This is a genomic window from Actinoplanes sp. NPDC051475, from assembly GCF_040689425.1.
Lineage (GTDB): Bacteria > Actinomycetota > Actinomycetes > Mycobacteriales > Micromonosporaceae > Actinoplanes.
The window spans coordinates 1-459,731 of sequence record NZ_JBFAZZ010000001.1 but is presented as its reverse complement, the minus strand read 5'-3'; the positions used below and the strand labels follow the sequence as shown (position 1 = coordinate 459,731).

Genomic DNA, 459,731 nt, shown 5'->3' with positions numbered 1-459,731 from the left:
GTGCCGGTGTCCTGTCCGGTGCCCGCCGCGACGACGGCCGTCCGGGCGCTCACCGACGGTCCGGTGGGCATGCCCTCGAAAGCGCCCGGGGTGTCCGTGCCGTGGCCGGAGCCGGCCACCGGCTGCTCGATGAACGCGACGTGGCGCCAGGAGTTGGCGGTCAGGCCGCCGGTGTTGTCGTACGACGTGCCGAGCAGGTTGAAGCCGTCGTCCGGGACGAGGTTCCACTCCTTGCACGCCACCTCGCACGCCTTGCACCCGATGCAGACGCTGGTGTCGGTGAAGAACCCCATCCGCGGCGGCGGGTCCAGATAGCCCGCGTCGGGGGCCGGGTCCAGCGGGCCGTAGAGGCTGTTCGGTCCGGCCACGTCAGCTCTCCTCCGGCTGGTCGACCTCGGTGGTGAGGATGGGCGTGCGGCGATCCGGTAAGAGCCCGGCCCGCTCACGGTAGCCGCGCACGTACTCGAGCAGCTCCGGACCGGTGGGACGGCGTCCCGGCCGGATGTCGCACGTGCCCACCTTGCTCTCCTGGATGAGCACGTTCGGATCCAGGGTGATGCCGATCAGGTCGTTGGCCGAGTCGCCGGTCACCAGCCCCTCGCCGCCCCAGTGGTACGGCATCCAGATCTGGTGCACGATCCGGTCCTCGATGCGCAGCGGGGTGAGCCGGTCGGTCACCAGCACCCGCGCCTCGATCGCCGCGCGGGCGGTGACCACGTGCGCCCAGCCCAGGTGCTCCAGGCCGCGCTCGCCGGCGAGCTCCGGCGACACCTCGACGAACATCTCCGGCTGCAGCTCCGACAGGTACGCGAGCTGCCGGCTCATGCCACCGGCCGTGTGGTGCTCGGTGAGCCGGCTGGTGCTGAAGACGTACGGGAAGACCTCGAGGTGTTTCTCCGGCGCGCTCGGGTGGGTGAGGTTGTCCGAGCGGTCGTACACCTTGCGGGTGGGGTTGGCCTGCTGCTCGTAGAGCGGGTTACGGACCATCGACTCGGCCGGCTCGTAGTGCGTCGGCATCGGGCCGTCGATGAGCCCGCTGGGCGCGTAGAGCCAGCCCTTCCCGTCGCCCTGCATGATGAACGCGTCGTCGCCCGAGATCGCCTCGACGCCGGTCGCGCCCTCCGGCGGCCGGTACGACGGCGGCTTGGTCTTCTCGAAGTCGGGCACGTCGTGGCCGGTCCACTGGCCGGTCTCCGGGTCCCACCAGACGTACTTCTTGCGCTCGGACCAGGGGCGGCCGTCGGGGTCGGCGGACGCGCGGTTGTAGAGCGTGCGCCGGTCGGCCGGCCAGGCCCAGCCCCACTCGCGGGCCACCCAGTCCTGGTCGCGGCCCGGCTTGCGGCGGGCGGCCTGGTTGACGCCGTCCTTGAACACGCCGGTGTAGATCCAGCAGCCGCCCGCGGTCGAGCCGTCCGGCTTCATCTCGGTGAAGGCGGACAGCGGGCGACCGGTGGAGATCTCCCAGCCGTTGATCTCTTTGAGCACGTCCTCGCCGCTGGGCTCGTCGCCGCGTTCGCCGTGCAGCGGGTAGTCCCACGTCAGGTTGAGCAGTCCCTGGTCGCGCGGCGCGGTGGAGCCGGCCAGCCGTTCCCGCAGCATGCGCCCGAGGTGGTAGAAGAACCACAGCTCGGAGCGGCAGTCGCCCGGCGGCTCGACGGCCTTCTCGCGCCACTGCAGGAGCCGCTGGGTCTGGGTGAACGTGCCCTCCTTCTCCGCGTGCGAGGCCGCCGGCATGAAGAACACCTCGGTCTTGCACTGCTCGGGCACGATCTCGCCGGTGGCGACCTCCGGGCCGTCCTTCCAGAACGTCGCGCTCTCGATCAGGAACAGGTCGCGGACCACCAGCCAGTCCAGGTTGGCCATGCCCAGGCGCTGGGCGCGGCCGTGCGCGGAGCCCACCGCCGGGTTCTGGCCGAGCAGGAAGTACCCCTTGATCTTGCCGTCGATCATGTCGAGGACCTGCTGGTACGTGCCGTGGTCGCCGGTGAGCCGGGGCAGCCAGCCGTACCCGAAGTCGTTCTCGCTCGTGGCAGCGTCACCGAAGTACGCCTTGAGCAGGCTGACCGCGAATGCCTCGGCGTCGGCCCAGAAGCCCTGCTGCTCGGGGTGCCGGATCGAATCGACCCACTGGCGGAACGTCTCGTGCTGGCTGTGGTGCGGCATCGGCAGGTAGCCGGGGAGCAGGTTGAACAGGGTCGGGATGTCGGTCGAGCCCTGGATGCTGGCGTGCCCGCGCAGCGCCATCACGCCGCCGCCCGGGCGGCCCATGTTGCCGAGCAGCAGCTGGATGATCGCGCCCGCGCGGATGTACTGCACGCCGACGCTGTGCTGCGTCCAGCCCACGGAGTAGACCAGGGCGGTGGTCCGCTCGCGGCCGGAGTTCGCCGTCCACGCCTCGCAGACCTCGAGGAACTTGTCCTGCGGCACGCCGCAGAGCCGTTCCACCATCTCCGGCGTGTAGCGGGCATAGTGCCGCTTGAGGACCTGGTAAACGCAGCGCGGGTTCTGCAGGGAAGGGTCACGCGGCACGTCCGCGGGCACCGGCGGGCCGTGGGACTCCTGCTCGAGCCCGGAGGCGGTCTCGCGGTCGACGTGCGACTCGCCCTCGTCCTGCCCGTGCTCCTGCTGGCCCTCGTACTGCCAGCTGCTCTGGTCGTACGCGTGGGTCTCGGGGTCGTAGCCGGAGAACAGCCCGCCGAGCTCCTCGGTGTCCTGGAAGTCCTCACTGACCAGCATGGACGCATTGGTGTACGCGAGCACGTACTCCCGGAAGTCCTTCTCGTTCGTGAGGATGTAGTTGATCACCCCACCCAGGAAGGCGATGTCCGCACCGGCACGCACGGGCACATAACTGTGCGCCAGCGCACTGGTACGGGTGAAGCGCGGATCGATGTGGATGACCTTGGCGCCGCGCCTCTTCGCGTCCACCACGTACTGGAAGCCCACGGGGTGGGCCTCCGCCATGTTGGAACCCTGGATGATGATGCAGTCGGCGTTGACCAGATCCTGGAGGAAGTTGGTGGCCCCGCCACGGCCGAAGCTGGTCCCCAGACCGGGGACGGTGGCGGAGTGTCAAATACGCGCCTGGTTCTCGATCTGGATGGCACCCATGGCGGTGAAGAGCTTCTTGATCAGGTAGTTCTCTTCGTTGTCCAGCGTGGCGCCGCCGAGGCTCGAGATGCCGAGCGTGCGGTTGAGGGGCCGCCCGTCCTCGTCGGCGTCCTCCCAGGTCTCCTCCCGCGCGGCGAGCACCCGGTCGGCGATCATGCTCATCGCCGTGTCGAGGTCGAGTTCCTCCCACCGGGTGCCGTACGGCCGGCGGTAGAGCACCTTCTGCTGGCGGCGGTCGCTGGTCACCAGGCTCTTGCTGGCCGAACCTTTGGGGCAGAGCCGGCCCTTCGAGATCGGGCTGTCCGGGTCGCCCTCGATCTGGACGACCTTGCCGTCCTTGACGAAGATCCGCTGGCCGCATCCGACCGCGCAGTACGGGCACACGGACCGGGCCATGGAATCGGCGGTCTCGGTGCGCGCCGTGAGGGTCTTCGAGCGCTCGGACTGCGCGGCGGCACCCCGGCCCAGCGGGTCGGTGCCGGTGAGCTGCCGGTAGACCGGCCAGCCCTCGATCCAGGTGCGGACGCCCATGAGATCGACACTAGACCACGGGTCCGGGCGCCGCACGGCGAGCGGCGCCCGGCGGGTTCCCCACTACTTGATCTTGGCGAGGTAGGCGTCGAGGGCGGCGTAGCTCTGCTCGACGCCCGCCTCCATGCCGGACTGGATCATGCCGTCCCGGTCCGCCTGCGAGGTGAACGTGGTCGTGCTGGTCACGGTGGTCCGCCCGGCCTGCTCGGTGAACACGTAGCGCTCGACGGCGACGTGGCCGGCCATCGGCTCGTACTCGAAGGTCCACGTGAAGGTGTCCGGGGTCTGGATCTCGCGGAACTCGCCGCGGAACGCGTGCTCCTGGCCGTCCGCGGTCTCGACGAAGCGCCAGGTGCCGCCGACCCGGAAGTCGATCGTCACGTCGAGCGGGTTGCCGCGGCCCCACCAGTGCCGGATGTGGTCGGCCTCGGTGTGCGCGGCGAAGACCAGCTCCTTCGGGGCGTCGAACGTACGGCTCAGGACGAGTTCGGTGTCGGACGGGGTGCTGATGGCGACGGTGCTCACGACTTCTTCTCCTTCTGCAGGGTGTCCAGGTAGTTGCCCAGCGCGTCGTTGCGCTCCTCCCAGAGCCGCCGGTACTGCGCGACCCAGCCGGCGATGTCGCGCAGCGGGGTCGGCTCGATCCGCACCCGCCGCCACTGCGCCTCCCGGGTCCGCACGATCAGGCCGGCGCGCTCGAGCACGTTGAGGTGCTTCGAGATCGCCTGGGCGCTGATCGGGAACGGGGCGCCGAGCTCGGCGACGGTCGCGTCGCCCTGCGCAAGCCGGGCCAGGATCGCCCGGCGGGTCGGGTCGGCGAGGGCGGCGAAGACGCCACCGATCGGGTCCGCTGTCGTCATGCTCTCAACCACCTGGCTTGTAAACCGATCGGCTTATCAACCGACAGGTTTAGACTACTGCTCAGGGTTTTTATGTCAAGAGGTGACGGCGAGGACGTCGGCGTCGGTCAGCTGGGCGAAGTCCTCGTAGAACCGGCCCACCGCGCCGAAGCGCGCCGGCCGTTCCAGGCAGATCACCAGGTCCGCGTCCGCAGCCAAGGCGTGATCGGCGTCGCGCGAGCACACCGGCGCCGCGAGCACCAGCCCGTGTGCTCGCCGCTCGCGCAGCCAGCGCAGCGCCGCCCGGGCGGTGACCCCGGTGGCCACGCCGTCGTCGACGACGATCACCAGCCGGTCGGCGACGTCGGCCGCGGGCCGGTCACCGCGGTACGCGTGGATCCGGCGGGCGAGCTCCTCCCGCTCGGCCGCGACGGTCGCCGCCAGGTCCGGCGGAGTGAGCCCCAGCTCGCCGAGCAGCTCCTCGTCGAAGACCGGCTGCCCGTCCTCGGCGATGGCGCCGACGCCGAGCTCCGGACGGCCCGGCGCGCCGATCTTGCGGGCGATGACGAGGTCCAGGTCCGCGCCGATGCTCGCCGCCACCCCCGCGGCCACCGGGACACCGCCGCGGGGCAGCGCCAGCACCAGCGGGCGCCGGTCCAGGCCGTGGGTGCCCAAGTGGCGCGCCACCATGACGCCCAGCTGACGGCCCGCCGCGGTGCGGTCGGTGAAACGGAGGTCAGACACCGGACGGGAACGTCTCGGGCTCGCGGATGTCGACGCGGAAGGTGTGCATCGGGCGGACAGCGGTGGTCTCGTCGAACCACAGGAACGCGTCATAGCGCTCGCCGAGAATCGTCGGCACGTAGTTGCCCCACCGCTCCCGCTCGGCGCGATAGACCACGCCGATCGCGCGGTGCGCGACCAGCTCGGTCAGCAGCGGCGGCTGGTCCCCCCACTCGGGGAAGACGAACAATGCCTGTCCGGGAGCCGTCGCGTGCAGCACGTCCTCCAGGGCGTCCGGCCGGGCCGGCGGCACACCCATCACCTCCATCGACGCACCCCACTCCCGCCCGGCGATCACCGTGCCCCGATGCCCGCCGAAGCCCACCAGCAGCACGTGGCCGGAGCCGTAGCGCTCCCGGGCGAGCTGGCCGATGGTCACCTCGCCGTGCACGGACTGCTCGGTCGCCCGCGCGTCACCGACATGGGTGTTGTGCGCCCACACGACTGCCTTCGCGTCCGGGCCGTAACGCCCGAGCAGCCGGTCCAGAGTCTCGTCCATGTGCCGGTCCCGCACGTTCCACGACTCGGGGCCGCCGTGCACCATCGCCCGGTAGTAGCGCTCGGCGCCGGCCACCACCTCGGCGTTCTGCCAGGCGGCGAAGTCGCCCGCCGATCCCGCGGCCCGCTCGCGCAGGTCCACGAGCAGGTCGACGACCTCCCGCTCACAGCTCGCGGCGACCAGATGGGTCGCCCACGCATACGACTGCGCATCCTCCGCGTAGGGCTCGAAGCACCGGTACGCGGCCAGCGCGCGGGGCACCTGGTCGGGGTCGTGCTCGCGCAGGTACACCAGGATCTCGCGCAACGACTCCCACAGCGAGTACACGTCGAGCCCGTGGAAGCCCACCTTCGGTTCCCGCACGGCGTTCCAGGAGCGCAGCCACCGGCAGAAGTCGACGACCTCCTCGTTGGCCCACATCCAGGTCGGCCACCGGTCGTACGCCATGAGCGCCTCGCGCGGATCCCCGGGTGAGCCGGGCAGCCCCCGAACGCTGCGGTCGACACGCTCGCAGTCCGGCCAGTCGCCCTCGACGGCGACGAAGGAGAAGCCCAGCTCCTCGATGAGGCGCCGGGTGACGGCCGCGCGCCAGGAGTAGTACTCGTGCGTACCGTGGCTGGCCTCGCCCAGCATCACGATCCGCGCGGAGGACGCGCGGTCGATCAGGGCGTCGAGATCCCCCGGGTCCGTGAGCTCGGTCGCCAGCGACGCGACCTCATCGCCGTAGCGGGACATGGTCGCCGCTTACCCGCCCCGAAAGCCCCCTATACGTCCGTCATTTCCCGTCGGCGAGCAGACCGAGGGCAGTACTGCTCACCGCCCCCGCAGGTAGTGCCGCAGGTCCTGGGTCTCTCCGGTCACCGGCCGGACGGCCAGGATGCAGGTGTCGTCGTCCGGGTTGGCCTGCTCCAGGCGGCTCAGCAGCTCCCCGAGCGGCTGGCGGGGCGACGCCGCGACCGCCTCGTCGACGGCGCGGATGACCGCGTTCAACCCGTCGTCGAGGCTGCGGCGGCGATGCTCGACGAGCCCGTCGGTGTAGCAGAGCAGCACGTCGCCGATCTCCAGGTCGAGCACCGCGCACTCGTACGTCGCGTCCTCGACCACCCCGAGCATCGGCCCCGACGGGCGGGGCAGCGGCGCCGTACGGCCGCCGCGGGACAGCAGCGGCGGCGGGTGACCCGCCTGGGCCCAGGTCAGGCGGCGGCGCACCGGGTCGAAGCTGGCCACGATCGCGGTCGCGGCCGTCTCCGGGTTCTCCTCGTCGAGGTCGCAGGTCAGCCGGTTGAGGTGGCCGAGCAGGACACCCGGGTCGGCGGTGGTGACCGCGAGCGCCCGCAGCGAGTGGCGCAGCTGCGCCATCGTCGTCGCCGCGTGGGTGCCGTGGCCGGCGACGTCGCCGACCGCGAGCAGCACTGAGCCGTCGCGCAGTGCCGCCGCGTGGTACCAGTCGCCGCCGACCATGCCCTCCTGCTCCGCGGGCAGGTAACGGACCGCGACCTTGAGCCCGGGCAGCGCCATCGGGCCGTCCGGGATGGGCAGGATGATTTGCTGCAGCTTGGCCGCGAGCTGATGCTCGGCGGCGAGCGACCGGCGCTGCTCGGCGAGCTGGCGCTCGACCTCGGCGAGGCGCTGGAGGCCCGCCTCGCGGGCGGTCACGTCCTGGACGATGCCGAAGATGCGCAGCGGAGCTCCGGACGCGTCCCGGACCGCGTCCGCGACCGACCGCAGGTGCTTGATCCGGCCGTTGACGCGGACCCGGGTGGTCAGGTCGACCTGCTCGCCGCGCTCGAACGCCTCGACCGCCGCGAGCTTCAGCGGGAGGTCCTCGGCGAGCGAGAGCGCCTCGGACTCCTCCCTCGGCAGCGGCCCGAGCAGCGGGTCCCGCTCGTAGATCCGGTAGAGCTGCTCGGACCAGCGGACCTCGCCGCTGACCAGGTCCCACTCCCCCCAGCCGAGGTTGCCGAGGCGCTCGGTGGCCGCGATCCGCTCGCTCTCCACCTGGTCGTCCTCGTGCCGCTCCCACGTCACCAGCAGCGCCGGGCCGAGGCGGTGGACGCGCACGCTGTAGCAGCCCCACGCGTTGTGGAAGGGGCCGATCTCGGCCGGCTCGCCGGTCTCGAGCACCCGCTCGTAGATCGGCCAGCGCTCACTGACCAGCGCCTGCGGGAAATGCTCACCCAGCCGGGCGCCGACGAGGGCGGGCCCGCGCAGCCCGTCGGCGGCGACCGCCTCCGGGCTCGCCGCGGCGACCTCGAGGTCGTGGAGGCGGCCGGTGGAGTCCCGGACCGGGATCAGCAGCGAGTGCTGACCCGGCATCGCGTCGAGGACCCCCCGCACCACGGGCACCCAGTCCGCGGTGTGCCGCACCGGCGCGACGCCGACGGCCGGCGGGAAGATCGATGCCGGCACGGCGGGCGTGCCGCGCCGCTCCTGCTGGTCGGGGACGTCCAGCAGGCCGATGACGCCGGCGGCGACCTCGAGGAGGTCGCGGCCCTGCTCGGCGCTCATCTGCAGCAGGTGCCGGTGGGCGTCGGCGAGCCGGCAGCGGGTCCGCCCGGCCATCAGGCCCACCGCCCGGTCGACGACTGAGCGCGCGGCGTCACCCGAGGGACGGTTCGCGGCCGTCCGCAGGCTCTCCACCGCCTCGATGTACGCCTGCCGCCCGCCCATCCAGGTCACTGCCCCCTCCCACGCCGGTCCCGTCGCCCTCTTGGATACGCCAGCCCGCGCGACGCCGTCATCCCCCGAACACCCCCACCCTCATCCGACCAGCGGTGCTACGTCGACCGGATCACCCGGACGGGCTACCGTGCGGTCACGGTGGTGGCTAGAGCTCGAAGAGGGTGCGCATGGCCTCGGTCAGGCGGGCCATGCTCGCGCCGGTGACCATCCCGATGCGCTCCGCACCCACCGAGGCGGGCAGGCGGCGTATCCGGTTGATCACCACGACACCGGTGATCGGGTCCTGCTCGGTGAGGGCCACCGCGTACGGCGGCAGCTCGGTGACGCCGCGCTGGCGCACGATCGGCGCGCAGAACGGTGAGGCGTTCGACCTCTCGTTGTAGCTGTCGGACGAGAGCACGAGGACCCGGTAGCGCAGGTCGGTGCGGCTGCCTATGGTCCAGATCTCGCCGCGCTTCACGCGCCGAGCGTACCGTCGGACCGATCTTCCGCGGCGCGCGCGTCCGGCCCGGCGCGGGCGGCGTACGCAGGGACGTCCCGCAGGGTGAGCCTTCCTCATGACCGATCGAACTCCCGGCGTTGTGAATCCGTAACAATGGCGGTGACGGCTTGCGACTGACGGGATGCAGCCCGCCTCTCGCGTGGAGGAAGGACGTTCATGACGGAGAAGGCTCAGATCGGCGTAACCGGCCTGGCGGTGATGGGGCGCAACCTGGCCCGCAACTTCGCGCGCCACGGCCACACGGTCGCCGTGCACAACCGGAGCTACGGCCGGACCAAGGAACTCGTCGAGGAGTTCGGCCACGAGGGCACGTTCCTCCCCGCGGAGAGCGCCGAGGACTTCGTGGCGAGCCTCGAGCGCCCGCGGCGCGTGGTGATCATGGTGAAGGCCGGCAAGCCGACGGACGCGGTGATCGAGGAGTTCGCCCCGCTGCTGGAGCCGGGCGACATGATCATCGATGCCGGCAACGCGCACTTCGCCGACACCCGCCGGCGCGAGGCCGCGCTCAAGGAGCGGGGCCTGCACTTCGTCGGCACCGGCGTCTCCGGTGGCGAGGAAGGCGCGCTGAACGGCCCGAGCATCATGCCCGGCGGCTCCAAGGAGTCGTACGAATCGCTCGGCCCGCTGCTCGAGGACATCTCGGCCAAGGTGGACGGCGAGCCGTGCTGCGTGCACGTCGGCCCGGACGGCGCCGGCCACTTCGTCAAGATGGTCCACAACGGCATCGAGTACGCCGACATGCAGCTCATCGCCGAGGCGTACGACCTGCTCCGGCAGGCCGGCGGCCACTCCCCCGCGGAGATCGCCGACGTGTTCCGGGGCTGGAACGAGGGGCGGCTGGGCTCGTACCTGATCGAGATCACCGCCGAGGTGCTCAAGCAGGTCGACGCGGAGTCCGGCAAGCCGTTCGTCGACGTCGTGGTGGACCAGGCGGAGCAGAAGGGCACCGGCCGCTGGACCGTGCAGTCGGCGCTCGACCTGGGCGTACCGGTCAGCGGCATCGCCGAGGCCGTCTTCGCCCGGGCCCTGTCGGGCGGTGCCGACGTCCGCAAGGCGGCGGCCGGCCGGCTCCCCGGCCCGTCGGCGCAGACCGGCGCGGGCGGCGCGGACCTGCAGGCCGACGTCGAGCAGGCGCTCTTCGCCTCCAAGATCGTCGCGTACGCCCAGGGCTTCCAGCAGATCCAGGCGGCGAGCGCCGAGTACGGCTGGGAGATCGACCCGGGCGCGATGGCGAAGATCTGGCGGGCGGGCTGCATCATCCGGGCCAAGTTCCTGGACTTCATCAAGCAGGCGTACGACAAGGACACGAACCTGCAGACGCTGCTCGTCGACGACTACTTCCTCGACGCGGTCAGCGGCGCCCAGGAGGCGTGGCGCCGGGTCGTCGCGCTCGCCGCCCAGCAGGGCATCCCGGCGCCGGGCTTCGCGTCGGCGCTGGCCTACTACGACGGCCTGCGCGCCGAGCGCCTGCCGGCCGCGCTGATCCAGGGCCAGCGCGACTTCTTCGGCGCGCACACGTACCACCGCGTCGACAAGGAGGGCGCTTTCCACACCATGTGGGGCGCGGACCGCAACGAGGTGCAGGCCTGAGTCAGACCGGTACGGCGGTGGCGGTCCGGACCATCAGGGCCGCCATCTCCGCCGGTGGCAGCGGCTGGGCCATGTGGTAGCCCTGGCCCAGCCGGTAGCCCATCCGGCGCAGCCGCTCCATCTGCTCGGCGCTCTCGATGCCCTCGGCCACCGCGTACAGGTCGAGGTACTCCGCGAGCTGGGCGACGGCCGCGGCCACCGCCAGGCGACCGCGGTCCTCGCCCTCGCAGATGCCGTCGACGAAGGACTTGTCCAACTTCAGGACGTCCACCGGGAAGGCGCGCAGCAGGCTCAGGCTCGACTGGCCGGTGCCGAAGTCGTCCAGGGCCAGGCGTACGCCCATCTCGTGCAGGGCCTGCAGGGTGTCGCGCACCTGCCGGCCGTCGAGCACCGAGGACTCGGTCACCTCCAGCACCAGGTTCCCCGGCCCCAGGCGGGTGTCGCTGAGCACGGCCGCGACCTCGTCCACGAAGCCCGAGTCGCGCAGCTGCCGGGCCGCCACGTTGACGTTGATCGACTGGATGGCGGCTGGGCCGTACTCCGCGTGCCAGCGGGAGAGCTGCTCGCAGGCCTCGCGCAGCACCCAGGCGCCGAGCGGGATGATCAGCCCGGACCGCTCCGCCACCGGGATGAAGTCGGCCGGTGAGACGGTGCCGCGCACCGGGTGGTGCCAGCGGACCAGGGCCTCCGCGCCGGCCATGCGGCCCGAGGTGATGTCGAAGACCGGCTGGTAGTCCAGGTACAGCTCGTGCCGGATGATCGCGTTGTGCAGTTCGCTGCCGAGGCGGGCGTGGTTGACCACCTCGTTGCGCATGCGCGGCTCGAAGCGGGCCCAGGAAGCCTTGCCCGCGGCCTTCGCGGCGTACATCGCGATGTCGGCGTTGCGCAGCACCTCGTCGGCACTGTCACCGGGGCCGGCCAGGGCCACGCCGATGCTGGCGTTCGCCAGCAGCTGGTGCTCGCCGACTTTGACCGGCACGGCGAGCGCGGCCAGGATCCGGGCCGCCGCTGCCTCGGCCTGGACCGGATCCTCGGTGTCCAGCAGGACGGCGAACTCGTCCCCGCCGAGCCGCGCCGGCAGATGGGTTACCGCACTGTGGTGGCGCAGCCGCTGCGCCACCTCGTAGAGCAGCTGGTCGCCGACGGCGTGGCCCATGGTGTCGTTGACCATCTTGAAGTCGTCGATGTCGATGAGCAGCGCGGTGGCGGGAAGGTGGCCGGCCAGGCGCTCGCCGAGCACCACGCCGAAGCGGGCCCGGTTGGCCAGCCCGGTGAGCGGGTCGTGCATCGCCAGATGCTCGAGCTCCGCCTGCTGCCGCCGGATGCCGGCCAGCATCTTCTCGTTGGCGCGCAGCCCGAGGAGCTGGCGCGCGACGACGAACGCGGCGATGAGCACGGCGCCGATGATGACCACGCGCTGGTCGGCGTCGAGCTGCCGGGCCGAGACGGTGATGACCAGGGCCGCGGTCGCGATGACCGCGGCCAGCGGGAGCGCGTTGTAGATGCTGCGCCCGGCCGCCGGCTTCGCCGCGCCCGGCCGGCTTAGGACGAGCTGCTGACGGTACGCGGCCAGGGTCATGGCCCCGCCCACGATCGGTACGGCCAGCATCGCCAGCCAGAGCCGCCCGGTCTCCCCGCCGGTGATCAGCAGCACCGCGACGACGACCCCGGTGAGCGGGGCGACCGTGACGATGCGCAGCGCCACCGAGTCCACGACGCTGGCCGGGCTCATCGCGGCCCGGCCGATCACCACCAGGGCGATGAGGCCACCCACCCCGACGACGGCCGCACCGTGCTGGGTGACCCGGTCGATGGCGGGCGGGGCGAGCTCGAAGATGACGTACCAGAAGATGAGGGCGCCCGCGACCGCGACCGTGGCACCGTCGAGGAACAGCTGCGCCCAGCGCTGCATCGACCGCTTCTCGCGCGGGAGCTGAAGGAACGCCAGCATCAGCAGGACGACACCGATCAGCACCGGCCCGGCCACGAAGGGGGAGATGCCGGGCCGGTTGTTGGACAGGGCGATCATCGTGGCCGACCCGATGCCGATGCTGAGCGCGGCGCGCGAGAACAGCCGCCAGAACCCGCGGATCGGCCGGGCGACGACGATCATGGCGCCGATCCGGCGGCAGCCGAGGTACGCGGCGGCCATGGCGACCAGCCCGGCGGCGTACCCGCCGCGCATGGAGTCGTCCGCGTCCCGCATCACCAGCCACACCAGCACCCACACCACGGCGCCGAGGGCGGCGGCGAGCGGCAGCAGACCCGGACGGGCCTGTCTCGGCGCGCGCCGGCGGCCCACCCGCGTGGTCGGCGTGGTCATGCTGGTACGACTCCCTGTCGGTGCTGGTCCTGGCGGAGTTCCAGTCGGCGTTCGGGCAGGGAAGCTGAGAATTACCGCATTCCGTGCGCCTCCCCCGCGAGCGTGACGGAAGGCACGTCCGGGGCCGGGTTGCCGGCCCTAACCTGCGATAGAGATCGGGTGGACCCGCAGACCGATGTGCGCGCGTGCGCGCGGCGCCTAGGGTCGCAGGCGTCATGAAACGGATTCCGGTCTGGGTGCTGCCCGTCGTGCTCGCTGTCCTGCAGCTCACGAGCTGGCCCGGCCTGCCCTACCTCGAGCGGCAACGGGTCTCCGCGGTGGCCGCGGCGACGGCCGTGGTGGTCACCGTGGTCGCCGCGGTGGCGCTGTTGTGGCGGCGTACGGCACCGCTGGCGGTGACCGGGGTGATCGTGATCGCGCTGACCGTCGGCGAGTGGGGCCTGCCGACCGACACCCTGTCGGCGATCGGCGCCGCCGACCTCGTCGCGCTGTACGGCGTGGCGGTGCTCCGCAGCCAGCGCACCACGGTCCTGACCCTCCTCGCGCTGATCGGGTGGCAGTGCGCGCTCGTGGCGGCGACCGGCGAGCTCGGCGCCGACTACCCGGCCGCGGTGGCGCTGCTGGTCGCGTTCTACGTCACGGTCGTGGCGCTGGGGCGCGCGCGGCACCGCTGGCACGCCGACCGGGCCCGGGCGGTCGCCGAACTGGCCGAGGCGGAGGACCGCCGGTCGCGGGCGGCGGACACCGAGCGCCACCGGCTCGCCCGCGAGCTGCACGACGTGACCGCCCACCACCTGACGTCGATCGTGGTGATCGCCTCCGCCGCCCAGCGGATCGGGGCGGCCCGGCCGGAGCTGGTGGCCGAGGCCCGCGACTTCGCCGCCCGGACCGGCCGGGAGACGCTCGCGGCGCTGCACCGGCTGGTCGCGCTGCTGCAGCGCCCGGACGTGGGGCCGGACGGCGCTGCGGCCCGGCTCGAGGAGCTGGCCGAGGGGTTCCGCAGGCTGGGTCAGCGGGTGACGGTCACGGCCGGGGCGGCACCGGCACCAGCCGTCGCCGACGCCGCGTACGGGATCGCACGCGAGGCCCTCACCAACACCCTGCGGTACGCGCCGGGTGCGGCCGTCACCATCGGGCTCGAGGACGTCTCCGGCGGCGTGGAGCTGACCGTGGCCGACGACGGCGCCGCGGCATCGGACGGCACGTCCGCGGACCGGCTGGGCTCCGGTCGCGGCCTCACCGGCATGCGGGAGCGGGCCGAGGCGCTCGGCGGCTCCCTGGAGGCCGGCCCGCGCGCCGGCGGCGGATGGCAGGTGCGGGCGGTGCTCCCGACCGATCCCTCCTCCGGGTCGGCGGGCGGCCGGCGACCGGGAGCCGACCGGCTCATCGACGCGGCGGTGCTGCTGCTGGCCCTGGTCGGGCCGGTGATCGCTCTGCTGGTGCTGCTCGGCGAGCGCTCCCTGACCCCGGGCCAGGCCCCGCTGGCCGCGCTCCTGATCATCGCGCACGCCGCGCCCCTGATGTGGCGGCGCGACCGGCCGTGGATCGTCCTGGCGGCCGCCGTCGGCACGACCTGGGTGTGGCCCGCGCTGGTCGCGGTGGGCGTCCTCTCCCTCACCCACGGCTGGATCGCCGCCTCCGCGCTGGGGACGGAGGTGCTCGCCGTGCACGCCGTGGCCCGCTACGGCCGCGAGCCGGCGCTCAACTGGCTGTCCATGGTCGCGGTGCTGTTCACGGCGATCCCGGCCCTCACCCTGATCCTGGTCCTCGACCCACCGCCCGACGACGCCGGGGACTCCCCCGCGTTCCTGCTGGTCCTGATGACCGTGATCGCCGGCGTCCCGCTCGCCTTCCCGCTGTTCAGCGCCTGGCTGACCGGCTTCCTGGTGCGCCGCCGCCGCGACCGGGACCGCCTGCGGCAGGACCACGCGGTCGCCGCCATCACCGCCTGGGCCGTCGCCGAGGCGGGCGCCGAGCGGGCCCGGGTGGCCGCCGGGCTGCGCGCCGCGGTGCTGCGCGACACCGCCTGCGTGGCCGAGGCCGCCGACCGCGGGGACCTCGACCAGGTGCTGCGGTCGGCGCGGACCGCCCTGGACGCCATGCGCGGGCTGCTCAACGACCTGCGCGAGGCGCCGGCCGCCGACCCGGCCGATCGGGGCCGCACCCCGCAGCCGACGCTGGCCGCCCTGCCGGACCTGGCCGAGCGGTGGCGCGCCAACGGCCGCACGGTGACGCTCGAGGTGACCGGCGCGGGGCGGGCGCTGAGCCCGGACCTGGACCTGTCCGCGTACCGGGTGGTGGAGCTGCTGCTGGCCGGGGACACCGGGCCGGTCACCGTACGGGTGGACCTCACCGGTGACCCGCTGCGGATCCGCGTGACGCCGATGCCCGCCGACCCCGGAGGCGAGGTGGCGGCGGGGCTGCGCGCCCGCCTGGCGGCCGTCGGCGGCGCGCTGACCACCGGAGCGAGTCCGGAGATCACACTGCCGAACGGGGAGGTGGCGACATCGCAACCCGCGTGATGGTCGTCGACGACCAGCTGATGGTGCGGGCCGGGATAGCGGCCATCGTGGACGCCGAGGAGGACCTGGCGATCGTGGGCGAGGCCGGCGACGGTGCCGCGGCCCTGGAGACGGCCGCCCGGGTCCGGCCCGACGTCGTCCTCATGGACATCCGGATGCCGGGCATGGACGGGCTGACCGCCACGGCCCGGCTGACCGCCACGCCGCAGCCGCCGAAGGTACTGGTGCTGACCACGTTCCACCAGGACGCGTACGTCTACGAGGCGCTCAAGGCGGGCGCGTCGGGCTTCGTGCTCAAGGACACCGAGCCCGCCGACCTGCTCGCCGCCATCCGGGTGGTGGCCGACGGCGAGGCCATGCTCAGCCCCGCCGTCACCCGCCGCCTGATCGACGCGTTCGCCACCGGCGGGGTGGTCGCCACCACCGGCGACGATCCGCGCCTGGCCGGGCTGACCCCGCGCGAGCGCGAGGTGCTGGTCAGCATCGCCGGCGGCCTGTCGAACGCCGAGATCGGCGCGGCGCTGGGCATCACGACCGGCACCGTGAAGGCGCACGTCAACGCCCTGCTCGCCAAGCTCGGCGTCCGCGACCGGGTGCAGGCGACGATCGTCGCCTACAACCTCGGCCTGGTGCGGCCTAGCCCTTGAGCGCGGCGGACACCACCGCCCGGGCCTCCTCCTGGATGCGGGCCAGCGCCTCGGGCCCCTTGAACGACTCGGCGTAGATCTTGTAGACGTCCTCGGTGCCCGACGGGCGCGCGGCGAACCACCCGGACTCGGTGGCCACCTTCAGGCCGCCGATCGGGGCGTCGTTGCCGGGGGCGCTGGTGAGCACCGCCGTGATCGGGTCGCCGTCGAGCTCCTTCGCCGAAACCTGCGACGGCGAGAGCTTGCCCAGGATCGCCTTCTCGTCGCGGGTCGCCGGGGCGTCGATGCGGGCGTACGCGGGCGATCCGAACTTCGCGGTCAGGTCGGCGTAGTGCTGGCTGGGCGTCCGCCCGGTGGTCGCGAGGATCTCCGAGGCGAGCAGGTCGAGCAGGATGCCGTCCTTGTCGGTGCTCCACGGGCTGCCGTCGCGGCGCAGGAACGACGCGCCGGCGCTCTCCTCGCCGCCGAAGCCGACCGAGCCGTCCAGCAGGCCGGGCACGAACCACTTGAAGCCGACCGGCACCTCGACGAGCGTGCGGCCCAGGTCGGCCGCGACCCGGTCGATCATCGAGGAGGAGACCAGCGTCTTGCCGATCGCCGCCGTGGCGGGCCAGTCGGTGCGGACCTGGAACAGGTACGAGATCGCCACGGCCAGGTAGTGGTTGGGGTTCATCAGCCCGCCGTCGGGGGTGACGATGCCGTGCCGGTCGGCGTCGGCGTCGTTACCCGTCGCCAGCTGGAACTTGTCCTTCTGCGCGATCAGCGACGCCATCGCGTACGGCGACGAGCAGTCCATCCGGATCTTGCCGTCCCAGTCCAGCGTCATGAACCGGAAGGTGGGGTCGACGTCAGGGTTCACCACGGTCAGGTCGAGCCCGTACCGCTCGCCGATCTCGCCCCAGTACGCCACCGAGGCCCCGCCCAGCGGGTCGGCGCCGATGCGCACGCCGGCGGCGCGGATCGCCTCCATGTCGATGACCGAGCCGAGGTCGTCCACGTACCCGGACAGGTAGTCGTAGCCGGAGACCAGCTCGGACGCGCGGGCCCGGGCGGCACCGACCCGCCGGACGTCCTTGAGCCCGGCCGCGATGAGCGCGTTGGCCCGGTCCTGGATCCATCGGGTGGCGTCGGTGTCGGCAGGGCCGCCGTTCGGCGGGTTGTACTTGAAGCCGCCGTCGTCCGGAGGATTGTGCGACGGCGTCACCACCACGCCGTCGGCGAGCCCCCCGGTGCGGCCGCGGTTGTACGTGAGGATGGCGTGCGACAGCGCCGGCGTCGGGGTGTAGCCGTCCCGGCTGTCGATCAGCACCTTGACCTCGTTGGCGGCGAACACCTCCAGGGCGGTCACCATGGCCGGCTCGGACAGGGCGTGGGTGTCGCGGCCGAGGAACAGCGGGCCGTCGGTCCCCTGGTCGCGGCGGTACTCGACGATGGCCTGGCTGGTGGCGGCGATGTGGTCCTCGTTGAACGCCGTCCGCAGGCTCGAGCCGCGGTGGCCGGACGTGCCGAAGGCGACCTTCTGCTCGACCGCCTGCGGGTCCGGGTGTTCGGTGTAGTAGCTGAGGACCACCCGGGGCACGTCGATGGTGTCGCGGGAGTCGGCGGGGGTGCCGGCGCGGGGGTGCACGGACATCGAGGGGCCTCCTTGAGGGCGTGGAACTGCCCGGATCGTATCGTCGCTGCTCGGATTGAACCTTTCCCCGTGCGGATCCGAACTACCTCGCGTGACAGGGGTGAGGGCGGTCGGGGGGCCGCGGGCTCTACGCGTACTCATCATGCTCCTGATGGGTCTCGCCGTCGTGGTTCCGGCCGCGCCCGCGAGCGCGCACGCGTCGCTGGTCGCCGCGAGCCCGGAGCCGGGGAGTGTGGTCGGCACGCCGCCGGCCGAGATCGTCGTGCGCTTCTCCGAGGCGGTCACGCCGGTCGCCGGGCGCACCCAGGTGCTCGCACCGGACGGCAAGCGGATCACCGGCACGGTCACCGCGGCCGGCCCGGTGCTGCGCATCCAGGTCCGCCGCGCCGCCCGGCCGCTGGGCACCTACCTGGTCAGCTATCGGATCATCTCGGCCGACAGCCACCCGGTCGGCGGCGCCATGACCTTCTCGGTCGGCGCGCCCTCGGCGCGGCCCGCCGAGAGTGATCCCACCGGCGTGCATCCGTCGGTCGCGGTCGCGGCTCCCGCCTTCCGGATCGCCGGGTACGCCGGCCTGACGCTGATCGTCGGTCCGGCGCTGCTGCTGGCGCTGCTCTGGCCCCGTCGGCTGTCCCGGCGCGGCCCCACGGTGCTGGTCCGGGCCGGCCTGATCGGCACCGCCGCGGCGACGCTCGGCGCGCTGTGGACCCAGGCCCCCGCCAGCAGCGGGGCGCCCTGGTGGGACGTGTCGGTGACCGAGCTCGCCGACGTCCTGGCCAGCCCGTACGGCCTGGCGCTGCTGGCCCGGCTGGCGGTGCTGGCGGCCGTCGCGGCGCTGCTGCCGCCGGTGCTGCACGGCACGGGCGGGCGCCGGCGCGGCGCGGCCCTGATCGCGCTCGGCCTCGGCGGGCTGACGACCTGGCCGCTGACCGGGCACGCCGCCGAGTCGCCGCTGCCGGGGGCGATCGTCGCCGCCGACGTGGTGCACATCGCCGCGATGGCCGTATGGCTCGGCGGCCTCGTGACGCTGTCGGTCTTCCTGCTGCGGCGGGTGCACCCGCGCGTCCTCGGCCGGATCCTGCCGGTCTGGTCACGGTGGGCCGCCCTGGCCGTGGTCTGGCTGACCGGTGCCGGCGCGGTGCAGGCCGTGGTCCAGGTGGGCTCGGTCGGCGCGCTCTGGAGCAGCCCGTACGGCCGGATCCTGCTCGGCAAGATCACGATTCTGGCGGGCGTCCTCGCAGTGGCGGCGGTCGCCCGGCGCTTCGTGCAGCGCTCGCGCGTGACCACGGCCGGACCCGGGCCGCTGCGCCGCACGGTCGGCATCGAGGTCGCCGCGACCGTGGTGGTGCTGGGGCTCAGCGCCGTGCTGGTGCAGACCACGCCGGGCCGCAACGCGACGGCCGAACGCGAGGCCGACACCGAGAAGGGGGTGTCGAGCACCCTCACCTCGGACCTGTTCACGCTGCAGTACTACGTGTATCCGGTCGAGCTCGGCGAGAACAACACGGTGCACGGGTTCACGTACACGCCGGAGGGCAAGCCGCTGCCGGCCCAGGAGTGGACCGTGACCACGCGGCTGCGCGGGCAGGATCTGGAGCCGGTCACCCAGCCGATGCTCCCGCTGAATCCGCGCAACGACGCGGTCGGCGCGCTGACGTTCCCGCTGCCCGGGACCTACGATCTCACCTTCACCGTGCGGACCACGGAGATCGACCAGGCGACGGTCCGTACGACGATCACGGTCCCGCAGGTTCCGCAGCGACCCTGAGTGGGCAGAGGGAAGTCTCCGTCGATGCGAGGAGACCGATCGTGCACGTGTCCGTCATCGGCAATCCGGACGACACCGTCGTCGTCACCGTCCGCGGCAACATCGACCTGGACACCGCGCCGGTCCTGCGCACCACTATGGACCAGGTCCTCGAGCGCCCGCACCCGCGGGTCGTCGTCGACCTGTCCGGCGTCGACTTCTGCGACTCGACCGGGCTCAGCGCGTTCGCGCTCGGGCACCAGCGGGCCGCGGCGTCCGGCGGCTGGGTGCGCCTGGCCGGCCCCGGCGACTGGCTGCACGGCCTGCTGCGGACGGTCGGCCTGGTGCCCGCCCTCGCCGTCTATCCGAGCGTGGCGGACGCGCTCGGCGGGACGCCGCAGGAGTGAGTGGCGTCCCGCGCGGGTGCGGCCACGCCGGTGCCGCGGGCCCGGGCTTGTAACCTCGCGGCGTGCTCATCCTGCTGCCGCCGTCCGAGGGAAAGACCGCGCCGTCCGCCGGAGAGCCGGTCGACCCGGCCGCGCTCTGGCTGCCGAAGCTCGCCACCGCTCGCAGGCGGGTGCTCGGCAAGCTCGCTGCGATGAGCCGGCGCCGCAGTCCCCGCGCGGTCGCCGAGTCGCTGGAGGTGCTCGGCCTCAGCGCCGGGCAGCGCGGCGAGCTCGAGCGCAACGCCGGGCTGGCCACCGCGCCCGCGGCCCCGGCGGCCGAGGTCTACTCCGGAGTGCTCTACGAGGCGCTGGACGTGGCGACCCTCGCGCCGGACGCGCGGGCGTGGGTGACGGACCGGGCCGTCGTGTTCTCCGGGCTGTGGGGCGTCGTACGGCTCACCGACCGGATTCCCGCGTACCGGTGCTCGGCCGGGGTCACGCTGCCGGGAATCGGGGGGCTCACGCCGTACTGGAAAAGCGCCCTGACCCGGCACCTGCCCGCCGCCGGGCCGGTCCTGGACCTGCGCTCGGGGGCCTATGCGGCGATGTGGGCGCCGGGTCCGCAGGCCGTGGCGCTGCGGGTGCTGCACGAGCGGATCGTCGGCGGCGAGCCGCGCCGCTCGGTGGTCAGCCACTTCAACAAGGCCACCAAGGGCCGGCTGGTGCGCGCGCTGGCCGAGGAGGGCGCGGCGCCGGGCTCGGTGGACGAGCTGCTCACGGCGCTGCGGGACCTCAAGTACACCGTCGAGGAGCAGCCCGTCGCGGCGGGCCGCCCCCGTCAGGCGGATGTCGTCGTACGCGAACTCTGAGGGTTACTGCGCGGCCAGCACGTCGACGACGAAGCGCAGGTCACCGGCGGGGCTGCCGTCGGTGGGGTGCTCGCCGTACGCGAGGTCGGCGGGGATGTCGAGCAGCACCCGGCTGCCCACCGGGACCCCGACGAGGCCCTGGTCCCAGCCCTTGATCAGCCGGCCCGCGCCGACCGGGAACTCGGCCGGCTGGCCGCGGTCCCACGACGAGTCGAACTGCTTGCCGTCCTTGTACGTCACGCCGACGTAGTTGGCCTGAATGGTCTGCCCGGCGGTCAGCTTGGGGCCCTTGCCGGCCACGAGCTGCTTGACGACCAGCTTGGTGACGTCGCCCTTGCCCGCCTTGACGACCGGCTTCTCCTTCAGCGCCGGGTCGAGCGCGGTCTGCGCGGGCGGCGCGCTCGGCTCGGCAGCCGCCGGTTCGCTGGGGGCCTGGGCCGGCTCGGTGGCGGCGGCCGGGGCCGCACTCTGCTTCCCCTTGTCGTCGTCCGACACCTGGATGCCGACGAAGACCGCGACGAGCACGGCGATCACCGCGACTCCGGCGAGCGCGCCCGTGAGCGCCTGGCCGCGACGCTTGCCGGCGGTCTGGTCCTGACCACTCATCTGTACCGCTTCTCCTGTCGGATAGGAAACTTCGGACACCGTACTTCCTCGCCGGACATCGGTCCGCCCGGACCTCCGCCGAACCGCCGACCCGGGTGATCAACTCAACGGCTGGTTACTCAATTCGCTCTTCTCCGTCACTCACAGAAGGTGAGACGGTGTACTCCCCCAACCGCATGACGGCGGCCGCTCACCGCCCGTACCGATTGAGCACAGCACCAGGACCAGGGACAACCCGCCCGGCCGCCAGCAGCGACCGGCGTGCGCCCCGTGAACGACCGGGGAGGGTCGGTTGCCGGACGACGACCGTACGACAGGTCGCCAGCCACAGCCCGGGGAGCGCCCGTCCGACGCCGCGCACCGCAGGGCCTATCCGGCTGCCGCACCCCGGAGTGGCTACGGCTACCGCACCGCGGGCCGCCGCGGCGCGGCCGTGCCGCCCGAGCTGCTCGAGGACCGGACCCGGCGGATGAGCGAGTTCCTCATGCCGGCCGCCGTGATCCTCGCCGGCGTGCTCATCGTCATCGCGTTCGGCCTGATCATCACGCGCGCGGTCCGCGACGACGACACGAACGCCATCCCCCCGGTGCAGCCGCCGGCGCTGGGCGACGTTCCGCTCAACCCGCCCGACCAGTTCCCGATCCCGCTGCCCAGCGCCTCCGACAGCCCGTCGCCGTCGCCGAGCGGGACCACGACGAAGCCGCCGGAGCGCAAGGAGAACCCCTCGCCGGCGTTCGCGGGGTCGGTCTCCGTCGCTCGCACCGGCATAACGGCGGTCGTGGACCTCTCCAACGAGGGCACCCGCGACTGGGTGCATTGGGGCGAGCAGAGCACGTTCTCCCTGGAGCGCAAGGCCGAGGGCGACTTCGCCATCCTCGAGGGCGCCCCGACCGCCCCGCGGTTCCGGCACGGCTTCAGCTCGCAGCGCTTCTCCTGGCGGGGCGGCTCGCCCGTGAGCAACTCCGACGGCACCCCGACCGGCATCCGCACCTGCGGCAAGGGCAACGGCTTCACGATCTCCGCACCGGCGAGCACGTCGACGCGCACACTCAAGATCTACGTCGGCGCCCTCGCCGGGCGCGGCAGGCTCACCGCCAAGCTGTCCACCGGCGGCCCGGCCGGCGGCGGCAGCTTCGAGCAGCGCGGCAACAACCTGGACACGGTCGCGTTCGTGGTGACGTACAGGGCGCCGAAGGACGGCAAGATCAACGTCAGCTGGGTCACGGAGGACTCGTTCAGCTCTGATTGTGGCGGTGTCGCATTGGAAGCGGCGACGCTGCGCTGACCCCGTAGGGAGTGTCGTTGTTCGCCGGGTGGGGCTCATTCGTGGCCCGGTTCCGCTGGGCGGTGCTCGCAGGCGCGATCATCGCGGTCGCGGCCGCCGGAGTGTGGGGCATGGGCGTGTTCGACCGGCTCTCCGAGGGCGGCTACACCGACCCCGGCAGCGAGTCGAGCCGGGCCGCCGCCGTGGTCCGCGAGGAACTGGGCCCCCAGGACGGCGACGTCGTGGTGATCTACCGGCCCACCCAGGGCTCGATCGACGACCCGGCGCTGGGCCGGCGCATCGAGGCCCGGCTCGCCGCGCTGCCGAAGTCGTCGGTGACCGCGGTCGCCGGCTACTGGCCCGGCAAGGTCGAGCAGTACGCCGCGGCGGACAAGAAGAGCGCGGTGGCCGTCCTGACGCTGACCGGCGAGGACGACGGCGACAAGCTCGAAGCGTTCCGGGAGGTGGGCGACAAGCTCTCGGTCACCGGCGCCACCGTGCAACTCGCCGGCGCCGCACCCCTGGGCGACGCGTCCGCCGCCCGCTCGACCGAGGACCTCGCGTTCGCCGAGGCCGTCTCGCTGCCCGTCGTGCTGATCCTGCTGCTGCTCATCTTCGGCTCGCTGGTCGCCGCGTCGCTGCCGGTGCTGGTCGGCGGCTGCGCCGTGCTGGGCTCGCTGGGGGTGCTGAACGCGATCGCGAACACCCACGACGTCAACTCGTTCGCCGTCAACGTGGCCAGCCTGCTGGGGCTCGGCATGGCCATCGACTACGGGCTGTTCATGGTCGGGCGGTTCCGGGAGGAGCAGGGCTTCGGGCGGACGCCGGCGCAGGCGGTCACCCGTACCGTCGCCACCGCCGGACGCACCGTGGTCTTCTCCGCGACGCTGCTGATGATCGCCCTGGCCGGGCTGCTCCTCTTCCCCCAGGGCTTCCTCAAATCGCTGGCCTACGGCGGCCTCGCCGCCGTGGCGCTCGCCGCCGTGCTGTCGCTCACCCTGTTGCCCGCGCTGCTGGCCGTCCTGGGTCACCGGGTCGACAAGCTTCCGGTACGCCTCCCGCGCCGCCGCCGGAGCCGTCCGGCGGGTACGGGCTGGGCCGCCCTCGCCGACACGGTGCTGCGCCGACCGGTGCTGGTGGCCCTGCCGATCCTCGCCGGCCTGCTGGTGCTGGCGGCACCGATCCGCGGCGTGCAGTTCGGCGAGAACGACGAGCGGGTGCTGCCGGCCACCGAACCGGCCCGGCAGGCGGTCGAGGCCCTCAAGCGCGACTTCCCGGCCCTGAGCAGCGCGGGCATCCAGGTCGTGCTCCGCGGCAGCCTGGCGGACACCGAGGCCTTCGCGGACGCGGTGCAGAAGGTCCCCGGCATCGCGGCGGTCACCCCGGCGGGCAAGGGTGGCGACGTCGTCACGTACACGGCGACCCTGGCCGACAAGGACCCGTTCAGCAAGGCGGCGCGGACGGCCGTCGATCGGATCCGCGACCTGCGCCCGCCGACCGGCTCGCAGCTGCTCGTGGGCGGCACCACGGCCCGCAACGTCGACAGCCTGGCCGCCACCGCGGACCGCCTCCCGCTGATGGTGGCCCTGCTGGTCGGCGCGACCCTGCTGCTCATGTTCCTGGCGTTCGGCTCTGTCCTGCTGCCGATCAAGGCGGTGCTGATGAGCGCGCTGAGCCTGAGCGCGACGTTCGGCATCCTCGTCTGGATCTTCGAGGACGGCCACGGCGCGGACCTGTTGCGGATCACTCCGGCTCCGCTCGAGGCCGGCATCGTGGTCCTCATGGCGGCGGTGGTCTTCGGTCTCTCCACGGACTACGAGGTCTTCCTGCTGTCGCGCATGGTGGAGGCCCGCACCCGCGGCGCGTCGACGGCGGAGGCGGTGACGACGGGCCTGGCCCGCACCGGCCGCGTGATCAGCGCGGCGGCCGTCCTGCTCATCGTGGTGACGGGCGCCTTCGCCCTCTCCTCGGTGTCGACGATGCGCTTCGTCGGCGTAGGCATGATCATCGCGCTCTTCCTGGACGCGACCGTGGTCCGCATGCTGCTGGTCCCGGCCGTCCTGCGCCTGATGGGCGACGCGGCCTGGTGGGCGCCGGGCCCGTTGCGCCGCCTCCAGCAGCGGGCGGGCCTGGCGGAGTACGAGGACGAGGAGCTGTTCCCGACGGTGTCGGTGGGCCGGCACGCGGCGCCCGACACCTCTCCCGCTCCCGAGCCGCCGGACACCGCTCCCGCTCCCCAGCCCCCGGACACCGCTCCCGCTCCGCCGTTGGAGCTCGTCCCCGCCGACGCCGGCACGCCGGCACGCAAGGCGCACCAGCCGCTTCGCGAGGCGCACCAGCCTTGGGCGGCGGTGGTGGGGCTGCCGGTCGCGGGCCTACCCGTGGCCGGGTCCGCGCCGGTGCCCGGGCCGGGCCGGATCACCGTCGAGGAGCAGATCCTCGGCGACTTCCGGCCGACGGCAGACCTCGCGGCGCGACCGGCCCCGCCGCCCGGCGACCCCACGCCCTGACCGGCCCCGCGTGGTGATCCCGCGGTAGATACGGGCGGAAAGGCCCCGTTCCTCCCCCGCAGAGGAGCCGTCGGGGCGGCGAGGTCAGTACAGTGCCCTGCGAGTATTGGGGTTCTACCGGAACGGGATGAGCATGACCGCGACAGTTGACGAGACCGCCACCCCCGGCGGCCGCGCCGAGGCCGCGCCGCCGCACACCGCGGGAGCCGAGCCGGCCGGTATCGACCCCCGGCGGCTCGCGGAGTGCCTCGCCGTGATCGCCGAGGCGGAGGCGCTGGATCCCGAGCACCCGGATGCCGTCGCCGTACGCCGGGCCACCGCCGGCTTGTTCAAGACGGTGAAGCTGCGCCGCCGCCGCGACCGCCGGGACGCCGTACTGGAGAACGACCGGGCTGTCACGGCCGCCACCGCGACCGGCGCACCCAGCCGGATCGACGACGAGACCGCGGGCCTGGCCCTCACCACCGCGGCCACCGGCCGGGTCGCCGGCACCCTCAAGCAGCCACGCGGCTGTTACATCTGCAAGCAGCGATACACCCAGGTCGACGCGTTCTACCACCAGCTCTGCCCGGCGTGCGCGACCGTGAACCACGCGCGCCGCGACGCGCGGACCGACCTGAGCGGGCGGCGGGCGCTGCTCACCGGCGGGCGGGCGAAGATCGGCATGTACATCGCCCTGCGGCTGCTGCGCGACGGGGCGCACACGACGATCACCACGCGGTTCCCGAACGACGCGGTCCGCCGGTTCGCTGCCATGCCCGACAGCGCCGACTGGCTGCACCGGCTGCGGGTGGTGGGCATCGACCTGCGGGACCCCGCCCAGGTGGTCGCCCTGGCCGACTCGGTCGCGGCCCGCGGCCCGCTGGACGTCCTGATCAACAACGCGGCCCAGACGGTACGCCGTTCGCCCGGCTCGTACGGCGCCCTGGTGGCGGCCGAGTCGGCGCCGCTGCCCGACGGCCCGCTGCCGGAGCTGGAGTACCTCGGCGGCCACGACCCGGCGCTGCACCCCAAGGCCCTCACCGGAGCCGTCGAGCAGGCCACTTTCAGCCCGCACGCGTTGACGGCGCTCGCCCTGACGGGAGGCTCGGCCAGCCCCGAGCGCATCGCCGCGTCCACCGCCGTGGACGCCGGGGGGCTCGTACCGGACCTCGCTCCCACGAACAGCTGGAGTGACCGGGTGCACGAGGTCGACCCGCTGGAGCTGCTGGAGGTGCAGCTCTGCAACGTCACCGCCCCGTTCATCCTGGTGAGCCGCCTGCGCCGGGCGATGACCCGATCCCCGTTCCCCCGCCGGTACGTGGTGAACGTGTCGGCGATGGAGGGCGTCTTCAACCGCGGATACAAGGGCGCCGGGCATCCGCACACCAACATGGCGAAGGCGTCGCTGAACATGCTGACGCGTACGAGCGCCGACGACATGTTCGCCGACGGCATCCTGATGACCAGCGTGGACACGGGCTGGATCACCGACGAGCGCCCGCACCCGACCAAGATGCGGCTCGCCGACGAGGGCTTCCACGCCCCGCTGGACCTGGTCGACGGCGCCGCCCGGGTGTACGACCCGATCGTCCGCGGCGAGCTCGGCGAGGACCTCTACGGCTGTTTCCTCAAGGACTACGCGCCGATCGCATGGTGACCGTCCCCCCGGATCTGCCGATGGTGCGGGAGCTGTCCCGCAACCCCGACGCCCGGCGCTGGCTGGAGCGGCTGCCGGGCCTCATCGACGAGGTACGCGACGCCTTCGGTCTGACCCTCGGCACCGCACTGCCCGGCGGCAGCTGCAGCTGGGTGGCGCCGGCGACGCTGCCCGGCGGCACCCCGGTGATCGCCAAGATCGGCTGGCCGCACCGCGAGATGTACGGCGAGCCGGCCGCCCTGCGCCTGTGGGCGGGCCGGGGCGCGGTCCGCCTGCTCGCCCACGACCCCGACCGGCACGCCCTGATCCTGCAACGCTGCGACCCGGGCGGCCCGCTCGCCGCCGACGACCTGCCGGCACCCGACCGCCTGCGCATCGGCGCCGCGGTGCTGCGCCGCCTGTGGTCGGCAGGCCTGCCCGAGGCGTCCCCCGCCGACCCGATCGAGTCCGTGGTGGACGTGACGGCGGACTGGGCGGACCTGGCCGAGGAGCGCATGGCGCGGCTGCGGCCCGCCTACGATCCCGGCCTCGTCGCGGAGGGCGTCCGCCTGCTGCACGACCTGCCGGCGTCCGCGCCGCACGAGGTGGTCGTGCACGGAGACCTCAACCCCGGCAACATCCTGTCCACGGGGGACGGCTGGCTGGCGATCGACCCGAAGCCGATGATCGGCGATCCGGCGTACGACCTGTGGCCGCTGCTGGACCAGGTCGACGACCCGTACGCGTACCCGGATCCGGTCCGGACGCTGCACGAGCGGATCGCCCTGCTGGCCGGCGAGCTCGACCTCGACCCGGCCCGGATCGCGGCATGGTGTGTGGCTCGCAAGGTCGAGTCCGCCCTGTGGACGGCCCACCACGGGCGCGCCCAGGACGGCGCCACCGAGATGCACGGCGCCGCGGTTCTCGCCCGGCTCACCTGACGCCTCTCTCCTCGTCGCCGGGAACTCCATCGTCGCCGAGAACTCCGTCGTCAGGGGACGAGGACGACCTTGCCGATGTTGCGGCGCTCGCCGATCCGGCGGTGGGCCGCCGCGGCCTCCTCGAACGGGTACACCCCGTCGACACGCGGCCGGACAGCGCCCTCGCGCCACAGGTCGAGCAGGGCCGCCAGTTCCTCGCGCAGCAGGTCGGAGCGGTCCCACAGGTGCCCGAGATTGACGCCGCTGATCGTGTGGTTGCGGTCCATCATCCCGAAGGGTGTCAGCAGCGGCACGCCGCTGAGCTGCTTCACCAGCCGGGGAACGCTGCGCCGCTCACCGGAACTGAGGTTCGCGAAACCGTACGCGATGAGCTGCCCGACCGGCCGCAGCAGCCGGATCCCGCGCTTCCAGTCACGCCCGCCCAGCGCGTCGAGGACGAGATCGACACCTTCGCCGCCGGTGAGCTCCCGCACCCGCCGTACGTAGTCCTCGGTGCGGTAGTCGATCGGATAGGTGCACCCCTCCTCCCGCAGGACGTCGTGCTTGGCCGCGGACGCCGTGCCGAAGGTGACGACGTCCGGCACGGTCCGGCACAGTTGCAGCAGCGCGATGCCGACGCCGCCGGCGGCCATGTGCACCACCACCCGGGCCCCCGGCCGGAGATTCGCCACGCGGAACAGCATGTGGTACGCGGTGAGGTAGTTGACCGGCAGCGCGGCCCCGTCGACGAAACTGAGATCGTCGGGCATCGGCAGCACCCGCTCGGCCGGCGCGCACACGGTGTCCGAGTGACCGCCGAACCGCACCAGGGCGAGCACCCGTTGACCGACCTCGAGGCCGGTGACCCCGGCCCCCAGGGTTTCGACGACGCCGGACACCTCGTAGCCGACGACGCACGGCGGCTTCGGCGCGTCCGGGTAGAGGCCCTGCCGGGCCATGACCTCCGCGAAGTTCAGTCCGGCGGCGCGGACCGCGATGCGCACCTCCCCGCGGTCCGGCTGCGGGTCGGGACTCTCGCGTACCGCGAGGACCTCGGTCCCGCCCGCTTTGGTGATCCAGATGGCGCGCATCGATGCTCCGTTCCTCCGACGATCCCCGTCTATCTTGCCGTCCGGCCCGGGGCACGCCATCGGCGGTGGTCAGGTCTGGAACGCCGGCGGCCCCGGCTCCCCCGCCGCGGGTGGTTCGGGCTGCGGTTGCCCCGTGAGGACGGCGGCGAGCGCTTGTTCGGCCCGGTCGACCCGGGAACGCAGGAGCATCCGGTCACGCCCGGCCGCCAGCGCGTCGTTCTCGGCGTCCACGGCGGCGATCAGGTCCTCCAGCAGGGCGCTGACGCGCAGCGACCAGGTCCGCCGGTCCTCGCCGGAGGCCCGCGCGGTCAGGGCGTTCCAGCTGACCACGAGATCGGCCAGGCCGGCCCGCACCGGAGGCCACGACAGGCCCCTCCGATCGACGGTCGTGGTGCTCAGCAGCGGCGGCAACCGCGTGCTCACGAAGGCGCGGGTCTCCGACTCCAGCGCGCGAGCCTCGGTGTCCCATGCCGACCTCTGCTGCGACCGGTAGACCAGCATCCCGCCGACGACCACGGCGACGATCAGGGCGATCAGCAGCAGCCATCCGAACGGCTCGAGGCCCTGCGAACCGGCGGCCACAGCCAGGGCGGAGGCGGACCCGGCGGGCGTCGGCGTCGTCGCGGCCGGCGTGGTGGTCCGGGCCGGCGCCGGTCCCGGTCCCGCGACGGCAGCCGATGTCGGCGGCCGGGTCGAGGTCGCCGCCCGGGTCGATGTCGGCGGCCGGGTCGATGTCGGCAGCCGGGTCGTGGTCTCGGCCGGTGTGACGGTCTCGGCCGGTTTGGTGGTGCGGGTGGCGGGGGCCGGCGTCGTCGTCCGCCCGGGCTCCGCCGACGTCGCCCGGGCAGCTTCTCGTGACGTCGCGCGGCCGGATTCCGGCGATCGCGTGGTTGCTGGCTCTCCCGAGGCGGGCCGTTCCGAGGACCGGGCCGTCGGCAGGCTGGAGGGGTTCTCGCCGTCGCAGGCGGCCAGCCCGACGACGGCGCCGACCAGGAGCCCTGCCAGGACGGCGGCGACACCTGTCCGGCGATGGTCGCGCCAGTGGCTCATCTGCGGCTCCTCCCGCCCGAGTGGTGGCCACGACGCTATGTCGAACCACGCGGGCGGAAATCATTCGAGACAGATGGTTCCTGCGGCCGGCTGCCGGAACGGTCGGTGAAGCGGAACATCCGCACCCCCGGCCGGGCCCGGGCCGGCTGCACCACCCGCCGGTGCACGCCCGCCCCGAACCCGATGCCGGCCACCGCCACCCGCTCGAAGCCCCGGGTCTCGAACCACGAGCAGATCACCGGGACCAGGTCGGGCGGCCGCCGGTGGCGGGTCCAGATCACCGCGCCACCCTGCCGGCACAGCGCCGCGCAGGCGTCGATCGTCGCGGCCACCTCGGCGTCGGGGATGTTGCCGAAGACGCCGCAGGCCAGCACCAGGTCGGCCGGCGCCAGGTCGAGGTAGTGGTCGGTCAGTCCGGCGTCGCCCCGGACGACCTCGATGCCGCCGAGGCCCGATGCCTGCGCCGCCTCGCGCGCCCGGTTCACGTTGGCGGGGTCGAGCTCGACCAGCCGGGCCCGGACGTCGCCGGCGCGGGGGTGGCCGGCGAGCGCGCCGATCAGGTCCCGGCCCTGGCCGGCGCACATGCTGACGACGGTGACCGGGCCGGGCGGCGCCGCGGCGAGCACGGTCCGGATCTCCTGCTGCACCCATCCGAGCCGCCGCGCGAGCGCCGACCCGGGATCGTCGTAGGCATCGTGCCAGGCCACCCAGTCCATGCCGGGATGGTGCCGGCGAGGTACGACACTCTTGCCGTGGCGCCATAGTGATGCCATAGTGGTGCCATGGACCTCACGACGTACGTCTCGCGACTGCGGGACGAGCTCGCCTCCGCCGCCGAGCTCGGCGGCCCCGACACCCGGGCCCTCGCGGAACGGCTGACCGCGCCGCTCGAATCGGCGTTCCGCCTGGCCATGCTCGACGCGCTCAGCGCCGCGGCGGATGAGATCACCCGGGACCTGGCGCCCGGCTCCGTCGAGGTTCGCCTGCGCGCCGGCGATCCCACCTTCGTCGTCACCCCTCCCCCGGTGGACCAGCCGGACGCCGCCATGGCGCCATCTGACGCCACTCCGGTGCCATCAGCGCCCGAGGGCGACGACGGTGCCGTGTCACGCATCAACTTCCGCCTCTCCGACCAGCTGAAGTCCCGCATCGAGGACGCCGCCGGGCGCGACGGCATGTCCGTCAACGCGTGGCTCGTCCGCACCACCACTGCCGCCGTGCGTGACAACGCGGGGCAGGTCACGCACCGGGCCCCGATCGGCGGCCAGCGCTACACCGGCTGGGCCCGCTGACCCACCCCTGAAGACCACCCGTCACCCACCCCGGAAGGGACAGTCATGCCCTCGTTCGACACTCCCGGACCGATCACCGCCGTCGTCGAGCTGCTCGTCGGGGACGCGCGCATCGCCGCGGGCGACCGTACGGACACCGTCGTCGACGTCCGCCCCACCGATCCGTCCTCCGACGCCGACGTGCGCGCCGCCGGGCAGACCCGCGTCGAGTACGCCGACGGCCGCCTGCTCGTGAAGACGCCGAAGGCGCGCAACCTGGGGCTCTTCGGCCGTACCGGATCGGTCGACCTGCAGATCTGTCTGCCGGCCGGCTCCCGGCTGGAGGCGGAGGCCTCCGTCGCGGCGTTCCACTGCACGGGCGTCCTCGGCGAGACCCGCATCAAGACGGCGACCGGTGACCTGCGCCTGGAACACACCGCGGCCGTGCACCTGCACACCTCCAGCGGCGCCATCGTCCTCGACATCGCGGCCGGGGAGACGCACGCGACCACCGCCTCCGGCAGCATCCAGCTGGGCGACATCGGGGGCGCGGCGGTCGTCCGCAACTCCAACGGGGACAGCCGCGTCGGCCGGGTCCGCGGCGATCTGCGGGTGAAGGCGGCGAACGGTGACGTGCTCGTCGGCCACGTGGGCGGCGACGTGACCGCCTCCACCGCCAACGGCAGCATCCGCGTGGAGGAGGTCGTCCGCGGCACGGTCTCGGTGCAGACGGCCGCCGGCTCGCTGGAGGTGGGCGTCGCCCCGGGCACCGCCGCGTACCTCGACCTGCACACCTCCTTCGGCAAGGTGCGCAACGAGCTCCAGGACGGCACCGCCCCCGAGTCGGGCGAGCAGAGCGTCACGGTCCGGGCCCGCACGTCGTTCGGCGACATCGCGGTCGTCCGCTCCCTCCGGAAGGAAGCCGCATGATCTCCGTGACCGGCCTGCGCAAGGCGTACGGCGACCACACGGTCCTGGCCGGCATCGATCTCGAGGTGCCGCCGGGGTCCGTCTTCGCCCTGCTGGGGCCGAACGGGGCCGGCAAGACCACGACCGTCGCGATCCTGACCACTCTGGTACGCCCCGACGCGGGCGAGATCCGGGTGGCCGGCCATGACGTCCGCACCGAGCCCGACGCGGTCCGCGCCGCCATCGGTGTCACCGGGCAGTTCGCGGCCGTCGACGGATTGTTGACCGGCGAGGAGAACCTGATGCTCATGGCGGACCTGCACCACCTTCCGCGGCGCGAGGGCCGCCGGCGCGCGGCCGAGCTGCTGGAGGTGTTCGACCTCGCGGACGCGGCGCGCAAGCCGGCCGCCACCCTGTCCGGCGGGATGCGGCGCCGGCTCGACATCGCGATGGGACTGGTCGGTACGCCGCGCATCGTCTTCCTGGACGAGCCGACCACCGGCCTGGACCCGCGCAGCCGCCGTGCCATGTGGGACACGATCCGCGGCCTGGCCGCCGGCGGCGCGACCGTCTTCCTCACCACGCAGTATCTCGAGGAGGCGGATCAGCTCGCCGACCGGATCGCCGTCCTGCACGGCGGCCGGATAGTCGCCGACGGCACGGCGCAGCAGCTCAAACGGCTGGTTCCCGGCGGGCACGTGACGCTGACCTTCACCGGCTCGCCGCAGCTGCACGCGGCGGCCCGGGCGCTCGGGATGCCCGTACCCGATGACGGGCTCACCCTGGACGTGCCCGGCGACGGCAGCGTGCAGAACCTGCGGATGTTGCTGACCACTCTGGACGAGGCGACGGTCGACATCGACGCGCTCACCGTGCACACGCCCGACCTCGACGACGTCTTCCTGGCCCTGACCGCCACGACGAAGGAGCCCGTGCGATGACGACCCTGTCCTACGCCGTCCGCGACTCGCACACCATGCTGCGCCGCAACCTGCGGCACATGATCCGGTATCCCTCGATGACGGTGATGGTCGCCGGGATGCCGGTGATCTTCCTGCTGCTCTTCGTCTTCGTCTTCGGCGGCACGCTGGGCGCGGGGCTCGGCGGCGGGCGCGCCGAGTACCTCACCTACGTGGTGCCGGGCATCCTGATGATGACGATCGGCGGCATGGCGACCGGCACCTCGGTGTCCGTGGCCATGGACATGACCGAGGGCATCGTCGCGCGTTTCCGCACCATGGCGATCGCCCGCGTCTCCGTGCTGACCGGGCACGTGCTCGGCAGCGTCGTCCAGACCTTCATCGCCCTGGCGATCGTCTTCGGCGTGGCCTTCGCGGTCGGCTTCCGCCCCGGCGCCGGTCCGGGTGACTGGCTGGCCGTGGCCGGCGTCCTCGCCATGGTCACGTTCGCCTTCACGTGGCTCGCCGTCGCCCTGGGCATGGTGGCCAAGACGGTGGAGGAGGCGAGCAACACGCCGTTGCCGCTGAGCCTCCTGCCGTTCCTGGGCAGCGGGTTCGTGCCGACCGACACGATGCCGGCGGGGCTGCGGCAGTTCGCCGAGTACCAGCCGTACACGCCGATCATGGAGACGATCCGGGCCTGTCTGGCCGGCGCGCCGGCCGGGCAACACCTGGTCGCGTCGGTGGCCTGGTGCGCCGCCATCGCGCTGGGCGGTTACCTCTGGGCCAGGCGCCGGTACAACACCCTCTGACCGACCCGGCATAATCCGGCCCATGGCCATCGGTCGCCTGCACCACGTGATCCTCGACTGCCCCGATCCCGGCGCACTGGCGGCGTTCTACAGCCGCCTGCTCGGCCTGCCGATCACTTACCACGACGACGACTTCGCGGTCGTCGCGGTGAATGATCGCACCTCGGGCATCGCGTTCCAGCGGGCGCCCGGCCACCGGGCCCCCACGTGGCCGGATCCGGCGACGCCGCAGCAGATCCACGTCGATGTCATGGTCGACGACCAGGCGGCCGCCGCCGAGGCCGTGCTCGCCCTCGGCGCGAGCCGGCTCGGCGGCGACGTCTTCGCCGATCCGGCCGGGCATCCCTTCTGCCTGATCCCCCGTCCGGGGTGGGCACCACCCGTCGGATAATGGGACGGTGCTGATCACCCCGTGGCGGGAGCCCGAGCCCGGATCGTCGTCCTACCGCCTGTCCTGGATCGCCACTGGCGACGACGGCGACCCGCTCGGCATCGCATACCTGCGGGTCTTCACCGCGCCGGGGGCGACCCACCGGGCCGAGGCCGACGTGCGCGTGCACCCCGCGGAACGCGGACGCGGGGTCGGGACCGCGCTGTTCGAGGCCGCGGCCGGTACGGCGCGGGAGCTGGGCCGCCGGTCCGTCATGGCCGGGCCGGTCGCCGGCGGATCGCCCTTCCTGGTCGCCCTCGGGCTCCGGCCGGTGCTCCACCTGACCTTCGCCCGGCTGGCGGTGGCCGAGGTGGACACGGCGCGGGTGACCGCCCTCGTCGAGGCGGCGCATCCGGGTTACCGGCTGATCAGCTGGGAGGGCACGGTCGCCGGCGATCTAGCGCCCAGCTTCGCCGCCTCCCGGCGGGCGATGGACGACATGCCGATGGACGAGACCGACGTCGCGGCCGAGACCTGGGACGTGGACCGGGTCCGCGCCATCGCGGCCGCCGTCGACAAGCGGGGCGACCTGCTCTGCACGGTCGCCGCGGTCGACGAGAAGGACGGCGCCGTCGCGGGATTCACCGAGTTGGTGGTGCCGGGCGGGAAGGGCGGCGACGCCGAGCACTACGGCACCGGCGTCCTGCCCGAGCACCGCGGCCGGGGCCTCGCCCGCTGGATGAAGGCCGCCGCGATCCTGCACGTCCACGAGGCCCACCCGCAGATCGCCGGCCTGCTCACGGACACCGCCGACAACAACGTGGCGATGCGGCGCATCAACGACAGCCTGGGGTACGCCCCCACCCACCGCTCGGTGCTCTACCAGCTCGACCTTCAGCCCCGTACGGCGGCGACGGCGGCGTCGTAGAGGTCCTCGATCGAGCCCTCGCCCCCGCCACGGTTCCAGGCCTCCACGGCCACGTCCAGGCAGGCGAGGGCGCTGGACACGATCGCCGCCGCCCGCGGGTCGCCGGCGCTGCCCGGTGCCACGCCCAGCCGCCGCTCGATGTCCGGCACGAGCATCTCCAGCCATTGCAGTCGCTTCTCCAGCTGGCGAGCGCGCAGTGACGGGGTCTCGGCCAGCATCCTGAACACCTTGCTCGCCCACTCCGTCGAGTACGCCGGCTCGCGGGCCATGGTCTCCAGCGCCGCGCGCAGCGCCTCCCACGGACCCTCGCCGGGCGGCCGGGACTCGAGCGCCACCTGCACCCGGCGGCCCCGCTCGACCAGGTCGCCGACGACGATGTCCTCCTTCGTGGCGAAGTAGCGGAACAGCGAGCGGCGGGAAATGCCGACCGCGGTGGCGATCTGTTCCATCGTCGTCGCGTCGAATCCGCGTTCGAGGAACAGCCGCATGGCGGTCGCGGCGATGTCCGCCTGCACGGCCTGACGCGTACGCTCCCGCAAGGTCATGGCCGCCAGTGTATGGCACCGAGTGACACAACTGTCATGGCCGCAGGTTGGCCACCAGCAGATCTCCGGTCGCCGCCACGTGAGCACGCATGGCGGCCTCCGCCGCGGCGCCGTCGCGGACGAGGACGGCGGCCACCACCGGCTCGTGCTCGGCGTGGATCTCGGTCAGCGTCCGGCCGCTGGCCGTGGTGGGCGGGCCGAGCAGGGCGGTCGTGGAGCGCAGCTGGGCGACGACGGCGGCGGCACGGGCGTTGCCGGAGGCGCGCAGCAGCAGGTCGTGCAGGGTGCGGTCGGCCGGCCAGAAGGACGTGTCGTCACCACGTGCCGCCGCGATCGCCATGGTGTCCAGGGCTGCGCGGATGGCGGCGTGCTGCTCGTCCGTACCGTGAAGAGCCGCCTTGCGGGCAGCCGGCGGTTCGAGGGCCAGGCGGATCTCGATGATCTCCTCGACGTCGTGGGCCCGCGGCGGCAGGACCCGGAAGCCGCGGTTGCGCCGGATCTCGATGAGGCCCGCCTCGGCCAGGCGGAGCATCCCCTCGCGGACCGGACTGCGGGAGATCCCGAGCAGGTCGGCCAGCTGGTACACGGAGTAGGTCTGCTCGGGCACGAGCTCCCCCGCGGCGATGCCGTCCCGCACCGCCTGGGCGACGGCATCGGCGAGGGAGGGAGCCGCCGGTGGGAGGCGAAGCGAAGGCATGAGTAACATGTTACTCATGACTGACGTGGTGGCGGCACTCGAGAACGCCAGGCTCGAGGTGCGGTCCGACGCGGGCACCCGGGGCATGTACGCATCCGACGCCTCGCTCTACCGGATCCCCCCGCTGGCGGTGGTCCGGCCGCGGCACGTCGACGAGGTGGCCGCGGCGCTCGCCGTCGCGCGGGAGACCGGCGTGCCGCTCACCTCCCGGGGCGCCGGCACCTCGGTGGCCGGGAACGCCGTCGGCCGCGGCATCGTCCTGGACTTCTCCCGCCACCTGAACCGGGTCCTCGAGATCGACCCGGAGGCCCGGACCGCGGTGGTGGAGCCCGGGACCGTGCACGCCGTCCTGCAGAAGGCCGTCATCCCCCACGGCGTCCGATTCGGACCGGACCCGTCGACCCACCCGCGGTGCACGATCGGCGGAATGATCGGCAACAACGCCTGCGGCTCCCGCTCGCTGGCGTACGGCCGGACGTCCGACAACGTGGCGGGGCTGGAGCTCCTGACCGCCGCGGGCGACAGGCTCGTCACCGGGCCGGAGGGTGTCCGGGGCGCCGAGCCGGTCGTCGACGCCGTACGCGCGGTGATCGGCAGGCACCTCGCCACGGCCCGCACCGAGTTCGACCGGTTCGGGCGCCAGGTCTCCGGCTACGCCGTGCAGCACCTGCTGCCCGAGCGGTTCGACCTCACGCAGGCGCTGGTCGGCTCCGAGGGCACGCTGGCGGTCATCACGCAGGCGACCGTGAAGCTGGTCGTCGACGCCCCGGTCCGGGTGGTGGTGGTCCTCGGCTTCCGCGACATCGTGGCCGCCGGCGAGGGCGCCCCGGCCGTGGTCGCGCACGGCCCGACCTCCTGCGAGGGGCTCGACTCCCGGCTGCTCGACGTGCTGCGCGCCCGGCGCGGCCCGGACGCCGTCCCGGCACTGCCGCGCGGCGGCGCCTGGCTCTTCGTCGAGCTGGCCGGGGACGACGCCGCCGAGGTCGAGTCGCGGGCCCGGCGGCTCGCCGCCGACGGCATCGGCGAGGACGCGCTGGTCGTCACCGAGCCCGCCACCCAGGCGCGGCTGTGGCGGATCCGCGAGGACGGCGCGGGGCTGGCCGGGCGCGCACCGTCGGACCGGCCGGCCTGGCCCGGCTGGGAGGACGCCGCCGTGCCGCCGGAGAAGCTCGGCGCCTACCTGGCCCGGTTCGACGAGCTCGTCAGCTCGTACGGGATGACCTCCGCGCCGTTCGGCCACTTCGGCGACGGCTGCATGCACGTACGCCTCGACTACCCGCTGGACCAGGCGGGCGGCACGAAGGTCATGCGCGACTTCGTCACCGATGCCGCCCGGCTCGTCGGCGAGTTCGGCGGTTCGCTGTCCGGTGAGCACGGCGACGGCCGCGCCCGCTCGGAGCTGCTGCCGCACATGTACTCCACCGACGCGATCGCGCTGTTCGGCGGGATCAAGCACGCCTTCGACCCGGGCAACCTGCTCAACCCCGGCGTGCTGGTCGACCCCGATCCCGTCGACGCGGACGTCGGTCCCGCCGGCCGCTTCCCGTTGAAGGCGCTGGCGCTGGCGTACCCGCACGACGACGGCGACCTGGCCCAGGCCGTGCACCGGTGCACCGGCGTGGGCAAGTGCCGCGCCGACAACTCCGCCGCCGGTGGCGTCATGTGCCCGTCGTACCTGGCGACGCGCGAGGAGAAGGACTCCACCCGGGGGCGCGCCCGGGTGCTGCAGGAGGTCGTCCGCGGCGAGCTGGCCTGGTCCGACCCGTCGGTGCACGACGCCCTGGACCTGTGCCTGTCCTGCAAGGGCTGTGCCTCGGACTGCCCGACCGGCATCGACATGGCCACCTACAAGTCCGAGGTGCTGCACCAGACCTATCGGCGGCGGCTGCGGCCCCGCTCGCACTACACGCTGGGTAGGTTGCCGTTCTGGGCCCGGCTGGCCGGCTGGACGCCGCGGCTGGCGAACCTCGGTGTCCGGCTGCCCGTGCTCGGCGGCTTCCTGCTGTGGCTCGCCGGGGTCGACAAGCGCCGATCCGTACCGGCCTTCGCGCGGCGGCCGTTCCGGCGTACCTTCCGGCCCGCGGCGGGCGGAAAACCGGTCGTCCTCTTCGCCGACTCCTTCTCCGACGCCTTCTCGCCGGAGGTCGCCGAGGCAACGGTACGGGTGCTGCGCGCCGCCGGATACGAGCCGAGGCTGCCGTCCGGGCCGGTGTGCTGCGGCCTGACCTGGATCACCACGGGCCAGCTCGACTCGGCGAAGCGGATCCTCTCCCGTACCGTCGCTGCTCTTGCCCCCGACGCCCGCGACGGCGTCCCGATCGTCGGCATAGAGCCCTCCTGCACGGCGGTTCTGCGCTCCGACGTCCACGAGCTGCTGCCCGGCGACGAGGACGCGGCGGCGGTCGCCGGTTCGGTACGCACGCTGGCCGAGCTGCTCTCGCAGACCCGCGGCTGGACCCCGCCCGATCTGTCCGGCGTGGACGTGGTCGCCCAGCCGCACTGCCACCAGCACGCCGTCCTCGGATGGAAGGCCGACGCCGACCTGCTCCGGGCCGGCGGTGCCCGGGTACGCCGTCTGGCCGGATGCTGCGGCCTGGCCGGGAACTTCGGGGTCGAGATCGGCCACTACGAGGTCTCCGTGGCCGTGGCGGAGCAGAACCTGCTGCCCGCCCTCGACGCCGCCCCGGACGCGGTCGTGCTCGCCGACGGGTTCTCCTGCCGCACCCAGGTCGCCGACCTGCGCGACCGCCCGGCCGTCCACCTGGCCCAGCTGCTGGACCGTCCCAGAGGATGACGAGAGGTAGACACTGTCTACGCCGCCTGGTAGACACTGTCTATGTCCGACGATCTGCGCGCCCGCCTGGTCGCCGCGGGGGCTGAGCTCGTCGCCGAACGAGGCACCGGTGCCCTGTCCCTGCGCGAGATCGCCCGCCGCGCCGGGGTCTCGCACGGTGCGCCGCGGCGATGGTTCCCCACCCACCGTGACCTGCTCGCCGCCGTGGCGCGGGTCGGCTACGACCGGTTCTCCACCCGTGTCGCGGCTCTGGATCTGCGCGGCGAGCCGCGGGACGGCCTGCTCGCGCTCGGCCGGCTGTACCTGGACTTCGCCCGTACCGAACGCGGCATGTTCGAACTGATGTTCCGGCACGAGCTGCTCAGCGGGAACCGGGAGGGGCTCCGCGAGGCGAGCAAGCCGCTGTTCGCGGTCCTCGCCGGCCTGCTCGGCCCCGACCGTCCGGGTGCGCTGGCCGCCGCGGGCGCCTTCTGGGCCAACCTGCACGGCATCGCGCAGCTCTCGTTGTGGGGCAGCCTGGAGGTGGTCGGGACCGACGACGCCGACGTGCTGCTGCGGACGGCCGTCGACGCGTACCTGGAGGCCTGATGTTGCTGCCCCGCATCGCCCGCGCCGTCCTCGTCCCGCTGTCGCGCGTCATGTTCCGCCCGGTCGTCGAGGGACTCGACCACATCCCCGGCGACGGCCCGGTCATCCTGGCCGCGAACCATGTGTCCTTCCTGGACAGCTTCATCATTCCCCTGATGGCGCCGCGCCCGGTCGCGTTCCTGGCCAAGGCCGAATACTTCACGGGTACGGGCCTGCGCGGACTCTTCAGCCGCACCACGCTGACCGCCGTCAACGCCATTCCCGTGCCGCGCGGCGCCCACCGGGCGGCACAGGCGTCGCTGGAGGCGGCCCTGATCGTGCTCAAGGACGGGCACGCGTTCGGCATCCACCCGGAGGGCAGCCGCTCGCGTGACGGCCGGCTCTACCGCGGGCGTACCGGGGTGGCCTGGCTGGCCCTGGCGTCCGGCGCCCCGGTCGTGCCCGTGGCGGTGATCGGCACCGACCGGGTGCAGCCGGTCGGCGCACGGCTGCCGCGGCCCGGCCGGGTGACAGTCCGGTTCGGCGAGCCGATCCGCTTCGGCCCGCCGTCGGGCAGCCCGGGCCGGGCCCGCCGCGAGGCCACCGACCAGATCATGGACGCGATCGCCGCGCTGTCGGGCCAGGAGCGGGCCGCCGAATACAACCGGCTTTCCGGTACGGCCTAACGCAACGCCGGCAGCACCTTGGCGCCGAACGTCTCCACGAACGGCATCAGATCCTGCCCGACGTGGTGCAGGTAGATCCGGTCGAACCCGAGCGCCGCATAGCCTCGGAGCCACTCGACGTGGCGGTCGAGGTCGGCGGAGACGTTCACCTTCGCCCGTACGTGCTCGAGCGTGACGTGCTCGGACACCGCGTCGAAGTGCTCGGCCAGCTCGAGGTCCCAGCAGACCGGCGGCGCGAAGACGTTGCTGCGCCACTGGTCGTACGCGATCGCCTCGGCGTCGGCCTCGGTCGGCGCCCAGCTGAGGTGGACCTGCAGGCAGACCGGCCCGCGCCCGCCGGCCTCCCGGTACGCGGCGATCATCGCGCGCAGATGCTCCCCGGGCGCGTTGACGGTGACCAGCCCGTCCGCCCAGCCGGCGCACCACGCCGCGGTCTCGGTGCTGACCGCGGCACCGATCAGCGGCGGCGGCTCGGCGGGCCGGGTCCACAGCCGGGCCCGGTCGACGGTGACCAGCCCGTCGCGGGTGACCTCCTCGCCGGCCAGCAGGTCGCGGATGACGCCGACGCACTCGAGCAGCCGGGCGTTGCGCACCTCCTTGCGCGGCCAGGGACCGCCGGTGACGTGCTCGTTGCTGTACTCGCCGGTGCCCAGCGCGGCCCAGAACCGGCCGGGGAACATGGCGCCCAGCGTCCCGATCGCCTGGGCGATGATCGCCGGGTGGTACCGCTGGCCGGGCGCGTTGACCACGCCGAAGGACAGCGACGTCGCCTGCAGGGCGGCGCCCAGCCAGGACCAGGCGAAGCCGGACTGTCCCTGCCGTTCGCTCCACGGCGAGAAGTGGTCGGAGCACATCGCGGCGTCGAAGCCGGCCCGTTCGGCGGCGACGACGGCGGCGAGCAGGTCGGCGGGCGGGATCTGCTCGTGCGAGCAGTGGATTCCGTAGTCCGTCATGGGCCGCGTACGTACCCCGGTACACCCTCTGCCCTAACGTGGCTCCCATGACCGATCCCGTCTACCTCGACTGCGACACCGGCGTGGACGACGCCCTCGCGCTGGCCCTGCTGCTCGGCGCCACGGAGCTGCTCGGCGTGGGCACCGTCAGCGGGAACACCGGAGCCGACCAGGCGGCGCGCAACACACTGGACCTGCTCGCCCTGGCCGGGCGCGGGGACGTACCGGTGGCGGTGGGCGCCCGGCACCCGCTCGACGGCCGCTTCGGCGGCGGTGCCGGCGTCGTGCACGGCGGCAACGGCATCGGCGGGGTCGTGCTCCCCCGCGCCGCCGCCGACCCGATCCCGGTCGCCGCGGCGGACCTGCTGATCACGCTGGCCCGCGCGCGCCCGGGCACGCTCCGGGTGCTCGCCACCGGGCCGCTGACCAACCTGGCTATGGCGCTACGCCGCGAGCCGAGGCTGCCGGAGCTGGTCCGGGACGTGACGGTCATGGGCGGGGCCGTCCGGGTGCCGGGCAACGTCACGGGTCACGGCGAGGCCAACATCGCCAACGACCCGGAGGCCGCCGCCGAGGTGCTCGCCGCGAGCTGGCCGGTGACCCTGGTGCCGCTGGACGTCACGATGCGGCACTGCTTCGCCGTCGAGGACCAGGAGGCGCTGCGGGCCCACGGCACGCCGCTCGGCACGGCGCTGGCGGAGATGCTGACGGCGTACTTCGACTACTACGAGCCTGTGCTGGGTGAGCGGCGGGTGCCGCTGCACGACCCGCTGGCCGCGGCGGTGCTGACCGGCGCGGTGACCCCCGCCGACGCGCCGATGCTGGGGCTGCGGGTGGACGCGGAGACGACGCGTGGCCGGGTCGCCGAGGACCCGGCCGTGGCGGCGCGCACCCGGGTCGTCCTGTCGCTCACCGAGCCGGCCGGGCCGGTGCTGCGCAGGCTCGTCCTGGCCGGGAGCTGACCTCAGCGCGGGTGCTCGCCCAGCAGCCGGGTGGCGAGGACGGCGGCCTGGGTGCGACGCTCAAGGCCCAGCTTGGCCAGCAGGCTGGAGACGTAGTTCTTCACGGTCTTCTCGGCGAGGAACATCCGCCCCGCGATCTCGCGATTGGTGAGCCCCTCCGCCACGTACTCGAGGATGCGCCGCTCCTGGTCGGTCAGTGACGCCAGCTCACGAGGCTGCTCCACGCCGTTGCGGATGCGCTCCAGCACCCGCTGGGTCACCGCCGGGTCCAGCAACGACTGGCCGCCGGCCACCCGGCGTACGGCGTCGACCAGGTCGGTGCCGCGGATCTGCTTGAGCACGTACCCGGACGCCCCCGCCATGATCGCAGCGAACAGCGCCTCGTCGTCCTCGTACGAGGTGAGGATCAATCCCTTGATCGACGAGTCGACCGCGCGCACGTCCCGGCACACGTCGATGCCGTTGCCGTCGGGCAACCGGGCGTCGAGGACCGCCACGTCGGGCCGCAGCGCGGGGATCCGCAGGGCCCGGCGACGGTCGCGCCGCTGGCCGGCGTCGACCTGCCTCAGGGCGTGCTCATCGTCGCCGGGGCCGCGGTCGGCGGGGTCGACGACACGACGCTGCTGTCGAGCTTCGCGGGGCAGGCGTCCCTTGCCCTCGAACGCGCCCGCGCCCAGGAGGAACGCGAGCAGCTGGTGGTGCTGGAGGACCGCGAACGCATCGCCCGGGACCTGCACGACGTCGTCATCCAGCGGCTGTTCGCCACCGGCATGCAGCTGCAGGGCGTGGCCCCGCACGCGCTGCGCCCCGAGGCGGCCAAACGCATCAACGCCGCCGTCGACGACCTGGACGCCACCATCCGCGACATCCGCCGGTCCATCTTCGAACTGCGGGCCCGGTCGGGACCTCGCTGCGGACGGAGCTGCGGGACGCGGTCGAGGCCGCCTCCGACGCGCTGGGCTTCCGCGCGGCGCTCGACGTGTCCGGCCCGGTCGACAGCGCGGTGCCCGACGACGTGGTGCCCGAGCTGCTCGCCGTCCTGCGGGAGGCGCTGTCGAACGCCGCGCGGCACGCCCAGGCCTCCGCCGTACGCGTATCGGTCCGCGCCGCCGACGGCGAGGTGGTGATCCGCATCGAGGACGACGGCGTCGGCACCGACCCGGCGGCGGCCCGGGGCAGCCTGATCAACATGGGTGAGCGGGCCCGTGACCTGGGCGGCGTCTTCGAGATCGGCCCGGGACCGACCGGCGGCACGGTGCTGAGCTGGCGCGTGCCGTTGGGGGCCTGAGGTCGGGACCTTCGGCCCTGAACGCTCCGGGGCCGCAGGCGTGATCGTGGTGAGGTGACCGACCTGGAGGTTCCTACCGTGAGCACCCCCGCCGCGCCGCTGGAGGCACGGCTGCTGCGCGGCCTGCTCGCCGGCATCGGCGAACCCTGCATCGGCGTCCGCCTCGGCTACCCGGAGAGCGCCACGCCAGTACCGCCGGCGCCGCGGCGTGAGCCGTCCGACGTGATCGAGAAGAGCCGACCATGACCGGCTACACGGGCGACGACCTGCGCACAGCCGTCGCGGCTGCGGTCCGCGCCCCTTCGCTGCACAACTCCCAGCCGTGGCGGTTCCGGCTGCACGACGGGATGATCGAGGTGCTCGCGGACCGCTCGCGACAGCTCACGGTCGCCGACTCGGCCGGCTGGGCGGTGCGGATCGCCTGCGGCGCGGCGACCTTCAACGCCCGGATGGCGCTGGCCGTGGCCGGCCGCCCGGCGCAGGTGCTCCTGCACCCGCACGGCGATCTCATCGCCCGGCTCACGCCGGCCACGCCGCGGCCCGCGACGTACGCGGAGGCCGATCTCGCGGCGGCGATCCCCCGGCGCTACAGCAACCGGCGCCCCTTCTGGCCGGACGCGGTGCCGTCGGAGATCCGGGTACGGCTGATCGAGGCGGCCCGCGAGGAGACGGCGTGGCTGGACCTCCTGGTGGGCGGCACCGCGTTGACGGCGTTCGGTGAGATCGCGCGCAGCGCCGACCGGGTGCTGCGCCGGGACCCGCGCTACCAGGCCGAGTTCTTCGCCTGGGCGCACGCCGACGCGGCCCGTGACGGCGTACCGGTGACCGCGGGTGCACCCGCCGCCGAGTCGTACGACCTGTTGCCGCAGCGCCCCTACTCCGAGCGCCGCCGGGCGGCCGGCCGGGACTTCGAGCCGGAACCGCTGCTGGCGGTGCTCGGCACGGACGCGGACCGGCCGGTGGATCAAGTCGCCGCGGGCCAGGCGTTGCAGCGCGTGCTGCTGACCGCCACCGATGCCGGCCTGGCGACCTCGATGATCTCGCAGCCGATCGAGGTGCCCGCCGCCCGCGGGCAGTTGCGCCGGTCGCTGGGCCGCACGGGTGTGCCGCAGATAGCGCTGCGGGTCGGCTTCGGCCAGGCCGGGCGCGTCACGCCGCGACGGCCGCTGGACGACGTCCTGGACTGAGTCCTAGCCGGCCTCGCGGACCTCACGGTGGTGTGCCGCCAAGGCCTCGCTCATGCCGGCGAGGAAGCGGTGCACCGTTTCGAGTTCCGCATCCCCGAACCCGGCCATCACCTCGTCCGTACGCCGGCCCAGCGGGCCGAAGAACGCCGTCGCGAGCGCCATCCCGGGCTCGCCGTAGCGCAGGTGCACCACCCGGCGGTCCGTGCTCTCCCGGCTGCGCCGCAGGTGCCCGGCTCGCTCGAGGCGGTCGATCGCGGCCGTGGTCGCGCCCGACGACAGCCCGATCTCCTCGCCCAGCCGTCCCGGCGTCAGCGGGTCGCCACGCCCCTCCGCATGCATCACCGCGATGAGCGCCTGCAGGTCGGTGGGGTGCAGCCCCTGCCGCTGCGCGAACGCATGCCCCACCTCCTGGGCCTCCACGCTGTACGACCGCAGCAGGCTGACGATCTCCTCACGGAGCCGATCCCGCTCCGAATTCCGCGCCCGGTACACGCCGCCAGTGTTGCAGATCGCGGGCCTGTCGCGGAGAATCTCGATGGTCGAGATACTTCACGGCGAAGGGATCCACGGTGCTGCGTACTCTCACCGGCCGGCTGACGGCCTGGCTCGTGCTGCTCGTCGCCGTCCTGGCCGCCGGGGCCGTGATCGGCGGCGCCGGGGAGGTCCGGACGTCCGACGATCCGACCGCCACACTGCCCGCGGGGGCCGAATCCACCCGGGTCGCCGCCCTGCAACGCGAGCTGCCGTCCGGGCAGAGCAACCCGGCGCTGATCGTCTACAGCCGTGGCGGCGGGGCGCTGACCGAGGCGGACACGCGGAAGATCACCGCGGACGCGGGCGCTCTGCGGGCGTCCTCCCCGCCGGTGTTCTCTCCGGGACGGGATGCGGCGCTGATCGCCGTACCGTTGCCGGCCGACCTGCCCGCCGCCGACCTCATCGCCAAGGTCGGCGCCCTGCGGCAGTCGGCCCGGGCGGGTCTGCCCACCGGACTGACCGCGCAGGTCACCGGCGGCGCCGGATTCGCCGCGGACATCGCCGACAGCTTCACCGGCGCCAACACCAACCTGCTGATCGTCACCGTGGTCGTGGTGGCCGTGCTGCTGCTCATCACGTACCGCAGCCCGGTGCTGTGGCTCGCACCGCTCGCCGTCGTCGGCCTGGCCGACCAGGTCAGCAGCGGGCTGATCGCGGTGCTGTCGCGGCACACCGGCCTGACGATCGGCGACTCCACGGTGGGCATCGTGACCGTGCTCGTCTTCGGCGCCGGCACCGACTACGCGCTGCTGCTCATCTCCCGATACCGCGAGGAACTGCACCAGCACGAGGACCGCCGGGAGGCGATGCGACAAGCTCTGCGCGGCGCCGGACCCGCCGTCGCGGCGAGCGCGGCGACGGTCGTGCTCAGCCTGATCACCCTGCTGCTGGCAAGCCTCGGCGACACGGTCGCGCTCGGCGTCACCGCCGCCCTCGGCATCGGCGTGGCCGCACTCTTCGCCCTGGTGGTCCTGCCCCCGGCGCTGGTGGTGTGCGGCCGGGGACTGTTCTGGCCCTTCGTCCCCCGCGTCGGCACGACCCTCTCGCACGGCCTCTGGTCGCGCGCCGGCGCCGCGGTCGCCCGCCGCCCCGGCCTGGTCACCGCCGTGTCCATCGTGGTCCTGGGCGCGCTGTCGGCAGGCATCCCCGGTACGAGCCTCGGCCTGTCCCAGACCGAGCAGTTCCGCGTCGAGGCGGAGTCGGTGGACGGCCTCGACACCCTCAGCCGCTCGTTCCCGGCCGGGACCGCCGGCCCGGTCGTCGTCCTGACACCCCCGGACCGCGCCCGGGAGGTGCTGGCGGCGGTCGCCTCGGCGCCCGGCGTGGCCCGGTCCCGCATCGCCGAGCAGACCCCGGCGGTGGTCCGGATCGACGCCGTGCTCAAGGCGGCGCCGGGCACGCCCGAGAGCTACACCGCCATCGGTACGCTGCGCAGCACCGTCCACGCCGTACCCGGAACCCTGGTGGGCGGAAGCGTGGCGACGGACCTGGACAACCGTGACGCGTCCCGGCACGACCTCACCGTCATCGTGCCCGCCATCCTGCTCGTGGTCCTGCTCGTCCTCGGACTCCTGCTCCGCGCGGTGGTCGCGGCGCTGCTGCTGATCACCACCGTCATCGCGAGCTTCGCGGCAGCGCTCGGGGCAGGCTCCCTGCTGTTCCGCACGGGTCTCGACAACCAGGTCCCGCTGTACGCATTCCTGTTCCTGGTCGCGCTCGGCGTCGACTACAACATCTTCCTGGTCACCCGCGCCCGGGAGGAGGCCGCCCACCGCGGCACCCGGGACGGCATGATGCACGCCCTCTCGGCGACCGGCGCGGTCATCACCAGTGCGGGAATCCTGCTCGCGGCGGTCTTCGCGGTGCTCGGCGTGCTGCCGATCATCACGCTGACCCAGATCGGCGTCATCGTCGGCCTCGGGGTGCTGCTCGACACGCTGCTCGTGCGTACCCTCCTGGTCCCGGCCCTGGCCACCCTCCTCGGTGACCGCTTCTGGTGGCCGACGAAATTCCGAAAAAATCCGGCCCGGCTTTGAACCCTCCGGCATCATCCGTTCGGATGATGCCCGCGGTTCTGGGACGACCCCATATTTCTTCTTTAATTCATCCCTAAGAATGCCTGAAAAATATGGCCGAGAATGGCTTTCCGATGCCTCGGAACTTACCGTCTGGGGGCCAGCTCAGAAGGGGGCCGGAAACGGCTGTCGGCAGACCTGCGAATGGTTGCTGACGATGAGCGCGAGACTACAGAAGAGGTATCACCCATGCGAAGGTCGTCTTACCGCCGGGCCGCTACCCGCCGGGGCCCCGACCGTCGTCTCATCGCCGCGGTGGCGGTCCTCGTCGCCTTCGGCGGTGTCATCGGCATCACCCAGATCTCGGACGCCGGCGAGAACAAGGTCGCGGCCTGCGCGCCCGCCGCCGGAACCGCGGCGCCCACGGGCTCGAAGGCGGCGACCGACCCCAAGGTCGGCACCTACACCGACAAGGACGGCGACGTCCAGCACAAGGGCGACGGCCAGCTCGCCAAGGGTGAGCGGGCCAACGCGCCCGAGCCGGCCGCCGAGTGCAAGGACGGCAACACCGTCAAGAAGACCGTCAACGGCCTCGAGATCACCACCGACACGTGCGAGGACAGCCGCCTCACCCCGCACGACGGCTTCCAGAACGGCAACCGCTGCGTCTCCACCGAGTTCGGCGAGGTGGGCGAGGCGGCGAAGAACCCGACCCTGCTGATCACCGAGTTCCCGCGGCAGGTCGAGGTCGGCGAGCCCTTCACGCTGAAGGTGAGCACCCGCAACCTCGTACGGGACCGCTTCCTCGCGGCCGGGCAGGGCGGCTACTACGTGGAGAGCTCGGTCCTCACCGACCAGGGCCTGGTCCGCGGCCACTTCCACACCGCGTGCCGGATGCTGCAGAGCACCGACGAGGCGGTCGACCCGGCCCCGGTGCCGGCGTTCTTCGTGGCCACCGAGGACAAGAAGGGCGGCGCCGAGCCGGACACCGTGACGATCCAGGTGCCGGGAATGCCGCAGGCGGGCGTCGCCCAGTGCGCGTCGTGGGCCGGTGACGGCTCGCACCGCGTGCCGATGATGCAGCGCGCCAACCAGACCCCGGCGATCGACGCGGTCCGCGTCCTCGTCGACGGCGGCGACAACGGTGGCGACCAGGGCGATGGCGACAACGGCGGCGGCCAGGACCAGCCCACGACTCCCCCGGCCGATAACGGGGGCGACAACGGTGGCGACAACGGCGATCAGGGCGACAACGGTGGTGACCAGGGCGACGGTGGCAACGGCGGCGCCACGACCCCGCCCAAGACCGAGACGGGCACCACCCCGCCGAAGGCTCCGACCGTGACCATCCCGCCGAAGAAGGACGACGAGCCCACCAAGGCCCCGAAGCCGGTGAAGACGACGACCGCTCCGGCGGATTCCGACTCGGACACGACCCCGGCGCGGAACGAGTCCGGCAAGACCACCGCTCCGAAGCCGAGCGAGTCCACGCAGGCGGCGACCGCGGCCGGCGACGATGACGAGGACACCGGCGCCCCGGACGAGCCGGAGGCGACGGACACCACCGAGGTCAGGGACGTCGAGGCGGCCGGCGACAACCGGCTGGCGCTGACCGGCGCCAACGTGACGACGGTCGGCCTGGGCGGAGCGGTGCTGATCCTCGCCGGCCTGCTCGCCCTCAGCGCGACGCGCAAGCGCCGGGCGGAGATGCGCGAGGACTGATCGGCAAGCACCGCACGGACGACACGGTCCGGGCCGCCACCGGCGACCCGGACCGTCTCCCTGTCCGAGCCACCGGCTGCACGTCCGGCCGTTTCCATGCAGGGACCACTGGCGGCATGTCGGGCCGTTTCGCTCCACGGGTGCGCCGGATGGTCGTCCGAAGAGGACATTGGGACCATGGATCCTGTCCGGGTGACCCGGTAGGTTGCGCCGCATGGAGGCATTCGACCAGCTCGCGGAGCTCTACCAGGGCGAGCACAGCCACAACCCGCATCAGGCCGCGCTCATCGAGCGGATCGACTCGCTCGTGCCCGCGACGGCCCCGATCCTCGACCTGGGCTGCGGCACCGGTGTCCCCACCGCCAAGATCTTCACCGAGTCCGGCCACCGGGTCGTCGGCGTGGACATCTCCGAGGGCATGCTGAAGCTGGCCCGCGACCAGGTCCCGGCCGCCGAGTTCGTCAAGACCGACGTCCGCGAGCTGCCCGCCGACTACGGCAACTTCGGCGCGGTGACCGCGTTCTTCTCCCTGCTCATGCTCAGCCGCGCGGACATCGAGCAGACCCTCGCGAAGATCGCCGGCTGGCTGCAGCCGGGCGGCTACTTCGGGCTCGGCATGGTCAACATGGACGCGGACAGCCTGCCCATCGAGTTCCTCGGCGTGCCGGTCACCGTCTCCGGTTATCCGCAGGACGAGCTGGCGGCGCGCGTCGCCGAGGCGGGTCTCGTCGTGGAGAGCGCTGAGACGGTCGACTTCACCCCCGCGGGCGGCCCGCAGGAGAGCCAGATCTTCATCCTCGCCCGCCGCCCCGACTGAGGCTCATGATGCCCCGGACGGCCGCCGCTCAGCCGGCACCCGCCGCTCAGCTGACCGCTGCGACGTCCGCCTGCCGCGCGAGCAGTGCGCTCACCGACGCCGGGTCGTCGGGGCGGCCGAACAGGTAGCCCTGACCCTGGTCGCACCCGATCCGGCGGAGCATCTCCCACTGCCCGTCCGTCTCGATGCCCTCGGCCACCGTCTGCAGCCGCAGCGCCTGCCCGAGTCCCACGACCGCGTCCACCAGCGCCACGTCGTCCGCGTCGGTGTCGACCTGCTCCACGAACGTACGGTCGATCTTGATGATGTCGACCGGCAGCTGCTTGAGGTAGTTGAGGGAGCTGTAGCCCGTACCGAAATCGTCGATGGCGAGACGCACGCCGAGCCGCCGCAGAGCGCCGAGTGTCTCGATGGCCGCGGCCACGTCCTCCATCAGCATCGACTCGGTGATCTCGAGGGTGAGCGAGCTCGCCGGGATGCCGGCATCGGCCAGGGCCGCGGCCACGTCGTCCACCAGGCCCTCGTACTGGAACTGCCGGGCCGACAGGTTGACGTTCACCCGGAGATCGGCCGCCGCGGGCGTCTCGCGGCGCCATTGCGCCAGCTGCGCGCAGGCCTCCCGCAGGACCCAGCGGCCGAGCGGCACGATCAGGCCGTTCGCCTCGGCGTTCGCGATGAACTCGTACGGTCCCAGCAGCCCCCGCTCCGGATGCTCCCACCGCACCAGGGCCTCCACCCCGGTGAGCCGCTGCGTGCGCATGTCGACGACGGGCTGGTAGAGCACGAGGAACTGGTTCTCGGCGAGCCCGCGTTCCATGTCGACGCGCTGCTGCGCCTCCTCCAGCACCGAGCGCGACATCGACGGGTCGAACACTGCGTACCCGTTGCGGCCGGCGCGCTTGGCCGCGTACATGGCGAGGTCGGCGTCGCGCAGGAGCTGCTCGGCGGGGCGGGTGCCGCCGGCGATGCCGATGCTCAGCGAGCAGCTCACCTCCCGGCTGCCCAGCCGGACCTGCCCCCGGCCGGCCCGCAGCAGCCGCTCGGCGAGCCCGACCGCGGACGGCTCGTCGATGTCCTCGAGGAGCACGGCGAACTCGTCGCCGCCGAGCCGGGCGAGGGTGTCGCCGGGCCGCATCTCGCAGCGCAGCCGGGTGGCGAGGGCGACCAGGAACTCGTCGCCGAGGCTGTGCCCGAGGTTGTCGTTGACCAGCTTGAAGTCGTCGAGGTCGATGAGCAGGACGGCCACGTCGGTGCCGCGGACCCGCGCCACCGCCTGCTCGAGCCGGTCCCGGAAGAGCGCCCGGTTGGGCAGCCCGGTGAGGGAGTCGGTGAACGCCTGCCGGGTCAGCTGCTCCTCGAGCGCGCGGCGCGTACCGATGTCACGCAGGCTGATGACCGCCGACCGCAGGTCCGGGTCGTCGATCCGATTGGTGCCGATGACGTCGAGATAGACCCACGACCCGTCGGCGGCCCGCATGCGCACCTCGGTGCGCGACGTGTGCCCGGCCGGCGCGGCGAAGAGCGCATGCAGCCAGGCCCGGGCGCCGGGCACCTCGTCCGGGTGGAGGAGGTCGCCGAGTTTCGGCCCGGTGAGCTCACCCGGCGCCAGGCCGAGGATCGACCGCACCGAGCTGCTGGCGAACCGAACCGTGTTGTGCACGTCGATGGCGAAGACCGCGTCCGACGACGCCTCCAGGAGCAGTTCGGTGCGGCGCTCGCTGGACCGCCGCCGGGCGTCGAGCCGCCGCCGGCTCTGCGCGTTGACCGCGCAGACGGCCGCGACGCTGGCCATGATCGCGGTGAAGACCACCATCGCGATGACATCGACTTCGGTACGCAGCGGCAACAGCACGAGGTACCCGCCGACCGACGCCACACCCAGCGCCACGACCACCACCGGCTTGTAGAGCGCCGCGGCGGTGACCAGCACCAGAGCGACGCACGGCAGGTAGGCCATCGGCCCCTCGTCGTCAGTCGCCCCGAACAACCAGATCGCCGGCAACTCGGCAACCCACCAGAGCACCAACCACTTACGGGTACGGGAGCTGCGCACGTACCGCGCCCACGGCAGACCCAGGGCTCCCGCCTGCACCACGGCGGCCAGGATCAGCGGCAGCACCCACCAGCGCGTATCCGGCGGCCAGGAAACCGCCACGCGGATGCTGCCCAGCAGCGTCACACCAGCGGCGATGAACGCGCCCATCCGGATCTGGCGCGCCCAGTACTCCGCGGTGTGGTCGTCGATCTCGACCGGTTGCACGCCCTGCACCATCGGCGGTTGCGGCTGGGTTGTGAGAGTTTCGGCACGCCATGGATGGCCGACGGCCCGGGGTTGCCCGGCTCAGTGGGCCGCGGCCAGCCCGACCCGCGAGCCAGCCCGGGAGGCGGCCCGGAATCGGGCTCGTCAGTCGTCGAAGTCGACGATCACCTTGGCCGACACCGGCACGGACTGGCACGTGAGCACGAACCCCGCCGCCACCTCGCCCGGCTCCAGGGCGAAGTTGCGCCGCATCCGCACGTCCCCCTCGATGACCCGAGCCCGGCAGGTGCCGCACACCCCGCCTTTGCAGGCGAACGGCAGGTCAGGCCGGGACCGCTGGACGCCTTCGAGGATGGTCTGGCCCTCCGGCACCGCCGCGGTCGTCGACCGTCCGTCGAGCATGACCGTCACGTCGCTGCTCGGGCCGGAGGGCTCCCGCTCGTCGCGCAGCGGCTCGGGCGGGGCCTCGTCGACCCAGAACAGCTCCCGGTGGATCCGCTCCGGCGCCACCCCGGCCTCGCTGAGCACCTCGGTGGCGTCGGTGACCATGCCGAACGGTCCGCACAGCCACCAGTGGTCCACGGCCATCACGTCGATCAGCAGCGGAAGCAGCGTGCGGAGCTTGTCGGCGTCGAGCCGCCCGGTCAGCAGCTCGACCTCGCGGGGCTCCCGCGAGAGCAGGTGCACGAGTTCGAGCCGCGACGGGTACGCGTCCTTCAGGTCGGCGAGTTCCTCGGCGAACATGACCGTGTCGGCGCGCCGGTTGCCGTACAGGATGGTGACCTGGGCTTCGGGCCGGAGCAGCAGGGAAGCGGCGATCGACAGCACCGGGGTGATCCCGGAGCCGGCGGCGATGAGCACATGCCGTCCGCCGGCCTCGAGGTCCGGGGTGAACGCTCCCGTGGGCGGCGCCACCTCCACCTCGTCGCCGGCGCGCACCTCGCGCACGAGCCAGGAGGAGACCGCCCCGCCCGGCACTTCCCGCACCCCGATCCGCGGCCGGCCCCCCGCGGGCGCGCAGATCGAATAGGTACGGCGCTCGTCCGCCCCTCCCCGTGCCCGCCGGACCGTCAGCGACTGCCCCGGCCGGAACGCGTACCGGTCGGCGAGGTCCCCTGGCACGTCGAAGGTGACGGCGACGGCGTCCTCGCAGAGCCGCTCCACGGCCGCGACCCGCAGCGGATGAAACTCCCGCACCACCACGGTCAGATCTCCTTCACGTGCTCGAACGGCTCCCGGCAGGCGGGGCACCGCCGCAGGGCACGGCAGGCGGTGGCGCTGAACGCGGCGATCTCCTCGGTGCCCGGGTGCCCGCATCGGGGACACGGCACGGACCGGCGGGACGCCCCAAGCGTCAGCGGCACCGGCCCACCAGCCCGGCGCGGCGCGGGCCCGGGCGCAGAGATGCCGGCGGCGGCAAGCTTCTCCCGCCCGGCAACGGTGATCCAGTCGGTGGTCCAGGCCGGGGTCAGCACGGTACGCACGTCGACCCGCGCGTATCCGGCCCCCCGCAGGGCGGCGGTGAGGTCGTCCCGGATCGCGTCCATGGCGGGACAGCCGGAGTAGGTCGGGGTGATGGTGACGACGACGCCGTCCTGGGTCTCCTCGACGTGGCGCAGGATCCCGAGGTCGGCGAGGGTGAGCATCGGCAGCTCGGGATCGGCGACCCGCCCGGCGACCTCGCGGGCGCTGGGCACCGCAACCGCCGCGGTGCAGCCGACCCCACCGGCGGCGACACCGGACACCGCGGTGGCGGACGCGCGGGTCACCACGCACCTCCGGGCAGCGATCGTGCGATTCCCTGGAGCTCGGCGAGGATCTCCGCCATGGCAGGCGTGTGCACCCCGTGCCGCCCCCCCGCCGCCGGACCCGCCGCCCCACCGGCCGCGGAACCCGCCGCCTGAGACACCGCCGGACTTACAGCCCCAGCCGCCGGATCCGCCGGGGCGCCGACGACCGGCGCGGGGGCATGTCCGGATGCGGGGCGCAGGGTCGCGGCCTCGATCACCTGCGCCCACACGGCGTCGAACTCCTCCCGCAGGCCCGACGGGTCCACTGCGACCCCGGCCTCGGCCAGCCGCAGTTCCGTCTCGTGCGCCACGAACAGCTCGTCGAGCAGCGGCACGATCGCGTCCATGGCCACCTGCATGCGCTCGTGGGACAGGTCGGTGCCGTCGCCGAGGCGGACGACCCACTGGGCCGCGTAGTCACGGTGGTAGGTCACCTCCTTGACACCCTTGGCCGCGATCGCCGCGAGCACCGGGTCCGCCGACGCGGTCAGCCGGTCGAGCAGCGCGAGGCGCCAGGTGGCGAAGGCGAGCAGGCGGGCGATCAGGTGCGCGAAGTCCGGGTCGGCACGCTCGGTCAGCCGTACGTTGCGGAAGTCGCCCTCGTCCCGCAGGTAGGCGAGCGCGTCCTCGTCGCGACCGGCGCTCTCCACCTCGGCGGCGCGGCTGAGCAGGAGCCGGGCCTGGCCGAGCAGGTCGAGGCCGATGTTGGCGATCGCCAGTTCGTCCTCGAGCTCGGGCGAACGCGTGACCCATTGCTGGAGCCGGTGGGACATGATCAGCGCGTCGTCGCCCAGCATGACGCAGTACGCGCCCAGCTCAGCCCGGTCCACGCCGGCGGGCACGGCCGTGTCCACCCCGGCGAGCGGATCGGCGAACCCGGTGCCGTACGCCCACCGCGCATCGTCGTCGTGATCGGTCAGCGCCTCGTAGGCGGCGTCGAAGGACATGGCGATCCCCTCAGATGTGCGGTACGGAGTCGGGGATCGCGTAGTACGTCGGGTGGCGGTACATCTTGTCGCCGCTCGGCGCGAAGAACGCCTCCTTGTCGTCGGGACTGGACGCCGCGACGTCGTCGGAGCGTACGACCCAGATGCTCACGCCCTCGTTGCGCCGCGTGTAGAGGTCGCGCGCGTGGTGCAGCGCCATCTCGTGGTCGGCGGCGCGCAGTGAACCGACGTGGACGTGATTGAGCCCTCGCTTGGCCCGTACGAACACCTCGAACAAAGGCCACTCGTGCTTGATCTCGCCGCTCATGCCGGCACTCCCGCTCTCTTCGCCGCGTGCGCCGCGGCCGCCTCGCGCACCCAGGCGCCGTCCTCGTCCGCCCTGCGCCGGTGGGCGATCCGCTGGGCGTTGCAGGGCCCGTCCCCGGAGATCACCCGCTTCAGCTCGTCCCAGTCCGGCGTGCCGTAGTCGTAGTGGCCCCGCTCGGTGTTCCAGGCCAGCTCCGGGTCGGGCAGCGTGACGCCGAGCGCCTCGGCCTGGGGGACGGACATGTCGACGAAGCGTTGCCGCAGCTCGTCGTTGCTGTGCCGCTTGATCTTCCAGGCCATCGACTGCGCCGAGTTGGGCGACTGGTCGTCGGGCGGCCCGAACATCATCAGCGAGGGCCACCACCAGCGGTTCACTGCGTCCTGCACCATCTCGCGCTGCGCCGGCGTACCACCCATCATGGTCATCAGCAGCTCGTAGCCCTGCCGCTGGTGGAAGGACTCCTCCTTGCAGATGCGGATCATGGCCCGGCCGTACGGCCCGAAGGAGCTGCGGCACAGCGGCACCTGGTTGCAGATGGCGGCGCCGTCGACGAGCCACCCGATGACGCCGACGTCGGCGAACGACAGCGTCGGGTAGTTGAAGATCGACGAGTACTTCTGCCGGCCCTCGATGAGCCGGCGGGTGAGGTCGCCCCGGTCGGCGCCGAGCGTCTCGGCGGCCGAATAGAGGTAGAGCCCGTGTCCGGCCTCGTCCTGCACCTTGGCCAGCAGGATCGCCTTGCGGCGCAGGGAGGGCGCCCGGGTGATCCACTCGCCCTCGGGCTGCATGCCGATGATCTCGGAGTGCGCGTGCTGGGCGATCTGGCGGATCATCGTCTTGCGGTAGCCGTCCGGCATCCAGTCGCGCGGCTCGACCCGCTGGTCCTTCGCGATGGTGTCCGCGAAGACCTGTTCGCCGTCGGTCATGACGCCTCCCAGCTGTAGAAGCCCTGCCCGGCCTTGCGGCCCAGCTCACCGCGCGCGACCTTCTCCCGCAGCAGCCGCGGCGGCGCGAACCGCTCGCCGAGCTCGCGGTGCAGGTGCTCGGCGATGGCGAGCCGCACGTCGAGGCCGACCAGGTCGGTGGAGCGCAGCGGTCCCATCGGGTGGCGGTAGCCGAGCTCCATCGCGCGGTCGATCGACGCCGCGTCGGCCACGCCCTCCTCGAGCATCCGGATCGCCTCGAGGCCGAGCAGCACACCCAGGCGGCTGGTGGCGAACCCCGGCGAGTCCCGCACGACCACGGCGGTCTTGCCCAGCTCGGCCGCCCACGAGGCCGCGGCGTCGCGTACGGCGTCCGCGGTCTGCGGGCCGACGACGATCTCGACCAGGCTGCTGGCAGGCACCGGGTTGAAGAAGTGCATGCCGACGAACCGCTCCGGGTGGCGCAACCCCTCGGCGATCCCGGCGATGGACAGCGAGCTGGTGTTGGTGGCCAGCACGGTCCCCTCGCCGACGGCACTCTCCGCGGCGGCCAGCACCTGAACCTTGAGCGCCGCATCCTCGGGAACGGCCTCGACGACGAGCCCGGCGTCGCCCGGCAGTTCGCCGGACAGCTCGACGCGCTCGAGGACCACCACGGCGTCCTCGGCGAGCTTGCCGCGCTCGGCGGCGCGCTGCAGCCCCGTCGCGACCCGCTCCCGCGCGGCTGCCGCGGCACCCGGGTCGCGTTCCACGACCGTCACGACGGCGCCGGCCGCGGCGAAGACCTGGGCGATGCCGGCACCCATCCGCCCGCCGCCGATGACGCCGACCCGCTTCGGTACGCCGCTCATCGCCGCTCTCCCGCCAGGAACGCGTCCATGCGCGAACGCTTGTCGTCGGACTCGAACAGGATCGCCTGCGCCAGGTCGTCGGTGACCGGGTGGCCGCCCGGCGCGTCGGCGACGAGCTTGGTCAGGCGCAGGGCCAGCGGGCCGGAACGGGCCATCCGGTCGAGCAGCGCGTGGGCCCGCTTGAGCAGCTCGCCGGCGGGCACGACCTCGGCGACCAGGCCGAGCCGGCAGGCGTCGTCGGCATCGAGCCGGCGGCCGGCGAGCAGCACCTGCTTGGCCACGGAGGCGCCGACGAGGTCCCGCAGACGCCAGCAGGCTCCCGCCGCTGCGAGGATGCCGAGCCCGGGCTCCGGGTTGCCGAACACCGCGGTGGGCGAGGCGATCCGCAGGTCGCACGCGTACGCGAGCTCGGCGCCGCCGCCCAGCGCGTACCCGTCGACGGCCGCGAGCGTGGGCAGCGGCAGCCGCGCGATGCGGTCGAAAAGCCGGCTGTTGATGCCTTGCAGCGCCTGTTCGCGGCCGCGCTCCCGCAGCTCCGCGATGTCCGCCCCGGCAGCGAAGGTGCCGTCGTCGCCGGTGAGCAGCAGCAGCCGCGGCCGGTCCTCGAGCATCCCGCACACGTCGTGCAGCTCCCGCACCATGGCCGCGTTGATTGCGTTGCGCGACCCGGGGCGCCGCAGTGTCACGACGACCCGGTCGTCGAGCTCCTCGACCTGAAGGGTCTCTGCCATCAGACGCGCTCCACCAGCATGGACACGCCCTGCCCGACGCCGACGCAGAGGGTGGCGAGGCCCCGCCGGGCGTCCTCACGCTCCATGCGGCCGAGCAGCGTGACCGCCAGGCGCGCCCCGGAGCAACCGAGCGGGTGACCCAGCGCGATCGCGCCGCCGTCGGCGTTGACGCGGTCCTCGTCGAGCTTGAGCCGGCGGATGACCGCGAGCGACTGCGCGGCGAAGGCCTCGTTGAGCTCGACGGCGTCCAGGTCGCCGACGCCCCACCCGGCCCGGGCCAGCGCCTTCTCTGTGGCGGGCACCGGCCCGATGCCCATGATGTGCGGGGACACCCCCGCGCTCGCCGACACGACGATGCGGGCACGCGGCGTCAGGCCGTACCGTTCGACGGCCTCGCCGCTGGCCACGACGATCGCCGCCGCGCCGTCCGACAGCGGTGACGACGATCCGGCGGTGACCAGGCCGTCCTTGCGGAAGACCGGCCTGAGAGCGCCGAGGCGCTCGAGGGTGCTGCCGCGGCGCGGGCCCTCGTCCCGGGTGACCTCGCCGTCCTTGACGGGGACCGGGACGATCTCGGCCTCGAAGCGGCCCGCGTCGATCGCCGCGACCGCCCGCTCGTGGCTGCGCAGGGCGAACGCGTCGCTGTCCTCGCGGGTGATGCCGTCGAGGGCGGCGACCTCCTCCGCGGTCTCCCCCATGGTCAGCGTCTGCTGCGCGTCGAACCTCGGGTTGGTGAAGCGCCAGCCGAGCGAGCTGTCGAAGATCTCGCCGGGCCGCGCCCACGGCGTGCCGGGCTTGGCCATGACCCACGGCGCCCGGGTCATCGATTCAACCCCGCCGGCGACGACGACGTCGGCCTCGCCGCTGCGGATGGCGCGGGAGGCGGAGACGATCGCGGTCAGGCCGCTGGCGCAGAGCCGGTTGACCGTGTAGCCGGGCACCGTCTCGGGCAGGCCTGCCAGCAGCGCGGCCATCCGGGCGACGTTGCGGTTGTCCTCGCCGGCCTGGTTGGCGGCGCCGAGGATCACCTCGTCGATCGCCTCGGCGGCGACGCCCGCGCGGCGGACGGCCTCACCGACCACGAGCGCGGCGAGGTCGTCCGGGCGCACGCCGGACAGCGCGCCCCCGTACTTGCCCTGAGGGGTGCGGACGCCGCCGACCAGGAACGCGTCAGGCATTGCTCTCCTCGGCGACGTGACGGCGCGACTGCAGGGTGAAGAAGCGGCCGGTCACGAACGCGGCGTCGCTGAGCGCCGCGGTGGCGGCGGGGTTGGCCGGGGTGCCGTGCAGATCGCTGAAGGCCGCGGTCTGGTTGACGAAGACACCGCCGGTGAGGTTCTGCGACAGGTGCACCCCCGCGTCCAGCGCAGCCTCGCGCGCGGCGGCGAGAACGTCGTCGGAGGTCGAGTAGACCGAGGCGGTGAGGGCACCGTGGTGGCTGACCGTCTCGGTGAACAGGCGCAGGCTGTGCTCGGTGGACTCGGTCGTGATGACGAAGGAGATCGGCCCGAACCACTCCCTCGTGTACGCCTTCTCGTCGGCCGCGTCCAGGCGGGCGATCAGCGGCGTGCGGATCGTCGCACCGGGGAACTGCTCGTCGGCGACCTCGGTCGAGCCGTGGACGACGCTCGGCAGTGATCCGGCCTCGGTGAGACGGGCGAGGACACCGTCGTTGACGATCGCGCCGAGCGTGCCGGCGGCGCGCTTCGAATCGCCGAGCAGCTTGTCGAGCGCGGCGCCGAGATCGGCGGCGAACTCCTCGGGGCTGCGGTGCCCCGCGTCGGTCTCGATGCCGCCTGCGGGAACGAGCAGGTTCTGCGGGGTGGTGCACATCTGGCCGCTGTAGAGCGACAGCGAGAAGGCCAGGTTGCGCAGCATCGCCTTGTAGTCGTCGGTGGAGTCGACGACGACCGTGTTGAGCCCCGCCTTCTCGGTGTAGACGACGGCCTGCCGGGCGTTGGCCTCGAGCCAGTTGCCGAACTCGCTGGAGCCGGTGAAGTCGACGATGCGCACGTCGGGGTGGGTGGCCAGGGTCGCGGCGATGCCGTCGCCGGGCTCCTCCACGGCGAGCGTGACCACGTTCGGGTCCAGCCCCGCCTCGGCGAGCACCTCGCGGGCGATCTGCACGGTGATCGCGAGCGGCAGGACGGCGCCCGGGTGCGGCTTGACGATGACCGGATTGCCGGTGACGAGGCTGGCGAACAGCCCTGGGTAGCCGTTCCAGGTGGGGAAGGTGTTGCAACCGATGACGAGGGCGACACCACGGCCGACGACCGTGCTGGTCTTCTCGAGTCGCAGGGCGTCGCCGCGCTGGGGCTTGGTCCAGGTGGCGGTGGCGGGAATCCGCGTCGACTCGGCGAGGGAGACCGCGACGGCCTCGAGCCCGCGGTCCTGCGCGTGGGCGCCGCCGGCCTGGAAAGCCATGACGAACGCCTGGCCCGAGGTGTGCTGCACCGCGTGCGCCATCTCGAAGATCCGCGCGTTGATGCGCTTGAGGATCTCGGCGGCGACGCCCGCACGCCCCTGCGGTCCCACGGCCCGCCAGCCTGGGAGGGCCGCGCGGGCGGCGGCGACCAGGTCGGCCGGCTCACCCTTGGGATAACGGATGCCCAGGTCGATACCGTACGGCGAGCGCTCCGTAGCGACGGAGGTGGTGGCGCCGGGCACCTCCACCGGGAAGTCCTTGCCCAGCAGCGCCTGGAACGCCTGCTCCCCGGCACCGGCGGCGTCCTCGCCGTAGACGGACTTGCTCGGCGACTCGGGATAGGCCGACCAGTGGTCACGCGCACCGGCGGCCTCGATCGCCTTGTCGAGCAGCTCACGGTGCGTCTCGTAGAACTCGGCGGGGGTTGTCACCGGCGCTCCTTTGCGATTGGGTGTGCATAATATTTACCGTCCATTCGGTCGGTAATCAAGGGGCGGGCCAAGATCGGAGTTTGATGGCACAGACGGCGGCGCACGAGATGTTCGCGCGGGACAAGGCCTCCCAGCAGCTCGGGATGCAGCTTGTATCCGCAGGTGACGGTGCTGCGGTCGTACGGATGAAGGTCACGGAGTCAATGGTGAACGGTCATGGCATGACCCACGGGGGTTTTGTCTTCGCACTCGCCGACACGGCCTTCGCGTGTGCCTGCAACAGCCACGGACCGGTCACCGTCGCGGCCGGCGCTGACGTGACCTTCCTGCGGCCGACCGCAGCCGGCGACCAGCTGGAGGCGCACGCGCGGGAACGGTCCATCAGCGGCCGCAGCGGGATCTACGACGTCACGGTGACGCGCGCCGGTGACGTGGTCGCCGAATTCCGCGGCCGCAGCCGCATGATCAGCCCGGGACGGCCGGCATGAGCAGCATGGAGGAGACCTTCGGCCTGCTGATCGAGCAGGCCGCCCGGACCCGCCGCGGCCGCCCCGGCCATGACCTGGAGGCGGTCCTGACCGCCGCCGTCCAGCTGTTCAACGAGCGCGGGTACGACGCCACCAGCATGGACGACCTGGCCAGACGCCTCAAGATCACGAAGTCGAGCGTCTACCACCACGTCCGCAGCAAGCAGGAGCTGTTGCGACTGGCGGTCAACCATGCCCTCGACGGGCTCGACGACGCCATGGCGCAGGTGCAGGGCATGACCGAGGCCACCGCCCTCGAGCGCCTCGAGAAGCTGATCGAGCTGAGCGTGGTGGTGCTGGCCCAGCGCCTGCCGTACGTGACGCTGCTGCTGCGCGTACGCGGCAACACCGACGTCGAGACCGAGGCCCTGTTCCGCCGCCGGGTCTTCGACCAGCAGGTCACCGCGCTGGTCAGGCAGGCCCAGGCAGAGGGGGCGATCCGCGCCGACGTGGATCCGCCCACCGCCGCCCGCCTGGTCTTCGGCATGGTCAACTCCCTCATCGAGTGGTACAGCCCGGAGCGCGGCGGCGCCGACGAGCTGGCCGTCACCGTCAGCGCGCTCGCCTTCCACGGCCTGCGCACGAGGCAGTGAGGTTCCGTTAGGAGAAGTAGGCGATGCAGGACCGCTCCCCCAGACCCGAGGACCTCGAACCCGTCGAGCGCGCCTCCATCGACGAGCTCCGCGCGTTGCAGCTCCAGCGGCTGCAATGGTCGGTGCGGCACGCCTACGAGAACGTGCCGCAGTACCGGAGGATGTTCGACGAGCGCCAGGTCCACCCCGACGACCTGCGCGAGCTCGCCGACCTGGCGAAGTTCCCGTTCACCGACAAGGCGGTCCTGCGGGCCAACTATCCGTTCGACATGTTCGCGGTGCCCCGGGACCGGATCTCCCGCCTGCACGCGTCGTCCGGGACGACGGGCCGGCCGACGGTCGTCGGCTACACCCGGGACGACCTCAGGACCTGGGCACGGTTGATGGCACGCTCCATCCGCGCCTCCGGCGGGCGACCTGGCGATCGCGTGCACGTCGCCTACGGGTACGGCCTGTTCACCGGTGGCCTCGGCGCGCACTACGGCGCCGAGGAGCTCGGCTGCACCGTGATCCCCGTGTCGGGCGGCATGACCGAACGCCAGGTGATGCTGATCAACGACTTCAAACCGGACGTCATCATGGTGACGCCCAGCTACATGCTGGCCATCGTGGACGAGATGCGCCGGCAGGGCGTCGATCCGCGCGGCACGTCGCTCGCGGTGGGCATCTTCGGCGCGGAACCGTGGACCCAGGATCTGCGTACTGAGATCGAACAGCAGCTCGACATCCATGCCCTGGACATCTACGGACTGTCCGAGGTGATGGGTCCGGGCGTGGCGACCGAGTGCGTGGAGACGAAGGACGGTCTGCACGTGTGGGAGGACCACTTCTATCCGGAGATCATCGACCCGGCGACCGGTGAGGTGCTGCCGGACGGCGAGGCCGGGGAGCTGGTCTTCACCTCGCTGACCAAGGAGGCGATGCCCGTCGTCCGGTATCGCACCCGCGACCTGACCCGCCTGCTGCCCGGCACGGCCCGCCCGATGCGCCGGATCGAGAAGATCACCGGCCGCACCGACGACATGATCATCCTGCGCGGCGTCAACCTCTTCCCGACCCAGATCGAAGAGCTCATCGTGCGTACGCCCCAGCTCGCACCCCACTTTCAATGTGTGCTGAGCCGCGCCGGCCGCCTCGACACGCTGACGGTCAAGGTGGAGCGCCGCCACGGGGTCGAGCCGGCGGCGGCGGAGACGGCGGGACGCGAACTCGCCACGCTGGTGAAGAACACCATCGGGGTCAGCGTGGCCATCGACGTGATCGATCCCGACGGCGTGGAACGGTCCGTGGGCAAGATGCGCCGGGTCGTGGACGAGCGCCCGAAGGATTGACCGGTCAGGGCGGCGGCCCCGTGCTGCCCCTGATCACCAGATGGGGCGTGAGGACCATTTCCATCCGTTCCCTCCTGTCCTCGTCGAGGCGCTGGACCGCGGCACTCACCGCGAACTTCGCCTGCGCGGGTGCGTCCTGGTTGATCGTCGTCAGGTCGATGTGGGCGAGGCGGGCCATGGTGCTGTCGTCGTACCCGACGATCGAAAGGTTGTGGGGTGTCTCCAGGCCGGCGCGGACGAACGCATCCATGAGACCGACGGCCAGGCGGTCGTTGCTCGCCACGACCGCCGTCGGGCGGCCGGGGGCGGCCGCGAGCAGCCGCCCGGCACGGATGCCGCCCTCCTCCGTGTGGTCGCCCGGGATGATCCTGATCTCGTCCTGCAGCCCGGCCCGGCGCATGGCGTCGCGGTAGCCGCGGCGGCGGGCGGCCGCCACCGCTCCGCGGCCGCCGTCGAGGAACGCGATGCGCTGATGCCCGAGGCCGATCAGATGGGTCAGCGCCTCCGCGACGCCGAGGTGGTCCGCCGAGCGCACCACGTCGACGCCGGGGTCCGCCACCCGCCGGCCGATGGTGACGACCGGAATCTGGCCGGCCAGCACACCCAGCCGCTCGTCGGTGCAGTCCGGGCCCAGCAGCAGGACCGCCTCGCACCGGAAGTCGAGCAGCGTCTCCACCGCCCGCTCCTCGCCGCGATGGCGCGTCAGTGTCGACAACACGACCTCGTAGCCCACCCGATCGGCCTCGGCCTGGATCTCCTCGACCAGCTCGGCGTGGAACGGGTTGCGGATGTCGAGCATCACACCGAGCAGATGCCGTCGGCGCCGGGCCAGCATGCTCGCCGTGCGATCGGCGCGATATCCCAGCTCAGCGGCCGCTTCGAGAACCCTGCGCCGGGTCTCCGCGCTCGGCCCGGAAGCCCCGCGCAGCACCAGCGACACCGACGCCGTGGAGACGCCGACCCGCGCGGCGACGTCCTCCAGCCTTGGCCGTTGATCCACGGAAGCACCCCTTGACAGACATCGAGATCGACTCGGATAGTACTAGCAATTAAAGCGCTTTAAAAGCGCACCGGGCTCCCCTCCCCGGAGGTCCTCGCATGACCGATCCGTCCATCGGTGTGGCGGTGATCGGGGCCGGCATGGTCGGCCGCGCACACGCCAATGCCTACCGCAACGCCTCCACCGTCTTCGACAGCGGCCTGCCGCCCGTGCGCCTGGCCGCCATCGCGGACGTCCACCAGCCGTTCGCCGTCGACGCCGCCCGGCGCTACGGCTTCGAGCGCGCCGAGACCGACTGGCGAGCCGTGATCGACGCCCCGGACATCCAGGCGGTCAGCGTCGCCGTCGCCAACGAGCTCCACCGCGAGATCACCGAGGCGGCCCTCGCCGCCGGCAAGCACGTGCTCTGCGAGAAACCGCTCGCGCCCAGCATCGCCGACGCCCAGGCCATGGTGGACGCCGCCGCGGCCACCGACCGGGTCGGCGCCGTCGGCTTCACGTTCCGCCGCTCCCCCGCCATCAACGCGATCCGCGAGGAGGTCGTCAGCGGTCGCCTCGGCCGGGTGCGGCACATCGTCGGCAACTACTGGACCGACTACGGCTTCGACCCCCAACGCCCGATGAGCTGGCGCTACCAGGGCGGTCCCGGCTCCGGCGTGCTCGCCGACATCGGCAGCCACATGGTCGACCTCGCCGAGTTCTTCTGCGGCCCGACCACGGGCGTGCAGGGCACATCGATGACCACGCTCATCACCTCCCGGCCCAAACCCCTCGGCGTTGCGGTGGGGCACGCCGGCGGGGTCCAGCTCAGCGACGAGCGGGTCCCGGTCGGCAACGAGGACATATGTACGTTCACCGCCGCCTACGACGGCGGGACGCTCGGCACGTTCTCGCTTTCGCGGGTGGCGTACGGGCACGCGAACACGCTGCGGCTCGACCTGTTCTGCGAGAACGGGACAGCCTCGTTCGACCTGACACGTCCCGCCGAGTTCAGCATCATCGACGGCACGCCCGGCGAGGCCGTCAACGGCGCACGGCAGGTGTTCATCGGCCCCTGGCACCCGTACGTCGCCCGCGGCCTGCCCATGGACTTCCCCACGGTCGGCCACGGGCAGAACGACTTCTTCGTCTACCAGGCCCGCGCGTTCCTCGGCCAGATCATCGGCGAGGACAAGCTGCCGCCATGCCCCGACCTGGCACACGGCCTGCACAACCTGCGCGTCCTCGACGCCGTGGTCGCCGCCACCGACAAGGCCGTCCACTTGTGACCGGCCACGTGCCGGTCCCGTCCCGCTCCGCCCTCTCCCGCTTCGGCCCCTCCCGGAAGGTCCGCTCATGAAGCTCGGCGCGTACACCGCCTGCCTGCACGACCGCCCCCTCGACGAGACCCTAAAGATCCTCGGCGAACTGGGCCTCACCAGCGCGGAGATCAACGCCGGCGGATTCATCCCCGCACCCCACCTACCGATCGACGACCTGCTCGCCAGCGCCGGCGCGCGCGAGGACTACCTCGGCCGGTTCACCCAGTCGGGCATCACCCTGACCGGCCTCAACGTCAACGGCAACCCGCTCAACCCGGACCCGCAGGTAGGCCCCAAGCACGCCGCCGACCTGCATCGCGCCATCGACGTGGCCGCCGCCCTCGGCGTCAAACGGGTCGTCACCATGTCCGGCCTGCCGCACGGCCACCCCGGGGACACCACGGCCAACTGGGTGGTCAACCCGTGGGACAGCCAATACCTCGACATCCTCGACTACCAATGGAACGACGTCGCAATCCCGTTCTGGAAAGACATCAACGCCCGCGCGGCCGCCGCCGACGTCAAGGTCTGCATCGAGATGCACCCGCACAACCTGGTCTTCAACCCCCCGACACTGCAACGCCTCGTCGAGCAGACCAACGCCACCCACGTCGGCGCCGAGATGGACCCCAGCCACCTCTTCTGGCAGGGCATGGACCCGGTCGCCTGCGTCGAACACCTCGGCGACCTCGTCTTCCACGCGGCCGCCAAAGACACCCGCATCAATCCCGTCCACGCCAAGGTCTACGGGGTGCTCGACGATCGCTTCACCCGTACGCCGCCGGACCAGAACCCGCTCGATCTCGGCGGCCGGAACAGCCTCAACCAGTGGCCGACCAACCCGTCCTGGGAATTCGTGGCAGTGGGCCGCGGCCATGGCGTCGAGGACTTCTGGGTGCCTTTCCTGCGGGCCCTGCACGCCGTCGACCCGGACATCGCGGTGAACATCGAGCACGAGGACCAGGCGTTCGACCAGATCGAAGGTCTCCGGCTGGCAGCCGAAAACCTCCTCACCGCGGCGCGCACGGCGGGGCTGGGAGGCGACGACTGAGCTCAGCGCCGCCTGTCCGGGCATCTCCCCGGCGGGGCGCCCTGTACGGGGTGCCGGTAACAACGGCTCCGTCAGCACCGCTTGGACGTTCAGTTTGCTGAACGGAGCGGGGCATCGGTTCGCAGGCAGGCGTACACGGTCTCGCGGCTGCACCGAGCGGCACAAGCCTGACGCCCGTGTTGACACGCCACGATCTCTTATCGATACTCGATGCATCGACCTTCGATAAGGAGTTTTCTCGTGGCGCCATCCCCTCGCCGCTCTGGCGCCCTGCGCCCGCTGCGGGCCCTGTTGACCTTCACCGTCATCAGCAACATCCTGTTCCTGCTCGTCACGGCCATCAACTGGATCACTGGTGGGCGGACACCGGTACAGTTCTGGGCACCGTTCGACGCGCTCACCAACCCAGTGCCCGACCCACTGCAGCCAGCCATCACGGCGAAAGTCGATGTCGACGTGGCGGTCACGGTCGCCGACCCCACCACCGCGCAGACAGCGCTGGAAGTCATCGCCGGGGGCACGGTAGGCGCGGTCGCCTTGCTCGTGATAGCCATCCTGGCCCGCCGGATCGTCACCTCGGCCCTACGCACAGATCCGTTCACCGTCTCCACCGCCGACCAGATCCGCCGCCTGGGCATCGTCATCCTCGCCGCCGGTGGTCTCGCAGAAATCATCCGCGGGGCGGCGGCGTACGCGCTGTACCACAGCGTGTTCCCGTCCTCTTCCTACATGGGCCCCGTCACAGACGACCTCAGCTACTGGTGGCTGCCGTTGGGCCTCGCCGTGCTGGCGTTCGCCGCTGTAGTGCGACACGGCTGCGCACTACGCGCCGAGCTCGACGAGGTCATCTGATGCCTCCCGAGGAGCAGCACCGGGTCGACATCCACATCGACCGGCTACTGACCGCCCGCGGCATGACCCTCACCGAGCTCGCCGGGCAGGTCGGCCTCACCCTCGCCAACCTGTCCATCCTCAAGAACGGACGTGCGCGCGCCATCCGGTTCAGCACCCTGACCGCACTCTGCGACGCGCTCAACTGCCAACCCAGCGACCTGATCACCGTCCGACACCCGCCACCGGAGTCCACTACGAAAGACCAATGACGTCAGGGTGACAGGCAGGGTCGATGCGTTCTGGGGTTGTTGCTGGTGACGGCGGGATGAGGTCGTCGGGGCGCCCCACCGCTGTCAGGCTCGGCCACCAGCACGCCGCCGAGGACGGATCGACCGACCGGCGATCGTGCTCAACGGACAGTCGCAGAGGTCACTTCAAGGGCACACCCCGGAAAGGGAGGAATGGTAGAAAGGCTCGGTGACCGTCGATACCGGCTCGGACGAGCAAACCCCCGGCCCCTTCTTCGACCTCGACAGCTACGTCCGTCTCCCCCGGCTCGGCGGGCTGTGGCTGTCTCCGGACGGCCGCAGGCTCGTCGTCGGCGTGGCGACGCCCGATCGCGAGAACACCCGCTACAGCACGGCTTTGTGGGAGGTCGACCCGGACGGGAAGAGACCGGCGCGGCGCCTCACCCGCAGCAGCAAGGGCGAGTCCGCGGCCGCCTTCACGCCGACCGGCGATCTGCTGTTCACGTCGACTCGACCGGGGCCGGACGGCAAGGACGACACCGGCGACCGGGCGGCTCTGTGGCTCCAGCCGGCCGGCGGCGGTGACGCCCGCGTGCTGGCGAAGCTGCCCGGCGGCGTCCACGGCGTGCTCGCCAGCGCGTCCGGCACCGTGGTGACCGGCTCGGCGCTGATGCCGTCGTCCACCGGCGCCGACGCCGACGAGGAGGCCCGCAAGCAGCGGAAAGAGGCCGGGGTCTCGGCGATCCTGCACGAGGAGTATCCCGTCCGCTTCTGGGATCACGACCTGGGACCGGACCGGCCCCGCCTGCTGACCGCCGACCTGCCCGGCGCGGACCAAACGGATGCGGACCAAACCGACGCGGACCAGATCAGCGCGGACCGGAGCGGCGCGGACGTGACGGATGCCGCCGACGGGGACGCCGAGCTCGAGCTCCGGGACCTCACCGGCCACGCCGGTCGCGCGCTGGATCACGACAGCGGCTGGGACATCGCCCCGGACGGCCGTACCGTCGTCGCCGCCTGGACGGTTGCCGAGCGCGGCGGTTCGCAGCGGGTCACGCTGGTCGCGATCGATGTGGCGACCGGGGAGCGGCGCACGCTCGCCGATGACGCCGAGCACGAGTACGGGTCGCCGCAGATCTCGCCGGACGGCACCCGGGTGGCCGTCGTAGTCCGCCGCCGGTCGTCGCCGGAGGAGCCGGGGGACATCTGGCTCGCCGTCGTGCCGCTCGGCGGCGGGCCGGTCGTCGAGGATTTGACCGGCGGCTGGGATCGGTGGCCGCACAGCGCCCGGTGGACGCCCGACGGGGGTGCGCTGATCGTGGCGGCTGACGACAATGGACGGTCGCCGCTGTGGCGAGTTGATGCGGGCACCGGGGAGGTCACCCGGCTGACTCGGGACGACGGCGCGTACACCGACATCCGGGTCTCGCCGGACGGGCGGTGGATCTATGCGTTGCGCAGCGCCATCGACAGTCCCCCGATGCCGGTACGGGTGCCGGTGGACGGGTCGGCGGGCGCGGAGACGTTGCGGGGTCCGGCTGCGGCTCCCGGCGTACCCGGTCGGCTGGAGGAGGTGACCACGACGGCCGCCGACGGTACCCCGCTGCGGGCATGGCTCGCGGTGCCGCACGGGGCCGGCGCGGACGCGCCGGTGCCGCTGGTGTTGTGGATTCACGGAGGCCCGCTCTGGTCCTTCAACGCGTGGTCCTGGCGCTGGAATCCGTGGATTCCGGTGGCGCACGGGTACGCGGTGCTGATGCCCGACCCCGCGCTGTCCACCGGGTACGGCTACGACTTCATCAAGCGTGGCTGGGGTGCGTGGGGCGACGCCCCCTACACCGATCTGATGGCCCTCACCGACGCCGCCGAGGAACGCGCGGACATCGACGCCGAGCGCACCGCGGCGATGGGTGGTTCGTTCGGCGGCTACATGGCGAACTGGATCGCCGGGCACACCGACCGCTTCGCCGCGATCGTCACGCACGCGTCGTTGTGGGCGCTCGATCAGATGATGACCACCACCGACGCGCCCTACTACTGGGTTCGTGAGCTGACCGGGGAGCGGCTCGAGGCGCACTCGCCGCACCGGTTCGCCGATGCCGTCACGACGCCGATGCTGGTGATCCACGGCGACAAGGACTACCGGGTGCCGATCGGTGAGGCCCTGCGCCTGTGGTGGGACCTGCTGTCGCGGTCGAAGGACGAGGACGGGTCGAGCCGCCACAAGTTCCTCTACTACCCCGACGAGAACCATTGGATCCTCAAACCGGGCAATGCGGAGATTTGGTACGCCACGGTGCTCGCGTTCCTGGCACACCACGTGCGCGGCGAGGAGTGGCAGCGGCCACAGCTGCTGGGCTGACCATCGCGGCGGGCGTCCGGGCCGGGCGCCCGCCGTCCGTGGCGCGAAGAACCGCACGACGGCCTGGGCGACGGTGAGCCTTACGGTCGTCTCCTCTCCGTGGTGGAGGTCAGCGGGAGCCGGGCGTCCATCGGCTGATGCTCCCAGGAGCCGCGGACCCAGGCGTGCGCCGGGTCGTCGGAGAAGAGCCACTTGCGCTCCCCCGCCCCGGCCATGACGTTGAGGTAGTAGAGGTCGTAGCCGGGCGCGGCCATCGACGGGCCGTGCCAGCCGTACGGGATCAGCACGACGTCCCCGCTGTGCACCTCAGCGCAGACATCGATGTCGTACCCCGGGTGGCCGTACACCCGCTGGAAGCCGGCCCCCGGCGCACCCGACGGCGAACCGGCGACCTCGAAGTAGTAGATCTCCTCCAGGGCCGTCTCCCCCGCCCCCGCCTCGTCGTGCTTGTGCGGCGGGTACGACGACCAGTTGCCGCCCGGAGTGAGCACCTCGACGGCGATGAGCCGGTCCGCCTCGAACGACTCCGGGGTGCAGAAGTTGTTGACCTGCCGGCTCGCCTGGCCGGCGCCGCGCAGCTCGACCGGCACCGACTCGGCCGGGCCGTAGCGGAACGGCAGGCGCTGCGTCGCCCGCGCCGAGGGCAGCGCGAACCGGCCGCCGTTGACCGCCCGGATGGTGACGGCGGATCCGATCGGCAGGTACGCGAAGTCGGTGACGCGGGAGAACACCGAGCGGCGCCCGGTCAGCGTGACCCGCTCGTCGTCGCAGGTGACGTCGCAGCCGCCGGAGAGCGGCAGGACGATCATCTCGTCGTCGCCGGTGGTGAAGCTGGCGCGCTGACCGATCGTCAGGTCGAGGACGCGCAGGCCGCTGTAGCCCCAGCCCGCGTTCTGCGGCGTGACGACGAGCTCGAACGGGGTGACCGCGGTCTGGCCGCGGCGCAGCAGACGGTTCACAGCAGGCTCACCGCCCGGTCGACCGCGCCCGCAACGTCCCCGCCGGGCGGATAGAGCAGGCTGCGCCCGATGACCAGGCCCTGCACCGTCGGCAGGGCGAGCGCCTTGCCCCACTGCGCGTACGCGGCGTCGGCGTCGGACGCCACCTCGCCGCCGAGGATCAGGGCGGGCAGCGTGGTCGCTGCCATCACCCGCTCCATCTCGTCGACGACGGGGACCTTGAGCCACGTGTACGCCGACGTGGTGCCGAGCCCGGCGGCCACGGTCATGGCCCGGATCATCGCCTCGGGATTCAGCTCGTTGCGGACCCGCCCGTCGACGCGGTGCGAGATGAACGGCTCCACCATCGCCATCAGCTTGCGCCCGGCGAGCTCGCTCACCGCCCGCGCGCAGCTCTCCAATGTGCTCACCGTGCCCGCGTCGGCCGGGTCGATGCGCACCAGCATCTTGCCGCCGTCGAACCCGGACGCGGCGATGCTGCCGGCGTCGTACGCGGTGAAACGGTCGTCGATCTCGAAGCTGGTCCCGGCGAGCCCGCCGCGGTTCATCGACCCGATGACCACCTTGTCGTCGAGCGCGCCGAGCAGCAGCAGGTCCTCGAGGAGGTCCGGGGTCCCGAGCACGCCGTTGACGCCGGGGCGTTCCAGCGCGGTGCAGATGCGGCGCAGCAGGTCGGCGCGGTTGCCCATGGCCAGCGGATCGGCGCCGGCACGCAGCGCACCCCGCGCCGGGTGGTCCGCGGCGATGACCATCATGCGGCCGTGCTCCCCGCGCCAGGAGGGCGGCTTGCGGCGGCGCCTGGCGGCCGAGGCGATCGCGTACGGGCGGTCGACCCGCGTCGCGACGATGTCGTGCAGCTCAGCCACGGCCGGCCCCCGATCCGAGCAGTTCCCGGACCTCGGCCTCGGTCGGCATCGCGTCGGCGCAGGCCAGCCGCGACGCGACGATGGCACCCGCGGCGTTGCAGAAGCGCATGATCTCCGCCAGCTCCCAGCCCGCGAGCAGGCCGTGGCAGAGCGCACCCCCGAACGCGTCGCCGGCGCCGAGCCCGTTGACCACCTCGATCGGTATCGACGGCGCCTCCACCTCCTCACCGGCACGGGACGCCAGGACCCCGTCGGGACCCTGCTTGACCACGGCCAGTTCGACGCCCATGTCGTGCAGCGCCGCCGCGGCCTTGCGCGGTTCCCGGACCCCGACGGCCGTGAAGCACTCGTCGAGGTTGCCGACCGCGACCGTCGCGTACGCAAGCGCCTCCTGGACCCAGCGCCGCGCCTCCTCGCGCGACTCCCAGAACATCGGCCGGTAGTCGAGGTCGAGCACCGTGGTGCCGGCCTTCGCGCGTTCCCGCAGGGCGGTCAGCGTCGCCGTCCGGGACGGCTCCTGGCACAGGCCGGTCCCGGTCACCCAGAAGATCTCGGCGGTACGCACGGAGTCCAGGTCCAGCTCCGCGGCGGCGATCTCGAGGTCGGGCGCCTTCGGATAGCGGTAGAAGTAGAGCGGGAAGTCGTCGGGCGGGAAGATCTCGCAGAAGGTCACCGGCGTGGGCGGCCCGGCCACCGGGCTGACGAACCGGTCGTCGACCCCGAATCCGCGCAGCGCGTCGTGGATCCAGGCCCCGAACGGATCGTCACCGGTCCGCGTGATCACCGCGCTGCGGCGCCCGTAGCGGGCGGCGGCCACGGCTACGTTGGTCGGGCTGCCACCGAGGAACTTCTCGAACGTCCGGACCTCCCGGAGCGATACGCCGATCTGTTGTGGATACAGATCAACGCCGGTACGTCCCATCGTCAGTACCTCGTCGGCGGGCATGCGTCCCCCTTGCCAAGAGCGATCGGAGAGAGCGATGGAGAGGCTGAGCGGTGGGGAGAGACCGGCGGCGGGGTCTCACCCCGGCGGGGCTGTCTCGGTTGGTTTCGATGTAATAACGTGAGTGCTTCCACGTCAATACTTTGTCCTGACAAACTGAAAACCAGGGGGTCCCGTGGCATCCGATCTCTCTGCCCCACGCAGTCCGGTCCGCCCGGTCGAGGTGGACCGGAGCAGCCCCGTGCCCCTGTACTTCCAGGTCGCCAGCCGTCTGCAGGAACTCATCGAAGCCGGTGAGATCGGCGTGGGCGCCCGCATCGAGAACGAGGTCGACCTCGCCGAGCGGCTGGGCGTCTCCCGCCCCACCACCCGCCGCGCGATCCAGTACCTGGTCGAACGCGGCATGCTGGTCCGCAAGCGCGGCGTCGGCACCCAGGTGGTGCACCCCAAGGTCCGCCGCCCGGTCGAACTGTCCAGCCTGTACGACGACCTCCTCAGCTCCGACCGCAAGCCGCGCACGGAGGTCCTGGACCTGAAGGTGATCCCGGCCCCCGCGCACGTCGCCGAGGCGCTGGAGCTGCCGCCGGGCACCGAGGTCACCTGGATCGAACGCCTGCGCTACGCGGACGGCGAACCGCTGGCCCTGATGCACAACGCGATCCCGCTCGGCCTGATCCACCTCGAGGCCGGCGACCTCGCCACGCACGGCCTCTACGAGCTGCTGCGCCGGGCGGGTTTCCAGCCCCGCATCGCGACCCAGATCATCGGCGCCCGCTCGGCCGCGGCCGGCGAGGCGCGCATCCTGCAGGAGAAGCGGGGGGCCTCACTGCTGACGATGACGCGTACGGCCTGGGACGTGAGCGGGCGAGCGCTCGAGTACGGATCCCACGTCTACCGGGCGAGCCGCTACAGCTTCGAACTCAACCTGTCGGCAGGCTGATATGTACGTGTTGGGCCTTCACGACGTTGGCGAGAATCAGGTCGCGGTTGTCGGCGGCAAGGGCGCGCACCTGGGGGCGCTGTCGCGGATCGACGGCATCCGCGTGCCGGCCGGCTTCTGCGTGACGACGGACGCCTTCCGGCAGGTCATGGCGGAGACACCCGCCATCGGCGACGAACTCGACCAGCTGTCGCGTCTGAACCTGGACGACCGGGAGGCGATCCGCACACTCAGCGCGGCGATCCGCCGGGCCATCGAGGCAACCGCCGTCCCGGACGATCTCGCGGCGGAGATCACCCGCGCTCTCGCCCGGCTCGGCGAGCAGGGTGCCTACGCCGTCCGGTCCAGCGCGACGGCGGAGGACCTGCCGACGGCCTCCTTCGCCGGCCAGCAGGACTCGTACCTGAACGTCGTGGGGCCCGAGGCGATCCTCCGGCACGTCAGCCGGTGCTGGGCCTCGCTGTTCACCGAGCGCGCCGTGACGTACCGCGGGCGCAACGGGATCGACCACCGTACTGTCCACATGGCCGTGGTCGTGCAGCAGATGGTCCTCCCCCAGGTGTCCGGCGTCCTGTTCACCGCGGACCCCGTCACCTGCCACCGGAAGGTCGTCTCCGTGGAGGCCGTCCCCGGCCTCGGCGAGGCCCTGGTCTCCGGCCTGGTGAACCCGGACGTCTACAAGGTGCGCGACGGCGAGGTCGTCGCCAGGACGATCGCCGCCGAGCCGCCGCTGACGGATGCGCAGGTCGTGCGGCTCGCCCGGCTGGGCCGGCGGATCGAGGCGCACTTCGGCCGCCCCCAGGACATCGAATGGTGCCTGGACGACGACGGCTTCCAGTTCGTCCAGAGCCGGCCGATCACCACGCTGTTCCCCATCCCCGAGTCCGGCGACGGGGAGAACCACGTCTATCTCTCCGTCGGCCATCAGCAGATGATGACCGACCCCATGAAGCCTCTGGGGCTGTCCTTCTGGCAGATGACGACTCCCGCGCCCATGGCCGAGGCCGGCGGCCGCCTGTTCGTCGACGTCACCCAGCGGCTGGCGTCGCCGGCGAGCCGGGCCGGCCTCCTGGAGCTCATCGGGAAGTCCGATCCGCTGACCGGGGACGCCCTGCGGACCGTCCTCGAACGGGACGGCTTCATCCGGCCGATTCCCGACGAGGGTCCCCCGGGGCCGCTGTTCGGCGGCGCGGCCGCACCGATCGAGGCGGACCCGGCCATCGTCACCGAGCTGATCGGGCTCGGCGAGGCATCCGTCGCCGCCTCGGAACGCGAGATCCGGACGAAGTCCGGAGAGGCGCTGCTCGACTTCATCCGGGCGGACATCCAGGAGCTGAGGCGGATCCTGTTCGATCCGCGCAGCCATCGGGTGTTCATGTCGGCGATGGAGGCCACGTGGTGGCTCAACGAGCGGCTGGAGGAGTGGCTGGGCGAGAACAACGCGGCGGACACGCTCACGCAGTCCGTTCCCCACAACGTCACGTCGGAGATGGGGCTGGCACTGCTCGACGTCGCCGACGCGATCCGCCCCCATCCGGACGTGGTGGCGTTTCTGCAGCACGTCGAGGACGACGGTTTCCTGGACAAGCTTCCCGAGGTCGCGGGCGGGCGCGAAGCGCGAGACGCCATCGAGTCCTGGCTCCACGAGTACGGCATGCGCTGCGTCGGCGAGATCGACATCACGCGTCCGCGGTGGAGCGAGCGCCCCGCCACGCTCGTACCGATGATCCTCGGCAACGTCAGGAACTTCGAGCCGGGCGAGAGCCGGCGACGTTTCGAGCAGGGTCGGCAGGAGGCCTGGAAGAAGGAGCAGGAGCTGCTGGAGCGCCTGCGGACCCTGCCGGACGGTGACGACAAGGCCGACGAGACGAAGCGGAAGATCGACCTGGTCCGCACCTTCATCGGGTACCGGGAGTATCCGAAATACGGCATGATCAGCCGCTACTTCGTCTACAAGCGAGCCCTGATGGAGGAGGCCGAGCGTCTCGTCCGGGCCCGCGTCCTGCGCGAGCAGGAGGACATCTTCTACCTCACCTTCCAGGAGCTCCACGACGTCGTACGCACGCAGCGGGTGGAGGACCACCTCATCGTCCGGCGCAGGGACGAGTTCCGGTCGTATCAGGCGCTCACGACGCCCCGGGTGCTCACCTCGGACGGCGAGGTCATCTCCGGGGCGTACCGGCGCGACGATGTGCCGGCCGGCGCGCTGATCGGCCTGCCGGTCTCCGCCGGGACCGTCGAGGGGCGGGCCCGCGTCATCCTCGACATGGCACGCGCCGATCTCGAACCGGGCGACATCCTCGTCACGGCCCACACGGACCCCAGCTGGACGCCCCTCTTCGTCGCCGCCGCGGCCCTGGTGACGGAGGTCGGAGGGATGATGACCCACGGCGCGGTGATCGCCCGGGAGTACGGCCTGCCGGCCGTCGTCGGCGTGGCGGACGCCACCCGGCTGATCCTCGATGGACAGCGGATTCGCGTGCACGGCACCGGCGGCTACGTCGAGGTCCTGCCGTGACCGATCAAGCGCGTCAGAGGCAGGGCGGGACGTAGCCGTTGATTCGCAGCCCGCGGACGTCCGCTCGTTCGCCGTCTTGCCGACGAACACCAGGCCCCGGGCCTCGCCGACGGCGACGTCGAACGGGAACGTGGGCGTGCCCAGCTCCGGCAGCGACGTCCACGCATCCGGCCGGAGGCTGAAGAACCTGGTGACCATCCGCCCCTGCGTCGAGGGCACCGGCGTGAGCCACTGGGCGCCGCCGCTCCAGTGCGACGCCGGCCGCAGCTGGACGTACAGGTCGTCGGTCGCGCTGTACGTGAGCCAGAAGCCACGGGACTGCGACAGGTCGACCTGCGCCTCGAACTCGTTGGCGAGCCAGACGACCACCACGTGCCACTCGGCGTTGAGGAACGTCACCTCGGCCGCGTACTGATGGCGGCGGACGGGGACGAGCAGGCTGCCGGTCGCCGGGACGGTGGTACCTTCCCCGCTCGCCAGCCACTGCTGGAAGCGGTCGATGGACGGGGTCGCGCACTCCTTGAGTGCCGCGCCGGCGCCGGCGGCGCCCGGCGTCACGATGAGGCAGGCGGCCAGTGCGGCGGTGGCGAGCCCCGCCGCCCTCTTTCCGGGTACGGAAAACATTGTTGAGAGTTTGGTGGCCCGCGGGCGGACAGTCAAGAACGTCGATATAAGGACGCGCATCCTCGAAGAACACGACGGCGCCGGGACGGTCTACCGTCGACAAGCATGGGGGATGCTGTCGTGCTCGGGGCCGGCCTGGCCGGTCTGATCACCGCGCGGGTACTCAGCGAGGCGTATGAGACGGTCACGGTCGTCGACCGTGACGACCTGCCCGAGGCCGCGCAGCCCCGGCGCGGGGTGCCGCAGTCACGCCAGCTGCACGTCCTGCTGGCACGGGGACGGCAGGCGCTCGACGAGCTGTTCGACGGTCTCAGCGACGAACTCCACGCGTGCGGCGCCCCCCTTGTCGACCTCAACGCCGGGGTGCACTGGGTCAACGACGGCTACCGGATGCGGCGCTCCCCCTCCTCGCTCATCGGGGTCGGGGTCAGCCGGCCGCTGCTGGAGCGTACGGTGCGGGCCCGGGTGCAGAAGCTGGCGAACGTCCGCTTCCTGCCCGCCACAGAAGCCACCGGACTGCTGAGCACCGACGACCGCCGGCGCGTGACGGGCGTACTGGTGACGCCGCGCGACGGCGCCCCGGAAAGGCTCGACGCCGACCTGGTGGTCGACGCCTGCGGGCGGGCGTCCCGCAGCCCGGTGTGGCTGGCGGCGCTGGGCTATCCGGCTCCGGCCGAGGACCGGGTCGCCATCGACGTCACGTACGTGACCCGGTGCTACGAGCGCGAGTCCCGTCATCTCGGCGGGCTGCTCGGGGCGCTGACGAACGCCGTGCCGCAGCGTCCGCGTACCGGCATCGTGGCCGCGCTGGAGGACGACCGGTTCGCGGTGGCGCTCAGCGGGGTGCTCGGCGAGCAGCCGCCGACCGACGACGAGGGGTTCGTACGGTTCGCCGACTCGCTGGGCGTACCGATGATCAGCAGCCTGGTGCGCGAGGCCGTCCCGGTCGGCGAGCCGGCCCGGATGCGGTACCCGGCGAGCCTCCGGCGGCGCTACGAGCGGCTGCGCCGGTTCCCGCTCGGTTACCTGGTGACCGGGGACGCCCTGTGCAGCTTCAACCCGATCTACGGGCAGGGTATGACAGTCGCCGCCACCGAGGGCCTGCTGTTGCGGGAGCTGCTCCAGGGTGACAAGAACAACCTGTGGCGGCGGTTCTTCCGCGGCGCCGCGCGGCTGATCGACGGGCCGTGGTCCATCGCGGTCGGCACCGATCTGCGGTTCCCCCAGGTCGAGGGGCGGCGGACGCTGCGGGTGCGGCTCGTCAACGCGTACGTGCACCGGTTGCACGCCGCCGCCCGTACCGACGCGGTGCTCGGCACCGCGTTCCTGCGGGTGCTCAACCTGGTCGACCCGCCGCACCGGCTGCTGCGGCCCGCGATCGTGCGCCGGGTGCTGGTGGGTGGCTGATCCCGGCGGCGGGGTACGGCCCGGCGGACCGCACCCCGCAGGCCCTCACGGACGCCACATGCGGAAGAACGGCGTGTCGTCCGGGAGCCGGATGTCGAACGGCGACATCCGGGTGTAGCCGTGCCGCTCGTACAGGCGGATGTTGTCCTCGTTGGTCGCTTCGAGATAGGCGGGCACGTCCAGCCGGTCGTGCGTGTGCTGCATCAGCGCACTGCCCAGCCCGGCGGCCTGATGATCCGGGTGGACCGCCAGGAACGCCAGATGCCAGTGCGGCTCCTCCGGATGGTGCTTCTCGAACAGTTCGTCGAGCGCCTGGAAGTTGGGCAGCCAGCGGCCGGCGAGGGCGGTCATCCGCTCCTCGTAGGCGGGGATCTCCGGCAGTTGCCGCGTACGGTCGAACCACACCGCCGTGGCCACCAGGCCGCCGTTCGCATCCTCGATGACGTCGATCTTGCCGCCCTGGGGCGCGGACTCGGACAGGAACGCGAAGAAGTCGCCCATCACCGTCAGGCGTTCGCCCTCGTCCGGTACGAGGGAGCGGTTCTGCGGGAGGTGGTCGAACGAGGCCGCGATGAGCCGGCCGACGGCCGGGACCTCGGCGACGCGGGCGGGGCGGATCGGCGTCATCGGATCGCCTCCGTGAACGAGTAGGTGGCGGCGCTGCGGGCGCCCAGCCCGATGCCCTCGTAGACCGTCGGCCGGGTGCGGCGCAGGATGAGCGCCCAGGCCACGCCCGCCAGGGTGAGGACGGCGTACGCGAGCGGCACCACCCAGGTCGGCTTCGAGCCCGGTTCGACGCCGAACAGGGTCGCGATGTTGGTCAGCGCGAGGTACGTCATCACGAGCAGCAGCACCGTGCCGATCGCCGGGGCGCCGAGGCGGTGCCAGACGTCCTCACCGTGCGGGTTGCGGGCGAAGTAGCCGATGACCGCGACCGACGTGACGGTGATGAGCACCAGGACGCCGATGCCGCCAGTGGTGCCGCCCCAGAAGAAGAGCTGCACCAGCGGGTCCCAGCCCATCACCGCGTACACGAGGATCGCGACCAGGCCGAGCGCCGACTGGGCCAGCGAGCCGTTCTTGGGTGCCCCCGTGCCGGGCACCGTACGCCCGAACGCCCGCGGCAGCACGCCCTCGCGCCCGAGCGAGAACGTGTAGCGGGCGATGATGTTGTGGAAGGAGATCATCGCCGCGATGAGCGACGTCAGGAACAACGCGTGGCCGAGGTGGATGGCGGTGCCGCCGAGCCGGGCGGAGGCCAGGTTGAAGAACAGTTCCGGGCCCTCGGTGCCGGCGCGTTCGACGGCCTGGCCGCCGGAGGCCGAGATCATCGCCCAGGCGGAGAAGCCGTACAGGACGGCGATCAGCGCGACCGCGATGTAGGTGGCGCGGGGTACGGTCCGGCGCGGGTCCCGGGACTCCTCGCTGAAGACCACCGACTGCTCGAAGCCGACGAAGCCGGTGACCGCCATGACCAGCAGGGCTCCGGCCCCGGTGCCGACCAGGCTGCCCGGGTTGAGCGGCGCCGACGACGCCTCGAAGGTGGGCGCGGCCAGGTCGGCGAAGCTGAAGACGACCACGAGCACGATCTCGGCGACCAGCAGGGTGGCGAGGACCTTGCCGTTGACCGCTACGTCGCGGACGCCGAGGACCGCCACCAGCGCCCAGGCGACCAGGGCGATGACCCACCACTGCACGTCGACGCCGAACCAGTCGGCGAACAGCGGGGAGGCGATCGCGCCGAAGCCGCCGTACGAGGCGAGCTGGAAGCTGTTGTAGGCCAGCAGCGCGACCCACGCGGCGCCGACGCCGAGCGGCCGGCCGAGGCCCTGCGAGATGTACGCGTAGAAGGCCCCGGCGTTGGCGATGTGCCGGGCCATGGCGACGTAGCCGACCGCGAACACGGCGAGCACGACGGCGACGGCCAGGAACGCGATGGAGATCGCGGTGAGGCCGGTGACGGCGAGGCCGGTCGGGACGACCCCGGCGACGACGGTGAGGGGCGCGGCGGCGGACATGACGAAGAAGACGACCGCGGCCACGCCGAGGCGGTCGCGGGCGAGCGCGGTGGAGAGCTGGCTGGGTCTCGCGGGGGTGGTGGTTGCGGACACGGGGGTCTCCAAGCGGGGAGGAGGGGTGGTCAGGCCCGTCGGGCCATCACGGCGTCACCCACGGCGGCCTCTGCGTGGCCGACGAGGTGCTGCAGCATCGCCGGCAGGCGCCGGCGCAGCTGGTCGAACAGGTGGTCGCGCTCGTGGGGCTCGAGCGTGACGAGCACGTGCTGGTCGAGGCCGGTGGCGAGCACCAGCCCGGTCAGCACGAGATCGGAGGTGTCCAGCAGCTCACCCCGGGTCGCGGAGATGCGGATCCGGGTGCCCGGCCAGCCGGCGGTGGTCGAGTCGACGGGCTCGAAGCGCACCTTGGTGCCCAGCAGGCCGCGCTTCTCCCTGCGGTGCACCAGGCCGGCCCGGGCGAGGCGGCGCTCGACCAGGTCGGTGGCGACCCCGGTGGCGAGGAAGGAGATCCAGTCGCGGATCCGCCGGTGGTGCGGTTCGCGCAGGAGCTGGCCGAGGACGGCGGCGGTGGCCGGGTCCGGGGTGGGCTCGTCGTCGATCACGACGACGTGGTTCTCGCGCAGGTCGAGACGGCGCCACAGGACGAGCTCGGCGAGCAGCGCGGCGGCGAGCCCGAGCCCGAGGGTGGCCGGGGTCAGCACGCAGCGGCCGCGGGGCGAGTCGTGGGCGGCGAGGTACAGGTCATCGGCGAGCGGGAGCTGCGATGACGACACGGAATCAATCCCTCGGGCATCACGGAATGACCGCCGGTCGCGGTCACCGGCAGTCACGGGTACGGATGGAAGCAGGGCGCCGTCACCGCGGACCATTACGGTGAGCGGCGTACGCACGACACCGCGTAGCTTGCCAGCGCCCGACTACCCGGCGCAATGTCCAGAGTGGCCAAAGCTTCAATGCATCGTGCACGATGGCTCTGACCTGCCTGTATGTCTCCAACACTGTGGACAGAATTAACCAGGACGTCATGGCCGGAAGTCTTGACGGGCATCGAATATCGCCCTTACCGATCGCTTACACGACGGGCCTAGCGTCAGCGGCATGACGGACCGCAGCACGGTTTCCCACCTGCTCCGCCGGTTGACGCTCGGCCCGACCGCGGCCGAGGTCGACGCGGCGGTCCGGGCCGGCGTCACGGCCACCGTGGAGAAGGCACTCGCCCCGATCGGCGCGACCGTGCCGATCCCGGACCCCGGCTCGTTCCGACCCGGCAAGGACGGCCGGCAGGACGCCCGCCGGCAGGCCACCGAGGCGACCTGGTGGTGGGTCTCGCGGATGGCGGCGGCGCCGGGAGCGGCCGAGAAGCTGGCCTTCTTCTGGCACGGCCACTGGGCGACCTCGGTACGCAAGGTGCGCTCGGCGGCGCTGATGCTCGCCCAGCACCGCACCCTGCGGCAGTACGGCGGAGGCGGCACCGGCCCGCTCGTCCGCGCGATGCTGCGCGACCCCGCCCTGATCCTGTGGCTCGACGGGCAGCGCAACACGCGCAAGGCGCCGAACGAGAACCTGGCCCGCGAGCTGATGGAGTTGTTCACCCTCGGCGTCGGCGCCTACACCGAGGACGACGTCAAGGCCGGGGCGCGCGTGCTCACCGGCTGGCGCGCCGCCCGGACGGCCACCACGGCGACCCTTGTGCCCGCGCGCCACGACCCGGGACCTGTCACCCTGCTGGGGCACACCGGAACGCTCGACACCGACTCGTACGCCGACCTGCTCGTACGCCACCCGGCGCACCTGCCCTACCTGGCGCGACGGCTGTGGATCCGGTACGGCTCGGGCACCAGCCCGGACGCGGCCACCACCGCGCAGCTGACGTCCGTCCCGGATCGCACCACGACCGGGATGCTGCGCGCCCTGGTCGGCGCGGAGGCGTTCGCCGCCACCAACGGCACCCTGGTGAAGCAGCCGGTGGAGTGGATGGTCGGCGCGGTCCGCCAGCTGGGCCTGGACCTCGGCGCCCTGCCGGAGAACAAGCGTGGCCCGATCGTGGGCGGACTGCGCGCGCTGGGCCAGATCCCGTTCCGGCCACCGAGCGTGGGCGGCTGGCCGGTCGGCGCCGCCTGGCTCACGACGTCCTCGGCCCAGGCGCGACTCCGCTCCGGCCAGGCGCTGGCGGCGCTCGCGCCGGAGGCCGTCGAGAAGCTGGACGGCGCGGCCCGGGGCGAACGGGTCGACGCGCTGGCCCGGATGCTCGTCGTCGACGCCTGGAGCGACCGGACCCGGGCCGTGCTGACCGCGGGCGCCGCCGAGCCGCGCCGCCTGCTGGCGCTCGGCCTGGCCACTCCCGAATACACCGTCCACTGAGGAGAGCGGCATGGACAGCATCACGCGGCGAAGGTTCCTGACCGCCAGCGGCGTCGTCGCGGCGGGCGCACTCGCGGCCGGTGGGACCGCGTACGGCCTCCGGGACATCCTCGGCTTCCGGGACGACGAGGCCGCCGGGCGGATCCTCGTGCTCGTCACGCTCTACGGCGGCAACGACGGAATCAACACCGTCATCCCGTACGCCGATCCGGCCTACGCCACCAACCGGCCGTCGATGGCGTACGGCGAGGGCCAGGTGCTGCCGCTCGCGGACGGCTTCGGGTTGAACCCGAGCCTCGCCGGGCTGCACCGGATGTGGGGCGAGGACCGGCTGGCGATCGTACGCGGCGTCGGCTATCCCCGGCCGGACCGCAGCCATTTCCGCTCGATGGACATCTGGCAGACGGCGAACCCGGAGCGCCCGGAGAACACCGGGTGGCTCGGCCGCTGGCTGGACCGCGCGGGCGCCGATCCCCGCCTGGCCGTCTCCTTCGAGCCGGTGCTCCCGCCGATGCTGGCCGGCGCGACGAGCGCGGGGGCCACCGTGCCGGGCGGGGCGCTGAAGCTGCCGCACGGCGTGGACCAGGCGGTGCTGGCCGGGTTCGGCGCCCCGGCGGCGGGCGAGTCGGCCGGCCGGGCCCGGGCCGCGGCCTGCTTCGCCGACCTGATCCGGGTGCAGGACCTCATGGACGAGACGGTGCCCGACGACGGTGACGACGACGGCGAGCAGCCGGCGACGGCGACCGGCGGGCAGGCCCCGCCCCTGGACCGGCAGCTCGCCCTGGTCAGCCGCTGCATCGAGGCGGGCGCCGCCACCCGGGTCTACTCGGTGTCGCTGGGCGGCTTCGACTTCCACGCCGACGAGAAGAGCGCTCAGGAGGCGATCCTGGCGAGCCTCGACAAGCCGCTCGCCGCGTTCGCGGAGCGGATGGCCGGCCGCGGCGTCGTGGTCGCCGTCTACTCGGAGTTCGGCCGCCGGGTACGCGCGAACGCCTCCGACGGCACCGACCACGGCACCGCTTCCTCGGTCCTGCTGATGGGCGACGGCATCCCGGGCGGCATGTACGGCGAGCCGCCCAGCCTCACCGACCTCGACGACGGCGACCTGCGCCACACCACCGACTTCCGCGACGTGTACGCGATGCTGCTCGCCGACGTGCTCCGGGCCGATCCTGAGACGATCCTCGGCGGCTGGCGGGGGCGCCTGGCATTTAGTTGACGGCTCAAGTAAATGGGCGTACCGTGGACGTCAGTTAGTTGAAGCGTCAACGGAGGTTCCCATGAGCACCATGCCCGCGCTGTTCCTCAGCCACGGCGCCCCGCCGCTGGTCGACGACCCGGCCTGGGTGGCCCAGCTCCAGGACCTTGCGGCCGGCCTGCCCCGGCCGAAGGCCGTCCTGGTCGCGTCGGCGCACTGGGAGTCGGCGCCGCTGATGCTCGGCGCCACCGAGACCGTCCCGCTGGTGTACGACTTCGGCGGCTTCGCCCGGCGCTACTACGAGGTGCAGTACCGGGCACCGGGCGCGCCGGAGCTCGCCGACCGCATCGAGAAGCTCATGCCGGACAGCGAGCACGTCGCCCGCACCGCGCGTGGCCTCGACCACGGCGCGTACGTCCCGCTGACCGTCATGTACCCGGACGCCGACATCCCGGTGCTGCAGATGTCCCTGCCGACCCTCGAGCCCGACCGGCTGCTCGACCTGGGTCGCCGGCTCGCCCCGCTGCGGGACGAGGGCGTCCTGATCATCGGGTCCGGTTTCACCACCCACGGCCTACCGTTCCTGCGCGACTTCCGCACCGGCGCGGAGGCTCCCGGCTGGTCCCGCGAGTTCGACGCCTGGGCCGCCGAGACCCTGACCCGCGGCGCCGTCGACGAGCTGGCGGACTTCCGCAACCGGGCGCCCGGCATGCCGTACGCGCACCCCACGATCGAGCACTTCGCCCCGATGTTTCTGACGCTGGGCGCCTCCGGAAACCCCGAGCAGAGCCCCGAGCAGCCGATCGACGGCTTCTGGATGGGCCTGGCGAAGCGCTCGTTCCAGGCGAACTGAACCGGGGGTTTTCAGGATTCTCCCAGCGTGACCAGGGATTCTGGGACATCCCCCCACGACACCCGGAGGTTTCTCCCTGATGCTGGAGGTCACCGCGCTCGGCTGGACGCTGACCATCGCGGTCATCGTCGCCCTGCTCGCCCTCGACCTGACCCTCGGCGTGCTGCGCCCGCACGCCGTCGGATTCCGCGAGGCCACCGCCTGGTCGGTCTTCTACATCGCCGTGGCCCTCGCCTTCGGTGTCGTGTTCGCCCAGGTCGCCGGGTGGGACCACGGCACCGAGTACTTCGCCGGATACATCGTCGAGAAGAGCCTGTCGGTCGACAACCTCTTCGTCTTCGTCATCATCATGAGCACCTTCGCGGTGCCGGAGAAGTACCAGCAGAAGGTGCTGACGTTCGGCATCATCATCGCGCTGGTGCTGCGGGTCATCTTCATCGCGCTCGGCGCGACGCTGCTGTCGCTCTTCTCCTTCATGTTCCTGATCTTCGGCCTGCTGCTGATCTACACGGCGGTGCAGCTCTTCCGGCACCGCGACGAGGATCCCAGCGTCGACGACAACGCCCTGGTCAAGGCCAGCAAGCGGCTGTTCCCGGTGACCGACGAGTACGACGGCGGCAAGCTGTTCACCCGGACCGGCGGCCGGCGGATGGCCACCCCGCTGTTCATCACGCTGATCGCCATCGGCAGCACCGACCTGCTGTTCGCGCTCGACTCGATCCCGGCGGTGTTCGGCGTGACCGAGGAGGCGTACATCGTCTTCGTCGCCAACGCCTTCGCCCTGCTGGGCCTGCGAGCACTGTTCTTCCTGGTGAAGGGCCTGCTGGACCGGCTCGTCTACCTGTCCACCGGGCTGTCGCTGATCCTCGCGTTCATCGGCGTGAAGCTGGTGCTGCACTGGTTGCACGAGGACGTCTGGCACGGCGCCCCGCAGATCGGCACCCCGCTCTCGCTCGGCGTGATCCTGGTGGTCCTGGTGATCACGACGGTGGCCAGCCTGGCGAAGACCCGCCGAGACCCGTCCGCCAAGGCCCATGCCGGCAGCCTGCGGGCCCACGCACCGCAGGAGGACAGCGCCCAGCACTGACACGGAAAGACCCCGGCGGCGCCGCCGGGGTCTTGTCGTCTGGGGGTGGACCCGTCAGGCCCGATAACCGCCCATCGCGGTACGCGTGCGCTGTCGTTCGTAGTCCTGCTGGTTGAGGATCTCGCGGATCCGGGTCGTGTCGGCCTCGTCGTGCCGGCCGAGGATGAGGTCGAGCTCCGCGCGCTCGGCCGGGGTCTGGAACGCCGCGAGCTCCGCGCTCAGCCGGCGGTGAGCCCGCCGCTCGATCCGGCGGTTCGACAGGTTGACGCGCGCGTCCTTGATCCTGTTCTTGAGGGCCATCGTCCGTCTCCTTACGGAAAGTGATGAAGAGAAGCGTCGTCGCTCTCCCCTACCAGGTTCCTGGTTCCGGACCACGGCAACAAATCAAGCAGGTAAAACATTCGATCCAACAGTGACCCGGGCCACCGGAATGCTGTAGCCCGGGTCACTCTCCGTCGCTGAATGCCTGGTCAGACGCCGTCGGTGTTTTGCGCCACAGCGGAGCAAAAACCTAGAGGGTCAGGGTCCAGGTGTTGATGTAGCCGGTGTCCTGGCTGTACACGTCGCGGACCTGCAGCTTCCAGGCCCCGTCGCCCGCCTCGCTCGACAGGTTGGTGGTGTAGGTCTGGTCGACGTTGTCCGCGCTGTCGAAGAGGCTGCTGTTCTTCAGCCGGTACGACGTCCCGTCCGGCGCCAGCAGATCCACGACCAGGTCACCGCGGTACGTGTGGACGATGTTTACCGCCACAGTGGAGGTGGCCGTGCCGTTACGCCCGCAGCCGCTGATCGTGATCGTGCTGGTCACCGCCGCGCCGGCGTCCGGCACGGACACGTCCGTGCCGTTGGCGCCGCTGCAGGAGCCGCCGGGGCCACCGGTGACGGTCAGCGTGTAGGTGGCCGTGTGCGTGGCCGAGCCGGTGCCGGTCACGGTCACCGTGTACGTACCCGACGGCGTCGACGCGCTGGTCGCGATCGTCAGCGTGGACGAGGACCCGGAGGTCACCGACGCCGGGCTGAACGTCGCGGTGGCGCCGCTGGGCAGGCCCGAGGCGCTCAGCGCGACGGTCTGCGCCGAACCGGCCGTGGTGGCGGTGGCGACGGTGGTCGTGGCCGACGAACCCGCGGCGACGCTGCCCGACGCCGGCGAGACCGAGATGGAGAAGTCGTTGGACGGGGTGCCCGTACAGGTCGCCTCGCCGCTCTGCGCCGGCACGCTGATCGCGTTCCAGGCCGCCTTCACCGTGTTGAACTCGGTGCAGCTGTTCGGGTAGAGGTTCTTCGCCGCGTTGAGCGTGGCCGTACGGATGTTCGCGTACTTCCAGGTCGAGGTCTTCGCCTGCATGGCGTTGTAGTAGATCTCACCGGCCTTGCGGACCGAGATGCCGGTGACCGACGAGGAGTTGCAGGTCGGGCTGGCGGGCTGGCCGTTCGACGGCGCGGTGCCCTCGGCGACCAGGTAGAACCAGTGGTTCAGCGGGCCCGCCGCGGCGTGCACCTCGGTCGACGGGATCGACGTGGACCAGCAGTTGGGGTCGCCGGCCAGCGAGGGGTTGTACATGTAGCGGATCGGGCCGTCGCCGACCAGATCCACCTCTTCGCCGACGCTGTAGTCCGGCGGGTCGAGCGGGCTGTTCGCGTACGCCTCGGTCAGCGCGCCGAAGATGTCGCCGGTGGACTCGTTGATGCCGCCGTTCTCGTTGCCGCTGCCGGCGCCGCCCGGGGTGTATTGGAAGACGGCGTGGCCGAGCTCGTGGCCCACCACGTCGATCGGCGTGGCCTGGCGGGTGTTCGCCTGGTTGTGGCCGAAGTTGACGTACGACCCGTTCCAGTAGGCGTTCACGTCGTTCAGCCCGACCCGGATCGGCGCGTTGTTGCCGTTGCCCTGGATGCCGTTGCGGTTGAACCAGGCGCCCAGCATGTCGATCTCACGCTGCGCGCCCCACATCGCGTCGACGCAGGCGGTCTCGAGGTTCGTCCCCGAGCCGTTGCCCCACGCGTCGTCGGTGCCGGTGTACGCCGCGCCGTTCTGCCCGCCGCACTTGAGGCCGGGACGGGTGGGGTCGGTCATCGAGTACGACGACCCGGAGCCCGACGTGTTGATGGTGACGTTGCCGTAGTAGTAGCCGTTGCCGGTGCCCTCGCGGACGTAGTCGACCTGGTCGGCCACCTTGCCGGTGCGGGCGTCGACGAAGACGTGCAGGTTGCTCGCCCGGCCCTGGGCCGTACGGCCCTTGACGACGGCCTCGTAGACGAGCTTCGGGGTGCCCCACGCCAGCACCTTGAGCTCCGGTGCGGCGGCGGTGTCCACAGTGGCCAGCCGGGCCCGGGCCGTGGCGGCGGCCCGGGCGGCGGTGACCGCCGGCGTCGTGCCGACGGCGATCGGGGCGGTCTGCGCGACCGCGGTGTCCTTGACCGTGCCGGCGGCGTCCGTGGTCACCACGACGTCACCGCCGACCACGGCCAGGCCCTTGAAGGACCGAGCGTAGGTCACGTACTGGAGCCCGCGTGTGCCCTGCACGACGCCGGTGCGCTTGAGCGCGTCGCCGTCGGCACGGCGCAGCAGCGACGAGGTTCCGGCGCTGCCGACGAGGCGGTCGGCGGCCGACGCGGCCAGGGCCGCGGGGGCGGGTGCGGGGCTGGGGGCCTGCGGCTGCGCCGAGGCCGGCGTCGCCGCCAGCGTCAGCGCGGCCCCGGCGGCGAGTGCCGCCGCGGCCGGGATGAGTTTTCTGCGTCCCACGCTCGTACTCCTTTTCTCGACCCGATCAGGGCGAGGCCTGAGCGCGGTGTCCCCGGGGGTTGGGGACACCTAGGCTGCTCCAGCAGTGACGCTATGCATCGATGGCGGTCACCGAATCAGGGAAAACCCTTGTCGGCAGTTTCTGCGACAGCTGGGTCCTCGAACGCACGCCGAGCTTGCGGTAGACCCGGGTCAGGGTGGCCTCGACGGTCTTGACGCTCAGGAACAGCCGGCCGGCTATCTCGCGGTTGCTGGCCCCGTCGCGCACGAGCGCCGCGATGCGTGCCTCGGTGGACGTGAGACCCAGGTCGGACGGGGGCGCGGCGGATCCTTCCGGACGCGCCAGCGCCCGCTCCGCCTGCTCGGTCCACGGCTTCGCGTCCGCGGCGAGGAACAGGGCCAGTGCCGAACCGAGGGCGCCGCGGGCGGCCGCGTACCGGCGGCGCCGCCGCTCCGCCCCGCCCTGCACCAGCAGCGCGTGGGCCTGCTCGAGGGGCTGGCGCAGCTCGGCGAAGTGCCGGGCGGCCGCGGCGGACAGCACCACCGCCGCGTCGGCCCGGCCCTGCTCGGACAGGACCATCGCGGTGGCCCGGTCGAGGTAGCCGTCGAGACCCGGGGTGGCGCCGAGTCGTTCGGCACCTGCCCGGGCCACGGCCAGCACCGTCACCGCCTCGTCGTGCTCGCCGAGCGCCGCCAGGCCGGCCGCGAGATCGCCCTGCCAGCGCACGATCATCGGGTCCGTGGCGCCGCCCTCGAGGTCGCGCAGCCGGCGCAGGGTGGCGACCCCGGCCCGGGTCTCGCCGGCGCGAAGCTGGGCCTGGCCGAGGGCGTGCAGGTTGCGGCGCAGGTAGAGGCTGTCACCCTCCTGTTCGGAGGCTCGCACCCCGCGGTCGGCGTACCCGGACGCGGCAGCGAGGCTGCCCCCGGCCAGCTCGGCGACGGCGGCCGTGTACCAGGTCGGGCCGGGGCTCAGGCCGGCGTCCTGGGCGGCGGCCACGGCGCGGTGGGCGTACCGCAGGGCGTCCCGGCAGCGGCCGGCCCGGGTGGCCACCTCGGACAGGCTGCGCAGGATCTCGACCAGGGCCTCGCCCGTACGGTCGTGCTCGGCGACGGCGAGCAGAACGAGCAGCTCGGCCCGGGCCTCGTCCAGGCGATCGTCCATCATGGCGAAGCGCGCCGCCAGGTAGCGGGGGCTGAGGTGCAGCCAGCCGGGCACCTGCGGGGCGGGCAGCAGCAGGGCCCGCCGTAGCGTGCCGGCCCACTGGGACTCGCCTCGCAGCCGCTGCACCTGGGCCAGGGCGCTCAGCGCCATCGCCTCGGTCGTCCGGTCCCCCGCCGTACGCGCGGCCGCGGCCGACTCGGCGGCGCAGATCGCGGCGGCGTCCGCGTCCCCGCCGATCATCGCCGCCCAGGTCAGCCGCAGCCGGACCGGCGCGAGCAGGGCCGGGTCGGCACCGGCGTCGTTGAGCGCACCGGCGAACATCTCCCCCATGCCGGCCAGTGCCTGACCGGCCAGGTCGAGCAGCACGAGCCGGGCCCGGACGCGGTGCGCGGGCGGGGCGTCGGCGGCTGCCAGGACGGCCTCGGCGGCGCGCCCGGCGATCGTGGGTGCCCCGGCCGTGGCAGCGGTGCCCGCCGCGGTGACCAGCCAGTCGAAGCGCTGCGCCGCGAGGCTGCGCGGGCAGCGGTCGGCGGCGAGCAGGAACAGCTCGGCGGCCGTACGCCCGGCTCCCCGCCGCTGCGCCCGCGCGGCGGCGTCGACGAGGTCGCGGGCCACGTCGGCGTCCGGCCGTCCGCTGCGCAGCGCCCGGTGCCGGACGGCCACCGTCTCGTCCAGCGCCGCGTTGGCGAGCGCGTCGTGGACCCCGGCGCGGCGGGCGGCCCCCGCGTCCTCGGCGAGCACTGCGGCGAGCGCGGGCGGCGTGAACCGGATCAGCTCGCCGTCGATCTCCACGATCCCGGCCTCGGCGGCGATCCGCAGGTCGCGGTCGGCGTCCTCGTGACCGGCCCGCACGAGCACGGTCAGCGTCGGCTCGGTGGCCAGGGCGGCCACCAGCAGCGTGCCGGTGACCGCGGGCGGCAGGGCGGCGACGCGGCGGCGCAGCAGGGCGCGTACCGCCTCGGGCAGCGGCGCCGGCCGCCAGACGGGTCCCGGCTCGACGGCACCGAGCGCCAACGCGAGGAAGGGGTTGCCGCCGCTGGCCTCGTGCAGGCGGGCGGCGGTGCGGCAGGGCAGGCCCCGGGCCTCGAGCAGGGCCGTCAGGTCGCCGGCACCGAGCGGCGGGACGGGCAGATCCGCCACCGGAGCGGGGCAGAGCCGGGTCGCCCGGTGCCGGCCGCCCTCGCCGGGGAAGCGCTGCGCGGCGACGACCCGGACCCGCGGCCCGGGACGGCGGCGCATCGCGAAGCCGATCAGCTCGGCGGACTCGGCGTCGAGCCACTGCACGTCGTCGAGGACCAGCAGCACGGGACGGGTCCGGGCGCAGTGCGCGAGCAGGCCGGGCAGTACCATCCGGCGGGCCAGGGCGGGAGCACCCGCCCGCGGCGCCGCGCCCTGACGCAGCATCGCCAGGGCCGCGCGGTGCGCCGGGGTCAGGGCGGCGACGGCGTCCGGCGGCATCTGCGCCACGAGGTCGGCGATCCCCGCGTACGGCAGGAGCGCCTCGGCCGCGGCGGGCCGCAGCCGCACGACCAGCTCGCCCCGCGCCGTGGCAGCGGAGGCCACCGCGTCGAGCACCGCCGTCTTCCCGGTCCCCTCGGGCCCGCGCAGTGCCACCCCACCGCCCGCGGCGAGGCGGTCCTCCACAGCGGCGAGCAGCGGCCCCCTGCCGAACAGGGTGGTCGCCGCGGGCCGCGCTTCGGTGTCCAGGGCCGTCTCCCCCGGTGAGAGCCATCAAGGGCCTCAGCCTAAGGAAGTTCTCAGGAAAGCATCAATGCCTTCGCATGTGTCAATCATGAAGCCGCTGGTCAGCGGCCCGGCAGCGAGGCCTCCAGATTCAGCCAGCGATCGGTCAGCTGCCGCCGCCGGCACGCGACGAGGTGGCTGGCGAGGATCGCCGGCTGGCCGCCGCGCACGCACGCGTCCGCGCCCGCGGTCAGCACGGCAGCCACGAGGTCGGCCCGGGCGTCCTCGTTGACGAGGGCCACCACCCGGGTCCGCGCGGAGATCACCGCCCGCGCGGCCCGGACGTCCGCCTCCCGGGCGCCACTGATCAGCACGATCTCGTCGGCACGGATGTCGCCCGGGTCCGCGGCGAACCGTACGGTCCAGCCCGCGGGCAGGTGCGAGCCGAGCGCGGCGACGCGTCGCGGCTGCCCGAGCACGGCGACGACCGGATCCGCGCGCTGCCGGTCGAGGCCGGGCACCGGCACGGCGGTCGAGTTCGGCGCGAACGCCCGGTTCTGGTCGCTGCGGTTCAGCTGCACAAGCATCTCGGACTCCCCCAAGCCGTTCCTCACCGTCGGCGCCCACTCTTCGCTCCCAGGCTGGGGTGGTCTTGTGCGGCACCTGTGCGTCTGTTGGCAATGCCTGACCAGTGCCGTCGCCTCGTAGGGTCGCGGTCATGACGCGGATCATGGTGTGCGGGATGGGCGGGACGATCGCGATGACGACCACGGCGGGCGGAGGCGTCGCTCCGGCGCTCACCACCCGGGAGCTCACCGCGGCGATACCCGGGCTGGCGGCACTCGGGGTGGACCTCGGCCTTGTCGACGTCTGCAACGAACCGAGCTCGTCGCTGCGGCTGGCGGATGTGATCGCCCTGTCCCGTACGGTCGCCCGGCTGCTCGCGGAAGGCGCGGACGGGATCGTGGTCACCCAGGGCACGGACTCGCTGGAGGAGTGCGCGTACCTGCTGGATCTGCTGCACGACGGCCCGCAGCCGGTGGTCGTCACGGGCGCGATGCGCAACCCCGCGCTGGCCGGCCCGGACGGGCCGGCGAACCTGCTCGCGGCGGTCACCGTCGCCGCTTCCCCGGCCGCGCGCGGGCGTGGGGTGCTCGTGGCCTTCGCCGACGAGGTGCACGCGGCGGCGCGGGTCCGCAAGGCCCACTCGGTGCGGGTGACGGCGTTCGCGTCGGCGGCGGGCGGGCCGGTCGGGCAGCTGGTGGAGGGGGTCGTGCATTTCGCCGCCCCGCCGCCGGGGCGGTTCGTGGTGCCCCGCGGTGAGCGGGTGCCGCGGGTCCCGGTGGTCGTCGCGGCGCTCGGTGAGGAGGCGCCCGAGGTCCCCGCGGACGCCGAGGGGCTGGTGGTAGCGGCGTTCGGTGCCGGGCACCTGCCCCGGTGGTGGGTCGAGCCGCTCGCCGCGGCCGCGTCGCGGATCCCGGTCGTCCTGGCGTCGCGCACGCTCGCCGGGCCGGTGCTGTCCGCCACGTACGCCTATCCCGGCTCGGAGAAGGACCTGCTCGCCCGCGAGCTCGTCCCGGCCGGCCTGCTGAATCCGTGGAAGGCCAGGATCCTGCTGGTGGCGACGCTGGTGGCGGGCGCGGACCGGGACCAGGTGGCGGCGGCGTTCGCGGCGGCGGGCGGCCTCGGCGAGCCCGGCCGCTGGCCCTGGCCGCCGGCCCGGCCCTTGTAGCCGGCATGCGGCTTTCAGGCGGAGGCGCGCGCTACGACCCGGATCGCGCAGGCCAGGTCCAGCACGGGCTCCGGCTCGCCGTGGACGGCGGCGAGGACAGCAGTCGCCAGGTGTACGGCCACCGCCGCCTGGTCGGTGGTGACCGTGGTCAGGGCGGGGGTGGCGAGCCGGGCCGCCGGGATGTCGTCGACCCCGATCACGGCGGGGCCGTCCGGGGTCTCGCGGCCGGCGAGCACCGCCAGAGCCACCTCGTCGTTGTACGCACACACCGCGGTGACCCCGGACGCGCGCCACTCCCGGACCACCCCCGCGGCCGGCTCGGGCTCCAGCGGGACCGTACGCACCAGAGGCGGCGCCAGCCCCAGCTCCGCGCACCGGGCGCGCACCCCTTCGAGGCGCGGGTCGGCGAAGGCGCGGACGCGGTCGTCGTCCGGGTACGCGTACCCGATCCGGGTGTGACCGGCCGCGGCGAGGTGGGCCGCCTGGAGGTTCCCGATGCGCTGCTGGGGACCCTCCGGGGTGTCGGGACGGCTGAGCGGCGCCACCACCGGCGCGACCCCCGCCCCGAGCATGGACTCGGTCTCCTCGGCGGAGAAGCGCCGGAAGGAGAGGACGGCGGCCGGGTTGATCGACCGCCACAGGTGGCCGGCGGGCCGGCGGGTGCCGGGGTGGGCCAGGAACGTCAGGCCGGCGCGGTCCAGCTCGGCGGAGAGGTTGGCGAGCAGCGCCCCCACCTCGTGGCCGATGGGCCAGTCCGGCAGCAGGCAGAGCACCACGTCCGAGCGCCCGGTGCGCAGCGTCCGCGCCGCGGCGGACGGGGCGTAGCCGAGGCCCGCCGCGGCGTCCAGGACGCGGGCACGGGTGCCGGCGGAGATGGTCTGGTGCGGAGTGTTGTTCAGCACATAGCTGACCGTCGCCCGGGACACGCCGGCCAGGCGGGCGACGTCGGCGCTCGTGACGCGGCGGGGCGTGACGTCGTTCATGGCACTGACCTCCCGGCGGTCTTGCCGTGGCCGCTCGCTGCTGTCTACGGTACTGAAACGAGCAAGTTACACGTGTCAGTTCCGAAGAGGGCCGATGAGCACAGCACCTGAGTCCGAGCCCGCCGCCCTCGTGAAGTCGCTGGACCTGCCGGCGAAGGTCGCCCTGCTGACGGGCGCGACGGCGTTCACCCTCGCGCCGCGGGAGTCGGTCGGGCTGGGCGAGGTACGGCTCTCCGACGGCCCCACCGGCGTACGCGGCCTCAAGTTCAGCGGCGGCCGGGTCGTGGCGCTGCTCCCCAACGCCACCCTGCTCGCCTCGTCCTGGAGCGAGGAGAGCCTGGCCGAGGTGGGCCGGCTGCTCGCCGAGGAAGCGCTGGCCCAGGGCATCCACGTCGTGCTCGGCCCCACCGTCAACCTGCACCGCTCCCCGCTGGGCGGGCGGCTCTTCGAGGCGTACTCGGAGGATCCGCTGCTGACCGGCCGGCTCGCCGCCGCGTACGTGCGCGGCATGCAGGAGCTGGGTGTCGGCGCGACGCTCAAGCACCTGGTCGCCAACGAGAGCGAGACCGACCGCAACACCGTCGACTGCGTGCTCGACGAGGCCACGCTGCGCGAGGTCTACCTGCTGCCCTTCGAGATCGCGATCGACGACGCCGACGCGTGGTCGGTGATGGCGGCGTACAACTCGGTCAACGGGGTCACCGCGACCGAGCACCGGCACGTCAACGCCGGGATCGTCAAGGGCGAGTGGGGCTACCGCGGCCTGATCATGTCTGACTGGTTCGCCACCCGGACCGCGACCGCCGCGGCCAACGGCGGACTCGACCTCGTCATGCCGGGTCCGGACGGCCCCTGGGGCGACGCGCTGGTGGCGGCCGTCCGCGCCGGCGAGGTGGACGAGTCCGTGATCGACGATCACGTCGGCCGCCTGCTGCTGCTCGCCGAGCGGGTCGGCGCGCTGGGCACCCCTCGCGACCACCCCGGCGACCTGCCCGCCCCGGACAGCCCCGTACGCCGTGAGCAACTGACCCGCCTCGCCGCCCAGGGCATGACGGTGCTGCGCAACGAGGGCGGCGTCCTGCCCCTGGACCCGTCCCTGACGGTGGCGCTGGCCGGGCGGCACGCCGTCGAGACGATCGGGATGGGTGGCGGCTCCGCGCAGGTCAACCCGCCGTACCAGGTGAGCGTGGCGGAGGGCCTCGGCGCGGTGCTCGGCGACCGGCTGACCGTGGTGGACGGCGTCGAGGTGCGGACCCGGCCGGTGCCCGCCCGCGGCGGTTTCCTCACCGACCCGGTCACCGGCGAGCCCGGCATCCGCGTCGTCCTGCGCGACGCGACCGGCACCGTGCTGGAGCAGCGCCACGTCGCGGCCGCCACCACCATGGTCGGCATGGACGACGACTTCGAGGGGACGGTCGCCACCGCGGTCCTGTCCGGGATCGTCACCCGCTCCGGCGCGGTCGAGCTGGGCGTGCTCGGGGTGGGCCGGTGGACCGTCCGCACCGGCGGCGACGAGCGGTCGTTCGAACTGCGCACCTCCGGCAAGGGTTTCGGCGAGGAGGTGCTGACCCCGCCGATCTCCACCCACGTGTACGAGGTGAGCACCGGCACCCTGTTCGAGGCGACCGTCGAGCTCCCCGCCGGCACGGAGGTGTTCGGCGGCGCCGGGCAGTTCGGGCTCATCGGGCACGAGGCCTCCCGCGAGACCGTTGACGTCATCGACGAAGCCGTCCGCGCCGCGGCGTCGGCCGACGTGGCGGTGGTCGTCGTGGGTCTCACGGAGGAGCAGGAGACCGAGGCGGTCGACAAGCAGACGCTGCACCTGCCCGGCGCGCAGAACGCCCTCGTCGAGGCGGTGGCCGGGGCCGCGCGGCACACGGTCGTGGTGGTCAACGCGGCGACCCCGGTGATCATGCCGTGGCGCGAGCGGGTCGACGCGGTGCTCTGGGCCGGCCTGCCGGGACAGGAGGCCGGGCACGCGGTCGCGGCGGCCCTGCTCGGCACGGTCGAGCCGGCCGGGCGCCTGGTGACCACGTTCCCCAAGGACGACGGCAAAAGCCCGGCGTGGTCGGTGACCCCCGTCGACGGCGTCCTCGCATACGAGGAGGGCCCGTTCCTGGGCTATCGCGGGCACTTCGCCGGCCGGGCCCCGGAACCGGCCTTCTGGCTGGGCCACGGCCTCGGCTACGGCCGCTGGGAGTACGCGGACGCCCGCCTGATCAGCGGCGACTCCCTCGCCGTCATCGTCACGGTGACCAACACCGGCGACCGGGAGAGCCGCGAGGTGGTCCAGGTCTACCTCCAGCCCGCCAACCTGGCCGAGCCGGTACGCCTGGCCGGGTGGGCCGGGGTCACCGTGCCGGCCGGCGAATCCGCCCGGGTCACCGTGGAGACCGACCGCCGGATGTGGCGCAAGTGGGACACCGAGGCGAACGCGTGGGGCAGGGTGGCCGACGGCGGCGAACTGCTGGTCGCCCGCGGCCTGGGCGACATCCGGGCCGTCCTGCCGATCGGCTGAGGGGATTATCCGGCGCGGAGCTGGGCACCCAGCGCGCATGATCACGACGACGACCGCCGTGGCCGCGCTCCGCGAGCTGGGCACGCTTCTCAAAGACACCGGGTACGCCTTCACCACCGTCACCCCCGCTACGCACGCGCGGGTCAACGCCCGGCCGGAGAACGCGCTCGCCCGCGACCTGCGCGACGTCCTGGGCTGGAGCCGGCCGTTCGACCCGGAAATGCTGCCGGCCGGCATCCTCGAGCTGATGGACGCCGCCGGGGTGCTGGACCGCGGCGGTGACCACTGGCGCAGCCGGGTCCGGTTCTCCACGTACGACGGAGAGCTCTTCGTGCACTCGGCGTTCCCGACCACGGCCGCCGACTCGGTGTTCTTCGGCCCGGACACCTACCGGATGGCCGACGCCGCGGCGGCACACGTCGAGGGCCGGGCGCGGCCCGTGCGGCGTGCGGTGGACATCGGCTGCGGCACGGGCGCCGGCGCGATCACGATCGCCAAGCGGGCAGCGGGCGCCGAGGTCCTCGCCGTGGACATCAACGACGCCGCGCTGCGCTACACCGAGGTCAACTCGGCGCTGGCCGGCACCACCGGGGTCCGTCCGTGCCACAGCGACCTGCTCTCCGGCGTGCACGGCGACTTCGACCTGATCATCTCCAACCCGCCGTTCATGATCGACCCGGCCGGGCGCGCGTACCGCGACGGCGGCGGCCCCGAGGGCCACGGCCTGTCCCTGGCCATCCTCGGCACGGCCGTCGAGCGGCTCGCCCCGGGCGGATCCCTCGTGCTCTTCAGCGGTACGGGCATCGTCGACGGTCACGACCCGCTGCGCGCCGCGGCCGAGAAGCGCCTCGCGGACACGGATCTGGCCTGGACCTACCGCGAGGTCGACCCCGACGTTTACGGCGAGGAGCTCGACGGTGACGCGTACGCACACGCGGAGCGCATCGCCGTCGTCGTCCTCACCGCGACCCGCCCGTGACGGCGGCACCGACCCTGGGGGTCGAGGAGGAGTTCCTGCTCCTCGACCCCGAAACGGGACAGAACGCGCCCGTGGTGGAGAAGGTCATCGCCGCACTGCCGGACGCGGTCCGCGGCCAGAGCCGGCTGGAGTTCCGGCACAGCATGCTGGAGATGGTCACGCCGGTCTGCACCGGCCTGGCGGATCTGACTCGGCAGCTCACCAGCCTGCGCCGCGCGGCGGCCGAGGCGGCGGAGGAGGCGGGCGCCCGGCTGGTCGCCGTCGGCGCCACCCCGATCGCAGACCCGGTCCGGGAGCCGACCGACAACGCTCGCTTCCACGCCATCGCCCGGCACTACGGGCCGATCGCGTACGACGCCGCGGTCTGCGGTTGCCACGTCCACGTCGGGGTGCCGGACCGGGACACCGCCATCCGGGTCAGTAACCGGCTCCGGCCGTGGCTGCCGGTGCTCCAGGCGCTGACCGCCAACTCGCCCTTCTACGCGGGCTCCGACACCGGCCACGCCAGCTGGCGGTCGATCCAGCTCACGCGCTGGCCGGCGCTGGGACCCACCCCGCACTTCGACTCCGCCGAGGACTACGACCGGACCGTGGCGGTCCTGGTCTCTTCGGGCACCATGCTCGACCACAGCATGATCCTCTGGTACGCCCGCCCGTCGGCCACGTACCCGACGGTGGAGATCCGCGTAGCCGATGTCTGCCCCACGGCGGAGGACGCCGTGCTGCTGGCCGGGCTCGTCCGCGCCCTGGTCGCCACGGTCTCCACCGCGGACGGTCCGGCCCCGCGGATCCCCGACCACCTGCTCGAGGCCGCGCACTGGAACGCCGCGCACACCGCCATGGACGCCGCCCTGCTCGACGCGTGTACGGGCGTGACCCGGCCGGCCTGGGAGCTGGTCGGGGACCTGGTGGAGCTGGTGACCCCGGCCCTGCGCCGGCTGGGCGACGCGGAGCTCGTGGCGGCCCAGCTGGAACGGATCCGCGAGCAGGGTACGGGCGCGGCCCGTCAGCGCCGGGCCCTCGAGGCCGGCGGGGACATCCGGGCAGCGCTGGCGCAGGTGACCGTTTCCCCGTAACTTGACCTCCAGGCGCAATAGACGATCCTGGATGGCACCCATGGCCGATCAGTTCACGATCGTGACGGACCCCGTCGGCGACTCCGTGGCGCTCTCGGCGCTGTTCGCGGTGCTGCCGATGCTGACGCTCTTCGTGCTGCTCGGCGCGGTCCGCATGCGGGCCTGGCTGGCGGGGCTGATCTCCCTCGCGGTGGCCCTGGTGGTGGCCGTGGCGATCTACTCGATGCCGGTCGGCCAGGCGCTGCTGTCGGCGAGCGAGGGCGCGGCGTTCGGCTTCTTCCCCATCCTCTGGATCGTCATCAACGCCATCTGGGTCTACAACCTCACCGTCGTGAGCGGACACTTCGACGTGCTGCGCCGCTCGATGGAACGGGTCAGCCCCGACATGCGCATCCAGGCGATCATCGTGGCGTTCTGCTTCGGCGCGCTGCTGGAGGCGCTCGCGGGCTTCGGCACCCCGGTCGCGGTGACCGTGGTGATGCTGATGGCGCTCGGCTTCCCGCCGCTGCGCGCGGCCTCGGTGGCGCTGATCGCCAACACCGCGCCGGTCGCGTTCGGCGCGCTCGCGACGCCGATCGTCACGCTCGGCACGGTGACGTCGGGCGCCAGCGACGACCCGCGGCTGACCACCGAGACGCTCGGCGCCATGGTGGGCCGGCAGACGCCGCTGCTGGCGGTGGTCGTACCGCTGGTGCTGGTCGCGGTCATCGACGGCCGCCGCGGGATCCGGCAGACCTGGCCCGCGGCGCTGGTCGCCGGCGCGGTCTTCGCGGTCGCCCAGTTCCTGGCCTCCAACTACGTCTCGGTCCCGCTGACCGACATCATCGCCGCGCTGCTGGCGGCTGCGGCGGTGATGGTGCTGCTGCGGTTCTGGCGCCCCGCGGAATCACCCGACCTGCACGCTGCACCGGCTGTGGGCGCCGCGCCCACCGGGGGCACCTCGCCCACTGAGGGCGCTGCGGCGGGCGGGCGGGCCGTTGTCGGCACCGCCGAGCGGCGGGACACCGCAGCCGAGGTGGCTCGCGCCTACGCCCCGTACCTGATCATCATCGTCATCTTCTCGCTCGCGAACCTCGGGCCGATCAAGGCGGCGCTGACGAAGGAGCCGTGGACGGTCGCCTTCGGCTGGCCCGGCCTGCACGTCCTCGCCGCGAGCGGCAAACCGCTGGCGTCGACGACCTTCACCCTGGGCTGGCTGCCCGCGGCCGGCACCCTGATGATCCTCGCGGGCATCCTGACGGCGGTGGTGCTGCGGATCCGGCCCGGCCGCGCCCTGCGCGCGTACGTCACCACGTACGTCGAGCTGCGCCACGCGATCGTGACGGTGATGGCGGTGCTGGCTCTCGCGTACGTGCTGAACCAGTCCGGCCAGACCTCCACGCTCGGCGAGTTCCTGGCCGCCGCGGGCGGGTTCTTCGTGGTCCTGTCGTCGATGCTCGGCTGGATCGGTGTGGCGGTGACCGGTTCGGACACGTCGGCCAACGCGCTGTTCGGCGCGCTGCAGGTGCAGACCGCCGAGCAGGCCGGTCTGGACCCCCTGCTGCTCGCCGCCGCCAACTCCTCCGGCGGCGTGCTCGGCAAGATGATCAGCCCGCAGAACCTGGCGATCGCCGCGTCGGCGGTGGGCATGGCGGGCCGCGAGGGTGACATCTTCCGCCGGGTGGTGGGGTGGAGCCTCGGGCTGCTGCTGGTGATGTGCCTGCTGGTGACGCTCCAGGCAAGCCCGGTGCTCGACTGGATGGTCCCCTGAGGCCCGTCACGGTCCATCCGTGAGCGTCCCGGTCAGCGACGGGCCCGGCAGCGACATCGCGGCGTCGGGCCCCGAGGACGTCGTCGCGAACCGCAGGCTCCGATCCGGCTCGGCGACGCCGTCCGCGACCGTGGGCACCACGAAGTCGGCACCGGTCTCCCCCGGCGGCACCACCAGCGACGTCCGCAGGTCGGTACGCGACAGCGGACGCGGCGGTGCCGCCGGCTGCCCGGTCAGCTCGAACAGCCAGCCGGGCTCGACGTCGGTGGTGGACACCTCGGAGCCTGCGGGCGCCTCGGCGACGAAACCGACGGTGACGGGACAGTCCGCCGGCGCGGACAGACTCATGTGCCAGCGCAGGGCGGTGCCCTCGGCCGCGTGGGGCGGAGGTGACGCCGTGACGGCCGGGAGGGGGTCGTCGTCGCGGACCAGCAGCCCGCCGTCGTACGCACCGACGACGACTCCGCGCAGCGCCCGGACGCGGAGCCCGAAGCCGTGGTCGTACCCGTACCGTTGATTGCCCTGGATCGTGATCGGCACGTCGATGGTGGTGCTGCCGGCCCTGACGTCGAGCCTGGTGGCCGTCGTCGTGGACGTACCGGAGTCGCTGAGGAAAGCGGTCACCGCGCCGGAACCCTCGCCGGTGACGGCGACCGGGATCCGCACCGAGCGCTCGCCGCCGTCTCCCTCGTCCATCGTCACGTGGCCGACGTCCACTCGGGGCAGCTCTGCCGGTTCGGAACGCGGCGTGCCCGCCCGCCAGCCCCAGGCGTCGATGAGCCACGCCTGGCCGCTCGCGCTCCGGGGCACCAGCTCCAGGGCGGCGACGGCGCCGAGGTCCACACCGGCCGATGCGGCGGCGCCCAGCGGTACGCGCACCTCCTGGGCCCAGTGCGCCGTGGTGCGCCCCGAGCTGGGCAGGCCGTCGGCGGTGACCTCTCCCAGGACTGCGCGGCGGCCGCCGGTGTCGGTGACCGCGAGGTCCATCCGGGCACCCACGAGGTTCGGCGCCACGATGAGGCGCAGGGCCAGGTCGGTGGCGCCCCGCACCGATACCGGGCCGGGCGGCCGCACGGTGACCGAGGCGCCGGCCTGCGACCAGGACATCGCGACGGCGTACCGGTCCGGGTCTGTGCCGGAGGCGAACGGCACGAAGTGCGGCGAGGGCGGGTTGTAGCGGCCGAGGGCCAGGCACAGCGCGGACGGGTCGGTGCTGACCTGGGCGCACAGCCGCCCGCCGGTCACCCGGGTGGACGCGCCGGGCAGCACCAGCGGGCTGCGGTTCCCGCCGAGGGCGTGCTGGAAGACCCGCGCCGGGTCGGCCGACGGTGCCCGCAGCCCGGATCCGTCGAGCAGCCCCCGCACGGCGTCGTCGCCGGCGACGAACAGGCGCGCCGCCGCGGCCAGGTACGTGGCGGCCATCCGCTGCTGGGCGCCGGCGCTCAGCCGTCCCGGCGCGGACCCGGCACAGGCGGCGTCCCCGGAGCCGGCGGCGTCGTCGAAGGCCGGCGCCTCGGCCTGGCCCGGGGTCCATTCGGTGTTGAAGAAGTTGTGGTTCGCGCCGACCACGTACAGGGCCGAGTGCAGCGCGCGGCCCCGGCTGACCCCGCGGGTGGCGTCCACGGCCATCTGGCCCTGGAGATCGGCCACGTCGCCGTCACAGCCGGGCAGGACGGTCACGGACGGCACGTCGGGGACCGGATTGTGTCCCCGGATCGTCGGCGCCAGCAGCACCGTGCCGCGGATCGTCCACCGCACGGCACCGTGGTAGCCGTCCCGGTCCTCCGGGGGCGGTGCCAGGCTGTCCAGCGCCGCCCGGTTGACCCCGTCGGCGCCCCGGGAGTGGCCGGCCAGCAGCACCCGGGACAGGTCCGCGGGCGCGACCGAGCGGACGACCTCCGGGGCGGAGGACCGCTCGGCGCCCGCCCACCGGGCCCATCGGGCGAGGTGCAACCGGATCAGGGACGAGCGGGCCTGGGCGCCGCCGTCGTCGGTCAGGCCGTCCTGGGCGTTCACCCCGTCGGCGGAGATGCTGGCGGTGACATAGCCCTGCGACGCGAGGAGCTGCTGAAGCTCCGCGAAGCCGCGGTGGCTCGGCACCGGCGCCGACCCCGCCGGGCACGGCCACTCGCCGCTGATCTCGCCGGGATCGGCGCCGGAGAAGCAGGTGAAGTGCCTGCCGTGCAGGATCAGGACCAGCGGTCGTTCGCCGGGCGCATCGGCCGGGCCCACCACGACGCCCGTCATCTCCACCGGCTGCGGGAACCCGGGCAGGACGACCGGGTCGAGGGTGTACTCGCCCGTCACGGGCCGGTAGGGACCGCGGACGCCCGGATCCACGGCCGCCGGCGCCGCCCGGCGGGCCACGCCGCGCGGCGAGCCCGCTGACGACGGCAGAGCCGCCGCCGGGCCGTCGAGCCGTCGCCCGCCGGCCCGCGCCTGCAATGTGGACAGTCCGATCCCCCGCGGATCCGCCACTTCGAGGGTGAAGGTCCGCAGATCGGCGTCGCCGCGCGCGCGGCCCAGCACCCGGTCGCCGGCGGAGAACTCGACCGTCGCGTCGCCCATCAGCAGCCTCGCGGGTGCCCGCCAGGTCAGCAGCAGACCGGCGCCGCGGCGGGCGGCCGACCATCCCGGCGGCAGGTGCCCGGAACCGGCGGCCGGGACCGGCGCCCCGGGGCGGGGTGGTTCGGCGCTCACGGGCCGGCCGACGGCTGTCGCCGCGGTCACGGCGAGCACGGTCGCGATCGCGATCCTCCGGACACTCATGCGGCAGGACCCTAGTCAGCGAAAAAGGATGACCTGTTACGTCCGCGTCACATGTACGGATGACGCCGCTGTCCACCGTGCGTGAACCGGCGCACACTGGCGGTATGTGGTCGAGGATCAGGGCGGTGTTCCGCGATCGCGCACCGCGGCGGCCGGGAGTTACCGGCGAGGCGGAGACGACGGCGACCCCGGAGCCCGATGCTGAGTACGTGCGGCGCGCCTACGACAGGGCGATCGACTGGTACAAGGTCGCCGAGTCCAAGGCCCAGCTGCTGCTCACGGTGAACGGAGTCCTGGTGACCGTCTACTTCGCCGTTCTCACCGGCAGGGCCGGGCCCGCCGACCGCGCCGCGCGGCTGGTCGGTGGGGAGGCGAGGATCTTCGCGATGGTCTCGGCCGCGATGCGGACCGGCGGTTCGAGGTCACCGCGTTGTCGTACAACCTGGTCAACCTGTCGCACGTGGTGCTCAGGAAGCACCAGTTCGTCAACCTCGGATGGGCGTTGACGGCGACCGCGATCGTGTCCCTCGTTTTGGCGGGCGCCGCCCTGCTGATCCAGGCCTAGACGTAGCCGACGGCTCAGGTCGCGGCGTTCCAGGTGCCGACGACCTGGTTGCCGTGCTCGAAGCCCAGCGTCGACAAGGTCGCCGTGTCCAGCCGCAGCAGGCCGCCGCCGCTGGGCGGGAGGCCGATCCAGCGGGCCCCGGCCACCCGCAGGCTGTGCCCGTGGGCGATGAGGGCCACGTCGCCCCGGTCCAGATGGGTGCGGGCCAGGGCGAGCGCCCGGTCCAGGCGCTCGCCCACCTGCTCCGGCGTCTCGCCGCCCGGGCAGCCGTCGGTCCAGAGCGACCAGGCGGGCCGGGTCTCGCGGATCGTCGCCGAGGTGATGCCCTCGTACTCGCCGTAGTTCCACTCGACGAGGTCGTCGGTGATCTCCGTGACGGTCAGGCCGGCCAGCTCGGCGGTCCGCAGCGCCCGCTTTCGCGGACTCGACAGCACCGCCGCGAAGGTGCGGCCCGCCAGCCTTTCCCCCGCCGCCCGGGCCTGCTGCTCGCCGGTCCCGGTCAGATCCAGATCCGTGTACGAGGTGTGCTTGCCAGCCGCACTCCACTCGGTCTGCCCGTGCCGGATGAGCACGATCTCCGCCATGAAAGCCCCCTGTCCGTTCGCGGTCCTGCCGTCGTCCCGGCCGCGGCCTTGGAGCGAGCCAGGATCGTCCTAGCTTCTCAGGAGCTCCTCGAACGAGGTCGTGAGGGCGAACGGGTCCACGACGCCGGCCGGCTCCCGGCGCTCGATCTCGCGGGCGAGCTCCCGGCCCGCCCGGTCGACCCGGCCGCGCAACTGGCCTTCCGCCTCGTCGCCGCCCCAGTCCTCCGAGGCAGCGAACACCGCGGTGGGCACGACGGCCGCCCGCAGATACGCGAACAGGGGCCGCAGTGCGTGGTCCAGCGCCAGCGAGTGCCGGGCCGTACCGCCCGTCGCGGCGATCAGCACCGGCTTGTCCGCCAGCGTGTCCTTCTCGAGCACGTCGAAGAAGGACTTGAACAGCCCGCTGTACGAGGCGTTGAACACGGGCGTCACGGCGATCAGGCCGTCGGCCGCCGCCACGTCGTCCAGGACGTCGCGCAGGGCCTCGGGCGGGAAGCCGGTGAGCATGTGGTTCATCAGATCGTGAGCCAGATCGCGCAGTTCGACGACCCGTACGGTCAGGTCCACGCCGAGGCCGGCGGCGTGGTCCACCGCCGCCGCGGACAGCCGGTCCGCGAGCAGGCGGGTGGACGACGGCCGGCTCACCCCCGCCGTGACGACGACGAGCGAGCGCTGCTTCATGCGATGGCCTCCTCGGCGGCCTGGGAACGGGCGGCCAGCAGCGACGCGTGGGTCGGGGCCTCGGGCACGTGCGCCGGCTTGAGGGCGGCGAACTCCTTGCGCAACACCGGTACGACCTCCTCACCCAGCAGGTCCAGCTGCTCCAGCACGGTCTTCAGCGGCAGCCCGGCGTGGTCGACGAGGAACAGCTGCCGCTGGTAGTCGCCGACGTAGTCGCGGAACCCGAGCGTACGGTCGATGACCTGCTGGGGACTGCCGACCGTGAGCGGCGTCTCCCGGCTGAAGTCCTCGAGGGACGGGCCGTGGCCGTAGACCGGGGCGTTGTCGAAGTACGGCCGGAAGTCCCGCACCGCGTCCTGGCTGTTGCGGCGCAGGAACACCTGCCCGCCGAGGCCGACGATGGCCTGGTCGGGGTCGCCGTGGCCGTGGTGGGCGAAGCGCTCGCGATACAGCGCCACCATGCGCTGGGTGTGCGAGGCGGGCCAGAAGATGTGGTTCGCGAAGAAGCCGTCGCCGTAGAACGCGGCCTGCTCAGCGATCTCCGGGCTGCGGATCGAGCCGTGCCAGACGAACGGCGGGATGCCGTCGAGCGGGCGCGGGGTGGATGTGAACGACTGGAGCGGCGTGCGGTATTTGCCCTTCCAGTCGACGACCTGCTCGCGCCACAGCCGGTGCAGCAGGGCGTAGTTCTCGACGGCGAGCGGGATGCCGGCGCGGATGTCCTTGCCGAACCACGGGTAGACCGGGCCGGTGTTGCCGCGGCCCATCATGAGGTCGACCCGCCCGTCGGCGAGGTGCTGGAGCATCGCGTAGTCCTCGGCGATCTTGACCGGGTCGTTGGTCGTGATCAGCGTGGTGGACGTGCTCAGCAGCAGCCTCTCCGTCTGCGCCGCGATGTAGCCCAGCATCGTCGTGGGCGAGGAGGGGACGAACGGCTCGTTGTGGTGCTCTCCCGTCGCGAAGACGTCGAGCCCGACCTCCTCGGCCTTCCGGGCGATCGTCACCATCGCCTTGATCCGCTCGTGCTCGGTCGGCTGCCGCCCGTTCGTGGGGTCGGGCGTGACGTCGCCGACGGTGAAGATCCCGAACTGCATGACCCGCTCCTGAGCTCTCTGTCGGGACCACCGGCCCCGGATCGTCCTGCACAACATACTTGACTGAGCAATTATTTCATAGTCAAAGACATAGCCGGCTCCTCCCGTTGCCGCGGGTGGCGGTCATGCCCTGCAATTGACTGATAGCGCTCGATCAATCACTCAACGTGGGGAGACCGCGTGAAGGTCCGGATCAAGATCCTGGTCACGGCGATTGCCGGCGGCCTGACGTATCTGCTCACCAACGCCACCGGGCAACCGGAGATCTGGCAGCTCACCATGTCGGTGTTCGTCGGCGGCATCGTCCTCGTCGTCCAGGTTCTCATCGACTACGACCTGGCGGTCACGGAGTTGCAGACGAAGATGACCGAGCACACCCGCCGCACCGAAGAGCTCGTGGATCGCAGATTCGAACAGGTCAGCGAGGCCACCGCCCTGTACGGGCGCGTGCAGGCCACCGCGCTGCGGGAGGACCAGATGACGCGACTGGTCTCGTCGGCGGCGAGCATCAAGCCGGACGACCACCTGCTGCGCCGCTTCGCCGACTACGAGATCAACCGCCTGGCGCAGCTCTTCGAGGGGCTCGAGAGCGGCTGGGCCTTCTACGAGGGCGAGGATCGTGACTGGCTGCTGGACCTCACGGCCTGCGTCGAGGAGTCGATCGACGCGACGAGCATGACGACCTTCGACACCCCGAAGGGCTTCGTCGACGAGGGGCAGTTCTGGTCGAGCGATCTGGGACAGCGTTACCTGGCCCGGCAACGCCGGGCCATCGAGCGCGGGGTCAAGGTCCGGCGCCTGTTTCTGCTCGAGGATGCCGTCGCGGAGGACGACGAGCGGATCGAAGCCCTCGTCCGGCCGCACAAGAAGATCGGCGTGGAGACCCGGATCCTCCGGCAGTCGGGACTCGATTTCCTCCTGCAGCCCGACCTGTTCGACTTCATCCTGTTCGACGGCCGGTTGAGCTACGAGCTGCGGTCGGCGTACACGCTCGGGCCGGAAGCCCGGCCCCTGATCGCCAGCGTGACGCTGGTGGTGGACTGGCGGGTCGAGGACCGCAGACAACGTTTCGAGCAGATGTGGCGGGACGCCACGGCACGGTGATCCGGCCGGATCAGCCGGCGCCGGCGGCCAGCATCTGCACGACGGAGTCCGCACACCCCCAGGACAGGCTCACGCCCGAGCCGCCGTGCCCATAGTTGTGCACCAGCCGACCCCTGGGCCGCGCCTCCACCTCCAGCCGCACCGTGCTCCGCTCAGGGCGGATGCCGACGCGGTTGCCGAGCACCACGGCGTCGGCGACCGCGGGCACGATGGCGGCGCACCGCTCGACGATCCGGCGGGCGACCGCCTGGTCGGGCACCGGATCGGCGACGTCGTGCTCGGCGCTGCCACCCAGCAGCAGGACATCACCCTGCGGAAGCAGGTACGTCATGTCGACCAGCTTGTCGGTGTACTCGGCGAAGAATTCGGTGACACCGGGATTGAGCACGGCGACCAGCTGGCCCCGGATCGGTTTGACCGTGACGTCGCAGGCCAGCTCACGGGCGCCGGCCCCCGCGCAGTTGACCACCGTCGGCGCGAGCGCGAGAGCCGCGTCCAGCGAGGCGAGCCTCCCGAGCTCCATCGACCCCCCGAGCGCGAAGAACCGCTTCTCGAGATAGCGAAGATATGCGTACATGTCGATGACGGGAAGCTCGCAGTGCCATCCCCTGACGAAGCCGTCCGGGAGTTCCCAGGGCCCGCAGACGCGGAAGCCCGGCAGCCGGGGAGCCCACTCCGGCACGTCGACCACCCGGCGGGAGGCTTCCTTGCCGGCCACGAGACGAACACCCGCATCCTCGTCGCCGGCGAGGTCGACGAGGACGTCGTAGGTGTGGCTGCTCCATTCCGGAACGCGGGGGTGCGTCGCGTACGCGAAGTCCCACATCGCTCCCGCCGCGGCGGATGTCGTGTCCCGGGGCATCTCCGCCGTCCGGATCAGCACCCGCATCCCGTGTTCCGCCAGGCGGATCCCCGTGGTCAGACCCGAGACACCGGCGCCGATCACCACCACGTCCGGTCCGGCCGAGCACATGCGCCGACCCTAGTCGCTACGGGCAAGACAAGGGATAACACAGAGTGGTGAATACGACGAAGGAGTGAGGTCGCGCACGACTACAGTCGCTCGACGCCTTCATCGGCGACGAGCCGCTTCGCCAGGCCCCGGAAAGCCTCGACCGTTCTCGTATTCGCGGTCCTGTACAGCCCGGTGTCCTGGTCGGTGAGCAACTGTTCCTGCCACTGCAGAACCGGATCCAGGGGAATGTCGGCTATCCGGGTGCCGTTGCCCAGCCCGGCGCTCTCCGCGAGCCGGTCGAGCTGCGCCTCGCACGTCTCCAGCCAGGCCAGTTGTTCCTCACGAAGCCGGAGGTCGTCCGGCTGTACCACGGTGGTACGGACGAAGCGGATCGTGTCCCGCAGCGACGATCTCCGGTGCCCCAGGCGCTCGGCGGTCTCCAGAATGCCCTGCGGGCCGTGTACGAGCCCGTTCGCCGCCACGATGTGCTGGCGGGTCCAGCGGTGGAAGATGAGCCACCGGCTGTCCACGTTCGCGAGTTCGGGGGCGGCCGTCGCTTGCAGGGCGATGTCCGTGGCGAACGAACGACCCGCGCTGAGATCGATGATGCCGAGCGTGAACTCCTCGTCGACGCGCAACAGCAGCTGGACGCACCGGTCGACCGCGTTCTTCTCGCTGCGGAACTCGCCGCCTCCCTGGTCGCCCGGGTAAAGGACGAGCCGCCCGGCCCCGGCCGGCCGTTCCCGCAGCTCGTGGCGGTCGGATTCCTTCCAGACGTCGATCGCCCGGGGCACCGGCTCTCCTCGCACGATGTGGCTGTGCAGGCCCTTGCCGTCCGGGACGCCGACCAGGACGCCGGGAAGTTCGAAGATCGCCCCGGCGGTCGGGGAGCCGAAGTCGAAGTCGAGGTAACAGCAGTCGCCGCCGTCGAGCGCGTGCCGGTAGGCGACATTCCCGGCCGTCACAGAGCGCCCGGTACCGCCCTTGTCCGAGGTCGCGAACACGAGCATCTCAGGTCGCACCCCGGTGGGCCGAGCGGGCCGCGGCGAGCATGTCGAGCCTCCGCAAGGCGTCCTGAGCCCACGACACCGCCGTGCCCGGCCGTTCTCCGAGCACGGCATGGGCGCGCTCGAGCACGAACTCGATTCCGGACAGCTCGTCCTTCAGCTTCCCGCCGGCACCCCCAGTGCCGCGGAGGTACTCACTCTGCAGGACGTGGTCGGCCTCGCGGAGCATGTCGGCGGCGGTTCGGGTCAGGTGCGGACTCGCCGGCGGGCGGCCGCTGACAAGGTGACCGACGTCCACGAGGCAGTCGATGACCCGCTTGGTGTGATACCAGGACACGTCCGCCCCGTCCGCCCCGTCCGCCACGAGGCCCGGAAAGGTCCGGGCCGGCTGATCCCACAGCCCGCTGCCGGGACCGTCCACCAGCCGGCGCAGCGACAAGTGGTGCCAGGTGTCCTGAGCCAGCCCGAGGACCCGGTCACGCGCCGGGCCGTTCGTCATCAGACCGGCGAGCCGCAGTGCACCGCGCATCAGCCGGGGGGCGATGTCGGACACTGTCCAGGCCAGTTGCGGCGCCCCACCCGCCTCGCTGCCGCGGAGGGGCTCCTTGACGCCGGGGACGTGCGCCCCGACCACCGCGACGTCGCTGCGGATCGCCCGTTCCGTCACCCGTACCCTCTGCGCCAGCTTGACCAGGACATCCCCCACCCTGATCAGATCCCGCTGATCGACCGCCGTGCCGAGCGTCGGGCCCTGCACCACCATGCCACCGACCAGCAGGCTGTAGTACTCGTGCTCGAGTCCGTCGGTCGTGCGCCACGGCACATTCTCCAGTGGCCACCTTCCCCTCCCGAAGGTGGCCAGCTCGGTCCAGAAGGACCTGGTCAGCTCCGACCGGATCCGCAATCCCTCGGCCAGTTCCGCCTGGTGCCGGTCCAGCAAGCCGAGGAGACGGGTACGCGTCGACAGCAGCCCTTCGATGGCGTCCAGCGCCACCGCCGTGAAGTACAGGTACGGCGCCCGCTCGGCGACACCCGCGGGCTGCCGGCCGACGTCGTACCTTTCGATCGTCTCCGTGTCCCGGACAACGCCCCACGACCAGCCGCACTCGAACAGATGGTTGGGGTTCTCCAGAGCACGGCTCTCCGCGACGCCGGAGCCGCTGACGATGCCGTCGCGGAGCCGGGCGTGGATCGCCCGCATCGTGGCCCGCAGTTCCTCGACGACCTGGCGTGCGGGAATGCCTTCCTCGTCCACCCGCCGCAGCTGTTCGCGACCGAAGTCGTCGTCGACCGTGAAGACGTTGACCGCGAAGCTGCGCATCAGACCCACCATCGCGGCGGTGAGCCGGCGGCGAGCGCCGTCGCGGACCTCCTCCAGTTCCTTGATGAGGTCCTCCCGGGTCAGCGACCTCCGGAATTCCTGCAGAAAGCCGAGCGCGGAGAGCATCAGCGTGACGCTGACGGAAAAGGAGTCGACGACGTCGAGCCGGCGCTGCTCCGCGGTGATCTCCCCGCTCTGGCCGGGCCCGAGGGTGAAGCGCGCGCCACCGGCGAAGACCGGGGTGCCGTCGTCCGTCGTATAGGTGCCGAGGTAGTCCGCGAGCAGCCGGACCAGAAGTACCGGGACGTCGATGTTGTCGCCCATCGCGCACAACGCTTCGCGCACGTCCTGCGCGGTGTGGGCCGGTTCGCCGAGCCGCAAAGGGGAAACCTCGGTCGCCGGTGCCAGAATGCAGAGCAACTGCTCGGCGTCCGCGATGGAGCTCCGTGCCTCGTCCCTGCTCCAGTGCCATCGGCCGTTCTCGTGGGAATAGCGGGCCAGGGCCCGCCAGGCCTCCATGATCTCGTGACGCGGCTGGATCTGCATCGGTGTGCCTCACCCACCCGTCCGTAGGCACAGGACCGTTCACGCCCCGGCATCGGCGATCAGTCGGCTAGTAACCGTCGCGCAGATCCGCGTCGCACACTGTCCGGTTGCTGACACCTCCAGGCGGAAAGCCCCGCCGGCGCCGAGATCGGCGACGGCGGGGCATCGTCTTTCGGCGTCAGCGTCCCTGCAGCGACTTCAGGTTGTCGCCGAAGGTCCAGCCGCGGGAGCCGTCCCAGTTGGCCGACCAGGTCATCAGGCCCTTGAGGCTGCCGTTGAGGTTGTTCCACGACTGGGAGACCAGCGACGGGCTCATGTAGCCGCCACCCGCCCCGGACTGCGCCGGGAGGCCGGGCACCTGCTTGTCGTACGGCACGCGGATCGTCGTGCCCTGGATGGTGAGGCCGTTGTTCAGGCACTGCGTCTGCGTGACGAAGCCCTGCACCGTGCCCGCCGAGTACGAGTCGCCGGAGCAGCCGTACATGCTGCCGTTGTAGTACTGCATGTTCAGCCACCAGAGGCGGCCGTTGTCGACGTACTTCTTGATGATGGGCAGGTAGGAGCCCCAGATCGAGCCGTACGTGACGCTGCCGCCGGTGACGTACGCGGTCTCCGGGGCCATCGTCAGGCCGAAGTTGGACGGCATCCGGGCGAGCACGCCGTCGATGATCCGGATGAGGTTGGCCTGCGAGGTCGAGAGCGTGCCGATGCTGCCGCTGCCGGTCAGGCCGGTCTCGATGTCGATGTCGATGCCGTCGAAGTTGTACTGCTTGAGGATCGGCACGATCGTCGCCACGAAGCGGTCCGCGACCGTGCTGGAGCTCAGGTCGATGCCGGCGGCCGCGCCACCGATCGACATGAGCAGGGTGGCGCCGTCCGCTTTGGCCTGGCACATCTCCGCCGGGGTGGAGACCTTCACGCCCGCGTCCATGCCGTTCTCCCACAGCACCGTGCCGTCGGAGCGGATGACGGGGAAGGCGGCGTTGATGACGTTGTAGCCGTGCTGCTTCAGCCGGCTGTCGGTGATCGGGATCCAACCCAGACCGGGGTGTACGCCGTTGGCCGCGCCGTCCCAGTTCTCCCAGTAGCCGACCAGAACCTTGCCGGCCGGCCTCGACTTCACGGCACAGGTGCCGCCGGGCGGCGTCGTGGTCGGGGGCGTGGTGGGAGGAGTCGTGGGCGGAGTGGTCGGCGGCGTCGTGGGCGGGGTGGTCGGCGGGGTGGTCGGGCCGCCGGTGCACGCGCCCAGGTCACGCCAGAGCGACGGCGTCGAGGCGGGGTTCCAGTTGGCGCCCGGGTAGGCGGTGTGGGTGACCAGGGCCGAGTAGAGGTGGCCGCCGTAGGTGACCTGCGTACCCACGGTGTAGGTATTTCCCTCCGCCCAGGTCGGTGCGCTGCATGCGACGGCGGCCGCCTGCAGCGGACTGCCGGAGACGGCGGCCATGCCGGCGGGCGCGAGCACCACCGTCGTCAGGGTCATCGCGGCGCCGGCTACCAGCGCGAACACGGTACGTCGTTTCCTCATGGCGGCTCCTGACACATCGATGACCAGGGCTGGTTCACCACATCTTGACGTTCGTGAACTTCATTATCAAGGGTTGTTAACAGAAAGCTGAGCACGGCACTGTCCCCGGCCGAGGGATTGCCGGACAGATCCGGTCCACATACCGTGGACCGGACGACCGCGAGCAGATAGGACGCCGACTCGCGATCAGCGCGGCAAGCACGCCATGTGCGACCCTGCAACGGCGAACAACACTGCGCAGGGCGGCCGAGCGGCCGATTCGGGAGGTCGGGACCGACCTCCGCTCCGTCCACCTCTGGAGGCCTCCTTGGCAGAGCCCGTCGCACCACTGACGCTCGCCAACGTGGGGTGGGCCCCGAGCAACGGCGATTTCGACTGGGACGAGTTCGACTCCGACGCCTACTTCGATCACAACTACGGCACCTTGCGTCACGACGACGAGACGATCATCGACATCGTCACGGACTTCTTCCACGACGCGGCATCACATCGGAGTGAGCGCGCGATCGATGTAGGCGCCGGCGCGAACCTCTATCCGGCGTTGACCATGCTCCCCTTCGCGGCCGAGGTCGTCCTCTACGAGCGCGCGTTCTCCAACCGGGAGTGGCTCACGAGCGAGCTGAAGAATCATCACGACTCCTGGTGGCAGTTCTGGGACCGCATCGCCACCGGCCCCGCGGAGCGCAGGGAGTACGCGGCGATCAAGAGCCCGTTCGATCTGCTGCACCGCCGCGCCACGGTGGTCAAGGGCAACATCTTCAGCCTGCGTCCCGGGCAGTTCGACATCGGCACGATGTTCTTCGTCGCGGAGTCGATCACCACTCGGAACAACGAGTTCGAGCGAGCGACCCAGCTGTTCGTCAACTCGCTGAGGCCGCGCGCCCCGTTCGCGGCCGCCTTCATGCGCGACTCCTCCGGCTACCGGGTCGGGAGCCGGACCTTCCCCGCATGCTCGGTCGATGAACGCGACGTGTGGCTGGCGCTGAGTCCGGTCGCCCAGGGTGTCAAGATTCAGACAGTCGAGAGCGATGACCTGCGCGACGGTTATTGCGGGATGATCGTGGCTACCGGGCGGAAGCGGGCCTAGCGAACCCACGGACGGATAGGTGACGGCACCCCGATGCAGATTCAGCCACGTCACCAGCTTGTCGACGTCTGGCGGTCGTTCGCCCGGCTGTCCTGTCCCGACGGCACCTGGCGATTCGGTGGCCGCGACGGCTCCAATTCGATCAGCGACGCTGAACAGCTGCTGTGCATCATGGGGCCCGCGACGGAGATCCCGATCTTCCGCCTGGACGACCCTGACGCGGCGAACAGGGACGTGCTCGAGGCGCTGCGGTCCCTCGGAGACGACATCCAGGTGCCGCAGCGGCTCATCGGGGCGCTGACGAGCTACATCGAGCGTTACACCTCGCCGGACGGCAGGCCGGTGTTCAGCGGGGGCACATACTTCCGGGCGGAGATCGAGGGCGAGGAGATCCAGCAGGAGCAGCACGACCTGGACATCGTGGACTCCTTCTCCATCTCCGTCACCCTCATGCTCGCCATCGTGGGTTTCACCCGGGTCTTCCGCCGGTTGGTGACCCGGCCCGCACTGCTCACCCAGGTCGACTCGCTGGAGACCATGGCGGGGCGCCGCCTCACCGCCGCCATGGTGGGCCTGCTCCGCAGCTTCGCCGTGAACGTCTTCCCCGCCGAGGCCGACTTCGGCCGCGAGCTGCTCCGGATGGTGAACCAGGAGCGCCGGCCGGTCCGGCAGGTCGTCGAGGAGCTCCGCGAGGCGCTCCGCGAGATCAACGCCCGGCTGCGCGACGACGTCACCGTCGGTTCCGGCGCCGCCGAGGCCGGCGAGCTCGACCTGCCCGACCGGCTCTTCGAGTGCGGCTGGAGCTGGGGCATCGTCGCGGACGCGCCGGAGATCGAGACAGCCGCCGACGTCGGCGTCCAGGGGCCCGGCGTCGCGCAGAACGCGCCGTACATGTATTTCACGACCGTGGCCCTGGACGCGATCCAGGCGTTGTCATCGGAGCGCACCCGGCTGCTCGGCCTGCTCGACGAGGCTCAGCTCAAGCTGGCCCAGTCGCTGCAGCTGCGGTTCGAGCTGACCCGGTCCTACTGGGCGACGATCGCCACGTTCGGCTCCGGGCGCTGGCCGCTCGAGGACCTGCCCTGGCGGACGACCGACGGCATCGAGTTCGACTACTTCAGCCTGCTGGTCAGCGGCATGGTGATGCAGAACATGGTGGCCGTACGAGCCACCGGCGCGGACCTCACCCGCGTGGCGAGCGTGCTGGAGCAGGTCGCGAACCGCAGCCGGATCACCCGCCGCTCGTCCGAACGCGAGCCGGCCCTCGACGTCCACCAGCCGGGCCTGCGGTTCCCGCTGCAGGGCAGCGAGGACGTCGGCGGCCCCCGGCTGGCCTGGACGGTCGCGGACATCTCCCCGCTGCTGCTCAAGCGCGCCCTGAACCTCACAGGACTGCTGTCGGAGGGTACGTCGCGCAGCCGGCTGCTCGACCTCTCCGACGAGGTCTGGAAGCACCTGCAGTCGCGGATCATCGAGGGCGGGCTGCCCGACGGGTTGTGGGACCAGCCTGCCGGCGCCTATCCGCAGTTGACCGTGACGTACGACGAGGTCTCGTGGTACTACACGAGGCGCGTCGTGGACTGTTTGGTCACCGCCGCCCGGGTCATCAACGAGCCGCCGGTGCGCAGCGACCTGCTCGCCCAGATCGCCGCCGGCCTGCTCGACGAGGCCGACCACCTCTACGACCGGGAGCGCCTCAACGGATCCGCCTCCAGCGGACAATCGCTGCGCGAGGAGCTCAACCAGATCGGGGTGGAGCTCGAGCGGGCCCGGACGGTGCGCCGGGAACGGCCCGGCGTCGCGGTGGCGGTGACCGAAGAGGTGCTGCGCAAGCTCGACCACCTCTCGGCGACGCGGCGGACCACCACCGGAACGAGCTGACCATGCTGCTCTTCGCTATCTCGGACGAGGACTGCCGCCACCTCGGCTTCGACTTCGGCAGTCCGGCGGCGGGCGCCACCTTCGGTCTCCCCGGAGCGCTCGCGGAACCGGCCGGACGCATCGTCGACGAGGACGCGGGGGTGGGGCTGTGACCGCCGCCGACGGCGTCTTCACCGAGGAGACCGCCGCGCCCGTCCTGCGGTCGGTGGCCCTGTCCCACCTGTCGATCGAGCTGGGCCACCTCTATATGGACGACTTCAAGGCGGGTCCGCAGCGGTTGCGGGAGCAGTTCGCCCGGGTCGCCCCCTGGGCCGGCGCAGCACGGCGGATCGCCGCCGACGAGCCGGCGGGACGAGTGCCGCGGGTCAGCACGTGCTTCCTGATCGACGACTACTTCACCCGGTTCGGCAGCCCGGACGAGGTGATCACCATGCTGGTGGCGGCCGCGGCGGAGGCCGGCCTGGAGATCGACTACGTGGCCCGGGAGTCGGGCTGCGCCCTCGCCGACGGCGTCGACCTGGCCCGGCTCGTCGAGCAGCACCTGGTCAGCGAGCCCTGGGAGGGCACCGACGGCTCCCGTCCCCCGCCGTCGGTGACCGGCTGGCTCACCAACGGGGAGCGGTCGCCGGAGCAGGAGCCCGACTTCGCGATGGCCGGCCGGCGCCCGTGGCAGCCGCCGCGCCAGAGCGCCGTGCAGAACCATTCCATCTTCCTGGACATCGAGCTCTGGAGCGGACCCGCCGACGACCGGCTCTGGTCCTGCCCGTTCCTCGCCGCGGTCTGGCAGGTCCAGCGCCTGGGCCTGCTGCGCCACCTGGGCGAGCCGGTCGCCGAGCCGCGCCCCCTGGCGCTCGACGACCTGCCGGCGACGTGGGACGGCCTGCCGCCGGTCGGGCAGCTGCGCCCGCAGGCCGCGCCGTTCCGCGCGTACCGGACGTTCTCCGTGCTCGGCAGCAGGTTCCTGCCGATCGAGCTGGCGGTCCGGACCATCCTGGGCCAGGTCGCGATCCCACCGGCGATCACCGACGGGATCCGGCGGCGGGCCGAAGGCGAGGGGCTGACCCTTCCGGAGGAGTTCGTCGACCGGATCCGCTACGCCTTCATCTGAGCGGCGGCACGTCCCGCTCGTCGGGTTCCCGGGCAACCTCCCAGAGCTCCCGGAAGAGCTGAGCGCACTCCTTGACCCGCGAATCGGTCAGCACGAGCCGGGTCTCCGAGGTCTGCGCGTGGCGGGGGTCCACCGTGGTCGGCGTCGTCTCGTACGCGAGGGTGTCGTCGAAGACTATGAGGTCGCGGACCTGCACCTGGAGCGGGGGCGGCACGTCGCCCCGGTCCAGCAGCCGCACCTCGATCTGCATCCGGCGCTGCTCGTAGCAGGCGCGCTGCAACCCCGGGTCGTCGGCCACGTCGGCGGAGTCCAGGACGAAGATGCGGCGTACGCGCCGGCCGTCGCGGGTGGCGCGACGCTGGGCGTCGAGGTAGCGCTGACCGATCTCGCTCTGCCACAGGTCGTGGTCCACGGCGGCCAGGCTGATCGCGTCGATGCTGGTGGTGGCGTTGCGGGTCAGGCCGAGCAGCCAGTCCCGGTCCTCGCCGTAGCACGTGACCGTGCCGCCCTCGGCCAGCTGTTTCAGGAAGTCCGAGGTCTCCTTGATCTTCGCCTGGACGAACCGGTAGACGATCGGCGGCGAGTTCGGCGAGATCTGGGTCGAGTTGCGGACCAGCTGGGTGACCAGGTCGGTCTGCAGCGCCGACGCCTCGATCAGCCCGAACAGCTCGGTCGCCTCGTTGATCTGCGAGAAGGCGTCCTCCACCAGCCGTTTCATGTCGGCCATCCCCTCGCTCTCCAGCGCCTCCACGGTGGCGAGCCGCTTCTTGGTCAGGGCCTTGCGGGTCGCGCTGGAGCTGTCGGTGGCCGCCCGTACCGCCCCGGACATCACCGCGCGCTCGCCGCTGCCAGGGCCGTCACCGCACCGACCGACAGCTGATCGCGGATGCGGTTCACCAACGTGGACCACTGCCGGCTGAAGCCGGGATGCCTCTCCAGAAGCGCCCACACCTCGCCGGCGAGGTCCGCACCGCGTGCATCGGGCATCCACACGTGCAGCAGGTAGTCGACGGCCGGGTGCAACCGGCTCAGCGCCTCCGCACGGTCCAGGGTGCCGATCGCTGCCTTGCGGACGATCTCGATCAGCGTGGTGAGCAGCCAGTCGTGCAACGCCACGTCCTCGCACACCGCCGCGACGGTCTCGGCGGAAGCCTCAGGAATGGAGAGCCGCAGCAGCCGCACGTCGTCACGGCACAGGCCGAACCGCACACCCACCGGGCCGGCGCCCGGCGTGGCGACCCATCGCAGCCGGGTACGGGCGCTGGGCAGCCGGGAACGACCCTGACGGCGGGAACGCTGGACACTGTCGACCGCCCGGCCCGCGATGCCGCCCAGATCGAGGGTGCCGGGAGCAGCACCCGGCGCGGCAAGGGCGTCGGCCACCTCCGGCCACCGGGGCCGGCCGAGGGTCTCGATGACGCCCGGGCAGGTGAGGTAGTACGACCAGGGCCGTCGTGCGCTCCCACTGCCGGGGACGAGCGTCGTACAGGCGGATCCTTGCACCACGTGCCCGCCGGTGATGGCCGATCGCCCGAGCACTGTGCCGACCCCACGGAGCCGGCGGCCCGTGCCCGGGGCGACGAGCTCACAGTCGACACCGACCGGGGCCGCCGGCGATCGGACGTACTCGATGGGGCGCTGGGAGACGAGCACCGCCTCACCGGCGACGAGCTCGGCCATCCTCCGGGCTTCTTCGAGGGTGGCCGGGTCCCGGCCGCGCAACAGCCCGGTGTGCACCTCGCCGACGATCAGCATGAGTCCCCCGTCCCTGAATCCCCCGTCCCCTGGGCGCGCCGGGGACGGCGCCCCAGCCGCAAGGGTCGGCGGTGAGCGTGGCTCCCCGGCGGCGCGGCATGAGCCGCGCATGCCGCCGGCCGTTCGATTGGATCGCATCGCCCGGAGGGATGGCAACGGCGCATTTTTCCGCAGTGACCCGCGGACCCCGTCATCTAGGCCCAGCGCACCTTGAGCGGCAGTCCGACGAATGCGGCGAACGGCTCCAGCGCCGCCTCCGCGCGGCCCCGGACGGCCCGGGCCAGCGGCGTCAGCGGGAACACGTCCACGGTGACGGCCGACTTGCCGAGGGTGCGCTTCCACGTCGCCACCGTGCGGCCGGAGGCGACCACAGTGGACTGGAAGACGCCGTTCCCGCCGGGCACGATCGCGTCGAGGTGCTCCTTGTCCACCATCATCGCGCGGTCCTTGTAGCCCAGCATGTACTCGTCGAAGCCCGGCAGCGCCGCCCAGTCGTCGAGGGTGGTGGGGGCCGGGTCCAGCACCGCCGGGTCCACCAGCATCTCGGTGCCGTCGACGCCGACCGTGGTCAGCGCACCGCCGGCCGCCGCGACCGCGACCTTGGTGTCGGTCATGGTGAGGCCGGTCCAGCGGGCGAAGTCCTGCCTGGTGGCCGGGCCGTGGCTGCGGAAGTAGCGCAGCGCGATGAGTCCCAGCGCCTCCTCGCGGGACGGGCGGCGCGGGTCCGGCACCCACTCGTCGAGCAGCACGAACGTCTGCTCCTTGCCGATGTGCGGGGCGATGCAGGTGACGCCGCGCTGGCTCGCGTACCAGAGCAGGTGGTAGCCCATCTGCCCGCTGAGCTCGACTCCCCCGGCAGCGAGCGCGGCCAGGCACCCGGCCCGGGTCAGGCGCTTGCCGCCGGCGAGGGCCTCGGCCAGGACCTCGACCCCGCGGTCCGCCGTCTGCTCGGACAGGCCGATCGTCTCGCGGCGTTTCGCGGCGCCGGCGAGGGCCCGGACCCCCATCAGTTCGAGCATCCAGTGGGCGTCGGCGGGCGGGACCAGGTGCACGGTGCCGCGCATCGGCCAGGTGCGGATCGCCTCGCGGCGCTCCAGGGCCGCCTCGACGTCGCCGACGGCCGAGCCGGGCAGGCGCACTCCGAGCGACCACAGGCCGCTGGCCATGTCCTGGGCCTGCATCGCGCCGAACCACTCCACGATCTCGGCGACGCTGCCGCACCGTTTCTCCGGGGTGAGCAGCAGGCTGCGCATGCGTACGGCGAGGGCTTCTTCGGTCGTCAGGTCCACGAGGAGCAGCGTAGGGCGACCCTCTGACAGAAAAGGGCCGCCCTACGAATGATCAGCGGCCGCGCTGGGCGCGGTAGCGGGCGATCAGGGTGTCGGTGGACGAGTCGTTCGCAGCCTCCGGGGCCGCCTCCTCGGTCAGCAGCGGGGCGAGCTGGCTGGCCATGACCTTGCCGAGCTCGACGCCCCACTGGTCGAAGGAGTTGATCTCCCAGATCGTGCCCTGGGTGAACGTGATGTGCTCGTACAGGGCGACGAGCTGGCCGAACGTCGACGGGGTCAGCTTCTCCGCCAGGATCGTCGTCGTCGGGTGGTTGCCGGGCATCACCTTGTGCGGCACGATCTCCGCCGCGACGCCCTCCGCCTCGATCTGCTCCGCCGTACGCCCGAAGGCCAGCGCGCCGGTCTGGGCGAAGAAGTTGCTCATGAACAGGTCATGCATCGAGCCGGTGTCGTGGTTGGGCACGCTGAAGCCGATGAAGTCCGCCGGGATCAGCTTCGTGCCCTGGTGGATCAGCTGGTAGAAGGCGTGCTGGCCGTTGGTGCCGGGCTCGCCCCAGAAGACCTCGCCGGTCTGGTAGCCGACCGTGGAGCCGTCGAGGCGCACGTGCTTGCCGTTGCTCTCCATGGTCAGCTGCTGCAGGTACGCCGCGAACCGGTGCAGATACTGCGAGTACGGCAGCACCGCATGCGACTGGGCACCGAGGAACGTGTCGTACCAGACGTTGAGCAAGCCCAGCAGCGCCGGCACGTTGCGCTCCAGCGGCGTGGTGAGGAAGTGCTGGTCGACGGCGTGGTAGCCAGCCAGCATCTCGCCGAACTGCTCCTTGCCGATGGCGATCATGACCGACAGGCCGACCGCGGACGGCAGCGAGTAGCGCCCGCCGACCCAGTCCCAGAAACCGAACATGTTCTCGGTGTCGATGCCGAAGTCGGCGACCCGTTGCGCGTTGGTGCTCACCGCGACGAAGTGCTTGGCCACCGCCGCCTGGTCGCCGCCCAGCCCGGCCAGCAGCCAGTTGCGGGCCTCGGTCGCGTTGGTCAGCGTCTCCTGCGTGCCGAAGGTCTTGGACACGACGACGAACAGCGTGCTGGCCGGGTCGAGGTCACGCGTCTTCTCGTGCAGATCGGTCGGGTCGATGTTCGAGACGAAACGGCATTCGATCGCCGGATCCGCGTACGCCTTGAGCGCCTCGTACGCCATCACCGGGCCGAGGTCCGAGCCGCCGATGCCGATGTTGACGACCGTGCGGATGCGCTCGCCCGTCGCGCCCTTCCACTCGCCGGAGCGGACCTTGTCGGTGAACGCGCCCATCCGGTCGAGGACCTGGTGCACGTCCCGGACCACGTCCTGGCCGTCGACGACGAGAGAGGCGTCGCGCGGCAGCCGCAGGGCGGTGTGCAGGACGGCCCGGTCCTCGGTGAGGTTGATGTGCTCGCCGGCGAACATCGCCGCGGTGCGTTCCCGCAACTTCGCCCGTTCGGCGAGCGCGACGAGCGCGGCGACGACCTCGTCGGTCACCAGGTTCTTGCTGTAGTCGACGTACAGGTCCGCGACCTGGGCGGTGAGCCGCTCACCGCGCCGCGGGTCGCTGTCGAACAGCTCACGCAGGTGCACGCTCGCGAACTTCTCGGCGTGGCCCTGCACAGCCTGCCATTCGGCGCTGTCGGAAACGTGTTCGCTCATCTGCTCTTGACTCCCGCCTGAACCGAACTATCGGTGTCATCGTGGCACGGATCGCCGCGACCCGCCGTGAATCGCCGGGCGCGAAACCGGTCACAGGGAGGATGGACCTATGCGCGCATTCGTCGTCACGGGGCCCGGCGCGGCCGGGGTCCAGCAGGTGGCAGAGCCGGTCGCCGGGCGGGGCGAGGTGATCGTGACCGTCGAGCGGGCCGGGGTGTGCGGCACCGACGCCGAGTTCTACTCGGGGCACATGACGTACCTGCACACCGGGCAGGCGGCGTACCCGGTGCGGATCGGGCACGAGTGGTGCGGCACGGTGACCGCCACCGGGCCGGGTGTCGACCGCGGATGGCTGGGGCGGCGGGTCACCGGCGACACCATGCTCGGCTGCGGCCACTGCCGGCGGTGCCGCGGCCGGCGCCAGCATCTGTGCGCCGACAGGTACGAGATCGGCATCCGCAACGGCTGGCCGGGGGCGCTGGCGGAGCGGTTGCCCGTACCCGTCAAAGCGCTCGTGCCGTTGCCGGACGCGATGGATCCGACGCTGGGTGCGCTCGTGGAGCCGGGCGCCAACGCGCTGCGGGCCGTACGCGCGGCGGCGCTGTCCCCCGGCGAGCGCGTCCTGGTCGCGGGGCCGGGGACGATCGGCTTGCTGACCGCCCTGATCGCCGCCGCCCAGGGCGCCGAGGTGCACGTGCTCGGCGAGACCACGGACTTCGCCCGCGAGATCGGGATCGAGCACGCGTGGACCGCCGAGGACCTGCCGGACGTGCGCTGGGACGCCGTGGTCGACGCCTCCACCGGCGCCGGGATCCCGGCGCGGGCGGTGCAGCTCGTGGAGCCCGGTGGGCGGGTGGTGTTCATCGGCCTTGCCGCGCAGGCCAGCATGCTGGACACGCGGGAGCTGGTACTCAAGGACGTGACCGCGGTGGGGGTGCTCAGCGGCTCGGGGGCGCTGACGGGCACCGTGGACCTGTACGCCTCCGGAGCCGTCGACCCGCGCCCGCTGGTGGCGGCCACCGTCGGCCTCGACGACGCCGATGCGGTGCTGGCGGGCAAGCGCCCGCCGGCATGGGGCACCGCCCCGAAGGTCCACATCGACCCGGTCCCGATCTTTTCCGGACGGTTCCCCTCTTGAGAAGCATCGGGCGAATGGGCGGTCCGGGATGCGGCTCCGAGCAGGTGCCGCAGACGAACGTGGAGTCCGGGAGCATGGCCGCCGAGCCTAGCCGAGGGCGGCCGCGGCAGAGCGGCCCGCGGTGCGCCCGCTGAAGAGGCACCCGCCGAGGAACGTGCCCTCCAACGAGTTGTAGCCGTGCATGCCGCCGCCTCCGAAGCCCGCCGCCTCGCCCGCCGCGTACACGCCCGGCAGCGGGCTGCCGTCCGCGCGCAGGACCCTGGCGTCGAGGTCCGTGTGCAGACCGCCGAGGGATTTGCGGGTGAGGATGTGCAGGCGGACCGCGATCAGCGGGCCCGCTGCCGGGTCGAGCAGGCGGTGCGGGGTGGCGACCCGGACGAGGCGGTCGCCACGGTAGCGGCGGGCGCCGTGGATGGCGGTGATCTGGGCGTCCTTCGCGAACGGGTTCTCGATCTCGCGGTCGCGGGCTTCGACGGTACGGCGTACGGCCTCGAGGTCGAGCTGCGGGCCGCCGGTCGTCGCCGCCAGCTTGTTCATGCCCTCGACCAGGGCGGGCAGGTCGGGGGCGACGACGAAGTCCTCGCCGTGCCGTTTGAAGGCCTCGACCGGTGCCGGGGCGCCGGGGCGGACGCGGCCGAGCACCTGGCGCACGCTTCGGCCGGTCAGGTCGGGGTTCTGTTCCGAGCCGGAAAGGGCGAACTCCTTCTCGATGATCTTCTGGGTGAGGATGAACCAGCTGTGGTCGTGGCCGGTCGCCCGCAGGTGCTTCAGCGTGCCGAGGGTGTCGAAGCCCGGGTACAGCGGTGCGGGCAGGCGCTGACCGGTCGCGTCCAGCCACAGCGACGACGGACCGGGCAGGATGCGGATGCCGTGGCCCGGCCAGATCGGGTCCCAGTTCTGCAGGCCCTCGGTGTAGTGCCACATCCGGTCGGGGTTGATGATCTGCCCGCCGGCGGCCTCGGTGATAGCCAGCATCCGGCCGTCGACGTGGGCCGGCACGCCGGAGACCATCCGGTGCGGCGGGGTGCCGAGCCGCGCCGGCCAGGCTTTGCGGACGAGGTCGTGGTCGCCGCCGATGCCGCCCGAGGTGACGATCACCGCCTGGGCGGCGTACACGAAATCGGCGATCTCGGTCCGGGAGCTGGAGACGCCGCGGGCGACGGAGCTCGGCTCCAGGATGTGCCCGCGTACGCCGGTGACCGCCCCTGCGGTGGTGACCAGGGCGTCGACGCGGTGCCGGAAGCCGAACGTGACCAGGCCGCGGGCGGCGGCGGCGCGTACTCGTCGCTCGAAGGGCTCGACCACCCCCGGCCCGGTGCCCCAGGTGATGTGGAACCGCGGCACCGAGTTGCCGTGGCCGTCGGCGGCGCCGCCGCCGCGCTCCGCCCAGCCCACCACCGGGAACGAGCGGTGGCCCATGGCGCGCAGCCAGGACCGCTTCTCACCGGCGGCGAAGTGGACGTACGCCCGCGCCCAACGCCGCGGCCAGTCGTCCTCCGGCCGGTCGAAGGCGGCGCTGCCCTGCCAGTCCTGCCAGGCGAGCTCCTCCGAGTCGCGGACGCCCATGCGCCGCTGCTCGGGCGTGCCGACCATGAAGAGGCCGCCGAACGACCAGAACGCCTGGCCGCCGAGGCTCTGCTCGGGTTCCTGGTCCAGCAGCAGCACACGGCGTCCGGCGTCCGCCAGCTCGGCGGTGGCGACGAGCCCGGCCAGGCCGGCGCCGATCACGATCACATCCGCATCCATGCTCCCCACGGTAGGAACCTTGCTGCCAAAATGATGCTTCCGCGGCGCACAGATTCGAGGCCGCTTTATCACCGAGGTGACAAATGTTCGCCGAGATCGAGCCGCGCGTCGCCGAGCTGCCCACCGCCGTGGGTGAGCGGTTACGGGCGCTGCGACCCGTGCTCCGGGACCGCGTGCTCGGCACTGTGCGCTCGGTGATGAGCGCGCAGGGCCGTTCGCTCACCGGTGGGCAGGGCCGGGGGCTGACCCTCGGGGTCGAGACCGCGGTCGACGCCTTCGTCGAGGCCGTGGCATCGCCCGCCCACGACCTCGCGGCCAGCCGGGCGGTCTTCGCCGAGCTGGGGCGTACGGAGTTCCGCGAGGGTCACCGGGTGGACGCGCTGCGCGCGGTGCTCACGGTCGGCGGCCGGGACCTGTGGGCCTTCCTCGTCGCCCAGGACCTGCCGCCGGACGCCCTCTACGTGCTCGCCTCCGCGCTGTTCGGGTTCCTCGACACGCTGGCCGGGGCGGCCGCCGAGGGTTATCTCCACGAGCAGGAGGCGAACGCCCGCGACTGGGACACCGTGCGCCGCCGGCTCATCACCCTGCTGGTGCAGCCGGACCCGCCGGGCGAGGCGACGCTGCAGGGGGCCGCGGACGCCGCGCGCTGGCCACTGCCGGCGACCGTCGCGGTGGTGAGCATCGACAGTACGGACGGCGAGCGCCTGGCGCGGATAGCGGGCAACGGCACGATCGCCACCGTCATCGACGACGCCACCCGCATGGTCGTGCCCTCGCCCGCGACGCCCGGGCGGCTCGCCCACGTGACGGCGGTCCTGGCCGGGCGGCGTGCGGCTCTGGGCCCGGCGGTGCCCCTGGCGTCGGCGCGGGTGTCGTACCGGCTGTCCCGGCGGGCGCTGCGGCTGCTGCCCGGCGACGGGCTGGTGCACTGCGACGACGTCCTGCTCGAACTGCTGACCGGCTGGGAGCCGGGCCTGATGGACCGCTTCGCGGCGCGGGAGCTCGCCGGGGCGGCGGGGCTGCGGGAACCGGAGCTGGCGACGCTGCACGCCTGGCTCCGGGAGCAGGGGCAGGTCGTCGCGGCAGCGGCGGCGCTGCACGCGCACCCGCAGACGGTCCGCTACCGGATGCGCAAGATCCGCGAGGTGTTCGGCGCGGCCCTGGACGACCCGGACGCCCGGCTGCGGCTGGAGCTCGCGCTCCGGCACCGGCTCGCGGCCGGTCAGTTCACCTTCGCCGAGAACCCTTCCAGCAGGACGCGGCCGGCCTCGTCCGCCGGCAGCGGACGCGACAGATAGAACCCCTGGGCGTAGTCGCACCGCAGGTCCTGCAGTATCGAGAGTTGTGCGGCGTCCTCGATGCCCTCGGCGACCGTGGTCATGCCGAGGCTCTGCCCGAGCCGCACGATCGTCCGTACCAGCGCCTCGTCCTCGCTGTCGCCGCCGAGCCGCTCGACGAACGAGCGGTCGATCTTGAGCGTGTCCATCGGGAAGCGGCGCAGGTACGCCAGCGACGAGTACCCCGTACCGAAGTCGTCCATGGCCAGGGTGACCCCGAGGTCCTTCAGGCGGCGCAGCTGGGCGAGGTTCTCGTCGGTGTCGGTGAGCAGCACGCTCTCGGTCATCTCGAGGCACAGCTGACCGACCGGCATGCCGGTCTCGGCGACGACCTCGCCCACGGTCGCCGCGAGGTCGCCGTGCTCGAACTGCCGGACCGAGACGTTGACCGCCATCTTGAGCTCCCGGGTCGTTCCCGCCCCCCAGGCGACGGCTTGGCGGCACGCCTCGCGCAGGACCCAGCGGCCCAGCGGCACGATGAGCCCGGTCGCCTCGGCGGCGCCGATGAACTCGAGCGGCGGGATCATGCCCCGGACCGGGTGGTGCCAGCGGACCAGCGCCTCGAAGCCGGTGATCTCGCCGGTCCGCAGGTCGACGGTGGGCTGGTAGTGCAGCACGAGCTCGTCACGGGCCAGCGCGGCGCGCAGATCCGCCTCCAGCTCCAGGCGCTGGACCAGGCCGGACAGCATGGCCGGGTCGTACGCGGCCATGCCGTTCCCGCCGCCGGACTTCGCCCTGTACATGGCCAGGTCGGCGTTGCGCTGCAGCTGCTCCACGTCCTCGGCGTCGGCCGCGCACGCCAGGCCGATGCTCGCCGCGACGGGCAACTCCCGCTCGCCGACGAGGAACGGCGCCTCGAGCGCGGCGGCGATGCGCCCGGCGACCGACTCGGCGTCGGCGCGGGCGGCGACGGACTCGACGATCACGCCGAACTCGTCGCCGCCGAAACGTGCCACCGTGTCGCCCTCGCGGACCGCCGCCGACAGCCGCTCGGCGACCTGGCACAGCAGCAGGTCGCCGGCCGCGTGGCCGAGGCTGTCGTTGACCTCCTGGAAGTCGTCGAGGTCGAGGAACAGGATCGCGACGTCGTCCGTACCCGCTGCCCGGGCGACGGCTTCGACCAGCCGCTCCCGGAACAGCGCGCGGCTGGGCAGCCCGGTGAGCGCGTCGTGGTACGCCTCGTGCACCAGCCGCTCCTGCAGCTCCTTGGCGTCGTGCACGTCCCGGGTGTTGAGCACCAGGCCGCCCACGGCGGGGACGCCGAGCAGGTTGGTGATGGTCATCTCGGCCAGCCGGACCCGGCCGTCCTGGTGGCGCATCGGCACCTCGAGGACCGTGACGGTCTCCGGACCCGCCACGACTGCCTCGATGGCGGCGGCGATGCGCGACCCGGACCGCCGCCCGGCGATCTCCACCAGCCGGCGGCCGAGCAGCAGGCCGGCGGGCCAGCCGAAGATGCGCTCGATGGAATCGCTCTGGTAGCGGACGGTCGAGTCGGCCTCGATGACGGCGACCGACTCGGAGCTCTGCTGCACCAGCGCCCGGAACCGCAGCTCGCTGGCCTGCAGCTCGGCGGTGCGCGCGGCCACCCGGTCCTCCAGATGGCGGGTCAGGTGCCGGTTCTCCAGCAGGGTGAGCAGCTGCCGGGCGACGATCAGCAGGATCAGGACGGCCCGGCAGCCCGCGTGGAAGCCGTCCGTGCGGCCGGTGACCGCAGAGAAGAGGACGCTGCAGACGACGGCGAGCAGGATCGGCGCGTACGGGACGAGCAGGGCGAACGTTCGCGGCTCGGCGGGGCCGTCGGCGACGGCAGCCTGCTTCGCCGGGTACCGGGCCGCGAGCAGCACGAGCGCGAACGCGACGAACCAGCCGGCGTCCAGCAACCCACCGGAACTGTACGAGTCGTGCAGGGAGAGGAACGCGTACGCGCTGTCGGAGACGCCGAGCACCACCATGGCGACGGCGACGAGCGTCAGCGCTCCGGCGTGCGGATCGTCGCGACGCAGGACCGCGAGCACGTGCAGCACGGCGGTGACGAGGAGCACGCCGCTGACGGGATACCCGAGGGCGACCGCGCGGCTCACCACGGTGCCGCCCTCGGCCAGCAGGGGGTCGAGCACGAGGAGCCAGCTGATCAGCAGCAGGGAGCAAGCGATCATCGCCGCGTCGGCGAGGGCGCGGAGCCGCTGCGGCGCCGACCGCCGGGGCATCGGCACCAGCAGCAGACCGAGGGTGGCGAGGGGCACCATGCCGAGGTAGCCGGCGTCGGGCAGGCTCGGGAACGGGACCTCCCGGCCGGCGATGGACTCGATGCCGGCCCAGGCGGCCTCGCCGCAGGCGTAGACGAAGGCGCCGGCCGTGAAGAGCGCCCATACCGTACGGTCACGGCCGCGGCAGGCGCGGGCGCGGGCCAGGCAGGCGATCCCGGCGGCGACCGTGATCGCGACGGTGCCACCACCCGAGACGGCCCGGGTCACGGACGCGCCGCCCCAGCCGGTGAGCATGCAGGCCACAAACCCGGCGACGAGGGCGGCGACGAGCACGGTGAATGCTCGCCGGCCGTACGCCGGTCCGTCTAGCCTTTCTGGCACGCCCTGAAATCGGGCGTCCGGCGGCGCACTTGAGAGAATCCGGCCCGCGGGTCCACGACAAGGAGGAACGGCGCCGATGAGCACCCGACCGCTGCGCGCCGACGCCCGGCGCAATCGCGACCGGCTGCTCGAGGTGGCGGTGCGGGCGTTCTCCACCGACGGGGCGGACGTGCCGCTCGAGACCATCGCCCGTACAGCCGGCGTCGGGATCGGCACCCTCTACCGGCACTTCCCCACCCGGGAGGCGCTCGTGGAGGCGGCGTACCGCAACGAGCTCGACCGGCTCTGCGCCTGGGCGCCGCGGCTGCTGCGTACCCATGAACCGGTCGCGGCGCTGCGCGCCTGGATGGACCGCTTCGTCGACTACATGACCACCAAGCGCGGCATGGCCGACGCGCTGCGCATGGTCATCGCCTCCGGCGGCGACCCGTACGCCCACAGCCGAGACCTGCTCGTGACCGCCCTGACGCCCCTGCTGGAGGCCGGCGTACGCGCGGGCACGCTGCGCGACGACGTCCCGGTGCTGGACGTGCTGACCGGCCTCAGCGGGGTCACGCTGGCCGCGGGCGAGCCGGATCGGCGGGACCAGGCCGGGCGCCTGCTCGACCTGCTGATGGACGGGCTGCAGAACCGGCGCTGACGGTCCCGGACAGGTCCGGGCAGTCCGATCTCGACGGTAACCGGATCGATCGGTCCGCGGTCGGACCGTTCGGCCGACTTGTTCGCCGTCGGCCGGGAGTAGCGTCACTCACGGTCGTGTTGGACGCAACGCGATGTCGACTCCGGTACCGGTCGCACACCATCCCATGCACGCGAAGGGATCATCGTGTCGACTGCTAGAGCACTATCCGGCTGCGCGCTGGCCACCGCCCTGCTCATACCGGCCGCGCCCGCCCTGGCCGCGGACGGCGTGACCCCGCCGACCGTCACGGTGTCGCTCAAGCCCGGTGAACACCACACCGTCACCAAGACCGTCACGACGCCGCGCATCCTGCCCCGGCCCGACGTCTACTTCCTCGCCGACACCACCGGAAGCATGACGCCGGTGCTCGCCGACGTGAAAGCCAACGCCGGGGCCATCCTCACGACCGTCGACGCGGGCGCCACCGACCCGCGCTACGGTGCCGGGCAGTACAAGGACTTTCCCAGCAGCGCGTTCGCGTACCGCAACGACGCCTCCATCCCGGCGGCCGACGACAACGGTGCGGCCGCTCAGGCCGCTATCGGCGCCTGGTCGGCGACCGGCGGGAACGACGCCCCCGAGGCCAATCTGTTCGCCCTGCACAAGCTCGTGACGGCGGCCGGCTTCCGCAGTACGTCGAGCCGGATCGTCGTCTGGTTCGGCGACGCGCCCGGCCACGACCCGGTCTGCTCGGCGATCTCCGGCGAGCCCACCGTCACCGAGGCCTCCGTGACGGCCGAGCTGGTCGCTGCCAAGATCAAGGTAATTGCGGTCTCCACCACGACCGGGGTCCCCAACGGCCTCAACGGCGATCCGACCGCGGGCGCCACCGACTACGGCGTCTGCGGCAACCCGGGCGGCGCGGCCGGGCAGGCCAACCGCATCGCCGCCGCCACCCAGGGCAGGTCGTTCACCGACGTCCCGCCGTCCGATGTCTCCGACGCCATCCTCGCCGGCCTGACCAGCCTGCCGGTGACCGTCACCCCGGTGGCCACCTGCCAGCCCGGCCTGACGGCCACATTCGACGCTCCCAGCAGGACGGTGACCAGCGGCAGCACGGTGACCTTCGTGGAGACGCTCACCCTCGGCGCGGGCGTGACCAGCGAGACCCCGCTGAAGTGCACCGTCACTTTCCTCCTCAACGGACAGTCCGGCGGACCCGCGTTCGTCGAGGAGAACACGGTCAATCCGATCATCAACCACCCGCCGGTGTGCACCCGGGTCACGGCCGATCCCGGTGAACTGTGGCCCCCGAACCACAAGTTCGTCACGGTCCGGCTGTCCGGCGCCACCGACCCCGACGGCGACCCCACGACCCTGACGATCACCACGGTGACCCAGGACGAGGCTCTGGACGGTACGGGCGACGGCGACACCGCGCCCGACGCCGCCCGGGTGACCGGCTCGCCGGATCAGGTCAAGCTCCGCTCCGAGCGCAGCGGCAACGGTGACGGCCGGGTCTACCGGGTCTCCTTCACCGTCAGCGACGGCAAGGGCGGCAGCTGCTCCGGCACGGTGTACGTCGGCGTGCCGCACGACCAGGGCCACGGCCCGGCGGTCGACACGACCTCGGTCGTCGTGAACTCGTTCGGTAGCTGACCGGTTCACATCCCCGGTGGTGGGCCCGGCCCACCACCGGGTGGTCGGCCTAGAGCCGGAAGCGGTCGACGATGCGGTTGAGGTCGGTGGACATCTGCGCGAGTCGCGCGGCGGCCTGGTCGGCCTCGCCGACGCCGACGGTGGTCAGCCGCACGGATGCGGCGACGTCGGTGATGGTGGAGGCGACCTCCCCGCCCGCCGCGGCGGCCTCGGTGACGTTACGGCTCATCTCGTTGGTGGTGACGGTCTGCTCCTCGACCGCCGAGGCGATCGTGGTCTGGAAGTCGCTGATCCGGGCGATGATCTCGCTGATCTCCCCGATCGCGGCGACCGCGCCGGTGGTGTCGGACTGGATCGCCGCGACCCGCCGGCCGATGTCCTCGGTCGCCTTGGCCGTCTCCTGCGCCAGATCCTTGACCTCCGAGGCGACTACGGCGAAACCTTTGCCCGCCTCTCCCGCACGGGCCGCCTCGATGGTGGCGTTGAGCGCCAGCAGGTTCGTCTGCTCCGCGATCGCCGTGATCACCTTGATCACGTTACCGATCTCGGCCGACGACTCGCCCAGCTTGGCCATCACGTCGGTGGTGTTCGCCGCGACTGCCACCGCCCGTGACGCCACACCGGCGCCCTGCGTCGCGCTCTCGCTGATCTCCCGGATCGAGGCGCCCATCTCCTCCGCACCGGCCGCCACGGTCTGGATCGTCGAGGACATCACCGCCGCGGACTGCGCCACACTGGCCGCCTGCCGCGCTCCAGCCTCGGCGCTGGACGCGCTCTGCCGGCTGGTCGCGGTCAACGAGGTCGCCGCGCCGGCCAGCTCCGTCGAGTGCCCGGCCAGATCGCTGACCGTCTGACGCAACGTCGTGGAGGCCCGCCGCAGGGCGGTGGCCATCTGACCCAGCTCGTCACGCTGATCGACGACGGCGTCGTGGGTGAGGTCACCGTCGGCGACCGCGTCGAGCACCGACGAGACCTTGCGCAGCGGGTTGACGATCATGCGGGCCACCACCAGCGCCAGAACCACCGCCGGCGCGACCGCGATCACGAACGCCGTCAGCACCACCAGGCGGATTTCGCGCACGGTGGCGTCGAAGTCCTTGCCTTCGATCAATACCTTGTCCGCGCGGGCGATCTCGTCACCGATCAGCGTCTCGTAGCTTTTACGCAGGTCCCTGTTCGCCCCAAGCGAGACGTCGATCGCGGCCTGCCGGTCGGTGCCGTACGTGGTGAACTCGGTGTTCAGCGCGGCGAACCACGCATCGGTCGCCGTTTTGATCTTGTCGATGGTGCCCTGCTCGGCCGGGATGGCCAACGCCCGGGCCGCGGCCAGATTCTTGTCCACGGTTGCCTTGCGGCCCAGCGCCTCGTCGCGGAACTTGGTCTCCCCGGCGATGAGAAAGCCCCGCTCGTCGTTCGCGGCCGCCTTGAGCGCCAGCGCGGCACTGTTCAGGCTGGTCAAGTACGGCACGGCACGGCGCAGCTCGTCCGAACGGGTGCCCTGGAGGCTGCTCAGCCCCGTCAGGCTCAACACCCCGGTCACGACCATCCCCATGACCGCCACCGCGACCACTGTAAGGATCTTCGTCGTGACCCCACGGTCCCGCACCCAGCGCAAAGCGCCCACGTCGACTCCGTCCCTGACCACCTGAAAAGACGCGGCGTAACGCCCCGCTGCACCACCGTTCGACGGCAATGCCCGTGAGCCTGACGTAGTTCACCGAACGTTCACCAGATCGTCGAGTGATGGCCGCGCCATGCCCGTCGCGCCCCACACCCAAGGCTGCTCATGACTTGTTCACCGCGCCGAGCGGTGGTGAAGCGGTACTGAGTCAAAACCCACGGTAACGGTCAGCGGGCCCCTCCGTGGCGAGACGGGCAACCCGTCATCCGCCGCGGCACAGCGAGGAGAGCTTCCGGAACGCTCGCGGAAACGGCACGAGCCGCCCGGCAGGCCCGCCGGGCGGCTCGTGAGTCCGAAGAGGGTCAGGAAAGCTTCACGTTGAAGATCTTGTCCGCGGCCAGGGCGCGGAACGCCGCGAGGTTGGCCTTGGTGCTGTTGATGCTGATGTCGCGGTCGCCCTGGTCGTCGTGGGCGGTGTCGAAGTAGACGATGGCCTTGATGTTGGGGCGCTTGGCGAGTTCGGGCAGGACGCTGTTGAAGCCGTCGGTCTTGTCGGTGACCTTGCCGACGCGGTGGTAGACGCCCCACTCGGCGACCATCAGCGGCTTGGTGGGGTGCTGGCGGGTGGCCCAGTCGTAGAAGGTCGGACCGTTCGCGGCCTTACGGTCGAGCAGGTCGGCGAACATGCCGTAGTGGTAGTAGTTCTTCTCGGCGCTGACGTAGGAGTCCAGGCCCATCCAGTCGACGACGTCGTCACCGGGGTACAGGTCGGCCCACCAGGACTGGGCCATCCACTTCTCGTTACCCATGTAGGCCATCACGTTGATCGCGTTGGTGACGCCTTGGGCGCGCAGCCGGGTCACGGTGTGGCGGTACATCGCGGCGAAGTCCTTGGCCTGCCAGCCGGAGCCGGGCTTGGCGATGACGTCGTTCTCCGGCTCGTGGTTGAGGACCAGGAAGAACTTCTCGTTGAACGAGGTCTTGAGGCGGGCGGCGAAGCGGTCGATACGGGCGTCCTGCTCACCCTTGGCGACCTTGGCCCAGGTGGAGCCGTAGGCGATCTTCCAGTTCATCAGCAGCACCCGCGGGTGGGCGGCGTCGCGGGCCATGGCCATTTCCGACGTGGTCGGGAACGGCTCATCACCCTTGTGGTAGGTGTGGAAGATGTTCGCGGTGCGGCCGCTGAGCTTCTCCCAGTCCTTGAGCGCGGCGTCACGCGGCGCGTCGGTGAAACCACCCGCGGCGGCGCCCCACAGCACACCACACGACGGCACAAGCAGCTCGCCGGTCACGCAGTCGCCGTTCGCGGGGGCGGCGGGCGGCGGCATGTCCTCGTCCTCGATCGGGGTGGCCGGCGGGGTGGTCGGCGCGGCGGTGGTCGGCGCGGGCTGGGCCGGCGTCGTCGGCGCCGGCTCGGCCGGGGTCGTGGGCGCGGGCTGGGCGGGCGTGGTTGGCGCCGGCGGGGCGGGGATGGCGGGCGCGGGCTGGGTCGGGGTGGCGGGCGCCGGCTTCGCGGGGGTGGCGGCGGCGGTGGAGACGATCAGCACGGGGCCGCCGGAGTTCTCCGCCGAGCGCAGCCGGGTCACGGCGGTAGTCGAGGACGACCGGAGCGCGAAGGTGTACGCGCCGGGGCGGGTGACGGCCTTGCTCAGATTGAAGGTCACCTCGGCGGCATCGGGCGCCGGGGTGGCCGAGCCGACGGCGGCGCCGAGCGCGGGGGCGTTGGCCGAGGTGAGCGAGCGCTCCGACCAGGCGGTGCCGGCGACCTTGCTGAGCGTGAGCCGGCCGGCCACGGCGCCGACGGCGGTCAGCCGCAGCCGGGCCGCGGTGACCTTGACGCCGGCCGGCACCTGGAAGCGCAGGAACGCGGTCTTGGCGTCGCCTTGCAGGCGGCCGACGGCGAGCTTGTCCTCGGCGCCGAAGCCGGCGTTCTTGCGGACGCTCGAGACGTACGCGTCGTCGGTCGCGGCCAGCTTCAGCTCGACGCCGGCCGGAGCGGCACCGGCCGGAGCGGCGGCGGCCGGAGCGGCGGCGGCCGGAGCGGCGCCCGCCGTCACGGATCCGGCACCGGCGGCCAGGGCGGCCAGGGCCGTCACGGACTTCGTCAGCTTCGAACGACGCACTTGTCATCTCCCCCGCGTTGTCCGGCCGCATATCGGCCGGGCATGGGAAGAGATTCCGGGGCGTACGGTGCGCGCGAAGTGCCCGTCACGGTGCGGGCCGGTTGCGAACCGCCCGAACGGCGAGACTTGAGGATTTCGGGGTCCGAGCCGGGGCGCGCACGGGCGCGTACGGCCATATGCTCGCCGCGATGATCGACCGAGAAGGGGACCCCTGGTGACCGACGTCGGCGCCGTCCTGGCGGCCATGCCCGTGATCGACGGGCACAACGATCTGCCGATGGCGCTGCGGGCCCGCGCCGGCTACCGGGTCGAGGGGCTGGCCGCGGACCGGCGGGAGTTCCACACCGACATCGCCCGCCTGCGGGCCGGCGGCGTCGGCGGGCAGTTCTGGTCGGTCTACGTGCCCTCGGACCTGCCCGAGCCGGCGGCCGTGGTCGCCACGATGGAACAGGTCGACGCGGTGTACCGGCTGGTCGCCGCCTACCCGGGGGATCTTGCGATCGCGTACACGGCGGCGGACGTCACCGCGGCGATCCGGGCCGGGAGGATCGCGTCGCTGATCGGCATCGAGGGCGGGCACAGCCTGGCGTCGTCCCTCGGCGTGCTGCGTGCCTTCGCGCGGCTCGGGGTCCGGTACGTGACGCTGACCCACAACCACCACACGCCCTGGGCCGACTCGGCCGCCGACGAGGCCCGGTACGGGGGGCTGACCGACGAGGGCCGCGCGGTCGTGGCGGAGATGCAGCGCATCGGCGTCCTCGTGGACCTGTCCCACGTGGCGACGGCCACCATGCACACGGCACTCGACGCGGCGACCGCCCCGGTGATCTTCAGCCACTCGTCGGCGCGGGCGGTCACGGATCACCGCCGCAACGCGCCCGACGACGTCCTCGCCCGGCTGCGCGGCAACGGCGGCGTCTGCATGGTGACGTTCGTGCCGCCCTTCGTGTCGGCCGAGGTCGCCGCCTGGACCGAGGCGGCCGGACAGGAGTGGGCGCGCCTGGGGCTGCCCGAGGACCTGGACGCGTGGCCCCGGGCACCCCGGCCGGGCGAGGAGATCGCGGCGCGGCCCGTACCGGAGCAGGGACCCGGCGGTGACCACCCGCCGGCCGCCTTCTTGCCCTGGCTGGCCGCCCATCCACGCCCGGAGGCGACCCTGGGCCAGGTGGCCGATCATGTCGACCACGTCCGTGAGACCGCGGGCGTCGACCACGTGGGGCTCGGCGGCGACTACGACGGCTGCGACCGCCTGCCCCCGGGCCTCGATGACGTGTCCGGCTATCCGCGCCTGCTCACCGAGCTCGCGGACCGCGGGTGGACGCGGGCCGATCTGGAGAAGCTGACCGGCCGCAATGTGCTGCGCGTGCTGCGCGAGGCGGAGGAGCAGGCCACCGAGGCGATGTGGCCGTCTACGACTTTGGGCCGAGACCGGGCGTAGATGATCTCCGTCCGCAGCCGGATACCCCCGCCCGCGTCCGGCGGCGAGGCTGCAGCGCATCATGCGAAATCGACGGAGTCTCCTACGGGGCGCGCTGCTGACGGCGGCCGGGCTGGGGCTCGGCGCGGCCGGCGCCGACCGGCTCCCGCACTGGTGCGGATGGGACCAGCCGCCGCTGGGTGGCGGCTACGCCCCCGCGGCAGACCGGCTCGCCGCCGTGCGCCGGCCCGAGGTGCGGGTCCGCTACTACGTGCAGACCGACGAACCGGTCGTGGCCTTCACCTTCGACGACGGCCCCGGGCCCCGGTGGACGCCGATGGTGCTCGACGCTCTGGACGCGGCGCGGATCCCGGCCACGTTCTTCATGGTGGGGCGCAACCTCGAGACCCATGCCGATCTCGTACGCCGGAGGCTGGGCGCCCACGAGATCGGCAACCACTCGTGGTCGCACCCCGACCTCGCCACGCTGGACCTCGCGGCGACGACCGACGAGCTCAGCCGTACCCACGACGTGATCACGAAGGTGACCGGACGGGCGCCGACGCTGATGCGGCCGCCCTTCGGCCACCTGGGCGGCTCCACCCTGCTCGCCGCCGACTCGATGGGCTACGACCTCGTGCTGTGGTCGGACCAGATGCACGAGCGCGACTACGAGGACGACCCCGCCGGCCAGGTACGCGCGATCGTGGAATCCGTCCGCCCCGGCTCGATCATCCTGGCGCACGACGTGGGCGCCGAGCGCCGCCTGGTCGTGCTGCGCCACCTCGGGGAGATGTTCGACGGCCTGAAGAAGCGGGGCTTCCGCTTCGCCACCGTGACCGAACTGGCCGCCCTCGGCACCCGCGCCTGACGCGGCTCAGACCAGGCCGGCGTCGTGCACCAGGAGCGCCACCTGGACCCGGTTGTTGAGGTCGAGCTTGGTCAGCACGCGCGAGACGTGCGCCTTGACCGTCGCCACGCTCATGAACAGCTCCCCCGCGATCTCCGCGTTCGTCCGGCCCCGGCCCAGTGCCAGGGCCACCTCGCGTTCCCGCTCGCTCAGCCGTTCGAGCAGGTGCCGGGCGTGATGCCGGCCTGTGTTGCCGTCCAGCGCCGCCACGTGGGCGATCAGCTGCCGGGTCACCGTGGGTGAGAGCGTCGCCTCGCCGGCAGCCACCCGGCGTACGGCGTGCAGGATCTCGGTGGGCGGGGTGTCCTTCAGAAGGAAGCCGCTGGCCCCGGCGCGCAGCGCGCGCAGCACGTACTCGTCGGCGTCGAACGTGGTCAGCACGATGACCTCCGGTGCGCCGGGCCGCGCCCGCAGGGTCTCGGTGGCCGCGAGCCCGTCGACGCGCGGCATGCGGATGTCCATCAGCACGACGTGCGGCCGGTGGGCCGCCACCGCCGCCGGGACCTCGGCCCCGTCGGCCGCCTGCGCCACCACCGAGACGTCGTCGGCGCCCGAGAGGATCATCGTGAGCCCGGCCCGGACCAGGGCATCGTCATCGACGAGCAGGACCCGGATCGGCCCGCTCATGCCGGCCACGGCAGCCAGGCCGCCAGCAGGAAGTCGCCGTCCGGGGTACGGCCGTGCGTCAGCCGCCCGCCGGCCAGCGTGGCCCGCTCGGCCAGCCCGATCAGGCCGGTGCCGGCGCCCGGGATAGCCGCCGCCGGGCGGCCGACCGGCACCGGGTTGCGGATGTCGATGGTGATCCCCTTCCCCGCGGCGCCGCCGACGGCCACCTGCACCGCCGTGCCGGGCGCATGCTTGCGCGCGTTCGTCAGGCCCTCCTGCACGATCCGGTACGCCGTGCGCCCCGCACCGGCCGGCAGCTCGTCCGGCGCGTCGACCCGCAGGTCCAGCCGGACCTTGACGCCGGCCGCCCGGGATTCCTCGGCGAGCGCCGGCAGCTGGTCCAGGGTCGGCTGCGGGCGTTCCGGCGGGGCCTCGCCGGCCGGCTCGCGCAGCACGCCGATGACCTCACGCAGGTCCTGCAGTGCCTGGTGGGCGCTCGCGCGGATCACCCCGGCGGCGCTGGCGACCTCCGCAGGCGGCGAGTCGGGCCGGATCTCCAGCGCCCCGGCGTGCAGGCTGAGCAGCGAGATGCGGTGGGCCAGCACGTCGTGCATCTCGCGGGCGATCCGGGTGCGCTCGAGCGCGCGCGCCTGGGCGACGCGCAGCTGCTGCTCGGCCTCGGCCCGATCGGCGCGGTCGCGCAGCGACACCACGAGCTGCCGGCGGGCCCGCACGATCATGCCCCACAGCTGCACGATGAGCAGGATGGCGGCGCTCCAGGCCAGCGATTCCAGGATCGGGGTGTCACTCTCGGGCCGGATCACACAGAAGGCCGCGTTGGTCCCCAGGCCGGCCACTGTGACGACGGCGGTCACCCCGAAGCGGCGGTGCACCCCGACGGAGAACATGATCACCAGGGCGGCGACGGCTATGGTGACCGACACCGCCCCGAAGACGATCACGCCGGCCGCGAGCTGCACCGGCCACCGGCGACGCCACCACAGCGCCACGGAGAACACGACGCCGATGGCGAGGTCGCTCGCGATGAGCCAGGTCGGGGTGCTGCTCCACTCCGGGACCATCTCCGGGTGCGGATTCAGCAGATCCCCCGTCACCAGCAGGGTCCAGCCGAGGCTCAGGACGAAGCAGAGGACGTCGATCACCCAGTCGCGGGTCGAGCGGGGGCCGGGCGGCCCGTCGGCCTCGTCGCGCAGGACGGCCGGGAGCAGCCAGCGATATTCCGGCGGCCGACCCGCCGGGCGCGCCGGTGCGAGCTCCCCCATGGCGGCCATCGTACGGTCGGCCCCGCGAGCCCCGATACCGACCAAAGTCGTAGGCATCGCTAGACCAAGGTTCGCCGCCCGCGACCGGCGGCCGACGCGCCGACCTGGGCGGCCCCGGCACGCTGAGACGCATGATCACGGTCGAGAACCTCACCAAACGGTACGGGCCCCACCCGGCCGTCGACGACGTGTCGTTCACCTGTGCGCCCGGCACGGTGACCGGCTTCCTCGGACCCAACGGCGCCGGCAAGTCCACCACGATGCGGATGATCTGCGGCCTCACCCCGCCCACCTCCGGTACGGCCACCGTCGACGGCGTGCCGTACCGCCGCATCGGCAATCCGGGGCGCCGCATCGGCGTACTGCTGGACGCCTCGGCGCAGCACGCCGGGCGTACCGGGCGCGAGGTGCTGACCCTGGCCGCGCTGACCATGGGCGTCGACAAGCGGAGGGTCGACGAGAGCCTGGAGCGCGTCGGGCTCAACCGCACCGCCGCCAAGCGCCGGGTGAAGGCGTACTCGCTGGGGATGCGGCAGCGGCTGGGGCTCGCGTACGCGCTGCTCGGCGACCCCGGCATCCTCGTGCTGGACGAGCCGGCGAACGGGCTGGACCCGGAGGGCATCTTCTGGATGCGCGGGCTGCTGCGCGACTTCGCGGACCGCGGCGGCACGGTTCTGCTCTCCTCGCACCTGCTGCGGGAGGTGGAGGCGGTCGCAGACCGGCTGGTCGTCATCGGCGGGGGCCGGATCGTGGCCCAGGGCGACAAGGCGGACCTGCTGGCCGCGTCCGGCACGGTGGTCCGAGCGCTCGACGCCGGCGCGCTGCAGCGGGTGCTGCACCGGGCCGGGCTCACCGGCACCGCCACGACCGACGGGGGCGTCGTGGTGCCGGCGGACGCGGAGGTCATCGGCCGGGCGGCCGCCGACGCCGGCCTGGTCCTGCTCGAGCTGCGCCCGGCGGGCAGCAGCGGGCTGGAGAACCTGTTCCTCACCCTGACCGCCGGTGACTCGGTGAAGGAGGCCGTGCGATGACCGCGGTGCAGAGTCCGTCGACCTCTCCGGCCGGTGCTGCGGTTGGCGCGGGCCGTAGCCGTACATATGAAGGTGTGTCTTTGATCCGGCTCACCCAGGTGGAGCTGCGCAAACTGGCCGACACCAGGGCGGGCCTCTGGTTGCTGATCGTGATCGGCCTGGCTGCGGCCGGCACGGCCGTGATCATGATCACCGCGAGCCCGGACCAGGACCAGACGTTCCGCGACCTGTTCTCGTTCGGCCTGCTGCCGGCCAGCGTGCTGCTCCCGGTCCTCGGCGTCCTGTCGATGACCAGCGAGTGGTCCCAGCGGACCGCACTCGGCACCTTCACCCTGACCCCGGCCCGCGGCCGGATCATCCTGGCGAAGCTGGCGGCGGCGGTCCTCATCGCAATCGCGGCGACCGCGGCGGCGGCGGCCCTGTCCGCGGCGGCCAACGTGATCGCGCTCGGCACCGGCGGCGACGGCAGCTGGCACATCACGGCCGACCAGGTGGGCCGGCTCCTGCTCAACCAGGTCGTCTTCGTCCTGATGGGATCGGCGTTCGGGGCGCTGCTGATGAACTCACCGCTGGCGATCGTGCTCTACTTCGCGATCCCGACGGTGTGGACGGTGCTCGGCGCGATGGTGAAATGGCTGGGCACGGCCGCGAAGTGGCTGGACATCAACCTGACGTCGGTGCCGCTGAGTGAGCCGTCGATGACCGCCGGCGAATGGGGCCGGCTCGGGGTCGCGTGCGCATTGTGGGTGGCGTTGCCGATGGTGCTGGGCACAGTCCGGGTGCTGCGGCGCGAGGTGTCCTGAGGGTGCTCGTTTCCGGCCGTCGCGGAAGGTCCGCGGCGGCCGGGCGGCGGTAGGCTGACGGTATGCCGATCGGTCCGCAGCCCCGCGGCCGGCGGGGCACGGTCGACGAGCCGTACAGCGCGCTGAATCTGCGGCTCGTGCTGGCCGTGTTCGGTTTCGTCGTGTGCACGGTCTTGTCCGTGCTGCTGTTCCGTGCCGGGTGGATGGTGCCGGCCTGGTTGCTGGCCGCCTGGGCGGTGGTCGCGGTGGGTGATGGGGTGGTGGTGCAGCTTCGGCGGCGGGCGCGCTCCCGCGCCGAGGGCGGCCGCGACCATTCGCTGTTCGAGTAGGCCGCGTCGCGACCCTTTTGGGCGGTAAGTACCTGTACCGTCCTTTGCTGTGCGCGCCTCACTTCGTCTCGCCGCCGTCACTGTCCTGCTGATCGCTCCCCTGGTGCCGCCCGCGGCCGCCGGCGTCGCCGCGCCGGTGCCGGGCGCGGCCCCGCTGCTGAACGACACCCGCGAGCCGGCCCGCAAGACCTACTCGACCGCCGGCCTGGAGAAACGCAGCGCCGGATTCGCGCGGCGCGCGGCGGGCGCGCCCACGCCCGCGGCCGGCACGGTACGGAAATGGCCCGCGCTCGACGACGTCGACGGCCGGTTCTACCGCAAGGACTACACGCTGCGCGGGATCGGCGAGCACATCGAGGTCTGGGTGGCCGCCGACGTCGAGTTCCCGGCCGGGGACTGCCGCCCGGCCGGCTCGACGGTCGTGACCGACGCGCAGATCGCCGGGCTCATCCGGGAGTTCGACCGGACGATCCAGCCGCGCGAGACCGCGGCGTTCAGCACCCCGCCGGACCGTGACGGCAGCGATGCGCAGGTCACCGGCGACTACACCGGCGCCGGGCAGCGGACGGTCACTCTGGTGGACAACGTCCGCGACGACAACTATTACGACTTCCCCGAGGCGGCGACCTACATCGCGGGCTTCTTCTCGGAGCAGCTCAACGATCTCGTCGACCGCAACGTCATGACGATCGACGCGTACGACTGGCGGCACCGTACCGGGGTGAACCCGCCGGACGAGCCGACCGCCGACCTGTGCACGAGCCGCCCGGCCCGGCCCCGGCTGTACGAGGGGACCTTCGCCCACGAGTGGCAGCATCTGCTCGAGCACTACACCGACCCGGGCGAGGAGCTCTGGATCAACGAGGGGCTGTCGGACTACGCCCAGAGCCTGGTGGGTTATGCCGACGGGACCGCCACCGTGTACCACCCGGGCGCGGACACGCATCTTGTGTGCTTCCAGGGTTTCGCCGTGGTGAAGACCGCCTTCAACGCGAATCCGCGGGCATGCGGCGGGGCGCAGAACTCGCTGAATCTGTGGGGCGAGGGCGCGCCGGCGGAGGTGCTCGCCGATTACGGCAACGCGTACCAGTTCCTGCTCTATCTGCATGACCGGTTCGGTCCCGCGGTGCTGTCGCGGCTGCACCGTGACGGCCGCCATCAGGGCCTCGCCGCGGTGCAGGAGGCGCTCGGCCCGGACGTACGCCTCTACGGCGTGCTGCACGACTTCCAGACCATGACCCTCGTCGACAAGGTCGCCGGGGACGGGACGATGATCGGTGTGCCGCGGAACCGGGTGACCGCCGCGAGCCTGCGGTCCACCGTGAACCTGGCCAATCCGGCGTCGTACGACCGTCCGGGCGCGGCTCCGAACGGCGCGGACTACGTGCGGCTGCGCGACGGGAGCGGACGGTCTCTGCGCGGGGCGGACCTGCGGTCGGTGCGGTTCCGCGGGGCTCGCACGCTGCCGCCGCTCCCCCTGGAGTGGACGCTCCGGGACGGCGCGCTGTTCTCCGGCGACGCCAGTGACACCGACGCCGCCGCGGTGGTCCCGGTGCAGGTCCCGGGCAAGGCGGCGACTCTCACGCTGCGTGCCCGGTACGGCGCCGAGAAGGGCTACGACTACGGGTACGTGACGGTCTCCGCCGACGGGGGCCGGACGTACCGGGCCGTGGCGGGCGACCGTACCGTGGTGGGTCCGCTCGGCCCGGCGCTCACCGGCAGCACGGACGGCTTCGAGAAGCACACCTACGACCTCTCCGCGTACGCCGGCAAGCAGATCCTGCTCGGCTTCCGCTACGTCAGCGACGGCGCGGTGAACGAGGGCGGCTGGTACGTCGACGACGTGGCGATCGGCGGCACGGCGGTCAGCGACGGCACGACCCTGAGCGGCTTCCGCTCGCCCACGCAGATCACGCCGGTGCCGGTGCACGCGTGGAACGTACGGCTGGTCGGGATCGACGGCGCCGGGAAGCGGGCGCGGCAGGTGCCGGTGGGGCAGTTCGCGGCGCTGCGGGCGTACCCGAAGGTGGTGGCGATCGTCGCCTACGACGAGCCGACCGGGCAGGTCGGCCAGTACGCGCCCTACACGCTCACCGTGAACGGCGTCGTTCAGCCGGGCGGCAGCACCCCGTAGATCAGGCCCGGCGAGCCCGCGCCGCCGCGGACGATCTGGCCGCCGCACAGGATCCACGCGCCGGTCTCGGGCAGCGCGGCGAGGTTGGCGAGCACCTCGAGGCTGAGGCGGTGCTCGCGGTGGACCAGGCGGGAGGCCGCGTAGGTGGGGTCCACGCCGGGGTCGGGGCCGAACGTGTCGGTGCCGGTGCCGCCGCGCCGGCCCAGCCGCCCGGTCGCGATGAGCCATTGCACCGCGTCCACGCCGAACCCCGGCTGGTGCAGCGTGCCGTCGCCGTCGCGGCCGTAGTACGCCTCCGTGCCCCATTTGGCGTCCCAGCCGGTCCAGAGGACCACGAACGACTCCGGCGGGATCGGGCCGTGCTCGTCCTCCCAGGCCAGCAGGCCGGCTTCGGAGAGGGTGAAGTCGGGGTCGGCGGCGCACCGGTCCCGGACGTCGATCTTCACGGCCGGCCGGAACAGGTCCGGCACCTCGAGGTCGTCGGCGAGCGCGGCGCCCTCGGTGAAGTGGCCCGGCGCGCTCCAGTGGGTGCCGGTGTGCTCGCCCTGCCGCACGTGGCGCAGGTGGAAGCCGTCCCGCGCGATGGTGGCCACGGTGTCGGCGGCGAACTCCGGGTCACCCGGATAGAGGCAGGCCGTCGCCGGGTCCGCGACGTGCGACAGGCTGACGAGGTCGAGCTGCATGGGGTCAGTCTGCCGGTGCGGGACGCCGTCAGTCGGCGAGGACCAGGGCGAGGCGGCCGGTGCGGCTCTTCTTGGCCGCGTACATGGCGGCGTCCGCGCGGGCGATCAGCGTGTCCGCCGCCGCGGTCCGCGGGTCCCCCCATGCCACGCCGATGCCGGCCTGCGGCAGCAGGCGGTGGCCGTCGTGGTCGAGACCGCCGGTGGCGAGGGCCGCCACCAGGGTCTGGCCGATGTGCCGGGCGTCGAGCGCGGCCGGGACGTCGGGGCAGATGACCACGAACTCGTCGCCGCCGAACCGGCCGACCACGTCGCCGTCGCGCACCGCGCCGCGCAGCCGGTCCGCGACGTGGGTGAGCAGGCGGTCTCCCGCCGCGTGCCCGTGCACGTCGTTGACCTGCTTGAACTCATTGAGGTCGATGAATATCACCGCGGTGCCGCGGGTCCGGCCGGGGCCGCACAGCGACTCCTGGAGGGCGGCGAGGGTGGAGGCCCGGTTGCGGCACCCCGTCAGCGCGTCGTACGTGGCCCGCTGCTTGAGCTCGTCGCGCAGCCGCACGTCCTCGGTGATGTCGGTGAGGCAGATGATGGCGCCGGTCACCTCGCCGCGGGGGCCGGTCAGGCAGCGCAGGTTGGCGCGGACCCGGCGCGGGCCGCGCTCGGCGTGGTGGTAGCCGTACTCGGCGTCGGTGTCGCGCCCGGCCAGCACGGCGTCGATCGCCGCGTCGATGGCGGGCCGGTCGCCGGGCAGGATCCGGTCCAGGTGGTGTCCGCCGAGCACCTCGCCGGGGTCGGCACCGATCGCCCGGGCGGCCCGCTCGTTCTGGTACGCGATCCGCCGGTCGGTGCCGATCTGCACGATGCCCATCGGGATGGTCTCGGTGAGCCGGCGCATGAGCTGCTCGCTCGCGCGCAGCGCCTCCTGGGCCAGCATCTCGTCGGAGATGTCGAGCATGTCGGCCACCACCTCGCCGATCGCGGGGTCGGCCAGGTGGTTGTGGTTGGTGATCTCGAACCAGACGACGTGCCCGTCGCGGTGCAGGTGGCGCAGGCGTACCCGGCGGGCCTCGCCGTCCTGCGTGGCGAGCATGTCCATCCAGCTGGAGATCGCCCGTACCCGGTCGTCGGGGTGGATGAGGTCGACGGCGCGGGTGCCCTTCAGCTCCTCGGCGCTCCAGCCCAGCACCTGGACCATCTCCGGGCCGGCGTCCAGGATGACGGCGTTGAGGTCCTTGCGGACGGTGACCAGGCGGGGCTTGATCGGTTCGTGCTCGAGCGGGCCGTTGCCGCCGTCGCCGTTCAGCCCGGCGATGAGCACGAGCGCCGCGCCGTACCGGTGGGAGAGGTCGAGGATCCGCAGCTCGACGAGCTGGGCGGGGGCCGCGACCGGGCGTACCCGGCAGGCGGCGCTGCCGCGGGCCAGGAAGTCGTGCCACGCGTCGATGACCACCGGGTGGTCCTCGGCGACGAAGATGTCCAGCGCCGAGCGCGGTCCCACCACCGGGCGCAGGGTGCCCAGCTCGAAGCCGGCGGGGAGGCCGGTGAACACGCCGGACGGCGTGATCGTGCTGACGAAGGCGTCCGGGTGGCGGGCCACGGCCTCGGCGTACGCCGCGTCGCGCTCGGCCTCGGTCAACTTCGCGTCGGGCATGTCTGTCGCATCGGCGGTCCGCCGCGCGACTGAAGGAGAACCCCGACATTGACACTGTCATATTGACAGTGTCAGTATGGTCGGCGTGTGGACGATGGACGAGCTCGTGGAGCGGGTACGCCGGGCGCTGGCGGCGGAGTACCCCGGCGCGCCCAACGGCCGGGTCCGCGACGTGCCCGACCGGCGGGCCATCCGGTGGTACACGACGACCGGCCTCGTCGACCGCCCCGCCGGCATGCGGGGGCGCACCGCCCTCTACGGCCCACGGCACCTGCTGCAGCTCGTGGCGCTGAAGCGGCGCCAGGCACAGGGCCACTCGCTGGCCGCGATCCAGGCCGAGCTGGCCGGGGCGAGCGACGCCGAGCTGGCCGCTGCGGCCCGGGTGCCGCGGGAGCTGCTGGCGGACGCCGGCGAGCCGGATGCTCCGGCGCCGGCTCGGCCGAAGTTCTGGGCCGCCGCTCCGGCCGCCGCACCGCAGAACTCGCTCCCGGAGGTCGGTGGCGTCGCGCTGGGTGGCGGGGCGGTCCTGATTCTTCCGGTACGCCCTCAGCCGGGTGACCGCGCGGCCATCGCGACCGCCGCCCGGCCCCTGCTCGACCTGCTCGCCTCCCGAGGCCTGCTCGACGCCACCCCCGACCCCGATGATGGGAGCCCGTCATGACCCTTTCCGTCACGCCGATGGAGCCGGCGGAGCTCGGCCGCATCCGGATCCTGCCCGACGCGGGCCTGGGGGCGCTGCGCACCGACCGCGGCAACCTCCCGCTGGACCGGCTGGACGTCCGGGCCCGGATCAGCGGGCTGGTCGCGGACACCACGGTCACCACCGAGTTCGTCAACGCGTACGACACCGCGCTGGAGGCCACGTACGTCTTCCCGCTGCCCGACCGCGCCGCGGTCACCGGCATGACCATGACCGCCGACGGCCGCACGGTCCGGGCCGAGCTGCAGGAACGCGCGGCCGCCCGGGAGGCGTACGACCGGGCGATCGAGGCCGGGCAGCGCGCGTCCATCGCCGAGGAGGACCGCCCCGACGTCTTCACCATGCGGGTCGGCAACATCCTGCCCGGCGAGCGCGTCGTCGTGGAGCTGACCCTCGTCGGACCCCTGCCGTGGGAGGACGGCGCGGCGACGTTCCGGTTCCCGCTGGTGGTGGCACCCCGCTACGTCCCCGGCACGCCGCTGGCGGGCACCCCGGTCGGTGACGGCCAGGTGCGCGACACCGACGCGGTGCCGGACGCCTCCCGGATCACTCCCCCGGTGCTGCTGCCGGGCTTCCCCAACCCGCTGCGGCTGTCGATCGGCGTCGACATCGACACCGCCGGCCTGCCCCTCGCCGAGGTCCGCTCCAGCCTGCACACGGTCACCACGTCCGGCGGCCGGGTGGAGATCGCGCCCGGCGAGCGCGCGGACCGCGACTTCGTGCTGCGGCTGCCGTACGCCGGCGACGGCTCCGGGGCGGTGTTCGTGCCGGACGCGCCGGTCGACGGCGACGAAGGGACGTACCAGCTCGTGGTGCTCCCGCCCGCCGACGGTGACACGCCCGCCCGGCCCAAGGACGTCGTACTGCTGCTCGACCGCTCCGGCAGCATGGGCGGCTGGAAGATGGTCGCCGCCCGCCGGGCCGCCGCCCGGGTGGTGGACACCCTGACCGGCGCCGACCGGTTCGCGGTGCTCACCTTCGACCACCAGATCGACCGCCCCGGCGACCTCGGCGAGGGACTTTCCCAGGCCACCGACCGGCATCGCTTCCGTGCGGTCGAGCACCTGGCCCGCGCCGACGCCCGCGGCGGCACCGAGCTGCTCGCCCCGCTGCGCGAGGGTCTGTCCCTGCTCGCCGGGGTGGAGGGGCGCGACCGGGTGCTGGTGCTGGTCACCGACGGCCAGGTCGGCAACGAGGACCAGATCATCGCCGAGGTGAGCAAGCTGATCGGCACCACCCGCGTGCACACCGTGGGCATCGACCGGGCGGTGAACGCGGGCTTCCTCGGCCGGCTCGCCGCGCTCGGCGCCGGCCGCTGCGAGCTGGTGGAGAGCGAGGACCGGCTGGACGAGGCGATGGAACAGATCCACCGGCGGATCGGCGCACCGCTGGTCACCGACGTGACCGTCAGCGGCGTGGAGCCGGGCCGGCCGCAGTCCGTCTTCCCCGGCGTGCCGCTCGTCCTCTTCGGCCGCTACACCGGCGCCGTGCCGTCCACTGTGACGGTTCGGGGCCGGCGCCGGGACGACAGCGACTTCGCCGTCGAGGTGCTGGTCGAGCGCCGCGACGAGCCCGCGGTGACGGCCCAGTGGGCACGCACGCGGCTGCGCGAGCTCGAGGACCGGTACGCCGCCGGCGACCACGGCCTGGAGCCGCAGATCGTAGCTACGTCCCTGCGCTACGGGGTGCTGTGCCGCTTCACCGCGTACGTCGCCGTGGACAGCCGGGTGGTGACCGAGGGCGGGCAGACCCGGCGGGTGACCCAGCCGGTCGAATCGCCGTCCGGGTGGGACATGTTCGACGCGGCGCAACCGCCGTCGTTCCTGGCCGCCGGGACCGCCGCGCCGCTGCCGCCGCCCGCCGCGCCCGCGCCCGGCGGCCTCCCGCCCGCCCAGCCCAGCTTCGCGCCCGTACGGGCCCAGGGAGCCCGGGGGCCGCAGCCGTTCGCGGCCGTACCGTCCTCGATGATGGCGCGCGGCAGCAGCCGCAAGATGGTCGCCCCGGGCGGCGCCGCGCTGACGCCGCAGGACCTCGCCGCCATCGTGGCGGTCGAGGCGAAGCGGCTCCGCGAGGCGCAGGACCGGCCGGTCGCCGAGCGCCGGGAGCTGCTGGCGGACCTCGGCACCCGGCTCGCCGCCCTGGTGGACGGCATGACCGGTCCGGAAATCACCGCGGTGCGCGAGCTCGCCGAACGGCTGCGCGCCGGCGGTGACACCGAGGCCGACTGGGCGTACGCCCGCCAGGTGCTGGACGGCTTCGCGCCCGGGGCTCCGCAGCGCAAGGCGTTCTGGAAGCGCTGACGGGAGCTCGTACCGGTCAGAACGGGAAGGTTCCCACCGGCGGCCGCTGCTTCGGGGCGTCCGCCGGCGGCAGGCCCTGGGCGGCGATCTCGGCCTTCGTGGCCGTGGCGAGGTCCAGGGTCGCCGTCCCGGCGGCCACCTCCTCCAGCTTCGTGGTGAACGGCTGCGCGGCCCGGCAGACGGCGCCCTTCGCGGGCAGCGTCTTGTGCAGCAGGTAGTCGTCCATGGCGGCAGTCACGCACGGCGACGTGCCGTACGCCGTGTGCCCGAAGTTGTCGCTGCTCAGGAGCCGGGCGTCGGCGAGCAGCCCGGCGGAGCCGACGGCCTGGTAGTAGTTGGTCGCCGGGTCCCAGTAGCTCCCGACCACCAGCACGGTGTTGCGGGTCTGCCGCGAGAACGGGCCGGTGTAGGCGTCCTCGTCCCGGACCTGCCAGATGTCGCGGGCACAGGGCGCGCTCGCCCACGCCCAGGCCTGCCCGAAGTACGGCGCCCGCTTCACGGCCTTCGCCACCTTGGCGGGCCAGGACGACACCGAGGCCGGGTGGCGGCCGTCGGTGCACATGACCGCGGAGTACGCGTCGGTCGAGTTCTCGTACGGGAACGCCCGGCCCTGGCGGCGGAGCACCCCGGAGGTGGCGGCGGCCACGGCGTCAGCCGACGGGTGCGTCGAGGTCAGCGTCCACAGGTCGTGCGCCAGGCCGGTGACTTCGTCGGGCGCGTCCTCGGCGTACAGGGAACTGAGGACGATGCTGATGAACGTGGCGTAGGTGAGCGTCGCGCCCTCCAGGGTCACGGGCCTGGCCTTGAGCCGCCCGGCGAGGGTGGCGAAGCGCCGCACCGGGTCGCCCGCGGCGAAAGCGCACCGGCTCTCCCCGGCCTTGTCGCAGAGGGTGAGAATCCGCTTCAAAGCCTTCTCCGCGCCCTGCGCCGACCGCAGCCGCTCGTCCTGGATGACGCCCTGCGTCGCGGCCGAGCCGGTCCACGACCGCGGGTTGATGACGCCGTCGACCGCGATGGCGCGGAAGCGGTCCGGGAACATGTTCGCGTAGAACTGGCCCAGCGCGGTGCCGTAGCTGAAGCCGAGGTAGCTGAGCTTCTTGTCGCCGACCGCACGGCGCATGACGTCCATGTCCCGCGCCACCTCGGCGGTGGACATGGCGCCGGCGAGCCGGCGCCCGGTGGTCGAGCAGCCGGCGGCGAGCTTCCGGACGCTCTTCAGGTACGCCCTCGTCTGCTTCGCGCCGACCGGGAACGCCACGGACATGCCCTTCAGCGCCGCCGTCTGCCGGCCGGTGTCGGTGAAGCAGGCGACGTTGTCGCTGGCCCCGATGCCGCGCGGATCCATGCCCACGACGTCGAACCGCTCCAGCAGCGAGGCGCTGAGCACCATGGGAGCCACCAGCGCGAACGAGGTGGCGGAGACGCCCGGGCCGCCCGGGTTCACGAAGAGGCTGCCGGCCTTGTGCGCCTGGTCCTTCGCCCGGACCCGCAGCAGCGCCACGGTGGTCCGCTCGCCGTACGGGCGGTCGTAGTCGAGCGGCACCTCGGCGGTCGCGCACTGCGCCCAGCCGTAGCACGCGTACCACCGCAGGTGCGGGGTGGCGACGGCACCCACCCGGCGCGCCTCGACGGCGCTGGTGCCCGCGGTCCGCACCGCCTCGATCGCGGCGACCGGAGCATCCGGCACGTCGGGCACGGCAGCGGCCGGCACCGCGGCGGCGGTCGCGAGGACGAGCCCGGCGACGCCCGAGGCGAGCAGGCGGAGGGAGAGCGGCATGCGGGTGCCCTTTCAGGTCAGGTACCCCAGAAATCGGCCAAGAGCCGAGGCCTCCGGTACGCCGTTCGGGCAGCGTCACCCTGGCCGTTCGGCCGATCTTCGGTCCGCCCCCGGCGCTTGCAACCGGGCTGCTCCCCGGGCCGGTAGCGGGTAGGTTTCCGCAAGGGCATCGGACGGTGAGGCGGAGGATGGCGGAGCGGGACGGCGACGCGCGGCGGCACCCGGAGGACGGGGATCCGCTGCTGGTCCGTCCCTACCTCGGTGGCGAGCCCGGAACCCCCGCGCCGGACGCCTCAGCCGAGACCTGGCCCGGCGCCATTTCTGAGCCAAGCGCCGTTTCGGGACCGGGCGCCGTTTCCGGGCCGGGCGCGGCCGCTGATCCCGCCGCGTCGGCGGCCGGCGGCGGCTTCGCGGCATTCCGGCGGCGGCGAGTCGCGTTGATCGTCGGTGGGGTCGTGGCGCTGGTGACGGGTCTCGGCGTGGCAGGTTCGATCGCGGCGCTGCCCTCGGGCCCGGACCGCGGCCCGCAGGCCTTCACCGACGTCAGCCTGCCGCCCTACCCGGCACCCACGACCGCCGGCACGCCCCCGGCCAGCGCGACCCCCGCCGCGCCCCGGGCGACCGCGCTCACCGAGTCGACCCGCAGGACCAGCAGCCCCCCGGCTTCCGGCACGTCGACCCCGGCGGCCGCGACGGCCTCCTCCGCGGCGACACGCCCGCCCGCCGGTCTCGCGCCAGACGTGCCGAGTCCGAGCCCGGCGCCGACGCTCTCGCCGCCCCCGTCCGCCGACCGCATCGGCGCCATCGGCGGGCTCGGCGACCTGTGCCTCGACCTCAACGGCGGTGTGCCCGCCGAGGGCAACCACATCCAGGTGTACGAGTGCAACCGCACGCCCGCGCAGATCTGGACCGTCGCCACTGACGGCACCCTGCGCGTTGCCGGGATGTGCGCCGCTCCCGTGGAGGACGGGACCGTGCGCATCGCGGTCTGCGACGGGCGTACGGCCGCGCAGTGGCGGGCGGGACCCGATCGGTCCCTGGTCGCCGTGCCGAAGGGCGGCTGCCTCACCGACCCGTCGGACGGTACCCGCTCCGGCGAAGGGGTCCGCGTCGGCGCCTGCACGGGCACGGCGAACCAGCGCTGGCTCCTCCCGTGACGGCTCCTACCGTGACGGCGGCTCCTACCGTGACGGCTCTGGAGGCAGGGCCCGGTAGGCGGGCCTGAGGATCTCCGCGAGCGGCACCCCGCCGTACGCGAGTGGTGGCGGGTCCAGCTGGTCGAGCAGCAGGTCCGGGCGCAGTGGTGGTGGGGGCGGGTGCGGCGCTGTGGGCGTACCCGAGTCCCAGAAGTCCGTCATGTCCCCGAGACCCGCGTCGGCTGGCTGCTCCGGCACGGGCGTCGCGTCCGCCACGTGCACCGAGGTGCTGCGGAGGTCGCTCAGCCGGGTCAGCAGCTCGTCCCGGCCCCGGCCGCGCCAGGCGAACACGCCGAACGGGTCGGTCTCGAACGACGCGGCGAGGGCATAGCAGGTCGCGGCGAGGTGTACGCACGGCATGGGCCAGCGCTCGCAGGTGCAGTCCATCGCCACCTCGTCGAGTGACAGCGGCAGCAGCGTCAAACCGGCGCCGCGGAAGACCGCGTCGATGTCCTGGGGCATCCGCCCGGCGAGCAGATCGGCGACGTAGCGCGCCTGGGCCGCCAGATCCGCCTCGACCCGCGACCACTCCGCGGCGCCGAACGCCCGGACCGCGATGCGAGCGCGAAAAGCGTGGGTGTCCTCCGGGCCGCGGACCTGCGCGGTGATCAGGCTGCCGGAGATCGTCAGGCTGCGTACGTGCCCGGCGCGGGCGTCGCGGCGCCCCCGGGCGAAGGTCGGCGCCATCCGCAGTGCCTCGAACATCGCCACGAAGGGTGCGGAGAACGGGTCAGTCACCGACGGCCTCCGGATCCAGCCGCGTCAGGTCGCGCAGCTCGTCGGTGGATAGCGTGGTCAGCCAGCTCTCGCCGGTGCCGACGACCCGCTCGGCGAGGACGCCCTTGTCGGCGAGCAGCCGGTCGATGCGCTCCTCCAGGGTGCCGAGGCAGACGAGGGTGTGCACCTGCACGTCGCGGCGTTGCCCGATGCGGAACGCCCGGTCGGTGGCCTGCGCCTCGGTCGCCGGGTTCCACCAGCGGTCGACGTGGACGACGTGGTTGGCGGCGGTGAGGTTGAGCCCCGTACCGCCGGCCTTGAGCGACAGCACGAAGATCCCCGGCCGCCGGTCGGCCTGGAACGCGGCCACCATCTCGTCACGGGCACCCCGCGGCGTGCCGCCGTGCAGGTAGCGCACCGGCACGCCGAATCGGGCCGAGAGATGCGGCACCAGCATGGACCCGAACCGCGCGAACTGCGTGAAGCACAGCACGCTCTCCCTCTCGGCGAGGGCGGCGTCCAGGATCTCCTCGAGGCGTTCCAGCTTGCCGGACCGCCCGGGCAGCGCCGAGCCGTCGCCGAGCAGCTGGGCCGGATGGTTGCAGACCTGCTTGAGCTTGGTCATCGCGGCCAGCACCAGCCCCTTGCGCCGCGTCTCGGTGGTCTCCTTGATCCGCAGCATCATGTCGTCGAGCACGGCGCGGTACAGCGTGGCCTGCTCGGCGGTCAGCCCGCACAGGTGCCGGGTGTGACGCTTGTCGGGCAGGTCGTCGATGACGGCGGGGTCGGCCTTCACCCGGCGCAGCAGAAAGGGCCGGGTGGCGTGGCGCAGCCGGGCGGCGGCGTCCTCGTCGGCGTAGCGCTCGATCGGCACCGCGTACCGGTTGCGGAAGGTGTGGGCCGTGCCGAGCAGCCCGGGGTTGAGGAAGTCGAGAATGGACCAGAGCTCGTCCAGGCGGTTCTCCACGGGCGTACCGGTCAGGGCCACCCGGCTGCGCGCCGGGAACCGCCGGACCGCCCGCGCGGCCCCGCCGGCGCTGTTCTTGACGTGCTGCGCCTCGTCCAGCACCACCCGGTCCCAGCTCACGGCGGCCAGCGCATCGGCATCCCGGGTAGCGGTCGCGTAGGTGGTCAGCACGACGTCGGCCCCGTCGACCAGATGACCCGGCTCCGGCCGGTCGGCACCGTGCAGAACCCGCACCCGCAACGACGGCGCGAACCGCGCGGCCTCCCGCTGCCAGTTGCCGAGCACCGACAGCGGGCAGACAAGAAGCGCCGGCCCGCTCCGGCGATGCAGCAGCAGCGCGAGAAGCTGCACGGTCTTGCCCAACCCCATGTCGTCGGCGAGGCAGGCACCCAGCCCCAGCCCGTCGAGAAAGGCCAACCAGGAGAAACCCCTTCGCTGGTACGGCCGGAGCACACCGGTCAGCCCCTCCGGGGGATCGAGAAGCTCCAGCCGCTCTCCCAGCCGCCCGGACAACAAGTCGGCGACCCACCCCCGCCCCCGCACCTCGACGACCGGCAGCGGCACCTCCTCAGGAGGCAGAAGGCGGATCAACCGCAACGCGTCCCCGGCGGTCATGGTGCCGCCACCCCGCCGCAGGAACTCCAGCCCCGCCCGCAACCGCTCGGCGTCGAGATAAACCCAGCGCCCCCGCAACCGCACCAACGGCACCTTCACCCGCGCCAGCTCGCCCAACTCGGTCTCAGTGAGCACCCGCCCCCCAAGCGCAAGCCCCCAGTTGTACCCGACGATGGTGGCAAGATCAGCGGCCTCGTCCCGCAACACCGGCGCGGCGGTCTGCGGGGTACGGACGTCCAGGGCCAGCCCGAGCCGCTGGGGCTCCCGCCACCACGCCGGCAGCATCACCCCGAACCCGGCCTGCTCGAGCACCTCGGCCTGCCCGAGGAATCGGTAGGCACCCTCGGTGTCGAGCACGAGCTCAGCGGGCCGGGCAAGCCGCAGCACGACGTCGAGCTCCCCGAACAGCCGGGCAGCCCGCCCCAGCCCGGCAATGAGCCGCTCCTGAGGCCGATGCGTCCACCTCCGCAACGGCGCGACGGCGTCGCGCCAGACGTCGGCGGCGGGGACCAGGAGGCTGGGCTCGTCGACGGGCTGCAGCAGGAACTCGAGCAGCCAGGCATCGGGAGCGGCCCCACCGCCGCCCTCGGCGACGTCATGGGCGCTGCTCCCACCGGGCACCGCCGCGGCATCGGCCGTCGTGGCGTCGCGGGTTGTGGTCGCGTCGGGCTCCTCATCGGGGTCCAGCTCGTTCAGGTGGCTCAGCCGGAACACGACCCGCACGGCAGCTCCGCGGCTCGCCTCGGCATGCCACTGATCCAGCGCATCGGCGACCGCATCCACCCCATCCGCGCGACCCCCCACTCCCGAGCCGTCCGAGCCACCGGGGCCCGTCCCGGCCGGCAGACCCTTCCTGCCGGAGCCGTCGGCGGAAGGCGCGGCCGGCCCACTCACCTGGGCGTCGTCCGCGGTGAGCGCCGCCAACCACGGCGCGCCGGACAGCGTGATGCCGGACTCGGCCAGCCGCGTGCGGACGAGCCCGTCGACCAGGCGTTCCAGCGCGACGTGCAGCGCATCGGCGGCGGGCAGGCCATCGATCTCGCCCGGGCGCGCCCGTTCGGCGCGGCAGGCCGCCGGCATCCCGCTGACCAGCGCCGCATGCCGCGCAGCGTCCGGACCGGTGAACACGGGCCGCCAGAGCGCGCGGGCCACCGGCCCACCGGTGCGTACGGCAGGCAGCACCCGTCCCCGGGCCACCAGGTCGGCGGCGAAGGCACACACGTCGGCGAGGAACTCCAGTGAAGGGGCGGCGCGCGCGCCCACCTCGTCGGCGAGGTCCAGGGTCACGAACGGAACCGTCACCGCGGGCACCCGCCACGGCCGCAACCGCGGTTTGCCCCTCCGAGGCGCCAGTCCGAGCTGCGGCGACGGCAGTGGCCCGGCGGATGTCGATGGAAGCAGCAAAGTCGAGGGCCGGGGCTCACCCATAGCGGCCCGCGCCCGCGGGTGCCAACCGCGCTGAGCTCCGACGACCCCTCCGCGCGTGCGCCCATCGGGCTCATCGGCCACTTCGCCCCGGGCAAGCCCTGCCCCGGGTCGGGGCGGGGCCTGCTCTCGCCCGAGGTGTGGCCGGAGTGGCGGCCGTTGGCTGGCGGCCGCGTCCTCGTCGGTCTCGAGCCAGAGTGCCAAGGCTCCGTCCCGGGCTAAGAAGCCGTGCAACACGGCGACGCGTGGCACGGCGACGCGTGGCACGGCGACGTCCGGCACCGGCCGTTCCCCGGCGGTCCCGTGATCCGTGCCGATCATTCGACCTGCCAGGCGATGTCGGGCGGTCGCACGCGGGCGCACCGGGGACCGCCGTCCGGTCCGGTGAGGCTCAGGCGCCCGACCAGCGCCCCGGCGCCGTCGTGGGCGGCGCGCAGCGTGGCGGTGGGGATGTCACCGAACATCAGCTTCGCACGCCGGAACATCTCGAAGGTGTTGCCGTGGACGGCGCCCCAGCTCAGATAGAGGAAGCGGACTCCTGGGCGGCCGTGTACGTAGGGGCCGCCCACGTCCAGGAGGTCGTCGACCTCCCGGCTGTCCACCTCGAACGCCCACACCGCCCCGTCGGCGTCGGCCGGGAAGCGGTCGACGACCTCGGTTTTGCGCTGCACGCCGACGTGCACGTTGCCGCGCCGGAGGGTGTCCGCCTCGGCGCCGACGCGGCGTCCGGGCAGGTCGTCGCCCTCGATCCTGATGTGCACGCCCTGCACTCTAGGCCGACCCTCCGACATTTCCGGATGCCCGGTTCCGAGCTGTTTTGGCCCGCCGATTCCGACACCTCCCCGGACGCCGACTTCCATCAAAGTCCAAAACATTTCGGGACATTGACAGTGATGACTCAGCCGAGCACCCTTCCCATCATGGGAGCGCTTTCATTTGCGCTCGGCAGACCCCTGAGGAGCGAAAACGTGGCGATGTCCCCCATCCGCCGTCCGCACCGGATGCGCGCCGGTGCGGCCGTCCTGGCACTGGCGGCGCTCATGCCGCTCACGGCGACAGCGGCCGACGCGGCGGGCCCCGCGGCCGGCGCGACCGGCCCGGCGCAGACGGCAGCCCGCTCCGCGCGGATCACGGCCGGGCATCGGACCACGGCCGCGCATCGGACCACCTTCTACACGCCCCCGCCGAACCCCGGAGCCGTCCAGCAGATCGCGGACCTCACCGCCCAGGGCCGCCGCCCCCTCGCCCGCAAGCTCGCCGCCATGACCGAGACCCCGCAGGCGGTCTGGATCACCCAGTACGCCGGCACCGAACTGACCCGCACCGTCCGTACCCATGTCCGGCAGGCCGCCCGCCAGCACAGCACGCCGGTATTCGTCGCCTACAACGTGCCCTTCCGCGACTGCGGCGCCTACTCCTCCGGGGGCGCGCGCACGGTGGCCGAGTACAAGGCGTGGATCGACGCGTTCGCCGCCGGGATCGGCAACACCAGGGCCGCCGTGATGCTGGAGCCGGACAGCCTGGGCATCATCCCCTGGTACACCGACGTCAACGGCAACGCGGAGTGGTGCAAGCCCGCCGAGGCCGACCCCGTCACCGCCCAGCAGGACCGCTTCGCGATGCTGAACTACGCGGTCGACCTGTTCAAGGCGCTCAAGCGCACCAGCGTCTACCTCGACGGCACCAACAGCAACTGGCTGAGCTCGGGCGACGCCGCCGACCGCCTCGTCCGGGCCGGGGTGCTGCGGGCCGACGGCTTCTTCCTGAACGTCTCCAACTTCGAGGCGACACCGCGGCTGCTGAAGTACGGCACCTGGACCGCAAAATGCGTCTACTACGGTACGCACGGAGGCGCGTTCCGGGACTGCGCGAGTCAGTACTACCCGGCGGATCCGGCCGACTTCAGCACCTGGAACCGCAGCGACGCCTGGTACGACGCCAACGTCGGCACCGTCGCCCCGGATCGGCTGCCCCACTTCGTCCTCGACACCAGCCGTAACGGCCGGGGCTCCTGGACCCCGCCGGCCGGCACGGCGTGGCCGGACCCGATGACGTGGTGCAACCCGCCGGACCGGGGTCTCGGGCTGCGTCCCACCACCCGCACCGGCAACGAGCTCGCCGACGCCTTTCTCTGGATCAAGATCCCCGGCGAGTCCGACGGTCAGTGCGACCGTGGCACCGGAACCGGTCTCGACCCGGCCCGGGGCAATACGGCCGACCCGGCAGCCGGCGCCTGGTTCCCGGCACAGGCCGTGGAGCTGGTCCAGCTCGCGAACCCGCCCCTGCGCTGATCAACGGCCGGGCCGGCAGAGCAGGCCGGCCCGGCCGGAGAGGCCGAAAGGCGAGTCACGCGTTGTCACGCAACCAAGCGTCGATCAGCCCCCCGAAATGCCCGAGGAAACGCTCGTGCTCATGCGGCGGATACATTGCCCGCACCGTCTCGGTGAGCAGGGACCGGAACTCCGGCGACCCGACCCACTCGTGCACCATCTCGTCGAGGTGCGTCAGATGCTTCTCGCAGAACTCCTCGTACCTGTCGATCTCGAAGTAGTCGTCCGCCAGCTTGCGATACAGCCCGAGCTTCTCCTGGTACGACAGCGACGTGTCGTCGGCGACGGCGAAGTACGCGGACATGTCCATGTCCAGCCGCGGTTTGCGCCCGGTGACGACGCAGAACACGGTCCAGCGCAGCAAAGCGGTCATCGCCCACGGGAAGTAGTAGTGCAGCGAGGTGACCGCCACGTCCGGGCACGCGTTGGCGTAGTCGATGGGGTGGACCTCGTCGCCCTTGACCAGCGACTCGCACGAGTTGAACTCCCAGCGGAAGAACGCGTTGACGAGCCGGGAGATGGTGACGACCTCGTCGCCCACCGAGGGGCTGAGGAAGTTGTGGTCGACGGCGTACCGCTCGTGCATCGGCAGCTCGGGGCGGAACTTCATCACCATCGTCTCGGGGCCGATGGTCAGGGAGCGGGCGAAGACGTCGTAGTCCTCGACGGCGGCCTGCAGGTGCATGAGCCGCTCGCCCGAGGCGTCGTACGCGGCGTGCAGCTCGTCCGGGTTGCGGATCTTGGAGACGCCCACCCAGGCGCCGCCGTCGTACGGCTTCATGAACATGGGGTAACCGACCGACTCGGCCAGCGCCTCGAGGTTGAACGGCTGGTTGTAGCGCGCCGACGTGTACGCGTACCGGGAGTTGTCCAGCGGGTTCTTGAACGGGACCAGGACCGTCTCCGGCACCTTGAGGCCGAGCCGCATCATCGCGCAGTACGCGGCGTGCTTCTCCATGGACTGGAAGGTGAACGGGCTGTTGAGCAGGTACACGTCGTCCATCAGCGCGGCCTTCTTGAGCCATTCGCGCGGGTGGTAGTACCAGTAGGCGAGCCGGTCGATGACCAGGTCGTGCCGGGGCTCGTAGCGCAGGTTGAACGGCTCGATGGTGACCCGGACGGTGCGGATGCGGTGGCTGCGCCCGGCGACGTCGGTGATCACCCCGACGCGGCGCAGCAGCGCCTCGTACGCCCTCGGCCAGTCGTCCTCGGTGCCCAGCAGCAGTCCGATGGTGTGCTCGACGTCGGCCATTGGCGCCTCCCAGCTAGTTGAACACCTTCTGCAGCAGCGCGGTGAGCTGCGGGTCGAACGCGTCGCGCCAGGCGGTCCAGTTGTGGACGTCCGGCACTTCCGCGAACGACACGGCGTACCCGTGATCCCGCAAGGCACGCGCCATGTCCCGGTTGTTGGCCAGGTTCTCCTCCACCGTGCCGCATGTGAGCGCCACCGGCACGCCGGGGCCGTCGCTCGCGCGGATCACCCGGCCGGTGAAACGCACGATCCGCAGATAGCGGCGGAAGCCGGACTCCTGCTGGTCGTAGCGGGGCTGGAAGAAGCTCCCCGACTGCAGGAAGAGGCCGGCGAAGCCCTCCGGGCGCCGGCGCTGGGCGTGCAGCATCGCGAGCGCGCCGAGGCTGGCGCCGACGCCGAGCACGGGCCGGTCGCTGCCCAGCTCGGCGGCGATCTTCGGCAGGACGTCGCGGGTCAGCGCGCGGGCGTACGCCGGGCTCGCCGAATACCACTCCAGCCGCTCCCCCGGCGGCAGCAGGACCAGGTGGTACGGCGGGACGCGCCCCGCGGCGATCATGGCGGCGGTGTAGCGGCCCAATTCGCCGTGCCGGTGGTAGTCGGGCCCGTCGTGGGCGACCACGACCCGGTCGGTGGCGACGTCGGGCGACCAGATGCGGGCCACCATCTCGCCGCGTACGGCGGACAGCGGGAGGTAGACGTCATGCCACCGGCCGGCGCCGTGCGGCAGATGCAGCCAGTCGGGCTCGCGGTAGTCGGGGCACCAGAGCACGGACGCGTCACCCTGGCGGCGCGGGTTGTCGGGGTCGTCGACGGTCTCGGTCACGCCGTCCGGATAGCCGAGCGCGAGCCGGTATTCGAGGCGCTGCACGGCGGGCCGGGGCAGGCGCAGCTCCCAGGCGCGGAGGTCGTCGCGGTAGCGGAAGTCGCCGGACGCCACGGACGACTCCAGCCGTACCGAAGTCAGCCGGCGGTCGTGGTCCCGCAGCCGGAAGCCGACCTCCGTCGACGTGCACCACGCTCCGGCAGCCGGTTCCATGACGGAACCTTAACCGCTGCGCGAGCGATCAGGGGGTGTACGTCTGCGGGCTGACGGCGGTCGGCGGCAGCCCGAACATGTCGGCGAGCCCGGTGACGCGCAGCTGGCGGTGCACGAACTCGCTGGGGTTGCGCAGCACGAACCGGGTGCCGGTCTCGCGGGCGGTGTTGTAGCCGGTGACCAGGGCGCCGACGCCCTGCGAGTCCATGAAGGTCACGAAGGTGAGGTCCACGATCATGGTGGCCGGGCGCTCGGCGTGCAGGGTGCCGACCAGGGCGGCGCGCAGCGCGTCGACGGTCGCCGCGTCCAGCGTGCCGCGCACGTCGACCACGATGGCGCCGTCCGCCTGGCGCCGGGTGGTCATGACGGCCTCGCCCATGCATTCCGCCTCTAGGAGTTCTTTTCCCGGTGGCCCCACGGTACAACGCCCGCGACGTCCACCGCAGGCTGCCTCACAGGTGCGGGAGCGGGCCGGACATGAAGTCCGCCGGATCGGCAAGCGGACGGGGAAAGTTTCCCGCATCCCGCAGATCATCTTGCGGCTGCCGCAGGTGGGGGACACGGTGACAACGATGGTCATCGAAGGCCTCGGAAGGGGAGGATGGCTGTGGCAACGAGCTCTGGCCAGAAGCCGGGCATCTTCGCGGTACGCGACGTCCGGTCGCTGATCACCGAGACCGCCGAGGAGGGACACGGCCTGAAGAAGGCCGTCGGTCCCCTGCAGCTGACGGCCATGGGCGTCGGCGCGATCATCGGCACCGGCATCTTCGTCGTCATCGGCGAAGGCGCCGGAGTGGCCGGCCCCGCGGTCATCCTGTCCTTCGTCCTCGCCGCGGTGGCCTGCGCCTTCTCGGCTCTCTCCTACGCCGAGCTGGCCTCGTCGATCCCGGTCTCGGGCAGTGCCTACACCTACACGTACGCGACGCTCGGCGAGATCGTCGCGTGGATCATCGGCTGGGACCTGATCCTCGAGTACGGGGTGAGCGTCGCCGCCATCGCGGTCGGCTGGGGCGGCAACCTCAACGCGTTCCTGGACGCCGCGTTCGGGTACACGCTGCCGGACGCGATCGCCAAGTCGCCGGAGGACGGCGGCGTGTTCAACCTGCCGGCGGTCTTCATCGTCCTGGCCATCACGCTTCTGCTGGTCCGGGGCGTCACCGAGAGCGCCCGGGTCAACCTGGTCATGGTCGTGATCAAGCTGGCCGTGCTGCTGTTCTTCATCGCGGTGGCGATTATCAACTTCGGCACCGGCAACTTCCACCCGTTCGCTCCCAGCGGCGTCGACGGGGTGACCTCGGCGGCCGCGATCATCTTCTTCGCGTACATCGGTTTCGACGCGGTCTCCACCGGCAGCGAGGAAGCCCGCAACCCGGCCAAGGACCTGCCGCTGGCGATCATCGGATCGCTGATCATCTGCACGATCTTCTACGTGCTGACCGCGGTCGGCGCGATCGGCATCGCCACCCCGCAGCAGCTCGAGGGCAGCGACGCGCCGCTGGCCGCGGCCCTGGACGAGGGCGCGGGGATCAGCTGGGCGGCGGGCATCCTGGCGCTCGGCGCGGTCGTCGCGATCACGAGCGTGGTCCTGGTCATCATGTACGGCCAGACCCGCATCTTCTTCGCCATGTGCCGCGACGGCCTGCTCCCCCAGCGGCTCGCCACGGTCAACCAGCGCTACGGCACCCCGGCGACGCTGACGATCGGCCTCGGCGTCCTGATCGCGATCCTGGCGGCCCTGGTGCCGCTCTCCGAGATCGTCAAGCTCGTCAACATCGGTACGCTGTTCGCGTTCATCCTGGTCAACATCGGGGTGATCATCCTGCGCCGGACCCGCCCGGAGATGCACCGGCCGTACCGGGTGCCGTGGTCGCCGGTGCTGCCGATCCTCGGCGTCGCCTTCGCGATCTACCTGATGGCGGACCTTCCGATCGCGACCTGGATCCGGTTCGTCGTCTGGCTCGTCGTGGGAATGCTCATCTATTTCCTGTACGGGTACCGCAACTCGCGGCTGCGCCGCGAGCACGCCGAGGGAACTCCCGGCTGGGCCCGGGAGGAGAGTGACAAACCATGACCGCGCCGGTGATCGTCGGCGTGGACGGCGGCGCGTCCGGCGAGGACGCCCTGGTGCTGGGCCGGTGGGCGGCGTCGGTGCTCGGCGCCCCGCTGGTCGTCGCCGTCGTGCATCCCGCGCCCTCCGCGCTGGGGTCGGGACGGGTGGACGCCGAGTGGGTCGCCGACCGGCACCGGGCGGCGGCCGCCGTGCTCGACGGCGCGCGCTCCCTGCTGACCGACGCCACCTGCGAGGTCGAGTACCGGACCGTGGCCTCCACCTCGGCGGCACACGGGCTGCACGACCTCGCCGAGGAGCTGAGGGCGGAGACCATCGTGGTCGGCTCGGGGCGGGCCGGCCCGCGGCACCGCCTCTTCGCGGGCAGCACCGCCGACCGGCTGCTCGCCGGCAGCGTGTGCCCGGTCGCGGTCGCGCCGGCAGGGATGGAGAAGCCGCCCGGCACCCTCGGCCGCATCGGCGTGGCGTACGTGGACACCCCCGACGGCAGGGCCGCGCTGGAGATGGCGGTACGGCTGGCGGCCCGGACGGGTAGCCCGGTCCGCCTTTTCACCGTGGTGGCCGACGCCGACGCGACACTCCCGTTCCTCGTCGGTCAGGACGCCGAGCACGCCTTCATGGACACCGCCAGGGAGACGTACGAGCAGGCGCTGAGCCGGGCGGCCGAGTCGGTCGGGGGCGCGCCGGTGGACTGGGAGCTCCGGACCGGCGACGTGGTGGATCAGCTCGCCGAGCTGGACGACGTGGACGTGCTGTTCTGCGGCTCGCGCCGGTACGGCCCGGCACGGCGGGTGCTGCTCGGCGGTGTCTCGGCGCGCCTGGTCCGCCGCGCTCGCCGCCCGGTCGTCGTGGTGCCCCGCAGCGGCTGACCGGCCGCCGGCCGGTCAGCCGGCCCGGTGCCGGCCGGGTCGTTCCTGGTACGCCGTCTCGTCGTCGAACGGCAGCGCCACGTCGGTGGCCGCCTCCGCGGCGCGCTCGTCCCAGGGTGACACCGCCGACGGGCGCGGCATCCGGGTGCCGAGGTCTGCCAGCGGGACGTACACGCGAGCGTCGACCGCCTCGGCCAGCAGCAGGGCGGCGACCAGCGCGGTCGGCCGCTCCACCGGGTCGCGGTGCAGACAGCGCGAGCACAGGTCGAGGACCTCGGGCGCCAGGCCCTCGACGTCGGGCAGGGGGTCCGGCTCGCGGAAGCGCTGGGCGTGGACGAGCTCCGTGTTCGACTCGGCATGCCAGGGCAGCCGCCCGGAGAGGCAGTGGTAGAGCAGCACGCCCAGCGAGTACATGTCGGAGGCCGGGGTCGCGGGCAGGCCGTCGAAGCGCTCCGGGGCGACGTAGGCCGGCGTACCCATGACCGGGCCGTCCGGATCGGGGTCGTGACTGCCCGCGGCGGCCGCGATGCCGAAGTCGAGCACCTTGGCCCCGGAGGGGGTCAGCATGATGTTGGCGGGCTTGATGTCGCGGTGCACCACGTGCTCGGCGTGGGCGGCGGCCAGGGCCGCCGAGACCTCGGCGCAGATCCGCACGGCGATGCGCCAGTCGAGCCGGCCCGCGCCGAGATGTTCCATGAGGGTCTGGCCGTCGACCAGCTCCATGACGATGTACGGGACGTCTCGGTCCGGCGCCGGCGACGTGCCGAAATCGTGCACACCGGCGACGTTGGGATGCGCGAGCCGGGCCGCCGAGCGAGCCTCGGTCCGGACCAGGTCGACGCCGTTGACGTCACCCAGCGTGCCCTCGACGGCGGGCGCCATGATCTTCACCGCGACGGGCCGATCGAGCACCCGGTCGTGGCCGCGCCACACCTCGGACATCCCGCCGATCCCGATGCGCTGTACGAGCTGGTACCGCCCGCCCAGCGTGCGCATCGGCCACCCCCTGGTTCCCGCGCGACGCCCGCCCGCACCGCGATCTCAGCCTCGGTACCCTCGGCCCCCGCAGCACAAACGCCTCAGCCGCCGGTCGACCTCATCCGTGTCACTCCGGCACCACGATGAGGTCGTCGATGTCCCTGCCGGTGCCGACGCGCTCGGACACCGTCGCGGCGACGCGGCGGGTCAGCATCCGCCGCAGGCCCGAGGGACGCAGCGCGGACAGGCGCATCCGGCCGGCCCGGCGGTGCACCGCGGCCTGCGCGGCGACGGCCGGCGCGATCGCGGGGAAGTCCATGTAGACCGCCCGGTTCTCCGGCGAGCCGAGGTAGGCGAACGGCCCCGAACCGGCGAGCGGCTCCAGCGGCGTACCCATCAGCCCGATGTTGCGGTAGGCGCCGCGGTCCAGCATGGAGACCGCGTGCCGGATGCCGCGGCGCCGGCCGATCACCAGGAAGGTCCGGTAGAGCATCGAGCTGACGATCAGCGAGGACCGGCCGCCGCGGTACTCGGGCAGCACCGCGAGCGTGGCGCAGTCCCAGACCCGGCCGCCGTCCATGCCGTGCGCGGCGAGGATCGTGTCGACGTCCACGCCGATGTGCTGCGGGGCGTCGTCGATGGTCTTGACGCCGCGCCCGGTGCTCTCGATCATCCGGGCCACCCCGGCGGGGACGCCACGGCGGCGGTCGATGACCACGAAGAACAGGCTGTTCGCCTCGTACGGGCCGTACTCGGCGGCCATGACCGCGGAGTCGTTGCCGAAGGTGTGCTCGAAGACCTGCCGCTCGAGCGCCCGGCCGACGTCGGCGAGCGGGCTCTCGGGGCCGGCCACCGCGCAGACGAAGCGCCCGCGGGGGGTGGGGTGCGCGGCCAGGAACTCGGCGGTGACCCGGAGCGCCTGCGCCGGGGAGAGCTCGTAGCGGGTGCGGAACGCGGAGGTCACGGCTCAGAACTCCTTGGCGACGATCTCGGTCGTGCGGAAGTACTCGCGGGTGAACTCGAGGACCTTCTGCGGGTCGAACGCCTTGCAGGTGTAGATGTCCACGCTGAAGAACGAGATCGGGCGCTCCCAGGAGTAGAAGTGGGCGCCCGAGGTCTCCCAGTGGATCCAGCCGGCCCAGCCGTACAGCTCGCTGACGTGGGTCACCGGTTCGATGATCGTGATCATGTCGGTGACGTCCGAGAGCTGCTGCAGATAGTCCTTGATGTGCGCGTCGGTGATCACGAACGTCGGGTAGCCCTCGACGACCATGCGCTGACGGTGGATGGCCGGGGCGAGGTCCTTGAAGTCGAGCATGTGAATCCTTACCGGGGGATGTGACTCTCCGCTGTCAGATGCCGTCACCAGCAGTCAGAGCGAGTCCGTTTCGGGAGCTTGGCGGGACTTGTTACGAATGTAGCGCTTCATGACGCAGCGTCAACCCTGCGCCGAGACCCGCGGCCGGGTTCGGCATCCGCCGGCCCGAGGCGAATTGGGGGCGTTCTTCGCCCCAGCGGCCCCGGCTGTCTCGTGGTGCCCCAGCGGTTCCGGACTATGCGAGCGTCGATCAACCAGAACCGGCCGGGGGCAACGGATCATCCCGCCGAGGGCGATCAAGGACGGGGATCACATGGTCGACACGACCCAGTGGCGCAGATCACCGTCAACTGTGATTACGGTGCGCGACGGCTTCACTGCGCAGCCCGGAGACGGGTGCAGGCACGGTGAGTAGGGGGTCGTTGACCGGCACACGCGCAGTAGTGCCGCCAAAGCAAACATGGCGGAGCACGTCCTTGTGGGACGGGCTCCGCCATGGGTGGTCACTCGGATTCGCAGCCGCCGCTTTTAGGGCGGGCACCGGAGGACCGGGCGTGATGCCATCGACGCTAGGCGAAGTGGATCACGGCCGGCCTCGGGGGGCGGCCCGGGTGACGTCGCTCTCAGTAGGACAGTTCCGTACGAAGGTCGTGCGCACCGTCGGCACGGGTCGCCTCGTAGTACAGCCGCCGGCGCCCGTCCGGAAGCGCCACCAGGCTCAGGTAGCGCAGCCCGTTGGGGGCGTGCGGGCTGCCCAGCGGCTCGCCGTCCTCGGCGGTGAGCTCGCCGAAGCTACCGTCGGGCAGGCGGACGCCGCGGGCCACGCCGGTGCGCTCCTCCCAGTTCTCCCCCGCCGTCGCGCGGCCGTCGTACGCGGCCAGGATCGTGTCGCCCTCGACGGAGACCGACGACACCCGCACACCGCGCGCGTCCCACCGGCCGGGGCGCCCCGCGAGCGCCGTGCCGCGCCACGTCCAGTGCACGCCGTCCGGGCTGGTCGCGTACTCGGTGGTCATCCGGTCGGCGTCGTCCCAGGATTCGAGGGGGTGCACCGAGGCCCACAGGTGCCACCCGTGCTCGTCGTGGTGCACCACCGGGTCCTTCACGCCGGCCGTCTCGTCGCCGGCGAGGACGGTCCGCGGCGACGCGGTCTCCAGGCCCTCCGGGGTGTCGGCCTCGAGCAGCTCGACCCGCCAGTGCTTGGTGCCGGGCGTCGCCGCGCTGACGTAGAGCCGCCACCGGCCCTCGGGGGTGCGTACGAGGGCCGGGCGCTCCAGCGACTCCGCTCCGAAGCGGTCCTTGTCCACCGTGGCAACGACCGTGAAGGTCACGCCGTCGCTCGACCGGGCGATGACGTTGGAGATGCCGCGCCCCTCCCCGATCGGCAGCCGGAGACGGTACGCAAGATAGACGTCACCGTCTGCAACGATCGAGGATGGCGCGCCCGCCCACGCACCCGGTTCGTCACCGGGCGGCTCGACCACCACGGTCGAGTCCTCCCAGCCAGGCAGCGACAGGGTGTGGGTTCCGATGGACAAGGCAGCTCCGTTTCGTGGCGTCGTCGGCACAGCGAAGAGTATGCGGTCAAGTGTGCATCATCTATGGACCAGATAGGGATTAGGAAGCGCTGGCGTGTCGGTCCACCGACAGCCAGTCGTCGTAGCGCTCCCCCGTGACGTCCTGGAGCAGCGCGATGTCGTCGGCGAACAGGGGCAGCAGCGCCGCCCGCTCGGCCGGGGTGGTGACCGGCCGGTTGCCCCGCTTGCGGTGCAGCAGCGTGAGCAGCGGCCCCCGGGCGGCGAGCCGCAACGGCACGGGGAACCGGTGCCCGAAGGCGCCACCCGCGCGCAGCAGACCTCTCAGCACCCCGTTGACCGTGGTGTCCTCGACCACGTGCCGGTTGACGTTCTCCTTGGGGATGTCGCGCAGCGCACCGGTGCGCACCCCGAGGAACTCGCAGACCCGGTCGAGGGTGGCGGCCGGCGCGTCCTTCAGCTCGCGGTAGCGCAGCAGCAGCACCTGCTCGCGCGGGAAGACCTTGAAGAGGTGCTGCACCTGGCGCCCGTACAGGCCGAGGCCGACGTAGTGCCAGAAGTCCGCCCAGCCCGCGGCCCTGCGCTCCGGCTCGGCGCGGCAGGCGGTGAGGAAGTCGGCCTCCGGTTCCAGTCCGGCGTTCCACAGGTGCGTCCAGTTGGAGTGCGCCCGGTCGACCGGGTCACGAAGGAGCAGGATCAGCCGTACACCGGGCACCAGGCCGTGGATGCGCAGGTGGGTGCTGTGGTCGTACAGGTAGAAGGGGGTGGCCTCGCCCTTCAGCGTTCCGGCCGGCGCCGGGTCGAACAGCGCCTCGTAGTCGGCACGGCGCCACACGTGCTCCTGATAGGTCTGCACGTCGCCCGGGCCACCGGTCGTCGGCGGCCGGCCGTCGGTGAGGAAGAACTTGGGCTCCTTGACCGCCGGCAGGAAGAGCTGGGGATGCCGGACCAGCGCAGCGTGCAGGGCGGTGGTGCCGGCCTTGGGTACGCCCGCGATCAGGAAGTCTGGGAGTGGCATGGGGTTCCCTCCTCGTGCCAGGCACGGCGCCGTACGGGGGGTACGGCACCCGGCGAAGTACAAGTGAGCCTACAGAGCTAGTAGGCTTTGGGAAGCAGGTGTCCACCCTGCGAGCGGCGCCCGTGCGCTCAGGCGCGGAGACGCCACCAGGCCCGACGGCGGAATCGCGGGCACACCTCGGGCCCGCAGAGGGCGCAGTCGGTGCCCCGGCGGTGGTGTTCGTGAGCCGTACGCTCATGGCCGCAGACACACAACGCTGCCGTCGTCATCACCGGATCACGCACCGTGCGGTCGGCTCGCGGCAGCGGCTCTCGGCCGGCGGCTCGTCATGGTCACAGCGTAGGGATCGACCGCCATTCGTGCCCGTGCCACGCCGATACAACCGTCCTGCAACCTTGACCTCACGCATCGTAATAACTACCCAAAGTGAGGTGGATCACTATCATAAATCCGACTTGGTAATTATCGCCTTCGGTGTTTCCCTGTCGAACGCCAATTACCGAAATGACCCCTCGCGACCATTCTGTGGTCGCCGATGCCCGAGTGTCCATTACGCGCTGTGACTGATGGGGCGACAGGACGATCTTGTTGCCCGTGTGAATAGCCCCTGCTCATACGTATGGTTGGGGTTCAACGTATGGAGATTGTCACCCTGGCCCTTTAGTTAGTTGACGCTACGTAGCGTGGCGCTAGATTTGTCATCAGAAGCGAGCGACTTGGGTTTCTGCCCCCGGAAACCTCCGATTCTGTCGCGTCTGCCGCCCCGAAGGGATCCACATGCCGCACGCCACGTCCCCCGGCAATACGCCGCGTAACGACACGTCGTCACCGACGGTGAGTGTCGTCATCCCGGCTTTGAACGAGGAGCGGAACCTGCCGCATGTCTTCGCGAAGCTTCCCGAGGGCATCAACGAGGTGATCGTCGTCGACGGCGGCTCCGTGGACCGCACCGTCGAGGTGGCGCGCGAGCTGCGCCCGGACGTCGTGATCGTGCAGCAGACCCGTACCGGTAAGGGCAACGCACTGGCCTGCGGTTTCGCCGCCTGCACCGGCGACGTCATCGTGATGATCGACGCCGACGGCTCCACCGACCCGGCCGAGATCCCGCTCTTCGTCGAGCAGCTCGTCGGCGGCGCCGACTTCGTCAAGGGCTCGCGGTTCTCCAAGGGCGGCCACAGCCACGACATCACCAAGCTGCGCAAGCTCGGCAACGACGGGCTGAACCTGGTGGTCAACGTGCTGTTCGGGACCAAGTTCACCGACCTGTGCTACGGCTACAACGCCTTCTGGCGCCGGGTGGTGCCGGTGCTGGACCTGCCGGACACCGGCCTGCCGCGCCCGAACGACGGCTCCAAGCTGTGGGGCGACGGGTTCGAGATCGAGACGATGATCAACATCCGGGCCGCCGCGGACGGCATGGAGGTCGGCGAGGTCGGCAGCATCGAGCACGCCCGCATCCACGGCCAGAGCAACCTGAACACCTTCCGCGACGGCTTCCGGGTGCTGCGGACGATCTTCAGCGAGTACGGCCGGATGCGCCGCCTGCGCCGCAGCGGTGCCACCCGTACCGGCGTCGTGGTGCACCAGCACCCCACCGCCACGCCGTCGAACACCGCGCCGACCCACGCTCTGAACAAGGTCGTCAACCGGCCGCCGGCCGCCGGCGTCACCCCCGCCGCGGACTCGCGCCAGCACGTCGCCCACCTCAACCGTGGCCTGCGCCGCGACGAGGTCGGCACCCGGCGTACCGACGACATCAAGGCCCTGCAGGCCCGCTCCACCCGCGAGGACTGACGCCGCACGCAGGACGTCCCGCCTGCGCGCCCGGCCGTCATCCCCGCTCACCACCTGCGCTCGAGGAGCACCCCCCGTGGAATCCACCCCCCGCCCCGCCGTCAGCATCGTGATCCCGACCCACAGCGAGCAGCGCTGGGCGTCGCTCGTACGGACCGTCGCGGCCGTGAAGTGCCAGCAGTACACCCCGGCCGAGATCGTCGTCGTGGTCGACCACAACCCGGCGTTGTACCGCCGGGCCCGGCGCGACCTGGGCGGCGTGACGGTCCTGGAGAACCTCTACAACCAGGGCGTGTCGGGCAACCGCAACACCGGTGCGTTCCACACCTCGACCTCGCTGATCGCGTTCGTCGACGACGACGTGGCCATGGACACCGACTGGCTCGGGCACCTGGTCGCCCCGTTCACCGACCCCCGCGTGATCGGCGCCGGCGGCGGCATCGCCCCGGCTTGGGAGGGCACCGAGCCGCGCTGGATGCCCGAGGAGTTCCTCTGGGCCGTCGGCGGCTCGTACGCCGGGCTGCCCACCACCACCAGCCGGGTCCGCAACGTCTGGTCGGCAGGCATGGTCGTACGCCGCGACGCGTTCCTGGCGGTCGGCGGCTTCCGCACCGGCTTCGGCAAGCTGGGCAGCCAGAACCGCCCCGAGGACACCGAGCTGTGTTTGCGGATGAGCGCCCTGAGCGACGGCCACTGGATGTACGTCCCGGACGCGGTGATCCGCCACGAGGTGCCCGCCGCCCGCTCCACCTTCTCCTGGTTCGTGCGCCGCTGCTACGCCGAAGGCCGCGGCAAGGTGGCAATGGCCGGCCTGCTCGACGGCTCGCAGAGCCTGGGCTCCGAGCGCGACTACCTGCGCTCGCTGCCGAAGGCCGTGCTGCGCAACCTCCTCGCCGCCGGGCGCGGACGGGGCGGCCACCACGTCCTCAAGGCCGGCGGGGTGCTCGCCGGCGTCGCCGCCGCCGGATGGGGCGGCGTGGTGGAGACCGTGTCCGCCCGGCGCACCGAGCACCGGCCCGAAGCGATCGGGGCGGCCCGATGACCGCCCGCCTGAACGGCGTCAACCGCAAGGCGTGGGAGCCGGCGCTGCGGGCCGACGAGATGATCACCGCCCCGGCGTTCGAGGCCACCGGTGACGTCCGCCCGGCCGTCGTCCTGGACGTCGACCTCGCGGACCCGCTGCAGGCGATCGCCGCCGTGGGCCCCGACGGGCGCCGGGTCCGCCAGGCGTGGGTGCTGGTCCGGCTCTTCACCGAGCCGCTGGGCACCGTGCTGACCGACGTACCGGAGCAGGGTCTGTGCCCGGCCGACCTGGCCGCCGCGATCGGAGCCGAACTGGGCGGCACGCTCGCGCCGCGCCTCGCCGAGCTGGGGCTGACCGCCCTGCCGGTCGACGGCATCACCCCGGCGACCGAGCCCGCCTTCCTGGCCCGGCGCCGCGAGGTGCTCGCCGGCGCCCCGCCGATCACGGTGGTGATCTGCACCCGGGAGCGGCCCGGCGCGCTCGCCCGCTGCCTCGACAGCCTGCTCGCCCAGGCGTACCCGGACTTCCGCGTGCTCGTCGTGGACAACGCGCCGGTCACCGACGCGACCGCCGAGGTGGTCCGCTCGGCGGCCCGCCGCGGGCCGGTCACCTACCTGGTGGAGCCGAAGGCCGGGTTGTCGTTCGCCCGCAACGCCGCCGTCGCCGCCGCGCCCGGCGAGATCCTCGCCTGGATCGACGACGACGAGTACGCCGACCCCCAGTGGCTCGCCGAGATCGCCCGGGCCCTGGCCGACCACCCGGAGGCCGACGTGGTCTCCGGCGTGATCGTGCCGGCCGAGCTGGAGACGCAGGCGCAGCTGTGGTTCGAGCAGTTCGGCGGCCACAGCAAGGGCCGCGGGTTCAAGCCGGACGTGTTCAGCCCGGCGACCGCGCACATCCAGAGCCCGCTGTACCCCCTGCCGCCCTTCGGCACGGGCGCGAACATGACCTTCCGCCCCGGCGTCATCGAGCGCATCGGCGGCTGGGACACCGCGCTGGGTGCGGGCACGCCCGCCATGGGCTCGGAGGACACCCTCGCTTTCACGCAGGTGCTGGTGGCCGGCGGCACGATCGTCTATCAGCCCACGGCGGTGACCCACCACTACCACCGGCGCGACTTCGAGGGCCTGCACAAGCAGATGGTCGGGTACGGCGCGGGACTGACCGCCGCGTACACGAGCCTGCTGATGAAGCGCCCCGGGCTGCTGTGGCCGCTGCTGAAGCTGGCGCCGGGCGCGCTGCGCGACCTGACGAGCAAGGACAGCCTGCGCGTCTCCACCCTGCGCGAGGACTTCCCGCGCGAGCTGCTGACCGCCAACCGGCGCGGCATGCTGGCGGGTCCGCGGGCGTACCTGAAGGGCCGGCGGGCGGCCCGGGCCAAGGCCCGGAGCAGCCGCTGATCGTGGTGACTCCGCCGTTCCCCGGACAGTCGCCCGAGCACGGGGCATTCTCGGAACATATGTGGCGAATGGTGAGGATCCGGCACGCCGCCCGTCCGCGACGCGGGGCGGCGGCCGGATGCTGACCGTGCCCGACCCGGAACCCGGCGAGCCGGCACTGCGCCCGGCCGTACCCATGACCTCGATCCAGCACTTCGAGGCCCCGAACGACGCGACGGACCCGTCCGGGGCCCCCGACCAGGCCGGGGAGGCCGAACCCATGCCCGAGCAGCGCGCGGCCGAGCCGGCGCGGGCCCAGGACGACGACCAGGGACGGTCCGCAGCACCCCAGGTTCCGGCCCGGGTACGCCCGGCAGCCCCTGCGGGCGCCGAGCCCTCGGCCCACGCCGACATCCAGACGACCACGGGCGTGCCGAAGAAGCCGATCCCCGATCAGGACGAGCCGACGATGGTCCTGAGCGACGAGGAGCAGAACGACCCGAAGGCTGAACCTGAGGTAGAGGGTGAGACCGAGAAGCCTCCACCTCAGGTCGAGGGTGAGACCGACCCGGACAAGACCGTCGTCATGCAGCTGCCCAGCGGCCGGACGACCGAGGACGATCCCGACAAGACGGTCATCATGACGACGGCCCCAGCGAAGCCGGCGGAGCCGGCGAAGCCCATGGGACCGTCGCCGGAGGACACGGTCGTGCTGCCGGCGCCGGTCAAGAAGACACCCCCCGCCCCGGCCAAGCCGAGGCCGGCGCGGGACGCCGGCGAGGAGACCGTGGTGCTCCGGCCGCGGGCCGACGACACGATGGTGCTGCCCGCCGCGACGGTCGCCCCGCCCACCGAGGTCGTCACCGCCATCATCCCCGTCGTGCCGGGAGCCAAGGCAGGCAAGCCCGCCAAGGCCGCCGCGCCGGCCGCCACCACGGCCGACCCCGGGCGGGCGCCCAAACCCGCCCGTCCCCGGCGCGAGCTGCCCGACCTGGGCCACGCCCCCGCGGTGCTGACGATCTCCGCGCTGGGCGTGCTCATGGTGGCGCTCGCCTACGCCGGAGGCCGGGTCAGCACCGGCAACGCGCCGTACGCGTACTGGGGCGGCCAGGTCGTGGTCTTCACCCCTGTGGTGATCCGGCTGCTCAGCCGCCGCATGGCGGGGGTCGCCGAGTCGTTCCTGCTCGTCATGGGGCTGGCGCTGCACCAGTACCTGCTGAAGTGGATGTACAGCCCGGACCAGTTCCGCTTCCCCGACGAGCTCCAGCACTGGCTGGCGACGACGGTCATCGTGGAGTCGGGAAAGCTGTTCCAGCCGAACCCGGCCCTCCCGCCGGCCGTGCACTTCCCCGGGCTCGCGGAGATGGGCGCCGCCGTGACGTCGATGACCGGCCTGCCGGTGACCGCGGCGGGCGTCGTCGTGGCCGGTGTGGCGCACCTCGTGTTCGTCGCGGTCCTGTTCGCGGCGGTGCTGCGGGCGAGCAACTCCCCCGCCGTCGCCGGCGTCTGCTGTGCGACGTACGCGACAGCCCTGCACTATCTGTTCTTCAACTCGATGTTCCTCTACCAGACCGCGGCGCTGCCGTTCTTCATGCTGACGATCTGGGCGACCCGGCGGTGGCGGGCCGAGGGCGGCCGGCAGTTCCTGACGCTGGCGATCTGCTCGGCCGCGCTCACCACGGTCAGCCACCACGTCACCGCGTTCGCCCTGTTCATCACGCTGCTCATGCTCGCCGTGGTGGAGCTCACGGTGCAGCGGCCGCGGCGCTGGACCGCCCTGGTGATGCCGGCGGTGGCCATGGTCGTGGTTGCCGTCTGGATGCTCACCGTGGCCCGCGACGTGGTCGGCTATCTCGAAGCGCCGGTGGAGCAGGTCGGGCAGACCATCTCGAACCTGATCAACGGCCGCTCGGAGGCGTCGTCCACCACGGCGTCGGTCAGCGTCGGCCAGCTGCTCGTGCAGGGCACCGGCCTGCTGGGGCTCTTCGTGCTCTACGCCGCGCTGGTCCGCGACATGATCCACCGCCGGGACCGGGACTCCTGGCGGTGGGCGGCGGTCATCGGCGGCGCCGTCTTCTTCGCCGGCAACGGCGTGCGCTTCCTTGGGCAGAACGGCCCGGAGATCGCCGGTCGCCTCTCCACCTTCACGTACGTGCCGATCTCGATCCTGGCCGCGATCGCGCTGGTCCGCGGCGTGCAGATCATCCCGGCCAAGGACGCCGAGGGGCACCGTTGGCGGGCCGCCGCGCCGGCGATCGACGTGATCGCGCCCGGCGGCTGGAACCTGTACAGCCGGGTCGCTGCCGGCTCGGCGATGATCACCCTGCTGATGATCGGCGCCCGGGCCGGTGGCTGGCCGCCGCTCGGCTCCATCCTGCCGGGCCCGTACCTGGCCGGCGGTTTCGAGCGGTCGGTCGACGTGTACGGCGTGGACGCCGCCGATTGGGAGCGGCGCAGCCTGGGGCCGCGGAACCGGATCGGCGGTGACGTCACGTCGGTGTCGCTGGCGTCCACGTACGGCCGGCAGGACCCGGTCCGCGAGGTCGGCCCGCTCTACTACGCCGACGACTGGGGCCTGGCGGAGGACCAGTTCGTCTCCGACCTCGCCATCCAGTACCTCGTGGTGGACAAGCGCCTGTCGGAGCAGCTGCCCGAGGGCGAGGCGTACTTCGAGAACGACCCGAACGCGGGCTCCATCACCCGGCCGCTGACCACGACACAGATCGCCAAGTTCGACTCGCTGACCGGGGTCGACCGGCTCTACGACAACGGCACCGTCCGCGTCTACCGCATGGGGGCCCAGTGAACACGCTGCTCACCCGGGTCGTCGCCGGGCTCACCGTCGCCGCCGCCGTGGCCGTCCTGGCCGGGCCGAAGCCGCTGACCGTCGCCGGCGGCCTGCTACTGGCCTTCGTGCTGCCGGGCATCGCGGTCACCGGTGCCCTGTTCAGCCGCCGTACGCTCACCGCCGTCGAGCGCACCGTGCTGGCCCCGGCGCTGAGCATGGCCGTGCTGGTCGTCGCCGGCCTGCTGATCTACCTGTGCCGCGTCCCGCTGGACCGGCTGTCCTGGACCCTCGCGACCGGCAGCCTGACGCTCATCGCGCTCGCCGTCCCGCTGCTGCTGCCGAAGGGGGCCCTGGCCGCCCCGGCCGCCACCGAGGAGCAACCCCGGCCGGTCGGCGAGCGGCGGTCCCGCATCGACCTCACCCCCCGGGACGCGACGGTGATGGCCGAGGCCCGGACGATCGTCATGTCCGTGGTGCCACCGGAGGACGAGGAACAGGCGGCCGCCGACGAGAAGGCTCAGCGCAGCCGGCTGGTGAGGCAGCTGCTGCCGCTGGCGCTGGTTCTCGCGGTGCTCGGCGGTGCCAGCTGGCTGTCGTTCGGCACGTCGCGGGAGACGTACGAGACAACGGTGACCGCCCTCTCCGCCGCCCCCTCCGGGCCGGTGGACGCGTCGGGCAACCGGGTCGTGGCGGTGTCCGCGTCGGGGCTGGTCGCCTCGGACGGCCCGTACACGCTGACGGTGAGAGGGACGGCCGGGACCACGCCGACCCGCCGGGTGATCGCGCCGGCCGGGGACGGCACCTGGAGCGAGCAGCTGACCCTGCCGGGCGACCAGCGGATGACCGTCGGCCTCTACCGGGCGGGTGACACCGCCGCCTTCCGCACCCTGTACATCAGCGCGGTCGAATAGCGCGGGTGACACCCCTTCGGTGCTCGCGGCGACGCACGGCATACTTGTCCGCGACACGCGACTGGCGGCATCGAGGATGGACCACCATCGGGGAGCACGTCGTGGGCGCCGTCCGCCTGGGTGCCCACGCTCTGGGAGACGCGCATGTCCGAAAGCCCTGAGGCGCCGGCTCACGAGGCCCGGCTCCTGCCCGGCAAGCCCGTCGCCGACGCGGTCCTGGCCGACGTCGCACAGCGGGCGGCCAAGCTGCGCGAGGGTGGCGTCCAGCCCTCGCTCGCCACGATCCTGGTCGGCGACGACGACGCCAGCGCCGGATACATCCGGATCAAGCAGCGCCAGGCGGCGGAGCTGGGCTTCGTCTCCCCGCACGAGCACCTGCCGGCCACCGCCACCCAGGACGACCTGCACAGGGTCATCGACCGGCTCAACGCCGACCCGGACGTGCACGCCCTGCTGATCCAGTACCCGCCGCCCGCGCACATCGACTACGACGCCGCGCTCATGACCGTCGACCCGGACAAGGACGTCGACGGCATGCACCCGCTCAACCTCGGCCGGCTCTCCGTCGGGCTGCCCGGGCCCCGGCCGTGCACGCCGGCCGGCATCGAGGCGCTGCTCGCGCACCACGAGATCCCGGTGGCCGGGCACGAGGTGGTGATCCTCGGCCGCGGCGCCACGATCGGCCGGCCGCTGGCCATGCTGCTCTCGCAGAAGCGCCCGACGGCGAACGCGGCCGTGACGGTGGTGCACACCGGCGTGCCGGACTGGCAGCGGTACACCCGGCGGGCCGAGATCCTCGTCGCCGCCGCGGGTGTGCCGGGCATCATCCAGCCCGAGCACGTGCGCCCCGGGGCCACCGTGATCGGCGCGGGCGTGCGCTACGAGGGCCGCCGCCTGCTGCCCGACGTGGCGGAGGAGGTCGCCGGGGTCGCCGGGGCCATCACCCCGCGCGTCGGCGGGGTCGGCCCGACGACGGTCGCCATGCTGTTCCGCAACGCGATCGAGGCGGCGGAGAAGGCGGCCGGCGTCAACCGCTGAAGCGGGCGCTCTTCGCCATCGCCACGTACGCCTTGAGCGACTCGGCGTCGGTGTCGATGCGCCACTTCTCCGTGTACCCGGGGTGGGTGTCGGTGTCGAACCAGGTCACCCCGCCCACCGCCGGGTGCGCGGTGACCCAGTCGGCGAACAGCGTGATCCAGTCCGCCTTGGTCCGGCCCCCGCGGTCCACGGCACCGACCTCGGTGATGAGGATGGGCTTGCGGGCGGCGTAGGAGCGGTAGATGGGGCCGAACAGCGTCTCGGGGTTCTCGTGGTGCAGGTTGTAGCCGGAGACACCGACCCAGTCGACGTACTTGTCCCCGGGGTACAGGGCGGCGTACGTGTTCCAGTCGGCGACCGGTGACGAGTTCCAGTTGGGGCTCCACACCCACGCGACGTTGTCCGCGCCCTGCTCGCCGAAGATCCGGTGCAGCCGCTTCCAGGAGTCGACGAAGCCCTTGGCGTTCTTGTCGTTGCGGACGGCGCCCCAGTCGTACCAGTCGCCGTTCATCTCCCAGCCCCAGCGCAGCAGCAGCGGGCGGCCGATGCTCTTGAGCCGGCGGGCGGCGCGGGCGATGAGGTCGTCGCTCGCGCCGGAGGTGATATCGGCGTAGCGGGTGCCGCGCCAGGACACCATGGGGAACGCGTGCTCCGGCAGCCCGTCGATCGAGCGCGGCAGCAGGTCGTCCCAGTCGTAGAACACGTTCAGGATCCGCTCGTCGCGGCCGATCTGCTCGCGGCGCAACTTCTGCGCCTGGGCACGGGTGGTGCCGGACAGGTCGAGATACGCGCCGAGCATCGCCTTGCCCGGCCGGAACGGCACCGTGCCGCCGCCCTTGGTCACCACCGCCGGCGGGGCAGCAGCCGACGCGCGCGGGGCTCCGGTGGCCGGCCGGCCGGGAGAGCTGGTCGCCTCCGCGGGCCCGTCGTCCGGGCGGATCTGCAGCGCGGTCACGGTGGCCGCCGGCACCGCCGCGAGCGCGGCGAAGCCCAGCACCTGGCGGCGGCTCAGCTTGCGGCGGGGCGCGCGGTGCGAGGGACTCATGTCAGGTTCCGGCCGGCGGCCCGGGCCAGCCGGCGGACGGCCCGCCAGCCGGGCTGCGCGAGCTGCTTGAGCCGCGGCACCAGCGGCGAGCCCCCGCCGGCCACCAGGGCCACGAGCTCGGCGCCGGTCAGGTCCGGGGTCGGCTGCAACCGGGGTACGGCGAAGCGGCGCTCCCCCGGCGTGTGCAGCCGCCGGCCCACCTCGGTGGCGTTGTCGTGCCCGGCGGCGAGCACGGCGGCCCGCACCTTGGCGCCGTTGTAGCCGTGCGGGTACGCGAAGCTGCGCACCCGCCGGCCGAGTCGCTGCTCCAGCTCGTCCTTGCTGCGGACGGTCTCCTCGAGCAGCTGGGCGGCGGGCAGGACGTCGAGCGGGTGGTGGACCAGGCTGTGGTTGCCGATCTCGATGCCGGCGTCGGCGACCTCGGCCAGCTCGTCCCAGGTGAGCAGCTTGCCGAAGTCCGGGGACCAGCGGCCCAGCCAGTCGGCGTACTCGCCGAGGTGCCCGACGGACGCATAGAGGGTGGCGCCGGCGCCGGCCTCGGCGAGCACCGGGACGGCCTCGGTGAGGAAGTCGCGGTAGCCGTCGTCGAAGGTGACGGCGATCAGCCGGTCCGGGCAGCCCTGTTCGAGCAGGTCCAGCGCCTCGGTGAGCCCGACGAGCCGATAGCCGGCCGCGGTCAGCGCGGAAAGCTGTTCGGCGAGCCGCTCCGGCGGCACGGCCAGGTCGCGCATCGGGCCGGCGACCGCGGACACGGAGTGGTACATCAACGCCGGCATGGTCTCCCACGCCGACGGCGCCGTGACGGTCACCGCAACCCCTCCCACGCGCTTCCGGACATGACCATTATCGGTCGTGGACCCGGCAAGCTTCGTGGTTCGTCGCGCTGGTGTCGCAGGGCCGGGCGGCGCCACATCCGCGCCGCTCAGGCCACGTTACGGGGCGGTTTGCCCAGTGTCCAGCACGACCGCGGCGACGACCGCGGACATATCGGCGACGGTCATTCTCACCACGCCGCCCCGGGTCGCGAGACCCCGGTCCGCCTCGTACGCGACGACGCCCGCGTGCTCCAACTCGTCGGCGAGCGCGGCCAGCCGCCGTTCGATCCGGACGGCCAGGGTCTCGGCGAGGTCGTCGTACCGGGCGGCGGGGATCTGCACGGTCATGGGGTCACCTTTCGCCGGTGGCGGGAGGTCGCCGCCGGAACGGGGCGACCTGTCCCACGCTAGGCGGTACGCGTACCCGATGCGGCCTTTCGGGTTTTTTGCCCCGGACCGGGGACGAAAGGGCTCTGCCGAAAGTCATAGGCGCCGATCCGGCTGCGGAGGGAAGCGCGCGCACCCTCGGTGACGGCAAGGTGATGACCATGACATCAGACCGTGCGCGCCGCCTCGCCGAGGCCGCCTGCGAGGCGGGCCTCGTGCTCGGCCTCATGGCGCTGCCGACCGCCTGGCGCGCCCTGGACGGCGAGCTGATCGTGATTCTGGCCGGCATGCTCGCCGTGCTCACCGCCGCGACCTATGCGCTACACGCAGTCACGTTCGACTGCTTCCGCCTGACGGCTCAGCGCCAAAAGGGCAACTTTTCTTATACTCAGCGTAAGGAATGAACCGTCGGACCTCGTGGCGCGTACCCCGGGTTGCACAGCTCTTCGACCCACCCGGGGGTGACCAGGATGTTCCGACTCATCCAGCTCCATGCGCAGCACGGCGTACCGCGCATCGGAGTGGATCCCGACGGCTACGGCAGCGAACGGGCCGCCCTCGCCCGTTACCGGGAGGTACCGGCCATGTTCTTCGGCGTCGGCCGCTTCGACGAGTCGGGGCGGCTGGCCGAGATCATCATGGACACCGTGTGCGGGCCGACCGCGAGCTGCCCGAGACAGGCGGTCGTGGTGCACGCCGACACCTTCCAGCGGCTCTGCGACACCTGTTCCTTCGGCCTCGAGGTGCTCACCCTCCCGGAGCTGGCGCTCCGGCTCGGAGTCGCGGTGCGCCTGGCGCCGGTGCTGGCGCCCTCCGGCCGGCATGCCGCACCGGAGGAGACCTGCTCGGTCGGCAACAGGATCGCGCGCGAGTTCGCCGCGCACGTCGACGACCCGGTGTGGCGCATGGAGCTGTGCGCGGAGCTGGCCCGTACGCCGAGCGCGGTGAACGGCCTGCTGATCGGCGTCGGTGCGCTGAGCCACCGCGACGTGCTCGACCACTACCCGGCCCTGTGCGCGCTGGGCACCCAGCTGCCGGTCATGATCCATGCGGACCTGCTGCGGGCCACCGCGCGACCGCTGTCGCCGGCCGGCGTCGCGGCGCTGCGGCTAGGTCTGTAGAGCGCGTGCGCTGATCAGCCCCGGCCGATCAGCGCACCTACCCGCTCCGGGGCGAAGATGTCGTCGGCGAGCAGCATCGCCAGCCCGACCAGCCCGGAGCGGGTGTCCAGCCTGGTCGCGACGATCTCGAGGTTGCGGGTCGCCAGGGGCAGCGACCGCTTGTAGACCATCTCCCGGATCCCCGCGAACAGCTGCTCCTCGATGCGCGCCAGCTGGCCGCCGATCACGATCACACGCGGGTTGAAGAGGCTGACCGAGTCGGCGATGGCGTGGCCGATGATGCGCCCGGCGCGGCGGGCCAGCCGTACCGCGGTCACGTCGCCGGTGCGGATCAGCGTCACCGCGTCGTCGACGGACGAGACGTCGCGGCCGGCCGCCCGCAGGTCGCGCACCAGGGCCCAGCCGCCCGCGTACGCCTCGACGCACCCCGAGTTGCCGCACCGGCACAGCGGCTCGCTCTCGGTGTCCCCGACGGCCAGCTGGATGTGCCCGATGTCGCCGGCCGCTCCGTCGGCCCCGCGGTAGACCTCGCCACCGATGATCATTCCCGCGCCGATGCCGGTGCCGACCTTGAGCATCAGCAGCTGGCGGACCTCGGGGTGGACGCAGCGGTGCTCCCCGAACGCCATGGCGTTGACGTCCTTGTCGACCAGGACAGGGCAGGCGTAGCGGCCGGCGAACCACCCGGGGATGTGGAAGCGGTCCCAGCCGCTCATGATCGGCGGGCTGACCACCTGCCCGCTGTCGAAGTCGACCGGCCCCGGCACGTCGATGCCGATGCCGTGCACGTCGGCGGGGGAACGTCCGGCCGCAGCGAGCAGCGCGGTGAACATCTCGTGCGCGGCGCTGAGCACGGCTTCCGGGCCGGCGGCCACGTCCATCGCCCGTTCCTGCTCGGCACCGACCTCGCCGCGCAGGTTGCACAACGCCGTCCGCATGCCCGTGGCGCCGATGTCCGCGACGAGCAGGACCCCGCGGTCGCTGTGGAACGCGAACCGGCTGGCCGGCCGGCCGCCGGTGGGCGACCCCTCGCCGCGCGGGACCACGAGCTCGGCCGCCAGCAGGGCGTCGAGCCGCTGGTTGACCGTCGACCGGGACAGGCCGGTCTGCTGCATGACGTCGGCCCGGGTGAGGCTGGGCTGCGCGCGGAAAAGGGCCAGGACCTCGCCGAGGCCCGCGCCGGGGGTCCCGGCTACCGGGGGACTAATGCTCACGCTCCGATCCTATTACGTCTAGTCACTATACGAAAGACTGCCGTCTTTTGCTTGACAGCCGTCATAAGTCGAGCATCTAATCAAGCGAAACCACCCCCCGGAAGGAACCCCCTCATGCGACGCATCGCCGCGGCGTCCCTCGCCGCGCTCCTCCCGCTCGCCGCCTGCTCGTCCGGTTCGGACTCCGGCACGAGCGGCGGCTCCGGCGGCCCGGCCAAGGTCGCCGCCGTCATCAAGGGCCTCGACAACCCCTTCTTCCAGTCGATGGAGCAGGGCATCAAGGACCAGGGCGCGACCGCCGGGATCACCCCGACCGTGCAGGCCGCCAACTCCATCACCGACACCACCGGGCAGGCCGACCGCCTCACCGCGCTCGCCGGCCAGGACTTCTCCTGCTACATCGTCAATCCGATCTCCGGCACCAACCTGGTGCAGGGCATCGCCCAGCTCGGGGCGCAGAAGAAGACCATCGTCAACATCGACAGCCCGGTCGACGCGGCCGCCGCGAAGGCCGCCAGCGCCACGCCGGCCACCTACATCGGCACGAACAACGAGTCCGCGGGCGAGAAGGCGGGCAACCACATGACCACCCTGGTGCCGGCGAACGCCAAGGTCGCCGCCATCGGCGGGATCGCCGGCGACGTCACGAGCGGCGCCCGGGTCGACGGCTTCACCAAGGCGACGAGCGGCAAGCTCCAGGTCGTCCAGACCGTCGCGGCCAACTGGGAACGCCAGGAGGCGCTCACCCAGGCCACCAACATCATGCAGGCCCAGCCCGACCTGGCCGGTTTCTTCGCCGCCAACGACGACATGGGGCTCGGCGTCGCCCAGGCGGTCGCCAACGCCGGGAAGACCGGCAAGATCCACATCATCAGCGTGGACGGCAACAAGGACGCGATCACCGCGGTCAAGAGCGGCGGGCTCGACGCCACCGTCGCGCAGTACCCGTACGCGATCGGCCTGATGGGCATGGAGGCCTGCCAGGCGGCCGCGGCCGGCAAGACGCTGCCCGCCAACGTGGAGGCGCCGGTCGAGCTGGTCACCAAGGAGAACGCCGACAAGGCGCTCGCCAGCACGCCGAAGCCGTTCGGCACCTACGACGACCCCTTCAAGGCCCTGATCGGCGGATGAGCATGACGACCGCGACCGTCGCCGCGCGCGACACCGAACCCTGGACCCACCGCCTCAAGGACGTCGGCTTCTGGGCCGAGTGGGCCGCCCTCGTGGGCCTGCTCGCACTGGTGATCATCTTCCAGATCCTCAACCCCACGTTCCTCAGCAGCGGCAACGTCCGCTCGATGCTGATCGCCTCCGCCATCCTGGTGGTTCTCGCGGTCGGGCAGACCTTCGTGGTCGCCACCGGCGGCATCGACCTGTCGGTCGCGTCGATCATGACGCTGGCCGCCGTGGTCTTCGGCGCCACCTACTCCGGCTGGGGCCTGGCCGGCGCCATGCTCGCCGCCATCGTCACCGGCCTCGCCGCGGGCCTGGTCAACGGCGTCATCATCGCCCGCGGCAAGATCACCGACTTCATCGTGACCCTGGGCATGCTCTCGGCCGCGTCCGGCGCCGCCCTGGTGCTCGCCGACGGCAAGCCGGTCACCGTCATCAACACCTTCCTGCTGCGGCTGTCGACCGGCGGGCTGGGCATCTTCGGCTGGACCGTCGTCATCGCGGCCGTGGTCGCGGTGATCGCGCACGTCATGCTCTTCCACACCCGGTTCGGTACGCACCTGCTGGCCACCGGCGGATCGGCCGAGGCCGCCACCGCGACCGGCATCAGCACGGGCCGCATCAAGATCGCCGTGTACGCCATCTCCGGGCTGCTCGCCGGCCTGGCCGCGATCCTGCTGATCGCCCGCGTCGGTGCGGCCGAGCCCGCGTCCAACACCTCGTTCCTGCTCAACTCCGTGGCCGCGGTGGTGCTCGGCGGGGTCAGCCTGCTCGGCGGCCGCGGCACGATCACCGGCCCGGTCATCGGCGCCCTGCTGCTGACGGCCCTCACCAACGGGCTGACCTGCTCGGCGTCTCGCAGTTCTACCAACCGCTCGCCGTCGGCATCGTCGTGGTGCTCGCCGCCCTGCTCACGAGGTTCCAGAAATGACCCCTCTGCTCTCCGCCGACGGCGTCTCCCTGTCCTTCGGCAGCGTCCGCGCCCTGGTCGACGTCTCCCTCACCTTGCAACCCGGCGAGATCACCGCTCTGGTCGGCGACAACGGCGCCGGCAAGTCCACCCTGGTCCGCTGCATCTCCGGCATCCACCGGCCCGACGCCGGCACCATCTCCCTGGACGGCGAGCCCCTGCACTTCAAGTCGCCCGAGGACGCCCGCGAGGCCGGCATCGAGACCGTGCACCAGAACCTGGCCCTGGTCGAGGACCTGACCGTGTGGCAGAACCTCTTCCTCAACCGCGAGATGGTGCACCGGATCGGGCCGGTGGCCGTGCTCGACCGGCGCGGCATGCAGCGGGAGGCACAGCGGATGGTCTCCACGCTCGCCGTCAATGTGCCCGCGGTCCGCAACCGGGTCCGCCGCCTCTCCGGCGGCCAGCGCCAGGCGGTGGCCATCTGCCGCGCGGCCGGCTTCGAATCCCGCCTCGTGATCATGGACGAGCCCACCGCCGCGCTCGGCGTCCAGGAGACCGCGCGGGTCGAGGGCCTGATCCGCAAGCTGCGCGACGACGGCCACGCCGTACTGCTCATCAGCCACAACTTCGTCCAGGTGATGGCCCTCAGCGACCAGGTGTGGGTCATGCGCGCCGGCCGCTGCGTGGGCGGACGCCGCACGGCGGAGACCACGGGCGAGGAGATCGTCGCCCTCATCACCGGCGCCAAGAGCACCTGAACCCAAGGACACCCCTCATGCAGCTGCGCAATCCCCTCGGCGTCCACGCTCTGGTCTGGGCCGGCGACACGTCGCCCGCCGCCGTCGCGTACGCCGTCGCCCAGACCGCCAAGACCGGCTTCGACCTGCTCGAGTTCTCCCTCCACGACTCCCTCAACCTCGACGTGGCGGCCACCCGTGGGCTGCTGCGGGAACACGGGCTGAAGGTCGCCTGCTCACGCGGGCTGGCCTTCGACGCCGACGTCTCCAGCGAGGACCCCGCGGTGGTCGACCGCGGCGCGAAACTGCTGCACGACTCGCTGGCCATCACCCACGACCTCGGCGGCACCCACTTCACCGGCGCCCTCTACAGCGCCCTCGGCAAGTACGGCGCCCCGCTCACCGAGGCGGGCCGGGCGAACGTCGTCCGGGTGCTGCGCGAGCTGGCCGCGGAGGCCGGCACCCGGGGCATGACGCTGGGCCTGGAGGTCTGCAACCGCTACGAGACGAACGTGGTCAACACCGCCCGCGACGCTCTGCGGCTCGCCGACGACATCGGGGCGGACAACGTGCTCGTGCACCTGGACACTTACCACATGAACATCGAGGAGGACGACCTCGTGCGACCCGTACGGGAGGTCGGCGACCGCCTGGGCTACGTGCACATCGGCGAGAACCACCGTGGCTACCTCGGGTCCGGCCACCTCGATTTCACGTCGTTCTTCCACGCCCTGGAGGACGTCGGCTACACCGGCCCGATCACCTTCGAGTCGTTCTCGTCGGCCGTCGTCGCCCGCGGCCTCTCCAACGACCTGGCGATCTGGCGCAACCTGTGGTCCGACGGCGAGGACCTGGCCCGGCACGCCCGCGCCTTCATGGCCAACCAGCTGACGGCCCGGCCCTCATGACCGCAATGGCGAGGTCGGCCGAGGACCTCACCTTCGACGCCCTGGTACGCCGGGCCCGCGACCTGGTGAAGGGGGGCCGCCGCGCGATCCTGGGAATCGCCGGCGCCCCCGCCGCGGGCAAGACCACGCTGGCCGAGGAACTCGTCGCGGCGATCGCGGCGCAGGGCCCGGCCGGCTGGGTCGCGCACGTGCCGATGGACGGCTTCCACCTGGCCGACGTGGAGCTGGAACGGCTCGGCAACCGCGACCGCAAGGGCGCGCCGGACACCTTCGACGCCCTCGGCTACGCGGCCCTGCTGCGCCGCCTGCACGAGGACACCGACGACATCGTGTACGCACCCGGTTTCGAACGCGTCATCGAGCAACCGATCGCGGGCGCCATCCCGGTGCCCCGCTCGGCCCGCCTCATCGTTTCCGAGGGCAACTACCTGCTGGTCGACGACGAGCGGTGGACCAAGGTACGGCCGCTGCTCGACGAAATCTGGTACACCGACCTGGACCGCGAATCCCGCCTCGACCGCCTGATCGCCCGCCACGTCCGCTTCGGCAAGGAGCAGCAGGCAGCGGTCGCCTGGGCCACCGGCACCGACGAACGCAACGCGGCGGTGATCGAGGCGACCCGGGACCGGGCGGACCTGCTCGTGCCGGCGTCACTGATCCGCGGCCTGGGCACTCCACCGTCGTGAATCCGCCCATGGCAGACTTCACACGTGTCTGTCGGTGAGGCCGTCGAGACCGAGCCGCGGCGGCGGCCGGGCCGGGCCGTACGCTTCGGCCTGATCGTCACCGCCGTCCTCCTGCTGCTGTTCGGCGTGCCCTGGTGGACCCTGATCTGGGCCGGCAACCGCTGGCCCGGCGCGGTGTTCGCGGCCGGCACGGTCCTCGTCGCCGCCCTCGCCGCGGCCTTCCCGGTGCTGATGTTCTCCGGGCACGGCCGCCATCACCGCGACGGCGCCGCCCGCACGGCCGACACCCTGCTCGGCGTCGTCTGGGTGCTGTTCGTGTGGTCGATCCTGGGCAACCTGCTGCGCGCGGTCCTGGCCGTCGCGGGCGTCGCCGATCCGGTCCGCTCCCGCATCGTCACGGCGGCGGTCGCGCTGGTCGCGCTGGTCCTGCTCCTCTGGGGGTACGCGGAAGCGATGCGCGTGTCCCGCGTCCGCCGCGTCGATGTGACGATCCCCCGCCTCGGCCCGGGGCTGGACGGCCTCCGGATCGTGCTTCTGACCGACACCCACTACGGCCCGATCGACCGCGCGCGCTGGTCCCGGGGCGTCGTCGACGTGGTGAACTCCCTCAACCCGGACATCGTCGCCCACACCGGCGACATCGCGGACGGCGAAGTGGCGCAACGCCGCGAGCAGGCCGCCCCGCTCGGCGACGTTCGTGCGAAGCTCGCCCGCGTCTATGTGACCGGCAACCACGAATACTTCAGCGGCGCCCAGCGCTGGGTCGAGCACATGGCCTCGCTCGGCTGGGAGGCCCTGCACAACCGGCACGTCGTCGTCACCCGCGACGGCAGCAGCCTGGTCGTCGCCGGTGTGGACGACCGCACGGCGGCGGGCTCGGGCGTGCCGGGGCACCACATGGACCACGAGGCGGCGCTGCGCGGCACCGACCCGTCCCTGCCGGTCCTGCTCCTGGCGCACCAGCCGCAGCAGATCACCGGCGCGGTCGCCCACGGGGTCGACCTCCAGCTGTCCGGCCACACCCACGGCGGCCAGATCTGGCCCTTCCACTACCTCGTCCGGCTCGACCAGCCGGTGCTCCAGGGCCTGAGCCGGCACGGCGAGCGCACCCAGCTGTACACCTCACGGGGCACCGGTTTCTGGGGACCACCGTTCCGGGTGTTCGCGCCCAGCGAGATCACGCTGCTGACCCTGCGGCGCTGACGTCACTTCCAGGTGGGATCGTCCAGGTCGGCCTCGGTCAGCATGGCGGTCGCGTACTCGCACCGGCCGCCCGGACAATCCGGCGACGGCCACTTGATGGCGACGACGATGCGCAGCATGGCGATCAGACCGTCATGGTTGGCAGGGTTGGTGCATGCGCCGCCGCTCTTCGGCTGCCAGCAACGGCCCACGAACCACCACCGCTCGTACGGGGTGGTGTCGCCGTCGATCTTGACCGCTTCCGCGGTGGTCGGCAACGTCTTGATCGACGAGGTCGTCGACTGGCCCGGGTCCTGATACGCGGGTGCGGTGAGGGCGTCGTCGACATAGACGCCGACCTCGGAGGCGCGCCACCCGGCCGCCTTCGCCGTCGCCAACTGAGTCTCCACCGCGGTCTGGGTGCGGCCCAGCATCAGATTCTCGCCGGGCAGCTGGCTGGCGTAGTCCATCGCGCCCGCGGCCAGCTGCACGGCGGCCTGCGAGTCCGCCTGACGGCGGAGCACGCCGCCGGAGCCCACGAAGAAGATGACGACGCTCGTCATCACGGCCCCGACGATGCCGAGCGCGACGATGGTCTCCACCAGCGAGAACCCGTCGTCGGCCGGCAGCCGCGCCGGCCCGCTCATCGTTCCGTCACGTTCGTCAGGCCGGACGTGCTGACCGGCGGGGTGGCGTTCCACTTCTGCAGCCAGTCGCCGGTGCACGGCACGAGACCGATCCAGTCGGCCTGCACGGCGGAGTACACCCCGGGCAGTGGCGCGAGGCATTGGTTCGCGTAGGTCCCGGTGCCCTCGATGCGGTACTTCTCGTCGAATGTGGGGGCGATCGCACCGCGCACCCGCCAGATGTACTGGGGCCGCGTGGGATCCGACGACGACGGGCACTTGTCCGCGGTGGCCGCGTAGGGGCGGCCGGAGTTGAAGCCCGGCACCCGCAGACAGAGCTTCGCTCCCGCCGGGTCCGTCACGACGATGAGCCCCGGGGGGTCCTCCGGCTTCGGCGCGACCCACACCTGGTTCCACACCTGGCTCCAGGACCGGTCCGGGATGCTCGGCGACTGCTTGCACGGGAAGGCCCAGATCGGGTAGCCCGGGTAGGAACCGTCCGTCTTGTAACCGGTGTAGTCGAAGCACTTGCCGAACTGGCGGTAGTTGACCAGCTGCCCTGAGGCGGGGTTGGCGGCCGCTCCGGAGCCGGCGGAAGGGGTGACGTTCCACGACTGGTAGTTGGTCAGCGTCAGCCCGCACCGCTTCGAGTTCCCGTTCAGTCCCCCGGACATGTCGTTCAGGACGATTCCGTGATCGGGCCACTGGACGGTCCAGCAGAAGCCGTTGAGCGTCTTCCCGTCGTTGGTGCCCCGGAAGTTGCTGTTCTCGTCGAAGCTCCATTGCTGGCGAGGCAGCGCCGGCGAGCCGCCGCACTTCTGGAGCTTCAGCACGCTGCCGACCTTCTCCGGGGAGCCTGCGTCCGCGCACAACCCCTCGTCGTTGGTGGCCTTCATGTGCCGGATGGACAGGTCGAACATGTATCCGAAGAGCTGGGAGTCCACCGGCGTGCCGTCCGGGTTGTCGGCACAGGTCTCCACCGTCAACGCCATGTCGGCGGAGAGCGGCGGGGCGGTGAGACACCAGTCCTGCGAGCTGGTGCGGTACAGCATGATCTGGCCGCCCGGTACGTTGCCCTTGTCCCGCAGCTTGAACTGGTAGGTACCGATCAGCGTCCGGTGGTGCTGCCCGTCGGCGGAGGTCCCCACCGCGAGGACGTACGCGTACTGCGGGCGCTCCGGGAGCTGGGAGGGACAGGGCATGCCCTTGGCCCGTACCCAGTCCTCGTCATGGGCTTCGGGGTTCTCCGCCAGGTACCAGATGTTCGCCGTATAGCCGGCGCCGGTGCCGCCCATGGTCCCGGTCACCTGGGCGGTCGGCGTCAGACTGCAGGGCAGGTCGGCCGGCACACCGAAGCCGTCGGTGTCGTGGGCCGCGCGCAAGCTCGCCAGCGCGCTGGCCAGCGCGGTACGGGCGGCGACCAGCGCCGTCGCCCGGCTCTGCGCCGTACGGGTGCTGACCGTCTCCCGCGTCAACGTCGTCATCAGCAGCACGCTCAGCCCGACCGCGATGATGATCACCAGCGTGGCCAGCGGCATCGAGCCGTCGTCGCCGCGTCCCCGCCGCGTCACGGCCGGTCCATGTCGGTGCAGACGCTGCCGGCGGCCGTCGTCAAGTTCGTGTTCAGGGCGGTGAAGGTCATCTCCGACCGGCGGCCGACCGCGGACTCCCCCGCCGAGCGCACCTCGATGTTGACCGTGAGCCGCTGGTGCGGATAGGTGCTGGAACTGGCCGGCTCCAGGGTGAACGGGTCGGTGCCGACGAGCTCGGACGCCACGGTGGCCCAGGCGCCGGTCGGCCCGCCCGGCGGCCGCGTCCGCCGCTGCAGCTGCCCGGACGGCCCCTCCAACCGGAGCTGGGTGCAGACGGTCGCGCCGGCGGTGACAGCCGTCCATTCGACGTACCAGCTGCCGCCCGGCGTCGCGGCCGCGTTCGGCTCGCTGATGCCGCTCGCGTAGCGCACCGAGCGGTCCAGCTGCTGGAAGGCCGTCTGCAGCTGAGAGATCTCGATCGACAGGCTCTCGTCGCGCCCGCTGCTGCGGTACATCTGCAGGATCGACGCGGTGACGAGAGCCGTCACGATCGACATGATCGCCAGCGTCATCACGAGCTCGACCAGGGACACCCCGGCGTCGCGCAACGCGACAGCGCGTTCGGCGGGCATGCCCTGCCGGCGCTGGTTGCGCTTCGTCATCAAGCCTGCTCCTCCGTCGGCGGACGAGGGCAACATCGACGGCCCGGGGCGGCACATTAGGAAGCCGGGCCAGGACGGCCCTACGTGCCGAAGCGGAGGCGGAAATCCGCGAGCGTCAGCGACAGGAGCGGCTTCCGGCCGGCGAGGTACGCCAGCGGACTCCCGGGCTCGATGTGCCAGGTGATACGGGTGCGCCGCAGCGCCGCCGTGCCGCTCACCGCGGTGTGCACGAGGGTGCCGTCGTCGCGGGCCTGGAGCAGGGAGAGCGGGGCCGGCCACCGGCCCGGGAGGCGGCGGCCCGGCCGGATCTCGGCGCGGGCGATGTCCGTGGCCGCGGCCATGGACGGGGCGACGGAAAGCTCGGCGAGGCCCTTCGGGATGGCCCACAGGGCTCGGCCGCCCTCGCACGACTCGGGGCTGTCCACCCAGATGTCCATGATCGAAGGGCGCAATGGCCGCACCAGCACCGCCGCGAGCAGCTCCCGGTAGTGCAGCGTGCCGCCCGGTTCGTAGGCGACCCAGGCCGCGCCGACCAGGGTACGGCCGCCCAGGGTCAGCGGGCGCAGGCCGCCGGGCAGCGGGGGCAGGGCACGGCGGGGGCACGGCGAACACCGACAGGTGGAGCTGGCCGCGCAGGCGCCACGGGGAGGGCGGGTACATCAGGCGCAGGCTACCCGGGCCGCCGCCCAGTCCGCGTGGTCCAGGGCGTTGCCGTCGCCGGCGTCGGACACCCGCAGCTCCATCGTCGTCGCCCCGGTGAGGTCGACGCTGACGGCGGTGGCCGGGTCCGCGCCGGTCAGGACGCCCGACTGGTAGCGGAGCTCGCCGTCGAGCCACACCGAGAAGACCACCGAGCCGCCGGTGCCGGTCTCGTCGTCGACGCCCACGGCCGCGCGCAGGCGGGAGCAGGCACCCGACAGCGGCACGGTCACCGTCGAGGCCGCGTGTGCTCCCAGGCCCTTCGGGTACGCGGTTCCGGCGACGGTCAGCGGGCCGCCGTCGCCGGCCGCCTGCTCGCCGTTGCTGCGGTCCTTCTCCACCGGGCCCCAGCCGTTGGTCTGCGGGGTGTACGGGCGGTCGCTCAGCCAGGCCCAGCCCGGTGGCAGCGGCGCCGCCGTGGTCACCGTCGCCGAGGTGGTGGACGTGAAGCCGGTCGGGGTGGTCGTCTCGGCGGTGGCGGTCAGGGCGTACGTCCCCACGTCCGTGTCCGGCGGCGCGGTGACCCGGAAGGCCGCCGTGGCCGGGATGCCGTACGCGACCGTGCCGAGCGTGACCGACGGCGGCTCGACGGTCCAGCCCTGCGGGGCGGTCAGCCGTACCGTCGCGTTCTCGAGCCCTCCGGCGCAGCGAGCGGTGACCATGACCTGGACCGGTTCCGCGACGCCGGGCTGCACCGACCCGTCGGTGGTGGCGGCGAGCGACGGCGGGCAGGGCGCCGGCACGTCCGAGTCGGGGACGCCGCCGGCCGCCGCCTCACGCCGGGTCAGCGGCCGCACCACCAGCTCCTGCGAGTACGGGCTGGTCGGCGACAACCGGTACGGCGCCAGCACCGAGTTGGGCGTCTCCCCCATGCCGGTCTCGCCCGCCTCCGCGTGCAGGGTGACCCAGCCCCGGTTGCGCACGAGCGGCAGCTGGTGGTCGTACTCGGCGCGGTCGAGGTCGTCGTACGCGGTGACGCTCACGTCGCGCATGCCACCGACGAGCAGGCCCGCGCGCCCGTCGGTGAGGGCAGCCCACCGGGCGTCGGTGTGGTTGCCGTACGCCTGCGGCCGCGAGTACCGCACGTACTCGTCGGCGACGGTGCTGCGGTACACGCCCATCGGTGCGCCGTCGTGGCGGTCGTTGTACGACTCCTGCGGCCCGCGCCCGTGGTAGGCGAACTGCTGCAGCTCGGCGGGCAGCCGCAGCGACAGGCCGACGCGCGGCAGGTAGGGCAGCGAGCCGAGGCGCGGCCCGGAGGGCACCACGTCCTGGCGCAGCGTGATCGTGCCGCGCCGGTCGATGCGGTAGTGCAGCGTCTGGTCGAACGCGATGCCCGTACCGGTCCACCGGCTGCGGACCTCGACCACGGCGGCGTCCGCCTCGGTGGTGGCCCGTACGCCGGTCACCGACGACCTCAGCGCGTCGAGGCCGGTGTCGTGCCAGATCCGGCGGTCGTCGGTGCCCCAGTCGTACGTCTCGTTGCTGGTCGGCGGCCGCCACACGTCCAGCAGCGGCCCGCCGCGCAGCAGCTCGCGGCCGCCGCTGCGCAGCGACACCAGGGCGCCGTCGTCGAAGCGGTAGCCGAATCCGGGCCCGGACACCGTCACCGTCGAGCCGCGGGTCGTGAGCGCCGGTGCGCCGGCCACCGGGGGCGTCGCCACGCCGGGCACCGCCGTACCCCCGACCGCGAACTGGTCCTGGCCCAGCACCCAGCCGCGGCGGGCCCACGGCAGGTCGCGCGTGCTCGTCGCCGTGACGGTCAGGAAGCGTTCCCGGTCCTGCGGGTTCGCCGGCACCGCCCCGGTGGCGAGGTCGGCCGACCCGGACGGTTCCAGGTGCACGGTACGGGTGCCCGAGCGCAGGGTCCGTTCCTGCTCGGTCAGCGTCCAGCGCACCTGGACGTCGAGCGCGCCGGCCTGCTGCTCGTTGTGCAGCGTGATGCGCCCGACGGCGGCGTCGGTGGCGCTGATCCGCACCGGCGCCTGGGCCCACGCCATCTCGGCGGTCTCCGGCTGCACGTACCGGTCGGAGCCGACCAGGCCGTCGGTGCCCGACAGGCTGATGCCGAGGCTGAGGAAGTCGCCGCGGCGCCGGAAGGTGTCGAAGTCCAGGGCGAGCACGGCCTTGCCGGCTCCGGCGGCGAGCTGATCGGGGTTGAGGGCGGTGGCGTAGATGCGGGCATCGTCGACGAGACCGCGGCCGAGGCGGGCACTCCACAGGTCGTTGTCCTGCTGGGTCTCGGCGTTGCGGCCCACGTTCACCTCGTACAGGCCGGGGTCGACCGCGCCGGTCCGGGGAGCCGAGGCCACCCGGGCGCCGTCGATGTACAGGTGCAGCGCCGCGCCGTCGTATACGCCGGTGACGCGGTGCCAGGCGCCGTACCAGTTCGCGGGGACGGCCGCGGCGGCGGTGGCCCAGCCGCCCGCGTCGACGCCGAACTCGAGGGTGTGGCGGTCCCGCATCTGCAGCGCGTACCCCTGGCCCTTGGTGAGGATCGGGAAGCTGCCGGCCCACTCCCCCGGCTTGACCCATGCGTCCAGGGTGAGCGGGCCGGTCAGGTCGAGACGGCGGTCGCGGAACACGTCGACGTAGTCGTCCAGGCTGGACAGTTCGACGGCCTTGCCGCGGTGGCCCGGCGCCTGGCCCGGCTTGCCGACCAGGAAGGCCTGGAGGTGTCCGGGCGCCGAGTCCGGCGTGAGCACCAGCGGCTGGCGCAGGTTCTGCTCGGCCCAGTCCCAGATGAAGCCGCCCTGCATCTCGGGGTGTTTGCGGGCCAGCGCCCAGAACTCGTCGAAGTTGCCCAGCCCGTTGCCCATGGCGTGGGCGTACTCCCCCATCACGATCGGCTTGGTGCTGCTCAGCGTCCGCGCCTCCAGCCGGGCCGGGGTCGGGTAGCGGGGACCGTCGACGTCGGCGTACGGGGCGTCGCCGTCCGGGCTGTTCGACTGGTGGTAGAGCAGCCGGGTGGGCTCGTTGGCGTCGGCCCAGGCGGCCATCGCGAAATGCGCGGCGCCGAGGCCGGCCTCGTTGCCGGTGTCCCAGAGGATGACGCTGGGGTGGTTCTTGTCGCGGGCCACCATCGCCTGGAAGCGGTCGGCGAACGCCTTCTGCCACTCCGGCCGGTCCGCGAGGCAGACCGAGGGGCAGCTCTCGTGGTTGTGCGTCTCGATGTCGACCTCGTCGTCGATCCACAGGCCGTGCCGGTCCGCGAGGTCGTAGAGGTACGGGTCCGACGGGTAGTGCGAGGTGCGGACCGCGTTGAGGTGCAGCCGCTTCATCAGGAACACGTCGTCGCGCTGCGCCTGCCGGGTGACGTGCCGGCCGGTGTCCGGGTCGGTCTCGGCGCGGTTGGTGCCCTTGACCAGGATCCGGCGGCCGTTGACGAGGATCTGCCGGTTGCGCACCTCGATCTCGCGAAAGCCGACCGCCTGGGCCGTGGTCTCCAGCACGCGTCCGCCCGCGTCGAGCAGTTGCAGCGCGAGCGTGTAGAGGTTCGGCTCCTCGGCGCTCCACTTCGCCGGGTTCCGCACCGGGGCGGTCAGCGTCACCCGGCCCGCGCCGGTGGCGGCCTCGGTGGTGGTCACCGTACGCCCGCTGCCGTCGAGCAGGGTGCCGCGCACGGTGAACGCCCCGGGCGCACCGGCGACGTCGACCCGGGCCGAGAGGGCGGCGTCGGTGAAGGAGGCGTCCAGGTCGGTCGTCACGTACGCGTCCCGCAGCCGGGTCTGCTCGGTGCGGTAGAGGACGACGTCGCGGAAGATGCCGCTGTAGCGCCACTGGTCGAAGTCCTCGAGGTACGCCCCCGAGCCCCAGCGGTGCACCTGCACGGCGATGGTGTTGCGGCCCGGCTTGAGCCGCTCGGTGACGTCGAACTCCGCGGGCGTGTAGCCGCCCTGGTCGTACCCGACGTAGGCGCCGTTGACCCAGACCAGGTAGTTGCTGGTCGCGCCCTCGAAGCGGAGGAAGACCCGGCCGCCGCGCCAGGACGCCGGCAGATCGACGGTACGCAGGTAGGCGCCGGTGGGGTTGACGTCGCGCGGCACCCGGGGCGGGTCGTCGGGGACGATGTCGCTCGGGATGTTGCGGAACATCGGGTGGTCGGCGAAGTCGGACTGCCAGGTGTGCGGCACGCGTACCGACGGCCACGCCGACGGGTCGAAGCCGGCCTGGTGGAACGCGGCGGGGACGTCGTCGGGCCGGTCGAAGATCTTCAGTCGCCACGCGCCGTCGAGCGAGCGGACGTACGGGCTCGGACCGTCGTGGTCGGTGACGTCCGCGGCGGCGTCCGCGATCGAGGCGTACGGCCGGAGGTCGGCGTGCGGCTGCTCCTGGCCCTCGCCGGTGAGCTCGGGATCCTCGAGGTAGCGATACACGTCCGCGACGGTCTGCGGACCACCGGGCGCCGGGGCGGCGGTGGCGGATCCGGGGGCGGCGGTCACCAGCGAGGTGACGAGCACGAGGGCAGCGGCGGCGGTGACGAGACGGCGCACGGGCACTCCTCGGGCTCGGCGACGATTATCGACCGATATTGATACTTTCCCGCCCGGGGGGGCATGTCAATGCAGGGCGCTGATCGCCTCCGCCGCGGCCAGCATCTGATCGCCGACCGGCTGGAGGCCGATGCCGGCCGCCAGCAGGCCGGTGGAGACCCGCTCGGCGACACCCCACTCCCAGACCGCGGTCGCGTCGAGGCCGGTGCGGGCGGCGAGCAGGCGGGCCCGGTCCCACGGATCGCCCGCCATGAGCTCCGCGGGGTCCTCCCGCATCAGCACACCGAGGTCGTACTCGGGCTCGGCGAGCAGGCCGTCCGGGTCGACCAGCCGCCATCCGCCGCCCGCCTGCAGGGCGTTCCACTGGTGGACGTCGCCGTGGACCAGGACCGCCCGGGCGTCGTCGTGGGCCTCGATCCGCCGCTCGGCGCAGGCGACGGCGTGCGCCACCGTACGCTCGCCGCACGGCCGCCCGAGCTCCGCCCAGCGCTGCCGGATGTGCCGGATCAGCCACCGCCCCTTGTCCGCGCCGGTCGGCAGCCCCGCTCCGGCCGCCGGGCGCCACACCCGCCGGGCGAGATCGGTGAGGATCTCCGAGGCGAGGAGCGACGGCAGGGCGGCCAGCCAGTCGTCCGCCTGCGCGGCCCGGGCCTTCGCGGTCACCACTGCGGGTACGTGCACGGCCGCGATCGTGACACAGGTGACCATGGCCGGCCAGGTAATTGCGTTGAGCCGTCCGGGCCGTAGCCGCAGGATGGAGCCACCGCCTTCCCTTCTGCCTGAGGACTATCGATGCGCCTGCTCCGCGACTTATGGGCTGTTTCGCCCCGTCGCACCGCCCTCATCGCCGTCCTCATCGTGCTGGGCGCGGCCGGGCAGGCCGGCGCCCTCGGCCTCGCCGGCGCGGTGCTGGTCGACCGGTCGATGCCCGTGTTCGGCGTGCTCGCCGCCGCCCTCGTGGTGGCGGTGCTGAGCGACGTCGTCGTCGGCCTCGCCGCCGCGCGCCTGACCGCCGACTGGGCGGCCGCGGTGCGCCGCGGGCTGTGCAAGGTCGCCTTCGGCCAGGACGTCCCGACGCTGGAGAACACCCCGGTCGGCGAGCTGCTCGACCGCATCGACAACGACGTCTACCAGGTCGGCTCCGAGGTGCGCGGCAGCGGCGTCCGGCTGGCCCAGTCGCTGGCCGTCGCGGGCCTGTCGATCGTCACGGCGTTCTTCGCGTGGTGGCCGGCGGGCGTCGGCATGGTGCTGGTGTCGATCCTGCTCGTGGCCGTCATGACCAAACCGATCCAGCGCATCTCGCCCGCCCGGATCAGCGAGGAGGAGGCCTGGTCGGACCTCGCCGCGGTGATGGAGGAGGCGATCCACGGCCAGGACGACGTACGGACCAGCCTCGCCGCGCCGTACGTGCGCCGTCTCTACGCCCAGCGGGCCCGGGAGGTGCTGGAACGCGGGCGCCGGGTGTGGCGGATGTCGTCGCGGATCACCATGGGCGCCGGGGCGATCACCCGGACGCTCATCGCGGTCCTGGTCGTCGGGGGCGCGTGGGCCCTGACCGCCGGGCACATCGACGGCGCCCGGCTGACTGCGGTCTGGCTGCTGGCGCTGGGCTTCGGCGGCACCCTCGAGCACGTCACCCGGATGGTGCCCGAGCTGCAGAACGCGCTCGGCGCCTGGAGCCGGGTGCAGCTGCTGCGCGCCGTGCCGCAGGAACCGGCCGGCGGTCTCCCACCGGCCGACGGCGACCTGACGGTCCGCAACCTGACGTTCCGCTACGGCGAGTCCGACTCCGGCCGGCCGCCCGCGCTGCGCGACGTGAGCCTGACGTTCCGCCGGGGCCGGTCGTACGCGCTGATCGGCCGCACCGGCTCGGGCAAGTCGACGCTGGCGAAGGTGCTGACCCGCGCAGTGGACGTGCCGCCGGGCGCGGTGTCCCTCGCCGGCACCGACATCAACGACCTCGATGTCGAGGACCTGCGCCGGTGGACGGCGATCGTGCCGCAGCGTACGGAGATCCTGGCCGGCACCCTCGCCGAGAACATCGCCCTGTTCGACGAGGCGCTGCTGCCCCAGGCGGCGACGGCCCTCGCCGAGCTGGGCCTCGACGCGTGGGCGGCGAGCCTCCCCGACGGCGTCGACACCAAGCTCGGCGAGGGCGGTTACGTGCTCTCCGCCGGCCAGGAACAGCTCGTCGCCTTCGCGCGGATCCTGGTCCGCGACCCGCAGGTGGTGATCCTGGACGAGGCCACCGCGCGGATGGACCCGGTCACCGAGGCATGGGTGCAGCGGGCCACCGACCGGCTGCTGCAGGGCCGCATCGGCGTCATCGTGGCGCACCGCCTGTCCTCGGTGCGCCGCTGCGACGAGGTCGTCGTGCTGGCCGACGGCGAGGTGCTCGAGGCCGGCCCGCTCGCCGAGTCGCGCCGCTTCGCCGAGCTGCTGGCCAGCTCGAACGTGGTGGCGCCGGCCCGCAGCGGCGGCGGGGTCGCGTTGCTGGAGCGGGAGCCGAAGGAGCCGGTCCCGTCCGAGCTGGGCAACAACCTGCCGCTGGCCGAACCACCGCCGCTGCCCGAGCCGCCGCCGGCCCGCACGATGCGGGAGATCTTCCGGCTGACCACCAACGACGCCCGGTACGGCCTGGCCGCGGTCGCGCTGTTCGCCGTGCTCGTGCTGCTGGGCCTCGACGGCGCAATCCTGCCGCTGCTCTGGTCGCAGGTCGTCGACGGCGTCGGCGATCCGCTGCGGCCCGCGCTGGCGATCGCGGCGGCCCTGATCGTCGCCATCCCGACGCTGTACTACACCGGCGCCTGGTTCCCGGAGTGGTGGGTCCGCCAGATGCTGCGGATCAGCATGCGGCTGGTGCACGGGCAGATCGGGCCGCGCCGGATCAGCAAGCACACCCCGGCCGAGGTCGTGGCGCAGGGCGGCGACACCGAACGGGTCGTCATGCTCGCCGACAACCTCATCGACACCGCCGTCAGCCTCGTCATGATCCTCGCGATGACGCTGGCCTCCCGGTCGTGGGTGCCGGCGCTGTTCTTCGCGGGCACGATGGTGGTGTCCGGGCTGGCCGCCACGCTGTTCGGGCCGCGGCTGGAACGGGCGGCCCGGCGTACGGTCGCCGCCCGCGCCGGCTTCGCGACCGCCCTGGTCTCGTCGCTGTCGGCGGCCCGCACGGTGAAGCTGGCCGGCGCGACGGTGCCGGTGCTGGGCCACCTGGCGAAGCTCGACGGCGTGCGCAGCGAGCGGCAGCGCCACGAGATCGCCATCCAGGTGTGGGCGCGGTCCACGCCGTCGCTGCTCAGCGGCCTGCTGCCGATCGCGGCATGGGCGATGTACCTGTCCGGGGACCTGTCGGCGGCCGCGACGCTGATCGCCGTGGCCGTGCTCGGTGCGGCGCGCTGGTTCGCGTGGACCACCGCCTCGCTGGTGTCGCACTTCCCGTCGGCGCGGGTGTGGACGCGGCGGACGGCGGCGATGGCGGGCGTGGCGGCGTACTCGTCGGCGGTGCCCGGTGTGGACATCGCGGCCGGCACGGCCGACGCTCCGCCGGCGGCCCCGCGCGACCCGCTGCGCCGGCTGGAGCTCGCGGGCTTCAGCGCGGTTCACGAGAACGGCACCGTCGGCGCCCAGGACGTCGACCTGACCGTCGAGCGGGGCGAGCTGGTCCTGGTCGTGGGCCCGGTCGGCGCCGGCAAGTCCTCGCTGCTGCGGGCCCTGGCCGGGATCGTGCACCACACCGGCACGCTGGCCTGGAACGGCCGTCCGGTCGACGAGCCGGAGACGTTCCTGCGCCCCAATCAGGTCGGGTACGTGGCACAGCTGCCCCGGGTGCTGTCCGGGACGGTCGCCGACAACATCGCGCTCGGGCACCAGGTGGACGCCGCGGATGCGGTGACGACCGCCCAGCTCGAGCACGACCTGGCGGCGGCCGGCGGCGGCCTCCAGCTGCTGATCGGCCACAAGGGCACCCGGCTCTCGGGCGGTCAGCTCCAGCGGCTGGCCCTGGCCCGGGCGCTGGCGCCGCGCACCGAGCTGCTCGTCGCGGACGACGTGTCGTCGGCGCTGGACGTCACCACCGAGCTGGACCTGTGGCGGGCGCTGCGCGAGCACGGCGTCACGGTGGTCGGCTCGACGTCGAAGCGGGCGGCGCTGTCCCGCGCCGACCGGGTGGTGGTCCTCATCGGCGGCCGCGCGGTGGCGCAGGGCACCTGGCGCGAGCTCGAGGACCGGTACGGCCACCTGGCCGGCTGAGCCGGAAGGAGACCCGGGCCCGCCGCTCAGCGGGTCTGGGTCTCCAGCTGCTGGACGACCTGGGTGACGGTGTCCGCCGGGATCGCGAACCCGACCCCCACGTTGCCCGTGCTCTCGTCGCTCGCGGTGGCGATCGCGACGTTGATACCGATGACATTGCCCGACGTGTCGACCAGGGCGCCGCCGGAGTTCCCCTCGTTGATGGCGGCGTCGGTCTGCAGCAGGCCGGTGAGCTTCTCCGTGCCGGTGTCGACCTCCCGGTCCAGCGCCGAGACGATGCCCGAGGTCACCGTGCCCTCCAGGCCCAGCGGCGCGCCGAACGCCAGGACGGTGTCGCCGACGGCGACGCTGCTGTCCGTACCGAAGGTGGCCGGGGTGAGCCCGGACAGCCCGCTCGCCTGCACCAGCGCCAGGTCGTGGGTGGTGTCGGCCGCGACGGCCGAGGCCGGAACGGTACGCCCGTCCGCCAGCCGTACGCTCACCGTGCCGCCCGACTCGATCACGTGGTTGTTGGTGAGCACAAGCCCGTCGGCGCTCAGCACGACGCCCGAGCCCAGCGCCGACTCGCCCCGGCCGTCGATCAGCACGGTGACGATGCTCGGCGACACCTTCGCGGCGACCGCGGCGAGGCTCGCGTCCTGCGTCGCCGCGGTCGTGGACGTGGTGGCGGTGCCGGTCGTCGCGGCGGCGGCCGGGGTGCCGGTGTAGTGCTCGGCGACGGCGGCTCCGGCCGTACCGCCGCCGGCGATCAGCGCCAGCAGCACCGCGCCGCCGGCGACCCGGCGTGGCCAGCGCCGCTCTCCCCCGCCGTGGTGACTGATCACGTGCGGCGGCAGCGGCGGTACGGGTGGCGGCGCGGCGCTCGCCGGACCGTCGGCGTACGAGGGACGGGTCAACAGATCGGTCATGAGTTCACTGTCGCGCTGCACCTTGTCAGCTCGCGGTGAGCCGTCTGTGGGTTCGCTGTACGCGCCGGATTCACCCGTGCGGGGCGTCGCCCTCGCGGACCGCCGCCGTTAGGCCTGCGGCAGGGCAATTCGGCGAACGACGGGGTGGACAATGACACGGTGGCTGGCCGCCACGGCGCTCCTGCTGGCTCTCGGCGGGTGCGGCGACGACGGTGCGGAGCCGGCCCCCGTGCCGGTGCCGGCGACCACCAGCAGCGTGACGACGCCGACGCGGGCCCTGGCGACCGAGAGCACCACGGCCGGCCCGGCCCCGACCGGACGCCCTCGCCCGGCGCGGAAAGCCCCGGCAGCCCGGACCGCGGCCGGTCCGGACGCCTTCGTCGCGACCGTCCGCGACAAGCTCCCCGGGATCGTCCTGGACCGGCGCGACGAGGAGATCTCCGCGATCGCCGATCAGGCTTGCACGGACCTGGCGGACGGCGAGGACGCGGACGACGTCGTGGCCCGGACCCGGAGCCTGGGCACCGCCGACGCCGGGGCGACCGACCAGGCCACCGCCCGCGAACTGATCAAGCTGGCGATCGACACCGTCTGCCCCGACCAGGACCGCCGCGTCGACGAGTTCTGACCGGGCCGCTTTCTCAGCGCCGCGGCGCCGTCCGGGTTAGCGTGAGGCTCCGACCGGGGAGCTGCGTATGAGTCTGGAAAAGGTGATCTTCGGCTTCTTCGTGCTGCTGGCCGCGACGCTCAACCTCGGATTCTTCATCGGCGACCTGTCCGACCCCTCGCTGCACAACGTGTACGAGCTGTTCGCCGCCGTCGTCGTCAGCCTCATCGCGACCGTGCTGAAGTTCGGCGACCGCACCCAGATCGGCGCGGTGCACCTGGCCACCAGTCTCGTCGCCGACCTCCAGCTGATCACCGCGGCGCTGGTGTGGGCGTACGCCACCGAGATCTCGTCGGCCGGGCTGGACGGGCAGGCGATGGCCAGTGTGGTGTCGCTGTCAGGGGGCGCCCTGCTGGCCAATCTGGTCTCGGTCGTGCTGCTGGTGATCGAGACCGTGTCGTTCCACCGGCGTTGACGGGGAGGCGTCGTGGCTGGTCGGGCACGGCAGGCCTGGCGTCACCTCGTCCGCGGCGACGACCGGCGACGCCCGCCCCGGCGGCGCGCCTCCTTCCCGCGCTCGGCGGAGACGTCGTCGACGATCTTCCTGATCCTGCGCCGGATGCGGGCGCCGCTGATCGTGCTGATCACGATCTTCGCCGTCAGCGTGCTCGGCCTGACGCTCATCCCCGGCAGGGACGCCGCCGGGTACGCGACGCGGATGGGATTCTTCGACGCCTTCTACTTCATGAGCTACACGGCGACGACCATCGGGTACGGCGAGATCCCCGACCCGTTCACCGGTGCGCAACGGCTGTGGGTGACGGCGACCATCTATCTGACGGTGGTGGGGTGGGCGTACGCCATCGGGTCGCTGCTGACCCTGCTGCAGGACCGTGCGTTCCGGCAGGCCCTGGCGCGGCAACGCTTCACCCGTACGGTGAGCCGGCTGCGAGAGCCCTTCCTGCTCATCGTCGGGTACGGCCAGACCGGGCAGCTGCTCGGCCGGAAGCTGGACGCCATCGGGCGGCGCTTCGTCGTGCTCGACGCCGCCGGTGAACGCGTCGACTCGCTCGACGTCGACTCGTACCACGCCGACGTCCCCGGGCTGGCCGTCGACGCCGGCGATCCTCGCGCCCTCGGCCTCGCCGGGCTCGAGCACCCGCAGTGCGCGGGGGTGCTCGCCCTGACCGACGACGACGAGGTCAATCTGGTCGTCACCATGACGGCCGCCCTGATCCGGCCGAGCCTTCCGGTCATCGCCAGGACCGTCTCGCCCGCGATCGACCACCGGATGCGGGCCTTCGGCTCACCGACGGTCGTCAACCCGTTCGACCGCTTCGGCGACCACCTGGGGCTGGCCCTGCGCTCGCCCGCCTCGTACCGGTTGATGTCCTGGCTGGAGAGCGGCCCGGGCGCCGACCTGCCCGCCCGGGGCCGGCCGCCGGTCGCCGGGCGCTGGGTCGTCTGCGGCTACGGCCGCTTCGGCAGGAAGCTCACCGAGGACCTGCGCGCCGAGGGCCTCGACGTCCGGATCATCGACCTGCGGCCGGAGGCCGGCGCCGAGCACGCCGTCGTCGTGGGTGACGCATCCGAACCGGCCGTGCTGGCCCGCGCCGAACTGGAACAGGCGGCCGGCTTCGTCGCCGGCACCGACAACGACACGACGAACCTCTCCCTGATCGCGGCCGCCCGCCGGATCAACCCCTCGCTGTTCATCGCCTCCCGGCAGAACCGCCCGGCCAGTGCGCCGCTCTTCGCGGCGATGGACACCGATCGGCTCCTGGTACCCGCCGAGATGGTGGCCCGCGAGGTCTACGCCCAGCTGAGCACCCCGCTGCTCTGGCGCTTCCTGCAGGACGTGCCGGCCCGCGGCGACGATTGGGCGGCCGAGATGATCACCCGCATCACCGGGCAATGCGGCCCGTGCCTGGGCGACGTCTGGAAGATCGCCGTCACCCGCGGCGATGCACCGGCGCTCGAGCCCCACGTGAAGCCGGGGGGCGCCACCGTCGGCGCCCTCCTGAGAAGCCCGCGCGACCGTGACCGGCCGATCGCCGCCGTGCCGCTGCTGCTGCAGAGGGAGTCGGAGAGCATTCTCGGCCCGGACGACGACGTCACCCTGGCGTCCGGCGACCAGATCCTGTTCGCCGGCCGCCCCTCGGCCCGGCGGGACCTGCTCGACACCATGACGCACCACGCCGTCAGCGAATACGTCCTCACAGGCCGGACGGTTCCCTCCGGCTGGCTGTGGCAACGGGTGACCGGCCGCGTACCGCACGGCCGGTGAACCACCCGCGACGGACCCGCAGGGCCAGGACCAGGGCGAGACCCAGGGACACCAGAACGGCGGCGACGGCGAAGGTCGCGTGCGTACCCCGGGCAACCTCGGTCGCCGGCGCGGTCGTCCCGTCGCCCGCACCGGCGAGGGCGAAGACCGTGCCCATCACCGAGGCACCGGTCATGAGGCCGATGTTCCGCGACAGGTTCAGCGTTCCCGACACCACCCCGCGCTGCTCCCGCGCGACGTTCCCCATCACGGCCGTGTTGTTGGCCGCCTGGAACACCGCGTAGCCGGCGGTGACGACGACCAGAGGCAGGACGTAGCCGAGGACGCCGGCGGTCGCCGGCATGAGGGACAGCACCGCCGCGCCGCCGATGATGCCGCCCAGCCCGGCGGCGACCATGGTCTCGGCCCCGAAGCGGTCGGCGGCGCGGCCCGCCGGTACGCCCACGAGGGCCGACACCGCGGGACCCACGGACATCACCAGGCCGACGAGGGCCGGGCCGAGGTGCAGCGCACCGGACAGGTGGAAGGGGCCCACCACCAGCGTGGTCATCATGACGGTGGCGACCAGGGCGCTCGTGGTCAGGCCGGCGGCGAGTCCCGGGTCACGCAGCAGCGGCAGCCGCAGCAGCGGGGCCGGCACCCGGCTCTCGGCGATCACGAACAGCGCGAGGGCGGCTGCCGCGACGGCGAGCAACGTGAACGTCGTGGTGCCGGACGATCGCCCGCCGGTCGTCATCGCCAGTGCGTAGGCGCCCAGCGTGATCGCCAGCAGTACGGTGCCCACCAGGTCGAACCTCCGCCGGGTCGAAGGCTCCGCAGGCGCGGACCGGGGCAGGGCCCGGTAGGTGAGCGCGGTCGTCAGGAGCCCGAGCGGCACGATCGCGAGGAAGATCGCCCGCCAGCCGAAGCCCGCAACCAGCACTCCGCCGAGCGACGGCCCCAGCGCCGTGCCCACCGCCGACATCGTGCCGAGCAGGCCCATGGCGCGGCCCGTACGGGCCGGCGGGACCGTCTCGCCGACGAGGGCCATGGTCAGCGCCATCATGCCCGCGGCGCCGGCGCCCTGCAGCACCCGGGCGGTGATCAGCAGGACGAGGTTGGGGGCGAGGCCGCACAGCAGGGACGCGGCGGTGAACAGCGCCGCACTGCCCACCAGGAGACGGCGCCGCCCGAGCAGGTCGCCGAGCCCGCCGACGCCCACGATCAGCGTCGTGACCGCCAGGAGGTAGCCGATCACGACCCACTGCACCTGGTGGAAGGCGGCGCTCAGGGAGGTCGCCATGGCGGGGAGGCCGACGTTGGCGATGCTGGTGCCCAGCGACGGCAGGAGCATGGACAGGGACAGGGCGGTGAGCGCCCACCGCGAGGCCGGTCTTGAGGTCACGGATCGACCGTATGGCGCATCGTGGACGGGCGGAACGCGCAAAGATGTGAAGGCACCCATGCACACGACGCCATATCCCGTGCCATCATCGGCGGATGGCGCGCCCCGACCTCAACCTCCTCGTCACGCTGGACGTTCTGCTCGAGGAGGGCAGCGTCACCCGGGCCGGGAAGCGGCTCGCGCTCAGCCCGTCCGCGATGAGCCGCGCGCTCGCCCGGTTGCGGCGCGCCACAGGTGACCCCCTGCTGGTGCGCTCCGGCCGGGGACTGGTGCCCACGCCCCGCGCCCTCGAGCTGCGCGACCGGGTGCGCGGCCTGGTGCGCGACGCCGGGGAGGTGTTGCGCCCGGCAGAGCGTCTCGATCTGGCGACCCTGGCTCGAAGCTTTTCCGTACGCTGCAGCGACGGGTTCGTGGAGCGGTTCGGACCCGGGCTGGTGGCCACGGTCGGCGCCGAGGCACCCAGCGTACGCCTGCATTTCCTGCAGAAGACGAGGCCGGATCCCGGCGCGCTCCGGGACGCGGTCGACCTCGAGACCGGCGTCGCCGACGAGCTCCCCCCTCCGGACGTGCGCAGCCGGCCCCTGTTCACCGACCGGTTCGTCGGAGTCGTCCGCGAGGGGCATCCGCTGAGCGCGGGCAAGGTCACCACGGCCCGGTACGCCTCCGCACGCCACGTGCACGTGTCCCGGCGCGGCCTGGCGGAGGGCCTGGTCGACGAGGCGCTGCGCCCGGCGGGGCGGCGGCGGGACATCGTGACGGTCGTGGACGGCTTCGGCGCCGCGGTGGCCCTGGCGCGGGCGGCCGACCTGGTGGCCACGGTCCCGGAGCGGCACACCGAGAACCTGCGGCACGGCATGCACTGCTTCGCACTGCCGTTCCCGGCGCCGGAGGTGACGGTGTCACTGCTGTGGCACCTGCGACTCGACGCCGACCCGGCCCACCGGTGGCTGCGCGACCGCGTCGCGGACGCCTGCCGCGACCCCGGCTGATCCGGGATCGGCCGAAAGTCGCAGCGGATCCACAGCAGGTCAGGACCGCGGTCCGATGTCCCGCACAGGCTTTCCCCGGATTCTGGAGTCACCCCAGAGAAATCCCCCAGGAGGTAGCGATGTCGGCACGAGGAATGCTCAGCGTGGTCGGGACGGCCGTCGGCGGTCTCATCGGCTGGACCGGCGAGGCCGCGCCCGCCGCCGACCCCGCCGCGGTCCGCGACCTGTTCGCTCAGCTCGGCATGGCCGTCGGCGAGGGCGACGAGGCCCTCGCCTTCGCCGTGCGCCGCTTCCAGGCCCGGGTCGGCCTCGATACCGACGGCGTGGCCGGCCCGCGCACGGTGCACCTGCTCGCCCGCTACGCCAAGGAGGCCGGGGAGCTGCGCCGCTTCGAGTACGCGGCCTGACCGCCGCTCAACGCCGGGCGGCGAGCGCCCGGAGTGCGGCCAGGCCCGGCAGGAGGAAGTACTCACCGCCGCGGCAGGTCACCAGCGGTCGCGGGATCGGCACGTGGACCGGCGTCTCCCCCTCGACCAGGATCCGGGCGTGCGGCCCGCCGGCCGTGGTGAAGACGTCCTGTTCGCCGCCGCGGCCGAAGACGTTGCCGTCGGCCATCCACTCGCTCTGCACGAACTCGAACTGTCGCCGGATGTCGCCGACCACCGCCAGGAACAGCAGCCCCCGTTCCCGGCCGTCGTCGGGAGCGCCCTCCGGCAGGTACGGCCCGTACGGAATCCCCCGCCGCAGCATCATGTGCCGCCGCGACAGCTTGCGGCCGCCGGGCAGCGTGTCGAGCGGGTTGGCGCGGCGTACGTGCGAAGCCCGCGGGCAAAGGTCCAGGGTCCCGCCGTCACGCCGGCGTCCGACCAGGGCCGCCCCGGCATCGCCGGCCCCGCCCGCGAAGTGATCGGCGACCGCGCCCACGGTCTCGCGGAAGGCACCGACGTCCTGCTCGAGCTTGCGGTAGACCAGGTAGCTGCCGTGGCACGCCAGTTCGTCGGGCAGGTCCCGTCCGGCGATGTCGCCGTCCACGTCCCGCAGCTTCAGCACGAACTCCCCCGGCGGCAGCAGCTCCTCCCTCGATCCCCGGTGGTAGCCCTCGACCAGCGGGGTGGACAGGCCGTCGGCGAAACCGAAGTGCTCGATGAAGGCCCGGCGGTCGCCGCCGGCCGCCAGCAGCCGTTCGCCGTGATGCTCGCCGGCGACCTCGGTCCCCCCGGACGCCGTCACGCCCGCGCGCAGCTCGCGGACGACCGCGCCGAGGATCTGCGGCGTGGCCGCCGACACCATGAGCACGGCGTGCACGCTGCCCGGATCGGCGAAGAAGCCGTTCCACGGGTCGGTGCCCCGCCCCGGCGACAGCTCCGGCTCGCGTACGGCCATGCCGGCGCGGAACTCCTGCGGGAACCGGTCCAGCTCGTCACGGGTCACGCCGACGGCCGCCAGCCCGGCGTGGCTCAGGCCCAGGTGCAGCGCGCGATTAGGCCGCTCCTGAACGTCCGCCGCCGAGGTGATCCGCGGCGCCACCGCACCCAGCCAGGCCCGGGCCCCGGCGACCTCGGTGAACCGCAGGAACAGATGCGTCGCGGCGAGGTGGTGGCCGTACCCGCGCAGCACCATGCCCTGGATGTCGCCCAACGGCAGCGGGCTCTCCCCCTCCGCGCGAGCGGGAGCGGCGGGCCGGCCCGAGGAGGTGAGAGCAGGGACACGGCCATCGGCGCCGTCGGCGGCCAGGCCGGCCAGCCGCCGGCGCAGGCGTACGGCGTCGCGCAGCTCGGCGACCGTGCCGTCCGGCGCGCCGGCGAAGGTGTAGCCGGCCCGCAGGCTGCGGTCGGCGAAGTACCGCACGAAGGCTTCCGCGCGTTCGCTGCCCGGATAGCCGGTGCAGTGGTCCCAGATCGCGTCGGCCTCCGGTCCGAGGGCACGGATCCCCGCGAAGAAGCGCTCCTGCGGTCCGTCCACCGTGGCGGTGAGCAACAGGTACGGATGCGGAAAGTCGTCCGGCCGCGACCCCCGCCCACCGTGCACGATCAGGTCGAGCAACCGCGCCTTCCAGCCCCACACCGCCGGGCGGGTCTGCGTCACGGGATGTTCCACGACCACCAGGCGGGCGAAGTGGACACCCGGTACGTGGGCGAACGGCGTACCGGCCTCGCGCAGGGCCTTGCGCAGCTCCGGCGCCCGGCCGTCGGAGACCCGAGCCAGCACGGTCACCGAGCGGGTGCCGGGATCAGGCTGCCGCGTCATCGTCGCGCTCCCACGTGTAGAGGTCGCCCTGGACGTCGTGCAGGAACAGCGGCCACGCCGGATGGGCCGGAGCGGCGCCGGGGTCGAGGTCGCCGAAGCGGGCCCGGTAGGCGTCGCGCACCCGCAGCGCCGCCGTCACCTCGGTCACCGACGACTCCGGGTACGCCGCCCAGTAGTGGTCGACCGGCAGGTCGTTGCGTCCGATGTAGCCCCGGAAGGGCGCCGTCGGCAGGGCGCCGGGAAAGCCGTACGACCAGCCCCAGATCAACGCCATCCGGCGCGGGATCATGATCGAGAACGCGTCGACGTACTCGTCCCAGTCGCCGTTGAAGTCGCTGCGGAACAACAGGTACGCGTACCGGGCCCGGCGCCGCTGGAACGGGAACTTCGTGATCACGGTCCAGTGCGCGAAGTGGATGAACGACATCCGCTGCAGGTCACGGCTCGGGCCGAGAAGCTTGCGCACGTAAAGGATGAGCCGCAGCGGGCCGGCCCACAGGCGCGGCATCGGGCTGAGCACGGTGAGCGCCGCGCCCCGGCCCGAGCGGGCAGTGACGGTCATGAGTCCCCCGAAGGATCAACGTGCCCGGCATACACTCGGCCGATGATGCTCGGACGGACCGCCGAACGTGCATTCATCGACGCCCTTCTGACAGGAGCCCGCGAGGGCCGCAGCGACGCCCTGGTCCTCACGGGCGAGCCCGGCATCGGCAAGACCACCCTGGTGGGCTACGCGATCGAACGGGCAGAGGGGATGCGGGTCCTGCACGCCCGCGGCTTCGAGGCGGAGTCGGAGATCCCGTTCGCCGGCCTCGCCGACCTGCTGCGCCCGGTGCTGTCCGAGCTGGACGCCCTGCCCGGCCCGCAGGCCGCGGCGCTGCGCAGCGCGCTGGCCCTCGGGCCGCCGGTGGCCGGGGACCGGTTCTCGGTCTGCGCCGCCACCGTCGGCATCCTGGCCGCCGCCGCAGAGTCCACGCCGCTGCTGGTCGTCGTCGACGATCTCCAGTGGCTGGACGCGTCGTCGCGGGAGGCCGTGCTCTTCGCCGGCCGGCGGTTGCAGGCCGACGGCATCGCCCTGCTGCTGGCCACCCGCGACCCCGCCGACGCGGCCGAGCTGCGCTCCCCGCACCTGGCCCTGAGCGGCCTCACCGTGGACGAGGTGGAGACCCTGGCCCGGGCGACGGTGCCGGCACCGCCCGCCGGCACCGCGGCCCGTCTGCACGCCGCCACGGCCGGCAACCCGCTCGGCGTGATCGAGCTGTGCCGCGAGTGGACCGACCCGGTCGACGACGTCATCGGCGCGCCGATGGTGCCAAACGGATCCCGGATCGAGCGGGCGCTGGCGTCCCGGCTCGCGCAGGTGCCCGACCCGACCCGCCGGGCGCTGGTGCTCGCCGCGGCGGCGGGCGGCGGGGACGTCGGCACGCTGCTGGCCGCGGCGCGCGCCTCCGGCCTGGGTCTGCGCGACTACGCCCCGGCCGAGAAGGCCGACCTGATCTCGATCGACGAGCGGCGGATCGACTTCCGGCATCCGCTGCTGCGGTCGGTCGTCTACCACGGGGCCGCCATGGACGACCGGTGCGCCGCGCACACCGCGCTGGCCGCCGCCTTCGCCGGGGTGCCCGGCGACGCCGCCGCCGACGCCCGCGCCTGGCACCTCGCCGCGGCCACCCTGGAGCCCGACGACGGCGTCGCCGCGGAGCTGGAGCAAGCCGCCCAGCGGGCGAACCGCCGCGCCGGGTACGTCGCCGCCGCCCGCGCGTTCGCGCACGCCGCCCGCCTCAGCCGCGGGGCGGACCGGCCGCGCCGGCTGCTGCGCGCGGCCCGCTGCTGGCAGCTCGCCGGCCGCAACGACCAGGTGCTGCCGCTGCTCGACGAGGCGCTGCCGCTGACCACCGAGCCGGGCCGGCGGGCGCTGATCCAGCACATGGGCGCCTACGTCCGGATGTGGCGCGGCCGTCCCGACGAGGCGCTGAAGTATCTGACGGCGAGCGCGGAGGCGGTCGAGCACGACGATCCCGGCCGCGCCGCGCTGATGTACGCCGACGCCGTGATCCCGTACTTCATGGTCGGGCGTCTGGACGAGCTGCAGGCCGCGGTCGGGCGCGCGCACGAGCTGGGGGTACGCGTCGGCGGGACGGCCCGGCTGGTCGCCGCGGTCGCGTACGCGGGCGGCCGGGCCCTGGCCGGCGAGCGCGCGCGGGCCGTCCGGCTGCTCGAGGACTGCCACCCGGAGCTGCTGCGCGCCGACCCGCTGGTGCGCGCCCAGGAGATCTGCCACGCGGCGCTGACGTGGATCTGGCTGGAGGGCTTCGACCGGGCGGCCGAGCTGGTGAACCGGGTCATCGATGCGGCGCGCTCGACCGGCGCGGTGGGGGTGCTGCCGCAGGCCCTCGGCATCCAGTCGGAGCTGAACTACCGGATCGGCAGGTGGCACGACGCCCGGGTCAGCGCCGCGGAGAGCCTGCGGCTGGCGAGCGAGACCCGCTCCGCCAACCTGTACGGGCTGTTCTTCGCCGGCCGCCTCGACGCCGTGCAGGGCCGCGCGGACGACTGCCGCCGCCGGGTGACCCGCACCGACGAGGTGGCACAGCGGCTCGGCATCGACTGCATGGCGCTGTACACCGGTCACGAGCGGGGACTGCTCGCGCTCAGCGAGGGCGATGCCGTCGAGGCGATCACGCGCCTCGAGGCGGTCCGCGCCCTGCCGGTGGTGCGCCAGATCCACGAGCCGGGCGTGGTGCCGTGGGTCTTCGACCTGGTGGAGGAGTACGTCCGGGCCGGCCGTACCGAGGAGGCGCGAGAGCTGCTGGACGCCCCGGAGGCCGCGGGCGACGGGCTCTGGGCGCGGGCGGCGGCGCTGCGGTGCCGGGCCCTGCTCGCCGAGCCCGACGGGATGCGGGCGGCGTTCGAGGCGGCGCTGGCGGCCGAGGCGTGCGCGCTGATGCCGTTCGAGCGAGCCCGCACCCGGCTGTGCTTCGGCGAGCGGCTGCGCCGCGCCCGGCAGCGCGCGCAGTCGCGCGACCAGCTGCAGGAGGCACTCGAGATCTTCGACCGGCTCGGCGCCCGGCCCTGGTCGGAGAGGGCGCGCACGGAACTGCGGGCCACCGGCACGACGGTCGCCCGCTCGGCCGCCACCCTGCCCGGGCTCACCCCGCAGGAACTGCAGGTGGCGCTGGTCGTCGGGCGCGGCGCCACGAACAACGAGGCGGCGAGCACGCTGTTCCTCAGCCAGAAGACGATCGAGTACCACCTCAGCAACATCTACCGGAAGACCAACATCCGCTCCCGGACGGAACTGGCGGGCCTGGCTGCTGCCGGCGCGGCCTGAATTCAATGCCACGCGTACGGTCCCAGGCCGCTGTCCTCGAGCTCGGTCCGTAGCTTGCGCAACGACCGCATGCGGGTCGGCCCGATGCTGCCGATCGGCATGTCGTGGTTGCGGGCGAACTCGGCGTAGCCCGGGGCGTTGGTGGCGCTGAGCGTGACGAGCAGCGTGCGGGCCGGGGCCGGCAGCTTGTCCACGTGTTCCCAGAGCAGGTCGTTCATGCTGCGGTCCACGGCGGCCCGCTCCGGCTGCGGCTCGCGCTCGTCCGGCCGGTCGGGCTGCTGGTCCAGGCCGACGATCTCCCGCCGACCCTGGCGCAGCAGCTGCAGGCATTCCCGGCGGGCGACGGTGGCGAGCCAGCCGCCGACCCGTTCGGGGTCCCGCAGATCGCCGAGGTGCTCGACCATCCGCAGCCAGGTGTTCTGCACGGCGTCCTCCGCGTCGGCCTCCGACAGCCGGAACGTCCGCACGGTCCACCACACCAGGGCCTCGAACCTCGTGATGAGCCTCGCGCAGGCCGCCCGGTCGCCGGCCTGCGCGGCGTCGATCAGCTGCCGGATGCCCTCGGAGTCGTCGCTCACCATCGTCGCGCCCTTCGCCCAGCCGTGTCACCGACCGGTCCGACGCTATTGATTCCGGCATCCCCTCCGGATCCGGGCGCGACCCTAATGCTTCAGGCGCGCCCACCCTGGGGTGCGTACCCGGGGATGCTGTCGGCGATCCGATCACACCAGGGTGGGTCCGGCCACCGTAGGGTGTCCGTCCACACTGTTCGCGCATCACCCGGAGGGACAGTCCGTGCGTATCGGCCTCAACCTGCCGCATTACGGCTCTCTCACGAGCCCCGAGGCCGTCGCCGGCGTGAGTCGCGCCGCGGAGGCACTGGGCTACGACAGCCTGTGGACGGGTGACCGCATCCTGGCCCCGGTTCGGCCCAGCGACCGCTACCCGGGCGGCGACGGCACCATGCCGGCGGAGATGGCGACCTACCTGGATCCGCTGACGGCGCTCACCTTCGCCGCGGCCGGCACCTCGCGGATCCGGCTGGGCACCAGCACCCTGAACGCACCCTGGTATCCGCCGGTCCTGCTGGCCCGTACCCTCACCACCCTCGACGTGCTCAGCGGGGGCCGGCTCGACGTCGGCCTCGGCCTGGGCTGGCTGCGCGACGAGTACACCGCGACCGGGGTTCCGTGGCCGGGACGAGGCGCGCGCCTCGACGAGACGCTGGACGTCCTCGAGGCGATCTGGGATGCGGAGGTCGTCGCGCACGAGGGGCCGCGCTTCCGCGTACCGCCGAGCCGCATCATGCCCAAGCCCTTGCAGCGGCCCCGGCCCCCGATCCTGCTGGCGGGCCTGACGCCGCAGGCCACGACCCGGATCGCGCGCCGGGCCGACGGCTGGCTCGCGGTCGGCCTGCCGCTGCCGTACCTGGGCTCGCTCTGGCAGAAGATCCGCACCGAGGCCGAGGCCTACGGGCGCGATCCGGGCACGCTGCGGATGGTGCAGCGCCTCAACCCGCGGCTCACGGACTCCCCGGCCGATCCGGCGCGGGTGCCGGCGACGGGCACGCTGCGGCAGCTCGCCGACTACGCCAAGGCCGCCGGGGCGGACGAGGTCTTCATCGACCTCACCCTCACCGTGACGACCGAGGAGCAGATGCTCGACCTGGCCGGCCGTTTCCTCGACCTCATGCGGGCAGGCTGATTCCGCACCGGTACAGGTGTGCACCACCCGCCGTTCCGGCGGCATTACGGTCGGCCTCATGACGCCACGACCGACCGCCGACCCGACCATCGGCGAGCGCATCCGGGCCCGCCGCCTGCTGCGGGGATGGAGCATCCGGTACGCCGCCAGCCGCGCCGGAATCTCGCACGCCACGTGGAGCCGGATCGAACGGGGGCGGCAGGCGGCCGACAACCGGTTCGTGCTCGCGGACGTCGCCGGGGCGCTGGACTGCGCGCCGGCCGACCTCGCGGGCACCCCGGTGCCGGCCGCCGACCGGGCCGCGGTGGCCGCGCACGCCGCGGTGCACGACATCCGGCAGGCCCTGGTCGACATCGACCTCGACGAGCCGGTCACCCGGCCCGCACGGCCGGTCACCGAACTGGCCCGGACCCTCGCCCTCGCCGACGACCTCCGGCGGGCCTGCGACTATGCCGGGACGGCCGGCCTGACCCCGGGCCTGCTGCGGGACCTGCACGCCGCGGCGATCGGCCCGGACCGCGGCCGGGCGCTGCGCCTGTTGTGCGACGCCACCTTCATCGCCTCGTCGGTGCTGCGCAACCTCGGGCATCCCGCGGAGGCATGGCTCAGCGCCGAACGGTGCCGGGACGCCGCCGACGCCACCGATGACCCGGTGCTGCGGGGGTACGCGGCCTACGCGCGGGCGAGCGCGGCGACGGCCTGCGGCTCGTACGACCGGGGACTCGCCCTGGCCGGGCGGGCGGTGGACGAGCTGCGGCCCCACGCGGGGCGACCGGGCGGTGCGGAGATGCTGGGCTCGTTGCAGCTGATCTGCGCGTACGCCGCCCGCGGCGGGAAACGGCTGGACGACAGTCGCGCCTGGGCGGACGACGCGGCCGAGCTGGCCCGGCGCACCGGCGAGACCACCACGATGGGCCTGTACTTCGGTCCCACCAACGTCGGGATCTGGCGCATCGGCATCGAGGCCGACGGCGGGGATCCCGGCCGCGCGGCGGAGGTCGCCCGCGCCACCGACCCGGCGCGGATCCGGGCCGGGTTCCGGCAGGTGTTCTATTACGCCGACACGGCCCGCGCCCTGGCCCGGCTGCGCGGCCGCGACCGGGAGGCGATCCGCTTCCTGCTCACGGCCGAACGGCTCGCCCCGCAGCACGTCCACACGTCGGCCGTGGCGCGGGAGACCACCCGGGCCCTGCTGGAACGCTCCCAGCGGCAGGCGGGCGGCACCGAGCTGCGCGGCCTGTGCGAGCGCATGCAGGTCGCCTAAGACGGTAACCGGGGCGGCGGCCCTCAGGCAACCTGGCGGCGGCTACCGGGGTGGCGGCCCGAAGTGGTGGGCCTGGGCGCGGGCGGCCCGCAGGCGCATGAACCCGGCGCCGGCGGAGACGCCGGTGATCACGATCAGCGCCGCGATGACGATCTGGTGCCCGAGCGTGACCCGGTCCTTGGCCTCGGCGGCGGCCGGGCTCAGCCACGACTGGTGCTCGGCCGGGGGCGCCGCCGCGGCCGCCGGGCTCTGCGCGTCCAGGGGCACCGCGACCGCGCCCGGCTCCGCCGAGCGGGACGCCTTCGGGGTCGCCTTCTTCGCCGGTGCCGCCCCGACCGCCGCCGGGGCCGCCTTGACGACCAGGTCGGAGCACGAGTAGTAGGTGTCCGGCGTGCTCGACGTCTGCCAGACCGTGTAGAGCACGTGCCGCCCCGACCGGTCCTCGGGCAGCTTCACGCTCATCCGGTACGCGCCGCCCCGCAGCGGGGGGTCCTTGACCTCGGCCAGCGGCGCACCGAGGTCCGCCCAGCTCAGCGGCTTGGTGGGGGCGTACCCCTTGCGGGTCAGGTAGAGGCGGAACGAGCCCTCGTGCGGGATCGTGCCGGCGTACGAGACGTTCAGCGTGGTGCCGGCGGTGACCTTGGTCGTGGGCCAGTCCGTACGCGGCTGGTCGAGGCCGCGGAACTCGGGCAGGCCGCCGCTGCACAGGTTGCCGTCCGGGATGAACTCCCGGTCCTTGCCGCCCACGTTCGGCACGCGGAGGTTGTCGAAGCTGCCGAACGGCCGGCCGTTCGCCGCCAGCGCTGCGCGGCACGCCGCGGAGCCCGTCTGCTCGCCGCCGGCCGCGCAGGCCGCCGTACGGCTGATCGGCGAGGTCGGGGCGCCGTGGGCGAGCGCGGGCACGGCCGGGAGCACGGTCGCGGCCGCGGCGATCCCACCGGCGACGGCGAGAGCTGCGGTACGGCGGACGAACCTCATGGGACCTCCTCGGCGGCACACGCGTGGGCGGAGCGAACCCACGACGGACAGTACGGAGATCAGCCGCGGATCGTTCACCTCGACGGGTGGCGCTGCCCGAAAAGCCACGGCGCTGTGGTTGCATGGCCTTGCACGCAATCGACACAGGAGGACACATGGAAAAGCCCGACGTCGGCCCCATCACCGGTGAGCCGCCGGCCGAGCTCGTCGTGGAGGACCTCACCGTCGGCGACGGCGAGGAGGCCAAGCCCGGACACCAGGTCAGCGTCCACTACGTGGGCGTCGCGTTCTCCTCGGGCAAGGAGTTCGACGCCTCGTACAACCGCGGCCAGGCCTTCGAGTTCGGCCTCGGTGACGGACAGGTCATCGGCGGATGGGACCAGGGGGTGGCCGGCATGAAGGTCGGCGGCCGCCGCAAGCTGACCATTCCCCCGCACCTGGGCTACGGCGCGCGCGGCGCCGGCGGCGTGATCAAGCCGAACGAGACCCTCATCTTTGTGGTGGATCTGCTCGGCGTGCGCTGAGCCGTGGCCGGCAGGCCGGGCGGGCCGGGACGGGTGTGCCCTGTCCCGGCCCGCTGCCGTCTGGGCCCCCGTCCGGACGGGGGTCCTGCTGGGAGGGGTCGAACGGCTCGCCGATGGGGGTCATCGCGCCGCCTTGAGGTCGGCGCAGCCGGTCTCGCCGGGCAGCAGCGGGCGGAAGGTCACCGTCCAGCCGTTCCCGCCCGACACCCAGGGCGTCGTCGCGTACGCGTCCTTCGCCGCCTTCAGCACCGCGTCACGCTGCTCCCCTGTCACGGTGACGCAGCTGAGCTTCTGCGGCTCGGCCAGCGGCTCGCCGGGCAGCGCCGGACCCTGCCACGGCATCGCCTGCGGCCGGCCCGGCAGGTCGTCGCCGGGTTCCACGTACGGGCGGACGACGGCCGCCAGGATCTCGGGCCGGTACGGCTGGGCGCCCGGGCCGGAGGTGAGCTTGTCCGCCCGGTCCAGGAAGCCGCTCAGCTTCGTCCGGGCCTGCTTCTGGGCGGCGGTGAGCTGCGGGTCGTCGGGACGGGCCTCGCGCAGCGCGTTCGCGGCGACGGTCTGCTCGCCCGCGCCGGTGACGACCGTGACCTCGGTGGTCGCCGCGTCGGCCACACCGGGCTGCCCGAAGTCGGTGCCGGGCCGCACACCCGCGGCCACCGCCTCCTGCGTCAGCGTGGTGACCTGCTCCGGCGAGAGCATCTGCACCAGCACGTTGGGCAGTGCCCGGCCGGGGTAGACCGCCGTCGTCGGCCCGTTGAAGATCACCCGGCCGTCCGCGTACACGCTCAGTTCGGGCAGGCGCGACGCGAGCGCGTCGGGACCCATGAAACCGCCGGTCTGCTTCACCCGCAGGACGAGCGCGTCGGCATCGCCCGGGGGCGGGCCGGACGACGGGGAACCGCCCACGCCCTCGCCGTCGACGATCGGCTGGGCGCAGGCGCCGAGGAGGACCAGGGTGGCGGCGGCAGCGGCCGCCCGCAGCCCGCGAAGTGTCGTCATAATCCGTCCGACGTACCCCCGGCCGGTCCGGTTCCCACCGCGGCGGCGGAAAAATCGGTGGCCGGTCCCGCATGCGGGACCGGCCACCTTTCCGGGAGGGCTACTTGACCGAGCCCAGCGACAGGCCCTGCACGAGCTTGTCCTGCGCGGCGAAGCCGGCGACGAGCACCGGCAGCGACACCACGAAGGCGGCGGCGCACAGCTGGGCCAGGAACAGCCCCTGGCTGGTGACGAAGCTGGTCAGGAACACCGGGGCGGTCTCGGCGACGGTGGCGGTCAGGACCCGGGCGAAGAGCAGCTCGTTCCAGCTGAAGATGAAGCAGATCAGCGCCGTCGCGGCGATGCCCGGCATGACCACCGGCGCGATCACCGAGCGCAGCGTCTTGGACAGCGACGCGCCGTCCATGGCGGCGGCCTCGAGCATCTCGACCGGCACTTCGGACAGGAACGAGCGCATCATCCAGACGGCGATCGGCAGGTTCATCGAGGTGTAGAAGACGATGAGGAACCAGATGTTGTCGAGCAGGCCGGTGTACTGGGCGAACAGGTAGAGCGGGAGCAGCCCGGCGACGACCGGGAGCATCTTGGTGGACAGGAAGAAGAACAGGACGTCGGTCCACTTCTTCACCGGCTTGATGGACAGCGCGTACGCAGCCGGGAACGACAGCAGCAGCACCAGCGCGGTGGACAGGATGCTGGCGGTCAGGGAGTTGAGCAGCGGCGGCCACGGGGTCGCCCCGCCGGAGAAGAACTCGCGGTAGCCCTCGAGCGTGAGCGGCGCGAAAACGGACGGCGGGTTGGTGGCGGCGTCGGCCTCGCTGTGCACGGAGGTCAGGACCATCCAGACCACGGGCAGCACGAACAGGATGCCGACCACCCAGGCGAGCAGGCTCAGCCAGATGCCGGCGCGCTCCTTGCGCTTCTTGACCGGTTCGCCCCGATCGTCGCGGGTGGCCGGCACCGGCGCAGTGTCTGTGATACTCATCGGCCCGCGTCCTCTCTGAACAGCGACGAGACGGTGCGCAGCGCGAAGGTGGCGATGATGATCGTGCCGATCACCACGATCACGGCCGCCGCGGAGGCCCGGCCGTAGTCGTGCGCCTGGTAGAAGATCTGGTAGATCGTGTACGGCAGGTTCGCCGTGCCGAGCCCGCCGGACGTGATGGTGAAGACGGCGTCGAAGTTCTGCACGATGTAGATCGACCCGAGCAGCGCGCCCAGCTCGAGGTACTGGCGCAGGTGCGGCAGGGTCATGCTGCGGAAGATCTGCCAGCTGCTGGCGCCGTCGATCCGGGCCGCCTCGATCACGTCGAGCGGGCGCCCCTGGAGGCCGGCGAGCAGGATCAGCATCATGAACGGCGTCCACTGCCAGACCAGCGCGAAGATCACCGACCAGAGCGGCATGTTGCTGATCCAGTCGGGCTGCGGCGGGTTGTCCGAGCCGAACAGGCCCCAGATCCAGGTGAGTGCGCCGTTGAAGAGGCCGTACTCGGGGTTGTAGAGGGCGTGCTTCCACAGCAGCGCCGCGGCGACGGGCACGACCAGGAAGGGCGCGATCATCATCGTGCGCACCGCGCCGCGGCCCCGGAACTTGCGGTCCAGCAGCAGGGCGATACCGAGGCCCAGCACCAGGCTGAGCAGGACGACACCGGCGGTGAGCAGGATCGTCGTCCAGACCGCGTCCCGCATGTTGACATCGGTGAAGACCCGCCGGAAGTTGTCCACCCCGGCGAAGCCGATCTCGTCCGGGTAGTACGCGTTCCAGTCCATGAAGGAGATGACCAGGGTCGCCACGAACGGCAGCTGGGTCACGACGATCATGAAGATGAGGGCGGGCAGCAGCGGCGCGCGCCGGGCCCAGCCGGCGGCCCGGCGAGCCCCGGCGGACGACGGAGGAGCGTCGCCGGCCCGGCCTTTCTTGGTCTTCTCGGCCACGGATGTCATGGGGTCTCCTCTCCTCAGCCGTTCTCGCGCGACCGGTAGCGTTCCGCGACGTCGTCCGCGAGGCGCTGCCCGCGTTGGAGGGCTTCGTCGACGCTCATCTGGCCCGCGATGGCCGAGCTGACGTACTGCGAGACCTGGGTGCCGAGGTCGGTGAACTCGGGGATGTCGACGAACTGGATGCCGATCGCGGGGCGGGGTTGCACGCCGGGGTTGCGGGGGTCCGCGGCCGCGATGGCGTCGCGCTGGGGCTTGGCGAACGCCGACGCCTCCTGCAGGTACTGCGGATTCTCGTACGTCGAGGAGCGCTTGCCCGCCGGGACCCGCGACCAGCCGAGCTGGGCGCCGACGAGCTCCTCGTACTGCCGGCTGGACGCCCAGGAGATGAACTTCCAGGCGTTGTCCTTCTTCTCGCTGGCCTGCTGGATGCTCCAGGACCAGGCGTAGAGCCAGCCGGAACTCGCCGTCTTGACGACCGGGGCGGCGACGTAGCCCATCTTGCCCTTGACCGGCGAGTCGGCGGCCTCGAGCGAGCCGGCGGCGCTGGTGGCGTCGTACCACATGGCGGCGTTGCCCTGGACGAGGTTGTTGAGGCACTCCGTGAAGCCGGCCTGCGGGGCGCCGGTCTCGCCGTGTGCCCGTACCAGGTCCACGTAGAACCGGGTGGCCTGCTCGAACTCGGGGGCGTCGACCCGGGCGTTCCAGTCGGCGTCGAACCACGTACCCCCGAAGGTGTTCACGACGGTCGTGAGCGGGGCGAAGATCTGGCCCCAGCCGGGCTGGCCGCGCAGGCAGATGCCGGCCATCCCGGGCTGCTTGCCGTCCACCCGGGCGGCGATGTCGGCGACCTGCTGCCAGGTCGGCTTCGCGGGCATCGTGATGCCCTGCGCGTCCAGGACGTCCTTGCGGTACATGAGGAACGACGACTCACCGTAGAACGGCTCGCCGTAGAGCTTGCCGTCGTCGGCGGTCAGCGACTTGGTCATCGGCGACAGGATGTCGGCCTGGTCGAACGCCGTGTCGGCCGTGACGAAGTCGTCGAGCGGGGCGATCCACTTGCTCTTGGCGTAGATCGGGATCTCGAAGTTGCTCAGCGAGGCGACGTCGTACTGGCCGGCCTGGCTGGAGAATTCCTGACTGATCTTGTCGCGGACGTCGTTCTCCGGCAGCACGGTGAAGTTGACCTTGATCCCGGTCTGCTTCGTGAAGTTGGCCTCGGTCAGCCGTTGCAGATCGATCATCTGCGGGTTGTTGACCATCAGCACGTCGATGCTGTCGGCCCCGCCGGACCCACCGCCCCCGCCGCCCCAGCCCGCGCACCCGGCCAGCGACGCGGCGAGCAGGGCGGCCGCGGTTCCGGAAAGAACCACACGGATGCGGGCACGAGACATGAGGCCTCCCCGGCGAGGCGGGCATCGAATCCGGCATCTGTGACGCCGGTAACACTCCGGACTCAGTAGATGCCTGTGATCGACAGGATGTCAACCGCTCGTCACGCACCGCTGCATAAATGACCGTCTCTTTATGCGCGACCGTCCTCAAGCGATCACACGGGCCACCTCGCCACGCACCTCGACCACGTCGCCGGGAAACAGCTGCCGGCCGCGCCGGGTGTCCACCTCGCCGTTGACCGTCACGTCGCCGACGGCGATCATCACCTTCGCCTCCCCGCCGGTGTCGATGAGATCGGCGAGCTTGAGGAACTGTCCGAGTCTGATCATGTCGCCGCCGATGGGCACCTCTCGCATGCGACCATCATCCGCCATCGCCGCCGAAGAATTTCCGCGAGGCGTTGAACCATTCGCCCGCGGGAGCCGAACTACGGGACGTGACTCGACTCGAGAAGCACCGCCGGGCCGGCGTTCTGGCCGCCACCGTCGCCGCCGGAGTGCTCGGCATCGCCGCCCCGGCCGCGGCCGACGTGACGGTCAGCCCGCCCTCCGTGCCCCAGGGCAGCGGGCAGAACCTCTCGTTCCGGGTGACGAACACGGCCCGGAGCCCGATCACCCGGGTCAAGCTCGTGCTGCCCACGGACCTGCCGGTCGCCGAGGTCTATCCGCTGTCGGTGCCGGACTGGGCCCCGCAGATCCAGGGCCGGAAGCTGGAGACGCCGCTGCCGAGCATCCACGACGGCACCCCGGTGACCGAGACCACCGGGTCGATCACCTGGATCGCGATGCCCGGCAAGGCGCTGCCCCCGGGCAAGTCGGCCGATCTGACCGTCGCGATCGGCCCGATGCCGAGCACCGGCGCGTCGATGAGCTTCACGGTCCAGCCGACGTACGCCGACCCGGCCAAGGGCGCCCCGATGCCGCCGGTCGCACTGGCGCTGACGCCGGGCGACGGGACTACCGGACACAGCGGGCACGGCGGTACGACCACCGATACCGATGCCGACGCCGCCACTTTTGCGGCCCTGGCCGAGGCTGCCGACAAGGGACCCGGCTTCTGGACCATCGCCGGCTGGGTCGTCGCGGCCCTCGCGGTCGCCGGCGCCGCCATCGCGATCCTGCGCTCGCGCCGCCGCCCCGCCGCCGGCGCCCCGCCCGCCGAGGAGGAGAACAAGCAACTGGTCGCTGCCGGCGCGCCGCGGGTCACCGCGTGGAGCTACAAGGACGGCCCGGAGGAGTAGAGGATGTCCCGCGCAGGTGGGCGCGGGCACGTCGTGATGAAGCGCGTGGGGCGCGGACCACGACTTGCGGGTGGGGTCTCGGGCAAGACCCACGACCTGCGTCAGGCGGGGCGGAAAGGTTCGGCTTTCCGCCCCGCCAACACAGTTACATGGCCGCGCCTCCGGCACGGCGAGGATTGCGGTCAGACCGAGACGGTACGCGGGGACTTGAGGGCCTCGATGATCTCGCGCTGGGCGCGTTCGGCGTCCTCGTGCGAGACCTGGCAGGTGCCCGCCGCCTGGTGGCCGCCCCCGCCGTAGCGCAGCATGATCTCGCCGATGTCGACCGGCGACGTGCGGTCGAGGATCGACTTGCCGCAGGCGAACACCGTGTTCTGCTTCTTGAAACCCCAGATGACGTGCATCGACACCCGCGCCTCGGGAAAGAGCGCGTACACCATGAAGCGGTTGCCGGCGAAGATGGTGTCCTCGTTGCGCAGGTCCACGATCACGACGTCGCCGTCCATGCGGCTGATCCGCTGGAGCTGCTCGACGAACATGGCGGAGGAGTCGCGGTACATGTCGACCCGCTCGGACACGTCGGGCATCTTGAGGATCTCCTCGATCCCCATCTGGATGCACGCGTCGATGAGCGTCCGCATGAGGTCGAAGTTGGCGACTCGGAACTCGCGGAACCGGCCCAGGCCGGTGCGGCTGTCCATGATGAAGTTGAGCAGCGTCCAGCCGGTGGGATTGAGGATGTCGTCGATCGTGTAATCGGCCGAGTCGGCCTGGTCGACGGCACGCATGAGGTCCCCGGGGACCTCCGGGAAGCGGTCGGTGCCGCCGTAGTACTCGAACACCACCCGCGCCGCCGATGGCGCGTCGGCGTTGATGATGTGGTTCGGCCGCTCGCCCTGATTACGCAGCGTCTCGGAGTGGTGGTGGTCGAAGACCAGGTGCGCCTTGGGGTGGTACGGCAGATTGGTGAGGATGTCACGTTCCGTGATGTCGGCCGTACCGTCCTGCACGTCCTTGGGGTGCACGAACTTGATGTCGTCGATGTCGATGACGTTCATGAACTTGAGGAGGACGGCGCAGACGAGTCCGTCCATGTCGCTACGGGTCACGAGCCGGTACTTCACGAGCTTCTCCCTCTGCCGGGCGGCGGCTTACTTCCCAGTTTGCCACTTTTGAGGCTATGGCCCTGGACGCATCCGCGTACCGGTTTGATCCGACGGGTGCTCGCGCTGCGTAAAGTTCTGGCGGAAGCTAACGCACGCGGTCGGAGGAAGACCAAGACGATGGACACCGTTCCCCAGCTCGCCCAGGACCGCAACGCCCCGCCCGCCACGCTGGTGATCTTCGGCGCGTCCGGTGACCTGACCCGCCGCAAGCTGCTGCCGGCGGTCGAGAGCCTGGCCCGGCACAACCGGTTACCCGCCGAGTTCGCCCTCGTCGGCGTGGCTCGCACCCCGATGGAGGACCACCAGTTCGCCGAGAGCGCCCTCGGCGGCCGCAGCTTGGCGGACAAACCGCAGCTTCAGGGCGGAATCAGGTACGTATCCGGCGGCTACGACGACCCGGGCACGTACAAGCGGCTCGGCGAGGTCCTCGACGAGCTGGACGCCACCCGCGGCACGTCCGGCAACCGCATCTTCTACCTCTCCACCCCCGCCGAGGCGTTCGAGCCGGTCGTCAACGGCCTCGCCGGCGCCGGGCTCAACCACGCCCACGAGGGCGCGTTCTCCCGGCTGGTCATCGAGAAGCCGTACGGCAAGGACCTGGAGACCGCCCGCGAGCTGGACGGCATCGTGCACGCCGCGTTTGACGAGCCGCAGGTCTTCCGCATCGACCACTATCTGGGCAAGGACACCGTCCAGAACGTGCTGGCGCTGCGCTTCGCCAACGCGATCTTCCAGCCCATCTGGAACCGCTCCTGGGTCGACCACGTGCAGATCACGGTCGCCGAGACGCTCGGCGTCGGCACCCGCGGCGGCTTCTACGAGCACGCCGGCGCCATGCGCGACATCGTGCAGAACCACGTGCTGCAGGTCCTCGCGCTCGCGCTGATGGAGCCGCCGGCCTCGTTCGACGCCGAGGGGCTGCGCAACGAGAAGGTCAAACTGCTCCAGGCCATCCGGCTGCCCACCGACCGCGACATCGCTGACGTCGCCGTGCGCGGCCAGTACACCCGCGGCGGCACCCGCGACGACCTGATGGCCGGCTACCGCGACGAGGCCGGCGTCGACCCGCTGTCGCGCACCGAGACGTACGCGGCCATGCGGCTCAACGTCGACAACTGGCGGTGGGCGGGGGTGCCGTTCTATGTGCGTACCGGAAAGCGGCTGCCGGCCCGGGTCACCGAGGTCGCCCTGCAGTTCCAGCGCCCGCCGCACCTGCCGATCCCGACGAACCAGCTCACCGAGCTGGAGGCGGACGCGCTGATCCTGCGGATCCAGCCCAACGAGGGCATCTCGCTGCGCTTCGGCGCCAAGGTCCCGGGCCACTCGTTCCGGGTGCGCACGGCCAGCATGGATTTCTCGTACGAGCAGACGTTCCGCGAGGAGTCGCCGGAGGCGTACGAGCGCCTCCTGCTCGACGCCCTCCTCGGCGACCCCACACTGTTCATCCGCTCCGACGAGGTCGAGCAGTGCTGGCGCATCGTCGACCCGATCATCGAGCACTGGGCCAACGATCCGTCCCCGATCCCGACGTACGAGGCGGCCTCCTGGGGCCCCACGGACGCCGACCGCCTCATCGGCAGCAGCGGCCGCAAATGGCGCAACGCGGTCTAACGAATCACCGCTTCGCACGGGCCTTGGCGATCGCCAGGGCCCGTTCCGCATGTTCCGTCATGTTGAGCTCGCTGTGGATGACCTCGAGCACCGTACGGTCGGTGTCGATGACGAACGTGAGGCGCTTCATGCTGAGCGGGCCGAGCGGCACCCTGCGCTTCACGCCGTAGGCCTTCGCCACCGCCGCGTCGGCGTCGGAGAGCAGCGGATAGTCGAACCCGTGCAGGTCGGCGAACTGCTTCTGCCGGCCGACCGCGTCCCGGCTGATCCCGACGCGCTGCACGCCCGCCTCGGCGAACTCCGCGCCCAGATCCCGGAAGGTGCAGGCCTCGGCCGTGCACCCGCTCGTCATGGCCGCCGGATAGAAGAAGAGCACCACCGGCCCGGCGGCGAGCAGCTCGCCCAACCGGCGGACCTCACCGTGCTGATCGGGCAGGGCGAACTCGGGGGCGTAATCACCAGTATCGATCGTCACCGTGTCAACGGTACGCGACTGAATTCGCCCATGCGGTACCGCTCGCCTAGGGTGGAGACACCACCTTCCGCGCCCCTACGACCCCGGCTGACCCCTGCCCGCCCCCGAGGAAAGCGACACCCCCCATGCAGGTCTCGGTCGCGCACCACCCACCGAACACGGCAGTGCTGACGCTGCGCGGGTCCCTCGACATCGACACCGCGCCGGCCCTGAAGGCCAACCTGAGCCGCCTCGTCGAACGCCCCAGCCCCCGCGTCGTGGTCGACCTCGCCGGCCTCGACTTCTGCGACTCCATGGGCGTGGGCGTCCTCGTGACGGCACACGGCCGCGCCATGGAACGCGGCGGCTGGGTCCGATTGGCGGCACCGTCGGGCTTCCTGCGCCGCCTGCTCGACACCCTCGGCCTCACCGACTACCTGTCGCTGCACACCGACGTGGAAACGGCGCTGAAGGACTGAAAAAAGGGGCGCCCCTTGCGGGACGCCCCTTTCCGCCGTACGTCGTCAGCTGGTCACGCCGAAGACGATGCGGCCCAGGGTGTCCTCCGTGCCCACGAAGCCCTCTGCCGGGATGAAGTGGCTGTCGCCGAAGTCGACGTCCACGTCGTCCGCAGTGCCGCCGACGCCGTCCGGGCCGACGCCGAAGAGGACGTCGAAGTTGGTGCCGCCCGCGTCCATCAGGTTGGGCGTCGCGTCGGCGTTGTCGGTGTGCCAGTTGCCGAAGAAGTGGCCCGCCTCGTGGGCAGTCACGTTGCCGACCGCCTGGCCCACGAAGGCGACCCGGTCGCTCGCGTCGGTCAGGTACGTGTTCAGCGAGGCCGGCCCGCCGGCCGGGTCACTGAGCACGTCCTGCAGCACCAGGGCGGTCTCCTCGGTCTCGAAGTTGCCCGGGTCGATGCTCTGGGCGATGCCGATGGTGCTGACGCCCGACTCGGCGATGGTGCCGCCGACGATGATGCGGCTGACGTTCTTCTGGCCCCACGGGTCCGGGTCGTCCTTGCTGTTGAGGATCTTCAGCTTGAACCGGTTGTTGAGGCCGCTGGCGACGAGGTCCTGCTTGATGTTCTCGGTGACGCTGGCGACGACGGCGTCGATGACCGCCCCCTCCTGGGCCCGCGGGATGCCCCACTTGGCCAGGAACGCCGAGAACGGGCTCAGCGTCACGTTGCCCGTGCCGCCGAAGACGCCGGTGTTGACGCGGGCGCCGTCGAAGTCGAGGAACAGCGTCTGGGTCGGCTTGTCGCCCTGCAGCGGCGGCCGGTAGGCCTCCACCGTGATGTCGTAGCTGCCCTTCCCCTCGGACACGCCGACGTAGTGCCAGCCCGCCTTGGTGGCGACGTAGTCGGTGGCCGCGTTGCCGCCGCCCGGCAGCTTGCTGTCCATCGGGTAGATGAACGTGGCGTCCTGCCCGGAGCCGTGCACCTCGCGCGGGTCGGTGTCGTAGACCGTCAGGTACGACGGTGCGCCCTTCACCGACGCGCCGAGCACGTCGCCGGGCTTGAGGTTCACCGCGAAGAAGTCCTTGTCGGACGAAGCCGCCGAGATGGTCACCGTGTACGGGCCCTCGCTGGCCCCGCCGTCACCGCTGGCCGGGTCGAACGGGTCGGCCGGCAGCCCGCTGTACGCCGCGACGACGACGTAGAAGGTGCCCGAGGCCGGCACGCTGTAGGTGAGCAGGCTGTCGAAGCCGTCCGCGTCGTCGTTGGACGCGACGATGGTGCCGTCGGGGGTGTAGAGCGCGACCAGCGTGTCCAGGGCACCCGTCGGGGTGTCGGTGTCCACGGTGATGGTCTGGCCGGCGGTGGCCGCCAGCTCGTAGAAGTCGAAGTCGTTCGTGCCGGTGCCGGCGGAGCCGTGCGGGCCGTCGCCGATCTGGGCGGAGGTGACGATCGCCGCCCGGCCGCTGCCGATGCCGGTCTCGCCGGCGAGCGGGATCGACCCGTCGTCCTCCGGCGTGGCCGCGCGGCTCGCCGGGGTGACCGATTCGGGGTCGAGCGAGCCGAGGATGCGGATCGCCGGGTTCTGCTTGGCGCCGGTGCCGAAGCCCTGGATGAGCTGCGCGGACGCCGGGTTCTCGTTGGAGCCGAACGTACCGTCGGGCTCGTCCTCGTCGACGACGATCGCGGCCGCGGCCTTCGCCGCGGCCGAGGGCGCGCCCTGGGCCTTGAACCGCGCCGCGGCCTTGCCGGCGGCCTGCTTGCTCAGGTACGACGCCCAGCCGCTGTAGTCGGCCTTCGACGCGTCCGGCAGCAGCGAGAGGTACGGGTTGGGCCCGGCCGGCTTGGCGCCCGGGGCGGCCTTCGGTGCCACCGGGATGCCGGCGGCCAGCGCGGCCTGGTCGGCGGGGCTGAGCCCCGGGTCGGACGGTTGCGGAGCGGCTTGCGCGACGCCCGGCAGGAGCGTGGCGAGCCCGAGCGCGAGCGCTCCGACGGTCGCGATGCTTCGTCGCATCAGGTAATCCCCCTTCAGCGCCTCCGGGCCCCCGCCACGGACGGCAACTGGGACGCTACTGAAGAGAGTGATCAATATCCATAGCTGTCAATGATCGGTAACACCTGTGGCGGCCAGGCTGCCCGTTGGTCCCTCCACAGCGGACGATCAGGGCGAGACCGCCTCGAGGGCCGCCACCGCCGCGCCTCGCGCGCCCGCCATGTCGAGGTCCGGAACCAGCGCGAACGTCGACGCCGCCTGCTGCTCGCGGCGTAGCTGGGTGTGCTCGCGCACCGTGTTCAGGAACCACTGCCGGAACGGTGGCGCCGCCTCCACCACTCCCCCGCCGAGGAAGTACGCGGCCGGGTCGGTGAAGTTGGCCGCGATCGTGAAGAGCTTGCCGATGGCCCGGGCCTGCTGTCCGAAGACCGCGAGGGCCAGCGGGTCGTTCTTCTCGCCGTACCCGCGGAGCATCTTGGCCGCTTTGCCGACCGGTTCCGCGGCGAGCGGGTGGTCCGGGAACCTGGTGAGCCAGTACGGCAGCAGGTTCTTGGTTATGCCGGTCAGCGAGGCGATGCTCTCCACGTCGCCCTCGAAGCCGCAGTTGCACAGCGGGATCGGCTGATCCTCCTCCAGCACGCCCTGCAGCGGGATCTGGACGTGGCCGAGCTCGCCGGCCATACCCGCGGCGCCGCTGATGACCTTGCCCGCCGCGACCACGCCGCCGCCGAGGCCGGTGCCGACGATGGCGGCCACCGACGACCTGGTCGCCGCGTCGGCGCCGAAGTGCCGGTGGTGGGCGTAGAGCGCGGCGGCATTGGCGTCGTTGTTGTAGATCACCGGCAGGCCGATACGCGCCTGCAGTGCGCCGCGGATGTCGAAGCCGTGCCAGGAGACCTGCGAGAAGTTCGTCGATCCCTTGGAGGAGATGACCCCGTCCGCGCTGGCGGGGCCGGGGGTGTCGAGACCGACCGCCCGGACCAGGCTCAGCGGGGTGCTGGTCATGGCGAGGACGCCCGTGAAGGCCTCGGCGAGCGACTCGACGGCCGACTCGGGCCCCTCCTGCACTCGGCTCGGGTTCTCCACCAGCCGATCGACGAGGAACTGTCCCGTCGCGTCCAGCACGGTCGCGTTGTTGCAGGTGCCGCCGTTGTCCAGACCCACCACGACCCAGGAGGCGGGGGTCCGTACCGCATCGATCTGATCCACACCTGGAGCGTACGTTCTCCGCGGGCTCCGAGGCGACGGGTGCGGGCGGATTGCGGGCCGGGAGCGGGTTGTTGCAGGGCGTCGGCGGCGGCACCGTGTACGCCACAACTGGCCGGGGCCGGCGCCGGGCGCGCTGGTCGACGGTGACCTGGCGGCGACAACCGAATACCGCGCTGCGATCGGCGAGATCCTGCAGAAGCGCTGCGGCCTCGGTTCGCCGGCGGACGTCTTCCCGGGCGTGACGCCCGCGTCGTTCGGCCTGGCCGCGGCACGCTGACCGTCAGGCGGCGCTGAGCAGCCCCAGCATGGCCAGCTTCTCGGCGATCACGTCGGAGGTGAACGGCTTGATGACGTACTCGTGTGCGCCGGCGGCCAGGGCGCGCACGATCTGGCTCTGCTCGCTCTCGGTGGTGACCATCATCAGCGTGATGTCGCGCCACTCCTGACGGGCCCGGACGGCGCCGATGAGCTCGAGGCCGTTGAGCTCCGGCATGTTCCAGTCGACCATGACGAGCTCCGGCAGCCGGTCCATGCCGTCGAGTGCCTGCAGCGCGGTACGGCCGTTGTCGGCCTCCACGACCTCACAGCCGATCGCCTCGACGATACGGCGCAGGATGGCCCGCATCGCGCGGGAATCGTCCACCACCATCACCAGCATGCTGTCTCCCTCGTGTGACCGGCACCACTGCGGTGCTGTGCCTGCCCTATCGGCGGCCGTACGGGGAGATGAGGACCTTCGAACGTTGTATTCGCGTAGTGACTTTGAGCTATGGGAAATGCATCCGTGGCTCAGCCGAACCAGGTCATCGCCTGGCCGTGGCCGCGGGTCCAGGCCACCGGCCGTCCGTCGAGGGCCAGCACGTTGTGGTGCGCGTCGTCCGGCGGCTCCGGCAGCCGGTCGTAGCCGATGACCTGCGGGGCCTCGTTGGAGATCCAGTGACCGGGCAGGGCGGTGACCGCCCGGGCGAACGCCTCCCGCCGGGGCCGGGGCACGTGGTACATCACCGAGGAGTGTAAGACGACGAGCGTCGCGCTGGGCGGCGCCTGGGCGGCGAGGTCCGGCAGGTCGTCCAGGACGTCGCCGCGGACCAGCACCGGCGGCTCGGCTGCCGCCACGGCCGCCGCGGCCCGCAGCCGGGCGCGGCGGTGGGTGTGCTCGGGCCAGATCAGCGCCTCGAGCCAGGCCACGTCTGCGGGATCGGTCACGTCGAGCGGGTTGATGTCCAGCCCGGCCCGCCACACGACCTCGGGCCGGCGGTCCGGCAGCGGCGCCCCCTCCGCGGCGCAGTCGAGCACCGGCTCTCCGGTGCCGACGACATGGTCGCCATAGCGGTAGGCATAGCGGTCGGGGTAGAGGCACAGCCCCGCGGAGGCACCCACCTCCAGCAGGGCGAGCGGCTGGGGCAGCGCGGCGAGCACCGGGATCAGCACGGCGCAGCGGCCGGGCTCGTTGGTCTGCGTGATCCGGCGGCCCATCTCGGTGGCGATCGCCGGCCAGTGCGCCAGGACATAGTCGTGGAAGGCGGCCGGGTCGTCCACCGGGCCGCCGAGCAGCCGGACGACGCCGAACAACAGATTGGGCTGCCGCTTGGCTTCCGGCAGGCCGCCGAGCCGCGCCAGCAACTCGCCGTTGCGGGACACCGCCGAGGCCAGCTTTTCGTACATGGGCGAGACGCCGCGCGCTTCCCGGGCGGCGAAGTCGAGGTACTGCTGTCCGATCTTCATGGCCGTAAGCGAAGGGGGTGGCAGACCGCCACCCCCTTCGACCCCTCTCACCCGTGACGGGCGTCTCTCACCGGCTGGCGCCGGACCGCCGCTTGGTCCACACGTCGAAGGCCACCGCGGCCAGCAGTACCGCGCCCTTGACCAGCATGACCTGCTCGCTCGGGGCACCGATCAGGCTCATGCCGTTGTTGATGACACCCATGATCAGGCCGCCGGTGATCGCGCCGACGACCTTGCCGACGCCGCCCTGGACCGCCGCGCCGCCGATGAAGGCCGCCGCGATCGCGTCCAGCTCGAACGCGTTGCCCGCGGTCGGGTTCGCCTGGTTGAGCCGGCCGGCGAAGATGACGCCGGCGACGGCCGCGAGCACGCCCATGTTGACGAAGAGCCAGAAGACGACGCTCTTGACCTTGACGCCGGACAGCGTGGCGGCCTGGAGGTTGCCGCCGACGGCGTAGATCTGGCGGCCGAAGACCGCCCGGTTGGTCATCACCGAGTACCCGATCACCAGCGCGGCCAGCAGCACCAGCACCCACGGCAGGTTGCGGAACCGGGCGAGCTGCACGATCACGAACATGAGGATCACCGAGGCGATCGCGATCTTCGCGATGAACAGCGGCAGCGGCTCGACAGCCTGCAGATAGTGCTGGCGTGCCGCCCGGGTACGCCACTGGGTGTAGACGATCGCGGCGACGGCGACCAGGCCGATCAGGAGGCTGAACAGGTCGGCGCCGCCCAGCGCGCCCAGGCCGATGTTGCCGAGGTAGCCGTCGGTGAAGCCGTTGGCCAGCGTGCGGACCTCGTCCGGGAAGGGGCCGATGCCCCGGTTGCCGAGGATCAGCAGCGTCACGGCGCGGAACAGCAGCATGCCCGCCAGCGTGACGATGAACGCCGGGATGCCGAAGTACGCGATCCAGTAGCCCTGCCAGGCGCCGATGAGCCCGCCGAAGACGAGCGTGATCAGCAGCGCGAGCGGCCAGGGCACGTCCCAGTTGACCATCATGACGGCCGCGAACGCGCCGCTCGCGGCCACCACCGAGCCGACCGACAGGTCGATGTGCCCGGCGATGATCACCATGATCATGCCGATGGCCAGGATCAGGATGTACGAGTTCTGCACCACGATGTTGCTGATGTTCTGCGGCGCAAGCATGTCGCCGCCGGTCAGCACCGTGAACAGCAGCACGATCAGCGCGAACGCGATGTAGATGCCGCTCTGCCGCAGGTTGAAGTTGAACCGCCGCGACGCGTTGCCCGGCTCGGAGGCCGAAGGGGTGCCGAGCGCGAGGTCGGCGTTGGTGGGTGCCACGCTGGTCACTGTGCGACCTCCTGTCCGTGGGTCATCAGGGTCATCAGACCCTCCTGGGTGGCCTCGGCGCGGGGCACCTCACCGGTGATCCGCCCCTCGGCGAGGGTGTAGATACGGTCGCAGAGACCGAGCAGCTCGGGCAGTTCGCTCGAGATCACCAGCACGGCCTTGCCCGCGTCGGCGAGGCGGTTGATGATCGTGTAGATCTCGTACTTGGCACCGACGTCGATGCCGCGGGTGGGCTCGTCGAGGATCAGCACGTCCGGATCGGTGAAGATCCACTTCGACAGCACGACCTTCTGCTGGTTGCCGCCGGAGAGCTTGCCGGTGATGCTCGAGACGCTGGGCGCCTTGATGTTCATCGACTGCCGGTACTCGTCGGCGACCTTGAACTCCTCGTTGTCGTCGACCCAGCCGCTCTTGGCGAGCTTGCGCAGGCCCGCCGCGGAGACGTTGCGCTTGATGTCCTCGATCAGGTTGAGGCCGTAGCGCTTGCGGTCCTCCGTGGCGTACGCGATGCCGTGGTTGATGGCCTCGCGCACGGAGCGCAGGTGGATCTCCCTACCGTCCTTGTACAGCCGGCCGGAGATGTTCGTGCCGTAGGACCGCCCGAAGACGCTCATCGCCAGCTCGGTACGGCCGGCGCCCATCAGCCCGGCCAGGCCGACGATCTCGCCCCGGCGCACCGACAGGTTGGCGCCCTGCACGACCACCCGGCCGTGCTGGGTGGGGCTGTGCACCGTCCAGTCCTCGATGCGCAGCACCTCCTCGCCGACATGCGACTCGTGCGGCGGGAACCGGTGGTCGAGGTCGCGCCCCACCATGCCAGAAATGATCTTGTCCTCGGTCGCCTCGTCCTCGACGACGCTCATCGTCTTGATGGTGCGGCCGTCGCGCAGGATCGTGATCCGGTCGGCGATGGCCATCACCTCGTTGAGCTTGTGCGAGATGATCACGCAGGTGATGCCCTCGTCCCGCAGCCCGCGCAGCAGGTCGAGCAGGTGGTCGGAGTCCTCGTCGTTGAGCGCGGCGGTGGGCTCGTCGAGGATCAGCAGCCGTACCCGCTTGGAGACCGCCTTGGCGATCTCGACGAGCTGCTGCTTGCCGACGCCGAGGTCGAGCACCTGGGTGGTCGGGTTCTCCCGCAGGCCGACCCGGCGCAGCAGCTCGGCGGCCGCGGCGTTCGTCTTGTTCCAGTCGATGAATCCCCGGCTGGCCTGCTCGTTGCCGAGGAAGATGTTCTCGGCGATCGACAGGTTCGGGGCGAGCGCCAGCTCCTGGTGGATGATGACGATGCCGCGGCTCTCACTGTCGCGGATGCCGGAGAACCGGCACGGCTCGCCGGCGAAGATGATCTCTCCGTCGTACGAGCCGTGCGGGTACACGCCCGACAGCACCTTCATCAGCGTGGACTTGCCGGCGCCGTTCTCCCCGCAGATCGCGTGGATCTCTCCCTGGCGCACGTCCAGCGTGACGTCCTGCAGGGCCTTGACGCCGGGGAACGTCTTGGTGATGCCCTGCATGTGAAGGATGGTGTCGGCGGTGGTCACTTCAGGTCGGCCTCGGTGTAGTAGCCGGTGTCGATGAGCTCCTTCTTGTAGTTCGTCTTGTCGACGATGACCGAGTCGAGCAGCATCGACGGGACCACCTTGTTGCCGTTGTCGTAGTCCTTGGTGTTGTTCGTCGTCGGGGTCTGGCCCTTCAGCACCGCGTCGGCCATCTCGACGGTGGTCTTGGCCAGCGCCCGGGTGTCCTTGTAGATGGTGCTGTACTGCTCACCCGCGATGATCGACTTCACCGACGCCTGCTCGGCGTCCTGGCCGGTGACGATCGGGTACGGCTGGCCGGCGGCGCCGTAGCCGTTGCTCTTGAGCGCCGACAGGATGCCGATCGAGAGGCCGTCGTACGGCGAGAGCACGCCGTCGACCTTGGCGCCGCCACGGTAGGTGGAGGTCAGCAGGTTCTCCATCCGGTCCTGGGCCACCGAGGGCTGCCAGCGCAGCGTCGCGACCTGCTTGAAGTCGGTCTGCTTGCTCTTGACGACCAGGGTGCCCGCGTCGATGTGCGGCTTGAGCACGCTCATCGCGCCGTTGAAGAAGAACGTGGCGTTGTTGTCGTCGGGCGAACCGGCGAACAGCTCGATGTTCAGCGGGCCCTTCGCGGAGCCCTTCGAGCCGTCGGCGTTGAGCACCTTGAGCCCGGTCAGCAGCGACGTCGCCTGCTGCACGCCGACCTTGAAGTTGTCGAAGGTGGCGTAGTAGTCCACGTTCGGGCTGTTGCGGATCAGCCGGTCGTACGCGATGACCGGGATGTTGGCGGCCTTCGCGTTCTCGAGCTGGGTGGTGATCGCGGTGCCGTCGATCGAGGCGATGATCAGCAGCTTGGCGCCCCGGGTGATCTGGTTGTCCAGCTGCTGCGTCTGCGTCGGGATGTTGTCCTCGGCGTACTGCAGGTCGACCTTGTAGCCGAGCGCCTCGAGCTGCTTCTTGACGTTGTCGCCGTCGCTGATCCAGCGCTCGGAGGACCGGGTCGGCATGGTCACGCCGACGAGCGCGCCCTTGTTGTCGGCGCCGGCGCCCTTCTGGTCGGCCGTCTTCTCACTGGAACCGCAGGCGGCCATCGCCGCCGCGAGCGTCATGGCCGTGGCCACGGACGCAAGCCGGGTGAACTTCATTTTTGCTCCTTGGGTAGGGCGGCGATGGTCGAACGAGTGGGACGACTTTCTCGCACGTACGATCAGAAGTGAACAGGTCCGGACACGTTCGTTACCGGTGCGTTACCTAGATTCGCCTTCAGGCCGTTTGTGGGTGGCGGTGGGGTGGTTGGACGGGCTACCTCGCGTACTGCCGGTAGTACGCCTGGTTCCAGCGCACGCGGTCGGCGAAATCGTGCGGGGTGGTGTTTTGGTCGATCATGAGCAGTTCGGTCTGCAGCATGTGTGCGAAGTCCCGCAGCGGCTCCACCCCGACGGCCTTGGTCAGCACGGTGTGGTGCGGGCCGCCCGCGGTCAGCCAGGACTCGGCCGACGTCGACAGCGACGGCTCCGGCTTCCACACCGCCCGCGCGACCGGCAGCTTCGGCAGCGGCTCGTCCGGCGCGGTCACCTCGATCGTGTTCGCGACGAGCCGGAAGCGGTCGCCGAGGTCGGCCATGCCGATCACCACGCCGGGGCCGGGCGCGGCGTCGAAGACCAGGCGTACGGGATCCTCGCGGTTACCGATGCCCAGCGGATGGATCTCGCACGACGGCCGGTCAGCGGCGATGGTGGGGCAGACCTCGAGCATGTGCGCGCCGAGGATCTTCGGCTCGCCGGGCCCGAAGTGGTACGTGTAGTCCTCCATGAACGACGTGCCGCGGCCGGTGTCCGTACCCATGGCCTTCACGGCCGCGAGCAGCGCGGAGGTCTTCCAGTCCCCCTCGCCGCCGAAGCCGTAGCCGTCGGCCATCAGCCGCTGCACCGCGAGGCCGGGAAGCTGGCGCAGCCCGCCCAGGTCCTCGAAGTTCGTGGTGAAGGCGCCGAAGCCGCCGCCGGCGAGGAACTGCCGCAGGCCGGCCTCGATCCGGGCGGCGTAGCGCAGCGAGTCGTGCCGGTCACCGCCGCGCGCAAGTTCCGGGGCGATCGAGTACGCGTCCGCGTACTCGGCGACCAGCTCGTCCACCGCCTTGTCTTCGACCGCGTCCACCACCGCCACGAGATCGTTCACGCCGTACGTGTTGACCGAGACGCCGAACCGCAACTCGGCCTCGACCTTGTCGCCCTCGGTGACCGCAACGTCGCGCATGTTGTCGCCGAAGCGCGCCAGCCGCAGGCTGCGCAGGTGGGTGACCCCGGCGGCGGCCCGGGCCCAGCCGTCGACGCGCGCGATGACCGACGGGTCGGCGGCGTGCCCGGCGATGGTCTTGCGGGCCACGCCGAGCCGGGTCTGGATGTAGCCGAACTCGCGGTCGCCGTGCGCGGCCTGGTTGAGGTTCATGAAGTCCATGTCGATGGACGCCCACGGCAGCGTCCGGTTGAGCTGCGTGTGCAGGTGCAGCATCGGCTTGCGGAGCGAGTCCAGGCCGGTGATCCACATCTTGGCCGGCGAGAAGGTGTGCATCCAGGCGATCACGCCCAGGCAGGCCGGGTCGGCGTTGGCCTCGAGCATGACCGTACGGATGGCGGCGCTGTCGGTGAGCACCGGCTTGCCGACGATCTCCGCGCTCACCCCGCCGGCGACCAGCAGGTCCTGGATCTGCTGCGACTGCGCGGCGACCTGGTCGAGGGTCTCCGGCCCGTACAGGTGCTGGCTTCCGGTCAGGAACCAGATCTGCGGCTTCACTTGGCGGACTCCTGTCCGTAGACGTTCTGGTAGCGGGCGTACAGGGAGTCGATGTCGGCCTGGCCGATCGGCAGCGGCTCGCCGATCTGCCGGGAGATGTGCACCGTGCGGGCGACGTCCTCGCACATGACGGCGGCCTTGACCGCGGCACCGGCGTCGCGGCCGATCGTGAAGACGCCGTGGTTGCGCATCAGCACGGCCGGCGACCGGTGGCCCCGCAGCGTCTCGACGATGCCGTGGCCGATCGAGTCGTCGCCGATCAGCGCGAACGGGCCGACCGGGATCTCGCCCCCGAACTCGTCGGCGATCATCGTCAGCACGCACGGGACGGCCTCGCCGCGGGCGGACCACGCGGTCGCGTACGTCGAGTGGGTGTGCACGATGCCACCGACCTCGGGCATGTGCCGGTAGACGTACGCGTGGGCCGCCGTGTCGCTGGACGGGCTGAGGTCGCCCTCGACGAGGGTGCCGTCGAAGTCCGTGACCACCATGTTCTCCGGGGTGATCTCGTCGTAGCGGATCCCGGACGGCTTGATGACCAGCAAGTCCTCGCCGGGCACCCGGGCCGACACGTTGCCGGCCGTCCACACCACCAGCTCGTTGCGGGGCAGCTCGGCGTGCAGCCGCGCGACCTGCCGGCGGATGTCCTTGATCCGGCTGGTGACGATCATGAGGTCACCGCCCGCCGCCGGATGGCCCGCAGCCGGCGCATGACCTTGTTCTCGCCGCGGCCGAAGTAGTCGTGCAAGCGGGTGTACTCCTCGAACAACTCGTCGTAGACGGCGCTCGCGGCGGGATCGGGGCGCCACACCGCCTCCTGCTTGCGGCCCATCACCGCGGCGGCGGCCCGCACGTCCGGGTACGCCCCGGCGGCGGCTGCCGCGTGGATCGCCGAGCCCAGCGCCGGGCCCTGATCGGAACCGATCACCGACAGCGGGCGCCGGAGCACGTCGGCGTAGATCTGCATCACCAGGGCGTTCCTCATCAGGCCGCCGGCGACCACGAACTCGCGTACGGGCACCCCGGCCCGGTCGAACGCCTCCACGATGGTCCGGGTGCCGAAGGCGGTGGCCTCGATGACCGCGCGGTAGACGTCCTGGGGGCGCGTCGCCAGCGTCTCCCCCACCACCAGGCCGGACAGCTCGTGGTCGACGAGCACCGAACGGTTGCCGTTGTGCCAGTCGAGCACCAGCAGGCCGTGCTCGCCCGGCCGCTGCGCGGCCGCGAGCTCGGTGAGCTGCTCGTGCGTGTACGTCGGCGGCACGTAGTGGGCGAAGATGTCGCCCACCCCGCTCTGCCCCGCCTCGTAGCCCCACAGCCCGGCGACGATGCCGCCGTCGACCACGCCGCACATGCCGGGCACCAGGGCGGCCTCGGCGCCGTTCATGACGTGGCAGGTCGAGGTGCCCATGATGGCCACCATCTGACCCGGCTCGAGCGCCTGCGCGGCGGCCGAGGTGACGTGCGCGTCGACGTTGCCGACCGCGACGGCGATGCCCCGGGGCAGCCCGGTCCACTCGGCGCCCTGCGCGCTCAGCGTGCCGGCCACCTCCCCGAGCCGGCCGATCGGCTGGTCCAGCTTCGCGGCGACGAAGTTGGCGAACGCGGGGTTGAGCTCGCCCAGGAACTCAGGCGACGGGTAGTGCCCGTCCTGCCGGATGCCCTTGTAGCCGGCCGTGCAGGCGTTGCGCACGTAGGAGCCGGTGAGCTGCCAGACGATCCAGTCGGCGGCCTCGACCCAGCGGTCCATGGCCGCGTACACCTCGGGGTCCTCCTCGAGGACCTGCAGGCCCTTGGCGAACTCCCATTCCGAGGAGATCAGCCCGCCGTAGCGGGCCAGCCACGGCTCGCCCCGCTTCGCGGCGAGCTGGTTGATCCGGTCGGCCTGCGCCTGGGCGGCGTGGTGCTTCCAGAGCTTCACGTACGCGTGCGGCCGGTCGGCGAACCGCGGCAGCTCGTTCAGCGGCGTGCCGTCGGCCGTGGTGGGCACCATCGTGCAGGCGGTGAAGTCGGTGCCGATGCCGATGACCTGCGCCGGGTCGATCCCGGCGGCGGCGACCGCGGCCGGCACCGCGGTGGTGAGCACCTCGACGTAGTCGGCGGGCACCTGCAGGGCCCAGTCATGGCCGAGCGCGGTGCCGCCGGGCAGGGCGTCGGTGAGCACGGCGTGCGGGTACTCGTGGACGGCGGACCCGAGCTCGGCGCCGTCGGCGACGCGGACGACGACGGCCCGTCCCGAGAGCGTGCCGTAGTCGACGCCGATCACGTAGGTCATGTCGAGTTACCTCCACGGCGGGGGGATCAGGGGGGGCGGCGTGGATCGATTGTGAACGCTAACAATTCTGCGTGTCAACGGGTCGCGGCAAACAGTCCGAAATGTGTGGTCAGGCGGGAGCGACGCTGGCCCGGTCCACCAGGACCGGGGCGATGACGACCCGCTCGGAGCCGGTGGACACCCCGGTGATCTGGGCGAGCAGCAGGTCCAGCCCGGCATGGGCCACCGCGTCGAAGGCCGGGCGGATCGTGGTCAGCGGCGGGATGAAGAAGGCGGCCTCCGGCACGTCGTCGAAGCCGATGACGCTGACGTCCTGCGGCACGCGGCGGCCGCGTTCGCTGAAGGCGCGCAGGAGGCCCAGGGCCTGATGGTCGTTCGCAGCGAAGACCGCGGTCACCTCGGGCATGCGGGCCAGCATCTGCCCGGCGTCGTAGCCGGAGGCCGCCGACCAGTCGCCCGGGACGAGGGGCGGCACCTCGGCGCCGGCCGCCTCCAGTGCGGCCCGCCAGCCCACGATGCGGCCCGCGGCGTCGTACCAGTCCACCGGGCCCGAGACGTGCCACACCGTACGGTGACCCGCCGCCAGCAGGCGATCCGTGGCCAGCTTCGCGCCGGCGGCCTGGTCGACCGTGACCAGCGCGTGCGGCCGCGCGGGATCGCCGTCGACGGTGACGAGCGGGACGCCGTCGGGCATGTCCTCGAGGGCGTCGTCGGCCGAGGCCACCGGGGCGATCACCACCAGGCCCGCGACGCGCTGGTCGAGGTGCCGCTCCACCGCCCCGGCGATCGACTCGCGGTCCAGGCGGCCGACGCTGCCCACGCTCACCGCGAAACCGGCCTCCGCCGCCGCCTGCTCGAAGGCCGCCAGCAGCGACGCCGGGCCGTACAGCGTGCTGTTCTGCGCGACCACGCCGATGAGCTGGGACCGGCCCGTGACCAGGGCGCGGGCGGCTCGGTTGGGGCGGTAACCCAGCTCGGCGATGGCCGCGCGGACCCGCAGCCGGGTCTGCTCCCGGACGTTCGGGTGATCGTTGAGCACCCGGGACACGGTCTGATGGGAGACGCCGGCGAGCCTCGCCACGTCGGTCATGGCGGGGCTGCGCGTCGGCCTGACGTCCATCACGGCCCATTGTTAGCGATCACAAGATCAACGTCAATCGGCCGCGCCGGGAGCTTCTCCCCCCAGGGCCGATCACCCTTCCGGGCGGCCGGCGCACCGCAGGCCGCTGACCTGCGTAGGCTCATCGGTGATGGACGCAAGACCCGCACACCCGCCGCCCGGCGGCCATGTCGTGATCGACGGCCCCGCCGACGACGGGTTCACCTCGCTGCGCCGGCCCGCCCGGCCCCGAGCCGAACGGTACGAGCTGGGCCGGTCCCTGCGCGACCGCTCGCCCCGCTCGGACCTCGCCGGCTGGACGCCCGCGCCCGGCCGGGCCGACCCCATCGACCAGCTCGTCGACGCCCACCACGGGCGGCTCGACTGGCTGATCCCGGTGCGGGTGGGGCGGATGTTGGCCTCGCCGTACGCGTTCCTGCGCGGCTCGGCGAACATCATGGCCGACGACTTCGCCGGGCTCCCGCACACCGGCATCACCCCGGTGATCTGCGGCGACGCCCACCTCGGCAACTTCGGCTTCTACGCCTCGCCGGAGCGCGAGCTGGTCTTCGACCTCAACGACTTCGACGAGGCGCACCCCGGCGCCTGGGAGTGGGACCTGCGCCGGCTGGTCACCAGCGTCTGGGTGGCCGGACGGCAGAACGGATTCAGCGAGCACGCCTGCGGCGACGCCGTACGGCACTGCGTCGAGCAGTACAGGGAGCAGATCGGGCACCTCGCCGAGCAGCCGCTGCTGGCCCGCTCGTTCGACACCGTCGACGTCGACGACCTGCGCAAGGCCGCCACCAAGGCGAGCTTCAAGGAGGAGATCGAGCGCGCCGCCCGCCGTGCCCGCCGCCGGACCAGTGACCGCGCACTTCCGCGCTTCACCGAGCAGCGGGACGGCACCGTCAAGCTGGTCCAGGAGCCGCCGCTGATCACCCGGCCCAGCGACACCGACATCGAGTGGCTCTCCGCGGCCCTGGACGGCTACCTGAACACGCTGCCGCCGCACTGGGCGCGGATCCTCGCCGGCTACCGGATCGTCGACATCGCGCACAAGGTCGTGGGCGTCGGGTCGGTGGGGCTGCGGGCGTACGTGGCGCTGTGCGAGGGCAGCAGCCCCGACGACGTGGTGTTCCTCCAGCTCAAGCAGGCCCGGCGGTCGGTGGTGGCGAAACACCAGCACGGCGCGGCGGCGTGGCACCGGCACCAGGGCCAGCGGGTGGTGGAGTACCAGCAGGCGCTCCAGACCGTCAGCGACCCGTTGCTGGGCTGGGCCACGGTCGGCGACGTGCAGTACTACGTCCGGCAGTTCCGCGACATGAAGGGGGCGATCGTCGTCGAGGACATCAACGCCCCCGCGCTCGAGGACTACGCCGGGATCTGCGGCTTCCTGCTCGCGAAGAGCCACGCCCGCACCAGCGGGGCGTCGATGATCGCCGGGTACATCGGGAGCAGCGACAAACTCGACGAGATGCTGTGCAGGTTCGCCCGGGCGTACGCCGACCAGGTCGAGCAGGACCACGACCGCCTGGTGGCCGCCGTACGCGCCGGGATCCTCCCCGCGGAGAAACCGTGAGCGGGCGGGTGAACCTGGACTCCCCCGCGGTCCACGATTTCTGGCGGGAACGGCATCTCTGCACGCTGACCACGCTGCGGGCCGACGGCTCGCCGCACGTCGTGCCGGTCGGGGCGACGCTCGACGCCGGGGCGCACCTGCTGCGGGTCACCGCGTCGCGGACCTCGGCGAAGGTCCGGCACGTGCTGGCCGGGGCGCAGCGGGTCGCGGTGTGCCAGGTGGACGGCGCCCGATGGTGCACGGTCGAGGGCATGGCCGTGGTCCGCGACGACCCCGAGTCCGTCGCCGAAGCCGAGCGCCGGTACGCCGAGCGCTACCGGCAGCCGCGCCCGAACCCGCAGCGGGTGGTGCTCGAGGTGGCGATCACGCGAATGCTGGGCTCGGCGGCGCTCACTGGAAGCTGACCAGCTCCGGAACGTCCTTGAACCGCAGCAGGTCGCCCGCGCCGTACCGTTTGACGTCCTCGTCGTAGAAGAGCTTGTAGCCCAGGTGGAACTGCCGGGGGCGGCGCAGCCGGTCCCAGGTCGCGTTCTTCTCCGACCGGGTGCCGAAGCCGTCGACGTGCTGGACCATCGCCAGGCCCGGCCGCTTCTGGATCTTCGAGATCTCCGGCAGCATCGACGCGCGGAACTGGTGCAGCACGAACAGCTTCTCCGGCAGGTTGTGCCGCTGCACCAGCCCGGACACGTAATCGGACACGCGATTGACCTCATCGGAGCCGACCCGCCCGATGGTCCGGCCGGGAACCTTGCCCGGCGGCATCCGCCACTCCGGGTCGAGAGCGAGGCCGACGTGCGGCTGCACGAGGAACCGCTCGAGCTGCCGGGCCTGCGGCAAAAAGTCGCCCCGGCCCGGCTGCAGATCCAGGATGACCAGCACCTTGTTGCGTTTCGCCTGGTCCACGTACTGCTGAATGCTCTCCAGGGGGATCATCCGGCTGTAGTCGCCGTCCTTGCCGGGGCCCGCCTGAGCCACGCTGGCGATGAGCTCGTAGGCGGGCTGGACCTTGCGGTCGCCGGCGAACGGCTTCGCGGCCGCGCGCAGCTTCGGCAACATCTTGTCGGCGCTCCCCTCGCCCAGCACGCCGAGGGCGGCATTCCCGGCCGTGCCGTAGTAGGCGACAACGCGATAGGTGGGGAAGATCTTCGTGCCGCCGAGCGGCAGCTCCGCAGGCGCCTCGGGAGCGGGCGGCGCGGACGTGGGCGCGGAGGGCGGCGCCGAGCCGGACGCCGACGGGCCCGGCTTCTCCGGAGCGCGGCTGTCGGTGCCACAGCCGGCCAGGACGGCGATGGTCAGGACGGTGACGGCGCGGCGCACCAGCACATCGGCCCCCTTGTCTGAGCTCGGGTCACCCTACTGCGCGGCGCCGGCGGCGGCATCGCCCGCGAGCGGCCGTACCCGCCGACCGGATGGGTACGCGGGCTCATCCGTGCAGGCACCGGGGGCGGCAGGGTGGTCCGCATGACGTCCCCCGCCCTCTCGGCCGCCCGGCTCGCGGCCCGCACCCCGGCAGGCCGGGACCGTTACGTGGACCTGCTCCGGGTGGTCTCGCTCGGTGTGGTGATCGCCGGGCACTGGCTCATGGCCGTACCGGAGGAGCACGGTGACCGGATCACCAACGTCCTCGCCGTCGTGCCCGTGCTCCGGCCGCTGACCTGGATCTTCCAGGTCATGCCGCTGTTCTTCCTGGTCGGCGGCTTCGCGCACGCGACCGCCCTGGCATCGCTCGACCGGCGCGGCGGTGGCTACGCCGATTTCGCCCGGTCCCGGGTGCTCCGCCTGCTGCGACCGGCCACAGTGTTCCTCGGCCTGTGGCTCGCGGTGGCCATCGGGGCCGCACTGGCCGGCCAGGACCACGGGATCGTGCGGGTGGCACTGCGGACCGTCGTGCAGCCACTATGGTTCCTCGGCGTCTACCTGGCACTGATCGCCCTCGCACCCGTGATGCTGCGGCTGCACCGCAGATTCGGCGGATGGGTCCCGGTCGTCATGCTCGGCGCGGCCGCCGTCGTGGACGGCCTGCGATTCCACGGGTACGGCGGCCCGGCCGTCCTCAACCTCCTGCTGGTGTGGGGCGCCGTCCACCAGCTCGGCTACCTGTACGCGGACGGCACCCTCCAGCGGTACGGCGCCCGGCTGGCCGCAGGGGGCATGATCGGGCTGCTGCTCCTGACCACCGTGGGGCCGTACCCGGTGTCCATGGTGGGGGTACCCGGCGAGCCGATCTCCAACATGTCGCCGCCGACGCTCGCTCTGGCCGCCCACGCTCTCTGGCTCACCGGACTCGCGATGCTGCTGCGCGGCCCCGTCACCCGACGGCTCGCCCGGGCCCAGGTCTGGCGAGCCGTCGTCGCGGCGAACGGCCTGGCGATGACCGCGTTCCTGTGGCACCTGAGCGCCGCGTTCGTCCTGCTCGCGATGTTCCGTTCCGGCATTGGCGGGACCGCCGGCTCGACATCGTGGTGGCTGACCCGGCCCGTCTGGCTGGCGGCGGCCGCGGCCATCACCGCGGTGCTCGTGGCGCTGTTCCGGCGCTTCGACGCGCCACGCCCGGCCTCGGTGGTGCCGGGTGCGCGGACGGCGCCCGCGGTGGCCGGTACGGTCGCGTGCACGATCGGGGTGCTGGGTGTCTCAGCGGTGGGATTCGGGGGCCTGATCGAGGGACGTACCGCGCTGATGGGCGGCGTTCCGGTGACGGCGCCGGTCGCGTTGGGGCTGATGGTGCTGGGTGCGGCACTCCTGCTCCGGCCGCGAGTAGCGTCAGTGGGGTGAGCGCACAGGTGGAGCTGCTGGAGGGCACGCCGGTCGCGCTCGGCGGGCTCCGGGGCATGGAGGTCGTCCGCACCCTGCCGAGCAAACAACGGCGGACGGTGGGCGCGTGGTGCTTCCTCGACGCGTACGGGCCGCACGACGTGAACCGGTCGGCGGGCATGCAAGTGGGGCCGCACCCGCACACCGGCCTGCAGACGGTGAGCTGGCTGGTCCAGGGCGAGATCCTGCACCGCGACAGCCTGGGCAGCAGGCAGGAGATCCGGCCCGGGCAGCTCAACCTGATGACGGCCGGGCGGGGGATCTCCCACTCCGAGGAGACGCCGGCTGTGCACAGTGCGGTGCTTCAGGGCGTACAGCTGTGGGTGGCGCTGCCGGGCAGCGACCGAGACGTGGCGCCGGCCTTCGCCCACCACGCAGACCTGCCGGTGCTGATCGACGGTGGCCTGACGGCGACGGTCCTCATGGGCGAGGTGGCCGGGGCGGCGTCGCCGGCTCGCTGCTATACGCCGCTGGTCGGGGCGGAGGTCACCATGGCCGCGGGTTCGGTCGCGCTGCTGCCCCTCGAGCCCTCGTTCGAGTACGCGATCCTGATGCTGGACGGGGCGGCGTCGGTTGGCGGGGTGCCGGCCTCACCCGGGCCGCTGGTGTATCTGGGGGACGGGCGGTCGTCGCTGTCGTTGACGGCGGGGCCGGAGAGCCGGTTCATGCTGCTGGGCGGCGAGCCGTTCGGCGAGAAGCTTGTGATGTGGTGGAACTTCGTCGGCCGGGATCATGACGAGATCGTGGCTGCCCGGGAGGAGTGGGCGGGAACGGCGGCGGGCGGGCGGTTCGGGGAGGTCCGGGGATACGACGGGCCGTCGATCCCGGCGCCGCCGATGCCGATCACCCGGCTGGTGCCCCGGGGGCGGGTCCGCTGAGCGATGACCGCTCTCTGCCGCCCCTAGCCGCCTTTGCCGCGGTGGCGCGTCACGTGATCAATCGTGCCCGGCCCGCGCTTTTCGGGCTCGGCGCTCGGTGTCGCACAAAGTCGGCTTGACGCTGGTCGCGGGGCGGCGGATCGTCGGGGATGCATCGTTGTCACGCGGGCCCGAGGAGCGTCATGAGCCTGCTCGACGTGGGGAAACTCGTCATCGTCATCCTGACGCCGACCCTTGTGGGTACGGCGGTCGTCTACGCGCCCCGGTTGTGGGCACGGATCGCCCGGGCGTGGCCCGACCGCGCGGACCGGGAGCCGCAGCCGCTGGGTCCGCCGATCGAACAGCTCGCCGCCGACCTGCGGCGCCTGCTCCGCCTGCATGACGAGCTGATGCGGTCGGCGCACGCGGCGATGCTGGCTCACCGGGTGTGGGCGGTGGAGGCGGCGATCGGGGTACGGGCCGTCGAGGCCGCTCAGGCGCTCGACGTACCGCATCGGAAGCCGGGGACGCCTGGCGATCTGACGCGGGCGGAGTTGGTCGCGCTGCTGCACGGGCTCGCTGAGGCTGGTCTCGTGCTGCCGGCTGCGATCCGCCATTTCACCAAGGACGGGCGGCTCTGACCGGCGCAGGGCCGACCGGAGATTGGCGCGTACGGCACCGAGGTCGAGGCGCGGCATGTCCGCTCCTTTCGATCGGTGTCGTGTATCCGTCACTTCGCCGGACGGGTCGCCGCAGGGGCTCCGAGAACCGTCCGGAGACGTCCGGCAACCGGCCGGCACAGCGCCGGACCGGCCCGTTCCTCCACGGTGCCACCGGCACGGCGAAGATCCGCGAGCCGCGGACGTGTGTCCCTTGACACGGTCACGGTTGGTAGTCGTACCCGTGAAGCCGGATTTCGCGGGTGGCGACTCGTTCTTCTCCACTTGCTGAGAAAGCCTTTAAGAATGGCTTAATTCCCGCCGTTTTCTACTCGCGAGAAACATTAAATGCGTTCATGAATTGCCGAGTCCTCCACCCGCCTCCATCACTCTGTGTCAAACCGGATAGACCATCCGTATGTTGGCGCGTGGGAAGTGAACCGCTCAGCGCTCGAGCCCGTACTGTCCGTTGAGGGTTGGGTACCGGCGGGCCGCGGCGCCGGCCGGCCGGTGGGCGCGAGGGGCGTCCATGGGTCGGGTGACGCGCCTCCGCGGGCGGTAGCGCGGCGCGCAAATCCGTGGTTAACCTTCCAACTCGACCGCGCGGAAGGTGGTGACGGGGCGCGCGGCAGGGGCGAACGTGGCGGCGAGGGGCAGGGGGACGCATGCGGCATCGAGCCGGCTCGGCGTACCCCGCACCACGGCCGGGGGCCGGAGTGACCCGATGAGCTACGAGGACGACGAGTACTGGGACTCCGAGTACGACGACGAGCGGCCGGCCCCGTACGCGGACACCACGGCCACGGCGCGTGACCCGTACGCGGAGGCGGCCGTTCTCTCGCGCTGGGGCCCCGACACCCGACGGCCGCCGGAACCCCGTAAACCGCCCCGGGCGCAATACATCGAAGAAGATGACTTCGACGATTCGCCGCGCAATTCCCGTACACCCGAAAGGTCCGCACCGCGCCCAGCGGAACCGGCCGTCGACGAGCTGGCCGAGCGCAGACAGCGGCGGCAGGCCGACCAACGGTCACCGAAGCGCGACGAACAGATCAAGCAGGCGTTCGACGGCGCACGGCCGAGCTGGCTCGACGACCCGGGCTTCGAGGCGGCCGACCTCGAGCTGGCGCCGGTCTCCCCCGGCGTCGAGGGCTGGCAGACGCGCAGCCTGGACTTCGACGAGCTGGAATACGACGACCGCGACTTCGACGCCTCCGACTGGGAGGCGCAGCGCCGGTACGTGTCGGCCCAGCGAGCCCGCCGGATCGAAACGTCCTCGTTCTGGGACGGCGACCACGAGGAAGAGGAACAAGCCCGCCCCCGCCGCGGCCGCCGCAAGCCCGCCGAACCCACGATCAGCGGGCGCGCCCGGGTCACGCCTCCCGAGGCCGACGAGGACCGTTACCAGCCGTCACACGACGGGCGTGGGCAGCGGCCGGACGACGGGTACGGCCTGCCCGGCGACGGTCAGGCGCCGGGCCGCGACACCGACCGGCGCGGCGAGGCGGCACGGTTCGGCGACGCGGAGTGGCCCGACAACGTCGAGCGGCGTGGCGCCAGGCGGCCTGCGGACGAGCGATGGGACGCCCTCCCCGCGGCGGACGAGCGCCGGGACGGGCGCCCCGCAGCGGCGGACGAGCGCCGGGACGGGCGCCCCGCAGCCGACGAGCGGGACGGACGCCGTGATGGCGAGCGGCGCCGGTTCGGCTGGTCCCGTCCCCAGAACCCGGCGGCACTCCAGCAGGGTGTGGACGAACCCGCCGCCTTCCGCGACGGAAACGACGTTGCGCCCCTCGGACGAAACGGCGACGACTCCCTCCGCCGGGCTGAGGACGTCACCGCGCTGGGACGTGCATCGGTCCGGCCCGTCGACCCGGCGGCGTTCCTGCGCGACGAGGACGAGCCGGCCGGCGGTTGGCGCGACACGGGATTCGGACCTGAGCGTCCGCGTACCGAAATCTGGTCCGACCTGCCTGACCAGCAGGACGCCCCCGCGGCCGCGCAGCCGGGCGACCGGAACCCGGAACAGGAGGCCGAAGGCCCCCGCGTCATCAGCCGCGCCACTCCCCCGGCCCCCCCGAAGATCATCAGCAAGGCCACCCCGCCGGCCGCTCCGAAGGTCATCAAGAAGGCCGACCCGCCGGCGCAGCCCCGCGTCATCGCGGCTCCGCCGCAGACCACACCACCCCGAGTGGTCACCCCAGCGCCGGCCGCATTCCAATCAGACCCGACGGGTACGCCGCGAACAGACACCCCCACACCGCCGGACCAGTCGACGCGCGGGCCGGGAAACCGACAGGCGCGAGTCGGCTACAGCACCTCGGACGGGCCGATCATCCCGCCTGGCCAGCGCACCGACGCCCCGGCCGCGTATCAGCCCGGCGGCCAGCGGCCCGATGCTCGGGTCAGCCCGGGCACCTACCAGCCCGACGCTCAGCGCCCTGACGTCCCGGCCAGTCCGGCTGCCTATCAGCCCGGTAGTCATCGCGCCGACGCGCCTGTCAGCCCCGCGGGGCAGGGGCATGGTCACGCTGCGATCCTCCCTGCCGGCTACGCCGCCCCGCTCGGGGTGCCGCCTACGGCTGTTCCGTCGCCCGGCGTCATCGATGGAGATTGGTATGCCCCGCCGTCGGTCATGCCTGGTCAGGGCGGTTCCGGGTATGCGGCTCCTCCTTCGGCCCCCGGCCCGATCTCACCGGCACCCGCCATGCCGCAGGATGCCCCGCCGGCCCACTTGGATGCCGCGGCCGCTCCGGTTGCATCCTTCGCCCCGGACCAGGCTGCCCCTTCCGCCCCGGACCAGGCTGCGATTCCGGCTCCGGGCCGAGCTGCCACACCGCCTCCGGGCCATGCCGCCACACCGCCACCGGGGCGGGCTGCCACTCCGGCTGCGGGTCCGGTTCCTCAGCGGATGCCGGCGCCGCCGCCCGTGGCTCCGGGTGCGCCTACGTCCGTTCGCCGGCCGGCTGCCGCTGCGCCTCCGCGGAATCCAGCGGGCGAGCGGCCACGTTTCGAGGCGCCGCGGGCACCCGCCGCATTCAATCCGCGGGTCGCCCCGCAGGCCGCTGCGCCCGCCGTCGAGGGCGCGGGCTTCGAGCCGCAAGCCGAGGACGTGGCGACGGCGGAACGGCCGATCGTGGGCGGGCCGCGTACCGCGATGATCCTGTCGACGGGCGAGCCCGCCCTGGTGCCCCGGTCCGAGCGCCCGCCGTCGCGCATCGCACCGGTCAGCGCCGTCCCCGGCCACGAGCGTCCGGTCAGCGCCATGCCCGGGTCCGCTGGGCATCAGGTGGCAGGGGCGGCCCGCCAAGCGGAGGCAGCGCGCCAAGCGGAGGCAGCACGCCACGCAGAAGCAGCGCGCCACGCAGAAGCAGCGCGCCAAGCGGAGGCAGCACGTCAAGCGGAGGCAGCACGCCAAGCAGACGCGGTGCGTCACGCGGAAGCCGCGCGCCAAGCCCAAGCGGAGGCAGCGCGCCAAGCAGAAGCCGTACGCCAAGCAGAAGCCGCACGCCAGGCAGAGGCGGCACGCCGCGCCGAAGCCGATCGCCAAGCGGAAGCGGCCCGGCAGGCGGAAGCGGCCCGCCGCGTGCAAGCCGCACGAGAGGCGGAAGCCCAGGCAGCCCACCTCGCCGAGGTGGCCCGCCAGACCCATTCCGCCCGCGAGGCGGAAGCCACCCGCCAGGCCGAAGCCGACCGCCAGGCGGAGAGGGAAAGAGACGCCACAGCGGCCCGGCGCGCCGAAGAAGCCCTCCGTCTCACCGAAGCCACCCGCCAGGCGGACGCCGACCGCCAGGCCGAAGCCGTACGCCAGGTTGAGGCCACAAGGGCCCTGCAGACCAACAACCCGGCCCACCCCGTCTCCGTCGAGCCGCCCGTGCATCGCCCGGGACCGAACCCCGCGGCGAACGCTCAGCCGATCGGGCGGCTGCTCACGTTCGGGCCGGATGCTCCTCGCAAGTACATGGATTCCGACCTCGGCCCGACCTGGTTCAGTCCGAAGACGACACCGACTGCCGGCGGCGAGTCCGCCGACACCCAGCCAGCAGACGCCCAGCTCGCAGAAGCCGGGCGCGTCGACGCCGAGTCGACGGAGGCCAAGCCCGCCGACGGCAAGCCGACCGGCGACGGTTCCGCTGTCGGCATCGACGAACCGGGCGGCGAGACCTCGGCGGAAGGCGAGCCCACACCTAGCACGCCCGCAGGAGGGGCGGCTGCCGGTGACCCGCGCGCAGCGGTGGCGAGCCGGGACAGCGGCGCCGCGACCGCCGATCCGGCGGGTGGATCTCAGGGCGTGTCGATCGACCTCGACATCACCGGCCTGATGAGCGGCCTCGCCGGAGCAACCACCGCCGGCAATGACGCGGGCCGCGCCGACGGGGAAGCCCCGGGAGAACCGCCGGCGGCCGGCGAAGCCCAGGCGAACGAAGCCCAGCCCACCGGAGCCCCGGCCGACGCAGCCCCGGCCAACGGAGCCCGGACGAGCGCAGCCCCGGCCGGCGGAGCCGAACCGGCCGGCGGGGCCCAGCCGGCCAAGGACAAGAAAGACAAGCCGCTCGTCCCCGAGGATCTGGCCGCGATCCGCTGGCGGCTCGACGGGGCCACCCTCAAAGAGGTCGTCGACGACCGGGACGCCCTGCGCGACCTGGGCGAGCGCCTCGACAAGCCCCTCTCCGACGAGCAGGACAACGTCATCCGTGCCGGGTTGCTGAGCGTACGGGCGGAGGTCTACCGGCTGCTGGGCGAGTTGGGAATGGCCGCTGCCGCCAGCCGGCTCGCGCTCGCTCATGCCGAGTCCGCCGGGGATGTGCAGGCGACCGTCATCGCCCGGGCCGAGCTGGCCCACGTGTTGCGGCTGCGGGGTGATCACCAGGAGGCCGACCGGCTGTTCGAGCAGGCTGCCAGCGCCGATGCTCCTGATGCTCTGCGCAGCGTCGTGCATGAGAATGCCGGGCGGAGCGCGTTTGATCAGGGGCGGCATATGGAGGCGCTCGATCATTTTGCTCGGGCTGTGCGGTTGGGGGCGCCCGACGATCAGGAGTTGGTGCAGCGGATCGACGTTGCGTTGGAAGCCGTCTACATTCACGTGCTGCGGGACGGGTGGGGGCCCTATCCACGGTTGCGCCGCGAGATTCTCGGGGTGGTCACGGGCGGGGATCCGGAGTGAAGCTCCTGATGTCCGCCCGCGCGACGCGGCCCCGGCCGGAGGTCTTGGCGTCGTAGAGTGCCGCGTCCGAGGCCGCCACCAGTTCCTCGGCCGTTCCGGCGTCACCGGGCATTGTGGCCACGCCGATGCTCAGGCTGGGCGGGCCGCCGGGCAGGTTCGTGGTTGCCGCGACCGCCCGGGCCAGCGCCTCCGCGACCTCGGTCGCCGCCGTACGGCCCATGCGGAGCAGCATGACGAACTCGTCGCCGCCGAGGCGGGCCGCGATGCCGGTGTCGCCTGTGACCGTACGCATGGCCGACGCCACCGCCTGCAGAGCGCGGTCGCCTTCGAGGTGCCCGTACGTGTCGTTGACGGTCTTGAAATGGTCCAGGTCGACCGTGACCAGGGCGAGGCTGCGGCCGGTGGAGTGGGCCTCGGCGGCCTCGCGGGCGAGGGCGTCGGTGAAGCACCGCCGGTTCGCCAGGCCGGTGAGGGCGTCGGCGTTGGCCTGCTCCTCGAGGACCGTGCGCAGGGTGTCGGCGCGGGCCCGCAGGCTCCCCACCACGACCGCCGTCATTGTGGAGGCCAGGACCATCGCGACCCCGTCCGTGAGCGCCCGGCCGGGTCCGAGAATCGTGAGGACGGCCGCCGCGTTGCCGCCGAAGATCAGGGCGAGGTTGAGGTGGATGAGGCGGCGGCCGAGAAAGTTGGCGGCGTAGATGACGGGCCACAGGTAGAAGAGCTGCGCGCCGGTGCTGGCGTCCTCGGTGGCCAGGTTGAGCACGGTGATCAGCAGCGTGGCCAGGACCGGCGCGGCGGGCCAGAAGGCACGGGGCAGGGCGCCGGGGCGGCGCCAGCAGGCCGCGCCGATTCCCGCCACGAGGATCGTGGCCAGGACCACGCCGGCTATGCCGGCCCGCGAGATGCCCGGGGTCAGGACGCCGGTGATCAGCAGGTACGGGGCTCCGGCCAGCGCGAGGTACGCGACGGCCCGGGCGGCCCCGTGCTGGTCGCGCAGCTCGTAGCCGGAGCGGCCGGCCCTGATCAACACGCCCCCTGATCGGCCGCCCCGCGCCCGAGGTGAGGATTCCAAAAAATCAGGGGTGTGGGTTCAGCGGCTGCCGAGCGTCGCGCCGAGGCTGGCCACGCTCACCAGGAGCAGGGCCGTGACCTCGCGGAGGCCCAGCCGCTGGTGCAGCACCACCAGGCCGGCGATCGCGGCGGCCGCCGGTTCCAGGCTCATGAGGATGCCGAAGACCCGGGTCGGCATGCGGCGCAGGGCATTGATCTCCAGCCCGTACGAGATGACGGATGAGAGCAGGGCGACGGCGGCGGCGCCGATGAGCAGCTGGGGCCGGGTCAACACCTCGGCGGCGCCCGGCGCGCCGAACGGCAGGACGATCAGCGCCGCTACGGCGAGCGCGGCGGCCAGTCCGCCCGTACCCGGGACCAGGGTGCCCAAGTGGGCACTGGCCAGGATGTATGCCGCCCAGCAGAGGCCGGCTGCAAAGGCCAGGAGCAGCCCGGCGGGCGGCGCGGTGACACCGCCGCCGATCCCGAGCAGCGCGACTCCCCCACCGGCCAGCAGCGCCCAGAGCAGGTGGGCCACGCGCCGGGTCTGCGCGAGCGTGAGCAGCAGCGGGCCGAGGAACTCGACGGTGACGCCGACGCCGAGCGGCACCGTGCGCAGGGCCAGGTAGAACAGCAGGTTCATGCCGGCCATGGCAAGACCCAGCAGGGCGGCGGCGCGCCACGCGCCGGCGCTCCACGTCCGGACCTTCGGCCGGAACGCCACCCCGAGCACGAGGGCGGCGACGGCCAGCCGGAGCAGGGTCACGCCCGCCGCGCCGAGATCATCGAAGAGGGTACGGGCGACCGCGCTGCCCACCTGCACGGACGCGATGGCGGTCAGGACGAGCAGCGGTGCCGGCACGGCCCGGCGCTGCCGCCGCTCGACGGCGGTCATTCGGTGCGCAGCGCGACGACCGGGTCGAGCCGCCCGGCGCGCTGGGCGGGTACGACGCCGAAAAGGATGCCGACGGCCGCCGAGACGCCGAACGCCAGCGCGAGTGACCACCAGGTGATCGCGGCGGGCACCGGGGACAGCCGGTCGACGAGCAGGGCCGCGCTGATGCCGAGCGCCATGCCGAGGATGCCTCCGATCGTGGTGAGCAGCACGGCTTCGAGCAGGAACTGCAGGCCGATGTCCCGGGGGCGGGCGCCGACCGCCTTGCGCAGGCCGATCTCCCGGGTCCGTTCGCGGACCGAGACCAGCATGATGTTGGAGACGCCGACGCCGCCGACGAGCAGGCTGATCCCCGCGATGGCGGCCAGGACGCCGGTGAGCACGCCGAGGATGTCGCCGAGCACGCCGAGGATCTGCTCCTGGGTGACGGCGCTGAAGTCGGTGTCGGGATGCCGCTCGCTCAGCGTCGCGACGACGTCGGCGCCGAGGTCGTCGATCCGCTCGCGGTCGGGGGCGCGGATGGCCAGCCCGTCGATGCGGTCGGTGCCGAGCAGCCGCTGGGCGGCGGTGACGGGTACGTGCACCTCGCCGTCGCGGTCCACGCCGAGGCTCTGCCCGAGGCGCTCGAACGTGCCGATGACGCGGAACCGGACACCGCCGATCGTGATCTGCCGACCCACCGGGTCGCGGTCGCCGAACAGCTGGGTGGCGACGCCGGCGCCGAGCACGGCCACGCGGCGGGCGGTGTTGACGTCCGCCCGGGTCAGATAGGTGCCGCGGTCGAGGTGGCGGACGAAGACGGTCGGGGTGGTCTCGAGGACGCCCTGCATGCTCGCGAAGGTCGAGCGGCTGCCCGCCCGTACCGTCTCCCCGGAGGCGATGGTGACCGCCACCCGCGACCGGTCGCCGACGACTCGGCCGACCGGGTCGAGGTCGTCGAGCGACAGTGTGGACACCGAGGGCGCGGAGCCGGCCTCGAGCCGGCCGGGCACGACGATGAGCAGGTTGGAGCCGAGCCCCTCGACCTGCTGCTCGATCTGCTGCTTGGTCCCGGTGCCGATGGCCACGAGCGCGACCACGGCGGCGACCCCGATGACCACGCCGAGCATGGTGAGCACGCTGCGCAGCCGGTTGGCGCGCAACGCGTCGAGGGCGACGCGCCACGCCTCGGCGAGCCTCACGACAGGCCGCCGACGATGAGGCCGTCGCGCATGACGATCTGCCGGTTGGCGCGGGCCGCGACCTCCCGGTCGTGGGTGACCAGGACCACCGCGACGCCGTCGGTGTTGAGCGACTCCAGCAGCGTGAGGACCGACTCGCCGGTCGTGGAGTCGAGGTTGCCGGTCGGCTCGTCGGCCAGCAGCACCGAGGGGCCGGTGACCAGTGCCCGCGCGATCGCGACCCGCTGCTGCTCGCCGCCGGACATCTGGTTGGGGCGGTGGTCGACCCGGTGCGCCAAGCCGACGCGGGCCAGCATCTCGGCGGCGCGGGCCCGGCGTTCGCGGCGGCCGACGCCGCGGTAGACCAGCGGCAGCGCGACGTTGTCCCGGGCGGTCGTCCGCGGCAGCAGGTGGAAGGACTGGAACACGAAGCCGATGACCTCGTTGCGCAGGCGGGCCATTTCGGGAGGCGTCAGCGAGGTGACGTCGCGGCCGCCGATGACGAGCGTGCCGCCGGTGGGACGGTCGAGGCCGCCGAGGAGGTGCATCAGCGTCGACTTGCCGGACCCGGAGGTGCCCACGATGGCGAGGTAGTCGCCGTCCGCCACGGTCAGTGACACCCCGCGCAGGGCCGGCACGGACACGCCGTCCAGTTCGTACGTGCGGGTGACGCCGGTGGCGACGATGGCCGGGCCGCTCACGGCAGGTCTTGCCCGGCGCTGACCTGGTCGGTACCCGCCACCACGATCCGCTGGCCGGCGTCGAGGCCGGAGACGACCTGGACCACGTCCTCACCCTGGACGCCGAGGGTGACCGGGATCCGCTCCGCCTTGCCGCCGCGGACGGCCCAGACGACGTCACGGCCGTCGCTGGACACCACGGCGCCCGCGGGTACGGTGACCGCGTCCGTGGCCTGCCGCACCCGGAGCCGGACGATGGCGCTCATCCCGGGCCGCGGGGTGGGCGCGGCGGTGCCGTCGGCGTACGTGCCCTTGCCGAGCGACAGCCGCACCCGGTACGAGACGCCGCCGCGTGCCGATCTCGTGGGGAGCAGGTCGACGGCGCGGATCTTGGCCTCGTAGGTGGCGCCGGTCGCGGCGTCGAGCTCGACCGTCCCCGTACCCCCGGGCTTGACCAGCAGCACGTCGGTCTCGTCGACCTCGGCCGCGACGCCCAGCCCGGCGGTGTCGACGACGGTCAGGATGGGGGTGCCAGTGCCGACCGCGGCGCCTTCCGGGACGGCCGCGTCCACGCCGGGCAGCGGTGCCCGGGGAGCGGCGGGCGCTGCGGCGGCGGCCGGATCGGCGTTGGCGATCAGGTCGGTCAGCGACGGGCTGCCCGCGGCGGTGACGCCTCCGAGCTGGACCACCCCGGAGACGGGTGCCCGCAGGGTCAGGGCGTCGACCGCGGCCTCGGCCAAGTCGTACGCCTGCCGCGCCTGCACCCGTTGCGCCGCGGTGAGGGCGTCGACGGCATCGGCCACGCTCGCCACACCGCTCTCGAGCGAGCGTACGGCGGCACCGGCGGCCGCCGAGACGGCCGCGTACTGTTCCCGCGCCGCGGCGAGCTGGGCGAGCAGGGCCTTGCGCAGGGCCTCGTCGGTGATCCTCGAGGCCGCCTCCCGCGCCTCGGCGAACGCCTTGTCCGCGTTCGAGTCGGTGCGCCGGCGGGCCGCGGTGAAGCCGGCCGCGCCACCCCCGGCCGGTACGCCGCCCGCGGAGGCCGCGTCGAGCGCCTCAGTGGCGGCGTCGAGGCGTTTCTCGGCGGCCGGGGAGTCGACGACGGCGACCACCTGGCCCCGGCGTACCCGGTCGCCGGCCTCGACGCGCAGCTCCGCGAGGGTGCCCTCGGCCGGCGCGGTCACCGTGCCGGCCGCCCGGACGGTCACCGCGCCGGACGCCTCCACGACCTCGTCGACGGTGCCGCGGCCGGCCGCGCCGACGGTGACCCCGGACGGCTCGTCACCGCAGGAGGCCGCGGTCAGCGGGGGCAGCAGGACGCACGCGAGCACCAGCACGGCGGCGCGACGGGGGGTTCGGGGCACGGACGCCACTCTATGTCGCACTCCGTACGCCGCGATCGGACCGAACGGTGGGGCCGCCGCGACCCGGGTGGCCCAGGCGCCGCAGGCCGAACGGCCGGGATGAACGATTTCGGACCAGCCGGACGAATACCGGAGTCGTGTCAGGTATCCGCTCGGTGGGTGGCGGGAGGCCGACGGCGCAACTCACCATGGCGTGGAAGTGTAGAAGAGCGGTCGGCAGCCGGCGGACCGCACACGATGACAATCGGCCGTCCCTGAACCGCGCGTCCCCCGCGCCCGTAATCCTCAGCACGGTGCCCTATTGCGTACGCGAAGGAACGTGTGACATGTCGCTCCATGGATTACCCACCGCCGCGATGCTGCGCGCCGACGAGCTGACCGTCGTGCACCACGACGACACCGTGAGCCGGTTCACCGACGTCACCTACACGCTGAGCCGGGCGGGCCTGCGGGTGCTGACCGCCGCCGGGGACGAGAAGGCGTTCCCGGGCCACGACGTGCTGACCACCCACGCCCGCCTGACGCACCACCCGATGGCCGCGTAGCGGCCGGAGAAGACACGGACGGCCCGCCGGCAGCATGCCGGCGGGCCGTCGTCGTGCGGGCGTGGATCAGGTGCCGGGACGGCGCCCGAACACCTTGACCTTGCTGCCGATCTTGCCGATGCCGTAGTACGCCTTGGCGTCCGACGGCAGCAGGTTGACGCAGCCGTGCGAGCCGCGCCACGCGTCGTGCAGGTAGGTGGTCGTCTGGTGGAAGCCCCTGCCACCGACGAAGCGCTGCCAGTACGGCAGCCACACGTGGTACGGGTCCGACCATTCCTTCTTGGTGCGCTTGTTGATCGTGAAGGTGCCGGCCGGCGTCCGGTAGCCCTTCATGCCGGTGCGGGTGACCGTCGGCTTGCGGTACACGTTGCCGTTCTTCATCACCCACGTCGTCTGGTGGGTGAGGTCCACACAGAACGTGGTCCCCGTGCGGCTCGCCCGGCACGACGACGTCTTGGTCTCGGCGAGGCGCTTGGCCACGCCGTACGTCGTCGGCCCCGCAAGCCCGGCGACCGGCTGGATGCCGTACCGGCTCTGGAACTTCTTGATCGCCTTGCAGTCGGCGGCGGACTGGCGGCCGTCGACCGTGACCGCGCCGAAACCACCGAGCTTCTTGAGGTAGCCCTCGACCTGCTTCTGATACCGGCCCGTCGAGCACGTGGCCGCGGCGGCCCTCGTGACGACGGCGGTGACCGGTGCCGCGGCGGCGACCCGCGGGGCGGCCGAGGCCGCACCCGGGATCAGCGCGACAGCGCCGAGTCCCCCGCCGACCGCCGTCGCCACCACGGCGGCGGCGAGGCGCGCGGAAACCCGCTGCACTCCCAAAACGTCCTCCCCAGGAAACGTGAGAGGCATATGGAAACACACCGGGGGCGCGCGAAGGATCGGCCGGGCGATGGTGGCACGGAACCGGTAGGTCAGGACCGGCGACGCGGCGTCACAGGGGCGTGGCGAAGTCTTGCACCCAGTACGGCGTCCGGTCCGGGGAGAAGGCCAGGCCCAGCCCGACCTCGTGCAGGCGGCAGTCCATGATGTTCTCCCGGTGCTCCGGGCTGTGCATCCAGCCGTCCACGACCTCGTAGACGCTGTCCTGGCCGCGCGCGATGTTCTCGCCGTAGCGCGACCACTCGTAGCCCGTGGCGCGCACCCGCTCGCCGGCCCGGTCGCCGTGGAAGTCCTCGTGGGCGAAGTAGCCGTGCCCGGCCATGTCCGCGGCGTGCCGGTTGGCGGCGACGATCAGCCGCCGGTCGGCGGTGAGGTCGTCGCAGCCGCCGCGCCGCCGGTGCTCGTTGACCAGCCGCAGCGCCTGCTGCTGGACGTCGCCGCCCGGGTCGGAGGAGAGCGCTTGGGCGGGCGTGACGTCGCGGTTCGCGGCGGCCGCGGTGCCCTTCTGCGGTTCGGCGGCCCGGTCCGGCGCGTCGTCGGCGGCCGGCCGGACGCTCGGCGCGGGGTCGTCCTGGGCGGGCCGGTCCGGCTTCCCGGCCGGCGAACCCCCGGGCCGGGCGGGCCGGTCGCCGGTCGTCCCAGGAGCATCCGGTACGCCGGTGACGGCCGGCGCTGCCGACACGGGTACGCCGGTGTCGACGGGACTCGCGGGTACACCGGAGTCCGCGGGCAGCTGCGGCACCGCGGTCATGTCGGGCATCTCGGGCACCACCATCGCCGGGACCGGCGGCGCGTCCGCAGTCGTCTCCGCGCCCGCGGTGGTCGCGACCATGACCCCGCCCACCAGGACCGCCGACACCGCAACCGTCACCACGACAGCAGGCTTGCGCACCCTTGCCCTCTTCTCGTGCTCCTGGCGCCGCACCCCGTGCACACCGCCCTCGAGGGGGACCAACGCGGCGATGATCGATCCGGTGACTCACGGCCGTCGCGGCACAAGATCCGCCGTTAGCCGGTAATAGCGCCTCTGAGCTGGGATTTCGACCGTACGAAAGGGACCCTCCACGTCGCACAGTCGCACCGGCGAACCGGACACTTCATCCCTTCGGGGTAACCCGCCCGGGCGTAGTTGCCGACCGGGCGACCGGTCCCCCGCCTCCCCCGGCCATGGCTACCGTTTCGCGGTGCGCAACCGCTACCTGGACCTCCTCCGGGCCGCCGCGATCGTCCGTGTCGTCGTCTACCACCTGTTTGGCTGGCCCTGGCTCGCCCTCCTGCTCCCCGCGATGGGGATCATGTTCGCCCTGGCGGGATCGCTGACCGCGGCGTCGCTGGACCGGCGGGCGGCGGGGAAGGTCATCGGCTCCCGGCTGCGCCGGCTGCTGCCACCGCTGTGGCTGCTCGCCCTCATCGTGGTGCCCGCGATGATCTTCGCGGGCTGGGCCGGGCAGGACGGTGGCGACAAGCCCTGGAGCTGGAAGCTGGCGCTGTGGATCCTGCCGCTGGGCGACCCGCCGGGCAGCTCGGAGGGCATCGACGCCTGGGAACCGCTCTGGTACATCCGGGCGTACCTGTGGTTCGTGCTGCTGTCCCCGCTGCTGTACCTCGCGTACAAGAGGATCGCCTGGGCCGCGGTGGCAGCGCCGATCGTGCTCATCGCGGTGCTGGACAAGACCGGTCTCACCCTGCCGTTCGGCCGCGCGGACGCGGCGATGTGGGACTTCGCCACGTACGGCGCGTGCTGGATCGCCGGGTTCGCCCACCACGACGGGCGCCTGCACCGGCTCCGCCCGGGCCTGGTGACCGCCGGCGCCGCGGTGCTCGGGGTCGCCGCGCTCTACTGGCTGCACGGGCACGCGGCCGAGGAGGGGTACGACCTCAACGACGTGCCGGAGGCCCAGGCGCTGTGGTCGCTCGCCTTCGTCCTGTTGGCGCTGCGCTGGCGGCCGGACATGACGTGGCTGTCGTACGCCCGCCCGCTGGATCGCGCCGTCACGCTGCTCAACGCGCGGGCGGTCACCATCTATCTGTGGCACAACATCGCGATCGCGGCGATCTGGCCGGTGCTGACCGTGCTGACGCTGGACGATCTCGGGTCGCTCGAGGGGCCGGTGTCGCTGGGCGCGACGCTGGCGCTGACGGCGGTGGCGGTGCTGGCCTTCGGCTGGGTGGAGGACCTGGCCGCCCGCCGCCGGCCCCGGCTGTGGCCGGCGTACGCGCCACCGGCTCCGGCGCGCCACTCGGAAGCCTCTTCGGCGCAGAAAGCGCCCGTTGCTGCCGAGACGCCCGTGCAGAGCTCCCCGGTGCCCGCTCAGCCGGCCGCCGGGGACCACCGGAAAGCCCTCGGTGAGGAGCCGGTCGTCTCGTGGTTCGGGAGCGGTCCCGAGCGGGACTGACCTCCCGCCGAGCGGGACCGGACGAAGTGAAACAATCTCGCTGATCCTCCGGAATTGCCCGCTAACCTGAGCGAATGGGGCAGCCGGGACAAATGGCGCCACCGTCGGGGCCGCCCGGCGGTGCGACGTCGCTCGTCTTCCGGGCCGGCCCGCTGCTCTGCGCCGTCCGCATCGAGGACGTCATCGAGACGATGCGTCCCCTGGCCGTCCACCCGCTGGCCGGCACGCCGCCGTTCGTCAGCGGCATCTGCATCATGCGCGGCGCGCCGACCCTGGTCGTCGACGTCGCCCGGCTGCTCGGCGGGGTGACCGCCCCGGTGCGCCGGTTCGTCGCGGTGCGCACCGAGCGGGGCCCGGTGGCCTTCGCGATCGGGGAGATCCAGGGCGTACGGCCGGTCGCGGCGGACGCGGCGGCGCGGCACGAGGCGCTGCTGGGCGACGCGCCGGCCCGCCTGGTCGCGGCCGTCGGCACCCTCGACGCCGAGCCCGTCCTGGTGCTGCAGAGCATGCGGCTCGTCCCCGACGAGGTGTGGTCGGCGGCCGCGGATCTGGCGGTGCCGTCGTGAGAGCGGGTCCCGACGTCATCCGGTTCCGGTCGGTGCTGGCCGTCCAGCTCGGGTGGGTCTTCGACGACAACGACGTGCCCCAGCTCACCCAGGCGCTGCGGCGCCGGGTGGACGCCGTGGGGCTGCCGCCGACCGCGTACCTGCGGCGGCTCGCCGGCGGCGGCTGGGATTCGGAGCTGACCGCCCTCGCCGAGGACCTCGCCATCAATGAGACGTACTTCTTCCGGCACGGCGAGCAGTTCCGGGCGCTGGCCGAGGTCGCGCTGCCCGAGCGGCTCGAGGACCGGCGCGCCCAGCGGGTGCTGCGCATGCTCTCCGTGGGGTGCTCGTCCGGCGAGGAGGCGTACTCGATGGGCATCGTCGCCCGGGAGGCGCAGCCGGATCCGGACTGGATCGTGGCGGTCCTCGGGCTGGACGCCAGCCCCGCGGTCCTGCGCCAGGCCGAACGCGCCGTGTATTCGGCCTGGGCGCTGCGGGAGACGCCGGACGGGATCCGGGAGCGCTGGTTCCGGCCGGTGGACGGCGACCACGTGCTCGATCCCCGCATCCGCGCCGCCGTACGGTTCCGCCGCTACAACGTGGCCACCGAGGACGAGCTGCTGTGGCGCGCGGGCCAGTACGACGTGATCTTCTGCCGGAACCTGCTCATGTACCTGACCCCGGAGCTGCGGGATTCCCTGGTCGGGCGGATGACCCGCGCCCTGGCCCCGGGCGGCTACCTGTTCCTCGGGCACACCGACTCGCTCGGCACCCGGCCCGAGGGGCTGCAGCCGCAGCACACGCACCGGACGTTCTACTACCGCCGGTCCGCGGTGCCCGCCCCTGCCGCGCCGGAGCCGCGCCTCGGGCCGGAGCCGGTGCGGACCGCACCGCCGCGTCCGCTGCCCCCCGTGCCGGCGGGGCAGCGCGGCACGTACGACAAGGCGCTGGGGCTGCTGCAGGAGGAACGCTTCGCCGAGGCGCTCGCCTGCGTCGAGGCCGGCCTCGACGCCCGGCCCTCCCCTCGCGACCTGCTGCTGCACAGCGTCCTGCTGGGCCAGGCCGGCCGCCTCGAGGAGGCCGAGATGGGCTGCCGGCGGCTGCTGGACACCGACGGGCTGTACGCCGACGCCCACCACCAGCTCGGCGTCTGCCTCGAGGGCGGTGCGTCCGTCGATGTGGCGATCGGCCATTACCGGCTGGCGACGTACCTCGATCCCGGGTTCGCGATGCCGCGGCTCCGGCTCGGCCTGCTGGCGCGGCGCCGCGGTGACCACGAGGCCGCCGGCGTCGAACTGGAACAGGCCCTCGTCCTGCTCCGGCAGGAGGCCGAGCACCGGCTGACGCTGTTCGGCGGCGGCTTCGGGCGGATCGCGCTGACCACCCTGTGCCGCGCCGAGCTCGAGTCCGGCGGGGTACGCCGATGAGCCCGAACGAGGTGTCCCAGCGGCTGGCCGAGCTGCGGGAGGAGTTCGACCGCTCGTTCGCCGAGCCGGCTCGCCGCCACGACGTCGAGTACGCCGAACTGCTCGCCGTGCACGCGGGCGGGCGCCCGTACGCGCTGCGCTTGTCCCAGGCCTCGGGGCTGCACTCGGACCGGCCCGTGACGCCGTTGCCCGGACCGCACGCCGCCCTGCTCGGCGTGGCGGGCTTCGGCGGCGCGATCGTCCCCGTCTACGACCTCGCCGCCCTGCTCGGGCACGCCGTGCCGGAGCGGCCGCGCTGGCTCGTGCTCGCCGCCGGCACTCCCCCGCTGGCGCTCGCCTTCCACGAACTGGACGGCCATGTCCGGGTGGCGGCGACGGAGATCGTCGAGGAGGCCGCCGGGCCCGACGGCCCCGCCATCCTGCGCGGCATGGTGCCCCTGGCCGGCGGTACCCGCCCGATCGTCGACCTGCCCGCCGCCCGGGCTGTCGTGCACCAGCTCACCGGCCACCACCCGTACGTCCCCGAGGAGCGATGATGGCCAAACGGACCTTCGGCACCAAACTGGCGGCCGGCTTCGGCATAACCGTGTTCGTGACCCTGCTCATCTGCGCGGCTTCGGTGGCCGCGCTCTCGGTCGTGGTGGACGCCAAGGACGAGGCCATCAAGGTCGCGGTGGCGGACCTGGTCAGCGCGGAACACCTGTCCACCAAGGCGGAGAGCCGGATCTCCGACGGCCGCGGCTACCTGATCACCGGCAGTCAGGACGACCTGAACGCCGCCGTCGCGGACCGCCAGGAGTTCCTCGCACTGGTCGCCCGTCTGCGCGGCACCCTGACGGACCCGAACGCACGAAATCTGCTGGATGCGGTGACCTCCGCGGAGGCGACGCATGCGGCTGCGCTGGATCCCGTCATTGAACGTCGCAAGACGATCGATGACCTGAAGAGCCTCGGTCAGCTCAACGCGACCGACCTGGCCCCGGCCCGTGAGGCGCTGCGGGGCGCCATCGCCGCCCTGACGGCGCGGGTCCGCGCGGTGGTCGAGACGGCCCGGCGGGAGGCGTCGGCCAAGGCCACCCGCTCCATCGTGGTCATCGTCGCGCTGGGCGCGCTGGCGCTGGTCTTCGGCACCTCGGTCGCCTGGAAGCTCAGCCGGGACCTGCGGCGCGAGGTGGGCACCGCGGTGGGGCACATCCAGAGCTCCTCGGCCCAGTTGGAGGCCGCCGCCACCCAGCAGGCCGGCGGCGGCCGGGACCAGGCCAGCGCGATGAGCGAGATCACCACCACGATCAGCGAGCTGCTCATCACGTCGCGGCAGATCGCGGAGAGCGCCCAGCGGGTGTCCAAGATCGCCGAGGAGACCTCGGAGGCGGCCCGGACCGGCGACGCGACCATCGACCAGACCCGAACCTCCATCGGGGCGATCCGCACCCAGGTCGACCAGATCGTGCAGCACATGCTGGCGCTCGGGGAGAAGTCGCAGCAGATCGGCGGCGTCGTCGACCTCGTCTCCGAGCTGGCCGAGCAGACCAACATCCTGGCGATCAACGCCACCATCGAGGCGAGCGGCGCGGGCGAGTGGGGGCGCCGGTTCGCGGTGGTCGCGGAGGAGATCCGCAAGCTCGCCGACCGGACCGCGGGTTCCGCCAAGGAGATCCGGGCCCTCATCGAGGACGTCCGCGGCGCGGTGAACACCACCGTCATGGCCACCGAGATCGGCGCCAAGTCGGTCGACGCGGGCGCCCGGCAGTTCGACGACGCCACCGACTCGTTCCGGCGCATCGCCGGGCTCGTCGCCACCACCAACGACGCCACCCGCGAGATCGAGCTGTCCACCAAGCAGCAGACCACGGCGGTGGAGCAGGTCAATGTGGCCGCGAACGACACCGCCCGGGTCACCCGCGAGAGCGAGGCGAGCGCGGTGCAGACCCGGCAGACCGCGACGCACCTGGCGACCCTCTCGAGCGACCTGCTCAAGCTCGTCGGCAACGGTCGCCGATGAGCGCGGATCCGCTGCGCTACTTCCGGATGGAGGCGCGCGAGCTCGTCGACCAGATCAGCGCCGGCGTGCTGGACCTCGACCAGCACCCCGGCACCGAACCCGTGGCCCGGCTGCTGCGCTTCGCGCACACGCTCAAGGGCGCCGCCCGGGTCGTGCGCCAGCAGGAGATCGCCGACCGGGCGCACGCCTTCGAGGAGGTGCTCGTCCCGCACCGCAGCGTCGACGGGCCGTTGCCCACCGACGAGCTGCGGGAACTGCTGCGCCTCAACGACGAGATCGAGGCGTACGTGGCGGCCCTGGAACCCTCCGCCGCCGGCGAGACGGCCGAGCCGCCCGCGGGTGACATGGCCGTCCCGGCGCCCCCGACGGAGGGGCGTCAGCGGCCCGCGGCACCCGGAGCGGCACCCGCCGGCGACCCGGCGCCGGTCGCGCGCGCCGCCACGGCGGACGTCGACGACCTGCTCGACGCCGTCGGCGAGGCGCACGCCCGGTTCGCGCCGCTACGCAGCGGCGGCGCCTCGATGGACGAGCTGCACCAGGCCGCCGAGTCGCTGGCCGAGCAACTGCGCGCCGCGTCGGGTGCGGCCCCCTCCGAGGCGGCGCGGGCCGCGGCCCAGCGGCTGGCCGCCGACCTGAGCACCTTCGGGCGCCGGCTCACCACGACGGTCGATCAGGTCGAACGCGAGCTCGACGAGATCCGCGGCCGGGCCGAGCGGCTCCGGCTGGTCGCCGCGTCCAGCATCTTCACCGCACTGCACCGGGCCGTGCGCGACGCGGCCGACGCGCAAGAGCGGCGGGTGCACTTCGAGGCCCGCGGCGGGGACCTGCGGATGGACCCACACGTGCTGGCGCTCGCCAGCGGCGCGCTGCTGCACATCGTACGGAACGCGGTCGTGCACGGCATCGAGCCGCCTGAGCAGCGGGCCCAGGCCGGCAAACCCGCGGAGGGCACGGTGGCCGTGGCGGTCGAGCGCCGCGGCCGCTACGCGGCGTTCCTGTGTACGGACGACGGCCGCGGCTTCGACCTGGCGGCCCTCCGGCGCACCGCCGAGGCCCGCGGGCTGCTCGCCCCCGGGGGTCCGGAACCCGACGAGCGCACCCTGCTCGACCTCGTGTTCCGCGGCGGGATCAGCACCTCCCCCACGGTGACCGAGGTGGCCGGGCGCGGCATCGGCCTCGACATGGCCCGCGACGCCGCCGCGCAGCTGGGCGGGGACGTCAGCGTGCGGACCACCGCAGGACGGGGAACGACGATCGAGCTGGTGCTGCCGCTGGCCCTGCTGTCGCTGCACGGGCTCGTCGTCGAAGCGGCCGGCACCGTCGCCACCGTGCCGCTGGACAGCGTGCGCACCTGCGTACGCCTGGTGCCCGAGCAGGCGACGGCGGCGGCGGTGACCGGCAAGCTCGCGCACGACGGCGAGGCCGTACCGTTCCTGCCCCTGGCCCGCGCCCTGTACGCCGGCACCACCGTGCCCGAAGGGGGCGGCCCGGGCGTCGCGGTGCTGGTCACCGCGGACGGCGACTCCGTGGCGGTGGGCGTCGACCGGCTCGCCGGCACCTCCACGCTGGTGGTACGGCCCCTGCCGGAGCTGGCACCCGCCGCCGCGGTGATCGGCGGCGTGGCCATGGATCTCGACGGCAACCCGCGCCTGGTCCTCGACGCGCACGGCCTGATCGCCGAGACGTCGCGGATCGGCGCCGGGGGCGCGGCACCGCCCCCGGCGCCCCCGCAGCGGCTGCCGATCCTGGTCGTCGACGACTCGCTCACCACGCGGATGCTCGAGCGCAGCATCCTCGAGTCGGCCGGCTTCGAGGTGGACCTGGCCGCCTCCGGCGAGGAGGGCCTCGACAAGGCCCGCTCCCGCCGGTACGGGCTGTACCTGACCGACATCGACATGCCCGGCATCGACGGCTTCACCTTCGTCGCCGAGACGCGCGCCGACCCGGACCTCGCCGGCGTGCCCGCGATCCTGGTCAGCTCCCGCGCCAGCGCCGAGGACCGGGCCCGGGGCACCGCGGTGGGTGCGAGCGCGTACGTGGTCAAGGGCGAGTTCAACCAGGAGGAACTGCTCGCCCACATCCGACGGCTGGTGGCGTCATGATCCGCGTACTCGTGGTCGAGGACTCGTCGACCATGCGGCACCACCTGCGCGAGTCGCTCGCCGGGGATCCGGAGCTGCAGGTGGTCGGCGAGGCCCTGGACGGCGGGCAGGCGGTGGAGATGGTCGGACGGCTGCGCCCGGACGTGGTGACGATGGACATGATGCTGCCCACCATGAGCGGGCTGGTCGCCACCGAGCACATCATGGCCGAGTTCCCGACGCCGATCCTGGTCGTGTCCTCGGCCGACCGGCAGGAGCTGTTCAGCACGTACAACGCGCTCGCGGCGGGCGCCGTGGACGTGCTCGAGAAGCCGCGGGGCGACGACTCGGACGCCGGGTGGGGGCGGCGGCTCTGCTCGGCCGTACGGATGGTGGCCCGGATCCGGGTGATCACCCACCCGCGCGCCCGGCTCGACGGCCGCAGGCGGGCCGAGCCCATCGCGGGGCCGCCGGTGCCCGCGCCGGCCGAGTCGGCGTTGAGCGTGGTGGCCGTCGGCGCGTCGACGGGCGGGCCGGGCGCGGTCACCGATCTGCTGCGCGCGCTGCCGGTCGACTTCCGCACGCCGGTGCTCTGCGTGCAGCACATCGCGGCCAGCGAGCCGTTCGCCGTGGCGTTCTCCGACTGGCTCGCCGGGCAGACCGGGCGCAACGTCAGCTACGCGGCCGACGGCGTGCCGCTGCGCACCATGTCCGGGCGGGTGCTGCTGGCGCCGCCGGACCGGCACATGCTGATCGCCGACGGCCTGATCCGGCTCAACCAGGCACCACCCCGCCACTCCTGCCGGCCCTCGGTGGACGTGCTGTTCGAATCAGTGGCGGCGGAGTACGGGCCGTCGGCGGCCGGCTGCCTGCTGACCGGCATGGGCCGCGACGGCGCGGACGGGTTGCTGCGGATGCGCTCGCGCGGGGCGGTCACGTTCGCGCAGGACGAGGCGAGCTGCGTCGTCTACGGCATGCCCCGCGAGGCCGCGCTGCTGGGCGCGGCCACGTACGTGCTGTCCCCGCCCAGGATCGCCGCCCGGCTCGCCGAGCTGGCCCCGCGCGTGGGGGCCGCCCGATGACGCCCGCCGTCCTGATCGTCGACGACAGTCTCACCGTACGAATGGACCTGCACGAGGCCTTCGAGGCCGACGGCTTCACCACGATGCTCTGCGCGACCGGCGCGGAGGCCCGGGAGGCGTTCCGCGCGGGCGGCTTCGACGTCGCGGTGCTCGACGTGGTGCTGCCCGACGCCGACGGCGTGGACCTGCTGCGGGAGCTGCGGACCCTGCCGGGGCGCGGAGACACCGTCACCCTGCTGCTGTCGACCGAGGCGGAGGTCGCCGACCGGCTGCTCGGGCTGCGGACCGGCGCGGACGAGTACGTGGGCAAGCCGTACGACTCCGGCTACGTGGTCGCCCGTACCCGGCAGCTGCTCGGCGAGGACAATCCGGCCGACCCGCGGACGACGGTGCTGGTCATCGATGACAGCGTGACGTTCCGCGAGCAGCTGCGCCAGCTCCTGGAGCCCGAGGGCTACGCGGTGCTGACGGCCGCCTCCGGTGAGGAGGGGCTGCGTACGGCGGCCGAGCGGCGGCCGCAGGCGGTGATCGTGGACGGCATCATGCCCGGCATCGACGGCGCGACCGTGATCCGGCGGATGCGGCTCGACCCGGCGCTGCGCGACACGCCCTGCCTGCTGATGACCGCCGCCGACGACTACGCCACCGAGGTGCAGATGCTGGAGGCGGGCGCCGACGCGTTCGTCCGCAAGCAGCAGGATCTGGCCGTGGTGCTCGCGAAGCTGGCCGCGGTGCTGCGGACCAGCGCCGAGCAGCTGCCCATCGAGGCGATCGGCAGCCTGCACGGTCCCGGCAAGGTGCTGGCCGTGAGCGGGGACCGGCGCCGGCTCGACGAGTGGGGCGACGCCCTGCGCGACGACGGCTACGACGTGGTCGCGGCCGCCGGCGGCGACGCGGCCCTCGACCTGCTCGCCGCCCAGCCGGTGGACTGCATCGTGCTCGGCCTCGACGGCGACGGCCGGCGGACCTGCGCCCGGATCAAGGAGGTGCCGCAGATCCGTGACACCCCGCTGGTCATGACCGGCGACCAGGACGACGCGCTGCTCGAGAGCCTGGCGGCGGGGGCCGACGATTACGTGCGCTCGGCGGACGGCACGGAGACTCTGCGGGCGCACGTCCGGGCGCAGATCCGCCGCAAGCAGTCGCTGGACGAGAGCCGCCGGATCCGCGAGGAGCTGATGCGCCGGGAACTCGACGCCGCCGGTGAGCGCGCCGCCCGGCAGTTGGCCGAGACGCGAGCAGCGCTGGTGGAGGAGCTGGAGTGGCGCAACCGCGAGCTCGAGGCGTTCAGCGGCTCGGTCTCGCACGACCTGCGCGGGCCGCTGCAGGTGATCAGCAGCTACGCCGAGTCGATGCTCGAGGAGGACGAGGAACCGATCGGCGACGAGACCCGGCACCGGCTGCAGCGCATCCACGCGGCGGCCGGGCGGATGGCCGACCTGGTCGAGTCGCTGCTGATCCTGGCCCGGGCCAGCCGTGGGGACCTGCGCCGGCGACGTTTCGACCTGACCGAGACCGTCTGGCAGGTGATCCGCGAGGTCGAGGCCCGCGACCCGGACCGCGAGATCGAGTTCAAGGTGGACGAGGCGATGTCGGCCGACGCCGACGAGGGCCTGGTCCGGGTGATCCTGGAGAACCTGATCAACAACGCGGCCAAGTTCACCCGCAAGGTCGAGAAGCCGGCGATCGAGATCGGCTGGAGCGGGCCCGGTGAGGAACCGCGCTACCACATCCGCGACAACGGGGCGGGCTTCCCGGCGGGCAAGGCGGGCGAACTCTTCCGGCCGTTCGCGCGGCTGCACAGTGCCGCCGACTTCCCGGGCACCGGCATCGGCCTGACCACCGTGAACCGGGCGGTGGAGCGGCACGGCGGCGAGATCCACGCGGAGGGCGAGGACGGCCGCGGCGCGACCTTCTGGTTCACCCTGCCGCCGGCCCGCCAGGCCTGACCGGGCGTCACCCCCGGCACGGTACCGGCCGGGGGTGAGCACCGGGTCAGTCGGTGGCGAGCGCCGCGACCGGGCTGACCTTGGCGGCGCGGCGGGCCGGCAGAACTCCCGCGGCCGCGGTGAAGAGCACCAGCACGAGGAACACCACCACGAGCTGGCCGATCGGCAGTTCCAGCGGCGCGTTCACCCCGAGGGCCTTCAGCGCCAGCCAGGCGTACGGCACGCCGAGCACCACGCCGATCGTCGCGCCGATCACCCCGTACAGGCTGGATTCGGCGGTGAGCATCATCCGCAGGCTGCCGCGGGAGAGGCCGACCGCGCGCAGCAGGCCGGACTCGCGGACCCGTTCGACCACCGACAGGGCGGTCGTGGTGCCGACACCGACGACCGCGATCAGCACGGTCAGCCCGATCAGCCCGATGACCACCGCCAGCACGCCGTTGAGCACGGTGTTGAACTGGTCGCGCTGGTCGGCGAGGACGTCGACGCCCAGCCCGGCGTGTCCCTGGGCCAGCTGCCGCATGGCCTTCTGCCCGGCGGTACGCCCCTCCTCGCCGGCCTTGGCGGCGTCGGCGAGCACGCCGGAGTACGTCTGCGGCGCGCCCAGCTTCGTGAGGTCGCCGGGGTCGGCCAGGATGAACGACTGCAGCGGCGCGGAGTCCGGCAGGGTCGCGACGACCTCCACGCGGACCTTGTTCTTCTTCTTGCCGGCCGTCAACGTGGTGGTGTCGCCCACCTTCAGCCCGGTCGTCTCGGTCGCGTACGCGTCCAGGGCCACCTTGCCCGGGCCGATCGCCGCCAGCGAGCCGGCGGTGACGTCGATCTTCTTCAGCTCGGGCAGCGTGGTCATGGACAGGTCGGTCGCGCTCAGCGCGGTGGCGCTGGTCCCGATGAGCACCTCGGGCAGCCGGCGGTACGGCGTCACGTGCGTCAGGTCCGGGCTGGCCTTCGCCTGCTCGAGGACGGCGGGCGTGACGGGGTCGTCCCCGTTGGCGGTCAGCTCGAAGTCGGCCGGCTCGGACGAGGCCATCTCCCGGTCCGCGAGCACCCGTACCGAGGCTCCGGTCACGACCACTCCCGCGATCAGCGTGACGCCGAGCGCGACGACCACCGACACGGCGGCCGCCCGCCGCGGTGCACCGCCGACGCCGCCGACCGCGAGCCGGCCGACCGGGCCGAGGCGGCGCAGCGGCCAGCCGACCGTGGCGAGCACGGGCCGGACCAGCAGCGGGCCGAGGGCCATGAGCGCGAAGAAGGCGAGGGCTCCGGAGCCGACGACGGCGAGCAGCATCGGCTGGGGGTCGTAGTTGCGCGGGTCGCGGCCGGGCAGGTTCATGAAGACGTACGCGGCCAGCAGCGCCGCTCCACCGGCAAGCAGCAGCCCGAACGCGCCGCGCAGCTTGCCGATGCCCTTGCGCCCGGACGTGGTGCTCGCGGAGCGCAGCGCTTCCAGCGGTGCCACCTTCGCCGCCGAGAACGCCGGTGCCAGTACGGCCAGCACGGTGATCGCGACCGCCAGCAGCACCACGCCGGCGGCGGGCAGCAGGGGCAGGCCGGGGGCGGCGAGGTCCACGTCGAACGCGCCGGCGATGGGCGGGACGGCGTACCCGAGGGCCAGCGCGCCGAGCACGCCGACCACGCCGGCGATCAGGCCGGTGAGCGCGCCCTCGGCGGCGAGGGCCCGCCACAGCGCGCCGCGTCCCGCGCCGACCGCCCGCAGCAGGGCCAGCTGGCGCATCCGCTGGGCGAAGACGATGCGGAAGGTGGAGGTGGCGACCAGGCCGGCGGCGCAGACCGCGACGGCGACGAAGACGCCGACCGCGATGAAGACCTCGTTGACCTCGGAGGCCGCCTCCTCGGCCTCCGCGCGGCGCACGTCGTCGCCGGCGCGGATCCCGGCCCGCACGAAGCCCTCCTTCGGTGCGGGGGCCGCCGCGATGATCCGCTCGGCACCGGTCCGGACGGCGTCGGCGTCGGCGCCGGGCTCGAGGCGCAGGTCCACCCGTTGCACGACATCCTCGCCGAGCAGCTGCGTCACGGTGCCCTGCGGCGCGTATGCGGTGAACCCGTAGTCGCTGTCGGCGTCCACGATCCCGGTGACCTTGAGCTGCACCGGCTTGATCGGCTTGCCGTCGTCGTCCCAAGCGGTGTGGACGGTGGCCGTGGTGCCCAGGGGCAGGCCCATCCGGTCGGCGGTCCGCGGGCTGACCGCGATCTCCCCCGGCTTCGAGGGGTAGGCGCCCTGCTTGACGTGGACGGCGGTGAGCGGGCCGGAGCCGGGGTCGGCCGTGACGTTCAGGTAGTCCCCGTTGAGCTCGCCGGAGGCCTCGACCCGGCCGGCCGCCTCCGCCACGCCGGGCAGACCCCGGAGCTTGGCGAGGTCGCCGGTGGTGATCGAGGCCGCGCCGCCGGACTCGCTGCCGTCGCTGCCGACGACGAGGTCCACGGCCGCGGGCGTGCCGCTGAGCCCCTCCAGCGCCGTGCGCTCGGTGATCTGCTGGGCGAGCACGGTCGCATAGACCACGAAGGACGCCACCAGCACGGCCAGGCCGGTGAGCAGCAGGCGGGCCGGGCGCTTGGCGACGCCGGCCAGCTGGGTGCCGAGAACCTTCATCGGTGGTTCCCCAGGCTCTGCAGGGCCTCGGCGACGGAGGCGCGGTCGGGGCGGTCGATCTCGCCGGCGATACGGCCGTCGGCGAGCAGGACGACGCGGTCGGCGTACGCGGCCGCACCCGGGTCGTGGGTGACCATGACGACGGTCTGGCCGAGGTCGCGGACGGAGTTGCGCAGGAACGAGAGCACCTCGGCGCCGGAGCGCGAGTCGAGGTTGCCGGTCGGCTCGTCGGCGAAGACCACCTCGGGGCGCGCGACCAGGGCCCGGGCCAGCGCCACCCGCTGCTGCTGGCCGCCGGAGAGCTCGCTGGGCCGGTGGGTGAGGCGGCCGGTGAGGCCGAGCACCTCGGTGAGGTGCGCGAGCAGCCCGCGCTCGGCGGTGCGGCCGGCCAGGTCGAGCGGCAGGGTGATGTTCTGCTCGGCGGTGAGCTGCGGCAGCAGGTTGAAGGACTGGAAGACGAAGCCGATCCGCTCGCGGCGGACCTTCGTCAGCACCCGGTCGGGCTGCACGGTCAGGTCGGTGCCCCCGAGCAGGGCCCGGCCGGAGGTAGCCGTGTCGAGCCCGGCGAGGCAGTGCATCAGCGTGGACTTGCCGGAGCCGGACGGGCCCATGATGGCGGTGAACTGGGCGCGGGCGAACCCGACCGTCACGCCGTCGAGGGCGCGTACCGCGGTGTCGCCGCTGCCGTACACCTTGACCAGGTCCTCGGCCGCGACGGCGGTCAGACGCCCGTCCGGTCCGCCCGCGGCGGGTGTCGTCGGCACGTCGGCCGGGGACTGCGTGTACATGGGGGATTGCCTCCGGGATCGCAGATGGGTGGAACGGGGTGAATCCTGGGGGAGGACGCATGCCCCGCGCATCGGTCCGCGGTGGGGATCGATGCCGGGCGTGGATCTGCCTTTCGGCCGATGGAGGGCCGGTGAGCAGCGGTTACGCTGGGTCACGATGTTGAAGCAACGCGACTTGTTACTGCGCCTGGCGCAGCTCGCCGCCCTGTTCCTGATGGCCTGCCTGGGTCTGTTCGACCTGGCCAACGGCCTGACGAACAGCGGCTCGCTGGTGCTGCTCCAGGTGCTGAGCGCGGTCGGGACCGCGGCCGTCTGGCTGCCCCGGCACCGGCAGGGATCGAAGCGTCTGCCGAAAGTCGCAATGGCGCTGGGCATCGCGTCGCTGCTGCTCACCATGGTGGTCGCGGCCGGCGGTTCGGGCGGCGGCAGTTACGGCGTCGCGGAGCTGGTCGGCCTGCTGGGCGTCCTCTTCGTGGTCAGCCGCCGGGGCGATCCGCAGTGGGCCGTCGGCGCCGTCCTGGCGGTCTCGATGGCGCTCGGCTTCCTGCCGCTGCGCAGCGGCCTGGACACCGAGCGCATCATCATCGGCCTGGTCCAGGGCCTGTTCGCCACCGCCGTCATCGGACTCGGCGTCTACCTGCGGACGATCGAGTCGACCCGGAGCCGGGCCATGGACGCCGTACGCGCGGAGCAGCGCGCCGAGTTCGCCCGCGACCTGCACGACTTCATCGCCCACCACGTGACCGGCATCGTGGTGCAGGCCCAGGGCGCCCGCTTCATCGCCGAGCAGGACCCCAAGCGGGTGCTGCTGGCGCTGGAGCAGATCGAGGCCGCGGGCGCCGAGACCATGGCATCGATGCGGCGCATGGTCGGCGTCCTGCGCGACCCGACCGCGCAGCCGGACGCGCCGCTGACCCCGCTGGCCGGAGTGGACGAGCTGGGCCCGCTGCTGGAGCAGTTCACGAACTCCGGCGGCCCGCTGGCCCGGTTGCATCTGGACGGCAGCACGGCCGGGGTGCCGGTGGAGGTCTCCACCTCGGCCTACCGGGTGGTGATGGAGGCGCTGACGAACATCCGGCGGCACGCCCAGGGCGCCCGGGTGGCGGACGTCTGGGTCCGGCGTACGCCCGACTGGCTGCTGGTCCGGGTGGCGAACGACGGATTGCCGCCGAAGGCCCCCGCGGTCCGGGAGGCGCCGGGGTACGGTCTCGTGGGCCTGCAGGAGCGGGTCCGCGCGGTCGGCGGGCGCATCACCGCCGGGCCGGGCATCGACGGCGGCTGGGTGGTCGACGCGGCCCTGCCCCTGGACCAGGAGGTGACGCGGTGATCCGCGTGATGATCGCCGACGATCAGGCGATGGTACGCACCGGCTTCGGCATGATCATCGGTGCGCAGCCCGACATGGAGCTGGTCGGCGAGGCGTCCGACGGCGTCGAGGCGGTCGCCATGGCCCGCAAGCTGAAGCCCGACGTGGCGCTGTTCGACATCCGCATGCCGCGGATGGACGGGCTCGAGGCGCTGCGGCTGCTGGCGGGGCCCGGCGTCGCCGACCCGATGAAGGTGGTCGTGGTGACGACCTTCGACCTCGACGAGTACGTGCACCAGGCGCTGCGCAACGGCGCGGCCGGCTTCCTGCTCAAGGACTCCGGCCCGTCCCTGCTGGTGGAGGCGGTGCGCGCCGCGGTGTCCGGGGACGCCCTGATCAGCCCGTCGATCACCGTACGGCTGCTGGAGCACCTGTCCCCGCCCGCGCCGAGCAACGACGACGGCGGCCTCTCCCCGCGCGAGCTCGACGTCGTGAAGCTGGCGGCCCGAGGGCTGACCAACGCCGAGATCGCCACCGAGCTCTTCATCTCGGTCGGCACCGTGAAGACGCATCTCGGCAGCGTGCAGACCAAGCTCGGGGCGCGTAACCGGGTCGAGATCGCCGCCTGGGCCTGGGAACGTCGCCTGGTGAGCTGACCCCGAACGGGGGATTCCTCCCGGTTGTCCGGTGTTCCCGCCCGGCACCGCCATCCCGGCCCCGACGATCGTGCCCATGCAGCTCAAGCGATGTGCACGCCTCGGCCTGGCCGCGGCGACAGCGTTCCTGACCGCCGCCGGGCTCGTCTCCCCCGCCGCGGCGGCCGGGCCAGCCGAGAACTGGGCCCAGGACGGGTACGGGGCCGGCCACACCTTCTACAACCCGGACGAGACCGTCATCAACTCGGGCACCGTCCAGAAGCTCAAGACCCGCTGGACGGTGACCCCGAAGGCGGCCGTCGACAGCTGCCCCCTCGACCCGGTCGCCCCGGTGGTCGTCGGCGGCCGGATGTTCGTCCTCGAGCCGGACGGCAACGGCGTCGGCGCGTACGACACGAAGACCGGCAAGAAGCTGTGGTCGTACTTCGCCGGCTACCTGGAGGCGACCGGGCTGGCGGTGTCGGGTGACACGGTCGTCGTCACGGACATCGCCTGCTACTCCAACAGCAACTACGACAGCAACGTGATCGCCCTCGACGCCGCGACGGGCGCCGAGCGGTGGAGCAGCCTCACCGGCTGGACCACCGACACCGTGGTGGTCGACGCGGGAACCGTCGCGGTCTCCGGCTACTGCGGGGTCTGCGACGGCGAGGAGAACGGCGTCCAGGCGTTCCGCCTCTCCGACGGCGCGTCCTTGTGGAGCCGCGTCAACGCCGTCCTGGCCGGCCCGGTCTCGGCGGACGGCCGCATCCTGCTCGCCCGCACGACCAGCGCCTCCACCGAGGCGGTCTCCATCAAGACCGGCCTCGAGACGTGGAGCACCGGCCTGCGCTACGCCGCCGGCGCTGCCGACCCCACGCGCCCCCAGTTCTACGTGTCGAACGCCGTAGGCCTGCGCGCCCTCGCCACCACCAGCGGCAAGACACTGTGGACCGTGAAGCACGAGTCGGGCGAGCCGGCCACCGACGGCCGTCGGGTGTACGTGGCGTCGGCGGGGCGGATCAACGCGTACGACACCGCGAAGGGCAAGCTGCTGTGGACCCGGGCGCTCAAGACGCCGGGTCACCTGGTCCGCGCCGGCGGCCTGCTCTACGCCACCAGCGGGACCAAGCTGATGGTCCTGGCGCCCACCAGCGGCAAGACCATCCGCACCTTCGGGACGGCCACCGACCACGTGGTTCTGGCCGGCGGCCGGCTCTTCGTCACGAACGGGCGGACGGTGCGGGCGTACACGCCCTGACGAGCTCGTCGACGAAGGACTCCGGGATCGCCTGGCCGGTCACGAGCACCCGGTAGTAGACCGGGCCGACCAGGCGGTCCACCAGCACGTCGAGATCCGCGCCGGCGGGCAGCTCACCGCGCGCCACGGCGCGTTCGAGCGGCAGCCGGTCGCGGGCCCGCTGGCGGGTCAGGTGGTCCTCGCGCAGGCGGGCCGCGAGAGCCGGGTCGTGCTGCGCCTGCCCGCTGAGCGCGCGGAACACCGCTCCCGCGTCGGACTCCGTCAGGTACGCCGCCAGCATCGTGAGGTACGCCCGCAGGTCCCCCGCGAGGCTGCCGGTGTCGGGCGGATTCAGGTCCTCGGCCGCGTCCTCGACGTACGCGTCCAGCAACACGTCGGTCTTCGACGGCCACCACCGGTAGATCGTCTGCTTGGCGACGCCGGCCCGGGCGGCGATGCCCTCGATGGTCAGCGCCGCGAACCCCTTCTCGGCCAGCAAGTCGTCGGCCGCCTCCAGCACGCTGCGCCGGGCCTCCTCGCTACGCCCGTGCCGGTTGCCCCGGTGGCTCATCCCGCCCCCTCTTGTCGAGACGCAACGTTGCGTCTAGTCTAACTCACATGCCTACCACCCTGACACGGTCGGCCGCTGCCGCCGTACTCGACAAGCTCTTCGCCGCCGCGTCGTTCGACGACGGCCGGCCCACCCCCGTCCTGTCCTTCGACACCGCGACGGCCCAGGAACGCGCGGACGCGCTGGAAGAGATCTACATGCCGGTCTCGCGGCAGGGCGGCGAGCTGCTCTATTCGCTCGTACGCACGAGCCGCCCGCGCACGGTGGTCGAGTTCGGGACCTCGCTCGGCATCTCGGCGATCTTCCTGGCCACCGCGGTGGCCGACAACGGCATCGGGCACGTGTACACGACCGAGCTGAGCGAGACCAAGATCGCGGCGGCGCGGGCCAGCATCGCCGAGGCCGGCCTGGCCGACGTGGTCACGATCCTGGCCGGCGACGCGCGGGAGACGCTGGCGGACGTCGCCGGGCCGATCGACCTCGTGCTGCTCGACGGCTGGAAGGACCTGTGCCTGCCGGTCCTGCGCGGGCTCGAACCGCGGCTGCGCCCCGGCGCGCTCGTGGTGGCCGACGACACCACGTTCGCGAGCATGGGCGACTACCTGGCGTACGTCCGCGATCCGGCGAACGGATACGTCACCGTCGACTTCCCCGTCGAGGACGGCATGGAGCTGAGCTGCTTCACCCCGGCAGCGCGGACTTCACAGTGATCCAGTAGCGCCGGACCGGCCGGCCCGAGGTGTCGCGGATGTCCTCCAGCACGCCGCCGTTGCGCTCGATGGTGCGGCGCGACGCCTCGTTGTCCGCATCGCACGTCACCAGCACCCGATCCATGCCCATACCGCCCGCCGCCGCCAGCACCTCGGCCAGCGCCCACGAGGCGATGCCACGGCGGCGTGCGCTCGGGCGTACGCCGTAGCCGATGTGGCCGCCCGTCTCGAGCAGCGAGGCGGTGAGCTCGTGCCGCAGCGCGATCGCGCCCAGCATCTCGTCGCGGTCGACGATCCACCAGTACGTGCAGTGCACCCAGCCGGGCACGGGCTGCACGGCCGGGTCGGACTCGCCCAGCAGCTTGCGCACGAAGGCCGCGAAGCCCTCCGCGGTGTCCACTTCGTCGCCTGGGCGCAGGCCGGAGCCGTCCTGGTGCACGCCACGCCCCCATTCGTCGCGGTAGGCGAGCCATTGCCGGTGCAGACGGGCGGTGGGGGCGATCAACTGCGGCATGGCAGGCAGGTTAGCGGGGAGCCGGCCGGGCAGCGACCTCATTCGGCTCCGCGCTCTCGAGCCGGGTCAGGATGCGGCGGGCCATGGCGCCGAGCTCGGCCAGCTCCTCGGCGGTGAGCGCGTCCAGGACGAGGGCGCGTACCGCCTCGACGTGGCCGGGCGCGCTCTCCAGCACCTTGCGCCAGCCCGCCTCGGTCAGCACGGCGTTGGTGTAGCGGCCATCCTCGGGGCAGGCGGTGCGTTCGACCCAGCCCTTGCCCTCGAGGCGCTTGACCACGTGCGACAGCCGCGACAGCGAGCCGCTGGCCAGCGCGGCCAGGGCGCTCATCCGCCGGGTGCGCCGCGGCGCCTCGGACAGGTTGGCCAGCACGAGGTATTCGAAGTGGCTCAGCCCCGAGTCGCGCTGCATCTGGGCGTCGAGGGCCGCCGGGAGGCGCAGGAGCAGGCCGCCGACCGGGAGCCAGGACGCAAGTTCGTCCGGGTTCAGCCAGCGGGCCGGGGTGGCGGGTTCGGCACTCACCGCCCCATCGTACCGACGGTTTGAAGCTTCAACTAGCGATCGGCCGGGCTACGCCGCCAGCGCGAGCAGGCGCTGGATCTGGGCCTGCCGGGTCGCGGTCGTCCGTTCCGCCAGCGCCTTCGCCGGGGGATAGCCGCCGCCGGTGGCCTCCATGCGGCTCACCTCGACGCAGTTGTGCAGGTGGCCGAGGAGCAGGCTCACCGCCGTACGGTCGAACTGCTCGCCCTTCGCCGCGGTGAGCTCGGCGATGTCGGAGGGTCGCAGCGAGTGCAGGTCGCCGTGCCCGGCGTGCGCCCCGGCGCCGGGATCCGCGGACGGCGGCTGCTGCCAGCCGGTGAGCCAGCGCTGCATGGTCTGCGCCTCCGAACGCCACTGCGCGGCCAGCTCGGCGGCCAGCGCCCGCAGCTGCGGGCCGGTCGCCCGCTGCGCGGCGACGGAGACGACCTGGTCACCCTGGCCGATGTAGGCCAGGCTCATCTGCAGGAACATCACGTCGGTGCCGTTGTACGCCGGGGACGACGCGGACGCCGGCGCACGCGGGGCGTCCCCGCAGGCGGCGAGCACCAGCAGCATCACGACGGCCACGACGGCCGGAACGGGTCCACGCCGGTGGCCGCGGACCCGTTCCGGGGACATCGTCAGATCCGTTCCCAGAGCGCCGGGACGTTCGGCGGTTCCCAGCCGGCGATCGCGGTGTGCGCCTGGCGGCAGCGGTACGTCGCCCCGCCGTAGGTGACCGTGCTGCCCACCGAGTACGCCGTACCCGCGCTCCAGGTGCCACCGGCCGGCGGCTGCGTGGGCGGGGTGGTCGGCGGCGTGGTGGGCGGGTTCGTCGGCGGCGTGGTCGGCGGCGGGTTGCCGCCACCCCCGCCGATGTTCAGGTCGACGCACGAGTAGAAGGCGTTCCCCGTGTCGGCGATGTTCCACCGGGCCAGCAGCGTCTGGCGGCCGGAGAAGCCGCCCATGCTGACCGTGTGCGACTTGGTGGCGCCGGGCTGCGCGCCGCCGTCGTTGAAGACCGCCAGCCGGGTGTTGCCGATGAAGTACTCCCACGAGGTGGTGGCGTGCCGGGCGGTGAGCACCCAGTTGAACGTCACGGTCTGCCCGACCGAGGCGGCCGGCCAGTTCTTGCTGTTGTCGTTGAGGACGGCGAAGCGGCTGCCACCGCCGTTGCACTGCATCGAGCCCTTGGGCGCCTCCACGCTCTGCGGCTCGTAGATGATGTCGCCGCAGTTCGCCACCGCACCGCTGGCGCAGTTGGCCTGCCGGCTGGGCGGTGAGGAGATGTAGCCGTGCGCCGAGGCGGGTGCCACGGCGACGAAGAGCGAGGCACCGAGGGTTGCGGCACTCAGCAGCGGAAGGGTGATCCTGCGTCTCATGAAGGGCTCCTCTTCATGGGGACGGCAGGCCGGGATGGGGGGTGACCCGACCCGCCGCGGGAATCGACCGGGATGAGCATGGGGGGCACTCCCGGCTGTTCGCCCAACATAAGTTAAAGACTGTTAACAGTAAAGAGAGAAAACGAAGATTTTCGATACCTGGTGCCTCACGCCGCAGCCACGGCCCGGGCGATGCAGATCCGCGCCGACAACCGGGGGCCTGCCTCGTAGAACATGTAGTCGGTGCCGCCGTCGGTGCCGAACGAGGGAGCTGCGGCGCGACCCTCGTCGGAAGCCGCCGGACTGTAGAACACACCCAGGTGGTTCTCCCGGTCGAAGGCGTTGCCGACCTCGGTGATCCGCATCCTGCCGTCACTGCCGTGATACGCGACGTACGCGGTGCCGTTGCGCTTGACCAGGGCGGGAGCGGAGATATCGGTGACCCCGTCGGGCTCCGGGGCGACCAGCGGGGTGGGGCTGAACTGCCAGCCGTCCCACCCGTTCGGCGACCAGCCGTAGAAGATGCGTCGGCCGTTTTTCACGCCCATGAACAGCATGACGTACTTGTTACCGCGGCCGGGCAGGCTGTGCTCGAAGACGCGGGCGTACGACGTCTCGGAGGTGCCCGGGACGAGCCGCGTGCTCAGGATCGGGGTCTCGTCGGTGAAGGACAGCCCATCGCGCGAACGCGCCACCCGCGTCGTGGTGTTCTCGCCGTGGAAGTAGCAGAAGAACTGGCGCGTCGGCGCGTCCCAGATCACGTGCGGCGACGACACATGGCTGACGGTGGTGGTGGGCAGCCGGTTGTCGATGAGCGGATTGGCCTCGTACTCGGTGAACGGGCCGTCGAGCGAGTCCGCGTAGGCGACGCTGATGCCGCCCGGCGCCTCATGCGGCGCGTAGTAGAGGTAGAACCGGGCGCGCGCGCCGCTGATCTTGTCGTAGACGCCGCGGATGCAGGGGAAGATGAACTCCCCCGTCGGGTCGTACCGCAGGGGCGGCACCAGCGCGTCCCGCAGATATCGGTAGGTGGGCATGCCGGCGGGCAGGGCCGCCCGCGCTCCGGAGGGGGCGAGCAGGCCGGCGGTGGCTCCGGCCGCGACGCCCGACAGCAGGGTCCGTCGTCTCATGCTCCGACGCTAGACAGCGCCGGCATGCCAATAGAACAGCTGATAGCGAGGTAATACGACAACCTCTCAGCTCATCCGGTGTTTGCCTGCTCCGGGTTCGACCGGTGGGGTTGTGGCGCGGACGAGCCCGGTCCGGGATAGCCTTGCCGTATATGGCTACTTATCGCAGCGCCTCAGTGCTTCTCTCCTCGGACGGCACCAGGACCCCCGGCACCGCCGCGCTCTTCGCCGAGCCCGCCCGCAAGGGTGGGACCCCGCCGTGGGCAGGCGACTTCCGACCGGCCAACAGCGCCGGCAACGGACCCAAGAACGCGGTCGGGAAGACCTTCACCTTGGAGCTGCCCGACGGCAGCACCGGCAAGGTCGTGGTCCAAAGCCTCAAGAGCGGAAAAGGCGGCGTCGTCCTGGCGTTGATGGGCGAGGACGCACCCCCCTTCTGATCAGGATGCCTCCCAGAAGGCCATCGCCAGGCCGAAGGCCCGGAAATCACCCGTCGTGGTGCCGGACATCTTGTTCATGGCATAGGCAATGGTGGTACGAGCGTCCATGTCGATGATGGCCAGCGAACCGCCGTACCCGCCCCAGTAGAGCGTGTTCGGGTGCGGCATGAGCCCGGTGTCGAGGGCGAATCCGAGCCCGAACCGCATCGGTACGCCGAGAATCAGGTCAACGCCGTCCACCTGCGGCTGCAACGCCCGCCTGCATCCCGCCTCGGACATGAACCGCCGCCCGTTCGCGACGCCACCGTTCGCCAGAATCGCGAGAATCTCGGCCATCGCGCGAGCGTTACCGATACCACCGGCCGCCGGGATCTCCGCGCCACGCCACGCCCGCGTCCGGGTGACCTGAACATCCAGCTCCGGGTTGCAGGCCACATTCACCCGCAACTCGCTGTCACCGGCACCGCCCATCGGCGCCGGGCCCACCGGCGGGATCAGCTCGGCAACACGCGCGTCGTGCACGGACGACAGACCGATGTGGAAGTCGGCGCCCAGCGGCGCGGCGATCTCCTCCCGGAACAACGTACCCAGCGAGCACCCGGTGATCCGCCGCAGCACTTCACCCACGAGGTACCCCTGCGTCATGGCGTGATAGCCCGAAGCCGTGCCCGGTTCCCAGAACGGCTCCTGCGCGGCCAGGAGCGCGGTCACCTTCTCCCAGTCGTACAGGTCATCCCTCGTGATCGGCTCTCGCCAGCCACACAGGCCGGCCGAGTGACTCATCAGCTGGGCTACCGTGACGCGCTCCTTGCCCCCGGCCGCGAACTCCGGCCAATAGCGAGCCACGGGCGCCTCGAACTCCAGCTCCCCGCGGTCGGCGACAAGGAGCGCAGTCAACGCGGTCATGGTCTTGGTGGTGGAGTAGACCCCAACAATGGTGTCTTGGCGCCACGGCCGGGTACGAGCCTCGTCGGCGAAGCCGCCCCACAGATCCACCACGGTCTCGCCCTCCACCGTGACACAGAACGACGCGCCTACGTCCGTACCACTGGCCAGGTTCTCGCAGAAAGCCGCCCGAACGTCCGGGAACCGATCACTCATCGACCGACCATGAAGGACCCCGTTCCCCACGTCCAGCCATTTTGTCCCCCAGCCGGCGTACGCAAACGCTGGTGTTCTACTTGCCGGCCGGTCCGGTCCGGACGAAGGTGAGCCGCACCCCGCTGGCCTGGACGGTCAGGTGTTCGCGGTCCCGTAGCCGAGTTCGGCCTCCGTCCGCGCAGGCATGCCGGGCTGACCCATGCCGTCGACCACGTCGAGCGAGACGGTTCCGATGACCACCCCGTTGAGCGTGACGGCCGCGCTGTGGTCGTCGGGGTCTTCTGCCACGCGGCGCCACGCCGCCCGAAAGGACGCAGGGTCGACCTCCGTGCGGAGGAGCCAGCGAGTGACCTCCGGGAGGTTGCGGTACTCCAGGATGCGGTCGACGTCCTCGTCACGGGCGAAGCTCGAGACGTTCGGTGCGCAAGGTGGTGCTCTCCATGCGCCGCCCGGCCGGGTCAGGAGGCTGTGTCCAGGTCCTCCAGCGTCGCCCGGGCGCCCTTGGTGTGCAGGGACGCCAGCACCGAACGGTACGCCGACGCGAAGCGCTCGTTGTCGATCAGGTCGCCGAAGATCTCGCGGTTGGCGATGAACGCGAGCGGGTCCTCCCGCTGGCGACGAGCGACGGGCACGAGGACGTCGCTGAGCCGGTCCACGACCTCGATCGGCTGCCCCTGCTCGTCGACGGCCTCGGCGTAGCGGGCCCAGCTCGCCACCACCGCGGCCGAGCGGAGGATCTCCCCGCCGGTCTCCAGGTTGTGACGGATCACCGGCAGCAGCCACTTGGGGATGCGGTCGGAACTCTCGGCGCACAACCGGGCGACGGTGTCCTTCACCTGGGCGTTGGAGAAGCGGTCGATGAGCTGGTGCTTGTACTCGTCGAGGTCGATGCCGGGCACCGGCTCCAGCGTCGGGGTGGCCTCACGGTCCATGTACGCGAGCAGGAACCGCACGAACAGCGGGTCCTGGGCCACGTCGTGCACGAGCCGGTAGCCGGCCAGGTATCCGAAGTAGCACAGCGCCTGGTGGCTGGCGTTGAGCAGGCGCAGCTTCATCAGCTCGTACGGCTCGACGTCCGCCACCACCTGCACCCCGGCGTCCTCGAAGGGCGGGCGGCCGAGCGGGAACGCGTCCTCCAGCGCCCACTGGGTGAACGGCTCGCAGACCACCGGCCACGCGTCGTCCACACCGTACCGTTTGCGGACCTCGTCGCGGTCGTCGTCGGTGGTCACCGGCGTGATCCGGTCCACCATGCTGTTGGGGAACGCGACGGTGTCCCGGACGTACGCCCCCAGCTCCGGGTCGCGCAGCGTGGCGTACGCGACGAAGCTGCGCCGGGCGGCATGGCCGTTGCCCTGGATGTTGTCGCAGCTCATGATCGTGAACGGCGGCAGCCCGCGCTCGCGGCGCCGGGCCAGCGCCTCGGTGATCAATCCGAACGTCGTCCTCGGCACCGCGCCCGGCTGGAGGTCGTGCTGCACGCCGGGGTCCTCGGCCACGAACTCACCGGTGACGGCGTTGAAGTTGTAGCCGCCCTCGGTGACGGTCAGCGAGACGATCCGGACGTCCTCCGAGGCCATCTTCTCGATGACGGCCTCGGGGTCGTCGGGTGCGTACAGATACTCCTTGATGGAGCCGATCACCCGCGGCTCGAGGGTGCCGTCGGGCGCCCGGACGACGAGCGTGTAGAGGCCGTCCTGGGCGACGAGGGCGTCGCGCATCCGCTCGTCGAACGGCATGACGCCGACGCCGCAGATCGCCCAGTCCAGCGCCTTGCCCCCGGACATCAGCCGGTCCAGATACATCGCCTCGTGCGCCCGGTGGAAGCCGCCGACGCCGAAGTGCACGATCCCGGTGCGCAGGGCGCCGCGGTCGTACGAGGGAACAGGGAGATCGGGCGGCAGGGACGCCAGGTTCCGGGCATTGAGCGGCAACATCGGGGGTCCTCCCAGCGCTGCGAGGGGGCTGATGACGCCCTCAGCATCGCACTCCGGAGGGGTCCCCGCCGGGTCGGGAACTTCCAACCTGGGCACGCCTGTGCCGCAAACGGTCACGGCCCGGCAGCGCATCGCCGCCGGGCCGTACCGTTCCTGCCGCTCAGGCGGACAGTGCCTCCGCCGGAGCAGGCTTGTCGCCGGTCATGTGCCGCAGGTACGCGGGCAGGGTGAGGAACTCCGGGCAGGTCCGCTCCGTGAGCAACACGGTGAGCAGGGTGCGGGCCTGCCCGAAGCGCCGGGCGGCGTCCTCGTCGAGTGCGCCGGTCTCGGCGAGCACGTCCAGTTCCTCACGGAGCATCCGGGTCACGAGCCCGGCCGTCACCGGCACGCCGTAGTCGGTCGGGGTGCCCGTGGAGATCCACTGCCAGAGCTGGGCCCGGCAGATCTCCGCGGTCGCCGCGTCCTCCATCAGCCCGCCGAGCGACACCGCGCCGCGGCCGCCGAGCCACGCCGCCACGTACCGCAGGGCGACGCTGACGTTGTTGCGCAGCGCCACCTCGCTGACCGTGACCGCCGTGGACTTGACGTCGAGCAGCTCCTTCGCGGTGACGTGCACGTCGTCGCGGCGGCGCACGATCTGGTGCGGCTCGAAGCCGAGCCACTGGTCGAAGACCTCCTTGCAGGTCTCGACCAGGCCCGGGTGCGCCACCCAGGAGCCGTCGAAGCCGTCGCCGACCTCGCGCCGCTTGTCCTGCCGGACCTGGTTGAGGGCCCGCTTCGCCGCGACCGGGTCGCGGCTGGGCACGACGGCGGCCATGCCGCCGATCGCGTGGGCCCCGCGCTTGTGGCAGGTCTTGACCAGCAGTTCCGTGTACGCCCGCATGAACGGTGCCGTCATCGTCACCTGCGAGCGCTCCGGCAGCACCACGTCCGGCCGGTTCTTGATCATGCTGAAGAGGTAGTCCCACCGGCCCGCGTTCAGGCCGGCCGAGTGCTCGCGCAGCTCGTACAGGATCTCTTCCATCTCGAAGGCCGCGGTGATCGTCTCGATCAGCACCGTCGCGCGGATCGTGCCGCGCGGGATGCCCAGCAGCTCCTGCGCGAAGACGAAGACGTCGTTCCACAGCCGCGCCTCGAGGTGGCTCTCCAGCTTCGGCAGGTAGAAGTACGGGCCGCTGTCCCGCTCGAGCTGCCGGCGTCCGCAGTGGAACAGGTACATGCCGAAGTCGAACAGCGACGCCGACACCGCCCGCCCGCCGATGCGCAGGTGGCACTCGGGCAGGTGCCAGCCTCGCGGCCGCACCATGACGGTCGGCAGGTTGTCGCCGACCTTGTACTCCTTGCCGTCCGGCGCGGTGTAGTCCAGCGCACCGTCCAGCGCGTCCCGCAGGTTGAGCTGGCCCAGGACGACGTTCTCCCAGGTCGGCGCGGTGGCGTCCTCGAAGTCCGCCATCCAGACCTTGGCACCGGAGTTGAGCGCGTTGATGGTCATCTTGCGCTCCGGCGGCCCGGTGATCTCCACCCGGCGGTCGGTCAGGTCCTCGGCGGGCGGCGCCACCGTCCACGAGTCATCCTTGCGGACAGCCTCGGTCGAGGGCAGGAAGTCCAGCTCGGTCGTCCGGGTGGCCCGCCGACGCCGGCGGCGCTCGAGCAGCTGCACCCGCCGCGCGCCGAACTCACGGTCCAGCGCCACGACGAACTCGATCGCCTCGGGGGTGAGGATCTCCGCGTACCTGCCTTGGCTCTCGCCGCAGATGGTGACCTCTTCGCCGCCCATCAGAACTGCTCCGCCTCGGTGGAGCCCGACAGCGCGGTCGTGGAGCTCTCCGGGTTGAGGGCGGTCGAGACGGCGTCGAAGTAGCCGGTGCCGACCTCGGCCTGGTGCTTGGTGGCGGTGTAGCCGTCGGACTCGGCCGCGAACTCGGCCTCCTGCAGCTTCACGTACGCGCTCATGCCGGTCTCGGAGTAGCCCTTCGCCAGCTCGAACATCGAGTGGTTCAGGGCGTGGAAGCCGGCCAGCGTGACGAACTGGAACTTGTAGCCCATCGCGCCGAGCTCCTTCTGGAACCGGCCGATCGTCGCGTCGTCCAGGTTGCGCTTCCAGTTGAACGACGGCGAGCAGTTGTACGCCAGCATCTTGTCCGGGTGCTTGGCGTGCACAGCCTCGGCGAACCGCTTGGCGAACTCCAGGTCCGGCTTGCCGGTCTCGACCCAGAGCAGGTCGGCGTAATCGGCGTACGCGACACCGCGGGCGATCGCGGAGTCCTCGCCCGGGCGGACCCGGAAGAAGCCCTCCGCGGTGCGCTCGCCGGTCAGGAACGGCTTGTCGCGCTCGTCCACGTCGGTCGTCAGCAGGTCCGCGGCGAGCGCGTCGGTGCGGGCGATGACAAGGGTGGAGACGCCGGCGACGTCGGCCGCGAGGCGGGCCGCGTTCAGCGTACGGATGTGCTGCTGGGTCGGGATCAGCACCTTGCCGCCCAGGTGGCCGCACTTCTTCTCGGAGGCCAGCTGGTCCTCCCAGTGCACGCCCGCGGCACCGGCGGCGATCATCGCCTTCATCAGCTCGAACGCGTTGAGCGGGCCACCGAAGCCGGCCTCGGCGTCGGCGACGATCGGCGCGAACCAGTCCTTGTCGGTGCGGCCGGCGGCCACCTCGATCTGGTCGGTGCGCAGCAGCGCGTTGTTGATCCGGCGCACCACGGCCGGCACCGAGTTGGCCGGGTAGAGGCTCTGGTCCGGGTAGGTGTGGCCGGAGAGGTTCGCGTCGGCCGCCACCTGCCAGCCGGAAAGGTAGATCGCCTTCAGGCCGGCCTTGACCATCTGCACGGCCTGGCCGCCGGTGAGGGCGCCGAGCGCGTTGATGTAGTCCTCGGAGTGCAGCAGGTCCCAGAGTCGCTGGGCGCCGCGCTCGGCGAGGGTGTGCCGTTCCTGGAGGCTGCCACGAAGGCGGACGACGTCCTGCGCGGTGTAGTCGCGCTTGACGCCGAGCCATCGGGGATCGCCGGCCCACGCCCGAGTGAGGTCCGCGGCGGTACCGCCCCTGACTTCGGTCAGCTGATCAGTCATCTCAAGTTTCCTTTCCAGCCCTGCTCCGTGCGGGAAGAACTTGACTGTGGCGCACCGCGCAACCCCCCAAGAAGGCGTTTGTGACGAGAAGAAACGCGAATCTTCTGCTAACGTGAAAACCCGTGACGGCTTCATCTTCCGACGGCTCGGTCGACCTCGTGACCCTCGGGCAGCGCCTGCGGCACCTGCGGCGATCCAAGAACATGACCCTCGACCAGCTCAGCGCCGCGGTCGGCCGGGCGCCCTCCCAGCTGTCGCTCATCGAGAACGGCAAACGGGAGCCCAAGCTCAGCGTGCTGCAGGCGATCGCGGGGGCTCTGGGCGTACCGATGCAGGATCTTCTGCGACCGGAGGCGCCGAGCCGGCGCGCAGGGCTGGAGATCGAGCTCGCCCACTTCCAGCGCGAACCCGCCTACCAGGCGATGGGGCTGCCGATCGTGCGCGGCGGCCGGCGCCTGCCCGCCGACGCCCTGGAGTCGCTGATCGGCCTGCACCGGGAACTGACCCGGTTGCTGACCGAGCAGAGCGCGACCCCGGAGGTGGCCCGCAGGGCCAACCAGCAGCTGCGCGAGCAGATGCGTGAGCGCAACAACTACTTCGCCGACATCGAGCGGGCGGCGGCAGAGATCCTGCAGTCGGTGAAGCACACCACCGGCCCGCTGTCGCAGCGCGGCATCCTCGACATCGCGGCGCAGCTCGGCTTCACCCTGCACTACGTGCCGGACCTGCCGGACTCGACCCGCTCGGTCACCGACCTGCGCAACCGCCGGATCTACATGCCGCAGGTGGCGAGCAACAAGGGCCACGACCCCCGCGCGGTGGTGCTGCAGACCCTCGGCCACTTCGTGCTCGGCCACGAGGATCCGTCGGACTACGGCGACTTCCTGCGCCAGCGGGTGGAGGCCAACTACTTCGCGGCGGCGTTGCTGATGCCGGAGAAGTTCGCCGTCGACTTCCTGCGCGACGCGAAGGCGGACCGCGCCCTGGCGATCGACGACTTCCGCGACGCGTTCGGCGTCTCCTACGAGACCGCGGCGCACCGCTTCACGAACCTGGCGACCCACCACTTCGGCATCCCGGTCCACTTCTGCCGGGTGCACGAGAGCGGCACCGTCTACAAAGCGTACGAGAACGACGGCGTGCGCTTCCCCGCGGACGTGACCGGCGCCATCGAGGGCCAGCTGGTGTGCCGCAACTGGGCGTCCCGCACGGTCTTCCAGGCCGCGAACCCGTACTCGTCCTTCTACCAGTTCACCGACACGGTGGGCGGCACGTACTGGTGCACGGTGCACGTCGAGTCGACCCGGTCCGGCGAGTTCTCGGTGACGGTCGGTACGCCGTACGAGCACGCCCGCTGGTTCCGCGGCGGCGACACGACCCGGCGTACGGTGTCCCGCTGCCCGGACCCGGACTGCTGCCGGCGCCCGCCCGCCGACCTGGTGGAGCAGTGGGCAGGACACGCATGGCCGAGCGCGCGGGTGCACTCGCACCTGCTGGCCGCGCTGCCGCCGGGAACATTCCCGGGGGTGGACGCGCAGGACGTCTACGAATTCCTGCAGCGGCGCGTGCAGTCCTGACGGAATGTGAAACGCCGGGCCCGGTTCCCGCCGCCGGGGCACGGCGACGGGAACCGGGTCATCCCCCCAGTAAGGTCCGGCGAAATGGCGGTCAGTTCACGAGAAGGGTGTAATTCGGCGCCACTCCGGTGCGGCAGCGGAATGTCATCCACACCTTCCGGGCCACCCCGTCGGCGCCGACCCGGTTGCATTCGCCCTGGGGATCGGCGACCTGGTTGTACAGCGCGGTGTAGACCTGCTTCTCGACCGGGTAGGCAGCGGTGCGCGGGGTGTACGTGACGATCAGGTCGTCACCGGCGAAGCCGGAGCGGACCTGCGCGGCGGTCCACAGGCCCGCTGCCAGACCACCGGCGGCGACGACCTCGGCGCGGCCGAAGCCGTAGGTGCCCAGCAGGTCGGTGGTCTGCCCGGGTGCGGCCTGGGCGGCACTCGGGGTGAACAGGGCGGCGGCGGCCACGGTCGCGGCCAGAACGACGCTTCGCATTTCTCTACATCCTCCGAAACGGCTGCGGGGGTTTTCCCGAAGCACTCTTTGCAGTTACCGCGGGAGGGTCTTCTCCAAGGCGGCAAGGAATGACCGTACGCGGCGATTTCGTCGCGCGGTGCAAGCAAGCTCACACGAAATGAAGAAGAAGCTGTTAAACCATTAACGATTGTTCAGTCGCCCGGTTTCCCGGAATTTTGCGAGGGACGCGGACGGGCCCGGCGCCGGCGGTCGTCCGCTCGGTGCCGGGCCCGTCGGTGCGACGTCAGCGCTGGGCGGCCACGAAGGCCGAGACCCAGGCCAGGGCCGAGTTCCAGTTGATGGTCAGCTCGTTCGTCGACCAGGACTGGATGTCGTCGATGTAGCAGAACTGGGCGACGCAGCCGGAGAGCTTGCTCTGCGCGTACGGGTCCTGGATCGACGAGTTGGCGCCGCCGGCCAGCGAACCCACCGGCGGGTGGGGCAGTGCCGGGTCGAGTTCGTGGGCGTACCAGCGGCTGTGCTGGTTGTGCGAGCTGACCTCGCCGTATCCGGTCACGTAGGACACGTTGAGGGCGTTGCGGCCCAGGAGGTAGTCCATGCCCTCGAGGACGCCGTCGCGGTATCGGCGCTCGCCGGTGAGGTCGTACGCGGACGCCACCACGACCAGGTCGTTGAGGATCAGGCTGTTCGAGCCCCAGTCCCAGGCGTTGTTCGCGGGGCCGTACGCGACGCCGTACGGGTGCGCCTGCTGCAGGGCCAGATACTTCTGCGCGCCGCGTACCACCGAGGCCTTGACCCCGGCACGTCCGGGCAGCTTGCTGGGCACCAGGGCGAGGTCGAGGCGGCCGGCGGCCGCGGTGTTGCCCCAGTCGAAGGCGCCGCCGGGGCCGAAGACGTCGGCGGTGTGCACCGGTGAGGCGAGCACGAAGTCGGCGTAGCGCTTCTGCCCCGTGCTCAGATACAGCTCCGCGGCGGCCCAGTAGAAGTCGTCGTCCACGACGCTGTCGTTGTAGGCGCCCCCACCGTTGCCGTCCGACGCGGGGGCGTAGAGCGCCGGGTCGGCCTGGGCGGCGGTGAACGCCGTGCGCGCCGCGGCCAGGGCCCGCTTCGCGAAGGCCGGGTCGTAGCGGCGGTAGAGGCGGGCCGCCTGGGCCGCGGTCGCGGCCAGGTTCAGCGTCGCGGCGGTCGAGACCGGATGCAGCTGACGCTGCTGCGGATCGAGGTGGGGCAGCAGCGGCAGTCCGGTCCAGCTCGCGTCGTGGACCTTGTGGTGGACCATGCCCGCGTACGGGTGACCCGCCGGCACCTGCATCTCCAGCAGGAACTCGAGCTCCCAGCGCGCCTCGTCGAGGATGTCCGGGACCCGATCGCCGCTCTCCGGGATCGCCAGCCCGGGATTCGTGGCGTGCGTACGGGTGCCGCGCTCGTACTCGCTGAGCAGCTGCCACGTCGAGATGCCGCCGTTGACCACGTACTTGCCGTGGTCGCCGGCGTCGTACCAGCCCCCGGTCACGTCGAGGCGGTAGTCGCAGACGCCCGGCTGGCAGGGGACGTCGCCGTCGCCGAGGTTGGGGGCCACGTCGAGGTGCCCGGCCGGGCGGGCGTACCCGGGGCGCAGGTCGTCGCGGATCTCGATGCCGCTGCGCTGGGTGTAGAAGAACTTGAGCGCGTCGGTGCGCAGCCGGTCGTACGCCGCGGTGCCGAGGTCGAACGGCCGGCTGGTCTCGCCGTCGGCGACCAGGGTGAAACCGCTGCCGGCCCGGCGGTAGCCGCTGAAGTCGAGGGAGTGGACGTTCTGACCGGACGAGGCGTCGACGCCACGGGGTGTGGTGGCGCCCCGGGCGACGACCCGGCCGGCGGCGTTCCTGAGCTGCCACGGCAGGGCGGTGGTCGCCTCGGTGACCAGGGTGGCGCGCTTGGGCCCGGACGGCAGGTAGCCGACCTGGTTGACCCGGACCCGCGGGCCGGTGTCCGGCACGTAGACCTCGGGCGGGACGCCGCCGACCAGCGAGACGTCGTCGAGGCAGAAGCCCCAGCCGTCGGCGCTGCCGCCGAGCTGGAAGGCCACCTGCGCCTGGTCGGTGGTCACCGCCGAAATGAAGGTGTACGAGTACGCGTCACCCGCCGCGGTCAGGACCGGCGACGCCTCGAAGTACGGGTCGTACGGCGCGACCGAGAGCCCGGTCAGCGCCCGTAAGACATGCCCGCCGGGTGCGCCGGAGGCCCTGAACGAGAAGCGGTAGGTCTCCCCCGCGACGAGGTCGATGTCGTTCTGGCCGAGGGCGGCGTCCCATTTGTTCGCCGTGCCGCCGGGCACCGTGACACAGGCCTGCCCGTCGGTGCGGGTGATGGGCATCCCCGGGCTCGACCACCACGGGTCGGTCCCGTCGGTGAATCCCCCGTTGACCACCTGCTCGACCTCGTCGGCATGGGCGGGGGCGGACGGCACCACCAGGAGAGCTGCCGCGAGAACGACGGCACCGAGGACACGTGGCACGACAGCCTCCTTGGGAGCGCTTCCATCAGTCAGTGGACATATGTTGATCGGTACATCACGCACTGTCAACACCTGGACAACGACCGGTGATCTTCATGCCCGCGGAGAGTGACACGGATCCGACACCGGCCGTCCGGCGGTGCCGCCCGTGGCGTGCGGGCAATAGGGTCGGGAGCTGTGGAGGAGCAGTACGGCCTGGGCATCGACCTCGGCACGACCCAGACAGCGGCCGCCGTCCAAGTGGACGGGCGGATCGACGTCGTGCGCCTCGGCAGCCGCCGCGCGGAGATCCCGTCGCTGATCTTCGTGACGCCCGAGGGCGGCCTGCTCATCGGCGAGGCCGCCGAGCGCCGCGGGCTGAGCGAGCCCGCCCGGCTGGCCCGCGAGTTCAAGCGGCGCATGGGCGACCCGGTGCCGGTGCTCGCCGGCGGCGTGCCGTTCTCCGCACACGCGCTGACCGCGAAGCTGCTGCGCCACGTCCTCGACACCGTGACGAAACTGCAGGGTGGGCCGCCCGCCGTGCTGACCGTGACCCATCCGGCCAACTGGGGGCCGTACAAGCGGGAGCAGCTCGATCAGGCCCTGCGCATGGCCGAGACCGGACCGGTGCTGCTGCGCACCGAGCCCGAGGCGGCGGCGCTCCAGCACGCCACCACCCGCCGGATCGCCGAGGGCGAGACCGTCGCCGTGTACGACCTGGGCGGCGGCACCTTCGACGCGGCGGTGCTGCGCCGCGAGGGCGAAGGGTTCCTGCTGCTCGGCGAGCCCGAGGGGGTCGAGCAGCTCGGCGGCGCAGACTTCGACGAGGCGATCTTCGCCCACGTCCTCGAGATGCTCGGCGACGCGGCAACCGGCCTGGACCCCGACGACCCCGAGGTGCTGGCGGCGCTCGCCCGGCTGCGGCGCGACTGCGTCGAGGCCAAGGAGGCGCTCTCGTTCGACACCGAGGTGATGATCCCGGTGGCGCTGCCCGGGGTGCACACCCGCGTACGCCTCAACCGCTCCGAGCTCGAGTCGATGATCGCGCCGGCGCTGGAGGACACGGTCGCCGCGATGCGGCGGGCCCTGCGGGTCGCCCGGGTGGCGCCCGAGGAGCTGGACGCGGTGCTGCTGGCCGGTGGCTCGTCGCGCATCCCGCTGGTCAGCCAGCTGCTGACGGCGGAGTTCGGCCGGCCGGTGGTGGCGGACCCGCACCCCGAGCACAGCATCGCCCTTGGTGCCGCGGTCTCGACGGCCCTGATCACGGGCGGCGAGTCGCCGTTCGCGGCGGCCGTGGCCCCCGGACCGGAGCCGCTGCCGGCACCGGACGAGCCGCCCTCGACCGAAGAGGTGGTGGCGGCGCCGGTCTCGCCCGCCGCGGCCGACGAGCCGGAGCCGACTACCGTGGTGACCCAGCCGGCGACGAGCGTGACCGAGCCGGCGACGAGCGTGACGCAGCCGGTGACCGCGCGGGCGGTCGTGGGGGCCGCGCCGGCCCGTCCCGCGACCCGCGCGGCGGACAACAACCCGGCCGCGACCATGGTGGACACCGCGAGCCCACCGGCCGTCTCCTTCTCCCGCGGCACGGCCTCCGTCGGCACGCCGAGCGCTCCGGCAACCGTGGCCCGCACCCAGACCTTCGACGCCACGCCGGTCCACCACCCGCCCGGCCCCCCGGTGTCCCCCGGCGCTCCGGTGCACTATCCGCCCACGCCGCCGGCCGGGTACGGCGACGACGGCGACCCGCCACGGCGTACCGGGAAGCTTCTGCTCGCCGGCCTGCTGACCGCCGCCGTCATCGCCGCCGGGACGACGCTCGCGATCGTGCTCAACCAGGGCGGCGGTGACGGCGACAAGGACAAGCCGCAGCAGCCGGGCGCCGCATCGACGGCCGCGTTGCCGTACTCGACGGACGGCATGCTCATCCGGGTCGACACGGGTGGCGCCTCCCGGCCGGAGCGCAAGTCGAAGATCATGGTGCTCACGCCCGGCAAGGACGAGCGGAAGCTCATCTCGGACACCGGCGGCGACGCGCTGCCCGAGTGGTCGCACGACCGCCAGCGGATCGCCCTGACCCGCAATCTCGACGACGGCACCAACGAGATCTGGGTCATGGACCGGGACGGCAAGGGCGCCAAGAAGCTCGTCGGTGGCGTCACCGGCGGCCGGGCGTCCTGGTCGGCCGACGACACCAAGCTCGCCTTCATGATGGTGGTCGACGGGCGGGCCCAGATGTTCGTCATGCCGGTGGCCGGCGGCGAGCCGAAGCAGCTCACCTCGTCGAGCGACACCAAGGACGATCCGGCCTGGTCACCGAACGGCAAGGAGATCGCCTACTGGGTGGAGCGCGACGGGCGGCGCGACATCTACGCGCTGACGGTCGCCGACCCGCAGGAGCCGGGCCGGCAGATCACCGACGGCGACTCCGGGCCGGGCGTCGACCCCGCCTGGTCGTCGGACGGCAAGACGATCGCCTACACCCACGGCACCGGCCCGGGGCTCTCGGACATCTGGGCGGTCGACGCCGACGGCGGCAACCCGCGGGCGGTCGTCGAGGACGAGGCGCGGGAGATGGACCCGTCCTGGGCGCCGCACGCCGACTGGATCGCCTTCACCCGCGGCCCGCTGGAGGCGCCGCGGATCGTCATCGTGAAGGCCGACGGCACCGGCGAGGTCGAGCTCACCAAGGGCGATGCCCGCGAGGGTCACCCCTGCTGGTCCTGAGCCAGCACCCCCTCGCAGCTGCGGGCCGCCGCCCGGGCCGCGGTTCGTAGCTCCCGGGCCGAGAGCGGATGCTCCGCCACCGTCTGCCAGCGGGCCAGCGCCTCCCGGGCCGCCGCGACGACCCGCCCGGGCTCTGCTTCCGCCGGCAGCGCGAGCCGCTGGTACGCCGCCGCGCCCGCCCCGCCGAGCAGCCGGTCCATCTCGGCCAGCTGCTCCGGCCGCCCGGGCATCCGGCCTGACCGGAGCAGGTGCAGCAGCCGCAGCTCGGCGAACTCGTGCGCGCTGGCCCGGATGCGCTCAGCCTCGGCCGCGGCAGCGGACTCCGGATCGAGGTACTCGTCCAGGACCGCGAGCGCCGAGCGCGCCTTGAGCACCGCGCTCCGGCCGGCGAACTGGGCGGCGAAGACCTCGCGCAGCCGTTCGATGCCGCTGTGCGCGGTCAGCGCCCGGGCCAGGTCGGCCGAGTCATGCACCTTCTGCTCGCGGATCAGCCGCACGGACAGCCGTACGCCGAACAGCCCGTACCGTTTCAGCACCGCACGGCGGGCGGGCGCCGAGGCGGCGAAGCGGTCCGCGGTCAGCATCAGCTCGACGATCGCGTCCATCGGCTCGGCGGCGACCGCCGCCAGGGTGCGGTACTCGTCCTCGCGCAGCGTCGCACCGGCCGCCCCGAGCAGCCCGGCGACCGGCACCACCACCGGGCAGAGCCGGCGCAGCCGGTCGTCGGCGGCGTACCGCGCGGCGACCCGGGCGGCGGAGTCCATCGCGTCGAGGCGGGCACCGCCGATCTCGTCGGCTCGCGACAGCACACCCACCGCGTTGACCGGGCTGCCGCCGCTGACGCCGTCGCCGTGGAACGACTCGAGGAAACGCACGTCGCTGGCGTGCATGTGGCGCAACAGGTAGATGACCGCGTCGGTCTGGGTGGCCCGCTCCCCCTCGGCCTCCAGGAACGCCATGGTCCGCAGCGAGACGTCGGTCGACAGCGAGGCGATGCCCGGGGTGTCGATCAGCGTGTGCTGCCGGAGCCGGGCGCTGGGCACCCGCACCTCGAGGTGGTCGACCTGCTCGGCGGGGCGGCCGAGGCCGATCCGTACGGCACCGGCGACCCGGTCGAACGGGCGTGGCTCGGTCGTGCCGTCGCGCAGGTGCGCGGTGACCGAGTATGCCGGCCCGTCGGCGTACCAGGTGACGATGCGGGTGCACTCCCCCGCGTCCGTCGGGGCCAGCTCCTCGCCGACCAGCGCGTTGAGCAGCGTCGACTTGCCCGCCTTGACCTTGCCGGCGATCGCCACCCGCAGCGGCTCGTCGATCCGCCGGCGGGCGGCCCCGATCGCATGACGGACCGTGGCGTCCCGCGACTCGGCGAGGGTCCGGTCGAGCAGGGCCCGGACGTCGGCGAGCAGGCTCATGCGAGCTTGTCCAGTTCGTCTCGGAGGGCGGCCAGCCGGCGGGCGCGGGCCTCGCGGGCGGCGTCGGGCAGGGCCGCGGTCTCGCGTACGGCGGCAGCCGTGGCCGCCGCGGACCGCTGCATCTCGGCGGCACGGGCCGCGAACTCGTCGCGCAGGAACCGCTGGGTACGCCGGACCGCCTCCCGCGAGTCGCGCCCGACATGGAACGTCACGTCGTCGACGTACCGCCGCAGCGCCGCCTTGGCCTGCTGTCGGCGCTGGAGCACCTGGCGCTCGCGCTCCTGCTTCATCAGGCGCCGGCCGAGCGTCAGCCCGGCGATCACGCCGATCGGCGCGGCCAGGGCAACGTTGAACAGGGCGCCGACCGCGCCGAGCAGGTAGAAGCCGCCGTACGTGATCCGGGCGGCGGTGAACGCGCCGAGGAACTGCTGCATGCCGGAGCGCTGGAAGGTGACGTCGAGGTCGGCGACCTTGGCCAGGCCCTGATCCGGGGTCGGCAGGTCGGCGCCGGCGGCGTCCACCTCGAGGTCGAAGCGCTCGGCGACCTCCCGGGCGAGCTGCTCGCTGCGGGTCACCAGCAGCATCAGGTTGTCCGCGGCGGCCGAGGCGGCCTCCCGGGCGGCCCAGGCCTGGAAGTCGGTCCAGGTGTCTTTCGGGTCCGAGGCGTCGATCAGGTCTTCGCCGTCGCGCATCAGCCGGCGCAGCCGTTCGCGCAGGTCGTGGTCGACGTCGGCGGTCAGATCCTGGATGCCGTCGCCCAGCACCGTCTGCCACGCGCCGGCCGCCTGGGTGCGACGCTGCTTCTCGGCGTACCGCTGAGAGAGCGTGAGGGCGGCGGTGGGCGCCGCCGCCGCAGCATGCTCGGCCACGACCCGCTCGCGGAGCTGGCCGACCACGAACGCCAGCTCGGCGCGCGCCGCGGCCTCGGCACCCGCCCGGGCCGCGCCGAGCACGTCGCCGCGGAGCATCTCGACCAGGCGGGGGAAGCCGGACTCGGCGTTGAGCTCCGTGCTGTCCCGGGCCTGGGCGCGCAGCCGCAGGAACGACGAGACGGCGACGATCGGCACGTCCAGCCCGGCCTCGGCGAGGTGCGCGGCGTCGAGCTCGACGATGCGCCGCCACTCGGCGTGCAGGTCGGTCTTGGTGACGACGCAGACGACGGCCGGGCACCGCTCGACCACCCGGCGCAGGAAGTCGACCTCGGGCGCGGTCAGCTCCTGGGCGGCGTCGGTGACGAAGAGCGCCGCCGCGGCGGTGGCCAGCGACGCCAGCGTCATGTTGCCCTGGGCGGAGTCGAGACCGCCGACGCCGGGCGTGTCGATGAAGGTCAGCCCGGCGCCCAGCAACCGCCGGTCCAGGCGGATCTCGACGCCGTGTGAGCCCTCGGTGACGTGCCGGCGTACCTCGTCGAACGGCACCGGGACCGCGGTGAGCGCGCCGTCGTCGCCCGGGACCCGCAGATGCACCGCTGCGGGGGTGCCGTAGCGCAGGACGGTCGGCACGGCGGTGACCACGTCGGCGTCGACGGGACAGACGTCGGTGCGCAGCAGCGCGTTGATCAGGGTGCTCTTGCCCTGCTTGAACTCGCCGACCACGGCGACGGCGACCTCGCCGGAGCCGAGGCGCCCGGCGGCCCGGCCGAGCCGCTCGGCGAGATCGGGCCGGTCGTTGCCGGCGGCCAGGCGGCGGGCCGCCTCCAGCTCTGCCGGCAGGTCCGTGGGCAACCGTCTCTCACCATTCCTCGATGCGGCCTCGAGGGGAAAGCCTACGCACGAAGCGCCACCTTCCGCAGGTCACCCCACTGGGTACGGTCGATCTGGGTTTGCCCCCATGCGCCGCAGGCTTCCGTTCCCACTGATCGCCGGGCTACGGACGAATCGCTCCCGGCGCTGAGCTGGGCGGATACCGGCGGCAGATTTCCGACAGCCGGGCCGGGCGGGAGCCGTGCTCGCATGGGCGGGTGGGAAACCGTCGTCTGTGGATCGTCCTCACGGCCGCGCTCGCCGCGCCGTTCGCCGTGGTCAGCCCCGCCCGCGCGGCCGTCACGCCCGTGGCCCGGGTGAACTTCCAGCCCGCGTCCTCCGCCGTGCCGGCCGGCTACACCGCCGACACCGGCGCGGCGTACGACGCCGGGCGCGGGTCGGGCTGGGTGGTGCAGGGGGCGGCGACGCCGCTGGACCTGACCCGCAACACCCGGGACCGGGCCCGTGCGGGGATCGACCCGCGGCTCAACACGCTCATCCACCTGCAGTACGGCGACGTCAACGGCACCAACGGCGTGCCCACCGCCGGGGCGTGGGAGTACGCGCTGCCGGCCGGCTCGTACCAGGTGACGGTGTCGGCGGGCGACCAGCCCGCCTACGACAGCTCCCACACGGTGCGGGTGGAGGGCGTACCGGCGATCTCCGGTTTCGTCTCGACGGCCGCGGCCGAATACCGCACGGCGACCGTGACCGTGGCGGTGACCGACGGGCGCCTGACCGTGGACGCGATCGGCGGCACCAACACCAAGCTGAACTACGTCGAGATCGCGCCCGCCTTCGCCCTGAAGGTCAACTTCTCCGACGCGGCCACCGCACCACCGGCCGGCTACGTGCGTGACTCCGGCGGCGCGTACGCCGACGCCCGCGGCTACGGCTGGGTACGGGCCGGGACGACGACGCCGCTCGACCTCACCGGCAACGGGCGAAACCGCAACCCGGCCGCCGGTCAGCCCGACGTACGCCTGGCGACACTGATGCACATGCAGCTGCCGCCGGGCTCGGCCGGCGTGACGACCCCGGGATCGTGGGAGGTCGCGGTGCCGGCGGGGGCGTACACGGTCACGGCGGCGGTCGGCGACGCGGGCACCGCCGTGGACAGCTCCCACTGGCTGAGCATCGAGGACCAGAACGGCGTCGCCGCATTCACACCGACGGCCGCGACCAAGCACGCGACGGTCACCCGTACGGTCACCGTCACCGACGGACGGCTCACCCTGAGCGCGGTCGGCGGCACGAACACCAAGCTCGACTACGTCGACATCGCGGGCGTGCCGGCCGCCGGCACCATCCCGGCCGTCCGGACCAGCACCCCGGCGAACGGCGCTACCGGCGTCGGCCTGACCACGAGCGTCGTCGAGGACCTGATCCTGCCGAACGGCGGCGTCGACCAGGCGACCCTCAGCGGCGGCACGGTGACGCTCACCCGGGTCGGCGACGGCGCGCCCGTGCCCGCCACGATCATCACCAGCGGAGGCGGGGACGTGGTCAACCTGTCCCCCACCGCGCCGCTCGCGCCGTCCACGGCGTACCGGTTCACGCTGACCTCGGGGGTGCGGGACATGAGCGGACGGGCGTTCCAGCCGTACTCGATCGTCTTCACCACCGGCACCGGCGGCGGGCCCGGCGGCCCGGCCGCCTTCGACAAGGTGGTCGGCGTCGCGACCGGCGCGTCCTTCACGACGGTGGTCACCGGACCCGACGGCCGCCTGTACGCGGGCACGCTCGACGGCCGCATCCTCCGCTTCCCGATCAACGCCGACGGCACGCTGGGCGCCGCGACGGTCATCACCGCGGTCCGGGACAACGCGGCGGCGCTCGGGCTGCCGGGCGCACCGGCCCGCACCATCATCGGCATGGCGTTCGACCCGTCGGGCGGCCTGTGGGTGACGGACAACTACGAGTACGTGGGCCCGCTGGACGTCCCCGAGTGGTCCGGGCGCATCGGCCGGCTGAGCGGGACCGATCTGGGGACGTACACGCCGAAGGTGGCCGGCCTGCCCCGCTCGGTCAAGGACCACGAGACGAACTCGCTGGCCTTCGGCCCGGACGGCGCCCTGTACGTCACCCAGGGCGCGAACAACGCCATGGGCGCCGCGGACTCCACCTGGGGCAACCGCCCGGAACAACTCCTGAGCGCGGCGGTCCTGCGGCTCGACACCACCCGGCTGGGCACCGGCACGCTCGACGTGAGGACGGCGGACGGCGGCGGCTACGACCCGTACGCCGCCACGGCCCCGCTGACCATCTACGCGACCGGGGTGCGCAACGCGTACGACCTGGTCTGGCACCGCAACGGCCACCTGTACGCCCCCACCAACGGCTCGGCGGCGGGCGGGAACACCCCGGCGACCCCGTCCCCGCTGCCGTCGTCGTGCACCCGCCGCGGCTACACCGGCCCCGCCGTACCGGCGCTGACCTCCGTACCGACCGCCGAGACGGACTACGTCTTCGACGTGAGGCGGGGGCGCTACTACGGCCACCCCAACCCGCTGCGCTGCGAGTGGGTGCTGGCGGGCGGCAACCCGACCGCCGCGGCGGACCCGTTCGAGGTGCCCGCGTACCCGGCGGGGACCCGGCCCGACCCGAACTACGACCTGGCGGGCACGTACGACGCCGGCCTGCACGCCTCGGCGGACGGCGCGATCGAATACCGCGGCGGCGCGCTGGACGGCAAGCTCCTGGTGGTCCGCTACTCGTCCGGCCAGGACATCGAGACGTTCGACGTGGCGGCGGACGGGACGCTGAGCAACCGGACGACGGGCATCACCGGGTTCACGGGCTTCAGCCAGCCGCTCGACCTCACCCAGAACCCGGCGAACGGCAACCTCTACGTCACCGAGCTCGGCGCCTCCCGCATCACCCTCCTCAAGCCCAGCGCGGTTACATTCACCCGATGAGCACCCACGAGGTCGTCAACCAGCCGCCACCCCTCGCCGGTCACGACATCGCCGCGGATGCCGCGCTGCTCGAGGCCGTCGACCGGGAGGGCGCCGGGTGGGCCGCCGGCGAGCTGCACCGCCTGGGCAAGCTGGGCGGCGGGACCGAGCCGCAGCGCTGGGCCGACGAGGCGAACCGGTACGAGCCGCTGCTGCTCACTCATGACCGGTACGGCCACCGCATCGACGAGGTCGACTTCCACCCGTCGTGGCACCGGCTGATGGACGTGGCGGTCGCCGAGGGCCTGGCCGGCGCGCCGTGGGCCGACCCGCGGGCGGGGGCGCACGTCGCCCGGGCCGCCGGACTGTACGTCTGGAGCCAGGTCGAGGCCGGCCACACCTGCCCGATCTCGATGACGTACGCGGTGGTGCCCGCCCTGCGCCACAATGCCGAGCTCGCGGGCGCGTACGAGCCGCTGCTGACCAGCAGGACGTACGATCCCGGGCTGCGTACTCCCCAGGCCAAGCAGGGCTTGCTGGCCGGCATGGGCATGACGGAGAAGCAGGGCGGCTCGGACGTGCGGGCGAACTCGACCACCGCCACCCAGGCCGGCGACGGCACCTACCGGTTGCGCGGCCACAAGTGGTTCACCAGCGCGCCCATGTGCGACCTGTTCCTCGTGCTCGCGCAGGCCCCGGCCGGCCTGTCGTGCTTCCTCGTGCCCCGGGTGCTTCCGGACAGCAGCCGCAACACGTTCCGGATCCAGCGCCTCAAGGACAAGCTCGGCAACCGCAGCAACGCCAGCAGCGAGCCGGAGTTCGACGAGACGGTGGCGTGGCTGGTCGGCGAGGAGGGTCAGGGCGTCCGCACGATCATCGACATGGTCGCGATGACCCGGCTCGACTGCGTCGTCGGCTCGGCGGCCGGGATGCGCGCGGCGCTGGTCCAGGCGCTGCACCACGTGCGGCACCGCTCCGCCTTCGGCGGCCCGCTGATCGGCAAGCCGCTGATGCGCAACGTCTGCGCGGACCTGGCGGTGGAGACCGAGGCGGCGACGGCGCTGGCTCTGCGGCTGGCCGGGGCCGTCGATCGAGGGGTACGGGGTGACGCGGGCGAGCGCGCGTTCGGCCGCCTGGCGGTGGCGGTCGGCAAGTACTGGGTGTGCAAGCGCCAGCCGGCCGTCGTCGGTGAGGCGCTGGAGTGCCTGGGCGGCAACGGTTACGTCGAGGAGTCGGGCCTGCCGCGGCTCTACCGGGACGCGCCGCTGAACTCCATCTGGGAGGGCTCGGGCAACGTGCAGGCCCTGGACGTGCTGCGTGCCCTGCGCCGCGAGCCGGGCAGCCTGGACGCGTTCCGCGCCGAGATCGCCGCGTCGGCCGGGGCCGACCGGCGCCTCGACGAGGCGGCGGCCGGCCTGGCTGCCCTGCTCGGCGGCGACGACGACCTGGAGTCCCAGGCCCGGCGCGTCGTGGAGCGGATGGCCGTGGTGCTGCAGGGCTCGCTGCTGGTGCGGCACGCGCCGGCCGCGGTCGCCGACGCGTTCTGCGCGAGCCGTCTCGGCGGCGACTGGGGCCACACCTTCGGCACCCTCCCCTCGGGTGCAGACACCGCCGCCCTGATCGACCGCGCGATGCCCGCCTAGGGAGCGAGCGTCCGATGCCAGACGGCGTCGTCGTTGCCCACCACGGCGACGTCGACGCCGGCGGCGGATCCGGCCGCCGCGGGCCCGGAGTTCAGCCGGCCGCCCGCCGACGACCAGCCGGACCAGGTGCCGTCGTACGACTTGCGCCAGAGCGCGCCGTCGTTGCCGGCGGCGAAGAGGTCGAGCCGCCCGGGCCCGGTGGAGGCGACCGCCGGGGCCGACGCGACCACCCCGCCGCGCGACACCCAGCGGCCCGACCAGGCGCCGGCCGAGTACGTCTTCTGCCACACCGCGTCGTCCGTGCCGGCCACCACCACGTCGACGCGGTCGGGCCCCCAGGAGACGGCCGACGGCAGCGAGGCCGCGTACCCGCCCAGGGACGTCCATCCGGACCAGGTCGCCGACAGCGACTTGACATAGATCTCGCGGTCGGTGCCGACCGCGAAGAGGTCGAGACGGCCCGGACCGCGCGAGGCGACGCCGGGCGCTGAGATCAGCGTCCCGCCCAGGGACTCCCACCGGGACCACGCGCCGTCGGCGAACGCCAGGTGGATCACGTCGTCCGCGGAGCCGCGAGCGACCACGTCGACGCGCCCCGGGCCCCAGGACACCGCGGCCGGCGCCGAGGTGAGGGTGCCGCCCAGCGACTCCCAGGTCGACCAGGCCCCGGCCGTGCGCGCCGTGTGCCACAGCGAGTGGTCCGCCCCGACGACGAAGACGTCCAGCCGGCCTGCACCGTCGGACGCCACGGCCGGCTGGGAGATCGCGGTGCCGCCGAGCGAGGCCCAGTCCGCCGCCGCGGCCGCCCGCGCGGACCGGTGCGTGACCAGTCCGCTCATCGGATCCGGGGCCGCCGCGGCCGTGGCGGCCTCCCCGGGTGCCGGAGCCACGATCAGCGAGCCTGCGACGATGATCGCCGCCAGCATCGACCGGACACGAGACCTCATGGACATCCTCCAAGAATTGATGAACATCAATGCGTTTCGCATCCTAGAGGGCGCGGGACGCCAGACGCTCAGGTGACACGCGCCACTGCCGATGATCGAGCGTGCGTGGGGATTGCGACCACGCTGGCGTCGGACGCCGGGTTCCAGGTCGTGGCCGCGTACGCGCCCGACCTGGAGGGCCCGATCGCGATCGGCTGGATCATGTCGAACGTCGTCTGGGGCGCCGCCGCGCTGCATCGCTCGGCGGGCGCCGGGGACCCGCCGGCGCCGGTGGTCGAGCAGCGCCCCGGCCGCGGCCGGCTGGCCCTGCCGGCCGCCTGCACCCTGCTCGTCCCACGCTGCTGTTCACCGAGGGACTGACGTCCGGGGGCGCGGGGGTGAGCTGGGCGGCGATCGGGGTCGGCGCCGTGCTGCTCTTCCTGCTGGTCCTCGCCCGGATGTCCGGATTCGTGAGCCAGATCCAGCGGCAGGCCGGGCAGCTGAAGGACCTGGCCCTGCGGGACGCGCTGACCGGACTGCCCAACCGCCGGGTCTTCGAGGAGCGCCTGGCGGCGGCGGTCGGCGCCGGACCGGCCCAGGTGGCGGTGCTCGACCTCAACGGCTTCAAGGACGTCAACGACCGGCTCGGGCACGCGGTCGGCGACCGGCTGCTCACCGAGGTCGCCGGGCGCCTGCTCGGCGCGCTGCGCGAGGAGGACCTGGTGGCTCGGATGGGCGGCGACGAGTTCGCCGTACTCATGCCCGGCGCCCTGCGTGAGCCGGTCGTCGTGAACGGGCACGAACTGCTCGTAGGCGCCAGCATCGGCACCACGGACAACGCCGGGACCACCGACGGCTACGAGGTCCTGCGCCGCGCCGACGTCGCGATGTACGCCGCCAAGCAGGCCGGCGAGCGGCACCGCCGGCACACCCCGGACCTGGACGAGCGGGCGGCCGCGGAGGCCCGGCTCGGCGCCGAGCTGCGCACCGCCCTGGACGCCGGCCAGTTGCACCTGGTCTACCAGCCGATCGTCGCGCTGCCCGAGCACCGCATGGTCGCCGCCGAGGCGCTCGTACGCTGGGACCACCCCGTACGCGGGCCGATCCACCCGGCCGACTTCATCCCCGTCGCCGAGCGCAACGGCTTCATCGTGGAGCTCGGCGCCTGGATCCTGGAGACCGCGTGCGCGCAGGCCGCGCACTGGCAGCGCACCCTGGGGCCGGCGGCGCCGGGGCGGATCAACGTCAACGTCTCGGCCCGCCAGCTCGCCGAGCCCGGCTTCCCCGAGCTGGTCACAGCGATCCTGGGCCGGACCCGGCTCCCCGCGCACCACCTCACCGTCGAGGTGACCGAGACCGCCGTGTTCCGCGGCGGCCGGGCGGTGCAGGCCCTGGAGAGCCTGCACGACCTCGGCGTACCCATCGCCCTCGACGACTTCGGCACCGGCCACTCGTCGCTGGGCCTGCTGCAGACCGTGCCCGTCGACGTGCTCAAGGTCGACAGGTCGTTCGTCGAGTCGATCACGCGGGCCGGCCGGCACGCCGTGATCGCGACCGCGCTGCTGCAGGTCAGCGACGGCCTGGGGCTCGCGGCCGTGGCCGAGGGCGTGGAGACGCCCGAGCAGGCCGCCGAGCTGCACCGGCTCGGGTACCGCTACGCGCAGGGCAACCTCTTCGGCGTGCCGGTGGCCGAGCCCGACTTCACCGCTGCCCCTGTGTCCGTGGTCTCGTGAACCGGTAGAGCCCTCAGCCCGCGGCCTCCATGGCCGATGGCAGGGCGTGCGGCGGGAATGGTTCTGGTGGTGGTGGCTCGTGGCGGGGTCGCTCGCCTCGGCCGCCTACTTCCTGCTGCCGTCCGACGGTCTGGCGTCCAACCTCGGGTACGACGCCATCGGGCTGACCGCCACCGTCCTGATCCTGGCCGGCGTGCGGCTGAACCGGGCCCGCCGCCCAGCGATGTGGTACCTGTTCGCCGCCGGGCAGCTCACCTGGGTCGTGGGCGACCTGGTGTGGGAGTACTACAGGTACGTCCTGGACCAGGAGCCCTATCCCTCGCCCGCCGACTACTTCTATCTCAGCGCGTACCCGATGCTTGTGGCCGGGCTCGTGATGCTGATGCGCGGGCGAACCACCGCGGCTCGCGACTTCGCGGCTCTGGTCGACGCCGCCATCGTCGCGATCGGGGTCGGCCTGGTCTTCTGGGTCTTCGTGATGCACCCGATCGCCGCCGACTCGACCGCGTCGACCTTCGAGCGAGTCATCGGGGTCGCCTATCCGGCTGCCGACGCGCTGCTGCTGGCCATGCTCGCCCGCTTCTACACCGGCGTGGGCGCCCGCTCCCCCAGCATCCGGCTGCTCGGTGCCGCCGCACTCCTGCTGCTCATCGGCGACGTCAGTTACTCGCTCCTCGAGCTGTACTCGGACGCCGACGAGGGGATTCTCGACGCCGCCTGGCTGCTGTCGTACGTGTGCTGGGGAGCCGCGGCGCTGCACCCCACCATGCGGACCGCCGGCTCGGCGCCGGAACAGGCCCGCGACGCCCGGGTGGGCCGGTCCCGGCTGGTGCTGCTCGCCGTCTGCTCGCTGCTCGCCCCCGGCCTGCTCTTCCTGCCCGGCATCGGTGCCGACGGCGTCGACCGGCTGGCCATCGCCGGCGGCGCCGTGGTGCTGTTCCTGCTGGTCGTGATCCGGATGTCGGGCTTCGTCGGCCAGGTGCAACACCAGGCCGACCTGCTCGAGGACCTCGCCATGGCGGACGACCTCACGGGCCTGGCGAACCGGCGCCGCTTCGAGGCCGGCCTGCGGACCGCGCTGGCCGCCGGCCGGGTCCAGGTGGCCCTGCTCGACCTCGACGACTTCAAGGGCGTCAACGACCGGCTCGGGCACGGCGTGGGCGACCACCTGCTCATCGTGATCGCCCAGCGGCTGCGCACCGCGCTAGGCCCGGAGGTGCTGGTGGCGCGCATGGGCGGCGACGAGTTCGCGCTGCTCATGCCCGGCGCGACGAATGCCGAGGCGGACCGGATCGTGGACCGGCTGGCGGACACGCTGCACGCCCCGATCACGGCCGGCGAGCACGAACTGCTCATCGGCGCCAGCATGGGCGTCACCGGCGGCGACGGCACCGACGACCCGTACGAGGTCCTGCGCCGCGCCGACGTCGCCATGTACGCCGCCAAGGCCGCCGCCGACCGGCCCCGCCGCTACGCCGCCGAGCTCGACGAGCAGTCCGACGAGCAGGCGCGGGTCGGCGCGGAGCTGCGTACGGCGCTGGACACCGGCCAGTTCCGCGTGGTCTACCAGCCGATCGTCGCGCTGTCGTCCGGGCGTACCGTCGCGGTCGAAGCGCTCGTCCGCTGGGACCACCCGGAGCGCGGCCTGATCCCGCCGGACCGGTTCATCCCCGCCGCCGAGCGCAACGGCCTGATCGTCGAGCTGGGCGAGTGGATCCTGCGCACCGCCTGCACCCAGGCGGTCGAATGGCGCGCGGACCACGGCGAACTGGCCCCGGCCCGGATGAGCGTCAACGTCTCCGCCCGCCAGCTCGCCGAGCCGGGCTTCGCCGCCCTGGTGACGACGGTGCTCGAGGAGACCGGGATGAGCGCCGGCATGCTGACGGTCGAGGTCACCGAGACCGCCGTGTTCGGCGGCGGCCAGGCGGTCCAGGCCGTGCAGGACCTGCACGACCTCGGGATCCACATCGCGCTGGACGACTTCGGCACCGGTCACTCGTCGCTGGGCCTGCTGCAGACGGTTCCCGTGGACGTGCTCAAGGTGGACAAGTCCTTCGTCGACGGCATCACGATGGCCGGGCGCCACGCCGTCATCGCCACGGCGCTCATCCAGGTGAGCGCGGGGCTGGGGCTGACCGCGGTGGCCGAGGGCGTCGAGACCGCCGAACAGGCCGCCGAGCTGCGGCGGCTCGGCTACGAGCTGGCCCAGGGCTACCACTTCGGCCGGCCCGTTGCCGAACCGTCGTTCCAGCCGCCCGGTCTGGTCGGCATTTAGAGATCCGTAACCTCCGACCTCACATGAGCCTTACGTCCGCACCGGCATCCTCTCCCCCATGGATCGCCGGAAGGTCGTCGTCTATGCCCTGTCCGCGTCCACTCTGACCCTGGTCGCACCGCTGGGCTTGCGGCGGTTGTCCCAGGCCGAGGCGGCGCCGCCACCCCCGCCGGGCGGCGGGCCCCGGCGCTCCGACGTGGTGGCCGTCGGCGCCGACGAGGAGAAGCTGGTCCTGGAGGTCACCGCGGCCAACAAGGTACGGGTGAAGCTCCCCCGCGCGGAGGTCGGCCAGGGCATCACCACGGCGGTGGCCATGATGATCGCGGAGGAGCTGGACGCGCGGCTCACCGACGTCGACATCCCGCTGGCCGACGCCCGCACCGACGGCGGCAACCAGTTCACCGGTGGCTCGAGCTCCGTAAGCTCCCTGTACGACCCCGCCCGTCACCTCGCCGCCACCGCCCGCGCCCGGCTCGTGACCGCGGCGGCCCGGCGCTGGCACGTCCCCGCGAATACGTTGCTGACCCGGGACACCATGGTGGTCGCGCCGGACGGCCGTACCGCGACGTTCGGCTCGCTGACCGCGGCCGCGAGCGCCATCACTCACCCGGATGTGCCCGCCGACCCCAAGCCGGCCGCCCGGCACCGCACGATCGGGCGCCCGGCGACCCGCATCGACGCCCGCGACCTGGTCACCGGGAAGGCGACGTACGCGGGAGACCTGTCCGTGGCCGGCGCCAAGCCCACCGTGGTGGCCCGGTCCCCGAAGCTCGGCGGGACGGTCGTCTCGGTCGACGACGCCCGCGCCCGCGCCATGCCGGGCGTGCTGGCGGTCGTCCGCATCCCCAGCGGCGTCGCGGTGGTCGCCGAGACGTTCCACCACGCCTTCCAAGCCCGCGACGCCCTGAAGATCAAGTGGGCGCCGGGCCCGATCGCGACCCTGTCGGATGCCGGCATCCGATCCCGGCTCCGCGCCGCCCTCCCCCCGCTCGCCGCCCCGCCCCGCGGTTCGACGCAGGTCCAGGGCGAGTTCGAATTCGCCTTCGTCAGCCACGCCCCGATGGAAGTGCTCACCGCCGTGGCGGACGTCCGCGCCGACCACGCCGAGGTCTGGTTCTCCTCCCAGTCCCCGGTCGAGGCGGCGGAGAGCATCGCCGAAGCGGTCCGGCTGCCGGCCCGGGCGGTCCGCGTCCACGTCGTCCGCGGCGGCGGCTCGTTCGGACGGCGGCTGAACTACGACGCCGCGATCGAGGCGGCGCTCATCTCGAAGGCGGCCGGGCGCCCGGTCAAGCTCATGTGGAGCCGCGCCGACGACATCAAGCACGGCCGGATGCGCCCGGTCACGTACCGCCGGGTCCGCGCCAGCGTCAAGGACGGCCGGATCGCCCGGCTGGACCACGACGCCACCTCGGTGAACGAGGGCCCCGGCCGCGGCCTCGACCTGCCGATCCCGATGGGCGCCTGGCGCTCGGTGGACTCCGGGACCTCCCGGGCGGCCGAGGAGGTCATGCTCGACGAGGTCGCCCGCTCACTGCACAAGGACGAGGTCGCCTTCCGGCGTACGACGCTGCACAGCGCCGCCGCCAAGGCCGTCCTCGACAAGGTCACCGCCGGCCGATGGGGCCGCCGCCTGCCGCCCCACTGGGGCCAGGGCGTCGCCGTCCACGAGGAGTACGGCTCCTTCCTGGCCTGCCTCGCGGAGATCGACGCCACCGACGCCCGCAACCCCCGCGTGACGGCGATGGTGATGGCGGTCGACGTGGGCACGGTCATCAACCCCCGCGGACTCGAGGCCCAGCTCATGGGCGCCGCGATGGACGGCATCTCCACCATCCTGTACGCCGGCCTGCATATCGACCGGGGAGCGGTCCGGGAGAGCACCTTCGCCGACTTCCACTACGCCCGTCATCGGCAGAGCCCCCTCGAACTGAAGGTCCACATCATGCCGTCCAAACGGGCGCCCGGCGGTGCCGGCGAGCTCGGCGTCCCGGCGAGCGCGGGAGCCGTCGCCAACGCGTACGCCCGGGCCACCGGCACCAAACCACGCCGCTTCCCGATCATCAGCACCGCCAGCACCGTCAGCTGAGGAGCGCACCCGATGCCGCAGTACAGCTTCACCCTCAACGGCAAACCGGTCACCGTCGACGCACCGGCCGACATGCCGCTGCTGTGGGCGCTGCGCGACCTGCTGGGGGTCACCGGCCCGAAGTACGGCTGCGGCATCGGCGCCTGCCGCGCCTGCACCAGCCACCTCGACGGTACGGAGATCCAGCCCTGCGTCGTACCCGTCGCGGACTGCGCCGGCCGCCGAGTCACCACGATCGAGGGCCTGGCCGACGGCGACCGGCTCCACCCGGTCCAACAGGCATGGCTCGACTGCGACGTGGCCCAGTGCGGCTTCTGCCAACCAGGCCAGATCATGGCCGCGGTAGCCCTCCTGGACCGCACCCCCCACCCGACCGACGCCGACATCGACAAGATCGAGAACGTGTGCCGCTGCGGGACCTACCACCGGGTCCGCCAAGCCATCAAGAAGGCCTCCGGGGCTCCGCCCTCCTGAAGCCGGCGGCCGGCTCGGCTAATACTTGCCGAATGACTCCGCCTCCCAGTCCGGCCAGCGCAAGCCCTCATAGAACCGAGTCAGCGCACCGGCGAACATCGCGTGCAGCCAGTCGCCGTACCCCAGTTCGAGATCCTGCCAAGCGAGGTCTTCCGGGCCGAAGTAGTGCACCGTCGGCGCAGCGCCAGGCTGACTCGGCACCCAGGCGAATTGGCCGCCCATCACGTCGAAGGCGACGACCATACGACCGGCCTGGCGATCCATCTCGGTGACCACGTCCGGCAGTCCGTCGTGTCCACCGCCCAGCACCCGCAGCCAGCCGTGGTCGATCACCAAACCGCCACTGTTGGCGACCACTGCCCCGAGCCAGGACTTGGTGGTGACCCCCAGAGCCTCTAAGGAGGCTGCCGCCCGCTCAGGGTCAGCCGTCAACACCTCCACCGGATACGGAGCTGCAGCCATCCCCGTCGAGATCTCCGCCCACGTCGACTGTTCCACCCCGTCAGCCTCCCAGGACGACCAACCATGGCGACGCTGAGGCCCTGCGGAATAGGCGCAGATCGTCTAGCCGGAGCTGTCACCTACGTTCCGATACAGCTGTGTCACGCAGGTCAATGAGACTTCGCATCTGCCGGCATCCGTCGCTCGGCAGTTGCCGGATCACGATGGCGGCATCCGGCTGTCACCGGCAGTCGGAGTTAGGCTCGGCGCCATGATCCGAGCTGTGGTGTTTGACGTCGGTGAGTGTCTGGTGAATGAGGCGAGGGAGTACGGCACCTGGGCAGACTGGCTCGGAGTACCCCGACACACCTTCTCGGCAACGTTTGGCGCGGTGATCGCGCGCGGCCAGGACTACCGCCAGACATTTCAGGAGTTCCGGCCCGGCTTCGACCTGACCGAGGAGCGGGAGAAGCGTGCGGCGGCGGGTCAGCCGGAATGGTTCGGGGAGGACGACCTCTACCCGGACGTGCGGCCGGCGTTGACCGCCCTGCGAGAGGCCGGCCTCTGGGTCGGGATTGCGGGCAACCAGACAGTGCGCGCCGGCGGCCTGTTGCGCTCGATGGATCTGCCGAGCGACATGATCGCAACGTCGGACGACTGGGGTGCCTCGAAGCCGGACGCTGGCTTCTTCAAGGCGGTGGCGAAAGAGACGCCGTTCGGGCCGGAAGAGACGTTGTACGTCGGTGACCGACTGGACAACGACATCCGACCCGCAGTCGCTGCGGGCTTCAAGACGGCTCTGATGCTCCGGGGTCCATGGGCGACCATCCAGCGCAACGACCCGGACGCGGACCGGCTGCCGACGATGCGGATCACGTCGCTGGACGAGCTGCCCGCACGGATCGCGGCGTTCAACGGCGAAGCGCGCTGAGAGTGGTCTGCCAGTCGTAGAGACGGTCATCGAGCTCACGGACGCAATCGGCGTCAGCCCACGGCTGCAGGCCCTGGCGGACTTCCCGGATTCGTTCCATACCTGTGGCGTACCAGGTGGTTCCGAGCTGATAGAGCGCCGCCTGAGCGTGAGCGCACGCTTCGTCGGGGTGCTTGCGGGCAACCTCGACCGCCGCCAGGTCACCGAGGATGACGGTGCGCTGTTTGCCCTCGTCGGCAGGCAGCGCCTCCAAGGCCGCAGTAAGGGTGTCGAGGGCCTGGGCGAAACGGCCGGCCTTGAGCAGGGTGTTGCCCTTGAACGCTGCCAGCCGAACCGGGGAGAACCACGTGAACCACTCGGGCGAGTGGTGCTCGCTCCGGGTGGTGAGGATGTCCTCGGCGTGTGCGATGGCTTGGAGTGCGTCCTTCGGGTGACCGCAACGGGTGTCGCACTCGGCCTCGACGGCGTCGATCCAAGCCAGGAATTCGGCCGAGGCCGGACCACGTCGGGCGTATGTGCGGGCGGCCCGGAGGCGTTCGGCTGCCTCGTCGCGACGCCGTACCCAGCCGGGAATGAACGCGGCGTGCGCCAGAATCGCAGCTCCGAGGAGCGGATCGTTTGCTTCGCCGGCGGCCTGCAGAGCGCGCACGTAGGTGGCGTCGGCTTCGTCGGGCTGGCGGAGGTCGAAGAACTCGATACGTCCGGCAAGCAGCAGCGATTCAGCCAGGGCAGTGGCGAGCAGACGCCGGGCGACGCCTGTCGTCTCGGCGAGTAAGTGGAGACCGAGTCGCGTGTGTTCGGTGACCGTGGGGTGCAGGTGCGCGGGCTGAACGCTCCAGTAGAGCCGGCGGTGAGCGACTGTGATGGTGGTGTAGTCAGCTCCGATGGTGGCTGGCTGCACTGCGGCGGTCGGCTGAGGCAGTGGAAGGCCGGCGGGGACAGTCCCGCCCTGCTGGGGCAGCTTGCCCGGATGCCGGTTCGGAGTCCTGCCACGGTGGGGTGAAGCCGAGCTGCTCGATCGGCAATTGCAGTACATGAACAAGGAGCCGCTGGTGGTCGGCTCGCGGCCAGGGCGGAGCCGGTGACTCCCACCTGCGGATCTGGCGCACGCTGACCTCCATGGCGCCGAGGCCGATACGCGGGGCAGCTTGGGTGAGAGCGTCGGCGAAGGCCTGTTGAGAGGCATAGCCGGCATGCTGCCGGGCCGCCTTGAGACGAGTGTTGCCCGAGGACTGAGTCATGTCCTGTACCTCCTCTGACGAGATCGCTCCTCACCACGGTAGAACAAGTGGGCCTCCTGTAGGACTCTCGGTTCATACGAAGGCAACCTCTGCGCGGGAGAGTCCTCTGGAAGTCCCTTCGACGGCCTTCTTGTCCCCTATGGAGTCGGCCACTCTCAGGACATGAGTGACAGAGGGGCTACGCCAACCACCTCGCGACCGGTTCGCTCATGAGACGAAGCGGGTCTGTGCGACGGGGATTCCGTGACAGCGCCGATCCGTCCAGCCGGCACCGGGGCGGACGCCGCGTAGGTGGCCAGTCCCCGATCTGGACCGTGATCGCCGTCCGTCTCGGTGCCTTCCATCGCCAGGGAGCGACCTCACATGAGTGGACTCGGTTCTCGCGATTACGGCAGCGCAGTGCGGTACCGCATGTCTCAGCCGGCGCAAGAGCTGATACGACGGCTCGCAAGTCGGCGGCTCACCGACCAACCGCGCGGAGAAGACGGCTTCTGCCTGACCTGCTGGCCCCGTGATCCGTGCCCCTGTGTTGCGCGACGCCTTGCGATCGTGGGTCTGGTCAGGGCAGGCCGACGTCGCCCGTTGGCCCGGATGACCCCGACCGCGGTGGGCAACCAAGCTTCCGGCTCGGCTGGCCTGCGATGAGCAAGCAGAAGCGCCCCGAACCGCTGGTGCAGATCGGTGACTTGGTCGAGATACCAGAGGCCGACTATTGCTACGGCCTTGGCGTACTGAGGATGCGAATAACGGCCATGAATGTCACGCCGCAGGACGTCTCCCGCTTGGAGTGGGTTCGCTTGGTCGGCGTGCCCATTTTCAGCCACGACCAGGAAGGCCCCGAGCGGGAAGCACTCGTCCGAGTGGCAGCGCTCCGGCAGCATCCACCGAAACGCTGAAGAGCACTGCCGACGGAGCCGCTCCCGGTGAGGCGGTCAGTGCTGGCCGAGGAGGTCCCGGATGCTGGCCGTCAGGTTTGCCTGGCTGATCGGCTCCACCATGCCGCCGGTGCGGGCGTCCTGCATCGCCTTGGTCAGCTGGATCCGGCGCAGGGCCTCCTTGATGTCGGCGCCCGTCATGCCGTGGCTCAGGCGGCCGAGTTCGCCCAGGTCGAGGTCGTCGGCGAACATCGTGAAGCCCGGTTCCTCGTGGGCCGCGGCGAGCTGGGCGATCATCTTGCGGAAGATCTCCGTGCGGCTGGTGTCGTCCGGTTTGGGTACGGAGATCTTGACGTCGAAGCGGCCGGAGCGGATCAGCGAGTCGTCGACGCGGTGCGGGAAGTTGGTCGTCGCCACCACGATGACGTTGGGGTTCGCTTCGATCAGGTCGTTCATCTCCTGTTTGAAGATGCCCGCCACCGCGTTGATCGCCTGGCTGGCCGCGTCGCCGCCGGAGCCGGCGTAGCTGATGATCGAGTCGAATTCGTCGAACAGGATGAGCGTCGGGACGCGGTAGCGGCGGGCATCGCGGAAGATCTGTTTGATGTTGCGCTCGGAGCCGCCCAGCCATTTGTCCAGGATCTCCGGGGTTCGGATCTCGCGGAAGTCGGCGCCGATCTCGTTGGCCAGTGCCCTCGACAGCATGGTCTTGCCGGTGCCGGGCGGGCCGTACATGAGGATGCCCTGGGGCCGCCGCGCTCCCCAGCGGGCCATCGCCTCGGGGTGGCGGAACGACACCGCGATCTGGCGCAGCTCGGCGACGACGTCGGCGAGGCCGCCGACCTGGTCGAGGGTGACCTCCTGGGTGGTGGTCGCCACCCTCGGGATGCTCTCGCGGCTCACCACGTAGCGGCGCCCCGCGAGCGGGTCCGTCGACGGGGGCAGCAGCTCGATCACGGCCTGCAGCACCAGCCGCACCATGGCCGTCAGGTGCTCGGGCCGCACGTCGTCGCGGGGCACCTCGGCGCGCAGGCGGACCAGGCTGCCGTTGGATTCGTAGGTGACCGCCGCCTGCAGGCCCGCTGACGCGTCGGCCAGGACCGCCGTCTCCGGCTCCCGGTCCGTGGTGGTCTCGCTCGGACGATCCAGACCGAGTTTCTTGTACGCCGCGACGGCCGCCGTGCCCACACCGTCCACGAGCCGAGTGGCGATCGGGTCGCCGGCCGCGATCCGCTTCGCGAGCAGGGCGCCGACGGGGTCGTTGCCGAGCACCACCGCGCGGATCCGGTCCTTCTGCGGCGCGTCGGTCACGGACGTGCTGATCTCGGCGGCGAACACGTGCACCGGCCCGGCCGTGGTGTCGGCGCTGGACACGGTCAGTTCGACCCGGCGTACCGGTGGGGGGAAGGTGGCGCGGCGCAGCAGCTCGACGGGGTTGACCCTGGCGGCGGCGAGGATGGTGCTCGCCTCGACGATCTCGACGGTGGCGCCGGCGTACCGGAAGGACTCGGTCATGGTTGTCCCCTCTCCTGCCCCAAGAGTGACACAGGCGTGAGAGGGTCCAGACATGCTGCGGCCACAGGAGTCGGCGTATCGGGACCGCCGGAGGATCGAGGGGTTGTGGGACTTCTCGTTCGCGTCGCCGCCGGTCTTCGACGCCGAGATGGCGGTGCCGGCTTCGTACAACGACGTGCTGCCCGGTGGCCGCGACCATGTCGGCCCGGTCTGGTATCGCAAGCGGGTGGTGGTGCCGCGGGGGTGGGTGGGGCAGCGGGTCGTGCTGCACTTCGAGTCGGCCACGCACCGGGCGACGGTGTGGGTGGACGGCGCCGAGGTGATGAGCCACGAGGGTGGGTACACGCCGTTCGAGGCCGAGCTGGACGTCACCGCAGGCGAGACCATCGAGATCGTCGTGTCGGTGGACAACACGCTGACGTTCACGTCCATCCCGCCCGGCGTGGTCGAGCAGAGCGCGGCCGGGCCGCGGCAGCGCTACTGGCACGACTTCTCCAACTACGCCGGCCTGCATCGCCCGGTCTGGTTGTACGCGACGCCGCGCGAGTGCATCACCGACGTCACCTTCTCGGCCGCGGCCGACGGCACCCTGACCTGGGACATCACCGGCGGGTCGCGCATGATCCTGCGCAACCGTGAGGGCCGGGTGGTGGCGAGCGGGGGCGCACAGGGGACGGTCAAGGTCGGCCACGTGCATCCGTGGGCCCCCGGCGACGGCTACCTCTACGAGCTGGAGGCGCAGCGGGTCGAGGACGGCGAGGTGCGCGACAGCTGCCGGCGTACCGTGGGATTCCGGACCGTGACCATCGACGGCCCGCGCTTTCTCATCAACGGGCGGCCCTTCCGGTTCCGGGGTTTCGGGCGCCACGAGGACATTCCGGTGCTCGGCCGCGGGCACAACGACGCCTGGATGCTGCACGACTTCGCGCTCATGGACTGGATCGGCGCCAACTCGTTCCGGACGTCGCACTATCCCTACAGCGAGGACGTGCTCGACCACGCCGACCGGCACGGGATCGTGGTGATCGGCGAGACCGCGGCCGTCGGTCTCAACACCGCCCTGGCCCAGGGCACCGCGAGCAGGGAGCGGTTCCCGACCTACGGTACGGAGACGGTCAACGAGGCGACCCGCGAGGTGCACGCGCAGGCCATCCGGGAGCTGGTGGCCCGCGACCGGCACCACCCCAGCGTGGTCATGTGGTCGATCGCCAACGAGCCGGAGTCCGAGACGGCGGCGGCGGAGGCGTACTTCCTGCCGCTGTTCGCCCTGACCCGCGAGCTGGACCCGGACCGGCCGGTCGGCTTCGCCAACTACGGCGCTGCCACGCCGGACCGCTGCCGGCTGTCGCGCCACGCGGACGTCCTGATGCTCAACCGCTACTACGGCTGGTACGTCCACACCGGCGACCTGGCAGCGGCCGAGCAGGCGTTCGAGGCGGAACTACGGGCGTGGGCCGCGACGGGCAAACCCATCCTGATCAGCGAGTACGGCGCGGACACCCTGCCCGGCCTGCACGCGGTCGAGCCCACGCCGTGGACCGAGGAGTACCAGTCCGCGTACCTGGAGATGAACCACCGCCTCTTCGACCGGATCCCCGAGGTGGTGGGCGAGCACGTCTGGAACTTCGCCGACTTCGCCACGACCGCGGGCATCACCCGGGTCGGCGGCAACCGCAAGGGCGTGTTCACCCGCGACCGGCAACCCAAGGCGGCCGCCCACCTGCTGCGCCGTCGATGGCGCGGGGATCAGGGGTCCGGCAAGGCGTCGCCCTGACGGACCAGGCCACTCTGGTACGCCAGCACGACGAGTTGCGCCCGGTCCCGCACGTCGAGCTTGGTCATCGCCCGGTTGACGTGCGTCTTCGCGGTCAGCGGGGACACGTACAGCCGCTCGGCGATGGCGTCGTTGGACAGCCCGTGAGCGACCAGCACCAGGATCTCCCGCTCGCGCTCGGTCAGCAGGTCCAGCGCGGCGGGCCGGGCGGCGCCCTCGGGACGCAGGGTGGTGAGGAATCGGCTGACTGCCCGCGGCGATGGCGCTGCTCGGCCGCCGGGCCTGGGCGCTGCCCGGATGGCTCGACCGGATCCTGCCGGACGTCGACGTCGAGGGCGAGAAGCTGCGCCCCGAGGCCGGCGAGCCCCGCCCGGCCCCGGAGACCGAGCTGGTCAGCGCCGGTCTCTAGGCTGGGCGGGTGGTTTCGGTGCGGGAGACGGTCGCGGCCGTCCTGAGCGGGCGGCTCGGGTACGAGGACGGGCTCGACCGGCTGACCGTGGCACCGCCCGCCGAGGTGGACCCGGCGCTCGGGCAGGCCCTGTTCGACGCCGCCGCCCGGCTGTTCCGCGACGGGTGGCAGCCGGCGGAGCTGCACCGGGCCGTCGCCCGCCGGGGTGATCCGGCGCAGGCCCACCTGATCACCGACGCGGTCGCCGCGCACCTGCGGGGGTTCAAGCCGCGTGCCGTCGACCCCCGGTGGCGGGCGCAGGCGGACGAGCTGGACGCCCGGGCGTGGTGGGGCGCCGACGACGACTACCTGCGACAGGTGACCATGCGACGGCGTACCGATCGCATCGCCCTGATCGACGCCCTTCTCGGCGCCCTGCGGGTGCTGGCCACGCTGCCGCCCATCGACGTCCTCATCCCGCCGCCGGGGCGGGTCGCGCGCGCGGCCCGCTCCGGCGGCGGCAACGAGGCGCGGCTGGGCCGGGTCCGGGCGCTGCTGGCCAAGGCGGAGGCGACCACGTTCCCGGCGGAGGCGGAGGCGTTCAGCGCCAAGGCCCAGGAGCTGATCTCGCGGCACAGCCTGGACGAGGCGCTGGTCGAGGCCGGGGACACCGCGGTCACCCCGTACGCCCGGCGCCTCGGGGTGGACCACCCGTACGAGAGCGAGAAGGCCTCCCTGCTCGACGCGGTCGCCCGGGCCAACCGGTGCCAGGTCGTCTGGTCGCCGGAGTTCGGTTTCGCGACCGTGTTCGGCTTCGACGCCGACATCGACGCGGTCGACCTGCTGCACGCCTCCCTGCTCGTGCAGGCGCATCGGGCGATGGCCCGGGCCGAACCGCCCGGTGGCAAGGCCGGCCGGGCGCGGCTCAAGACCTTCCGGCAGTCCTTCCTGATCGGGTACGCGGTGCGCATCGGCGAACGCCTGGCCGAGGCGGACCGGGCGGCCCTGGCGGGTTCGGGCGACGCCGCCACGCTGCTGCCGGTGCTGGCGTCCCGCGAGACGCAGGTGCGGGAGGCGCGGGAGCGGGCATTTCCGCGCACGGTCCGCGGCCGTGGTTTCCGGGTGGACAGCGAGGAGGGCTGGGAATCCGGGCGCACGGCCGCCGACCGGGCGACCCTGCACTGAGGAATCACGGACAGTCGGATCTTGACTCCACTGTGTATGGTGCACAGCGTGGGAACGACAACCGTGGCGCGCATCACAGTGGTAGCCGGTGACCCGGCCGCCTCCGACGAGGCGGCGCAGAAGCTGCTGAAGGAGCTGCACGACCTTCCCGAGATCATCGCGGTCGAGCCGGCCACCGTCCCCGGCACGGCCGACGGCGCCCGCGGCGTCGACGCGATCGCGGTCGGCACGCTCCTGCTGACCATGGCCGCCACCCCCGAGGTGCTCGGCGGCGTCCTGACCTACCTCGTGGACTGGCTGCGCCGGCCCGGCAACCGCGGGTCCGTCCGGTTCAAGGTGGGCGACAAGGAGCTCGAGGTCAGCAACCCGACGCCGGCCGAGCGCAAGAAGATCGTCGACGCGTTCGTCAGGGAGTTGAGGCGACACTGACCCACCGCCATGCCCTGATCATCGCCTCGGAGCGCTATCTCGACCCGGCCCTCTCCGAGCTGCCCGGCACCACGACGGACGCCGAGGACCTGCGCCAGGTCCTCGGCGATCCGCACGTCGGCGACTTCGACGTCATCGTGCTCCAGGACCCCGATGTGCTCACCGCGGGCCGGCAGATCAAGCGGTTCTTCTCGCGCGCCGAGCCGGACGACATCCTGCTGCTCTCCATCGCCGGGCACGGGCTGCGCAACGACGAGGGCAACCTGTACTTCGCGGTCGGCGACACCGTGCCCGACCTGCTCTGGGTGACGGCGCTGGCGGCCAAGGACATCACCCATGAGATGGAGACCAGCCCGGCGCGGCGCATCGTGGTGCTGCTCGACTGTTGCTACGCGGGCGCCTTCACCGACCGCAACGATCTCGACCACGCCGGACCTCCGCCCGCGCCCGCCGCGCCACCGGTCGGCTCGGCCGAGACCGCCGGCCCGGAGACGTTCAGCCTGCCGCCGACCGACGACGCGCACGTCCGCGGCCAGGTGGTCATCGCCGCCGCCACCTCCATCCAGCAGGCGATCGAGGGGCGCACCGGCGGGCTCTTCACCCGTTGCGTGGTGCACGGGCTGCGGACCGGCGAGGCGGACCTCAACCACGACGGCGCGGTCGATGCTCACGAGCTGCACCTGTACGTCGACGCGCGGATGCGGCGGCTGGGGGCCGGGGTCGAGCAGCATCCCACGTACTCGGTGCACCGGCTGCAGGGCATGCTCCGGATCGCCCACCGGGCCGGTACTCCGGCCGCGCCGCTCGTGCCGCCCGAGCCCCCGCCCCTGCCACCGGCGCCGCCCCCAGGACGCGAGGCCCGCCCCTTCAGCGGCTGGGCGCGGTCCCTCCTGCTGATCGCCGTCCTGCTGCTGGCCGGGTGCGCGGTCCAGGCGGACAGCACGCTCGCCGGCGACGGGTGCCCGGTGCCGACCCACCTGCGCGTCGCCGCGGCACCGGCGGGGCTGGGGGCGTACCGGGACCTGGCCACGGCGTTCGAGGACTGGGTGGCCGGGCAGCGCCACGGCTGCCGCTCCGCCGACCTGTACGTCTACCCGGTCGGCGCCCGGGAGATGGCCGACGGGCTGCGGCGCGGCTGGGGGCAGGAGGCGGACGGGCGGTCGTACCTGCGCGACGTGGGCCCGCACCCCGACGTGTGGCTGCCCGCCGCGGCGAGCGATCTCCCCCCGCTGAGCCGGCCGGCCTCGGACATCGTCTCCAGCGCCGAGGAGGTGGCGCGGACACCGATCGTGCTCGGCGTCCCGCAGCGGGCGGGCCTGGACGAAGGCGTCCGGCGCGCCGGGCTGACCTGGGCCGGCCTGTTCGCCCTGGCCGAGCCCCGGGCCGGCGTCGTCCGCGGCGACCCGGAGGTCTCGCCGGTGGCACGGATGGCCACCGCGAAGCTGTACGCCGACGGCACCGTCGACCCGGCCGCCGCCCGCACCCGGTACGAACAGCACCTCGAACAGTCCCTCGACGCGGGCGGCTACCCCGTCGGCGACGAGGCCGGACTGCTCTGCCGGCAGGCGCGGCTGCGCGGCGGCACCGCGGTCGTCCTCACCGAACAGCAGCTCGTACGCTTCAACGGCGGCGACCCGGCCGGCGGCTCCTGCCCCGGAGCCACGGTGCCGCAGGGCGGGGACCGGCTGCGCGCGTTCTACCCCTCCGACACACCGGCCGTACGGCAGCTCGTGGTGACCCTCGACTGGCCGCGCGAGGTGCAAGCGGGCACCACCGAGGCCTTCGCGCAGTGGTTCGCGCGGTGGCTGCACACCGGCCCCGGGCGGGCGGCGCTGGTGCGGATCGGGCTGCGGCCGTGGGCGTACGACGCCGGGGCGCCGCTCGACGCCGGCCACGGCGCGCTGACCGACTGGCCGTTCGCCCGCGTAGTGCAGCCCGAACCGGACGCCTTCGTCCGCAGCGACGTGAACGCGATCTACGCGCGGGCCCGCCGCCCGGGACACTTCCTGGTGGCGCTGGACTCGTCCGGATCGATGAACACGGTCACCGCCGATCCGACGCGTACCCGGTGGGAGGTCGCCGTCGCAGCGGTGGAGCAGGCCGTCACCCGCCTGGGCGGCCGGGACCGGTTCGGCCTGCTCACGTTCGCCGACACCGGCGACGGCCGCATCACCCGCGAGCTTCTCCGCCCGGCGCCGACCGGCGCGGATTCGGTGGGCGCGGTGCGCCGCGCGACGGCCGGTGTGCGGCCCGGCGGGAACACCCCGCTCTACGAGGCGGTCCGGCGCGGGGCCGGCGCCCTGCGGCGGGAGCCGGGAACCGGCGACCCGCGGCGCACGCTCGTCGTACTCACCGACGGCAAGAACACCGGCGCCCAGCCGCGCCCGACCCTTGCCCAGACCGCGGGAGTCCGCATCGTCGTGATCGCGGTGGGCGACGTGACCTGCGCCGACGCGGGCCTGAAGCGGCTCACCGGCGACACCGGCGGCAGCTGCTTCGACGCCGGCCTGGGCTCGCTCGAACCCGTGCTGACCCGGGTGTTCCGGACGATCTGGGGATAGGAGAACCCGTGCGGGTACGCGGCAAGCCCTGGTGGATCTTCGTCGCCGGCAACCTGACCGGCGCCGCCCTGGTGGCGTCGCTGTTCCTGGTCGGACCGCTGGCGGCGCCGCCCGAGCTGGAGCCCGGCGAGCTGGTCATCCTCAGCGGCCAGGACGACAGCACCGGCGGGCAGCGGCAACAGCTGATCAACCTGTGGAACGACAGCCACCCGCGCAACCCCGCGAAGATCGTCACGGTGCCGCAGGCCGCCGACGGCCAGTGGGTCGAGATGGCCAACCGGGCCGAGGACGGCGACACCGACATCTTCAACCTCGACGTGGCCTGGACCGCGTACTTCGCCGACCCGCCGTCCGGGCGTCCGTTGATCCGGCCGATCGACCAGTCGCTGCTGGCGGAGAAGCCGGAGCGGGCGTTCATGGCGAAACCGCTGGAGACGTGCCGGTACGACGGCAAGCTGTGGGCGCTGCCGTTCAACACGGACGCCGGGCTGCTGTACTACCGCACGGACCAGGGCCTCAAGCCGCCCTTCGACTGGGCCGCCATCGAGAAGGCCGCCGGCCGCAAGGGCTTCGAGGCGGCGTACACCGGCCAGCTCGCCGGCTACGAGGGCCTGACCGTCAACATGCTGGAGGGGGTCTGGGCGGCCGGGGGCCGGCTCGACGTCGCCCCCGACGGCCGCGTCAGCCTCGACCTCGACAAATGGGACGAGGCAATCCGCCGGCTCACCCCGCGGCGCTCGGGCCCCGCCGTCGTGCTGCCCGAGTCGACGTCCTTCGACGAGACCGGCAGCCGCGGCGCCTTCGAGGACGGGCGCGTGGTCTTCATGCGCAACTGGCCGGTCGCGTACCGCGCGATGACCGCGGGCGACCAGCCCCAGGCGGCGCCCGGGCTGGTGCGCTTCGACGTTTCCCGGCTGCCCGGGCCCAGTGTGCTGGGCGGGCAGAACCTCGCGATCTCCGAGCGGACCCGCAGGCCCCGGGCGGCGCAGGCCCTGATCGAGTTCCTGACCAGCGAACGCGGCCAGCGCAACCTCTTCGACCCGGGCGGGTTCGCCGCGACCCGCGCCGCCGTCTACGAGGACGAATTCATCAAGCAGAAGTATCCGTACGCCCCGGTGCTGCGCGAGGCGGTGGACACGGCACGGCTGCGCCCGGTCTCCCCGAACTACGTGACGTTCAGCAAGCTGCTGTACCAGCTGGTGTCCGAAGTGCTCAGCGGGCGCCGGCAGCAGCTTCCGCGGGATCTCGCCGACCGCCTGACGCAGGCCCTGCGGGGCAAGTAGCTCCCGCAGGACCCGCGCCGCGGTCTCTCAGTGCTCGTGCAGCAACTCGTGGGTCCGCTTGATGGTCGCCCACGACTTGGGCTCCACCGGCGCGGCGGCCTTGGCGAACGAGCTCGCCAGGACCGGCTTCGACGGGGTGTAGAGCCAGGTCTGGAACAGGTCGTCGAGCTGGAGCCCGGAGATCTTCTCCGACAACGCGATGAACTGCGCGATGGTGGCGTCGCCGTACCGGTGCTCGGCCACCCAGGTGCGCAGGATCTCGAAGAAGTGGTCGTCGCCGACCGTCTTCCGCAGCTGGTGCAGGGTCATCGCACCCCGGTCGTAGACGGCGCCGTCGAACAGCCGGGGCGCGGTCGGATCGCCCGGCTCGACCGTCCAGAACTCGTCGGACTCCGTCGCGTACAGGTAGTCGAAGATCTCCTGGGCGGCGCCCTCACCCTGCTCCTCGGACCACAGCCACTCGACGTAGCTGGCGAAGCCCTCGTTGAGCCAGATGTTCTTCCACTCCGCGACCGACACCGCGTCACCGAAGAACTGGTGGGCGTTCTCGTGCACGACCACGGAGGTGTTGGAGCCGCCCCGGAAGAACCTGGCCGAGAAATTCGGCCGCGTCTGGTTCTCCAGCGCGAACCCGAGCGTGCCGGGCGGCGCCACGACCCCGCCGCGAGCGGTGAACGGCCACGGGCCGAACAGGCTCTCCTCCCACTCGGTGATCTCCGCCGTCCGCTCCACGCTGGCCCGAGCGGCCGCGTCGAAGTCCTCGGGCAGCAGCTTCGAGTACGCGTTGATCACCGGCTCGCCGGCAGGCGTGACGTCCCGGGTGATGTCGTACTGCCCGATCGTGATGAACGCCAGGTAGGTGGCCTGCGGCTTGGCGGACCGCCAGTACCATCGCGTCCACCCGAGAACCTCGGGCGTGGGATCACGCGGCTGCACGCCGTTGCTGATGACCTCGACACCGTCCGGAACGGCTACGGAGACGTCGAAGGTGGCCTTGTCCGAGGGGTGGTCGTTGCTCGGGAACCACCACCACGCCTCCTCCGGCTCCCCGACGGCCATGGCACCGTCCGGCGTCCGGATCCAGGCGGTGAAGCCGGCCGCGACCTTGTTGGACGGCACGCCCGAGTACTGCACGACGACGGTCATCGCCTGCCCGTCGGCGACCGGCCGGGCCGGCGTCACGACCAGCTCATGGTCACCCTGCCGCACGAAGGTGGCGGGACGGTTGTTCACCTTGACCGAGGTCACGTCCAGGATGAAGTCGAGGTTGAAGGAGCTGAGATCCTGCTCCGCTTGGGCCAGGATCGTGGTGGTGCCGGTCAGCCGGTCCTCGTCCGGGTAATAACGCAGTCGGATGTCGTAGTGGGAGACGTCGTAGCCACTGTTGCCGTAGTCGGGAAAGTACTCATCCCCCAGGCCGGCGCCACCGGGTGCGGGCGCGGCTGCGGCGGGGGCGGCTGTCCCGGCGAGGGTCAACACGGTGGCGATCGTCGCCACCAGGAGTCGTCGCACGGTCGGGCTTCCTTCCGTCGGCGGACCGGATCACGGTCCGACGTGGATCAGTCGCCCTGAACCTATCGAAGTTCGCCGATCCGAGCGACGCCCGCGTACATGGCGGTCTCGGCGGCGGCCGGCCGCGGCGCGGGCTCACCCTCCGCTCGCCACTCCGCCACCGGCGCCAGCCCCGGCGGGATCAGCTCGAGCCCGGCGAAGAACCGGGAGATCTCGTCACGGGTCCGCAGCCGCCCCTGCCCGTGCCGCCCCGAGGAGATGTCGGCGACCAGCTCCGGCGGGAGGTAATCGCTGGTGGCATGCGAGATGACCAGGTAACTGTCCGGCGGCACGGCGCCGACGAGCCGGCGCACGATGGCGTACGGGTCGTCGTCCTCCGGGACGAAATGCAGGATGGCGAGCAGCATCAGGGCCACAGGCTGGGAGAAATCGAGGGTACGGCGTAACTCCGGCGCTTCGAGGATCTTCTCCGGCTCCCGCAGATCCGCGTCGACGTACGCGGTGGCCCCGGCGTCGGAGCTGGTCAGCAGCGCCCGGGCGTGGACGAGGACGAGCGGGTCGTTGTCGACGTAGACGATCCGCGAATCGGGCGCGATCGACTGGGCCACCTCGTGGGTGTTGTTCGCCGTCGGGAGTCCGGTGCCGATGTCGAGGAACTGGCGCACCCCCGCCTGCTCGGCGAGAAAGCTCACCGACCGGCGCAGGAACCGCCGGTTCTCCACCACGGCGGTCCGGATGGCCGGGAACTTGGCGGCGATCGCATCACCCGACTCCCGGTCGGCGCCGAAGTTGTCCTTGCCCCCGAGCCAGTAATCATAGCGCCGGGCGGGGTGCGCCACCGTCGTGTCGATCGCCGGCGGCATCCGCTCCGGCGGCAGCTCCTGGGCGCTCATCCGTGAACCTCCGGGCAGTCATGATCCGTCGCATCATCGTAGGCGTCCGCAGGGACCCCGGGGAACGGCCGATGTCCCCCGGACGTGCGCAGAGTGGAACTGCCCACCCGGGGCCGCTCCGGCGCCCAGGCCGTCGGAAGACCGCCGTGTCAGGTGGTGGAGCGACCGTCCCGGCGGCGGGTCAGTGCCAGGCTGAGGCCGCCGAGCAGCAGCATCGCCGCGCCCACGGCCGCGATGGCGCCGATCGGGAGGCCGGTGATCGGCAGTCCACTGCCGGTGCCGGTGCCGGTGCCGGTGCCGGTGCCGGGCGCCGTCGTGGTCGCCGAGGCGCTCGGGGTCGCCGCCGGGGTGGACGATGCCGAGGTGCTGGGCGACGGGTTGCCGCCCGGCGCCCCGAGGATGTCGACGCGTCCGAAGGCGAGGTTGTTGGCGCGGTTCGAGTCCGTGGTCAGGGCGCGCCGGGCCGCCGCCCGGGGCACCAGCTTCAGCTCGTCCGAGGTGCCCTTGATCAACGGCGGGAAGGTGCCGGCCTCGTCGAAGTCGTCGCCGGTGAAGGGCATCACGGAGAAGCTGCCGTCCTTCGACGGGTCGGCGTCGTCCCGGACCGCGAGCGGGGCGGCGGACAGGACGTAGGTCGCTCCCGGTGCCAGCTCGCCGTCGAAGCGGCAGAACAGCTCCTGGTCGTCGTCTCGCTCGTGGCCGCAGTTGGTGAAGGTGTCACGTGACTTGAGGCCGCCGTACCCGACCAGGCGGAACGCAGCACCGGAGACGGGCTTCGTGCCGGTGTTGGTCACCATGATCGGCGGGGCGACCGCGTCGCCCGGGTGACCGCCGGTCTTCGTGTCCCCGACGCTGACGGCCAGGTCCACGTCCTCGGCGACGGTGACGGTGGGGGTGGCGACCAGCGGTTCGATGCCGTCGCCGGTGACGGTCATGGTCAGCTTGCCGCTGCGGCCGATCTCCGCGCCGGGCTTGGCCTCGACGACCATGTTCGGCAGGCCGAGGGCCCAGTTCGATCTGGTGCCCAGGTCACAGGTCAGGATGGTGCCGTCGGGAGTGCAGTACGGCGCCGGGTGCGGTTCGCCATCCGTACCGAAGTTCACGATTCACGCCGTGGCGAAGTCGGCTACCGCGGTGGTGTCGATGACGAGCTTCGTGTGGTCGAGCCGCCACGACGACCAGTCCGTGGCGTGCAGCGAGGGCTGGAACCACTTGCCGGCCTCCGGCACTCCCCCGTCCCGGACGGAGAACGTCAGCGACGGCGGTGCGGCCTGCGCGGCGCCGGGTGTGACGAGCGCGACGGCGGCTACCGCCGCGGCGGTCAGCGCGGCGCGGATCGGGCGGACATTCATCGACAGCTCCCCGTGTGGACGACCGCCGGAGACTACCGGCCTTGATCAATCCGTGGGGAACCACCCTCGCCCGGCGGTCGCGCTGCGGCCCGGGCGGGCCGCTGCGATCGCGGGGGCCGGCGGGGGCCTGCTGCGCCCGTACCGAAAAGGCGATCTTGGGATGCACCCGGGCCGGAGCAGGCCCGGGTGCGTCCCTTCGCAGGGGTGTCAGGCCGCGCGGGATCGCAGCATGCCGTGCGGGTCCAGGACGTACTTGCGGGCGGCGCCCTGGTCGAACTCCTGGTAGCCCTGCGGTGCCTGGTCGAGGGGGATCGGGGTGGCGTTGACGTTCTTCGCGATCTGCACCCGGTCGTGCAGGATCGCCATCATCAGCTCACGGTTGTACTTCATCACCGGGCACTGGCCGGTGACGAACGAGTGCGACTTGGCCCAGCCGAGGCCGAGCCGCAGCGACAGCGAGCCGACCTTCGCGGCCTCGTCGACGCCGCCGGGGTCGCCGGTGACGTAAAGGCCGGGGATGCCGATCGCGCCGCCGGCCCGGGTCATGTCCATCAGCGAGTTCAGGACCGTCGCCGGCATCTCGGTGGCGGCGTCGGCGCCGTGCCCGCGGGCCTCGAAGCCGACCGCGTCGACCGCCGCGTCGACCAGGGGCTGGCCGATCGCCGGCGCGTCCTTGCCGAGGATCTGCTGCACCTGGTCGACAGGTTCGCCCTCGCTGACGTTCACGGTCTCGCAGCCGAAGCTGCGCGCCTGCTCCAGCCTCTCCTTGTTGAGATCGCCGACGATGACCACCGCGGCGCCGAGCAGGAACGCCGACGTGGCGGCGGCGAGCCCGACCGGGCCGGCGCCGGCGATGTACACCGTGGACCCGGTGGTGACTCCCGCGCTGACGCAGCCGTGGTAGCCGGTCGGGAAGATGTCGGTCAGCATGGCCAGGTCGAGCATCTTCTCCATGGCCTGGTCCCGGTCGGGGAACCGCAGCAGGTTCCAGTCGGCGTACGGCACCATCACGTACTCCGCCTGCCCGCCGACCCAGCCGCCCATGTCGACGTAGCCGTACGCCGAACCCGGCCGATCGGGGTTGACGTTGAGGCACACGCCGGTCCGGCGCTCCTTGCAGTTGCGGCATCGCCCGCAGGAGATGTTGAACGGCACCGAGCAGATGTCGCCGACCTTGATGTACTCGACGTCCCTGCCGGTGTCGATCACCTCCCCGGTGATCTCGTGGCCGAGCACGAGCCCCTCCGGAGCCGTGGTCCGCCCCCGGACCATGTGCTGGTCGCTGCCGCAGATGTTGGTGGCGACCGTCTTGAGGATCGCGCCGTGCGGCGTCCTGCGCCCGACGTTGGCCTTGTTGACGCCGGGACCATCCTTCATCTCGTACGTGGGGTAGTCGGTCTCCCGGATCTCGACCCTGCCAGGGCCCTGGTAGACGACCGCTCTGTTGCCTGCCATCGACTTCGCTCCCTTCCTGGCGCGCTTTACCGTCATCCTGCTCGCGTCAGCCGGGGAGAGAAGCCCGCAATAGTTTCGATGCCTGTCGATAAAGGCATAACGCCGCGTGTCGTCACGCGTACGGATCGGTGATCTCCCGCAGGCTGGTCAGGGCGGCGCGGAGCTGAGCGGTCCCGCGCTTGCCGAGGTGCCGGGTCCACTCGGCCTCGACCCGGGCCTCCGCCTGACGGGCCACCGCCACCACCGCCTCGCCGCGCGGCGCCATGCGCACCAGCCGGGCCCGGGCGTCCGCCGGGTCCGGGGTCCGGGTGACATAGCCGGCGCGCTCGAGCTGGTCGACGAGGAAACCCGCGGTCTGCTTGGTGACCTGCGCCTGCTCGGCCAGCTCGGTGAGCCGGGTCCCCTCCGGTCCGATCCGGGCCGCGAGCCGGCCCTGCGCCACGGTGAGGTCGTCGAACCCCGCCTCGGCAACCGCCTTCATCACCTCGACCTCCATCGCCCGGTACGCGATGAAGCACAACAACCCCAAATTCACTTGACTTAGTCAGCCTCTCTTACCAATATTAGTCAGAGGATCGTACCAAATCAGGAGGCGTCATGGACCGCGACGCGGTGTGGAAGACGATCGACGACGAGCGGCTGAGCCTGGCGGACCTCCTGGACGACCTCTCCCCCGCCGAATGGGAGACACCGTCGCTGTGCACCGGCTGGCGGGTCAGGGACGTGGCGGCGCACCTGACCCTCTCCCATACCGGAGTCCTCGCCGGGACCGTGGCGTTGGTCCGGGCCCGGGGCGGTTTCGATCGGATGATCCGGGACTCCGCGCTGCGCCAGGCCCGGCTGCCGACCGACAGTTACGCGCCGATGTTGCGGGCGATGGCCGGGTCGCGGCGGAAGGCACCGGTGATCTCTGATCTCGAGCCGCTGATCGATGTGCTCGTCCACGGTCAGGACATGGCAATCCCGTTGCATCGGGAACGGGCGATGCCGCCGGCCGCGGCGGCTGCCGCGGCGGATCGGGTGTGGCCTGATTTGTATCCGTTCCGGGCGGCTCGGCGGCTGCGGGGGGTGCGCCTTCGGGCTACTGACCATGAGTGGTCGGTGGGCGAGGGTGAGCTGGTGGAGGGGCCGATCTCGGCGCTGTTGCTGCTGGTGACCGGGCGGCGGGCGGCGGCGGTGGGGCGGCTTCGCGGCCCTGGCGTGGCGCTGCTGGCCTGATCGGCGAGAGGTGGCCGGCTGGTCGGGTGGGCGCTCGGTCGGCTGGTGGCAGCGTTCATCCGGCCGGCTGCGGGAGCGTTCGACTGGCCGGCGACGGGTACGCCGTGGGAACCCGCGAGCCGCCGAGCCATTCCGTCAGCCGAGCCGCCTCAGCCTCGAGGGCACGACGCGCGGTGGCGGAGATCCGTTCCAGCAACCGGACCTCGACGACTCCCGCGGGGTCCTGCACCCAGCAGCCGACGATCCGCCCGTCCACCCAGGCGGTCGTGCCGGCATTGCCGTTGCGATCGAAGATTTGGTCACGGTGCGGGCCGAGATAGAAGTCCCGGCCCTTCCACCCCATCACGGTCGGGTCGAGCACCGGCAGCAGGGCAACCCACGGACCGGGGTCGGCGCCTTCCGCGAGATCGTCCGGCAGCAGCCACCCGAAAGCACCCCGGTCGAGGGTCACCGCGACGGCGCCGAGCCCGGCGAGCGCCTCCCGTACGACGGTTCTGGTGGCGCCCAGCCACCAGACGAGGTCGTCCTCGGTGCCGGGCCCGAACGTGAACAACCAGCGGCGCACGATCTCGCGGTAGCCGTCGGCCGCGCTCCACGGGGCCGGTACGTCTGCGAGCCAGTGCCGCATGAGGGTCCACCGTGGTCTCGACGTATGCCAGCCGGCGGTGTTGGCGCCGCGCACGATGTCGGCCGTGACACCGAGGTGGGTGAGCACCCGGGGCGCCGACCAGAACTCGCCCCGCCGCACCGCCACCTTGACGTCGAGCATCGGCACCGCCCGGCGGATCTCGAGCGCCGTGCGGCCCAGGGGTGCGTCGGCGAGGACGGTGAGCACCTCGGACCGGGCCCGGTCGAGCCAGTCGTCCCCGTCAGCGGCGAGACCGGCCTCGACGATGTCCTTGGCGATCCGGGCGCGCTCCGTGCCGGCGACCCGGGCGGACGCGCTCGGCCACACCGCCGGCAGCAGGTCGCGCGGGAACACGAACAGCGTGCGCCGCATGGCGAGCTGCTTCACCAGCGTGCGGTCGTCGTACAGCGTGCGGTCGAGTTCGGTGCGCTCGAGGGATCCGACGCGGGCCCGGCAGGACAGGTGGACCGTGGCCGGCTCGGTCGCATGAAGCACGGTCATCGCGCGCGCGGCGGCCTCCGGCGAATCGACGCGGTGGGCAGGCGCGAGCGCGTGCCGGACCGCCAGCCGGGCCCGGCGCTCGTCGTCGGAGACGTGACGCACAGGCCGGCCAGGCGGCACCCCGAGATCACCCGGCCGCACCGCGGGGTCGCCAAGCGGCCCGGTGGCGCCGGCGCGGGTCATCGCGGCCTGCGGATGTCGGCGTGGGCGAGGCGTAACGCGTCGACGCCGCTGTCGGATCCCGGCGGCCGCACCCGGTCGAGCTCCTGCCACACCCGCTCCAGCGCCTCCTCCAGCACGCCGTGCTGACGCTGGAACTCCGCCCGCAACGTCTCGATGCGCCGCACCCATCCAGCCGCCGCCTCCGAACCCCCAACGCCCGAAGCGCCAACACCCGGGCCGCCCACACCCGAGCCGGCCACATTCGAGCCGCCCACATCCGAGCCGCTAACGCCCGAACCGGCGGCCGGGACGATCGCGGCCAGGGGCCGGCCGGCGTCGGTGACCAGCGTGGTCTGCCCGGTCAGGCTCGTCAGCCGGGCCAGCTGCACGAAGCGCATCCGGGCCTCCGCCAGCGACAACTCCAGACGCGGACGCGGAATCCGACCTGCGGGCTCAGCCATGCTCATATGATGGCCGCCGGGTATGACAATTTTCCGGAGCCGCCGAACGCTGATCGCAATCGCCGCCGCAGCGACGGTTCTGGTCGCCGGAGCCATGTTCAGCCACGTGCGGCGCGACCGGGAGTGGGCGCACGGCGGGGACCAGGTGACCTTCGACGCGGAAGTCGCGATCACCACGGCCGAGGATTTCGACCGGGAAGTGGTACGGCTGGGCGCCCCGCCGGGCGAAGCGACCCGCTGGGAGGCCGCCGAACAGACGGTCGTCGCACGGGTGCGCTGGTCGGGGCTGCCGGAGAGCATCAACTCGCTGCAGGTGATCGCCCTGGACAAGCGGGTGTCACCGCCCAAGCCACTCATCCCGGACGGCGGCTGGAATTCCGCGGGCGGGACAGGCTCCGGCTGGGAGGGCGCCTACGAGCCGCTGGCGGAGCACTACGACTGGCTGCGCAGGGTCGCCGGCCCGGACGCCATCGCAGCGGTGGACGCGCCCGGCGCCGGGTCCGGGACCGTCACGGCCTGGTTCCGGCAGCAGGCAGACGCAACGCGGGCCGGGCGCGACGACATCGTGCTGGCCGTGTTCTCTGTGGACGATGACGGTGAGGTGCGGTGGGCCCGGCGCATCTTCGGATAGCACCGGGCCCGCCGGCTCACGCCGCGAAGTAGTCCCGCAGCAGGGCGATCTCGCCGTCCCGGATCCGGAAGATCTGCACGAGCGAGATCGCCTCCGCTGCGACGAAGGCGGTGTCGGTCTCGGCGATGAACACGTCGGGGTCCGCCGTCTCATGCAGGACGTAGCGGGACCGGGCGACGTCCACCGCGCCTTGGAAGGCGGGGTAGGTGTGGTAGGCGCCGACGCCTGCGCGGATCGCCTCGCGGCCTTCCAGGCGGCGGGGCAGTGGATGGTCGGCCGGGACGAGCGGTGCCTCGAAGATGCCGTCGGGCGTGAACATCGCCGCCACGGCGTCGGGGTCGCGGCTGATCGCGCCGGCGTACACGTACCGTTGGAAGATTTCCTGATGTGTAAGGCTCACTCTCCAGCCTAACGCGATACTCCGATAGCGTGCGCCCCATGACGTTCTCGATCGTGGCGCGCTCGGCGGACGGCCGGGCTCTGGGCGTCGCCGTGGCCAGCAAGTTCCTGGGGGCCGGCGCGGCGGTGCCGGCGGCCCTCGCCGACGTCGGTGCGGTCGCGACCCAGTCCTACGCCAACCTCGCCTACCGCCCGCAGGCGCTGGCGTTGCTCGGCACCGGGGTCGCCGCCACCGGGACCGTGGCCGCGCTCATCGCGGCCGACGCCGGCCCGGTGGACCATCGTCAGGTCGGCGTCGTTGGCACGACCGGCGAAGGCGCGACCTTCACGGGTACGGCGTGCCACGACTGGGCGGGCGGCACGGCCGGCGACGGCTTCGCGATCCAGGGCAACATGCTGGCCGGCCCGCAGGTGGTCGACGGGATGCGGGCGGCATGGCTGGCGAACGCCGATCAGGGGCGGCTGGCGTACAGGCTGCTGGCCGCGCTGCGTGCCGGGGACGAGGCGGGAGGCGACCGGCGGGGACGGCAGAGTGCTGCTCTCCTGGTGGTGGCGAAGGGCATGGGGTACGGCGGCACCAGCGACGTCGTGGTGGATCTGCGCGTCGACGACCATCCCGCTCCGGTGACGGAGCTGGCCCGGCTGCTGGAGATGCACACCCTGTACTTCGAGCGCCCGGATCCCGCGACCCTGCTCGACCTCGAGGGCCCGGTCGGCGCCGAGGTGCGGGAGCGGCTGGCCGCGGCCGGGCATCCGGCGGGGCCGTCGCTCGCCGAGCTGGACGCGGCCCTGGCCTCCTGGGCCGGCATCGAGAACCTGGAGGAGCGCATCGTTGCCGGCCGCATCGATCCGCTCGTGCTGGATCAGCTGCGCAGGTAGGCGAGCACGGCGCGTACCCGGCGGTGGTCGTCGGCGTCGGGTGGCAGGTCGAGCTTGGCGAGCAGGCTGCCGATGTGCTTGGCGACCGCCGCCTCGCTGACCACGAGGGTGCGCGCGATCGCCGTGTTGGAGCGGCCCTCGGCCATCAGAGCGAGCACCTCCCGTTCCCGCGGGGTGAGGCGCCGCAACGGATCGCGGCGGCGGCCGAGCAGCTGCCGGACCACCTCCGGATCGACGACGGTACGCCCGGCCGCGACCTGTTCCAGCGCGTCGACGAACTCGGTCACCTCGCCGATGCGGTCCTTGAGCAGGTAGCCGACGCCCGGGGAGCGGCTCGAGTCGAGCAGCTCGGCGGCGTACGTCTGCTCCACGTACTGGCTGAGCACCAGCACCGGCAGGTCGGGGTCGGCGGCGCGCAGGGCGATCGCCGCCTGGAGTCCCTCGTCGCTGTAACCGGGCGGCATGCGGACGTCCGTCACGACCACGTCTGGCCGGTACGCGGCGACGGCGGCGTGCAGGGCGGGGGCGTCGGCAACGGCGGCGACCACGTCGTGCCCGAAGCGGCGGAGCATCCCGGCGATGCCCTCGCGGACGAGGAGGCCGTCCTCGGCGATCACGACTCGCACGGGATCTCCACGTGGACGAGGGTGGGCCCGCCGGGCGGGCTGGACATCGCGACGCTGCCGCCGACCGCCGCCACGCGGTCCGCCAGCCCGACCAGTCCGGTCCCCCGCTGCGGGTCCGCGCCGCCGCGCCCGTCGTCGCGGACGTCGAGGCGCAGCCGGCCGCCCTGCACCCCGCCGCTGACCACGGCGCGGGACGCCCGGCTGTGCTTTGCCACGTTCGCCAGCGCCTCGACGACGACGAAGTACGCCGCCACCTCGACCGCCTCCGGCAGCCGCCCGGTGAGCCGCAGCTCGAGGTCGACCGGGACCGGCGCGTGGCCGGCCGCCTCGCCGACGGCCGCGACCAGGCCGCGGTCGGTGAGGACCTTCGGGTGCACGCCGCGGATGAGCTCGCGCAGCTCGGCGAGGGCCTGCTTGGCGAGGTCCTGGGCGGCGGCCACGGACAGCTCCGCCGGTGAGCCCGGCGCCAGCTCGAGCCGGGCCAGGCCCAGCTGCATGCTGAGGGCGACCAGGCGCTGCTGGGCGCCGTCGTGCAGGTCGCGTTCGATGCGGCGGCGTTCCACCTCGAAGGCGTCGACCAGCCGGGCCCGCGAGCGGGTCAGCTCCACCAGTTCGGCGTTCGTGTCGTGGCTGCGCGGGGCGAGGATCGCGCGGGCCATCGCCGCGCGGGCACCGGCCCACGCCGTCACCGGATACGCGGCGATGACGAACGCCAGGGGCGCGAACAGCATCAGCGGCACGGTCCGCGACAGCGGCTGGTCGTGGATGTAGACGGGGGCGAAGAGGAGTGCCGCGGGGACGTACAGGGTGGCGAAGACGACGGCCGCGTCCATCCAGCAGAGCACGAGTGCGGACACCATCGTGTAGCCGAGCTCCCGCCAAGTGGCCTGTTCCCGCAGCCGGCACCGCAGCCAGGCTCGCAGCCCGGGCTTCGGCGGCCGCCGGTGCGGGTCGGGCAGGGCGTCGCGGTCGATGAGCCGCATCCGCCACCGCTCCAGACGGCCCACGGCGACCCCGGACAACAGGGTGGCCAGGTAGCCGGCGACGCCGATGACGACGACCGTGAGCACGAGCCCGGCGCCGAGCAGGCCGAGCACCACGAAGACGGTGGCGAAGCCGATCAGGGCACCGCCGGTCAGGTACGCCAGCGAACGCCACGGCCACGAGGAGACCAGGAACCGGGTCGGGCGCATCGTGAGCGCGTCCAGGGCGTTGCGGGGCGGCATGGCCAGTGACGCTACCGGCGGCCCGCACCGGGGAGAGTAGTGCTGGGTCTACCTTCCCGGCGAAACGCGACCGGAACGGGGGTTCACCCGCGCCCCCGGGCGTGCTGGGATCGGAATCGTCGTCACCCGCGATTCATCGAGGAGTCTCACGCATGCTCAACCTCTCCGTGTTCCTGGAGGACAGCGCCCGGCACTATCCGGAGCGCGCGGCGGTGGTCCTGGGTGACCAGCGGTTGTCGTACGCGCAGGTGAACGCGGCCGCGAACCAGGTCGCCAACCTGCTCGTATCGCGGGGGATCCGGCCGGGCGACAAGGTCGCACTGTCCTGCCCCAACCTGCCGTACTTCCCGGTCGCCTACTACGGCATCCTCAAGGCCGGCGCCGTCGTGGTGCCGCTGAACGTGCTGCTCAAGGGCCGGGAGGTCGCCTACCACCTGGCCGACTCGCAGGCGAAGGCGTACCTCTGCTTCCAGGGCACGCCGGAGCTGCCGATGGGCGCCGAGGGCCACGCGGGGTTCGGCCAGGCCGACGGCTGCGAGCACTTCTTCCTCATCACCGCCGACGCGGCGGCGCCGTCACCGATCGAGGGCGCGGAGACGCTCGGGCAGGCCCTTTCCGGGCAGTCGCCGGTCTTCGAGACCGTGCTCGCCGCCGAGACCGACCCCGCCGTCATCCTCTACACCAGCGGCACGACGGGGCAGGCCAAGGGCGCCGAGCTGAGCCACTCCAACCTGGTGCTCAACGCGCTGACCTGCAACCGGCTGTTCCGGACCCAGCCGGGCGTAGACACCCATCTGCTCGTGCTGCCGCTCTTCCACTCCTTCGGCTCGACGGTCAACATGAACGCCGGCTTCTCCTCGGCCTCGACGCTGGTGCTGATGCCCCGCTTCGAGGCCGCCGGGGCGGTGAAGCTGCTCGAGACCGAGGACGTCACCTTCTTCGCAGGCGTGCCGACGATGTACTGGGGGCTGCTCAACGCGCTCTCCGAAGGGGTCGACGTGGACCGGATCGCCCGGAACATGCGGGTCGCCGTGAGCGGCGGATCCAGCCTCCCGCTGGAGATCATCAAGGAGGTCAAGGCCCGGCTCGGGGTCCAGCTCCTCGAGGGGTACGGCCTGAGCGAGACCTCGCCGGTGGCCACGTTCAGCGATCCGGACAGCGAGCCTCGCCCGGGTTCCATCGGCATCCCCATCTGGGGGGTCGAGGTGAAGCTCATCGACGAGTCGTGGCAGACCGTCGAGGGCGTGGACGAGATCGGTGAGATCGCCATCCGCGGCCACAACATCATGCGGGGCTACTACAACCGCCCCGAGGCCACGGCCGAGGTGATGAACAACGGCTGGTTCCGCACCGGCGACCTGGCCCGCCGCGACAAGGACGGCTTCTACTACATCGTCGACCGCGCCAAGGACATGATCATCCGGGGCGGCTTCAACGTCTACCCGCGCGAGATCGAGGAGGTCCTCATGACGCACGAGGCCGTCTCGCTCGCCGCCGTGATCGGGGTGCCCCACCCCAGCCACGGCGAGGAGATCAAGGCGTACGTGATCCGTACGGAGGGCGCCACGATCACCGAGGAGGAGCTGGTCGCCTGGGGCAAGGAGCAGATGGCCGGATACAAGTACCCGCGGGTCGTCGCGTTCGTGGATTCGCTGCCCATGACGGCGACCGGGAAGCTGCTCAAGCGCGCCCTGTCCTGACGTCCACCGGACGCGCCCGCGGGGAGGACCTCGCGGGCGCGTTCCGCTGCGTACACTCTGCCGGTCGCAGGCCTGCGAAGATCGTTGCGCGGGTGCGGCACAGTGGCGGATGTGAGCGTTCCACCACGCACGGCATCGACGGAGGAAGCTTGAGCACAGGCCAGCTCGACCGGGCCACGACGGCGCTGACGCCCGCGGCCCCGGCGGCGGGCGGGGTCCTGCATCGCGTGGGGCGCCTGCGCCACACGTCTCCGGGGCGCCTGCAACTGATCCTCTCCCTGCTGGTGGTGCTCGGCCTGCTGACCGGGCTCGTGGCCGGGATCACCGCCGCCTCGGCCCGCGGGGGAACCGATGACCTCGGTGAGCGGGCCCAGCCGCTGCTCGTGGAGGCGGAGACGATCTATTCGGCGCTCGCCGACGCCGACACCACCGCCGCCCAGGCCTTCCTCGCCGGCGGACTGGAGCCGGCCGACCTCACCCGCCGCTACGAGGCCGACCTCGACCGGGCGACCACGGCGCTGACGGCCGCGGCCCGGCGTACGCCCGCGGACGGCCCCGCCGCCGACGCGATCAGCGCGCTCTCCGCCGACATCCCCCGCTACTCGGGCCTGGTCGCCAGCGCCCGCGCCAACAACCGCCAGGGTCTGCCGGTCGGCGCCTCGTACCTGTCCACCGCCTCGCAGTTGAGCCGGGACTCGCTGCAGCCGCAGGCCCAGGCGCTGTTCCGCAGCGCCCAGCAGGAGGTGGACGCCGGCTACTCCAACGCCCGCAGCTCCTGGTGGACGGCGCTGCTGGTGGTGCTGCTGCTCGGCCTGCTCGCGGCGCTCGTGCTCGCCCAGCGCCACCTGAGCTGGACCACGAACCGCACGTTCAACGTCCCGTTGCTGGCCGCCACCGGGGTGACGCTGCTGCTCATCCTGACCACCGCCGTGGTCCTCGCCGGTCAGCGCGCCCACCTCGCGAGCGCCGACTCGGACGGCTCGCAGCCCGTCGCCAAGCTCGCCGAGGCACGGATCCTCGCCCTGCGCGAACGCGGCGACGAGGCCCTGACCCTCGCGGCCCGCGCCGGCGAGGGCGAGCAGGAGAAGGACTTCGACGAGACCAGCCGGCAGCTCACCGGGCTGCTGGACGGCATCGGCCGGGACGCGGACTCCGCCACCGACGGCCACCGGGACTACGTGATCGCCCACGACAAGGTGCGTGAACTGGACAACGGCGGCAACTACGACGGCGCTGTCAAGCTGGCCATCAGCGAAGCGACGGGCCGGGACTTCACCACGCTCACCGACGGCCTCGGCCGGGGCCTGGAGAACCGCAAGACCGTGTTCACCGACGAGATCCACGGTGCCGGCCGGGGCCTGGGCCTGCTCACCGTGCTCGGCCCGCTGCTCGCGCTGGTGCTCTGCGTCCTGGCCGCCGTCGGCATCCGCGCCCGCCTCGAGGAGTACCGCTGATGCGTACCCGTGTCGCCGCCGCCGTCGCCGCCGTGCTGAGCGTGCTCGCCGCCGCCGGTTGCTCCGGCGACTCGTCGCCGCTGCCCCGCCAGGCCGCCGGCCCGTCCGCCGCGGCTACAGCACCGGCCGGTCCGGGCACGGCACCCGACACCTCCTGCAATCCGCGCGCCAGCCTGCCTCCGCTCAAGACCCTGCCCGAGCCGGGCAAGATGCCGCCGGGCAGCTACATGCGTGCGATCCAGGACCGTGGCCGGCTCGTCCTGGGCACCGGCCAGGACCTGCTGCTGTTCAGCTCGCGCAACCCGATCACCGGGCAGATCGAGGGCTTCGACGTGGACATGGGCAGGCAGATCGCCCAGGCCATCTTCGGCAACCCGGACAAGATCCAGATCAAGGTCATCGGGTACGACAAACGCATCAGTTCCGCCCACGACGGCTCCGTCGACCTCGTCGCGAACACGGTGACCGCGAACTGCGCCCGGTGGAAGGACGTCGACTTCTCCAGCATCTACTACGACGCCGGCAAGAAGGTCCTCGTCTCCTCCACCTCGACGTTGCGCGGCATGGACGACCTCGGCGGGAAGAAGGTCTGCGCGGCCCGGGGCTCGACCTCGTACGACGGCATCGTCGCCGCCAAGAGCAAGCCCATCCCGGTGGCGCGCCCCACCTTCGGCGAATGCCTCGTGGCGTTCCAGCAGAACGAGGTCGACGCCATCTCCACCGACGACGCCATCCTGGCCGGGCTCGCCGCGCAGGATCCGTTCGTGAAGGTCGTCGGCCCGCCCCTGTCCGCCGAGCCGTACGGCATGGCGATCTCCAAGGAGCACCCCGAGTTCACTGCCTTCGTCAACGCCGTCCTGGCGAAGAACCGCGCGAACGGCACGTGGAAGCGCACGTACGAGCGGTGGCTGGGCGACCTCGGCCCGGCGCCGAAGCCGCCCGTGGCGGAGTACAAGGGCTGACACCACGATGACCGCCCCGTTTCCCGAGTTGCTCGCCCGCGCGGACGCCGAGCTCTCCCGGCTGGAGAGCGCCGCCGCGGCGGTCGCGGCCAACCTGGTCGACCTCGACGACAACAGCGCCCGCAAGGACCTCGACAAGGGCCCGCTGACCGGCGCCACGGCTGCGGCGTGGGCGGACGCGACCACCGCGCTGACCCAGCTGTGGGACGGCTACGGGATGCTGACCGCGCTGATCACCTCGGCCCGGGCGGCGCGGGGGCAGCGGCGGTTCACCGACGCCGAGCGGTCGGCGTACATCGACCAGGTCCTCGGCCGCTCGATCACGCTGTCCACGACCACCGTGCCGCTCGCCCAGCGGGGACTGCTCGGCGCCGGCAAGGTCACCACCACCTGCTCCCCCGCCGAGCTGCTGTCGGCGATGGAGGCGGCGTTCCGCACGGCGGTGGACGTCGCGACCCGGGCAGGCGACGTGTGGCACCGGTTGATGCCGGCCGCCGCGGACGCTGCCGCTCGCATCACCCACCTGCGGTCGCTGACCCGGTCCGCGACGCTCGACGAGGCCGACCGGCGCCTCGGCGACTTCACCGCGGCGCTGGCCGCCGATCCCCTCGGCTGCGACGAGCGGGCGCTGGACGCGGTCCGCGCGCTCGCCGACCGGGCCGACGCCGAGCGCACCTCGGCCACCGAGCTCCGGGAGGCGCTCGGGCAGCGGCTCGCCGACGCGCACGCGCTGGCCGACCGGCTGACCGCCGCCGCACGCACCGCCGCGACCGCCGGGGAGGCCGTCGCCGGGCGGTTCGACGACGCCGCCGTCGCCACGGTGGCCGGCCCGGACCTGCGCCCCGACCTCGCCGCGATCGACGCCCTGGCGGCCGCCGGGCAGTGGGCGCTGATCAGCCCGCGGCTGGCCGCCTGGACCCGCGCGGCCCGCGAACGGCTCGCGGCCCTGGAGGGCGCCGCCACCCGCAACGCGGCGATGCTGGCCGCCCGCAACGAGCTGCGGGGCCGCTTCGACGCGTACCGGGCCAAGGCCGGCAGCCGTGGGCTTGCCGAGGACGCCACGCTCGCGCCGCTCGCCGAGCGGGCCCGCGACACGCTCTACACCGCGCCGTGCGACCTCGACGCGGCACGCGCTGCGGTGGCGGCGTACCAGGACGCGGTCTCCGCGCTCACGACCTCGAGGGAGGCCGGTAGATGAAGTGCCAGCGCGACTGTCCGGGCACCATTCAGGACGGTTACTGCGACACCTGCGGCATGGCCCCGCTCAAGGCGGACGCCGCGGCACCGCGCCCGCGCACCGCGACCGCCCCATCGGTACGCACGGGAGCACTGTCCACCCGCACCAGTGGGTCGGTGCGGACCGGAAGCGCCCGCACCGGCAGCCGTCGGCGGCGGTTCGGCGGCGGCCTGGTCGACGTGGCACCGCTGCCCGCGCGCGACCCGGCGACGGCGGTCATGCCCGTGGCCGAGGTGCCCGAGGAGAAGCGGTACTGCGGCAAGTGCGGCAACCCGGTCGGGCGCTCCCGCGGCGACCGTCCCGGGCGTACCTCCGGCTTCTGCCCCTCCTGCGGCGAGGCCTTCAACTTCACGCCGAAGCTGGGCAAGGGCGACCTCGTCGGCGGCCAGTACGAGGTGGTCGGGGCCCTCGCCCACGGCGGCCTCGGCTGGATCTACCTGGCCGTGGACAAGAACGTCTCGGACCGCTGGGTGGTGCTCAAGGGCCTGCTCAACTCCGGCGACGAGGACGCGCTCGCCGCGGCGGTCGCCGAGCGGCGCTTCCTGGCCGAGGTCGAACACCCGAACATCGTCAAGATCTACAACTTCGTCGAGCACGACGGCGCCGGCTACATCGTCATGGAGTACGTCGGCGGCGAGTCGCTCAAGGGCATCCTCAAGGACCGCCTCGCCGCCAAGGGCTCCCCCGACCCGCTGCCGGTCGACCAGGCGCTGGCCTACGTGCTGGAGATCATGCCGGCCTTCGGCTACCTGCACGACCGGGGCCTGATCTTCTGCGACTTCAAGCCGGACAACGTCATCCAGACCGGCGACCAGGTCAAGCTCATCGACCTCGGCGGCGTGGTGCACGTCGACGACCACGACGCCGCGCTGTACGGAACGGTCGGCTACCAGGCGCCGGAGATGGCCCACGCCGGCCCGTCCATCCAGAGCGACCTCTACACCATCGGGCGCACCCTGGCGGTGCTGACCACCGACTTCCGCGGCCACCAGACGACGTTCAAGGACAGCCTGCCCGAGCGGGGCGAGTTCGACGTCTACCGCGAGCACGAGTCGTTCCACCGCCTGCTGCTGCGCGCCACCCGTACGGACCCCGGCGAGCGGTTCGTCGACGCGGGTGAGATGACCGACCAGATGCTGGGCGTGCTGCGCGAGGTGCTGGCCGCCGGCGGGGAGCCGCATCCGGCCACGTCGCGGCTGTTCACCGGTGAGATGCGGACCGACGCCCGCGGCGACGAGCCGAACTGGCGTTTCCTGCCCGCGCCGATGATCGACCTGACCGACCCGGCCGCCGCGTTCCTCGCCTCGGTCACGGTCACCGACCCGGCCGAGGTGCTGGCCCTGCTCGGCCGGGCGCCCGAGCACACCGTCGAGGTGCAGTTGCGGGCGATGCGGGCGTACATCGACCTCGGGCCGGACGCGTTCGCCGAGGCGGCCAAGCTGCGCGACGCGATGAACGCGAGCTTCGGCGGCGACTGGCGCATCGCCTGGTACGACGGCATGCTCGCGCTCGCGTCCGGCGACCTGAGCCGGGCACGGGACCAGTTCGACGCCGTCTTCTCGGCGCTGCCCGGTGAGCTCGCGCCTAAGCTCGCGCTGGGGCTGAGCCTGGAGCTGGCCGGGCAGCACGAAGAGGCGGCCCGCTACTACGACGTGGTCAGCCGTACCGATCCCGCGTACACCACCGCCGCGGCGGGGCTGGCCCGGTGCCGGCTCGCCGCCGGGGACCGCGACGGCGCGGTGGAGGCGTACAACCGGGTGCCGGGGACATCGGCCGCATACCGCAGCTCGCAGGTGGGGGCGGTCCGCGCCCTGGTCCGCCCGCACCCGACGGCCCCGGCGGCCGTCACCGCACTCGCCGCCGCGGCCGCGCTGATCGAGCGCCTCGAGATGGAGGCGGCCCAGCTCGCCGCCCTGCGCGCCGAACTGCTCGAGCAGGCTCTCACCGCCCAGCGCGGCGGGTCGCCGGTTCCGGCCGCGGTGCTCGGGAAGCCCGGCGACGGCCTGGCACCCGAGCGGGAGCTGCGGTTCGCGCTCGAGGGGGCGTACCGGGAGATGGCCCGTGCCGCCCACGGCGAGGAGAAGATCCGCCTCGTCGACCTTGCCAACACCTCCCGACCGAGGACCCGTACATGATCGAGGACTGCGCCTCGTGCGCCGACGAGCGGGCCGCCGGCGCCGCTTTCTGTGAGAACTGCGGCAAGGCGCTCGCGACCGGCGCCGAGCCCGCGACCGGCACGGACTGCGCGGCCTGCGGCGCGGCCGGGGCGGTGGGCGCGGACGGCTACTGCGGCACGTGCGGCATCCTCGCCGGCCGGCCTCGCGACCACGCCGAGGCGGAGGCGGGTGCCGTCGCCGCCGCGGTGACCGACCGCGGGCTGCGCCACCACCGCAACGAGGACGCGATGTGGCTGGCTGCTCGCGGGTCCGATGTGGACGCCGTGGTCTGCGACGGCGTCTCCGCCTCGTTCGACCCCGACGTCGCGTCCGAGGCCGCCGCCGAGGCCGCGGGCAAGGTGCTGGCCGCCGCCACCACCGACCCGGCCGCGCAGGTCGCCGCCGCGATCACCGCGGCGGCCGAGGTCGTCGCGGAGCTGGCCGGCACCGGTGATCCGCGCCGGGCCGCGTCCAACCCCGCCTGCACGATCGTCGCCGCCTGCGTCCGGGAATCGGAGATCGGGTACGGGTGGGTCGGCGACAGCCGCGCGTACTGGATCCCCGAGGAAGGCGACGCCGAGCAGCTCACCGAGGACGACTCGTGGGCGACGCACGCGATCGCGCTCGGCGCCGACCCGCAGGCGGCCTGGAACAACCCCAAGGCGCACGCCATCACCGCGTGGCTCGGCGCCGACGCCGGGCCGGTGCAGCCCCGGACGGCGACGCTGGAGGTGGAGCGCCCCGGCCTGCTCGTGCTCTGCAGCGACGGCCTGTGGAACTACCTGACCGAACCGGCCGCGTTCGCCGAGACCGTGCGCCGCGCCGTACGCGAAGCACCGGACCTGCTCGCCGCGGCCCGGGCGCTGACCGCCTTCGCCAACGAGCAGGGCGGCGCCGACAACATCACCGTCGTCCTCGTACCGATCAACTGAGGGAGAGCCCATGGCATACACCGCAGAGGCGTTCCAGAACGAGTTCCTCGCCCTGGGCGCGACCGAGGTCAACGCGATCGTCACCGTGACCTCGTCCGGCGCCGAGGGCGGGCGGCGCACCGCCGGGGCGACCGAGATCATCATCGTGGACTGCTCCGGCTCGATGCAGGCGGAGGGCCGCATGGTCGCCGCGCGGCAGGCCGCGAAGGCCGCCGTGAACTGCATCGACGACGGCGTCCGCTTCGCCATCATCGCCGGCGTCAGCACGGCACAGCAGCTCTTCCCCGCCCCCGGCCAGCTCGCGGTCGCCACCGCCGAGACCCGCGCGCAGGCGGTCGGCGCCATCGACCGGCTCCAGGCCAACGGCGGTACGGCGATGGGCGCCTGGCTCAAGCTTGCCCACCAGCTGTTCGCCCAGCGCCCCGGCGACATCACCCACGCCATCCTGCTCACCGACGGCGAGAACGGCGAGTACAAGGGCTACCTGGAGAGCGTGCTGCAGGAGATCGGCGGCACGTTCACCTGCGACTGCCGCGGCGTCGGCACCAACTGGCAGGTCTCCGAGCTGCGCAAAGTCGCCACGGCGATGCTCGGCACGGTGGACATCGTGGCCCGCCCGCAGGACCTCGCCGCGGCGTTCGAGCAGATGATGACCGCGGCGATGGGCAAGACCAGCGCCGACGTCCAGCTCAAGGTCTGGACCCCGGTCAACTCCACCGTCCGCTTCGTCAAGCAGGTCGAGCCCCAGGTGGTGGACCTGACCGGCAAACGTACGGAGGACGGCCCCCGCGCCGCCCGCTATCCGCTGGGCAGCTGGGGCTCGGAGAGCCGCGACTACCACGTCTGCATCGACGTGACCGCGGGCGCGGCGGGCGACGAGATGCTCGCGGCCCGGGTGTCCGTCGTGGAGGGCGAGGACGTGCACGCCCAGACCCTGGTCCGTGCGGTGTGGACGGACGACGCCGCTCTGTCGACCCGGATCAACCGGCAGGTCGCCCACTACACCGGGCAGGCCGAGCTGGCCGACGCCATCCAGGCCGGCATCGAGGCCCGCAAGGCCGGCGACGACCGGACGGCGACCCTCAAATTCGGCCGGGCCGCGCAGCTCGCGCACGAGAGCGGCAACAAGGCCACGGAGGAGCTGCTCGCGACGGTGGTGGAGATCGAGGACGCGGCGACCGGCACGGTCCGGCTGCGCCGCAAGGTCGAGGCGGCGGACGAGATGGCCTTGGACACCCGCTCGACGAAGACGGTACGGGTGGGACGGGCGCAGTGACCACGTACGCCTGCCCCAAGGGTCACGCGTCCACGACGGACGACTTCTGCGACACGTGCGGTGCCCGCATCGGCGGCGCCGCCGCGTCGCAGCCCGCGGCATCCCCGGCGCCCGCCGCTGCTGGTGCCGTCCCGGGTGAGCCGTGCCCGCACTGCGGGGCGCCGCGAGCCGGAACCGGCCGGTTCTGCGAGGACTGCGGCTTCGACCACAGCACCGGAAAGGTCCCCGTCCTGGCCGCCCCGTCGGCCCCCACCCCGGCCCCGGCGGCGGCCTGGACGGCGACGATCGCGGCCGACCGCGAATACTTCGAGGCCAACGCCATCGAGGGGGTCGAGTTCCCGGCCGACACCCGTACCCGCACGGTCGCGCTGCCGCCGCCGCAGATCCGCATCGGGCGGCGCAGCACCTCCAAGGGCACCGACCCGGAGATCGACCTCGCCGACGACGATCCGGGGGTCTCGCACAGCCACGCGCTGCTGACGCTGAGCGTGGACGGGGTGTGGCTGCTCTCCGACCTCGGCTCGACCAACGGCACGTACCTCAACGACGAACCGAAGCCGCTGACCGCGGGCCAGACCCGCACCCTCGCCGACGGCGACCGGGTGCACGTCGGCGCCTGGACCACGGTCACGCTGCACGCCCCCGCCTGACCGCGTCGAGAGCCGTCGATATCCGCCCGGAGCGGCCCGGCCACGCGATACGGTCGGGCCGCGATGAAGGACGAGCGCATCGGTACGGTGCACCGCACCCAGGTGATCGACCTGCTGAACCAGGCGCTCGCCGAGGGCCACGTGCCCGAACCCGACTACGACACCCGCATCGTCGCGGTGAGCACGGCCACGTACGCGTCGGACCTGCTCGCCCAGGTGCAGGACCTGCCACCGAGCCTGCAATGGGATCCGCGCAACGCCGCGCCGCCCGCGCCGCCGGACCGCAACGCCGGACGCGCAGCGCTGATCCTCGGGCTGTTCGCGGTCCCGATGTCCTTCTGCTTCATCGGCGGCATCCTGGGCATCGTGGCGATCGTGCTGAGCACGCGTGGCCGCGGTGCGCACGGGGTCGGCCCGGCGCTGATCGGCCGGGTCCTGGGCATCCTCAGCGTCGTCCTGTCGCTCGGCGCGGCGGCCGCCCTGGTCTTCGCCGCCCGCTCCTGAACCCCTTCAGCCCCACAGCCCCCGGCCTCAGCCCCACAGCGCCGAGCGTCCTCAGCCCCACAGGGCCCGGCGGGCCTCTTCCCACAGGGCCGGGCTCCGGGCGAACAGCGACGTCCCGGCCTGCGGGCCCCGGATCCCGTCCACGCCGCCGTACGCGCCGCCGGCCTCGGTGACGATCAGGGAGGTCGCCGCGAAGTCCCAGATCTGACCGCGGGTCTGCACCGCCAGGTCGAGGCCGCCGCTCGCGACCAGCAGCGGGGCGTGGGCGTCCCAGTCGACGGCGGTCGCCCGGGCGGCGAGCGGCGCGGCGATCAGCCGGTCGGACTCCAGGTAGTTGGGCGGGGCCGGAACCACGCCGAGGCGGGCGCCCTCCAGGACGTCCGCGCGGTCCGTGGCGACGGTGACGGGTGCTTCCCCCGTACCGTCGAGGGCCGAGCGGAAGGCACCGCCACCGCGACTCGCCCACCAGAGCGCGCCCAGCGCGGGCTCCGCGGCCGCCGCGGCGACGACGGCGCCGTCCTCCTCGAGCGCCACCAGCACGAGCCACCGGTCGTCGCCGGCGAGGAACTGGGCCGTGCCGTCGATCGGGTCGACGATCCAGCGCCGCCGGCCCTCGCCGGCCGCCCCGCCCTCCTCGCCGAGCAGCGCGTCGCCGGGGCGTTCGCGGCTCAGCAGCTCGCGGATGGCGACCTCGGTCTCCCGGTCGGCGGCGGTGACCAGGCTGCCGTCCGGTTTCACCTCGCGGGGCAGGTCGGCCAGCGCGGCGAAGTGCTTCAGCGCGACGGCCGAACCGGTGTGGGCGGCCTCCCGGGCCAGATCAAGATCGCTCAGCACGGGTCCATCCTGCCGCACCGGGCTCAGCGGAACACGAAGGAACGCAACACCTCACCGGGCTCGACCGTGTAGACGCGACCATCCCAGACGACCGGGTGGGCCAGGAGACCGTCCTTCGCGGGGATGGTCATGACCTGCGCGCCCGTCGCGGCGTCGTAGATCGACTGCCACACGTAGATCAGGCCGCCGGCGAGAAGGGGCTGCCCGTACCGGACGGGAAATCCGCGGAGCCGCGTGCCCGTGCCGTAGTCGTAGACCTCCATCGTCGTCTCCAGGGACAGGAACATCTCGTTGCCGCTCAGGGTGAAGAGGCCGACCGGGAGGCCGGTCCACTGGACCTTCCCGGTCGCGGCGTTGACGGCGCTGAGCTTGCCGTTGCTCCGGACGATGAAGAGGCCCGGGTTGGCGGCCACGGCCCGGACGGACGCGGTGGTGGTCCAGAGAGTCTTTCCGGTCACGCTGTTCTTCGCGTACGCGCCCCGCCCGTTCGCCCGCGTGACCAGCACCCGCCCCAGGCTCGACACCGCGCCCGCGTATCCGTCGGTGCGGCGCCAAAGCTGCTTCCCGTCCGTGATCCGGTACGCGGTCACGCTGACTCCGGTCCCCCAGGCGGCGCTGACCACGGCCACGCCCTTGTCGACGACCAGGTCGGTGGCGTACACGTCCAGTTTGCGCCGCCACTTGCGCGCGCCGGTCCGCTCGTCCATGGCGGTCAGGTAGGCCGGGTCCGATTCGGGGTGCCGGCAGCTGGTGCTGAGCATCAGCACGCGACCGCCGGCCACGGCCAGCCGGCCGGCCCACTCCCGGTCGGTGGGCCGGGGTCCCCAGTGGTTGAGCCGTGAGCGCCACAGCAGCTTTCCGCCGGCCGGCGTGTACGCGTCGATGCTGTGGCCGGTCCGCACGATGACCCGGCCACCGGCGACGACCGGCGCGTTCACCGGCCCGGTGCACTGTGCCTGGCCCGACGGCAGCTGCACGGACCAGCTCCGCACGAGGCGGGTGCCCGTGGGCGGCTGGTCAGTGGGGTTGTACCAGTTCCCGTACGGGCTTCCGGCGTCATGATTCCAGTCAGCGCGGGCGGGTCCGGGGACGGCGGTCACCAGGAGGACGGCCATGACAGCCGCGAGGATTCTCACACCTTGATCAACGCCCGTAGCGGATCTCGGACACTCAGGCCTCGCCCATGACCAGCCCCTCGATGGTGTGCTTCTGCGTGATCGGCGTGAGGACGTCCACGACCGGGCAGTGCAGGTGATCGCGCACCTGCTGGGGCAGCGTCTCCCAGTACCCGCGGGTGACGGCCGTGTCGTGCCGGTCCCCGTTGATCCCGCCGGGGGCGTCAACGCCGAGGACGAGGACGGGCCGCGACTTCTGTGACTCGTTGCGGGTGCCGCGGTGGATGGTCAGGGCGGACCGCGCCGAGATGTCGCCGCGGCGGGGGTATTTGCGGACCGCGCGTTCCTCGTAGCGGGGGTAGAACGGCTTCGGCGGGAACATGCCGTGGCCGAACTCGGGCTCGTCGTCGAACTGGGTGCCCGGGGCGATCTCGAACGGTCCCATGTCCTCCTCGGTGTCCACCGCGGTGAGGTTGAAGGCGAGCGAGTCGAGGACCCCCGCCGTACGGGTGATCTCCGGCATCGGGAAGTCGCGGTGCCACGGCTGGTTGACCGCGCCGGCGAACGGGATGTCGAAGCCGAGCTCGACGATCACGTAATCCGGGCCGAGCACCGCTTCGCACACCGACGTCACCCAGGGATGGGTCACCAGGTCGACGAACCCGCGCAGCTGCTCGGGGTGGATCTCCACGTAGTAGCGCCGCGGCCCGCGGCCGACGGCGCCGCCGGGCCGGGCGATCGCTTCCGCGAAGGCCTTCTCGATGTCCTCGCGCATGGTGTCGGCCCACTCGGCGCTGAACGCGCCCCGGCACGCCGTGATGCCGTCCTGGTAGATCGCTGCCTTCGCCGCTGCTCCACTGTCCGTCATGCGGTCATCGTTGCAACGTTGCATGCCACGTTGCAATATGGGCCGGTAAGGTTTTCACCATGAGCGCGAGCCTGCGTCAGGTGGCCGAGCGGGCCGGGGTGTCGATCCGCACGGTGTCGAACGTCGTAAGTGGCTTCGCCCTGGTGGCACCGGAGACCCGGGCCCGGGTCCAGGCCGCGATCGACGAGCTGAACTACCGGCCCAACGCCGCCGCCCGCCACCTGCGCGGCGGCCGCTCCGGGCTGGTGGCACTGGCCATACCGGAGATCGCCTCGCCCTACTTCGGCGAGCTGGCGGGCCTGCTGGCCGAGGAGGCCGAGCGACGCTCCTGGATGCTGCTGGTCCAGCAGACCGGCGGCGACGCGGAGCACGAACGCGGGCTGCTCGGCGGCGTCCGCGGCCAGGTCGTCGACGGCCTGGTGCTCAGCCCGTGGGCCCTGTCGCCCGCCGAGCTGCGGCGGCGGCCGGACGCCGTACCGTTGGTGCTGCTCGGGGAGCAGGACGCCGACGGCCTGCTCGACCACGTCGCGGTCGACAGCGTCACGGCGGCCCGCGACGCGACCCGGCACCTCATCGGCCGCGGCCGCACCCGCATCGCCGCGATCGGCCTGCAGCCGCACCTGGAGAACGGCACCGCCGCGCGGCGGGTCGAGGGCTATCGGCAGGCGCTGGCCGAGGCCGGGATGCCCGCGGACCCGGAGCTGGAGATCGCGGTCCAGCGGCTGCACCGCGCGGACGGCGCCGACGCGATGCGGCACCTGCTCGACGCGGGCCCGGCGGTCGACGCCGTCTTCTGCTTCAGCGACCAGCTCGCCCTCGGCGCGATGCAGACCGCCCTGCGCGCGGGGTTGCGCATTCCCGATGATCTCGCGGTCGTCGGCTTCGACGACGTGGAGGACGGCCGATACGCGACGCCGGCGCTGACCACGGTCACGCCGGACAAGGCGGCGATCGCCCGGGAGGCACTGGCCTGCCTGGCCGACCGCATCTCGGGCGACCGCGCCGCGCCGGCCCGGCGCATCGTGGTCCCCCACACGCTGACGGTCCGGGACAGCGGCTGAGCGGCTTGACCCTCACACAGTGTCAGAGCGGAAGCTGAGGCGACCATGTTCAGTATCGGAGAGTTCGCGGGCCTGGGCCGGGTGTCGGTTCGCATGCTGCGCCACTACGACGCCATCGGCCTGCTGCGTCCCGCCCATGTCGAACCGCACAGCGGTTACCGCTTCTACACCGCCGCGCAGCTGCGCCTGCTCAACCGGGTGATCGCCCTGAAGGACCTGGGCTTCAGCCTCCAACAGGTGCAGACCCTGATCGACGAGAAGGTGGACACCGCCGAGTTGCGCGGCATGCTGCGCCTGCGCCGGGCCGAGCTGTCCTCGCGCATGCGGCAGGACACCGCCCGCCTGGCCCAGGTCGACGCGCGCCTCCGCATGATCGAGAGCGAGGGACACATGAACACCGCAGACGTCGTCCTCAAGAACATCCCGGCGATGCGGGTGGTGCAGCTGTCCGGCACGGCGGCGGGCTACGACCACCCCACGTCGATCACGGAGAATCTCAGCCCGCTCTACCCGCGGCTGATGGAGCTGATGGAACGCCACGGGGTGGCGATGACGGGCGCGCCGATCGCCTGGTACGAGCCGGCGCCGTCCGAACCGGACGACGAGACGATCACGGTGCACGCGGCGTTCCCGATCGGCACGGCCGAGGTCGGCCCCGGCACCGGGCTCGAGGTGGTCACGCTCCCGCCGGTCGGGCAGGCGGCGACCGCCCTGCACCACGGCTCGATGTCGGAGGCGTTCCGGACGGGGCAGAAGATCGCAGACTGGATCGACGACAACGGCCATCGGGCGATCGAGCCGGGCTTCGCCCGCGAGGTGTACCTGGACTGCCCGCCGGACGACTTCGACAAGTGGGTCACCGAGATGCAGGTGCCCCTGCGCATCGAAACCGCGGACTGAGCTCAGGCGGCCGGCGGCTCGGCGCCGCCGGCCGCGCGTCAGAGTGCCGTCTGGTAGGCCAAAACCCCCCGGTTCACCGCCGTCATCGCCTTGCGCGCCGCCTCCCGCACGCCCGGCGAGGCCGCCGATGCGTCCTTCAGCTGCGCCAACAGGTCGAGCACCTGCCGAGCCCACCGGACGAAGTCACCCGCCGGCATGTCCGACTCGTAGTTGTGACCGCTGGCGAGCACCCGCGCCAGCGGCTCACCGCGGGCCCAGCGATACATCGGCCAGACGAACCCGGGATCCGGCTCGCGGGTCAGCGACAGCCCGTGCGCCGCCTCCTGCGACTCGATCTCCGCCCACAGCTTCTGGCAGGCGTCCACCGCGGCCGTCGTAGCGCCCTTGGGGACCGACGCGCGCTCGTCGCCCTCCCGGCGGGACTCGTAGAGCACCATGGACACCGCCGCCGCCAGTTCCTCGGGCTGCAGGTCCTCCCACAGGCCGCGGCGCAGGCACTCGGCGACCAGCAGGTCCGCCTCGGTCCAGATCCGGCCCAGCATCCGCCCGGCGTCGCTGACCTCGCCCTCGGGGGTGAGGTAGCCGCGCTGGGTAAGCACCGCGCAGACCTGGTCGAACGTCCGCGCCAGCGAGCCCGTACGCCCGGCGACCTTCTCGCGCAGCGCCTCCGTGTCGCGCTCGAGCCGGTGCCGCCGCTCGGCCCACCGGGCGTGCTCCTCCCGGTCCGCGCAGGCGTGGCACGGGTGCTGCCGCAGCTGCACCTTGAGCAGCGCGATCTCCGCGTCCTCCCCCGGCTCGCCGCGGTTGCGTCCACGGCGACCGGCGGCCCCGTCGTGCCGGTCCAGGCCGGTGGCGCTGATCGTCGCGGCGAGGTCGCGGCGGTGGGCGGGCGAGCGAGGGTTGAAGTGCTTCGGCACCCGTACGCGGTCGAGCACGTCGAACGCGCCGGGGAAGTCGGCCGGCCCGACCCGACCGGCCCAGCGGTCCTGGGTCAGCACCAGCGGACGCGGCTCGCCGAACCCGCCGGAGGGCGGCTCCAGCACGACCGCGAGGCCCGCGCGCCGGCCCTGCGGGACCCGGATGACGTCGCCGACGCGGAGCCGCTCCAGCGAGGACACCGCCGCCGACCGGCGCTGGGAGACGCCCTGCCTGGCGAGCGCCCGCTCCCGGTCTGCGATGGCCACCCGGATGGCGAAATACTCGTCGAAGTCGCCGTGGTGGCATGCGGCGTCCTTGCCGTAGTCCCCCATCGTGTCGACGTTGCGCTGCACCTGACGGGCCAGCCCGACGACCGAGCGGTCCGCCTGGAACTGCGCGAAGGAGGACTCCAGCAGGTCGCGGGACTTCTCGGCGCCGACCGAGCCGACCAGGTTGACGGCCATGTTGTACGACGGCCGGAAGCTGGAGCGCAGCGGATAGGTGCGGGTGGAGGCCAGCCCGGCGACGTGCCGCGGGTCGACCTCGGGGCTCCACAGCACCACGGCGTGCCCCTCGACGTCGATGCCGCGGCGCCCGGCCCGGCCGGTGAGCTGCGTGTACTCCCCCGGGGTCAGGTCGACGTGGGCCTCGCCGTTGAACTTCACCAGTCGCTCGAGCACCACGCAGCGGGCCGGCATGTTGATGCCGAGTGCCAGGGTCTCGGTCGCGAAGACCGCCTTGACCAGGCCGCGGACGAAGCACTCCTCGACGGCCTCCTTGAACGCCGGCAGCATGCCCGCGTGGTGCGAGGCGACACCGCGCTCCAGCCCGTCGAGCCATTCCCAGTAGCCCAGCACCGACAGGTCCTCGGCCGGGATGCCGGCCACCTTGGCCTGCGCGATGGTGCGGATCTCGGCCCGTTCCTCCGAGTCGGTCAGGCGCAGGCCGCCGGCCAGGCACTGCTGCACGGCGGCGTCGCAGCCCGCCCGGCTGAAGATGAACAGGATCGCGGGCAGCAGGCCGGCCCGGTCGAGCCGGTCGACCACCTCCGCGCGCGGCGGCGGCTGCCAGCGCCGGGACCGGCCCCCGCGGTTCTGCCAGCCCGGCCCCGCCGTGCGGTCGGTGAGCTCCAGCCGGCGCAGCATCTCGCGGGTGTAGCGCAGCAGCTCCGGGTGGACGTCGTGCTTGCGGGCCGCGTCGGCGTCGTGGAACAGGTCGAACATCCGCTTGCCGACCAGCATGTGCTGCCACAGCGGCACCGGCCGGTGCTCACTCACCACGACCTCGGTCTGACCGCGGACGGTGACCAGCCAGTCGGCGAACTCCTCGTAGTTGCTGACCGTCGCGGACAGCGAGACGAGGGTGACCGAGGCCGGGAGGTGGATGATCACCTCCTCCCAGACCGCACCGCGGAAGCGGTCGGCCAGGTAGTGCACCTCGTCCATGACCACATAGGCGAGACCCTGCAGGCTGGCCGAGCCCGAGTAGAGCATGTTGCGCAGGACCTCGGTCGTCATGACGACCACGGGCGCGTCGCCGTTGATGACGTTGTCGCCGGTCAGCAGGCCCACCTGAGCGGCGCCGTAGCGCTCCACCAGGTCGTGGTACTTCTGGTTGGAGAGCGCCTTGATCGGCGTCGTGTAGAAGCACTTGCGGCGCCGGCCGGAGCCGTCGGAGCGCAGCGCCAGGTGCACGGCGAACTCGCCGACGACCGTCTTGCCGGCGCCGGTCGGCGCGCACACCAGCACGCCGCTGCCGCGCTCCAGCACCTCGCAGGCCTGCCGTTGGAAGTCGTCCAGGTCGAAGCCGACGTCCAGCATGAAGTCTTCCAGGGCCGGGAACTCGGCCACCCGGGCCGCCCGCCTCTTCGACTCCGCGTAGCGTTCGGCGGGGCTCGTCATGACCACAAGGCTAATGCGTGGGTACGACACAACGAAGGTCATGGCTCGCCGGGCGGTTGCCGACAACCGCGTCGCGGCGCCTCGGTATCGTGCACGGCGTGACGGATGCCGCCGATTCGACCGCTCCCCCGTCGCGCCGCCAGGTCGACGCCGTGCTCTTCGACTTCCACGGCACGCTGGCCCAGGTCGAGGACCCGGTGGCCTGGGTGATCGCCGCCGCGGCCGCCTGCGGCACCGAGCTGGACCGGGGCAAGGCCACCATCCTGGCCGACCGCCTGGTCACGGCCGGGCGCGCCGGTGGCCCCTTACCGCGCCGGGTCCCGATCCACCTGGCCGAGCATTGGGCCGACCGCGACCTGTACGAACACAGCCACCGAGCCGCCTACACAGGCCTGGCGGAGACGGTCAGCACGGACGTCGAGGGGCTGGCGGACGCCCTCTACGACCGGCTCCTGGGACCGCAGGGCTGGCTCCCGTACGCGGACACACTGCCGACCCTGCGCGTCCTGCGCGACGCCGGGGTCAAGGTCGGCGTGGTGAGCAACATCGGCTTCGACATCCGCCCGCACTTCGCCGCCTGGGGCATGGACACCCTCATCGACGCGTTCGCGCTCTCCTACGAGGTGGGCCGCACGAAACCCGACCCGGCGATCTTCCTGCGCGCCTGCGGCATGCTGGGCGTCGACCCGGAGCGCACGCTGATGGTCGGCGACAGCCCCGCGGACGCGGGCGCGGTGCAGGCCGGCTGCGCGGCCCTGGTCCTCCCGGCGGCGGAACCGGGCCGCTCCAACGGCCTGGGCGCGACCCTCGCGCTGGCCGGCTGCGAGGTGTGACCTCAGAGGTACGTGTCGACCAGCGTGCCCTGCGTGGCGGAACCGCTGCGAGTGGGCTCCAGCTCGTCCGAGGCCGCCACGTGGTCGGCGATCGTCGACTCCCCGCCCGTCTCCGGCGCCTTCTTCGCGGCGGCGGTGTCGGCCGACCCGAGGTACGCGGTCGAGACCGTGCTGGCGCTGACCGAACCGACCGACATGCTGCCTCCTCGAAGACCTGGCGAGCTACACCGGTCCGTTCGGCCCCGCCCCGGGACCGCTTACCGCGAGGTCACCGCAGCAACCGGAGAGCACCCGGTTCGCAGCTGATCACCAGCGGGAGCGCGGCGAGCCGCTCGCCATCGGCGTACCCGATGATCCCGGGCGTGTCGATCCGCACCTCGCGCGCCCGATAGCTGGTCACCAGCGGATCCGTGACATGGGTGCCGCGCCGCAGGCGGGGCTTGAGCCGGACGAGCTCCCGCCGGCCGAGCGGCGCCGCGACCACCACGTCCAGCAGCCCGTCGGCGGGATCCGCATCCGGGCAGATCCGCAGGCCGCCGCCATAGCTCGAGGTGTTGCCGATAGCGGCCAGCACCCCGTCGAAGCTGCGGTCGACGCCGTCGAGCACCAGCGTGTAGGAGCGCGGCCGCAGCCGGGCCGTCTCGAGCACGATGGCCAGGTCGTAGCGGCGCGGCCCGCGCGGCCACACCATCCGGTTGGCGCGCTCGTTGACGACCGCATCGAACCCGGCCGCGAGCACCGCGCCGAACCAGCGGACGTCACCCTGCGTCGTGGTCACCCGGGCCAGATCGAGCGATCGGTCCCGCCCGTCACGCAGCGCGGCGGCGATCGCCTCCGCCGCCGAGAGCGGATCCGACGGTACGCCGGTGCCGGCCGCGAAGTCGTTGCCGGTGCCGGCGGGAACCAGGCCGAAGCCGGTCCCGGTGCCCGCCACGGCTTGGAGCGCCCGGTGGACGGTGCCGTCCCCACCGACGGCTACGAGCGCCGCCACCCCATCGGTGACGGCCCGGTGACAGACCTTCTCGGCATCCTCGGCACTGGCCGCCTCCAGGAGGCGCACGGTCCGGCCTGCCGCCCCGAGCCGCTCGAGGACCGCCGGAAGCACGCCGCGGTGCCGGCCGCGCCCCGCCCGGGGATTGGCCAGCACCGCGATGTCGTCACTGCTGCTCACAGCCGGGAATGTACCGGCCGCAAGCTCAGGTCATGTCGTCGAAACGGCTCTCGAGCGGCATCGGTTTCACCACGGGCGTCGCAGGCTCGACCGAGGTCGGCGCGTCGATGCGATCGGAGACGCCGACCGGCGCGCGCTCCTCCTCCAACGGCGAGACCTCGTCGTCGTCCAGGTCGGCGTAGAGCTCCTTGCCCCGGCCCTTGCGCTTGTCGTTGATCGCCGCCACGGCCACCGCGATGAAGTACAGCAACGTCATGCACGCCGCGAGCAGTGTCATGCCGAACGGCCCCGGGTCCGGAGTGGCGATCGCCGCGAAGGCGAACGACAGGAAGACCACGATCCGCCACCAGCCCAGCAGCCGCTTGGCGGTGACCACGCCCGTGAAGTTGAGCATGAGCAGGATGAGCGGGAACTCGAACGCCGCCCCGAAGATGAGCAGCATGTTCGTCACGAAGCCGACGTAAGCGCCGACTTCGAGCTGAGTCGTCACCCCCAGGATGCCGGCTTCCTGGATGAACGCGAGGCTGTGCTTGACGACGAAGTAGGCCAGCGTGACCCCGCCGATGAACAGGGGCGCCGCGATGGAGACGAAGACGTACGCCCACTTGCGTTCGTGGCGGTGCAGTCCCGGCGCGACGAAGGCCCACAGCTGGAACATCCAGACCGGCGAACCGAGGATGAGGCCGACCCACAGCGCGATCTTGAGCTTGATGATGAGCGGGTCGACGACGCCGAGCACGACGAAGTTGCAGACCCGCTGGCCCTTGGAGTTGATGATCCACGAACTGTCCAGGGAGCAGTACGGCTCCCGCAGGATGTCGAAGACCCATCCCGAGATGATGAAGCCGACGATCAGCCCGGCGATGATGCCGAGCGACGCCCAGAACAGCCGGTTACGCAGCTCCCGGACGTGCTCGATCAGGGTCATCGAGCCGTCGGCGGCCTGCTCGAACTTGCTCGGACCCCGGCGGCGCAGGGAGATGGCCACGGTGGGTCAGCGGTCGTTCGTCCGCTGCACCGGGTCGACGTACGGCTGCGCCGGCGGCTGCTGCGGCTGCTGGTACGCCTGACCGGGCTGCTGATACCCCTGCTGCCCCGGCTGGTGGATCTCGCTGGGCTGCACCGGCTGGCGCGAATACTGCGGCTCGGCCTTCTCGGCGACGTTGTCGTCGTCGATCAGGCCCTTGGTCTCCGCCTTGATGATCCGCAGCGACCGGCCCAGCGACCGCGCGGCGTCCGGGAGGCGCTTCGCGCCGAACAGCAGCACGAGCACGACAACGATGACGGCGATGTGCCATGGCTTGAGGGCGCCCATGGATGACTCCAGTCGGTTCGGATCTAGGGTGGTTCAGGACGGTGCGGGATCCATCGTACGTGTGGTTGCCGGGAGTGACCCCCGCCGCATCGGTTTGTTTGGGCCCCGATCCGAGGAATTTTCGGACAACGGGCCGGGAACGCCGCAGGCTACCACGGGCTCGCGGCGCTTTGTAAGGAGTGCTTACCGTCGGACGAGCCGTGGCCCGCCTTGATGACCGCGACCTGCTCCTGCGCCAACTCGGCACGCCGCTCGAGCCCGGCGATGGTCTCCTGCAGCACCTCGGCCTTCGCCTGGAGTTTCGCGGCCTGCTCCTGCCGGCGCAGCAGCCTGCGCATCGCCCGGTCGAGGCCCCGAAGCCGGCCCAGCACCGCCATGACCGCCGCGCCCAGGATCACCAGCGCGAGCACCGCCACCGCAATCACGATCCACAGCACCATGGCCGACAGCTTAGGGCTTCACCGGGTCAGGGGCCGAGTACTGGTCCAGCGCCGCCGCCGCCTGGGCCCGGATCTGGTCGACGAGCGCCACCGGCCCGACCACCGTCACGTCGGGGCCGACGCCGAGCAGGAAGCGCTGCGCCCAGCCGAGGTCGGTGACGCGCATCGTCACCACCCACTCGTCGCCGTCGCGGCGGACCTCCTCGCACGGGTAGTACTCGGTGATCCAGCGGCTGCCCCGGCCCACCCGCAGCGTCACCAGCGGCAGGTCCGGCCCCGGGTGGAACACCCCGTCGCGGACGTCGTGCGGCACCGCCCGGGCCGGCGGCGCGGCCGGCTCGTCCAGCTCGGTGAACGCGTCGATGCGGTCGGCGCGGAACAGCCGGGTGCCCTCGGCGCGGCGGCACCACGCCTCGACGTACGCGCGGTTGCCGACCATCAGCACCCGCATCGGGTCGACGACGCGCTCGGTGGTCTCGTCCCTGGCGGCCGTGTAGTAGGTGATGCGCATGGCGTGGCGTCGTTCGACGATGGCGCGGATCGCGTCGAGGCGCTCACTGGTGGCGGGCAGGCGTACGGCCACGGGCGCGTCGCCGAGGTCCCCGGCCGCGTTCTCGATCTTGGCCAGGGCCCGCTCGATCGCGTCCCGGGCGCCGATGCCGGGCGTCTCGGCGAGCATCCGCAGCGCCACGACCAGGGCCAGGGCCTCGTCCGGGTTGAGCCGCAGCGGCCGGTCGATGCCGGCGTCGTAGGTGATGGTCACCCGGTCGCCGTCGAGGGCCATGTCGATGAGGTCGCCGGGGCCGTAGCCGGGCAGGCCGCAGACCCAGAGCAGTTCCAGATCCTCGCGCAGCTGCCGCTCGGTGATCCGGAAGTCGGCGGCCGCCTCGGAGACCGCGATCCCCGGCCGGGCCAGCAGGTACGGCACCAGGTTGAGCAACCGCCCGAGCCGGTCGGCCGAAGCGCGCCCGGCGGGTCCGCGCTGGTGCGGCGGTGTCACGGCGACACTCCGGCGGCGGCCGGCTCGTGCCGGGCGACGACCTCCTTGAGCTGCTGGATGACCGACTCGCGCAACTCGGGCGGACCGTCCGCGCGCACCTCGGCGCCGTAGCCGACCAGCCGCGAGGCGAGCCATTCGACGTCGGAATACGGGATCGTCAGCCGGTCACCGCCGGGCCCCGGCACGGTCTCCACCGCGAGGCGCCGCAGTCCCGCCGCCCGGCCCGGCCGGACGAGGACCGTCGCGCGGCCGGTGCGTTCGATCGGCCCGGAGAAGCGGGCGACGTGGCTGATGAGGTCGACGTTCTCCGGCGGGGTGAAGGCGCCCTCGGGCCCCACCGTCCGGACCTGGCCGACGATGCGCGACAGGCGGAAGCAGCGGGTGGCGTCCCGGTCACGGTCGTGCCCGACCACGTACCAGCGGCCCTGCCAGCAGACCACTCCCCACGGCTGCAGGCGGCGGATGGAGGGCTCGTCCACCTCCGGTACGCGGTAGGTGAAGGTCACCGCCCGCCGCGCCCGGGCAGCACCGGTGAGCGGCGCGAACGCCGGGTCGACGGTCACCACCGGTTCGACGCCGAGGGTGGCCTGCGGGTCGACCTCCACGCCGGCGGCGCGCAGCTTGGCCAGCCCGGACGACGCGGCGGCGGCCAGCCCGGCGTGTTGCCACAGCCGCGCGGCGATGCCTACGGCGGCGGCCTCGTCCGGCTCGAGCGGGATGTCGGGCAGCGCGTACTCACGGTGGGCGATGCGGTAGCCGTGCTCGGTGTCGAAGGCGCTCGCGAGGCCGGTCTCCAGCGGCACGCCCAGCTCGCGCAGCTCGGCCTTGTCCCGCTCGAACTTGCGCTGGAACGCCTCGTGGTCGCGCGGATCCTCGGGGTCGTGCTCGTATCCGGGAACGGTCGCGGCGATCTGCGCGGCGGTCAGGAACCGTCGCGTGGACAGCAGACAGATCACCAGGTTCACCAGGCGCTCGGTGCGGGTCCGCGACACGACCGAAACGCTAGCAGCCCGGAGGGCCGAGACGGTTATCGCTCACCGCCACGGGGAACGAAGCTTGACGTGCCTGACACTTCCCCCGCCGCAGATACCTCGCAAACCTCACAGCACGAGCCTGCCTTCGGCCTCGCCGCGGCGGCGGCCCTGCCCGGGCCCGCCGAGCCGGACAGCGGCGGGGAGAGCGAGAGCGTCGGCACGGTGATCATCGCCGGGCTGGCCAACCTGATGATCGCCGCCGCCAAGCTCGTCGCCGGCCTGCTCTCCGGCTCGGCCGCGATGCTGTCGGAGTCCGCGCACTCCCTGGCGGACACCGTCACCGAGGTCTTCCTCTTCGTCGCCCTGCGTCGCGGCGGCAAGCCCGCCGACGAGGAGCACCCCTTCGGATACGGCAAGGAGAGCTTCGTCTGGGCCTTCATCGCCGCCCTGTTCACCTTCATCGGCGGCGCCGGCTTCTCCATCTACCACGGCGTGACGACGATCCTCGCCGGCGAGCACAGCGGCGACTTCCTCCTCTCGTACATCGTGCTGGCGGTGTCCTTCGTCGCCGAGGGCGTGTCGTTCATCAAGGCCCACCGGCAGGTCACCGGCGAGTCGGAACGCTGGGGCATCAGCCGGCGCCGGTTCCTGCGGCTGACCCCGGACACCACGGTGAAGGCGGTCTTCCTGGAGGACTCGGCGGCGCTGATCGGCCTGGTCCTCGCCGCGGCCGGCATCGGCCTGACCCAGCTCACCGGCTCCGAGACCTGGGACGGCATCGCCTCGATCCTGATCGGCCTGCTGCTCCTCGTGGTCGCCTTCGTCCTGGCCCGGGCCAACGTGTCGCTGCTGGTCGGCCGGGCGGTGCCGCGGCGCATGCACAACCAGATCGCCGACGACCTCGCCGCCATCCCGGTCGTGACCGCCGTGCCGACGCTGCTGACCATGCAGCTCGGGCCGGGCGACATCCTGGTCGCGGCGAAGGTCGACTTCGACGACGACGTCACCGGCGGCGACATCGAGGAGGCGTCGGACGAGGCCGAACGCCGGCTCCGCGCCCGCTACCCGGGCATCCGCTACGTCTTCCTGGACCCGACGCGCGGGCACGCGGGACGCAACCACCGCGACGGCGGGGTGGACATATAGGGTCGCCGCCATGGTGCGCTGGCGGTCGGGAACGGTTTCTTCGGTACGCCGTGAGTGGCGTGGCGCGATCGAGCTGGAGGTCGCCACGGACGAGGGCCCGCTCAAGGCCCTCGCCTACCCCGGCCTGACCGGCGCCCCGCAGCCCGGCGACCGCGTCCTGCTCAACGTGGGCGCTCAGGTGATGGGTCTCGGCACCGGCGGCTACGCCCTGGTCGTGGCGCTGCCCGACCGGCTGCCCCCCGACCCGGTCGCCGACGGCACCACCCGCGACTCGGGTCACCTGGTCAAGGCCCGCTACACGCCGCTGCAGCCGATCCTGCTCGGCGTGGACGAGGAGGCGTCACCGCACCACGAGGTGCTGGCCGCGGCGACCGGCATCGACGACCTGCCGGTGGTCACCGCGGACCTGCACTCGGCGCTGCCGGCGATCCTGGCCGGCATCCACGCCGACCGCCCGGATGCCCGCGTCGCGTACGTGATGACCGACGGCGGCGCCCTGCCGGCCTGGTTCTCCCGCACCCTCGACGGCCTCGGCGACCACCTGGCCGGCACGGTCACGACCGGCCAGGCCTTCGGCGGCGACCTGGAGGCGAGCACGGTCCACACCGGCCTGCTCGCCGCCCGGCACGTGCTGCACGCCGACGTCGCGATCGTCGCCCAGGGCCCGGGCAACCTCGGCACCGGTACGCCCTGGGGCTTCTCCGGAGTCGCCGTGGGTGAGGCCGTCAACGCCGTCGTCGCGCTCGGCGGCCGCCCCGTCGGCTCGCTCCGCATCTCCGGCGCCGACGGCCGGCTGCGGCACCGGGGGGTCTCGCACCACAGTCTCACCGCGTACGGGAAAGTCGCGCTCGTCCCCGCCGACCTGCCGGTGCCGGCCGACCTGCCGGCGGATCTGGCGAAGGACGTCGCCGAGGCCCTCGCTCCGCTGGCGACGCTGCACCGCGTCGTCGAGATCGGCACCGAGGGCCTGGACGCGGCGCTGCAGGCGAGCCCGGTGAAACTGTCGACGATGGGCCGCGGCCTGACCGAGGACCACGCCTATTTCGTCGCGGCCGCCGCGGCCGGCCGGCACGCGGCCGCGCTGCTCTGACGCCTGGGGTCTGACGCTGCCGGCCTAGCGCTTCCGGATGAGAGTCACGCCGTCGCGCACCGGCAGCATCACCGACTCGACCCGCTCGTCGGCCACCACGAGATCGTTGACCTCGCGGATGGCGGCGACGTCGGCGCCGGCCTCGCCGGGCAGCACGACCCGCCCGCCCCGGAGCACGTTGTCGAGCACGACGAGACCCCCGGGCCGCAGCCGCGGCACGATCTCCTCGTAGTAGTCCCGGTATCCGGTCTTGTCGGCGTCGATGAAGGCGAAGTCGACGACCGGGTCGGCGGGCAGCGCCCGCAGCGTCTCGACCGCGGGGGCGATCCGCAGGTCGATCCGGTCGGCGACACCGGCCCGTTTCCAGTACGCCCGGGCCACCGCCGTCCACTCCTCGGAGACGTCGCAGGCGAGCAGCCGGCCGCCCTCGGACAGCCCCCGGGCGATGCAGACGGCCGAGTATCCGGTGAAGACGCCGACCTCGATCGCCGTTCGCGCCCCGGTGAGCCGCACCAGCATGGTGAGCAGCTCTCCCTCGTCGTGCGAGATCTGCATGCCCGCGGCGCCGGGGAACGCGGCCCTGGTCTCGGCCGCAAGGTCCCGCAGGACGTCGTCGGCCGGAGTGCAGTGGGCGAGCAGGTAGTCGCTGATCGCGGCATCGATGATGTCAGGCATGCCTCTAGCAAATCATCAATCGAACAAGATCAAGTAAAGCCAGCCGAGCAGCAGGAGACCCAGGATCGTGGCCAGCACCCAGGTCGGGACCTTGTGGCCACCCTGCCGGTTCCGCGAGACCTGGCTGCGGATCTTCTCCCGGCGGCGCTCGACGCGCCCCCACATCACGTCCTCGACCGTCCGCTCGGGCGTGTCCCCGGGGGGCCGCTGGTCGGGCTCGTGCGATGTCATAGCCCGACCAGCCTATCGGTCCCACGTCACATGCTGGCGATCAGGCGCTCCACCCGCTCGTCGTACGCCCGGAACGGGTCCTTGCAGAGCACGGTGCGCTGCGCCTGGTCGTTGAGCTTGAGGTGCACCCAGTCGACGGTGAAGTCGCGCCGTTTCTCCTGGGCATGACGGATGAACTCGCCGCGCAGCCGGGCCCGCGTGGTCTGCGGCGGGGTCTCCTTGGCCTCGAAGATCTCCAGGTCGTTGGAGATGCGGTCGACCTGCTTGCGCTTCTCCATCAGCGCGTACAGGCCCCGGCCGCGGCGCACGTCGTGGTACGCCAGGTCGAGCTGCGCGATCCGCGGGTGCGACATGGGGATCTCGTGCTTGGCCTGGTAGCGCTCGATCAGCTTGAGCTTGGACACCCAGTCGATCTCGCGGGACACCGGGTCGAGGTCGCCGCTCTCGATGGCGTTCAGCACCCGGCCCCACAGCTCGACGACCCGCTTGGCGGTCTGGTCGCCGCCCCGGCGCTCGACGAACTCGGTCGCCTTCGCCAGGTATTCCTGCTGGATCTCGAGGGCGCTGACCTCCTTGTTGTTCGCCAGCCGGATCTTGCGGCGACCGGTCACGTCGTGGCTGACCTCGCGGATGGCCCGGATCGGGTTCTCCAGGGTCAGGTCGCGCATGACCACGCCGGCCTCGATCATCCGCAGCACGATGTCGGCGCTGCCGACCTTGAGCAGCGTGGTGACCTCGTTCATGTTGGAGTCGCCGACGATGACGTGCAGGCGGCGGTAGCGCTCGGCGTCGGCGTGCGGCTCGTCACGGGTGTTGATGATCGGCCGGCTGCGGGTGGTGGCGCTGGAGACGCCCTCCCAGATGTGCTCGGCGCGCTGCGAGAGGCAGAACACGGCACCGCGCGGCGTCTGCAGGACCTTGCCGGCGCCGCAGATCAGCTGCCGGGTGACGAGGAACGGGATGAGGACGTCGGCGAGGCGGCCGAACTCGCCGTGGCGGGACACCAGGTAGTTCTCGTGGCAGCCGTACGAGTTGCCGGCCGAGTCGGTGTTGTTCTTGAAGAGGTAGATCTCCCCCGCGATCCCCTCGTCGTGCAGCCGCTTCTCGGCGTCGACCAGGAGACCCTCGAGAATCCGCTCACCGGCGCGGTCGTGGGCGACCAGGTCGGTGACGGAGTCGCATTCGGGGGTCGCGTACTCGGGGTGCGAACCGACGTCGAGGTAGAGGCGGGCACCGTTGCGGAGGAAGACGTTGCTGCTGCGTCCCCAGGACACCACTCGGCGGAACAGGTAGCGGGCCACCTCGTCGGGAGACAGCCGCCGCTGCCCCCGGTAGGTGCACGTGACTCCGTACTCGGTTTCGAGGCCGAAAATTCGCCGTTCCATGACGAAACACTAGCCTCAGAACGGCTCCCAACGGCAGTGACAACGCGCCCTTTCACCGCAGCACTGCGTGGTCATCTCTCGTCGCAGCGCTGTCACCTGCGCATACACTGGGTCACTGATGAATCTTCTGGTCACCGGCGGCGCCGGCTTCATCGGGTCCGGCTTCGTGCGCGCGGTCCTCGCGGACGCCCTGCCAGGCCTCGAGGGGGCGCGGGTCACGGTCCTCGACAAGCTCACTTACGCCGGGAACTTCGCCAACCTCGGCCCGGTGGCGGAGAGCAAGCGCCTCGACTTCGTCCCGGGCGACGTCTGCGACGCGGCGCTGATCGAATCGGTGCTGCGCAAGCACGACCACGTGGTCCACTTCGCGGCGGAGTCCCACGTCGACCGCTCGATCCTGGCGGCGACCGAGTTCGCGACCACCAACGTGGTGGGCACCCAGATCCTGCTGGACGCGGCCCTGCGGCACGGCATCGAGCGGTTCGTGCACGTGTCCACGGACGAGGTCTACGGCTCGATCCCGTCGGGCTCCTGGACGGAGACGTCCCCCCTGTCGCCCAATTCCCCGTACGCGGCCACCAAGGCGGGCGGCGACCTGCTGGCGCTGGCCTTCCACCGGACGCACGGGCTGCCGGTGACGGTGACCCGCTCGGCGAACACCTACGGGCCGTACCAGCACCCGGAGAAGCTCATCCCCCGCTTCGTGACCAACCTGCTGGAGGGCCGGAAGGTGCCGCTCTACGGCGACGGCAGCCAGGTCCGCGACTGGATCCACGTCGACGACCACTGCCGCGCCACCGCGCTGGTGCTGACCCGGGGGCGGCCGGGCGAGGTCTACCACGTCGGCGGCACCGAGGAGCTGACGAACAAGGACCTGACCGGGCTGCTCCTGCGGGAGTGCGGCACCGGCGCGGACCGGGTCGAGCACGTGGAGGACCGCAAGTGCCACGACCACCGGTACGCCCTCGACGACAGCCGCATCCGCGACGAGCTCGGCTACCGCCCGCAGGTGGACTTCCGCACCGGGCTGGCGGAGACGGTCCGGTGGTATCGCGACCACCAGGACTGGTGGCGTCCCCTGGTCATCGACTGACCCGGGGACGCCGCGGGACGGCCCGGGTCAGGAACCGTCCTTGTCGTCCGGCTTGCCCTCCAGGTCGACCGAGGCCGCCGACACCGTCGGCTTGTCCTCGCCCGGCGCGGGGGGTGCCGTGTCGCCCGCCTCGCCCACCTCGGGCTCCGGCTGGTCCTTGCCACCGCCCAGCAGCGTCTCGAGGGCGGCCCCCGAGATCCGCCGGAACGCCCGCCCCTTGCGGGCCCGGTCCAGCACGGCGACCTCGAGCTGGGCGCCGCCCAGCTCGCGCGCGGCACCGTTCTCGCCGCCGACGCTGCCGAGGCCCTTGACCGCCAGGGCCAGCGCGGTCGGCAGGTCGGCGGCCACGTCGTGGCGTTCCTTGAGGACGGTCGAGATGGCCTCCGCCGAGCCGCCCATCGCCATGAAGCCGGGCTCGTCCATGACCGAGCCGTCGTACGTGATGCGGTACAGCTCGTCGGCCTCCGCGGTGGCGCCGACCTGCGCCACGCAGATCTCCACCTCGTACGGCTTCTGGGTCTCGGAGAAGATCGCCCCGAGCGTCTGGGTGTAGGCGTTCGCGAGCGCCCGTCCGGTCACGTCACGCCGGTCGTAGGCAAGGCCGTTGAGATCGGCCATCCGCACGCCGGCGCGGCGCAGGCTCTCGAACTCGTTGTAGCGGCCGACCGCCGCGAAGCCGATCTTGTCGTAGAGCTCGCTGATCTTGCGCAGCGAGGTCAGGTTCTCGGCGACCAGCAGGATGCCGCCCTCGTACGTGAGCACGACGGCGGAACGGCCGCGGGCGATGCCCTTGCGGGCGTACTCCGAGCGGTCGCGCTGGACCTGCTCGGGCGAGGCGTAGAACTGCATGGCCACTGGTGGCTACTCCTTCGATGACCGGGTGGTGGTTTCGTCGTCGGACTCGGCGTGGGCTCAGCCGCCCGGGTTCTCCATCCGTCCGGCGACCACTTCCTCGGCCACCGCGTTGATCTCGGTCTCGGTGAGCCGGTGGGTGCTGTCCGCCGTCGCGGTCATCACCACCGGGTAGATCTTGCGGGTCAGGTCGGGCCCGCCGGTCGCCGTGTCGTCGTCGGCAGCGTCGTAGAGCGCCTCGACGGCGAGCCGGATGGCGTCCTGCGTGCTGATGCCCGGCCGGTAGCGCTTCTTCAGCGCGGACTTGGCGAACAGCGACCCGGAGCCGATCGCGTCGTAGCCGGTCTCCTCGTAGAGCCCGCCGGCGACGTCGAAGCTGAAGATGCGCCCGACCTTCGCCGGGTCGGCCGGCGACAGGTCGAAGCCGGCGAAGAGCGGCACCACGGCCAGGCCCTGCATGGCGGCGCCGAGGTTGCCGCGCACCATCGCGGCCAGCCGGTTGGCCTTACCGTCGAGGGACAGCATGGCGCCCTCGATCTTCTCGTAGTGCTCGAGCTCCACCTGGAACAGGCGCATGAGCTCGATGCCGATGCCCGCGGTGCCGGCGATGCCGATCAGCGAGTACGCGTCGGCCGGGTGGACCTTCTCGATGTCCCGGCTGGCGATCAGGTTCCCCATGGTGGCCCGCCGGTCACCGGCCATCACGACACCCTCGGTGGTGGCGATCGCGACGATGGTGGTGCCGTGCGGCGCGATGTCGGCCGACAGCCCCGGCGGTAACGGCCGGCGACCCGGCAGCAGCTCGGGCGCGGCCTGACTCAGGAACTGCGTGAAGGATGACGTCCCCGCGTTGGTGAACACATCTGGAAGACGCCCGGATGGATCAAAACCCGCTGCCACGTGGTTCCTCTCGAAAACGTGATCGCGGCGGCGAGGGGTTCCGGGCCGTCCCGCAAACACCCGAGTCCGCCGTCGCAGTTCAAGCACAATATCCTGCGCGCCGGACCGACGCGATCATCGCAATGGAGGTGTCGACCCGGCGCGGCAGATGTCTTATTTAGGGCTTTCGCCCTACTGGCCGCCTTTTTGTACGTACCCTCTCACGAATTCCTCGGCGTTCTCCTCCAGGACGGAATCGATCTCGTCCAGCAGGTCGTCGACGTCCTCGGTGATCTCGGCGTGCCGCTCGGCAACCTCCGGGTTGGCCTCGGTGGTGACGTCCTCGATCTCCTCGTCGCGCTTGCCCTTGCCGGACTGCGACTGACCGCCGGTGTCTCGCGTTGCCATCCCTGTCCCCCTTCAACACCCAACCGGTTCGGGTTGGGAAAAACCTACCTCGCCGGTACGACGAAAACGCCTGCCCGTCCGCGTGTTTCTCGCGCAGCGAAGCCGGTCACCGGCTCGTGATCACCTCGAGCAGGTCCTTGGCCGTGTCGCACTTGTCGAACAGGGCGCCGACGTGCTTCTTCGTGCCGCGTTCGGGCTCCATCATCGGAACCCGGACCAGCGACTCGCGGCCGACGTCGAAGATGACCGAGTCCCAGCTCGCCGCGACCACTTCGGACGCGTAGCGGGCCAGGCACTGGCCGCGGAAGTACGCCCGGGTGTCCTCGGGCGGCTCCACCATGGCGCGCAGCGTCTCCTGCGGATCGAGCAGCGTCTTCATCGAGCCGCGGGCCACCAGGCGGTGGTAGAGGCCCTTCTCCGGCCGTACATCGGAATACTGGAGGTCGACGAGCTGGAGCTTGGGCGACGACCAGGCCAGGCTCTCCCGGTCGCGGTAGCCCTCCAGCAGCCGCAGCTTGGCCACCCAGTCGAGCTGGTCCGAGCAGCTCATCGGGTCGTCGCCGAGCTTGGTGAGCACGTCCTCCCAGCGCTCGAGCACGTCCGCGGTCTGCTCGTCGACGTCGGCGCCGTAGCGCTCGTCCACGAAGGCCTTGGCGCGCTCGTAGTAGGCCCACTGCAGGTCCAGGGCGGTGAGCCGGCGGCCGTCACGCAGCCGCATGAGGTGCTTGAGGGACGGGTCGTGGCTGACCGCCTTGAGCTCGGAGACCGGGTCGGCCACGCCGAGCTCACCGGTGAAGACCTTCTCCTCGATCATGTTGAGGATCAGCGCCGTGGTGCCCATCTTCAGGTACGTCGCGATCTCGGAGAGGTTCGCATCGCCGATGATGACGTGCAGGCGGCGGTACTTGTCCGCGTCGGAGTGCGGTTCGTCGCGGGTGTTGATGATCGGGCGCTTGAGCGTGGTCTCGAGGCCGACCTCGACCTCGAAGAAGTCCGCGCGCGAGGAGATCTGGAAGCCGGAGCCGGAGCCGTCCTGGCCGATGCCGACGCGGCCCGAGCCGCAGAAGATCTGCCGGGTCACGAAGAACGGCGTGAGGTGGGCGACGATGTCCGCGAACGGCGTCTGGCGGCGCATGAGGTAGTTCTCGTGCGAGCCGTACGAGGCACCCTTGTTGTCCGTGTTGTTCTTGTAGAGCTGGATGCGGTGCGTACCGGGGATGGTGGCGGCGCGGCGGGACGCCTCGGCCATGACCCGCTCGCCGGCCTTGTCCCAGCGCACGATGTCCAGCGGGTTGGTGCACTCCGGGGTGCTGTACTCCGGGTGGGCGTGGTCGACGTAGAGCCGGGCGCCGTTGGTGAGTATGACGTTGGCCAGGCCGAGGTCCTCGTCGGCGAGCGCGTCCGCCGGGTCGTACGCGGCGCCGGAGTAGGTGAACCCGCGGGCGTCGCGCAGCGGCGACTCCTCCTCGTAGTCCCACCGGGCGCGGCCGCCGCGGTTGAGCTCCGGACGGGCGCCGTACGCGTTGACGACCTGGGACGAGGTGACCATGGGGTTGGCACCGGGTTGCCCGGGCACCGAAATGCCGTACTCGACCTCGGTCCCCATAATCCGCCGAACGCTCATACGACCACTCCGCCCGCGACTGTGTTGCCGTTGCCCATGTGTCGAGCCTAGACGCTTCCGTAACGGTTCTCGCCTCGGGCCGTACGCGTCACGGCACTCTCGGTGGCGATCTTCCGTCACACCCGTCTCCCCCGCGCCGCGGAGCAGGCGACCCGTCGGCGGCCGGCACCACGGAGAGCGACGAAGACGACAGGAATTGAGATGAGAAGACGCGGGCGGAGGATGACCTCCGCCCGCGTCTCGAGGATGCCCTACAGGTATTGACCGGTGTTGCTGGCCGTCTCGATGGAGCGGCCGGCCTCGGCGCCCTTGCCGCCGGAGACGAGCGTACGGATGTAGACGATCCGCTCGCCCTTCTTGCCGGAGATCCGGGCCCAGTCGTCCGGGTTGGTGGTGTTCGGCAGGTCCTCGTTCTCGCGGAACTCGTCAACGCAGCTGTCGAGCAGGTGCTGCAGCCGCAGCCCCTTCTTGCCGGAGGTGAGGAACTCCTTGATGGCCATCTTCTTGCCGCGGTCGACGATGTTCTGGATCATCGCGCCGGAGTTGAAGTCCTTGAAGTACAGGACTTCCTTGTCACCGTTGGCGTAGGTGACCTCCAGGAAGCGGTTCTCCTCGGACTCCGTGTACATCCGGAGCACGACCGCCTCGATCATGGCCGCGACCGTCACGTCGGCGTCGCCGCCGTGCTCGGCCAGGTCCTCCGCGCTCAGCGGCAGGCCGGAGAGGATGTACTTGGCGAAGATGTCCTTCGCCGCCTCCGCGTCCGGACGCTCGATCTTGATCTTCACGTCGAGCCGGCCGGGCCGCAGGATCGCCGGGTCGATCATGTCTTCCCGGTTGGAGGCGCCGATGACGATGACGTTCTCCAGGCCCTCGACACCGTCGATCTCGCTGAGCAGCTGCGGGACGATGGTGTTCTCGACGTCGGAGGAGACGCCGGAGCCACGGGTCCGGAAGATCGAGTCCATCTCGTCGAAGAACACGATGACCGGCGTGCCCTCGCCCGCCTTCTCCCGCGCCCGCTGGAAGACCAGGCGGATGTGCCGCTCGGTCTCACCCACGTACTTGTTGAGCAGCTCGGGACCCTTGATGTTGAGGAAGTAGCTGGTGTGCTTCTCCTCGCCGCGGCGCTCGGCGATCTTCTTCGCCAGCGAGTTGGCGACCGCCTTGGCGATCAGGGTCTTGCCGCAGCCGGGCGGGCCGTAGAGCAGGATGCCCTTCGGCGGGCGCAGCTGGTGCTCCCGAAAGAGGTCGGCGTGCAGGAACGGCAGCTCCACCGCGTCGCGGATCTGCTCGATCTGCGAGTGCAGACCGCCGATGTCGGTGTAGTCGACGTCGGGCACTTCCTCGAGGACGAGCTCCTCGACCTCGCTCTTCGGGATGCGCTCGTACGCGTACGCCGAGCGCGGCTCGATCATCAGCGAATCGCCCGCCCGCAGCTTCGAGATCTCGAGCGAGTCGGCCAGATGGACGATCCGCTCCTCGTCGGCGTGCGAGACGACCAGGGCCCGGTCGCCCAGGGCCCCGTCGGGACCGGCCAGGACCTCCTTGAGCAGGACCACCTCGCCGACCCGCTCGTAGCCGAACGCGTCGACCACGTTGAGCGCGTCGTTGAGCAGGACCTCCTGCCCCCGCTTCAGTTCCTCGACCTCGAGGGACGGGGACACCGCGACCCGCAGCTTGCGGCCCCCGGTGAAGACGTCGACGGTGCCGTCGTCGTGGGCGGCCAGGAATACGCCGTAGCCGCTGGGCGGCTGGGCGAGCCGGTCAATCTCTTCCTTGAGAGTGACGATCTGAGCCCGGGCTTCCTTGAGGGTCGCCACGAGCCGGTCGTTGTTCTCGGTCAGTCGGGCCAGCTGCGCCTGCGTCGCCGCGAGCCGCTCCTCGAGCTGCCGGACGTGTCGGGGGCTTTCGGTCAACTTGCGCCGTACCAGAGCGAGTTCCTCCTGCAGGAACGCAACCTGGCTGGAGAGATCGTTGGCCTCTTTCTCCCAACGTGCGGCGCGTGAATCCGCCTCGTCGCTACGTGCCACGTCCCACCTCCCCGGGGGCTCGAACGTCTTGGGATAACACTAACCGCTGCCGGGCGGATTTCGACCCATGCAACACCCTCGTCACTGAACCTTGATCGATTCGGTCAGGTGCGGGCGCCGGGTGGCCAGACCCTTCGGGTACGGTCGGAGAGGTCGAATTCCAGGAGGTGTCCCGTGTCCGCGCAGACCGAAACCGACGAACTCGAGGTCTGGGTGGATCAGGACCTGTGCACCGGCGACGGCCTCTGTGTGCAGTACGCCCCGGAGGTCTTCGAGTTCGACATCGACGGCCTGGCCTACGTCAAGGACAGCGGCGGTGAGCTGCTGCAGAGCCCAGGAGTGCGCACCGGCGTGCCGGCGCGGCTGCGCCTCGAAGTGATCGACGCGGCCAAGGAGTGCCCCGGCGACTGCATCCATGTGGTGCGCTCGTCCGACGACGTCGAGGTGGCCGGTCCGGAGGCGGACTGATCTTTTTCGGTACGGGCTCCGCGCGGGCCCGTACCGATCACCGCGCCGAGCGGAAATTGTCACAGTGTCGGACGGCCGACCAAAGATGCGACAATTCGGGAAAACTCCTCCAACCGGGCGATTTGCCCCGGCCCGCCGTCGTCGAGGGTCTTGCCGAAGCGCAGGGCGTCGTGGCGCAACGCGGTCCGCCCCTCCTCCTCGGCCATCCCGGGCGGCGGCACGGCGTCGTCCACGGAGCTCAGCAGCAGGTAGACGTCGATGCTGTCGACCCGCGCCTGCCCGGTCGACGTCCGCGTGAGGCGCCGCCGGCAGCCGACCTCGGTCACCGTCGACAGCGGCACCACCCGCAACGAGGACGTCATGGAACCGACCGGCCCGTCGCCCGGCGCCACGTCCTCGCCGTGCCACAGCACCAGCCGGCTGCCGTCACAGATGACGACCTCCTGCCACACGCCGTTCACTTCGTTGACGAACCGCTCCAGCGTGAAGCACAGCACCGACGCCCCGCGCAGCACGCCGAAGAGGGCGTCCAGCGCCACCTCAGGATCCCGCAGGTAGGCGCGCGCGGCCGAGTCCAGGTCCTCGTACGGCGACCAGTCCGGGAAGACCGCCGGCATCTCGTTGCTGCCCCCGAACGGCGGAGATGACATCGCGCCCACCCGTTCCCTCCCAAGCCGATCGAAACCCGCGAGGAAACTACCGGACGCGGGTCGAGCCGTCACACCCCGGTATCGGTCCCGGTCTCCGCCCGCTCGGCCGCCGAAGCTGCCTGAGCGGCCCGTCGCAGCGCGTACGCCTCGGCACCCTTGCTGGGCTTTCGCCGCCGCGGCGGTGCCGTTACGCCGGGCGCCAGCTTGCGGGCCGACACGAGGAAGGCGGTGTGCGCGATCATCCGGTGATCCGGGCGTACGGCCAGGCCCTCGGCGTGCCAGTCCCGGATCAGCGACTCCCACGCCCGCGGCTCGGTCCAGCCGCCGCGCTCGCGCAGCGCCTCCACGAGCTCGGAGAGCTGCGGCGTCGTGGCCACGTACCCGATGAAGACCCCGCCTGGCACGAGCGCCTTCTCGACCATGTCGAGGGCCTCCCAGGGGGTCAGCATGTCGAGGATGATGCGGTCGAAACCGGTCTGGGTGGCCCCGGCGACGTCCCCGTGGTGCAGATGCCAGGCGGGGTGAGGGCCGCCGAAGAACGCCTCGACGTTCTTGCGCGCCACGGCGGCGAAATCCTCGCGCAACTCGTACGAGTGCAGCTCGCCGCTGCCGCCGACGGCCCGCAGCAGCGAACAGGTCAGCGCGCCGGAGCCGACGCCGGCCTCCAGCACCTTGGCGCCCGGGAAGACGTCACCCATGGCGACGATCTGCGCGGCGTCCTTCGGGTAGATGACCTGCGCACCGCGCGGCATGGAGAGCACGTAGTCGGACAGCAGCGGGCGCAGCGCCAGATAGGCCGTACCGCCGCTGGACGTGACGACACTGCCGTCGGGCAGCCCGATGAGAGCGTCGTGCTCCAGCGCGCCCCGATGGGTGTGGAACGCCTTACCCGGCTCGAGGACGATGGTGTGCATGCGGTTCTTGGGATCGGTGAGCTGCACACGGTCGCCCGGGCGGAACGGCCCGCGGTGGGCGGGCACCGGCTCGGCGGCGACGGTGTTTTCCTGAACGGTCACTGATCCCTCTCCTGGTTACCTGGCGGCGGCACGGCGGGCCGGACGGCGCGGCTCCAGCAGCTCGGCCAGATCCGCGACGTGCAGCACGCCGACGACATCCTCGCCTGAGGTCACCACGTACTGCGCACCCGGGTGGGCCTGCACGGCCCGGACCACCTGCTCGCCGGTGAGCCCGACCCGCATGGCCGGCAGCCGCGCCACGTCCCGCGCGACCGTGTCGACGCTCACCCAGGGCCGCCGTCCGGCCGGCACGGCCGCCGCGGCGGTGCCGTCCACCACCGCGACCACCCGCCCGCTGGAATCAGCAACAGCCAGACCCTTGCGCGCAGGCTCCGTCGCATCGGCGCGGCGCTGTGCCTCCGCGATCGACGTCCCCGACGGTACGGCGAAAAGCGGCCGCGCGAGAGTAGTCAGGTCGACCAGCGGGAACCGCCGCGTCATCCGCGCGAGCCGCATCGACTGCCCGGCGCCCTGCCACAGCGTGAAAACGACCAGCAGGATGAAAGCCAGGCCGAACAGGGTCAGCAGGTTCAGCCGGTAAAGCGTGAAAACGGCGCACCCGGTGAGCAGCGCGATGCCACGTCCGGCCCACGCGGCCAGCTCGGTGGCCCGGTTCCGGTCCCCGATCAGCGCCCACAACCCGGCCCGCAGCGCCCGCCCGCCGTCGAGCGGCAGGCCCGGCAACACGTTGAAGATCGCCACGATGACGTTGCTGGCGGCCAGCTGGAACGCGATCTGCCCGGCGACCGTACGGTCGGGCAGCACGAACGCGGCGCCGGTGGCAACCCCGCCGAGCACCAGCGACACGGCCGGCCCGGCCAGCGAGACGAGCGCGTCGACGCGCGGCGTCGACGCGTCCCGATCCATCTCGGTCCAGCCGCCGAGCAACTCCAGCGTGATACCGCGCACACCGATCCCGTACCGCCGGGCGGTCAGGGCGTGCCCGAGCTCGTGCAGAAGGACGGAACCCAGCAGGCAGACCACGAAACCCATGCCCACCGCGTACCCGAAAGGCGGAGCCAGACCGAGCTCTTTCTCCGCGTATCCGCCGTAGACGACCGTGACCAGCAGCGCGAGCAGCAGCATGGAGGCATTCACGAAGACCGGGATGCCGAGCACCCGCCCGACCTCCCGCGCCCCGCGCCGCCGGGCGGGCCGGGTCCGCTGCCCCTTGTCGTCCACGCGTCGATGCTACGGACCGAGCCTGAGAGCCCCGCGTCGCCGGTTTCGTCGTACCCCTCCCCTAGCCTTACCCCCATGACGGCAGAAACGGTTTTGTCCCCTTCCGAGCCCGGCCGGGAACGGCCTGCCGGGCCGTCACTCTCGCCGTCGCGGGCGGCGGACTTCAAGACCTGCCCCCTGCTGTTCCGCTTCCGCACCATCGACCGGCTCCCCGAGCAGCCCACCCGCGACCAGGTCCGCGGCACGCTGGTCCACGCGGTCCTCGAACGCCTCTTCGACCTCCCGGCGGCGGACCGAACCCCGGACGCGGCAGCGGCCCTCGTGACCCCGCAGTGGCAACGGCTGGTGGAGGAGGAGCCGGCGCTGTCGGAGCTGTTCGAGGCGGCGGCCGAGGTGCCCGCGCCCGTCCCGGTCCTCGACCGTCCCGCCGCGCTGCCGAGCGATGGCGGCCTCCCGCTCCCCGCCGCGCTTCCGGGCCCCGCCGCGCTCCTGGGCGACGGCGGCCCGCCCGGCTCCGGCCTCGCGGAGACCCTGCCCGGCATGCCTGAGCCGCCGCCGGCGGACCTGGTCCGGCTGGAGGCGTTCCTGCAGAGCGCGGGCGAGCTGCTCGCCGGCTACTTCGCCGTGGAGGACCCGCGCCGGCTCGAGCCCGCGGAGCGCGAAAGCCTCGTCTCGACGCTGGTCGACGACGAACTGCTGATCCGCGGCTACATCGACCGCCTCGACGTCTCCCCGGCCGGCGACCTGCGCGTGGTCGACTACAAGACCGGCGGCGCCCCCCGCGAGGCCTTCGAGGGCCGGGCGCTGTTCCAGCTGAAGTTCTACGCGCTGGTGCTGTGGCGCACCCGCGGGGTGGTGCCCCGGGTCCTGCGCCTGCTCTATCTCAAGGACGCGGAGATCTGCGACTACAGCCCCGACGCGGAGGAACTCGAACGCTTCGAACGCACGCTGGTGGCGCTGTCGCAGGCGATCGAGCGCGCCAAGCAGGAGAAGGACTTCCGGCCGAAGCCCAGCAGGCTCTGCGGCTGGTGCAGCCACCAGCAGTTCTGCCCCGAGTTCGGCGGCACGCCGCCGCCCTATCCGGATCGCCCCGCCGCCGCCCCGGACACGAACGGGACTGCGAGCGACGGCTCCCTGATGCCCGTTCCCCGCCAGCCCTAGGCCGACCGACCGCACCCCCGGCGCCGTCTGCCGATCGCCTAGGGTGAGCGCCGGAGTCGGGTGCGGGGAGGCTGACGGTGACGGCGAGCGACGGTGCGGGTGCGTCGGGGGCTGCCGTGGTGGCCAGGGCCGCCGGGGTGACCGAAGCCACCGCGGTAGCCGGAACCCCCAAGGTAGCCGGAACGCCCGCGGTGACCGGAACCCCCGCGGTGGCCGGGGCCGCCGGGGCCGCGGTGCGGGTGCTGCTCGCCGATGATCAGCCGATGCTGCGGTCCGGGCTGCGGATGGTGCTGGCCGGGGCCGGTGGGCTGGCCGTCGTCGGGGAGGCCGGGGACGGGGCCGAGGCCGTCGATCTGTCCCGGCGGCTGCTGCCCGACGTCGTCGTCATGGACCTGCGGCTCCCGCGGCTCGACGGGCTGACCGTCACCCGCCGGATCGCCGAGGCCGGGCTGCCCGTGCGGGTGCTCATCCTGACCGCGGACGACACCGACGAGACGGTGCTGGGGGCGGTCGCCGCCGGGGCCTCCGGCTACCTCGGCAAGGATGTGCCGGCGGAGGAGTTGGTGGCTGCCATCCGTACCGTCGCTTCCGGGGGTGCGGTCGTCGCCCCGCCGATCCTGGACCGGTTGCTGAGCCGGATGGCCGAGATCCTGCCCGCCGCCGAGACCACCGCCGCGGCGCCTGCGCTCGATGCCCTCACCGAGCGCGAACGGGAAGTTCTCGTGCACGTGGCGAAGGGCCACTCGAACGCCGAGATCGCCCGGGCGCTGCTGGTGAGCGAGACGACCGTCAAGACCCACGTCGGGCACGTGCTGACGAAGTTGCGGCTGCGGGACCGGGTTCAGGCGGTCGTGATGGCGTACGAGACGGGTCTGGTCCGCCCGGGCGGCTGAGTCCGGATCCGCCGGAGCCGGTCCGGCCGAGACCCCGCCCAGCCGCGGAGGCCGCCCCGACCAGGCAACGTCCGGGCAGCGGGCACATGATGAACCGGCACACGGCCCGGCCTTCAGGCGGCGGCCGAGAGACCGAGCGCGCGGTGCACATCGATGTCGCCGCTGGCGGTACGCACCCTCAGCTCCAGATTCGCCGCTCCGCGCCCTTCCGCCGGCCCGTTCCCCATCGCCAGGTCGCTCGACGTGGAGCCGGACGCCGTGGTCAGGTCGAGCCATACCCCCGTCCCAGGGGTGACGCCGACCGACACGTCCCCGGACATCGAGCGCAGGTCGGCCCGGCCCTGGCTGATCGTGCCGATCTCCAGATCGCCCGACGCGGACTGGGCGTTGACCGAGCCACCGACCCGGCGGATCGCGATGTCGCCGCTCGCCGTACCCGCACTGACGTCACGCATGACGTCACCGGCGCGCAGGCTGCCCGAGGCGCTGTTCATGCGCAGCGAGCCGCCCACCCGATCCACGGTTACGTCGCCACTCGCGGACTTGAGCTGGACGTCGCCGGTCGCCTGGTCCAGGTGCACGTCGGCCGACGCCAGGAGCGCCTGCACCGTCGTGTAGCGGCCCGCGAGGCGCAGATCGGCGGCGGCCGACTTCGCGGCGACGGTGCTGTCCAGCGGTACGCGGACGGCGACGTGGACCTTGGCCGTACGGCGCCAGGCCCATCCGACGGAGTCCGGGGCGTGCACGGCCAGCGTGTCGCCGTCGAAGGCGATGGTGAACTGCCCGGCGGCGTCGGTGCCGTCAGGGGCAGTCACGTCGACGCGTACCGTGTCGCGCTCTTCGGCGACGACCTCCGCGGAACCGCGCTGCAGGCGCAGGGACAGGGTGATGGGACTGGGGTGGTCGAACTCGGGCACGGGAGTGCTCCTTCGCTGGTGGAGTACGCATCCGGGTGGTGCGGTGAGAAGGCGCGGGCTCAGGCCTGCGCGAAGCCGGTGATGCGGCGGCCGCGCCGCGTGGCCGCCGCGGACGGCGGTGACGGCGGCTGGGCCGTTGCCGCGGCCGTCACGGCGCGTACCAGCCAAGCGTTCACCGAGATTCCCTCGGCAGCGGCCGCCTGCTCGACATGCGCCTTGAGGGACTCCGGCATCCGAAGGGTGAGCCGGGCGAGGTCGCCGCCGTCGCCTGCGGCCGGTGGCGGGGCGGGGATCGGGTCGGGTGCCGGCTCGGCCGGTGCGTGGCTGACGACGAGGTCGGCCTCTCGCCCGCGGAGGCGGACGTCGACGACCGGGCCGTGCAGCCGCGTGGTGATCTCCGCCGTGGCGTCGGACAGTGCCTGCAGCAGCGCCAGCCGGACCGATGCCTCGAGGGCGTGGCCGAGCAGTTCCGCTGCCCGCGCGGTGTCCGGTCCGCCGGGCGCGGCGGCGGCCGAGAGATCGGCCTGCAGCGATTCCAGGTACGGCGTGAGGTCCATGCCATCAATATGACGTCACCGATGACGTCTGTCAACCGCCACGACGACGTCATGTGGGATCCAGGGGTAAACCCTGACCCGACGTAGGTGGCGTCCCGCAGCGAAATCTCCGCGTTGCTCTCCGCCCTCGGTCGGACGCCCGGCGCGACGGCCGCCGGAAGACTGACGGAGCCGGCGGGGCAGCCCTGCCCCGCCGGACCACGGGGAGCCGGGACGGCCCATGCCCGGACGGCCCCTCGACACACGAGCAGGGAGCGACAGTGACAACGAGCAATGCCGACCGACCCGCGGCGGCCCGGGCCGGCGAAGTCTGGAAGGTCTACGGTTCGGGCGAGGCGCGCGTCGTCGCGCTCCGGGGCGTGAGCGCGGAGTTCGGGCAGGGCCGATTCACCGCCATCATGGGCCCCTCCGGCAGCGGCAAGTCGACGCTCATGCACTGCCTGGCCGGCCTCGACACGGTCGACCGCGGCACCGTGCACGTCGGCGGCACCGAGGTCAGCAAGCTCAGCGACCGGGCGCTCACCCGGCTGCGCCGGGACCGGGTCGGGTTCATCTTCCAGCAGTTCAACCTGCTGCCGACGCTGAGCGCGCAGGAGAACATCCGGCTGCCGCTGGACATCGCCGGGCGCAAGCCGGACCCGCAGTGGTGGGACATCGTCGTCGACACCGTCGGGCTGCGCGACCGGCTCGGTCACCGGCCCAGCCAGCTGTCCGGGGGCCAGCAGCAGCGGGTCGCCTGCGCGCGGGCGCTGATCGGGCGGCCGGACGTGATCTTCGCCGACGAGCCGACCGGGAACCTGGACTCGCGGTCCGGGGCCGAGGTGCTGTCGTTCCTGCGCGCCAGCGTGCGCGAGCACCATCAGACGATCGTGATGGTCACCCACGACCCGGTCGCCGCGAGTTATGCCGACCGAGTGGTGTTCCTCGCCGACGGGGAGATCGTCGACGAGCTCGCCGCGCCGACCGCCGACACCGTCCTCGACATGATGAAGAAGCTGGACACGCATGCCGAGCCGGTGATGCTCTGATGCTGCGCGCCATCCTCAAGAGCCTGCTGGCGAGGAAGCTGCGGCTCATCCTGTCGGGGCTGGCCGTCGTCCTGGGCGTCATGTTCGTTTCCGGCGCGTTCGTGGTCACCGACACGCTGAGCCGTTCCTTCGACGCGGTGTTCGCCAGCGCGTACTCGACCACCGACGTCGGCGTGACCGCCCGGCCCAAGGTGGAGGTCTCCGAGCTCGAAGGCGAGGAGGTCGCCGCCCCGCTGCCGGCGGACACGGTGGAGAAGATCAAGACCGTTCCCGGGGTACGGTCGGCGACCGGTCTCGTGGAGGCCGACGGCGCCCGGGTGATCGGCGGCGACGGCAAGGTCCTCACCTCGACGGGGCCGCCGCGGATGGGCGTCGCCTGGACCGGCGCGGACGCGTTGGTGAAGCTGCGGGAGGGCCGTGGACCGGCAGCCGCCGACGAGATCGCGGTCAACGCGACCGTGGCGAAGGCCGCCGGGCTCAAGGTCGGTGACCGGGTCGGCGTACTGACACTCGAGCCGAAGAAGCAGTTCACGCTCGTCGGCGTCTTCGGCTTCAGCGGCGACCGGGACAGCCTCGGCGGCGCCCAACAGGTGGCGTTCACCGAGCCGGTGGCGCAGAAGCTGATGCTCGGGCGTACCGGTGTCTACAGCTCGGTGCGGGTCACGACCGACGACAGCGTCACCCCGGCGGAGCTGCGCGACCGGATCGGCTCGGCGCTGGGCGCCGGGTACGTGGTCAAGACCGGTGAGCAGCTCGCCGACGAGAATGCCGCCGAATTGCAGGAGGGGCTGAGCTTCTTCGGCCAGATCCTGCTCGGCTTCGCGGGCGTCGCGCTGTTCGTCGGCGTCTTCCTCATCCTCAACACCTTCTCGATCATCGTGGCGCAGCGGACCCGCGAGCTCGCCCTCATGCGGGCGCTGGGCGCGAGCCGGCGGCAGGTCATCACCTCCGTACTCGTCGAGGCCATCGTGATCGGCCTGGTGGCGGCGGTGCTCGGGCTCGCTGCCGGAGTCGGGGTCGGTGCGCTGCTCGCGTACCTGTTCGGGTCGTTCGCCGGGGGTGGCCTGGAGCTGGCGCCGATCGCCGTGCCGGCCTCGGCCGTGATCAGCTCCTTCGTGATCGGCGTCCTGGTGACGGTGGTCGCCGCGGTTCTGCCCGCCCTGCGGGCCTCGCGGATCGCACCGGTGGCGGCCATGCAGGACGTCGCGACGCCCGACCGGCCACTGACCAGGCTGAGCGTCGCCGGCGGCGTGGTCACCGCGGCCGGTGCCGCAGCGCTGGGCGTCGGCCTCTTCGGTAACGGCGGGCTGTGGCTGATCCTCGGTGGCGTACTCGTCTCGTTCGTCGGCGTGGCGCTGCTGACGCCGCTGATCAGCCGCCCGGTGGTCGCGCTGCTCGGCCGGCTGTTCTCGTGGTCGCTGCCCGGCCGCCTCGGCCGGCTCAACTCGGGCCGCAACCCGCGCCGCACGGCGATCACCGCCGCCGCCCTCATGGTGGGCATCGCCCTGGTCACCGGCGTCACCGTGGTCATGGACTCGGCCAAGAGCAGCCTCAAGGCCGAGGCCGCCCGGGTGCTCAAGGCCCAGATCATGATCAGCGGGGACCAGAACGGTCCCCGGCCGCCGACGTACGATCCGGCCGTCGTGCACCGGGCCGCACAGATCCCGGGGGTACGGGCGGCAGCCGGCCTGTGGAACGACCAGGTGCTGATCGACGGCCGCAAGCAGTGGGTGAACGCCTCCGACGACCTGGCCGCGCTCGCACAGACCTACGGGTCCGGCACCACGCTCGCGACGTTGAAGGACGACCAGATCGCGGTCAGCGTCCCCGAGGCGGCGAAGCACGGCTGGCAGGCCGGATCCACCGTGACGGTCCAGGCGTCCCGCGGAGAGCCGCACGGCTACACGGTCGTGGCCACGTACCCGGAAGACGCTCTGCCCGGCAGCATCATGCTGCCGTCTGCGGCAACCCAAGATTTCGGCATCCCGCAGCCGGTCCTCGGGTTCGTCCGCCTCGACGACGCAGTCCCGGTCTCGGCGGTGCTGCCGCAGGTCAAGGCGCTGGTCGCGGACAGCCCGGAGGTGTCGGCAACGGACGCCGCGGCGTTCGTGGACCAGCAGGCCGCCACGTTCGACACGCTCATCACGATGATCCAGGTCCTGCTGGCGTTGGCGATCCTCATCGCCGTGCTCGGTGTGATCAACACCCTGGCGCTGTCGGTGCTCGAACGCACCCGGGAACTGGGCCTGCTCCGCGCAGTCGGGCTCGGCCGGGCGCAGACGATGCGCATGGTGACGGTCGAGGCGGTCGTGATCTCGGTCTTCGGCGCATTGCTCGGCGTGACGGTCGGCGCGGGCATGGGTACGGCGGTGGCCCGGGCGCTGAAGAGCGACGGAATCACGGAACTCGTGCTGCCGTGGTCGCGGATGGGGACGTATCTGGTGCTGGCCGCGCTGGTCGGGGTGATCGCCGCGGTGCTGCCGGCGATCCGGGCTGCGCGGCTCAACGTGCTGGGAGCCATCGCCCACGACTGACGGCCCGGGCGCGCGATCGCGCGCCGACCAACGAGGACGGGCGCGACCGGGCGCGACCGGTCAGACGGGGGCTGTTGCGCGCGATCGTGCGGATGGGAGGGCCCGGGGAGTGATCCCAGGGCCCTTCTTCGCTTCGGTGCCGGCGCGGACGGGCCGGCACGGGGTCAGGTCGTGACGCGGCTGAAGATCGTGGCCAGGTAGTCCGGGTCCACGCCGACCAGGGTGTCCCGCAGGTGCACGCCGTCGGTCGGCGGCAGCTCCAGCTCGGCCGGCACGGCGAGGACGGCCGCCCCCGACGCGACCGCGCTGGCCATCCCGGTCGGCGAGTCCTCGATCGCGACGCACTCGTCGATCCGCACCCCGAGCAGCCCCGCCGCGGTCCGGTACGGCGCGGGATCAGGCTTGGGGGCCGACACCTCGTCGCCGCACACCACCGCGTCGAAGTTCTCCCGGCCCAGGGTGTCCAGGGCGACCTCCACGAGCCGGCGCCCGGTCGAGGTCACCAGCGCGGTCGGCAACCCGGCCTCGCGGACGGCGCGCAGCAGCTCCATCGCCCCGGGACGCCAGACCAGGCCCTCGGCGAACAGCTCCTCGACGCGCCGCTCCAGCCACTCGACGTCGGCGGGCTCGTCGCGGTCGGGCTGGCCCAGGGCCTCGCGCAGAATGCGCATCGAGGAGGCCATGCTGCTGCCGATCATCGCCAGACGCGCCGACTCGGACAGCGTGCCGCCCGCGTGCGCGGCCAGCTCATGCAGCGCGACGTCCCAGACCTTCTCGCTGTCGACCAGCGTGCCGTCCATGTCGAAGAGCACCGCAGCCGGTTGTCGTGGTGTCAGAGCAGGCCTCCCGAGCCGCCGAGCCGGATTCGTCACCCCCCATTCTTCCCCGCCCGAACCCCCGGCGTGGCCTGGTGTGACCGCTGCGACAGAGCCAGGAGTGGCCGTCGCCTGATCGCACGACTCTCGACGCGGCGGCCCGGAGCGGTCCTGCGCCGCCCGCGACAGGAGCGGCACCGAGGCGCCGCGGGTTGGCGACGCGGTGCATCATGGGCGCGTGCGGATCGAGGACGTCACGCCCGAGACGCTGCGGCCGGTGCGGCGGTCGTGGCTGGTGCAGAGCTGGCACGACCTGGCGTTCCTGCATTGGGCCGTCCCGCCGGCGACCGTGGCCCCGTTCCTGCCGCCCGGCACCGTGCCGGACACCCTCGACGGCGTCACCTACGTCGGCCTGATCGGGTTCCGGATGGTCGGGCTCGGACCGCTGCGCGGCCCGGGCATGCCGTACCTGGGCACGTTCCTCGAGACGAACGTGCGCCTTTACAGCGTGGACGACCGGGGCCGGCGGGCGGTCGTGTTCCTGTCGCTGGACGCCGAGCGGCTGCTGCCCGTACTCACGGCGCAGGCGCTGCTGCGGCTGCCGTACAAATGGTCCCGGATGTCGTTGGAGAAGACCGACGGCGTGCTGCGCTACGCCAGCACGCGACGATGGCCCGGGCCGCGGGGAGCCGAGACCGCCTTTTCGGTACGCCCGGGAGCACCGCTGGACGAGCCGTCGCCCGTCGAGCACTTCCTGACGGCACGGTGGGGGCTGCACACGCGGGCCTGGGGTCGTACGGTGCACCTGCCGAACGAGCACCCGCGATGGCCGCTGTTCCGGGCCGAGCTGCTGGACCTCGACGACGGCCTGATCCGCGCAGCGGGCCTGCCGCCGATGCCAGGCCCCCCGGTCAGCGTCCTCTACTCCCCCGGCGTGCCGGTCACGTTCGGCGGACCCGGCATCGCGGCCCGCTGAGGACGATCACCGAACCGGGCACGCACGGCGGACCCGAACGGCCAGGCGCGGGCTACGCCGGCCCTCCTCAACCGCGCGAGGCGAGGTCAGACGCGGGTGGGGATGCGGCGGTGCAGCTCGGCGAGGAGGACGTCCGGGCCCGGCGACATGAGGCCCACGTCCACCACGAACGCCGGCCCCGAGTCGCGGCGCAGGACTCGTGGGCGCCGGCCCCGACCTGGCAGTTCGGTGACCGCGTTCATCGCCGTGGGGGTGATCACCAGCTCGGTGAACGGCCCCCAGCGGCGCAGCCCCACCGAGGCGACTGCCGGCCAGGGTACGTGGACGCCGCGCCGGCCGGTGGCGCCGAATTCCAGGCCCTGCATCGAGCTTTTGAGCCAGCCGAAGCGGTTCCAGGCGACGAGCACGATCACGGCCGCGGCGATCACCGGGCCGATGAGCAGCGCCTCCAGCACCGTCACCAGGCCGGCTGCGGTGGGGCGGACGCCGCCCAGCGCGTACGCGCCGAGCAGCACGAGCAGGGTGCAGACCAGCGCGCCGAGCGCGATCACCCACAGCATCGTCACGAACACCATGGCCCGCGGCTGGAAGAAGGTGGTCGCGTCCTCGCCGACCTCCAGCGGATGATCCTCCACGATTCCGATTATGCGGACATAGCGGGCCCAGGTCTCAGGGTTGCGGGGAGCCGCCCCTCGGCGTACGGCCGGTGAGGAGGTCCGCCACCCGGTAGAGGGACCCGAGCAGGTGCGGGATCGTCGCCGGATCCTTCAGCCGGCCCGGCGTGCAGGTCATCAGGTCCGTGCCCTGCAGCGTCCAGGCCGGCACGGCGCCGTCGACGTGGGCGGCGAGCAGGGCCGGGCTCAACGGGTACGGGGAACCGGCCGGCTCCCCCACCACCCGGAAGTCCTTGTCGAACCGCTCGTGACCCAGCGTCGCCCCGGAGCCGAACAGCGCCCGCCCCCACTTCGACAGGGTGCCGCGCGGCTGTACGCCCAGGTACGGCGAGGGCCGGTCGAGGTGGACGACGAGCACCGTGAAGTGGTGGGTGGTGGACCGCGTGCCGTGGGTGGTGCCGCCCTGGCCGTCGGGGGTGCTGGTCGTGCTCGTCTCGGTGTACGAGTAATCGGCGACACTCGCGTGGCGCCCCCACAACGGGCCGGTCAGGGCCAGCGTGACGCCCCGGCGGTTGCGTCCTGGCAGCCGCGAGCTCCAGTCCACGTCGGGCCGGGTCACGATGATCCAGCCGTTGGCGGCCGCCCAGGCCTGCAACGCCTCACGGCGCTCGCGCTCGCGCCGGCGGCCGAGAACGACGGCGAGCACCCCGAGCGCGACGGGTACGGCCACGCAGACGAGCAGCCCACCGGCGACCACCACTGCGTCCATGGCGGGTCAGCTTGCCACGCCACCGCCGCCTCCGGCAGGGGCCGCACGCCCCGGCGCACCGCGAGAGACCAGGGGCCAAGAACCCCCCGGGGGCGCGACGAGGGGTCAGGGGCGGGCGGACGCTGTCGGCGCGACCACGGTGTCGGTGCCGAGCTGATCGGCCTCGACCACCTGCTCGACCGGCTCCACACCCGCCGCGGCGGCCACCGCCTCGGCCTGCGCCTCCGAGGTCACGCCCATCTTCGCCATCTGGCGGGTGTAGCTGCGGGTCGCCGTCCAGAGCTTGTAGATCAGCAGCAGTTCGAACGCCGTGAGCAGCGCACCCGACGCGAGGGTGACCGGGATGATCTGCGCGGTCAGCGGGCCGACGATGAAGACGAACATCTGGAACTCGATGCCGCTGAACAGGTGCGCGCGGATCCGCTGGCGGACCAGCATGTTGCGGATGCGGACGAAGGTGCTGAACTTCGTGCGGAAGTCGCCGTACACGTCGACCACGGGCCGCTCGGCGCCCGTACCGTCGGTGGCCGATCCGGTGGCGACCGCCGTGCCGACCGGGTGTTCCGCATCGGTCTCCTCGACGAACATGGGGCGGGCCGCGCCCTCGCCCTGGGCCGCCTCCAGGCGGCGGCGCATGTCGCTCTTGACCTTGCCCATCTGCAGGGCGTTCAGGTAGCGGAAGCCGTCGAGGAAGATGACCAGGCCGGCCATCCACAGGAAGTGGACGTTGCCGGTCTGCACGTACTGGCCGTACATGAGGGCGACCGCGCAGGTGACGACGCGCAGGCGGTCGAAGACGTAGTCGAGCCAGGAGCCGAAGAGCGAGCCGGTCCCCTTGAGCCGGGCGATCTTGCCGTCCATGCAGTCGAGCACAAAGCTGAAGTGGAATGCGATCGCGCCGGCGACCAGCCACTTGTAGTCACCCTGGGCGAAGCAGAAGGCCGTGACGAGGCCGAGCAGGAAGGCGCCCATCGTCAGCAGGTTGGGTGTGATCCACCGGACCGGCGCGACGAGCCAGACGAGCCTCGATGCCAGCGGGTCGACGAGCCACACGGTCCACCACGCGTCGCGATCCTTGTACGTACGGGTGCGGATCTCGTCGAGCGTGAACCGTCGTGCCATGCCACAACTCCACCGTCGTGATGAATACATGAATAGTGAGACGCGCGGACATTACAGGAGACCGTTTCGCAGCATAAAGGCCCGGCCCGAGATCTGGACAAACGGCGAAATCTTCCGCCCTCCGGTCAGGAGGGTCATGAACAGCGGGATAATGCCTCGTGTCCGCCGGCTCCCCTCCCCACCAGCGGATCCCCGGCGCGCGAGCCGGTCCCGCCACGGCGATCGGTAAGGGGCAGGGCTTCGTCACCCGCAGTAAGCACCACCGTTGCGACCGCCGCCTGCGGACCCGGTGATGTAGATCACCGGCAGATCCCCAACGGCTGGTCCCGGCCGGCTCGTCAGCCGAGCGGGCGACGACCGTGTTGGCCGCGGCGGCCCCGCGTGTCAGGATTCCGGGCAGAATCGGCCGGCCGACCTCCGGGGGGACGAGTGGACGCCGAGCATGTGGCGGGCGATCTGGCATCGGTGCTGCTGAGCGAGGACGAGATCCTCACCCGGGTCGGTGAACTGGCCCGCGCCATCGGCAAGGACTACGCGGGACGCGAGCTCGTGTTCGTCGGCGTCCTCGGCGGCGCGGCGACGTTCACCGTGGACCTCGCCCGCGCCCTGGAGACCCAGGTCGAGATCGGCTGGATGGCCATGCGCTCCTACACGACGAGCAAGCGCGCTTCGGGCTCCGTACGCCTGCTCAAAGATCTTGATCTGGAGATCGCGGGACGCGACGTCGTCATCACCGAGACGGTGATCGACACCGGGCTGACGATGTCCTGGCTCATCGCCAACCTGCGGCAGCGGCGGCCTGCCTCCATCTCGGTCTGCGCGCTCATGCGCAAGCCGCACAGTCCCGCGTTCGATGTGCCGACGTACGTCGGGTTCGACGTGGAGCCCGGGCTGATCGTGGGCTACGGCCTCGACTACCGCGGCCACTACCGCAACCTGCGCTGCGCCGCCGTCCTCGCCCCGCACGCCGTCCGGTGAAGGCCGTCGTCCTCGACTTCTTCGGCACCCTCACCGATCCGTCCCTGGAGTCCGGGCGCCGGGCCTCCTTCTCCGCCACCGCCGCCGCGCTCGGCGTGCCCGCCGATGCCTTCTGGACGGCGATGTCCGGCTCCTTCCCCGAGCGTGTCTGCGGGCTCCTCGGCGACACCCGCGCCACGCTCGAGGCGGTCGCCCGGCGGTGCGGCGCCGCGCCGTCCGACGCCGCCCTCACCGCCGCCGTCGCCGCCCACCTGCGGGGAGCCGCCGGGATGCGGGGGCCCCGGCCGGAAGCGCTGACCACCCTGCGGACGCTGCGCGCGGCGGGCTTCCGGCTGGGCCTCATCAGCGACTGCAGCAGCGAACTGGTCGAAAGCTGGCCGTCCACCCCGTACGCGAAGCTTCTCGACGCCGCCGTGTTCTCCTGGCAGGAGGGTTACCGCAAGCCGGACCGTCGCCTGTACGAGACGGTGGCCCGGCGCCTGGGCGTCCGGCCGGCCGACTGCTGGTTCGTCGGCGACGGCGGCAGCCGCGAGCACTGGGGTGCGGCCCGCGCCGGGATGCGGCCGGTGCTGGTCACCAACGCCGGCTACGCCGGGGCCGCGGCGCTGCGCGACGACCCCGACAGCTTCCGCCCGGCCGCGACGGTCGACGATCTGTCCGGCCTGCCCGCCCTGGTGTGTCACGATCACGCATGCCCATGACCAACCCCTGGCTGGCCGGTCCCTCGCCCAGCCGCCGCCTGCCGCAGGACCGCCTCGAGGAACGCATCCTCAATCTGCTCTCCTCGCAGAACATGTGCGTCCTCGCGACGACCGGCCCGGACGGCCCGCTGGCCACCCCCGTCCGCTACTTCCACCTCGGCTTCACGCTGCTCGTCACGGCGGCCGCCGGGTCGCCGAAGCTGCGCAACATCGCCGCCGACCCCCGCGTCTCGATCGGCGTCTTCGCGCCGCTGGTAGGCCAGGCGAGCAGCCGCGGCGCCCAGGTGTTCGGCGAGGCCCGCGTGCTGTCGCCCGAGGATCCGGAGTTCGCCGCTCACTGGCCGGCGGTCCGCTGGCAGTCCGATCACGTGGAACGCTCACGGTCACTGGACGACCCGCCGCTGGGCCCGCTGGTGGTGGTGCCGGCGACGCGCATCGTCTACACCGAGCACTGGCTGCGCCGCGACGGCTACGCGCCCCGCCAGTTCTGGCGGCCCGGCCCCGCGGGCACGCCCGGGGCGCCGCCGGGTGGGATTCCGTGACGCCACGTAGGCTCTGAGGCACTGAGGTACGAAAGGTTGGCATCGTGACAGAGTTCGACGGCCTTCCCCTGCTGCGCTCCCCCGTGGCGATCGCCGCCTTCGAAGGGTGGAACGACGCCGCCGACGCGTCGACGGCCGCGGTGGAGCACCTGGAGCAGGTGTGGCAGGCCCGGGAGATCACCACCATCGACCCGGAGGAGTTCTACGACTTCCAGGTCAGCAGGCCGACCATCACCATGGCCGAGGGCGAGGCCCGCAAGATCGAGTGGCCGACCACCCGGTTCAGCGTGGCCAGCCCGCCCGGTACGGAACGCGACGTCGTGCTGATCCGCGGCATCGAGCCAAGCATGAAGTGGCGCACCTTCTGCGAGCAGATCCTCGAGGTCTGCCACAGCCTGGAGGTCGACCGGATCGTGCTGCTCGGCGCGCTGCTCGCGGACGTCCCGTACACCCGCCCGCTGCCGATCAGCGGCACCGCGTCGCAGAAGGACGTCGCCGACAAGTACAAGGTCGTGCCGACCCGCTACGACGGCCCCACGGGCATCGTGGGAGTGCTTCAGGAGGCGGCCGGACGCGCTGAGCTCGACGCCCTGTCCTTCTGGGTGCACGTTCCCCACTACGCGAACAACCCGCCGTGTCCCAAGGCGACGCTGGCGCTTCTCAGCCGGCTCGAGGACGTCCTCGACCTGCCGGTGCCGCTGGCCGACCTCGCCGAGGAAGCCGACGAGTGGGAGAAGCGGGTCCGGGCCGCCGCCGAGCAGGACGCCGAGCTCGGCGAGTACGTCCGCGAGCTCGAGGAGCGGGTCGGCGACGAGGGCATCAAGCCGCTGACGGGCGACGAGATCGCCAGCGAGTTCGAGAAGTACCTGCGGCGCCGGGGCGGCTCGGCCGGCCCGACCGCCGGTTCCTGGTAGGCGCGGATCAGGGGGTGTCCCGCGGAGGCACCCCCTAGTGCCAGAAGGTCGCCACCGCCGCGTTGACCAGCGTCAGGGCGATGATGCCGATGAAGTGGCCGCGGTTGACGTCCGTCCGCTTGCGCCGCCACGGGATGAACACCATCACGAAGATCAGGATGGCGATCACCAGCTTCACCGCCAGCTTGACCGGGCTGGGCTCGTCGTCGCCGCCGCCTCGCAGCGGCGCGGACAGCGCCAGGCCGGTCAGGACCTGGATGATCGAGCCCCACAGCATGGCCGGATTGATCCGGAGCTTGCCCGAGACGAACTGGGCGACAGCGCCGCCGAGCAGCAGCGCGAAGCCGATGAGGTGCGCGTAGCGCAGGATCAATCGCAGAGCCTCCATGGCGGGACAGCCTAGTGGGGGCCGCGTCGCCCGATGACGAGCAGGTGCCCAGTGGCGGAGGATGCCGCGCGTCGCCCGCCTCCGCGGTCACGCCACGCCGTCCGTCCTGTCTCCCCGCGTGTCGCTGCCGCCCGGCGCACACCCCCTACGGCATCCTAGGAACCTAGGGTCTAGAGGTCCGCTCTGGAGGTCGCAGCATGACGATCAATCCCGGCGCCGCCGAGTTCCCGCATCGGCAGATCGCCACCCAGCTCAAGGAGCGCATCCGGCGCGGCGACTGGCAGCCGGGCGAACGGCTGCCCTCGATCCCGGCGATGGCGGAGATGTTCGGCGTCGCCAAGCAGACCGTCCAGCGCACGGTCGACCAGCTTCGCGTCGAGGGCATCCTGATCACCAAGCCGGGCTCGGGCACGTACGTGCGCGGCACCCGTCGCCGGCTCAACCGGCTCTCCCGCGGCCGCTACGGCGTGCACCGCGGCTACCACGCCGATCTCGCCGCCCGCTACCGCCAGCAGCTCACCGGGGTGGGCCGGGAGCCCGCGCCGGCCGAGGTCGCGGACGCGTTCGGGGTCCGCGACGGCACCGAGATGCTGGTCCGGCGGCACCTCGTCCGCGCCGACGACGCCACCGTCGAGGTCGGCGCCTCCTGGTTCCGGGTGACCGACGCGACGGGCACCTCGCTGGAGCGCGCCGAGGCGTACGGGCGCCCCCTCTACCAGGAGGCGGAGGAGGCGATCGGACGGCGCTACGCGTCGGCGACCGACACCATCAGCGCCCGGCAGCCCAGCCGCGAGGAGGCGGAGATCCTCCAGATCCGCCCGGACACGCCGGTGCTGCACCTGCTGCACGTGGCGTTCGACGAGACGCGCAAGCCGATCGAGGTGGCGCAGGCGACCTGGCCCGGCCCGATGACGACGCTGACGGAGGAGTACCGCATCCCCGCGCCGGCTCCCGACCCGGACCCGGACCCCGGCCTCACCCTCGCGTGACGCCGCGCTTGCCGGCGGGCATGCCGCAGCGCGAGCCCTCCTCGGTGGCGAGCACGTTCTCCTCCAGCGTGCGCAGGCTGGACAGGGCCGTCTCGCGCTGCTCCTCGGTCATGTCCCCGACCGTCAGCTCCTCGAGCTGGGCCCAGATCCGCTCGACGCAGGTCCGCAGTTCGTCACCGGCCGGCGTGGACGCCACCAGCGAGGCGCGGCGGTCGGCGGGGTCGGGCAGCCTGCGGACGTAGCCGGCGGCCTCCAGCCGCTGCACGATGCGCGTCGTGCTCGCCGAGTCGGTGCCGAGCTCCGCGGCGAGGTCGGTCTGGCGTTGCGGCCCCGACTCCCAGAGACGCATGAGCAGCAGCTCCTGGCTGGGATGCAGGCCGACACCGCGCAGCAGCCGGCCGGCGAGCAGCTGGTGGATGCGGGCCAGCCGGAAGATCGCGTGGCTGAGCGGCCCGCTCGCGGCCGCGCCCGGCGCAGTCGTCATGGCAGCCAGCGTAGCGCCGGCCGGGTGACCGTGATCACTGAGCGGCTCCGGAAGAAAACCGGCCCGGAAGAGATTGCCTGTCCTGAACAGCGAAATCGCTGCCCAGGACAGGAGTTAGTCATGACGACCGCCTTCGACGGCATCCGGCTCGGCCGCTACACCACCCGCAACCGCGTGGTCATGGCACCCATGACCCGGAGCCGGGCGTACGGGCCCGACGGGACGCCCACCGAGCTCATGGCGCGCTACTACGGGCAGCGGGCCGCCGCCGGCCTGATCGTGACCGAGGGCACCCAGCCGTCCGCCGTGGGCCAGGGCTACGTCAACACGCCCGGCCTGCACACGGCCCCGCAGATCGAGGCCTGGAAGCCGGTGACCGCCGCGGTGCACGAGCGCGGCGGCCTGATCTTCGCCCAGCTCATGCACAGCGGCCGGATCGGGCACCCCAGCCTGCACGGCGCCACGCCGGTCGGTGCCTCCGCGGTCGCCGCCGCCGGCCAGGTGCACACCGCCGAGGGCCTCCAGGACCTCGTCACCCCCGAGCCGCTCGACGAGGACGCCATCCGGGAGACCATCGCGGACTTCGCCGACGCCGCGCGCAACGCGATCGAGGCCGGCTTCGACGGCGTCGAGCTGCACGGCGCCAACGGCTACCTGCTGCACCAGTTCCTGTCGACCAACGCCAACGTGCGTACGGACGGGTGGGGCGGGACCGTCGAGGGCCGCATCCGGCTGACCGTCGAGGTGGCGAGGGCCGTCGCCGCCGCGATCGGCGCGGACCGGGTCGGACTGCGGATCTCGCCGTCCAACCCGTTCAACGACATCGCCGAGGACGGGCACCGGGAGACGTACCTCGCGCTGATCGCCGAGCTGAACCCGCTCGGGCTCGCGTACCTGCACGTCGCCGAGGGACCCGACACCGAGTTCACCCCGCAGCTGCGGGAGCGGTGGCAGGGGCCGGTGATCCTCAACCCGTACACGCCGGGTGCCTGGACCGGCCCGGAGGCGCTCAAGCTCGTCGAGACCGGCGAGGCGGACCTGGTCTCGTACGGCGCCCTGTTCCTGTCCAACCCCGACCTGCCGGAGCGGCTGGCCGCGGGCGGCCCGTTCAACCAGCCCGACTACACCAAGGCGTTCGGCGGCGACCACACCGGCTACACCGACTATCCGGCGCTGACCACCGCCTGATCCACGGCCGTCCGGTGGCCGCCCGCGCCACCGGACGCAGGTTCCGGTCGCGGTCGCGGTCGCGGTCGCGGTCGCATGAACGCCGCGCCACCTCGGAGCAGCGGGCCGGCCCGGCCCCGCCGAAAGGGCGGCATCGAGATCGGGCTCCAAAAGGGGCGCGGTCAGCCGGTGAGCAGGCGTAGAGCGCGGGCCGCGGCGGCGCGGACCCGTTCGTTCTCGTCGGTGAGCAGGGCGGCCAGCGACTCCTGGGCGACCGTCAGCCGGTGCCGGGCGGTGACTTTGGCCGCCATCTCCCGTACCCGCCAATGTTCGTCGCCGAGGGCGACCAGGATCGCAGCCGTCGCCGACGCGTCCCAGGGTGCCCACATGAGACCGCGGGCGCCCCACACCCGCAGCCAATAGCGCTGCTCCGGCGGCGCGTCCAGGAATTGCGGCGCCCGCGGGCCGGCGAGGGCCGCGATCAGCGCAGGGTCGGCCTCGCCGCCGTGCAGCAACGTCACGCAGGCGGCGACGACCGTGCCGATGCCGTGGTCGTGGCAGGCCGCCTCCACGCTCTGCCGGGGCGTCACTCCCCAGAGCCGGCGGCCGCCCATCAGCCGAGGGTCGCGCGGCCGCGGGCGGTCGCGGCCGGTGAACGCGAGGAGCCCCGCGACCGGAGTGCCGCCGGAAGACCGAAGACGGTCCCGGCGCTGGGCGAATGGGCGTCCATCTCCGCACTATAGGCGGACGTCCCCCGACCCGCGGCCTGCGCGGGACCCGGAGCGACAGGCGGACCTCGCTCGACTCGCGACCTGCGCGGGGCCGGGAGCTACAGGCGGATGCCGAGGAGCGCGTCCACCGTCCGGGCCATGAGCTCGGGAGCCCCCGCGTCGTCCCCCGCGCCGGACAGCGTGGCGTCCGCCCACGCGTCCACCAGCGCCAGCGCGGCCGGCGTGTCCAGGTCCTGGTGCAATGCCTCCCGGACCGCCGCCAGCAGCCCCTCCCCCGACGGGCCGGAGGCCGCCGCGGCGGCCGAGCGCCAGCGGGACAGCCGCGCCTGGCCCGTCTTGAGCACGTCGTCCGTCCACTGGCGGTCGGTGCGGTAGTGGTCGGCCATCAGGCCCAGGCGCACCGCCATGGGGTCCACCCCGTCGCCGCGCAGGCGGGACACGAAGACAAGGTTGCCCTTCGACTTCGACATCTTCTCGCCGTGGAGGCCGATCATGCCGGCGTGCACGTAGTGGGAGGCGAACGGGGCCTCGCCGGTGAGGCGCTCGGCGTGGGCCGCGGAGCACTCGTGGTGCGGGTAGAGCAGGTCGTTGCCGCCGCCCTGGACGTCGATGGTGGTGCCCAGCAGGCCGAGGGCGATGGTGGCGCACTCGATGTGCCAGCCCGGGCGGCCGGGGCCCAGGTCGCCGCCGTCCCAGGCCGGCTCGCCGTCGCGGGCGCCGCGCCAGAGGAGCGGGTCCAGGGGGTCGCGCTTGCCGGCCCGGTCGGGGTCGCCGCCGCGCTCCGCGGACAGCTTCAGCATCTCGTCGCGGGAAAGGTGCGACTCGTAGCCGAAGGACGGTGCCTCGCCGACGGAGAAGTAGACGTCGCCGGTGCCGTCCTCCAGCGGGTAGGCGGAGCCGTCGGCGATCAGCTCGCGCACGTGCTGCGCGATGGCGGGGATGGACTCCACGGCGCCGACGTAGTGCGTCGGCGGGATCATCCGCAGCGCCTCCATGTCCTCGCGGAACAGGGCGGTCTCGCGCATCGCCAGGACGATCCAGTCCTCGCCGTCGCGGGCCGCGCGCTCGAGCAGCGGGTCGTCGATGTCCGTCACGTTCTGCACGTAGCGCACGTCGAGGCCGGCGTCGCGCCAGGCGCGCTGGACCAGGTCGAAGGTGATCATGGTGGCGGCGTGGCCCAGGTGGGTCGCGTCGTAAGGCGTGATGCCGCAGACGTACATCGTCGCGGTGGGCCCGGGTGAGGTGGGGACGATCTCGCGGCGGGCCGAGTCGAACAGGGCCGGCGGGGCGGCTTCTCCCGGCAGGGTCGGCACGTCGTGCCCGGTCCATGCGTCCATGGTCACGAGCCTATCGAGCCCCACCGACAGTTTCGGCGCGGCGTGAGTAAAGACTCAGACCGGCGGCCACGGTACGGCCGGCCAGTCCCGCGGCGGCTTCGGGAAGCGGCCCCCACGCAGCAGGCGGCGCACCCGCAGCTGGGCATGCTGCACCTCGGACACGGTCAGGTGCTCCTCGAGCCGCTCCCTCAGCGCGCCGCCGAGCTCCGCGTCCAGGCGGGTGAGCACCTCGACCGACTCCGGCGGGAGGGGCCGTCCCGTCCAGCCCCACAGCACCGTGCGGAGCTTGTTCTCGACGTGGAAGGAGACGCCGTGGTCGACCCCGAGGATGCGGCCGCCGGGGGCGTACAGGACGTGGCCGCCCTTGCGGTCGGCGTTGTTGATGACCGCGTCCAGGACGGCGAGGTGGGACAGCCGCGGGTCGTCGGCGTGGGCCAGCGCGTACGCGTCGCCGTCCTCGTCGCGGGCGGAGGCCACCGGCAGCCACCCCGCGGGTACGTCATAAGCCGGGACGAAACCGATGAGCGAATCGGCGTCCTCCGGTTCGTCGATCCACAGCTGGCAGGCGCCGGGGCCGAGCGGGCCGTCCCGCAGGATCGTCGGCGGCACCAGCCCCCAGCCGGTGGCCTGCGAGACCAGGAACGCCGAGACCTCGCGGCCGGCCAGGGTGCCGTCCGGGAAGTCCCACAGCGGGCGCTCGCCCTGCACCGGCTTGTAGACGCAGCGGGCGGTCAGGCCGTCGAGGCTGATCTCGGCACGCAGCGTCGTGTTCGAGGCGTCGACGAGGCGGCCCTCCACCTCCATCGTCCCGCGGCTGAGCAGCTCGAGCGCTTCGTCCTCGGCGAGCACGGAGGCCGGCTCCGTCGTCACCGGTGGTAGCCGTTGTGCCGCGGACAGAGGTGGCCGGCCGGGTCGAGCGGCTGGCCGCAGAGCGGGCACGGCGGGCGGCCGGCGGCGACCACGCGCCGGGCGCGGTCGATGAAGGCGCGGGTCGCCTCGGGGGTGAGCCGGACCCGCAGCCGGTCGAGGTCGTCGTCGGGCTCGTCGTCGTCCTCGTCGTCGTCACTTGCGCCCTCGTCGTCCTCGTCGCCGCCGAGCTCGGCCTCGGCGTCGCCCTCGCCGGCCTCGATCGCCTCGATGACGACCGTGGTGGTGTCGACGTCGAAGGCCAGGCCGAGCGTGCCGACGCGGAACTCCTCGTCGACCGGGGTGTCGAGGGGCTCGTTGTCGCTGACGGTGATCGGGCCGGTCTCCGGCAGCTCGACGCCGAACCGCCGGGTGGCCTCGGTGAGCAGCTCCTCGAGCTTCTCCGCGAGCAGCGACACCTGGACCTTCTCCAGCGCCACGCTGACCACCCGGCCGCCGCCGCGGGCCTGGAGGAAGAACGTCCGGTCGCCCGGCTCTCCCACCGTCCCGGCGACGAACCGCTCCGGCGGCTCGAAGGCATGCACCTGGTGGGTCATGACAACGACCCTATCCGCCCGCGCGCGCGAGCGCGCAGCGCACCGGGCCGGTTCGCCGAGGGCGCAACGCGAGCACACACAGCGGTAACAGGCCGGTCACGGGACGTGCTCAGACCCCCGCGCCGGCCCCTCCGCCCACGGCGGCGTCGGACTGGGAGGCCGGTTCCGCGGCGTCCCCGTCGGTCTTCTTCGGGGGTACGAGCACGCCCAGGTCGGCGGTGTCGTTGAGCCGTACGAGGAACGGCCGCGTCGGCGTGTAGCGGATCGCGGTGATCGAGGCCGGGTCGGCGACGATGCGCTGGAACTCGTCCAGATGCAGCCCCAGCGCGTCGGCGACGATGGCCTTGATCACATCGCCGTGGCTGCACGCCAGCCACAGCGCGTCGGCGCCGTGCTCGGCGTTCACCTTGGCGTCCCAGCGGCGTACGGTGGCCACCGCCCGGGCCGACATGGCCGCCATGGCCTCGCCGTTGGGGAAGACCACGGCACTCGGGTGCTGCTGCACGACCGGCCAGAGCGATTCCTCGGCCAGCTCTTTGAGGGGCCGGCCCTCCCAGTCGCCGTACCCGCACTCGATGAGCCCCTCGTCGACCGCGGGGATCACGTCGGGAAGGGCCAGCTCCACGGTCTGCCGGCAGCGCGCCAGCGGGCTGGTCACGACGGCCGACAGCGGCAGCGCCCGCAGCCGCTCGCCGACCCGCCCGGCCTGGGCGCGGCCGGTGTCGTCGAGCTCGACCGGCAGGCGTCCGGCCAGCCCTCCGGTGGCGTTGGCGGTGGTGCGCCCGTGGCGCAGCAGCAGGACGGTAGCCACGGCTACTCGGCCACGCCGGAGGCCTCGTATGCCTCCGCGAGCGTCCGCAGCTGGTCGATGCCGCTCTCCCGGTCGGCGACGAAGAGGCTGACAGACAGCGTGGTGACGCCCGCGGCCGCGTACTCCCGGATCCGCTCCACGATCCGCTCCTTGGGGCCGATCATGGACGTCCGCTCGATGAACTCCTGCGGCACGGCCGCGGCGGCGTCGCGCTGGCGGCCGCTCAGGTAGAGGTCCTGGCACTCTTTCGCCTCGTCCGCGTAACCCATCCGGACGGCGAGCTGGTTGTAGAAGTTCTGCTCGCGGCTGCCCATGCCGCCGACGTAGAGCGCCGCGTACCAGCGGATCACGTCGGCGCAGGCCGCCACGTCGTCGCCGATCATGACGGGCACGCTCGGGCAGACGTCGAAGCCGTCGAGCCCGGCGCCGGCCTTCTCCCGCCCGCGCCGGATGTGCTGCAGGTTCTCCTCCGCGGCGTCGGGGGCGAAGAAGATCGCCAGCCAGCCGTCGGAGATCTCGCCGGCCAGCTCCAGGTTCTTCGGTCCCACGGCCGCGAGATAGATGGGTACGGCCGGACGCGGCGGATGGAAGCCGAGGCGCAGCGCCTTCCCGGGCCCGTCGGGCAGCGGGAGCGTGTAGTGCTCGCCGTCGTACGCCACGGGCTTGCGCGCGATCGCCAGTTTGACGATGTCGACGTACTCGCGGGTGCGGGCCAACGGCTTGGCGAACCGTACGCCGTGCCAGCCCTCGGAGACCTGCGGGCCGGAGACGCCCAGGCCGAGCCGGAACCGGCCGCCGGAGAGCGTGTCGATGGTCGCGGCGGTCATCGCGGTCATCGCCGGCGTGCGGGCCGGGATCTGCATGACCGCGGCGCCGACGTCGATGCGTTCGGTCTGTCCCGCGATCCACGCCAGCATGCTCGGCGAGTCCGAGCCGTACGCTTCCGCCGCCCACACCACCGAGTAGCCGAGCCGGTCGGCCTCCTGGGCCATGGCCAGGTGGTCGGCGGGCGTGGTCCACGCAGTCTGATAGCCGAGGCTGAGTCCGAGCCGCACGGGTCCTCCCGTTCCTGCTGCCGGAGCACCGATGCCCCGCCTTTCGCAGCCTAGGCGAACACGCTCAGTGATCTTCGCCGCCTCGGGTCGCGTACCCGCCCCTTCCATGACCGTCTTGAGCTGCTGCCGGCGTTCCGTAGCCGGTCGCGTCTGAATAAGGTTCACCCATGCAACAGCGACCGCTCGGCCGCAGCGGGCTGGCGGTCTCCCGGCTGGCCCTCGGCACCATGACCTGGGGACGGGACACCGACCCCGACGACGCGGCCGCTCAGCTCAAGCTCTATCTCGACGCCGGCGGCACGCTGATCGACACCGCCGACGTGTACGGCGACGGCGACGCCGAGACGGTCATCGGGTCGCTGCTCGATCACCTGGTCCCCCGCGACGAGGTGCTGATCGCCACGAAGGCGGGGCTGGGCCACTCGCCGTACCGCCGCCGCGACAGCTCCCGGGGCCACCTGCTGCGCACCCTCGACGCGTCGCTGCGCCGGCTCGGCACCGACTACGTGGACCTTTGGCAGCTGCACGGCTACGACCCGCACACCCCGCTGGAGGAGACGCTCACGGCGCTGGACCACGCGGTGCACACCGGCCGGGTCCGCTACGTGGGCGTGTCCAACCTCGCCGGCTGGCAGACCGCCCAGGTCGCCACCTGGCAGCGGGCGTTCCCGGGCCGCGCACCGATCGTCGCCACCCAGGTCGAGTATTCCCTGCTGGAACGCGGCATCGAACGCGAGGTCCTGCCGGCCGCGGCGGCCCTGGGCATCGGCGTGCTCCCCTGGTCCCCGCTGGGACGCGGGGTGCTGACGGGCAAGTACCGCAACGGCCGCCCGCTGGACTCGCGCGCCGCCACGGATCACCTGGCCCCGTTCGTGCGGACGTACCTGGAGCCGCGCAGCTCCAGCATCGTGGAGGCGGTCGTGACGGCGGCGTCGGGCCTGGGCGTCGAACCCCTCGAGGTGGCGCTGGCCTGGATCCGCGACCGCCCGGGCGTGGCGGCACCCATCCTGGGCGCCCGTACGGCCGGCCAGCTGCAGGGCGCACTGCTCAGCGAGCAGCTCACCCTCCCGGCCGAGATCGCCTGTGCCCTCGACGACGTCTCCGCGGTCCCGGTCGGCTATCCGGAACGCGAGGGTCTGACCGGCCCGGGGACTGGTGGCACACCCGCACCTGAAGCATATTAGGACGCATGGACTACGAATACGCGCCGCTGCGGTTGCCGTCGAATGTCGATCGTCTGACCGCCGCGGCGCAGCTCGCCATCCAAGCGGAATTCTCAGGCTGGGAACTAGCCCGAGTCCAACTCTTCCGAGACGGAACCCGCCAAGTAATGCTCCGCCGCAAAGTCGGCGGCACCCCCCAACCAGGCCTCATTCTGTAAAGCCCCGCCTCCGCCTTGCAGACCCACAAGGCACCTCGACCCCGCGGGTTGATCACCTGACAACGGCCCCAACCCCACCCTGGTCTGACCGCGACCAAAGTCGCACTGCGCCCGTCGCCCCTGGGCGCAGTGCCGCCGGAGCGAAGCGGAGGCCAGCAACTCAGCAGCCGTATGCAACCAGCGCGACCGCCGGCCCCCACTCACACCTCAGTGCTGATGCCCAGCGTGGTCATCCTCGTCTTCCTCATCGCCAAGAAACGGATGCTCGTCGAGACGACCCACCAGCTGATCATCCGGCCCCGGCGTGAACGGCCCGATCCCGTCCTCGTCGGCGAAGGCCTCCAGATCAAGCGGCTCCTTCACCTCAGAAACCGTCAACAACCCGTCAAGCGGCTCCAGCTCCGGAACGTCAAGCGACGCCAACGACCCGTCCCCCGCCTGGAGAAGCTCAAGCACCGCCTCCCCGACGGATTCCACACTCCCGGCCTCCTCGTCGTCAGGCACGGAGTTCCGCCGGGCATCGTCCGCCACCTGCAGCAAGGCAGCCACGCTGGGGACGCGGTAATCACGCCGCTGCCGCACCGAGATCACCTGCGCATAAGGGTCGGCCGCAGCGCCGTCGAGGCCCCCGACAGCGGTGCCGAAGCGGGCGTCCGCCTCGTCCGGGTCGATCGATTCGACGTCCCACGGCGTCACCTCGCCGAACGACTCGAGCAGCTGCTCGTCGTAGGCGAACGAGGTGTTGTTCAGGTTCACGTACGCCTGCCACACGTCGTCGTCGTCCACCCGGCCCTGGGCGGCCTTGACCGCCGCCAGGTGAGCCCGGGCGGCCTCCACGACCCGTTCGAGGGCGGCGTCCAGCTCCGCGTACTGGTCGGTCATGGTTCGAAAAGTCCTCTCATCAGCTCGCCTTGAGCAGTCGGTCGAGCACACGCACGCCGAACTGTAGTCCTTCGACCGGGACGCGCTCGTCGACGCCGTGGAACAACGCCGAGAAGTTGAGGTCGGCGGGCAGTTTCAGCGGCGCGAAGCCGAAGCACCGGATGCCGAGGGTGCTGAAGGCCTTGGCGTCGGTGCCGCCGGAGAGCATGTACGGCACGGCCCGCGCGCCCGGGTCCTCGGCGCGCAGCGCGGCGCCCATCGCCTCGACGAGCGCGCCGTCGAAGCCGGTCTCGAGGGCCGCCTGCTGCTGGAGGTGTTCGATCTCGATGTCCGGGCCGATCACGTCGCGCAGCTGCTCGAGGAAGAGTTCGGCCTGCCCGGGCAGGGTACGGCAGTCGATGGTCGCCGACGCCTTGCCGGGGATGACGTTGTCCTTGTAACCGGCCTCGAGCCGGGTGGGGTTGGCCGTGTTGCGCACGGTCGCGCCGATGAGGTTGGCGATCGGGCCGAGCTTGGCGATGGCGAGTTCGGGTTCGTCCGGGTCGATCTCGATGCTCAGCGCCTCGGAGACCTGTTCCAGGAACGCCCGTACGGTCGGGGTGACCACCATCGGGAACTTGTGCCGGCCCACGGCGGCCACGGCCTCGGCGAGCGCCGTCACCGCGTTGTCGTCGTGGACGAACGAGCCGTGGCCGGGGCGCCCGCGCGCGTGCAGGCGGAGCCAGTCGATGCCCTTCTCGGCGGTCTCGACGAGGTACAGCCGCAGGTCGTCGTTGATCGTGTACGAGAACCCGCCCACCTCGCCGATCGCCTCGGTGCAGCCTTCGAGCAGGTCGGCGTGCTCGCGGACGAGGAACTGCGAGCCGTACTCCATGCCCGCCTCCTCGTCGGCGGTGAAGGCGAGCACGATGTCGCGGGGCGGGACGACGCCGGTGCGCTGCCAGTCGCGGACGACGGCGAGCATCATCGCGTCGAAGTCCTTCATGTCGATCGCGCCGCGGCCCCAGAGGTAGCCGTCCTTCTCCTCGCCCGAGAACGGCGGCACCGACCACTCGCTCGCGTCCGCCGGGACGACGTCGAGGTGGCCGTGCACGAGCAGGGCTCCGCGCGACCGGTCGCGGCCCGGGATGCGGGCGACGAGGTTGGCCCGCTTCGGCGCCGACTCGTGCAGTTCGACGTCGATGCCGACCTCGGTCAGCTGCGCGGCCACGTACTCGGCGGCGACGCGCTCGCCGACCGTGGTCCGGGGATCTCCGGTGTTGCTGGTGTCGATCCGGAGCAGGTCGCGGCAGATGCCCACGACCTCGTCCTCGGCGGCGCTTCGAGCTGGTTCCATGCGCTCTTCTTACCAGCCTGCGCTTCCCGGCGTTTGGGGGGAGATCCGGTACGGGTATGACGCGGCCGTGTCCGTGTCCCTGCCTCCCCTGCCGCCGGTCGGCGGCGAGACCACCGGCCCGAACCTGGCCGACGTGGTCGCCCGTGAGCATCGCGAGCTTCTCGCCCTCTGCGACGAGCTGCTCGCCGGCGGCACGGCCGCCGGCCGTCGCCGGACCATCGCCCAGGTGGTCAGCGCCGCCCTGTCGCGGCATCTGTCCGCCGAGGAGCAGTACGTCTACCCGGCCGTGCGCGCCATCGTGCCCGGCGGCGAGGAGCTGGCGGACCGCGAGATCGCGGAGGACCGGGCGTTGCTGGAGGCGCTGCGGCTGCTGGAGGCCGCGGGCGATGGCGAGCGTGCGGAGCGGGCCGCGGACGTGCGCCGCCGGTTGCAGCGGCACGTGGACGCCGCCGCGGGCGAGCTGATGCCGCTGCTGCTGCACATGGCCTCGGCCGAGGAGCTGATCCGGCTGGGCAACCGGGTGGAGCTGGCCGAGGAGGCGGCTCCGACCCGGCCGCATCCCGGCACCCCCGCGACTCCACCGTGGAACAAGGTGGTGGATCCGGCGGTGGCCGTCGTCGACAAGATCCGCGATGTCGTGGGCCGGCGGATCACGTACCCCCGGGACCTCTGAATTCACTGATAGTGATAGATGGCACACACAGCGTTTAGGTACGGACGTACGGGTTAGCAGCTTCTGCCCTTTTGTTTAACCCGTTTGTCACAAGAGGACGATCTTTGGCCGTCCGAAGGTCTAGCCGATATCCCGCGAACGTCCTACCGTCACGCTATGAACCTGGAGCTGCGGCATCTCAAGGTGGTCTGTGCCATCGCCGAGACGGGCAGCGTGACGAAGGCGGCCTCGCTGCTCGGCCTCGCCCAGCCGGCCCTGACCGCGCAGCTGCAACGCATCGAGCGGACCCTCGGCGGACCCCTGTTCGAACGTGACCGCCGTGGCGCCCGGCCGACCGCCCTCGGCGAGCTGGTGCTCTCCCGTGCCCGGGTCCTGCTGCCCGCCATGAAGGGCCTGCAGGACGAGGCGGCCCGGCTCGCCGGCGCCGGTTCCGACAACACCATGAGCCGCTACCGGATCGGGTCGATCGGCGGCCCGATCATCGGCGGCATGGTGCACCGGCTCTCCGAGGCCCAGCCGGATGCGCAGATCTCCACCCACGCGTCGTACTACGTGGAGGAACTGGCCACGATGGTGGTCGAGGGCAAGCTCGACTTCGCCCAGGTGGGCGTCTGCGGAGACGCCATCCCCTCGGCCGAGTACGGCCTGGTCTGGCAGACCATCGCCGTCGACGGGGTCTGCGTGCTGATGCCGGAGGACCACCGCGCCGCCAAGGGCATGGAAGTCGACCTGGCGGAGCTCGCCGAGGAGCAGTGGGTGGCCGGCACCGGCGACGGCTGCTTCGGCGACTGCTTCGCCGCGTCGTGTGCCCGGGCCGGTTTCACTCCGCGGCGGATGCTGGAGACCGACATCCGCGGCTGCGTCGACATGGTCGAGTCCGGGCTCGCGCTGGCGCTGTGCCAGCCGACCTTCCGCCCGCCGGGCGGCCTGACGCACCTGCCGATCCAGGGGGCACCGCTGCGCTGGCGGCAGGTTCTCGGCTGGCACCCGGACAGCCCGGCCGCCCGGGTCGCGCCGTGGCTGATCGGCATGGCCGGCCAGGCGTACCAGGAGGTCGTCGCCCGCAATCCGCTCTACGTCGAGTGGCTCGAGGACTATCCGCAGCTCGGGGCCCAGCAGCTCGCGACGGCCTGACGGAACCCCCGGCTCCCCCGCGCCCGGGGAGGTGGGACGCTGCTTGCATGTCTCTCCCCCTGCTGGTCGTGGACGCGGCCAACGTCGTCGGCTCCAAGCCGGACGGTTGGTGGCGCGACCGCGCGGGGGCCACCGCGCGCCTGCGTGACTCGCTCATCCCGCTCCCCGCCGCGGGCCTTCCCGATCTTCCGGGTCCCGTGGAGGTCGTCCTGGTCGTCGAGGGCCGGGCCCGCGACGTGGCCCCGGCCGAGGGCGTACGCGTCGAGCCCGCGACCGGCTCCGGCGACGACGCGATCGTGGCACTGGTGGCTGCCGAGGGCGCCGGCCGGCGGGTCGTCGTGGTGACCGCGGATCGGGGCCTGCGGGCCCGGGTGACCGCCCTCGGCGCGGAGGTACGGGGCCCCACCAGCGTCCCACGCTGAAACGGGCACGCGGGCACGACCGCCACATCGGGGACGACTAAGCTGAGCTCCGTAACACCGTGACGATTTCACCGGGAGGGGCTGCACGAGTGGCCAGCGTCGCCGAGGTCAGAGCGGCCGTGGACGCCGCGCTCCAGCAGGTCACCGAGGGACAGGCGGCCATCCAGGCGGCCCGGGAGAAGCTCGGCGAGGCGCAGCAGAGCCTGGCCGCCGCGCTCGACGGCTCCGGCAACGACTCCGTCGGCGCCGCACACGCCTCCCTCGCCCAGGCCGACCAGCAGCTCGAGGAATGCCTGGGCGCGACCCTCATGGCGGTCGAGCAGGCGCAGACCTACACGGCGACGCTCTGACGCGATGTCGCTGCTGGAGGAACTCGGCGCCCAGCTCCGGGCCACGTCGGAGGAGCTGCCCACCGGACTGGTGTCGGTGGCCATGGAGCGTCTGCGCAGCGCCGCGGACCTGCTCAACTGGGTCCGCCAGACGTCCGTCGACCCGCTGGGCGTACCGCAGCTGGGGAATGCCACCGAGCACGCCGAGCACGCCGCCGCCGCGCTCCGCCTGGCGCAGGACGCGATCGCCGCTTACCTGGCCGCGCTCGGCCTGGCCGGCGGCCCGCCGGCGGACACCGACTACAAGGCCGGGCTGAAGCCGGAGGAGACTGCCGCGTCCGCCGCGAAGGACGAGCATCAGCCACCGCCGCCGGAGAAGCTCGGCAAGTGGTGGCAGGAGCGGGTCGCGGCGCTGACCGGCGAGGCCCCGCCCCCGCCGCAGGAGAGCGGCGCCGCGCCCGACCGGTCCGGGGACACTGCCGAGCTGCTGCGCCGCGTCGCCGCCGGGGTCCGCTCCGGCGACCGGGCCCGGCTCGGCCGCGACCTGCACCGGGTGAACGCCGCGACCGGTCTGGGCCTGTCCGCAGCCAGCAACCCGGTGCTGCACCGCCTCGCCGGTGACCTGCTCGGCCACGAGCCGCGCCCGGAGGATCTGCAGCGGCTGCGCACGGCGGCGAGCGGCCGGGTCAGGTCGCTGCTGCCGGGCACGCCGCCGGCCGTGCTGGACACCCTGCTCGCCCGCATCTGCCGGGCACCGGCCAAGGCCGAGGCGCCCGCGCACCCCGCGGACTCCGCGGTCACGGCGAGCGTGCTGACCGGGGTGCTGCTGGCCCGCCTCGGCCGCGATCCAGCCACGCTGCACCCGGACGCGCCGGAACCGCTGCGACACCGTGGTGCCGATGCCTGACTCGACCGCGCAGCAGGTCGTGGAGGTTCGGGCCGCCCTGTCGCACGCGCTCGGGATCGCCACGGACGCCCTCGAGGCCGCCCGCGCCGAGCACGAGGCCGCCACCACGCGGCGCTCCCGGATCGTCGCCGCCGCCCGTGAGCGCCGCCGCCGACTCGCCCACGAGCGGGACAAGCGGCTGCGGGAGATCGACGACCAGCGCGAGCGTGACCTGGCCGAGCTGGCGGGAGCGGCGGCCGAGACCGGGCTCCTCGCCGCCCCGGGCGCGGCCGGGCTGCCGTGGTCCCGGTGGCGGCCCACCCCGACCGGCTCCCCCGCTCCCGCGCCCGAGCTGCGCGTGGGGCGGCTGCTGCTGCCGTACGACGGGGAGGTGCCCGCGCTGGTGCCGCTGCTGGACCGCGGTCACGTCGTGGTGCGCGGCGACGAGGCGACCGGCGACGACGTGGTGGCCGGGCTGCTGCTGCGCGCGCTGGGCAGCGCCGAGCCGGGCCGCGTCACGCTCACCGGGTACGACCCCGAGCAGCTGGGCGGCGGCCTGGCCGGGTTCGCCCCGCTCGCCCCGGCCGGCGTGCTGCAGTTCGTCGGCCCCGGCGGGCTCGGCGCGCTGCTCGACGAGCTGGTCGACCAGGTCCGCCGGATCAACGAGACCGTCCTGGCCGGCGAGCACTCCTCGCTGCGCGAGCTGGCCGCCGCGACCGGGCGCCGGCCCGAGCCGTGGCGGGTGGCGATCCTGCTCGGCGCCGGACGTCCCGACGAGCTGTCCCGGCACGAGCGGGGCCAGCTCGACCGGCTGCTGCGTACGGGCGCGGCCTGCGGCGTGCACCTGATCGTGCGGGATCTGCCGGTGGCGGCCGGCCCCGGCATCGAGGTCGTCGAGGCGGTCCCCGGCGACGACGCCCGGCTCGGCGGCACCGGCGACCTACCCGTGCGCCTCGATCAGGGGCCGCCCCCGGCGGTGGTCACCCGCACCTGCCGGCAGATCGCGGACGCGGTCGCCGCGGGACCGGCACCGGTCGCGCTGGACAGCCTGCTGCCCGAGCGCGAATGGCAGGAGAGCTCGGCGCGGGCCCTGACCGCCCCGCTCGGCGACAGCCTGCAGGGCGCACCGGTGCACGTGACGCTCTCCGACTATCCGCCGCACGCCCTGATCGCCGGGCCGTCCGGCACCGGCAAGACCAACCTGATCTACGCGTGGATGGGTGCGCTCGCCGCCCGCTACTCCCCCGCCGAGCTGGCCTTCTACCTGCTCGACTTCAAGGAGGGCGTGTCGTTCGCCCGGTTCGCGCCGGGCCGCCGCGACCCGAGCTGGCTGCCGCACGTCCGCCTGGTCGGCCTCAACGTCAATACCGACCGGGAGTTCGGGCTGGCGTTGCTGCGCTTCCTCGCCGCCGAGCTGCGCAGCCGCGCGGACGCCGCGAAGCGGCACGAGGTGACCAACCTGGCCGAGCTGCGCGCCGAGGACCCACAGGGCGCGTGGCCGCGGATCGTGGCGGTCGTCGACGAGTTCCAGGTGCTGCTCGCCGGCCGGGACGCGGTCGCCGCCGAGGCGGTCGACCTGCTCGAGGACCTCGCCCGCCGGGGCCGTTCCCAGGGCATCCACCTGGTGCTGGCCAGCCAGGACGTCTCCGGTATCGAGGCGCTGTGGGGCCGCCCGGCGCTGGTCGCCCAGTTCTCGCTGCGCATCGCGCTCCCGCGGGCCCGCCGGGTGCTGGCCGAGACGAACCCCGCCGCCGACGCCCTGCCGCGCTACCACGCGGTGGTCAACGCCGACTCCGGCGCCACGGAGGCCAACCGCGTCGTGCGGGTGCCCGACGCCGGCAACCGGGAACGCTGGAGCGACCTGCAGCACCGGCTCTGGCGCCGGCGCCCCCAGGACCTGCCACCGCCCCGGGTCTTCGACGGTGACGCCATCCCGCGCCTCGACGACAGCCCCGACTTCCGGCGGTTCGCCCCCGCGGACGCGGTGGCCGCGCCCATCGTGCTGCTCGGCGAGACCATCGACGTCGAGGCCCGCTCGGCCCGCACGGTCCTGCGCCGGGCTCCGGGTCGCAACATCGCCGTCATGGGTACGCGGGTGGACGAGGCGTGTGCCGTCCTGCACACCGCCGCCCGCTCGCTGGCCGCCCAGTTCGAACCGGGCTCGGCCCAGTTCGCGGTGGCCTGCCTGGACAGTGACGCGAACGCCGCGGTGGAGGCGCTCAAGGGCGTCCTGCCACCGGACACCGGCTACTTCGACGGCGACACCGTCGACTTCCTCTTCGAGGACGCCGCCACCAGGGCCACCGAGGGCACGGCCGCGGACCGCCCGCTCTTCCTGTTCATGTACGCGGTGGACGCCGCCCCCGCCCGCACCGCCGAGCTGCTGCGCCGCATCCTCCGGCAGGGCCCGGAGCGGCGCGTCCACGTGATCGGCTGGTGGCGCGGCGCCTCGCTGCTGCGGGACACCCTCGGCGGCCAGGGCACCCGTACCGACGTGATCGGCTCGTGGGTCGCGCTGGACGTGCACGGCAGCGAGCTGTCGCCGTACTACCCGGGGCACGGCTCGCCGGTCTGGTATCCGCGGCCGTGGCGCGCCCTGCACTTCGACCGCTCGGTGCATCGGGGCGCCGAGGTGATCATCCCCTATGGACCCTCATGACCTCTCCTGAGCCCGACGGCGTGCTCGAACGCCGTACCCCCGACTACCGCAGCGTGGTCCGCAAGCTGACCAACCTGGACGAGGAGGCCGCGGCCCACCGCGCCGAGGCGCACACCTGGCACGACACCCGGGCCCGGGAGGCCGACGAGGCGGTACGCGCGGCCGACGAGCGGCTCCGCGAGACCCAGGCGGCGGTCCGCGCAGCGCAGCGCGGCCTCGAGGAGGTCGACGCGCGGGTCGCCGGCGTGTGGGCGGAGTTCTCGCACAAGGCCGGCCGGGCGGCGGACCGCTTCGGGCAGCCGCCCCAGCCGACGGTCCCCCGGCAGCGGGACCGGGACGCGGAGGAATACCTCCAGGAGGCGGCCGCCGCCGCGGCGTGGAAGTCGCCGGCCAAGCCGCTGAAGGGTGCCACGCTGCTCTACGCCGGGCTGGGAGCGCTCGGCGGAGCCGTGGGGCTGGCGGCGTGGTCACTGCTGCGCTGGGCGGGCCGCGAGGGCGGCGGTGACCTGGCCGTGGGCCTGCCGGTGGTGGCGCTGATCGTCGCGCTGCTCGGCCCGATCCTGGCGGTCGTGACGGCCAAGCGGGTGGCGGACCGCGGCGGTGCGCCACTCGACGCCTCCGCGGTCGCCACCGTTCTGGTCTCCGCGCTGATCACCGCCGCGCTGATCCTCGCCGCGGTCCGCAACAGCGCCGGCGCGGGCGGCTGACGCGACTCGCCCGCGGCCTCCGGAGGGACCGCGGGCGTGGATCATGCCGATCAGGCGGGGACGACGACGGCCTCGCGGAGCAGGCGGCGGGCCAGGACCAGGCGGTCCGCGTCGTCGTCGAGGCCGGGCAGGTCACCCACCCGGTGCGCACTGCCGTCCAGCGCCGCGCGGACGGCCGGGGCGCAGAAGGCCGGGAAGCGCAGGGTGCGCCCGGTCATCCGGAGCACGACGTGCTCGGGGCCGTCGTCGAGAAGGTCCCAGTGCAGTCCCTCGCGGGCGGTGACCCGGTCGTCGGGTCCCAGCCCCTGCGCGTACGCCAGCTGGGCGAGCGGGCGCACCGGGGCCGGGCGGCTCGCGGGCCAGGCCCGGGCGCGCAGCCGTTCGGCGATCACGGCCGGGTCGGCGGTGAGCAGCCAGTCCCGCAGCGCGGCGACCGTCTCGGTCAGCTCCGTGGCGACCTGGCCGGTGTCCGCGACGTCCATCCCGTACGGCAGGGTGGCGCGCAACCGCTGGTCCTCGGCGGCGAGGCCGAGCAGTTCCTCGACGACGGCGTACCGGGTCAGGGCGCGTACGCCGAACGTCAGGTGCAGCGACCGCTCCCCCTGCGCCTCGGCCGAGTGCAGCCAGCCGCGCGGGAGATAGAGGGCGTCTCCCGGGGCGAGCACCACGTCCAGCGCGGCGGGCCCCTCCGCGACGGCGCCGACCTCGTCGGCCCGGCCGCCCCAGGCCTGGCGTTCGAGCGGTTCGGGCAGCACCGGCTCGTGGATACGCCAGCGCTTGCTCCCGTCGACCTGGAGGACGAAGACGTCGTGGGTGTCGTAGTGGGTCGCGAACCCCTTGTTGCCGGCCGGCGTCAGGTACGCGTTCACCTGCAGCGGCTGCCGCAGCTCCGCGCCGAGGCGCCCGGCGTAGCGGATCAGCGGGGGCCAGATGCGGTGCAGGCCCTGCAGGACGAGGGTGGCGCCGTCGGCGTAGAGCTTCAGCAGCTGGTCGTCGACGACCTGGTCGCCGATCTCGGCGCCGGCGCCGCCCGGGCCGGTGAACGCCGAGGCGGGCAGCACAGCACCCTTGTCGGCCACCCGCAGGAACGGGGTACGCAGCCCGCGCTCGCTGAGCAGCTCGTCGACCGCCTCCGGGGAGAACAGGTCGCGGAAGGCGCCGGCACCGGCCAGCTCGTCGGCGCGGGTGAGCAGCGGCTGGCGGCCCCAGTACGCCTCGGCGAACTTGGCCGGGTCGACGGAGACGACCCGGGTCAGGGCCGGACGGTCGTCGGTGCCGTCCGGCGTCGGGTTCGTCATCGTGCAGATCCTCAGGACGCGCTGCCGTCGGCGCCGCCGTCGTGGCCGCCGGGGTTCGCGCCGCCGTCGGCCGGGCCCTCGCCCGAGGCACCACCGTCGGCGCCGCCGTCCACGCCGCCCGGGTTCGCGCCGCCGTCGGCCGGGCCCTCGCCCGCGCCACCGTCCGCGCCGCCGTCCTGGCCGCCGGCGTTCGCGCCGCCGTCGGCCACGCCCTCGCCCGAGACGCCGCTGCCGCCGGTGATGTCGTCGTCGCTCAGTCGCATGATGGTTTCCCCTTCTTTGGTGGAGACACGGCGGTACCCCGTTTCGATCACCCCTAATCTGGGGAGATGCCGGGTGTGCTGGTGATGGGTACCTCAGGCTGGCAGTACAAGGACTGGCGTCCCCCGAAGGGCGGCGACGACACCCGGCCGTACCTGTATCCCGAGGGCCTGCCGCAGCGGCTCTGGCTGGAGAAGTTCGCCGAGTCCTTCGCCACCGTCGAGATAAACAATGCGTTCTACCGGCTGCCCGAGCGCGACACCTTCGCCCAGTGGCGGGCCCGGACACCGGACGACTTCTGCTTCGCGGTGAAGATGAGCCGCTACCTGACCCACATCAAGCGGCTGAAGGAGCCGGCCGAGCCGGTCGCCCGTTTCCTGGGCCGGGCGGACGCTCTGGGCGACAAGCTCGGGCCGGTCCTGATCCAGCTGCCGCCGACGCTCAAGGTCGACGTGGCGGCCCTCGAGGAGACCCTGTCGCTCTTCCCCCGGAACGTGAAGGTGGCGGTCGAGCCCCGGCACGACAGCTGGTGGACCGACGAGGTACGCGACGTGCTCCAGCGGCACAACGCGGCGCTGTCGTGGGCGGATCGCAAGGGGCGCCCGATGACCCCGCTGTGGCTCACCGCCGACTTCGCCTACCTGCGAATGCACGAGGGGCGGGCGAACCCGTGGCCGCACTACGGGCGGGCCTCGCTGGCCACGTGGCTGGACCGGCTGCCGGAGCTGCCGACGTACATCTATTTCAACAACGATCCCGGCGGCGCGGCCGTCACCGACGCCGCCGCGATGGCCGCGCTGGCCCGCCGCCGCGGCTGCCCGGTGACCCGTACGCCGTAGGCTGAGCGGAACATGTACCTGGAGCTGAACGGGCGCGAGCCCGGCGTCGCGGAGCTGCACCGGCTCGTCACGCTGAACTACGGCCACTACACCTCCTTCCAGGTCCGCGCCGGCCGGGTACGCGGGCTCGCCCTGCACATGGCCCGGCTCGCGGACGGCGCCGAGGAGCTGTTCGGCCACCGCATCGGCGTCGAGGAGGAGCACCGCCTGCTGGGGCTGGTGCGGCACGCGCTGGGCCGGGTCCGCGACGCGTCGGTCCGCGTGACGTTCGTGCCGGGGCCGGGCGGCGACCAGGGCCCGCCGGACCTGCTGGTGGCGGTCTCGGATCCGGTGCCGGAGGCGGCGGGCCCGCCGCTGCGGGTGCAGACGGTGACCTACGAGCGGGACCTGCCCGAGCACAAGCACCGGGGCACCTTCATGCTCGACCACCACGTCCGCGAGGCCCGGCTGGCGGGCTTCGACGACCGGCTGTTCGTGGGCCGGGACGGCAAGGTCCGCGAGGGTACGTCGTGGAACGTCGCGCTGTGGGACGGCGACCGGGTGGTGTGGCCGCAGGCACCGGCCCTCAGAGGGGTGGCCATGGTGCTGCTGCAGCTCGCGATGACGATGAACGGCACGCGGTGGGACCTGCGCCCGGTGGCCGGGGCGGAGCTGACCGCGTTCCCGGGAGCGGCGGCGGTGAACTCGAACGGCGTCCGGGGCATCGCCAGCGTCGACGAGGTGCCCGCGACCGACCTGCGGCTGGTCAAGCTGCTCGCCGAGACGTGGGCCGAGGTGCCCTCGGACGAGCTCTAGGACAGGTCCTGGTCCTGATCGAGGAGTTCGATGAGCGTGGTGGCGTTGCGCTGGGCGTAATCGGAGTAGCAGTTGTTCATGAAAACCTGCGTAGTGCCGGTCTCCGCCGCCAGCGCCCGCAGTTTCGGCGCCCACTCCCGCAGCTCTTTGCGCGAATACTCGTAGCCGAACTTCTCGTGGATGTCCTTGCTGGTCCACTTGTCGCTGTGGCCGTGAAAACGGACCACCGCGAGGTCGGCGGGGGCGGCCACCACCGGCGGCACCGAGGACTTGTGACCCTGCGGCATGTCGACGCACACCAGCGGCAGTTCGTACTTGCGCAGGAAGTCGAGGGTCTCGTCGGCGTTGTCGCCCTCGAACCATGACGCGTTGCGGAACTCGAACACCGGCCGCAGCGGCTTGCACCGGGCGGCGACCTCGCGCAGGTAGTCCTTGTTCGCGCGCCGGATGCCCCACCACGGCGGGAATTGGAACAGCAGCGCGCCGAGCTTGCCCGCCGCCACGAGGGGGTCCAGCGCCGACAGGAAACGGGACCAGATCTCCTCGTACGTCTGCGGCGGCAGGTCGTCCGGATAAACGTTCTTCTTGTCGGTCTCCGGGCGCAGGTCCTTGTAGATCGCCGAGACCTTGGTCGGGTGGCCGGTCAACAGGCTGAATGCCTTGATGTTGAAAGTGAAGCCGTCCGGCGTGCGCTGCGCCCAGAGCTTCGTGGTCTGCTCGGCCGGCGGCCCGTAATACGTCGCGTCCACCTCGACCACCGGGAACTGCTTCGCGTAGTAGCCGAGGCGCTTCTCGGGATTGTCCGCGGTGCTCGGATACCAGCCGGATTCCAGCAGCGTCCGGTCGGTCCACGACGCCGTGCCCACCTGGATCCCGCCCATGAGATCAAGCTAGTCCCGATGCGGCCGGTCCGCCGCCCTTGCGCGGGCGGCGGACCGGGACGACGTGTGGTTCAGCCTGCGCGACGTTCGCGGTTGGCCTTGCAGTGCACGCACGTGGTGGCCGACGGGAACACCTCGAGCCGCTCGACCGGGATGGGGTTCGAGCAGTTCTCACAGTTGCCGTACAGGCCGTCCTCGAGCCGCTGCATGGCTACCTCGGCCTGCGTACGCCGGTCGAGCAGAGTGCGCAGCAGCGACGTCGCCGCGTCGCGCTCGGCGGTCTTGGATCCGCTGTCCGCCTGGTCGTCGCCGGCGGCGTCGCCGATCTCGACCAGCCTCAGCCGCTGGTTCTCGGCCACGGCCTCCTCGTACTCGGCGTTCAGGTCGTCGAACCGCGACTGCAGCAGCACCCGGATCTGCTCGATCTCCTGCGTCGAACGCGCCTTGGCGGTGCCGGCACCTTTACCCGTGATGACCGCGCTGTTGACGAGCATGTGCTCCCCCTGCCCTTCCCTCTGCCCCTGCCGGTGGTCCCCCGTGCCGGCCCTCCGGTGTTCCACCGTGGGGCTCGGCTGATACCCACCGCCGGAGATCGGAAACGCCGATCCCCGCAAAAAAGTAACCGCAGCATAACTGTCAGTGCTCGTTACCGCCACGGACTGCGCCAACATGCTTTCGCGTCGCAGGCCACAGGGGGTGTGAGCGCGAATTCACTCACGCTCGACCACCATCGCGGGCCGCCGGGGGTCGTCCAGGCGGACCACGACGTCGGCGAATGCGGCCGGATCCACCTCGGTGCCGTAGCGCTCGAACGCGGGCAGCGTCCAGCTCTCGTCCGGACCGGTACGACGGGCCAGCGCCGCGGCCGAGAGTGCCAGATGGACCGTCACGTCGAAGGGCAGCCCGGCGCCGAGCAGCAGCGGCCCACTGACGATCACCACGGCGTCCGCAGGCAGCTCGCGGTAGGGCTCCCGGGCGGCCCGGTCGGCGGCAGCGTCCCAGAGGCGGGTCACGATGCGCCCGCTGCCGCCGGGACCGGCCGGGTCGAGCACCTCGCGGCGCAGGCCGGGCTCGTCGGTCCAGCCCGCGTAGAACGAGTCCGGGTTGGTCCGGCCGAACTCCAGCCGCAGCGAGGCCGGGCGCAGGAAGTCCGCGGTGGACACGTGCACCGCCGGGCGCCCGCGAGCCCGCAGCGGGGCGATGAGGGCCCCGGCGAGGGCCGCCGGGTCCGCGGCGGCCGGTCCGTCGATCGCGACGCGCAGCCGCTGCCCGGGACGCTGTCCCGCGAACCGGTCGGCCAGCTCCTCGATCAGGAGGTCGGTCGAGACGGGGCGCACGCGCACCGGGGAAGCCTAGCCCGGGGCGGCTCGGGGCCGTCCGGGGCGGCTCGGGGGTTGCCCCGCGCTGCCGGGCCCGGGCTCGGGCTCGGTGCTTGCGCACCGGCGAGGCCCGGGCTGGGGCGCGCGCTGCCCGCGCGCCCGGGGTTCCTACTCGTGCGGCAGGACCACGATCCGCGCTTCGTCGGAGAGCCGGTAGCCGACCCCGTAGACGGTGGTGATCAGCGGCAGGTGCGAGCCCATCTTCACGCGCAGCCGGCGCACGTGGACGTCGACCGTACGCTCGCCGGTGTGCTCGTAGCCCCATACGGCGTTGAGGAGCTGGGTGCGGCTGAACACCCGGCGCGGGTGCTCGGCGAGGAAGAGGAGCAGGTCGAACTCGAGGCGGGTGAGCGGCAGCAGCCCCCCGTCGAGCAGCACCTGGCGCGACCCCGTGAGCAGACGGACCTCGACGCCACCCTCGCGGGCCGGCTCGGTGGTGATCCGCTCGGGCTCGGCCTGCGGCTGCTCGACGGCGACCGAGCCCTGGCCCGCCTCGACGAGCTCGCGGAGCGCGTCGAGCAGCCGGTGGGCCTGCGGAGGCAGGGTGTCGCCGGTGAGCGGGATGTTGAGCGTGACCGTCAGGGCGGCCGCCGGCGCCGGGGGTGCCGCGGCGCGCCGGATCGAAGCCACCCGGCCCGACCCTGTCGCATGTCGTCCCGTACGCCCCGGCAGGGCGGTGACCGGCATGAAGCCTCCCGCGTCAAAGAATGGAAACGCCGTGCGTCACAACGGCGATCGAATTAATGCATGCTTAAACCGCGGTCGATATTTCCGGTGTTCCGCCCGATGGGTCAAGGCGGCAACCACACTGTGGGAAACTCGTTCCATAACCGGACGATGCATCGTGTTTTCCCGCACAGACAATGCGATTACCGTCACGGAGGTTAACGGGGGGCATCCGTTTCCTGCAGTTGTGAATAAAGGGCGGTTTCCCGTGGTGAAGCGGGGGGTAGACGCCAGCCCGGCAGGGACGGCCAGCGCACGGTCAGCACCACCGTCTCCCGGTCTCCGGCCTGCCAGGAATGATCGTGACCGGGCCCCCAGACCACATAGTCGCCCGGTTCGCGCAAGACCACTGTGCGGTCTCGCAGTTCGATGTTGAAGCTGCCCTGGATCAACACCAGCAGAGCCGTGCGGGTCTCCCGGGTGGCCCAGGCGGCGCGACGCTCGCCCGGCGCGTGCACACCCCACTTCACCTCGACGGTTTCGCTGTGCAGCAGCTGCCCCGGGGGCATGAAATGACCCAGTAGCCAGCCCTGGTTGCGCGCGCCGTCCGCACCGGCGCGGCCGACGTAGACCCCGTCGGACACCCCTCACCCCCTCGCAGAATGCAGCGCAGATTAGCACCGTAGGCTGGCCGGCATGGCCGAGGAATTGGACGCCGAAACGATCGCGTTCGCACACCGGGTGTTCGACCTGGCGCGCTCCGGCGGCGCCGGCGAGCTCGCCGACTTCCTGGCCCAGGGCCTCCCGGCAAACCTGACCAACGACAAGGGCGACACGCTGCTGATCCTGGGGGCGTACCACAACCATCCGCCGGTCGTCGCCACGCTGCTCGAGCACGGCGCCGACCCGGCCCGGGTCAACGACCGCGGGCAGACCGCGCTCGCCGCGGCCGTGTTCCGCAAGAACGCCGAGACGGTACGGCTGCTGCTGGCCGCCGGGGCGAACCCGGACGACGGCAAGCCCAGCGCCCGCGAGACGGCCGAGTTCTTCGAGCTGCCCCAGATGACCGCCCTGCTGCGCGGCGAGTGACATGACGCTCGCCGGTGACATGAGCGCGGCCGCCGCGGAGGTGCTGGCGGCCCATCCGGAGGCGGGGGTCGCGTTCGGGGACCGGCACCGGCGCTGGATCGAATACCGGCCCGAGCCGCGTCCCGGCCTGTCGCTCGCCGACCTCGCACCCGGGCCGCGCAAGGCCGCACACCGCCTGCTGGCGACCGCGCTGAGCCCGGCGGCGTTCGCCCAGGCGATGGCGGTCGTCGCCCTCGAGGAGGTGCTGGACCGGCGCGAGGACGGGCGGCGCGGCCGGCACAGCGAGGACTACCGCGTCATCGTCTTCGGCACACCCGGCGACGACGAGTGGGCGTGGCGCTTCGAGGGCCATCATCTGTCGGTCAGCATGACCATCGCGGACGGCCGGGTCTCCCCCGCGCCGGTGTTCCTCGGCGCCAACCCGGCGCGGGTGGACGCACTCGGGCGGCCCGTGCTGCGGCCCCTCGGCGTCGAGGAGGACCTCGGGCGGGAGCTGCTGCTGTCGCTGTCGGCGGGGGCACGCCGTGTTGCGGTCGTGGGGGACGTCGCGCCGTACGATATCCGCACGGCGACCCACCCCCGGAGCGAGCCGATCGCACCGCCCGGCGTGGCACGGGCGGATCTGCGGCCCGGTGAGCGTGCGCTGCTCGACCAGCTCGTCGCCCTCTACCTGGGCAGGCTTCCCGACGAGCTGGCCGCGACGCTGGACCCGGCCGGCGGCGACGTGCACTTCGCGTGGGAGGGGCCGCCGCAGCCCGGGACCCGGCACTACTACCGGATCCAGGCCGACGACCTCGTCATCGAGTACGACAACACCACCGAGGACGGCAACCACGCGCACACGGTGCTGCGGCGCCCGCGCGGCGAGTTCGGCGGCGACATCCTCGCCGCCCACCACGCGGGCGAGCCGCATACCGGCTAGCTGTTCCCCCCGGAGGTGAGGCGGCGGCCCACCGCGGCGATGAGGCGGTCGAGCTCGGAGCCGAACGGGTTGTCGTGCACCAGGTACGTCCACGTCGCACTCGGCCGGACCAGCTCGGCGCGCTCCGGCTGCCAGCCGTCGCTGAAGTCGGTCTCCTCGAACGTCTCGATGGTGCGGCGCTCGATCTCGGTGAAGACCTTCTGGAAGGCCGGCACGGCCGCGCGGTGGAACTCGTCCAGCGGGTCGAGCTTGCCCAGCGCGCGCAGGTGCACGCCCTCGCGGACCTCGGACAGCTCGGCCAGGTGCTCGGCCCACAGCCGGTCCAGGTGGAAAAGGGCGATCGAGCGGGCCGCGTCGGACAGCACGTCCTCGTCGAGCTCCTTCGCCTTGTCCGGCGACCGCTCCAGCAGCATGATCGCCGCGACCTCGGAGGTCAGCAGCCGCTCGCGGCGCTCGGCCAGGGCGAGGCGCTGCTGCTCGATCACGACGCTGTAGCGCCAGGTGTTGCGGTGGATCTCGTGGTTGACGCCCTCGGCGACGCGCTGGGCGTGCTCGACGGCGTAGTCCACCTGCTCGTCGTGCACGACGCCGTCCATGTCCATCCGCGGCGACGACGGCAGGATGTCGCCGGCGTGCCGGGTGACCAGGTCGTCCTCGAGGCTGACGAAGAACACCGAGCCGCCCGGGTCGCCCTGCCGGCCGGCGCGGCCGCGCAACTGGTCGTCGACGCGGCGGCTGTCGTGGCGGCCGCTGCCGATCACGTAGAGGCCGCCGAGCTCGACGACCTTGTCGCGGTCCTTCTCGTCGCTGCCGCCCAGGCGGATGTCGACGCCGCGGCCGGCCATCTGGGTGGAGACGGTGACCGCGCCGAACGCGCCCGCCTCCTTGATGATCGCGGCTTCCTCGTCGTCGTTCTTGGCGTTCAGCACCACCGACGGGACGCCGGCCGCGGCGAGCTGCTTGGCGAGCAGCTCGGAGGCCTTCACGTCGAGGGTGCCGATGAGCACCGGCCGGCCCTTCTCGTGGGCCAGCTTGATCTCCTCGACCAGCGCCTCGTCGCGCATGTCGTGCGCCGAGTAGATGCGGTCCGGCTCGTCCTCGCGGATGTTCGGGGTGTTCGACGGGATGACCGCGACCTCGAGCTTGAAGTACTCGCGCAGCTGCTCACCGACGTGCACGGCGGTCGCCGTCATGCCGCAGACGGTCTTGTAGAGGGCGATGTACGCCTGCACGGTAATCGTGTCGAGGACCTCGCCCTCGGCGGTGGCGTGCAGCCCCTCCTTGGCCTCCACGGCCGCCTGGAGGCCGTCGGGCCAGCGGCGGCGCTGGGCGACCCGGCCGCGCATCTCGTCGATCAGCTCCACCGAGCCGTCCCGCACGATGTAGTCGACGTCGCGGCGCAGCAGGGCCCGGGCGTGCAGGGCCACGTTGACCGCCGAGAGCTGGGCGACGTGCTCGTCCGCGTAGAGGTCGATGCCCATCTTCTCCTCGAGGGCCTTCAGGCCGGCGTCGGTGAAGGCGACGCTGCGACCGTCGTCGGCGACCTCGAAATGCTTGCCGGCGCGCAGGTCCCGGACCAGCTCGGCGGCCTCGTGCACCGGGTCGCTCTCGCTCGTGGTGCTGCCGGCGAGGACCATCGGTACGCGGGCCTCGTCGATCAGGATCGAGTCGGCCTCGTCCACGATGGCGGTGGCGAGCTCCCGCTGCACCCGGTCGTCGACATCGGTCACGAGCTGGTCACGCAGGTAGTCGAAGCCGGCCTCGCTCACCGACACGTACGTGACGTCGGCCGCGTACGCTTCCCGGCGCTCCTCGGGCGTGGCGGCCTCGGTGACCCAGCCGACGGTCAGGCCGAGCAGCTTGTAGATGGGCTCCATCCAGGTCGCGTCGCGGCGTGCCAGGTAATCGTTGACCGTGAGCACGTGCACCGGGCCGTTGCCGAGGCGGACGTGCCCGTACGCGGCGATCGTCGCGGTGAGCGTCTTGCCCTCACCGGTGGCCATCTCGGCGACCTTGCCGGAGAGCAACGCCATCGCGCCGACCAGCTGCACGTCGTAGGGCCGCTGCTCGAGGGCGCGCCACGCGGCCTCGCGCCCGATGGCGCACAGCTCCTCGTAGCTGGTGGCCTCGCCGGCCGCGGCCGTCAGCGCCTCGTCGTCGAGCTCCCGCAGGGCTTCCTCACGGGCCTCGATGGCCGGCAACCGCTTCTCCAACGGCCCGAGATCGACCGTGGTGCCCGGACGCTGCAGAAACTTGCGGAACCGGCTCTTCAGCCGCTGAGACACACCCATGGCGCGTTACGGTACTTCACTTTCCTGCGGGCGGGGCGCCGACTCCCGCGCCGTTCACGGAACCAGCAGTTGGTGGGCCGCCAGCTCGCGGTAGAGCGGGCTGGACTCGACCAGCTCGCCGTGGGTGCCCTGGGCGACGACCCGGCCCGCCTCCAGCACGACGATGCGGTCGCTGTCGATCACCGTGGACAGCCGGTGGGCCACGACGACCAGCGTACGGCGCACCGCGGCGTTCGCGATCGCCTCGCGCAGGGCCGCCTCGTTGCGCGCGTCGAGGTTGCTGGTGGGTTCGTCGAGCAGCAGGATCGGCGCGTCGGCGAGCAGGGCCCGGGCGATCGCGAGACGCTGGCGTTCTCCGCCGGAGAGCAGTACGCCGCCCTCGCCCACCTGCACGTCCAGGCCCTCCGGCGTACGGGTGACGAGCACGCCCAGGTTGACCTCGTCGAGGGCGCGCAGCAGCCGGGCGTCGTCGGCGTCCGGTGCGGTGATCAGAAGGTTGTCGCGCAGCGTGCCGGCCAGCACGGGTGCCTCCTGCTCGACGTAGCCGAGCCGGCCGCGCAGCACCCGCCGGGGCAGCTCGCGGATGTCGTTGCCGTCCACGCGGATGGTCCCGCCGGTGGTCTCGTAGAAGCGCTCGACGAGGGCCAGGGTCGTGGACTTGCCCGCGCCCGAGGGCCCGACCAGGGCGACCCGGGAGCCGCGCGGGACGGTGAAGCTGACGTCGTGCAGCACCTCGCCGCCGCCCGGGTAGGCGAACGTGACGTGCTCGAACGCGAGCGCGTCCGGGTCTCTTCCCAGGGCCGGGGCCGGTGCCGTCGTCGCGTCGCCCGCGGTCTCCACCGGCAGGGCGAGCACCTCCTCGATCCGCTGCAAGGCGCCGAGGCCGGTCTGCAGCCGGGTGTACGCGTGCAGCGCCTGGCCCAGCGGGAGCACCAGGAAGAAGAGGAACAGGATGAACGCCACCAGGTCGCCGACGGTGAGCGCGCCGGCCGCCACCCGGGCCCCGCCGACGCCCAGCACCAGCAGGAACGCGCCCTGGGTCGCCGCGGTCGCCGCCGGGCCGATCAGCGCCTCGAGGCGGGCCACGCGCACGCCGGCCGCGTACGCCTCGGCCGCGCTGCGCCCCACGATCTCGGCCTCGCGGTCCTCGGCCCCGCCGGCCCGGATGGTGCGGACGGCCGTGATCGACCGCTCCACCGCCGAGGTCATCTCGCCTAGCCGCGCCTGCGCCTCCCGGGAGAGCCCGCGTACCCGGCGGGAGGCGGTGATCGCCACACCCATGCCGACCGCGAGGCCGGCCACGGCGACGCCGAGCAGCAGCGGGTCGAGGACCGCCATGGCGACGGTCGCGCCGGTCACCATGACCACGCCCGTGACCACCTCCAGCAACCCGGACGTGACGACGGCCCGCAGCAGGGTGGTGTCCGCGCCGACCCGGGAGAGGAGATCGCCGGTGCGCCGGGCGTCGTACTCGGGGATCGGCAGCCGCAGCAGATGGGACGCAAGCCGCCGCCGGGTGGTCAGGACGACGCCCTCGGCCGTGCGCTGCAGCAGGAAGTCGCGAATGCCGCCGAGCGCGGCCCCGGTGAGCAGCAGCGCGACGAGCAGGGCCACCGCGGCGCCGGCCGGGCGGCCCGCCGAGATGTCGTCGAGCACGGTACGCACCAGGAGGGGTTGCACCAGCGCGGCCGCGGCACCGGCCAGGGACAGCACGGCGACGGCGGCCAGGGTGAACCGGTATCGGCGCAGGTAGGGCAGGAGCGCGGGCAGACCAACTCCGCTGGCGTCCATGTCGGAGAGCGTATCCGGCCCGCGGCAGTTCCAGTCCGCGTGACCTCGCGCGTTTGCCCTGGGATGTCGGCGGGCAATGGATGCGAACGACGTGACGGACACGACGCGACGGTGACAAAAGGGGGCACATGTCGAGCCAGCTCGTCTGCCGCCCGGAGCAGGACCTCCCGGTCGCCGTCCTGCGGGTCAGCGGAGTGCTCGACACGATGACCGGCGACGCCCTGGAACACGCCGTGACGCGCAGCCTGTCGGCCCAGCCGGAGGCGCTGCTGGTCGACGTCAGCGAGCTCGAGGTCGCCGACCCCGGCGCCCTGGACGTGCTCAGCGCGATCATCTGCCGGACGGCCGAGTGGCCCGCCGTACCGGTGGTGCTGTGCGGGGCCGAGCCCGAGACCGCCCGGACGATCCGCGACTGGCCCGGCTGCCATGCGCTGAGCACCGAGGAGAACTGCGAGAAGGCGCTGGCCGCGGCCGAGCGGCGGGACGAGCCGGAGCGCCGGATCCGGGTGCGGCTGCGCCCCGTGCCCGACGCCTGTCGCCAGGTGCGCCAGCTCGTGTCCCAGGCCTGCGCCGCCTGGCAGGTCAGGGAGCTCGCCGCCACCGTCGGGCTGGTGGCGACCGAACTGGTGGCGAACGTGGTGCGCCACGCCCACACCACCATGGAACTCTCTCTCGGCCTGCGCGACGGGTTGCTCTACCTGACGGTGCGCGACGGCAGCCGGCGGCTGCCGCGGCCCAGGGATCCGGCCTTCACCGACGCGGGCGGCCGCGGCCTGCATCTCGTCCGAGAACTCACCGACGCCTGGGGTGTGCTGCCGGTTCCCGACGGTAAGGTGGTCTGGACGAAACTCACGACGGGAGCGGCGTGACTGCCGAACACCGCGATGTGATCGCCGTCGGCGCCTCCGCCGGTGGTGTGGAGGCCCTTCGCGCCCTGGTGGGTGGGCTCCCGCCGGAATACCCCGGTACCCTCCTGGTGGTCTTGCACGTGCCCCGCGAGTCGCCCAGCGCGCTGCCCGCCATCCTGTCCCGCAGCGGCCCGTTGCAAGCCACGGCCGCGGTCGACGGTGACCAACTGGAACCGGGCCGGATCTTCGTGGCTCCCAACGACCATCACTTGCTGGTCCTGGAGGGGCGGATCCGGCTCACCCGCGGCCCCGCCGAGAACGGCCACCGTCCCGCGGTCGACCCGTTGTTCCGCTCCGTGGCCCGGGCGTACGCTGAACGCGCCGTGGGGGTCGTGCTCTCCGGTTCCCGGGACGACGGCGCCGCCGGGCTGGCGAGCATCACCGCCCGAGGGGGCACGGCTGTCGTGCAGGACCCGGACGACGCGCTCTATCCCTGGATGCCCCGTGCGGCAATGGCCCACGTGACACCGGACCACATCGTGCCCGCCGCCAAGATTGGCGGCCTCCTCGCCGGGATCACCGCCATGGATCTGCCCGACCCCCTCCCTCGCGAGGACGACAAGCTGCTCGAGGCCGAAGTGGCGATATCCGAGCTGCGACCCCTGACCACCGAAGATCTCGACGCCACCCCGGCCGGATTCGGCTGCCCCTCCTGCGGCGGCAGCCTGTTCCAACTCCCGGAGCAGCGGGTGCCCCGCTACCGCTGCCGGATCGGGCATGCCTGGTCCCCCGAGAGCCTGATCGACGAGCAGGCGCTCGCCCTGGAGGGGGCCCTGTGGATGGCGCTGCGCGCGCTGGAGGAGAAGTCCGCCCTGAGCCGGCGGATGGCCGCCAGGGGTTCCCGGCTCCCGGGGACCACCGACCGCTACCACCACATGGCCCGTGACGCCGAGGACGCCGGCGCGGCGATCCGCCGGCTGATCGAGCGGCTCGGCTCGTCGACGCCGCGCGACGCGGCATCCTCGTCCTGACCTCGGAGCGGGCCTTGCGATACGGTCGGAGCGTGAACTCGGTCGACCCGGATTTCGAGACGCTGCTCCTCTACCTGAAGGAGTCGCGGGGTTTCGACTTCACCGGCTACAAACGCTCCAGCCTCATGCGCAGGGTGAATCGGCGTATGTCCCAGGTGGCCGCCGCCGACTACCCGGAATACCTGGACTACCTGCAGGTGCACCCGGACGAGTTCACCCTGTTGTTCAACACCATTCTGATCAACGTCACGGGCTTCTTCCGGGATCCCGACGCCTGGAGCTACCTGCGCACCCAGGTGCTCGAGCCGATGGTGGCGAACGGGGCCCCCGGCCAGCCCCTCCGCGTATGGTCCGCCGGATGCGCGTCCGGCGAGGAGGCCTACACGCTGGCGATCTTGCTCGCCGAGATCATGGGCGCCGACGCCTTCCGCGAGCGGGTGAAGATCTACGCGACCGATGTGGACGAGGAACAGCTCAACGAGGCTCGCCAGGCCACCTTCGGCCAGCGCGAGATGCAGGCGGTGCCGCCGGAGCTCACGGGCAGGTACTTCGAGCAGACCGGCAACCGATTCACGTTTCGCAAGGACCTGCGGCGCTCGGTGATCTTCGGCCGTAACGATCTCGTGCAGGACGCCCCGATCTCCCGCATCGACCTGCTGACCTGCCGCAACACGCTGATGTACTTCAACGCGGAGACGCAGGCGAAAATCCTGTCGCGGTTCCACTTCGCCCTCGCCAACGGCGGCGTGCTCTTCCTCGGCAAGGCCGAGATGCTGCTCAGTCACGGCACCCTGTTCACGCCCATGGACCTCAAGCGCCGGGTGTTCCTCCGGGTTCCGCGCGTCACGCCGATCGCCGGCCCCGCCTTCGCCGAACCCCTCCCGGAAGCCGCCGTCGGGGTCGCCGGTCTCGACGAGCTGCGGACCGAGGCGTTCGCGGGGAGCCCGCTCGCCCAGCTCGGCCTCGCCTCCGACGGATCGGTGGCGCTGACCAACCGCAGCCTAGAGAAGCTGTTCGGAGTGTCCTCCCGGGACATCGGGCGGCCCTTCCGCGACCTCGACCTGTCGTACCGGCCGGCGGAGCTGCGCCGCTACATCGAACGGGCCCAGCTCGAACGGCGCACGCTGCGCATCACCGACATCGAGTACGGGCGCAACGGCGACCTCACCCACCTCGAGGTCGAGGTCAGCCCGCTGACGGGCAGCGACGGCAGCCTGCTGGGCGTCAACCTGATCTTCCACGACGTCACGGCCGCGCGGCGCCTGCAGGAGGAGCTGGAACACGCCAACCAGCAGCTCGAGGCCGCGTACGAGGAGCTCCAGTCCACCAACGAGGAGTTGGAGACCACGAACGAGGAACTCCAGTCGACGGTCGAGGAGTTGGAGACCACCAACGAGGAACTCCAGTCGACCAACGAGGAACTGGAGACGATGAACGAGGAGCTCCAGTCGACCAACGACGAGCTGCAGAGCATCAACGACCAGCTGAGGATCAGCACCGTCCAGCTCGACGAGGCGAACTCGTTCCTGGAGACGGTGCTGACCAGCCTGCGCGCCGCAGTGGCCGTCGTGGACCGCGACCTGCGCATCCGGATGTGGAACCGGCGCGCGGAAGACCTCTGGGGCCTGCGCACCAGCGAGGTCGTCGGCCAGCACTTCCTGAACCTCGACATCGGCCTGCCGTTCGAACAGCTGAAGCCGATGCTGCGGGGATCGCTGGGCGAGGACGGCAGCTCCGGTGAGGTGTCCGTCGACGCGGTCAACCGGCGGGGCCGCCCGGTCGTGGTCCGGGTGGCCTGCGCCCCCCTCCGCGCCCAGGACAGCGCCAAGGAGACGGAAGGTGCGATCATTGTGATGGAGGCCGACGACACCTGACAGTTTCACCTCCGCAGGGTCGGGTATGCGAAGGCTTCACTGGGCATGGAGGGACCAGCGGTGAGCGTCGAGACACGGGTGACGGCGGACGGCGGACGGTTGCTCGTCGGCCTTTCCGGCCGGCTCGATCTGCTCGATGTGGCGCCGCTGCGCCACTCCTTGCTGAAATGCATCGCTGAGCACCCCGACGCATTGATGCTGGACCTCTCGGAGCTCTCCGTCGCGGAGCCGCTCGCCCTCTCGGTGTTCCCCTCGGTCGCCCGGCAGGCCGCACGCTGGCCCGCCATCCCGGTGGTGCTCTGCGCCCCTCGCCCGGAGACCCGGCAGGCCCTCGGGCTGGCGACCAACCGTCAGATGGCGCTCATCGACACCGTCGACATCGCCCGGAGCATGCTCGCCGACGACCGAACGGTGCTGCCGACCATCACCGACGACCTGCTGCCGATAAGAGGCGCCGCCCGGCAGGCGCGCAACGTGGCCACCGACGCGTGCCTGCGCTGGGAGCTGCCCCACCTCGTCGCTCCGGCCAGCCTGATCGCCAGCGAACTGGCCAGCAACGGCGTCGACCACGCGCACACCATGATGACGCTGCGGATGAGCATCCGAGGCCGCTACCTGCACATCGCGGTCCGCGACGGCGCCGTGAAGCCGCCGGAACTGCGCGCCACCACCACGCCCGCCGCCGCCGACGGACGCGGGCTGCTCCTGGTGGAGGCGACCGCGCACTCCTGGGGCTGGCTGCCCTGCGACGGCGGCAAGGTCGTCTGGGCGTCCCTGGCCGTCCGCTGAGCCGCGGTCAGCCCTGGCCCAGCAGATTCTGCAGGCCGGACACCGCGAGGATGCGGGCGACGTACGGCTGGGCACCGGTGAGAACGAGCCCGGACCCCGCCGCCGACGCGGTATCCACCAGCACGGCGACACCGGCGGCGTCGATCAGTGGCACGCCGGCCAGGTCGATCACCAGACGGTCACCGCCGGCCGTGGAGATCGCGTGCCGCAGCGAGGTACGCAGCCGCTCGGCCGTGTCCCGGTCGACCTCGCCGTGCACCCGTACGGTGAGCGCGCCGTTGCCGCGCTCCACATTGACCTGCATACCGTGGATGTCGGCGGGCCCGTTCGCACCCTCCCAGCGCGGCAGCGCGTCGCTGAGCATCGCCTCCCGCAGCCAGGCGAGCGACCGGCTCAGCAGCCGCGACACATGCATCTGGGAGATGCCGAGCTCGGCGGCGATCTCCGCCTGGGTGCGGTTGCCGTAGAACCGCATCGCCAGCATCCGCCGCTCGCGGGCGGGCAGGCGCAGCAGCAACCCGGCGACGGTCAGCTTGTCGTCGACCATCTCCAGATCGCTGTCATGACCGCCGAGCAGATCCCCGAACTCCACGGGGCCGTCCCCGCCGGCCGGCGCGTTCAGCGAGGAAGGCGAATAGCCGGCCGCGGACTCGAGCGCCTCCATCACCGCCGCCTCGCTCACCTTCAGGCGTTCGGCCAGCTCCAGCGGGGTGGGTGTGCGCGACAGCTCGGTGGTCAGCACCATCGAGGCGTGCCCGACCTCCAGGCTCAGATCCTGGATGCGCCGGGGCACATGAACCCCCCAGGTCCGGTCCCGGAAGTGCCGCTTGATCTCACCGGAGATCGTGATGACGGCGTACGCCGTGAAGGAACCGCGCTCGGGGTCGTACCGGTCGATGGCCTTGACCAGACCGAGCCGCGCGACCTGCTCGAGGTCCTCCAGGGACTCCCCCCGGCCACGATAGCGGCGGGCCATCCGGCCGGCGAAGGGCAGACAGGTACGGGTGAGAGCATCCCGCAGAACGGCGCGCTCCGCGCCCGAGGCACCGGCCATCCGCGTCGCGTAATCGATCGCGGCGGCGTCCAGATCCTCCAGAACACGCGTCTGCGTGTCGTCCTGCGCGGGCATGCTGATCCCCCTCGACCTGGCGCGGTCCCTCGGCGCCCCCACAGGTGGGCCGCCTCGGAGATTCCGATGCAGCGACCTCAGGCGAACGACCCCCGTGCCCGCCCGAGTCATCCGTCTTCCGCCGACGCTACTGCCCCGGACCCACCGGGCCAAAACACATCGACCAGAATCGTGACGCACAGTGTACGTCCCCCCACGGCGAGCGGCATGGCATGTCACACCGAGGCGCCTTCGTGTCGTACCGCAGGCCCCGCCGCGGGGTGTCGGGCGCGCTCAGCCGGACCTCATTGCTGGGGACGGGACGGAAGTCCGCTCGGCGTCTCCCCGTCGTTCTTCGGAGGGTCCCAGCCGGGAACGGTCCGCGGGGCGTCGCCGCCCGCAGCCGGACGCTGCGGCTGCCCGGTCGAGGCACCGGTCGGCTCGGCCGGCGCACCCTCGGCCGGACGGTTGAGCTGACCCATGTCCGGCGGCTCGAGCGGCGGCCGCTTCGCCCGCGGCGCCGGCTGCGAAGACGCCGACTCACCCTCGCCCAGACCAAGACCCGACGGCGCACCACCCTGCTGCCCCGAACCCGACGGCGCAGCCCCCTGCTGCCCGAGACCCGACGGCGTGGGTGCTTGCTGACCCAGACCCGAGGTGGCGGGACCGGCTTGCTGGGCTGCCGGTGGCCTCGTGGACTCCCCGTCGCCGACAGGGCGGTTCACCTGACCCATCTTGGGTGGCTCGAGCGGGGGCCGGGTGCGTGCCGCCGGCGTAGCCCGGAGAAACACGCTCTCGGCTGCCGACACGCTGGAGGTGGCCGGCGGCGACGGGGTTTCCGGCGCTGCAGGCGAAGCCGAGGCCGCCGGGGCGCCCGGAACCGCCGAAGCAGCCAGGCCGCCCGGAGCCGCCGGAGCCGCCGGAGCCGCCAGGCCACTCGGAGCAGGAGCCGTCAGGCCACTCGGGGCCGGCGCCGGCGGGGCCGGCGGGGCGCCCGTGGGCGGGGCCGCCGGGCCGGTCGGCGCCTGACCCGCTGGGGAAAGACCGGACGCTGATGGCGCCGGGGCAGCCTGCGAAAGACCCGAGGCGGCGCCGGTCTCCGCAGGATTCAGGGCCGCGGCAGCCTGTTGAAGACCGGACAGTGAGGCGGCAGCGGGCGCCGGCTGGCCAAGACCGGAAGCCGCAGCGGGCTGCGGGAGACCGGAACCCGTGGCGCCCCCCGAAAGACCCGGCGTCCCAGCGGCCTGCGAGAGTCCCGAGCCACCGGAAGCCTGCGAGAGGCCCGACGCTCCGCCGGCCTGCGCGAGGCCCGACGCCCCGCCGGCCTGCGCGAGGCCCGAGGCCGCGCCGGCCTGCGGGAGATCGGAAGCTGGGGCCGGCGTGGCCGCGGGCGGTGGTGTCAGGCCGGAGGCGTCCGGCGTGGCATCGGCCGGCTGAGCCTCTCCGGCGGGGGTAGGGCCGGGCGCCGCCGACGCGTCGAGGTCAGCGGGGTGGAACGGTTTGACCGGCGGCGCCTCACCCGGGTGGTAGGGCGAGACCAGCGGTTCCTGCGGCCGGGCCGTCGGGGTGAAGCGGGGTGCGTCGAGAGGCCGATTCTGCTGGATGAACAGCGGCGGGCCGAGCAGGAGCGGGTCGACGTCCGGGATCTGGCGGCGCCGCTCTTCCGGCTCCGGTGAAGGCGGGGCACCCGGCGGCTGCGCTCCGTTCCGCGGGGCCTCCGGCGCCTCGGAGACGTGCGGCCAGCTCGTCGGCGCCGGGGCTCCGAGGAGACCGGGCTGCTCGGTGAACGGCTGCGGTGCCGGAGCTTCCGGAAAGCCGGACTGCTCGACGGGGGGCTGGGGAGCCGGAGCCCCCAGGAGACCGGACTGCTCGACCGACGGCTGCGGAGCCGGAGCCCCCAGGAGACCGGACTGCTCGACCGACGGCTGCGGAGCCGGAGCCCCCGGGAAACCGGACCGCTCGACGGGGGGCTGCGGAGCGAGGGCGCCCGGGAAGGCGGACGGCTGTGGTGCCGGGCCCAGACCCGAGGGTGCGGCGGTTTCATCCGGCAGCTCCGGGGCCGGCGCCGAGAAGGACGGGCCGGAAGGTTCGTTGCGGGAGCGGTCGGATGGCGGCGGCGCGATCGGTTCGCGGGCGGCGTCGACCGGCGGCAGCCCCGGCGAGGCGGATTTGAGCGGCGGCGGAGTCAGTGAGCCTGGGCCATGTGGCGGGGTCGAGGTGGCGGGGCCGCCCGGCGAGCTCAGCGAACCAGGACCAGCCGGCGGAGTCAACGAGGCCAGGTCCGGCGCCGGAGTCGGCCTGGGCGGGGCAGGTGGCGGAGTCAGCGTGGGCGGGGCCGGCGGCGACGTCAGCGTGGGCTGGGGAGGCGGCGGAATCAGCGTGGGCGGGGCCGGCGGCGACGTCAGCGTGGGCTGGGGAGGCGGCGGAGTCAGCGTGGGCGGGGCCGGCGGCGATGTCAGCGTGGGTGGAGTGGGCGGCGGAGTCAGCGACGCGAGGTCGGCCGGCGGGTTGGGATCCGCGTACTTCGGCTCGGACAGCGGCGCCGGTGTGAGGGCGAAGGAAGGCGGCGGGGGGAAGGAAGGCGGCGGGGGGAAGGGTGCGTGGGGCGCGGGAGTGGAAGAGGACGGCCCCGCGGGAGAGGTGGGAGCCGAGAAGGACGGTCCCGCGACAGGGGTGGGAGCCGAGAAGGACGGGAGGGTGGGCTCGGGCGCCGAGGGGGCAGGCGGCGGAGTGGCTGCTGGTGGGAGGGCTACGGTGGCCTGCTGGGTCGCGGTCGTCGGGGGGCCGGCCGGGGAATTGCCCAGGCCGCCGCGGGCCGCCGCGATCAGGCCTGACGATTCGGCGAGGCCGGCGGCCTCGACCACTTCTGCTGCTGCGAGGCCCGCGGTGCAGGGCAGGGGTTCGCCGCAGGCCGGGCAGACCGTGATGCCGTCGTGCGGGCCGCGGCCGCCCGCGTGGGCCTGGACCATCTCCCAGGCCGTCCGGGCCAGGACGCTGTCCGGGTTGATGTAGTTCGTGCTGCTCACGGCCATACCGTCCCACCCCCGTAGCTCGCCTGTGACAGGCGTTCAGGGTCCAGTTCACCGTGAACCGGGCAGCTCTGGGCCGCTTTTGCCCAATCGGTAGACGGACGGGTGGGCGGGGGTTTGCCGGTGGGGGGCCAGGGGCATCGTCGCGCCATGGGTGTTGCGGCGGAGCGGGCTGATGAGCATGGGGCGGTCGTCGTTCCTTATGAGGACGGGCCGTTGCTGCTGCGGGGGGATTTCGTCCTGCGGACTCCGGACGGGCAGGTGATCGAGCCGGGTCGCAGCACGGTCGCGCTCTGCCGGTGCGGGAAGTCGGCCATCAAGCCTTTCTGCGACGGTACGCACAAAGCGATCGGCTTCCGTGCCGGCACCGGCCGCGACACCCCGGCCCCCCGCGCCGACTGAGCCGACGAGGACCGGGCAGCACCGACCACCGGCTGGGTCAGGTTCGCAGGGACGACTCCCCTGCCTCCCAGCGGGACAGTACGTACTCCGCCCAGCGGTCCTCCATCGTCAGCACGCAGCGGGCGCCGAACAGGACGTCCCCGGCCAGTTCCGGTTCCGCCTTGCAGAACGAGCCGCACATGTCGAACGCCGCGATCTGTTCGTGGACCGCGTCCGCCTCGACGTGCTCGTCGTAGAAGCGCGTGGCGTTCTCGTCGCCGCCGAGGCGGCGCAGGCCGTTGCCGTACGCGCGGTTGGGGCCGGTCGAGGTCATCTCGTACGCGGCCAGGTGCCCGAGCAGCGCCCCGCGCAGCCGCCGGTGCAGGCCGAACAGCGACATGAGGTTGTTGTTCGCCAGGGTCTGCCACGGCACCAGGTCCACGTACGCCCCGTACGTGGTGTCGAGGCCGAGCGCGGTCATCGTGTCCTTGAACATCTCCTGGTGCATGCGGCCGACCGCGCCCCCGCCGTACTCGTCGATCTGGACCTCGATGAGGGCGGCCTTGGCCTTGCCGCCGAGCCGGGGGATCGCGAAGGTGTGGGGGTCCGCCTCGCGCAGGTGGTAGACGGAGCGGTGGGTGGCGAATTCGCGGAACTGCTCGTAGGTGGCGCGGCCGCGGACGTAGCCGGACAGCGACGGGCCGCCGGTCTCGCGGGTCATGGCGATCAGCGTGTGGGGGACGTCGTCGGTGTCCTCGGGTACGGGCAGCCGCCGCAGTTCCGCCTCGAAGTCCCCCTCCAGCCGGCCGCGCAGCGCGAGCATGCCCGGATGCCATTCCCAGGTGTCGTCGACCCCGTCCCAGCCTCGGTAGTGCAGCTCGTAGAGGACGAAGAGGCTCAGATGCAGGTCGTCGTCCGAGTCCGGGACGCCGGCGGTGAACTCGTGCGGCGCCTGGGTGAGTGCCGTGATGACGGCGTCCGACACGGGGCCTCGGGGCGAGGGCAGCTTCATGCGCCACTTCCTGATCGAGAGGAACGGACCGGAGGGATTCCCGGTCCGCGGCGCTCCAAACGATCACGACAGGCGGGGGCGAGAGTTCGTGAGTCGCGAATTCACTCACTGTGGTCGAAACATCGCTCTCCGTACCATGAGGACATCCCCCAGGAGGTGATCCCCATGGATGACACCGAGCTGTACCGCGAGCGGATCCTCCGGCACGCCGGTCCGGTCATCACCGGGCGGTTTCTCGGCTTCCGCGCCTCGTACACCCGCGAGGTCCGGGTCGGGCAACCGCTGCTCATCGCCGTGTTCGTGACGGCGTCCATCGCCCAGACGCTCGGCTCGCTGCTGCTCGCGCTCGTGCGCCGCGGCGGTGGCGGCACGCGGCGCAAGTTCAAGGACCTCAAGAAGGGCCCCGAGTATCTCGTCACGCCGGTGCGGCTGCGCGACGACCTCGGGCAGACGTACGAGGTCGAGATGCACGGCCAGCTCCCCCAGTCGGCGCTGCACCGCGGCGACCTCGTCCAGGTGCGGACCGTCGCCCAGAAGGACCCGGACCTGCCGGTGAAGCTGCACCAGATCCTCAACCTGGAGACGCTGCAGCCGTACACGCCGCGGATCCCGACGCTGTGGTCCCACCTCGGGCCGGGGTTGCTGATCCAGGCCGTGCTGGGCCTGGCCGTGGCCGCCGCCGTCACGACGGCCTGGATCAGCTGACGGGGGTCAGAGCCGCGACAGCGGGACCACCGCGGCCATCGCCCGGTCCCCGGCGTCGTTCGGGTGCAGGTGGTCCCCGCTGTCGTACGCCGGCAGCAGCCGCTGCGGATCCGCCGGGTCGCGGGTCGCGGCGTCGAAGTCGGCGAGGCCGTCCAGGGTCCCGTCGCCGCCGGCACGGATCCACGCGTTGACGGCGACCCGGGTACGTTCGAGCTCGGGCGTCCAGGAGCCCCAGCCCTTCCACGCCATGATGGTGGCGCCGACGACCCGCAGCCCCCGCGCGTGCGACTGGGCGGAGATCTGCGCCAGCCCGGCGATGATCTGCTCCGGGTCGTCCTGGTGCGGGGTCTGCTGGATGTCGTTGATGCCCTCGAAGACGATGACCGTCCGCGCCCCGGCCCGCTCCAGCACGTCCCAGTCCAGCCGGGTCAGCGCGCTGGGGCCGAAGGTGCTGTAGATGGTGTAGTCCGGCGCGTTGCTGTCCAGCAGGATCCGGTTGCCGCTGATCCCGGAGTTGGCGACGCCGTAGTCGGGCACCGGGCTGCCAGCGAGCCGGGCGGCGAGGTAGTCGGTCCACCGCCGGTTGGCACCCCAGGTCGAGGTGACGCCGTCGGTGATGGAGTCGCCCAGGGCGACCACCGTGCCGGGGCCGCCGGAGACGTCGACGCCGTTGACGTAGTGCCAGACCCGCGTCGTCTCACCGAATGCGGTGGCGCTCTCCTCGCCCGCGTGGTCGGCCGGCCCGCGGCTGAAGAAGGAGTCCTGCATCGCGGCGGGGTGGTACGTCACGGTGCCGGACGGCTGCGGTGTCCACGTACTGACGAGCACGTCCCGGTCGGCGGCCACCGGCAGGTCGACGGGGTCGCTGAGCACCTCGGCCCGGGCCGGGACGGTGATCGACGTACGCCCATGGAACCGCACGTCGCGCAGCGTCCCCGGCCGCGCGGAGCCGTCGCTGGGGTCGATGGTGCCGTCGCGGCGGCCGCCGGTGTGCGCGGAGACGGCGACCGTGACGTGCCCCATCAGCACCGGCTGCGTGCCGAACCGGTTCGACAGGTGGATCCGTACGCTGCTGCCGCCGGTCGTGGTGTGGACGACGTTGCGGATGGTGAAGCCCGCGTACCCCTGTTCCACGCCGGAGACCGCGGCGGCCGGCGCGGTGGCCCATGCCGTGGTCCAGCCGGACTCGCGCTCCCGCGCGTCGGCCGGGCCTGCCAGCCCCGCGACCAGCAGAATGGACGCCGCGAGGATCCGGGAAAGTCTGCGCATCGTTGCCTCCCCACCGGGTACAAGACAACGATCAGTCTCGATGTCTTGCGGGCGTCTGTAAAGCGATTGCGAAGGCTGGGAAAAGGGCACGTGCAGGGTGCGCCGGGAGGCGGACTGGCAGATCATAGGGATGGGCTCGCGGAAGGGCGGTGCGCGGTGGGCGAAGAGGTCGAGCGTCGGGAGTTCAGCCGCGAGGACCGGACGAGGTACCGGCAGAAGATCCGCCGCAGCCTCGACGTGTTCGCCTCGATGCTGCGCGAGTCGCGCTTCGAGTTCGAACGGCCGCTGACCGGCATGGAGATCGAGCTCAACCTCGTCGACGGCAACGCCGACCCGGCGATGCGCAACGCCGAGGTGCTGGCCGCGCTCGAGGACCCGGACTTCCAGACCGAGCTGGGCCAGTTCAACGTCGAGATCAATGTGGCGCCGCGGCGGCTGGCCGGCGACGAGAACGCCGACCTGGAACGCGAGCTGCGGGCCAGCCTCAACAACGCCGAGGAGCACGCCCGGCGTACCGGGGCGCACATGGTGATGATCGGCATCCTGCCGACGCTGCGCAAGGAACACCTGACCGCGGACGCGCTCTCGGCCAACCCGCGCTACGCGCTGCTCAACGAGCAGATCTTCGCGGCCCGCGGCGAGGACCTCGACATCCGCATCGACGGCATCGACCGGCTCGCCGTCACCACCGACACCATCGCGCCCGAGGCCGCCTGCACCAGCACCCAGTTCCACCTGCAGGTCAGTCCCGCGCAGTTCGCCGCGTACTGGAACGCCGCGCAGGTGATCGCGGGCGTACAGGTGGCCCTCGGCGCCAACTCACCGCTGCTGTTCGGCCGGGAGCTGTGGCGGGAGACCCGCATCCCGCTGTTCGAGCAGGCGACCGACACCCGCTCGGAGGAGATCCGGGCCCAGGGCGTACGCCCGCGCGTATGGTTCGGCGAGCGCTGGATCACCTCGGTCTTCGACCTGTTCGAGGAGAACGTGCGCTACTTCCCCGCGCTGCTGCCGATCTGCGACGGGGAGGACCCGGAGCAGATCCTGGAGAGCGGCGACATCCCGCAGCTGAGCGAGCTGCGGCTGCACAACGGCACCGTCTACCGCTGGAACCGCCCGATCTACGCGGTGGTGCGGGACCGCCCGCATCTGCGGGTGGAGAACAGGGTGCTGCCCGCCGGCCCGACCGTCGTGGACACCGTCGCCAACGGCGCCTTCTACTACGGGCTCGTCCGCATGCTGGCCGAGGCCGAGCGTCCGGTCTGGACGCAGATGTCGTTCAGCGCCGCGGAGGAGAATTTCCACTCGTGCGCCCGGCACGGCCTCGCCGCGTCGGTCTTCTGGCCGGGGCTCGGCTACGTACCGGTCTCGGAGCTCGTGCTGCGCCGGCTGCTGCCGCTCGCCCATGAAGGCCTGGAGGCATGGGGCGTGTCGGGCAAGGAACGCGAACGGCTGCTCGGCATCATCGAGCAGCGCTGCCTGACCGGCCGCAACGGCGCGACGTGGCAGGTGGAGACCCTGCACGCCCTCGAGGGCGACGGCATGGACCGGCAGGACGCGCTGCACGAGATGCTGCGCCGCTATCTGCCGCCGATGCACGAGAACGTGCCGGTGCACGAATGGCCGCTGTCCTGAGCCCGCGACAATGGGCGGCATGCCTCAGCTCGTCGACTCCGTTCTCGCCCCCGGCAGCCTCGCCCGCCTGACCCAGCCCACCCTCGACGCCGGCGACTTCGTGCTCCGCCCCTGGGCGGCCGCCGATGCCGACGCGGTTGCTCAGGCGCACACGGACCCGGCCATCCAGCACTGGCACGCGCGGTCGATGACCCGCGACGAGGCGGACGCGTGGGTGGCGCGGTGGCCGCAGCGGTGGCAGGCGGAGACCGGCGCCGGCTGGGCGATCGCCGGCGACGGGCTGCTCGGGCAGATCAGCCTGCGCCGCATCGACCTCGCCGAGGGCGACGGCGAGATCTCGTACTGGGTGCTGCCCTCCGCGCGGGGCCGGCGGGTCGCGTCGCGGGCGCTCGAGGCGATGACCCGGTGGGCGTTCGCGGAACTCGGGCTGCACCGCATCGAGGTGCGCCACTCGACCCGCAACGAGCCGTCCTGCAAGGTCGCCGAGCGGGCCGGGTACGCGTACGAGGGCACGCTGCGCAGCCAGGCCCTGCACGCCGACGGCTGGCACGACATGCACCTGCACGCCCGGATCGCCGGCTAGCGGCAGGCGACGGCGACCGCGACGCCGCGGAGGATCGTCTTCGGGACCAGCAACTGCGCACCCGGCCCGGCCGCGGCCAGGGCGGCGGCCTCGGCGACGCTGGGCACGCCCGCCATCGCCGCGACCCGGGCGGACGGATGCGGCGCCACGACGACCGCGAGCCGCTCCGGCGCGAAGACCACGAGGGCCCATCCGCGACGGCGGGCGAACGGCTCGAGCACCGGCGCCCGGCGGTCCAGGGTCGCCACCGCGGTCACGTCCGCGGGGGTCAGGCCGGCGAGGGTCAGCGCACCGTCGGCGGCGGCGTCCAGTTCGGGCGGCCACACGGTGGCGCGGGCCCCGATGCCGAGGACGACCGTCACGCGGCGGCGGCCACGTTCGCGGCGGCCGTCACCACCCGGTGCGCGATCGCCTCGTCGGCGGCCCAGTGCAGGTGCAGATAGGAGGCGTGCAGGGCGGGTGCGGCGAAGCCCTCGGGGTCGGCGCCCCGCCACGCCCAGGCCGCTCCCCCGGCCGGCTCCAGCAGCAGCCCGGAACGCGGGTGGACGGTGGTGCGGTGGAACTCGTGCCCGGTGATGCGCGCGCCCGCCGGCAGCAGCGGGCTGCCGGTCAGGGCCACCGCGTCGCGGTAGCCCAGCGTCAGGGACGGGGTCATCGCCGCGTCCGCGTCCAGGACACCGCACATCGGGGCGCCGTCCAGGGTGCGGCAGAGCCAGAGCAGGCCGGCGCACTCCGCGACGATCGGCAGGCCCGCCGACGCCGACGCGGCCACCGCCCGGCGCAGCGGCTCGTTCGCGGACAGCTCGCCCGCGTACACCTCGGGGAAGCCGCCGCCGACGATCAGGGCCCGGGTTCCCTCCGGCAGGGTCTCGTCGCGCAGCGGGTCGACCACCACCACCTCCGCGCCCGCGCCGGTGAGCAGCTCGGCCGTCTCCGCGTACGCGAAGGTGAAGGCCGGCCCGCCGGCGAGCGCGACCACCGGACGGCCCGGCACCGGTTCCTTCGCGACGGGGGTCCACGGCTTCGCGGACAGCGGCGGAGCGGACCGGGCGAGGGCCAGCACCGCGTCGAGGTCCACCGAGGACTCCACCAGGGCGGCCAGCGCCGCGACCGACGCCAGCGCCTCGGCCCGGCGCTCGGCAGCCGGCACCAGGCCGAGATGCCGGGACGGTGCCTCGACGGCGGAGGCGCGGCGCATCGCACCGAGCACCGGCGTGCCGACCTCCTCGCACGCCTCCCGCAGCAGCGCCTCGTGCCGGTCCGTGCCGACCTGGTTGAGGATCACCCCGCCCAGCCGCACGGTGCCGAAGCTGCGGAAACCGTGCACCAGCGCGGCGACCGACCGGCCCTGCGCGGCGGCGTTGACGACCAGCACGACCGGCGCGTCGAGCAGCCCGGCCACGTGCGCCGTCGAGCCGGTGTCCCCGGCACCCGTCCGGCCGTCGTAGAGCCCCATGACCCCCTCGACCACGGCGAGGTCGGTGCCCGCCGAGCCGTGCGCGAACAGCGGCCCGATCCGGTCCTCGCCCACCATGACCGGGTCCAGATTGCGTCCCGGACGCCCCGCGGCGAGCGCGTGGTAGCCCGGATCGATGTAGTCCGGACCCACCTTGAAGGGCGAGACCGACAAACCTCTTTTCGCGTACGCCGCCAGCAGCCCCGTCGCGACCGTCGTCTTGCCGTGCCCGGAGGCCGGGGCGCCGATGACGATCCGCGGGACGCTCACCACTCGATGCCCCGCTGGCCCTTGCGGCCCGCGTCCATCGGATGCTTGACCTTCGTCATCTCGGTGACGAGGTCGGCGGCGTCGAGCAGGTCGGGATGCGCGTCGCGGCCGGTGATGACGACGTGCTGGATGCCGGGGCGCTCGCGCAGCGTCGTCACCACGTCGTCGACGTCGACCCAGCCCCACTTCATCGGGTACGTGAACTCGTCGAGCACGTAGAACGTGTGCGTCTCGGCCGCGAGGTCGCGCTTGATCTGAGCCCAGCCCTCGGCGGCCTCGGCCGCGTGGTCGCGCTCGGTGCCGGCGCGCTGGATCCACGACCAGCCCTCGCCCATCTTGTGCCAGGCGACCGGCGCGCCGCCGGGAACCTGGCCGAGGGCCTTGAGCGCGGACTCCTCGCCGACCCGCCACTTCTCGCTCTTGACGAACTGGAAGACGCCGACCGGCCAGCCGGCGTTCCACGCCCGCAGGGCCATGCCGAACGCGGCGGTCGACTTGCCCTTGCCGTGCCCGGTGTGCACGGCGAGCACGGCCTGGCGGCGGCGCTGGCGGGTGGTGAGCCCGTCGTCCGGAACGGTGGTGACCTGGCCCTGCGGCATCAGGCGGCCCTCCTCAGGGATCCGTCGGCGGCGAGCGCCTCGAGGGGCATGACATCGGCGTCGAGGGCGGCCGCGAGCCGCCGGGCGAGGCCGAGCCGGACCGGGCCCGACTCGCAGTCGACGACGACCGTGGCGACACCGGCCAGCGCCGGGGCCATCAGCACCGGGTCGGGACCGCTGGTCGCGCGCCCGTCGGTGACCACGATCAGCAGCGGCCGGCGGCGCGGGTCGCGGCGGCGCTCGGTGGCGATCGTCGCGGCGGCCTGACGCAGCCCTGCCGCGAGCGGGGTACGCCCCCCGGTCCGCAGACTCGCCAGGCGCAGCACGCCGACCTCGTGGCTGGAGGTGGGCGGCAGCACCTGCTCGGCGGACGACCCGCGGAACGTGATCATGCCGACCCGGTCGCGCCGCTGGTACGCGTCGCGCAGCAGCGACAGCACCGCGGTCTTGACCACGGTCATCCGCTTGCGCGCCGCCATGGATCCCGAGGCGTCGACCACGAACAGCACCAGGTTGGCCTCCCGGCCGACGTGCACGGACTCGCGCAGGTCCCTTGGCTCGACGCGGGTCTCGCCACGGTGCAGGGCCGCCCGCAGCGTGGCCGGCAGGTGCGGGGCGCCGCTCAGCTTGCCGCGCGGGACGCGGGATCCGACGACTCGTCCGCGGCGCGCGAACGCCGGCGAGCGACGGCCGGCGTGCCCACCCTCACCCCGTGCCGCGATCCGCAGCGTCCGCGGCCGGTACGCGGCTCCGGCCGGCGCCGCACCGCCCTGTGCCGGCGTCTGGCGCGGCTGCTCGTCGCCACTATCGGGAGCGGGTGCGTCTCCCGGCCCGGCTTCGGGCCCGGCGGGACCGCTGTCATCGGGTCCACCCCCGCCCGCATCCGGCGGGGGCGGCGGGTCGTCGGGGCCGTCCCCGCCCGGGTCCAGCGGGGGCGGCGGGTCGTCGTCGGGCTCGTCCCCGCCGGCCTCGTCCAGGGCCTGCTCGAGACGCTGCTCGTCGGTGCCGGGCGGGTCGAGCGGATCCTTGCGGCGCCGGTGCGGCAGGGCGAGGCGGGCGGCGTCGCGCACGTCCCCGGCCGTGACCCGGTCCCGGCCGTGCCAGGCGGCCAGGGCAACCGCGCAGCGGGCCACCACGATGTCGGCGCGCATGCCGTCCACCCCGTACGCCAGGCAGACCCGCGCGATGCGGTCCAGTTCCGCGTCGGGCAGGTGCACCGACGGCACGGCGGCCCGGGCCGTCACGATCCGTGCGGCGAGCGCGATCTCGTCGGCGGCGAAGCGGGCCGCGAAGCTGTCGGGGCCGGCCTCGTACGCCAACCGCCGCCGCACGACCTCGGCCCGCTGCCCGGCGTCGCGGGGCGCGGCCACGGTGACGACGAGCCCGAATCGGTCGACCAGCTGTGGGCGGGGCTCGCCCTCCTCGGGGTTCATGGTGCCGACCAGCAGGAACCGGGCGGCGTGCTTGACCGAGACCCCGTCGCGCTCCACGTGCGCGCGGCCCATCGCCGCGGCGTCCAGCAACAGGTCCACGAGGTGGTCGGGGAGCAGGTTGACCTCGTCGACGTACAGCGCGCCCCGGTGCGCGGTGGCGAGCAGGCCCGGCTCGTACGCCTTGACGCCGTCGGCCAGGGCCCGCTGGATGTCGAGGGTGCCGACGACGCGGTCCTCGGTGGCGCCGACCGGCAGCTCGACCAGCGTGGCGGGCCGGTGGCCGTGCGGGGCGCCCGCCTCGTGCGGCCCGTCGGGGCAGCCGGGGTCGGGCGCGGCCGGGTCGCACGCGAAGCGGCACCCGCGCACGACGGCGACCTCGGGCAGCAAGGCGGCCAGCGCCCGCACGACGGTGCTCTTGGCGGTGCCCTTCTCCCCTCGGACGAGCACCCCGCCGACGGCTGGCGAGACGGCCGTGAGCAGCAGGGCGAGGCGCAGATCGTCGAGGCCGACGACGGCGGAGAACGGGTACGGCGTCACGCCAGTCCTTTCCGCGGGTGTCCACGCCCGCGTGTGGGAGGGAGCGAGCGGCCGGAGTCTCCTGACTCCCGGGCGGCCTGCGGTCACCCGGTCACAGTGGCGGGACCGTCCCGGACTCGCACCGGGTTCCTCCGCTACCGCTCGCGGGTCACTCTGTCGCACCGCCACCCGCCCCGTCAACGCGGGTCGTCGTTACCATCCTCACGCCCGGGAGTCGATCGCCTTCTCCGTACCCGGCAGCGGCGAGGGTGCCAGCTTGTCCAGCTCCATGAGCACGTCGGTGACGGCGAGCGCGGACCTCTCGACCAGCGGCCGCAGCCGCTTGTAGAGCGCCGCATCCTGCGGGTCGGGCCGGGTGTGGGTGGTGATGTCGACCAGCGCCGCGGCCCGGTCCAGGTCGGGCAGGTCACCGATCGCGTGCAGGCCCAGCAGGCAGGCGCCCAGGGCGGTGCCCTCCGGCGTGTCCGCGATGGCCACCGGCAGGTCCAGGGCCGCCGCGAGCACGCCGACCCACAGCTCGGAGGCGACCGCCCCGCCGGTGGCGCGTACCTCCGTCATCGGGATGCCCTCGGTGGCGAACGTGTCGCGCACCAGCGCCAGCTGCTGGCAGACGCCCTCGACCGCGGCGCGCACCAGGTGCGGGCGGCCGTGCTCGCGGCGCAGTCCGAGGTAGGCCCCGCGCATCCCGCCCCGCCACCACGGCGCCCGCTCCCCCAGCAGATACGGCAGGCAGAGCAGCCCGTCGCTGCCCGCGGGTGCCGTCGCGGCCTCCACCAGCAGCGCGGCGTCGCGGACGTCGGCGTCCTCGCCCTCGGCCGCCGGCCGGTCGAAACCCTCGGCCATGGTCTCGCCCGCCCAGCGGACCACCGAGCCGGCGTTGTTGACCGCGCCGCCGAGCACCCAGCGGTCCTCGGTCAGCGCGTAGCAGAACAGCCGGCCGGCGCGATCCGCGGTGGGGGCGCCGACCACCGTACGCAGCGCCCCGCTGGTGCCCAGCGAGACCGCCGCGACCCCGGCCGGGGTGGCGCCGACGCCCAGGTTCGCCAGCGGCCCGTCCGCGGCGCCGATGATCAGCGGCGTGCCGGCGGGCAGCCCCGCCGCGGTGGCCACGTCGGCGTGCAGCTTGAGCGCGGTGGTGGTCGGCACCACCTCCGCGAGCCGGCCGGCGTCGATGCCGGCGATGTCGAGCGCCTCCGGGTCCCAGCGGCGCTCGTGGATGTCGTACAGGCCGGTGCCGGAGGCGACCGAGAGGTCGACGAGGAACCCCTCGCGGGCCAGGCCGCTGAGCACGACCTCCTTGACCCCGCCCCAGCGCGGGGTGTCGCGCAGCTTGGCCGGTTCCTCGGCACGCCACCACGCCAGCTTGGCCAGTGGGGCCATCGGGTGCACGGGGGTGCCGGTGCGCGCCTGCAACGCCTTGGCGCGCCCGGACTCGCCGATCGCCTCGCTCTGCTGGGACGACCGGTTGTCCGCCCAGGTGATCAGCGGCCCGGTCGGGTTGCCGTCGGCGTCCATCGGCACGAGGCCGTGCAGGAACGCGCTGAGGCTCACCGCCAGCACCCGGTCCCCGCGCTCGCGGCACGCCTTCGCCACGGCGATCAGCGCCTGCACGGCGGCGTCGCGCAGCCGGACCGGATCCAGCTCGGCGCGGCCGGGGCCCGGCACCGAGAGCGGGTAGTGCACGCTGGTCACCGCGCGCACCTCGCCGTCCATCCCGGCGGCGACGGCCTTGGTCGCGGTGGTTCCGGTGTCGATCCCGATGACGACGTCCATGAGCCCTCCCGTTCGCCTGACGGCAGACATGCCCGATGGGCGCGCCGCTCAAGCGTGGGTGCGGAACTGCTTATCGTACGCGGCGCGCAACTCGTCCCAGCCGTACGCCATCGCGTCGCGGCCCCGGATCACGCCAACCGGATCGCCGTCGAGCAGGCGGGCGAGCACCGCGGCGCACAGGTGCCATCCCGCCGCGAACATGGGCGCCCCGTCGCGGTCGGCGAAGAGATGGCGCAGCGTCAGCCGGGTGCCGTCCGCGGTGCGCTCGAGTTCCCAGCGCAGCAGGTCCTCGCCCCACGTGTACTCCAGCAGGACGGGAGCCTCGGCCCGCAGCACGGTGGCCGGGCTCTCCGTCCGATTCGGACCGTCGACCATCGTCAGGGTGACGTCGCCGGGCCGGGAGAGGTCGTGCGCGGCGGCGAACGGCGCCCACCGGTCGAGGCGCTCGGGGTCGGTGAGCGCGGCCCAGACCTGTTCCGGCGGGTGCCGCAGGTCGCGGACGAACACGAGGGCCCAGCGGCCGTCGTCGGGCACGACGCCGGCGCCACGGGCCGGTCCGGGATCGAACCTGTTCATGATTCCTCCAGGTGACGTTCAAGAGCGTCGAGATGCCGGTTCCAGAGCCTCCTGTACGGCGCGAGCCAGGACTCCAGCTCGCGAAACGGCTCCGGCTCGAGCCGGTAGATCCGCTGCTGGGCGGCCGTGCGACTGGTGACGAACCCGGCCTCGCGCAGCACCTTGAGATGTTTCGACACGGCGGGCTGGCTGATGCCCAGCGCGCCGACGAGGTCACCGACGCTGCGCTCCGCCAGGCGCAGCTCGTCGAGGATGCGGCGGCGGGTGGGCTCGGCCAGCACGGAGATGGCGTCGACGGGCACCCGCCAACTATTCCACTTCAGTTATATAACCGTCAAGGCATGGAGTCGGATGCGACGATGGCCGGGTGCGGGTCCTGATCGTGACCTCCGGGTCGACCGGCGACGTCGCGCCGTACACCGGCCTCGGCGATCGCCTGCGAGCCGCCGGGCACGAGGTCACCCTCGCCACCCACGAGCCGTTCCGCGGCCAGGTCGCGCTGCCGTTCGAGCCGATCCCCGGCGACCTGCGGCGCATCCTGCCGCAGGCCCGCGGCCAGGACGGCAGCGGCTCGGGCACCGGCCCGCGGGCGCTGGCGCGGCTGGTGCGCATCGCCCGTCCGCTGATCGCCGGGATGGGCGACGGCATCGCCGCGGCGGTACGCCGGACCGGCGCCGAAGCCGTCCTGCTGTCCACAATGGTCGCGCCCCTGGGCTACCAGGTCGCGGAGGCCACCGGCATCCCCTGGGCCGGGGTGTTCCTGCAACCCGTGTTCCCGACCGGCGACTTCGGACCGGTGCTGGTGGGCGGGCGCTCCGCCGGGCGCACCGCCAACCGGCTGCTGGGCCGGATCACCGGGGCCGCCGCCCGGCCGCTCTACCACCGCCCGGTCCACGAGCTGCGCGCCGCGCTCGGCCTGCCCCGCCGCCGTATCGGTCACCTGCACCACGAGCAGCTGCACCGGTGGCCGACCTTCCACGGCTTCAGCACCGCGGTCGTGCCGCGCCCCACGGACTGGCCGCCTTCCCAGGAGGTCGTCGGCTACTGGTGGCCGGCCCGGGAGCCCGGCTGGACGCCGCCGGCCGAGGTGGAGGTCTTCCTGGCCGCCGGGCCGCCGCCGGTATTCGTGGGCTTCGGCAGCATGGCGCCCGGGCACGGCGAGCGCCTGGCGACGCCCGTGCTCGCCGCCGTCCGCGCGGCCGGGGTCCGCGCTGTCGTCCAGGCGGGTTGGTCGGGGTTGCGGGCGGCCGGCGACCATCCCGGCGTGCTCAGCGTCGGCCCCCTGCCGCACGACTGGCTCTTCCCGCGGATGGCGGCCGTCGTGCACCACGCGGGTGCGGGCACCACGGCGGCCGGGCTGCGGGCGGGAGTGCCGGCGGTGGCCGTACCCGTGCTGGCCGATCAGCCGTTCTGGGCCCGCCGGCTGCACCACCTCGGGGTGAGCCCGCCGCCGATCCCGCTCTCCCGGCTCACCGCGGACCGGCTCACGGCGGCGCTGACCGCCGCGACGTCGGACCCGCGGCACCGGGACCGGGCGAGGACCGTGGCCGCGCGGCTGGCCGGCGAGGACGGCGCCGCCCGGATCATCTCCTGGCTGGCCTCGCTGCAAACGCAGCCGGCCGCCCCGGAAGACCGGGACGGCCGGCGAGCGTGACGGAACTCAGCGCTCGGTGATGGGCACGAACTGACGCTCGGCCTCGCCCGTGTAGAGCTGGCGCGGGCGGCCGATCTTCGTGGTCGGGTCGGCCATCATCTCGCCCCACTGCGCGATCCAGCCGGGGAGCCGGCCGAGCGCGAACAGCACCGTGAACATCTTCGTCGGGAAGCCCATGGCCTTGTAGATCAGGCCCGTGTAGAAGTCCACGTTGGGGTAGAGCTTGCGGGAGACGAAGTAGTCGTCGGCGAGGGCGATCTCCTCGAGCTGGAACGCGAGGTCCAGCAGCGGGTCCGGCTTGTCCATCGTGGACAGCACGTCCTGAGCCGCCTTCTTCACGATCGCGGCGCGCGGGTCGTAGTTCTTGTAGACCCGGTGGCCGAAGCCCATCAGCTTGACGCCCTTCTCCTTCGCCTTGACGCGGCGCACGAAGGACTGGACGTCGCCGCCGTCGGCGCGGATCTGCTCGAGCATCTCGAGCACCGCCGAGTTGGCACCGCCGTGCAGCGGGCCGGACAGCGCGTTGATGCCCGCGGCGACCGAGGCGAAGAGGTTGGCCTGCGCCGACCCGACCAGGCGCACCGTGGAGGTGGAGCAGTTCTGCTCGTGGTCGGCGTGCAGGACGAAGAGCATGTCCAGCGCCTTGGCGACCTTCGGGTCGACCTCGTACGTCACCGTCGGCAGGCCGAAGGTCATGCGCAGGAAGTTGTCGACGTAGTCGAGCGAGTTGTCCGGGTACGGCAGCGGGTGGCCGATCGACTTCTTGTACGCGTACGCCGCGATGGTCGGCAGCTTCGCCATCAGCCGGATCGCGGAGATCTCGACCTGCTCCGGGTCGGTCGGGTCCAGCGCGTCCTGGTAGAAGGTCGACAGCGCGGTCACCGCGGAGGACAGCACCGCCATCGGGTGGGCGTCGCGCGGGAAGCCGGAGAAGAACGTGCGCATCTCCTCCTGCAGCAGCGTGTGCACCCGGATCTTGTCCCCGAACTCGGCGAGCTGCGCCGACGTCGGCAGGGCGTCGTGGATCAGCAGGTAGGAGACCTCCAGGAAGGAGGCCTTGCCCGCGAGCTGCTCGATCGGAAAGCCCCGGTAACGCAGGATGCCGGCGTCACCGTCGATGTAGGTGATCGCCGAGGCGCACGAGGCCGTGTTCACGAACCCCTGGTCGAGCGTGACGTAGCCGGTCTCCTTGAGGAGGGCGCTGATCTCGATCCCGCCCGGGCCCTCGACCGCCGGGCGCACCGGCAAGGACAACTGGCCACCGGGGTGGTCGAGCTTGACATCCGTCATGTATTTCCCTCACTTCACCGGCAGATGTCGCCAATAACCTGCCGTTCACCGTAAACCCTCAAGCTGAACGGGTCATCAGGCGGTCGACCGCTGAGGGATTGATCACGACCGCGATCGCGGTTGAACCATAGATAATGGTCGGTGGACCGTGTCGTCGCGGTGCGGAGGTGGTGAACCGATGCAGATCAGCGACCCTGCTCCTGTCGTCGTGGGCGTGAACGGAACGGCTGCGGGCCTGGCCGCCGCCCGGCTGGGTGCCCGGGAGGCGATGGTCCGCGGAAAGCCGTTGCGGATCCTGCATGTCTTCGCCTGGCCCGGCCGGCCCTCCTCCGATGATCCCCCGGATTATTGCTCCGCGCGACACGATGCGGAACTCATCGTGCGGGAAGCCGAGAACACCGCCGCCCGATCGGTGCCCGGCGTCCGGACCGAAGGGCTCCTGGTCGACGGCCCGCCGGTGCGCGAGCTGCTGCGCCGCAGCCGCACGGCCGATCTGCTGGTGCTCGGCGACGACGGTCTTCCCAGCCGCTCCCGCCTGCCGCTCGACTCGCTGCTGGTGCAGACGGTCGCCCGCTCGCGGTGCCCGGTTCTGGTGGCCCGCGGCGTCCGCCCGCCCGCCGGCCCGCTCATGGCAGCCGTCGACGGGTCGGCCAGCTCGCTCGCCGCGCTGCGGCTCGCGGCCGCCGAGGCGTGCCGGCGCCGGGTGGCCCTGGAGGTGGTCCACGCGGTGCCCGACCCGGGCGGCGTGCCGGCCGGGCGGCGGCTGCTCGACACCGCGCTCGCCGCGTTCCCCGGGCTCGCAGGGGCGCGAAGCCAGGTGCTGATCGGAGATCCTGCGCCAACTCTCGTACGCGCGTCGCGCCGAGCCCGCATGATGATCGTGGGCCCACGCGGCACCGGCGGCGGATCGCTGCTCGGCGCCGTCGCGGGTGAGTTGCTGCGCCGATGTGCCTGCCCGACCCTGTTCGTCCACGGCAGTCCCGCCGAGGACGGCCCGGTGACCGGTACGGCGCCGACGGCGGGGGCGCTGATGAGCTGACGACTGTCGGGGGGTGCGCGTGCGAGCCGCTGCGGCGCCCCTGCGTGCCCGCCCCTGGTGGCAGGCGTTCGGATTCGTGGGCGCGCTGGCGACCGTGCTCTACACCTTCAGCTCGTCCCCCACGATCGACGCCGTGTCCTTCGGCGTGATCGGCGTCGGCATGATCACGGCCTGCTTCACGGCCCCGTTCCGGTTCCCCGTACGGCCGCGATACGCCTGGCCGATCATCGGCACCGCGGCGCTGTGCTTCCTGATCGGCGTGATCGTCCGGCCGCTCGTGACCGCCCAGCCGGTGCTCGCCGACGCCGCCACCGTTCCCGGTTACATGCTGCTCGGCCTCTTCTTCATCGTCCTGCTGCGGGCGCGCGGCAGCATCCAGCGGCACGCCGTCCTGGACGGCCTCATCGTGTGCCTGGCCGGCGGGCTGGCCAGCGCCCTGCTGCTGGCCGCCCCGGCCGCCGCCGTCCCCGGCCGCCCCGCCGTGGTGTCGGTGCTCGCCGGGCTGTACCCGCTGTTCGACGTGGTCCTGCTGGCGCTGGGCATCAACCTGACCTTCACCGCCCGTTCCTGGCCGCCCGGCCTGATCACCCTGGTCACCGGGATCGCGCTCATCCTCACCGGCGACCTCGCGTACGCGATCATCGGTGTCTCCGGGCGGACGTACGCCTCTCCCCTGCTCGACGTGCCGTTCCTGCTGGCGTACACGCTGTTCGGGGTCAGCGCCCTGCACCCGTCGGTGGTCGAGCTGGGCCGCGCCGACCGGCACCCGGTCCAGGCCTGGTCGTGGCAGCGGATGACGCTGCTGGTGCCGGCGGTCGCCACCCCGTTCGTCCTGCTGCTGGCGATCGGCGGCCACTCCCTGGCGTACCGGATGCTCATCGGCGCGTGCGGCCTGGCCATCGTGGCGCTGCTCATGCTGCGCGCGGTCTCCGCCGTGAAGGCGCAGGTGGCCGCACAGCTGCATTCCGAGTACCAGGCGATGCACGACCCGCTCACCGGCCTGCCCAACCGGCGGATGATCACCACGGAAGTCGAGCGGCTGCTGGCACGCCTGCCGGTGGGCGGCGGCCCACGGGTCTGGGTGGGCCTGCTCGACCTCGACGGCTTCAAGTGGGTCAACGACTCGTGGGGTCACGACACGGGCGACCAGCTCGTCATCGTGGTGGCGAGGCGGCTGCACGCCGCGGTGCCGGCCGGCACGATGCTCGCCCGGGTCGGCGGGGACGAGTTCCTGGTGGCGTACGTCGGCGACGAGCCCGGGGCGCTGCGGCTCGTCGACGATATCCAGGGCTGCTTCGCGACCCCGGTGCCCGTACGCGACACCGAGGTGGTGATCACCGCGTCGATCGGGCTGGCCCACGCCCCGGCCGGCGGGGATCCCGCGGCGGTCACCGAGGCCCTGCTGCGCGACGCGGACACGGCGATGTACCGCTCCAAGGGTGAGGGGCCGGGCCGCAGCACGATCTTCGACGCCTCCATGCACGACCGGGTCCGCGAGCGGATCGAGCTGGAGGGCGCCCTGCGCACGGCGCTGGCGGAGGGCCAGCTGACCGTCGTCTACCAGCCCATCGTGCGTCTGGAGACCGGCCGGCCCACCGGCGCGGAGTCCCTGGTGCGCTGGAACCATCCCGAACGCGGCCCGATCCCGCCGATGACCTTCATCCCCGTGGCGGAGGACGCCGGCCTGATCGAGGCGCTCGGCACCTGGGTCCGCAACGAGGCGCTGCACCAGCTGGCGCAATGGCGCGCCGACGGCACCGTCGACGACGACTTCTATCTGTCCATCAACGTGTCGCCCCTGCAGCTCGCCGAGCCGAAGCTGCCCGCGACGGTCGCGGCGGAGCTGCAGCGGTACGGCGTGCCGGCCTCCGCGGTGGCGCTGGAGATGACCGAGTCCGTGATGGTCGACGGCGGCGGCGTCGCGGCCCGGGTCCTGTACGAGCTGCGCGAGCTGGGCCTGCGCCTGCTCGTCGACGACTTCGGCACCGGCTTCTCGGCGCTGGGCTACCTGCGCCGCTTCCCGGTCACCGGGGTGAAGATCGACCGCTCGTTCGTGTCCGGGCTGGGCGAGAGCACCGAGGACGAAGAGATCGTCCGGGCCGTGGTGGCGATGAGCCGGGCGCTCGGCCTCGGCATCGTCGCCGAGGGCGTGGAGACCCGGGCCCAGCGGGACGCGCTCGCCGCGACGGGAGTGACCCAGGCGCAGGGCTGGCTCTGGGGCCCCGGTGTGTCACCGGGCGACTTCGCGCTGCACTGGGCCGCGGACCGGCACGTGCCCGGCCCGGCACCCCTGGCCGCCGGGCCGTAGCCCGGGCGGGATTCCCCAGGAGGTGACAAAGGTCTCTCCCTCCACTGGCGCACCTTCCGCAAGTCCGGCACTATTTGCTCGGCCGGGTTCCTTGCATCGGGCCCGGCTCTGCCGATCAGATGGACAAGGGAGGCGACACTCATGGCAAGTCTGATCGGAACCGAAGGTTCGGTGATCTGGCTCGTGGCCGTGCTCCTTGTGCTCGCCACCGGCCTGGCGGCCGCCCTGCTCGCCGCCACCCGCGAGAACGGCACCCCGATGCGCGCCGACCGCCGTTCCCCGGAGCGCTGACGGGCCCCTGGCAGCCGGATGCGGCAGGCTGGAGCCATGCGCTTCGCCACCTGGAACGTGAACTCCGTCAAGGCCCGGCTGCCCCGCCTGCTGGACTGGCTGGACGGCACCCGGCCCGACGTCCTGTGCCTGCAGGAGACCAAGGTCGGCGCCGACGCCTTCCCCGCCGCCGAGGTCGCCGAGCTCGGCTACGAGACCGCCGCGTACGGCCAGGGCCGCTGGAACGGCGTCGCCCTGCTCTCCCGGATCGGCCTCGACGACGTGCGGCGGGGCTTCGACGGCGAGCCCGGCTACCCCGACCCGGAGGCGCGGGCGATCAGCGCCACCTGCGGCGGGATCCGCTTCACCTCCGTGTACGTGCCCAACGGCCGTACGCCGGACGACCCGCACTACGCGTACAAGCTGGCCTGGTTCGCCGCGCTGCGTACCGCGCTGGCCGAGCAGAAGGGCCCGGCCGTGCTCACCGGCGACTTCAACGTCGCGCCGGCCGACGAAGACGTGTGGGACCCGCGGCTCTTCATCAACTCCACGCACGTCACCCCGCCCGAGCGCGACGCCCTGGCCGCCCTTCGTGACCTGGGGTTCACCGACGTCGTCCCGCGTCCGCTCAAGGGCGACCGGCCGTACACGTACTGGGACTACCGCGCCGGGATGTTCCACCAGAACAAGGGCATGCGGATCGATCTCGTGTACGCCACCGCCGACGTGGCCGCCACCGTCCGTGACGCCGTGGTCGACCGGGAGGCCCGCAAGGGCAAGGGCCCGTCGGATCATGCGCCGATCGTGGTCGACACCGACCCCGGTTCGACCTTCTGAGCAGCTCCGACCACCCACCGGGCGCGTAGGGTGGGTGGAATTGCGACACCTGTCCGGCGGGGATCTCAGGAAGGGGGACTGTGGTGACGACTCACCTTCCGCTTCAGGCGGACGACCGGCGCAGCGATGGTCACGCGACCGGTCCGCCGGTCCCGACCCCCGCTCCCGCGCTGCTGCGGGCCGCGCTCGACGCCTCGACCGAGGCGATCGTCGTGTGCACCTCTGCCGACGATACGATCGTGCTGGTCAACGCGGCCGCGGCGGAGCTCGTGCCGGACCTGCTGCCCGGTCGCGGCATCGCCGGAGGACCGCTGGCGCGGCTGTCCGGCGTGCTGACCGAGGGCGGCGAGACGTTCACCGACGAGCGCGGGCGGCAGGTGCACGGCCGCCGCCGGCTACTCGACGAGAACCACTACGCCTGGTATCTGCGCGACTGCACCGACGAGGTGCGCCGGGCGGCGCAGTTCCAGGCCGAACGGGCGCGTACGGAGTTCCTCGCCGAGGCGGGGCGCCGGTTGTCCGCGTCGCTGCACCAGCGGCGCTGCCTGTGTACCACCGTCGAGCTGGCCGTGTCGCACCTGGCGGACGCCGCCGTGGTCGTGCTGCCCGCGCAACGGCGGCAGAGCGAGCGGATCCGGCTGGTCCGCGACGGCTCCGTGGAGGAGGGGACGCTGCGCGAGCGGATGCTCGGCGAGGTCCCCGGCCTGGAGGAGGCGCTCGGCGGGTTCCCGCCGATCCCGAGCCGCTGGCTGGACGCGTCGCAGGTGCCCGCCTGGCTGCTGCCGGAGCACTTCGGGCCGGTCGGTGCGCTGCTGGTCACTCCGCTGCCGGGCAACGCCGAGCCGGCCGGAGCGCTGATCCTGGCCCGACGCGGCGCCGACGCGGTCTTCGCGCCCGACGACGAGATGCTGGCGCGCATCTTCGCCGCCCGCGCCGGGGCCGCCATCTCGGCCGCCGCGCTCTACCGCGAACAGGTGGACACCACCGCGATCCTGCAGGCCGATCTGCTGCCGCCGGAGCTGCCCCAGCCGGACGGCGTGGAACTGGTCGGCTCCTACCAGGCCTCCCGCGACGCGCTGCGCATCGGCGGCGACTTCTACGACGTCTTCGAGGCGGGCGAGCCCGGCGGCGACACGGTGGTGGCGCTCGGCGACGTGTGCGGCAAGGGTCCCGAGGCCGCCGTGCTCACCGGCAAGATCCGCCAGACCCTGCGGGCCCTGAGCCTGGTGGAACGGGACCCGGCCGTGATACTCAGGGTGCTCAACCGGGCCCTGCTCGGCTCCGGACGTCAGCACCGCTTCGTGACGATGGTGGTCGGCTCGATCGCGCGCGCCGAGCACGGCCGGGTCCGGGTCTGCCTGGCCACCGGCGGGCACCCGGTGCCGCTGGTGCTGCGCACCGACGGCTCGGTCGAGGCGACCCCGGTGAAGGGCACGCTGGTCGGCGTCGTCCCGGACATCGCGGTGCGCCCGGGAACGGTCGAGCTGCATCCCGGCGAGATGTGCCTGCTCTACAGCGACGGGCTCACCGAAGCCCGGGGCGGCCCGACCGGCCAGGAGCAGTACGGCGAGACCCGGCTGCGCGACGCGTTGTCGGGCTGCCGCGGCATGCCCGCCGACGCGGCCGTGGAGCGGATCCGTCAGCTCGTCTCCGACTGGGTGCACGGTGGCGTCCGCGACGACATCGCCCTGCTGGCCGTGCGTGCGCCGGCCCGTACCAAGCTCAGCCTGATGGACACCGGCCCCGCCGGTTCCCCGTTCGCGATCGACGCCCGGCGGGCCGACCGGAGGAGCCGCGTCCGCTGATGACTGTCTTCACGACCACTCCCCCCAGCTCGCTCGGCGATCCGGGACTCGCCGACCACTATCTGCGGCTCGTCGGCGACGGCGACGAGTACGGGGCCGTCGGGGTGGTCACCGGCCTGCTCGACGCCGGCGTCCCGGCCCGGCGCATCATGCTCGACCTCATCGCGCCGACCCAGAACCGGGTCGGCGAGCTGTGGGCCGCCGACGAGTGGTCGATCGCCCGCGAGCACGGGGCGACGGCGATCAGCGAACGCGCCCTGGCGGCGGTGTCGGTCCGCTCGACGGTCCGGCCCACCCGCGGCCGGATCACGCTGGCCTGCGTCGACGGCGAATGGCACGCGCTGCCGGTTCGGATGCTCGGTGAGATGCTGCGGCTGGACGGCTGGCGCGTCGACTTCCTGGGCGCCAGCGTGCCGGGCCCGCACCTGGTCACCCACCTGCACCAGACCGGCCCGGACGCGGTCGCCCTCAGCTGCATGATCGCCACCCGGCTCCCCCGCGCGCACGCGGCGATCACGGCGTGCCGCTCGGTCGGCGTCCCGGTGATCGCGGGCGGCCGCGGGTTCGGCGCCGAGGGCCGGTGGGCGCAGCGCCTGGGCGCCGATGCGTGGGCGGCCGGTGCGGAGCAGGCGGTGGCCCGGCTCGCGCACCGCTGGCCGCCGGTCGTGGGAGATCCGTACGCGACCGCGTTCATGGGCGACGACGAGTACACCTACGTGGCGCGCCGCCGCGGTGATCTCGTGCAGGGCACATTGGACCGCCTCGCGGCGGCGTACCCGCCGATGGCCGCGTACGACCAGCGTCAGCACGACTCGACGGTCGAGGACCTGGGCCACATCGTGGACTTCCTCGCGGCCGCGCTCTACGTCGGCGACCCGCAGGTCTTCACGGACTTCGTCGACTGGACGGCGCGGGTGCTCGAGGCGCGCGGCGTGCCGCCGGTGGCCCTGTGCACCGGGCTGAGCCTGGTGAAGGAGCAGCTCCGGGACTTCCCGGCCGCGAAGGCGACGGTGGACGCCGGCCTGGCGCGGATCGACGGATAAACAGCTCGCGCGGTCCGCGGCCCGGCGCTACCGTGGGCGCATGATCTCCTGAGACGCTGCCTCTGCCGTGTTCCGGCACCGGGTAGTTCCGGCGGCGTACGTCCGCCGTGGGTCCGCCGCAACCGGCGCCCGGGGCTCATCGCGTTCTTCTCTCACCACGGTTTCCCCTCGATCGACCGAGGAGGCCCCACCATGCCTGACCGACCTTTCTCTCTGCACGTCGACCCGGACGACCTCGCCCGGGCGGACATCGCCGCGGCGGTGGACGTGCCGGCGGTCGCCGGCCGCACCGATGTGCGGCCGGACGCCGCCGCGCACCACGGCGCCGCGGACACCCGCCAGGCGGCCCGGGAACGCTCCGGACGCGCCCGCTCCGGGCGCGCCGCGTCCGCCGGCACCGGCCGGTCCTACGCGTTCCGGCGCAGCTGACCGGCCCGCTCACGACAGGACGGAGGGCCGGGACCCTTGCCGGGTCCCGGCCCTGCTCACGTCCTGGTCCGGAGCTCAGCCGATCCGCACCCACACGTCGTCGAGCAGGCCGTGGTACATGTCGCTGCGGGTGTGGAAGTTGGGTCCGCCGATGCGCAGCGGCAGGTTGTTGCCGATTGACAGCGCCGCCGGGACGGCGACGTGCCCGCGGTCCTTGCCGTCGACGTAGACGGTCAGCCGGCTGCCGGAGCGCTGGCACATCACGTCGTGCCACTTGTTGTCGGCCACGCCGACGCTGGAGCGCACGATGTAGATCGCCGGCTTGGCCGAGCCCTGCCCGATCACGACGCAGTGGGCCTTGCCCTGGGCGGCCCCGATCTGCATCTTCCACTGGCTCTCGGTGTCGGCGACGCCCTTCTGCATGACGTTCGAGGAGTCGGTCACCTGCGCCTTGGTGAGGCGTACGGTGGCGCCCCAGCGGAACAGCCGGGTGCCCGGGTCGAGATCCGCGTCGTCGGTGCCCTCGAGCAGGGCGCGCGGGCAGAGGGTGGCCTTGTCGGCGCAGGGGGCGGGGAAGGCGGCGTACTTGTCGGCGGTCGTGCCGTTGAAGTGCACCTGGCCACGGTCCGCGGAGCGGACGGTGAGGGCGGCGCCCCTGCCGGAGCGGTCGGCGACCCGGCCGGAGACGACGGCACCCGAGTCGAAGGTGTAGCGCGCGACCGTGACGGGCGCGGCAGCTGCCGCCGCGGTGCCGAGGCCGGCGGGTGCGGCGTTCGCGCTGGTCGCCAGGGCCGTTGCGGCGAGCATCGGGAGGGTCAGGACAGTCGTGGCGATTCTGACGGGGAGATGCATACCGAAAAGGTACGTTCCCCTTCAAACGCCGTGAAGTTCATGCGGTCGGCGTTTCGGGCAGCGCTCAGAGCAGACCGGCCGACTCGGCAATCATGCAGACGGCCACCAGTCGCATCAGGTGCCACTCCGCGGCGAGCCAGGCGGAACCCGAGATGTACGCGTGTCCCGGCTGCGGCACCGGGCGCCCCATCCGCTCGGCGGCGGCGGCGATCGACTTGGCGTAGGCCGCCAGCCCGTCCGCGTCGACCTCGCGGCCGGCGTGGTGCAGGGCGTCCCGGACGGCGGCGGCGTGCTGGTCGACCTGCGCGAGCAGGCCGGCGTCACCGAGGGCGGCGGCCAGGCCGTCGACGCCCACCCGCGCCATCATCTCGTCCAGCAGCGCGCGGGCCGGGTCGACGGCGGGAGCGGCGGAAATCGGGGCGAAGGCGAGGAATTCGTTCGTCATGGGAAGGACGCTAGGGCCTCGGGACGCCCTTTGACAGCCGGGTAACCGAACGGCACCCGACCGCTCCCCACAGCGCACCCCACAGCCCGCTTTCCGGGCCGGATCAGGCCGGGAGCTGGTCCATCGCCCGGTAGATCCGCTTGTCCGACACCGGGTGTGCCGTGCCGAGCGACTGGGCGAAGAAGTTGATCCGCAGCTCCTCGAGCATCCACCGGATCTCGCGCAGCCCCTCGTCGGCGGGGCCGCCGCGGGGCAGATCCTCGCGCAGCTCGCGGTACTCCGCCTCGATCTGGTGCAGCTGGGCCATCAGCTGCCGGTCGCGGGCCAGGTTGCCGCCGAGCCGGTCGAGACGGTACGCGATGCCCTTGAGGTAGCGGGGCAGGTGATGCAGCTGACGCCAGCCCGTGTCGGTGACGAAGCCCGGGTACACCAGCGCCTTGAGCTGCGCCCGTACGTCGGCCAGGGCCGGGACCAGCGCCGGGTCGCGGGTGGTGCCGAGCCGCTGGCCGATCTCGTACGCCGTGGCGAGCACCGCCCGCACCTGCGTGACGACCGTGGCGGTGGCGTCCACCAGCTCGGCGCGGACCTCCTCGCGCAGCTTGGCGAACGCCTCCGTGGACCAGGCCGGCCCGCCGGCGTCCTGCACGAGCCGGTCGACCGCCGCGCCCGCGCAGTCGTCGAGCAGGTCGGCGATCGAGCGGTACGGGTTGCCCCGGGACAGCTCCAGCTTGGCCCGGTTGTCCAGGCGCCCCTGCAGGTAGCGGGCGGCCGGCGGCAGGGTGAGCAGGAGCAGCCGCCGGGTTCCGGCCCGCATCGCCTCCCGCTGCTCGGCCTCGGTCTCGAGGACCCGCACCGCCACGCTGTCGCCCTCGTCGGCGAGGGCCGGGTACACGGTCACCTCGTAGCCGCCGCGGACCTGCTGGACCGTGCGGGGCAGCGTACCGAAATCGTTGGTGGTGATGCCGCGCCGCTCGATGTCGCCGGCCGCGGCGGAGATCGTGGCCCGGACCTTCGGGGCCAGGGCGGTACGCAGCACGTCGAGGTCGCGGCCCTCCCCCACCAGGGCGCCGACCTCGTTGACCACCTGGAAGTTCATCCGCAGATGGTCGGGCACCTGCCCGGGCCGCCAGGCGTCACGGGGGACCACCGTGCCGGTCAGCCCGCGCAGCTCGTCGCCGACCGCGTCCGGCAGCGACCCCCGCCGCGCCGGGATGCGGGCGAGCACCGCGTCGGCCCAGTCCGGCACCGGCACGAAGCTGGTCCGCAGCTGTTTCGGCAGGGCCCGGATCAGCGCCACGATGATCTCCTTGCGGAGCCCGGGCACGTTCCAGCCGAAGTCGTCGGCGTCGAGCTTGTTGAGCAGCGGCAACGGCACCCGCACGGTCACGCCGTCGGCAGCGGCGCCGGGCTCGAACTGGTAGGACAGCGGCAGCCGGACGCCACCGGCCAGCCACGCGTCCGGGTACGCGGCCGGGTCGACGGCGTCGCGGCCGGTGTTGACCAGCATCTCCCGCGTGAAGGTGAGCAGCTCGGGATTCTCCCGGCGGGCCTTTTTCCACCACGCGTCGAAGTGCCGGGCCGAGACGACATCGGCCGGGATGCGGGCGTCGTACAGGGCGAAGACCGTCTCGTCGTCCACCTTGATGTCGCGCCGCCGGGCCCTGTTCTCGATCTCCTCGAGGCGCTCGAGAAGCCGGGCGTTCTCGGCGAAGAACGCGTGGTGGGTGTCCCAGTCGCCCTCGACCAGGGCGTGGCGGATGAACAGTTCGCGGGACAGCTCGGGGTCGACCTTGCCGTAGCCGACCTTGCGCCGGGGCACGATGGGCAGCCCGTAGAGGGTCACCTTCTCGTACGCCATGACGGCGCCCTGCTTCTTCTCCCAGTGCGGCTCGCTGTAGCTGCGCTTGACCAGGTGCGGCGCCAGCTTCTCGGCCCACTCGGGCTCGATCCGGGCGTTCACCCGGGCCCACAGCCGCGACGTCTCGACCAGCTCGGCGGACATGACCCAGCGCGGCTGCTTCTTGAACAGCGCCGAACCGGGGAACAGCGCGAACTTGGCACCGCGGGCGCCGAGATACTCGCGTTTGTCGACGTCCTTGAGTCCGATGTGGCTGAGCAGGCCGGCGAGCAACGCGGTGTGGAAGCGCTGGCCGTCCGGGACCTTCTCGTCGTCCTCGGCGATCTCCAGGCCCAGGCTCCGGGCCACCTGCCGCAGCTGGGCGTAGATGTCCTGCCACTCACGCACGCGCAGGTAGTTGAGGAACTCCGCGCGGCACAGGCGCCGGAACTGGTTGCCGGACAGCTCCCGCTGCTTCTCCCGCAGGTAGCGCCACAGGTTCAGGTAGCTGAAGAAGTCCGATTCCTTGTCGGTGAACCGGGCGTGCTTCTCGTCGGCCACCTGCTGCTTGTCACTGGGCCGCTCGCGCGGGTCCTGGATCGACAGCGCGGCGGCGACCACCATGACCTCGGCAACGCAGTCCTGCCGGCCGGCCTCGACAACCATCCGGGCCAGCCGCGGGTCGACCGGCAGCTGCGCGAGCTGGCGCCCCATCGGCGTCAGCTTGCTCTTGTCGAGGGCGCCGAGCTCCTCCAGGAGCTTGATGCCGTCGGTGACGTTGCGCCGGTCCGGCGGGTCGATGAACGGGAACGCGGCCAGGTCACCCAGGCCCAGGTTGGTCATCTGCAGGATGACCGAGGCGAGATTGGTACGCAGGATCTCCGGCTCGGTGAACTCGGGCCGGCCCTCGAAGTCCTCCTCGGAGTACAGCCGGATGCAGATGCCGTCACTCGTACGCCCGCAGCGGCCCTTGCGCTGGTTGGCGCTGGCCTGCGAGACCGGCTCGATGGGCAGCCGCTGCACCTTGAGCCGGTTGCTGTAGCGGGAGATGCGCGCGGTGCCGGGGTCGATGACGTAGCGGATGCCGGGAACGGTCAGCGAGGTCTCGGCGACGTTGGTGGCGAGCACCACCCGGCGGCCGGTGTGCCGCTCGAACACCCGGTGCTGCTCCGCGGCGGTGAGCCGGCCGTAGAGCGGAACGATCTCGGTGTCGCGCAGGTCCCGGCGGTTCAGCGCGTCGGCGGCGTCGCGGATCTCGCGTTCGCCGCTGAGGAACACCAGGATGTCCCCGCGGCTCTCCAGCCCGAGCTCGTCGACCGCGGCGGCGATGCCGTCGATGAGGTCGACCGGCTCCTCGCGGCTCTCCTCCGTCTCCTCCACCAGCGGCCGGTAGCGCACCTCGACCGGGTACGTCCGACCCGACACCTCGATCACCGGCGCGGGTCGCTGCGACTGCGCCGCTTCCGACGCCTGGTCCTCCGGACGGCGCGGAGAACCCGAGGCAACAGAAGAAGCGAAGTGCTCGGCGAAACGCTGCGTCTCGATGGTGGCCGAAGTGATGATCACCTTGAGGTCGGGGCGGCGCGGCAGGAGCTGACTGAGGTAGCCGAGGATGAAGTCGATGTTGAGACTGCGTTCGTGCGCCTCGTCGATGATCAGAGTGTCGTAGCGGCGCAGCATCCGGTCGTTCTGGATCTCGGCCAGCAGGATGCCGTCCGTCATCACCTTGATCATGGTCTCGTCAGAGACCTGGTCGGTGAAGCGGACCTTGTAGCCGACCGTCGCGCCCAGCGAGGTGCCCAACTCCTCGGCGATGCGCTCGGCGACCGTGCGCGCGGCGATCCGACGTGGCTGGGTGTGCCCGATCTGGCCGCGTACGCCCCGGCCCAGCTCGAGGCAGATCTTCGGGATCTGGGTGGTCTTGCCCGAGCCGGTCTCCCCCGCCACGATCACGACCTGGTGGTCGCGGATCGCGGCGAGGATGTCGTCCTTGCGGCCGCTGACCGGCAGCTCTTCCGGATACGACACCGCGGGTACGCCCGCGAGCCGCGCCGCGAAGCGCTCCTCGGCGCGGGCCACCTCGTCGGCGATCTCGGCGAGGGCGGCGGCTCGCGCCGCCTCGTCACGGATTCTGCGGGTGCCCTCGAGCCGCCGCCCGAGCCGGTGCTCATCGCGGGGTAGCAGTGCGGACATCCTGCGGCGGAGCTCGGCGAGGTCCTGGCTTATGGGCGTTACAGACATGGCGCGTCAACAATAGGCACTCGCGGCGGGAAATGCCCGGTGATTATCGCCGCCCGGTCAGCTCAGCCGGGACAGCCCGTCGATCTGCGCCATCTCCTCGCCCGAGAGCACGAAACCGTCGATGCGCGCGTTGCCGGCGATCCGCTCGGGCGTACCGCTCTTCGGGATGACCACGATCTCGTGCTGGACGTGCCAGCGCAGCACCACCCGGGCCGGGTCGACGCCGTGGGCGGTCGCGATACGGGTGAGCACCGGATCATGCAGGTTGGTCGTCTTGAACGGCGAGTAGCCCTCGACCACGACGCCGCGCTCGCGGTGCTCGGCGACCAGTTTGGCCTCGTACAGCTTGGGGCCCCAGCGGATCTGGTTGACCGCCGGCTTCTCGCCGGTGGCCGCGATCAGCTCGTCGATACCGTCGATGTCGTAGTTGCTGACGCCGACGGCCCGCGCCCGCCCCTCCTGCCGGGCGGCCAGGAACTCCCGCCAGACCGGCACCGAGCCGCCCCGGCGCGGGGGCCAGTGGATCAACCACAGGTCGACGGCGTCGAGGCCGAGCGCGGCGAGGCTGGCATCGAGGGTGGCCCGCTCGCGGCCCACGCGCTCCGGCGGCAGCTTGGTGGTGACGAAGACCTCGTCGCGCGGTACGCCGCTGTCGGCGAGCGCGCGGCCGACCTCGGCCTCGTTGCCGTACATGGTGGCGGTGTCGAGGTGGCGGTAGCCCGCCTCCAGCGCCTCGCGGACGGCCTCGTAGGCCGCGTCGCCGCTCAGCTGCCAGGTGCCGAAGCCGAGCAGGGGCATGGCGACCGGCCCGCCGAGGGATACGGACGGAAGAGTCATGGCTCCATCTTGCAACGAAGTCGGCACGGCCCGTGTCCGACGGACGCCTGCGTCTTTATCTCTCCGACACCGTCGCTGAGGAAAGGCGGGAGCCCCGCATGATCGTCGTCGCCGAGGACCACGAGGACATTCTTTTCGTACTCCAGCGCGCCCTCGAGCGCGCGGGCCACGAGGTAGTCGCCACCACCGACGGCGCGGCCGCGCTCGAGGCGGTCCGCCGGCACCGGCCGGACGTCGTGGTCACCGACGTCGACATGCCGAAGATGACGGGGCTCGAGCTGTGCCGGGCGATCCGCGCCGACGCCGGCCTGCGGCACATCCCGGTGGTACTGGCCAGCGGCTCGATGCTGCCCGGCGACGCCCGCGCGGCCGAGGTGGGCGCGACCGCGACACTGCTCAAGCCGTTCCTGCCGGCCCAGCTCCTCGCATGCGTGGCGGAGCTGATGCCGTCCCGGCCGCTCTGACCTCGCGGCCCGGTTCCCGCAGCGCGGCCTGCTCGATCGCGGCCCGCTCGGCGAGCGCCCGGCCCAGGGCGGCCCGCGCGGACTCCGCACCGTCCGGACCGGCCGCCGCGGCCACGGGCAGGGTGAAGTGGAACCGGGTACCACCGCCCGGGTTGTCGGCCACCCCGATCACGCCGCCGTGGCGCTCCACGATGCGGCGGCAGATGGCCAGGCCGAGGCCGGTGCCGGCGTACCCGGCGGCAGTGGTCGCCCGGTGGAACGTCTCGAAGATGTCCGGCTGGTCCTCCGGCGGGATGCCGATGCCCCGGTCGGCCACCTCCACCCGGGTCCAGCCCGGCTCGGCGGGGGCGGCCGTGACGTCGATCCGGGCGGCGCGTCCCGCCGGCACGTACTTCAGGGCGTTGCCGACGAGGTTGTCCAGCACGTGCCGCAGCATCGCCGGATCCGCGTCGACCACCGGCAGCGGGCCGACGTAGATCTCCGGCGGCGGGGTCCCGGCGGGCTGCGGCTGCTGCGTACGCTGCTCGATCACGTCGCTGACCAGCGGCCCAAGCGGCACCGGCCGGTGCTTGAGCGGCGCGTCCCGCGCGGTCGTGTACGCGAGCAGCGTGTCGATCATGCCGGCCATCCGGTCCACCGCGTTCGCGACCCGTGCCATCGCGGCCCGCGCCTCCCGGACCTCCGGGCCGTCGGGGGCGTCGGCGAGCTCGTCGTCGGCGTTCTCGCAGTGCCCGCGGACGACCGCCAGCGGCGCCTTGAGGTCGTGCGCGACCACCCCGGCGAAGACCGCGAGATCGTTCTCGTAGCGGCGCAGCTCGGTGATGTCGTGGAACACCGCGACCGCGCCGTGCTGCCCGGCGCTGGGGTCGAGCGGGCGGCCGTCGACGCTGACCAGGATGTCGTCCGGGCGGCTGTCGTTGCGGATCAGCATCTCGACGCCGTTGGAGACCTCGCCGCGCAGCGCCCGGACGAGGGGCATCTCCTCGACCGGGAACGGGGTGTGGCCGTCGGGGCGGAAGAGCCCGTAGTGCTCCTGCCAGCCCTCCGGGCCCTCGACGTGGTCGGCCACCCCGAGCAGCGCCTTCGCAGCGGGGTTGTGCAGCAGGAAGGCGCCGTTCTCGTCGACCACGCCGACGCCGTCGCCGATGCTCGCCATGATGGCGCTGAGCAGGCCGGCCTGGCGGCGGCTCTCCGCCTCCGCGGCGCGCAGGTCGGCGGTCGCGACCAGCACCCGCGCCTTCGCCCGCGAGCGGCTCGTGGCCAGGATCCAGACCACCAGCGCCAGCATGCCGGTGATGACGAGGCCGCCGATCAGCACGGCGGTGGGCGTATCGCTGCGGGCGCCCGGCAGGTAGTGCGAGTCCGCGCCGGTGAGCAGGGTCCACTGCCGGTCGGCGACCGGGAAGGAGGCCTGGCGGGTCAGGTCCCGCACGCCGCGGGCGTCGTACGCGGCGACCTCGACGCGCCGGTCGCTGCCGTCGGTGGCGTACAGCTCGCCGTCGAGCAGGCCCTGGCTGGCCGTGCTGAGCACGCCGCCGAGGAAGTCCCGGCCGTGCAGGCCCATCGCCAGCCACCCCAGGAAGGGCGGCGCCCGACCGGGGGCGGGAGCGGCGGCGAAGACCGGTGCCACGAAGAGGAACGACAGCTGCTGGCGTGCCTCCGGCAGGTTGCGGTCCCCGAGCAGGACGTACGCCCCGGACACGGTGGGCTGCCCGGTGCGACGGGCCTCCGCCAGCGCCGCGGCGGGTTCGGGGGCGGCCGACACGTCGATGCCCAGCGGGCCGGCGCCGCCGCTGTTGAGGCTGCGCCGGAAGACGGGGAACAGGTGCTCGCCGGGCGCGCCGAGCGGCTCCAGGGAGAGGCCGGGCGCGCCGCGCGAGCGCCAGAGCCGCTCGGTGGCGGTGACGCCGCCGGGTTCGGCGGGCACCACGAAGGCCACCGAGGTCGCACCCACCAGGCCCGCCTGGCCCAGGGGTGCGGTGGCCGCGGCGAAGTCGGCGGCGGTCAGGCGGGCGTTCGTGCCCAGCCCGGCGGCCACCGCCTGCATGAGGTCGCGGTAGCGGCCGGTCTCCCCGATGACGACGGCCCGCGCGACGGCGGTGCGCTGGTCCATCACCCGGTCCGCCGCCACGCGCTGGTCGCCGCGCAGGACCCCGACGGTGACCAGCGTGGCCGTGACGCCCAGGACCAGTACGCCCGCCACGAGCAGCGGGCCGACGAAGCGTCCGTGCCACGCTCCCGCCGGCTCGTTCCGCGCGGTACCGGGCCTGCTCCTCACCGAAACGAGCATAAGACGCAAATCACCCCCGTCGGCGAGGTTCCGCCGACGGGGGTGAGGATGGCTCGCCTACTTCCAGGTGTCGTACTGGTACAGCTTCCAGGACGCCATGATGCCGGTGACCTTGGTGTAGTACTTCGGGTCGGTGGCGTATCCGGCCTTCCAGACGTTCCAGATGAACTTGTTCGCGTTCTTGGTGTAGGTGAACGCCGGCTTGTACCGGGGGTTCACCCGCAGGAAGCTGCCGTGGTCGCGGAACGAGTTCGTCTGCGAGGCGTAGGTGCGGAAGGCGCCCGAGGTCGAGAAGCAGTTGCCGGCCTTCGTGCACTCCTTCGTGCGGTAGACGTGGCAGCCGCTCGCGAGCTTGCCGTACGAGCCGTTCTGGCACTTGATGCCGAAGAAGTTCTTGTCGACCGTCGAGAGGCCGCTACGGCCCCATCCGGACTCGAGGATGGCCTGGGCGATCGTCACCGACGGCGGGACGCCGTACTCGCGCCATCCGCGCTGCGCGCCCGGCACCGAGGCCTTGATGAACTGCTCCGGGGTGAGCGTCACCGTCGGCACCGGCACCACCGCGCCCGTGCAGGCGGGGATCGTGCCCGAGTACATGTACCCGTGCGAGATGTAGGCGCCGGCCGACGTACGGTCCCACTGGGTGGTGGTGCGCACCGTACCGGTGACGCTCTGCCCGGCGACCGCGCAGACGAGGTTGACCTTGGTGCCCGACGTCACCGAGCCCAGGATCGAGCCGGCGGTCGACGGCGCCGAGCGCAGGTTGACCCGGCCCTCGAGGCTCTTGACCGTGCCGACGACGTACTTCTTGGCGGCGGTGGTGCTGACCGGCTTGGCCTTCACGGGCACCGCGGTCGGCGAACCGGCCGCACAGCGCGGCAGCGCCCGCGACGCCGACACGTACCCGTGGGAGATGTACTTGCCGGTGGCGAGCTTGTCCCACGCCGTCGTGGTGCGCAGGGAGCCCTTGACGTTCTGACCGGTCAGCGTGCAGGCGATCGTGATCTTCTGCCCGTTGCGCAGCGAGCCGACCACCTTGGCGGCCAGCGACGGCGCGGAGCGGACCTTCAGCGTGGTGCCTACCTTCACGGTCGCGGTCACCCCGGCGGCGACAGCGGCCTGCGGCGCCACGACCAGGCCGGCCCCGAGCGCAACCGCCAGCAGCGGCCCGGTGAGCAGTCGTCGGGCGGTAAGCAGCATGAAAATCCCCTCGATCGCGGCCTCGGCGTCCCCTCGCTCCGGCTCCGTTCGAAGATCCCGGGGGGCCGTTGCGGGCCGAGAGCGAACCCGGGTGCAGTCGAGTTGCCGTGATCCCCTGGCGCCACGCTTGAAATCGGTGCGGTCTGGGCATTGCGGAACCGCCCGCCGCGACGTACAGGAGGACCCATCCGATGACGGCCTTGGCATCCCGCCCCGCGAAGCAGGAGACAGCCGCCGCAGGCCGCGGACTCACCCACGTGTTCGCGCACGCGTTCGTCAGCGTGCTGGCGGCCGTGGGCGTCGCGCTCGTGTACTACGCGTGCGTCCGTACGCCGCTGGGCCAGAGCGTCGACACCCTGGTCATGCGGGGCGCCGACGTGCAGCACCCGAAGATCGTCGGGGTGCTGGACCGGGCCCTGAACGGCACGACGCTGGTCAGCCTCGTGGCGGTCTGCCTGGTCGCCGCCACGATCGGCGTGATCCGCCGCCGCGCCGACCTGGCGATCGCCGCGGCCGTCCTGGTGCTCGGCGCGAACGCGAGCACGCAACTGCTCAAGATGCGGCTCCCCCGCCCGGACCTCGACGGCTTCCCGGCCCCCAACTCGTTCCCCAGCGGCCACACCGCCGCCGCGGCATCGGTCGCGTTCGCGCTGATCCTGGTCCTGCCGTTCGCGATCCGGGGCACCGTGGCGCTGGCCGGCGCGGCGTACGTGACGATCATCGCGATCGCCACCGTCTGGGCCGAATGGCACCGCCCCAGCGACACCGTCGCCGCCCTGCTGATCGTCCTCGCCTGGGCCGCGCTGGCATCGGCGTTCGTCCGGGCCCGCCGGGTCCGCATCACCGGCGTGACGGCGCGCCCCAACCGCAAGGCGATGCTGCTGTTCACCGTCGTGGGCGCGATCTCCGCGGTGGGCGCCCTGCTCGGCCTCGGCGCGGTGGCGCTCTCCCTCCGCCTCGCCCCGGACCTCGTCCCGGGCCGCGTCGCCTTCGCCGCCGGGGCGGCCGCGGTCACCGCGTCGGTGGCCGCCGTCTTCGCCGTCTGGGTACGCCTGGCCGCGGGCGACCAGCCCTCGTCACCGGACGGGGCCCCGGTACTTGCCCGGGCATCGTCCGCACCCCTGTCCGACTGACTCCCTGGAGGCACCATGTCCACCCCCACCGATCCGACCATGCCGGGCGCGTCCGGCACCGTCCCACCGGGCCCGGGCGGCGTACCCTTCACGCCGGCGACCGAGCCCGCCACCCCGGCCGGCCTGCCCACCCCCACCGTCACGGTGGCCACCTACCCGGACTACCCCCTCGCCCAGCAGGCGGTCGACTACCTGTCCGACAACAAGTTCCCGGTCGAGAAGACGAGCATCGTCGGCACCGACCTGCGCCTCGTCGAGAACGTCCTCGGGCGCGTGACCGTCGCCCGCGCGGCCATGGCGGGCGCGGCGAGCGGGGCCTGGTTCGGCCTGTTCCTGGGCCTCTTCTTCGGCCTCTTCAGCGACTCCAACTGGTTCAGCGTCATCTTCCTGGGCCTGCTCATCGGCGCGATCTGGGGCGCCGTCTTCGGCGCGATCGCCCAGGCGATGACCCGGGGCCGGCGCGACTTCTCGTCGCGCAGCTCGCTCCAGGCGGCCCAGTACGCGGTGATCGCCGACGCGGACGTGGCGGACGACGCGCGGCAGCTGCTGACCCGGCTGAACTGGCAGAACAGCGGCGCAAGCTGAGCGCACACGCACACGCACACGCGAACGCGCCGTCCCCGTCAGGAGGCGGCGCGTTTTCGCGTATGCGGCGGGTGCGGTCAGATGCTGTCGGCGGCGAGCTGGCCGCGGAGCTTGGTCAGGGCCTTGGTGAGCAGGCGGCTGACGTGCATCTGGGAGATGCCGACCTGCTC

Annotated in this window: 407 protein-coding genes, 5 pseudogenes and 2 riboswitches (1 of these 414 running past the window's edge); of the genes and pseudogenes, 196 read left to right on the top strand and 216 right to left on the bottom strand. The window is 72.5% G+C overall.

All coding sequences use genetic code 11. The features are described 5' to 3' along the window. The 8 genes from AB0368_RS02060 to AB0368_RS02025 form a co-directional block, all read right to left on the bottom strand. Positions 1-368, bottom strand: partial view of a 4Fe-4S dicluster domain-containing protein gene (locus tag AB0368_RS02060; RefSeq protein WP_366151889.1) — the 5' portion only. Its footprint begins 676 nt before the window's first position; 368 of the gene's 1,044 nt are visible here — the first part of the coding sequence; the start codon lies at positions 366-368; its stop codon lies off the left edge, out of view. A 1-nt stretch (position 369) separates the two neighbouring features. Next, positions 370-3,642, bottom strand: coding sequence for a formate dehydrogenase (gene fdh, locus AB0368_RS02055; protein WP_366151888.1), 3,273 nt, complete (start codon positions 3,640-3,642; stop codon positions 370-372). Positions 3,643-3,705: 63 nt separating this feature from the next. Continuing rightward, positions 3,706-4,167, bottom strand: coding sequence for an SRPBCC domain-containing protein (locus AB0368_RS02050; protein ID WP_366151887.1), 462 nt, complete (start codon positions 4,165-4,167; stop codon positions 3,706-3,708). Then, the gene (locus tag AB0368_RS02045) at positions 4,164-4,502 is read right to left on the bottom strand and encodes a metalloregulator ArsR/SmtB family transcription factor (protein WP_366151886.1); all 339 of its coding nucleotides are present in this window, start codon (positions 4,500-4,502) and stop codon (positions 4,164-4,166) included. The genes AB0368_RS02050 and AB0368_RS02045 overlap by 4 nt, the downstream gene beginning before the upstream one ends. Before the next feature lie 75 nt (positions 4,503-4,577). Next, on the bottom strand, positions 4,578-5,225 hold the full coding sequence (locus AB0368_RS02040) for a phosphoribosyltransferase family protein (protein WP_366151885.1): 648 nt from the start codon (positions 5,223-5,225) through the stop codon (positions 4,578-4,580). Then, a complete protein-coding gene (locus AB0368_RS02035; protein WP_366151884.1) occupies positions 5,218-6,498 on the bottom strand; it encodes an erythromycin esterase family protein in 1,281 nt (426 codons plus the stop codon). Before AB0368_RS02035 ends, AB0368_RS02040 begins: the two co-directional genes overlap by 8 nt. Positions 6,499-6,576: 78 nt before the next feature. Beyond that, complete coding sequence (locus AB0368_RS02030) at positions 6,577-8,433, bottom strand: SpoIIE family protein phosphatase (protein ID WP_366152377.1); 1,857 nt, start codon at positions 8,431-8,433, stop codon at positions 6,577-6,579. Positions 8,434-8,590: 157 nt separating this feature from the next. Next, positions 8,591-8,905 carry a type II toxin-antitoxin system PemK/MazF family toxin gene (locus tag AB0368_RS02025; RefSeq protein ID WP_366151883.1) on the bottom strand — a complete coding sequence of 105 codons (315 nt, stop codon included), beginning with the start codon at positions 8,903-8,905 and terminating at the stop codon, positions 8,591-8,593. Between the two features lie 198 nt (positions 8,906-9,103). Here AB0368_RS02025 and gndA point away from each other — a divergent pair, with 198 nt between their 5' ends. Further along, the gene (gene gndA / locus AB0368_RS02020) at positions 9,104-10,537 is read left to right on the top strand and encodes an NADP-dependent phosphogluconate dehydrogenase (RefSeq protein ID WP_366151882.1); all 1,434 of its coding nucleotides are present in this window, start codon (positions 9,104-9,106) and stop codon (positions 10,535-10,537) included. Between the two features lies 1 nt (position 10,538). Here the strand turns inward: gndA and AB0368_RS02015 are convergent, their stop codons facing one another. Then, positions 10,539-12,860, bottom strand: coding sequence for a bifunctional diguanylate cyclase/phosphodiesterase (locus tag AB0368_RS02015; protein WP_366151881.1), 2,322 nt, complete (start codon positions 12,858-12,860; stop codon positions 10,539-10,541). Positions 12,861-13,075: 215 nt separating this feature from the next. Here AB0368_RS02015 and AB0368_RS02010 point away from each other — a divergent pair, with 215 nt between their 5' ends. After that, positions 13,076-15,382, top strand: coding sequence for a histidine kinase (locus AB0368_RS02010; RefSeq protein ID WP_366151880.1), 2,307 nt, complete (start codon positions 13,076-13,078; stop codon positions 15,380-15,382). Then, the gene (locus tag AB0368_RS02005) at positions 15,382-16,029 is read left to right on the top strand and encodes a response regulator transcription factor (protein ID WP_366152376.1); all 648 of its coding nucleotides are present in this window, start codon (positions 15,382-15,384) and stop codon (positions 16,027-16,029) included. Before AB0368_RS02010 ends, AB0368_RS02005 begins: the two co-directional genes overlap by 1 nt. Here AB0368_RS02005 and pgm read toward each other — a convergent pair. Beyond that, positions 16,019-17,662 (bottom strand): phosphoglucomutase (alpha-D-glucose-1,6-bisphosphate-dependent), encoded by a 1,644-nt coding sequence (gene pgm, locus AB0368_RS02000; protein ID WP_366151879.1) that lies wholly within the window; start codon positions 17,660-17,662, stop codon positions 16,019-16,021. The genes AB0368_RS02005 and pgm overlap by 11 nt on opposite strands. Positions 17,663-17,813: 151 nt before the next feature. Here pgm and AB0368_RS01995 point away from each other — a divergent pair, with 151 nt between their 5' ends. From AB0368_RS01995 to yaaA, 3 genes are all read left to right on the top strand, one after another. Beyond that, complete coding sequence (locus AB0368_RS01995) at positions 17,814-19,430, top strand: copper resistance protein CopC (protein WP_366151878.1); 1,617 nt, start codon at positions 17,814-17,816, stop codon at positions 19,428-19,430. Positions 19,431-19,471: 41 nt separating this feature from the next. Then, positions 19,472-19,816 carry an STAS domain-containing protein gene (locus tag AB0368_RS01990; protein ID WP_366151877.1) on the top strand — a complete coding sequence of 115 codons (345 nt, stop codon included), beginning with the start codon at positions 19,472-19,474 and terminating at the stop codon, positions 19,814-19,816. A 62-nt stretch (positions 19,817-19,878) separates the two neighbouring features. Then, positions 19,879-20,664 (top strand): peroxide stress protein YaaA, encoded by a 786-nt coding sequence (yaaA, locus tag AB0368_RS01985; RefSeq protein WP_366151876.1) that lies wholly within the window; start codon positions 19,879-19,881, stop codon positions 20,662-20,664. Positions 20,665-20,667: 3 nt separating this feature from the next. On the opposite strand, the gene AB0368_RS01980 is transcribed toward yaaA, so the two are convergent. Beyond that, positions 20,668-21,270, bottom strand: a complete 603-nt coding sequence (locus tag AB0368_RS01980) for an FKBP-type peptidyl-prolyl cis-trans isomerase (protein WP_366151875.1) — start codon at positions 21,268-21,270, stop codon at positions 20,668-20,670. Positions 21,271-21,562: 292 nt separating this feature from the next. Between AB0368_RS01980 and AB0368_RS01975 the strand changes: the two genes are divergently transcribed. The 4 genes from AB0368_RS01975 (at position 21,563) to AB0368_RS01960 (ending at position 27,603) form a co-directional block, all read left to right on the top strand. Continuing rightward, positions 21,563-22,555, top strand: coding sequence for a hypothetical protein (locus tag AB0368_RS01975; RefSeq protein WP_366151874.1), 993 nt, complete (start codon positions 21,563-21,565; stop codon positions 22,553-22,555). 17 nt (positions 22,556-22,572) lie between these two features. Beyond that, the gene (locus AB0368_RS01970) at positions 22,573-25,044 is read left to right on the top strand and encodes an MMPL family transporter (protein WP_366151873.1); all 2,472 of its coding nucleotides are present in this window, start codon (positions 22,573-22,575) and stop codon (positions 25,042-25,044) included. A gap of 133 nt (positions 25,045-25,177) precedes the next feature. Then, entirely contained in the window at positions 25,178-26,683 is a 1,506-nt protein-coding gene (locus AB0368_RS01965; protein ID WP_366151872.1) for an SDR family NAD(P)-dependent oxidoreductase, read from the top strand. Next, positions 26,677-27,603: an aminoglycoside phosphotransferase family protein gene (locus AB0368_RS01960; protein ID WP_366151871.1), complete on the top strand. Its 927-nt coding sequence runs from the start codon at positions 26,677-26,679 to the stop codon at positions 27,601-27,603. Before AB0368_RS01965 ends, AB0368_RS01960 begins: the two co-directional genes overlap by 7 nt. A gap of 50 nt (positions 27,604-27,653) precedes the next feature. On the opposite strand, the gene AB0368_RS01955 is transcribed toward AB0368_RS01960, so the two are convergent. The 3 genes from AB0368_RS01955 to AB0368_RS01945 all read right to left on the bottom strand — a co-directional run bounded on the left by AB0368_RS01955 (position 27,654) and on the right by AB0368_RS01945 (position 30,439). Then, positions 27,654-28,673 (bottom strand): medium chain dehydrogenase/reductase family protein, encoded by a 1,020-nt coding sequence (locus tag AB0368_RS01955; RefSeq protein WP_366151870.1) that lies wholly within the window; start codon positions 28,671-28,673, stop codon positions 27,654-27,656. Between the two features lie 69 nt (positions 28,674-28,742). Continuing rightward, a complete protein-coding gene (locus tag AB0368_RS01950) occupies positions 28,743-29,723 on the bottom strand; it encodes a hypothetical protein (RefSeq protein WP_366151869.1) in 981 nt (326 codons plus the stop codon). A 35-nt stretch (positions 29,724-29,758) separates the two neighbouring features. After that, positions 29,759-30,439, bottom strand: coding sequence for a class I SAM-dependent methyltransferase (locus AB0368_RS01945; RefSeq protein ID WP_366151868.1), 681 nt, complete (start codon positions 30,437-30,439; stop codon positions 29,759-29,761). 66 nt (positions 30,440-30,505) lie between these two features. Here AB0368_RS01945 and AB0368_RS01940 point away from each other — a divergent pair, with 66 nt between their 5' ends. Genes AB0368_RS01940 through AB0368_RS01915 form a run of 6 tightly spaced genes read left to right on the top strand, consistent with a single transcriptional unit; the run spans position 30,506 to position 34,912 of the window. Continuing rightward, positions 30,506-31,015 carry a hypothetical protein gene (locus tag AB0368_RS01940; protein ID WP_366151867.1) on the top strand — a complete coding sequence of 170 codons (510 nt, stop codon included), beginning with the start codon at positions 30,506-30,508 and terminating at the stop codon, positions 31,013-31,015. A 45-nt stretch (positions 31,016-31,060) separates the two neighbouring features. Continuing rightward, a complete protein-coding gene (locus AB0368_RS01935) occupies positions 31,061-31,924 on the top strand; it encodes a DUF4097 family beta strand repeat-containing protein (RefSeq protein WP_366151866.1) in 864 nt (287 codons plus the stop codon). Then, a complete protein-coding gene (locus AB0368_RS01930; RefSeq protein ID WP_366151865.1) occupies positions 31,921-32,844 on the top strand; it encodes an ATP-binding cassette domain-containing protein in 924 nt (307 codons plus the stop codon). The genes AB0368_RS01935 and AB0368_RS01930 overlap by 4 nt, the downstream gene beginning before the upstream one ends. Next, entirely contained in the window at positions 32,841-33,614 is a 774-nt protein-coding gene (locus AB0368_RS01925; RefSeq protein WP_366151864.1) for an ABC transporter permease, read from the top strand. The genes AB0368_RS01930 and AB0368_RS01925 overlap by 4 nt, the downstream gene beginning before the upstream one ends. 22 nt (positions 33,615-33,636) lie before the next feature. After that, entirely contained in the window at positions 33,637-34,005 is a 369-nt protein-coding gene (locus AB0368_RS01920) for a VOC family protein (RefSeq protein ID WP_366151863.1), read from the top strand. A gap of 7 nt (positions 34,006-34,012) precedes the next feature. Beyond that, positions 34,013-34,912, top strand: a complete 900-nt coding sequence (locus tag AB0368_RS01915; RefSeq protein WP_366151862.1) for a GNAT family N-acetyltransferase — start codon at positions 34,013-34,015, stop codon at positions 34,910-34,912. Here the strand turns inward: AB0368_RS01915 and AB0368_RS01910 are convergent. Together AB0368_RS01910 and AB0368_RS01905 are read right to left on the bottom strand one after the other, a co-directional pair. Next, positions 34,879-35,457, bottom strand: coding sequence for a TetR family transcriptional regulator (locus tag AB0368_RS01910; protein ID WP_366151861.1), 579 nt, complete (start codon positions 35,455-35,457; stop codon positions 34,879-34,881). The two genes, AB0368_RS01915 and AB0368_RS01910, sit on opposite strands and share 34 nt — an antisense overlap. A 34-nt stretch (positions 35,458-35,491) precedes the next feature. Then, positions 35,492-36,154, bottom strand: coding sequence for a GntR family transcriptional regulator (locus AB0368_RS01905; protein WP_366151860.1), 663 nt, complete (start codon positions 36,152-36,154; stop codon positions 35,492-35,494). A 16-nt stretch (positions 36,155-36,170) separates the two neighbouring features. On the opposite strand from AB0368_RS01905, the gene AB0368_RS01900 reads away from it, so the two are divergent. Genes AB0368_RS01900 through AB0368_RS01890 form a run of 3 tightly spaced genes read left to right on the top strand, consistent with a single transcriptional unit; the run spans position 36,171 to position 40,201 of the window. Continuing rightward, the gene (locus AB0368_RS01900; RefSeq protein WP_366151859.1) at positions 36,171-38,948 is read left to right on the top strand and encodes an FAD-binding and (Fe-S)-binding domain-containing protein; all 2,778 of its coding nucleotides are present in this window, start codon (positions 36,171-36,173) and stop codon (positions 38,946-38,948) included. A gap of 42 nt (positions 38,949-38,990) precedes the next feature. Continuing rightward, on the top strand, positions 38,991-39,536 hold the full coding sequence (locus AB0368_RS01895) for a TetR/AcrR family transcriptional regulator (RefSeq protein WP_366151858.1): 546 nt from the start codon (positions 38,991-38,993) through the stop codon (positions 39,534-39,536). After that, positions 39,536-40,201 carry a lysophospholipid acyltransferase family protein gene (locus AB0368_RS01890; protein ID WP_366151857.1) on the top strand — a complete coding sequence of 222 codons (666 nt, stop codon included), beginning with the start codon at positions 39,536-39,538 and terminating at the stop codon, positions 40,199-40,201. Before AB0368_RS01895 ends, AB0368_RS01890 begins: the two co-directional genes overlap by 1 nt. Here AB0368_RS01890 and AB0368_RS01885 read toward each other — a convergent pair. Further along, on the bottom strand, positions 40,198-41,154 hold the full coding sequence (locus AB0368_RS01885; protein WP_366151856.1) for a TIGR03885 family FMN-dependent LLM class oxidoreductase: 957 nt from the start codon (positions 41,152-41,154) through the stop codon (positions 40,198-40,200). The two genes, AB0368_RS01890 and AB0368_RS01885, sit on opposite strands and share 4 nt — an antisense overlap. A gap of 47 nt (positions 41,155-41,201) precedes the next feature. Here AB0368_RS01885 and AB0368_RS01880 point away from each other — a divergent pair, with 47 nt between their 5' ends. Beyond that, positions 41,202-42,116 carry a nucleoside hydrolase gene (locus AB0368_RS01880; RefSeq protein WP_366151855.1) on the top strand — a complete coding sequence of 305 codons (915 nt, stop codon included), beginning with the start codon at positions 41,202-41,204 and terminating at the stop codon, positions 42,114-42,116. Between the two features lie 2 nt (positions 42,117-42,118). On the opposite strand, the gene AB0368_RS01875 is transcribed toward AB0368_RS01880, so the two are convergent. Then, positions 42,119-42,913 (bottom strand): response regulator transcription factor, encoded by a 795-nt coding sequence (locus AB0368_RS01875; RefSeq protein ID WP_366151854.1) that lies wholly within the window; start codon positions 42,911-42,913, stop codon positions 42,119-42,121. On the opposite strand from AB0368_RS01875, the pseudogene AB0368_RS01870 reads away from it, so the two are divergent. From AB0368_RS01870 to AB0368_RS01855, 4 genes and pseudogenes are all read left to right on the top strand, one after another. Beyond that, positions 42,887-42,952: pseudogene (locus AB0368_RS01870) on the top strand (hypothetical protein); the annotation flags it as partial. The gene AB0368_RS01875 and the pseudogene AB0368_RS01870 overlap by 27 nt on opposite strands. A gap of 143 nt (positions 42,953-43,095) precedes the next feature. Beyond that, a complete protein-coding gene (locus AB0368_RS01865) occupies positions 43,096-43,404 on the top strand; it encodes an ATP-binding protein (protein WP_366151853.1) in 309 nt (102 codons plus the stop codon). Positions 43,405-43,482: 78 nt separating this feature from the next. After that, positions 43,483-43,650: a hypothetical protein gene (locus tag AB0368_RS01860; RefSeq protein ID WP_366151852.1), complete on the top strand. Its 168-nt coding sequence runs from the start codon at positions 43,483-43,485 to the stop codon at positions 43,648-43,650. Then, complete coding sequence (locus AB0368_RS01855; protein WP_366151851.1) at positions 43,647-44,591, top strand: nitroreductase family protein; 945 nt, start codon at positions 43,647-43,649, stop codon at positions 44,589-44,591. Before AB0368_RS01860 ends, AB0368_RS01855 begins: the two co-directional genes overlap by 4 nt. 3 nt (positions 44,592-44,594) lie before the next feature. Here AB0368_RS01855 and AB0368_RS01850 read toward each other — a convergent pair whose 3' ends face one another. Then, positions 44,595-45,083 carry a MarR family transcriptional regulator gene (locus AB0368_RS01850; RefSeq protein WP_366151850.1) on the bottom strand — a complete coding sequence of 163 codons (489 nt, stop codon included), beginning with the start codon at positions 45,081-45,083 and terminating at the stop codon, positions 44,595-44,597. 77 nt (positions 45,084-45,160) lie between these two features. Here AB0368_RS01850 and AB0368_RS01845 point away from each other — a divergent pair, with 77 nt between their 5' ends. From AB0368_RS01845 to AB0368_RS01835, 3 genes are all read left to right on the top strand, one after another. Continuing rightward, complete coding sequence (locus tag AB0368_RS01845; protein ID WP_366151849.1) at positions 45,161-47,161, top strand: MMPL family transporter; 2,001 nt, start codon at positions 45,161-45,163, stop codon at positions 47,159-47,161. A 228-nt stretch (positions 47,162-47,389) separates the two neighbouring features. Then, the gene (locus tag AB0368_RS01840) at positions 47,390-48,862 is read left to right on the top strand and encodes a hypothetical protein (protein ID WP_366151848.1); all 1,473 of its coding nucleotides are present in this window, start codon (positions 47,390-47,392) and stop codon (positions 48,860-48,862) included. Positions 48,863-49,076: 214 nt separating this feature from the next. Further along, the gene (locus tag AB0368_RS01835; protein ID WP_366151847.1) at positions 49,077-49,679 is read left to right on the top strand and encodes a methyltransferase domain-containing protein; all 603 of its coding nucleotides are present in this window, start codon (positions 49,077-49,079) and stop codon (positions 49,677-49,679) included. 46 nt (positions 49,680-49,725) lie between these two features. Here the strand turns inward: AB0368_RS01835 and AB0368_RS01830 are convergent, their stop codons facing one another. The 10 genes from AB0368_RS01830 to paaN form a co-directional block, all read right to left on the bottom strand. Beyond that, entirely contained in the window at positions 49,726-51,939 is a 2,214-nt protein-coding gene (locus AB0368_RS01830; RefSeq protein WP_366151846.1) for an EAL domain-containing protein, read from the bottom strand. A 144-nt stretch (positions 51,940-52,083) separates the two neighbouring features. Next, the gene (paaE, locus tag AB0368_RS01825; protein ID WP_366151845.1) at positions 52,084-53,142 is read right to left on the bottom strand and encodes a 1,2-phenylacetyl-CoA epoxidase subunit PaaE; all 1,059 of its coding nucleotides are present in this window, start codon (positions 53,140-53,142) and stop codon (positions 52,084-52,086) included. 2 nt (positions 53,143-53,144) lie between these two features. Then, complete coding sequence (gene paaD, locus AB0368_RS01820; protein WP_366152375.1) at positions 53,145-53,636, bottom strand: 1,2-phenylacetyl-CoA epoxidase subunit PaaD; 492 nt, start codon at positions 53,634-53,636, stop codon at positions 53,145-53,147. Positions 53,637-53,704: 68 nt separating this feature from the next. Further along, complete coding sequence (gene paaC, locus AB0368_RS01815) at positions 53,705-54,676, bottom strand: 1,2-phenylacetyl-CoA epoxidase subunit PaaC (RefSeq protein WP_366151844.1); 972 nt, start codon at positions 54,674-54,676, stop codon at positions 53,705-53,707. Positions 54,677-54,686: 10 nt separating this feature from the next. Beyond that, the gene (paaB, locus tag AB0368_RS01810; protein ID WP_366151843.1) at positions 54,687-54,983 is read right to left on the bottom strand and encodes a 1,2-phenylacetyl-CoA epoxidase subunit PaaB; all 297 of its coding nucleotides are present in this window, start codon (positions 54,981-54,983) and stop codon (positions 54,687-54,689) included. Next, positions 54,980-55,909 carry a 1,2-phenylacetyl-CoA epoxidase subunit PaaA gene (gene paaA / locus AB0368_RS01805; RefSeq protein WP_366151842.1) on the bottom strand — a complete coding sequence of 310 codons (930 nt, stop codon included), beginning with the start codon at positions 55,907-55,909 and terminating at the stop codon, positions 54,980-54,982. Before paaA ends, paaB begins: the two co-directional genes overlap by 4 nt. Further along, positions 55,906-56,757, bottom strand: a complete 852-nt coding sequence (locus AB0368_RS01800; RefSeq protein ID WP_366151841.1) for a 3-hydroxyacyl-CoA dehydrogenase family protein — start codon at positions 56,755-56,757, stop codon at positions 55,906-55,908. Before AB0368_RS01800 ends, paaA begins: the two co-directional genes overlap by 4 nt. After that, positions 56,754-57,488, bottom strand: a complete 735-nt coding sequence (locus tag AB0368_RS01795; protein WP_366151840.1) for an enoyl-CoA hydratase/isomerase family protein — start codon at positions 57,486-57,488, stop codon at positions 56,754-56,756. Before AB0368_RS01795 ends, AB0368_RS01800 begins: the two co-directional genes overlap by 4 nt. Continuing rightward, on the bottom strand, positions 57,488-58,666 hold the full coding sequence (locus AB0368_RS01790; RefSeq protein ID WP_366151839.1) for a thiolase family protein: 1,179 nt from the start codon (positions 58,664-58,666) through the stop codon (positions 57,488-57,490). Before AB0368_RS01790 ends, AB0368_RS01795 begins: the two co-directional genes overlap by 1 nt. After that, positions 58,659-60,344: a phenylacetic acid degradation protein PaaN gene (gene paaN / locus AB0368_RS01785; protein WP_366151838.1), complete on the bottom strand. Its 1,686-nt coding sequence runs from the start codon at positions 60,342-60,344 to the stop codon at positions 58,659-58,661. Before paaN ends, AB0368_RS01790 begins: the two co-directional genes overlap by 8 nt. Before the next feature lie 83 nt (positions 60,345-60,427). On the opposite strand from paaN, the gene paaI reads away from it, so the two are divergent. Genes paaI through paaK form a run of 3 tightly spaced genes read left to right on the top strand, consistent with a single transcriptional unit; the run spans position 60,428 to position 62,795 of the window. Then, complete coding sequence (paaI, locus tag AB0368_RS01780; RefSeq protein ID WP_366151837.1) at positions 60,428-60,832, top strand: hydroxyphenylacetyl-CoA thioesterase PaaI; 405 nt, start codon at positions 60,428-60,430, stop codon at positions 60,830-60,832. Beyond that, complete coding sequence (locus AB0368_RS01775; RefSeq protein ID WP_366151836.1) at positions 60,829-61,464, top strand: TetR/AcrR family transcriptional regulator; 636 nt, start codon at positions 60,829-60,831, stop codon at positions 61,462-61,464. The genes paaI and AB0368_RS01775 overlap by 4 nt, the downstream gene beginning before the upstream one ends. A gap of 23 nt (positions 61,465-61,487) precedes the next feature. Continuing rightward, complete coding sequence (paaK, locus tag AB0368_RS01770; RefSeq protein ID WP_366151835.1) at positions 61,488-62,795, top strand: phenylacetate--CoA ligase PaaK; 1,308 nt, start codon at positions 61,488-61,490, stop codon at positions 62,793-62,795. A 4-nt stretch (positions 62,796-62,799) separates the two neighbouring features. Here paaK and AB0368_RS01765 read toward each other — a convergent pair whose 3' ends face one another. Next, positions 62,800-63,795: a LacI family DNA-binding transcriptional regulator gene (locus AB0368_RS01765; protein WP_366151834.1), complete on the bottom strand. Its 996-nt coding sequence runs from the start codon at positions 63,793-63,795 to the stop codon at positions 62,800-62,802. A 98-nt stretch (positions 63,796-63,893) separates the two neighbouring features. Here AB0368_RS01765 and AB0368_RS01760 point away from each other — a divergent pair, with 98 nt between their 5' ends. From AB0368_RS01760 to AB0368_RS01740, 5 genes are all read left to right on the top strand, one after another. Beyond that, positions 63,894-65,063, top strand: coding sequence for a Gfo/Idh/MocA family oxidoreductase (locus AB0368_RS01760; RefSeq protein ID WP_366151833.1), 1,170 nt, complete (start codon positions 63,894-63,896; stop codon positions 65,061-65,063). Between the two features lie 67 nt (positions 65,064-65,130). Further along, positions 65,131-66,147, top strand: coding sequence for a sugar phosphate isomerase/epimerase (locus AB0368_RS01755; protein WP_366151832.1), 1,017 nt, complete (start codon positions 65,131-65,133; stop codon positions 66,145-66,147). Positions 66,148-66,387: 240 nt separating this feature from the next. Continuing rightward, complete coding sequence (locus AB0368_RS01750; RefSeq protein WP_366151831.1) at positions 66,388-66,999, top strand: DUF2975 domain-containing protein; 612 nt, start codon at positions 66,388-66,390, stop codon at positions 66,997-66,999. Then, entirely contained in the window at positions 66,999-67,250 is a 252-nt protein-coding gene (locus AB0368_RS01745; RefSeq protein WP_366151830.1) for a helix-turn-helix transcriptional regulator, read from the top strand. Before AB0368_RS01750 ends, AB0368_RS01745 begins: the two co-directional genes overlap by 1 nt. A gap of 208 nt (positions 67,251-67,458) precedes the next feature. Next, positions 67,459-69,594: a prolyl oligopeptidase family serine peptidase gene (locus AB0368_RS01740; protein WP_366151829.1), complete on the top strand. Its 2,136-nt coding sequence runs from the start codon at positions 67,459-67,461 to the stop codon at positions 69,592-69,594. Positions 69,595-69,674: 80 nt separating this feature from the next. Here AB0368_RS01740 and iolB read toward each other — a convergent pair whose 3' ends face one another. The 3 genes from iolB to iolC are packed head-to-tail and all read right to left on the bottom strand — an operon-like array spanning position 69,675 to position 72,365. Then, complete coding sequence (gene iolB / locus AB0368_RS01735) at positions 69,675-70,553, bottom strand: 5-deoxy-glucuronate isomerase (RefSeq protein WP_366151828.1); 879 nt, start codon at positions 70,551-70,553, stop codon at positions 69,675-69,677. Continuing rightward, complete coding sequence (locus AB0368_RS01730) at positions 70,550-71,419, bottom strand: aldolase (RefSeq protein ID WP_366151827.1); 870 nt, start codon at positions 71,417-71,419, stop codon at positions 70,550-70,552. Before AB0368_RS01730 ends, iolB begins: the two co-directional genes overlap by 4 nt. Beyond that, complete coding sequence (iolC, locus tag AB0368_RS01725; protein ID WP_366151826.1) at positions 71,412-72,365, bottom strand: 5-dehydro-2-deoxygluconokinase; 954 nt, start codon at positions 72,363-72,365, stop codon at positions 71,412-71,414. The genes AB0368_RS01730 and iolC overlap by 8 nt, the downstream gene beginning before the upstream one ends. Before the next feature lie 238 nt (positions 72,366-72,603). Between iolC and AB0368_RS01720 the strand changes: the two genes are divergently transcribed. From AB0368_RS01720 to AB0368_RS01705, 4 genes are all read left to right on the top strand, one after another. Next, a complete protein-coding gene (locus AB0368_RS01720; RefSeq protein ID WP_366151825.1) occupies positions 72,604-73,302 on the top strand; it encodes a GntR family transcriptional regulator in 699 nt (232 codons plus the stop codon). A gap of 1 nt (position 73,303) precedes the next feature. After that, complete coding sequence (rph, locus tag AB0368_RS01715; protein ID WP_366151824.1) at positions 73,304-75,820, top strand: rifamycin-inactivating phosphotransferase; 2,517 nt, start codon at positions 73,304-73,306, stop codon at positions 75,818-75,820. Between the two features lie 136 nt (positions 75,821-75,956). Beyond that, entirely contained in the window at positions 75,957-76,235 is a 279-nt protein-coding gene (locus tag AB0368_RS01710; protein WP_366151823.1) for a hypothetical protein, read from the top strand. A 314-nt stretch (positions 76,236-76,549) separates the two neighbouring features. Continuing rightward, complete coding sequence (locus tag AB0368_RS01705; RefSeq protein ID WP_366151821.1) at positions 76,550-77,851, top strand: FAD-binding protein; 1,302 nt, start codon at positions 76,550-76,552, stop codon at positions 77,849-77,851. Positions 77,852-77,896: 45 nt separating this feature from the next. Here AB0368_RS01705 and AB0368_RS01700 read toward each other — a convergent pair whose 3' ends face one another. The 3 genes from AB0368_RS01700 to AB0368_RS01690 are packed head-to-tail and all read right to left on the bottom strand — an operon-like array spanning position 77,897 to position 80,639. Beyond that, the gene (locus AB0368_RS01700; RefSeq protein WP_366151820.1) at positions 77,897-78,478 is read right to left on the bottom strand and encodes a GNAT family N-acetyltransferase; all 582 of its coding nucleotides are present in this window, start codon (positions 78,476-78,478) and stop codon (positions 77,897-77,899) included. Then, the gene (locus AB0368_RS01695) at positions 78,475-79,962 is read right to left on the bottom strand and encodes an APC family permease (RefSeq protein WP_366151819.1); all 1,488 of its coding nucleotides are present in this window, start codon (positions 79,960-79,962) and stop codon (positions 78,475-78,477) included. Before AB0368_RS01695 ends, AB0368_RS01700 begins: the two co-directional genes overlap by 4 nt. Positions 79,963-79,991: 29 nt before the next feature. Next, a complete protein-coding gene (locus tag AB0368_RS01690) occupies positions 79,992-80,639 on the bottom strand; it encodes a GPP34 family phosphoprotein (RefSeq protein WP_366151818.1) in 648 nt (215 codons plus the stop codon). Between the two features lie 325 nt (positions 80,640-80,964). Between AB0368_RS01690 and AB0368_RS01685 the strand changes: the two genes are divergently transcribed. From AB0368_RS01685 to AB0368_RS01670, 4 genes are all read left to right on the top strand, one after another. Continuing rightward, positions 80,965-82,227, top strand: coding sequence for a DUF1800 domain-containing protein (locus AB0368_RS01685; RefSeq protein ID WP_366151817.1), 1,263 nt, complete (start codon positions 80,965-80,967; stop codon positions 82,225-82,227). Between the two features lie 10 nt (positions 82,228-82,237). Further along, on the top strand, positions 82,238-83,446 hold the full coding sequence (locus tag AB0368_RS01680) for a DUF1501 domain-containing protein (RefSeq protein ID WP_366151816.1): 1,209 nt from the start codon (positions 82,238-82,240) through the stop codon (positions 83,444-83,446). A 61-nt stretch (positions 83,447-83,507) separates the two neighbouring features. After that, on the top strand, positions 83,508-84,278 hold the full coding sequence (locus AB0368_RS01675) for a class III extradiol ring-cleavage dioxygenase (protein WP_366151815.1): 771 nt from the start codon (positions 83,508-83,510) through the stop codon (positions 84,276-84,278). Between the two features lie 79 nt (positions 84,279-84,357). Continuing rightward, positions 84,358-85,365: a TerC family protein gene (locus AB0368_RS01670; RefSeq protein WP_366151814.1), complete on the top strand. Its 1,008-nt coding sequence runs from the start codon at positions 84,358-84,360 to the stop codon at positions 85,363-85,365. 54 nt (positions 85,366-85,419) lie between these two features. Here the strand turns inward: AB0368_RS01670 and AB0368_RS01665 are convergent, their stop codons facing one another. From AB0368_RS01665 to AB0368_RS01650, 4 genes are all read right to left on the bottom strand, one after another. Further along, positions 85,420-85,665: a hypothetical protein gene (locus tag AB0368_RS01665; protein ID WP_366151813.1), complete on the bottom strand. Its 246-nt coding sequence runs from the start codon at positions 85,663-85,665 to the stop codon at positions 85,420-85,422. Positions 85,666-85,876: 211 nt separating this feature from the next. Continuing rightward, complete coding sequence (locus AB0368_RS01660) at positions 85,877-88,102, bottom strand: M4 family metallopeptidase (protein WP_366151812.1); 2,226 nt, start codon at positions 88,100-88,102, stop codon at positions 85,877-85,879. A 91-nt stretch (positions 88,103-88,193) separates the two neighbouring features. Beyond that, positions 88,194-90,938 carry an AAA family ATPase gene (locus AB0368_RS01655; RefSeq protein ID WP_366152374.1) on the bottom strand — a complete coding sequence of 915 codons (2,745 nt, stop codon included), beginning with the start codon at positions 90,936-90,938 and terminating at the stop codon, positions 88,194-88,196. A gap of 131 nt (positions 90,939-91,069) precedes the next feature. Further along, positions 91,070-91,534, bottom strand: a complete 465-nt coding sequence (locus AB0368_RS01650; protein WP_366151811.1) for a hypothetical protein — start codon at positions 91,532-91,534, stop codon at positions 91,070-91,072. A 131-nt stretch (positions 91,535-91,665) separates the two neighbouring features. Here AB0368_RS01650 and AB0368_RS01645 point away from each other — a divergent pair, with 131 nt between their 5' ends. Then, positions 91,666-92,679, top strand: a complete 1,014-nt coding sequence (locus tag AB0368_RS01645) for an asparaginase (protein ID WP_366151810.1) — start codon at positions 91,666-91,668, stop codon at positions 92,677-92,679. Positions 92,680-92,693: 14 nt separating this feature from the next. Here the strand turns inward: AB0368_RS01645 and AB0368_RS01640 are convergent, their stop codons facing one another. Continuing rightward, a complete protein-coding gene (locus tag AB0368_RS01640) occupies positions 92,694-93,662 on the bottom strand; it encodes a LacI family DNA-binding transcriptional regulator (protein WP_366151809.1) in 969 nt (322 codons plus the stop codon). A gap of 94 nt (positions 93,663-93,756) precedes the next feature. On the opposite strand from AB0368_RS01640, the gene AB0368_RS01635 reads away from it, so the two are divergent. Genes AB0368_RS01635 through AB0368_RS01620 form a run of 4 tightly spaced genes read left to right on the top strand, consistent with a single transcriptional unit; the run spans position 93,757 to position 99,985 of the window. Beyond that, on the top strand, positions 93,757-96,180 hold the full coding sequence (locus tag AB0368_RS01635) for a glycoside hydrolase family 3 C-terminal domain-containing protein (protein WP_366151807.1): 2,424 nt from the start codon (positions 93,757-93,759) through the stop codon (positions 96,178-96,180). 37 nt (positions 96,181-96,217) lie between these two features. Further along, a complete protein-coding gene (locus AB0368_RS01630) occupies positions 96,218-97,159 on the top strand; it encodes a class I SAM-dependent methyltransferase (RefSeq protein ID WP_366151806.1) in 942 nt (313 codons plus the stop codon). After that, the gene (locus tag AB0368_RS01625) at positions 97,156-98,235 is read left to right on the top strand and encodes a glutamate--cysteine ligase (protein ID WP_366151805.1); all 1,080 of its coding nucleotides are present in this window, start codon (positions 97,156-97,158) and stop codon (positions 98,233-98,235) included. The genes AB0368_RS01630 and AB0368_RS01625 overlap by 4 nt, the downstream gene beginning before the upstream one ends. Positions 98,236-98,266: 31 nt before the next feature. After that, positions 98,267-99,985 (top strand): L-lactate permease, encoded by a 1,719-nt coding sequence (locus tag AB0368_RS01620; RefSeq protein ID WP_366151804.1) that lies wholly within the window; start codon positions 98,267-98,269, stop codon positions 99,983-99,985. Positions 99,986-99,991: 6 nt separating this feature from the next. Here AB0368_RS01620 and AB0368_RS01615 read toward each other — a convergent pair whose 3' ends face one another. Beyond that, positions 99,992-102,754 (bottom strand): hypothetical protein, encoded by a 2,763-nt coding sequence (locus tag AB0368_RS01615; RefSeq protein WP_366151803.1) that lies wholly within the window; start codon positions 102,752-102,754, stop codon positions 99,992-99,994. A 430-nt stretch (positions 102,755-103,184) separates the two neighbouring features. Between AB0368_RS01615 and AB0368_RS01610 the strand changes: the two genes are divergently transcribed. Then, positions 103,185-103,319 carry a hypothetical protein gene (locus AB0368_RS01610; RefSeq protein ID WP_366151802.1) on the top strand — a complete coding sequence of 45 codons (135 nt, stop codon included), beginning with the start codon at positions 103,185-103,187 and terminating at the stop codon, positions 103,317-103,319. 14 nt (positions 103,320-103,333) lie between these two features. On the opposite strand, the gene AB0368_RS01605 is transcribed toward AB0368_RS01610, so the two are convergent. From AB0368_RS01605 to AB0368_RS01595, 3 genes are all read right to left on the bottom strand, one after another. Then, positions 103,334-103,903, bottom strand: a complete 570-nt coding sequence (locus AB0368_RS01605; protein WP_366151801.1) for a histidine phosphatase family protein — start codon at positions 103,901-103,903, stop codon at positions 103,334-103,336. Positions 103,904-103,972: 69 nt separating this feature from the next. Next, positions 103,973-104,584 carry an FMN reductase gene (locus AB0368_RS01600; protein WP_366151800.1) on the bottom strand — a complete coding sequence of 204 codons (612 nt, stop codon included), beginning with the start codon at positions 104,582-104,584 and terminating at the stop codon, positions 103,973-103,975. After that, a complete protein-coding gene (locus tag AB0368_RS01595; RefSeq protein WP_366151799.1) occupies positions 104,581-105,678 on the bottom strand; it encodes an LLM class flavin-dependent oxidoreductase in 1,098 nt (365 codons plus the stop codon). Before AB0368_RS01595 ends, AB0368_RS01600 begins: the two co-directional genes overlap by 4 nt. Before the next feature lie 180 nt (positions 105,679-105,858). On the opposite strand from AB0368_RS01595, the gene AB0368_RS01590 reads away from it, so the two are divergent. Beyond that, positions 105,859-106,782 (top strand): phosphatidylserine/phosphatidylglycerophosphate/cardiolipin synthase family protein, encoded by a 924-nt coding sequence (locus AB0368_RS01590; protein WP_366151798.1) that lies wholly within the window; start codon positions 105,859-105,861, stop codon positions 106,780-106,782. 10 nt (positions 106,783-106,792) lie between these two features. Here AB0368_RS01590 and AB0368_RS01585 read toward each other — a convergent pair whose 3' ends face one another. The 4 genes from AB0368_RS01585 to AB0368_RS01570 form a co-directional block, all read right to left on the bottom strand. Continuing rightward, positions 106,793-107,755 carry an FAD-dependent oxidoreductase gene (locus AB0368_RS01585; RefSeq protein WP_366151797.1) on the bottom strand — a complete coding sequence of 321 codons (963 nt, stop codon included), beginning with the start codon at positions 107,753-107,755 and terminating at the stop codon, positions 106,793-106,795. 80 nt (positions 107,756-107,835) lie between these two features. After that, positions 107,836-108,747 carry an SCO2523 family variant P-loop protein gene (locus tag AB0368_RS01580; RefSeq protein ID WP_366151796.1) on the bottom strand — a complete coding sequence of 304 codons (912 nt, stop codon included), beginning with the start codon at positions 108,745-108,747 and terminating at the stop codon, positions 107,836-107,838. A gap of 1 nt (position 108,748) precedes the next feature. Further along, positions 108,749-110,611: an SCO2524 family protein gene (locus AB0368_RS01575; protein WP_366151795.1), complete on the bottom strand. Its 1,863-nt coding sequence runs from the start codon at positions 110,609-110,611 to the stop codon at positions 108,749-108,751. A 178-nt stretch (positions 110,612-110,789) separates the two neighbouring features. Beyond that, complete coding sequence (locus AB0368_RS01570; protein ID WP_366151794.1) at positions 110,790-112,136, bottom strand: glycosyl hydrolase family 18 protein; 1,347 nt, start codon at positions 112,134-112,136, stop codon at positions 110,790-110,792. A 307-nt stretch (positions 112,137-112,443) separates the two neighbouring features. On the opposite strand from AB0368_RS01570, the gene AB0368_RS01565 reads away from it, so the two are divergent. From AB0368_RS01565 to AB0368_RS01550, 4 genes are read left to right on the top strand one after another with little or no spacing between them, the layout of a single operon-like run. Next, entirely contained in the window at positions 112,444-113,223 is a 780-nt protein-coding gene (locus AB0368_RS01565) for an SCO2525 family SAM-dependent methyltransferase (protein WP_366151793.1), read from the top strand. A 33-nt stretch (positions 113,224-113,256) separates the two neighbouring features. After that, a complete protein-coding gene (locus AB0368_RS01560) occupies positions 113,257-115,104 on the top strand; it encodes an SCO2524 family protein (protein ID WP_366151792.1) in 1,848 nt (615 codons plus the stop codon). Positions 115,105-115,106: 2 nt separating this feature from the next. Further along, on the top strand, positions 115,107-115,256 hold the full coding sequence (locus AB0368_RS01555) for a hypothetical protein (RefSeq protein WP_366151791.1): 150 nt from the start codon (positions 115,107-115,109) through the stop codon (positions 115,254-115,256). Then, positions 115,253-116,212 carry an SCO2522 family protein gene (locus tag AB0368_RS01550; protein ID WP_366151790.1) on the top strand — a complete coding sequence of 320 codons (960 nt, stop codon included), beginning with the start codon at positions 115,253-115,255 and terminating at the stop codon, positions 116,210-116,212. The genes AB0368_RS01555 and AB0368_RS01550 overlap by 4 nt, the downstream gene beginning before the upstream one ends. Here AB0368_RS01550 and AB0368_RS01545 read toward each other — a convergent pair. The 4 genes from AB0368_RS01545 to pgi form a co-directional block, all read right to left on the bottom strand. Beyond that, on the bottom strand, positions 116,205-117,041 hold the full coding sequence (locus tag AB0368_RS01545) for a DUF6879 family protein (RefSeq protein ID WP_366151789.1): 837 nt from the start codon (positions 117,039-117,041) through the stop codon (positions 116,205-116,207). The two genes, AB0368_RS01550 and AB0368_RS01545, sit on opposite strands and share 8 nt — an antisense overlap. Continuing rightward, the gene (locus tag AB0368_RS01540; RefSeq protein ID WP_366151788.1) at positions 117,041-117,967 is read right to left on the bottom strand and encodes an SCO2521 family protein; all 927 of its coding nucleotides are present in this window, start codon (positions 117,965-117,967) and stop codon (positions 117,041-117,043) included. The genes AB0368_RS01545 and AB0368_RS01540 overlap by 1 nt, the downstream gene beginning before the upstream one ends. 194 nt (positions 117,968-118,161) lie before the next feature. Beyond that, the gene (locus AB0368_RS01535; protein ID WP_366151787.1) at positions 118,162-119,256 is read right to left on the bottom strand and encodes a winged helix DNA-binding domain-containing protein; all 1,095 of its coding nucleotides are present in this window, start codon (positions 119,254-119,256) and stop codon (positions 118,162-118,164) included. A gap of 52 nt (positions 119,257-119,308) precedes the next feature. Continuing rightward, the gene (pgi, locus tag AB0368_RS01530) at positions 119,309-120,940 is read right to left on the bottom strand and encodes a glucose-6-phosphate isomerase (RefSeq protein WP_366151786.1); all 1,632 of its coding nucleotides are present in this window, start codon (positions 120,938-120,940) and stop codon (positions 119,309-119,311) included. Between the two features lie 109 nt (positions 120,941-121,049). On the opposite strand from pgi, the gene AB0368_RS01525 reads away from it, so the two are divergent. Beyond that, positions 121,050-122,078, top strand: coding sequence for an alcohol dehydrogenase catalytic domain-containing protein (locus AB0368_RS01525; protein WP_366151785.1), 1,029 nt, complete (start codon positions 121,050-121,052; stop codon positions 122,076-122,078). A gap of 87 nt (positions 122,079-122,165) precedes the next feature. On the opposite strand, the gene AB0368_RS01520 is transcribed toward AB0368_RS01525, so the two are convergent. Further along, the gene (locus AB0368_RS01520; protein ID WP_366151784.1) at positions 122,166-123,824 is read right to left on the bottom strand and encodes an FAD-binding dehydrogenase; all 1,659 of its coding nucleotides are present in this window, start codon (positions 123,822-123,824) and stop codon (positions 122,166-122,168) included. A gap of 83 nt (positions 123,825-123,907) precedes the next feature. On the opposite strand from AB0368_RS01520, the gene AB0368_RS01515 reads away from it, so the two are divergent. Beyond that, positions 123,908-125,122: a helix-turn-helix domain-containing protein gene (locus AB0368_RS01515; RefSeq protein WP_366151783.1), complete on the top strand. Its 1,215-nt coding sequence runs from the start codon at positions 123,908-123,910 to the stop codon at positions 125,120-125,122. Here the strand turns inward: AB0368_RS01515 and AB0368_RS01510 are convergent. Next, on the bottom strand, positions 125,047-127,752 hold the full coding sequence (locus AB0368_RS01510) for an EAL domain-containing protein (RefSeq protein WP_366151782.1): 2,706 nt from the start codon (positions 127,750-127,752) through the stop codon (positions 125,047-125,049). The genes AB0368_RS01515 and AB0368_RS01510 overlap by 76 nt on opposite strands. Positions 127,753-127,828: 76 nt before the next feature. Here AB0368_RS01510 and AB0368_RS01505 point away from each other — a divergent pair, with 76 nt between their 5' ends. After that, entirely contained in the window at positions 127,829-128,392 is a 564-nt protein-coding gene (locus AB0368_RS01505) for a helix-turn-helix domain-containing protein (protein ID WP_366151781.1), read from the top strand. Between the two features lie 186 nt (positions 128,393-128,578). After that, positions 128,579-130,033, top strand: coding sequence for a vWA domain-containing protein (locus AB0368_RS01500; protein WP_366151780.1), 1,455 nt, complete (start codon positions 128,579-128,581; stop codon positions 130,031-130,033). A gap of 49 nt (positions 130,034-130,082) precedes the next feature. On the opposite strand, the gene AB0368_RS01495 is transcribed toward AB0368_RS01500, so the two are convergent. After that, the gene (locus AB0368_RS01495) at positions 130,083-131,726 is read right to left on the bottom strand and encodes a methyl-accepting chemotaxis protein (protein ID WP_366151779.1); all 1,644 of its coding nucleotides are present in this window, start codon (positions 131,724-131,726) and stop codon (positions 130,083-130,085) included. A 290-nt stretch (positions 131,727-132,016) separates the two neighbouring features. Continuing rightward, positions 132,017-133,777, bottom strand: a complete 1,761-nt coding sequence (locus tag AB0368_RS01490) for a DNRLRE domain-containing protein (RefSeq protein ID WP_366151778.1) — start codon at positions 133,775-133,777, stop codon at positions 132,017-132,019. Between the two features lie 214 nt (positions 133,778-133,991). Here AB0368_RS01490 and AB0368_RS01485 point away from each other — a divergent pair, with 214 nt between their 5' ends. Beyond that, positions 133,992-135,215, top strand: a complete 1,224-nt coding sequence (locus AB0368_RS01485) for a dipeptidase (RefSeq protein ID WP_366151777.1) — start codon at positions 133,992-133,994, stop codon at positions 135,213-135,215. 61 nt (positions 135,216-135,276) lie between these two features. Next, complete coding sequence (locus tag AB0368_RS01480) at positions 135,277-136,065, top strand: polysaccharide deacetylase family protein (protein ID WP_366151776.1); 789 nt, start codon at positions 135,277-135,279, stop codon at positions 136,063-136,065. A gap of 6 nt (positions 136,066-136,071) precedes the next feature. On the opposite strand, the gene AB0368_RS01475 is transcribed toward AB0368_RS01480, so the two are convergent. Together AB0368_RS01475 and AB0368_RS01470 are read right to left on the bottom strand one after the other, a co-directional pair. Further along, complete coding sequence (locus AB0368_RS01475; RefSeq protein WP_366151775.1) at positions 136,072-136,731, bottom strand: response regulator transcription factor; 660 nt, start codon at positions 136,729-136,731, stop codon at positions 136,072-136,074. After that, on the bottom strand, positions 136,728-137,993 hold the full coding sequence (locus AB0368_RS01470) for a histidine kinase (protein ID WP_366151774.1): 1,266 nt from the start codon (positions 137,991-137,993) through the stop codon (positions 136,728-136,730). The genes AB0368_RS01475 and AB0368_RS01470 overlap by 4 nt, the downstream gene beginning before the upstream one ends. A gap of 131 nt (positions 137,994-138,124) precedes the next feature. Here AB0368_RS01470 and AB0368_RS01465 point away from each other — a divergent pair, with 131 nt between their 5' ends. The 4 genes from AB0368_RS01465 to AB0368_RS01450 all read left to right on the top strand — a co-directional run bounded on the left by AB0368_RS01465 (position 138,125) and on the right by AB0368_RS01450 (position 142,290). Then, positions 138,125-139,024: an ABC transporter ATP-binding protein gene (locus AB0368_RS01465; RefSeq protein ID WP_366151773.1), complete on the top strand. Its 900-nt coding sequence runs from the start codon at positions 138,125-138,127 to the stop codon at positions 139,022-139,024. A 74-nt stretch (positions 139,025-139,098) separates the two neighbouring features. Continuing rightward, a complete protein-coding gene (locus AB0368_RS01460; protein WP_366151772.1) occupies positions 139,099-139,827 on the top strand; it encodes an ABC transporter permease in 729 nt (242 codons plus the stop codon). Positions 139,828-139,889: 62 nt separating this feature from the next. Beyond that, positions 139,890-140,156, top strand: coding sequence for a hypothetical protein (locus AB0368_RS01455; protein WP_366151771.1), 267 nt, complete (start codon positions 139,890-139,892; stop codon positions 140,154-140,156). A 49-nt stretch (positions 140,157-140,205) separates the two neighbouring features. Further along, positions 140,206-142,290 (top strand): peptidase M6 immune inhibitor A, encoded by a 2,085-nt coding sequence (locus AB0368_RS01450; RefSeq protein WP_366151770.1) that lies wholly within the window; start codon positions 140,206-140,208, stop codon positions 142,288-142,290. Here AB0368_RS01450 and AB0368_RS01445 read toward each other — a convergent pair. Both AB0368_RS01445 and AB0368_RS01440 read right to left on the bottom strand, forming a co-directional pair. Further along, positions 142,266-142,973, bottom strand: a complete 708-nt coding sequence (locus AB0368_RS01445) for a cyclase family protein (protein WP_366151769.1) — start codon at positions 142,971-142,973, stop codon at positions 142,266-142,268. The genes AB0368_RS01450 and AB0368_RS01445 overlap by 25 nt on opposite strands. Positions 142,974-143,001: 28 nt before the next feature. Next, a complete protein-coding gene (locus AB0368_RS01440) occupies positions 143,002-144,621 on the bottom strand; it encodes a sensor domain-containing diguanylate cyclase (protein WP_366151768.1) in 1,620 nt (539 codons plus the stop codon). A 76-nt stretch (positions 144,622-144,697) separates the two neighbouring features. On the opposite strand from AB0368_RS01440, the gene AB0368_RS01435 reads away from it, so the two are divergent. Both AB0368_RS01435 and AB0368_RS01430 read left to right on the top strand, forming a co-directional pair. Then, on the top strand, positions 144,698-145,282 hold the full coding sequence (locus AB0368_RS01435) for a MerR family transcriptional regulator (protein WP_366151767.1): 585 nt from the start codon (positions 144,698-144,700) through the stop codon (positions 145,280-145,282). After that, positions 145,279-147,621, top strand: a complete 2,343-nt coding sequence (locus tag AB0368_RS01430; protein WP_366151766.1) for a VIT domain-containing protein — start codon at positions 145,279-145,281, stop codon at positions 147,619-147,621. The genes AB0368_RS01435 and AB0368_RS01430 overlap by 4 nt, the downstream gene beginning before the upstream one ends. A gap of 16 nt (positions 147,622-147,637) precedes the next feature. Here AB0368_RS01430 and AB0368_RS01425 read toward each other — a convergent pair whose 3' ends face one another. Continuing rightward, on the bottom strand, positions 147,638-149,398 hold the full coding sequence (locus tag AB0368_RS01425; RefSeq protein ID WP_366151765.1) for an alpha/beta fold hydrolase: 1,761 nt from the start codon (positions 149,396-149,398) through the stop codon (positions 147,638-147,640). A gap of 188 nt (positions 149,399-149,586) precedes the next feature. On the opposite strand from AB0368_RS01425, the gene AB0368_RS01420 reads away from it, so the two are divergent. After that, a complete protein-coding gene (locus AB0368_RS01420) occupies positions 149,587-150,555 on the top strand; it encodes an RICIN domain-containing protein (protein ID WP_366151764.1) in 969 nt (322 codons plus the stop codon). A gap of 24 nt (positions 150,556-150,579) precedes the next feature. Here AB0368_RS01420 and AB0368_RS01415 read toward each other — a convergent pair whose 3' ends face one another. From AB0368_RS01415 to AB0368_RS01405, 3 genes are all read right to left on the bottom strand, one after another. Continuing rightward, a complete protein-coding gene (locus tag AB0368_RS01415; RefSeq protein WP_366151763.1) occupies positions 150,580-151,332 on the bottom strand; it encodes a hypothetical protein in 753 nt (250 codons plus the stop codon). Continuing rightward, entirely contained in the window at positions 151,325-154,195 is a 2,871-nt protein-coding gene (locus AB0368_RS01410; protein ID WP_366151762.1) for a DEAD/DEAH box helicase, read from the bottom strand. Before AB0368_RS01410 ends, AB0368_RS01415 begins: the two co-directional genes overlap by 8 nt. A 440-nt stretch (positions 154,196-154,635) precedes the next feature. After that, positions 154,636-155,079 (bottom strand): DUF5990 family protein, encoded by a 444-nt coding sequence (locus tag AB0368_RS01405; protein WP_366151761.1) that lies wholly within the window; start codon positions 155,077-155,079, stop codon positions 154,636-154,638. A gap of 213 nt (positions 155,080-155,292) precedes the next feature. Between AB0368_RS01405 and AB0368_RS01400 the strand changes: the two genes are divergently transcribed. Beyond that, positions 155,293-156,609, top strand: coding sequence for a glycoside hydrolase family 6 protein (locus tag AB0368_RS01400; RefSeq protein ID WP_366152373.1), 1,317 nt, complete (start codon positions 155,293-155,295; stop codon positions 156,607-156,609). A 55-nt stretch (positions 156,610-156,664) separates the two neighbouring features. On the opposite strand, the gene AB0368_RS01395 is transcribed toward AB0368_RS01400, so the two are convergent. From AB0368_RS01395 to AB0368_RS01385, 3 genes are read right to left on the bottom strand one after another with little or no spacing between them, the layout of a single operon-like run. Continuing rightward, positions 156,665-157,900, bottom strand: a complete 1,236-nt coding sequence (locus AB0368_RS01395; protein WP_366151760.1) for a hypothetical protein — start codon at positions 157,898-157,900, stop codon at positions 156,665-156,667. A 13-nt stretch (positions 157,901-157,913) separates the two neighbouring features. Further along, on the bottom strand, positions 157,914-158,936 hold the full coding sequence (locus tag AB0368_RS01390) for an alpha/beta hydrolase-fold protein (RefSeq protein ID WP_366151759.1): 1,023 nt from the start codon (positions 158,934-158,936) through the stop codon (positions 157,914-157,916). Between the two features lie 28 nt (positions 158,937-158,964). Then, on the bottom strand, positions 158,965-159,315 hold the full coding sequence (locus AB0368_RS01385; RefSeq protein WP_366151758.1) for an STAS domain-containing protein: 351 nt from the start codon (positions 159,313-159,315) through the stop codon (positions 158,965-158,967). Positions 159,316-159,543: 228 nt separating this feature from the next. Between AB0368_RS01385 and AB0368_RS01380 the strand changes: the two genes are divergently transcribed. Further along, positions 159,544-161,007 (top strand): amino acid permease, encoded by a 1,464-nt coding sequence (locus AB0368_RS01380; protein ID WP_366151757.1) that lies wholly within the window; start codon positions 159,544-159,546, stop codon positions 161,005-161,007. Then, the gene (locus AB0368_RS01375) at positions 161,004-161,873 is read left to right on the top strand and encodes a universal stress protein (RefSeq protein ID WP_366151756.1); all 870 of its coding nucleotides are present in this window, start codon (positions 161,004-161,006) and stop codon (positions 161,871-161,873) included. Before AB0368_RS01380 ends, AB0368_RS01375 begins: the two co-directional genes overlap by 4 nt. Positions 161,874-161,888: 15 nt before the next feature. Here the strand turns inward: AB0368_RS01375 and AB0368_RS01370 are convergent, their stop codons facing one another. The 5 genes from AB0368_RS01370 to AB0368_RS01350 all read right to left on the bottom strand — a co-directional run bounded on the left by AB0368_RS01370 (position 161,889) and on the right by AB0368_RS01350 (position 166,722). Continuing rightward, a complete protein-coding gene (locus tag AB0368_RS01370; protein WP_366151755.1) occupies positions 161,889-162,869 on the bottom strand; it encodes a serine/threonine-protein kinase in 981 nt (326 codons plus the stop codon). 109 nt (positions 162,870-162,978) lie between these two features. Continuing rightward, complete coding sequence (locus tag AB0368_RS01365; RefSeq protein WP_366151754.1) at positions 162,979-163,815, bottom strand: hypothetical protein; 837 nt, start codon at positions 163,813-163,815, stop codon at positions 162,979-162,981. 3 nt (positions 163,816-163,818) lie between these two features. Continuing rightward, complete coding sequence (locus AB0368_RS01360; RefSeq protein WP_366151753.1) at positions 163,819-164,169, bottom strand: S-adenosylmethionine decarboxylase; 351 nt, start codon at positions 164,167-164,169, stop codon at positions 163,819-163,821. A gap of 623 nt (positions 164,170-164,792) precedes the next feature. Further along, positions 164,793-165,707, bottom strand: a complete 915-nt coding sequence (locus tag AB0368_RS01355; RefSeq protein WP_366151752.1) for a hypothetical protein — start codon at positions 165,705-165,707, stop codon at positions 164,793-164,795. A 79-nt stretch (positions 165,708-165,786) separates the two neighbouring features. After that, positions 165,787-166,722, bottom strand: coding sequence for a sulfotransferase domain-containing protein (locus tag AB0368_RS01350; RefSeq protein ID WP_366151751.1), 936 nt, complete (start codon positions 166,720-166,722; stop codon positions 165,787-165,789). Positions 166,723-167,499: 777 nt separating this feature from the next. On the opposite strand from AB0368_RS01350, the gene AB0368_RS01345 reads away from it, so the two are divergent. The 6 genes from AB0368_RS01345 to AB0368_RS01320 all read left to right on the top strand — a co-directional run bounded on the left by AB0368_RS01345 (position 167,500) and on the right by AB0368_RS01320 (position 175,656). Next, positions 167,500-168,516 carry a glycosyltransferase family 2 protein gene (locus tag AB0368_RS01345; protein WP_366151750.1) on the top strand — a complete coding sequence of 339 codons (1,017 nt, stop codon included), beginning with the start codon at positions 167,500-167,502 and terminating at the stop codon, positions 168,514-168,516. A 76-nt stretch (positions 168,517-168,592) separates the two neighbouring features. Continuing rightward, entirely contained in the window at positions 168,593-169,558 is a 966-nt protein-coding gene (locus tag AB0368_RS01340) for a glycosyltransferase family 2 protein (RefSeq protein WP_366151749.1), read from the top strand. Continuing rightward, positions 169,555-170,940, top strand: coding sequence for a glycosyltransferase family 2 protein (locus tag AB0368_RS01335; RefSeq protein WP_366151748.1), 1,386 nt, complete (start codon positions 169,555-169,557; stop codon positions 170,938-170,940). Before AB0368_RS01340 ends, AB0368_RS01335 begins: the two co-directional genes overlap by 4 nt. A gap of 61 nt (positions 170,941-171,001) precedes the next feature. Then, entirely contained in the window at positions 171,002-173,725 is a 2,724-nt protein-coding gene (locus AB0368_RS01330) for a hypothetical protein (RefSeq protein ID WP_366151747.1), read from the top strand. Then, positions 173,722-174,618, top strand: coding sequence for a hypothetical protein (locus tag AB0368_RS01325; RefSeq protein ID WP_366151746.1), 897 nt, complete (start codon positions 173,722-173,724; stop codon positions 174,616-174,618). Before AB0368_RS01330 ends, AB0368_RS01325 begins: the two co-directional genes overlap by 4 nt. Before the next feature lie 47 nt (positions 174,619-174,665). Next, positions 174,666-174,747, top strand: a riboswitch (ZMP/ZTP riboswitch). Between the two features lie 15 nt (positions 174,748-174,762). Further along, entirely contained in the window at positions 174,763-175,656 is an 894-nt protein-coding gene (locus tag AB0368_RS01320) for a tetrahydrofolate dehydrogenase/cyclohydrolase catalytic domain-containing protein (RefSeq protein ID WP_366151745.1), read from the top strand. Here the strand turns inward: AB0368_RS01320 and AB0368_RS01315 are convergent. The 3 genes from AB0368_RS01315 to AB0368_RS01305 all read right to left on the bottom strand — a co-directional run bounded on the left by AB0368_RS01315 (position 175,646) and on the right by AB0368_RS01305 (position 177,864). After that, positions 175,646-176,701: a glycosyl hydrolase gene (locus AB0368_RS01315; protein WP_366151744.1), complete on the bottom strand. Its 1,056-nt coding sequence runs from the start codon at positions 176,699-176,701 to the stop codon at positions 175,646-175,648. The genes AB0368_RS01320 and AB0368_RS01315 overlap by 11 nt on opposite strands. Continuing rightward, entirely contained in the window at positions 176,698-177,510 is an 813-nt protein-coding gene (locus tag AB0368_RS01310) for a polysaccharide deacetylase family protein (RefSeq protein WP_366151743.1), read from the bottom strand. The genes AB0368_RS01315 and AB0368_RS01310 overlap by 4 nt, the downstream gene beginning before the upstream one ends. A 123-nt stretch (positions 177,511-177,633) precedes the next feature. Beyond that, positions 177,634-177,864, bottom strand: coding sequence for a hypothetical protein (locus AB0368_RS01305; RefSeq protein WP_366151742.1), 231 nt, complete (start codon positions 177,862-177,864; stop codon positions 177,634-177,636). 200 nt (positions 177,865-178,064) lie between these two features. Here AB0368_RS01305 and AB0368_RS01300 point away from each other — a divergent pair, with 200 nt between their 5' ends. Next, complete coding sequence (locus AB0368_RS01300) at positions 178,065-178,307, top strand: hypothetical protein (protein WP_366151741.1); 243 nt, start codon at positions 178,065-178,067, stop codon at positions 178,305-178,307. A gap of 66 nt (positions 178,308-178,373) precedes the next feature. Further along, complete coding sequence (locus AB0368_RS01295; RefSeq protein WP_366151740.1) at positions 178,374-179,024, top strand: hypothetical protein; 651 nt, start codon at positions 178,374-178,376, stop codon at positions 179,022-179,024. Between the two features lie 14 nt (positions 179,025-179,038). On the opposite strand, the gene AB0368_RS01290 is transcribed toward AB0368_RS01295, so the two are convergent. Beyond that, a complete protein-coding gene (locus tag AB0368_RS01290; RefSeq protein WP_366151739.1) occupies positions 179,039-180,238 on the bottom strand; it encodes an ROK family transcriptional regulator in 1,200 nt (399 codons plus the stop codon). Between the two features lie 114 nt (positions 180,239-180,352). Here AB0368_RS01290 and AB0368_RS01285 point away from each other — a divergent pair, with 114 nt between their 5' ends. Then, positions 180,353-181,369: a substrate-binding domain-containing protein gene (locus AB0368_RS01285; protein ID WP_366151738.1), complete on the top strand. Its 1,017-nt coding sequence runs from the start codon at positions 180,353-180,355 to the stop codon at positions 181,367-181,369. On the opposite strand, the gene AB0368_RS01280 is transcribed toward AB0368_RS01285, so the two are convergent. After that, positions 181,347-181,631: a hypothetical protein gene (locus AB0368_RS01280; protein WP_366151737.1), complete on the bottom strand. Its 285-nt coding sequence runs from the start codon at positions 181,629-181,631 to the stop codon at positions 181,347-181,349. The genes AB0368_RS01285 and AB0368_RS01280 overlap by 23 nt on opposite strands. On the opposite strand from AB0368_RS01280, the pseudogene AB0368_RS01275 reads away from it, so the two are divergent. The 5 genes and pseudogenes from AB0368_RS01275 to AB0368_RS01255 all read left to right on the top strand — a co-directional run. Then, positions 181,537-182,196 (top strand): annotated as a pseudogene (locus AB0368_RS01275) (ABC transporter permease); the annotation flags it as partial. The gene AB0368_RS01280 and the pseudogene AB0368_RS01275 sit on opposite strands and share 95 nt — an antisense overlap. Before the next feature lie 142 nt (positions 182,197-182,338). Continuing rightward, positions 182,339-183,082, top strand: coding sequence for an ATP-binding cassette domain-containing protein (locus AB0368_RS01270; RefSeq protein ID WP_366151736.1), 744 nt, complete (start codon positions 182,339-182,341; stop codon positions 183,080-183,082). A gap of 17 nt (positions 183,083-183,099) precedes the next feature. Continuing rightward, positions 183,100-183,969, top strand: a complete 870-nt coding sequence (locus AB0368_RS01265; RefSeq protein ID WP_366152372.1) for a sugar phosphate isomerase/epimerase family protein — start codon at positions 183,100-183,102, stop codon at positions 183,967-183,969. Positions 183,970-183,974: 5 nt separating this feature from the next. After that, on the top strand, positions 183,975-184,655 hold the full coding sequence (locus AB0368_RS01260) for a nucleoside/nucleotide kinase family protein (RefSeq protein ID WP_366151735.1): 681 nt from the start codon (positions 183,975-183,977) through the stop codon (positions 184,653-184,655). 24 nt (positions 184,656-184,679) lie between these two features. Then, positions 184,680-185,858 (top strand): metallophosphoesterase, encoded by a 1,179-nt coding sequence (locus AB0368_RS01255; protein ID WP_366151734.1) that lies wholly within the window; start codon positions 184,680-184,682, stop codon positions 185,856-185,858. Positions 185,859-185,860: 2 nt separating this feature from the next. Here the strand turns inward: AB0368_RS01255 and AB0368_RS01250 are convergent, their stop codons facing one another. From AB0368_RS01250 to AB0368_RS01225, 6 genes are all read right to left on the bottom strand, one after another. Further along, entirely contained in the window at positions 185,861-186,484 is a 624-nt protein-coding gene (locus tag AB0368_RS01250; RefSeq protein WP_366151733.1) for a type II secretion system protein, read from the bottom strand. Continuing rightward, a complete protein-coding gene (locus AB0368_RS01245; protein ID WP_366151732.1) occupies positions 186,481-188,034 on the bottom strand; it encodes an RICIN domain-containing protein in 1,554 nt (517 codons plus the stop codon). The genes AB0368_RS01250 and AB0368_RS01245 overlap by 4 nt, the downstream gene beginning before the upstream one ends. Continuing rightward, complete coding sequence (locus AB0368_RS01240; protein ID WP_366151731.1) at positions 188,031-188,657, bottom strand: type II secretion system protein; 627 nt, start codon at positions 188,655-188,657, stop codon at positions 188,031-188,033. The genes AB0368_RS01245 and AB0368_RS01240 overlap by 4 nt, the downstream gene beginning before the upstream one ends. Positions 188,658-188,737: 80 nt before the next feature. Next, positions 188,738-189,193, bottom strand: coding sequence for a hypothetical protein (locus tag AB0368_RS01235; RefSeq protein WP_366152371.1), 456 nt, complete (start codon positions 189,191-189,193; stop codon positions 188,738-188,740). Positions 189,194-189,316: 123 nt separating this feature from the next. Next, complete coding sequence (locus tag AB0368_RS01230; protein WP_366151730.1) at positions 189,317-193,849, bottom strand: glycoside hydrolase family 2 TIM barrel-domain containing protein; 4,533 nt, start codon at positions 193,847-193,849, stop codon at positions 189,317-189,319. A 66-nt stretch (positions 193,850-193,915) separates the two neighbouring features. Next, positions 193,916-194,530: an aminoglycoside phosphotransferase family protein gene (locus tag AB0368_RS01225; RefSeq protein ID WP_366151729.1), complete on the bottom strand. Its 615-nt coding sequence runs from the start codon at positions 194,528-194,530 to the stop codon at positions 193,916-193,918. Between the two features lie 111 nt (positions 194,531-194,641). Between AB0368_RS01225 and AB0368_RS01220 the strand changes: the two genes are divergently transcribed. Next, complete coding sequence (locus tag AB0368_RS01220; RefSeq protein WP_366151728.1) at positions 194,642-198,103, top strand: ABC transporter ATP-binding protein/permease; 3,462 nt, start codon at positions 194,642-194,644, stop codon at positions 198,101-198,103. A gap of 26 nt (positions 198,104-198,129) precedes the next feature. Here AB0368_RS01220 and AB0368_RS01215 read toward each other — a convergent pair whose 3' ends face one another. Beyond that, on the bottom strand, positions 198,130-199,011 hold the full coding sequence (locus AB0368_RS01215) for a trypsin-like peptidase domain-containing protein (RefSeq protein ID WP_366151727.1): 882 nt from the start codon (positions 199,009-199,011) through the stop codon (positions 198,130-198,132). 151 nt (positions 199,012-199,162) lie between these two features. Here AB0368_RS01215 and AB0368_RS01210 point away from each other — a divergent pair, with 151 nt between their 5' ends. The 3 genes from AB0368_RS01210 to AB0368_RS01200 all read left to right on the top strand — a co-directional run bounded on the left by AB0368_RS01210 (position 199,163) and on the right by AB0368_RS01200 (position 201,905). Beyond that, positions 199,163-199,639, top strand: coding sequence for a DUF732 domain-containing protein (locus tag AB0368_RS01210; protein ID WP_366151726.1), 477 nt, complete (start codon positions 199,163-199,165; stop codon positions 199,637-199,639). Positions 199,640-199,706: 67 nt separating this feature from the next. Continuing rightward, on the top strand, positions 199,707-200,093 hold the full coding sequence (locus AB0368_RS01205) for a DUF6394 family protein (RefSeq protein ID WP_366151725.1): 387 nt from the start codon (positions 199,707-199,709) through the stop codon (positions 200,091-200,093). A 12-nt stretch (positions 200,094-200,105) separates the two neighbouring features. Next, on the top strand, positions 200,106-201,905 hold the full coding sequence (locus tag AB0368_RS01200; RefSeq protein WP_366151724.1) for an NAD-binding protein: 1,800 nt from the start codon (positions 200,106-200,108) through the stop codon (positions 201,903-201,905). Here AB0368_RS01200 and AB0368_RS01195 read toward each other — a convergent pair. Further along, complete coding sequence (locus AB0368_RS01195) at positions 201,835-203,289, bottom strand: MFS transporter (RefSeq protein WP_366151723.1); 1,455 nt, start codon at positions 203,287-203,289, stop codon at positions 201,835-201,837. The genes AB0368_RS01200 and AB0368_RS01195 overlap by 71 nt on opposite strands. Positions 203,290-203,384: 95 nt before the next feature. On the opposite strand from AB0368_RS01195, the gene AB0368_RS01190 reads away from it, so the two are divergent. Both AB0368_RS01190 and AB0368_RS01185 read left to right on the top strand, forming a co-directional pair. Continuing rightward, positions 203,385-204,278, top strand: coding sequence for a LysR family transcriptional regulator (locus AB0368_RS01190; RefSeq protein WP_366151722.1), 894 nt, complete (start codon positions 203,385-203,387; stop codon positions 204,276-204,278). Between the two features lie 119 nt (positions 204,279-204,397). After that, positions 204,398-204,685, top strand: coding sequence for a peptidoglycan-binding protein (locus AB0368_RS01185; RefSeq protein WP_366151721.1), 288 nt, complete (start codon positions 204,398-204,400; stop codon positions 204,683-204,685). 7 nt (positions 204,686-204,692) lie between these two features. On the opposite strand, the gene AB0368_RS01180 is transcribed toward AB0368_RS01185, so the two are convergent. Continuing rightward, entirely contained in the window at positions 204,693-206,525 is a 1,833-nt protein-coding gene (locus tag AB0368_RS01180; protein ID WP_366151720.1) for a hypothetical protein, read from the bottom strand. Next, entirely contained in the window at positions 206,509-207,087 is a 579-nt protein-coding gene (locus AB0368_RS01175; RefSeq protein ID WP_366151719.1) for a hypothetical protein, read from the bottom strand. The genes AB0368_RS01180 and AB0368_RS01175 overlap by 17 nt, the downstream gene beginning before the upstream one ends. A gap of 42 nt (positions 207,088-207,129) precedes the next feature. Here AB0368_RS01175 and AB0368_RS01170 point away from each other — a divergent pair, with 42 nt between their 5' ends. Further along, the gene (locus AB0368_RS01170; protein ID WP_366151718.1) at positions 207,130-209,856 is read left to right on the top strand and encodes a LuxR family transcriptional regulator; all 2,727 of its coding nucleotides are present in this window, start codon (positions 207,130-207,132) and stop codon (positions 209,854-209,856) included. 2 nt (positions 209,857-209,858) lie between these two features. Here the strand turns inward: AB0368_RS01170 and AB0368_RS01165 are convergent, their stop codons facing one another. After that, positions 209,859-210,437, bottom strand: coding sequence for a sigma-70 family RNA polymerase sigma factor (locus AB0368_RS01165; protein ID WP_366151717.1), 579 nt, complete (start codon positions 210,435-210,437; stop codon positions 209,859-209,861). A gap of 214 nt (positions 210,438-210,651) precedes the next feature. Here AB0368_RS01165 and AB0368_RS01160 point away from each other — a divergent pair, with 214 nt between their 5' ends. Together AB0368_RS01160 and AB0368_RS01155 are read left to right on the top strand one after the other, a co-directional pair. Continuing rightward, on the top strand, positions 210,652-211,560 hold the full coding sequence (locus AB0368_RS01160) for a TIGR03619 family F420-dependent LLM class oxidoreductase (RefSeq protein ID WP_366151716.1): 909 nt from the start codon (positions 210,652-210,654) through the stop codon (positions 211,558-211,560). A gap of 58 nt (positions 211,561-211,618) precedes the next feature. Then, positions 211,619-212,824, top strand: a complete 1,206-nt coding sequence (locus tag AB0368_RS01155) for a helix-turn-helix domain-containing protein (RefSeq protein ID WP_366151715.1) — start codon at positions 211,619-211,621, stop codon at positions 212,822-212,824. Positions 212,825-212,866: 42 nt separating this feature from the next. On the opposite strand, the gene AB0368_RS01150 is transcribed toward AB0368_RS01155, so the two are convergent. Beyond that, positions 212,867-213,802 carry a lytic polysaccharide monooxygenase gene (locus tag AB0368_RS01150; protein WP_366151714.1) on the bottom strand — a complete coding sequence of 312 codons (936 nt, stop codon included), beginning with the start codon at positions 213,800-213,802 and terminating at the stop codon, positions 212,867-212,869. Between the two features lie 155 nt (positions 213,803-213,957). Here AB0368_RS01150 and AB0368_RS01145 point away from each other — a divergent pair, with 155 nt between their 5' ends. Further along, complete coding sequence (locus tag AB0368_RS01145) at positions 213,958-214,326, top strand: FKBP-type peptidyl-prolyl cis-trans isomerase (protein ID WP_366151713.1); 369 nt, start codon at positions 213,958-213,960, stop codon at positions 214,324-214,326. Positions 214,327-214,446: 120 nt separating this feature from the next. Here the strand turns inward: AB0368_RS01145 and AB0368_RS01140 are convergent, their stop codons facing one another. The 5 genes from AB0368_RS01140 to AB0368_RS01120 all read right to left on the bottom strand — a co-directional run bounded on the left by AB0368_RS01140 (position 214,447) and on the right by AB0368_RS01120 (position 219,014). Further along, complete coding sequence (locus tag AB0368_RS01140) at positions 214,447-215,325, bottom strand: hypothetical protein (protein WP_366151712.1); 879 nt, start codon at positions 215,323-215,325, stop codon at positions 214,447-214,449. A 100-nt stretch (positions 215,326-215,425) separates the two neighbouring features. Further along, positions 215,426-216,310: a carbohydrate ABC transporter permease gene (locus tag AB0368_RS01135; protein WP_366151711.1), complete on the bottom strand. Its 885-nt coding sequence runs from the start codon at positions 216,308-216,310 to the stop codon at positions 215,426-215,428. Further along, on the bottom strand, positions 216,307-217,269 hold the full coding sequence (locus AB0368_RS01130; RefSeq protein WP_366151710.1) for a sugar ABC transporter permease: 963 nt from the start codon (positions 217,267-217,269) through the stop codon (positions 216,307-216,309). Before AB0368_RS01130 ends, AB0368_RS01135 begins: the two co-directional genes overlap by 4 nt. Positions 217,270-217,283: 14 nt before the next feature. Continuing rightward, positions 217,284-218,657: a sugar ABC transporter substrate-binding protein gene (locus AB0368_RS01125; protein WP_366151709.1), complete on the bottom strand. Its 1,374-nt coding sequence runs from the start codon at positions 218,655-218,657 to the stop codon at positions 217,284-217,286. A gap of 147 nt (positions 218,658-218,804) precedes the next feature. Continuing rightward, the gene (locus AB0368_RS01120; protein WP_366151708.1) at positions 218,805-219,014 is read right to left on the bottom strand and encodes an RNA-binding S4 domain-containing protein; all 210 of its coding nucleotides are present in this window, start codon (positions 219,012-219,014) and stop codon (positions 218,805-218,807) included. A gap of 80 nt (positions 219,015-219,094) precedes the next feature. On the opposite strand from AB0368_RS01120, the gene AB0368_RS01115 reads away from it, so the two are divergent. Then, a complete protein-coding gene (locus tag AB0368_RS01115) occupies positions 219,095-219,898 on the top strand; it encodes a DUF1775 domain-containing protein (RefSeq protein WP_366151707.1) in 804 nt (267 codons plus the stop codon). A gap of 182 nt (positions 219,899-220,080) precedes the next feature. Here the strand turns inward: AB0368_RS01115 and AB0368_RS01110 are convergent, their stop codons facing one another. Next, entirely contained in the window at positions 220,081-221,022 is a 942-nt protein-coding gene (locus AB0368_RS01110; protein ID WP_366151706.1) for an exopolyphosphatase, read from the bottom strand. Between the two features lie 159 nt (positions 221,023-221,181). Between AB0368_RS01110 and zwf the strand changes: the two genes are divergently transcribed. After that, positions 221,182-222,675, top strand: a complete 1,494-nt coding sequence (gene zwf, locus AB0368_RS01105; RefSeq protein WP_366151705.1) for a glucose-6-phosphate dehydrogenase — start codon at positions 221,182-221,184, stop codon at positions 222,673-222,675. 4 nt (positions 222,676-222,679) lie between these two features. On the opposite strand, the gene AB0368_RS01100 is transcribed toward zwf, so the two are convergent. Then, positions 222,680-223,150 (bottom strand): peroxiredoxin, encoded by a 471-nt coding sequence (locus AB0368_RS01100; protein WP_366151704.1) that lies wholly within the window; start codon positions 223,148-223,150, stop codon positions 222,680-222,682. A gap of 125 nt (positions 223,151-223,275) precedes the next feature. On the opposite strand from AB0368_RS01100, the gene AB0368_RS01095 reads away from it, so the two are divergent. Then, complete coding sequence (locus tag AB0368_RS01095) at positions 223,276-223,608, top strand: STAS domain-containing protein (RefSeq protein WP_366151703.1); 333 nt, start codon at positions 223,276-223,278, stop codon at positions 223,606-223,608. A gap of 45 nt (positions 223,609-223,653) precedes the next feature. Here AB0368_RS01095 and AB0368_RS01090 read toward each other — a convergent pair whose 3' ends face one another. The 11 genes from AB0368_RS01090 to AB0368_RS01040 all read right to left on the bottom strand — a co-directional run bounded on the left by AB0368_RS01090 (position 223,654) and on the right by AB0368_RS01040 (position 237,536). Next, entirely contained in the window at positions 223,654-225,600 is a 1,947-nt protein-coding gene (locus AB0368_RS01090) for a PPC domain-containing protein (protein ID WP_366151702.1), read from the bottom strand. A gap of 147 nt (positions 225,601-225,747) precedes the next feature. Next, positions 225,748-226,788: an ROK family protein gene (locus AB0368_RS01085; RefSeq protein ID WP_366151701.1), complete on the bottom strand. Its 1,041-nt coding sequence runs from the start codon at positions 226,786-226,788 to the stop codon at positions 225,748-225,750. 280 nt (positions 226,789-227,068) lie between these two features. After that, on the bottom strand, positions 227,069-227,446 hold the full coding sequence (locus tag AB0368_RS01080; RefSeq protein WP_366151700.1) for a response regulator: 378 nt from the start codon (positions 227,444-227,446) through the stop codon (positions 227,069-227,071). Between the two features lie 131 nt (positions 227,447-227,577). Beyond that, positions 227,578-228,513 (bottom strand): DUF2332 domain-containing protein, encoded by a 936-nt coding sequence (locus AB0368_RS01075; protein ID WP_366151699.1) that lies wholly within the window; start codon positions 228,511-228,513, stop codon positions 227,578-227,580. A gap of 67 nt (positions 228,514-228,580) precedes the next feature. Continuing rightward, positions 228,581-229,822 carry a multiple monosaccharide ABC transporter permease gene (mmsB, locus tag AB0368_RS01070; protein ID WP_366151698.1) on the bottom strand — a complete coding sequence of 414 codons (1,242 nt, stop codon included), beginning with the start codon at positions 229,820-229,822 and terminating at the stop codon, positions 228,581-228,583. A 5-nt stretch (positions 229,823-229,827) separates the two neighbouring features. Continuing rightward, positions 229,828-231,345: a multiple monosaccharide ABC transporter ATP-binding protein gene (mmsA, locus tag AB0368_RS01065; protein WP_366151697.1), complete on the bottom strand. Its 1,518-nt coding sequence runs from the start codon at positions 231,343-231,345 to the stop codon at positions 229,828-229,830. Positions 231,346-231,368: 23 nt separating this feature from the next. Further along, complete coding sequence (chvE, locus tag AB0368_RS01060) at positions 231,369-232,496, bottom strand: multiple monosaccharide ABC transporter substrate-binding protein (RefSeq protein WP_366151696.1); 1,128 nt, start codon at positions 232,494-232,496, stop codon at positions 231,369-231,371. Between the two features lie 157 nt (positions 232,497-232,653). Next, the gene (gene araA, locus AB0368_RS01055) at positions 232,654-234,141 is read right to left on the bottom strand and encodes an L-arabinose isomerase (protein WP_366151695.1); all 1,488 of its coding nucleotides are present in this window, start codon (positions 234,139-234,141) and stop codon (positions 232,654-232,656) included. Further along, positions 234,138-234,812 carry an L-ribulose-5-phosphate 4-epimerase gene (locus tag AB0368_RS01050; protein ID WP_366151693.1) on the bottom strand — a complete coding sequence of 225 codons (675 nt, stop codon included), beginning with the start codon at positions 234,810-234,812 and terminating at the stop codon, positions 234,138-234,140. The genes araA and AB0368_RS01050 overlap by 4 nt, the downstream gene beginning before the upstream one ends. Then, positions 234,809-236,416, bottom strand: coding sequence for a ribulokinase (gene araB, locus AB0368_RS01045; RefSeq protein WP_366151692.1), 1,608 nt, complete (start codon positions 236,414-236,416; stop codon positions 234,809-234,811). Before araB ends, AB0368_RS01050 begins: the two co-directional genes overlap by 4 nt. A 109-nt stretch (positions 236,417-236,525) precedes the next feature. Beyond that, the gene (locus AB0368_RS01040) at positions 236,526-237,536 is read right to left on the bottom strand and encodes a LacI family DNA-binding transcriptional regulator (RefSeq protein WP_366151691.1); all 1,011 of its coding nucleotides are present in this window, start codon (positions 237,534-237,536) and stop codon (positions 236,526-236,528) included. Between the two features lie 130 nt (positions 237,537-237,666). Between AB0368_RS01040 and AB0368_RS01035 the strand changes: the two genes are divergently transcribed. Together AB0368_RS01035 and AB0368_RS01030 are read left to right on the top strand one after the other, a co-directional pair. Next, entirely contained in the window at positions 237,667-239,097 is a 1,431-nt protein-coding gene (locus tag AB0368_RS01035) for a DUF2252 domain-containing protein (protein WP_366151690.1), read from the top strand. Further along, on the top strand, positions 239,094-239,501 hold the full coding sequence (locus tag AB0368_RS01030) for a TIGR03618 family F420-dependent PPOX class oxidoreductase (RefSeq protein ID WP_366151689.1): 408 nt from the start codon (positions 239,094-239,096) through the stop codon (positions 239,499-239,501). Before AB0368_RS01035 ends, AB0368_RS01030 begins: the two co-directional genes overlap by 4 nt. Here the strand turns inward: AB0368_RS01030 and AB0368_RS01025 are convergent. Next, positions 239,488-240,420, bottom strand: coding sequence for a hypothetical protein (locus AB0368_RS01025; protein WP_366151688.1), 933 nt, complete (start codon positions 240,418-240,420; stop codon positions 239,488-239,490). The two genes, AB0368_RS01030 and AB0368_RS01025, sit on opposite strands and share 14 nt — an antisense overlap. Positions 240,421-240,558: 138 nt before the next feature. Here AB0368_RS01025 and AB0368_RS01020 point away from each other — a divergent pair, with 138 nt between their 5' ends. The 4 genes from AB0368_RS01020 (at position 240,559) to AB0368_RS01005 (ending at position 248,588) form a co-directional block, all read left to right on the top strand. Further along, positions 240,559-241,869, top strand: a complete 1,311-nt coding sequence (locus tag AB0368_RS01020) for an acyltransferase (protein ID WP_366151687.1) — start codon at positions 240,559-240,561, stop codon at positions 241,867-241,869. Further along, the gene (locus AB0368_RS01015; RefSeq protein ID WP_366151686.1) at positions 241,866-242,786 is read left to right on the top strand and encodes a pirin family protein; all 921 of its coding nucleotides are present in this window, start codon (positions 241,866-241,868) and stop codon (positions 242,784-242,786) included. The genes AB0368_RS01020 and AB0368_RS01015 overlap by 4 nt, the downstream gene beginning before the upstream one ends. Before the next feature lie 182 nt (positions 242,787-242,968). Then, complete coding sequence (locus AB0368_RS01010) at positions 242,969-243,406, top strand: hypothetical protein (protein WP_366151685.1); 438 nt, start codon at positions 242,969-242,971, stop codon at positions 243,404-243,406. Positions 243,407-244,148: 742 nt separating this feature from the next. After that, entirely contained in the window at positions 244,149-248,588 is a 4,440-nt protein-coding gene (locus AB0368_RS01005; protein ID WP_366151684.1) for a hypothetical protein, read from the top strand. On the opposite strand, the gene AB0368_RS01000 is transcribed toward AB0368_RS01005, so the two are convergent. Genes AB0368_RS01000 through AB0368_RS00980 form a run of 5 tightly spaced genes read right to left on the bottom strand, consistent with a single transcriptional unit; the run spans position 248,566 to position 253,737 of the window. Next, positions 248,566-249,618: a GGDEF domain-containing protein gene (locus AB0368_RS01000; protein ID WP_366151683.1), complete on the bottom strand. Its 1,053-nt coding sequence runs from the start codon at positions 249,616-249,618 to the stop codon at positions 248,566-248,568. The two genes, AB0368_RS01005 and AB0368_RS01000, sit on opposite strands and share 23 nt — an antisense overlap. 60 nt (positions 249,619-249,678) lie before the next feature. Continuing rightward, positions 249,679-250,533: an EamA family transporter gene (locus tag AB0368_RS00995; RefSeq protein WP_366151682.1), complete on the bottom strand. Its 855-nt coding sequence runs from the start codon at positions 250,531-250,533 to the stop codon at positions 249,679-249,681. Then, positions 250,530-251,714 carry an ABC transporter permease gene (locus AB0368_RS00990; protein ID WP_366151681.1) on the bottom strand — a complete coding sequence of 395 codons (1,185 nt, stop codon included), beginning with the start codon at positions 251,712-251,714 and terminating at the stop codon, positions 250,530-250,532. Before AB0368_RS00990 ends, AB0368_RS00995 begins: the two co-directional genes overlap by 4 nt. After that, positions 251,711-252,394, bottom strand: coding sequence for an ABC transporter ATP-binding protein (locus AB0368_RS00985; protein WP_366151680.1), 684 nt, complete (start codon positions 252,392-252,394; stop codon positions 251,711-251,713). Before AB0368_RS00985 ends, AB0368_RS00990 begins: the two co-directional genes overlap by 4 nt. Further along, positions 252,391-253,737 carry an HlyD family efflux transporter periplasmic adaptor subunit gene (locus AB0368_RS00980; RefSeq protein ID WP_366151679.1) on the bottom strand — a complete coding sequence of 449 codons (1,347 nt, stop codon included), beginning with the start codon at positions 253,735-253,737 and terminating at the stop codon, positions 252,391-252,393. Before AB0368_RS00980 ends, AB0368_RS00985 begins: the two co-directional genes overlap by 4 nt. A gap of 326 nt (positions 253,738-254,063) precedes the next feature. Here AB0368_RS00980 and AB0368_RS00975 point away from each other — a divergent pair, with 326 nt between their 5' ends. Further along, positions 254,064-254,282: a hypothetical protein gene (locus AB0368_RS00975; protein ID WP_366151678.1), complete on the top strand. Its 219-nt coding sequence runs from the start codon at positions 254,064-254,066 to the stop codon at positions 254,280-254,282. 66 nt (positions 254,283-254,348) lie between these two features. On the opposite strand, the gene AB0368_RS00970 is transcribed toward AB0368_RS00975, so the two are convergent. Next, positions 254,349-255,101, bottom strand: a complete 753-nt coding sequence (locus AB0368_RS00970; protein WP_366151677.1) for a L,D-transpeptidase family protein — start codon at positions 255,099-255,101, stop codon at positions 254,349-254,351. A 118-nt stretch (positions 255,102-255,219) separates the two neighbouring features. Next, positions 255,220-256,122 (bottom strand): CAP domain-containing protein, encoded by a 903-nt coding sequence (locus AB0368_RS00965; RefSeq protein ID WP_366151676.1) that lies wholly within the window; start codon positions 256,120-256,122, stop codon positions 255,220-255,222. A gap of 229 nt (positions 256,123-256,351) precedes the next feature. Between AB0368_RS00965 and AB0368_RS00960 the strand changes: the two genes are divergently transcribed. The 8 genes from AB0368_RS00960 to AB0368_RS00925 all read left to right on the top strand — a co-directional run bounded on the left by AB0368_RS00960 (position 256,352) and on the right by AB0368_RS00925 (position 266,649). Next, entirely contained in the window at positions 256,352-257,563 is a 1,212-nt protein-coding gene (locus AB0368_RS00960; protein ID WP_366151675.1) for an acyltransferase, read from the top strand. Between the two features lie 74 nt (positions 257,564-257,637). Beyond that, entirely contained in the window at positions 257,638-258,129 is a 492-nt protein-coding gene (locus AB0368_RS00955; RefSeq protein WP_366151674.1) for a chemotaxis protein CheW, read from the top strand. After that, positions 258,126-259,535, top strand: coding sequence for a CheR family methyltransferase (locus AB0368_RS00950; RefSeq protein ID WP_366151673.1), 1,410 nt, complete (start codon positions 258,126-258,128; stop codon positions 259,533-259,535). Before AB0368_RS00955 ends, AB0368_RS00950 begins: the two co-directional genes overlap by 4 nt. Continuing rightward, a complete protein-coding gene (locus tag AB0368_RS00945) occupies positions 259,532-260,071 on the top strand; it encodes a chemotaxis protein CheW (RefSeq protein WP_366151672.1) in 540 nt (179 codons plus the stop codon). The genes AB0368_RS00950 and AB0368_RS00945 overlap by 4 nt, the downstream gene beginning before the upstream one ends. Continuing rightward, positions 260,071-261,537, top strand: a complete 1,467-nt coding sequence (locus tag AB0368_RS00940) for a methyl-accepting chemotaxis protein (protein ID WP_366151671.1) — start codon at positions 260,071-260,073, stop codon at positions 261,535-261,537. Before AB0368_RS00945 ends, AB0368_RS00940 begins: the two co-directional genes overlap by 1 nt. Further along, positions 261,534-263,639, top strand: a complete 2,106-nt coding sequence (locus AB0368_RS00935) for a response regulator (protein ID WP_366151670.1) — start codon at positions 261,534-261,536, stop codon at positions 263,637-263,639. Before AB0368_RS00940 ends, AB0368_RS00935 begins: the two co-directional genes overlap by 4 nt. Then, a complete protein-coding gene (gene cheB / locus AB0368_RS00930) occupies positions 263,636-264,700 on the top strand; it encodes a chemotaxis-specific protein-glutamate methyltransferase CheB (protein ID WP_366151669.1) in 1,065 nt (354 codons plus the stop codon). Before AB0368_RS00935 ends, cheB begins: the two co-directional genes overlap by 4 nt. Next, positions 264,697-266,649 carry a response regulator gene (locus AB0368_RS00925; RefSeq protein ID WP_366151668.1) on the top strand — a complete coding sequence of 651 codons (1,953 nt, stop codon included), beginning with the start codon at positions 264,697-264,699 and terminating at the stop codon, positions 266,647-266,649. The genes cheB and AB0368_RS00925 overlap by 4 nt, the downstream gene beginning before the upstream one ends. A 46-nt stretch (positions 266,650-266,695) precedes the next feature. On the opposite strand, the gene AB0368_RS00920 is transcribed toward AB0368_RS00925, so the two are convergent. Together AB0368_RS00920 and AB0368_RS00915 are read right to left on the bottom strand one after the other, a co-directional pair. Next, on the bottom strand, positions 266,696-269,263 hold the full coding sequence (locus tag AB0368_RS00920) for an ABC transporter permease (protein WP_366151667.1): 2,568 nt from the start codon (positions 269,261-269,263) through the stop codon (positions 266,696-266,698). Continuing rightward, the gene (locus AB0368_RS00915) at positions 269,260-270,051 is read right to left on the bottom strand and encodes an ABC transporter ATP-binding protein (protein WP_366151666.1); all 792 of its coding nucleotides are present in this window, start codon (positions 270,049-270,051) and stop codon (positions 269,260-269,262) included. Before AB0368_RS00915 ends, AB0368_RS00920 begins: the two co-directional genes overlap by 4 nt. Before the next feature lie 157 nt (positions 270,052-270,208). Between AB0368_RS00915 and AB0368_RS00910 the strand changes: the two genes are divergently transcribed. The 3 genes from AB0368_RS00910 (at position 270,209) to AB0368_RS00900 (ending at position 273,253) form a co-directional block, all read left to right on the top strand. Then, complete coding sequence (locus AB0368_RS00910) at positions 270,209-271,378, top strand: histidine kinase (protein WP_366151665.1); 1,170 nt, start codon at positions 270,209-270,211, stop codon at positions 271,376-271,378. Further along, positions 271,375-272,013 carry a response regulator transcription factor gene (locus AB0368_RS00905; RefSeq protein ID WP_364710164.1) on the top strand — a complete coding sequence of 213 codons (639 nt, stop codon included), beginning with the start codon at positions 271,375-271,377 and terminating at the stop codon, positions 272,011-272,013. The genes AB0368_RS00910 and AB0368_RS00905 overlap by 4 nt, the downstream gene beginning before the upstream one ends. A gap of 76 nt (positions 272,014-272,089) precedes the next feature. Next, positions 272,090-273,253, top strand: coding sequence for a PQQ-binding-like beta-propeller repeat protein (locus AB0368_RS00900; RefSeq protein WP_366151664.1), 1,164 nt, complete (start codon positions 272,090-272,092; stop codon positions 273,251-273,253). Here AB0368_RS00900 and AB0368_RS00895 read toward each other — a convergent pair. Beyond that, entirely contained in the window at positions 273,216-273,803 is a 588-nt protein-coding gene (locus AB0368_RS00895) for a TetR/AcrR family transcriptional regulator (protein WP_366151663.1), read from the bottom strand. The genes AB0368_RS00900 and AB0368_RS00895 overlap by 38 nt on opposite strands. 47 nt (positions 273,804-273,850) lie before the next feature. Between AB0368_RS00895 and AB0368_RS00890 the strand changes: the two genes are divergently transcribed. Continuing rightward, the gene (locus AB0368_RS00890; RefSeq protein ID WP_366151662.1) at positions 273,851-274,513 is read left to right on the top strand and encodes a class I SAM-dependent methyltransferase; all 663 of its coding nucleotides are present in this window, start codon (positions 273,851-273,853) and stop codon (positions 274,511-274,513) included. Here the strand turns inward: AB0368_RS00890 and AB0368_RS00885 are convergent. The 5 genes from AB0368_RS00885 to AB0368_RS00865 all read right to left on the bottom strand — a co-directional run bounded on the left by AB0368_RS00885 (position 274,485) and on the right by AB0368_RS00865 (position 278,056). Next, a complete protein-coding gene (locus tag AB0368_RS00885) occupies positions 274,485-275,027 on the bottom strand; it encodes a GNAT family N-acetyltransferase (protein ID WP_366151661.1) in 543 nt (180 codons plus the stop codon). The two genes, AB0368_RS00890 and AB0368_RS00885, sit on opposite strands and share 29 nt — an antisense overlap. A 10-nt stretch (positions 275,028-275,037) precedes the next feature. Next, on the bottom strand, positions 275,038-275,547 hold the full coding sequence (locus AB0368_RS00880) for a MarR family transcriptional regulator (RefSeq protein ID WP_366151660.1): 510 nt from the start codon (positions 275,545-275,547) through the stop codon (positions 275,038-275,040). Between the two features lie 48 nt (positions 275,548-275,595). After that, on the bottom strand, positions 275,596-276,183 hold the full coding sequence (locus AB0368_RS00875) for a DUF305 domain-containing protein (RefSeq protein ID WP_366151659.1): 588 nt from the start codon (positions 276,181-276,183) through the stop codon (positions 275,596-275,598). Positions 276,184-276,185: 2 nt separating this feature from the next. Beyond that, the gene (locus AB0368_RS00870) at positions 276,186-276,926 is read right to left on the bottom strand and encodes a lytic polysaccharide monooxygenase (RefSeq protein WP_366151658.1); all 741 of its coding nucleotides are present in this window, start codon (positions 276,924-276,926) and stop codon (positions 276,186-276,188) included. A gap of 167 nt (positions 276,927-277,093) precedes the next feature. After that, positions 277,094-278,056: a hypothetical protein gene (locus tag AB0368_RS00865; protein ID WP_366151657.1), complete on the bottom strand. Its 963-nt coding sequence runs from the start codon at positions 278,054-278,056 to the stop codon at positions 277,094-277,096. 152 nt (positions 278,057-278,208) lie between these two features. Between AB0368_RS00865 and AB0368_RS00860 the strand changes: the two genes are divergently transcribed. Further along, positions 278,209-278,496 (top strand): hypothetical protein, encoded by a 288-nt coding sequence (locus tag AB0368_RS00860; RefSeq protein WP_074310625.1) that lies wholly within the window; start codon positions 278,209-278,211, stop codon positions 278,494-278,496. On the opposite strand, the gene AB0368_RS00855 is transcribed toward AB0368_RS00860, so the two are convergent. From AB0368_RS00855 to aceA, 5 genes and pseudogenes are all read right to left on the bottom strand, one after another. Then, entirely contained in the window at positions 278,497-279,597 is a 1,101-nt protein-coding gene (locus AB0368_RS00855; protein WP_366151656.1) for a serine hydrolase domain-containing protein, read from the bottom strand. Positions 279,598-279,750: 153 nt separating this feature from the next. Then, positions 279,751-280,039: pseudogene (locus tag AB0368_RS00850) on the bottom strand (GNAT family N-acetyltransferase); the annotation flags it as partial. Positions 280,040-280,055: 16 nt separating this feature from the next. Further along, a complete protein-coding gene (locus tag AB0368_RS00845) occupies positions 280,056-281,534 on the bottom strand; it encodes a mannitol dehydrogenase family protein (RefSeq protein ID WP_366151655.1) in 1,479 nt (492 codons plus the stop codon). Between the two features lie 160 nt (positions 281,535-281,694). After that, on the bottom strand, positions 281,695-283,311 hold the full coding sequence (gene aceB, locus AB0368_RS00840) for a malate synthase A (protein WP_366151654.1): 1,617 nt from the start codon (positions 283,309-283,311) through the stop codon (positions 281,695-281,697). Further along, positions 283,311-284,600, bottom strand: coding sequence for an isocitrate lyase (gene aceA / locus AB0368_RS00835; RefSeq protein ID WP_366151653.1), 1,290 nt, complete (start codon positions 284,598-284,600; stop codon positions 283,311-283,313). The genes aceB and aceA overlap by 1 nt, the downstream gene beginning before the upstream one ends. Positions 284,601-284,722: 122 nt before the next feature. On the opposite strand from aceA, the gene AB0368_RS00830 reads away from it, so the two are divergent. Next, the gene (locus AB0368_RS00830; RefSeq protein ID WP_366151652.1) at positions 284,723-286,177 is read left to right on the top strand and encodes a helix-turn-helix domain-containing protein; all 1,455 of its coding nucleotides are present in this window, start codon (positions 284,723-284,725) and stop codon (positions 286,175-286,177) included. Between the two features lie 91 nt (positions 286,178-286,268). Here AB0368_RS00830 and AB0368_RS00825 read toward each other — a convergent pair whose 3' ends face one another. Together AB0368_RS00825 and AB0368_RS00820 are read right to left on the bottom strand one after the other, a co-directional pair. Then, the gene (locus tag AB0368_RS00825; RefSeq protein WP_366151651.1) at positions 286,269-286,661 is read right to left on the bottom strand and encodes a hypothetical protein; all 393 of its coding nucleotides are present in this window, start codon (positions 286,659-286,661) and stop codon (positions 286,269-286,271) included. A gap of 265 nt (positions 286,662-286,926) precedes the next feature. Further along, positions 286,927-289,140 (bottom strand): glycoside hydrolase family 9 protein, encoded by a 2,214-nt coding sequence (locus tag AB0368_RS00820; RefSeq protein WP_366151650.1) that lies wholly within the window; start codon positions 289,138-289,140, stop codon positions 286,927-286,929. A 177-nt stretch (positions 289,141-289,317) separates the two neighbouring features. Between AB0368_RS00820 and AB0368_RS00815 the strand changes: the two genes are divergently transcribed. Continuing rightward, the gene (locus AB0368_RS00815) at positions 289,318-291,843 is read left to right on the top strand and encodes an Hsp70 family protein (RefSeq protein ID WP_366151649.1); all 2,526 of its coding nucleotides are present in this window, start codon (positions 289,318-289,320) and stop codon (positions 291,841-291,843) included. Here AB0368_RS00815 and AB0368_RS00810 read toward each other — a convergent pair. Continuing rightward, a complete protein-coding gene (locus tag AB0368_RS00810; protein WP_366151648.1) occupies positions 291,825-293,255 on the bottom strand; it encodes a dynamin family protein in 1,431 nt (476 codons plus the stop codon). The two genes, AB0368_RS00815 and AB0368_RS00810, sit on opposite strands and share 19 nt — an antisense overlap. Beyond that, on the bottom strand, positions 293,252-294,979 hold the full coding sequence (locus AB0368_RS00805; protein WP_366151647.1) for a dynamin family protein: 1,728 nt from the start codon (positions 294,977-294,979) through the stop codon (positions 293,252-293,254). Before AB0368_RS00805 ends, AB0368_RS00810 begins: the two co-directional genes overlap by 4 nt. A gap of 236 nt (positions 294,980-295,215) precedes the next feature. On the opposite strand from AB0368_RS00805, the gene AB0368_RS00800 reads away from it, so the two are divergent. Together AB0368_RS00800 and AB0368_RS00795 are read left to right on the top strand one after the other, a co-directional pair. Further along, entirely contained in the window at positions 295,216-297,915 is a 2,700-nt protein-coding gene (locus AB0368_RS00800) for an Ig-like domain-containing protein (protein ID WP_366151646.1), read from the top strand. Next, entirely contained in the window at positions 297,912-299,537 is a 1,626-nt protein-coding gene (locus tag AB0368_RS00795) for an acyl-CoA dehydrogenase family protein (protein ID WP_366151645.1), read from the top strand. Before AB0368_RS00800 ends, AB0368_RS00795 begins: the two co-directional genes overlap by 4 nt. On the opposite strand, the gene AB0368_RS00790 is transcribed toward AB0368_RS00795, so the two are convergent. After that, positions 299,534-300,484: a hypothetical protein gene (locus tag AB0368_RS00790; protein WP_366151644.1), complete on the bottom strand. Its 951-nt coding sequence runs from the start codon at positions 300,482-300,484 to the stop codon at positions 299,534-299,536. The two genes, AB0368_RS00795 and AB0368_RS00790, sit on opposite strands and share 4 nt — an antisense overlap. Positions 300,485-300,589: 105 nt before the next feature. Between AB0368_RS00790 and AB0368_RS00785 the strand changes: the two genes are divergently transcribed. The 5 genes from AB0368_RS00785 to AB0368_RS00765 are packed head-to-tail and all read left to right on the top strand — an operon-like array spanning position 300,590 to position 307,031. Beyond that, positions 300,590-300,844, top strand: coding sequence for a hypothetical protein (locus AB0368_RS00785; protein ID WP_366151643.1), 255 nt, complete (start codon positions 300,590-300,592; stop codon positions 300,842-300,844). A gap of 17 nt (positions 300,845-300,861) precedes the next feature. Beyond that, positions 300,862-302,196: a bifunctional diguanylate cyclase/phosphodiesterase gene (locus AB0368_RS00780; protein ID WP_366151642.1), complete on the top strand. Its 1,335-nt coding sequence runs from the start codon at positions 300,862-300,864 to the stop codon at positions 302,194-302,196. A 46-nt stretch (positions 302,197-302,242) separates the two neighbouring features. Beyond that, positions 302,243-304,471, top strand: coding sequence for a bifunctional diguanylate cyclase/phosphodiesterase (locus tag AB0368_RS00775; protein WP_366151641.1), 2,229 nt, complete (start codon positions 302,243-302,245; stop codon positions 304,469-304,471). A gap of 58 nt (positions 304,472-304,529) precedes the next feature. Continuing rightward, on the top strand, positions 304,530-306,557 hold the full coding sequence (locus AB0368_RS00770) for a molybdopterin cofactor-binding domain-containing protein (protein ID WP_366151640.1): 2,028 nt from the start codon (positions 304,530-304,532) through the stop codon (positions 306,555-306,557). Positions 306,558-306,569: 12 nt separating this feature from the next. Continuing rightward, on the top strand, positions 306,570-307,031 hold the full coding sequence (locus tag AB0368_RS00765) for a (2Fe-2S)-binding protein (protein WP_366151639.1): 462 nt from the start codon (positions 306,570-306,572) through the stop codon (positions 307,029-307,031). Positions 307,032-307,049: 18 nt separating this feature from the next. Here the strand turns inward: AB0368_RS00765 and AB0368_RS00760 are convergent, their stop codons facing one another. Beyond that, the gene (locus AB0368_RS00760; RefSeq protein ID WP_366151638.1) at positions 307,050-307,529 is read right to left on the bottom strand and encodes a DUF2625 family protein; all 480 of its coding nucleotides are present in this window, start codon (positions 307,527-307,529) and stop codon (positions 307,050-307,052) included. A 214-nt stretch (positions 307,530-307,743) separates the two neighbouring features. On the opposite strand from AB0368_RS00760, the gene AB0368_RS00755 reads away from it, so the two are divergent. Then, positions 307,744-308,403 carry an HAD family hydrolase gene (locus tag AB0368_RS00755; protein ID WP_366151637.1) on the top strand — a complete coding sequence of 220 codons (660 nt, stop codon included), beginning with the start codon at positions 307,744-307,746 and terminating at the stop codon, positions 308,401-308,403. On the opposite strand, the gene AB0368_RS00750 is transcribed toward AB0368_RS00755, so the two are convergent. Then, positions 308,384-309,304: a hypothetical protein gene (locus tag AB0368_RS00750; protein ID WP_366151636.1), complete on the bottom strand. Its 921-nt coding sequence runs from the start codon at positions 309,302-309,304 to the stop codon at positions 308,384-308,386. The two genes, AB0368_RS00755 and AB0368_RS00750, sit on opposite strands and share 20 nt — an antisense overlap. A 981-nt stretch (positions 309,305-310,285) precedes the next feature. Between AB0368_RS00750 and AB0368_RS00745 the strand changes: the two genes are divergently transcribed. Continuing rightward, the gene (locus AB0368_RS00745; RefSeq protein ID WP_366151635.1) at positions 310,286-310,540 is read left to right on the top strand and encodes a hypothetical protein; all 255 of its coding nucleotides are present in this window, start codon (positions 310,286-310,288) and stop codon (positions 310,538-310,540) included. Positions 310,541-310,576: 36 nt separating this feature from the next. On the opposite strand, the gene AB0368_RS00740 is transcribed toward AB0368_RS00745, so the two are convergent. Then, on the bottom strand, positions 310,577-312,034 hold the full coding sequence (locus AB0368_RS00740) for an ATP-binding protein (protein ID WP_366151634.1): 1,458 nt from the start codon (positions 312,032-312,034) through the stop codon (positions 310,577-310,579). 52 nt (positions 312,035-312,086) lie between these two features. Here AB0368_RS00740 and uidA point away from each other — a divergent pair, with 52 nt between their 5' ends. Next, positions 312,087-313,808 (top strand): beta-glucuronidase, encoded by a 1,722-nt coding sequence (uidA, locus tag AB0368_RS00735; RefSeq protein WP_366151633.1) that lies wholly within the window; start codon positions 312,087-312,089, stop codon positions 313,806-313,808. On the opposite strand, the pseudogene AB0368_RS00730 reads toward uidA, so the two are convergent. Next, a pseudogene (locus AB0368_RS00730) lies at positions 313,781-314,002 on the bottom strand (helix-turn-helix transcriptional regulator); the annotation flags it as partial. The gene uidA and the pseudogene AB0368_RS00730 overlap by 28 nt on opposite strands. A 65-nt stretch (positions 314,003-314,067) precedes the next feature. Between AB0368_RS00730 and AB0368_RS00725 the strand changes: the two are divergent. From AB0368_RS00725 to AB0368_RS00705, 5 genes are read left to right on the top strand one after another with little or no spacing between them, the layout of a single operon-like run. Then, entirely contained in the window at positions 314,068-314,217 is a 150-nt protein-coding gene (locus AB0368_RS00725; protein ID WP_366151632.1) for a hypothetical protein, read from the top strand. A gap of 9 nt (positions 314,218-314,226) precedes the next feature. Further along, positions 314,227-315,381 carry a DUF2786 domain-containing protein gene (locus AB0368_RS00720; protein ID WP_366151631.1) on the top strand — a complete coding sequence of 385 codons (1,155 nt, stop codon included), beginning with the start codon at positions 314,227-314,229 and terminating at the stop codon, positions 315,379-315,381. A gap of 48 nt (positions 315,382-315,429) precedes the next feature. Beyond that, a complete protein-coding gene (locus AB0368_RS00715; RefSeq protein ID WP_366151630.1) occupies positions 315,430-315,810 on the top strand; it encodes a hypothetical protein in 381 nt (126 codons plus the stop codon). Then, positions 315,807-318,371, top strand: coding sequence for a caspase family protein (locus AB0368_RS00710; RefSeq protein WP_366152370.1), 2,565 nt, complete (start codon positions 315,807-315,809; stop codon positions 318,369-318,371). Before AB0368_RS00715 ends, AB0368_RS00710 begins: the two co-directional genes overlap by 4 nt. Positions 318,372-318,379: 8 nt before the next feature. Beyond that, positions 318,380-319,654 carry an extracellular solute-binding protein gene (locus tag AB0368_RS00705; protein WP_366151629.1) on the top strand — a complete coding sequence of 425 codons (1,275 nt, stop codon included), beginning with the start codon at positions 318,380-318,382 and terminating at the stop codon, positions 319,652-319,654. A gap of 27 nt (positions 319,655-319,681) precedes the next feature. On the opposite strand, the gene AB0368_RS00700 is transcribed toward AB0368_RS00705, so the two are convergent. The 6 genes from AB0368_RS00700 to AB0368_RS00675 all read right to left on the bottom strand — a co-directional run bounded on the left by AB0368_RS00700 (position 319,682) and on the right by AB0368_RS00675 (position 325,401). Then, complete coding sequence (locus tag AB0368_RS00700; protein WP_366151628.1) at positions 319,682-321,166, bottom strand: M1 family metallopeptidase; 1,485 nt, start codon at positions 321,164-321,166, stop codon at positions 319,682-319,684. Positions 321,167-321,228: 62 nt separating this feature from the next. Beyond that, positions 321,229-322,059: an SAM-dependent methyltransferase gene (locus tag AB0368_RS00695; RefSeq protein WP_366151627.1), complete on the bottom strand. Its 831-nt coding sequence runs from the start codon at positions 322,057-322,059 to the stop codon at positions 321,229-321,231. Between the two features lie 149 nt (positions 322,060-322,208). Continuing rightward, a complete protein-coding gene (locus AB0368_RS00690; protein WP_366151626.1) occupies positions 322,209-323,162 on the bottom strand; it encodes a hypothetical protein in 954 nt (317 codons plus the stop codon). 3 nt (positions 323,163-323,165) lie between these two features. Then, on the bottom strand, positions 323,166-323,411 hold the full coding sequence (locus AB0368_RS00685) for a hypothetical protein (RefSeq protein WP_366151625.1): 246 nt from the start codon (positions 323,409-323,411) through the stop codon (positions 323,166-323,168). 207 nt (positions 323,412-323,618) lie between these two features. Beyond that, on the bottom strand, positions 323,619-324,866 hold the full coding sequence (fdhA, locus tag AB0368_RS00680; RefSeq protein ID WP_366151624.1) for a formaldehyde dehydrogenase, glutathione-independent: 1,248 nt from the start codon (positions 324,864-324,866) through the stop codon (positions 323,619-323,621). Positions 324,867-324,978: 112 nt separating this feature from the next. Continuing rightward, the gene (locus tag AB0368_RS00675; protein WP_366151623.1) at positions 324,979-325,401 is read right to left on the bottom strand and encodes a MarR family transcriptional regulator; all 423 of its coding nucleotides are present in this window, start codon (positions 325,399-325,401) and stop codon (positions 324,979-324,981) included. Between the two features lie 62 nt (positions 325,402-325,463). Here AB0368_RS00675 and AB0368_RS00670 point away from each other — a divergent pair, with 62 nt between their 5' ends. Continuing rightward, a complete protein-coding gene (locus AB0368_RS00670) occupies positions 325,464-326,084 on the top strand; it encodes a maleylpyruvate isomerase family mycothiol-dependent enzyme (RefSeq protein WP_366151622.1) in 621 nt (206 codons plus the stop codon). 55 nt (positions 326,085-326,139) lie between these two features. Here AB0368_RS00670 and AB0368_RS00665 read toward each other — a convergent pair whose 3' ends face one another. Further along, the gene (locus AB0368_RS00665) at positions 326,140-327,396 is read right to left on the bottom strand and encodes a winged helix DNA-binding domain-containing protein (protein WP_366151621.1); all 1,257 of its coding nucleotides are present in this window, start codon (positions 327,394-327,396) and stop codon (positions 326,140-326,142) included. Further along, complete coding sequence (locus AB0368_RS00660) at positions 327,393-327,836, bottom strand: hypothetical protein (protein ID WP_366151620.1); 444 nt, start codon at positions 327,834-327,836, stop codon at positions 327,393-327,395. Before AB0368_RS00660 ends, AB0368_RS00665 begins: the two co-directional genes overlap by 4 nt. Positions 327,837-327,858: 22 nt before the next feature. On the opposite strand from AB0368_RS00660, the gene AB0368_RS00655 reads away from it, so the two are divergent. Continuing rightward, complete coding sequence (locus AB0368_RS00655; protein ID WP_366151619.1) at positions 327,859-328,467, top strand: hypothetical protein; 609 nt, start codon at positions 327,859-327,861, stop codon at positions 328,465-328,467. Positions 328,468-328,483: 16 nt separating this feature from the next. Here AB0368_RS00655 and AB0368_RS00650 read toward each other — a convergent pair whose 3' ends face one another. Further along, positions 328,484-328,867 carry a nuclear transport factor 2 family protein gene (locus AB0368_RS00650; RefSeq protein WP_366151618.1) on the bottom strand — a complete coding sequence of 128 codons (384 nt, stop codon included), beginning with the start codon at positions 328,865-328,867 and terminating at the stop codon, positions 328,484-328,486. Between the two features lie 38 nt (positions 328,868-328,905). On the opposite strand from AB0368_RS00650, the gene AB0368_RS00645 reads away from it, so the two are divergent. Continuing rightward, positions 328,906-329,745 (top strand): DUF1028 domain-containing protein, encoded by an 840-nt coding sequence (locus tag AB0368_RS00645; RefSeq protein WP_366151617.1) that lies wholly within the window; start codon positions 328,906-328,908, stop codon positions 329,743-329,745. On the opposite strand, the gene AB0368_RS00640 is transcribed toward AB0368_RS00645, so the two are convergent. Together AB0368_RS00640 and AB0368_RS00635 are read right to left on the bottom strand one after the other, a co-directional pair. Further along, on the bottom strand, positions 329,730-330,317 hold the full coding sequence (locus tag AB0368_RS00640; RefSeq protein ID WP_366152369.1) for a response regulator transcription factor: 588 nt from the start codon (positions 330,315-330,317) through the stop codon (positions 329,730-329,732). The two genes, AB0368_RS00645 and AB0368_RS00640, sit on opposite strands and share 16 nt — an antisense overlap. A 41-nt stretch (positions 330,318-330,358) precedes the next feature. Next, positions 330,359-331,597: a sensor histidine kinase gene (locus AB0368_RS00635; protein WP_366151616.1), complete on the bottom strand. Its 1,239-nt coding sequence runs from the start codon at positions 331,595-331,597 to the stop codon at positions 330,359-330,361. A gap of 152 nt (positions 331,598-331,749) precedes the next feature. Between AB0368_RS00635 and AB0368_RS00630 the strand changes: the two genes are divergently transcribed. The 9 genes from AB0368_RS00630 (at position 331,750) to AB0368_RS00590 (ending at position 342,468) form a co-directional block, all read left to right on the top strand. Further along, positions 331,750-333,297: a long-chain fatty acid--CoA ligase gene (locus AB0368_RS00630; RefSeq protein ID WP_366151615.1), complete on the top strand. Its 1,548-nt coding sequence runs from the start codon at positions 331,750-331,752 to the stop codon at positions 333,295-333,297. Between the two features lie 149 nt (positions 333,298-333,446). After that, positions 333,447-334,751: a hypothetical protein gene (locus AB0368_RS00625; protein ID WP_366151614.1), complete on the top strand. Its 1,305-nt coding sequence runs from the start codon at positions 333,447-333,449 to the stop codon at positions 334,749-334,751. Next, entirely contained in the window at positions 334,751-335,713 is a 963-nt protein-coding gene (locus tag AB0368_RS00620) for a glutamate ABC transporter substrate-binding protein (protein ID WP_366151613.1), read from the top strand. Before AB0368_RS00625 ends, AB0368_RS00620 begins: the two co-directional genes overlap by 1 nt. 7 nt (positions 335,714-335,720) lie before the next feature. Next, positions 335,721-336,911 (top strand): hypothetical protein, encoded by a 1,191-nt coding sequence (locus AB0368_RS00615; protein ID WP_366151612.1) that lies wholly within the window; start codon positions 335,721-335,723, stop codon positions 336,909-336,911. Next, positions 336,908-339,085, top strand: coding sequence for a tetratricopeptide repeat protein (locus AB0368_RS00610; protein ID WP_366151611.1), 2,178 nt, complete (start codon positions 336,908-336,910; stop codon positions 339,083-339,085). The genes AB0368_RS00615 and AB0368_RS00610 overlap by 4 nt, the downstream gene beginning before the upstream one ends. Beyond that, positions 339,082-340,038, top strand: a complete 957-nt coding sequence (locus AB0368_RS00605) for a protein phosphatase 2C domain-containing protein (RefSeq protein WP_366151610.1) — start codon at positions 339,082-339,084, stop codon at positions 340,036-340,038. Before AB0368_RS00610 ends, AB0368_RS00605 begins: the two co-directional genes overlap by 4 nt. Before the next feature lie 10 nt (positions 340,039-340,048). Next, positions 340,049-341,314 (top strand): VWA domain-containing protein, encoded by a 1,266-nt coding sequence (locus AB0368_RS00600; RefSeq protein WP_366151609.1) that lies wholly within the window; start codon positions 340,049-340,051, stop codon positions 341,312-341,314. Beyond that, complete coding sequence (locus tag AB0368_RS00595) at positions 341,311-341,964, top strand: FHA domain-containing protein (protein ID WP_366151608.1); 654 nt, start codon at positions 341,311-341,313, stop codon at positions 341,962-341,964. The genes AB0368_RS00600 and AB0368_RS00595 overlap by 4 nt, the downstream gene beginning before the upstream one ends. Before the next feature lie 63 nt (positions 341,965-342,027). Beyond that, positions 342,028-342,468, top strand: coding sequence for a DUF1707 domain-containing protein (locus tag AB0368_RS00590; RefSeq protein WP_366151607.1), 441 nt, complete (start codon positions 342,028-342,030; stop codon positions 342,466-342,468). A 51-nt stretch (positions 342,469-342,519) separates the two neighbouring features. On the opposite strand, the gene AB0368_RS00585 is transcribed toward AB0368_RS00590, so the two are convergent. The 3 genes from AB0368_RS00585 to AB0368_RS00575 are packed head-to-tail and all read right to left on the bottom strand — an operon-like array spanning position 342,520 to position 345,285. Then, a complete protein-coding gene (locus tag AB0368_RS00585; protein WP_366151606.1) occupies positions 342,520-343,302 on the bottom strand; it encodes an inositol monophosphatase family protein in 783 nt (260 codons plus the stop codon). A 23-nt stretch (positions 343,303-343,325) separates the two neighbouring features. Then, a complete protein-coding gene (locus tag AB0368_RS00580; protein WP_366151605.1) occupies positions 343,326-344,417 on the bottom strand; it encodes a PQQ-binding-like beta-propeller repeat protein in 1,092 nt (363 codons plus the stop codon). Between the two features lie 55 nt (positions 344,418-344,472). Continuing rightward, entirely contained in the window at positions 344,473-345,285 is an 813-nt protein-coding gene (locus AB0368_RS00575; protein ID WP_366151604.1) for a phytanoyl-CoA dioxygenase family protein, read from the bottom strand. A gap of 59 nt (positions 345,286-345,344) precedes the next feature. Here AB0368_RS00575 and AB0368_RS00570 point away from each other — a divergent pair, with 59 nt between their 5' ends. Both AB0368_RS00570 and AB0368_RS00565 read left to right on the top strand, forming a co-directional pair. Further along, complete coding sequence (locus AB0368_RS00570; protein ID WP_366151603.1) at positions 345,345-346,346, top strand: LacI family DNA-binding transcriptional regulator; 1,002 nt, start codon at positions 345,345-345,347, stop codon at positions 346,344-346,346. Between the two features lie 45 nt (positions 346,347-346,391). Beyond that, positions 346,392-347,246, top strand: a complete 855-nt coding sequence (locus tag AB0368_RS00565) for a MerR family transcriptional regulator (RefSeq protein ID WP_366151602.1) — start codon at positions 346,392-346,394, stop codon at positions 347,244-347,246. 38 nt (positions 347,247-347,284) lie between these two features. Here the strand turns inward: AB0368_RS00565 and AB0368_RS00560 are convergent, their stop codons facing one another. Beyond that, the gene (locus AB0368_RS00560) at positions 347,285-350,065 is read right to left on the bottom strand and encodes a DEAD/DEAH box helicase (RefSeq protein WP_366151601.1); all 2,781 of its coding nucleotides are present in this window, start codon (positions 350,063-350,065) and stop codon (positions 347,285-347,287) included. A gap of 89 nt (positions 350,066-350,154) precedes the next feature. On the opposite strand from AB0368_RS00560, the gene AB0368_RS00555 reads away from it, so the two are divergent. Further along, on the top strand, positions 350,155-350,898 hold the full coding sequence (locus AB0368_RS00555) for an HAD-IA family hydrolase (RefSeq protein WP_366152368.1): 744 nt from the start codon (positions 350,155-350,157) through the stop codon (positions 350,896-350,898). Positions 350,899-350,900: 2 nt separating this feature from the next. On the opposite strand, the gene AB0368_RS00550 is transcribed toward AB0368_RS00555, so the two are convergent. The 7 genes from AB0368_RS00550 to AB0368_RS00520 form a co-directional block, all read right to left on the bottom strand. Then, positions 350,901-351,095, bottom strand: coding sequence for a hypothetical protein (locus tag AB0368_RS00550; protein ID WP_366151600.1), 195 nt, complete (start codon positions 351,093-351,095; stop codon positions 350,901-350,903). A 71-nt stretch (positions 351,096-351,166) separates the two neighbouring features. Beyond that, a complete protein-coding gene (locus tag AB0368_RS00545) occupies positions 351,167-352,069 on the bottom strand; it encodes a YegS/Rv2252/BmrU family lipid kinase (RefSeq protein WP_366151599.1) in 903 nt (300 codons plus the stop codon). 25 nt (positions 352,070-352,094) lie between these two features. Beyond that, a complete protein-coding gene (gene tatC, locus AB0368_RS00540) occupies positions 352,095-353,057 on the bottom strand; it encodes a twin-arginine translocase subunit TatC (RefSeq protein ID WP_366151598.1) in 963 nt (320 codons plus the stop codon). Positions 353,058-353,063: 6 nt separating this feature from the next. Beyond that, the gene (tatA, locus tag AB0368_RS00535; protein WP_366151597.1) at positions 353,064-353,384 is read right to left on the bottom strand and encodes a Sec-independent protein translocase subunit TatA; all 321 of its coding nucleotides are present in this window, start codon (positions 353,382-353,384) and stop codon (positions 353,064-353,066) included. A 149-nt stretch (positions 353,385-353,533) separates the two neighbouring features. Then, positions 353,534-353,824, bottom strand: coding sequence for a hypothetical protein (locus AB0368_RS00530; RefSeq protein WP_366151596.1), 291 nt, complete (start codon positions 353,822-353,824; stop codon positions 353,534-353,536). A 10-nt stretch (positions 353,825-353,834) separates the two neighbouring features. Beyond that, a complete protein-coding gene (locus tag AB0368_RS00525; RefSeq protein WP_366151595.1) occupies positions 353,835-354,824 on the bottom strand; it encodes a YafY family protein in 990 nt (329 codons plus the stop codon). Beyond that, entirely contained in the window at positions 354,821-355,816 is a 996-nt protein-coding gene (locus tag AB0368_RS00520; RefSeq protein ID WP_366151594.1) for a WYL domain-containing protein, read from the bottom strand. Before AB0368_RS00520 ends, AB0368_RS00525 begins: the two co-directional genes overlap by 4 nt. A 150-nt stretch (positions 355,817-355,966) precedes the next feature. Here AB0368_RS00520 and AB0368_RS00515 point away from each other — a divergent pair, with 150 nt between their 5' ends. Together AB0368_RS00515 and AB0368_RS00510 are read left to right on the top strand one after the other, a co-directional pair. After that, positions 355,967-356,944 carry a cation diffusion facilitator family transporter gene (locus tag AB0368_RS00515; protein ID WP_366152367.1) on the top strand — a complete coding sequence of 326 codons (978 nt, stop codon included), beginning with the start codon at positions 355,967-355,969 and terminating at the stop codon, positions 356,942-356,944. Positions 356,945-356,954: 10 nt separating this feature from the next. Further along, a complete protein-coding gene (locus AB0368_RS00510; RefSeq protein WP_366151593.1) occupies positions 356,955-358,034 on the top strand; it encodes a DUF3866 family protein in 1,080 nt (359 codons plus the stop codon). A gap of 24 nt (positions 358,035-358,058) precedes the next feature. Here AB0368_RS00510 and AB0368_RS00505 read toward each other — a convergent pair whose 3' ends face one another. From AB0368_RS00505 to pafA, 3 genes are read right to left on the bottom strand one after another with little or no spacing between them, the layout of a single operon-like run. Then, on the bottom strand, positions 358,059-358,709 hold the full coding sequence (locus AB0368_RS00505) for a class I SAM-dependent methyltransferase (RefSeq protein ID WP_366151592.1): 651 nt from the start codon (positions 358,707-358,709) through the stop codon (positions 358,059-358,061). A 15-nt stretch (positions 358,710-358,724) separates the two neighbouring features. Beyond that, positions 358,725-358,940: a hypothetical protein gene (locus AB0368_RS00500; protein WP_366152390.1), complete on the bottom strand. Its 216-nt coding sequence runs from the start codon at positions 358,938-358,940 to the stop codon at positions 358,725-358,727. 26 nt (positions 358,941-358,966) lie between these two features. Next, positions 358,967-360,325 (bottom strand): Pup--protein ligase, encoded by a 1,359-nt coding sequence (gene pafA, locus AB0368_RS00495; RefSeq protein WP_366151591.1) that lies wholly within the window; start codon positions 360,323-360,325, stop codon positions 358,967-358,969. 118 nt (positions 360,326-360,443) lie between these two features. Between pafA and rfbB the strand changes: the two genes are divergently transcribed. Then, the gene (gene rfbB, locus AB0368_RS00490) at positions 360,444-361,418 is read left to right on the top strand and encodes a dTDP-glucose 4,6-dehydratase (protein ID WP_366151590.1); all 975 of its coding nucleotides are present in this window, start codon (positions 360,444-360,446) and stop codon (positions 361,416-361,418) included. Positions 361,419-361,445: 27 nt separating this feature from the next. Here rfbB and prcA read toward each other — a convergent pair whose 3' ends face one another. The 6 genes and pseudogenes from prcA to arc all read right to left on the bottom strand — a co-directional run bounded on the left by prcA (position 361,446) and on the right by arc (position 367,214). Further along, on the bottom strand, positions 361,446-362,273 hold the full coding sequence (prcA, locus tag AB0368_RS00485) for a proteasome subunit alpha (RefSeq protein ID WP_366151589.1): 828 nt from the start codon (positions 362,271-362,273) through the stop codon (positions 361,446-361,448). A gap of 57 nt (positions 362,274-362,330) precedes the next feature. Continuing rightward, positions 362,331-363,170: a proteasome subunit beta gene (gene prcB, locus AB0368_RS00480; protein WP_366151588.1), complete on the bottom strand. Its 840-nt coding sequence runs from the start codon at positions 363,168-363,170 to the stop codon at positions 362,331-362,333. After that, positions 363,089-363,274, bottom strand: a pseudogene (locus tag AB0368_RS00475) (recombinase); the annotation flags it as partial. The gene prcB and the pseudogene AB0368_RS00475, both read right to left, overlap by 82 nt. A gap of 67 nt (positions 363,275-363,341) precedes the next feature. After that, positions 363,342-363,557, bottom strand: coding sequence for a ubiquitin-like protein Pup (locus AB0368_RS00470; RefSeq protein ID WP_106124861.1), 216 nt, complete (start codon positions 363,555-363,557; stop codon positions 363,342-363,344). A gap of 106 nt (positions 363,558-363,663) precedes the next feature. Next, positions 363,664-365,181, bottom strand: a complete 1,518-nt coding sequence (gene dop, locus AB0368_RS00465; protein WP_366151587.1) for a depupylase/deamidase Dop — start codon at positions 365,179-365,181, stop codon at positions 363,664-363,666. 251 nt (positions 365,182-365,432) lie between these two features. Further along, positions 365,433-367,214, bottom strand: coding sequence for a proteasome ATPase (gene arc, locus AB0368_RS00460; RefSeq protein ID WP_366151586.1), 1,782 nt, complete (start codon positions 367,212-367,214; stop codon positions 365,433-365,435). Positions 367,215-367,388: 174 nt separating this feature from the next. Between arc and AB0368_RS00455 the strand changes: the two genes are divergently transcribed. Next, positions 367,389-367,682: a ferredoxin gene (locus AB0368_RS00455; protein ID WP_366151585.1), complete on the top strand. Its 294-nt coding sequence runs from the start codon at positions 367,389-367,391 to the stop codon at positions 367,680-367,682. 59 nt (positions 367,683-367,741) lie between these two features. Here AB0368_RS00455 and AB0368_RS00450 read toward each other — a convergent pair whose 3' ends face one another. From AB0368_RS00450 to AB0368_RS00440, 3 genes are all read right to left on the bottom strand, one after another. Continuing rightward, complete coding sequence (locus AB0368_RS00450) at positions 367,742-368,332, bottom strand: hypothetical protein (protein WP_366151584.1); 591 nt, start codon at positions 368,330-368,332, stop codon at positions 367,742-367,744. 68 nt (positions 368,333-368,400) lie between these two features. Next, entirely contained in the window at positions 368,401-369,348 is a 948-nt protein-coding gene (locus AB0368_RS00445) for a tRNA (adenine-N1)-methyltransferase (protein ID WP_366151583.1), read from the bottom strand. Positions 369,349-369,363: 15 nt separating this feature from the next. After that, entirely contained in the window at positions 369,364-370,434 is a 1,071-nt protein-coding gene (locus tag AB0368_RS00440; protein ID WP_366152366.1) for a site-2 protease family protein, read from the bottom strand. 171 nt (positions 370,435-370,605) lie between these two features. Here AB0368_RS00440 and AB0368_RS00435 point away from each other — a divergent pair, with 171 nt between their 5' ends. Together AB0368_RS00435 and AB0368_RS00430 are read left to right on the top strand one after the other, a co-directional pair. Next, a complete protein-coding gene (locus AB0368_RS00435) occupies positions 370,606-371,691 on the top strand; it encodes a PD-(D/E)XK nuclease family protein (protein WP_366151582.1) in 1,086 nt (361 codons plus the stop codon). A gap of 209 nt (positions 371,692-371,900) precedes the next feature. Next, positions 371,901-372,584, top strand: coding sequence for a response regulator transcription factor (locus AB0368_RS00430; protein WP_366152365.1), 684 nt, complete (start codon positions 371,901-371,903; stop codon positions 372,582-372,584). Positions 372,585-372,697: 113 nt separating this feature from the next. On the opposite strand, the gene AB0368_RS00425 is transcribed toward AB0368_RS00430, so the two are convergent. Next, entirely contained in the window at positions 372,698-373,501 is an 804-nt protein-coding gene (locus AB0368_RS00425) for a DUF4097 family beta strand repeat-containing protein (RefSeq protein ID WP_366151581.1), read from the bottom strand. Positions 373,502-373,560: 59 nt separating this feature from the next. Then, positions 373,561-374,058, bottom strand: coding sequence for a toxin-antitoxin system HicB family antitoxin (locus tag AB0368_RS00420; RefSeq protein ID WP_366151580.1), 498 nt, complete (start codon positions 374,056-374,058; stop codon positions 373,561-373,563). Positions 374,059-374,318: 260 nt separating this feature from the next. Between AB0368_RS00420 and AB0368_RS00415 the strand changes: the two genes are divergently transcribed. Both AB0368_RS00415 and AB0368_RS00410 read left to right on the top strand, forming a co-directional pair. Then, the gene (locus AB0368_RS00415; protein WP_366151579.1) at positions 374,319-375,086 is read left to right on the top strand and encodes an ABC transporter ATP-binding protein; all 768 of its coding nucleotides are present in this window, start codon (positions 374,319-374,321) and stop codon (positions 375,084-375,086) included. After that, the gene (locus tag AB0368_RS00410) at positions 375,086-377,620 is read left to right on the top strand and encodes an FtsX-like permease family protein (RefSeq protein WP_366151578.1); all 2,535 of its coding nucleotides are present in this window, start codon (positions 375,086-375,088) and stop codon (positions 377,618-377,620) included. The genes AB0368_RS00415 and AB0368_RS00410 overlap by 1 nt, the downstream gene beginning before the upstream one ends. A gap of 164 nt (positions 377,621-377,784) precedes the next feature. Here the strand turns inward: AB0368_RS00410 and AB0368_RS00405 are convergent, their stop codons facing one another. Continuing rightward, positions 377,785-378,432 (bottom strand): HAD family phosphatase, encoded by a 648-nt coding sequence (locus AB0368_RS00405; protein ID WP_366151577.1) that lies wholly within the window; start codon positions 378,430-378,432, stop codon positions 377,785-377,787. A 241-nt stretch (positions 378,433-378,673) separates the two neighbouring features. Here AB0368_RS00405 and AB0368_RS00400 point away from each other — a divergent pair, with 241 nt between their 5' ends. After that, positions 378,674-379,411, top strand: coding sequence for a DUF2071 domain-containing protein (locus AB0368_RS00400; protein WP_366151576.1), 738 nt, complete (start codon positions 378,674-378,676; stop codon positions 379,409-379,411). A gap of 86 nt (positions 379,412-379,497) precedes the next feature. On the opposite strand, the gene AB0368_RS00395 is transcribed toward AB0368_RS00400, so the two are convergent. The 3 genes from AB0368_RS00395 to AB0368_RS00385 all read right to left on the bottom strand — a co-directional run bounded on the left by AB0368_RS00395 (position 379,498) and on the right by AB0368_RS00385 (position 381,916). Beyond that, the gene (locus tag AB0368_RS00395; protein ID WP_366151575.1) at positions 379,498-380,046 is read right to left on the bottom strand and encodes a hypothetical protein; all 549 of its coding nucleotides are present in this window, start codon (positions 380,044-380,046) and stop codon (positions 379,498-379,500) included. A gap of 34 nt (positions 380,047-380,080) precedes the next feature. Further along, complete coding sequence (locus AB0368_RS00390; RefSeq protein ID WP_366151574.1) at positions 380,081-380,794, bottom strand: hypothetical protein; 714 nt, start codon at positions 380,792-380,794, stop codon at positions 380,081-380,083. A gap of 105 nt (positions 380,795-380,899) precedes the next feature. Continuing rightward, a complete protein-coding gene (locus AB0368_RS00385; RefSeq protein ID WP_366151573.1) occupies positions 380,900-381,916 on the bottom strand; it encodes a CDP-alcohol phosphatidyltransferase family protein in 1,017 nt (338 codons plus the stop codon). A 429-nt stretch (positions 381,917-382,345) separates the two neighbouring features. Here AB0368_RS00385 and hpt point away from each other — a divergent pair, with 429 nt between their 5' ends. The 4 genes from hpt to AB0368_RS00365 are packed head-to-tail and all read left to right on the top strand — an operon-like array spanning position 382,346 to position 385,051. Then, complete coding sequence (gene hpt / locus AB0368_RS00380; protein WP_366151572.1) at positions 382,346-382,894, top strand: hypoxanthine phosphoribosyltransferase; 549 nt, start codon at positions 382,346-382,348, stop codon at positions 382,892-382,894. Next, the gene (locus tag AB0368_RS00375; RefSeq protein ID WP_366151571.1) at positions 382,891-383,595 is read left to right on the top strand and encodes an HAD family hydrolase; all 705 of its coding nucleotides are present in this window, start codon (positions 382,891-382,893) and stop codon (positions 383,593-383,595) included. The genes hpt and AB0368_RS00375 overlap by 4 nt, the downstream gene beginning before the upstream one ends. Further along, positions 383,586-384,137, top strand: a complete 552-nt coding sequence (locus tag AB0368_RS00370) for a pyridoxamine 5'-phosphate oxidase family protein (protein WP_366151570.1) — start codon at positions 383,586-383,588, stop codon at positions 384,135-384,137. The genes AB0368_RS00375 and AB0368_RS00370 overlap by 10 nt, the downstream gene beginning before the upstream one ends. A gap of 44 nt (positions 384,138-384,181) precedes the next feature. Continuing rightward, positions 384,182-385,051 carry a PAC2 family protein gene (locus AB0368_RS00365; protein WP_366151569.1) on the top strand — a complete coding sequence of 290 codons (870 nt, stop codon included), beginning with the start codon at positions 384,182-384,184 and terminating at the stop codon, positions 385,049-385,051. 34 nt (positions 385,052-385,085) lie between these two features. Here AB0368_RS00365 and AB0368_RS00360 read toward each other — a convergent pair whose 3' ends face one another. Next, positions 385,086-385,439, bottom strand: a complete 354-nt coding sequence (locus AB0368_RS00360; protein WP_366151568.1) for a hypothetical protein — start codon at positions 385,437-385,439, stop codon at positions 385,086-385,088. Positions 385,440-385,636: 197 nt separating this feature from the next. On the opposite strand from AB0368_RS00360, the gene AB0368_RS00355 reads away from it, so the two are divergent. Then, positions 385,637-386,428 (top strand): GntR family transcriptional regulator, encoded by a 792-nt coding sequence (locus AB0368_RS00355; RefSeq protein WP_366151567.1) that lies wholly within the window; start codon positions 385,637-385,639, stop codon positions 386,426-386,428. On the opposite strand, the gene AB0368_RS00350 is transcribed toward AB0368_RS00355, so the two are convergent. Next, a complete protein-coding gene (locus AB0368_RS00350) occupies positions 386,415-386,912 on the bottom strand; it encodes a MarR family winged helix-turn-helix transcriptional regulator (RefSeq protein ID WP_366151566.1) in 498 nt (165 codons plus the stop codon). The genes AB0368_RS00355 and AB0368_RS00350 overlap by 14 nt on opposite strands. A gap of 120 nt (positions 386,913-387,032) precedes the next feature. Here AB0368_RS00350 and AB0368_RS00345 point away from each other — a divergent pair, with 120 nt between their 5' ends. Then, a complete protein-coding gene (locus AB0368_RS00345; protein WP_366151565.1) occupies positions 387,033-388,100 on the top strand; it encodes an alkene reductase in 1,068 nt (355 codons plus the stop codon). Between the two features lie 161 nt (positions 388,101-388,261). Here the strand turns inward: AB0368_RS00345 and AB0368_RS00340 are convergent, their stop codons facing one another. From AB0368_RS00340 to AB0368_RS00315, 6 genes are all read right to left on the bottom strand, one after another. Further along, complete coding sequence (locus tag AB0368_RS00340; RefSeq protein WP_366151564.1) at positions 388,262-388,693, bottom strand: HEAT repeat domain-containing protein; 432 nt, start codon at positions 388,691-388,693, stop codon at positions 388,262-388,264. A gap of 215 nt (positions 388,694-388,908) precedes the next feature. After that, a complete protein-coding gene (gene mshC, locus AB0368_RS00335) occupies positions 388,909-390,147 on the bottom strand; it encodes a cysteine--1-D-myo-inosityl 2-amino-2-deoxy-alpha-D-glucopyranoside ligase (RefSeq protein ID WP_366151563.1) in 1,239 nt (412 codons plus the stop codon). Positions 390,148-390,201: 54 nt separating this feature from the next. Continuing rightward, positions 390,202-390,996: an SCO1664 family protein gene (locus AB0368_RS00330; RefSeq protein ID WP_366152364.1), complete on the bottom strand. Its 795-nt coding sequence runs from the start codon at positions 390,994-390,996 to the stop codon at positions 390,202-390,204. A gap of 17 nt (positions 390,997-391,013) precedes the next feature. Then, positions 391,014-391,610 (bottom strand): DUF3090 domain-containing protein, encoded by a 597-nt coding sequence (locus AB0368_RS00325; RefSeq protein WP_366151562.1) that lies wholly within the window; start codon positions 391,608-391,610, stop codon positions 391,014-391,016. Between the two features lie 109 nt (positions 391,611-391,719). Next, positions 391,720-392,421 carry a histidine phosphatase family protein gene (locus AB0368_RS00320; protein ID WP_366151561.1) on the bottom strand — a complete coding sequence of 234 codons (702 nt, stop codon included), beginning with the start codon at positions 392,419-392,421 and terminating at the stop codon, positions 391,720-391,722. A 2-nt stretch (positions 392,422-392,423) separates the two neighbouring features. Beyond that, positions 392,424-393,476: an LLM class F420-dependent oxidoreductase gene (locus tag AB0368_RS00315; protein WP_366151560.1), complete on the bottom strand. Its 1,053-nt coding sequence runs from the start codon at positions 393,474-393,476 to the stop codon at positions 392,424-392,426. 167 nt (positions 393,477-393,643) lie between these two features. Between AB0368_RS00315 and AB0368_RS00310 the strand changes: the two genes are divergently transcribed. Together AB0368_RS00310 and AB0368_RS00305 are read left to right on the top strand one after the other, a co-directional pair. Continuing rightward, entirely contained in the window at positions 393,644-394,660 is a 1,017-nt protein-coding gene (locus AB0368_RS00310) for an aldo/keto reductase (protein ID WP_366151559.1), read from the top strand. Positions 394,661-394,665: 5 nt separating this feature from the next. Next, positions 394,666-394,857 carry a DUF5703 family protein gene (locus AB0368_RS00305; RefSeq protein ID WP_366151558.1) on the top strand — a complete coding sequence of 64 codons (192 nt, stop codon included), beginning with the start codon at positions 394,666-394,668 and terminating at the stop codon, positions 394,855-394,857. Positions 394,858-395,064: 207 nt separating this feature from the next. On the opposite strand, the gene AB0368_RS00300 is transcribed toward AB0368_RS00305, so the two are convergent. Continuing rightward, positions 395,065-395,739 (bottom strand): hypothetical protein, encoded by a 675-nt coding sequence (locus tag AB0368_RS00300; protein WP_366151557.1) that lies wholly within the window; start codon positions 395,737-395,739, stop codon positions 395,065-395,067. Positions 395,740-395,758: 19 nt separating this feature from the next. Continuing rightward, positions 395,759-397,075 carry a M20/M25/M40 family metallo-hydrolase gene (locus tag AB0368_RS00295; protein WP_366151556.1) on the bottom strand — a complete coding sequence of 439 codons (1,317 nt, stop codon included), beginning with the start codon at positions 397,073-397,075 and terminating at the stop codon, positions 395,759-395,761. Positions 397,076-397,142: 67 nt separating this feature from the next. Between AB0368_RS00295 and AB0368_RS00290 the strand changes: the two genes are divergently transcribed. The 7 genes from AB0368_RS00290 (at position 397,143) to AB0368_RS00260 (ending at position 403,885) form a co-directional block, all read left to right on the top strand. After that, positions 397,143-397,748 (top strand): hemerythrin domain-containing protein, encoded by a 606-nt coding sequence (locus AB0368_RS00290; protein ID WP_366151555.1) that lies wholly within the window; start codon positions 397,143-397,145, stop codon positions 397,746-397,748. A 156-nt stretch (positions 397,749-397,904) separates the two neighbouring features. Continuing rightward, complete coding sequence (locus AB0368_RS00285) at positions 397,905-398,882, top strand: LysR family transcriptional regulator (RefSeq protein WP_366151554.1); 978 nt, start codon at positions 397,905-397,907, stop codon at positions 398,880-398,882. A gap of 47 nt (positions 398,883-398,929) precedes the next feature. Then, a complete protein-coding gene (locus AB0368_RS00280) occupies positions 398,930-399,304 on the top strand; it encodes a hypothetical protein (RefSeq protein ID WP_366151553.1) in 375 nt (124 codons plus the stop codon). Between the two features lie 89 nt (positions 399,305-399,393). Next, positions 399,394-399,654 carry a hypothetical protein gene (locus AB0368_RS00275; RefSeq protein WP_366151552.1) on the top strand — a complete coding sequence of 87 codons (261 nt, stop codon included), beginning with the start codon at positions 399,394-399,396 and terminating at the stop codon, positions 399,652-399,654. 4 nt (positions 399,655-399,658) lie between these two features. Beyond that, entirely contained in the window at positions 399,659-400,540 is an 882-nt protein-coding gene (locus AB0368_RS00270; RefSeq protein WP_366151551.1) for a hypothetical protein, read from the top strand. Next, a complete protein-coding gene (locus AB0368_RS00265) occupies positions 400,533-403,178 on the top strand; it encodes an FtsK/SpoIIIE domain-containing protein (protein WP_366151550.1) in 2,646 nt (881 codons plus the stop codon). Before AB0368_RS00270 ends, AB0368_RS00265 begins: the two co-directional genes overlap by 8 nt. Further along, positions 403,175-403,885: a hypothetical protein gene (locus AB0368_RS00260; protein ID WP_366151549.1), complete on the top strand. Its 711-nt coding sequence runs from the start codon at positions 403,175-403,177 to the stop codon at positions 403,883-403,885. The genes AB0368_RS00265 and AB0368_RS00260 overlap by 4 nt, the downstream gene beginning before the upstream one ends. Positions 403,886-403,935: 50 nt before the next feature. Here AB0368_RS00260 and AB0368_RS00255 read toward each other — a convergent pair whose 3' ends face one another. Beyond that, positions 403,936-405,183, bottom strand: coding sequence for a cupin domain-containing protein (locus tag AB0368_RS00255; RefSeq protein WP_366151548.1), 1,248 nt, complete (start codon positions 405,181-405,183; stop codon positions 403,936-403,938). An 11-nt stretch (positions 405,184-405,194) separates the two neighbouring features. Beyond that, positions 405,195-405,446: a hypothetical protein gene (locus AB0368_RS00250; protein ID WP_366151547.1), complete on the bottom strand. Its 252-nt coding sequence runs from the start codon at positions 405,444-405,446 to the stop codon at positions 405,195-405,197. Positions 405,447-405,512: 66 nt separating this feature from the next. On the opposite strand from AB0368_RS00250, the gene AB0368_RS00245 reads away from it, so the two are divergent. Both AB0368_RS00245 and AB0368_RS00240 read left to right on the top strand, forming a co-directional pair. Continuing rightward, positions 405,513-406,283 (top strand): DUF72 domain-containing protein, encoded by a 771-nt coding sequence (locus AB0368_RS00245; protein WP_366151546.1) that lies wholly within the window; start codon positions 405,513-405,515, stop codon positions 406,281-406,283. Positions 406,284-406,295: 12 nt separating this feature from the next. Next, positions 406,296-407,078: an aminotransferase class IV gene (locus AB0368_RS00240; RefSeq protein WP_366151545.1), complete on the top strand. Its 783-nt coding sequence runs from the start codon at positions 406,296-406,298 to the stop codon at positions 407,076-407,078. On the opposite strand, the gene AB0368_RS00235 is transcribed toward AB0368_RS00240, so the two are convergent. From AB0368_RS00235 to AB0368_RS00215, 5 genes are all read right to left on the bottom strand, one after another. Next, complete coding sequence (locus AB0368_RS00235; RefSeq protein ID WP_366151544.1) at positions 407,075-407,959, bottom strand: DUF72 domain-containing protein; 885 nt, start codon at positions 407,957-407,959, stop codon at positions 407,075-407,077. The two genes, AB0368_RS00240 and AB0368_RS00235, sit on opposite strands and share 4 nt — an antisense overlap. Positions 407,960-408,030: 71 nt before the next feature. Then, a complete protein-coding gene (locus tag AB0368_RS00230; protein WP_366151543.1) occupies positions 408,031-408,453 on the bottom strand; it encodes a TraR/DksA C4-type zinc finger protein in 423 nt (140 codons plus the stop codon). 216 nt (positions 408,454-408,669) lie between these two features. Continuing rightward, complete coding sequence (locus tag AB0368_RS00225; protein ID WP_366151542.1) at positions 408,670-409,302, bottom strand: uridine kinase; 633 nt, start codon at positions 409,300-409,302, stop codon at positions 408,670-408,672. Between the two features lie 144 nt (positions 409,303-409,446). Beyond that, positions 409,447-409,968: a winged helix-turn-helix domain-containing protein gene (locus tag AB0368_RS00220; protein ID WP_366151541.1), complete on the bottom strand. Its 522-nt coding sequence runs from the start codon at positions 409,966-409,968 to the stop codon at positions 409,447-409,449. Between the two features lie 254 nt (positions 409,969-410,222). Then, the gene (locus AB0368_RS00215; protein ID WP_366151540.1) at positions 410,223-410,648 is read right to left on the bottom strand and encodes a signal peptidase I; all 426 of its coding nucleotides are present in this window, start codon (positions 410,646-410,648) and stop codon (positions 410,223-410,225) included. Positions 410,649-410,700: 52 nt separating this feature from the next. Here AB0368_RS00215 and AB0368_RS00210 point away from each other — a divergent pair, with 52 nt between their 5' ends. Both AB0368_RS00210 and AB0368_RS00205 read left to right on the top strand, forming a co-directional pair. After that, entirely contained in the window at positions 410,701-411,093 is a 393-nt protein-coding gene (locus tag AB0368_RS00210) for an ankyrin repeat domain-containing protein (protein WP_366151539.1), read from the top strand. Between the two features lies 1 nt (position 411,094). Continuing rightward, a complete protein-coding gene (locus AB0368_RS00205; protein WP_366151538.1) occupies positions 411,095-412,015 on the top strand; it encodes a DUF3500 domain-containing protein in 921 nt (306 codons plus the stop codon). Here AB0368_RS00205 and secA2 read toward each other — a convergent pair. Together secA2 and AB0368_RS00195 are read right to left on the bottom strand one after the other, a co-directional pair. Further along, positions 412,012-414,306 (bottom strand): accessory Sec system translocase SecA2, encoded by a 2,295-nt coding sequence (secA2, locus tag AB0368_RS00200; protein ID WP_366151537.1) that lies wholly within the window; start codon positions 414,304-414,306, stop codon positions 412,012-412,014. The genes AB0368_RS00205 and secA2 overlap by 4 nt on opposite strands. Before the next feature lie 54 nt (positions 414,307-414,360). Next, entirely contained in the window at positions 414,361-416,097 is a 1,737-nt protein-coding gene (locus tag AB0368_RS00195; protein WP_366151536.1) for an ABC transporter ATP-binding protein, read from the bottom strand. Between the two features lie 128 nt (positions 416,098-416,225). Between AB0368_RS00195 and AB0368_RS00190 the strand changes: the two genes are divergently transcribed. The 4 genes from AB0368_RS00190 to AB0368_RS00175 are packed head-to-tail and all read left to right on the top strand — an operon-like array spanning position 416,226 to position 420,639. Then, entirely contained in the window at positions 416,226-416,966 is a 741-nt protein-coding gene (locus AB0368_RS00190; RefSeq protein ID WP_366151535.1) for an ATP-binding protein, read from the top strand. After that, positions 416,963-417,976 (top strand): chemotaxis protein CheB, encoded by a 1,014-nt coding sequence (locus AB0368_RS00185; RefSeq protein WP_366151534.1) that lies wholly within the window; start codon positions 416,963-416,965, stop codon positions 417,974-417,976. Before AB0368_RS00190 ends, AB0368_RS00185 begins: the two co-directional genes overlap by 4 nt. A gap of 32 nt (positions 417,977-418,008) precedes the next feature. Then, the gene (locus tag AB0368_RS00180; protein WP_366151533.1) at positions 418,009-419,850 is read left to right on the top strand and encodes a CheR family methyltransferase; all 1,842 of its coding nucleotides are present in this window, start codon (positions 418,009-418,011) and stop codon (positions 419,848-419,850) included. Between the two features lie 60 nt (positions 419,851-419,910). Further along, positions 419,911-420,639 carry an ATP-binding protein gene (locus AB0368_RS00175; RefSeq protein ID WP_366151532.1) on the top strand — a complete coding sequence of 243 codons (729 nt, stop codon included), beginning with the start codon at positions 419,911-419,913 and terminating at the stop codon, positions 420,637-420,639. A gap of 7 nt (positions 420,640-420,646) precedes the next feature. Here the strand turns inward: AB0368_RS00175 and AB0368_RS00170 are convergent, their stop codons facing one another. Both AB0368_RS00170 and AB0368_RS00165 read right to left on the bottom strand, forming a co-directional pair. Further along, positions 420,647-421,768 (bottom strand): SigB/SigF/SigG family RNA polymerase sigma factor, encoded by a 1,122-nt coding sequence (locus tag AB0368_RS00170; protein WP_366151531.1) that lies wholly within the window; start codon positions 421,766-421,768, stop codon positions 420,647-420,649. Between the two features lie 284 nt (positions 421,769-422,052). Beyond that, positions 422,053-422,472, bottom strand: coding sequence for a hypothetical protein (locus AB0368_RS00165; protein WP_366151530.1), 420 nt, complete (start codon positions 422,470-422,472; stop codon positions 422,053-422,055). A 2,454-nt stretch (positions 422,473-424,926) separates the two neighbouring features. On the opposite strand from AB0368_RS00165, the gene AB0368_RS00160 reads away from it, so the two are divergent. Further along, positions 424,927-425,178 (top strand): CDGSH iron-sulfur domain-containing protein, encoded by a 252-nt coding sequence (locus tag AB0368_RS00160; protein WP_366151529.1) that lies wholly within the window; start codon positions 424,927-424,929, stop codon positions 425,176-425,178. A gap of 37 nt (positions 425,179-425,215) precedes the next feature. On the opposite strand, the gene AB0368_RS00155 is transcribed toward AB0368_RS00160, so the two are convergent. Then, positions 425,216-426,169 carry an iron-containing redox enzyme family protein gene (locus AB0368_RS00155; RefSeq protein ID WP_366151528.1) on the bottom strand — a complete coding sequence of 318 codons (954 nt, stop codon included), beginning with the start codon at positions 426,167-426,169 and terminating at the stop codon, positions 425,216-425,218. A 165-nt stretch (positions 426,170-426,334) separates the two neighbouring features. On the opposite strand from AB0368_RS00155, the gene AB0368_RS00150 reads away from it, so the two are divergent. Then, complete coding sequence (locus AB0368_RS00150) at positions 426,335-426,874, top strand: hypothetical protein (RefSeq protein ID WP_366151527.1); 540 nt, start codon at positions 426,335-426,337, stop codon at positions 426,872-426,874. A 6-nt stretch (positions 426,875-426,880) separates the two neighbouring features. Here AB0368_RS00150 and AB0368_RS00145 read toward each other — a convergent pair whose 3' ends face one another. Then, positions 426,881-428,143: an SGNH/GDSL hydrolase family protein gene (locus AB0368_RS00145; RefSeq protein ID WP_366151526.1), complete on the bottom strand. Its 1,263-nt coding sequence runs from the start codon at positions 428,141-428,143 to the stop codon at positions 426,881-426,883. A gap of 156 nt (positions 428,144-428,299) precedes the next feature. Here AB0368_RS00145 and AB0368_RS00140 point away from each other — a divergent pair, with 156 nt between their 5' ends. Continuing rightward, positions 428,300-429,775 (top strand): glutamate--cysteine ligase, encoded by a 1,476-nt coding sequence (locus AB0368_RS00140; protein ID WP_366151525.1) that lies wholly within the window; start codon positions 428,300-428,302, stop codon positions 429,773-429,775. Between the two features lie 19 nt (positions 429,776-429,794). Continuing rightward, positions 429,795-430,358 carry a GNAT family N-acetyltransferase gene (locus AB0368_RS00135; RefSeq protein WP_366151524.1) on the top strand — a complete coding sequence of 188 codons (564 nt, stop codon included), beginning with the start codon at positions 429,795-429,797 and terminating at the stop codon, positions 430,356-430,358. Here the strand turns inward: AB0368_RS00135 and AB0368_RS00130 are convergent. The 7 genes from AB0368_RS00130 to AB0368_RS00100 form a co-directional block, all read right to left on the bottom strand. Further along, a complete protein-coding gene (locus AB0368_RS00130; protein WP_366151523.1) occupies positions 430,355-430,720 on the bottom strand; it encodes a cobalamin biosynthesis protein in 366 nt (121 codons plus the stop codon). The two genes, AB0368_RS00135 and AB0368_RS00130, sit on opposite strands and share 4 nt — an antisense overlap. Next, positions 430,717-432,087: a cobyrinate a,c-diamide synthase gene (locus AB0368_RS00125; RefSeq protein WP_366151522.1), complete on the bottom strand. Its 1,371-nt coding sequence runs from the start codon at positions 432,085-432,087 to the stop codon at positions 430,717-430,719. Before AB0368_RS00125 ends, AB0368_RS00130 begins: the two co-directional genes overlap by 4 nt. After that, on the bottom strand, positions 432,081-432,683 hold the full coding sequence (gene cobO, locus AB0368_RS00120; protein ID WP_366151521.1) for a cob(I)yrinic acid a,c-diamide adenosyltransferase: 603 nt from the start codon (positions 432,681-432,683) through the stop codon (positions 432,081-432,083). The genes AB0368_RS00125 and cobO overlap by 7 nt, the downstream gene beginning before the upstream one ends. Continuing rightward, positions 432,683-434,653: a VWA domain-containing protein gene (locus AB0368_RS00115; RefSeq protein ID WP_366151520.1), complete on the bottom strand. Its 1,971-nt coding sequence runs from the start codon at positions 434,651-434,653 to the stop codon at positions 432,683-432,685. Before AB0368_RS00115 ends, cobO begins: the two co-directional genes overlap by 1 nt. Before the next feature lie 54 nt (positions 434,654-434,707). Beyond that, positions 434,708-434,785, bottom strand: a riboswitch (cobalamin riboswitch). 69 nt (positions 434,786-434,854) lie between these two features. Further along, on the bottom strand, positions 434,855-436,426 hold the full coding sequence (locus AB0368_RS00110; protein ID WP_366151519.1) for a gluconokinase: 1,572 nt from the start codon (positions 436,424-436,426) through the stop codon (positions 434,855-434,857). A 48-nt stretch (positions 436,427-436,474) separates the two neighbouring features. Beyond that, complete coding sequence (locus AB0368_RS00105) at positions 436,475-437,002, bottom strand: SRPBCC family protein (RefSeq protein ID WP_366151518.1); 528 nt, start codon at positions 437,000-437,002, stop codon at positions 436,475-436,477. After that, positions 436,999-437,304, bottom strand: coding sequence for a metalloregulator ArsR/SmtB family transcription factor (locus tag AB0368_RS00100; protein ID WP_366151517.1), 306 nt, complete (start codon positions 437,302-437,304; stop codon positions 436,999-437,001). Before AB0368_RS00100 ends, AB0368_RS00105 begins: the two co-directional genes overlap by 4 nt. Before the next feature lie 65 nt (positions 437,305-437,369). Here AB0368_RS00100 and AB0368_RS00095 point away from each other — a divergent pair, with 65 nt between their 5' ends. Continuing rightward, positions 437,370-438,656 carry a glycosyltransferase gene (locus AB0368_RS00095; RefSeq protein WP_366151516.1) on the top strand — a complete coding sequence of 429 codons (1,287 nt, stop codon included), beginning with the start codon at positions 437,370-437,372 and terminating at the stop codon, positions 438,654-438,656. A 6-nt stretch (positions 438,657-438,662) separates the two neighbouring features. On the opposite strand, the gene AB0368_RS00090 is transcribed toward AB0368_RS00095, so the two are convergent. Beyond that, positions 438,663-439,946: a citrate synthase gene (locus AB0368_RS00090; RefSeq protein WP_366151515.1), complete on the bottom strand. Its 1,284-nt coding sequence runs from the start codon at positions 439,944-439,946 to the stop codon at positions 438,663-438,665. A 178-nt stretch (positions 439,947-440,124) separates the two neighbouring features. Here AB0368_RS00090 and AB0368_RS00085 point away from each other — a divergent pair, with 178 nt between their 5' ends. The 7 genes from AB0368_RS00085 to AB0368_RS00055 all read left to right on the top strand — a co-directional run bounded on the left by AB0368_RS00085 (position 440,125) and on the right by AB0368_RS00055 (position 447,677). Further along, the gene (locus tag AB0368_RS00085) at positions 440,125-440,985 is read left to right on the top strand and encodes a universal stress protein (protein WP_366151514.1); all 861 of its coding nucleotides are present in this window, start codon (positions 440,125-440,127) and stop codon (positions 440,983-440,985) included. A gap of 13 nt (positions 440,986-440,998) precedes the next feature. Continuing rightward, entirely contained in the window at positions 440,999-443,293 is a 2,295-nt protein-coding gene (locus AB0368_RS00080) for an EAL domain-containing protein (RefSeq protein ID WP_366151513.1), read from the top strand. A 141-nt stretch (positions 443,294-443,434) separates the two neighbouring features. Beyond that, positions 443,435-443,584, top strand: a complete 150-nt coding sequence (locus tag AB0368_RS00075) for a hypothetical protein (RefSeq protein ID WP_366151512.1) — start codon at positions 443,435-443,437, stop codon at positions 443,582-443,584. Positions 443,585-443,620: 36 nt separating this feature from the next. Beyond that, positions 443,621-444,400 (top strand): exodeoxyribonuclease III, encoded by a 780-nt coding sequence (locus AB0368_RS00070; protein ID WP_366151511.1) that lies wholly within the window; start codon positions 443,621-443,623, stop codon positions 444,398-444,400. 83 nt (positions 444,401-444,483) lie between these two features. After that, positions 444,484-446,205: a PP2C family protein-serine/threonine phosphatase gene (locus AB0368_RS00065; protein ID WP_366151510.1), complete on the top strand. Its 1,722-nt coding sequence runs from the start codon at positions 444,484-444,486 to the stop codon at positions 446,203-446,205. Next, positions 446,205-447,248 (top strand): cobalamin-dependent protein, encoded by a 1,044-nt coding sequence (locus tag AB0368_RS00060; RefSeq protein ID WP_366151509.1) that lies wholly within the window; start codon positions 446,205-446,207, stop codon positions 447,246-447,248. The genes AB0368_RS00065 and AB0368_RS00060 overlap by 1 nt, the downstream gene beginning before the upstream one ends. A 192-nt stretch (positions 447,249-447,440) precedes the next feature. Beyond that, on the top strand, positions 447,441-447,677 hold the full coding sequence (locus AB0368_RS00055; protein WP_366151508.1) for a hypothetical protein: 237 nt from the start codon (positions 447,441-447,443) through the stop codon (positions 447,675-447,677). Between the two features lie 75 nt (positions 447,678-447,752). Here the strand turns inward: AB0368_RS00055 and AB0368_RS00050 are convergent, their stop codons facing one another. From AB0368_RS00050 to AB0368_RS00035, 4 genes are all read right to left on the bottom strand, one after another. Then, positions 447,753-448,529 (bottom strand): LamG-like jellyroll fold domain-containing protein, encoded by a 777-nt coding sequence (locus AB0368_RS00050; RefSeq protein WP_366151507.1) that lies wholly within the window; start codon positions 448,527-448,529, stop codon positions 447,753-447,755. 64 nt (positions 448,530-448,593) lie between these two features. Further along, complete coding sequence (locus tag AB0368_RS00045; protein ID WP_366151506.1) at positions 448,594-448,974, bottom strand: DUF6401 family natural product biosynthesis protein; 381 nt, start codon at positions 448,972-448,974, stop codon at positions 448,594-448,596. A 103-nt stretch (positions 448,975-449,077) separates the two neighbouring features. After that, positions 449,078-453,052 carry an ATP-dependent RNA helicase HrpA gene (gene hrpA, locus AB0368_RS00040; RefSeq protein ID WP_366151505.1) on the bottom strand — a complete coding sequence of 1,325 codons (3,975 nt, stop codon included), beginning with the start codon at positions 453,050-453,052 and terminating at the stop codon, positions 449,078-449,080. Positions 453,053-453,109: 57 nt separating this feature from the next. Next, a complete protein-coding gene (locus tag AB0368_RS00035; RefSeq protein WP_366151504.1) occupies positions 453,110-453,889 on the bottom strand; it encodes an aldo/keto reductase in 780 nt (259 codons plus the stop codon). A gap of 98 nt (positions 453,890-453,987) precedes the next feature. On the opposite strand from AB0368_RS00035, the gene AB0368_RS00030 reads away from it, so the two are divergent. Further along, positions 453,988-454,353, top strand: coding sequence for a response regulator (locus AB0368_RS00030; protein ID WP_366151503.1), 366 nt, complete (start codon positions 453,988-453,990; stop codon positions 454,351-454,353). On the opposite strand, the gene AB0368_RS00025 is transcribed toward AB0368_RS00030, so the two are convergent. Further along, positions 454,286-456,631 carry a PAS domain-containing sensor histidine kinase gene (locus AB0368_RS00025; RefSeq protein ID WP_366151502.1) on the bottom strand — a complete coding sequence of 782 codons (2,346 nt, stop codon included), beginning with the start codon at positions 456,629-456,631 and terminating at the stop codon, positions 454,286-454,288. The two genes, AB0368_RS00030 and AB0368_RS00025, sit on opposite strands and share 68 nt — an antisense overlap. A gap of 69 nt (positions 456,632-456,700) precedes the next feature. Continuing rightward, the gene (gene gsmA / locus AB0368_RS00020; protein WP_366151501.1) at positions 456,701-457,843 is read right to left on the bottom strand and encodes a sporangiospore maturation cell wall hydrolase GsmA; all 1,143 of its coding nucleotides are present in this window, start codon (positions 457,841-457,843) and stop codon (positions 456,701-456,703) included. A 191-nt stretch (positions 457,844-458,034) separates the two neighbouring features. Here gsmA and AB0368_RS00015 point away from each other — a divergent pair, with 191 nt between their 5' ends. Both AB0368_RS00015 and AB0368_RS00010 read left to right on the top strand, forming a co-directional pair. After that, positions 458,035-458,976, top strand: a complete 942-nt coding sequence (locus tag AB0368_RS00015) for a phosphatase PAP2 family protein (RefSeq protein ID WP_366151500.1) — start codon at positions 458,035-458,037, stop codon at positions 458,974-458,976. A 15-nt stretch (positions 458,977-458,991) separates the two neighbouring features. Then, on the top strand, positions 458,992-459,561 hold the full coding sequence (locus AB0368_RS00010; protein ID WP_366151499.1) for a general stress protein: 570 nt from the start codon (positions 458,992-458,994) through the stop codon (positions 459,559-459,561). Between the two features lie 77 nt (positions 459,562-459,638). Here the strand turns inward: AB0368_RS00010 and AB0368_RS00005 are convergent. Beyond that, on the bottom strand, positions 459,639-459,731 hold a 93-nt coding region (locus AB0368_RS00005), incomplete at its 5' end, for a sigma factor-like helix-turn-helix DNA-binding protein (protein WP_366152363.1).

Bases quoted from the DNA above. Each gene is read 5' to 3' on its own strand.
- AB0368_RS00855 (WP_366151656.1), bottom strand. From the start codon at position 279,597: ATGAGTGATCGGTTCCCGGACGTTCGGGCGGCTTTCTGCGAGAACCTG.
- AB0368_RS00795 (WP_366151645.1), top strand. From the start codon at position 297,912: ATGAGCACCCACGAGGTCGTCAACCAGCCGCCACCCCTCGCCGGTCAC.
- AB0368_RS01005 (WP_366151684.1), top strand. From the start codon at position 244,149: ATGAGCTACGAGGACGACGAGTACTGGGACTCCGAGTACGACGACGAG.
- AB0368_RS01700 (WP_366151820.1), bottom strand. From the start codon at position 78,478: ATGACGCCGATCCGCCCCGCCCGCGTCGCCGAGGTCCCGGCCGTCGGC.
- AB0368_RS01210 (WP_366151726.1), top strand. From the start codon at position 199,163: ATGACACGGTGGCTGGCCGCCACGGCGCTCCTGCTGGCTCTCGGCGGG.
- AB0368_RS00655 (WP_366151619.1), top strand. From the start codon at position 327,859: ATGACAATTTTCCGGAGCCGCCGAACGCTGATCGCAATCGCCGCCGCA.
- AB0368_RS00450 (WP_366151584.1), bottom strand. From the start codon at position 368,332: ATGTCATCTCCGCCGTTCGGGGGCAGCAACGAGATGCCGGCGGTCTTC.
- AB0368_RS00145 (WP_366151526.1), bottom strand. From the start codon at position 428,143: ATGCGCAGACTTTCCCGGATCCTCGCGGCGTCCATTCTGCTGGTCGCG.
- AB0368_RS00150 (WP_366151527.1), top strand. From the start codon at position 426,335: ATGGATGACACCGAGCTGTACCGCGAGCGGATCCTCCGGCACGCCGGT.
- AB0368_RS01315 (WP_366151744.1), bottom strand. From the start codon at position 176,701: ATGAGTCCCTCGCACCGCGCGCCCCGCCGCAAGCTGAGCCGCCGCCAG.
- AB0368_RS00075 (WP_366151512.1), top strand. From the start codon at position 443,435: ATGGCAAGTCTGATCGGAACCGAAGGTTCGGTGATCTGGCTCGTGGCC.
- AB0368_RS00955 (WP_366151674.1), top strand. From the start codon at position 257,638: ATGGGGCAGCCGGGACAAATGGCGCCACCGTCGGGGCCGCCCGGCGGT.
- AB0368_RS01680 (WP_366151816.1), top strand. From the start codon at position 82,238: ATGGACAGCATCACGCGGCGAAGGTTCCTGACCGCCAGCGGCGTCGTC.
- AB0368_RS01930 (WP_366151865.1), top strand. From the start codon at position 31,921: ATGATCTCCGTGACCGGCCTGCGCAAGGCGTACGGCGACCACACGGTC.
- AB0368_RS00910 (WP_366151665.1), top strand. From the start codon at position 270,209: ATGTTGAAGCAACGCGACTTGTTACTGCGCCTGGCGCAGCTCGCCGCC.
- AB0368_RS01965 (WP_366151872.1), top strand. From the start codon at position 25,178: ATGACCGCGACAGTTGACGAGACCGCCACCCCCGGCGGCCGCGCCGAG.
- secA2 (WP_366151537.1), bottom strand. From the start codon at position 414,306: ATGGGTGTGTCTCAGCGGCTGAAGAGCCGGTTCCGCAAGTTTCTGCAG.
- AB0368_RS01480 (WP_366151776.1), top strand. From the start codon at position 135,277: ATGCGAAATCGACGGAGTCTCCTACGGGGCGCGCTGCTGACGGCGGCC.
- AB0368_RS01300 (WP_366151741.1), top strand. From the start codon at position 178,065: ATGACATCAGACCGTGCGCGCCGCCTCGCCGAGGCCGCCTGCGAGGCG.
- mmsA (WP_366151697.1), bottom strand. From the start codon at position 231,345: ATGCAGGGCATCACCAAGACGTTCCCCGGCGTCAAGGCCCTGCAGGAC.
- AB0368_RS01955 (WP_366151870.1), bottom strand. From the start codon at position 28,673: ATGCGCGCCATCTGGATCACCAAAGCGGGCGGGACCGAGGTCCTCGCG.
- AB0368_RS01165 (WP_366151717.1), bottom strand. From the start codon at position 210,437: ATGGTGAGCGACGACTCCGAGGGCATCCGGCAGCTGATCGACGCCGCG.
- AB0368_RS01465 (WP_366151773.1), top strand. From the start codon at position 138,125: ATGATCACGGTCGAGAACCTCACCAAACGGTACGGGCCCCACCCGGCC.
- AB0368_RS00355 (WP_366151567.1), top strand. From the start codon at position 385,637: ATGACGATCAATCCCGGCGCCGCCGAGTTCCCGCATCGGCAGATCGCC.
- AB0368_RS01430 (WP_366151766.1), top strand. From the start codon at position 145,279: ATGACCCTTTCCGTCACGCCGATGGAGCCGGCGGAGCTCGGCCGCATC.
- AB0368_RS01945 (WP_366151868.1), bottom strand. From the start codon at position 30,439: ATGGACTGGGTGGCCTGGCACGATGCCTACGACGATCCCGGGTCGGCG.
- AB0368_RS01095 (WP_366151703.1), top strand. From the start codon at position 223,276: ATGCAGGTCTCGGTCGCGCACCACCCACCGAACACGGCAGTGCTGACG.
- AB0368_RS01040 (WP_366151691.1), bottom strand. From the start codon at position 237,536: ATGGACGTCAGGCCGACGCGCAGCCCCGCCATGACCGACGTGGCGAGG.
- AB0368_RS00615 (WP_366151612.1), top strand. From the start codon at position 335,721: ATGACCGCCCCGTTTCCCGAGTTGCTCGCCCGCGCGGACGCCGAGCTC.
- AB0368_RS01375 (WP_366151756.1), top strand. From the start codon at position 161,004: ATGACCGCGCCGGTGATCGTCGGCGTGGACGGCGGCGCGTCCGGCGAG.
- AB0368_RS01270 (WP_366151736.1), top strand. From the start codon at position 182,339: ATGACCCCTCTGCTCTCCGCCGACGGCGTCTCCCTGTCCTTCGGCAGC.
- AB0368_RS01890 (WP_366151857.1), top strand. From the start codon at position 39,536: ATGTTGCTGCCCCGCATCGCCCGCGCCGTCCTCGTCCCGCTGTCGCGC.
- paaC (WP_366151844.1), bottom strand. From the start codon at position 54,676: ATGTCCTTCGACGCCGCCTACGAGGCGCTGACCGATCACGACGACGAT.
- AB0368_RS01470 (WP_366151774.1), bottom strand. From the start codon at position 137,993: ATGGGGGAGCTCGCACCGGCGCGCCCGGCGGGTCGGCCGCCGGAATAT.
- AB0368_RS00860 (WP_074310625.1), top strand. From the start codon at position 278,209: ATGGCTACTTATCGCAGCGCCTCAGTGCTTCTCTCCTCGGACGGCACC.
- AB0368_RS01135 (WP_366151711.1), bottom strand. From the start codon at position 216,310: ATGAGTATCACAGACACTGCGCCGGTGCCGGCCACCCGCGACGATCGG.
- AB0368_RS00885 (WP_366151661.1), bottom strand. From the start codon at position 275,027: ATGCCGCAGTTGATCGCCCCCACCGCCCGTCTGCACCGGCAATGGCTC.
- AB0368_RS01445 (WP_366151769.1), bottom strand. From the start codon at position 142,973: ATGCAGCTCGACCTCGTCAGCCTGTCGCACGTCGCGGACCCGGCGACG.
- AB0368_RS00630 (WP_366151615.1), top strand. From the start codon at position 331,750: ATGCTCAACCTCTCCGTGTTCCTGGAGGACAGCGCCCGGCACTATCCG.
- AB0368_RS00845 (WP_366151655.1), bottom strand. From the start codon at position 281,534: ATGTTGCCGCTCAATGCCCGGAACCTGGCGTCCCTGCCGCCCGATCTC.
- AB0368_RS00685 (WP_366151625.1), bottom strand. From the start codon at position 323,411: ATGAATGTCCGCCCGATCCGCGCCGCGCTGACCGCCGCGGCGGTAGCC.
- AB0368_RS01175 (WP_366151719.1), bottom strand. From the start codon at position 207,087: ATGACCGTCACTGCCCGCTCGGGCCGGGGCGCGGCGCTCACCGTGCTC.
- AB0368_RS00325 (WP_366151562.1), bottom strand. From the start codon at position 391,610: ATGACCCACCAGGTGCATGCCTTCGAGCCGCCGGAGCGGTTCGTCGCC.
- AB0368_RS01600 (WP_366151800.1), bottom strand. From the start codon at position 104,584: ATGAAGCAGCGCTCGCTCGTCGTCGTCACGGCGGGGGTGAGCCGGCCG.
- gndA (WP_366151882.1), top strand. From the start codon at position 9,104: ATGACGGAGAAGGCTCAGATCGGCGTAACCGGCCTGGCGGTGATGGGG.
- AB0368_RS01925 (WP_366151864.1), top strand. From the start codon at position 32,841: ATGACGACCCTGTCCTACGCCGTCCGCGACTCGCACACCATGCTGCGC.
- AB0368_RS01525 (WP_366151785.1), top strand. From the start codon at position 121,050: ATGCGCGCATTCGTCGTCACGGGGCCCGGCGCGGCCGGGGTCCAGCAG.
- AB0368_RS00695 (WP_366151627.1), bottom strand. From the start codon at position 322,059: ATGAGCGCCCAGGAGCTGCCGCCGGAGCGGATGCCGCCGGCGATCGAC.
- AB0368_RS01570 (WP_366151794.1), bottom strand. From the start codon at position 112,136: ATGAGGAAACGACGTACCGTGTTCGCGCTGGTAGCCGGCGCCGCGATG.
- AB0368_RS00340 (WP_366151564.1), bottom strand. From the start codon at position 388,693: ATGGGCGGCCGCCGGCTCTGGGGAGTGACGCCCCGGCAGAGCGTGGAG.
- AB0368_RS00050 (WP_366151507.1), bottom strand. From the start codon at position 448,529: ATGCATCTCCCCGTCAGAATCGCCACGACTGTCCTGACCCTCCCGATG.
- AB0368_RS01190 (WP_366151722.1), top strand. From the start codon at position 203,385: ATGGCGCGCCCCGACCTCAACCTCCTCGTCACGCTGGACGTTCTGCTC.
- AB0368_RS00205 (WP_366151538.1), top strand. From the start codon at position 411,095: ATGACGCTCGCCGGTGACATGAGCGCGGCCGCCGCGGAGGTGCTGGCG.
- mshC (WP_366151563.1), bottom strand. From the start codon at position 390,147: ATGGACGCATGGACCGGGCACGACGTGCCGACCCTGCCGGGAGAAGCC.
- AB0368_RS01640 (WP_366151809.1), bottom strand. From the start codon at position 93,662: ATGAACGACGTCACGCCCCGCCGCGTCACGAGCGCCGACGTCGCCCGC.
- AB0368_RS00045 (WP_366151506.1), bottom strand. From the start codon at position 448,974: ATGACGAACGAATTCCTCGCCTTCGCCCCGATTTCCGCCGCTCCCGCC.
- AB0368_RS00010 (WP_366151499.1), top strand. From the start codon at position 458,992: ATGTCCACCCCCACCGATCCGACCATGCCGGGCGCGTCCGGCACCGTC.
- fdhA (WP_366151624.1), bottom strand. From the start codon at position 324,866: ATGGCAGGCAACAGAGCGGTCGTCTACCAGGGCCCTGGCAGGGTCGAG.
- hrpA (WP_366151505.1), bottom strand. From the start codon at position 453,052: ATGTCTGTAACGCCCATAAGCCAGGACCTCGCCGAGCTCCGCCGCAGG.
- AB0368_RS01520 (WP_366151784.1), bottom strand. From the start codon at position 123,824: ATGGATGCGGATGTGATCGTGATCGGCGCCGGCCTGGCCGGGCTCGTC.
- AB0368_RS01205 (WP_366151725.1), top strand. From the start codon at position 199,707: ATGAGTCTGGAAAAGGTGATCTTCGGCTTCTTCGTGCTGCTGGCCGCG.
- AB0368_RS01385 (WP_366151758.1), bottom strand. From the start codon at position 159,315: ATGGGCGAGGCCGTCATGACCACCCGGCGCCAGGCGGACGGCGCCATC.
- AB0368_RS01980 (WP_366151875.1), bottom strand. From the start codon at position 21,270: ATGAGTGGTCAGGACCAGACCGCCGGCAAGCGTCGCGGCCAGGCGCTC.
- AB0368_RS01285 (WP_366151738.1), top strand. From the start codon at position 180,353: ATGCGACGCATCGCCGCGGCGTCCCTCGCCGCGCTCCTCCCGCTCGCC.
- AB0368_RS01880 (WP_366151855.1), top strand. From the start codon at position 41,202: ATGACCGATCCCGTCTACCTCGACTGCGACACCGGCGTGGACGACGCC.
- AB0368_RS00265 (WP_366151550.1), top strand. From the start codon at position 400,533: ATGCCTGACTCGACCGCGCAGCAGGTCGTGGAGGTTCGGGCCGCCCTG.
- AB0368_RS00105 (WP_366151518.1), bottom strand. From the start codon at position 437,002: ATGAACAGGTTCGATCCCGGACCGGCCCGTGGCGCCGGCGTCGTGCCC.
- AB0368_RS01935 (WP_366151866.1), top strand. From the start codon at position 31,061: ATGCCCTCGTTCGACACTCCCGGACCGATCACCGCCGTCGTCGAGCTG.
- AB0368_RS02010 (WP_366151880.1), top strand. From the start codon at position 13,076: ATGAAACGGATTCCGGTCTGGGTGCTGCCCGTCGTGCTCGCTGTCCTG.
- AB0368_RS00210 (WP_366151539.1), top strand. From the start codon at position 410,701: ATGGCCGAGGAATTGGACGCCGAAACGATCGCGTTCGCACACCGGGTG.
- AB0368_RS00385 (WP_366151573.1), bottom strand. From the start codon at position 381,916: ATGGCACGACGGTTCACGCTCGACGAGATCCGCACCCGTACGTACAAG.
- AB0368_RS01400 (WP_366152373.1), top strand. From the start codon at position 155,293: ATGTCCCCCATCCGCCGTCCGCACCGGATGCGCGCCGGTGCGGCCGTC.
- iolC (WP_366151826.1), bottom strand. From the start codon at position 72,365: ATGCCCGCCGACGAGGTACTGACGATGGGACGTACCGGCGTTGATCTG.
- AB0368_RS01075 (WP_366151699.1), bottom strand. From the start codon at position 228,513: ATGAAGATCGGACAGCAGTACCTCGACTTCGCCGCCCGGGAAGCGCGC.
- AB0368_RS01760 (WP_366151833.1), top strand. From the start codon at position 63,894: ATGACCGATCCGTCCATCGGTGTGGCGGTGATCGGGGCCGGCATGGTC.
- AB0368_RS01900 (WP_366151859.1), top strand. From the start codon at position 36,171: ATGACTGACGTGGTGGCGGCACTCGAGAACGCCAGGCTCGAGGTGCGG.
- AB0368_RS00790 (WP_366151644.1), bottom strand. From the start codon at position 300,484: ATGAGGTCTCGTGTCCGGTCGATGCTGGCGGCGATCATCGTCGCAGGC.
- AB0368_RS01295 (WP_366151740.1), top strand. From the start codon at position 178,374: ATGTTCCGACTCATCCAGCTCCATGCGCAGCACGGCGTACCGCGCATC.
- AB0368_RS00570 (WP_366151603.1), top strand. From the start codon at position 345,345: ATGAGCGCGAGCCTGCGTCAGGTGGCCGAGCGGGCCGGGGTGTCGATC.
- AB0368_RS00160 (WP_366151529.1), top strand. From the start codon at position 424,927: ATGGGTGTTGCGGCGGAGCGGGCTGATGAGCATGGGGCGGTCGTCGTT.
- paaK (WP_366151835.1), top strand. From the start codon at position 61,488: ATGCAGGACCGCTCCCCCAGACCCGAGGACCTCGAACCCGTCGAGCGC.
- AB0368_RS01280 (WP_366151737.1), bottom strand. From the start codon at position 181,631: ATGATCGACGCGACCGACAGGTCGATGCCGCCGGTGGCGACCACGAAG.
- AB0368_RS01440 (WP_366151768.1), bottom strand. From the start codon at position 144,621: ATGCCCGACGCGAAGTTGACCGAGGCCGAGCGCGACGCGGCGTACGCC.
- AB0368_RS01650 (WP_366151811.1), bottom strand. From the start codon at position 91,534: ATGCTTGTGCAGCTGAACCGCAGCGACCAGAACCGGGCGTTCGCGCCG.
- AB0368_RS00640 (WP_366152369.1), bottom strand. From the start codon at position 330,317: ATGCTCCGCCGCTTCGGGCACGACGTGGTCGCCGCCGTTGCCGACGCC.
- AB0368_RS02035 (WP_366151884.1), bottom strand. From the start codon at position 6,498: ATGTCCCGCTACGGCGATGAGGTCGCGTCGCTGGCGACCGAGCTCACG.
- AB0368_RS00890 (WP_366151662.1), top strand. From the start codon at position 273,851: ATGCCTACCACCCTGACACGGTCGGCCGCTGCCGCCGTACTCGACAAG.
- AB0368_RS01170 (WP_366151718.1), top strand. From the start codon at position 207,130: ATGATGCTCGGACGGACCGCCGAACGTGCATTCATCGACGCCCTTCTG.
- AB0368_RS01120 (WP_366151708.1), bottom strand. From the start codon at position 219,014: ATGCGAGAGGTGCCCATCGGCGGCGACATGATCAGACTCGGACAGTTC.
- AB0368_RS00610 (WP_366151611.1), top strand. From the start codon at position 336,908: ATGAAGTGCCAGCGCGACTGTCCGGGCACCATTCAGGACGGTTACTGC.
- zwf (WP_366151705.1), top strand. From the start codon at position 221,182: ATGGACACCGTTCCCCAGCTCGCCCAGGACCGCAACGCCCCGCCCGCC.
- AB0368_RS01960 (WP_366151871.1), top strand. From the start codon at position 26,677: ATGGTGACCGTCCCCCCGGATCTGCCGATGGTGCGGGAGCTGTCCCGC.
- AB0368_RS01335 (WP_366151748.1), top strand. From the start codon at position 169,555: ATGACCGCCCGCCTGAACGGCGTCAACCGCAAGGCGTGGGAGCCGGCG.
- AB0368_RS00605 (WP_366151610.1), top strand. From the start codon at position 339,082: ATGATCGAGGACTGCGCCTCGTGCGCCGACGAGCGGGCCGCCGGCGCC.
- AB0368_RS00410 (WP_366151578.1), top strand. From the start codon at position 375,086: ATGCTGCGCGCCATCCTCAAGAGCCTGCTGGCGAGGAAGCTGCGGCTC.
- AB0368_RS00740 (WP_366151634.1), bottom strand. From the start codon at position 312,034: ATGACCGAGTCCTTCCGGTACGCCGGCGCCACCGTCGAGATCGTCGAG.
- AB0368_RS00505 (WP_366151592.1), bottom strand. From the start codon at position 358,709: ATGCCTGACATCATCGATGCCGCGATCAGCGACTACCTGCTCGCCCAC.
- aceA (WP_366151653.1), bottom strand. From the start codon at position 284,600: ATGACTGATCAGCTGACCGAAGTCAGGGGCGGTACCGCCGCGGACCTC.
- AB0368_RS00280 (WP_366151553.1), top strand. From the start codon at position 398,930: ATGTCTCTCCCCCTGCTGGTCGTGGACGCGGCCAACGTCGTCGGCTCC.
- AB0368_RS00060 (WP_366151509.1), top strand. From the start codon at position 446,205: ATGACTGTCTTCACGACCACTCCCCCCAGCTCGCTCGGCGATCCGGGA.
- AB0368_RS02015 (WP_366151881.1), bottom strand. From the start codon at position 12,860: ATGACCACGCCGACCACGCGGGTGGGCCGCCGGCGCGCGCCGAGACAG.
- AB0368_RS01665 (WP_366151813.1), bottom strand. From the start codon at position 85,665: ATGGCCCTCAAGAACAGGATCAAGGACGCGCGCGTCAACCTGTCGAAC.
- AB0368_RS01920 (WP_366151863.1), top strand. From the start codon at position 33,637: ATGGCCATCGGTCGCCTGCACCACGTGATCCTCGACTGCCCCGATCCC.
- AB0368_RS01180 (WP_366151720.1), bottom strand. From the start codon at position 206,525: ATGACGCGGCAGCCTGATCCCGGCACCCGCTCGGTGACCGTGCTGGCT.
- AB0368_RS00195 (WP_366151536.1), bottom strand. From the start codon at position 416,097: ATGGACGCCAGCGGAGTTGGTCTGCCCGCGCTCCTGCCCTACCTGCGC.
- AB0368_RS00250 (WP_366151547.1), bottom strand. From the start codon at position 405,446: ATGCGACTGAGCGACGACGACATCACCGGCGGCAGCGGCGTCTCGGGC.
- AB0368_RS01840 (WP_366151848.1), top strand. From the start codon at position 47,390: ATGCGAAGGTCGTCTTACCGCCGGGCCGCTACCCGCCGGGGCCCCGAC.
- AB0368_RS00665 (WP_366151621.1), bottom strand. From the start codon at position 327,396: ATGACCCGCGCCGGCGCCACCGGGCCGCTTGGCGACCCCGCGGTGCGG.
- AB0368_RS00360 (WP_366151568.1), bottom strand. From the start codon at position 385,439: ATGGAGGCTCTGCGATTGATCCTGCGCTACGCGCACCTCATCGGCTTC.
- AB0368_RS01155 (WP_366151715.1), top strand. From the start codon at position 211,619: ATGACGCCACGACCGACCGCCGACCCGACCATCGGCGAGCGCATCCGG.
- AB0368_RS00420 (WP_366151580.1), bottom strand. From the start codon at position 374,058: ATGGACCTCACGCCGTACCTGGAATCGCTGCAGGCCGATCTCTCGGCC.
- AB0368_RS00935 (WP_366151670.1), top strand. From the start codon at position 261,534: ATGAGCGCGGATCCGCTGCGCTACTTCCGGATGGAGGCGCGCGAGCTC.
- AB0368_RS01545 (WP_366151789.1), bottom strand. From the start codon at position 117,041: ATGTCCGGGGCGGTACGGGCGGCCACCGACAGCTCCAGCGCGACCCGC.
- AB0368_RS01240 (WP_366151731.1), bottom strand. From the start codon at position 188,657: ATGACGAAGCGCAACCAGCGCCGGCAGGGCATGCCCGCCGAACGCGCT.
- AB0368_RS00035 (WP_366151504.1), bottom strand. From the start codon at position 453,889: ATGACTCTTCCGTCCGTATCCCTCGGCGGGCCGGTCGCCATGCCCCTG.
- AB0368_RS01615 (WP_366151803.1), bottom strand. From the start codon at position 102,754: ATGAGTGTCCGGAGGATCGCGATCGCGACCGTGCTCGCCGTGACCGCG.
- AB0368_RS01795 (WP_366151840.1), bottom strand. From the start codon at position 57,488: ATGGCAGAGACCCTTCAGGTCGAGGAGCTCGACGACCGGGTCGTCGTG.
- AB0368_RS00030 (WP_366151503.1), top strand. From the start codon at position 453,988: ATGATCGTCGTCGCCGAGGACCACGAGGACATTCTTTTCGTACTCCAG.
- AB0368_RS00310 (WP_366151559.1), top strand. From the start codon at position 393,644: ATGCAACAGCGACCGCTCGGCCGCAGCGGGCTGGCGGTCTCCCGGCTG.
- AB0368_RS01775 (WP_366151836.1), top strand. From the start codon at position 60,829: ATGAGCAGCATGGAGGAGACCTTCGGCCTGCTGATCGAGCAGGCCGCC.
- AB0368_RS00435 (WP_366151582.1), top strand. From the start codon at position 370,606: ATGACGGCAGAAACGGTTTTGTCCCCTTCCGAGCCCGGCCGGGAACGG.
- AB0368_RS00575 (WP_366151604.1), bottom strand. From the start codon at position 345,285: ATGACGGACAGTGGAGCAGCGGCGAAGGCAGCGATCTACCAGGACGGC.
- AB0368_RS01605 (WP_366151801.1), bottom strand. From the start codon at position 103,903: ATGGCGGAGATCGTGCTCATCCGGCACGGGCAGACCGAGTGGAGTGCG.
- AB0368_RS01895 (WP_366151858.1), top strand. From the start codon at position 38,991: ATGTCCGACGATCTGCGCGCCCGCCTGGTCGCCGCGGGGGCTGAGCTC.
- AB0368_RS01670 (WP_366151814.1), top strand. From the start codon at position 84,358: ATGCTGGAGGTCACCGCGCTCGGCTGGACGCTGACCATCGCGGTCATC.
- AB0368_RS00560 (WP_366151601.1), bottom strand. From the start codon at position 350,065: ATGACGAGCCCCGCCGAACGCTACGCGGAGTCGAAGAGGCGGGCGGCC.
- AB0368_RS01685 (WP_366151817.1), top strand. From the start codon at position 80,965: ATGACGGACCGCAGCACGGTTTCCCACCTGCTCCGCCGGTTGACGCTC.
- AB0368_RS00245 (WP_366151546.1), top strand. From the start codon at position 405,513: ATGCCGGGTGTGCTGGTGATGGGTACCTCAGGCTGGCAGTACAAGGAC.
- AB0368_RS00470 (WP_106124861.1), bottom strand. From the start codon at position 363,557: ATGGCAACGCGAGACACCGGCGGTCAGTCGCAGTCCGGCAAGGGCAAG.
- AB0368_RS01305 (WP_366151742.1), bottom strand. From the start codon at position 177,864: ATGACCGTGCAGATCCCCGCCGCCCGGTACGACGACCTCGCCGAGACC.
- AB0368_RS00090 (WP_366151515.1), bottom strand. From the start codon at position 439,946: ATGACGGATGTCAAGCTCGACCACCCCGGTGGCCAGTTGTCCTTGCCG.
- paaA (WP_366151842.1), bottom strand. From the start codon at position 55,909: ATGACCGACGGCGAACAGGTCTTCGCGGACACCATCGCGAAGGACCAG.
- AB0368_RS01125 (WP_366151709.1), bottom strand. From the start codon at position 218,657: ATGTCTCGTGCCCGCATCCGTGTGGTTCTTTCCGGAACCGCGGCCGCC.
- AB0368_RS00580 (WP_366151605.1), bottom strand. From the start codon at position 344,417: ATGGCCGTCCTCCTGGTGACCGCCGTCCCCGGACCCGCCCGCGCTGAC.
- AB0368_RS01475 (WP_366151775.1), bottom strand. From the start codon at position 136,731: ATGAGCGGGCCGATCCGGGTCCTGCTCGTCGATGACGATGCCCTGGTC.
- AB0368_RS00235 (WP_366151544.1), bottom strand. From the start codon at position 407,959: ATGGGCGGGATCCAGGTGGGCACGGCGTCGTGGACCGACCGGACGCTG.
- AB0368_RS01455 (WP_366151771.1), top strand. From the start codon at position 139,890: ATGCCGATCGGTCCGCAGCCCCGCGGCCGGCGGGGCACGGTCGACGAG.
- AB0368_RS01020 (WP_366151687.1), top strand. From the start codon at position 240,559: ATGACGTCCCCCGCCCTCTCGGCCGCCCGGCTCGCGGCCCGCACCCCG.
- AB0368_RS01515 (WP_366151783.1), top strand. From the start codon at position 123,908: ATGTTCGCCGAGATCGAGCCGCGCGTCGCCGAGCTGCCCACCGCCGTG.
- AB0368_RS00895 (WP_366151663.1), bottom strand. From the start codon at position 273,803: ATGAGCCACCGGGGCAACCGGCACGGGCGTAGCGAGGAGGCCCGGCGC.
- AB0368_RS00300 (WP_366151557.1), bottom strand. From the start codon at position 395,739: ATGACCGACCAGTACGCGGAGCTGGACGCCGCCCTCGAACGGGTCGTG.
- AB0368_RS00390 (WP_366151574.1), bottom strand. From the start codon at position 380,794: ATGGACGCAGTGGTGGTCGCCGGTGGGCTGCTCGTCTGCGTGGCCGTA.
- AB0368_RS00240 (WP_366151545.1), top strand. From the start codon at position 406,296: ATGTACCTGGAGCTGAACGGGCGCGAGCCCGGCGTCGCGGAGCTGCAC.
- AB0368_RS00725 (WP_366151632.1), top strand. From the start codon at position 314,068: ATGGCGCTGCTCGGCCGCCGGGCCTGGGCGCTGCCCGGATGGCTCGAC.
- AB0368_RS01215 (WP_366151727.1), bottom strand. From the start codon at position 199,011: ATGACCGATCTGTTGACCCGTCCCTCGTACGCCGACGGTCCGGCGAGC.
- AB0368_RS01855 (WP_366151851.1), top strand. From the start codon at position 43,647: ATGACCGGCTACACGGGCGACGACCTGCGCACAGCCGTCGCGGCTGCG.
- paaB (WP_366151843.1), bottom strand. From the start codon at position 54,983: ATGAGCGGCGAGATCAAGCACGAGTGGCCTTTGTTCGAGGTGTTCGTA.
- AB0368_RS01250 (WP_366151733.1), bottom strand. From the start codon at position 186,484: ATGAGCGGGCCGGCGCGGCTGCCGGCCGACGACGGGTTCTCGCTGGTG.
- AB0368_RS01150 (WP_366151714.1), bottom strand. From the start codon at position 213,802: ATGAGGTTCGTCCGCCGTACCGCAGCTCTCGCCGTCGCCGGTGGGATC.
- AB0368_RS01635 (WP_366151807.1), top strand. From the start codon at position 93,757: ATGAGCACAGCACCTGAGTCCGAGCCCGCCGCCCTCGTGAAGTCGCTG.
- AB0368_RS01035 (WP_366151690.1), top strand. From the start codon at position 237,667: ATGGACGCAAGACCCGCACACCCGCCGCCCGGCGGCCATGTCGTGATC.
- AB0368_RS00350 (WP_366151566.1), bottom strand. From the start codon at position 386,912: ATGACGACTGCGCCGGGCGCGGCCGCGAGCGGGCCGCTCAGCCACGCG.
- AB0368_RS00995 (WP_366151682.1), bottom strand. From the start codon at position 250,533: ATGACCGCCGTCGAGCGGCGGCAGCGCCGGGCCGTGCCGGCACCGCTG.
- AB0368_RS01620 (WP_366151804.1), top strand. From the start codon at position 98,267: ATGGCACCCATGGCCGATCAGTTCACGATCGTGACGGACCCCGTCGGC.
- uidA (WP_366151633.1), top strand. From the start codon at position 312,087: ATGCTGCGGCCACAGGAGTCGGCGTATCGGGACCGCCGGAGGATCGAG.
- AB0368_RS00865 (WP_366151657.1), bottom strand. From the start codon at position 278,056: ATGAGACGACGGACCCTGCTGTCGGGCGTCGCGGCCGGAGCCACCGCC.
- chvE (WP_366151696.1), bottom strand. From the start codon at position 232,496: ATGAAGTTCACCCGGCTTGCGTCCGTGGCCACGGCCATGACGCTCGCG.
- AB0368_RS00810 (WP_366151648.1), bottom strand. From the start codon at position 293,255: ATGAGCCTGCTCGCCGACGTCCGGGCCCTGCTCGACCGGACCCTCGCC.
- AB0368_RS00305 (WP_366151558.1), top strand. From the start codon at position 394,666: ATGGACTACGAATACGCGCCGCTGCGGTTGCCGTCGAATGTCGATCGT.
- AB0368_RS02045 (WP_366151886.1), bottom strand. From the start codon at position 4,502: ATGACGACAGCGGACCCGATCGGTGGCGTCTTCGCCGCCCTCGCCGAC.
- AB0368_RS00015 (WP_366151500.1), top strand. From the start codon at position 458,035: ATGACGGCCTTGGCATCCCGCCCCGCGAAGCAGGAGACAGCCGCCGCA.
- AB0368_RS01885 (WP_366151856.1), bottom strand. From the start codon at position 41,154: ATGACGGACTACGGAATCCACTGCTCGCACGAGCAGATCCCGCCCGCC.
- AB0368_RS00670 (WP_366151622.1), top strand. From the start codon at position 325,464: ATGGACCGCGACGCGGTGTGGAAGACGATCGACGACGAGCGGCTGAGC.
- AB0368_RS00530 (WP_366151596.1), bottom strand. From the start codon at position 353,824: ATGGTGCTGTGGATCGTGATTGCGGTGGCGGTGCTCGCGCTGGTGATC.
- AB0368_RS01130 (WP_366151710.1), bottom strand. From the start codon at position 217,269: ATGACATCCGTGGCCGAGAAGACCAAGAAAGGCCGGGCCGGCGACGCT.
- AB0368_RS01950 (WP_366151869.1), bottom strand. From the start codon at position 29,723: ATGAGCCACTGGCGCGACCATCGCCGGACAGGTGTCGCCGCCGTCCTG.
- aceB (WP_366151654.1), bottom strand. From the start codon at position 283,311: ATGGGCGGCGAAGAGGTCACCATCTGCGGCGAGAGCCAAGGCAGGTAC.
- AB0368_RS00915 (WP_366151666.1), bottom strand. From the start codon at position 270,051: ATGTACACGCAGTCCCCGGCCGACGTGCCGACGACACCCGCCGCGGGC.
- AB0368_RS00440 (WP_366152366.1), bottom strand. From the start codon at position 370,434: ATGCTGCTGCTCGCGCTGCTGGTCACGGTCGTCTACGGCGGATACGCG.
- AB0368_RS01395 (WP_366151760.1), bottom strand. From the start codon at position 157,900: ATGGCCGACGTCGAGCACACCATCGGACTGCTGCTGGGCACCGAGGAC.
- AB0368_RS01905 (WP_366151860.1), bottom strand. From the start codon at position 36,154: ATGCCTTCGCTTCGCCTCCCACCGGCGGCTCCCTCCCTCGCCGATGCC.
- AB0368_RS01705 (WP_366151821.1), top strand. From the start codon at position 76,550: ATGGGGGATGCTGTCGTGCTCGGGGCCGGCCTGGCCGGTCTGATCACC.
- AB0368_RS00620 (WP_366151613.1), top strand. From the start codon at position 334,751: ATGCGTACCCGTGTCGCCGCCGCCGTCGCCGCCGTGCTGAGCGTGCTC.
- AB0368_RS01595 (WP_366151799.1), bottom strand. From the start codon at position 105,678: ATGCAGTTCGGGATCTTCACCGTCGGCGACGTCACGCCCGACCCCACG.
- AB0368_RS00070 (WP_366151511.1), top strand. From the start codon at position 443,621: ATGCGCTTCGCCACCTGGAACGTGAACTCCGTCAAGGCCCGGCTGCCC.
- AB0368_RS01555 (WP_366151791.1), top strand. From the start codon at position 115,107: ATGCTGCTCTTCGCTATCTCGGACGAGGACTGCCGCCACCTCGGCTTC.
- AB0368_RS01220 (WP_366151728.1), top strand. From the start codon at position 194,642: ATGCGCCTGCTCCGCGACTTATGGGCTGTTTCGCCCCGTCGCACCGCC.
- AB0368_RS00270 (WP_366151551.1), top strand. From the start codon at position 399,659: ATGTCGCTGCTGGAGGAACTCGGCGCCCAGCTCCGGGCCACGTCGGAG.
- AB0368_RS00155 (WP_366151528.1), bottom strand. From the start codon at position 426,169: ATGAAGCTGCCCTCGCCCCGAGGCCCCGTGTCGGACGCCGTCATCACG.
- AB0368_RS01645 (WP_366151810.1), top strand. From the start codon at position 91,666: ATGACGCGGATCATGGTGTGCGGGATGGGCGGGACGATCGCGATGACG.
- AB0368_RS00945 (WP_366151672.1), top strand. From the start codon at position 259,532: ATGAGCCCGAACGAGGTGTCCCAGCGGCTGGCCGAGCTGCGGGAGGAG.
- AB0368_RS01835 (WP_366151847.1), top strand. From the start codon at position 49,077: ATGGAGGCATTCGACCAGCTCGCGGAGCTCTACCAGGGCGAGCACAGC.
- AB0368_RS00645 (WP_366151617.1), top strand. From the start codon at position 328,906: ATGACGTTCTCGATCGTGGCGCGCTCGGCGGACGGCCGGGCTCTGGGC.
- AB0368_RS01360 (WP_366151753.1), bottom strand. From the start codon at position 164,169: ATGCTCGACTTCAAGGACCTCGCCCCGGCCATCCACCGTCAGCGCATG.
- rfbB (WP_366151590.1), top strand. From the start codon at position 360,444: ATGAATCTTCTGGTCACCGGCGGCGCCGGCTTCATCGGGTCCGGCTTC.
- AB0368_RS01910 (WP_366151861.1), bottom strand. From the start codon at position 35,457: ATGACCTTGCGGGAGCGTACGCGTCAGGCCGTGCAGGCGGACATCGCC.
- AB0368_RS01425 (WP_366151765.1), bottom strand. From the start codon at position 149,398: ATGCCGCTCTCCCTCCGCCTGCTCGCCTCGGGCGTCGCCGGGCTCGTC.
- tatA (WP_366151597.1), bottom strand. From the start codon at position 353,384: ATGGGCGCCCTCAAGCCATGGCACATCGCCGTCATCGTTGTCGTGCTC.
- AB0368_RS01580 (WP_366151796.1), bottom strand. From the start codon at position 108,747: ATGCTCGTGTTCGCGACCTCGGACAAGGGCGGTACCGGGCGCTCTGTG.
- AB0368_RS00510 (WP_366151593.1), top strand. From the start codon at position 356,955: ATGGTGCGCTGGCGGTCGGGAACGGTTTCTTCGGTACGCCGTGAGTGG.
- pafA (WP_366151591.1), bottom strand. From the start codon at position 360,325: ATGGAACGGCGAATTTTCGGCCTCGAAACCGAGTACGGAGTCACGTGC.
- dop (WP_366151587.1), bottom strand. From the start codon at position 365,181: ATGAGCGTTCGGCGGATTATGGGGACCGAGGTCGAGTACGGCATTTCG.
- AB0368_RS00590 (WP_366151607.1), top strand. From the start codon at position 342,028: ATGAAGGACGAGCGCATCGGTACGGTGCACCGCACCCAGGTGATCGAC.
- AB0368_RS01675 (WP_366151815.1), top strand. From the start codon at position 83,508: ATGAGCACCATGCCCGCGCTGTTCCTCAGCCACGGCGCCCCGCCGCTG.
- AB0368_RS00190 (WP_366151535.1), top strand. From the start codon at position 416,226: ATGTCGAGCCAGCTCGTCTGCCGCCCGGAGCAGGACCTCCCGGTCGCC.
- AB0368_RS01080 (WP_366151700.1), bottom strand. From the start codon at position 227,446: ATGCTGGTGATGGTGGTGGACGATTCCCGCGCGATGCGGGCCATCCTG.
- AB0368_RS01630 (WP_366151806.1), top strand. From the start codon at position 96,218: ATGATCACGACGACGACCGCCGTGGCCGCGCTCCGCGAGCTGGGCACG.
- AB0368_RS01560 (WP_366151792.1), top strand. From the start codon at position 113,257: ATGCAGATTCAGCCACGTCACCAGCTTGTCGACGTCTGGCGGTCGTTC.
- AB0368_RS00870 (WP_366151658.1), bottom strand. From the start codon at position 276,926: ATGAGACGCAGGATCACCCTTCCGCTGCTGAGTGCCGCAACCCTCGGT.
- AB0368_RS01745 (WP_366151830.1), top strand. From the start codon at position 66,999: ATGCCTCCCGAGGAGCAGCACCGGGTCGACATCCACATCGACCGGCTA.
- AB0368_RS00295 (WP_366151556.1), bottom strand. From the start codon at position 397,075: ATGGAACCAGCTCGAAGCGCCGCCGAGGACGAGGTCGTGGGCATCTGC.
- AB0368_RS01585 (WP_366151797.1), bottom strand. From the start codon at position 107,755: ATGTGCTCGGCCGGACCGGACGTGGTGGTGATCGGCGCCGGTGTCTCG.
- AB0368_RS00255 (WP_366151548.1), bottom strand. From the start codon at position 405,183: ATGACGAACCCGACGCCGGACGGCACCGACGACCGTCCGGCCCTGACC.
- AB0368_RS01090 (WP_366151702.1), bottom strand. From the start codon at position 225,600: ATGCGACGAAGCATCGCGACCGTCGGAGCGCTCGCGCTCGGGCTCGCC.
- AB0368_RS01320 (WP_366151745.1), top strand. From the start codon at position 174,763: ATGTCCGAAAGCCCTGAGGCGCCGGCTCACGAGGCCCGGCTCCTGCCC.
- AB0368_RS00285 (WP_366151554.1), top strand. From the start codon at position 397,905: ATGAACCTGGAGCTGCGGCATCTCAAGGTGGTCTGTGCCATCGCCGAG.
- AB0368_RS01185 (WP_366151721.1), top strand. From the start codon at position 204,398: ATGTCGGCACGAGGAATGCTCAGCGTGGTCGGGACGGCCGTCGGCGGT.
- AB0368_RS02030 (WP_366152377.1), bottom strand. From the start codon at position 8,433: ATGGGCGGGCGGCAGGCGTACATCGAGGCGGTGGAGAGCCTGCGGACG.
- AB0368_RS01370 (WP_366151755.1), bottom strand. From the start codon at position 162,869: ATGCGCACGCTGGGCGGGCGGTACCAGCTCGTACAGCGCATCGGGATC.
- AB0368_RS01755 (WP_366151832.1), top strand. From the start codon at position 65,131: ATGAAGCTCGGCGCGTACACCGCCTGCCTGCACGACCGCCCCCTCGAC.
- AB0368_RS00550 (WP_366151600.1), bottom strand. From the start codon at position 351,095: ATGTCGGTCGGTTCGGTCAGCGCCAGCACGGTCTCGACCGCGTACCTC.
- AB0368_RS01575 (WP_366151795.1), bottom strand. From the start codon at position 110,611: ATGCAGATCCAGCCGCGTCACGAGATCATGGAGGCCTGGCGGGCCCTG.
- AB0368_RS00755 (WP_366151637.1), top strand. From the start codon at position 307,744: ATGATCCGAGCTGTGGTGTTTGACGTCGGTGAGTGTCTGGTGAATGAG.
- AB0368_RS01790 (WP_366151839.1), bottom strand. From the start codon at position 58,666: ATGCCTGACGCGTTCCTGGTCGGCGGCGTCCGCACCCCTCAGGGCAAG.
- AB0368_RS01050 (WP_366151693.1), bottom strand. From the start codon at position 234,812: ATGATCGTCACCAGCCGGATCAAGGACATCCGCCGGCAGGTCGCGCGG.
- AB0368_RS00920 (WP_366151667.1), bottom strand. From the start codon at position 269,263: ATGAAGGTTCTCGGCACCCAGCTGGCCGGCGTCGCCAAGCGCCCGGCC.
- AB0368_RS00230 (WP_366151543.1), bottom strand. From the start codon at position 408,453: ATGCTCGTCAACAGCGCGGTCATCACGGGTAAAGGTGCCGGCACCGCC.
- AB0368_RS01010 (WP_366151685.1), top strand. From the start codon at position 242,969: ATGAGCCTGCTCGACGTGGGGAAACTCGTCATCGTCATCCTGACGCCG.
- gsmA (WP_366151501.1), bottom strand. From the start codon at position 457,843: ATGCTGCTTACCGCCCGACGACTGCTCACCGGGCCGCTGCTGGCGGTT.
- AB0368_RS00975 (WP_366151678.1), top strand. From the start codon at position 254,064: ATGTCGCTCCATGGATTACCCACCGCCGCGATGCTGCGCGCCGACGAG.
- AB0368_RS01260 (WP_366151735.1), top strand. From the start codon at position 183,975: ATGGCGAGGTCGGCCGAGGACCTCACCTTCGACGCCCTGGTACGCCGG.
- AB0368_RS00660 (WP_366151620.1), bottom strand. From the start codon at position 327,836: ATGGCTGAGCCCGCAGGTCGGATTCCGCGTCCGCGTCTGGAGTTGTCG.
- AB0368_RS00940 (WP_366151671.1), top strand. From the start codon at position 260,071: ATGGCCAAACGGACCTTCGGCACCAAACTGGCGGCCGGCTTCGGCATA.
- cheB (WP_366151669.1), top strand. From the start codon at position 263,636: ATGATCCGCGTACTCGTGGTCGAGGACTCGTCGACCATGCGGCACCAC.
- AB0368_RS01145 (WP_366151713.1), top strand. From the start codon at position 213,958: ATGGAAAAGCCCGACGTCGGCCCCATCACCGGTGAGCCGCCGGCCGAG.
- AB0368_RS00170 (WP_366151531.1), bottom strand. From the start codon at position 421,768: ATGCCCGCGCAGGACGACACGCAGACGCGTGTTCTGGAGGATCTGGAC.
- AB0368_RS00635 (WP_366151616.1), bottom strand. From the start codon at position 331,597: ATGCCGCCCCGCAACGCCCTGGACGCGCTCACGATGCGCCCGACCCGG.
- AB0368_RS01390 (WP_366151759.1), bottom strand. From the start codon at position 158,936: ATGGAACCGGCTGCCGGAGCGTGGTGCACGTCGACGGAGGTCGGCTTC.
- AB0368_RS01345 (WP_366151750.1), top strand. From the start codon at position 167,500: ATGCCGCACGCCACGTCCCCCGGCAATACGCCGCGTAACGACACGTCG.
- AB0368_RS00745 (WP_366151635.1), top strand. From the start codon at position 310,286: ATGAGCAAGCAGAAGCGCCCCGAACCGCTGGTGCAGATCGGTGACTTG.
- AB0368_RS01800 (WP_366151841.1), bottom strand. From the start codon at position 56,757: ATGAGCGGCGTACCGAAGCGGGTCGGCGTCATCGGCGGCGGGCGGATG.
- pgi (WP_366151786.1), bottom strand. From the start codon at position 120,940: ATGAGCGAACACGTTTCCGACAGCGCCGAATGGCAGGCTGTGCAGGGC.
- AB0368_RS01995 (WP_366151878.1), top strand. From the start codon at position 17,814: ATGGGTCTCGCCGTCGTGGTTCCGGCCGCGCCCGCGAGCGCGCACGCG.
- rph (WP_366151824.1), top strand. From the start codon at position 73,304: ATGTACGTGTTGGGCCTTCACGACGTTGGCGAGAATCAGGTCGCGGTT.
- AB0368_RS00110 (WP_366151519.1), bottom strand. From the start codon at position 436,426: ATGGACGTCGTCATCGGGATCGACACCGGAACCACCGCGACCAAGGCC.
- paaI (WP_366151837.1), top strand. From the start codon at position 60,428: ATGGCACAGACGGCGGCGCACGAGATGTTCGCGCGGGACAAGGCCTCC.
- AB0368_RS00925 (WP_366151668.1), top strand. From the start codon at position 264,697: ATGACGCCCGCCGTCCTGATCGTCGACGACAGTCTCACCGTACGAATG.
- AB0368_RS01505 (WP_366151781.1), top strand. From the start codon at position 127,829: ATGAGCACCCGACCGCTGCGCGCCGACGCCCGGCGCAATCGCGACCGG.
- AB0368_RS00500 (WP_366152390.1), bottom strand. From the start codon at position 358,940: ATGACATCGCACGAGCCCGACCAGCGGCCCCCCGGGGACACGCCCGAG.
- AB0368_RS01540 (WP_366151788.1), bottom strand. From the start codon at position 117,967: ATGCTGATCGTCGGCGAGGTGCACACCGGGCTGTTGCGCGGCCGGGAC.
- AB0368_RS00600 (WP_366151609.1), top strand. From the start codon at position 340,049: ATGGCATACACCGCAGAGGCGTTCCAGAACGAGTTCCTCGCCCTGGGC.
- cobO (WP_366151521.1), bottom strand. From the start codon at position 432,683: ATGCCGCAGGGCCAGGTCACCACCGTTCCGGACGACGGGCTCACCACC.
- AB0368_RS01420 (WP_366151764.1), top strand. From the start codon at position 149,587: ATGGCGGAGCGGGACGGCGACGCGCGGCGGCACCCGGAGGACGGGGAT.
- AB0368_RS00370 (WP_366151570.1), top strand. From the start codon at position 383,586: ATGCCCATGACCAACCCCTGGCTGGCCGGTCCCTCGCCCAGCCGCCGC.
- AB0368_RS02005 (WP_366152376.1), top strand. From the start codon at position 15,382: ATGGTCGTCGACGACCAGCTGATGGTGCGGGCCGGGATAGCGGCCATC.
- AB0368_RS00765 (WP_366151639.1), top strand. From the start codon at position 306,570: ATGCCGCAGTACAGCTTCACCCTCAACGGCAAACCGGTCACCGTCGAC.
- araB (WP_366151692.1), bottom strand. From the start codon at position 236,416: ATGACCTACGTGATCGGCGTCGACTACGGCACGCTCTCGGGACGGGCC.
- AB0368_RS01350 (WP_366151751.1), bottom strand. From the start codon at position 166,722: ATGCCACTCCCAGACTTCCTGATCGCGGGCGTACCCAAGGCCGGCACC.
- AB0368_RS00345 (WP_366151565.1), top strand. From the start codon at position 387,033: ATGACGACCGCCTTCGACGGCATCCGGCTCGGCCGCTACACCACCCGC.
- AB0368_RS00565 (WP_366151602.1), top strand. From the start codon at position 346,392: ATGTTCAGTATCGGAGAGTTCGCGGGCCTGGGCCGGGTGTCGGTTCGC.
- AB0368_RS01265 (WP_366152372.1), top strand. From the start codon at position 183,100: ATGCAGCTGCGCAATCCCCTCGGCGTCCACGCTCTGGTCTGGGCCGGC.
- AB0368_RS01940 (WP_366151867.1), top strand. From the start codon at position 30,506: ATGGACCTCACGACGTACGTCTCGCGACTGCGGGACGAGCTCGCCTCC.
- AB0368_RS00825 (WP_366151651.1), bottom strand. From the start codon at position 286,661: ATGCGAAGCGTCGTTCTGGCCGCGACCGTGGCCGCCGCCGCCCTGTTC.
- pgm (WP_366151879.1), bottom strand. From the start codon at position 17,662: ATGTCCGTGCACCCCCGCGCCGGCACCCCCGCCGACTCCCGCGACACC.
- AB0368_RS01140 (WP_366151712.1), bottom strand. From the start codon at position 215,325: ATGACGACACTTCGCGGGCTGCGGGCGGCCGCTGCCGCCGCCACCCTG.
- AB0368_RS00875 (WP_366151659.1), bottom strand. From the start codon at position 276,183: ATGTCCCCGGAACGGGTCCGCGGCCACCGGCGTGGACCCGTTCCGGCC.
- AB0368_RS00135 (WP_366151524.1), top strand. From the start codon at position 429,795: ATGCCTCAGCTCGTCGACTCCGTTCTCGCCCCCGGCAGCCTCGCCCGC.
- AB0368_RS00770 (WP_366151640.1), top strand. From the start codon at position 304,530: ATGGATCGCCGGAAGGTCGTCGTCTATGCCCTGTCCGCGTCCACTCTG.
- AB0368_RS01435 (WP_366151767.1), top strand. From the start codon at position 144,698: ATGGTCGGCGTGTGGACGATGGACGAGCTCGTGGAGCGGGTACGCCGG.
- AB0368_RS00055 (WP_366151508.1), top strand. From the start codon at position 447,441: ATGCCTGACCGACCTTTCTCTCTGCACGTCGACCCGGACGACCTCGCC.
- AB0368_RS00900 (WP_366151664.1), top strand. From the start codon at position 272,090: ATGCAGCTCAAGCGATGTGCACGCCTCGGCCTGGCCGCGGCGACAGCG.
- AB0368_RS00085 (WP_366151514.1), top strand. From the start codon at position 440,125: ATGCAGATCAGCGACCCTGCTCCTGTCGTCGTGGGCGTGAACGGAACG.
- AB0368_RS00260 (WP_366151549.1), top strand. From the start codon at position 403,175: ATGACCTCTCCTGAGCCCGACGGCGTGCTCGAACGCCGTACCCCCGAC.